Origin of the sequence: Streptomyces sp. NPDC001381 (genome assembly GCF_042895685.1) — a bacterium.
Classification (GTDB): Bacteria; Actinomycetota; Actinomycetes; order Streptomycetales; family Streptomycetaceae; genus Streptomyces.
The window spans coordinates 822,117-1,159,986 of sequence record NZ_JBIAWO010000001.1 but is presented as its reverse complement, the minus strand read 5'-3'; the positions used below and the strand labels follow the sequence as shown (position 1 = coordinate 1,159,986).

The following is a 337,870-nucleotide window of genomic DNA, read 5'->3' as shown; positions in this document are numbered from 1 at the left end:
TTCCCCCCCCCGTTGTGTTTGGGGGGGCCCGCCGGGCCCCGCGGGGGGGGGGGGGGGGGCCCCCCCCCCCCCCGGGGGCCCCCCCGGGGGGGCCACGGGGGGTATTTGGCGCCCACGACCCAGGGCCCGTTGCGACTCTCCGGTTACCCCGTCGGATGAACACGGAGTGACCGGTTCCCGGCCGTGCGAGGAGCGGCCGAGGTCGGCCGGGGGTGCCCGTGATCCACGTACGGCGATCGGCGTTCCGCGTTGCCGAGGCGTTCACGCGCAGGCCATACCCGGTGTCGAGCATCCGGTACGAGCGGGACGTTCGCGGCTGCGGCCGGCCCGCGTCCACTGCCGACGCGTTCGCACTCGGGGAGATCGCGCCATGTCGCGCACACGCTCTGTCACGTCCTCCGTGCTGGGGGTCGACCGTCGTACCGTCCTCGCCGCCACCGCGGCCGTCTCCGCCTCCGCGGGCGTCGGTTACGCCCTGCGGCCCACCGACAGCCAGGCCGCGTCCGGCCGGCCCCCGGCCCCGGCCCGGGAGGCCGCGGTGGCCGGGCCCTCCGCCGCACCGCTCGCCCCCTACACCCGGGGCACCACCCTCGCCTCCGTCGCCGCCCCGCGCGCCGGCTCCGGCTACCGCCGTCTCGGCAGCGCCGCCGGCTGGCAGCGCGTCGTCCGCGGCGACCTCGCCGCCCCCAAGTCCGGGCGTGCGGGCCGCCGTACGACACTCGCCGCCTTCGTGCAGCTCACGGACCTGCATCTGATCGACAGTCAGCATCCGCTGCGCCTGGAGTACCTGCGGGCGGCGAGCGAGATCTCCTGGCGGCCGCACGAGGCGCTGACCGTGCAGGGCGCGGTCTCGCTGATCGAACGGGTCAACGCGCTGCGGGCCGCCCCCGTCACCGGCGCCCCGCTGGACTTCGTCGTCACCACCGGCGACAACACCGACAACAACGCCCACACCGAGCTGGACTGGTACCTGACGGTGATGAGTGGCGGCCGCGTCACCCCCAACTCCGGCGACCCGCGCCACTACGAGGGCGTCCAGAACAGCGGCATCCCCCTGTACTGGCAGCCCGACTCCGCCTCCCGCGACTCCTACAAGCAGCGCGGCTTCCCCCACCTGGACGGCTTCCTGGCCGCCGCGATCCGCGAGGTCAACAGCCCCGGCCTGACCCTCCCCTGGTACTCCACCGTCGGCAACCACGACGCGATGCCGCTCGGCTGCTACGCGCACGGCGACTCCTGGCTCGCCGAGTTCGCGGTGGGCGGCCGCAAGCTCATGGAACTGACCGCCGCCGAGGCCACGAGACTCCAGCGGAGCATCAGCCAGGACCGGGACCCCCGGGGCACGGTCGTCCGCGACCTGCTGAAGTCCAAGACCCGCGCCCTGCGCACGGTCACCCCGGACGAGCGCCGCGCCCCCTACACCCCCGCCGACCACCTCAGGGCCCACCTGGACCCGGCCCACCGGGGTGCGGGCCCGGTCGGCCACGGCTACACGGCCGCCAACCTGGCCGAGGGCACCCAGTACTACACCTTCCCGGTGGCCGAGAACGTCCTCGGCATCAGCCTCGACACCACCGACCCCGGCGGCCACTACAACGGCTCGATCGGCACCGCCCAGCTGGAGTGGCTGGACGCGACCCTGCGCGCCCACCGGGACGCGTACGCGATCGTCTTCAGCCACCACACCGGCGAGAGCATGTCCAACACCCGCCCCGACCCGGCCCGCCCCGGGGAGCGGCGGCACACCGGTGCCGAACTCACGGCCCTCCTCGGCCGCCACCGCAACGTCGTCGCCTGGGTGAACGGCCACATCCACCGCAACGACATCACCCCGCACCGGGGCTCGGCGGGCGGCGGCCCCTTCTGGGAGGTCTCCACGGCCTCCCACGTGGAGTTCCCGCAGCTGGCACGGGTGATCGAGCTGGTCGACAACAAGGACGGCACCCTCTCCCTGCACACCACCCTCGTCGAGTCGGCCGCCCCGCACCGCACCGACTTCACCGACCTCTCCCAGACCGGCCTGGCCGCCCTCTACCGGGAGCTGTCGGCGAACGCCCGCTCCGACGGCGCGCGGCTCGGCGGCGAGCCGGAGGACCGCAACACCGAGCTGGTGCTGCCGAAGCCCCGAAAGGGGCGGTGAACCGCACGTCCTCACCCCGGTCCGTGACTATCGGGGCAGGACCACGACATACGCGGCCGGGTCGCGGTCCCCCGAGGCCGTCAGGGCCGTGCGGACCACGGCCGCCTGCTGTTCCGCCGCGTCCCTCAGCTTCTTCGGTGTGATGTACACGACGGTGATGCCCAGCCGCTCCAGGTGCTCACGCTTGCGGGCGTACTCCGACCACGTCGCGTCGTCGTCCTGCCGGTGACCCCGGCGGGGTGCGCGGGTGTCCAGCTCGATCGCCACGGCCTGCTCCGGCCAGTAGGCGTCCAGGCCGCCGAGGTGCGGTCCGCCCGGCAGCCTGAGGTCCACGTTCCAGACCGGGTCGGGGAGGCCGTGCTCGCTCACCATGCGGTAGAGACGGGCCTCCGCGATCGAGCGGCCCTCGGCCAGCAGCGAGTCCACCGCGTCCACCACGTGCGGGCGGCTCAGCAGCTTCGCGTCGTTCAGCTCCCGCACCACGGCCGCCGGTTCGCAGTGCCCCGCGCGTACCGCCTCGGACAGCAGACGCCGTACCGCTCCCGCGTCCGTCATCCCCGCCACCGCGTCGGCCAGGGCGCGCGGGACGGGCGCCACCGGAACTCCGGTGGCCTGCACGGGGGCCGGCAGGCTCGCCGTGCGGATGACGTGGGCGCAGCCGGTCGAGCGCAGCCGGCGCAGCCGCGGGACCAGGACGTCGATCCGCTCCAGGGACGGGAGCGGGGGAGCGGCCGTGAACCCGTGCAGGGTGAGCGCGGCCAGACCGGTGATCATCGCCGCCTGGTACGCCGGTCCCTGCGGGCGGTCGCCGGCGGCGGGGTCCGGCTGGAGGGGCACCCCGGTCGGCGGCGGCACCTCGCGGGCCGCGTACAGCAGCACCGCGTGCAGCCGCTCCTCGCTGGTCGGCGGTCCCGGGTGGAGCAGGAACACGCCCGGCAGGATCTGCTGCCAGGGGCCGCCGGGGCGGCACTGCTCGGTGGTCTCGGCCGGGGAGACGCCGTGCGAGCGGAGCTGGGCCGCCGTCAGGACACGGTGCCCGCCGGTGCGGGAGAGGTGGCGCAGCGGGCGGGGGGAGGCCGGGGGGAGCGGCGCGTTGTGGTTCATGCAACGGGCATTCCGCGCTCGATCCTTCCCTTAACCGCTGTTACACGCCTGTCGACAAACCTGGACAAGATCGCCCTAAAGGACGGATGTTCGGATGCCGAGTAGGCATCGAAAACCCCTGGTCCCGACGGGCGGGGCCAGGGGTTACGGGGTCGATTGCCCGGATTCCGTAACGATCACCGTCGGCGGAATTCATGGCCAGAGCTAGTGGTGTTCTTCGGCCCTCGCGTCACACGCCTGTCCGCGCAGGCCCCGCGCCAGGTCGTCCCACGCCTCCAGGACCAGCCGGCGCAGCGCCGGCGGCGCCGAGTCGTGGGCGGCCAGCCAGACGTCCGTCTCCACCAGCGTCTGAGGGGAGTCCTGGAGGGAGGGGAACAGGCCCTTCACGATGGTCATCGCGATCTGGATGGACCGCTCGGACCACACGCGCCCGATCGAGGCGAAGTACTTCTGCGCGTACGGCGCCAGCAGCTCCCGCTGCGAGGGCTGGTTGAAGCCGGCGATGGTCGCCTCCACCAGGGCGTTGGAGAGGTCCTCGGACTCCACCAGCTGCGCCCACGCCTGCGCCTTGACCGCCGCCGAGGGGCGGGCGGCCAGACAGCGCACCTGATGACGCCTGCCGGAGGCGGTGTCGTCCCGGGCCAGCTCGGCCTCCAGCGCCTTCTCGTCGGCGTACCCGTGCGCGACCAGCGGCTCCAGGAACGTCCACCGCAGCTCCTGGTCCACCTCCAGCCCCTCGACGACCGACGTGCCGTCCAGCAGACCCTGCAGCAGTTCGAAGCCCGCCTGGTCCTCGGCCGTCTGCGCGAAGAACCGCGCCCACGCCAGCTGGTGCTCACTGCCCGGCTCGGCGGCGTACAGCTCGCGCTCGGCGCCCTCCGCCAGCAGCCGCGCGCCGGTCGCGCGCAGCGGCGGCGCCACGTAGTGCACCAGCGCCGACTCCGCCCACGCGTGCAGCATCTGCAGCACGCCGATGTCCGACTCCCGTCCCGCGAACCGCAGCACCAGGGCGATGAAGTCCCGCGCCGGCAGCATCGCGTCCCGGGTGAGGTTCCACAGCGCAGACCAGCACAGGGCGCGGGCCAGCGGGTCGGCGATGTCGCCCAGGTGCGAGCGCAGCGTGTCCAGCGAGGTCTCGTCGAAGCGGATCTTGCAGTACGTCAGGTCCTCGTCGTTGACCAGGACCAGCTCCGGTGCCTCCCGGCCCGCCAGGTCCGTCACGACCGTGCGCGGCCCGTCGACGTCCGCCTCGGTGCGCGCGTACCGCACCAGACGGCCCGCCTCGCGGCGGTACAGGCCGATCGCCACCCGGTGCGGCCGCAGCTCCGGGTGGGACTCCGGCGCCTCCTGGACCACCGCCAGCTCGGCGATCCGGCCCTGCGCGTCCAGCAGCACCTGCGGCGTCAGCGCGTTCACGCCCGCCGTCTGCAGCCAGGACCGCGCCCACGCCCCCATGTCCCGGCCGCTGGTCTCCGCGAGGACCGACAGCAGGTCACCGAGCCGGGTGTTGCCGTACGCGTGCCGCTTGAAGTAGCGGCGGGCGCCCTCCAGGAACGCGTCCCGGCCGACGTACGCCACCAGCTGCTTGAGCACGCTGGCGCCCTTGGCGTAGGTGATGCCGTCGAAGTTGAGCTTGGCGTCCTGCAGGTCGCGGATGTCGGCGGTGATCGGGTGGGTGGAGGGGAGCTGGTCGGCGCGGTACGCCCAGGCCTTGCGGCGGTTGGCGAAGGTGATCCAGCCCTCGGTGAAGCGGGTGGCGCCGACCAGGGAGAAGGACCCCATGAAGTCCGCGAAGGACTCCTTCAGCCACAGGTCGTCCCACCACTCCATGGTGACCAGGTCGCCGAACCACATGTGCGCCATCTCGTGCAGGATGACGTTCGCCCGGCTCTCGTACGACAGCCGCGTCACCTTCCCCCGGAAGATGTACTCCTCCCGGAAGGTCACCAGCCCCGGGTTCTCCATCGCCCCCAGGTTGTACTCGGGCACGAACGCCTGGTCGTACTTCCCGAAGGGGTACGGGTAGTCGAAGTGGTCGTGGAAGAAGTCCAGGCCCTGCTTGGTGATCAGGAAGACGTCCTCGGCGTCGAAGTGGGGCGCCAGACCCTTGCGGCACAGGGCGCCCAGGGGGATCTCCAGGGTCGTGCCGTCCCCGAGGTCACGGGTGTAGGAGTCCGTGACGTAGTGGTAGGGGCCGGCCACCACACAGGTGATGTACGTCGAGATCGGCTTCGTCTCCGCGAACCGCCAGACCCCGTCCGCGCGTTCGCCCTCGCCGTTGCTCCACACCGTCCACTCCTCGGGCGCCCGCACCTCGAAGCGGAACGGCGCCTTGAGGTCGGGCTGCTCGAAGTTCGCGAAGACCCGGCGCGAGTCGGCCGGCTCGTACTGGGTGTAGAGGTAGACCTCGCCGTCCTCCGGGTCGACGAACCGGTGCAGGCCCTCACCGGTGCGGGAGTAGGCGCACCGGGCGTCGACGACCAGCTCGTTCTCCGCGGCCAGGTCCTCCAGCAGGATCCGGGTGCCGTCGAAGACCTCCCCCGGGTCCAGGTCGCGGCCGTTGAGGGAGACGGAGGTCACGCTGGGCGCGACCAGGTCCGCGAAGCTCGACGCGCCCGGCTCGTTGCAGCGGAAGCGGATCGTGGTGACCGAGCGGAAGGTGCGCGGACCCGACCCGTCCTCGTCGTCCCGGTCGCCCACCGCCGACCGCACGTCGAGGGACACGTCGTACCCGTCGACGGACAGCAGGGCGGCCCGCTCCCGGGCCTCGTCGCGGGACAGGTTCTCACCGGGCACGGGCGGTACTCCCTCGTCAGTGGCCAGACGTTCTTGGACAGGAGCGATCCTGCCACGCGCCCCTGACCCCGGGCAGCAGGGAATGTGCCGCACGGACGACGGTGTTGACGGGGGAAAGGCCTTTTCTCTTGAAGATCTCCTGAGGAGACACATGTCCGAGAAGACCCCCGTCGACTTCTGGTTCGACCCGCTGTGCCCCTGGGCCTGGATGACCTCCCGGTGGGTCCTGGAAGTCGAGAAGGTCCGTGACATCGAGGTGCGCTGGCACGTCATGAGCCTCGCCGTCCTCAACGAGAACAAGCTGGACGAGCTGCCCGAGGAGTACCGCGAGATGCTCGCGGTGAAGGCCTGGCAGCCGGTGCGCGTGGTCACCGCCGCCTGGCAGCTGCACGGCGCCGACGTCCTCGGCCCGCTCTACACCGCCCTCGGCACCCGCTTCCACAACAAGGGCGAGGGCGCGACGGTCGAGGCCATCGCGGGCGCGCTCAAGGACGTCGGTCTGCCCGCCTCGCTGATCGAGTACGCCGAGCAGACGGACTTCGAGTTCGACGCCCAGCTGCGCGCCTCCCACAAGGAGGGCATCGAGAAGGTCGGCCAGGACGTCGGCACCCCCGTCATCGCCGTCCCCGGCCCCGACGGCGAGCAGATCGCCTTCTTCGGCCCGGTCGTCACCCCCGCTCCCCAGGGTGAGGAGGCCGCCCGGCTGTGGGACGGCACCCTCGCGGTCGCCTCGGTCCCCGGCTTCTACGAGATCAAGCGCACCCGCACCAAGGGCCCGGACTTCAGCAACCTGTGACGACTCCCGCGCAGGAACACCCCCGCGAGCCGCCCTCGCGGGGGCACCATTGCCTGCATGACGGAGATCGACACCTCGGTACCCCACTCGGCCCGCATCTGGAACTACTGGCTGGGCGGCAAGGACAACTACCCGGTGGACGAGGCGGCCGGCGACGCCTACACCGCCGTCTTCCCCGGCATCGTCACCATCGCCCGCAGCAGCCGCGCCTTCCTCGGCCGCAGCATCCGGTACCTGGTCCAGGAGGCGGGCGTCCGCCAGTTCCTCGACGTCGGCACCGGACTTCCCACGGTCGACAACACCCACGAGGTCGCCCAGCGTCTCGCCCCCGAGTCGAGGATCGTCTACGTCGACAACGACCCCCTGGTCCTCGCCCACGCCCGCGCCCTGCTCAGCTCCACCCCTGAGGGCGCGACCGCCTACGAGGACCTCAGCCTCTACGACCCGGAGCGCATCCTGGAGGCCGCGGCCAGGACCCTCGACCTCACCCGCCCCACCGCCCTGATCCTCAGCGGCATCCTCGGGCACGTCGACGGCTACGAGCGCGCCCGCGACCTCGTCCGCGCCCTCCTGGCCGGCCTCCCCTCCGGCAGCCACCTCTCCCTCAACGAGGGCTCCCGCGGCACCGACCCCGCCTACGAACACGCTCAGGACGCCTACAACGAGACCGGCGCGGTCCCGTACTTCCTGCGTCCTGTCGACGAGATCGAGGGCTATTTCGAGGGCCTGGAGCTGGTCGGGCCGGGCGTCGTCTCCGTCCCGCTGTGGCGACCGGAGCCGGGCACCCACCCGACGCCGGTCGGCCAGCACGGCGGCGTGGGCCGCAAGCCCTGAACAGGCGGGGAACGCGGCCGGCGGGCCCGCACCGAGACCCGTGGGGCCTCGTCAGCCCGCGGACCGCCGCCGCTGCCAGGCGTACCCGGCCGCGGCCAGGAACGCCGTCATGCCGCCCGACGAGTACAGCTGCACCCGGGTGCCCGGCTCCCGGGCCATCAGGACGAACACCGCCGCCATGCCCGCCAGCGCGCACCAGGTCAGCACGGGGAACGCCCACATCCGCACGGCGAGCCGCTGCGGCTCCTCCCGCTCCAGCCGGCGGCGCAGCCGCAGCTGGGAGACGGCCACGAAGATCCACACGACCAGGATCACCGCGCCGATCATGTTCAGCAGCCAGGGGAACACGTCGTCCGGCCGCCAGTGGCTCAGCACCACGCAGACCAGCCCGAAGACACTGGAGGCGAGGACCGCGGGGCGCGGGACACCGCCGGGCGCCCGGCCCAGCGCCTTCGGGCCGTGGCCGCGCTCCACCAGCGAGTGGGCGATGCGCGAGGCGCCGTAGATGTTGGCGTTCATCGCGCTCAGCAGCGCGGCCAGCACCACCACGTTCATCACCTGACCGGCGCCGGGGATGCCGAGATGGTCGAGGGCGGCGACGTACGGGCCCTTCTCGACGACCGCCTCGGAGTCCCAGGGAACGAGCGTGACGACGACCGCCATCGAGCCGACGTAGAACAGCGCGATCCGCCACATCGCCGTACGGACCGCGCCCGCCACGCCCCGGACCGGGTCCTGCGACTCGGCCGCGGCGATGGTCACCGTCTCCAGGCCGCCGTACGCGAAGACGGAGGCGAGCAGGCCGACCACCAGGCCCTCGCCACCGTTCGGGAGGAGGTCGCCGAGGTGCGACGTCCCCGGGGAGTCCGTCCCGGGCAGCAGCCCGGCGATCGCCAGCACGCCCAGGACCAGGAACAGGGTGATCGCGCCGACCTTCAGCGCCGCGAACCAGAACTCGAACTCGCCGAAGTTCTTCACGGCGGCCAGGTTCGTCCCGCAGAACACCAGCAGGAACAGCGCGACCCAGGCCCACTCGGGCGTGCCCGGCAGCCAGCCCGCGACGATCTTCGCGGCGCCGATGCCCTCCAGCCCGACGGCCGTGCACAGCAGCACCCAGAAGGCCCAGCCGACGGTGAAGCCCGCCCAGGGGCCGAACGCCCGCTCGGCGTGCGCCGAGAACGAGCCCGACGACGGATACGCGGCCGACATCTCGCCGAGCATCCGCATCACCAGCATCACGAGGAGACCGGAGAGGGCGTAGGCGAGGACGATCGACGGACCGGCCGCGGCGATCCCCGCACCCGAACCGACGAAGAGACCCGCGCCGATGACGCCGCCGAGGGCGATCATCGACAGATGGCGCTGCTGGAGACCGTGCGAGAGAGGGGCGTCCGACTCTTGTGGAGTGCTGACGGTGGTGCTGGGCATGGGCGTGGTGCGTCCAATGCGTGAGACGGGCAAAAACGCCCACAGTCTGGGCAGCCCCTCCGCTCCCACGGAGGGGCTGCCCACGATCCGGACGGACCCGGTACCGACCGTGCCTGCGCCGCTACGGAGGTGTAGTGCGCGGCGTCGCCCCCGATCGAGCAGCTCTCCTTGCCCTGGGCAGGCCGAGCGGCAGGGCCGCGAGGCCCTCGCCGAGGCCGGCCTGAAGGGCTGTGAACCGAACCCTCGACAGGCCCTGCACCTCGGCGAGTTCGACGAACCGGTGGTCGATGCCGGACAGCGCGGCGTGCGCGTTCAGGTAGATCGGGATCTAGACGACGATGGCGATGATCGCGATCTTGAAGGTCTCGCCGATGCCCAGCCACAGGATGAACAGCGGAATCAGACCGAGGACCGGGATCGCCCGGTTGAGCTGCACGGTTCCGTCGATCAGCGCCTCCCCGGCCCGGCTGAGCCCGGACGCGAGGGCGAGCAGCACGCCCGCGGTCAGACCGATCACGAAGCCGTACCCGGCGCGTTCGAGGGAGGTGAGGACGTCGGTGGGCAGGGTCCCGTCGGACCACAGGCGGACGCCGGTGTTCAGCACCGTCCACGGCGCCGGGACCGCGCCGGGGTCGAGCCGGCCGGCGGCGGAGGCCGCCGCCCACAGGGAGAACAGGACGAGGGGGCCGGCCAGACGGGCGGCGGGGAGGCGTTTGCCGGGCGCGAGGCTGCGACGGCGCCTGCGCGGCTGCTCGGCGGCCACCGCCACGGGGGCGGCCGTGACCGGCACGGTGGTGGTCATGACGGGATCAACTCCGGTACTCGGCGGGCACGGACCGCGCGGCGATGGCCTCGAAGCGGTGGTCGAAGAGGGAGGAGACGTCGAACTTCTTCACGAAGCCGCCCTCCGCGAGCAGGTCCGCGGTCTCCTGCTCCCAGGCGACGGCCTCGTCCCAGCTCGGCGGGTACAGCGGCTTGTTGGCGAGCTCGGAGACCGCCCGGGCCTGGGCGAGGGTCAGGTTCTGCGCCTTGACGTAGAACTCCTCGTTCCAGATGTCGGGGTTCTCGTACTGCCACACCTGGCCCCTGGCCCACTGCGGGACGTACGCGGCGACGGCGGCCGCCTTCGCCCCGTCGTTCAGCACGGTCGCCGGCGCCCACAGCAGGTTCAGCAGGTCGACGACGTCGGTGGTGATGGTGCGCGCGCCCTTGGACCCGTACTGCCGCAGATAGGCGGGCGCCTGGCTGTTGGCGAGCGGTGCGATGTCGACTTGGCCGGACTGCAGGGCGGTGAGGAACTGGTTGCTGGTCAGCGGGACGAGCTTCACGTCGTCGTAGCGTCCTCGGGAACGGGGCCGACACGTCTCGGAAGCCGAGGCGCGCCACAGCCGCGCCTCAGACCGGGCGGCGACAGGTGGCCGTGCCCTGGCGTCGCAGGTCGACATAGCGACGCGACGTGAAGTTCCGGGCTTGGGCAACCATGGCTGGAAGAGTAGGGCAGGGAAGGTGAATCCGACCAGAGCGCTAGGATTCCTTTGGCGAGAGTTCACAATCCGCCGAGACGGTGCCAGGTGAGTGAAACCTCTTCACCTCAGTGATCGTTGTCACGCCGCGGCCGGTGTAACCGACATCCTTTGTGTGGAGCCCACCAACCTTCCGTCACCCTCTTTGTCGATCGCTGACGGTGGGGGGCTCACCGGCGCTGGGATAGCGTCGCGGTGTCCCGAACCGCCCTTCTCACCGCGGAGTCCCCATGAGCACCGCCGCCGCCAGCGCCCGCCCCGGAGAGGTCCTCGCCGACCTCCTGCCCGCGTCCCGCGTCCGTGATGTCGCGCTGGTGCTCGGCGGCGCCGCGCTCACCGGTCTCGCCGCCCAGATCGCGGTGCCGGTTCCCGGCTCCCCGGTCCCGGTGACCGGCCAGACCTTCGCCGCGCTCCTGGTCGGCACCTCCCTCGGTGTCCGGCGCGGCGTGTCCGCGCTCGTCGTGTACGCCCTGGCCGGCCTCGCCGGTGTGCCGTGGTTCGCCGGCGGCTCCTCCGGCATCTCCGTCTCCTTCGGCTACATCCTCGGCATGATCCTCGCGTCCGCCGCCGTGGGCGCCCTCGCCCGCCGGGGCGCGGACCGCAGCGTGTGGCGCACCGCGGGCGCGATGCTCGTCGGCGAGGCGATCATCTACGCCGTCGGCGTCCCGTACCTGGCCTACGCGGCCGGCCTCCCCCTCTCCACCGCGATCGCGGTCGGTCTCACCCCCTTCCTGATCGGCGACGCGATCAAGGCGGCCCTGGCGATGGGCCTGCTGCCCACCGCCTGGAAGCTCGCCGACCGCTAGGGGGTGTTTCGAAAGTCCCGCACAGCACCCGCGGCGCCCGGCACGCACCCTCGCCGCACCGGCCAAAGGCCCAAGCAGCTCCGCTACGAGGGCCTTCGTCCGGCACGCCGAGGGCACGCACCGAACACCACGGGCACCGCACAGGACTTTCGAAACACCCCCTAGGCCCGCTCCTGGCCGTACCGGAGGAGGTTCGCCGGGTCGTACCGCGACCTGACCTCGGCGAGCCTCTTCCGCGTTTCCGGGCCGAAGAGCCCGTCGGCCCGGTCACCGGCCCGAAGGCGTTCGGCGCGGCCCTCCCCGGCGCCCCGCCCAGGTGATCGCCCCGCACGACACCCGGACGCGAAGGCGGTGGTTCCCGATCCCCGGGGGCCGCCGCCTTCGCCCTTTCTCCCTCTCGGCGTGGTCCACCTGCCCCGGCGTCCGGCCCGGTGAGCCCGAGCAGCCGGCCGCCCCGCTCGGCACGGCGGCCTCCCCGTAGCAGGCGTGGTCAGCTCTCCGGCCGCCGCCGGGCCCACCACAGCCCGGCCGTCCCCGCCACGAGCAGGGACACCCCGGTCGCGCCGAGCGGCAGCAGGTCCCGCCCGACGCCCGTCCGGGGCAGTTCGTCGCCGCTGGGCGCGGCGGGCGTGTTGTCGGTGCCCAGGAGCAGCGGGGTGGCCGGGGCGTTCGGCGACGGGTTCGCCGTACCGAACGGCACCGGGCCCTGCTGCCAGAACGTCTTCTTCCCGTCCCCGGTCTGGACGGGCAGACAGATCTTCCCGGTCCTGCTCAGATCGAATGTCGCGTCGACGGCGTAGGACTTCGACGCCCCCGCCGCGAGATTGCCGACGGGGCAGGAGAAACCGCTGTTCGAACCTTCCGGAAGGTCCTTCTCCGCGATGGCGGTGCACCCCTCGACGTTTTTCACCGTCAGGCCGTCGAATCCGACGACCAAGGTCCTGATCTTTCCGCTGTCCTTCGTCCCCTCGTTCTTCACCGTCGCGGTGATCGCCGTTTTCCGTGAGGCGTTGTCGACCGAGATCCGCTCCGGCAGCAGCGTGGTCAGCTTCACCCCGGCCGGCGCCTGGTCCACCGCCTTTCCCCCCTCGGCGCTCCCCGGCCCGGTGTCGTCCGCACCGGCCGGAAGGGAAAGGAGCAGCACCGCCGAGAAAGATGCCGCGACCAGTGATCCGGCGATGGCCGCCGCATGACGAGAACTCATGTTCACCCCCCTTGGCTGCGCCTGAATTCGCAGTACTTGAAGAGGTACCACAAGATTTCTCCGCACTATGCTGGTACGGCATGAATTGGTAGGGCCGGGAATTGGAGGGGGTGCAGTGAATTGCCGGGGAATTCAGTGAGCGGCGGTGTTCCGGGTCTGCTCGTGACGGGGCGCTACCGACTGGTCGAGAGTATCGGCCAGGGAGGAATGGGGCGGGTGTGGCGGGCCACCGACGACATACTCGACCGGCAGGTCGCGGTGAAGGAGATGCGCATCGACGGCCTCGACCCCGAGGACGGCCGCACCCGCCGTGAACGCACCCTGCGCGAGGCCAGGGCCACCGCCCGCATCGACCACCCCAACGTGGTGCGCGTCTACGACGTCGTCGACGAGGGCGAACGCCTGTGGATCGTCATGGAGCTGGTGCCCGGCCGCTCCCTGGAGCAGGTCATGGCCGAGGAGGGTCCGCTGGGGCCGGGCGAGACGGCCAGGGTCGGCCTCGCGCTGGTGGAGGCGCTGCGGCAGGTGCACGCGGGCGGCGTCCTGCACCGGGACATCAAGCCCGGGAACGTGCTGGTGGAGCGCGGCGGACGGGTCGTCCTCACGGACTTCGGGATCGCCGCGATCCAGGACGCCAAGGCGCTGACCATGGTCGGCATGCTGGTCGGTTCGCCCGACTACATGGCCCCCGAGCGCATCTCCGGCCGCCCGCAGGGGCCGCCCTCCGACGTCTGGTCCCTCGGCGCCACCCTCTGCGCGGCCCTCGCCGGCCACTCCCCGTTCTCCCGCGACACCACTCTGGCCACCCTGCACGCCGTCCTCTACGAGGAACCCCGACTCCCCGCCGGAGCGGGCCCGTTGACCGGGATCCTGCAGAGCCTCCTGGCGAAGGAACCTGCGGTCCGGGCCTCCCTGTCCGACCTGGAGTCCGCCCTCCACCCCGTGGCCTTCCCCCCGACCCGCCCCTTGCACACCCCCACCCACCCCGGCATCCCCCTCACCCGCCCGACCCCGCCACCCGGGCAACCGGACGTCTCCGCCGACGGGGCGGCCATCTCCTCCGGCGGGGCGGGAGCTTGTGACGGCGGCGGGTCGGGGGTCGCGGACGGCCGGCCGGATGCGTCGGGCGGCGGACTTGATGTCGCCGGCGGCGGGCGGGGGTTGGCTGCCGGGTCGGGTGTTTCGGGCGGTCGTCCGCCTGTTTCCGCCGATGGGCCGGGGGCCGCTGGCGGCTGGCCAGGTGCCTCTTCCGGTGGCCCGGACGCTTTCGGCGGCGGGACGGGTGTCGGCCCCGACGGGGCGGGTGCCTCGGGCGGCGAGGCTGGTGGCGCTGGAAGCGGGCCGGGGTTCGGCGCCGGGGCGGGTGTCTCCGGCGGTCGGCCGGGTGTCTCCGGGGCGGGTGCCTCGGGTGGCGGGGCGGGATCTTCCGGTGGTGGCTCCCGGGGCCGGGGCGGGGCCGGTTCCTTCGGGCCGGCGCAGGTGCCTACCGAGCGGGGGCCGGCTCCGGTTCCCCTCTTGCAGTCCCGTGCCGCGGCCGTCCCCCCGGGTGGTGAACTTCCCGGCCCCGCGGTCCCCGCCCGCCGCCGGTTGGGCCGGAGGGGCCGGATCGCGGCCGGTGTCGGTGCCGCCGCCGTCGGGATCGTCGTCACGGTCGTGCTGGCGGTGGCCCCCGGCTCGGGCGAGGACGGTGGCCGGGCGGCCGGCGGCTCCTCACCGACACCGACGCCGTCCCCGTCCCGGTCCCCGGTCCCCTCCGCCAGCGGCAGCCCCTCGCCCACCGTCGAGGGGACGTCCAGGCCGCCCAGCCTGCCGCCGGGCGCGCACCAGGAGGCCGGGGGGTTCGCCTGGGCGACGCCCACCGGCTGGCGCCGGGACGTGAAGACGGGCGCGGAGGTGCACTACACCGCCCCGGACGGCACCCAGGAACTCGTCGCCAAGTCCTCCCTGGCCCACGGCGACCTGATGGACACCTGGCGGACCTCCGAGCAGAACGCCCGCCAGGGCCGCGACTACCGCAAGATCCGCCTGGAGAGGACGACGTTCCGGGGCCGCCCGGCGGTCGTCTGGGAGTACGTCTTCAGCCTGCAGGGCACCCGCTGGCACGCCCGGCTGCTCGGCTTCGACCAAGCGGGGAAGTCGTACCAGATCAACACCTGGTACCGGCCGGAAGTGGAGGCGGATGCCCTGAGGACGTACGACGAGGTGAAGGAGAGCTTTACCGTGCTGTGAGCGCCTCGGACTCGTCCTCCGAGCCGTCCTGCGCGCCGTCCTGCGCGCCGTCCCTCGCCCTGTCCTTCGCCACCTTCTCCTTCACGAAGGCGATGGCGACGACCGCCGCGGCCACCAGCACCGACAGCAGCACGGTCGTACGACCGCTGCTCTCGCCCTCGGTGTCGGTCAGCATGTAGCCGAGCACGAACACGATCAGCGCGGCCGTCGCCCAGGTCAGGTACGGGTACAGCCACATCCGCACGACCAGCTTCTCCGGCGCCTCGCGCTGGATGATCCGGCGCATGCGCAGCTGCGAGAAGCAGATGACCAGCCACACGAACAGGGCCACCGCGCCGCTGGAGTTGACGAGGAAGAGGAAGATCGTGTCCGGGGACAGGTAGTTGAAGAAGACGGCGACGAAGCCGAACACCACCGAGGCGAGGATCGCCGTGCGCGGCACGCCCCGGCCGTTGACCCGCGCGAACGACTTCGGCGCGTCGCCCCGCTCACCGAGCGAGTACGCCATGCGGGAGGCCGTGTAGAGGCCGGAGTTGAGACAGGACAGCACCGAGGTCAGCACGATGAAGTTCATGATCTGACCGGCGTGCGCGATGCCGAGGGAGTCGAGGGCGGCGACGTAGGAGCCCTTGTCGGCGATGGCCTTGTCGTCCCAGGGCAGCAGCGTGACGACGACGAAGATCGAGCCGAGGTAGAAGACGCCGATCCGCCAGATGATGCTGTTGGTGGACTTGGTCACGGCCCGCTGCGGGTCCTCGGACTCACCGGCCGCGAGGGTCGCGATCTCGCTGCCCATGAAGGAGAACACGACGAGCAGCACGCCGGTGAGGATGGCGCCGGGGCCGTGGGGCAGGAAGCCGCCGTGCCCGGTGAGGTTGTCCAGTCCCGCCTTGTCGCTGTCGACGCCCGGCAGCACGCCGAACACGGCGAGACCGCCGACGACGATGAACGCGCCGATCGCCACGACCTTGATCCCGGCGAACCAGAACTCGAACTCGCCGTAGGAGCCGACGGAGACCAGGTTGGTGGCGGTCAGCACCACCATCACGATGAGCGCCCATCCCCACTGCGGTACGGCGGGGATCCACCCTTCGAGGATCTTGGCGCCGGCGGTGGCCTCCACGGCCAGCACCACGACCCAGAAGAACCAGTACAGCCAGCCGATGGAGAAGCCGGCCCAGCGGCCGAGCGCCCGGTCGGCGTGGGCCGAGAACGAGCCGGAGGTCGGATTGGCCGCGGACATCTCCCCGAGCATCCGCATCACCAGCACCACGAGCGTGCCGACGAGGGCGTACGAGAGGAGGATGCCGGGCCCGGCGGTGGCGATGCCGGAGCTGGATCCGACGAACAGTCCGGCACCGATGACGCCGCCGATGGCGATCATCGACAGATGACGGTTCTTGAGCCCTGCCTGAAGGCCGGAACCGGGATCTCCGGGGCCTCCGGGGCCGCGGTCGGCCTTCGGAAGGGTCGGCTGCGAAGTCATGGGGATGGATTTCCTTTGCGCCGCTGGGGTGCCATGTAACAGGCCGGACCAGTGAAACGGAGGCGAACGGATTCGTGAACCTCTGATTCCGGATCGTTACTTGAGGTTTCCCTGAGCTTCCATGGTGTCGCTGGGTGTTTCCGGCGCTCGCACCCGGCGCTGCCACCCCGCAACCCACATGTCACACTCATCCCATGCGCGTGTATCTCGGCTCGGACCATGCCGGCTTCGAACTCAAGAACCACCTCGTCGAATGGCTCAAGGCGGCGGGCCACGACCCGGTCGACTGCGGCCCCCACATCTACGACGCCCAGGACGACTACCCGCCCTTCTGCCTCCGCGCCGCCGAGCGGACGGCCGCCGACAAGGACGCCCTCGGCGTCGTCATCGGCGGCTCCGGCAACGGTGAGCAGATCGCCGCGAACAAGGTGAAGGGCGTCCGTGCCGCCCTGGCCTGGAGCGAGGAGACCGCCTCCCTCGGCCGCCAGCACAACGACGCCAACGTCGTCGCCGTCGGCGCCCGCATGCACTCCACGGACGAGGCGACGAAGTTCGTCGAGACCTTCCTGAACACCCCGTTCTCGGGTGACGAGCGCCACATCCGGCGGATCGACATGCTGGCCGACTACGAGACGACCGGCGACCTCCCCGCGATCCCGGCGCACCACCCGCAGCAGGACTGAGGCACTGTTCCCGCCGCGGCAGGGGGCCGACGGCGGGGGCTGGAAAGGAACAGGAGCCGTGCCAGAGGGGCACACGATCCACCGGCTGGCGCTGGACTACGCCGACCGCTTCGCCGGCACGGCGCCCCGTGTCACCAGCCCCCAGGGCAAGTTCTCCGACGCCGCCGCACTCCTGGACGGCGCCGGACTCACCCGCACCGAGGCCCACGGAAAGCACCTCTTCCTGGGCTTCCGCGACGGCGAGTGGGTCCACATCCACCTCGGCCTCTTCGGCAAGGTCGCCTTCGGAGACGCCCCCGCGCCCCCGCCCACGGACACCGTCCGCCTCCGCCTGGCCAACAGCACCGCCTACGTCGACCTGCGCGGACCGACGACCTGCGCCCTCGTCACGGACGGCGAGAAGCAGGCGATACACGCCCGGCTCGGCCCCGACCCCCTGCGCGCCGACGCCGACCCCCGGGCCGCCTACGCCCGCGTCTCCCGCAGCCGTACGACGATCGCCGCCCTCCTCATGGACCAGAAGGTCATCGCCGGCGTCGGCAACGTCTACCGCGCCGAGGTCCTCTTCCGGCACCACATCGACCCGTACCGCCCGGGCCGGGACATCACCCCCGCCGAGTGGGACGCGATCTGGGCCGACCTCGTCGCCCTCATGCGCGAGGGCGTCCGCAACAACCGCATCGACACCGTCCGCCCCGAACACACCCCCGAGGCGATGGGCCGCCCGCCGCGCGTCGACGACCACGGCGGCGAGGTGTACGTCTACCGCCGCACCCGGCAGCCCTGCCACCTGTGCGGCGGCGAGATCCGCACCGCCGACCTCGCCGCCCGCAACCTCTTCTGGTGCCCCACCTGCCAGAAGAACTGACCCTTGCCCACGATCTAGAAGCCGTGCGGCAGCCAGGGCGCCACCGGTGACCCGAAGCCCACGGCCGCCTCCGCCAGCGCACCCTGCCGCAGCTCGTCCACCCGGCCGGCCGCACCGAGCGCCGCCAGGCTCACCCCGCCCAGGTACGCTGCCCCCAACTCCCTCACCGACAGGGCCAGGTCGGCCGCGTCCGCCGTACGCTCGCACACCGCGCCCTTCGGACCGCCGGACAGCCGCCAACGCCCCGCGTTCCACGGGCAGAAGGCGTCCTCCACCTCCAGCACCACATCCACCGGCGCCTGGTACGTCCGCGCCTCCAGCGCCGCACCCACGTCCACCAGCCGCACGTACAGCGAGTCCCGCACCTTCAGCCCGCACCGCCGGATGTCGGACACCTGGTGCTGCCACGCCTCGTCCAGCGGCCGCCCCCGCACCTTCAGCGAGGTCGTCAGATCGATCCCGAACAGGAACCGCCACAGCGCGGCCTCCGACACCGGGTCGAGCCCCGCCAGGTCCTGCAGCAGCACCCGCCCGTTGTGCCCGGCGTCCGTGTACTCGGGCCGCACCCGGTAGCGGGCGTACCCGGTCACCTCCCCGTCCCGCTCGGCGAGCACGCACTGCACGGGCGACGCCCCGTCCTGCGCGGCCTCCGCCTCCAGCACCCCCAGCCGCTCCCAGCCCGGCCGCCGGGCCAGTGTCCCCGGCCGCCGGTCCACCGTCCGCGCGTACACCGCCTCGCACGCGTCCAGCCCGGCGCGCGGATCGACGTACCGCAGCCGTACGCCGTCCGTACCGGCCGGGACGGACAGCCGTACCCGGCTGGTGTCGATCTCGGCGTGCAGACCGAAGGCCGCCGCCGCGTAGCCGAACCGGCCGTAGATCACCGGCTCCGACGCGGTCAGGACGGCCAGCGGCTCGCCCCACGTCCGTACGTCGTCCAACTGCCGCCGCATCATGGACGTCAGCACCCCGCGCCGCCGGTGCGTGGCGCTCACCCCCACCATCGTCACGCCCGCCGCCGGCACCGAGGCCCCGCCCGGCACGGTCAGCCGGAAGTCGAACGCCCCCGCCGTCCCCACCAGCTCCGCCCCGTCCCACGCCCCCACCGAGCGCTCGTACGGAAGGAGCCGCGACCACATCCCCCGTTCCTCGGCCGACTCCGGGACCCCGCCGAAGGCGCGCAGCAGGCTGTCGTACCACGTGTCCCAGTCGTCCTGCCGCAGCACCCGCAGCTCGGCCGTGGTGGCCGCGGCCGCCACGGAAGAGGTCGCGTGGCCCGTCGGCCCGGTCGTCGTCGCCCCAGTCGTCATGGATGCATGCCTAGCAGGCCAATGCGGGACGAGCCAGGGAATTTCTCCCTCCGGGCCACGTGAGCGCTTTCCGTGAAGTTCACTGTGAAGTTGAACCTCGGACGGGGGACAAGTGGGACCTCCCGTGCCAAGCGGCGGGTTGGATGGATAGGGTCCCGAACTAATGGCAGAAGGACGACAGCGGCGCGCGGAAGCCGAGACGTTGACGGCCCGGTTGAAGCATCTCCTGCACCGGGTCCGCACCGGCCTGCGCCGAAGCGCCGTCGACTACTTCCGCGGCGACGGCTCCGACTGGATCGCGCTGGCCTTTCTGCTGCTCACCGTCCCGCTGATCGCCGCCACCACCCTCGCCAACTCGGTGTGGTGCTCCCCGGCCGCCCTGGTCCTGCCGATCGTCGCCGGCGGCCTGCTGCTGCGCCCGTCCAGCCTGCTGGGCCTGTACGCGGCGGCGGCCACCGCCCTGATCGTGGAGTCCGTCCAGCTCGGCCCCTACACACAGGGTCCCTCCCGGGTCACGCCGGGCGTGGTCCTGGTCGTCGCCGCATGCGGTTTCTTCGGACTGCTCATCGCCCAGTTCCGCAGCCGGGTCGGCGTGCCCTGGAGACGCGGCGGCACCATGCTGTTCGACCTGCGCGAGCGCATCCGCGTGCAGAGCAAGCTGCCGAAGCTGCCACCGGGCTGGCACCGCGAGATGGCCCTGCGCCCGGCGGGCGGCCAGTCCTTCTCCGGTGACTTCGTCGTCGCGGCCCGCACCAACGGCGGCCGCACCATGGAGGTCGTCCTCACGGACGTCTCCGGCAAGGGCATGGACGCGGGCTCGCGCGCGCTCCTGCTCTCCGGCGCCTTCGGCGGCCTCCTAGGGTCCCTGCCCCCGCACGCGTTCCTCCCGGCGGCGAACGGCTACCTCCTCCGCCAGGACTGGGACGAGGGGTTCGCGACCTCCATCCACCTCGTCCTCGACCTCGACTCCGGCGACTACGAGCTCTACTCCGCGGGCCATCCGCCGGGCCTCCAGCTCAGCGCGGGCAGCGGCCGCTGGGAGGAGAAGGCCGCCGAGGGCCCGCTGCTCGGTGTGTACGAGGGCGCCCAGTTCGACCCCGTGAAGGGGTCCCTGCGCCCCGGTGACGTCCTGATGCTGTTCACCGACGGCCTGGTGGAGACCTCCGACCGCGACATCGTCGAGGGCATCGACCGCCTCACCGGCGAGGCCGACCGCTATGTCGCCGGCGGCTTCCAGGGCGCCGCCTGGCACCTGATCGAGGCGGTGGCCAAGGACGTCAACGACGACCGGGCCCTCCTGCTGATCTGCCGCGAAGGCCCGACCGCGACCGCGGTGGCCCTCGCCCACTGAGCTTTCATCCCCAATATGCCGGTATGCACGGTGACTTGGCCGTCCGTTTGTGCCACCCCTGTAACTACAGCCGCTTCGCGATTGCATCGGCAATCGGAGACTTGCTACAGATGGAGATGCGTACAGTCGTGACACGCACAGACGCGACAGTACGGACGTGACCGTGCGGACATGACCGTGCGGACATGACAGACAGACCTCACCGGGGGAGGCGGGTTCGACATGAAGTTCGACATGGGTGCGCAGACGTTGTCGACGTTGCAGCGTGATTCGCGTGGGTCGAGTGATGATCTGGGTTCGTTGATCAAGCAGTTGGTGCAGGCGGCGACGCCGTTGGAGGGGAAGTTCAACGGTACGGGTCGGGCGATGTTCGATCAGTTCAAGGGGCGTGCGGATGAGATCGCGGCTGATCTGAACGCGTCGTTGTCGGCGATCCTGGGTGGTCAGTCGGGGATGGACTCGGCGTTCAGTTCGGGTGATCAGGAGCAGGGTGACAACGCGCGGCAGCAGATGTCGGCGGCGAACTTCGATGCGGCGCGGTTCGGTGCGCGCTGAGTCTGTGGTCCTGGGTCGGTTCGGTCAGGTTTCGTTTCTTTTCACGGGGAGTGTGTGATGGCGGGTGCGGGTTCGGATCGTCGGTCGTATGACACGGGTGCGTCGGCGGATGCGCAGGGGAACATCCAGGCGGTGGTGGCGCGGCTGGAGGAGGTGATCGGTCAGCGTGATCGTCAGGTGAAGGCGGCGATGGCTGATTTCACGGCGGATGGGGTGGCGGAGGAGTACCACGGTAAGGAGCAGCGGTGGAACCGTGCTTCGAACGAGGTGCGGAACATCATCGGGTTGTTGAAGTCGACGTTGGAGCAGAACGACGGTACGGCGCAGTCGACGATCCAGCGGGCGAAGGCCGCGGTGGACAACATCGGCTGAGGTCGGAGGACTTGGCGCGTGTTGCGAGGAACGGGGGTTGACGGGTGCCGGGCTGGGATCTGAAGCCGCAGGGTATTTCGGGTGTGCTGAAGACGACGGGGGAGACGGCGTCGGACTTGCAGAAGCATGCGACGGCGTTCGGTGAGCATCTGACGTCGGCTGCGTCGAGTGCGGGGACGATTTCCGCGGATGCTCCGGCGGCGGGTGGTGAGCAGGCGCAGGGTGGTCTGGTGGCGTTGGCGTTGTCGCAGTATGCGGAGCGGGCGTCGAAGGATCTGTCGTATGTCGCGGCGCGTGCCGGGAAGTCGTTGCAGGGTGTGGTGGACGCGACGACGGCGTATTTGAACGGTGACGAGCAGATGGCGATGGAGGCGCAGCGCAACACGCTGAAGGCGCCGAAGCTCGACATGCCGGGGACGGGTAAGGCGTGATCAAGCCGGAAGCGATTCCTCAGTTCACCGGCAATCTGTTCCAACTGGAGCTGGATCATGCCGCGTTGAAGAAGGACGCGGGCAATGTCCGGTCCACGGGCAGTGATGTGCACTCGCAGTTCCAGGGGCTGTCCGCCTTCTACCACGCGCCGGAGGCGGAGCAGCTCTTCGCGACGACGAAGCCGGTGAAGGACCGTGCGGACGATTTCGCGACGGATCTGGAGACGGTGTCGACGGCGTTGTCGTCGTATGCGACGGAGATCCGTCCGCTGGTGTCGAAGCTGCTGGAGCTGAAGACGAAGGCGTCGACGTTCGTGGCGTCGGTCAAGGACGACGACGAGTGGGAGTACGACGAGGACAAGGTCGACGAGCACAACCAGCTGCGGGACGACATCACCGCGACGGTGGCGGCGTTCTGGGCGGCGGAGCGGACCTGTCACAACAAGATCACCGCGATCTGGGGCGGGACCCAGATGGTCGCGGGCGACGGCTCGGAGCGTACGGACCAGTACGGGTTCAACGCCGAGGACATGAAGAACGCGAAGCTTCCCTGGGGCGACCCGGTGGAGGAGCGGCACCACTGGTACGAGGTCGGCCACTGGGTGAAGTCGTTCGTGTGGGACGGCCTGATCGTGGACGGGGTCTGGGGCACGATCAAGGGTCTGGGCACGCTGGTGGGCTTCGGCGGCTGGGACGCGATGGGCCAGGCGTGGAAGGGCCTGGCGCAGCTGGCGACGGGTCTGGTGATCACGTCGATGCCGGGTATCGGTACGGCGTTCTGGCTGCTGCCCGACGACAAGCTTCCCTCCTGGCTGCGTGATTCGCGCACGGCGATGAAGGAGACGGGCAAGGCGCTGGTGGCGTGGGACGAGTGGGGCAAGAACCCCGGCCGCGCGGCAGGAGCGGTCACCTTCAACGTCCTGACCACGGTCTTCACGGGCGGTGCGGGCGGTGCGGCGGCGGGTGCGGGCAAGGCGGGCGCGGTCGCCAAGGTCCTGTCGGTGGCGGGCAAGGCGGGCAAGGTCATCGACCCGATGACGTACATCGCCAAGGGTGCCGGCGCGGGCCTGTCGAAGATCGGTGACATCACGAAGGCGCTGAAGGGCGTGGGGAACATCGACATCCCCAAGCTCCCGGAGACGGTGATCGAACTCCCGGAGGGCTCGGTCAAGCTCCCCGACGGCACGGTGCACCTGCCGGAGGGTGCGGCGATCCCCGAGGGCGCGACGAAACTCCCCGACGGCAGCATCAAGCTGCCCGACAACACCCCGGCGATCCCGGAGGGCTCGGTCAAGCTGCCCACGGACGAGGGCGCACCGGCGCGTTACTACGACCCGCAGGGCAATCTCCTGGACGAGAACGGAACCGTCCTCAAGCAGGCCGAGGACGGCCCCGGCGACATCGTCGACCAGCCCGGCACCCGTCCCCCCGGCTCCGGCTCGGACGTCCCCCGGGTGGACTCCCCGGTGAGGGAGCCGGCGCTGGCCGGCGCGGGCGCCCACACCGCGGGCAACGCGGGACAGCACATCAACCTGGGCAACAGCCTCGACGACGGCCTCGGCGACGTCGGCCGCGCGGGCGACGACGCGACCACCACACCGGTCGTCCACGCGGGCGGCGACCTGCCCACGGTCCACGCCGGCGACCACCTGCCGGGCACCCACCTGGGCGACAACCTCCCCGGCGGCACCGCGGACCACCTCCCCGGCGGCCACGCCGGCGACAACCTGCCCGGTGGTTCGGCGCACGAGCACGGTCCCGGCCCTTCGGCGAGCCACGAGCCACCGAGCGGACACGGCGACGGCCCCGGAACCCACCACAACGACGGTCCAGGCTCTCACCAGACCGACGGCCCGGGATCCCACCACGACGGCCCGACGACCGGCACACATGACCAGCCCGGCACGGCGGGGCACGGCCATGAAGGCGGCACCACTCCAGGCGGCCACGAGGGCGGCACGGGCGGACAGGGAGACGGTCCCCGAGCGTCTGATCACGGCCACGAGCCGGAAAAGGTGGACTTCAGCGAGGGAGACGAGAGGGCTTTGCAGCCGACCGGCCGTATGCAGCCGGATCAGGAAGCGGCCGTCGCCGAACAACTCGCACGCTCAAAGATGGCACCTCATGACATCGAGAAGTCGCTCATCGGACTTCGAAAGAGTGAGTACGGCGCAGGAATCGCCAAGTACATCAGCGACGGAAATCTCGCCCATCTGCCCGGATACAACGAGTTGCTGTCCCAGTGCAAGCAGGTCAGCAAGGCTAGTGACATGTCACCCGCCGTATATATGGCGATGGAACACGCGACGGAACTACAGGCTCGTGGTGTCGAGGGTCTGGCCCTGGAACTGAAGAAGCCCGATGTCGGACTGGACTTGGATGTGCTGGTCAAGTCCGGTGATCGAATCGAGTACGGAGTCCAACTCAAGGACGTCAAGCAGGCGTCAGGTCTCAAGAGTGCGACAAAGGGTATAATTGAGAAGCAGTTGAAGGGCGTTATCGATGGCCAGAAGGTGGCCATCCTGGATGTGCATGACACCAAGTTGGCGCTCACGGACAAACTCCTGGGGCTGGTCGCTTACCGTGCCAAGTTGGTGGACGCCACCTTCGTGCTGCGATTCAAGGATGGCTCGATCACCGTTCCGGCCAACGGTCCTACCTACCCTTAGGGAACAAGTAATGTCCATGCTCATGCGCGCTCCGCGTGAATGCGCGTCGTGGTTCTGGGATCTGGAGGACTATGCGCCCCCTGGGCTGCGTTCTGCACTGAACACCGCAGCCCAGATGGCCGCTGTTCTGCGCAAGCACGACCTCTTGGATCCCAGCAATCTGGAGTGGTCTTGGTTTGTCTCTGAGTTGGGCGGCGCGCCCGCGACGACGCGGTTGCAGATCATGAGGCCGCTCGATGACGAGCAGATGGTCGGTGATATCGAGAAGATGCGCCCCATCGGCTATCCGGAGGCTGTGGGAGGCGATCTCCTCGTTGCGGGGACCGGGGTGTGGCTCGATGGGAGCGGTGCCTCCCGTCGCGAGTACCGCCTCGTGGAGCTCACTGTCTCCCCGGAACCTTTCGGGCTGTCGGCCGAGGTTTCCGTATTCCATGACGTCTGGGGTCCGTTCGACTTTCGGGGTACACCGCATCCGGAAGTGCACCGGAACAACGCTCCGCGGCTCGCTGCCGCCTTGAAGGAACTGGAGGCCCTGTTGGGCGTCGCGGCTGAGCCCGGCGAAGCGACGTACTTCGGGACGGCGGAGGGTTACGGCGTCATGGAGCCGGACGTGGTGGACGGGCGGGGCCCGGATCTCACCGATCTGCTCTGACGTGATCTGCGTGCCGCGAAGAAGCCGGACTGGTCCCGGGCGCTGATCGGCTCCTCCCACGTCCGGGCGGCCCAACGCGGTGTTCGACCGCATCAGCGTGGACCTCGTGACCCGCGTTGACGCCTGGTTGCCGTACGACCTCAAGGGACGACTGCAGCCCGCCGTGTTCGCGGCCAGCGCCCTGCGGGACCCGTGCGGCTGGCCGATGAATCATGGTGGTCGAAGCGGGGCCTGTGATGAGTGAGGTGAACTGGATCAACATCGACAACTCCGACATCGATATGGATATGTGGCAGCGGTTGCTGTATCGCGGTGATTTTTACGCCCAGAAGACCGGGGCGGTATTCCAGATTCGATTCCGCGACAGCTCGGTCACGATTCCGAACGGCGGCCAGATCTATCCGTAAGGAATCCGCATGTCTACGTTGATGCGCGCACCTGCTGAGTGCGCCTCGTGGGAGTGGGAGCTGGACGGGTTCGCGCCGCCAGGTCTGAACTCGGCTTTGATGACCGTCGCGCGCATGTCCTCCCTTCTGCGTGACCACGGCCTCCTGGAGCCTGACGCGCTGAAGTGGCAATGGCTCGTCGCCGGGCGTGGCGGCGTCGGTGTCACCACCAGTCTCGCTCTGCGGGGGAAACTGGATGAAGCTGAACTCGCTCAGCGTATTGAGCAGTGTCGCCCTGTGGGGTTTCCGGATGCTGAAATCGGCGCGCTGACAGTCTCCGGGGTGGGAACCTGGATCGATGCGGGAGGTGTCCAGCACAGGGAGCCCGATCTGGTCGGACTTACCGTCTACGCCGATGAGCGCCATCTTGCGGCGGAAGTTGCGGTGTTTCATGACATCTGGGCCTACTGTGACTTCAGTGGAGTTCCTCACCCGGATGTGCAGAGGCGAAACGCTCCTCGTTTGGCGGCTGCTCTGCAGGAACTCGAATTGCTTCTCGGTGCGGCTGCTGAGCCCGGTGATCCGACGTATTTCGGGCACGCGGAAGGTTACGGGATGGAAATGCCCGACCTGATCGATGGTCTGGGCCCCGACCTCACCGACATGCTGTGAGCCGGTGACAACCTGCCCGGTGGTTCGGCGCACGAGCACGGCGCCGGTCCTTCGGCGAGCCACGAGCCGCCGAACGGCCACGGGGAGGGGCACGGATCCCACCAGGGCGGTCCATCGCCGGATAGCCATGCCGGCCACGGAAGGGACAGCACGGCAGAGGGGCCTGCACACAGCGGAGGCAGTGACGCTGCACACCACGGTGGTGAATCAGGCCACGAGGCAGGGGAGATCGCTGATCGAAGCGGCGTTCCTGGCATTCCGGGTGTCGACGGACTTCCACCGCACGAGATTCCGCACTTCCGCGACCAAGTTCCGGATTTCCTGGACGGGGTTCCGGACGACTATCATCCGACGGATGCCTTTGCGGGCGGGCACTCGATGCCTCAAGCCGGTCCGGGAGGCAAGTTCCTGGGCAAGCTGGATGAAACTCGCGTGCAGGTCGAGAACGGGTTGATCACCAGGGTCGACGGGCACTCGGTCGAGAGTTTCATGCAGGCTCTGTCTCAAGAGAGAACCCACGTCGACACCGAGGCAAAGAATAGTGGGGACTTCCCGAAGACGGAAACAGGTCAGGCCCTCGGCGGCGTGGTGCTGGACCGGCGCACAGGGCTCGTGTACGAAGGAATCAACGGTCGGCCGGGTACGGCTCTGATCTCCATGGAAGATCTCCATCCTACGTTTGCCGACCGATATCATCAGGTCTCAAACAACAAGCCGCATCCGGCTGAACTGCTTGAACATGCCGAGGTCAAGGCGGTGAATCAACTCCTCCATGACCGTGCCAAGCTGGGGTTGGCCGCAGATACGCGGGCCATGGCCGCAATGCACGCATCGGTCTACTTCCCCTTCATGAAGGAGCCCACATGCAGCGCATCGATCTCGATGATCCCGAAGTCGACCTTGACTACGCTCAGCGCCTCCTGTATTGCGGTGAGCTGTTCACGGGGAAAGTGGAAGAGTATCTCGCAGGTCATCGCGTGAGCCTTGTCACGTACAGGGAAGGGCTGCAGGACGGCCCCTTTCGTGAGTGGTACAAGAGCGGCGCCCTTCGAGCAGAGGGAACCATGAAGATGGGCTCTTTGGTGGGGGAGTACAAAAACTGGCACGAGAACGGCGTCCTCGCTGAAAAGAAAATCCACGGTACGGATGACGGATTTCCACTTTCCCACTATGAATGGGACGACGAGGGTCGGCCCACGCGGGCGTGGGGTCCATCATGTGGCTCTGCCGGATGAGTTCCTGGAGCGGATCAGTGGTCTTGGCTGCCCGTCTCCGTGCACGAGGCCGGAAGGAAGAAGAGCTGTCTCTTCCCTCGGCGACGCTCGCGTCAGCCTCGAGACCTACGTGGACGGCCGGCCGGACGGTCCCAGTCGGGAGTGGTGTCGGGACGACAGGGGGTGAGGACCGGCTGCCTACGGCAACGTGGCGTAAAGATGGCGGTGGTTGAGGGCCTGGGCCGTCGTGGGATCGGGTGGTTTGAGGTGAACGGCCCTGTGTGTCCCCAAGAGTTGGTCACGGGTTTGTGGTGCCCCTGTAAGGATGGCCACCCCCGATTGCATCGGCAACGGGTCAGTTGATAGGGATGAGTCTGCGTGTAGTGCGCATGATGTGAGCCAAGTGAGCTGAACGGGGGCCTTGATGAAGTTCGACATGGGTGCGCAGACGTTGTCGACGTTGCAGCGTGATTCGCGTGGGTCGAGTGATGATCTGGGTTCGTTGATCAAGCAGTTGGTGCAGGCGGCGACGCCGTTGGAGGGGAAGTTCAACGGTACGGGTCGGGCGATGTTCGATCAGTTCAAGGGGCGTGCGGATGAGATCGCGGCTGATCTGAACGCGTCGTTGTCGGCGATCCTGGGTGGTCAGTCGGGGATGGACTCGGCGTTCAGTTCGGGTGATCAGGAGCAGGGTGACAACGCGCGGCAGCAGATGTCGGCGGCGAACTTCGATGCGGCGCGGTTCGGTGCGCGCTGAGTTCGGGTTGTAGCTCGGTCGGTTCTTTCTTCTTTCTCACGGGGAGTGTGTGATGGCGGGTGCGGGTTCGGATCGTCGGTCGTATGACACGGGTGCGTCGGCGGATGCGCAGGGGAACATCCAGGCGGTGGTGGCGCGGCTGGAGGAGGTGATCGGTCAGCGTGATCGTCAGGTGAAGGCGGCGATGGCTGATTTCACGGCGGATGGGGTGGCGGAGGAGTACCACGGTAAGGAGCAGCGGTGGAACCGTGCTTCGAACGAGGTGCGGAACATCATCGGGTTGTTGAAGTCGACGTTGGAGCAGAACGACGGTACGGCGCAGTCGACGATCCAGCGGGCGAAGGCCGCGGTGGACAACATCGGCTGACGGAGGACTTGGCGCGTGTTGCGAGGAACGGGGGTTGACGGGTGCCGGGCTGGGATCTGAAGCCGCAGGGTATTTCGGGTGTGCTGAAGACGACGGGGGAGACGGCGTCGGACTTGCAGAAGCATGCGACGGCGTTCGGTGAGCATCTGACGTCGGCTGCGTCGAGTGCGGGGACGATTTCCGCGGATGCTCCGGCGGCGGGTGGTGAGCAGGCGCAGGGTGGTCTGGTGGCGTTGGCGTTGTCGCAGTATGCGGAGCGGGCGTCGAAGGATCTGTCGTATGTCGCCGCACGCGCTGGGAAGTCGTTGCAGGGTGTGGTGGACGCGACGACGGCGTATTTGAACGGTGACGAGCAGATGGCGATGGAGGCGCAGCGCAACACGCTGAAGGCGCCGAAGCTCGACATGCCGGGGACGGGCAAGGCGTGATCAAGCCGGAGGAAATACCCCAGTTCACCGGTGACTTGGCTCAGCTCGAGCTGGATCACGCGGCCCTGACGAAGGACGCCGGGCACGTCCGGGACACGGGCAAGGACGTCCATACCCAGTTCCAGGGGCTCTCGGCGTTCTACCAGGCGCCGGAGGCGGAGCAACTGTTCGGCACCACCAAGCCGGTGCAGGACCGGGCCGACGACTTCGCCACCGATCTCGAGACGGTCTCGTCCGCCCTCTCCTCGTACGCCACCGAGATCCGGCCCCTGGTCTCCAAGCTCAAGGAGCTCAAGACCAAGGCGCAGACCTTCGTCGACTCCGTCAAGGACGACGACGAGTGGGAGTACGACGGCGACAAGGTCGACGAGCACAACGAGATCCGGGACGACATCACCACCACCGTCGCCGCGTTCTGGGCGGCGGAGCGGACCTGCCACAACAAGATCACCGCGATCTGGGGCGGGACCCAGATGGTCGCGGGCGACGGGTCCGAGCGCAAGGACCAGTACGGCTTCAACGCCGAGGACCTCAAGAACGCGAAGCTTCCCTGGGGCGACCCGGTGGAGGAGAAGCACCACTGGTACGAGGTCGGCCACTGGGTGAAGTCCTTCGTGTGGGACGGCCTGATCGTCGACGGGATCTGGGGCACGATCAAGGGTCTCGGCACACTGGTCGGCTTCGGCGGCTGGGACGCGATGGGCCAGGCATGGAAGGGCCTCGCCCAGCTCGCCACCGGTCTCGCCCTCGCCTCCATCCCCGGCGTCGGCACGGCGTTCTGGCTGCTGCCCGACGACAAGCTTCCCTCCTGGCTGCGTGATTCGCGCACGGCGATGAAGGAGACGGGCAAGGCGCTGGTGGCGTGGGACGAGTGGGGCAAGAACCCCGGCCGCGCGGCAGGAGCGGTCACCTTCAACGTCCTGACGACCGTCTTCACGGGCGGCGCGGGTGGCGCGGCCGCCGGTGCGGGCAAGGCGGGCGCGGTCGCCAAGGTCCTGTCGGTGGCGGGCAAGGCGGGCAAGGTCATCGACCCGATGACGTACATCGCCAAGGGCGCCGGCGCGGGCCTGTCGAAGATCGGCGACATCGCCAAGGGCCTCAAGGGCCTCGGCAAGGTCGAGATGCCCACGCTCCCCGACGGTTCGGTCCACCTTCCCGACGGCCGCGTCCTGGAGCCGAACGGCAACCTGGTCTCGCCCGACGGCACGATCGACACCACGCCGGTTCCGCACGAGACCGCGCCGGCGTCGTACCAGACGTCCTCCGGGCTCCCGTCCCACTGGACGATCCAGGCGCCCGACGCGACACCGTCGTACGCGGGCGCGGCCCACACGGCCGACACCGGGGCGTACGCCGGGGCGCACGCGACGAGCGACGGGATCTACGGCGGGACGCCGCACTCCACGGGCACCGGCACGGGCGGCGGTACCTACACCGGCGGCGCGCACGCCACGTCGGACGGCATCTACGGCGGTGTCCCGCACAGCACCGGCGACGCGGTCTCCGCGGGCGCGCACTCCGGTACGACCCCGTCGGCCTGGTACCACGACACCCCGGCGACCGCTGCGACGCACGACGTCCCGGCCACGATCCCGCACGACGCACCGGCGGCCACCCCTCACACCGGCGGCCACGGCACCGACGTACCGCACGGCACGGGCCACGACACCCCGGCCGGGCACCCGCACGACGGCGCGCACGGCGGCTCGCACGGCGCGGGCCACGCCGACGACGCCTCGCACGGCGCCGGGCACACGGACGACGCGGCGCACACGGGGGACCACGCGGGCGCGTGGGACCACGTGGACGTCGGCGACGGTGCCCTGGACACCGGCGCCCACCACGGCACCGACGTCCCGGTCACCTCGGGCCACCCGGACGTGGACCTCCCGGGGCACCCCGGGGCCGGCGAGCCGTTCGAGTACAAGCCGCTCGTGTCCGGGGACGACTTCGACGGGCTGACGGATGCCGAGAAGCACGCCGTCGCCCAGGCCGAGCTGGCGCACGGCACGAACCCCACACCCAGCGTCAGCAACAAGGCGGGGTGGGACTACGGCAACGCCTACTGGAACGACTTCCTGGACGGCCTCTCCACCGAGTCGAGGGACTCGCTGGTCACCTACACCGGCCACGCCTACGACGACATCAACGGCCATCTGCGCTTCGGCAACGACGTGCCCGACTCGATCCTGCACACCATCGACGAGATGGACAAGGTCATGGGGACCCGTCCCGTGCCCGAGAACATCATGGTCGTCCGCGGCACGGGAATCGATCACCTCAACCTGGATTCGCCACTGGACATGGAAGGCCGGGTCTTCGACGACAAGGCGTACACGTCCACGGCCCTGGGCGAGGGGCCGCCGCCCCCCTTCGACCAGAAGCCCGTGTACATGCACCTGCGGGTGCCGGAGGGCACGCCCGCGCTCTGGCTGGACCATCTGTCCAAGTACCCCGGTGAACGGGAACTGCTCCTCGCCCGCGGCAGCAAGTACCGGGTGACGCGCGTCTTCCTGGACGAGGCGGACGGGAAGTGGCACGTCTACGGGGAGGTTCTGCCGAGGTCGTAGCCTCGTAGCGGAACAGGGAGAGTCAAAGGAATGTGGACGTCATGAGCAGTGAACGACCGATCAACCCGCGCTTCGCCGAGGACCTGCCGTTCACGGAGGTGGACGCCCCCCCGAGGTACAGCCGGCAGACCGGTGGTCCGGTCGCGCACCTGAGCGTCGCCGACGAGACGGGCACCGTGATCGGGTACGTCTGGGCCAACGACAGCGACGACGCGGCCGGATGGGTGGTGCCGCCGGGGCTTCCGGCGCGCGCGGTGAACGCCGGAGCGTCCTGGCTGCGGGCGCTGCGCGGCGGCAAGGCCCGGGGTCTCGCGCCCACGGCTCTGCTCGCCGAGCTGGCACAGGGCGCGAACGACAACAAGCTGAGCCACGCCGTGCCCGGCTCCCTCACCGAGGCCCCGTCCCTGGCTGCCCTCAAGGAGCGAGTCGCCGACGGCGACTAGACCGCAGCCCGCCCGCCCGGCACACCGTCGGCAACACGATCAACTACGGAGAACACCCACCCCATGACCACCCCGCCCCAGGGCAACCCCTACGCCGCCCCCGTCCCGCAGGCCGGCCCCAACCCCTACGCCCAGCAGGGTGGTTACCCGCAGACCGCGCCGGTGCCGCAGCAGGGGTACCCGCAGACGGCGCCCGTGCCGCCCCAGCAGGGGGCCCCGTACGGGTACCCGGCCCAACAGGGGCAGCCGGGGTACGGCGCCCACCCCGGTCACCCCCAACCGCCCGCCCCCGCGTGCATGTTCTGTGGAGGTTCTCCCGCCGTCCACGTCACCTTCCGGGCCCACCGGGGGATCCTGATCCTCATGACCTTCGGGAAGCAGAGCGGCATGATGTGCGCGACCTGCGGGCTCGGGGTGTACCGGGAGCTGACCACGCGGACGCTGTGGCAGGGCTGGTGGAGTCCGTTCTCGCTGTTCCTGTTCACGCCGTTCACGGTCATCCACAACCTGGTCGTCGCCCGCAAGGTGAAGAAGCTGCAGGCGCCGGCACCGGGGCAGCACGGGCAGCAGGTCGACCCCGGCGTGCCCGTGCACCGGCGCCCGCTCGCGTACATCGCGCTCGTTCCGGTGCTGTGGATCCTGTTCATGATCGTCACCGGGCTCACGCAGGGCTCGTGACGGAGGCGGCCCGGGGGAACGACCCGCACCCCGGGTGTACGCCCCCGCCTCCCGTGCCTTATGTTGCACGGGCAAAGTAAGGGGGAGTTTGCATGCCGCAGCACGGGCACCGGGGGAGGCGCGCGCCGTGAGGATGAGCCTCGCCGAGGTCGAGGCCGTCGCGTGCGCCGCGCACGCGGAGCAGACGGACAAGGCCGGACGGCCGTACACCGAGCATCTGCGGGCCGTCGCCGAGGGCGTGCGTGCCCGGGGCGGGGGCGAGGAACTCGTCGCCGCGGCCTGGCTGCACGACGCCGTGGAGGACGGGGTGCTGAGCGAGGAGTGGCTGGAGACGGCCGACCTCGACCAGCGGACCAAGGACGTCGTGCGCGCCGTGACCAAGCGGTCCGGTGAGTCGCCCGAGGCGTACGCGGGGAGGATCCTGGGGACGCCGGGCGCCCGGCTGGTCAAGGCGGCCGACCTCGCGCACAACGCCGACCCGGACCGGCTCGCCGTGCTCGACGAGGTCACCGCACGGCGACTCGAGCGGAAGTACAGCGCCATGAGGCAGTACCTCGGCCTCACCCCGCACGACTGACGGCCCATCAAAAGCTACGCACAGGACGACGACTAATGGCACGGGACTACGACAGCCAGCTGCTGGAGTCGGTGGCGGTGCGGCGGCGCCGGATGCGCGACGCGCTGCTGTTCGGCACCCAGCGCGGCCGGCGCACCCTGGACGAGCGGCTCGGCAAGGTGTTCGCGGGCATCGCGATCGCGGCCGTGCTCTGCGCCGGCTGCGTCGGCTGGTCCTTCCTGCAGGCCACGCTGGCGAAACAGAAGGCCGAGCAGGAGAAGCAGCGGCAGCAGCAGGAGCAGCTGTACGACCCCGCGAGCAGCAGCAGCCCGTCCACCGGCGCCAAGGGGGAGAAGCAGTGAAGAGGACGAGCAAGGGTGACGGGTGCATGGCATATCAGGCCTGTGGCCGAAATGACGCGATGATAGGTTCCGGTGAGTGGTGAGCACTGCAACGACGTCTCGGACCCAGCTCAGCCGTATCACCCTGATCGGTGAACGGCGACGCGCCGACCTCGTCCTGCCGTCGGACACGCCGATCGGTCAACTGCTCCCCGACATACTGCGGTTGCTCGACGACCGGGTCGCCACCCGGCCGACCACGCGGCAACTGGTCACCTCCGACGGCTCGGTGCTGCCGAACGACGCCACGCTGTCCTCGGCTGAGGTGGCCGACGGCGCCGTGCTGCAGCTGGTGCGGGCGCACGCCGCGCCCCCCGCGCCGGTGGTGCACGATGTGACCGACCAGGTCGCCGACGACCTCGACCTGCGCTCCTGGCGCTGGCGCCCGGCCGCGCGCCGGGTCAGCGCCGGGGTCGCCACCGTCGTCTTCGCCGTGGCCGCCGCCGTACTGGCCCGGCGCGAGTTCGCGCTGGAGTCCGTCACCACCGCGCTCGCGGTCGCCACCGTGGCGTTCCTGCTGGCCGGTGCGGTCGTCGCGAAGATCGGCGAGGGCAACCTCGGGCTCGCCACCGCGCTGCTGTTCGCCTCCGGCGGCCTCGGACTGCTCACCGCGTGGACCGCGGCGGACGCCTACGACTGGTCGGGCGAGGCAAGGCTGGCCGGTGTGGTCGCCGCGTCGGTGCTCACCCTGGTGCTGCTCGCCTACTTCTCGCCCCTCGGCCGGGGCGGACTCATCGGCGCCGGCGCGGCCGTCGCCATGGCCGCCGTCTGGGAGGCCGTCGCCGCCGTGCAGGACCGGCCGGACCGGCTCGGCGCCGTGATGACCGTGTTCTCCGTGGTGCTGCTCGGCCTGCTGCCGCGGCTCGCGCTGATGGCCTCCGGGCTCACCGGCCTGGACGACCGCCGGTCCTCGGGCGTGTCGGTGAGCCGTCACCAGGTCTCCAACGCGCTCGCCGCCACGCACCGCGGGCTCGCCCTGGCCACCGTGGTCACCGCCGCCTCGGCCGCCGCCGGCGGCTGGCTGCTGACCACCGCCGACACGCCGACCGCGTGGACGGTGACCCTGGCCTCGCTCACCGCCGTGGTGCTGCTGTCCCGGGCCCGGGCCTTCCCGCTGGTCGCGGAGGTCGTGGCGCTGTTCGCGGCGGCGGCCGTGCTCGTCGTACGCCTCGCGGTGCTGTGGCTGGACCACGCGGGGGGCGCCGGCGCGCTGGCCCTGCTGGGGGCCGCCGCGGTGCTGCCGCTGCTGGTCCTCGCGATCGAACCGCCCGAGCACGTGCGGATCCGGCTGCGCCGGCTGGCCGATCTCATCGAGTCCTTCGGCGTGATCGGGCTGTTCCCGCTGGCCGTCGGCGTGTTCGGCATCTACGGGCAACTGCTCGACAAGTTCTGAGGTCTGAGGGACTACGCGTCGGTACTCCGGGCGGGAGTCCGACGCAAGGGAGAAGGGCGACATGCCGAGCGGTGAGAACTGGCAGAACGACGTGCTGCGCGACCTGAGGGGCGGCGCGGCACCTCAGCGGCCCGCGCCCGCGACGGGACAGGGCGACGACCCCGCACCGGGGCAGGCACCGCAGCCGGGCGTACCCGCGCAGAACGCCCAGGCGGAGACGCCGGGATACGGCTACCCGCACCAGCAGCCGGCACCCGCGTACGGGTACCCCCAGCAGCAGCCCGCACAGACGGGAACACCGGGATACGGCTATCCCCAGCAGCCGTACGCCGACCCCGAGGCGCAGCAGGCCCGGCAGCCGTACGCCGACCCCTCGGCCCGGCAACCGCAGCAGCCGTACCAGGACCCCGCGGCCCAGCAGCCGTACCCCGCCCAGGCCGCCCCGTACGCGCAGCAGCCGTACGCCGAGCAGCACGCGCAGCCGTACGCCGAGCAGCACGCGCAGCCGTACGCCGAGCAGCACGCGCAGGCACCCGCGCAGCCGGCCCCCCAGGGCGCCGCGGCGCGGCGCGCCGCCCCCGACACCCGTCCCGTCCTGGACAAGCGGCTCGCCGCCGCCGGTCTCAAGCCCCGCCGCGGCGAACCGTTCGCCGCCCGTGCACTGCGCGCCGTACGCCGTACCGTCTCCTCCTCCGCCGCGCGCGAGGTCGCCGAGACCACCGCGACCGCCGAAATGCTCCAGCGGCCGGTGACCACCGGCCGGCAGATCGCCGTGACCTCCATCCGCGGCGGCTCCGGCAAGACCACGATCGCCGCCCTGCTCGGCGCCACCTACGCCCACTACCGCCAGGACCCGGTGCTGCTCGTCGAGGCCGACCCGGCGCTCGGCTCGCTGCCGCTCCGGCTCGGCGCGGAGAGCCTGCGCTGGACCACCGGCGACCTCGCCGCCCTCGTCGAACCGCAGATGTCACTGCTGGACATCACCGGATACCTGGTCCAGCTCCCGGAGAACGCCTGGCTGCTGCCCGGCAGTCAGGGACAGGTCGGCGCGATGCTCGACACCAAGGGCTACGAGCGGGTCATGGTCTCGCTGCGCCGCTACTTCGGGGTGACCGTCGTCGACTGCGAGACCCTGCCCGCCGAGGTGGCCCGCACCGCGCTGTCCGCCGCCCAGGCCCGCGTGCTCAGCGCGCCCGCGACCCTGGAGGGCATCGCCAGCACCCGCTCGGTCCTGGAGTGGATGCGCGGCCTGCCCCGGGACATCACCACCACGACCGTGGTCGTGCTCACCGAGACCGCCCCGCACTCCGGCCTCGACCTGGACAAGGCGGCCGAACAGCTGAAGTCGACCGGCGCGAGCGTCCGCGTCCTGCCGTACGACCGTCATCTCGCCGCGGGCGGCGCCATCCGCACCGATCTGCTCGCCCGCCCGACCCGGCTGGCCGCCACCCGGCTGGCCGCCGAGGTCTTCGAACTGTCCCAGAAGCGCCGTTGAACCACCTCGAAGGGACCCCACGAAGGACAGGACGATGAGTACCCGACTGATCCACCGCCCGGCGCGCACCACCCGTCCGCCGGCCGCCCCCGAGCCGCGCACCATAGAGGCCCCGCCCAACCTGCCCGAGGGCAAGGCGGGTTCCATCGCCACCTCGCTGCTGCCCGTGGCCGGCGTGATGTCCTCCGTCGTGATGATGACGGTCGTGCGCAACAGCCAGTTCGCCGGGCTCGGCGCGATCATCCTCGTCGTCACCCTCGTCGGCTCCCTCGCCCTGGTCTTCTCCCAGCGCGGCAAGGCCCAGCGCACCCGCCGCACCCAGCGCGAGGCCTACCTGGCCTACCTGGAGGACCTGCGCGAGGAACTGTCCAAGGAGGAGCGCGAGCGCGCGGAGACCGCCCAGGTGCTCAACCCGGCGCCGGACGCGCTGTACGACATCGTCCGCGACCCGGCCCGGCTGTGGGAGCGCAGGCGCCTCGACGGCGACTTCCTGCGGGTCCGCGTCGGCACCGGCGAGATGCCCGTGCGGGACCTGAAGGTCGGTCAGCAGGGCTCGTCCGTGCTCACCCCGCCGGACCAGTTCATGCTGAACGAGGCGTCCGCGCTGATGGTCCGCTTCCGCACCGGCACCGACCTCCCGCTCACCGTGCCGCTGGACCGCGTCGGCAACATCAGCGTCATCGGTGACCGCGAGGACACCCTCCGGGTCGCCCGCGCGCTGCTCGTCCAGGCCGCCGCGACGCACGCCCCGGACGACGTGGCGTTCGCGCTCGCCGCGCCCGGCGACCGGATCGCCGACTGGGAGTGGGCCAAGTGGCTGCCCCACCTGCTCGACCCCGAGCAGTTCGACGGCCCCGTGGCCGCCCGCCGCATCGCGCCCTCCGTGCCCCAGCTGGCCCGGCAGATCGGCCCCGAGCTGCGCCGCCGCGCCTCCTACGCGGCCGAGGTGCGCCGCGGCCTGTCCGGCAAGGACGCCCTCGCCATGACCTCCCGGCTGCTGGTCGTCGCCGACGCGCACGGCGACGACGCCGTCGACCTGCCCCGCCCCGACGACGCCGTGGGACTGCGGGAGATGGGCGTCACCATCCTGCACCTGCTCGACGAACGGGTGCAGGAGCCCGGCAGCGTGGGGGTGCGCATCACCGTCGACGGCGAGCGGATCGCCATCGAGGACCTGCGCGAGGCCGAGCCCATCGGCGCGCACGGAACCGTCGACGAGATCGGCGTCCCCTTCGCCGAGGGCTTCGCCAGGATGCTGGCGCCGCTCAGGCTGTCCGCCGACTCGATGGCCGCCGACGCCCCGCTCAGCGGCCCCGTCGACTTCGCCGAACTGCTCGGCATCGACGACGTCGCCGACCTCGACCTGTCCCGGCTGTGGGCGCCGCGCGGCGAGCGGGCGTTCCTGCGCGTGCCCATCGGCGTCAGCGACTCCCACGACCCCGTGCTCCTCGACCTCAAGGAGTCCTCCGAACTGGGCATGGGCCCGCACGGCCTGTGCGTCGGCGCCACCGGTTCCGGCAAGTCCGAACTGCTGCGCACCCTGGTCCTCGCCCTGGTCGCCACCCATCCGCCGGAGGACCTCGCCATGGTCCTCGTCGACTACAAGGGCGGCGCCACCTTCGCCCCCTTCGCGGACCTCCCGCACGTGGCCGGCGTGATCACCAACCTGGAGAACCAGGCCGGGCTCGTCGAGCGCGTGCACGCCTCGCTGGCCGGCGAGGTCAAGCGCCGCCAGCAGGTCCTCAAGGACGCCGGGAACGTCGCCGACATCGGCCACTACGCCGCCCTGCGCGCCGAGAAGCGCCCCGACCTCGATCCCCTCCCGCACCTCTTCGTGGTGATCGACGAGTTCGGTGAACTCCTCACCGCCAAGCCGGACTTCATCGACCTGTTCCTGTCCATCGGCCGGATCGGCCGCTCCATCGGCGTGCACCTGCTGCTGTCCAGCCAGCGCATCGAGGGCGGCAAGCTGAAGGGCCTGGACACCTATCTGTCGTACCGGCTCGGCCTGCGCACCTTCTCCCCCGACGAGTCCCGCACGGTCCTCGACACCACCGACGCCTTCCACCTGCCGCCGCTGCCCGGCTTCGGCTACCTCAAGGTCGACACCAGCCACTACGAGCGGTTCAAGGCCGGCTACGTCTCCGGCGCCTACAGCGGCCCGGTGCGCCGCGAGGAGGAGGACACCGGACCGCTCGCCCTGGAGTACGACGCCTACAACACCCTCGGCCAGGAGGAGAGCGCCGCGCCGCAGGAGCCGCAGATGCGGCGCCGGGAGACCGGGCCCACCGAGATGGGCGTCATGGTCGAACAGATCGAGAACGCCGGCGCCCGCCCCGTACGCCAGATCTGGCTGCCCCCGCTGCCCGAGGCAGTCTCCCTCGACAAGGTGGCCGGCCCCCTGGAGGTCGGCGCCCGCGGCACCCAGCTCGCCAAGCGGCGCGGGCCGCTCCAGGTGCCGCTGGGCATCCTCGACGACCCCACCAAGCAGTGGCAGGGCCAGTGGTACCTGGACCTGACGATGGCGGGCGGCCACGCGGCGGTCATCGGCGGACCGCAGTCCGGCAAGACCACGCTGCTGCGCACCCTCGCCCTGTCCCTGGCGCTGACGCACACCCCGCAGGAGGTCGGCGTCTACGGCCTCGACCTGGTCGGCGGCGGCCTCCAGGCACTGTCCGGCCTGCCCCACGTCGGCGGGGTCGCCGGCCGGGCCGACCGCGAGCGCGCCGCCCGCACCATCGACTCCGTGCGCGTCATGCTCGACCAGCGCGAGGAACTCTTCCGCGTCCACAACATCGACTCGCTGGAGCAGCTGCGCACGCTGCGCGCCGCGGGCCGGCTGCCCGAGCTGGCCTCCACCGAGATCGTGCTGCTCATCGACGGCTTCGGCGCCCTGCGCGACGACTTCGAGGAACTGGACGACGCGGTCGTCGACATCCTCAAGCGCGGCGGCGGCTACGGCATCCACGTCGTCGCGGGCATGCTGCGCTGGAACGACGTGCGCATCGCCACCCAGTCCCAGTTCGGCACCCGGGTCGAGCTGCGGCTGAACGACCCGAGCGAGTCCAGCATCGAGCGCAAGCTCGCCCAGACCCTCGCGCCCGAGGAGAAGGGCCGCGTCCTCACCGACGGCAAGCTCTTCGCCCAGGTCGCCCTGCCCCGCACGGACGGCCTGGCCGACACCGCCGACCTCGGCGCGGTCCTGGAGCGCACCGCCAGGACCGTGCGCGCCACCTGGACCGGCGAGGTCGCCCAGCCCGTCCGGGTGCTCCCGCACGTCCTGGAACCGCACATGCTGCCCGGCCCGGCCGCCGAGCCGCGCCGCGTCGCGATCGCCCTGGACCAGACGCGGCTGGCGCCGGTCATGCTCGACCTGTTCCACCACGACCAGCACCTGCTGATCATGGGCGACAGCGAGTGCGGCAAGACCAACCTGCTGAAGGTGATCGCCCAGGGCCTCATGGAGCGCTACGGCGACGACGAGCTGGTGTTCGGCGTCATGGACCCCCGGCGCGGTCTGCGCGGCGCCATCCCGGAGGAGTACCGGGGCGGTTACGCCTACAACGCCAAGCTGGCCGGCGGCCTCGCGGCGGGCATCGCCACGGAGCTGGACAAGCGGCTGCCCGACGAGAGCACGGACGGCTCCGACCTGGAGCCGGGCAGCTTCTCCGGCCCGCGGATCGTGATCCTGGTCGACGACTACGACGTCCTCACCACGGCCGGCCAGCAGCCGCTCGCGCCCTTCGTGCCGTACATCCCCTCGGCCCAGGACATCGGCCTGCACTTCGTCCTCACCCGGCGCGTCGCGGGCGCCTCCCGCGGTCTGTACGAGCCGCTGATGATGGGCCTGCGCGAGTCGGGCGCCGCGGCGCTGGTGATGTCCGGCGACCGCAGCGAGGGCCAGCTCTTCACCGGGGTGTACGCCTCCCAGCAGCCGCCCGGCCGCGGTGTGCTGGTCCGCAGGGGCGAGCCGAACCGACTGATCCAGACCGTCTACGCGGGGACGAGGTAGAGGGACCATGACGAAGGACGTCGTCGCGCTCACGAAGAAGATGCCCGACCCGCTGAGCGTGATCGCGGGCCTGCTCTCCGGCGGCCCGGACAAACTGGTCGGCGCGGAGGCGGACGGCGCGCTGGTCCGGCTGCACGACGAGCAGGGCCGCCCCCTGCTCTCCGTCGAGGCCCCCCTGCTGGTGCAGGTACGGGGAGAGGCGCAGCGGCTGCTCGGCGCCGACGAGCCGGAGGTCCCGTACTGGTGGACCGAGGCCCGCGCCACCACCGGGGTGAAGGAGGCCGAGGCGCTCGCGGGGACCTTCGCGGCCCGGATCGCCACGCTGGTCGGCGGCACGGCCTGGCCGCGCGCGGCCGCCGGCTCGCTCGCCGTGGTCGACACCGAGGGGATGACCGCCGTACCGGTGCCGGCCGCCGCGCAGCCCGCCGTCGACGTGCTCACCGACAAGGTCGCCGTGGTGATCCAGGACCGTCCGGTGGTCGCGATGACCGCCTGGCTCGCGGACACCTTCCGGGCGGCCGCGAACGCGCAGCTCGGTTTGCAGATCGTGACCCCGGCCGGCACCCGGCTCTCGCCCGCGGTCCGCGGCGCGCTGCCGGGCTGGCCCTCGCGCTGGGTGGTGCAGGACGAGAAGTGCGGGTACTACGACGGTCTGTCCGGTGCCGTCCTGCACTGGGCGAACGGGCTGTTCGTGACGGTCGAGTCACCGGAGGCGACGCCCGAGGACCCGCGCACTCCCGTCGCCGAGACCTTCACCCGGCAGATCGCCGACTCCGGCGAGCGCCAGCTGGCCATCTCCTTCCGCTGCGTCCACCCGGCCGACGAGCGGCTGGTCCTCGGCGGCGCCCTGGAAACGGTCTGGCGGGAGATCACCGGTGAGCCGCCGGCCGGCTGGGGCACCGAGGAACCCGCCAACCTGCCCTGGTCGCTGCGGCAGGTCACGGACGTGGCGTACGAGCGGTCCCCGGAGCCGACGTGGCTGGTCGTCGTCGGCGCACCGGAGCGGCCGGGCCTGGCGACGGTGCGGATCTCCCGGACGAAGGGGGGCGTGGAGGAGGACGTCACGCTGGCCTTCGGCTACGGGCCGGGGGAGGAGGTCCCCTCGGACGCGACCGTCATGGCGGCGGCGGAGGCCCTGGCCACCCGCCACGACCTGCAGTCGATGCTCATCCAGGTCCGCAGGGCCCGCCGCGACCTCTCGGTCCCGCCGCGCTTCGAGGGCCCGGGGGTGCCGTACGCCTTCGTCCTGGGCGCCGAGGAGGTCCGCACCATGCCGGGCGACCGGGCGAGGCGGACCCCCCTCCGCGAGAAGCCCCGCGAACTGGGCCCGAAGACCCGCCCGGCCCTCTACTACCCGCTCCCGGGCAACCCGTCCGACCTGTCGGCCTGGAAGGACTTCGAGGAACTGATGACCCACCTGAAGGGCGACTGATCCGAGGCCCGGCCGGCCACGGCCGGCACCACGGGGGCGCGGCGGGCCACGGACAACCCGCACCCGCCGACGCGCAGCCCCCCCACCGGCGGCCCCGACCGGCGGCCCCCACCGCTTGTCCAGGCGGGCCGGCTCGTGCCCGGCTAGGCGGAGACCCGCTCGCGCGCCTGCGCCACCCGCACGGGGTCCTTCCGGAACGCCCACTCCATCCTCGGCTCCATCACACCCCGGAACACCCGCCGCACCGGCGAGGTGCACAGCAGCGTGACCGCCACGGCGACCGCGACACTCACGGCGATCTCCCCGGCCGGGCCGTGCAGCGGAGCGTGGTCGAACAGACCACGATAGTCCGCGCCCTTGATGAGGAAGCCGTGCAGCAGATAGCCGTACAGGGTGCCCGCGCCGAGCGCGGTGAACCACATCGTGCGGCCCGGCACCCAGGAGAAGAAGCAGGCGGTCAGCAGCAGCGAGCAGCTGAACAGGGCGAGCTGCATGACGGGTCCCACCCACCAGGGTGAGACCAGCTCCTGCGCGGAGTCACGGTGGTAGAACCACGCGCCGTTCATCCGGGGCACCGCCCACCAGGCGAAGGCCAGGGCGAAGGCGAACACCGGCACCGCCGCGATCCGCACCGAGCGGCGGCGCACCAGCCGGAAGTGCTCCGGCTTCAGGCTCAGGCCGAGGACGAAGAACGGCAGGAACTGCAGGACGCGCTGGAGGTCCAGGTCGTCACCGATCTCGGGGCTGACGGAGGCCAGCATGGCGATGCCGAGCGCGACGGGCAGCGGATGCCGCAGGGACGTCCAGAGCGGGGTGGTGAGCCGCCAGACGCACAGCGCGATCAGGAACCACGTCAGGTAGTAGGGGTCGAGGAGGCTGATCTCCTGGTCGGGGCTGTGGTCGGCGTAGCGCTTGAAGAGCGAGTAGGCGGTCTCGAAGACGACGTACGGTACGACGACCCCGGTGACCAGCCTCTTCATCCGGGCGGGGCTGCCGTCGAAACTGCGGGAGAAGAACCCGGAGATGATGATGAACGCCGGCATGTGGAACGCGTACACGATCATGTACGCCGCCTGCAGCACCCGGCTGTCACCCTTGAGCGGCTCCCAGGAATGGGCCACCGCCACCAGCACGATCGCCAGGTATTTGGCGTTGTCGAAGAACGCGTCACGCCGTGCGGCCGGCCGTGCGGACGGCTGGTCGGCGGATCTGTCCCGGGACTGGTCGTGCGGATCGTTCTGGTTCTGGGGTGAGCGGGGGCTCGGAACGAGAGACGAGGCGGCGTGGAACATTTGAGGCACCTTAGCGTCGCGTGTGCGCATGCGTAAAACAGGCGAGGTCATTCCTGCTTTATTGCTCGCGGCTACCCCGAGATTCGGCGAACTTGACGTCGTCGGCGGTGTCTTGTGTCTCACAGGTGCCCCGGATGTCACGATTCATCCCGACTAAAAGGTACATACCGCCGGTTGTGGGTGTCTCGTTGCCCGGCTGTGTCCGCAATTCGAATTACCTGCGCAGGCGTTGTGTGGAGAGGGAAACGAACCTCCTCAATTCCCGGTGCGCGTAGGGCCTCGAATTGTTGTGCGGCGCGCCCCTCCCCGGTCGTGGGCCGCGATGATGCGTCACCGGTCGCATGACGAGGGCTTGTTGGTGGCACGATGGTCTCGGGAGAGCGGACCTAACCGAGGGTGTGTGATCAGTCGTGGCGATTTCACTGTCAGTGGTGCTGCTGTTGGCGATCATCCTGGTGGTGCTCATCCGGGGAGGGAGCATCAAGGCGGGTCCCGCCATAGTCGCCATCCTCTTCGGCTTCTTCCTCGCCTCCACCGGTATGGCGCCGTCGATCAATCGTTTCCTCAACTCCCTTGCGGACACGATCAATTCGATCAGTTTCTGAGGTGACTTCCCGTGCGCGCGGGCACGGCGGGCCGACGGGGCGGGAGCGTCCGGAGGCCGGCCGGGGACCGGCGCGGCGGCGACGGGTGCGCCGGGCGCCGTACGACCGGGACGGCCATCCGACCAGAACAAATGTGCGACCGGCGGAGCGGGGCGCGCTCGACGGCGTCCGGGAACGCGGAAGGCCCGGGGAGGGGATCTCGCCTCTCACCCGGGCCTTCGCCGTACAGAGCGGGCGACGGGAATCGAACCCGCGTAGCCAGTTTGGAAGACTGGGGCTCTACCATTGAGCTACGCCCGCACAGGACGCGCCGCAGGTCAGCCGACCGCGGCACTGCACGCATCGTAGCGGGTCGGCACCCCCGCCCGCACACCCCTTCCCGGCGCGCGCCCCCCGTCCACTCCTCCGGCTCCACAAAAGCGGCGGTCAGGCGGCCTGCGGGCATGTACCCTACGTGTCGCACCAGACGGGGTGTGGCGCAGCTTGGTAGCGCGTCCGCTTTGGGAGCGGAAGGCCGTGGGTTCAAATCCCGCCACCCCGACCACCTGCGCGATCTTGCCGGGCACCTGGCCGGTGATCGTCTTTTGGGCGGCTCAGCTGCTGCGGTTACTATGCAAGCTGCGCGCCCGTGTGTCCCGGCCCACTCGGCCTCGAACTCTCCCGGGCGGCGAATCGCCGGACCTGTCAGGTTCCGGCGAACCCCAAGAAGTCAGCCACAAGGAGACCGAACCGTGAAGAGCGCCGTGGAGACCCTGAACCCGACTCGGGTTCGGCTCACTGTCGAGGTGCCCTTCGAGGAGCTCAAGGACAGCCTCGACGCGGCGTACAAGAAGATCAACCAGCAGGTCACGGTGAAGGGCTTCCGCAAGGGCAAGATCCCCGCCCGGGTCATCGACCAGCGGTTCGGCCGCGGTGCGGTCCTGGAGGAGGCGGTCAACGACGCGCTTCCGAAGTTCTACACCGAGGCGGTCAACGAGGCCGAGATCGACGTCCTCGGCCAGCCCGAGGTCGACATCACGGAGCTGAAGGACGGCGAGACGCTGAACTTCACCGCCGAGGTCGACGTGCGCCCCGCCCTGGAGCTCCCGGAGGACTTCTCCTCCATCGAGGTCGAGGTCGACGCCGTCGAGGTCACCGACGAGGACGTCGAGAAGTCGGTCGAGCAGCTCCGTGAGCGCTTCGCCTCCACCTCCCCGGTGGAGCGCGCCGCCGAGGACGGCGACGTCGTGACCGTGGACCTCGAGGCCAAGGTCGACGGCGAGGTCCTGGAGGACGGCGTCGCGAGCGGCGTCTCCTACACGATCGGCTCGGGCGAGCTGCTCGACGGCATCGACGACGCCGTGAAGGGCCTGGAGGCCGGTGGCGAGGCCACCTTCACCTCCGAGCTCAAGGGCGGCTCCGCGGCCGGCAAGGAGGCCGAGGTCACCGTCAAGGTCACCCAGGTCGCCGCCCGTGAACTGCCCGAGCTGGACGACGAGTTCGCGCAGCTCGCCTCGGAGTTCGACACCCTGGAGGAGCTGAAGGCGGACAGCCGCAAGCGCCTCGAGAACATGAAGCAGTACGACCAGGCCACGCAGGCCCAGGAGCGCGTCCTGGAGAAGCTGCTCGAGCTGGTCGAGGTGCCCGTCCCCGAGAAGCTGCTCGAGGACGAGATCAACACCCGCAAGCACAACCTCGAGCACCACCAGCTCGGCCAGATGGGCCTGACCCTCGACAAGTACCTGGAGATCCAGGGCAAGACCGCCGAGGAGTTCGAGACCGAGACCCGTGAGGCCGCGGTCAAGGGCATCAAGACCCAGTTCGTCCTGGACGAGCTCGTCAAGCGCGAGAAGCTGAACGTGAACCAGGAGGAGCTCACCGAGCACCTCATGCGCCGCGCCGCCTCCTCCGGCATGTCCCCCGACCAGTTCGCCCAGGCCGTCGTCGAGGGCGGCCAGGTTCCGCTGCTCGTCGGCGAGGTCGCCCGCGGCAAGGCCCTGGCCACGGTCGTCGAGTCCGCCACGGTCAAGGACACCAACGGCGAGGTCATCGACCTGGACGACGAGGACGAGGAGTCCGCGGAGGGCGCCGAGGCCGCCGCCGAGGGTGCCGAGTCCGAGGGCGAGGGCGACGAGAAGGCCGACGCCTGATCCTCGTACCGCTCGCACGGAGCGTTCGACGGGCCCCGGAACCCTGTGTTCCGGGGCCCGTCCCGTTGTCCGCGCGACTACGCGCCGCTACGCCCCCGGCGAACACTCACCTCTCCGGGATTCCCCGGCGGGACCCGCGCGTTAGGGTCCATGAATACGAGGGCAGGGGAGTCCCCGTTGCCCCCGGCAGTACACGTGAGACGGCCCGGACGCCGTCGTAAGACGAGCAGGTGGATACGTGACGAATCTGATGCCCTCCGCCGCCGGCGAGCCTTCCATCGGTGGTGGCCTCGGCGACCAGGTCTACAACCGGCTGCTCAACGAGCGGATCATCTTCCTCGGCCAGCCGGTCGACGACGACATCGCGAACAAGATCACCGCACAGCTGCTGCTCCTTGCCGCCGACCCGGACAAGGACATCTACCTGTACATCAACAGCCCCGGCGGTTCGATCACGGCCGGCATGGCGATCTACGACACCATGCAGTTCATCAAGAACGACGTGGTGACCATCGCCATGGGCCTCGCGGCCTCGATGGGCCAGTTCCTGCTCAGCGCGGGCACCCCCGGCAAGCGCTTCGCGCTGCCGAACGCCGAGATCCTGATCCACCAGCCCTCCGCCGGCCTCGCCGGCTCGGCCTCGGACATCAAGATCCACGCCGAGCGGCTGCTGCACACCAAGAAGCGCATGGCCGAGCTGACCTCGCAGCACACCGGCCAGTCGGTCGAGCAGATCACCCGCGACTCGGACCGCGACCGCTGGTTCGACGCCTTCGAGGCCAAGGAGTACGGCCTCATCGACGACGTCATCCCCACGGCTGCGGGCATGCCGGGCGGCGGCGGGACCGGGGCGGCGTAGGACCACGACCGACGGCACCGGTCCCACCCGGGTCCACGGCCGGCCGGGGTCCCGGCGGCCACCCGGTCGCCCGGCCCGCCGGCCTCCGCGGGACCCGTCGCAGGGTCCTCCGGCCGCCGGGGCTCGCGTGATCCCACCGGGATCTCGGAGACTTGAGACAGCCCCCGCCGCGCGGTCCCGCCGACGGGTGGCGGCCCCGGCAGGGGCCCCGCGAAGGCCGTCACGGGCCCCGCAGGGGCCTCACGGGCCCCGTGGGGTCCAGGTGGTCGCCACAGAGCCCCGAGGCCCTGTGGAGCCCCCCAGGCCCCCACGGAGCGCCCGAGGCTCTCGCGGAGCCCCAGGCCTTCGAGTCCCTCGTGGAGCCCGCAGCCCCGCCGGAACCGGTGGTGAGGTCCCGCCGGGACCCCGCCGCAGGGACCGAGAGGACGCCACCGTCGAAGACCCGCAGGGACCCTGCCGTCAGAGTCCCGCCCGCCCCTCCCAGCCCACCGCCCCACCCTCTTTCCAGGAGACACCGTGAACGACTTCCCCGGCAGCGGCCTCTACGCCCGCACGGAGGCCGAGTACACCGGCCCCCGCGCCGAGTCCCGCTACGTCATCCCCCGCTTCGTCGAGCGCACCTCCCAGGGCATCCGCGAGTACGACCCGTACGCGAAGCTCTTCGAGGAGCGTGTGATCTTCCTCGGCGTGCAGATCGACGACGCCTCCGCCAACGACGTCATGGCGCAGCTGCTGTGCCTGGAGTCGATGGACCCCGACCGGGACATCTCGGTCTACATCAACAGCCCCGGCGGCTCCTTCACCGCGCTGACGGCGATCTACGACACGATGCAGTTCGTCAAGCCCGACATCCAGACGGTCTGCATGGGCCAGGCGGCCTCCGCCGCCGCGATCCTGCTGGCGGCCGGCACGCCGGGCAAGCGCATGGCGCTGCCGAACGCGCGCGTGCTGATCCACCAGCCGTACAGTGAGACCGGCCGCGGTCAGGTCTCCGACCTGGAGATCGCCGCCAACGAGATCCTCCGGATGCGTGCGCAGCTGGAGGAGATGCTGGCCAAGCACTCGACCACGCCGATCGAGAAGATCCGCGAGGACATCGAGCGCGACAAGATCCTCACGGCCGAGGACGCGCTGGAGTACGGCCTGATCGACCAGATCATCTCCACCCGGAAGATGAACAACAGCTCTCTGCGTTGACGCACCGGGCCCTCTCGTCCGTACCCCTTGGCACGGTGTGACACGGTCCACGCGGAAGTGAACCGTGCCAAGGGGGGCCCGAACGGGGGTCCCGGCAAGGTACCGTCGGAATAAGGCAGCACCAGGAGCCGCTGGATTCGAAAGTGTCCAGGCGTCTCCCAGGCGAAGGGGAAGCACACCGTGGCACGCATCGGTGACGGCGGCGATCTGCTCAAGTGCTCGTTCTGCGGCAAGAGCCAGAAGCAGGTCAAGAAGCTCATCGCAGGGCCCGGTGTGTACATCTGCGACGAGTGCATCGATCTCTGCAACGAGATCATCGAGGAAGAGCTCGCCGAGACGAGCGAGGTCCGCTGGGAGGAACTCCCGAAGCCGCGCGAGATCTACGAGTTCCTCGAGGGCTACGTGGTCGGCCAGGAGGCCGCCAAGAAGGCACTGTCCGTCGCGGTGTACAACCACTACAAGCGGGTCCAGGCCGGCGAGAACGGCGGCGCGCAGGGCCGCGACGACGCCATCGAGTTGGCGAAGTCCAACATCCTGCTGCTCGGTCCCACGGGCTCGGGCAAGACCCTCCTCGCACAGACCCTCGCGCGCATGCTGAACGTCCCGTTCGCCATCGCCGACGCCACGGCCCTCACCGAGGCGGGGTACGTGGGCGAGGACGTCGAGAACATCCTGCTCAAGCTGATCCAGGCCGCCGACTACGACGTCAAGAAGGCCGAGACCGGGATCATCTACATCGACGAGATCGACAAGGTCGCCCGCAAGAGCGAGAACCCCTCCATCACGCGTGACGTGAGCGGTGAGGGTGTCCAGCAGGCGCTGCTGAAGATCCTCGAGGGCACCACGGCCTCCGTCCCGCCGCAGGGCGGCCGCAAGCACCCGCACCAGGAGTTCATCCAGATCGACACGACGAACGTCCTGTTCATCGTGGGCGGTGCCTTCGCGGGTCTGGAGAAGATCATCGAGTCCCGGGCGGGAGCCAAGGGCATCGGCTTCGGTGCGACGATCCGCTCCAAGCGGGAGCTGGAGGCCAAGGACCAGTTCGAGGACGTCATGCCCGAGGACCTGGTCAAGTTCGGCATGATCCCCGAGTTCATCGGCCGGCTGCCCGTCATCACCTCGGTCCACAACCTGGACCGCGAGGCCCTGCTCCAGATCCTCGTCGAGCCGCGCAACGCCCTGGTGAAGCAGTACCAGCGCCTGTTCGAACTCGACGGCGTCGAGCTGGACTTCGAGCGCGAGGCCCTGGAGGCCATCGCCGACCAGGCCATCCTCCGCCAGACCGGCGCCCGCGGCCTGCGCGCCATCATGGAGGAGGTCCTGATGTCGGTGATGTACGAGGTCCCGTCCCGCAAGGACGTGGCCCGCGTCGTCATCACGGCGGACGTCGTCCACTCCAACGTCAACCCGACCCTGATCCCCCGCGAGGCCCGCGGCGGCCGCGGGCCGGGCGAGCAGAAGACGGCGTAGCCACCCACGAGACGCGGAAGGGGCCCCGGTCGACCGGGGCCCCTTCGCCGTTGCCGCCGGGCCCTACGCCTTGACGCGCGCTTCCTTGCGCACGTCGGCGGCGATCTGCGCCGACTCGTCCAGCGTGTAGGTCTTGGCGCCCGCGGTGGGCTCGACCACGCCCATGGTGCTGTAGTCCGCCCAGATGCACAGGTAGGTCTTCCGCGGCTTCTGGGTGACCGCGTCCTCGGTCTCCGCCTGCTGGCACTTCATCACCGCGCCGTCGAGGCCGTCGGGCTCGACGCTCTCCGCGTCGCCGATCAGCTTGACGTCGTCGTCGGACTCCGACTTCATCTGGGCGAAGGTGGTGTCGAGCGCCTTCTGCGGGTCCGCCACCTTGCCGTAGATGCCGAAGAACGTGACGTTCTCGGCGGTCTGCGTCTTCTCCAGCGCGTCCGGGTCGCTCGTGTCCAGGGACGTCAGATCCATCGTCGAGTAGAGGGCACCGACCGAGGTGGCGTCGGTGACGCCGGCCTTCGCCAGGTCCTTCTCGTCGCTGGAGCTCGCCTTCTCCTCCGCCGAGTCGCCCATGCGCTTGTACTTGGCGGACAGCAGGGAGGCCGGCGTGGTCAGCTTGTGCGGCCCGTCGTCCTCGAGGCCCCCCGCGCCCCCGCTGCCGCCGATGGCGAAGAACGCGCCCACGCCGATCGCCGCGACGAGCGCGACCGCGCCGATGACGAGGCCGGTCTTCTTCTTGCCGCCGCCCGGGGCCGGCGGCTGCGGGACGCCGTAGGGGGGCTGGCCGTAGGGGGGTTGCTGGCCGTAGGGCATGGTCGGCGGCTGCTGGCCGTACGGTCCGGCCTGCGGGGGGACACCCTGGGGGGCCTGCCCCGGGTAGCCGTAGCCGGGCTGCGGGGCCGGGGGCTGCTGGGGGTAGCCGTAGCCGGGCTGGGGTGCCTGCGGCGGCTGGCCGTACGGGCCGGGCTGGCCGCCGTACGGTCCGGGCTGCTGGGGCTGCCCGCCGTACGGGCCCGGCTGCTGGTGACTCATTCTGGGTTCCCCTCCAGATGCTTATGTGATTTTCACATCCTGGCTCAAACCCAGTACCTGCTGGACGGCGGGGCCCCGACCGTTACACAGCAAACACGTTTCGGGACGGTGCCGTGACACCCCTAAACTGGGCCCGTGACCGAGAACGCTCAGCAGCAGCCACCAGCGCCCCACACCGAACTGCCGACCCAGTACGCGCCGGCCGACGTAGAGGGGCCGCTGTACGAGCGCTGGGTAGAGCGGGGTTACTTCGAGGCCGACGCCAAGAGCGACAAGCCCCCGTACACCATCGTCATCCCGCCGCCGAACGTCACGGGCAGCCTGCACCTCGGGCACGCCTTCGAGCACACGCTCATCGACGCCCTCACCCGCCGCAAGCGCATGCAGGGCTACGAGACGCTGTGGCAGCCCGGCATGGACCACGCCGGCATCGCCACGCAGAACGTCGTCGAGCGCGAACTGGGCAAGGAGGGCAAGTCCCGTCACGACCTCGGCCGTGAGGCGTTCGTCGAGCGCGTCTGGCAGTGGAAGGGCGAGTCCGGCGGGCAGATCAGCGGGCAGATGCGCCGGCTGGGCGACGGCGTCGCGTGGTCGCGTGAGCGCTTCACCATGGACGAGGGCCTGTCCCAGGCCGTCCAGACCATCTTCAAGCGGCTCTACGACGACGAGCTGATCTACCGCGCCGAGCGCATCATCAACTGGTGCCCGCGCTGTCTGACCGCCATCTCGGACATCGAGGTGGAGTACCAGGACGACGACGGCGAGCTCGTCTCCATGAAGTACGGCGAGGGGGACGACACCATCGTCGTCGCCACGACCCGCGCCGAGACGATGCTCGGTGACACCGCCGTCGCCGTCCACCCCGACGACGAGCGCTACCAGCACCTGGTCGGCAAGGAGATCCGCCTGCCGCTGACCGACCGCTCCATCCCGGTCGTCGCCGACACCCACGTCGACCCGGAGTTCGGCACCGGCGCCGTCAAGGTGACCCCGGCGCACGACCCGAACGACTTCGAGATCGGCCAGCGCCACAACCTGCCGTCGCTCACCGTCATGGACGAGCACGCGGTCATCACCGCCCACGGCCCCTTCCAGGGTCTGGACCGCCTGGAGGCCCGCTCCGCCATCGTCGCCGCCCTGCGCGCCGAGGGCCGGATCGTCGCCGAGAAGCGGCCCTACGTCCACTCCGTCGGCCACTGCTCGCGCTGCAAGACCACCATCGAGCCGCGCCTGTCCATGCAGTGGTGGGTCAAGGTCGGCCCGCTGGCGAAGGCCGCCGGTGACGCCGTCCGCGACGGCCGCGTCAAGATCCACCCGCAGGAGATGGAGAAGCGGTACTTCGACTGGGTCGACAACCTCCACGACTGGTGCATCTCGCGGCAGTTGTGGTGGGGCCACCGCATCCCGGTCTGGTACGGCCCGAACGGCGAGGTCGTCTGCGTCGGACCCGACGACGAGGCACCGGCCGGCGAGGGCTGGCACCAGGACACCGACGTCCTCGACACCTGGTTCTCCTCCGGCCTGTGGCCGTTCTCCACGCTCGGCTGGCCCGAACGGACCGAGTCGCTCGCGAAGTTCTACCCGAACTCCGTCCTGGTCACCGGCTACGACATCCTCTTCTTCTGGGTCGCCCGGATGATGATGTTCGGCCTGTACGCGATGGACGGCACCCCGCCGTTCCACACCATCGCCCTGCACGGCATGGTCCGCGACCAGTTCGGCAAGAAGATGTCGAAGTCCTTCGGCAACGCGGTCAACCCGCTGGACTGGATGGACAAGTACGGCAGCGACGCCCTGCGCTTCACCCTCGCCCGGGGCGCCAACCCCGGCGTCGACGTCCCGATCGGCGAGGACTGGGTCCAGGGCTCCCGCAACTTCGCCAACAAGATCTGGAACGCGACCCGCTTCGCGCTGATGAACGGCGCGACGGTCGAGGGCCCGCTGCCGGACCCGTCGGCGATGTCGGCGACCGACCGCTGGATCCTCTCCCGCCTGAACTCCGTCGTCGCCGAAGTCGACGCGTTCTACGAGGACTTCCAGTTCGCGAAGCTCTCCGACGCGCTGTTCCACTTCGCCTGGGACGAGGTCTTCGACTGGTACGTCGAGCTGTCCAAGACGACGTTCCAGGCCGGCGGCGAGGCGGCCGAGGTCAGCAAGCGGGTCCTCGGCGAGGTCCTCGACGTCACCCTCAGGCTGCTGCACCCGGTGGTCCCGTTCGTCACCGAGACCCTGTGGACCACGCTGACCGGCGGCGAGTCGGTCGTCGTCGCCGAGTGGCCGGTCGACTCGGGCTTCCGGGACGCGGCCGCCGAGCGGGAGATCGAGAACCTCCAGTCGGTCGTCACCGAGGTCCGCCGCTTCCGCGCCGACCAGGGTCTGCAGCCCGGCCAGCGCGTCCCGGCCCGGCTGGAGCTGGACGGCACTCCGTTCGCGGCGCACGAGGCGGCCATCCGCCAGCTGCTGCGCCTGCAGCCGGAGGGCGAGGCCTTCTCGGCGACGGCCACCCTGCCGGTCGCCGGTGCCACGGTCGCGCTGGACCTGTCCGGCACGATCGACGTGGCGGCGGAGCGCAAGCGCCTCGCCAAGGACCTCGCGGCGGCCGAGAAGGAGAAGGCCCAGGCGAGCGCCAAGCTCGGCAACGAGGCCTTCCTCGCCAAGGCCCCGGACAACGTCGTGGACAAGATCCGCACCCGTCTCGCCAAGGCGGACGAGGACATCGCCCGCATCCAGTCCCAGCTGGAGCGCCTGCCCCAGGCGTGAGGGTTCGTACGCGAGAGTGAAGGCCCCCGGGACCGCGAGCACGGTCACGGGGGCCTTCGCCCACGTCTGTCGGTGCGCCTCCGTAGACTGGCCCCGTGACCGAGCTCCCCCCCAACGGCGACCACGACCCCTTCGACGAGATCATCGAGGCCGAGACCGACCGCGACCCCGATCTCGCGGTGATCGAGGCCGGCAGCCGCACCCTGCGCACCCAGGGCGGCCCGCCGAGCTCCGACGTACCGACGCGCCCCGAGGACCCCGAGGTCGACAAGGCCCTGCGCGAGGTCGAGGCGGAGCTGGCCACCCGCTGGGGCGAGACCAAGCTGGAGCCGTCCGTCGGCCGGATCGCCGCCCTGATGGACGTCCTGGGCGAGCCGCAGCGCTCGTACCCCTCGATCCACATCACGGGGACGAACGGCAAGACCTCCACCGCCCGCATGATCGAGTCCCTGCTCGGCGCCTTCGAACTGCGCACCGGCCGCTACACCTCCCCCCACGTGCAGTCCGTCACCGAGCGGATCAGCCTCGACGGGGCGCCGGTCTCGGCCGAGCGGTTCATCGAGACGTACCAGGACATCAAGCCGTACATCGAGATGGTCGACGCGCAGCAGGAGTTCCGGCTGTCCTTCTTCGAGGTGCTGACCGGCATGGCGTACGCCGCCTTCGCGGACGCCCCGGTGGACGTCGCCGTCGTCGAGGTCGGCATGGGCGGCTCCTGGGACGCCACCAACGTCATCGACGGCGACGTCGCCGTGGTCACGCCCATCGACCTCGACCACACCGACCGGCTGGGCGAGACGCCGGCCGAGATCGCGGGGGAGAAGGGCGGGATCATCAAGCCGGACGCGACGGTCATCCTGGCCCAGCAGCCGGTCGACGCGGCCCAGGTGCTGCTGAAGAAGGCCGTCGAGGTCGACGCGACGGTGGCCCGGGAGGGCCTGGAGTTCGGCGTCGTCTCGCGGCAGGTCGCCGTCGGCGGGCAGCTGGTCACCCTGCGCGGGCTGGGCGGCGAGTACCCCGAGGTGTACCTTCCGCTGCACGGCGCGCACCAGGCGCACAACGCGGCCGTCGCGCTCGCCGCCGTCGAGGCGTTCTTCGGCGTCGGCTCCCAGCGTCCCGAGCCGCTCGACCTCGACACGGTCCGCAAGGCGTTCGCGGCCGTGTCCTCTCCCGGCCGCCTCGAAGTCGTGCGGCGCTCACCGACCGTCGTGCTGGACGCCGCCCACAACCCGGCCGGCGCGCGGGTGACCGCCGAGGCGATCGGGGAGGCCTTCGACTTCAGCCGGCTGATCGGCGTGGTCGGGGCCAGCGGCGACAAGAACGTGCGGGGTGTCCTGGAGGCCTTCGAACCGATCTTCGCGGAGATCGTCGTCACCCAGAACTCCAGCCACCGCGCCATGGACGCCGACGAACTGGCCGCGATCGCCGTCGAGGTGTTCGGCGACGAGCGCGTCCAGGTCGAGCCGCGGCTGCCCGACGCCCTGGAGGCGGCGATCACCCTCGCCGAGGAGGAGGGCGAGTTCGCCGGCGGCGGCGTGCTGGTCACCGGATCCGTCATCACGGTCGGCGAGGCCCGACTGCTCCTGGGGAAGGGCTGAGAACCAAGCCATGCGTACGCTCTGTTCCTCGACCCTGATCGGCGAGTTCTTCATCATCGGCTTCGCCGGTCTGGTCGCCATGAAGGACCCCGATCTGACCACCTCCACGGTGTGGACGGTCTGCGGGATCGCGATGTTCCTCAGCGTCCTGCTGTGCGGCGCGGTCACCCGGCCCGCGGGCGTCGCCCTCGGCTGGGCGCTCCAGATCGCGCTGGTCGCGTCCGGGTTCTTCGTCCCGATGATGTTCATCATCGGGGTGCTCTTCGCGGGCCTGTGGTGGGCGTCGGTGCACTACGGACGCAAGGTCGACGAGGCGAAGGCCCGCTTCGCCGCGCAGGCCGGCGCCTCCTGAGCGGATCGGGAGCGGATCCTGCTGACGCTGTGTGACAGGTTCACGGACACGCCCTGTAATCTCGTCCCACCGCACCCCGGCAGTAGTGCACACCAGCAGTCGTAAGGAGCCCCCGTGAGCCAGCGCACCCTCGTCCTCCTCAAGCCCGACGCCGTCCGTCGTGGCCTGACCGGCGAGATCATCAGCCGTATCGAGCGCAAGGCCGGCTGGCAGATCACCGCGCTGGAGCTGCGCACGCTGGACCAGGACACGCTGGAGCAGCACTACGGGGAGCACAAGGGCAAGCCGTTCTACGAGCCGCTGGTGGAGTTCATGGCGTCCGGCCCGGTCGTCGCGCTGATCGTCGAGGGCGAGCGGGTCATCGAGGGCCTGCGCGCGCTGGCCGGACCCACCGACCCGATCGCCGCCGCGCCCGGCTCCATCCGCGGCGACTACGGTGTGATCGTCCGCGAGAACCTGATCCACGCGTCCGACTCCGAGGAGTCCGCGGAGCGCGAGGTCAAGATCTTCTTCCCGGGCCGCGCATAACGCCCACGGACGACTGAGACGGGCGATCGAGGGAACGAGACTCCCCGAACGCCCGTCTCCGGAAGCGAACCCACACAGCATCTGCTGACAATGGCCAGGACCCTTCCGCAGTGTCCGTGAAGGCGCGTCTACGATGGAAGCCTTCACGTCACAGCACCCACTTCGCCGACCTGAAAAGCCCTCAAAAGCTCATGGGAAGGCCAGTCGAATCCTGATGGGGAACTCAATGTCGTTCATCGGCCGTGACATGGCTGTCGACCTCGGGACCGCCAACACGCTGGTGTACGTCAGGGGTCGCGGGATCGTACTCAACGAGCCGTCCGTCGTCGCGATCAACACCAACACCGGTGGCATCCTCGCGGTCGGCGCCGAAGCGAAGAAGATGATCGGGCGCACGCCCGGCAACATCGTTGCCGTGCGGCCGCTGAAGGACGGTGTGATCGCCGACTTCGAGATCACCGAGCGGATGCTCCGCTACTTCATCCTGAAGATCCACAAGCGGCGGTATCTGGCTCGTCCGCGGGTCGTCGTCTGTGTGCCGTCGGGCATCACGGGCGTCGAGCGCCGTGCCGTCATCGAGGCGTCGACCCAGGCCGGCGCCCGGCAGGTGCACATCATCGAGGAGCCCATGGCCGCGGCCATCGGCTCCGGCCTGCCGGTCCACGAGGCCACGGGCAACATGGTGGTGGACATCGGCGGCGGCACCACGGAGGTCGCGGTCATCTCGCTCGGCGGCATCGTCACCGCCCAGTCCATCCGCGTCGCGGGCGACGAGCTGGACAACGCGATCATCCAGCACATCAAGAAGGAGTACAGCCTCCTTCTGGGTGAGCGGACGGCCGAGCAGATCAAGATCACCATCGGCTCGGCGTACGACCTCGACTCCGACGAGCACACCGAAATCCGTGGCCGGGACCTCGTCTCCGGTCTGCCCAAGACCGTCGTCGTCTCGGCCGCCGAGGTGCGCAAGGCGATCGAGGAGCCGGTCAACGCGATCGTCGACGCCGTGAAGACCACCCTCGACAAATGTCCGCCCGAGCTGTCCGGCGACATCATGGACCGCGGCATCGTTCTGACCGGCGGCGGCGCGCTGCTGCGCGGTCTGGACGAGCGGCTGCGGCGGGAGACCGGCATGCCGATCCACATCGCCGAGGACCCGCTGGACAGCGTCGCGCTCGGTTCCGGCAAGTGCGTCGAGGAGTTCGAGGCGCTCCAGCAGGTCCTGGACGCCGCGCCCCGCAGATGACGTAACGCTTCGGTTCCGCCGTACGAGACGATCTCCTCTCGTGCGGCGGATCGTTGATATTGAGGCATAAGCTCCCACAAAGCGCCCTTGGTCATCCTGGCCCGGGGCTACCCGAATTCCTGAGTAGTGATTTCTCTATCGAGGAAGGGCACGGCCGCCGCACGTGAGGGACACACGAGAGAGCCGGCTGCTCCTGGTGCTGCTGATCGCCGTCGCGTTCGCGCTGATCACGGTGGACATCCGTGGCGGCGAGGACTCCCCGGTCGACGGTGCCCGGCAGGCCGCGGCCGCGGTCTTCGGCCCGATCGAGGACGGAGTGTCGTCGGCGGTGAACCCCGTCGGCAACGCCGTCTCGGCGGTACGCGACTCCGGTGAGCGCCACGACCGGCTCGCGGAGCTGGAGAAGGAGAACGCGGCCCTCAAGGCGAAGCTGGGCAGCGACGACCGCAACCGCAGCCGGCTCGACCAGCTCGACAAGATGCTGAAGGTCGCGGGCGAGGGCCAGTACGGCATCAAGGGCGCGGAGGTCATCGCGATCGGAGCGGCCCAGGGCTTCTCCTGGACCATCACCATCGACGTGGGCGCGAGCGACGGCATCAAGCGCGACATGACCGTCCTGAACGGCGACGGGCTCGTCGGGCGCGTCACCACCGTCGGCCCGAACACCGCGACCGTGCTGCTCGCCAACGACCCCGACTTCACCGTCGGCACCCGGATGGAGGGCAACGACGAGCTGGGCTTCGCCTCCGGGCAGGGCGACAGCCCGCTGCGCGTCGAACTCCTCAACGGCAAGGCGGACGTGAAGAAGGGCGACCGGCTCGTCACCTTCGGCTCACAGGCCGACAAGCCCTTCGTGCCCGGCGTCCCGGTCGGTGTGGTCTCCCGCGTCGACCCCTCCGGCGGCGACCTCACCCGCACCCTCTACGTCACCCCGTACGTCGGCTTCACCAAGCTCGACATCGTCGGAGTGGTCGTCGAGGCCCCGAAGAAGGACCCCCGCGACACCGTGCTCCCGGCCAAGCCCAAGCCGGTGCCCACCCCCACGGTCACCGTCACGGTGACCCCGAACGCCGACGGCCAGCAAGAGCAGCAGTAGGAGCTGACACCCCCATGCGCGTCAACCGGATCCTGCTCTCCGTCCCGCTGGTCGTCGTCGCCCTGGTGATCCAGGTGAGCGTCCTCGCCCGCCTCCATCTCCCGGGCGCCGTCCCCGACCTCCTGCTCCTCACCGTCCTCGGCCTCGCCCTGGTCTACGGCCATGTCGGCGGCGCCCTCATCGGCTTCGGCGCCGGACTCCTCGCCGACCTCGCGCCGCCCGCCGACCACGCCGCCGGGCGCTACGCCCTCGTGCTGTGTGTGATCGGCTACCTCGCCGGGCTCGTCAAGCCCGAGAACGGCCAGGTCAAGTCGGCCACCGGCCCGATGGTCGTGGTGGTCGCCGCGGCCGTCGGCTCCACCCTGCTGTACGCGGGTGTGGGCGCCCTCGTCGGCGACACCGCCGCCCGACACGTCGGCCTCACCGGACTGCTCTTCTCCGCCGCCCTGTACGACCTGCTGCTCGCCCCGTTCGTCGTCCCCGGGATCATGTTCCTGGCCCGGCGCGCCGAGAACGACCCGCTCGCCGAGACCGGTTCCGCGTCCACGACGCCGGACCTGTCCTCCGGCTGGCTGTCCTCCGGGACGGGCCTGCGGATCGGCGGCCAGCGCGGCGGCCTGAAGCTGCGGGCGGCCAGGTCACGGGCGACCCGGGCGGGCCGCATCAAGGGGGTCAAGCGGCTGTGAGGGCAGCGCCGTCGGGCCTCACAGGTCCTTCGTATATGACTCGTGCACAGATCCGAGAGGGGGAGGCAGCACAGTGACCAACATTCCCGAGACCGGCCGGACGCCACGGGTCCAGATCCGGCTCGTCGTGATCCAGATCCTGGTGCTCTCCCTCCTCGGCACCCTCGGCGGGCGCCTGTGGTACCTCCAGATCCGCGAGGGCGCGGAGTACGCCAAGGAGGCCTCCGGCAACCACGTCCAGCAGGTCGTCGAGCCCGCCGTGCGCGGCTCCATCCTGGACGCGCGCGGAGTGCCCCTCGCCGACAACGAGACACGGCTGGTGGTCTCCGCCTCCCGTACCGACCTGCTGAAGCAGGCGGACGACGGCAAGGCCGTCCTGACCAAGCTCGCCGGCGTCCTCGGCATGGACCCCACGGAGGTCCAGCAGAAGGTCCGCCTGTGCGACGCCAAGACGCCCCAGCCCTGCTGGAACGGCTCGCCGTACCAGCCGATCCCCATCACCGACGAGGCCACCGCCAAGCAGGCCCTGCAGATCCGTGAGCGCGCCGAGGACTTCCCCGGCATCACCGCGGAACCGGAGGCCGTGCGCCGCTACCCGAGCCCCGGCAAGGCCAACACCGCCCAGGTCCTCGGCTACCTCTCCCCGGTCACCGACGAGGAGATCACCCAGGCCCAGGACACCGACTCGCCCTATCTGCGCTCCGACATGGTCGGCCGCTCCGGCCTGGAGCGGCAGTACGACAAGGTGCTGCGCGGCAAGGCCGGCGTCACCCGCTACGAGGTCGACAACCTCGGCCGGGTCATCGGCCAGGCCGAGGCGGACGCGGCCGAGCCCGGCTCCAACCTCGTCACCAGCATCGACTCCCGCGTCCAGCGCGTCGCCGAGTACGAGCTGAACAACGCGATGAAGGTCGCCCGCCAGCAGTTCGACAAGATCACCGGCACCAACTACAAGGCCGACTCCGGCGCCGTCGTCGTGATGGAGGCCAAGACCGGCCGGATCGTCGCCATGGCCTCCGCCCCGACCTACGACCCGAACGTCTGGGTGGGCGGCATCTCCGCCAAGGACTACAAGAAGCTCACCGGGAAGAACTCCGACTACCCGCTGCTGAACAGGGCCATACAGGGTCAGGCCGCGCCCGGCTCGACGTTCAAGGTGGTCTCCACGGCCGCCGCGGTCGAGGCCGGCTACGACTTCGACGGCCGCTACCCGTGCACGAGTTCGTACTCGGTCGGCGGTCAGGTCTTCAACAACTTCGAGGGGGAGAGCTTCGGCCCCATCCCGCTCGGCCGCGCCCTCGAGGTCTCCTGCGACACCGTCTTCTACAGCCTCGCGCACAGCGAGTGGAAGAAGGACGGCGGCATCAACCCGAAGAAGGGCCAGCCCAAGGACTACTTCTTCAAGGCGGCCCACCAGTTCGGCCTCGGCAAGGAGACCGGCGTCGACCTGCCCAACGAGGTCACCGGCCGCGTCCCGGACCGCCAGTGGAAGGAGTCCTACTGGAAGGCCAACAAGGACGCCTGGTGCAAGTCCGGCAAGAAGAACGGCAGTTACGTCGAGAAGATCGCGTACGAGAACTGCCTCGAGGGCAACAAGATGCGCGCCGGTGACGAGATCAACTACTCCATCGGCCAGGGCGACACCCTCGTCACGCCGATCCAGGAGGCCGTGATCTACGGCGCCCTCGCCAACGGCGGCACCATGTACCAGCCGACCATCGGCAAGGCGATCGTCAGCGCCGACGGCAAGAGCGTCGAGGAGATCAAGCCCACCAAGGTCGGCAAGCTGCCGATCGGCAAGGCGACCCTGGCGGGCATGGACGACGCCCTCGCGGGCGTGGTCACCCGGGGTACGGCCGCGTGGAAGTTCGGCGGCTGGCCGCAGGACCAGATCGAGCTGCACGCCAAGACCGGTACCGCCGAGGTCTACGGCAAGCAGACCACCTCCTGGCTGGCCACCTACAGCAAGGACTACACGGTCATCATGACGATCGCTCAGGCCGGTACCGGTTCGGGCGCCTCCGGTGAGGCCGTGCGCCACATCTACAACGCGCTGTACGGCGTCGCCGCGGACGGCTCGATCGACAAGAAGAACGCGCTGCTGCCCACCCCGCAGAAGGGCCTGCCGACGATCCGGACGGACGGCACGATCAAGTCCCCGAAGGTCGCCAAGGACCCGGCCGACGACCAGCGCGTGAGCCAGCAGGGCACGCCGGAGCCGGACGCGTCGCAGCCGGCCGGGACCACGCAGCAGAACACCACCAACCAGAACACCCGCAGACGACGACGGCGGACGGGCTGCGCAGGGACCGGCAGCCGCAGGCCCGGCGGCCGCAGGGCGAGCAGCCGGAGGTCGCTCACATGACCGGCGCCAACAGCTTCTCCGTCTCCGGATACGGGCCCCGGCGGGCCGGCTGGACGCGGGTCTTCGCCCGTGACTCGCTGGCCCGGCGGCTGGACTGGCCGATACTGCTGGCGGCCGTCGCCCTCTCGCTGATCGGCTCGGTGCTGGTCTTCTCCGCGACCCGCAACCGCACCGAGATCAACCAGGGCGACCCGTACTACTTCCTGATCCGGCATCTGATGAACACCGGCATCGGACTCGCCCTGATGATCGGCACCGTCTGGCTCGGCCACCGCACCCTGCGCAACGCGGTGCCGGTCCTCTACGGCCTCTCGCTCCTCGGCATCCTGCTGGTGCTGACGCCACTGGGCTCCACGGTCAACGGCGCCCACTCCTGGATCGTGCTCGGCGGCGGCTTCTCGCTCCAGCCCTCCGAGTTCGTGAAGATCACGATCATCCTGGGCATGGCCATGCTGCTCGCGGCACGGGTCGACGCGGGCGACAAGCCGTACCCGGACCACCGCACGGTCGTGCAGGCCCTCGGCCTCGCCGCCGTCCCGATGCTGATCGTGATGCTCATGCCCGACCTCGGGTCGGTCATGGTGATGGTGATGATCGTGCTGGGCGTGCTGCTGGCCTCCGGCGCCTCCAACCGCTGGGTCTTCGGACTGCTCGGCGCGGGCGCGGCGGGCGCGCTCGCCGTCTGGCAGCTGCACATCCTGGACGACTACCAGATCGCCCGCTTCGCCGCCTTCGCCAACCCCAGCCTCGACCCGGCCGGCGTCGGCTACAACACCAACCAGGCCCGCATCGCGATCGGTTCGGGCGGCCTGACGGGCGCGGGCCTGTTCCAGGGCTCGCAGACCACCGGCCAGTTCGTCCCCGAGCAGCAGACGGACTTCGTCTTCACGGTCGCCGGCGAGGAGCTGGGCTTCGTCGGCGCGGGCCTGATCATCGTGCTGCTGGGCGTGGTCCTGTGGCGCGCCTGCCGCATCGCCCGCGAGACGACCGAGCTGTACGGCACGATCGTCGCCGCCGGGATCGTGGCGTGGTTCGCGTTCCAGTCGTTCGAGAACATCGGGATGACCCTCGGCATCATGCCGGTGACCGGTCTGCCGCTGCCGTTCGTGTCGTACGGCGGCACGTCGATGTTCGCGGTGTGGGTGGCGGTGGGGCTGCTGCAGTCCATTCGGGTGCAGCGGCCGATGTCCGCGTAGACGCGCGCGCCTCCTCCGGTTTCCGCACTTTCGGTCCCTTCTCGGGCCCGGTGGGCACTGCCCTCCGGGCCCGAGTGCGACTAGATTCATTTCATGGCGGAGACGAAACGCGAGATCGAGCGCAAGTACGAATCCGACGACAGCGGGCTGCCCGACCTCACCGGCGTCGCCGGGGTCGCGACCGTCCTCGACAAGGGCACAGCCGAACTGGACGCGGTCTACTGGGACACGTCCGACCTGCGCCTGGCCTCGGCCTCCATCACCCTGCGCCGCCGCACGGGCGGCTCCGACGCCGGATGGCACCTGAAACTCCCCGTCGGCCCGGGCGTCCGCGACGAGATCCGGGCCCCGCTCTCCGACACCGTCCCCGACGAACTCGCCGGGCTCGTCCGCTCCCGAGTGCGTGAAGGGCAGCTGGTGCCCGTGGTCCGGCTGCGTTCCGCCCGGGACGTCCGGGACCTGGTGGACGCCGGAGGCCGGCTGCTCGCCGAGGCGAGCGTCGACACCGTACGCGCGGAGCGGCTGTTCGGCGGGGAAGGGAGCGCGCAGTGGAGCGAGATCGAGGTGGAGCTGGCCGACGGCGGTGACCCGGCCCTCCTCGACAAGGTGGAGAAACGGCTGCGCAAGGCGGGCGTACGACCGTCGAGGTCCGCGTCGAAGCTGGCGCGCGCACTCGCGGAGACGAAGGGCGGGCAGCCGCGGCCCGGCGACGGGGGACCCGCCGAGCCGGTCACCGCCGGGGACCACATCCAGGCGTATCTGCGCGCCCAGCGGGACGCGATCGTCGAACAGGACCCGGCGGTGCGCCAGGACGCCGAGGAGTCGGTGCACGACATGCGGGTCGCCACCCGCCGGCTGCGCAGCACGCTCCGCTCCTTCCGCACGGTCCTCGACCGGGAGGCCACCGACCCGATCGGCGTCGAGCTGAAGTGGCTGGCCGGGGAACTGGGCGTGGGCCGCGACCACGAGGTGCTGGCCGAGCGGCTCGGCGCGGCCCTCGACGACCTGCCCGCCCCACTGGTCTCCGGCCCGGTCCACGAGCGGCTGCGGACCTGGGCGAAGGCCGGCGAGCGCGGCTCCCGGCGCCGGCTGCTCGGCGTCCTGGACTCCCCGCGCTATCTGGCGCTCCTCGACACCCTGGACGCGCTGGTCGCCGACCCGCCGCTGCGGAAGGCCGCCGCGGGGAAACCGCGGAAGGTGCTCGCCAAGGCCGTACGCAAGGACTTCGGGAAGGTGGCCGCGCTCGTCGAGGAGGCCATGGCGCAGCCGCCCGGCACCGACCGCGATCTCGCGCTGCACGAGGCCCGCAAGAAGGCCAAGCGGACACGGTACGCGGCGGAGGCGGCCGGGCCCGCCCTCGGCAGCCCGGCGAAGGACCTGGTCAAGTCCATGAAGTCGCTCCAGAGCCTGCTCGGCGACCACCAGGACAGCGTCATGGCCCGTACGACCCTGCGCGAGCTGTCCGCCGTGGCGCACGCGGCGGGGGAGAGCGCCTTCACGTACGGGGTGCTGTACGGCCGCGAGGAGCGGCGCGCCGAACGGGTCGAGGAGGCGGTGCCGGCCGAGTGGAAGAAGACGTACGGGTCGATGAACGTCTAGGCCGGGGTCCGTGAAGGTCCGGGCCGGGTTCGGCCGGGCCGGGTTCGGGCGGGGCGGGTTCGGGCGGGGCGGGGGAGCCGTCGGGGCGCGTTAGGCTTGATGGTCACCCCTGTCCTGTCAGCTCAGCTCACGAAGGTAACCCCGCGATGTCTGTCGAGTCGGTCTTCCCACAGCTCGAAGCCTTGCTCCCGCACGTGCAGAAGCCGATCCAGTACGTCGGAGGCGAGCTCAACTCCACGGTCAAGCCCTGGGAGTCCTGCGACGTCCGCTGGGCGCTCATGTACCCGGACGCGTACGAGGTCGGCCTGCCCAACCAGGGCGTCATGATCCTGTACGAGGTGCTGAACGAGCAGGAGGGCGTCCTCGCCGAGCGCACGTACAGCGTGTGGCCCGACCTGGAGGCGCTGATGCGGGAGCACGCCGTCCCGCAGTTCACGGTCGACAGCCACCGCCCGGTGAAGGCCTTCGACGTGTTCGGCCTGTCCTTCTCCACGGAGCTCGGGTACACCAACATGCTCGCGGCGCTGGACCTGGCCGGCATCCCGCTGGAGTCCAAGGACCGCACGCTCGACGACCCGATCGTCCTCGCGGGCGGCCACGCGGCCTTCAACCCCGAGCCGATCGCCGACTTCGTCGACGCGGCGATCATCGGTGACGGCGAGCAGGCCGTGCTCGACATGACGAAGATCATCCGTGAGTGGAAGGCGGAGGGCCGGCCCGGCGGCCGCGAGGAGGTCCTCCTCCGTCTCGCGAAGACCGGCGGGGTGTACATCCCGGCGTTCTACGACGTGGAGTACCTGCCGGACGGCCGTATCTCCCGCGTGGTCCCGAACCGCTCGGGCGTCCCGTGGCGCGTGTCCAAGCACACGGTCATGGACCTCGACGAGTGGCCCTACCCCAAGCAGCCCCTCGTCCCGCTGGCCGAGACGGTCCACGAGCGCATGTCGGTGGAGATCTTCCGCGGCTGCACCCGCGGCTGCCGCTTCTGCCAGGCCGGCATGATCACCCGCCCGGTGCGCGAGCGCTCCATCACGGGCATCGGCGACATGGTCGAGAAGGGCCTGAAGGCGACGGGCTTCGAGGAGGTGGGCCTGCTCTCGCTGTCGAGCGCCGACCACAGCGAGATCGGCGACATCGCCAAGGGACTCGCGGACCGCTACGAGGAGGACAAGATCGGCCTGTCCCTCCCCTCCACCCGCGTGGACGCGTTCAACGTCGACCTGGCGAACGAGCTGACCAGGAACGGCCGTCGCTCCGGCCTCACCTTCGCCCCCGAGGGCGGCTCCGAGCGCATGCGCAAGGTCATCAACAAGATGGTCTCGGAAGAGGACCTGATCCGCACCGTCGCGACGGCCTACGGCAACGGCTGGCGCCAGGTGAAGCTGTACTTCATGTGCGGCCTGCCGACCGAGACCGACGAGGACGTCCTGCAGATCGCCGACATGGCGATGAACGTCATCCAGAAGGGCCGCGAGGTCTCCCGCTCCAACGACATCCGCTGCACGGTGTCGATCGGCGGCTTCGTGCCCAAGCCGCACACCCCCTTCCAGTGGGCGCCGCAGCTCTCCGCCGAGGAGACGGACGCCCGCCTGGAGAAGCTCCGCGACAAGATCCGCGGCGACAAGAAGTACGGCCGCTCGATCGGCTTCCGCTACCACGACGGCAAGCCCGGCATCGTCGAGGGCCTGCTCTCCCGCGGCGACCGCCGCATCGGCGCCGTGATCCGCGCGGTCTACGAGGACGGCGGCCGCTTCGACGGCTGGCGCGAGCACTTCTCGTACGACCGCTGGATGCAGTCCGCCGACAAGGCCCTCGCCCCCTTCGGCGTCGACGTCGACTGGTACACGACCCGTGAGCGCACCTACGAGGAGGTCCTGCCCTGGGACCACCTGGACTCCGGTCTCGACAAGGACTGGCTCTGGGAGGACTGGCAGGACGCCCTCGACGAGACGGAGGTCGAGGACTGCCGCTGGACCCCGTGCTTCGACTGCGGCGTGTGCCCCGCGATGGACACGACCATCCAGATCGGCCCGACGGGCAAGAAGCTGCTCCCCCTGACGGTGAAGAACCCGGCCCCGACCGGCTGAGCCCGGGGCGTGACGCGGTGAGCGGCCACTCAGGCACCTGTCGCCTGAGTGGCCGCACCCGGTTCGCGAGGCCTCTCCCGGCTTCCTAGCGTGGTGATACGCGCCAAGGAGGAGGTGGGCACGCCCATGAGCGAACCGGCCGCAGGTGGTCCTCGGTGGGGAAACCCGGGCAGCGGCCCTCCTCCTGGCCCGCCGGGCAGGAAGCGGCGGGGCCGCGGCTGTCTCTGGGGCTGCGCCGGCGCCCTGGCCGCGGTGCTGGTCATCGTCGTGGCCGTGCTGGTGATCGCCGGGGAAGACGGCGACGAGGCCACCACCCCGGCACCCAGCGGGACCACCTCCCCGCGGACGCCGCAGGCAAAGACCCAGGAACCCCGGAGCGAGCGAGCGGACCTGATCAGCTTCCAGCTGGACGACCGTTCAGCGGCCGGTCTCACCAACATCTGGGTCGTTTGGACGATCAGGAACAGCAGCAGCGAGAAGTCCGACTACGCATGGGACTGGGAGGCGGTCGATGCCAGTGGCACCCGACTGACGAACGGATCCCAGCTGGAGACCGACGTACAACCCGGCCAGACGGCTCGGGGAGAGTACCCCACGACGCTTAAGAGCGTGAAGGGCGTCAAACTCAACATCACCGGCTTCAACCGCACGGTCAGCTACTGAGCTTGTCACCACGGCATCCCTCAGCAGCCGGGGTGTCCGACCCTCCCCCCGGCTGCGCGTCTCCGAAGGCCCCCTGTGATCGAAGCGTCCGTCTCCGCCGTGCCCGGCCTGATCGTCTCCTTCTTGGTCCTCGCTGTCTCGGTCGCGGTCCCCACGGCCTTTGTGGCCAGGGCCAGGAACAAACCGTGGCCCTTGCGGACGGCTCTCGCCGCCTACGTGGCCGGGATCGGTGCCGTGACTCTGCTGCCGGGCAGCGCCGGATTGGAGCCCTCGCAGTGCGACACCGGGATGCCCGCTCATGTGTTCACGTCGGCGGGTTCGCTGCTGAACATCGCACTCTTCGCACCTGGTGCGTTTCTGGCCGTTCTCCTCTTCAGGAGACCGGTGACGGTCGCGGCCGCGTTCGGAGCCCTCAGCGGGGCGGTGGAACTCGCCCAGTCGGTGGGGCATCTGGGCCGTTCGTGCAGCGTGACGGACCTCGCGGCGAACACGGCGGGGTCGGTGCTGGGCTCGCTGGTGGGGGCGCTGTGGCTGTACCGGCGGCGGCAATCGCCGGGTAGGCCCGTGCGGGACCTCGCATGGGGGTTGTCGCTCGCCGTGGTCGCCGTGTCGGTCGTCGGAGGCGTCTTCCAGTACCGGATCGACGCGGTCGACGTCGTCGCGATGGACGACCGGAGGCGAGGTCTCGCCGACTCCGCCGTCCAAGCCGACGAGTGGATCGCGGGCGTGGCCCGGGGCGTCTTCGGGCGGGACACCCAGGTGCGCGAGACGGCGACCAGGAAGGACGGCGATCGCCTGACGATCACCGCTCGGACGAACCGCGGCAGTATCTCGGGCACATGGCCGCAGAAGACCCTGGAGAGCGCCAGGTCCTCGGACGCCCGCGGAGACGAGGGCGGCCTCAGCGAGGAACAAGTCACCGCGGCCGCCGAACAGTTCGCTCGCAGGTGGTTCCCGAAGAACGTCGTCGGCAGCGAACGGCGGATCCGTTCCATCGGTGAGGGTCCGACGAAGACCTACGTGGTGGTGTACCGGCGCTACACGGACGAGGTCATGATGCCCATGCGTCTGGACCTCACCATGGCCGCCACGGGACGAGTCGTCGGGTTTTCGGCGAGAACCGTCGACGATCCGGCACTCGCACCCGCCACCCTCGATGAGGCCGAGGCCAGGACCCTGGCGGAGAAGGTGACAGGCCTGCCGGCCGAGTCCGCCTCGCTCCTCGCCCAGAAGGTCGGGGGCGAGTGGCGGCCGGTCTGGCTCGTCGGCAGTGGTACGCGTGACATCGCGATCGATGCCGCCACCGGCGAACGCGTCGCCGGCGACGGGTGATCACCGCTGCCCGGATGGTGCCGGCGGGTGGTCGGTTCCGTGCATCCAGGGGACCCGGTTCGGCGTCTGTAGGTGTATGGACCTGCAGAAATCGGCCGCCGGAACTGCGCAGCCGGAAGGGTGTCTCGTCGTCGCGATCCGGTTGCCCGTGCGGATCGTGGTGCTGGTGGTCGTCGTGCCCGTGCGGATGGTCTGGGACGTGCTGGTCGTCGCCGGGCGGTTCCTGACGGACACGTTGCTGCGGCCGGTCGGGCGGGCGGTGCTGTGGCTGGGGCGGGTCGTGTTGGTCCTGCCGCTGGTGGGGCTGTGGCGGTACGTCCTCGTGCCGGCCGGCGGGGCGCTGGTCCGGCTCGGGCGGGTGCTGCTGGTGGTCCCCGTCGTCTCCCTCCACCGGTACGTCCTCACTCCGGTGGGGCACGCCGTCCTGTGGCTGGCGCGGGGGGCGGGCGCCGGGCTCGCCCGGCTGTACGCGCGCGTGCTGACGCCCGCCGGGCACGCGGTCCTGTGGCTGGTGCGGTATCTGGCCGTCGTGCCCGCCCTCTGGGTGTACGAGTGGATCCTCGCGCCCGTCGGACGGGCGTTCGCCTGGGGTGGGCGAGGGGTGCTGCGGCTGCTCGGGCTCCTGGCCACGGGGCTCGGGGTGGCCGTGTACTGGACCGTCCGCGTGCTGCTGGTGCTGCCCGCGCTGGCGCTCTGGCGCTGGGTGCTCGCCCCTGTCGGCCGGTTCCTCGGTGTCGTCGCGCGGGAGGTCGGGGACGCGCTCGGGCACGCCTGGCGGATCGCCGGGCACCTCTCGCTCGCCGTCGGCCGCTTCCTCGCCGCGCTCTTCCGGTGGGTCTTCGTGGAGCCGGCGCGCTGGGTGTACCGGACCGTCCTCACACCGGTCGGGCACGTCGTGCGCGAGGTCGTCCTGCGGCCCGCCGCCGAGGCCGCGCGCGCCGTGGGCCGGGCGACCCGGCAGGCCCTCGCCTCCGCGCGCGAGACGGTCCGGCAGACGCGCGCCGACGTGCGGCGGATGCTGTTCGGAGAGCCCCGGGACCCGGCACGGGTTCCGCCCCGGGAGAGGGAAGCGGTGCTCCGGGGGGAACCGGTACCGCTCGGCACACGTACTCTTGATAGCAGTACGACCCCTGTCACAAGACTCACGAAGGACTGAACGACACTGGGCAAGCGACAGCCCGAAGGCCCGCCGCCCGCACCCGCGGTGCAGCGCATCCGACTGCGCTACACCAAGCGCGGCCGCCTCCGGTTCACCAGCCACCGTGACTTCCAGCGCGCCTTCGAGCGTGCGTTGCGCCGTGCCGAGGTGCCGATGGCGTACTCGGCCGGGTTCACGCCGCACCCGAAGGTGTCGTACGCCAATGCCGCACCCACCGGCACGGGTAGTGAGGCGGAGTACCTGGAGATCGCGCTCACCGCGGCGCGGGAACCGGAGACGCTGCGAGTCCTGCTCGACGAGTCGCTGCCCACCGGGCTCGACATCGTCGACGCGGTGGAGGCCCGCACCTCGGGCCTCGCCGACCGGCTCACGGCCTCCGTGTGGGAACTGCGGCTCGACGGAGTCGACCCGGCCGACGCCGAACGCGCCGTCCGGGCCTTCGACGCCGCCGAGTCCGTCGAGGTCCAGCGCATGACCAAGAACGGCGTGCGCACCTTCGACGCCCGCCCGGCGGTCGTACACCTCGAAACACTGAGTGAAACGGCTGATAGGCCGACCGACCAGCCCTGTGCGATACTGCGGCTGGTTGTTCGGCACGTGACGCCTGCCGTACGACCCGACGACGTCCTGTCCGGTCTCCGCGCCGTGGCCGACCTGGCGCCGCCGGTCCCCGCAGCGGTGACCAGGCTGGCGCAGGGGCTGCTCGATGAAGAGACCGGCGCGGTGACCGACCCGCTCGCGCCCGACCGCGAGGCAGCCGAGGCCTTCACAACGGCCGATGCGACTGCCGCCGCGAAGGCGCCGGCGTAAGGAAGGTTCCGCACAGGGACGGACGTCGTAGCGCCGCCCTCGTACTCGGGAGCCACCTGGGTCGGGCAGCGCACCGACACAGAAGACTTTCGCCAGGCCGTCGCAACAGGGCTACGGAACCGGCGAGACAGGACACAGAGAGCTCCCGTGCGGCGGCCGCGCCCCGGACGGCGGCACCGCGCAACGCGCGAGCCGCGGACGTCAGCGGTGACCGATCCCTTGTGATCGGCGCCGGACCAGCGCGGCGCCCGGGAGCCTGACGGGAGACCCACCCGCATGCTCGAGCCGACCGAACCCACCCAGGGTTCCGAAGAACAGAACAACACCCCCAGCGACACCCTGCCGCCGCGACGCCGGCGCCGTGCCGCTTCCCGCCCGGCCGGTCCGCCGTCCGGCGCCGCCGAGGCCCCGGCCGAGATCACCGCGCCGGCCATACCGGCCGTGGAGACCGCCGAACAGCTGGCGGAGGAGACCGTCGAGGGCGTCCGGACCGACGAGGACGTGAAGGCCGACGAGGCCGCCGCGGCGGCCCTGGCCGAGGCCGAGGAGGCCCGGGTGACCGAGGAGACCGCGCAGGAGGGTGAGGAGACGGAGAAGGCCGAGGAGGCCGCCGTCGCCGAGGCCCCCGCCCCGCGTACGCGCCGCCGTGCGACCCGCCGGGCGTCCGCGCCCGCCGGGGCTCCGGCACCGGCCGAGGCCGCCGAGACCGTCGTCCCCGCGACCGCCCCCGCCGAGACCGCGGAGGCCGTGGTGGCCGTGGCCGCCGAGGAGGCGGCCGTCGAGGAGAGCGCGCCCGCCGAGGACGCCGCGCCGCGCCGTACCCGCCGCCGTGCCACCCGCCGGGTGTCCGCGCCCGCCGGGGCTCCGGCGCCGGCCGAGGCCGCCGAGACCGTCGTTGCCGAGACCCCCGCCGCCGAGGCCGCCGCCCAGGCGCCCGCCGCGGAGTCCGGCACGCAGCCGGCCGAGGAGGCCGCCGTCACCGAAGCCGCTCCCGCGCCGCGCACGCGTCGCCGTGCCACCCGCCGGGTGTCCGCGCCCGCCGGTGAGCCGGCCGCGCAGACCGAGACCGCGGTGAACACCGAGGCCGCGGTGAGCGCGGAGGCCCCGACGGCCGACGAGGCCGAGCCGCCCGCCGCTGCCGCCGAGTCCGCCGAGGCGCCCGCCGAGGCCGCCCCCGCGTCGCGTACGCGACGCCGTGCCACCCGCCGGGTGTCCGCGCCCGTCGAGGCCGGTGCCGAGAGCGAGCCGCAGGTTCCCGCCGAGCCCGCCGGCGAGGCGAAGGCCCCCGAGGCCCCCGAGGCCGCCGAGACCGCCGCTCAGGCCCCCGCTGCCCAGCCCGCCGTCGCCCAGGCCCCCTCGGACGAGGAGACCGGTTCCCGGCGGGCCCGCCGCCGTGTCGTCCGGCGTGCCGCCGTCGGTTTCTCCGAGCCCGAGCCCGTGAAGAACGGCGAGGAGGAGGCGCCGCGCAGGCCCGCGCGTCCCGCGGTCGCCGTGTTCCAGGCGCCGGTCTTCACCGAGCCGCAGTTCCAGACGCCGCAGCGCGCCGCCGCCGAGGCTGCCGCCGCCGTGGCCGAGGAGCCCGCCGAGCCGGTCGAGGCCGACGAGACCGAGGAGCTCGCGGTGGAGGAGCCGGCCGGTCCGCGCCGTCGCCGTCGCCGCCGGGGCGCCGCCTTCGCCGAGGAGACCGAGGCCGCCGAACGGCCCGAGCGGCCGAGCGCCGCGCCCGTCGCCGAGGACGAGACCGAGCCGGAGGAGGCCGACGAGGCCGCCGAGGACGCCGTCGACGGCGACGAGGAGAGCGAGGACACCGGGTCGCGCCGCCGCCGTCGCCGTGGCGGGCGCCGTCGCCGCCGTGGCGACTCCGCCGACGGCGAGGCCGAGGGCGGGGACTCCGACTCCGACGACCTCGCCGCCGAGCAGGCCGAACAGGCCGCGCAGGACGCCGAGGACACCGCCGAGCAGGAGGAAGAGGACGCCGAGGAGGAGGCCGGGGGTTCCACCGCCGGCAGCCGTCGCCGCCGTCGCCGTCGCCGTCGCGCCGGGGACACCTCCACCGAGGCCGAGCCGGGCGAGGGTGACCCGGAGCGCACGGTCGTCAAGGTCCGCGAGCCCCGCAAGCCCGCCGAGCCGTCCGACGAGGTGCAGTCCATCAAGGGCTCCACGCGTCTGGAGGCCAAGAAGCAGCGCCGCCGCGAAGGCCGTGAGCAGGGCCGCCGGCGCGTCCCGATCATCACCGAGGCCGAGTTCCTGGCCCGCCGCGAGGCCGTCGAGCGGGTGATGGTCGTCCGCCAGAGCGGCGAGCGCACGCAGATCGGCGTCCTGGAGGACGGCGTGCTCGTCGAGCACTACGTCAACAAGGAGCAGTCGACCTCGTACGTCGGCAACGTGTACCTGGGCAAGGTGCAGAACGTGCTGCCCTCGATGGAGGCCGCCTTCATCGACATCGGCAAGGGGCGCAACGCCGTCCTGTACGCCGGTGAGGTCAACTTCGAGGCGCTCGGCATGGCCAACGGGCCGCGTCGCATCGAGTCCGCCCTGAAGTCCGGCCAGTCGGTCCTCGTCCAGGTGACCAAGGACCCGATCGGTCACAAGGGCGCCCGTCTGACCAGTCAGGTCTCCCTCCCGGGCCGCTACCTCGTGTACGTGCCCGAGGGCTCGATGACCGGCATCAGCCGCAAGCTGCCCGACACCGAGCGGGCGCGGCTGAAGACGATCCTCAAGAAGATCGTCCCCGAGGACGCGGGCGTCATCGTGCGCACCGCGGCCGAGGGCGCGAGCGAGGACGAGCTGCGCCGTGACGTCGAGCGGCTGCAGGCGCAGTGGGAGGACATCCAGAAGAAGGCCAAGAACGGCAACGCGCCGACGCTGCTGTACGGCGAGCCGGACATGACCGTCCGGGTCGTGCGCGACATCTTCAACGAGGACTTCTCCAAGGTCGTCGTCAGCGGCGACGAGGCCTGGTCGACCATCCACGGGTACGTCTCGCACGTCGCGCCCGACCTGGCCGAGCGGCTGTCGAAGTGGACCTCCGAGGTCGACGTGTTCGCCACGTACCGGATCGACGAGCAGCTCGCCAAGGCGCTGGACCGCAAGGTCTGGCTGCCCAGCGGCGGTTCGCTGGTGATCGACCGGACCGAGGCGATGGTCGTCGTCGACGTCAACACCGGCAAGTTCACCGGTCAGGGCGGCAACCTCGAGGAGACGGTCACCAGGAACAACCTGGAGGCGGCCGAGGAGATCGTGCGTCAGCTGCGGCTGCGCGACCTCGGCGGCATCATCGTGATCGACTTCATCGACATGGTGCTGGAGTCCAACCGGGACCTGGTGCTGCGCCGCCTGCTGGAGTGCCTGGGCCGCGACCGTACGAAGCACCAGGTGGCGGAGGTGACCTCGCTGGGCCTGGTGCAGATGACCCGCAAGCGGGTCGGGCAGGGCCTGCTGGAGTCGTTCTCCGAGACCTGCGTGCACTGCAACGGGCGCGGTGTCATCGTCCACATGGAGCAGCCGACGTCCGTCGGAGGCGGCGGCAAGCGCAAGAAGCGCGGCCGTGGCGGCGACGCCCACGAGCACGAGGCCGTGGCCGTCGAGGCCGCCGAGCCGCTGGTGGGCATCGAGGAGGAGGCCGAGAGCGAGGCCGAGATCGCCGCCGAGGCGGCCGAGCCGGTCGCGCTCACGGCGCCCGACTTCGCGCCGGACGAGGAGCTGTACAGCAGCATCGCCGAGGCGGAGGCCGCGGCCGGCCGTGGGCGCGGCCGTCGCCGGGCGAGCCGCCGGGCGTCCGCTCCGGCCGGTGCGCCGAGGGGTGCCGCGCGCAGGGCGGGCGGTTCCGAGGCGCTCGTCACGGCGGAGCCCGCCGGGGCGTCCGTGGAGGCGCTCGCCGAGGTGCCCACCGCGCAGGAGGTGACCGCCGAGACGGAGGCCGGGCGTCCGGTGCAGCCGGCCGAGGCCGTCACCGCGCACACCGAGCCGGTCGCGGTGGAGGACCCGGTCGTCGAGGCCCCGGCCCCCGCCGAGGACGAGGCCGCGCCCAAGGGCCGTACCCGTCGTCGCGCCACCCGCAAGGTGTCCGCGCCGGCCGGTTCGCCCGCCGGTGCGGAGGCCGCCGCGGTGACGGTCGTCGAGCCGCCCGCCGCCGAGGCGCCGGTCGCTCCGGTGGAGCCGGCCGAGTCCGCTGTCGAGCCGGTCGTCGAGCCCGCCGCCGAGAGCGCGGCCCCGGCCCGCCCGCGGCGCCGTGCCGTGCGCAAGGCCACCGCGCCGACCGCGCCCGAGGAGACGGCCGTCGTGGTCGTCCCGTCGGCACCGGCGGAGGGCACGGAGGCGGAGGCCGCCGAGGCCGCCACCACGGAGGCGGCTGCCGCCGAGGTGTCCGCCGAGGAGCCGGAGGCCGCTCCGGCCAAGAAGACGGCCGCCCGCAAGACGGCCAAGAAGGCCACGGCGAAGAAGGCCGCCACCAAGAAGACGGCGGCGGCCAAGAAGACGGCCGCGAAGAAGACCGCCGCCAAGAAGACGACGGCCAAGAAGGCCGCCGCGAAGTCGACCGCGGCGAAGAAGACGGCGGCCGCGCAGCAGAGCGCGCCGGCCGTCTCGGCCTCCGCGGAGGACTGATCCCCGCTTCGGCGGAGAGCGAGGCGCGGGCGTCCGGAGTGATCCGGGCGCCCGCGCCTTCGGCACTGTCCCGCGTGGCGTCCTTCACCTCGCGTCGCACTGTGATTACCGGAGAGTTACGCTGTGTCTTGCTTGTGATGGAGGGCACCCAGGGCGGTGGTTTCTCTGTGGTAACGCTGAAGAAAATTGCCGTCCGCGTACTGGTAACGTGCAGTCTGGTCCCGGTGGCCAAAGACATGCACACCGTGACCACAGCCGATGAGCACATCCGGTCCCATACCGGGTACGGCTGACTTCCCGCAAGGATCCCTCAGGGGGCGGGCTCCTGTGTACAAGCCGTCCACTCGCCTACAGGCGCCGGTGGACAACCAGGGATGCGGCCGTGCTGGGCATCGACACGGCCCCTTCCCGACCTTGCATGACGTGGTGCGCCTTCGAGGTCGCCGTAGAGGAGGGGATGTCGATGACCGACGCCCATGAGTTCATACCGGCCGCCAGACCCGTGATCGACGAGGAGGAGATCGAGGCCGCGGTACGCGTGCTGCGCAGTGGCCGGGTCGTCCAGGGCCCCGAGGTGGCCGCCTTCGAGGAGGAGTTCTCGGAGCTGGTCGACGGGCGCCACTGTGTCGCGGTCAACTCCGGCACCTCCGCGCTCCACCTGTCGCTGATGGCCCTCGGCCTCGGCCCGGGTGACGAGGTCATCGTGCCCTCGTTCTCCTTCGCCGCCTCCGCCAACGCGGTGCGGCTGGTCGGCGCCGACGTGGTCTTCGCGGACATCGACCCCGACACCTTCTGTCTGGACCCCGCCGCGGTCGAGGCGGCCCTCACGCCGCGCACCGCGGCGATCATGCCGGTCCACCTCTACGGCCACCCCGCCGCGATGGACAGGATCATGGCGATCGCGGAGCAGCACGGGCTCGCCGTCGTCGAGGACGCCTGCCAGGCGCACGCGGCCGCCCTGAACGGCACCCCGGTCGGCGCCTTCGGTGCCGCGGGCACGTTCAGCTTCTACCCGACGAAGAACATGCACAGCCTCGAGGGCGGCATGATCTCCACCGGTGACGCCGAGGTCGCCCGCACCCTGCGCCTGCTGCGCAACCAGGGCATGGAGCAGCGCTACGCCAACGAGATCGTCGGCGCCAACGTGCGCATGACGGACGTCTCCGCCGCGATCGGCCGCGTGCAGCGCGGCAAGCTCGCCGGCTGGACCGAGCGGCGCATCGCCAACGCCGCGTACCTCACCGAGCACATCACCGCGCCGAACGTGGTCACGCCGAAGGTCGCCGAGGGCGCCCGGCACATCTACCACCAGTACACCGTGCGCATCCTGGGCGACCGCGACGCCGCCATGGCGAAGCTCACCGAGGCCGGTGTCGGCAACGCCGTGTACTACCCGACCCCCATCCACCGGCTGAAGCCGTACTGGGAGCCGGACCAGAAGGCGGGCCGCACCTGGGACCTGCCCGAGACGGAGCGCGCCGCCGCCGAGGTCGTGTCGCTGCCGGTCCACCCGGCGCTGTCCGCCCAGGATCTGGAGCGCATCGCCGCCGCCGTCAACGCGCTGGGGGAGCAGCTGTGAGCACCGGGAAGCCGCTGCGGGCGGGACTCGTCGGTCTCGGTTCCATGGGGCGTCACCACGCCCGGGTCCTGTCCGGTCTGGAGGGCGTCGACCTCGTCGGCGTCGTCGACCCGATGGGCGACAAGTTCGGCGCGGCCCAGGGCGCGCCGATCCTGAACACCGTCGAGGAGCTCATCGCCCTCGGCGTCGACTACGCGGTCGTGGCCTGCCCCACCCACCTCCACGAGGAGGTCGGCCTGGCGCTCGCCGGGGCCGGGGTGTGCGCGCTCATCGAGAAGCCGGTCGCGGAGTCCGTGGACGGCGCCCGCCGGCTCGTCGAGGCGTTCGAGTCGCGCGGCCTGGTGGCCGGTGTCGGTCACATCGAGCGGTGCAACCCGGCGCTGCGCTCGCTGCGGGCCCGGCTGGAGGCCGGCGAGCTCGGTGACGTCTACCAGGTCGTCACCCGCCGCCAGGGTCCCTTCCCGCACCGCATAGCGGACGTCGGCGTGGTCAAGGACCTCGCCACCCACGACATCGACCTCACCGGCTGGGTGACCGGGCGTGAGTACGTGTCCATCGCCGCGCACACCGTCTCCAAGAGCGGCCGGGTGCACGAGGACATGGTCTCCGCGGTGGGCCGCCTGGACGACGGCACCATGGTCAACCACCTGGTGAACTGGCTGAGCCCGCTCAAGGAGCGCTTCACCTCGGTCACCGGCGAGCGCGGCTGCTTCATCGCCGACACGCTCACCGCCGACCTGACGTTCCACTCCAACGCCGCCGTGACCACCGAGTGGGAGGCGCTGCAGGCGTTCCGCGGGGTGTCCGAGGGCGACATGATCCGGTACGCCATCCCCAAGCGTGAGCCGCTGCTGGTCGAGCACGAGCTCTTCCGGGACGCCGTGCTCGGCAAGGACGCCGACATCTGCACCCTGCGCCAGGGAATGCGCACTGTTCAGGTGGCGGCCGCGGTGCTGCAATCGGCGACGGAGAACCGTAGCGTTTCCCTTCAGGCGGAGGACCTGGCAACTCATGGCAGCTGAGAACACGTCGGCGCAGAAGTCGGTGCGTGGCCGCATCGTCATGCTCGTCGACAACGGGGTGAACGGCGACTCGCGCGTGCAGAAGGAAGCACGCTCGGCCGCCGAGGCCGGGTGGGACGTGATCCTGCTCGGCAAGGGCAAGGGGAAGCAGGAGACGACCTGGGAGATCGGCAAGGCGCAGGTGCGTCTGCTGCCGGTGCCCGGGCCGATGCACCGCCGCCGTCACGAGTACCGCCGGGCCGTGCTGCGCTCGCCGCTGGCCTACAAGCCCGGGCCGCTGGCCGCGTACCGCCGGCAGAAGATCAAGGCCTGGCGCGCCGACCTCAACATCCGGCTGATCCTCGCCCAGCAGGAGGGCTCGTTCCTCACCAAGCTGCGCCTGGTACTGCCCCGGCTGGCGTCCCGGTTCGTGCAGAACTGGGTGAACCTGCGGGCGCGCAAGACCGCCAAGCTGGAGAAGCGCCGCAAGGAGATGGAAGGCCCGCTGGACCGGTTCACCACCGCGTTCTGGCACCGGACGATGGGCACCCGCAGCTGGCGCAGGCTCGACCCGCACCTGTGGGACCTGGAGCTGGCGTACGGCAAGGTCATCGACGAGCTCGACCCGGACCTGATCCACGCCAACGACTTCCGCATGCTGGGCGTCGGCGCCCGCGCCGTCCTGCGCGCCCGGGCCCGCGGCCGCGACGTCAAGCTGGTGTGGGACGCGCACGAGTTCCTGCCCGGCATCAAGCCGTGGAACTCCCACCCGCGCTGGCACAAGGCGCAGTGCGCGCACGAGCTGGAGTACTCGCGGTTCGCCGACGCCGTCACCACGGTGTCGGACACGCTCGCCGGGATGCTCCAGGAGCGGCACTCGCTCAAGGAGCGTCCGTCCGTCGTGCTCAACGCGCCCGACGCGGAGATCTCGCCGGAGCAGGCCGCCGAGCCGGTCCCGGACCTGCGGGAGCTGTGCGGCATCGGCCACGACGTGCCGCTGACCGTGTACAGCGGTGCCGCCGCCCCGCAGCGCGGCCTCGACATCATGGTCGAGTCGCTGCCGCAGCTGTCGGAGGTGCACACCGCCTTCGTGGTGCTCAACACCGAGTCCGAGTACATGCGCGGCCTGCGTGAGCGCGCCGAGGAACTGGGCGTCTCCGACCGGCTGCACATCCTGCCGTACGTGCCGCACTACCAGGTGGTGCGCTTCCTCGCGGCGGCGGACCTCGGGGTCATCCCGATCCACCACTGGCCGAACCACGAGATCGCCCTCATCACCAAGTTCTTCGAGTACTCGCACGCCCGGCTGCCGCTGGTCGTCAGCGATGTGAAGACGATGGGCGAGATGGTCCAGCGCACCGGCCAGGGCGAGGTCTTCAAGGCCGAGGACGTCGAGGACTACGTGCGCGCCGTCAAGTCGGTGCTCGGCGACGCGGCCCGCTACCGGGGCGTGTACGACACCTCGGGCCTGCTCGAGGAGTGGACCTGGGAGGCCCAGGCCGAACTGCTCGACAAGGTCTACACCCGGCTGGTTCCCGGCGGCGCGGTCCGCCCGGCGGCCGAGCGCAGACCGGTGGAGGCGGGAGCATGAGCGGCACACCGGACGTCAGCGTCGTCGTCGCGGTGTACAACACGATGCCCTACCTGACGGAGTGTCTGAACTCCCTGATCGGGCAGAGCATCGGCCGAGAGCGCCTGGAGATCGTCGCCGTCGACGACGGCTCCACCGACGACAGCGGCCGCGAACTGGACCGGTTCGCGGCGCTGTACCCGGACACCGTCAAGGTGATCCACCAGCCGAACTCCGGCGGCCCGGCCGCGCCCAGCAACCGTGCGCTGGACGTGGCCACCGGCCGTTTCGTCTACTTCATCGGCTCCGACGACCACCTCGGCGAGGAGGCGCTGGAGCGCATGGTGAAGTGCGCCGACGAGAACGACGCGGACGTCGTCGTCGGCAAGATGGTCGGCACCAACGGCCGCTACGTGCACCAGGCGCTGTACAAGGAGAACGTCGCGGACGTCAGCCTGTACGACTCGGCGCTGCCGTTCACCCTCGCCAACACCAAGCTGTTCCGGCGGGACATGGTGGAGAAGTACCACCTGCGCTTCCCCGAGCACCTGCCCGTGGGCAGCGACCAGCCGTTCACCATCGAGGCGTGCGTGCGCGCCCGGAAGATCTCGGTGGTGGCCGACTACACCTGCTACTACGCGGTCAAGCGCGGCGACGCCAGCAACATCACCTACCGCGCCGACCATCTGGCGCGGCTGCGGGCGGCGGCCGAGATCATGGACTTCACCGCCGGTCTGGTCGAGGAGGGCCCGAAGCGCGACGCCGTGCTGCGCCGGCACTTCACCTGGGAGCTGGCCAAGCTGGTCCAGGACGACTTCCCTTCGCTGGACCGGGAGTTGCAGCGGCAGCTGTGCTCGGGCATCGGCCGGCTCGCCGACGCCTACTTCACCGACGGCATCCGGGACGCCATGGACGTCAAGCGCCGGGTGCGGATCGCGCTGGCGCACGCCGGGGCGGTCGACGAGCTGGCCGAGGCGATCTCCTCGGAGCAGGAGCACGGCGCGCCCCCGTTCGTCGTCGAGGGCGAACGCGCCTACGCCCGCTACCCCGGTTTCCGCGACCACCGTATCGGTGTCCCGGACCGGGTCTACGAGCTGGTCGGGGAGGCCGTCCCGGGCCGCCTCGCCAAGGGCACCGAGCTGCTGGCCTCCGGCTGGGAGCAGCAGGGCGAGGCGCTCGCCTACACGGCGTCCGTACGGGTGCCGGTCCTCGGTGACGTCCAGGGCGCCGGCGCGGCCCTGCGGCTGGTCAAGGGCGCGATGCCCAAGTCGGCGGACAAGCCGGGCGCGCGCCGGCTGCAGCCCGGGCACGAACTCGCCCCCGTGGTGGGGGAGATGCGGGTGGAGCCGGCCGCGGACGGCGCCGCCAGCGTGCTGCACGCCCGGGTTCCGCTGGAGCTCGTCACCGGTAAGCGGGGCGTGCGCGTGTACCTGGACGTGGCCGGTTCGACGTACGAGATCCCCGTGCGCGGCAAGGGGCTGCCCATGCCGCTGGCCCGCAGGTGGGGCCGGGACGACGACCCGTACCGGGCGTCGGCCCTGGTCAACCCCAAGGGACGCGTGGTGGTCGACACGGCCCAGATGTACCCCCCGAAGAGGACTGTCGTCCGGCGGGCGCTGGGGGGCCTTGTCCGGAAACTGAAGTCCCGTTCCAAAAGGAAGAAGTAGCGACCCTCCATGAACATCTGTGTAGTAGCGCTCGGCAAGATCGGGCTCCCGCTGGCGGTGCAGTTCGCCTCCAAGGGCCACCGGGTCATCGGCGCGGACGTCAACGAGAAGGTCGTCGAGCTGGTCAACGCCGGTGTCGAGCCGTTCCCCGGTGAGCACGACCTGGACGTCAAGCTGAAGCAGGCCGTCGACGCCGGTCTGCTGAGCGCGACCACGGACACCGCGTCCGCGGTCGCCGAGTCCGAGGCCGTCGTCGTGGTCGTCCCGCTGTTCGTGGACGCCGAGGGCGTCCCGGACTTCGGCTGGATGGACGCGGCGACCAGGGCGATCGCGCAGGGCCTCAAGCCCGGCACGCTGGTCTCGTACGAGACGACCCTCCCGGTCGGCACCACCCGCACCCGCTGGGCGCCGATGCTCGCCGAGGGCTCGGGCCTGACCGCGGGCGAGGACTTCCACCTCGTGTTCTCCCCGGAGCGCGTCCTCACCGGCCGGGTCTTCGCCGACCTGCGCCGCTACCCCAAGCTGGTCGGCGGCATCGACGAGGCGTCGACGGCCCGCGGCGTGGAGTTCTACGAGCAGGTCCTCGACTTCGACGAGCGCGCCGACCTGCCGCAGCCGAACGGCGTCTGGGACCTGGGCACCGCCGAGGCCTCCGAGCTCGCCAAGCTGGCCGAGACGACCTACCGGGACGTCAACATCGGTCTGGCGAACCAGTTCGCGCGGTTCGCCGACAGCAACGGCATCGACGTCAAGAAGGTCATCGAGGCCTGCAACTCGCAGCCGTACAGCCACATCCACCAGCCGGGCATCGCCGTCGGCGGCCACTGCATCCCGATCTACCCGCGGATGTACCTGTGGAACGACCCGGCCGCGACCGTGGTGCGCTCCGCCCGTGAGGCGAACGCCGCGATGCCCGAGTACGCGGTGGACCTGCTGGCGGCCGCCTACGGCGACCTGACCGGCGTCCACGTCCTCGTGCTGGGCGCCGCCTACCGCGGCGGCGTGAAGGAGACGGCGTTCTCCGGCGTCTTCCCGACCGTCGAGGCCCTCAAGGCGCGCGGCGCGGTGCCGTTCGTCTCGGACCCGATGTACACGGCCGAGGAACTGTCCGCGCACGGCCTCACCCCGCACCAGGGCGAGAAGGTCACCGCGGCGATCCTCCAGGCCGACCACGCCGAGTACCGCACCCTGACCCCGGCCGACCTGCCGGACGTCACGGTCCTCGTCGACGGCCGTCGTACGACGGACCCGCAGGCGTGGAAGGGCGTGCGGCGGGTGGTCATCGGCGGCTGACACAGCCGACCGTCGTAGGATGCGGCTCTGGCCAGTCGGCCGGGGCCGTTTTCCTATGCCCGGGGGACCCGTTCGTGTCGGACGTCCACACCGCGCCGACCACTGCGCGCACCGCCGGCCGCCCACGCCGTCTGCGGGCCGCCCTTCCCCTGCTGGTCTGTGTCGTGTACGCCGTCCTGCAGCTCGCCGCGGGCCCCCAGTGGACGCTGTTCCCCGACTCCTACCGGTACGCCCGCGCGGCCGAGCAGTACCTGGGCGCCTCCCGGGAAGAGGCGCACCGCACGGCGCTGGCGGCGTACTGCACCAGCCGGGCCCGCCGTGAGGCGCACGTGGCGCGGCTGGCGCCGACGAACCGCACGAGCGCGCACGCCCTGGAGAGCGCCGCCGAGCGCACGTGCTGGGAGCACTGGGCCGACGCGCGGGACATCACCACGGCGGACCCGCGCTACCAGGCCATCTTCGCGAATCGCCCCGGATACCCGCTGCTCGCCGCGCCCTTCGTGGGTGCCTTCGGCGTGCTCGACGGCATGCGGCTGCTCGGCCTGCTCACGGCCGTGGGCGGCTCCCTGCTGGTCTTCGGGCTGCTGCGGCGGGGGGCGGGGCTGAGCCGGACGGCGGCGCTCACCGGGCAGGTGGTCTTCCTCGTCTGCCCGCTCGGCTGGTGGAGCGACCAGGCCCTGAGCGAGGGGCTGTTCACGGTGTGCACGCTCGGCGCGCTGTGGGGCGGTCTGGTGCTGCTGCGCCGCCGCTCCCTGCCGACGGCCGCGGCCGTCACGGCGCTGGCGTACGGGGCGGGCGCGGTCACCCGCTACTCGTCGGTCCTGGTCCTGGCGGCGTTCGTGGCGGCGGCCGCGACGGGCGCCCTGTGCCTCTCGCCCCGGCTGCGGCACCGGGGCACGGCCGTCCTGGCGGGAGTGTCGGCGGCGGCCGCGGCTTCGGTGGCCGTGGCGATGAAGGCGCTGGCACTGCCGTCCTCGCAGGTGACCCTCCAGGACACCTTCACCCACCACTTCCGGCTGCCCGAGGTCTCCGACCCCTGGGGCGATCTGCTCGGCCTCGCCGGCCGGTTCTGGCGGGACTGGGCGGCCCAGCAGGCCGGGCTGCCGTACTTCCTGGCCCTCACGGCTCTCGCCGTCTGGGCGCTGTCCCGCTACGGCGGGGGACTGGGCTGGCTGGCCGGGGCGGCCGCGCTCAGCGGGGCGTTCGTGGTCACCGACCACCCCCTCGTCCAGGAGGCGGACCGCCTCGGCGTCCTGATGTGGACACCGGTCATCCTGGGCCTGCCCCTGGCCGTGGACCGCCACTGGGCATGGCACCCGGCCCGGAAGCCGGAGCCACGCCCAGCCGGGTGAGGACCGCCGGGGGCAGTGGCGGCGCGCTCGTCGGGCGGGTGCCGCCGGGCACGGGGAGCGCTGCGGCAGCCAGGCCATGCCCGGTGGGGTGAAGGCCGACGGGTGCGGTGGCCGGAGGGCGCGGTGGCGCGCTCGGCGGCACGGGTACCGCCGGGCACGGCCGTCGGCACACCGGCCGACGGCACACCCGGTGGGCCGAGGACCGCCCGGGCAGGGGTGTCCGCTGCCCGGGCCTGCGTCCGCTCGTCAAGGCAGGCGCCGCCGGGCGTGGCGGCCGGTGCGCCGACGGCGCCGCGCCCGGTGAGGTGAGGGTGGGGCGGCGTGTTGCCGGATCTGCGCCCGGCGGCGGGAGGCGTGCCGCTTCTCAGGCGGTGCGCTCGGTGAGGGCGCCGTCCTTCTCGTCGTACAGCTCGCCGGTCTTCGGGCACTCCCAGACGCCGCTCTCGCCCTCGCGCTCGGTCAGCCGGACGCCGGCGCGGCCGACCCAGCCGATCCGCCGGGCCGGGACGCCCACCACGAGGGCGAAGTCGGGGACGTCCTTGGTGACGACGGCGCCCGCGGCGACCATCGCCCAGCGGCCGATGGTGATCGGCGCCACGCAGACCGAGCGGGCGCCGATCGAGGCGCCGTCGAGGATCTTCACGCCGACGGCCTCCCAGTCGCCGCCGCGCTTCTGCTTGCCGTCGGGGTCCACGGACCGCGGGTTGTGGTCGTTGGTGAGGACCACGGCCGGGCCGATGAAGACGCCGTTGCCGAGCTCGGCGGGCTCGTAGACGAGCGCGTAGTTCTGCAGCTTGCAGTTGTCGCCCATGTGCACGCCCGAGCCGACGTACGCGCCCCGGCCGATCACACAGCCCTCGCCGAGGCGGGCGCCCTCACGGATCTGCGCGAGGTCCCAGACACTGCTGCCGGCGCCGATCTCGGCACTCTCGTCGACCTGCGCGCTGGGCTGGACCCTGTAGTTCACTTGTTCGCCTTCCGGTCTCTGCGTTCGCGCTGTGAGCATACGGGCGACGGGGCTCGGTTTGACCCTCGCTGGGGTGCCCCGTAACCTTGAGCGTCGGTGTGTCCCCTAGGCGCGCCACATCCCCGTAAACCTCTTCCTCCCGGATACCGGTACCTCGGTGGCCGGGAGAGGCTGTCCGTGACTGTTCCCGGGCGGCTGGACTGCGGGGGTGCCGTTCCCGAGCGAGAGAGTGAGATCCGCGTGTACGCCATCGTGCGCAGCGGTGGTCGCCAGCACAAGGTTGCTGTCGGCGACATCGTTGAGGTTGACAAGATTTCCACCGCCAAGGTTGGCGACACGGTCGAGCTCTCGACCCTGCTCGTTGTCGACGGCGACGCTGTGACCAGCGACCCGTGGGTGCTGGCCGGCATCAAGGTCCAGGCCGAGGTCGTGGACCACCACAAGGGCCAGAAGATCGACATTCTGCGCTACAAGAACAAGACCGGCTACCGCCGTCGTCAGGGCCACCGCCAGCAGTACACGGCGATCAAGGTCACTGAGATCCCCGCGGCTGCGAAGTAAGGGACTGAGGAGACATGGCACACAAGAAGGGCGCATCGTCCACCCGGAACGGTCGCGACTCGAATGCCCAGCGGCTCGGCGTGAAGCGCTTCGGCGGTCAGGTCGTCAACGCGGGTGAGATCCTGGTCCGCCAGCGTGGCACCCACTTCCACCCGGGCGCCGGTGTCGGCCGCGGCGGCGACGACACGCTGTTCGCCCTGCAGGCCGGTTCGGTGCAGTTCGGCACCCACCGTGGCCGCAAGGTCGTGAACATCGTTCCGGTCGCCTGAGTCAGTTCCTGATTCACGGCTGAGCCCGAACGCTTCGCGAGGCGGACCTCACTTCCCTCACGGGAAGGCGGGTCCGCCTTTCGCGTGTTACGCAAGAAACAGATCCGTACGTCTCTGGAGGCACTGAACCATGACCACCTTCGTGGACCGCGTCGAACTGCATGTCGCCGCGGGTAACGGAGGCCACGGCTGTGCCTCCGTCCACCGTGAGAAGTTCAAGCCGCTCGGCGGGCCCGACGGCGGCAACGGCGGGCGCGGCGGCGACGTCATCCTCACCGTCGACCAGTCGGTCACCACGCTCCTCGAGTACCACCACTCCCCGCACCGCAAGGCCACCAACGGCAAGCCGGGCGAGGGCGGCAACCGCTCCGGCAAGGACGGCCAGGACCTCGTCCTGCCCGTGCCGGACGGCACCGTCGTGCTCGACAAGGCGGGCAACGTGCTCGCCGACCTCGTCGGACACGGCACCTCCTTCGTCGCCGCCCAGGGCGGCCGCGGCGGCCTCGGCAACGCGGCCCTGGCCTCCGCCCGCCGCAAGGCGCCCGGGTTCGCGCTGCTCGGCGAGCCGGGCGACCTGCGGGACGTCGTGCTGGAGCTGAAGACGGTCGCGGACGTCGCCCTGGTGGGCTACCCCAGCGCCGGCAAGTCCTCGCTCATCTCGGTGCTCTCCGCCGCCAAGCCGAAGATCGCCGACTACCCGTTCACCACCCTGGTGCCGAACCTGGGCGTCGTGACCGCAGGGTCGACCGTCTACACCATCGCCGACGTCCCGGGCCTGATCCCCGGTGCCAGCCAGGGCAAGGGCCTCGGGCTCGAGTTCCTGCGGCACGTCGAGCGGTGCAGTGTGCTGGTGCACGTCCTGGACACGGCGACCCTGGAGTCCGACCGCGACCCGGTCTCCGACCTCGACATCATCGAGGAGGAGCTGCGGCAGTACGGCGGGCTCGGCGACCGCCCCCGCATCGTCGTCCTGAACAAGATCGACGTCCCGGACGGCAAGGACCTGGCGGAGATGGTGCGGCCGGACCTGGAGGCGCGCGGGTACCGCGTCTTCGAGGTGTCCGCCGTCGCGCACATGGGGCTCAAGGAGCTGTCCTTCGCGCTGGCCGACCTGGTCGGGAAGGCGCGGGCCGCCCGGCCCAAGGAGGAGGCCACGCGGATCGTCATCCGGCCCAAGGCCGTGGACGACGCCGGCTTCACCGTCACGCTGGAGGAGGACGGTCTCTACCGCGTCCGGGGCGAGAAGCCCGAACGCTGGGTGCGGCAGACCGACTTCAACAACGACGAGGCCGTGGGCTACCTCGCCGACCGCCTCAACCGCCTCGGTGTGGAAGAGGAGTTGATGAAGGCGGGCGCCCGGTCCGGCGACGGCGTCGCGATCGGCCCCGAGGACAACGCGGTCGTCTTCGACTGGGAGCCGTCCGTCATGGCCGGCGCGGAGATGCTGGGCCGGCGCGGTGAGGACCACCGCTTCGACGCCCCGCGCCCGGCCAGCCAGCGCCGCAGGGACCGGCAGGCCGAACGCGACGAGGCGGCCCAGGAGTTCGAGGGCTTCGAGCCCTTCTGAGCCACGCCCGAGGACCCGTCGCGGAGCGCTCCCGCGACGGGTCCTTCGTTGTCCGCGCGCTCGTCATGTATGTGCGGTCCTCCGTTCAGCCTGCCGACCGGCCGGCCGTGCCACCTTCTTTGCGTCAAGACGCCAGTGACGCAAGGGAGTTCCCCCCATGGCCGCCGGAACCGACCGAGTCGCGTCCCCCGACCGCCGCCGTCTTCTCACCGCCGGCGCCGCCGTCCTCGGCGCCGCCGCCTCCGCCCAGCTGTGGGTGCCCGCCATCGCGCACGCCGCCGCGAGCACCCTGCCGGAGAACGTGTTCAGCCTCGGCGTGGCCTCCGGCGACCCTCCCCCACTGCCTTAAGGGCGTGGGGGGACCCCCACCCGACGGGATCGTCCTGTGGACGCGCCTCGCCCCCGACCCGCTGAACGGCGGCGGGATGCCGCAACAGAACGTGGCCGTGCAGTGGGAGATCTCGCCCGACCCGCGGTTCGCCTCCTCCGTGCGCCGGGGCACCGCCACCGCCCGGCCCGAGTACGGGCACAGCGTTCATGTGGACGTACGAGGACTGAAGCCGGGCCGCGACTACTGGTACCGCTTCCGCGCCGGCGGCCGGATCTCCCCGGCCGGCCGCACCCGTACCGCGCCCCAGCCCCTCGCCTCGGGCGGCTCGCTGCGCCTCGCGCTCGCCTCCTGCCAGAACTGGCAGCACGGCTACTTCACGCCGTACGCCGACATGCTGGCGCAGGACCCGGACGTCGTCCTCTTCGTCGGCGACTACATCTACGAGTCGGGGCCCTCCGCGACGGGCGTACGGCGCCACGAGGGGAGCGGTGAGCCGTACACGCTCACGCAGTACCGCAACCGGTACGCCCAGTACCGCGGCGACCCCGATCTGCAGCGGATGCACGCCCGGGCGCCCTGGGTGGTCACCTTCGACGACCACGAGGTGGACAACGACTTCGCCGGGGAGGTCCCGCAGGACCCCGACAAGCAGACGCACGACGCGTTCACGGCCCGGCTGACCGCGGCCTACCGGGCGTACTACGAACACATGCCGGTCCGTGCCACGGCGATCCCCGACGGCCCGCACATCCGGATGTACCGCGCCCTGCGGTTCGGCCGCCTCGCCCGGCTCAACGTGCTGGACACCCGCCAGTACCGCAGCGACCAGGCCGTCAGCCAGGAGGGCGCCCAGGATCCGGCGCTCACCATGCTGGGGGCCGCGCAGAAGCGGTGGCTGACCGACGGGCTGAGGAACTCGGGCACCCGCTGGAACCTCGTCGCCTCGCAGATCATGATGGCGGAGACCGACCTGCTGGCCGGGCCGGGCAAGCTCTGGTACTACGACGCGTGGGACGGCTACCAGGCCGAACGCAACGCGCTGCTCGGGGAGCTGGCGTCGGTGCGCAACCCGGTGGTGCTCAGCGGCGACCGGCACCTCACCATGATCAGCGACCTGAGACGGGACTTCGCCGACCCGTCCTCGGCGGTCGTCGGCGCCGAGTTCGTCGGTACGTCGATCTCCAGCAACGGCGACCAGGACCAGGCCGCCTTCCACGCCCAGTGGGACCCGCTGAAGGCCGGGAACCCGCACTGGAAGCCGATCGACGCCCATCGCGGCTACCACCTCTTCGACATCCGCGAGGACGCCGTCGACGCGCAGGTCCGGGTCGTCAGCACCGTCCTGAAGACGAAGACGAAGGCGACGGCCCGCACCCTGGCGAGATTCAGGGTCACGGACGGCAGGCCGGGCGTCCACCAGGTGTGAATTCGGTGTGACCGGAGCCTGGGACTCATCTGTGCCCCAGGCTCCTCTCAGCGAACCCCAAGGAACGTCTCTTACCGTCCCTTGACCATGGAGACGGACTGTACGAGAGACGACGCCCCGGTGAACGCGCCCGCGGAGCGGACTCCGCCGTGCGCGGAGCCGGCCCCGCTGCCCGCCGGCACCCGGCTGCTGCACATCGGCCCGCACAAGACCGGGACCACCTCGATCCAGGGCGCCCTCTTCGGCGCCAAGGACAGGATGCCGGCCTACGGCGTCGAGTTCCCGGCCACGAGCAGGCACCCCATGCAGGCCGTGCTCGCGGCCTGCTCCCGGGGCGGGATGATCGGTGACACCACGCCCACCGAACGGCACTGGGAGCAGCTGCTGGAGCAGGTGCGCGCCACCGGCGCGAGGACCTCCGTGATCAGCAGCGAGTTCTTCGCGGACGCGCCGGACGACGCCACCGTCGAGCGGGTCGTGGGGCAGCTCGGCGGCGACCGCGTGCACGTCCTGGTCACGCTGCGGCCGCTGGCGAGAATCATGCCCTCGCAGTGGCAGCAGTACGTGCAGAACGGGCTGCGCATGGGCTACGAGGACTGGCTGGAGCACATGCTCCGCAAGGCCCCCTACGAGAAGCCCAATCCGAGTTTCTGGCGGCGCCACCGGCACGACCGGCTGATCGAGCGCTGGGTGCGGGTGGTCGGCGCCGACCGGGTCACCGTCGTCGTGGTCGACGACCGGGACCGCGAGGGGCTGATGCGCACCTTCGAGACCCTGCTCGGTCTCCCGGCCCATCTCCTGCGGCCGGTTCCGGACACCGCGAATCGTTCGCTCACCCTCGCCGAGACCGAAATGCTGCGGAATCTTAATAAGGAATTCCGGGGCAATGGCCTGCCGGACGAGCTTTATTCGAAACTTATTCGCAACGGCGCGGTCATGCATATGAAGAACGCGTGCAGCCCCGCGTCGCACGACGTGAAGATCTCCACCCCCGCCTGGGCGGTGGCGGCGGCCGCGGAGATCGGCGCCGAGATGGCCGGTCGCATCACCGCGATGGGCGTACGCGTCATAGGCGATCCGGAGCTGCTGTCCGCCGCGCCGGAACCGGCCGCCCGCGCCACGGCGGCGGAGGTCCGGATCGCACCCGAGGTGGCCGCTCAGGCCCTGTACGGGGCGCTCGCGGCGGTGGCCGCGGCTCCTCCGGCCCGGGCCGGAGCGCGCGGGGTGCACCAGACTTCGTCCAAGGAACTCGTGAAAGTCCTCGGCCGTCGCTGCCTCGAGAGGCTGCGCCGCCACTGAACGCACCTCGTCGTTACTCTCAGGTATCACTTACTCCCTGTGGAGTTACTCACAGGATTTCCGGGGGGCATCCTCACGGGTCCCCCAGGCGTCTTACCAATCACCAGCGGTTCAAGGTGAATGGCGGGTGGCGCGCACATATGCAGCGAAGGGCGCTCACCTTGCATCGCGGTAACCGCAAGTGGGACCATTTCCCCGTTCCCTGTCGCCCCAAGGTAGGTCTTCTGGTGTCCCAGCACATAGCCAAGCCCCGTACGACCGCAGTGATCCTGGCCGGCGGTACCGGTCAGCGCGTGGGTCTGTCGATCCCCAAGCAGCTGCTGAAGATCGCAGGCAAGGCCGTCATAGAGCACACCCTGACCACCTTCGAGAAGGCGGACTCCGTCGACGACGTCATCGTGCTGATGGCGCCGGGCTATGTGCCCGACATCGAGAAGATCGTCGCCAAGGCCGGGTTCAAGAAGGTCTCCCGGATCATCGAGGGCGGCTCCACCCGGAACGAGACCACCGAGCGCGCCATCGCCGCCCTGGGTGAGGGCCTGGCCGAGGGCGAGGACGTCAACGTCCTCTTCCACGACGCCGTGCGCCCGCTGCTCTCGCAGCGCGTCATCGACGACTGCGTGGCGGCGCTGGAGCGTTACCAGGCCGTCGACGTCGCCATCCCGTCCGCCGACACCATCATCGTCACCCGGACGCACGGCGAGGACGGCGAGTTCATCACCGAGATCCCGGACCGCTCCCGGCTGCGCCGCGGCCAGACCCCGCAGGCCTTCAAGCTGTCCACGATCCGCCGCGCGTACGAGGTGGCGGCCGGCGACCCCAACTTCCAGGCCACGGACGACTGCACCGTCGTGCTCAAGTACCTGCCGGACGTGCCGATCCACGTCGTCGCCGGCGACGAGTACAACATGAAGGTCACTCAGCCGGTCGACGTCTTCATCGCCGACAAGCTCTTCCAGCTGGCCTCCACCGCCGCGCCCGAGCAGAACGGCGAGGAGGTCTACCGCGAGCTGCTGACCGGCAAGACCGTCGTCGTCTTCGGCGGCTCCTACGGCATCGGCAAGGACATCGCCGAGCTCGCCGAGTCCTACGGCGCCAAGGTCTACGCCCTGGGCCGCTCCACCACCGGCACGCACGTGGAGAACCCGGAGGAGGTCGACGACGCGCTGTCGAAGGCCTACAGCGAGTCCGGGCGCATCGACTACGTCGTCAACACCGCGGGCGTCCTGCGCATCGGCAAGCTGGCCGAGACCGACAACGCGACCATCGAGGAAGCGCTGAAGGTGAACTACCTCGCGCCCGTGCAGATCGCCCGTTCGGCCTACAAGTACCTCGCGGAGACGAAGGGGCAGTTGCTGCTGTACACCTCCAGCAGCTACACCCGTGGCCGCGCCGAGTACAGCCTCTACTCCTCGACCAAGGCCGCCATGGTGAACCTCACCCAGGCCCTGTCCGACGAATGGGCCGGCGACGGCATCCGGGTGAACTGCGTGAACCCGGAGCGCACGGCCACCCCCATGCGTACCAAGGCCTTCGGCCAGGAGCCCGCGGGCACCCTGCTCTCCTCCGAGGCCGTCGCCCGCACCTCGCTGGACGTGCTGCTCTCCGAGCTGACCGGGCACGTCATCGACGTCCGCCAGCAGGACCCCACGGCGGCGGCCGGCAAGGCCACCGGGTTCGAGCAGGCCCTGGCCTCGGTGCTCGACCGGCAGGACGGCGTGGCATAATCTCCCGCAAATAGCCATTGAATTTCAGGCCTCTGTGGCTCCCTGTTTACGGAGAATTCACAGAGGCCTGAATCCGTAAAACTCCCGAAACCTTCACAAAGGATTTTCCGGACTTTTAGGCTTCTATGACCGGCACCCCTCCCAGAGCAGGTTTCTCCGTGATATCCACTGCCATTCGCGTGGCCCGAGTGGGCAGCGCGGCCGAACTGGCCGCGGCGGTCCTCATGATGCTGGGCTACCCCTGCCTCATGCTGGCCGCGCTCGTCCCGAGCACCCCCGCCTTCGCCGCCGCGGCCGCCGTGACGTACCTGGCGGACCTCTATCTCCATCGCAAGGGCACCTACCTCATCAACCTGCTGAACAAGGTGAGGGCCGGCCTGTCCACGCGGTTCCTGGTCCGCGAGCTGCTGCTCATCCTGCTGCTGGCCCGGCTCGGCCTCTCGGAGGAGCCGGTCTTCTACGCGGCGATCGCCTGCTTCACGATCTTCTTCGGCCTCCAGGCCCCGCACGGCGCCCTGGTCACCCTGATCGGCAAGCGCCGCCAGATGCCGGTCGTGACCCGCAACGTCGACCTGGCCTCCCGGCTGACCATCCCGGACGCCCCGCCGCGCCGCCTGCTCACCAGGGCCGGGCAGAAGATGCTCCACCTGGACCTCGCGGCCACCGTCGGCCTGCTCGTCTGCGCGCTCACCGGCACCGACCTCGCCGGTTACGTGGGCGTCGGCGTCACCCTGGTCCTCGGCGCGCTGTACGTGGCCCTGCTGGTGCCGCACCTGCGCGCCCGCCGGCTGCCGCCGAAGCCCGACAAGGTCCTGGCCACGGTCAGCGCCTGGCTGCGCGAGTACCGCCCGGAGACGGTCCTGTACTTCTCCGGCTCCAAGGACTCCGCCTACCAGGTCAACATGTGGCTGGAGACCATGGAGCAGCTGGACTCCCGGCCCCTGATCATCCTGCGTGAGCGTGCCGTCCTGGAGCGGATGGCGCCCACCACGGTCCCCGTCATCTGCGTGCCCGGGGGGGTGCACCTGATGAACATGGACCTCTCCATGGTGCGGGTCACGCTGTACGCCGCGAACGTCGGCAAGAACATCCACATGCTGCGCGTGCCCACCATGAAGCACGTCTTCATCGGTCACGGCGACAGCGACAAGCTCGCCAGCGTCAACCCGTTCAGCAAGGTGTACGACGAGGTGTGGACCGCCGGCCGGGCCGGCCGCGACCGCTACGCCATCGCCGACGTCGGCATCCGCGACGAGGACATCGTGGAGGTCGGCCGCCCGCAGCTCGCGCCGATCGAGACGTGGAAGGGCGCTCCGCAGGACCGCATCCCGACGATCCTGTACGCCCCCACCTGGGAGGGCTGGGACGACAACCCGGGCAACACCTCGATCCTGCTGGCCGGCGAGAACATCGTGAAGAAGCTGGTCGCCGCCGAGCCCCCGGTCCGCGTCCTGTACAAGCCGCACCCGTTCACCGGCACCCGCAGCGCCCAGGCCGGGGCCGCGCACCGCCGGATCACGGCCCTGATCAAGAAGGCCGCGGAGCAGCGCGCCGCCGACTCCCGCTTCACGGCCGACGCGGCCGCGCAGACCAGGGCCAAGGCCGACCTGACCCGCCTCAAGGCCCGTCTGGACGACCTCTCGCTCTCCTTCGACGAGAAGGCCGACGAAGCGGTGACCAGCCGCGACGGCATCGTCGACATGCGCAAGCACGAGGAGGCCGCCCGGCTGCGCGCCGAGTGGAACGCCGCCTACTGGCGGACCTTCCCCGACTTCGAGCACCGGGTGATCACCGGCGCCGAACCGCGCCTGTACGACTGCTTCAACGCCTCCGAGGCGATGGTCTCCGACATCTCCAGCGTGGTCTCCGACTTCATCGCGAGCGGCAAGCCGTACGCGGTCACGGACTCCGCCGAGCTGGGGGCGGAGGAGTTCAGGCGGCAGAACACGGCGGTGCGCGCGGCCGTCATCCTCAGCAACAGCGCCGCCGAGCTGGACCAGCTGCTCGACGCGGTGCGCGACCCGGCAGCCGACGCGCTGGCCGAGGACCGCAAGGAGCTCAAGGAGTACCTGCTCGGCCCCGACGAGCCGACCTCCCTCGACCAGTTCAACACCGCGATCGCCAACCTGGCCCTCAAGGCCGAGGCGCGCAACGTCGGCCAGGAGTCCCGGGCCGCCGCGGCGGAGGGCGCGACCGACGGCGGGACCGGCGGGGGCGCGGAACTGACCCATGGTGTTACGGCCGGCTGACGCCCGTATGTCGAAAGGCCCGGCCCCCGGAGACGCTCTCCGGGGACCGGGCCTTTCGGGCATTCTGTGAGCTGGAACACGTGTCCGGGAGGGAGCAACCTGTTCAACGGGTCAACCGTCTACCGAGTATCTGAAGAGTTGACTAGGGGGAACCGTTGCGTGATGAGAGGGAAAAGTGACGCTTGCGCAGCCTGACGTCACGGTGGTCATCGGGGCGTACGAAGCGATGCCGTACCTGATCGAGTGCCTGGCATCGGTCGAGGCACAGACGCTGGACCCGGCGCGGATCGAGGTCGTCGCCGTCGACGACGGCTCCCAGGACGGCACGGGGGACTACCTGGAGGAGTTCGCCGCCCGGGCCCCCATGGCGGTGACCGTGATCCGCCAGGAGAACTCGGGCGGCCCCAGCGGCCCGCGCAACGTGGGCCTGACCAAGGCCACCGGCCGGTACGTGTTCTTCCTCGACGCCGACGACCGGCTCGGCGCCGAGGCGCTGGAGCGGATGGTCGCGATGGCCGACCGCAACGGCACGGACGTCGTGCTCGGCAAGGTCGAGGGCGTCAACCGCAACGCGCCCAAGTCGATGTGGGGGAAGAACCGCGACCGTACGGACGTGTTCTCCTCCAACATCAAGTTCACGCTGAGCGCGCAGAAGCTGTTCCGCCGGGCCTTCCTGGAGCGCCACGGCATGCGTTTCGACGAGTCCCTGTGGACCGGCGAGGACGCGCTGTTCACCATGGAGGCCTATCTGCGGGCCGACGGCGTCTCCATAGTCGCCGACTACACCTGCTATTACCTGGTGGGCCGCGACGACGGCAAGCACGTGACCAAGAGCGGCAGTTACAAGCTGCGCTTCGACTCCGCGCGCGCCCTGATGGGCCTGCTGGAGCGGATGCTCCCGCCCGGTCCCAAGCGGGACGTGCTCATGGTCCGCCCCTTCCTCGTCACGCTGCTCCCGCAGTTCGGACCGGTCTTCCTCCGGCAGGACGAGGAGATCAGGCGCACCAAGTTCGAGCTGGCCAAGCCGCTGATGGACGCGTACTGGAACGAGGGCGTCGCGCAGCGCCTCAAGGTCCACGAGCGGGTACGGCTGCACCTGGTGGCCATGGAGCGTCCGGACCTTCTGGTGGAGGTCCTGGAGTTCATGAAGGCCAAGAGCGAGCCCAGACCCGTCCTGAAGAAGGGCGGCACCCAGCTCTACCTCGCCTACCCGGGCTACCGTTCACGCAAGGCCCGCGTGCCCGACCGCGTCTACCTCGCCGAACCGCGTGAGGCCAAGGCCTACCCGGGCTGGCGCCAGACCCCGGCCGAGACCTTCCTGCGCGGTGCCACCCGCAAGGTGCGGCGCAAGCTGCGGGGGCTGAAGAAGCGCGTGACCCGACCGCGCGGCAGGACGGACTGAGCGGACGCGTGCGACCCGGCGGGTGTGAGACCCCGGGTGTCCGCACGGGTCCGTAAGAGCCGGAAGGCCCGGCCCCGGAGAGGGGACCGGGCCGTTCGTATACGCGCCGGTGTTACTTCGACGGCTTCAGCGCCCGGCGCAGCGGGGCGCCCACCACGCGTCGCGCACGGCGGTAGATCGAGGGCGCCGGCACGGCCGCGACGGCCTTGGCGGCCGCCTTCGCCCCCGCCACCCGGGACTTCGCCAGCTCCCGCTTCAACTGCGCGTTGGTGGTGTCCAGTTCGGTGATGCGCTGCTGCAGCCAGCCGAACCGGCTCGTCAGCGAGGCGAGGTCCGCGTCGTTCCAGGGGCGCACGCCCGCCGGGAAGTCGAGCTTTCGCAGCTTCTCCTCGAAGGCCGCGCCGCCGTCGCCGTGGGTGAAGGTGTTCTCCAGCCCGTTCTTGTCCAGGAACGAGGTGAACCGGTCGAACCGCTCGCGGTGGTTGCCGGTCAGGGCGCCGAAGTCGGCCTCCTCGTACAGCTCGGCCGGGTCGAGGTCGTCGGGCACCTCGCTGAGCAGGCGGTGCGGGATCTCGAAGTACCGGCACAGCTCCAGTGTGCGCGAGTCGAAGGCCAGCACGGTGGCCGGCGTGCCCGCCAGCAGCGCCGCGATGTTGCCGTGGATGCGCGAGCCGAACGAGTAGTCGTACTCCTTGAGGTCCTCGATCCAGGTGACCGGGTCGATGTACACCCGGACCTTGTCCTCCCGGTACATCGGGTGGTCGGGGTGGGTCGGCATCTCCCGGATCCGGCCCGCCGGGGAGTCGACGTCGCGCCAGTACAGCTGGCGGGCGTCGGTGAGGTTCTGTCCTATGTACCGCAGGTTCGGGTAGTGCTGGTGGGCACGAGCGATGATCTTGTTCAGGCCTCCGCGCACCGCGGTGTGCGAGCCGTTGGTCGAGATCTTCGAATCGCGGGTGAGCGACGCCGCCCGCTTCTCCACCGTGAGCGTGTCGCCGTGCATGAACAGCGACGGGCAGCCGATGATCTCGACGTCCGAGAAGCCCATGTCGGTGAGGTACTTCGCGGTGAACTCGCCGCGGACGCCGATGGAGGCGCTGCGGTCCAGGACCGCGGAGACGAACGCCCGCACGGTGGGCTCCATGGCCTTCAGCCGCGCCGGGTCGTTGTCCAGGCCTGCCTGCGCGCCGACGCCGAGCACCACCACGGGGATCTTCAGCTTCGAGATGAGCTGCGTCAGCCGCTTGAGCGGGCCCTCGAACGTCGGCCGGAAGGCGTTGGCCAGCGGCACGACGAACGCGTCGTACTCCTCGTTGATCCGGGCGGCGGCGTTGGTCTGCGTCGCGATGCCGTTGGACACGACCTCCGTGCTGCCGGGCACGGTGAGGATCTTGTGGGCCGCGTCGCTGAAGATCAGATTGCCGGCGTTGGTGGCGAAAACATCGCGGTGGAGGGCTTCCTCGACGGGGACCACGTCGAAGGGGCTCTTCCCCGACCTGAGGAGTATGCGCTTCACAGGGCGAACTGTAGGTGACACAAACTTCAAAATAAATTTGTAATCCCTTCAGATTCCATATGGAACCGGCGCAACCTTTTTGCCGTACGCAAAGCGTGAGCAAACGGTTACGGGAGGTGCCCGTCCGGGGAGTGGAACTCGCGCGCGGTCCGAGGGGCGTTCGCGTAGATTGCCAGAGGAGTCGGCTAGCTGCGCGAGGGGACGAAGAACAAGGTGGCAGGGGCAAGGCAGGCGGTGGGCGAGGCCCGCCGGATCGTCGTCAAGGTGGGCTCCTCGTCGCTGACCACCGCCTCCGGCGGCCTGGACGCCGACCGCGTCGACGCGCTCGTCGACGTCCTCGCCAAGAGCCGCAGCGGCGGAGAACGTGAGATTGTTCTCGTCTCCTCCGGCGCCATCGCCGCCGGTCTCGCACCGCTGGGTCTGCGCCGCCGCCCCAAGGACCTGGCCCGTCAGCAGGCCGCCGCCAGCGTCGGCCAGGGCCTGCTCGTCGCCCGCTACACCGCCTCCTTCGCCCGCTACGGCGTCCGCGTCGGCCAGGTGCTGCTCACCAGTGACGACATGAGCCGCCGGGCCCACCACCGCAACGCCTCGCGCACCCTCGACAAGCTGCTCGCCATGGGCGCCTTCCCCGTCGTCAACGAGAACGACACCGTCGCCACCGACGAGATCCGCTTCGGCGACAACGACCGGCTCGCCGCCCTCGTCGCCCACCTCGTCCACGCCGACCTGCTCGTCCTGCTCTCCGACGTGGACGGCGTCTACGACGGCGACCCCGGCAAGCCGGGCACCTCACGGATCGCGCAGGTGCGCGGCCCCGGGGACCTCGCGCACGTCGAGATCGGCAGCGCCGGCAAGGCCGGCGTGGGCACCGGCGGCATGGTCACCAAGGTCGAGGCCGCCCGGATCGCGGCCGCGGCCGGCATCCCGGTGGTGCTCACCAGCGCCGTCCACGCCGCCGACGCGCTCGCCGGCGGCGACACGGGCACCTACTTCCACCCCACCGGCAAGCGCTCCGCCGACCGGCTGCTGTGGTTGCAGCACGCCTCGACCCCGCAGGGCTCGCTGACCCTGGACGACGGCGCGGTGCGCGCGGTCGTCGAGCGGCGCACCTCGCTGCTGCCGGCCGGGATCGCCGGCGTCGAGGGAGACTTCAGCGCGGGCGACCCCGTCGAGCTGCGCGACACCTCCGGGCACGCGGTGGCCCGCGGCCTCGTCAACTTCGACGCCAAGGAGATCCCCCGGCTGATCGGGCGGTCCACCCGCGAACTGGCGCGCGAACTGGGCGCGGAGTACGAGCGGGAGGTCGTCCACCGCGACGACCTGGTGATCCTGCACCCCTGAGGCCGTCGAACGGCTGTCTCCCGAGGGTCTCGAACGGTCCGTACCGGTGGGGGACGTTCCGTGAAACCGCCCCAAGGAGCCGTGCGGCCTGCTCAACTTTGTCTCAGTGACACGAACCCGCGGGACACGTTCCGCACGAGCGCTGCGTAAAGGAGGCCGTCGTGAGACGAGTGCGCCCTGGGGTGGCGGCGGCCCGTGGGAGTACGAGCGCCGGCCTGGACGGCGGGGCCGGCGCGGCGCCCTCGAGGGCGCCCGGTGAGGAGCGGGCCCTGACGAGCGTGGCGGCGGGGGAGCGGTACCGCGCCGAGGAGCGCGAAGGGGGGAGCGTACGCCCCGCGGACGCGCCCCGGCTGTGGCACGTCACCCTGAGCGTCTCCGGCGAGGAGGCTCCGCTCAAGGAGGTCCGGCGCGCCCTGGAACAGCTCGCCCACGACCACCCCTTCCTCCTGACCAGCAGATACGCCCCCGACCACGCGGAGATCCGGTACTGGGAGGAGGCCCGCGACCTGCATGACGCGGCCGCCGTCGCCCTGCGGCTGTGGGGCGAGCACCGCCAGACGGCCGGGCTGCCGCCCTGGGAGATCGTCGGCCTCGAGGTCATCGACCGCCAGACCTACCACCAGCGCATCGCCGAGGGGTACGGCCCGGCGCCGGCGACACCGGTGGGCGTGCATCCTTTTTGACCCGTTGAGCGCGTCTCGCCGGGTGTCTCGGGGTGTGGGATGAAGCGTGGACGGCCCCGCCCGGCGCACTACCCTTCCCGTATGACCACGCTCTCGCCGTACGACTCCATGTCCCCGGTCACCCAGGCCGCCTACCGCGCCAAGGCGGCCGCCGCCGACCTCGCGCCGCTGCCCCGGGCCGCCAAGGACGACGCGCTCCTCGCCATCGCGGACGCGCTGGAGGTCCGCACGAGCGAGATCGTCGAGGCCAACGCCCGGGACATCGCCAAGGCCCGGGAGGCCGGCACCAGCGAGGCGATCGTCGACCGGCTCACCCTCACCCCGGAGCGGGTGCGCGCCATCGCCTCCGACGTGCGGGACGTCGTCGCGCTCCCCGACCCGGTCGGCGAGGTCGTCCGCGGGTCCACCCTGCCCAACGGCATCGACCTGCGCCAGGTCCGCGTCCCGCTCGGCGTCGTCGGCATCATCTACGAGGCCCGCCCGAACGTGACGGTGGACGCCGCGGCCCTGTGCCTGAAGTCCGGCAACGCGGTCCTGCTGCGTGGCTCCGGCTCCGCCTACGAGTCGAACAGCGCCCTGGTCCGGGTGATCCGGGACGCGGTCGGCGGCGCCGGGCTGCCCGCCGACGCCGTGCAGCTGGTGCCGGGCGAGAGCCGGGAGAGCGTGCGCGAGCTGATGCGCGCCCGCGGCCTGGTCGACGTGCTGATCCCGCGCGGCGGCGCCTCGCTGATCCAGACGGTCGTCTCCGAGTCCACCGTTCCGGTGATCGAGACCGGCACCGGCAACTGCCATGTCTACGTCGACGCCCACGCCGACCTCGACATGGCGATCGACATCCTGATCAACTCCAAGGCCCAGCGGGTCAGCGTCTGCAACGCCGCCGAGACCCTCCTGGTCCACCAGGACATCGCCCCCGAGTTCCTGCCCCGGGCCCTGGACGCCCTCGCCGAGGCCGGCGTCACCGTCCACGCCGACGAGCGGGTCATGGCGTACGCCAAGGACTCCAAGGCGACCGTCGTGGAGGCCACGGCCGAGGACTGGGAGACCGAGTACCTCTCCTACGACATCGCGGCGGCGGTCGTCGACTCGCTCGACAAGGCCGTGGAGCACATCCGGCTGTGGACCTCCGGCCACACCGAGGCGATCGTCACCACCTCCCAGCAGGCCGCCCGCCGCTTCACCCAGCTGGTGGACTCCACCACGGTCGCCGTGAACGCCTCCACCCGCTTCACCGACGGCGGCCAGTTCGGCTTCGGCGCGGAGATCGGCATCTCCACCCAGAAGCTGCACGCCCGCGGCCCCATGGGCCTGCCGGAGCTGACCAGCACCAAGTACATCGTCACCGGTGACGGGCACGTACGGCGCTGATCGACCCCTTCACGGAGGGCGCGCATATGCGCCTGGCAAGCGCGTCCGGTCTGGGCGCGCGCCACGTGAGGGGCGTCTCATCTGGTGGATGAATTTCCGTACCGTCTGCCCAAATTGACCCCCCAGGTCTACTCTGGATCCGTGCCGGAGGACGTGGGGGGCACGCCGTTCCCTGACGGCTGGGAGCCCGACGACGACCACGACCGCGGGGTGTCGGACGAAGAGTTCGCCTCCGTGGTCTTCGACGAGGCCTTCGTACGGGCGGCCGTGGTGCACGAGCCGACCGCCGTCGAACGCCTCCTGGCCGCCGCCGAGGCGAGAGCCGAGGCCGAGGCCCGCCGGTCCCGCGCCCGCGGCGACCGCTACGACGACGTGTTCGGCCCCGGAGATTTCGGCCACGATCCCGAGGCCGACGAGCTGGACGACTCCGACGACCCGGACGGGCGCTACGCCACCGGGCCCTACGGCAGACAGGTCCGCTGGCACCGCCCCGTCGCCTGGATGCTCGCCGTCGTCATGGGCGTCGGCATGGTCGCGCTGGCCTTCGCCGCGGTCTACCGGGGCGCCTCCTCGAGCAGCCGGGACCAGGTGCCGCCGCCCGCCACCAGCGGACTGGAGCAGGGGAGCGCCGCACCGCCCTCCGCGACCGCCGAGCACTCCCCGTCACCCGTCCCGGCGGTTCCCCGCACCCCCTGAGGACAGGGGCCGGGCAGGGGCCGCACGGGGTCCGCACGGGGTCCGCACGGGGTCCGTCCGGTGCGTCGAACCTGGTGAGAACCTGTCAGAAGTTGTCGCGCAGCGGGGCGTTTACCCGGGCTCCGCGCGACCTACTCTGAAAGTATGGCCGGGCCTGGAGACCCACCGGAGGGGACACCCGAGGGCGCTTCCGGAGGTGGAGAGGACGAGTACCGATCCGTCGTCTTCGACGAATCGTTCGTCCGTGCTGCCCGCCTTCAGGAGTACTCGGCCCAGGAGCGCATGGCCGACCATGCGCCCGCCGTGCGCCGCCGTCCGCCCCTGCGCCGGGGCCTGTCCCGGCAGGCGCTGATCCTGGTCCTGCTGATCGCCCTGGCCTTCGGCACCGCCATCTTCATGGGCGTCCGCAACCCCTACCAGAACTCCGTGACGCGCCGGCCCGTCGAGCCCCTGCGGATGACCGTCATCCCGCTCGCCCCCCAGGGCGCCGTGCCCGGTACCGCCGACGTCGAGGCGCTGTTCGAGCACAGCCCCGCCGCGCAGTTCCGCATCGGCGCCGAGGGGATCCCGCTGCCGGCCTCCCGGAGCACCGCGCACTTCTCCGACAGCCAGGTCGTCACCGCCCTGACCACCGCCAAGGAGTACCTCGTGCGCTCCTCCCTCTACCCGGAGGTGCTCACCGGGCAGAAGGTGCAGCCGGTGCGCGGGCTGATCGACGCCGCGCAGCTCGACCAGTTCGACGAGAGCTTCAGCCACCCGGCCGCCGACGGCCGGCACGCGCCCACCGGCTGGCTGGTGCGCTTCGACCCCTCCCAGGCCGAGCTGGCCGACCGCAGCGTCCGGGTCCAGGGCACCCTGACGGCCGCCGAGACCGACTCCTCCACCCTGGAGGTCACCGCGGACCACACCTTCGTGTACGCCCTGCGGCCGGCCGGCGCCGAGGCGAAGTCGCCGGCCTCCCTGTTCACCGTCCGCCGCGAACTGCACTTCCGCTTCGACCGCGCCGACCTGCGCACCCACCAGACGCAGCTGATCGTGGCCTACGTCCAGGCGGGCCCGCTCTCCTGCGCCGAGGACTCCACCAACCATCTGCGGCCGCTCCTGGCCGGCCAGACCGCCAAGGCGGGCGCCCCGGCCGGCACCGACCCCTACGCCACGGGGAGCGCGACGGCCCTGTGCGGCTCACTGGCGACCAGCGCCCAGCCGAAGGTGTGAGGCGGGCGAGGGACGCGCGCGGGAGCCGCCAGGTGCCGGACCGCGGGGGAGGCCGCCAGGTGCCGGACCGCGGGGGAGGCCGTCAGGTCTCGGGCCGCGGGGGCCGTCAGTCCTCGGACCGCGGCGGGGTCTCGTCCGAGCCGTTCCCCGGGGAGCCGTCCGTGGGCGTGTCCGAGGAAGGCGAGCTGGTGAAGCCGTCGAAGCCGCGCCGGACCCGGCCGCCCAGGCCGCCGGCCCCGCCGGCTATGTCGGTGACCAGCTTCATCAGCGGGTCCTTGGAGCTCTTGACGCTCGTCGCGTAGTGGGCGGCGGACTCGCGGAAGGAGTCCGAGACCGAGGTGTCCTTGTCCTCGTCGCGCCGCGGGTAGTGACCGTCCATGATCCGCTGGTAGTCGCGGGACTCGGCCCACTTCTTCAGCTCCGCCGCCCGGACCGTGGCGAAGGGGTGGGTGCGGGGCAGGACGTTCAGGATCTTCAGCACGGAGTCGCGCAGGTCGCCCCCCGCCTCGTACTCGTCCGCCTGCTGGAGGAACGCGTCCACGTTCATCTCGTGCAGGTGGTTGCCGCCCGCGAGCTTCATCAGACCGCGCATCGAGGCCCGCAGGTCCTGCCCGGCGAGCAGGCCGGCGCGGTCGGCGGACAGCTCCGACTTGCGGAACCACTCGCGCAGCGCCGTCACGATCGCCATGATCGCGATGCTGCCCAGCGGGATCCAGGCGACCCGGACGGCGAGGTTGGTCAGGAACAGCAGGATCGTGCGGTACAGGGCGTGCCCGGACAGGGCGTGGCCCACCTCGTGGCCGATGACGGCCCGCATCTCCTCCTCGTCGAGCAGCTCGACGAGCCCGGTGGTGACCACGATGATCGGCTCGTCCAGGCCGATGCACATCGCGTTCGGCTGCGGGTCCTGGTTGACGTACATCGGCGGGACCTTCTCCAGGTCCAGGATGTAGCAGGCGTCCCGCAACATGTCGTTGAGGTGCGTGAACTGCTGGTCGGAGACCCGCACCGAGTCGGACAGGAACAGCAGCCTGAGGCTCCGCTCGGGCAGCAGCCCGCTGAGCGCCTTGAACACCGTGTCGAAACCGCTCAGCTTGCGCAGCGCCACCAGGGCGGAGCGGTCGGCGGGGTGCTCGTACGCACGCGAGGAGATCCCGGGGAACCGCCTGCGCTGCCTGCTCGGCACGTTCTCGGAGCCGTTGTTCTGGCGGCCGTCGTCGGACATGTACTCCCCCATGTGCGTCTGTGTGGCTCTCGGTGGTGCGGCCCGCCCTTTGCGGACCCTTGTGCGGCCCTTTGCGCCCCCGAAGCAGAGCCCAGCCTAGGCGGAGTTACCGTGGACGGGCACCACACCGAAGGAGTCCCGCGCCATGGAGCACCACCCCGCAGCCGCCGCCTGGCTGACCGAGGCCGCCCGACAGCAGGGGGCGGGGAATCTGCTCCGTGTCGTACTGATCGTGATGGTCCTGGGCTGTGTGCTCACCGCGTGGTTCCTGCTGCGGGGCTACAAGCGGAAGGACGACTGAGCCGGCGGGAAGGTTCCCGATGGCGGAGTCGGCGTGATCGCCGCCGAGCCGCCCGCTTACCATGGGCCGACATCTTTATCCCGCCCTCCCCCACTCTCGACTCCGCTCGAGCGGGGGGACCTCCATCGGATAGGTCCTGCCGAAGATGAGCCTTCACAGCGCCGCTGCCCAGCTGGTCACCCTCGCCGCCGAGGGCGAGGAGCACGGTGGCAACCACGAGAGCCTGAACCCGCTGATCACCGGCGGCAGCGCGTTCCTCATCCTGCTGCTCCTGCTGTGGGTCACCACCCGCTTCAACCGCGACCGCTGAGGCACTCCGTGTTCATACCGGGGCGCTTCGGGCATCGGCCGGACGGGTTCCTCAGGACGGGCCGGTAGGGTCTGCACGCATGGGAGAGCAGGACATGCCTACCGGCCGGTCGAACCCGGGCAAGCGCCGCCTGGGTGTCATGGGCGGGACGTTCGATCCGATCCACCACGGACACCTCGTGGCGGCCAGCGAGGTCGCCGCGCAGTTCCGCCTGGACGAGGTCGTTTTCGTCCCGACCGGTGAGCCCTGGCAGAAGAGCCACCGAAGGGTCTCCCCGGCCGAGGACCGCTACCTGATGACGGTCATCGCGACCGCCGAGAACCCCCAGTTCTCGGTCAGCCGCATCGACATCGACCGCGGCGGGCCCACCTACACCGTGGACACCCTGCGGGACCTGCGGGCCCTCAACCCGGACACCGACCTGTTCTTCATCACCGGTGCCGACGCCCTCGGCCAGATCCTGACCTGGCGGGACAGCGAGGAGTTGTTCTCCCTGGCGCACTTCATCGGGGTCACCCGGCCAGGCCACCACCTCACGGACCCCGGTCTCCCGGAGGGCGGCGTCTCCCTGGTGGAGGTTCCCGCGCTCGCCATCTCCTCGACGGACTGCCGCGCGAGAGTCGCCAAGGGCGACCCCATCTGGTACATGGTGCCGGACGGAGTCGTGCGTTACATCGACAAGCGCGAGCTGTACCGCGGCGAGTGAGCCGAGAGGGGTACCGGTGAACGACCGATACGACGCGGGGTACGGGGCCGACCAGTACGGGGCCGACCAGTACGAGCTCGTCGGCTACGACGAGTACGGGCAGCCCATCTACCGGCAGGTCCAGTCCCCCCAGCTGCCCCAGCAGCAGGCCTACGACCCGTACGGGCAGCAGGAACAGCACGGCGGGCAGGGCTACGGCTACGACCCGTACGCCACCGGCGGGCAGCAGACGCCCGCCTACGACCCGTACGACACCGGGCGGCAGCAGGCCACCCCCGGGTACGACACCGGCCACCAGGCGCACACCGGCTACGACCCGTACGCCGGCGGCACCCATGCGGCCCAGGGCGGCCCCGCGGCCGCCGCCCCCTACGACCCCTACGGGCAGACCGCCACCAGCGGGCAGCAGCCCCGCGTCGAACAGCCCCGCACCGCCGAGCAGACCGCCTACATCCCGCAGCAGGCCGGCCCCGGCGAGGACGAGACCGGCGGCCGGGGCGGTCCCGAGGCCCCCGAGCGGACCCAACGGGATTACCACACCGAGCAGTTCGCGTTCGTGGAGGAGCCCGACGGCGACTCCGAGGACGTCATCGACTGGCTGAACTTCACCGAGAACCGCACCGAGCGCCGCGAGGAGGCCAAGCGCCGCGCCCGCAGCCGGCTCGTCGCGCTCGTCGTGGTCCTCGCCCTGGTCGCGGTCGGCGGCGTCGGCTACCTCTGGTACGCCGGGAAGCTGCCCGGCCTGTCGTCGTCCTCCTCCGGCTCCAGGACGGGCGCCACCACGGCGAGCGCCGCCCAGAAGCGCGACGTGGTCGTCGTCCACCTCCACAACACCTCCGGCGGCGGCACCGCCACGGCCTTGCTCGTCGACAACACCACCACCGAGCAGGGCACCACCGTCCTGCTGCCCAACTCCCTCGTCCTCACCGACGAGGACGGCACCACGACGACCCTCGCCAAGTCCGTCGACGACGACGGTTCCGCCGGCACCCGGGACGCCCTGGACACCGTCCTCGGCACCGACATCGAGGGCACCTGGCGCCTGGACACCCCGTATCTGCAGAACCTCGTCGACCTCGTCGGCAACATCGAGATCGACACCGACGCCGACGTCCCCGACCCGTCCGCCAAGAAGAAGGGCGAGGCCCCCCTCGTCCACAAGGGCGAGGGCCAGACCCTGAGCGGCAAGATGGCCGTCGCCTACGCCACCTACCGCGCCTCCGGCGAGGCCCAGAACGCCCAGCTGGAGCGGTTCGGCCAGGTCATGCAGGGCGTGCTGCGCAAGATCTCCTCCGACCCGACGGCGGCGACGACCACCGTGCAGACGCTGGCGCAGATCCTGGACCCCTCCCTCACCGACAAGGACCTCGGCACCTTCCTCGCCAAGCTCTCCGACCTCGCCAAGGGCGGCGACTACAAGACCGCCCTGCTGCCGGTCCAGGCCGACGGCACGCTCAGCGCCGAGGACAGCGCCAGTGTCGTCAAGGACGTCCTCGGCGGCACCGCCAAGAGCCCCGACAAGGACGCGGCCGTCAGCGTCTCCGTCCGCAACGCAGGCGGCACCAAGTCGGACACCGAGGACGCGCGCGTGGTCCTCCTCAACGGCGGTTTCACCTTCCTCGACGGCGGCACGGCCACGGCCACGCAGGCCACCTCGCAGGTGCTGTACGCGGACGCCGCCGACAAGGAGAACGCCACCGAGGTCGCCAAGACGCTGGGCCTGCCCACCAGCACCGTGAAGAAGGGCAAGGTCTCCGCGAGCGCGGACGTGGCGGTGGTGCTGGGCCAGGACTACGCGCCCTCGTCGTCGTAGCCGGAGCACGCTCCGGCCCGGCGATCGCTTTATCACGTGGGGTGCTGTCGGCGGTCCGTGAGACCCTTGAGGGCAAACGACCGCCGACGGAAAGCCACGCAGTGACCGCCACCGACCGCTCCATCGAGCTCATCAACACCGCCGCCCAGGCGGCCGCCGACAAGCTCGCGCACGACATCATCGCCTACGACGTCAGCGACGTGCTGTCGATCACGGACGCCTTCCTGCTGGCCTCCGCTCCCAACGACCGCCAGGTCAAGTCGATCGTCGACGAGATCGAGGAGCGGCTCCTCAAGGAGCTCGGCGCCAAGCCGGTCCGCCGCGAGGGCGACCGCGAGGCCCGCTGGGTCCTGCTCGACTACGTCGACATCGTCGTCCACGTCCAGCACAGCGAGGAGCGTGTCTTCTACGCCCTGGAGCGGCTGTGGAAGGACTGCCCCGAGCTGGAGCTGCCCGAGGACGCCAGGGCCACCCGGGGCAAGGCCGCCGAGTACGCCAAGCTGCGGGCCGAGGAGGACGACACCGCCGGGTTCGGGGAGCTGCGTTGAGTGCCCCCGCGCAGCCCGCGGAGCGCCGGCCGGGCCGGGGCCGCCGGGTCATCCTGTGGCGGCACGGCCAGACCGCGTGGAACGTGGAGCGCCGCTTCCAGGGCACCACGGACGTCGAGCTGACCGAGACCGGTGTGGCCCAGGCCCGCCGGGCCGCCCGGCTGCTCGCCTCCCTCCGGCCCGACGCGATCGTCGCCTCCGACCTCTCCCGCGCCGCGAACACGGCCGCCGAGCTGGCCGCGCTCACCGGCCTGGAGATCACCCACGACGAGGCGCTGCGCGAGACCTACGCGGGCGTGTGGCAGGGGCTGACCCACGAGGAGATCCTCGCCCGGTACGGCGCGGAGTACACGGCGTGGAAGCGCGGCGAGCCGGTCCGCCGCGGTGGCGGCGAACTGGAGACCGAGGTCGCCGACCGTGCCGCGCCCGTCGTGCTGCGGCACGCCGAGAAGCTCCCGGAGGACGGCACGCTCGTCGTCGTCAGTCACGGCGGCACGATCCGCACCACGATCGGCCGTCTCCTCGGCCTGGAGGCGCACAACTGGGAGAGCCTCGGCGGGCTCTCCAACTGCTGCTGGTCCGTCCTGGGCGAGGGCGCCCGCGGCTGGCGGCTGCTCGAGCACAACGCCGGCACCCTGCCGGAGCCGGTGCTCGGCGACGACGACTGAGCGGTCCGCGGCGGGCCGGGGACCCGGATTTCACTTTCTGGCAGGTCGCAGGCTAAAGTTCTTCTTGTTCGCCCCGCCGAGCGGGACGGAACACCACACGGCTCCGGCCGCGTGGAGCCAGGGGCTATAGCTCAGTTGGTAGAGCGCCTGCATGGCATGCAGGAGGTCAGGAGTTCAATTCTCCTTAGCTCCACAGTGACGGGATCCCGTCCGATCGGTTCGATCGGGCGGGATCCTTCTCGTTCAGCGGGCCATCTCCTCGTGGTACACGCTGCGCAGCCGGCTGCGGGCCCGGGTGAAGGCGCTCTCCGCCGACTTGTACGTGATCTGCAGGGCGTTCGCCGTCTCGGCGGTGCTCAGACCGCGCGCCCGGGCGAGCAGCACATCGCGCTCCCGGCGGCCCAGGGCGGGCAGCTGGGTCAGCAGCCAGGCGCCCGCGGCCCGTTCGCAGGTGCGGTACTCCACCTCCGAACCGGTGTCCGGATCGGTGCGGTGCAGCAGGTGGGCCCGGCCGGCCAGCCGGCGGTCCCGCTGGGTGCCGCGCTGGTGGTCCACGCACAGACGCAGCGTGATGGTGGTGAGGAGGGCGGCGACCCGGGACTCGTCCAGCGCCTCGAAGGTGGCCGCGCGGATCATGGCCTCCTGGACGCAGTCCTCGGCATCCGCCGTACGGCCCAGCCGGCCGGTGGCCAGGCGCAGCAGACGCTCGCGCTCGGCGAGCACCAGGGCCCAGCGGTGGTGGTGCCCGTACTTCTCCGTGCAAGTGTCGGACGACGTGCGCGTCACAGCAGCTCCCGCAGGCGAGGTCGTGGTGGTGGCAACAGCCTCGACGGGCCCTGTGACGAAAACCTTGATGCCTTCATGGGCGCGTTTGACGGGCACTGTGGACGGCGTTCAGTGAAAATCAAGAAATGCCCCATACTGACGATGTTCGTTCGTCAGTACGAAGTCGACCGCTTCGGGGCGCAACGATCAGAGACAGCGCACACCCGGGGGAGTGGCAGCGTGGTTCTTGTTCAGTTGTTGGGACCTGTGGAGTACCGGGCCAAGGGGGAAAGCCCGGTGGAACTCGGGCAGGCAAGACAGCGTTGCATCTTTGCGATGCTCGCGGTAAGTGCAAATGAAGTCGTCATGCCCGACGAACTCATCGACTGGGCGTGGGGCGCGGACCCGCCCCAGTCGGCGCGGAACATGATTCATTCCTACATATCCCGGCTGCGCGGCGCGCTGGACAACAGCGCGGGCGCACCGGGGGCGACACTGCGCCGCCGCAACGGCGGTTACACCCTGGAGGTGGAGCCCGACTGCGTCGACCTGCGCCGATTCCGCCGGATGGTGGCGGACGCCCGGGGCACGGCGGACACCCGCACGGCCGTGCGGCTGTTCCGGGAGGCGCTCGGCGCCTGGCAGGGCAGGGCGCTCGGCGGGCTCAGGGGCGAGTGGGCCGAGCGGACCCGGCGGCTGCTCGAACGGGAGCGGGTTTCGGCCCTCGTGGAGTGCCATGAGGCCGAACTGCGCCTGGGCGACCATCTCGGGCTGCTCGACGAGCTGCACTCGCTCGCCGACCAGCACGCGGACAACGAGCTGGTCATCCGCAACCTGATGACGGCGCTCCACCGCTCGGGACGCCGCGCCGAGGCCGTCGAGGCCTACGACGCCCTGCGCCGCCGGCTCGCCGACCGGCTGGGTGTGGACCCGGCTCCCCAGACACGGGAGCTGCACGCCCGCATCCTGCGCGGCGACCCGGAGGTCGCTCCCGCGAAGCCGGCCGCCGACGCGGCACCGACCGTGCCGCGCCAGCTGCCGCGGGGCATCCGCTGCGTGGGCCGGGAGCAGGAGCTGGCGGTGCTGGACGGGTTCGTCACGGCGGACGACGGCCGGCCGCTCACCCGTGTGATCGAGGGGCCGCCCGGTATCGGCAAGACGGCTCTCGCGGTCCAGTGGGCCCACCGGGTGGCCCACCGCTTCCCGGACGGCCAGATCTTCGTGGCCCTGCACGGCAGCACCGCCGACGGCGGACCGGGCGGCGGGTACGCCCCGGGCCGGCCCGGGGCCGGCCGGGACCAGGCCGAACGGCTCCTGGGCGGCCGGGCGTCGCGCCGGGATCCGGCTCCGTCCGCGGACGACGTGCTGCGGTTCGTGCTGCGCAGCCTCGGGGTGACCGTGCCGCGCGGGGAGAGCGACCTGGCGGGGTTCGGGCGGAACGTCCTGAAGGAGCTGAGGGTGCTCGTGGTGCTCGACGACCTCGCCACGGCCGGTCAGCTGGCGGCGCTGCTGCCGGGCCCGTCGGCCGGGGCGCTGCTGGTCACCACGCGCGACGCCGGCCGCCTCCACGGACTCGGCGCGTTGCGCGCCGTACGGCTGCGGGAGCTGAGCGCCCAGCAGGCCCAGCGCATGCTGGCCGGGATCCTCGGCGAGCGGCGGGTGGCTGCCGAGCCGGCGGCCGTGTCCCGGATCATCGAGCTGTGCCGTCGCACTCCGCGGGCGCTGAGCCAGGCGGCGGAACAGGCGCTGGTCCGGCCCTGTCTGCCGCTGGCCGACCTGGCGGAGGCGATGGCGGCCGGGCCCTGTGACGGACAGGCCCTAGCGGGGTGACACCGCCAGGGCGTCGAAGAGGAGGCGCAGCTCGGTGAGGCTCGCGTCGAGGGCCTTCTGCTGGTCCTCGGCGCGGGCCACCGCCATGGCCGTCTCGCACAGGGCGCCGTAGAGCAGATGGGTCAGGGAGGTGACGGAGTGCGGCGCGATGTCGCCGGTCTCCGCGGCCCGCCGGACGCCTTCCTCCATCATCTTCAGGCAGCCCGTGTTGATCTCCCGCATCTCCTCCGTGCCGAGCGCGCCCGGCGCGTCGAGCAGGTTGATGCGCTGGACGTCGGCGGCGAGAACCTCCACCAGGAAGGCCCTCGCCCCCACGTACACCGCCTCCCAGGAGTCCGGCTCGGCGTCGAGGTAGGCGCGGGCGACGATGTGCGCCAGCCGGGTCTGCTCGCGCTCGTACACGGCCCGGAAGAGATGCTGTTTGCCGGAGAAGTGGTGGTAGAGGGCGCCCTTGGTGAGATGGGCGGCCTCCACGACGGCATCCAGCGACGTCGCGTTGTAACCCCGCTCGGCGAACAGCGTGCGAGCGGCGCGCAGCAGCTCCTCGATGGTGCCGTCGGACCGCTCACGCTGCGTCAGACGTGTTCTCGTACGAGTCGTGGGCATGTTCACACTTCCCGGGTCGGACCGCCTTGAGCTGGCCTTCTAGGTTACACGCACTTTCATTCCATCCATACGTATGTGTTCCGGTCGGTCCCGTCCCGGCAGGTCGGGCGGGTCGGGCGGGTCAGGCGGCGCCGACCCGGGCCGTGAAGCGCAGCACCCGGTTCCAGGCGTCCGCGGAGGCGTCGGCGTACGCGTCGCGCTGGGCGTCGAAGAAGCTGTGCGGGGTGCCCGGGTAGGTGACGACCTCGTGGTCGACGCCGGCCGCGGCCAGGGCCTCCTCGAACGCCGTCACATGGGCGGCCGGGATGCCCGGGTCGTCCCCGGCCATCAGGGCCAGCACCGGGGCGGCCAGGTCCGAGGCCCGGCTGGTCGGTCCGGGGGAGCCGTCCGGACCGTCCGCGGGCCAGCAGTAGAAACCGATCACGCCGGCCAGGTCGAGGCCCCCGGCCGCCGCCATCACCGCGAGCCGTCCGCCGATGCAGAAGCCGGCGGTGAGGACGGCGCGCGCGGCGCCGCCCTCGTCCGAGCGCAGATGGGCGACGCCCGCGGCCAGGTCGGCGTAGAGCTCGCGGGGGCTCAATTTGGCCATGTGCTGGGCGTAGGGGAAGTCCTTCTCCCGCTTTCCGACGCCTGCCGTCCGTCCGTAGTAGTCGATGACGAGCGCCCCTACGCCGTTCTCCGCGAAGCGTTTGGCCAGCTCCGTGTAGAACCCGTAAAGGCCCCGGACGTCGGGAAGGATCACGACGGCCGTTCCGGAGCCGCCGGCGGGGGCCGCGGAGAAAGCGGCGAAAACGTTGCCGTCCTTCGCGGTCAATTCCAGATAACCGCTCTCGATCGCGGCATCCGGAATCTGCGGTACCGGTGGAACGGCGTCTTCGTCGAAGCACATGGGCCGGGGGCCTCCATCGCTTTTGTTTCTTTGCGTCGTGTCTGGGTGTTCGGTTTTACGGTGAGCGTGTTTTCTACGGTTCGACTTCGTCGATGCTGAACGGAACCCGGAACGGGGGCACGCTCGTCCCCTCGATCCGGTACCGGTTCCACAGGTCGGGCTCGGTGATCCGGCCCGCCGCGTGGCCCTCGGCCGTGCGCAGCTCCACGCCGGCGCTGCGGTCGCCCACCAGCCGGGTCAGCTCCTCGTGCGCCTCCAAGCGTCCGTACCAGCGGTACCGGCCGTCGAGCGGCTGGAAGCCGCCGGTCAGCGTGGCCCGGAGGGTGAACTCCGCCCGGCCCTCCACGACCAGTACGGCCGGTCCCTCGTAACCGTCATCCTCCACAATCAACTCCCTTGTATCTAGGCGTCCTTGAGCCAACCGGCCTCACGCCACACCTTCTCCGAGCGACCGCCGATCAGACCGAGCGACTGGTAGTAGGGGGCGATCCGCTCGGCCCCGTAGCCGCCGTTGGCCTTGCTGATCGGGTTGTTGCGGCCCGCCTCCACGGCCGCCTTCGGGTCCAGGCCGGCCCGCTCGTACATCAGCGGGTTGTAGCGGTCCCGGCGGATGGACTTGACCACCGCGGCGAGGAAGTTGCGCAGCAGCTCCAGGCGCCGCGGGGACAGCGTCGGAACGAACCGCTCCAGCTCGGTGCGGGCGAAGCTGATGTGCCGGGCCTCCTCCACGACGTGGATCCGGGCCACCGTGCGCACCAGCGGCTGCACCGTCTCGTCGGCGGCCTGTTCGCGCTGGAAGCGGTCGAAGAACTCCTCGGTCAGCAGCAGCATCGCCCACAGCGCGGGCACCGGCGCGAACGTCTTCAGCAGCAGCCCGCTGCGCTGGGTCTTGGGGTTCAGCGGGTAGAACTCCGTGCCGGTCTTCTCCACCAGCCGGGCGAACATGATCATGTGGCGCACCTCGTCCGCCACCTCGGTCAGCGCGAACTGCACCTGCGGGCTGGTGATGTCCCGCTTGTAGGCGTAGCGCGACACCAGGTGCAGCAGGATGTGCTCGGTCCACACGCCCGCGGCCAGCGACGAGGCCAGCTCCTCACGGCTGAGCAGCAGCTTCTGCTCCAGGCTCAGCGAGTCGTACAGCTCCGTCCCGTACAGCGAGATCCGCTTCTCCGGGAGGAACCACTTGCCCTCCTCCAGCGGCTCGTCCCAGTTGACGTCCACGCGCGGGTCGTAGGAGTGCCGGGCCGACGCGATGAGCAGTTGCGCGGCCTTCTTGGTCTGGCGGGCGAGCGGGTCCTCCGAGCGGCGGCCCGGACGGTCGGTTGCGGTGGTCATCGAGGCTCCTTAGTCCTGTGTTCGCTGGGTGCTGTGCGACGGGGCGTCCGCCGGACCGGCGTCCGCCGAGACGAGCCGGTGCACATCCACCGTGATCTCCTCCCGGACCGGACGGCCGGCCAGGATCTCCACCACGTAGCGGGCCGCGAGCACACCGAACTGGTGCGACGCGTAGACGAGCTGGGGGACGCTGTAGTCCGGTTCCGACCGGTGCGCGGTGACGTCGGCGATCAGGTCGGCCGGGACGATCTCGCGCGGGATCACCCGCAGCAGCAGCGTCCACAGGGCGCCCTCGGTGATGTCCTGCTCGGCGATCGCCCCCGCGAGCGGGTCGGGGTCGGCGCGGTAGTCGTAGTAGCGGACGTGCTGGGTGCCCGACAGGTCGTAGCCGGAGACCACCGGCAGCCGGCGGCGCGCCGCCGCGACGTGCAGGGCGTACTTGGCCCGCCAGCCGCCCAGCGTGGTGACGTCCACCCCGTCGACGACCACGTCCACGCCGTCCAGGAGCAGCTCCGGGTGGTCCGGGCGGATGCCCGCGGTGTCGACCCGGATCCGGGCGAACGGGTTGACCGACCGGATGCGCTCGGCCGCCACCTCCGCCTTGTTGCGGCCGATGTCGGCGTACGTGGCGCTCTGCCGGTTGAGGTTGTTCAGCTCGTACTCCCCGGGCTCGGCGAGCACGAAGTGGCCCGTGCCCAGGCGGGCCAGCGGTTCGACGACCGCGCCGCCCGTCGAGCCGCACCCGGCCACCAGGACCGTGGCGGTGCGCAGCCGCTCCTGCACGGCGTCCGGGATCAGGCCCCGGTTGCGCTCGGTGAGGGCCCGGTAGTACGTCTCCGGATCCTCCGGGACGCCTGCCGGGACCGTCTCTTCCGCGGGTGCCGCGGCGGTGGTGCTCATATCCTCACCCTCCGGATCTCTCCTCCGACCCGGCCGACCAGCTGCTGGAAGCCGGCCAGCGGGTTCGTCGCGTCCAGCGCCCGGCCCAGCCAGCGCACGAGCTCGGCCAGCTCCTCGCCCCGCGGGACGCGGGCCACGAACGGCTTCACGACCGCGCGCTCCACGTAGGCGGGGAAGAGCAGGTCGTCCTCCGGCAGACAGGGCCGGGTGCCCTCGATGACGGTGACGTCCTTCAGACTGCGCGTCAGACGCCGTACCGCCAGGCCCTCCTCGCCGTCGCCGACCAGGAGCTTGGGCTGCGGCGACAGTCCGGCGAGGACCGTGTAGAAGCCGAGCATCAGCTCCAGGGACAGCCGCAGCCGCCGGGCGGGGGAGGTGTCGCGCTCCGAGGGGCGCTGCATCAGGCGTTTGATCTCCCACACCTCGGTCCCCGTGACCGGCTCGTCCAGGGGCACGTGGTCGAAGAGGTTGATGCCGTGGGCGACCTCGCACGGGAAGAGGGCGCGGTCCGGGTGGGTCACGGGCAGCGGAGCGGTGTCCGTGGTGCCGATGACCGACACGTAGCGCAGGATCGCGCCGGTCTCCTCCTCCATGCCGATGACATGGATCTCCTCGCCGTGTCCCACCCCGAGCGGCTCCGCGAACAGGCCGCGCGCGAAGGCGACGCGGTCACTGGCGAAACGGGACCTCAGGTACTGGGCGAGCCGGAACCCGTAGATCGCCAGCCGGTAGCGCTCGGGCAGCCGGGACTGCGGCACCGCGACCACGGTGAGACCGTCGGGCCGGCGGGCGAGATACAGCGGTTCGGTCTCCTCGGGCAGGCCCGCGAGGCTCATCCGGTCGTGCAGCGCCAGCACATGGGCCACGTACCGTGCCCGGCGGGCGTCCTCGCCGCTCCCCGCGGCCTCGGCCGTCCGCTCCCCGGACCCCGGCCTCCCGCCGGTGACGGTCCGCGCGGTCATGCCGGCCTCCGACGCCCGGCGGCGCGCGAGGACGCCTCCGGCTCCGACGCGGGAGCCGGGCCGGACGGGCGGTCGGATCCGGCCGGACGGGCGGAACCCAAGGGGAGAGCGGCACCGGAAGGACGGGGGGAGCCGGCCGGGGCGGCCGGACCGGCCGCGTCCGGCAGGTCCAGCGCCAGGCCGGTGAACCGGGCCGTCGAGGCCAGGGTGGCCTCGATGTACCGCGTGGCCGAGAGCGTGGCCGCGGCCCGCGCCCCAGGGGCGGACAGCGCCGCGGCGGGCCGCGCCCGCCGACCCGGTGCACGGGCCGGGGACGCCGCCGCGGCGCGGGCCGGGGACGTGGCCGTCTCCGTCGTCGCGGGGAGCGGGGTCACAGCCGCCGCCCGTACAGCGCGCCCGTGATGGCCAGGGCCAGGACCTCCGGGGTGCCCTCGTAGATGCGGGCGCCGAAGGACTCCCGGACCAGCTTCTCCACCGCGTGGTCACGGCAGTAGCCGCGGGCCCCGACGATGGACATGGCCTCCTCGGCCACCTCGATCGCCGCGCGGTCGGCGAACAGCTTGGCGACGGCGGGCCCGTAGACGGGAGCGGGGAGCATGTTGTCCGCCTGGTAGGCGGCCTGGAGGTACAGCAGCCGCGAGGCCTCGATCTTCGCGGACATCTCGGCCAGCTTGCGCGCCGTGAACTGGTGCTCGTACAGCGGCTTGCCGGCCTGGACCCGCTCGCCCGCCCACTCCTTGGCGATCTCGAAGGCGCCCCGGGCGACCCCGGTCGAGATCGCGGCGACGATCGAACGGGCCTGGTTGGACTGGAGGGTGAGGTAGTTCCAGGCGCCGCCCTCCCCGAAGGCGATGTTCTCCTCCGGCACCCGGACGTCGTCGAAGTGCAGCGTGGTGCCCAGGCAGGCCCGGTACCCCATCTTGTCGGCGACCGCGCCCCGGGTGACGCCCTCGCTGTCCAGCGGCACGATGAACACGGTCAGCCCGGTGGCGCCGGGGTGGCCCTCGATGTTGGCGAACACGGCCGCCCACTCGCCGACCTTGCCGTTGGTGATGAAGCGCTTGACGCCGTTCAGGACGAAGTGGTCCCCGTCCCGGCGGGCCGTCATCACGTCCTCGGCGAGCTCGGCGTTCTCCGGTATCAGCAGGTCGCAGCCGGCGGTCTCCTCGGTGATGGCGTTGCAGGCCAGCACCGGCTTGTCACCGAGGAACGGCGGCAGGAACCGGGCCTGGAGCTGCTGGTCGCCGGAGAACAGCACGGAGGTCTGGCCGAGCAGCGAGGCGCCGAAGATGAGCGCCGTGCTGGCGCAGACCGACGCGAGCTCCTCCATGGCGACGGCCACGCCCAGCACGCCCATGCCGCGGCCGCCGAGCTCCTTGGGAATGGTCAGCCGCAGCAGCCCCAGCCGGTGGCCGGCCTCGACCATCTCCCAGTCGAAGTCGTCGGCCGGCGCGAGGTCGTTCTCCAGGACCCGTGGCTTCACCACGGTCTGCGCGAACTCGCGCACCTCGTCGCGGAGTTCCTCGACCTCGGGCGGGAGCCGGAACATCGACGGCATGGCCGCCGCGTCGAGGGCGCGCAGGTCGGACAGGGTCGGGGCGTTCGGAACGGCGGTCGTGGTGGTGGCGATCACAGTGGTCCGCTTTCTGTGGTGGCGGGCGATGTGGTGGCGGGCGCCGGGGCGAGGGCGCGGCGGGGCGGGGGAGCGGCGGGACACGCGCGCGGGTCGGGCCCGCGGGGGCCGCGGCCCCCTCCTCAGGAGGCGGCGGGCGCCAGGGCGAGCCGGGCGTACTCGCGCCCGAGCACCGGCAGGTAGTCCGCCAGCGCGCGCACCCGGGCCACCGGGCCCTTCACGGCGAGGCGGCGGCCGACGATGGCGTGGGTCACGCCGAGCTGCCCGAGAAGGACGAGGTGCAGGGCCTCAGGCTGCACCTCCAGGCGCAGGCTCGCGGGGCGGGGCGCGCCCTCGTGCACGCCGTCGGAGTCCAGCAGGAAGGCCGTGCCGGCGTCCCCCGTCAGAACGAACTGGAGGGAGAAGTCACGCTCCTTGAGCAGCGCGGCGAACTCGGCGTCGGTGAGGGCCGCGCGGAAGGCGTCGATGAACAGCTGCGGGTCCTTGAGGGTCACAGTCGTGCTGCCTTTCGTGTGGTGGGGCTCGTCTGGAACTCGTCGATGGGTGTGCCCGCGCCGGAGCCGGCCAGGATCAGCTCGGCCGCGCGTTCCGCGAGCATCACGGTGGGTGCGTGGGTGTGGCCGCGGGGCAGGGACGGCAGTGCGGAGGCGTCGACGACCCGCAGCCCGGCCACGCCCCGCACCCGCAGCGCCGGGTCGAGCACGGCCTCGGGGTCCGCCCCCATGCCGCAGGTGCCGGCCGGGTGGTAGAGGGTCTCCGCGTGCGCCCGGGTCACCGCGTGCACGGTCTCCGGGTCGGGGTCCAGCGCGCCCGGCGTCAGCGGCTTCCCGAGCCGTCCCGCCAGCGCGGGCCGGGTCAGGACGTGCTGGGCCCGGCGCACCCCCTCGGCGAGCACGCGCAGGTCGTCGCCGTCCGGGTCGGACAGATAGCGGGGGTCGATCACCGGGTGCGCCGCCGGGTCGGCCGAGGCGAGCCGGACGCTGCCGTGGCTGCGCGGCCGCAGCAGCACCACGCCCAGGGTGACGCCATGGGTGCGCGGTGCCTTCCCCTGGTCGAGGAACGGCACCAGCATCCACACGAACTCCAGGTCGGGCGCCGCCAGCCCGGGGTCGCTGCGCAGGAACGCCACGGCCTCCGCGAGGTTGGACGTCAGCCGCCCGCGCCGGCCGCGCAGGAACTCGTTGATCTCGCCCTGCTGATCGGTGACGCCGGGGGTGACGCGTCCGCTCGCCTCGAACGCCAGGGGTACGTACAGATGGTCGGCGAGACGCCGGCCCACCCGTGGCGAGTGGGCGTGCACCGCGATGCCGTGCCGGCGCAGCTCGTCCGCGTCGCCCACCCCGGACAGCATGAGCAGCTGGGGGGAGCCGATCGCGCCGGCCGCGAGCACGACCTCGCCCTCGGCGCGGACGACGGCCGGGCCGTCCGGTGTCGTGACGGCGACGCCGACCGCGCGGCCGTTCTCGATCAGGATCCGCTCGACACGGGCGTCCGTGACGACGGTCAGGTTCTCCCGGCGCAGCGCCGGCCGCAGGTATCCGTCGGCCGCGCTCCACCGCCGTCCGCCGCGCTGGGTGGCCCGTACCGGCCCGGCGCCCTCCGGCTCCAGCGGCCGGCCGTCGTCCAGGGCGGGGAGCCCCGCCTCGGCGCAGGCGGCCAGGAACTCGGTGGTGGCCGGGCTGGGATCGCGCAGGTCCTCGATGCGGATCGGCCCGCCCGCGCCGTAGCCGCCGGCGCCGGAGCGGTCCTCGGCGCGGGTGAAGTACGGCGCCACCTCGGCGGCGGACCAGCCCGCGCACCCGTCGTCCGCGGCCCAGCCGTCGAAGTCCGCCCGGTGTCCGCGGGTCCAGATCTGGGCGTTGAGCGAGGACGAGCCGCCCAGCGTGCGGCCGCGCGGCCAGTTCAGCGCGCGCCCGCCGAGGCCCGGCTGGGCGACCGTACGGTAGCCCCAGTCCGCGGAGGTGCCGAACAACGCGGGAAACGCGGCCGGGATGCTGATCTCGGCGCGCCGGTCGGGGCCGCCCGCCTCGATCAGCAGCACTTCCCCGTCGTCGCCGGCGCTGAGCCGGTCGGCCAGCACACAGCCGGCCGAGCCCGCGCCCACGACGATGTGGCGTACCGTGCGGTCGCCGTCCATCAGCTCTCCGTCCGGTCCGTGATCCGGGTGCCGAGGGCCTTCACGATCTCCGCGGTGAGGGCGGCGTGCCCCTCCATCGCGAAGTGGATGCCGTCGGCGCTCATCAGGTTGGGGCGCAGCCGCACGGGGTGGTGCCACATCTCGATCAGGACGGCGTCATGACGCCGTGCCACCGCCCGGATGCGGTCGTTCAGGGCCGCCGTACGGTCGCTGAAGACCGCCAGCTCCGGTACCGACTCGAAGACGTTGGTCACCGTGAACGTGAAGATGTCCGCGCCCTGGGCGCGCACGGCCGTGTACATGGCGTCCAGGTCGGCCTCGACACCGTCGAGGTCCGGCTCGGCGTCGAACAGGTCGTTGCCGCCCGCCGCCACGTTCACGAGGTCCGGTTCGAAGGCCAGGACCTGCTCCAGCTGTTCGGCTCGCACCGCGCCGGTCCGCTTGCCCTTGACTCCGGTGTTCAGATAGGCGAAGTCGGGCTTGCCGGCGCCGAGCGCGGCCGAGATCCGCTCCGGCCACGGCACCGTGGCGTAGCCGGGGCTGGGATCGCCGAGGCCGGCGGCGAAACTGTCGCCCATCACGGCCAGCCGCTTCCAGGGCGCCCCGCGCAGCAGCTGGACGGACTCGTCGTGGGAGATCGTCAGCGGGTCGTCCGCTTCACTGCGCAGATCGTGGGTCGTCATCTTCTCGTGGCACCTCTCTGGGCGGGTGGGTGGAATCAGGCGGCGTCGCTCGGCACCGCCTGCTGCTGGTCGACGAAGTCCTCGATGTCCTTGACCGTCGTGATGTCGGGCGTGGCGCCCGTACCGAGGTCGACCAGGGCGAACTCCTGCTCTATGCGGAGCGAGAGCTCGATGACGGCGAGCGAGTCGTAGCCGAGCTCCTCGACCAGACGGTCCTCGGAACGTGCCTCCCGGGCGCCGAGCGGGCTCATCTCCCCGACGATCTGCCGGACCTGCGCGCGCAGCGTGCTGCTGTCCATGTCCTCTTCGTCCCCTTCTGCTGGTGCTGTCGTGGCTCTGTTTGTCCGGTGGGCCGTCAGGCCGCCGCGGCGCGGATCGGGTGCGGTGCGTTCCAGCGCTCCGCGTACGCGTCGAGCGCCGTGTCGATCGCGAGGTCCCAGGCGGCGCCGGCCTTCTCCACCAGGTGCGGCAGGCCCACCAGCCGCAGCTGCTTGACCAGGCGCTCCCGGGCGATGTCGACACTGCCGCGCAACTGGGCGGCGCGGCTGAGCAGGGCGGCGCGGATCGCCGGGGACGGGTTGTGCCGGGAGGGGCCGATGAGCACCCAGGCGGCCGCGCCCAGCGACTCGAAGTGGGCGTCCTCCACCACCTGGGCGAAGCCGCCGGCGACCCCGTCCTGCGCGGCGCGCAGACCGAAGGAGACGTGCCGCGACTCGTCCCGCGTCACGTTGGTCAGCCCCTCCTCCAGCGCCTGGAGCTTCAGCCGCTTGGCGAGGAAACGGGTGGTGCGCAGCGCCGTCGCCGCCAGGACGCCCTCGGTGATCAGGTGGTAGTAGATGAGCGCCCGGTACCAGGACTCGCGGTCCTCGTGGTCGGCGCGCACCGCGTCGGTCGCCCGGGTGAGCACCGGCGCGAACACCTCCGCGTAGTCGGCGCCCTCCTCGGCGTCGTCGAGGGAGGCGCCGCAGGCGTCCTCCAGGTACGTCTGGAAGAACCGCACGTGCCGGGCCTCGTCGGCGAGCTGCGTGCACAGGAAGATCCGGTCGTCCTCGGTGGGCGGCGCGTCGATCAGGGCGCCCAGGGTGTGGGTCACCGTGACCTCGCCGACCTCCAGTTCGGCCAGCGAGCCGAGCATCTGGGCGCGCGAGAAGGGGCTGAGCGCCTGCCAGGTCTGCGCGTCCCCCGCGGGCGCGACCTGGGCGACGGCCCACTGCTGGCGTTCCCAACGGCGGTACAGGTCGGCGGAGTTCGCGAGCCGGCCGCGCTGCTCTGCGGTGGTTTCGGGGGCCGTCTCGGTGACGTCGAGTACGAGCCCGGCGGTCGTGACGCTCATGTTGCTGCCCCATCCAGTTGCGGTGCGGTCGGTTGCGGTGCGGTCGGTGGTGCCGGGCGGTGCGGGCGGGTGGTGTGCAGGACGTCGCCGGCGAGGGTGTCCTCGGCGGCCTGACGCCACAGCAGCCGGCGGCGCGGTTTGCCGCTGGAGGTGCGCGGGATGGTGCCGCGCCGGGCCCGTACGACGGTGACGTCGACCGTGGTGTCCAGGGCGGAGCGCAGCACGCCGGTCACGGCGTCCAGCCAGCCGTCGCCGGGCGCCTCCACGACGACCACGGCGCCGGAGCGGGCGTCGAGGGTGCCGAGCGCCACCGCGCAGCGGCCGGGCGGTACCCCGGGCACGGAGACGAGGGCCGCCTCCAGGTCCTCGGCGTGCACCTTGCGGCCGCGGACCTTGAGGCTGTCGCCGATCCGCCCGACCACGTACAGCTCGCCGTCGTACAGGAAGCCGGCGTCGCCGGTGCGCAGTCCGTCGTCGCCGAAGGGCTCGTTCGCCGCCGGGTCGGCCGACTGGTAGCCGCCGGCCACGGACGTCCCGCGGACCCGGATCTCGCCGAACGTGCCGTCGGGCAGCGGCGCGCCGTCCTCGTCGACGACGTCCACGGCCGTCTCGGGCACCGGGGTGCCGCAGGAGGCGATCCAGCGTGCGGGGTCCTCCGGGCGGTCGGTGCCGAGGACGCCCGAGTCGACGATCGTCACCGGTGCCCCGGTGGCGAGCGGACCCGCCGGCCGGACGATGCGCGCGCCCGTTCCGGGGCGGACCCCGGTGACGGCGAGCGTCGTCTCCGCCATGCCGTAGCACGGCGCGAGGGCGCGGGAGTCGAAGCCGTACGGGGCGAGCTTGTTGACGAAGTCGGCGACCACCCGTGCGTCGACGCGTTCGGCGCCGCTCATGGCGACCCGCCACGACGAGAAGTCCGTGCCCGCCAGCTCCTCCTCGCGTACCCGTGAAGTGGCGTACCCGTAGCCGAAGTTGGGGGCGGTGGTGATGGTCACCCCGTGCCGGCCGTGGCAGTCGAGCCAGCGGGCCGGGGAGCGGATGAAGTCGACCGGGCTCATCAGCCACAGGTCGATCTGGGCCACGACGGAACCCAGGAACGTCCCGATGAGCCCCATGTCGTGGTACAGCGGCAGCCAGGACGAGCACGAGTCCTCGCCGGTGACGCCGAGCCAGCCGTGGATGGCACGGACGTTGGCGGTGAGGTTCTCGCCGGTGACCCGGACCCCCTTGGGGGTACCGCTGGAGCCGGACGTGAACTGCAGGAGCGCGAGCTCCGCGGTGCGGCGTGCCAGGCCGTCGGCCGCGGGCAGCGTGGCCGGGTCCGGAAGGACGAGGGGTGTGCCCACGCCGGCCTTCGCGCACGCCGTGGCGGCGAGCGGGGCGAGGGCCTCGTCGGTGAGGACGGCGGCCGGTTCGGCGGCGCCGAGGACGGCGGCCGCGTGCTCGGTGAAGGCCTCGTGGCCGCCGAAGGTGACGGGCGAGGCGATCGGTGACGGGGTGGCCCCCGCGTACATGATGCCGAGGAACGCCGGGACGAAGGTCTCGGGCTCCTCGATCAGCAGTGACACGACGCCCTTCGTGACGCCGTTCGCGTGCAGGTGGGCGGCCGTGCTGCGGGCGGCCGCGGCGATGCCGGCGTAGTCGCGCAGGTGCCAGTCGCCGTTTCGGTAGTAGTGGATTCCACGCTCGGGTGCGGGGGAGTCCAGCCAGTCGAGGACTGTGTTCATCAATTCCCCTCATGAACCGATGGGCTCTCGTCCTGTGTTACGGGCCGGCGGGACTCCCCCCCTCGTGGCAATCCCGGATTTCTGCGGGCGGCCGCGCGGGGATGTGCTGTGCGGGGTGTGGCGTGCGGGGATGGGCTGTGCGGGGATGTGCGGGGTGTGGCGTGCGGGATGTGCTGTGCGGCGTGTGGTGTGCCGGGACGCGCCGTGCGGAGGACGCGCTGTGCGGGGACGCGCCGAGCGGGGCCGCGGGTCCGAGAACCGCGGCCCCGCCGGGGGCCGGCCGCGGCCGCGGGGGGTTTGAGCCGCGGCCGGCGTCGGGGGGTGAGCCGGAGTCAGGCCCGGTCCACCGCAGGCGCGTTGTCGGCGCTCTGGGCCGCGGCGGCCTTGGCCGCGGCCTCCGCCTGGGCCTTCATGTAGGCCTGGATCTGCCGCTGGGTCTCGGCGATCTGGGCCATCGACTTCTTGGTGAACAGCCAGAACGCCGGCACCGCGGAGGCGGCGATGAAGATGCCGGCCAGCAGGAACGCGTTCAGGTATGGCTGCGGCGTGCTCAGGTCACCGGCCGCGAACACCGCCGCCATCGAGGCGACGCCGACCGATCCGCCGAACTGGCGCGCGGTGGTGTTCATGCCGGTGCCGGTGGCGAACTTCAGCGGGTGCACGGAGATGGAGGCGGCGGTCGTCACGCTGGTGAGCGCGGCGCCGATCACCGCTCCGCCGAGGGCGCCGTACGGCAGCCACAGGGCCATGAACTTCTCCTCGCTGCCCAGGCCGTAGTACGCCCAGAAGCTCAGCCCGAGGAAGATCAGGCCGGAGACGATGACCACCGGCCGCTGCTTCTCCGGCGGCACCCGGCGGCCCACCGCGATGGCGGCGACCGCGGAGAGCACCGCACCCGGGGTGACGGCGAGACCGGCCTTGAGCACGGAGTAGTGCCAGATCGTGGTGAGGTACAGCGGCCCGGACAGGAACCAGACGAACAGCCCGGCGCCCAGCAGGAACGACGTCAGGTTGGCCGCCGCGAACATCGGGGTGCGCCACAGCTCGGTCTCCACGGCCGGGGCCTGGTGCGAGCGGGAGCGCAGGAGCGAGAAGGCCACGAAGGCGATGCCCGCGCCGATCCACACCCAGGTCTTCACCGCGTCCCAGCCCCAGTCGCCGCCCTTGGTGAGGCCGATGACGATGCCGGCGATGCCGAGCGTGACGGTGGCGGTGCCGAAGAGGTCGGGCAGCTTGGAGTTCTCCGCGGCCCGCTTGGGCAGCTTCAGCCCGCCGGCGATCACGGCGAGGCCGATCGGGATGTTCAGGATGAACACCGCGCGCCAGTCGATCTCGCTGACCAGGAGCCCGCCCAGCGAGGGACCGGCGGCCGCGGCCATGGAGCCGGCCGCTCCCCAGATGCCGATGGCCTCGGCCCGTTTCTCCGCGGGGGTCTCGGACAGGACCAGGCCGAGTGCGGCGGGGATCATTCCGGCGGCGCCGATGCCCTGGACGGCGCGGGCCGCGACGAGCATCTCGACGTTCGGCGCGATGGCGCACGCCAGCGACGCTGCGCTGAAGACACCGACCGACCAGAGGAACAGATTGCGTCGGCCGAGGACGTCGGCGAAACGGCCGGCCGGCGTCAGCAGAGCCGCGAAGAGGATGCCGTAACTGGTCACCACCCAGGTCAGGTCGGTCACGGACTCCTTCGGGAAGTCCTCGTGCAGGGCCGGGAAGGCCACATTGACGATCGTCGTGTCGAGGAAGGCCATGAACGTCGCTGCCGATGTCAGCAGCAGTGTCTTCCCCGCGCTCGACGGCTCGGCGCGAGACGCAAGCGTGCCTGAGGTCACTGTCGATCCCTCCAACTAACATTCCTTGGGTATGTGAGTACATACCGTAGGTATGTGATTGTCAAGCGGAATCCGTGCGCATTGTCGTCGCTGTGTCACAGGGGGTCGCGGGGCTCGCGTGCGTAATGCCTACGAAGGGAGCACGCAGGAGCAGAACCAGCAGCCGTGAGCGACGACAGGAGTCCCGTGTGAACACCACGCACGCCGTACCCGCCCCCGGGCCGGCCCGCCACCCCGCGGCCCTGCTCGGCATCGGTGCCTACCGGCCCCGACGGATCGTCACCAACGAGGAGATCTGCCGCACCCTGGACTCGTCACCCGAATGGATCCTGCGCCGCAGCGGCATCGGCACCCGCTGCTTCGCCGGGCCCGACGAGACCCTGGCCGAGATGGGTGCGACGGCCGCGGGCAAGGCGCTCGCCGACGCCGGCGTCGCCCCCGACGAGGTCGACCAGATCCTGGTCGCCACCATGTCGGACACCGGTACGGCGGGCTCCGGCGCCCCACCCGGTGAGCTGGCCGCGGAGATCGGCCGCCAGCTGGGGGTGCCGGCCGCCGCCTGGCAGGTCGGCGCCGCCTGCGCCGGCTTCACCGTGGGACTCGCCCTGGCCGCCGCGTCCGTCGCCACGGGACAGGCGCGCACCTGCCTGGTCGTCGGCGTCGAACGCATGTCGGACATCCTCGACCCACGGGACCGCTCGACCGCGTTCCTCTTCTCCGACGGGGCGGGCGCGGCCCTGGTCGGGCGGGCCACGGACCCCGGCATCGGCACCGTGGTGTGGGGAACGGACCCCGGGATGCGGGACGCGATCACCGTACGGGAGGAGCCGGAACACGGCGGGCCGGTCATCCGTATGCAGGGTTCCTCGGTCTTCCGCTGGGCGGTGACCAACCTGCCGGACGTCGTCCGGGACGTGCTGGCCCGCTCCGGTGTCGGCCCGGGGGAGGTCCAGGCGTTCGTCCCGCACCAGGCGAACCTGCGCATCATCGAGGCGGTAGCGCAGAGCGTGGGGTTCCCCGCCGAGGTCGCCGTGGCCCGCGACATCGTCGACCAGGGCAACACCTCGGCGGCCTCGATCCCGCTGGCCCTCGACCGCATGCGGACCTCGGGAGTCCTCGCCGAGGGAGACCTCGCGGTCCTGATCGGCTTCGGCGCGGGCCTGACCTACGCGGGCATGGTGGTCCGCATGCCCTGAGCCCCTCACCCCTCGGCCCGCCGCGGACCGGGGCCCGGAGAACGCCGGCGGACGGCGGACGGCCCGCCTGCCGACGGCGACGGCCCGCCTGCTGACGGCGACGGCCGGCCTGCCGACGGCGGACGGCCCGCCTGCTGACGGCGACGGCCCGCCTGCTGACGGCGACGGCCGGCCATCCGTCGGCCGACAGTTGTGGGTCGTCGGTCGGCGGTCCGGGGCGTGGGTCGGCGGCCCGGGGCGTGGGTCGGCAGCCCCGGGCCTGGGCCGGCAGCCGTCAGCTGTCAGTCGGCGGGAGTGGACCGTCGGTTTCCGGCCGGCCTGGTGGGCCGGGGGCCGACGGCTGTGGGCAGGCAGCCGTCGGCCGGCGACGGTGGGTCCGTCAGGCGTCCGCCGTCGGCCCTGCGCCGTGCGCCGACGGCGTGGGGCGGGCGCACGGCCGCCAGCCGTGCGGCGGCGGCCGTGCGCGGTGCGCGGGCAGCCGTGGGCCCTCAGCGTCGGCCGGCGGCCGTGGGCCCCGGTTGTGGGCCGGCGGAGGCGGGACCGGAGTCGTGGGTCCTGTCGTCGGCTGTGAGCTGTGGCCCCCGGCCGTGGGCCCCGGTTGTGGGCCGGCGGAAGCGGGACCGGAGTCGTGGGTCCTGTCGTCGGCTGTGAGCCGTGGCCCCCAGTCGAGGGTCGGGAGCCCGCGGACCCTAGCCGAAGAGCGGGCCCGGGTGGGGGTGGCCTTGGTCGGGGTGGCCGCTCAGCAGGGTGCGCAGGGTGTCCGCCTCCGGCAGGCCCAGGGGGTCGGCGAGGCGGAGGGCGCGCCTCCAGAGGTGGTCCGGACGGCCGTGCCGCGGGGCCGTGCCGGCGGCGCGGCCCCAGGAGAGGAGGGCCCGTGTCTCTCCCAGCCGGTGGCCCGCCGCCCGGTACAGCGCGGCGGCCCGCCGGTAGTCCGCGATCGCGGCCGCGCACCGGCCGGACGCCAGGGCGCAGTCCGCCTCCGAGACGAGCGTCCGCGCCCTGGCGAGCCGCATGTCACAGCCCTGCAGGACGCGCCGGGTGCGCCGGCAGGCCGCCAGCGCCTCCTCGTAGAGGCCCAGGCGCACGTACGCCGCCGCGCTCTCCGCCTGGGCGCGCGCCGCCGCCTGCGGGTAGGTGATCTGCTCCGCCAGCAGCAGCGCCTTGCCGAAGCTGCGCATGGCCAGATCGGTGTGGTCGGCCGCGGCCTCCACACTGCCCAGCCGGATCAGGCAGTCCGCCTCGATGCGCGGGTCGGACAGGTGCGGGATCGCCACATGCGCCTCGCGCGCGGAGGTCACCGCCTCGGCATGCGCGCCCAGGTCGCTGAAGAGCGCCGCCCGGCAGGTCAGCGCGATGGCCACGCCCTCGTGGAAGTCCATCTCACGGCTGGTCAGGATCGCCAGCTCGCACCACTGCTGCGCCTCCGCGTGCTCCCCGAGCAGCCGCAGCGACAGCGCGATGTAGGCGGGCAGCCGGATCAGCCCGAACCGGGACCCCGACTGCTCCGCGAGCCTCAGCGCCTCGCGGAAGCCGCTCAGCGCGGCGACCGCGTCCCCGGCGTCGTAGGCGTTGCGGGCCAGCCGGGCGACCGCGTTGGCCTGCCCCGCGAGGTCACCGAGTTCCTCGTGGATGCGCAGCGCCGCGCGCATGTACCGGTCCGCCAGCCCCAGCACACCCACCGACCAGTACGACCTGCCGATCACGGCCAGCGAGAGTGCCTCGCCGGCCCGCCACGACGCACCCCGGCTCACCGCGAGCGCCTCCCGGGCCCGCTGCCGCTCGGAGGGAGGGCGGCCCTCCCGGTAGCGCGAGTCGGCGACGTTGAGCAGCATCGCCGTGTTCGCCCGCTCGTGGCCCGACCGGGCGGCCGCCCGCTGGGCCGCCTCCACCGCCGCGGACCAGTCGTCGCCGCCCGGATGCAGCCGGATGTAGCCCAGCATCGCGTCGGCCAGCCGCCAGCTCGCCGGACCCAGCCCCAGGTCCGAGGCGAGCTTGATGGCCGCGCAGAGGTTGGTCTTCTCCCGGTCGAGCCAGGCGACATCGATGTCAGGCCCTCGCTGCCCCGCCGCGCCCGCGGTGTCCCCGGCACCCGTGCCGGCCGGATCGCCGCCGTCCGCGGGGTCCTCGCCCGGTCCGGGAACCGCCTGCGGCCGGCCGCCCCAGGGCCTGAGCACCGCCACGGCCGCCCCCCGGTGCACCCCCGACATCTGGATGCCGTCGGCGAGGCTCGCCCGCTCCACCGCCTGCCGGTACCACTCCAGCAGCCGCAGCAGGACGTCCCGGCGCACCTCCCAGGGGTCCTCCGTGGTGGCCCGCCCCACCGCGTACTCCTTCACCATGTCGTGCATCCGGTAGCGGCGCGGCGCGTACTCGGCCAGCAGGTTGGCGCGTACGAGGGCCCCGAGCCGTTGTTCGAGCCGGGCGAACGAGCAGTCCGCGAGCGCCCCCACCGTCTCGCGGCCGAACTCGGTGCCGGGTATCACGCCCAGCTGTCGGAACAGCTGCCGCTGGGCCGTCGTCAGCTTGCCGTACGACAGGTCCAGCGCCCGGCTCATCGCCCCGCGCGCGTCCGCCCCGTCCGTCATCGGGACCTGCGCGAGGACCTGGCCCAGCGGTTCCTCCGGGTGGCTCGCCGCGTAGGCCCCGCTGAGCCGCACGGTCAGCGGCAGCCGCCCGGAGGCCTGGACGATCCCGGTCGCGGCCTCCGGTTCCCTCGCCACACGCGCGCTGCCGACCAGCGAGGCCAGCAGCAGGAGCGCCGACGCGTCGTCCAGGGCGTCCAGCAGCACCTCGCCGGCGAAGTAGGTCGCGGTCAGCCCCGGCAGCCGGTCCCGGCTGGTCACCAGGACCGCGCTGCCGTCGACGCTCGGCGGCAGCAGGTGGCGCACCTGTTCGGAGCTCGCCGCGTCGTCCAGGACGAGCAGGACCCGCCTGCCGACGAGCAGCGTCCGGTACAGCGCGGCACGCTCGTCGAGCCCGAAGGGGATGTCGGCGGCCGGCAGCCCCAGCGCGAGCAGCACCGAGGCGAGCGTCTCGGCGGGTTCGAGCGGTGGCAGGTGCCGCTCGTGCCCCCGCAGCGACACGAACAGCTGCCCGTCGGGGAACGCCGTGCCGGCCCGCTCCGCCCACCGCAGCGCCAGCGTCGTCTTGCCCGCCCCCGCCATGCCGCTGATCACGGCCAGATTGGTCCCCTGCGGCCCGGCCGCCCGCCCCGGCCCGCGCGGGGGCGTCAGCAGCTCGTCCAGTTGGTCCAGTTCACGCTCCCGGCCGGCGAAGTACCCGGTGCTGACGGGCATCCGCAGCCGCTCGCGCGCCCGGCCGGCGGCGGGGACCGTCGTGCTCGTCACCGACGGACGCGCCGGACGGAGCAGTTGTTCCCCGGCCCGGCGCAGTGCCTCGCCGGGCCGCGTCGACAGGTCGCGGGCGAGCCGTACCCGGACGGCCTCGTAGGTGCGCAGGGCCGCCGCGGGGTTCCCGCTGTCGCGGTGGGCCCGGATCAGCCGGAGCGCCAACTCCTCGTCGTACGGCCTCTTCTCGGCCATCTGCTGGAGCAGCGGGAGTATCTCCTGAGGCCGGCCCTGCCGTAATCGGGTGTCGTAGAAGCCCAGCAGGGCGGCCTGGCGTTCGCCTTCCAGCGTCGTGCGCAGCGAGTCGACGTGGGTGCCCCCCAGGTCGCCGAGCGCGGACCCCGACCACTGCGCGAGCGCGGCCTCCAGCAGCCCGGAGCGCTTCTCGTCGTCCTTGGCCTCGGCGGCCCGGGCCGCCAGGTCCCGGAAGCGGTACAGGTCCACGGCCGCGGGATGGACCCGCAGCACGTACCCGTTGCCCTGGGACGCCAGGACCGGCTGCCCCGGTGCCCCGGCCATGACCTTGCGCAGCCGGGCGGCGTACCCCGCGAGCGCGTTGCGGGCGTGCCGCGGCGGGTGGTCGTCCCACATGAGTTCGGTGAGCCGCTCGGTGGGCACCACGTTGTTCACGTCCACCAGGAGCATCGCCAGCAGGCTGCGCTGCCGTGCGTGCCCGATGTCCAGGTCGTGCCGGCCGACCAGGGCTCGTACTGGTCCCAGCACCCGCAAGTCGATCACTGTTGACTCCGCTCGAGAGTGGATCGGCCGCGGGGCCGGCTGGTGCTCCTCCGCGGTGGCGCACTCAAGGTTTCCCGAGTGAGCCCGTGGTGGCAAAGCCCTCCGGGATATTCCCGGAGGCCGTGTCGGGGCTCCGCCCGGTCGGGAGCCCGCTTGAGTCGGATCGGCCCCGCCAGGCGTATACCTCTGCGGAGGCGCCTGCCGTGTCCGGACTGGTACTGAGGCGTCGCTGACCGTATTGGCCCGGCCGTGGCAGAATCAAACGGCCGGAAGGGGGCGCGGCCCGACGGGAGGGAGTAGTGATGCCTGCGAGCATCCTCGGAGAGGTCGGCCACCTCTCCGAAGCGGCGTTGACACGGGACAAGGCCACCCGGCTCAGCTGCCCCTCCTGCGGTTCCGCGTTCGTGGCGCAAGTCCTCGGGGACAACGGCGGAATCTCCTACGTGTGCACGGCCTGCGGCCACAGCTGGAGCTGATCGATGGGTGCACACAGGCGGAAGTGCGACTGGTGCGGCAGCGGCACCCCGATCGTCCGCGACATGGAGCCGGTGAACCCCGACTATCAGTACTGGTGCGAGGAATGTGCCCGGGCGCTGATCATAAAAGGCGACCCGATCGAGACGTACCGCGAGCTGGAGGGCGAGCCGATCTACGGCCGGCTCCTCGAGGAGCACTGCACGCTCAAGCGGTTCTATTCGTTCGTCACCGCTTGAAATTTCGGGCAAAGCGGACAGAACGGAAACGATTTGGTTCTCTCGCGGGAGGACCGGTAATGTTGGCGTCGCCGCCGGGGAAACCCGGAAGGAGCACCGCAAGGGGCTATAGCTCAGTTGGTAGAGCGCCTGCATGGCATGCAGGAGGTCAGGAGTTCAATTCTCCTTAGCTCCACAAGCAAGGTCCCGCCGGATCGGATTCGATCCGGCGGGACCTTTTTTTGCCGCCTTGCCGCCTTGCCGCCTTGCCGCCTTGCCGCCTCGCCGTTTTGCCGCGAGCGCGCCGGAATGCCGAAGGGGCCGCCTGGAGAAAACAGGCGGCCCCTTCCGGATGCGGGGCTGGTCAGCGGCCGAGGGCGCGGCGGCCGCGGCCCTGGGAGAGGACCGGCAGGTTGCGGGAGGGCGCCTGCGCGCGCGTGTCCTCCTCCAGGCGCAGGGCGAGCGCCGGGCAGCGACGCACCGCGCGTAGAGCCTTGGCCTCGGCGTAGCGCGGCACCTTCGCCTGGGCCACGGTGGGGAATCCGTCGGCCCCCAGCTGGAACACCTCCGGCAGGATGTCCGCGCACAGACCGTGACCGCGGCACAGGGTCCAGTCGACGAAGATCTTCTGGCGGCTGTCGCCGGTCTCCTGGGGCTCTGCGCCGCCGGGGATGCCGGTGGGGAGCTTGCCGTCCTCGAAGAGCGGGAGAACGCCCTCCACGGGTCTTCCGCAGCCGTTCCCGAGGACGTGCGCCGCGAGGTCGTCGGTGAACGCCTTGATGGTCGACTCCAGGAACATCGCGGAGCCGTCGGGGTGCGAGCACGCCCCGCGCCGCTTGACGTTCTTGGCGACCTGCTTGAGCGCCTCCAGGGCGGCCGGGCCGCCGCCGTTGATGATGTCCTCCATGCCGCGCGCCGCGGCCGGCAGGCCGAGGTAGCAGGGACCGCACTGTCCCGCGCTCTCCTCCGCCAGCCACTGCGCCACCCGCAGCGACTCGCCCAGCGGGCAGGTCTCCTGACTGATCGGCAGGATCGCGCCGGCGCCCAGGGCCCCGCCCACCGCGTCCAGGGAGTTGCGGGAGACGATGGCCTCGTTGACCGTCGCCGCGTCGATCCACTTGCCGTGGTAGCCGCCGGTCAGCACGCCCTGGGGGACCGGCGGGGCGCCCGCCAGCTGCAGGACGTAGCGCAGCGGGACGCCGGTGGGCACCTCGATCACCATGGGGCGGGCGACCGCGCCGGAGACGGTCAGCATGACGGTGCCCGGCTCGTCGTAGAGGCCGGTGTTGCCGTAGCGTTCCGGCCCGATGCGGGCGGCGATGGCCAGCTGGGCGAAGGTCTCGGCGTTGGACAGCAGGGTGGGCGCGCCGCCGACGCCGCTCTGGGAGGCGCTGGTCTTGCGGCCGGGCGGGATCGCCGGGCCGCCGTCGATGGAGCGGATCAGCGACGCGGCCGCGCCGGTGACCATGCGGATCGGGTTGCGCTGGACGAACGCCTTCAGCGCCGAGCGGCGGCCGTTGCTCAGGCCGCGCTCGGCCAGCGCGGCCTCCATGGAACGCTCCGTCGACTCCCGGGTGACCCCCACCACGAGCGTGCGGGCACCCAGCGCCTCGGCGACCAGCAGCGCGCCGTCCAGGATGAGGTGCGGGGCACGGTTGATGAGCACCGTGTCCTTGCGGCAGGCCGGCTCGTCCTCGCTGCCGTTGACGACCACGACCGGCCGAACGCCCCGCTTGATCGCGGCGTCGGCGACCGAGCGGAGCTTCTTGTGGAACGGGAAGCCCGCGCCGCCGCGGCCCTTGAGGTTGATGCGCTCGGAGAGCTGCGCCAGCTTCTCTCCGCCCATGGGTTCAAGCGGCCCATGCACCTTCAGGTGCATGGGCAGATCGAGTCTCTCGACAAGGTCGAAGCCCGACGTGAGCTGCGGAAGCCCGACCACGCGGACTTCTGGGACGTCGGGCAGGGCCTCGTTCACCTATAGCCTCCGGAAGGCGTGTTCCAAGGTTCGCCCGAACCCGGATTGTCGAAGGACGCTCCGGGCGATGGTGCGTTGGCGGGACCGCTGTTGTACGTGTCATTCGAGTTGTACGTGCCGAACTGGGTGTTCGTCTCACCCGTGTCGTACACATCACGTCCGCCGGGACCGCCGGTGCCCGGATTGCCATAGACCGGGATGTTGAATCCCGTGTCCTGCAGCGGGTCGTAGGCCGACGGGGGCGCCTCGCCGACGGGCGGCGGGGACGGGATCGGCCAGCTGCCCGAGGTGCTGCCGCCGCTGTCCATGCGCGGCATGGCCTCCGTGGCCTGCATGTCGAACGGCATGTTCATCCGCGCGGTCTGGTCGGCCGCGGCGTACTGCTGCTGCGGCCCCGGGGTGTTGACGGCGCGGTAGGCGGCCGCGAAGCCGGCCCCGGACTCCGCCGCGGGCGTGTCGTACAGCGGCGAGGCGGACTGCGGGGCCCTCCGGGAGCCCAGGGTGTCGGCCGCGGACTGGCGGGGCGGACGGCTCTCGTAGCCGGGCAGCGACGAGGCCTCCGCCATACGCGCGCGTGACGCCTCCAGGCCGTCCATGGCGGACCGCTCGCCCGCGCCCAGGATGCCGGTGATCTGGTCGGCGATCTTGCGCTTGAAGGAACGCGGGGCGGCGCGCAGCACGAGGGCGGCCATGACGCCGACCAGGCACAGCTCGTACGCGTAGAAGAAGAACGGCTTGGCCAGTCGTCCCGCGTAGAGGCCGTGGATCAGGGCGAAGCACAGCGCCGGGTAGGCGAGCATGTGCATGGCGCGCCAGCGCGCGGCGACCTCGGCCGGGGCGGCGAACTGGTTGCGCAGGGCGCCGGTGATGCCCACGAAGATCATGAGCAGCCCCGCCGCGGAGCCGAGGCCGATCAGACCGCCGATGCCGGTGACGCCGAGGGAGAACGGGATGAGCGCGCCGATCAGGACGGTGTGCTGCAGCGCGATCTTGACGGTGATGTGGACCAGCAGGAAGGCGATCGAGCCGACGGCGGTCACCCGGTGGACGCCCTGCGCGATGATCCGCTGGCGTGTGTTGAGGAGCAGCCGGTCCTGGGCGACCAGGCCCCAGATGACCGAGCAGGTGAGGCACACCAGGGACAGAACGCCCGCACCGAAGTTGAGGAAGGCCTGTACCTGGTCGCCGCCGGCCAGCACGACCACGGGTATGAGGACCAGGACGACAGCCGACGCCACCCCGTAGGCCGACCGGCCGGGCTTGGGGATCGAGCTGTTACTGAGAAGAGTGTTCATGGGGGCAACTCCGAGCAGTTTCGGGAAAGCGGTCCCGCTGCCGAACTCTAAGTGGCTCCATACCGATGGGTACGAGGTTTGAGTTATTGCGTTGTTATCAAGTGATCATCTGGGCGGGACGATGTCCCTTTAGTTACTGTTACGCGAAGTAATCCTTGACCTTTGTTCAACTTCGGCCGGGTGTGCCCGGTGTCCGTAGGTCATACGTAAGTCCGTCGCAGCTTGCTCAAGGCCTGCGGTACCCTAGCGCCATGCGTGCCGTACGCCTTCTGCTTAGCGAGCCGCGCTGATCAGTCCCGAACGCCGGTGGACCGGACGGTTCGGAATCGGCGCGGCGTCCCCTCCTGTGCGAGGGGATTTTTCGTTTCCAGGGAAGTCACAGCCGCTGGCAGAGACGATCGATGGAGCTTTGAGGATCATGAGCGAGACGAACCCCGCTGCCGCCGAGGTGGCCGCGCCGCACCGCTACACGGCGGCCATGGCCGCCGAGATCGAGGCACGCTGGCAGGACTTCTGGGACGCCGAGGGCACCTACGCCGCTCCCAACCCCGAGGGCGACCTGGCGGGTGATCCGGCCGTCGTCGCCCGTCCCAAGAAGTTCATCATGGACATGTTCCCGTACCCCTCCGGTGCGGGCCTGCACGTCGGCCACCCCCTGGGCTACATCGCGACCGACGTCTTCGCGCGCTTCCAGCGCATGACCGGCCACAACGTCCTGCACACCCTGGGCTTCGACGCCTTCGGCCTGCCCGCCGAGCAGTACGCCGTGCAGACCGGCACGCACCCGCGTGTCTCCACCGAGGCCAACATCGAGAACATGAAGGCCCAGCTGCGCCGGCTGGGCCTGGGCCACGACAAGCGCCGGTCCTTCGCCACGATCGACCCGGACTACTACAAGTGGACCCAGTGGATCTTCCTGCAGATCTTCGACTCCTGGTACGACGACGAGGCGAAGAAGGCCCGCCCGATCTCCGAGCTGATCGCACAGTTCGCGTCCGGTGAGCGTGCCGTACCCGGCCACACGCGCGCGTGGAGCGAACTGACCGCCGGCGAGCGCGCCGACGTCCTGGGCGAGTTCCGGCTGGCCTACGCCTCCGACGCGCCGGTCAACTGGTGCCCGGGCCTGGGCACCGTGCTGGCCAACGAGGAGGTCACCGCCGACGGCCGCTCCGAGCGCGGCAACTACCCGGTCTTCAAGGCCAAGCTGCGCCAGTGGAACATGCGCATCACGGCCTACGCCGACCGTCTGCTGGACGACCTGGAGGCGCTGGACTGGCCCGAGGCCATCAAGCTGCAGCAGCGCAACTGGATCGGCCGCTCCGAGGGCGCCCGCGTCGACTTCCCCGTCGACGGCGAGCACATCACGGTCTTCACCACCCGTCCGGACACCCTGTTCGGCGCGACCTACATGGTCCTGGCCCCCGAGCACCCGCTGGTCGACACGTTCGTCCCGGCGGCCTGGCCCGAGGGCACCCACAAGGTGTGGACCGGCGGGCACGCGAGCCCGGCCGAGGCCGTCGCCGCCTACCGCGCGCAGGCCGCCTCCAAGTCCGACGTCGAGCGGCAGGCCGAGGCCAAGGACAAGACCGGTGTCTTCACCGGCGTGTACGCCACCAACCCGGTCAACGGCGAGCGGATCCCGGTCTTCATCGCCGACTACGTCCTGATGGGCTACGGCACCGGCGCGATCATGGCCGTCCCGGCCGGCGACCAGCGCGACTTCGAGTTCGCTCGCGCCTTCGAGCTGCCGATCCACTGCGTCGTGGAGCCGACCGACGGCCGCGGCACCGACACCGCCACGTGGGAGAACGCCTTCGGGTCCTACGACGCGAAGATCATCAACTCCGCCAACGACGAGATCTCCCTGGACGGCCTGGGCGTCGCCGAAGCCAAGGCGCGCATCACCGAATGGCTGGAGAGCAGGGGCATCGGCGAGGGCACCGTCAACTTCCGGCTGCGCGACTGGCTGTTCAGCCGCCAGCGCTACTGGGGCGAGCCCTTCCCGATCGTCTACGACGAGGACGGCATCGCCCACCCGCTGCCCGAGTCGATGCTGCCGCTGGAGCTGCCCGAGGTCGAGGACTACTCGCCGCGCACCTTCGACCCGGACGACGCGAACACGTCCCCGGAGACGCCGCTGTCCCGCAACGAGGACTGGGTCGACGTCACCCTGGACCTGGGCGACGGCCCCAAGCGCTACCGCCGCGAGACCAACACCATGCCCAACTGGGCCGGTTCCTGCTGGTACGAACTGCGCTACCTGGACCCGCACAACAGCGAGCAGCTGGTCGACCCCGAGATCGAGCAGTACTGGATGGGCCCGCGCGAGGGCCGGCCGCACGGCGGCGTCGACCTGTACGTCGGCGGCGCCGAGCACGCCGTGCTGCACCTGCTGTACGCGCGCTTCTGGTCCAAGGTCCTGTACGACCTGGGCCACGTCTCCTCGGCGGAGCCGTTCCACAAGCTGTTCAACCAGGGCATGATCCAGGCCTACGTCTACCGCGACAGCCGTGGCATCGCGGTGCCGGCCGCCGAGGTGGAGGAGCGCGACGGCGCCTACTACTACCAGGGCGAGAAGGTCAGCCGCCTGCTGGGCAAGATGGGCAAGTCCCTGAAGAACGCGGTGACTCCGGACGAGATCTGCGCCGAGTACGGCGCCGACACCCTGCGCCTGTACGAGATGGCGATGGGCCCGCTGGACGTCTCCCGCCCCTGGGACACCCGGGCCGTGGTGGGCCAGTACCGTCTGCTGCAGCGGCTGTGGCGCAACATCGTCGACGAGACCACCGGTGAGGTGACCGTCGTCGATGCCGAGCCCGACGAGGACACCCTGCGGGCGCTGCACAAGGCGATCGACGGTGTGCGCCAGGACCTGGAGGGCCTGCGCTTCAACACCGCCATCGCCAAGATCACCGAGCTGAACAACCACCTGACCAAGGCGGGCGGGGCGCTGCCGCGCACGGTCGCCGAGGACCTGGTGCTGCTGGTCGCCCCGCTGGCCCCGCACATCGCCGAGGAGCTGTGGCACCGGCTGGGCCACACCGACTCGGTCGTCCACCAGGACCTGCCGGTCGCCGACCCGGCGTACGTCGTGGACGAGAGCGTGACCTGCGTCGTACAGATCAAGGGCAAGGTCAGGGCCCGCCTGGAGGTGTCCCCGGCCATCTCCGACGAGGAGCTGGAGAAGGTGGCCCTGGCCGACGAGAACGTCGTCAAGGCGCTGGACGGCGCGGGCATCCGCAAGGTGATCGTGCGGGCGCCGAAGCTGGTGAACATCGTTCCTGCGTGAGGTCGGGCAGGGCGTGAGACGGGTCGAGGCCGTCCCCTAGGGGGCGGGTGCGGGCAGGTTCGGGGTTCTTCTGGAACTCCGGACCTGCCCGTGTCGTTTACGGTTTGTAGAGGAACGCGGACCGTAGGAGGAGCTCGTGGAAGCAGTGATCGCAGTCGTTGCCCTGCTGTTCGTGCTCCTCGTCGCGCTGGGCGCCTTCGCGACGGTGAAGGCCGTCGGCGCCGCCAAGCGCGGCGTGGACCGCACCATCGGCCAGGCCCGGCGCACGGTCGAGGACCACACCCTGCGGGCCAAGTCCTTCGCCCAGCCCGGACCGGCCGGCGAGATCGCCCAGCTGCGGCTCAGGCTGCGCACCACGATGCGGGCCACCCAGGACGCCCTGCAGGCGGGCGTGGCGGAGGACGAGTCCCTCAGAGAGTCCCTCGGCCTCTTCCAGCGGCTCAGCGCGCACGGCCATGAACTGGACGGCGAGCTCAAGCGCCTGGAGTCCGAGCCCGACCGGGCGAAACTCGCCGAGCGGCTGCCGTCGCTGCGCGAGCGCACCGAGCGCGTCACGGACTCGGCCGACTCGCTGCGCTGGGCGGCCCGGGACCGCGCCCGCCGCTTCGCCGAGGACGACCTGGACACCCTCAGCGCCCAGATCGACCTCGAGGCCGGCGCCCTGCGGCACTGGACCACCCCGGACTCGGAGCCGACGGCGCAGCCGCCCGGTCCGAGCGCCGCGCAGGAGCCGGCCCGGCCCGCCATCACCCCGCCCGGTCCGCGCCCCACCTACTCCTGGCAGAAGAAGCCCCGCCCCGAAACGACCGGCACGTGACCGCCGCGTGCTGCGCCCCCTGATTCGGTCATGGGCCGCCCAGGCGAGAGGGCCCGGGCTGCCGTCCACGCGCTACGCCAGGTAACCTCCAGCTCATGTCCCGCCATGTCGCGATCGTCACGGATTCAACGGCCTACCTGCCGCAGCGGACGATGGAGCGCCACGGCATCACCGCGGTGCCTCTGACCGTCGTCCTCGGCGGCGAGGCCCTGGAAGAGGGCACCGAGATCTCGACCCGCTCCCTCGCCCAGGCACTGCAGAAGCGACGCCCCGTCACCACCTCGCGCCCCAGCCCGCGACTCTTCGCCGAGACCTACCGCAAGATCGCCGAGTCCGGCGCCACCGAGATCGTCTCGCTGCACCTGTCCGCCGAGTTGTCCGGCACCTATGACGCGGCGGTCCTCGCGGCGCGGGAGGCGCCGGTGCCGGTGCGGGTGGTGGACACCGGCATGATCGCCATGGCGCTCGGCTTCTGCGCGCTCTCCGCCGCCGAGGCCGCGGAGACGGGCGGCACGGTGGACGACGCGGTCTCGGCCGCGGAGAAACGCGCCGACGCCACCTCCGCCTTCTTCTACGTCGACACCCTCGAGTATCTGCGCCGCGGGGGCCGGATCGGCGCCGCCCAGGCCCTGTTGGGCTCCGCGCTGGCGGTGAAGCCGCTGCTCCAGCTGGACGGAGGCCGCATCGACCTCCTGGAGAAGGTACGGACGGCGTCCAGGGCCATCGCCCGGCTGGAGGAGCTGGTGGCCGACCGTGCGGGCAGCGCGCCGGTCGACATCGCCGTCCACCATCTCGCCGCTCACGAGCGGGCGTCCGCGCTGGCGGACCGGCTGCGGGCGCGGGTGCCCGGGATGGCGGATCTGCATGTGAGCGAGGTCGGCGCGGTGATCGGGGCACATACGGGGCCCGGGCTGCTGGGAGTTGTGGTCTCACCGAGGTGAGGACCGCTGCCTTCACTCGTGCGGGTGGCGGAGTTGTCCACAACTGGGGCGTGATCCACGGAAATTGAGCAAGATCATCGCGCTGCCGTGACCTGTCCCATCCTCGGGGCATGGCACTTCGATCACGCTCACGCACCACGAACGCGACCAGCGGCCCCGGGCGGGCCCCCGGTTCCGACGACCGCGTCCGCCACCGCCGCCCACCCGGCCGCGACCGCGCCGGCCACCAGCACGCCTCGGCGGAGCAGCTGCGCCGGCGCGCGGAGACGCTGTTCGCCGCGCGTGGCGGGGACCGGGGCGGAGAGGGCGCCCAGGACGCGGACACGGTCCGTGCCGATGCGCGGGAGGCGCCGGTGGCGCTGAGCCCGCCGGATGCCGCGCACGCCCGTCGAGTGACGAGTTTCTTCGACGCGCTCGATGCGGTCGACGCGCTCGATGCGGTCGACGCGGTCGACGCGGCCGACCCAGGCGATGCGGAGGCGGGTTCGGTCGCCTCCGGCGGGAGCCCCGCGGGCGGCGGCCGGGGCGCGGGTGGCCGGCGGTGGGAGCGGGTCGGACCGGCTCTGTGGGAGCGGATGCCGGTGTGGGTGCAGACCCGCTGCGGAATGGAACGCAGGAGCGTGCTCGCGCTGACGGTGGTGCTGGTCGTCGCCGCGGGCCTGGCCGTACAGCACTTCTGGACCGGCCGGACCCAGCCCGTGCGGGCACCGGAGGTGGTGCGGGCGGCGGCTCCCTTCGCGGCGGGAGCCGAGAAGGGGACGGCGGAGCCCGCCGGGCCGACCGGTGCGCCGGGAGCCGTGGGCAGGGCCGGGGCAGAGATCGTGGTGGACGTCAGCGGCAAGGTCCGCAAGCCGGGCATCCATCGTCTTCCGGCCGGTTCCCGGGTCGTCGACGCCCTGAGCGCGGCCGGCGGGGTCCGGCCGGGGACGAACACGGACGGTCTCAACCGCGCGCGGTTCCTCGTGGACGGCGAACAGGTCGTCGTCGGCGGACCGGCGCCACCGCCGGCCGCGGGAGCGGCGGGGCCTGCGGGGGCCGGGCCCTCGGCTCCCGTCTCCCTCAACACGGCCACTGTGGACCAGCTCGACACCCTGCCGGGCGTCGGGCCCGTGCTGGCGCAGCACATCGTCGACTACCGCACACGGCACGGCGGTTTCCGCTCGGTGGACGAACTGCGCAACGTCAACGGCATCGGCGAGCGACGCTACGCCGACCTGCGGAATCTCGTACGGCCATGAGGGCCGACGGCAACACGCCGACCACTCGGCCCGGGGGGCCGCCCGCTCCGTCCGGGGACCTGACCACGCCGCCCGGGGACGCGACCACGCCGCCTGGGGACCCGACGACGCCGCCCGGGGATCTGACCACTCCGCCCAGGACCCCGCGACCCGGCCCCGGCTCCGGCCCGCGTCCCGGCTCTGCCATGCGTCCCCGCACGGGCCCTGCCTCTGGCCCCGGTTCCGGGCCCGGGCCTGCCGCCCGTACCGGTCCTGCCACGCGTCCCGTCCCTGCCGCTGACCCTGGCCCCGCTCCCGACCCTGAGGGTCCCGCCCTTGCCGCATGTTCTGCCCCTGCCGCACGTCCCGGTCCTGCCACGCGTCCCGTCCCTGCCGCCGGCCCGGGTTCCGGGCCCGGGCCCGGAACCGGCTCAAGGCACCGGTCTGCGGTGCATGTCGCTTCCGGGAAGCGGCTGGGTGATGCGCACCCGCGGCAGGAAGGGCCGGTGGACCTGCGGCTGGTTCCGCCCGCGCTCGGGGCGTGGGGTGCGGCCGCGCTGGCGCTGGATGCGGCGCCGGGGCCGGTGGTGGTGCTCGTGCTGCTCTGTCTGGTCGCGGCGGTCGTTCTGCCGGCCGTGTGGCGCGGGCGGCCGGCGCGGGGCCCGGGCAGCCGGCCGCCGGTCACCGTGGCCGCCTCGCTGCTCTGTGTCGCCGCGGCCGCGGCGTCGGCCGGGCTGCACGGGGCCGATCTGCGGCGCGGGCCGGTACCGGTGCTGGCGCGGCAGTACGCGACCGTGACCGCGGAGGTCGAGCTCACCTCCGATCCACGGCTCACCCGGCCCCGGGTCAGAGGGGACCATGTGACGCCGGACGCCGTGCTGATCGACGCGGAGGTGCACAGGGTCGAGGGGCCGGGAGGACGGGCGGTCGCGACGCGGACGCCGGTGCTGATGCTCGTGGACGTCCGTAGGGGTGCCGCCGTGCGGCGGGCGGCCGGACGGGAGGCGGCCGAGCCGTCGCCCTGGCTGGGGCTGCTGCCGTCCACCCGGGTGCGGGTGACCGGGCGGCTGGCTCCGGCGCTGACGGGCGGGGACCGGATCGCGGCGGTGCTGCGGGTGCGGGGCGGTGGGCACGCGGTGCCGGCCGTCGTAAAGGAGCCGTCGGCGGCCCAGCGGCAGGCCGGCCGGCTCCGGGCGGGCCTGCGGGAGGCCACCGACGGCCTTCCGGCGGACGCCCGGGCGCTGCTGCCGGGGCTGGTCGTCGGGGACACCGCGCGGATCACCCCCGAACTGGACGAGGCCTTCAAGGAGACGGACCTCGCCCATACGCTCGCCGTCTCCGGCAGCAACCTCACGATCGTCCTCGCCCTGCTCCTCGGACCGCCCGGGCTGGCCCAGCGGGCCGAGCGCCGTGGCCTGGCGCCCCGCCTGGGCATCCCCCTGCGGGCGACCGCCCTGCTCGGCGGCGCGCTCACGCTCGCCTTCGTCGTGGTGTGCCGGCCCGACCCGAGCGTGCTGCGGGCCGCGGCCTGCGGAGCGGTGGTGCTGCTCGCCCTCGCGACCGGCCGCCGCAGATCGCTCGTCCCCGCGCTGGCGGCGGCGGTGCTGCTGCTGGTGCTGTACGACCCGTGGCTGTCCCGGAGTTACGGATTTCTGCTGTCGGTGCTGGCCACCGGCGCCCTGCTGACGCTGGCGCCGCGCTGGAGCGCCGCGTTGCGCGGCCGCCGGGTGCCGCCTCGGCTGGCGGAGGCGCTGGCGGCGGCGGGAGCGGCGCAGGCCGTGTGCGCGCCGGTCGTGGCGGTGCTGTCGTCGCGGGTGAGTCTGGTGGCCGTGCCGTGCAACCTCCTGGTGGAGTTCGCGGTGGCACCCGCGACCGTCCTGGGCTTCGCGGCACTGGCGACCGCGCCCCTGGCGATGCCGGTGGCCAAGGCGCTGGCCTGGTGCGCGGGTTGGCCGGCCGGATGGATCGCGCAGGTCGCGCGGGCCGGGGCGGCGCTGCCCGGCGGGGGAGTGGACTGGCCGGGCAGCTGGGCCGGGGCGCTGCTGCTCGCCCTGGTGACGGCGGCGGTGCTGCTGCTCGGACGAGGACTGCCGGGGCGGCCGTGGCTGTGCGCGCTCTGCGGGGTGCTGTTCCTGCTCGCCGTGGTGCAGCCCCGCCCGCTCACCCGGGTGCTCACGGGCTGGCCGCCACCGGGCTGGCGGCTGGCGATGTGTGACGTCGGGCAGGGCGACGCGACGGTTCTCGCGGCGGGCGAGGGCACCGGCGTGGTGGTGGACGCGGGACCGGACCCGGAACCGGTCGACCGGTGTCTGCGCACGCTCGGCATCACCAGGGTGCCGCTCGTGGTGCTCACCCACTTCCACGCCGATCATGTCGCCGGACTGCCGGGCGTGCTGCGGGGGCGGGAGGTGGGCGCGATCGAGACGACGGGGTTCGAGGAGCCCCTGGACCAGGTGGAGTTCGTACGCGGGCAGGCGCGGGCGCACCGTGTTCCGGTGCTGCGGGCCGCGGCGGGGGAGCGGCGGCGGGTCGGGACGCTCGACTGGGAGGTGCTGTGGCCGCCCCCGGGCCCGGCGCCGGAGCCGGACGGCCCGAACGACGCGAGCGTGACGCTGCTCGTGCGGTCGGCCGGGCTGCGGATGCTGCTGCTCGGGGACCTCGAACCCCCGGCCCAGCAGGCGCTGCTGCGCTCACCGGCGGCCGCGTCGGTGAGCCGGGTGGACGTCCTCAAGGTGGCCCATCACGGCTCGGCCTACCAGGATCCGGACCTCCTGCGCGTGGTGGCGCCCCGGCTGGCGTTGATCTCCTGCGGGGCGGACAACCCGTACGGACATCCCGCCCCCGGCACGGTCGCGGCGCTCCGGGCGGGCGGCGCGGTGGTCCTGCGAACCGACCGTGACGGGGCACTCGCGGTCACCGGTACGGGCGGGGCCCTGCGGGTGACGCGAGACTGAGGGCATGAATGCCACACGGAATGCTGACTCCCGGTCCGTCGTCCGTCCGTTCGGTGGGGGCGGGATCGACGGCAGGCGGCTCGCCGCCTATCTCGGTCACCTCGGGATCGAGCCCGCGGACCGGCCCACCGCCGCCACGGCGGGCGTCCTGCGCGAGCTGCACCTGAGACATCTGCGGACCGTGCCCTTCGAGAACCTCTCGGTCCATCTCGGCGAGGAGATCGTGCTGGAGGAGGAGCGGCTGGTCGACAAGCTGGTCGAGGGACGGCGGGGAGGGTTCTGTTACGAACTGAACGGCGCGTTCGGGGCGCTGCTCGCCGCCCTCGGGTTCGAGGTGACGCTGCTGGCGGCGCGGGTGTTCGGAGAGGAGGGGCGGCTCGGGATCCCGTACGACCACATGGCGTTGCGGGTGGGCACGGTGGACGACGGGGTGTGGCTGGCCGATGTGGGGTTCGGGGCGCACAGCCACTGGCCGCTCCGGTGGGAGGACCGGGGCGAGCAGCGGGATCCGGGCGGCGTCTTCCGGATCGTCGACGCCGGTACGGACACGGGCGACCTGGACGTCGTGCGCGACGGCGTGCCGGAGTACCGGCTGGAGGCGCGGCCGAGGGAGTTGAGGGACTTCGTGGCCGGCGCCTGGTGGCACAGCACCTCGCCGACGTCGCACTTCACACGGTCGCTGGTCTGCTCGCGGGTGACGGAGGACGGCGGGAGGATCACGCTCAGCGGGCGCCGGCTGAAGGTGACGGCGTCTGAAGGGGGCAGCGAGGAGAGGGAGTTGGCGACGGACGAGGAGGTGCTGGAGGTGTACCGGGAGCGGTTCGGGATCGAGGTGGCGCGGGTGCCGGAGGTGAGAGCGGGGGACGCCGGGCGGAGGGAGTGATCCCGGTCGGCGGTCGGTGAGGTGCGGGTGGTCGACGCCGCCTCCGCCGGTGTCGGTCTCCGAGGGGGTGATCCGGGGGCCGCCGGGGTGCCGGAAAATGGTCCCGTGAGTGATGTGAGACATGTGCTGGTGCTGCCCGACCGTGATGCCGCGGAGGAGGTGGCGCAGGCGCTCGCGGAGCGGTTCGGGGTCGCCGAGGAGCCGCGGATCGTCCGGGACGCGCTGGCCGGGGAGGACGACGCGGAGGACGCCCAGTGGCTGGTGGTGCTGCGGGACGAGGAGGCGCGGCTCGACGCGGGGGCGCTGGACGAGTTCGTGGCGGCGTGGGAGGGCTGGCGTGAGGAACCGTAGACCGTAGCCGAGCCGGTACGGGGTCCCGGCGGAGCGGGGCAGCCCTCCGCCGACCCACGCCCCACGCCGGCCACACCCTCCGGGCCGGCCACACCCTCCGGGCCCGGCCACGCGCCCACGCTGGCCACGCGCGCTTCGGGGGGCCACCCCGCCCGGCCCGATCACGCGCCCCCGGGCCGGCCATGTCCCGGGCCCACCACGCCCGCCGGGGCCGACCACGCGCGCCCCATGCCGGCCACGAAGGCCTGGGGCGGCCACGCGACCCGGGCCGGCCACGCGCGCCTCGGGAGGCCACGCCTGCCCGGGCCGATCACGCGCCCCCGGGCCGACCACGCCCCCAAGGGCCCCCACGCCCCCGGGGGCCGATCACACGTGGCCCATGCCGGCCACGCACGCCTGCGGTGGCCACGCCCGCCCGGGCCGATCACGCGCCCCCGGGCCGATCAAGTCCGCCCAGGCCGCTCCCCGCGCCCCCAGGCCGCCCCCGTACCCCGGCCCGGGCATGGTTGTCGGTGGGGCGTGCCATGCTTGGCGCGATGGCCAGGAAGACTGCGAATGACGACCCTCTCGCCCCGGTGACCCTTGCCGTGGGCCAGGAGGACCTCCTGCTCGACCGTGCCGTGCAGGAGGTGGTGGCCGCCGCCCGGGCCGCCGACGCCGACACGGACGTACGTGACCTGACTCCGGACCAGTTGCAGCCCGGCACGCTCGCCGAGCTGACCAGCCCGTCGCTCTTCGCGGAGCGCAAGGTCGTGGTCGTACGCAACGCGCAGGACCTGTCGGCCGACACCGTGAAGGACGTGAAGGCCTACCTCACGGCGCCCGCCGAGGAGATCACCCTCGTGCTGCTGCACGCGGGGCAGGCCAAGGGCAAGGGGCTGCTGGACGCCGCGCGCAAGGCGGGGGCGCGCGAGGTGGCCTGTCCGAAGATGACCAAGCCGGCGGACCGGCTGGCCTTCGTGCGGCAGGAGTTCCGGGCCACCGGGCGCTCCGCGACGCCCGAGGCGTGCCAGGCGCTCGTCGACTCCATCGGCAGCGATCTGCGGGAGCTGGCGTCCGCCGTGAGCCAGTTGGTCGCGGACGTCGAGGGCACCATCGACGAGGCCGTCGTGGGGCGGTACTACACCGGGCGGGCCGAGGCCTCGAGCTTCACCGTCGCCGACCGGGCCGTGGAGGGGCGGGCCGCCGAGGCCCTGGAGGCGCTGCGGTGGTCGCTGGCCACCGGCGTCGCGCCCGTGATGATCACCAGTGCGCTCGCGCAGGGCGTCCGGGCGATCGGCAAGCTGTCCTCCGCGCGCGGCGGCCGCCCCGCCGATCTCGCGCGGGAGCTGGGCATGCCCCCGTGGAAGATCGACCGGGTGCGGCAGCAGATGCGGGGATGGACCCCGGACGGGGTGGCCGTGGCGCTGCGGGCCGTGGCCGAGGCGGACGCCGGTGTGAAGGGCGGCGGGGACGATCCCGAGTACGCCCTGGAGAAGGCCGTGGTCGCCATCGCGCGGGCCGCCCGCTCCAGAGGACGGTAGGCACTCCCCGGAGGACAATCGTGCGTATCAGCCGTCCATCGCCGGACCAGGACCGGACCAGGAAGGTGGCGATCGCCGTGGCTGAACACCCGCACGCCAGCATCGTCCGCGAGGGCTACGAGGCCTTCCAGCGCGGAGACATGGACACCCTGCGCGGCATGATGACCGGTGACTGCACGCACCACGTACCCGGCTCCCACCCGCTCGCGGGGGACTACAAGGGGATCGACAACATCATCGACGGGTACTACAGCCGGCTCTACTCCGAGACGGGCGGTTCGTTCCGCGTCGAGCTGCGCAACATCTTCGTCGATGGCCGTGGACACGCCATGACCGTGCACCACGTCACCGCCGACCGGGGCAGCAAGCACATCGACGAGATGGGAGGCATCGTCTTCCGGATCGTCGGGGACAAGATCACCGACCTTGACGAGTGCGTCGCGGACCTCGACACCGCCGCCGACTTCTGGACGTGAGCCCCCGCGGCCCCACCGGCGTGCCGGGCACGGCACGGCCCCGGCACGGCCCCGGCACGCCGAAGGCCCCGGCTCCCGCCCTGGGGAAGGGCGAGGTGCCGGGGCCTTCGACTCACGCTGCTGGAGCCGCGCCCGCGTGGCGAACGCAGGCCGCGCGCGGCTCCGGGGTGCCGGCCGGGAGCGGATGAGAGAGGGCCCGCTCTGGGTCCTGCCGGCGATCAGACCAGAAGGGTTCAGCCCTTGAGGGACGCGACCTTGGAAGCAAGCGCCGACTTCTTGTTGGCGGCCTGGTTCTTGTGGATGACGCCCTTCGAGACGGCCTTGTCGAGCTGACGCGCGGCAGCGCGCTGGAGCTCGGTGGCCTTCTCGACGTCACCCGCGGCAGCGGCCTCACGGGCCTTGCGGATCGCGGTCTTCAGGGAGGACTTGACGGCCTTGTTGCGCAGCCGGGCCTTCTCGTTGGTCTTGATCCGCTTGATCTGGGACTTGATGTTCGCCACGAATGAGCCTTTTCAGGTTCAGGCACGGGGCCGCACGGGACCCGCACCAGGTGATTTTCTGAGGTGCGCCTCGCGCTGAGAGGGCATGAGGCACAGCCACCCAGGTTACCAGCGGGCCGGAGAATGGCCCAAACCGGTCCCCGGTCCCCGCGCGTGGGACCATGGAGCCTACGTATCGATCCGACCCGAGGCATAAGGCGCCTCAAGAGACAGGACCCTGCGTGCCCGCGACCCCTAACCATGTGCCCGAGCCGAGCCGTACCGACCCGGCTCTGATCCGCAATTTCTGCATCATCGCGCACATCGACCACGGCAAGTCCACACTCGCCGACCGGATGCTCCAGCTGACCGGTGTGGTCGAGCAGCGGCAGATGCGTGCTCAGTACCTCGACCGGATGGACATCGAGCGCGAGCGCGGCATCACGATCAAGTCCCAGGCGGTGCGTCTGCCGTGGGCTCCCACTCAGGACCCCGGCAACACGCACATCCTCAACATGATCGACACCCCGGGGCACGTCGACTTCACCTACGAGGTCTCGCGGTCGCTCGCGGCCTGTGAGGGGACCATCCTCCTCGTCGACGCCGCCCAGGGCATCGAGGCCCAGACCCTCGCCAACCTCTACCTGGCGATGGAGAACGACCTCACGATCATCCCCGTACTGAACAAGATCGACCTGCCGGCCGCGCAGCCCGAGAAGTTCGCGGAGGAGCTCGCCAACCTCGTCGGCTGCGACCCCGACGACGTGCTGCGGGTGTCCGCGAAGACCGGTGTCGGCGTCGACGCGCTGCTCGACAAGGTCGTGCGGGAGATCCCGGCGCCGGTCGGCGTCAAGGACGCGCCCGCCCGCGCGATGATCTTCGACTCGGTGTACGACTCCTACCGGGGCGTGGTCACCTACGTCCGGGTCATCGACGGTCAGCTCAACAAGCGTGAGCGGATCAGGATGATGTCCACCGGCGCCACCCACGAGCTGCTGGAGATCGGCACCAACTCGCCCGAGATGCTGTCCGCCGACGGCCTCGGCGTCGGCGAGGTGGGCTATCTGATCACCGGTGTGAAGGACGTCCGCCAGTCCAAGGTCGGTGACACCGTCACCAGCCAGGCGAAGGGCGCCACGGAGGCCCTCGGCGGCTACAAGGACCCGAAGCCGATGGTCTTCTCCGGTCTGTATCCGCTGGACGGCTCCGACTACCCCGAGCTGCGTGAGGCCCTGGACAAGCTCCAGCTCAACGACGCCGCGCTGGTCTACGAGCCGGAGACCTCCGCCGCCCTCGGCTTCGGCTTCCGCGTCGGCTTCCTCGGCCTGCTGCACCTGGACGTGATCCGCGAGCGGCTGGAGCGCGAGTTCGGGCTCGACCTGATCGCCACCGCGCCGAACGTGGTCTACCGCGTGGTCATGGAGGACCGGACCGAGCACGTCGTCACCAACCCGAGCGAGTTCCCCGAGGGGAAGATCAGCGAGGTGTACGAGCCGGTCGTGCGGGCCACGATCCTGGCGCCGACCGAGTTCATCGGCTCGATCATGGAGCTGTGCCAGACCCGGCGCGGCACCCTGCTCGGCATGGACTACCTCTCCGAGGACCGGGTGGAGATCCGCTACACCCTGCCGCTCGCGGAGATCGTCTTCGACTTCTTCGACCAGCTGAAGTCGAAGACGCGCGGTTACGCGTCGCTGGACTACGAGCCCACCGGCGAGCAGACCTCCAGCCTGGTCAAGGTCGACATCCTGCTGCACGGCGACAAGGTGGACGCCTTCTCGGCGATCACCCACAAGGACGCCGCCTATGCGTATGGTGTGCGGCTCGTCGCCAAGCTGCGCGAGCTGATCCCGCGGCAGGCCTTCGAGGTGCCGATCCAGGCCGCCATCGGCTCCCGGGTCATCGCCCGCGAGACCATCCGCGCCATCCGCAAGGACGTCCTCGCCAAGTGCTACGGCGGTGACATCTCCCGTAAGCGGAAGCTGCTGGAGAAGCAGAAGGAAGGCAAGAAGAGGATGAAGATGGTGGGTTCCGTGGAGGTTCCGCAGGAGGCCTTCATCGCCGTCCTCAGCAGCGACGAAGGCGGAGGCTCCGCCAAGGGCAAGAAGTAGCCACGGTGGAGGCCGGTTTCCGGGGCCCGTCACGCGACCGCGTGGCGGGCCCCGTGCCGCTTCTCGGGTGAATCTGGCCTCTCCTCTGCGGAAATCCACGGTCCGGAGCCCCTTACGCACCGACCGGTCGCCCTTTACTCTGTCCCTGCCCGATAGTTACTCGCGAGTTAAACAAGAGTCGCGTTCACCCAACAGCTGCGTCAGACAACAGCCGCATTTGAGCCAGCCGCGCCGTCGCGGGCCCCGGAGGATGTCGTGAGCGACACACAGACCCTGATCGAGAACCGTCCGCCGTCCGTCGCGGGCCTCTTCCTGGAGCGCGTGGCGGCCACGCCCGACGCCGAGGCGTACCGCTACCCGGTGCCTGCCGCGTCCGGCGAGGGCCCCGACGACTGGAAGTCACTGAGCTGGGCCCAGGCCGCCGAGCGGGTGTACACGATCGCGGCCGGCCTCATCGAGCTGGGTGTGCAGCCGGAGCAGCGCGTGGCGCTCGCCTCCTCCACCCGGATCGAGTGGATCCTCGCCGACCTGGCCATCATGTGCGCCGGCGCCGCGACGACCACCATCTACCCGCAGACCAACGCGGAGGAGTCGGCGTTCATCCTCTCCGACTCCGACAGCCGGGTGCTGATCGCCGAGAACGCGGCCCAGCTCGCCAAGGCGGTCGAGAAGCGGGCCGAGCTGCCCGACCTCACCCATGTGGTCGTGATCGACCCGGCCGGCGTGGAGAGCGGCGAGGACTGGATCCTCACCCTCGACGAGCTGGAGAAGCGCGGCGCGGCCCGGCTGGAGAAGGAACCCCAGCTGATCAAGGAGCGGGTCGGCGCGATCACCAAGGAGCAGCTCGCCACCCTCATCTACACCTCCGGCACCACCGGCCGCCCCAAGGGTGTGCGCCTCCCGCACGACAACTGGTCGTACATGGCGAAGGCGATCGCCGCGACCGGCCTGATCAGCGGCGAGGACGTGCAGTACCTCTGGCTGCCCCTCGCGCACGTCTTCGGCAAGGTGCTCACCTCCGGCCAGATCGAGGTCGGACACGTCACCGCCGTCGACGGCCGCGTGGACAAGATCATCGAGAACCTGCCGGTCGTCCGGCCGACGTACATGGCGGCCGTGCCGCGCATCTTCGAGAAGGTCTACAACGGCATCGCCAACAAGGCCCGGGCGGGCGGCCCGGCCAAGTACAAGATCTTCCGGTGGGCCGCCGAGGTCGCCCGCGAGTACGCCAAGGTCAGCCAGGACAACTTCCGCCGCACCGGCACGCCATCCGTCCCCTTCGGCCTCGGCGCCAAGCACAAGGCCGCCGACGCGCTCGTCTACGCCAAGATCCGTGAGGCGTTCGGCGGGCGGCTGCGCGCCTGTATCTCCGGCTCCGTCGCCCTCGCCCCGGAGATCGGCTTCTTCTTCTCCGGCGCCGGCATCCACATCCTGGAGGGCTACGGCCTCACGGAGTCCTCCGCGGCCTCCTTCGTGAACCCCGGCGAGGCCTACCGCACCGGCACGGTCGGCAAGCCGCTGCCCGGCACCGAGGTGCGCATCGCCGAGGACGGCGAGATCCTGCTGCGCGGCCCCGGCATCATGGAGGGCTACCACGGGCTGCCGGACAAGACCGCCGAGGTCCTCGAGGCCGACGGCTGGTTCCACACCGGCGACATCGGCGAGCTCTCGCCCGACGGCTATCTGCGCATCACCGACCGCAAGAAGGACCTCTTCAAGACCTCCGGCGGCAAGTACATCGCGCCCACCGAGGTCGAGGGACAGTTCAAGTCCGTGTGCCCGTACGTCTCCAACATCCTCGTGCACGGCGCCGACCGGAACTTCTGCACCGCGCTGATCGCGCTGGACGAGGTGTCCATCCTGGACTGGGCCAAGGAGAACGGCCTGGAGGGCAAGTCGTACGCCGAGGTCGTCGCCGCGCCCGCGACGGTCGCCCTCGTCGAGGAGTACGTCCAGCAGGTCAACCAGGGGCTGCAGAAGTGGCAGACCATCAAGAAGTTCCGGCTGCTGCCCCGTGACCTCGACGTCGAGCACGGCGAGATCACGCCGAGCCTGAAGCTCAAGCGGCCGGTGGTGGAGCGGGAGTACAAGCACCTCATCGAGGAGATGTACGCCGGCACCCGCGAGGCGTGACCCAACACGAAGGCCCCGGAAGGCAGTCGGACCTTCCGGGGCCGCCGTATGTCCGCATCTCCCCGGTGAAATGGGCCTATGGGCCGCGATGTCAGACGTGCCGCATAGGATGCGCACACCGTCTGCACATTTCCTTCTCCACTGGTTCAGCGAGGTGCTCGTGCCCCTGTCCGCCGCGACGCCCGACGAAGTCGTCCGCCATGTCTTCCGCTACCTGGCGGAGGTCGGCGAGAGCCGCACCAGGCCGGTACGGACGCACGACGACGCCAGGCATCAGGTGTGGTTCGCCGACCTCCCCGAGCAGTTCGCGTCCTTCCTCACCGAAGTCGTGCCCGCGGACGCCCCGCTGTGGCTGCGGGCGCCCCGCCCCCTCCGGCAGGACCCGCCCGCCCCGCCCCTGCCCCTGGCCCACTGGCTCGACGGCCGGGAGGTCCACGACTCCGACCGGGACACCGCCCCCGCACCGCGGACGCACGCGGAGATCCCCGCCGACGAGGTCTCGGCGGGCGGCACCCTGAGCAGCGGTCGGACGACCGTCGCCCTCGAGGACTTCCCCCAGCGGGACGTGGTGCGCGACCAGCACCGCGCCTGGGCGCCCGCCTGGGAGGGCTGGGCCCGGCGCGACCGCGCCGCCAAGCCGGTCGTGCGCGCCTACGACCGCCTCTACCGGCTCTGCGTGGACGCCTCCGAACTGGGCGAGAGCTTCGAACTGGTCGTGGGCTTCGGCTACCTGACCTGGTCGGCACAGGGCGAGCCGATCCGCCGCCATCTCGTCACCTGCCGGGCCGTCATCTCGATCGATCCGGACACGGGCGCCATCACCGTGGGCCCCGACCCGGAACAGGGCAGCCCGGTCCTCGAGGAGTCCATGCTCGACGCCGGGCAGAAGGCCCGCGCCGACATCCGTGCCCTCGTACGCCAGGAACTGGACGCCGCCGGCGACACCACGGACCCGATGCTCTTCGACCAGCTCCACCGTGCGCTGACCACCTGGACCATCGCGGCCCACGAGGCCGGGCGCTACGACCCCTCGCCCGCCCGGCACCGCGCGTCCGGCGACCCCGCCGTCCCGCTCGTCGGCTTCGCACCGGTGCTGCTCCTGCGGGAGCGCACCCGGCGCAGCATGCTGGAGGCGCTGCGCGGCGTCGCCGTCAGCATCGAACAGGGCGCCGAGCCCACCGCCCTGCTGCGGGCCATCGCCGGAGCCGGCGGCGACCGCCCCCTGGGCGAGCCCGCCACCGCCGGGGGCCGCGGGGAGCCGCCGGAGCTGTACTTCGCGCTGCCCTCCAACGACGAGCAGCGCACCATCGCCGAGCGGCTGCGCGACCGGGACCTCGTCGTGGTCCAGGGACCCCCGGGCACCGGCAAGACCCACACCATCGCCAACCTGGTCACCGACCTGCTGGCGCACGGCAACCGGGTGCTGATCACCAGTCACACGGCCCGCGCCCTGAAAGTGCTCAGGGACAAACTCCCCGCCAGTGTGCGGGAGCTGTGCGTCAGCCGCACCGACGACGGGGCCGGCCAGCAGGAGCTGGAGCAGTCGGTCAAGGCGCTCCTCGACCGGCAGGGGGACTTCGACCCGCGCGTCTACCGTCGCCGTATCGAGGAGCACGAGGAGCGGCTGCGCTCCGCCCGGTCCGCGCAGGCCCGCGCGCTCAAGACCCTGCGCGCCCTGCGGGAGCAGGAGACCTTCCGCCACCCCGTCGAGATCGGGGACTACGAGGGGACCCTGGCCCGTATCGCCGAGCGCCTGGCGGAGGAACGCCCGCGGTTCGCCTGGATCGGGCCGGTGCCCGGCGCCGCGCCCACCCTCGACGCGGCAGCCCTGACCGGCCTGCGGCGCGCCGCCCTCGCCTTCACCGACCGGCACCGCGCTCTCGCGGCCGCCGTCACCGCCGCGCTCCCCGAGCCGGGGCAGCTGCCCTCGGGCCCCGACTTCGCCGACGCGGTCCGCACCATCCGGGCCGCCGAGGCCGACCTCGCGGCGCTCAGGCAGGACGGCTCCGTCTCCCGCCTCGACGACGCGGTGTCCGCGCTCACCGCCGCCGGGCAGGAGCGGCTGGCCGCCGTACTCGACCGCTTCACGGCCGGCGACGCGGCCGCCGCCGCGCTCCCCGCCGACTGGGCCGCCGAGCTGCGCCGGGACGTCCTCGCCGGACAGGACGTGGGCGCACGCAGCCGGCACGAGCGCACCACGGCCGCCCTGACCGCCATCGACGAGGCGGCCCGCGCCCTGGGCTCCACGCTGGTCAGCGGCCTGGAGGCGTACGACGTACCGACCGCGCTCGGGCTCGCCACCACCCTGCGCGACGGCCTCGCGGCCGGCGAGAAGCTGCGCGGCACCTTCGGGATGAAGACCAGGCTGCGCAAGGCGGTCGGCGAGTTCCCGGAGACGGTACGGGTCGACGGCCGCGCCGTGGAGACCGAGGCCGCCGCTGCCGTCGTCCTGCACCGGATCACCCTGGAGCGGCACCTCCAGGACATCGAGCGGGAGTGGGGCGACGGCGCCGACGCCTGGCAGCCCGGCACCCGCCGTGTCGCCCGGCTCCACCAGGACGCCGCCTCCCTGGCCACGCTGACGGCCCTCGCGGGGCTGCGCGCGGAGGTGGTGCGGGCGGCGGCCGACGCGCCCGGCCTCGCCGGCGTCGACTGGGGCGACACCACGGCCGTCGGCACGCTCCGCAGTGTGCTGCGGGCCAGGGCGGCGCGCCGGGCCGCCGATCCCGCCCGGGCCCTGATCGACGCGGCGCTGGTCGTGCTGCGGGCCGCGGCGCACCGGCGGGGTGCGCCGGCCGCCGTCGACCGGGCCCGAGCCGCGGCCGAGACCCACGACCCGGCCGCGTACTCCGCCGCCGTGGGCGACCTCGACGACCTGCGGGAGGCGCTCGCCCGCAAGGCGGAGTGCGACGACGCCTACCGCCGGGTGGCGGCCGAACTCCCCGAGGTCGCCGACACACTGGAGTCGGCCCCGGAGGACCCCGCGTGGGACACCCGCCTGGCGGACTTCGAGGCCGCGTGGGCCTGGTCGGCATGGCACGCGCGGATGACGGAACTGACGGACCCGGAGGCCGAGAACCGGCAGCTGCGTCTGCTCACCGAGGCCGATGCCGAGATCCGCATCAGCCTGGAACGGCTGGCGGCCGACCGGGCCTGGTACAACTGCCTGTCCCGCCTCACCGACGACCAGGCCGTCGCCCTCACCTCCTACCAGCAGAACGTCCGCAGGCTCGGCAAGGGCACCGGAAAGTACGCGGCCACCTACCGCCGGCAGGCCCGTGAGAGCCTGCAGGCCAGCCAGGAGGCGGTGCCGGCCTGGATCATGCCCTTGCACCAGGTCACCGAGACCGTGCCGATGGACCGGGCCGGACGCTTCGACGTCGTGATCATCGACGAGGCGAGCCAGTCCGGCCCCGAGGCGCTGCTGCTCGCCTGGCTCGGCGCGAAGGTGATCGTCGTCGGCGACGACCAGCAGGTCAGCCCCGCCCAGGTGGGCGTCGACCACGACGAGCAGTTCGCCCTGCAGCGGCGGCTCCTCGGCGAACTGCCCGCCGCCCGGCGCAACCTCTTCACGCCGACCGCGAGCCTCTTCGACATCGCGTCCGGTCTCGCCGGCGGCCGCGGCAGGCTGATGCTCCAGGAGCACTTCCGCTGCATGCCGGAGATCATCGGCTTCTCCAACGAACTCTGCTACGGCGGCCGGCTCCAGCCCCTGCGGCAGTACGGCGCCGACCGGCTGCCCCCGCTGCGGTCGGTGCACGTGGCCGACGGCCATGTCGAGGGCAGCGGCCAGAAGCAGATCAACCGGCCCGAGGCGGAGCGGCTGGTGGAGCAGGTCGCCCGGTGCATCGCGGACCCCGCCTACGCGGGGCGCACCATGGGCGTGATCACCCTGCTCGGTGCCGGACAGAAGTTCCTCATCGAGGACCTGCTGGCCGACCGCGTCCCGCTCGACGAGCGGCAGCGGCGGCGGCTGCGGGTGGGGAACGCTGAGGAGTTCCAGGGCGACGAGCGGGACATCGTGTTCATCGGCCTCGTCACCTCCCTCACCGGGCCGGACGGGCCGCGCCGCATCGGCTCCTACAACAGCGCGCTGTACCGCCAGCACATCAACGTGGCCGCGTCCCGGGCCCGTGACCAGGTGTGGCTGTTCCACAGCGTGGCGCTGACGGAGCTCGGCGAGACCGATCTGCGGCGCGCCTACCTGGACTGGTTCTCGCGTCCCGCCGAGGAGCAGGACGGCATCGGGCTGGGCGACGTCCGGCCGGACGTTCCGCACGAGGCCTTCGACAGCCTCTTCGAACAGCGGGTCTATCTGGCGCTGCGGGCCCGCGGCTACCGGGTGCGGCCGCAGTACCGGGCGGGCCGCTACCGCATCGACCTCGTCGTCGAGGGCGGGACGCGGCGCCTGGCCGTCGAGTGCGACGGCGACGCGTTCCACACCGAGGAGAACGCGGACGCGGACGCCGCCCGCCAGCGCGAGCTGGAGCGGGTGGGCTGGACGTTCGTCCGGATCCGGGGCAGCCGGTTCTTCCTCGACCCCGAGCGGGCGCTGGAGCCCCTGTGGGCGCAGCTGGAGCGGCTCGGCATCGAAACGGCGGCCCAGCTGTCACGGGACCGCGCCGCGAGCGAGACCGAAGCCCCCGGCGACCGGCCCCGCCCCGCCCTCCCGACGGCCCCGGACCCCGCTCCGTACGACGGCCCCCACGGCCCCGTGGACCCATGGCGGGGCGCCGCCGCGGATCCCGCTCCGTACGACGGCCACCGCGCCCACGCGGGCGGGCGTCACGAGGCTGCTCCGGAGCCCGCCGGCCCGTCCACCGACCCGCGCAGGCCTGCGAGTCGGCCGGGCGCGGCGGCTGCGGAGGCGGGTCGGTACGGGGGCTCGCGTGGTGCTGTGGACGCGCGGCGTGGGGTGGTGCCCGGGGCTGCTTCGTCTGCCGACCCGCGCGGCTCTGCGGGTGGGCCGGGCGGGGCCGCTGCGGAGGCGGGTCGGTACGGGGGCTCGCGTGGTGCTGTGGATGCGCGGCGTGGGGTGGTGTCGGGGGCTGGTTCGTCTGCCGACCCGCGCGGCTCTGCGGGTGGGCCGGGCGCGGCGGCTGCGGAGGCGGGTCGGTACGGGGGCTCGCGTGGTGCTGTGGATCCGCGGCGTGGGGTGGTGTCCGGGGCTGCTTCGTCTGCCGACCCGCGCGGCTCTGCGGGTGGGCCGGGCGGGGCTGCCGCCGAGGCCGGTTCGTACGACGGTCCGGACCGGCCGCGCGGGGCGGAGGCTGCTCCGGGCGACGGCGTCCGCGCTCGTGCGGGGCAGCCGCCGGCGGGCGGGACCGACGTCCGTCCCGGCGCTCGCCGCGCGGGGAGTCCGGCGGGGCACCCCACGGGGTCCGGCAGGGCCCGTGGATCCGGCGCTGAGGGCGCCGTCGGCACTACCGGCGCCGGCACCACCGGCGTCCCCGCCGGCCCCGGCCCGGTTTCCTCCGGGGGCCAGGGCACGCCTGCTGCGGCGGCGGCCGGTGACGGGAAGCCGGAGCTGGAGTCCGTGGCGCGGCTGCACCGTGACGAGGTCAATGCGGCGCAGCACGCGTTCAGCATGGGCCGGAGCGTGAAGAGCACCGCGCGGTTCCTCGCCGGAGTGGGGGTGCCCGGCTTCCCGGGCGCCGACGCCGTGGAGGTGCTGCGCGCCGGACGGGCGGTCGTACGGGTCGCCCACGCCGAGATACAGGCCCTGATCCGGGCCGTGATCGCCCATGCCGACGTGCCCGTGCTGGGCCCCGCCGGACAGACGGGTCTGGCCCGCTACCACGCGCCCGGTTCCGCGGGCGGGACCGACGGGCGTACGACCGAGCTGCTGCGGGTCCGCCCGGCGGCACCCCGTCCGGCGGCCGGGACCCTGCCCGCCGTACCGCGGCAGCCGGCGCGTGCCGCCGAGCCGGCTCCCGTGCCACCTCCTCGGGCGGCCGCCGAGCCCGTTCCCGTGCCACCGCCCCGGGCGGCCGCCGGGCCCTCCGGCCCGGACCGGGTGGACCGGCTCAGCCCCGCCGCGCACCGCCGGGTGCACCGGGAACTGCAGCGCGTCCAGGACGCCCTGGACCAGCCCGCGCCCGAGATCGTGGCCGTCGACTCGTCCTCGCGGCAGGCACAGCTGGCGGACCACGACCGGCGGCGGGCGGCCCTGCGCCAGCGGCGGAGTTTCCTGCGGGACCTGCTGGACCGGGTCACGCCCGACTCCGCGTTCGCGGGCGGCTCGACGGTCGTGCCCGGCTGCCTGGTCGGCGTGGAGTACCCGGACGAGCCCGGCGTCACCACGTACGAGATCGCGATGCTCGCGGGCGACGAGGCGGAACGGCTGAGCCCGGACTCCGCGCTGGGCCGGGCGCTGATGGGGCGGGAGGTCGGCGACGAGGTGAGCTGGCTGACCGAGCGCGGTGCCGTCATGCGGGTCGTCGTGCGGTACGTGGAGGACTGAGCGGCGGGGCCGGGGCCCTGCGGGTGTTCCGTGCGTCCGGCATAGTCCGGACGCTCGGAATCCGTTCCCAAACCGCACCGCTTCGAGCGCGGGCGTAGCAGGGTTCTCACTCATCCGGCTCCACTTCGGTAACTCCTTGCTTATGACCGGGTCCGTCCTGTCACCCTGAGGGCATCCGACCGTCCCGGGAGCTGCGCATGGGGGCCATTCCGACCCAGCGGGAGACCTTCTCCCTCGCCACCGACGCGCTCCCGTACGCGCCCGTCGGCGCGCTCCCGCACCTGCGGACCACCCTGGACGCCGGATCCCTCGCGCCCGGCGCCGCCCGCGACCTGGTGCGCGCCGCGCTCACCGAGTGGGGCGGTGTCGCCGAGCACCTCGTCGGCGACGCGATACTCGTCGTCAGCGAGCTCGTCACCAACGCCGTGGTCCACGCCGGCACCGACGTGGAGCTGCTGTGCCGGCTGGAGGAGCATCCGGAGTGCGGCCGCGCGGTCGTCGTCGAGGTCTCCGACCACCATCCCTCCCGCGCCCCGCGCGACGCCCCGCCCGAACCGCCGTACGAGACCCCGGAGTACGGCCGGGGCCTGCGCCTGGTCGCCACGCTCGCGGACGCCTGGGGAGTGACGTACCGCAGGGGCGCCAAGACGGTCTGGGCGCGGCTGCTGCCGACGCCGTCCGGGCAGCCGTACGACACCGAGGAGGCGGCCGCCCCCGCACCGGGCGCCGCCGTCGGCCTGCTCGAAGCCCTCGCCCCCGAACCGCAGGCCGCGGACCGGGGCCCGGACTGGCTGAACCGGGGCGCCCTGTCCTTCCTGGCCGAGGCCTCCGACCTGCTCGCCGGTCAGCTCGACGAGGACCTGGTCGCCGCGCTCACCAGCCAGCTGCTGGTGCCGCGGCTCGCCGACTGGTGCGCGGTGTGGCTGGAGGACGAGGTCAGCGGACGCGGCGGCTGGGGCGAGTGGGCCGGGGGGCCCGGACCACGGCTGGCCCGGGTGTGGCACGGCAACGAGGGACACATCGAGGAGCTGCGCCGGGCCCTGGAGAAGGACCCGCCGCGGCCGTCCGGTCCGCCGCTCTCGGGCCCCGAGCCCTACCCCTGGCCCGGCACGGCCCTCGGCCCGTGCGGCACGGCCCTCGCCTACCGGCTGATCGCCGGCGGCCGCCCGCTGGGCACCCTGGCGATCGGACAGGCCGGACCCCGGGCCTTCCCCGACGAGGTGACGGGGCTCGTCGAGGACCTCGGCCGCCGGGTCGCGCTGGCGATCGGCGCGGCCCGCCAGTACGCCCGCCAGGTCACCATCAGCGCCGTCCTGCAGCGCGGTCTGCTGCCCGGCGCGATGGCCGAGATCCCCGGGGTGCGCAGCGCCCTGGTCTACGAGCCGCGCGAGCAGGGCGGCCCGAGCGGCGACTTCTACGACCTGTTCCCGGCGGGCGACGGCCGCTGGTGCTTCGCCATCGGCGACGTCCAGGGCAAGGGCCCGGAGGCGGCCGTGGTCATCGGTCTGGCGCGCCCCTGGCTGCGGCTGCTGGCCCGCGAGGGCTACGGCGTCCCCGATGTCCTGGACCGCCTCAACCAGCTCCTCCTCGACGACGCGACCGAGGCCGCCGACGCCGCCGCCCGCGCCTTCGTCGGCCCCGCCGGACCCGCCGAAGGCCCCCAGACCCGCTTCCTGTCCCTCCTCTACGGCGAGCTCGCCCCCTTCGAGGGAGGCGTCCGCTGCACCCTCGCCTCCGCCGGTCACCCGCTGCCGCTGCTGCTGGGCCCGGACGGCTCCGTCGCCACGGCCGCGCGCCCGCAGACCCTGCTCGGGGTGATCGAGGACGCCACGTACACCAGTGACGTGCTGGAACTGCGGCACGGCGACAGCCTGCTGTGCGTCACCGACGGGGTGACGGAGCGGCGCTCGGGTTCCCGCCAGTTCGACGACGGCGACGGCCTGGCCGCCGCGCTCGCCGGATGCGTCGGCCTGGACGCGGAGCTGATCGCGGGGCGCATCCGCCGGCTGGTGCACGAGTTCGGCGAGCGGCCGCCCGAGGACGACCTGGCGCTGCTGGTGCTGCAGGCGGAGTAGGTGTGCGCCGGGGTGCTGGACAATGGAGGGCATGCCTTCCGCACTCCCCGACGGCGAGCCGGTCCCCGACGACGGCGCGCTCCCGGCGCACGCGCTCAACGGCGCCGCCGACCGCCCCCTCGGGTTCTACCTGCACGTCCCCTACTGCGCGACCCGCTGCGGGTACTGCGACTTCAACACCTACACCGCGACCGAGCTGCGCGGCACCGGCGGTGTCCTCGCCTCCCGCGACAACTACGCCGACACCCTGATCGACGAGATCCGGCTGGCCCGCAAGGTGCTCGGCGACGACCCGCGCGAGGTCCGCACGGTCTTCGTCGGCGGCGGCACACCGACCCTGCTGGCCGCGTCCGACCTGGTCCGGATGCTGGGCGCGATCCGCGACGAGTTCGGTCTCGCGGCGGACGCGGAGGTCACCACGGAGGCGAACCCCGAGTCGGTGGACCCGGCGTATCTGGCGACCCTGCGCGCGGGCGGCTTCAACCGTGTCTCCTTCGGCATGCAGAGCGCGCGGCAGCACGTCCTGAAGGTCCTCGACCGCACGCACACCCCGGGACGGCCGCAGGCGTGTGTGGCGGAGGCCCGGGCGGCGGGCTTCGAGCACGTCAACCTGGACCTGATCTACGGCACCCCGGGCGAGTCGGACGACGACTGGCGGGCGTCCCTGGACGCGGCGCTGGGCGCCGGCCCGGACCACGTCAGCGCGTACGCGCTGATCGTCGAGGAGGGCACCCAGCTCGCCCGCCGCATCCGCCGCGGCGAGGTCCCGATGACCGACGACGACGTCCACGCCGACCGCTATCTGATCGCGGACGAGGTGATGTCGGCCGCGGGCTACGACTGGTACGAGGTGTCGAACTGGGCCACCTCAGCGGCGGCCCGGTGCCTGCACAACGAGCTGTACTGGCGGGGCGCCGACTGGTGGGGCGCGGGGCCGGGCGCCCACTCGCACGTCGGCGGGGTGCGGTGGTGGAACGTGAAGCATCCGGGGGCGTACGCGGCGGCCCTGGCGGCGGGGCGCTCGCCGGGGGCGGGACGCGAACTCCTCTCGGACGAGGACCGGCGGGTGGAGCGGATCCTGCTGGAGCTGCGGCTGCGGGAGGGCGTGCCGCTGTCGCTGCTGCGGCGGGACGGGCTCGCGGCGGCCCGCCGGGCGCTGTCGGAGGGGCTGCTGGACAGCGGGCCCTACGGCGAGGGGCGCGCCGTGCTGACGCTGCGCGGGCGGCTGCTGGCGGACGCGGTGGTGCGGGACCTGGTGGACTGATCACTCCGGCGAGCGACCCGGTCGCCTCAGGCCGCACCGCTGTCCGTGACGAAGTCGATCAGTTCCTCCACCCGTCCCAGCAGCTCCGGCTCCAGGTCCTTGTAGGAGCCGACCTTCGCCAGGATCGCCTGCCACACCGCGCCGGTGTTGTCCGACGGCCAGCCCAGGGCCCGGCACACCCCCGTCTTCCAGTCCTGGCCGTGCGGGACCCGCGGCCAGGCCGCGATCCCCAGGGACGACGGCTTCACCGCCTCCCAGATGTCGATGTACGGGTGGCCTACCACCAGCGCGTGCGCGCTGGTCACCGACTGCGCGATGCGCCACTCCTTCGTCCCCGGCACCAGGTGGTCCACCAGGACGCCCAGGCGCGCGTCCGGGCCCGGGGCGAAGTCCGCGACGATCGACGGCAGGTCGTCGACGCCCTCCAGGTACTCCACCACCACGCCCTCGATGCGCAGGTCGTCGCCCCACACCTTCTCGACCAGCTCGGCGTCGTGCCGGCCCTCGACGTAGATGCGGCCGGCGCGGGCCACCCGTGCGCGGGCGCCGGGGACGGCGACCGAACCGGAGGCGGTACGGGCCGGGCGCACCGGACCACCCGACGACGGCCGTACGAGGGTCACCACGCGGCCCTCCAGCAGGAAGCCGCGCGGCTCCAGCGGGAACACCCGGTGCTTGCCGAAGCGGTCCTCCAGGGTCACCGTGCCCGCCTCGCAGCGGATCACCGCGCCACAGAAGCCGGTGCCGGGCTCCTCCACCACCAGGCCGGGCTCCGCCGGGACCTCGGGGACGGGCGTCGGCTTCTTCCAGGGAGGAGTCAGGTCGGCGGAGTACTGGCGCATTCGGATGACGATAGGAGAAGCCCCGGCCCCGGGGGGTGAAGGCTCAGCGCGACACGCCGAAGCGCTCCGCCAGCGCGTCCCGCTGCGCCCGCACGTACGCCGCGTCCACCACGGCCCCGTGACCGGGCACGTACAGCGCGTCCTCGCCGCCGAGGTCGAGGAGGCGGTCCAGGGCGGCGGGCCAGTGGGAGGGCACGGCGTCGGGGCCGGCCTGCGGCTCGCCGGACTCCTCGACCAGGTCGCCGCAGAACACGACCTCCGGGGAGCCGGGGCCGCCGGGGACGAGGACCACCAGGTCGTGGGCGGTGTGGGCGGGGCCGACGTTCGCCAGCAGGACCTGCCGGCCGCCGCCGAGGCCGAGGGTCCACTCGCCGGAGACGAGGTGGCGGGGGCGGACCAGGGTGTCCGCGGCCTCCGTCGCGGTCGTCTCGTCGAGACCGTTGCGCACCGCGTCCGCCCGCAGCTCCTCCGCCCGTACCGTGTCGACGCCCACCGCCCCGAAGACCTCCGCGCCCGCGAACGCCGCGGCACCGAACACATGGTCGAAGTGCGGATGGGTGAGCGCGAGATGGGTCACACGCGCGCCGGTCAGCTCCTCGGCCTGCGCCCGCAGCCGCGCGCCCTCCGCGAGGCTCGACCCCGCGTCCACCACCAGCACCGCGCCCGCCCCGACGACCAGCCCGGCCGTGCAGTCCCAGCCCGGCAGCCGCACCCGCCCGACCCCGGCCGCGACCTGCTCCCACCCCAGCTCTTCCCAAGTCACCGTCATACCGGGACGCTAACGGTAGGACGCCCTGCCACCGGCCGACCTTGCCCGGGGTGTACCCCACAGCCGTACACTGGGCCGGGGAACGCTGGCACTCGGAAGTGAAGAGTGCCAGGGCAGGCGGCCCAGGGGACTGGGGACTACTTCTGGAGGTGTGCGCGGATGCTGAGTGAACGCAGGCTGCAAGTACTGCGCGCCATCGTCCAGGACTATGTCGGCACCGAGGAGCCCGTGGGCTCGAAGGCGCTCACCGAGCGGCACAACCTCGGCGTGTCCCCGGCGACGGTCCGCAACGACATGGCCGCCCTGGAGGACGAGGGGTACATCGCCCAGCCGCACACCAGCGCCGGGCGCATCCCCACCGACAAGGGCTACCGGCTGTTCGTCGACAAGCTGGCCGGCGTCAAGCCGATGACCGCGCCCGAGCGGCGCGCCATCCAGAACTTCCTCGACGGCGCCGTCGACCTCGACGACGTGGTCGCGCGGACGGTGCGGCTGCTGGCCCAGCTCACCCGGCAGGTCGCCGTCGTGCAGTACCCGTCGCTGACCCGGTCCACCGTGCGGCACGTGGAACTGCTGTCGCTCGCCCCGGCCCGGCTGATGCTCGTGCTGATCACGGACACCGGCCGCGTCGAGCAGCGGATGGTGGACTGCCCGGCGCCCTTCGGGGAGACCTCGCTGGCGGATCTACGCGCGCGGCTCAACAGCCGGGTCGCGGGCCGCCGGTTCACGGACGTGCCGCGTCTGGTCGAGGACCTGCCCGACGCCTTCGAGGCCGAGGACCGCGGCACGGTCTCGACGGTGCTCTCCACGCTGCTGGAGACGCTCGTCGAGGAGAACGAGGAGCGGCTGATGATCGGCGGCACCGCCAATCTCACCCGCTTCGGACATGACTTTCCCCTCACCATCCGGCCCGTCCTGGAGGCCCTGGAGGAGCACGTGGTGCTCCTCAAGCTCCTGGGCGAGGCGGGGGATTCGGGCATGACCGTACGCATCGGTCACGAGAACGCCTACGAGGGACTCAACTCCACTTCCGTGGTGTCGGTCGGCTACGGTTCGGGCGGCGAGGCAGTCGCCAAGCTCGGCGTGGTCGGACCGACCCGCATGGATTACCCGGGAACGATGGGAGCGGTACGCGCAGTGGCACGGTACGTCGGACAGATCCTGGCGGAGTCGTAAGTGGCCACGGACTACTACGCCGTTCTCGGCGTGCGCCGCGACGCGTCGCAGGAAGAGATCAAGAAGGCCTTCCGCCGGCTCGCCCGCGAGCTGCACCCGGACGTCAACCCGGATCCGAAGACCCAGGAGCGGTTCAAGGAGATCAACGCCGCCTACGAGGTGCTGTCGGACCCGCAGAAGAAGCAGGTCTACGACCTCGGCGGCGACCCCCTCTCGCAGGCGGGCGGCGGCGCGGGCGGCTTCGGGGCGGGTGGCTTCGGCAACTTCTCCGACATCATGGACGCGTTCTTCGGCACGGCGTCCCAGCGCGGCCCGCGCTCGCGCACCCGGCGCGGCCAGGACGCGATGATCCGGCTGGAGGTGGACCTCGAGGAGGCCGCCTTCGGCACGACCAAGGACATCCAGGTCGACACGGCGGTCGTCTGCGGCACCTGCAGCGGTGAGGGCGCCGCCCCCGGCACCACGGCCCAGACCTGTGACATGTGCCGCGGCCGCGGCGAGGTCTCCCAGGTGACCCGGTCCTTCCTCGGCCAGGTCATGACCTCGCGGCCCTGCCCGCAGTGCCAGGGCTTCGGCACCGTCGTCCCCACCCCGTGCCCGGAGTGCGCGGGCGACGGCCGCATCCGCTCCCGGCGGACGCTCACGGTCAAGATCCCGGCCGGTGTCGACAACGGCACCCGCATCCAGCTCGCGGGCGAGGGCGAGGTAGGCCCCGGCGGCGGCCCCGCCGGTGACCTGTACGTCGAGATCCACGAGCTGCCGCACGCGATGTTCCAGCGGCGCGGCGACGACCTGCACTGCACGGTGACGCTCCCGATGACCGCGGCGGCCCTCGGCACCAAGGTGCCGCTGGAGACGCTGGACGGCCTGGAGGAGGTCGACATCCGGCCCGGCACCCAGTCCGGCCAGTCGATCCCGCTGCACGGCCGGGGCGTGACCCATCTGCGGGGCGGCGGCCGCGGCGACCTCATCGTCCATGTCGAGGTCCAGACGCCGACCAAGCTCGACCCCGAGCAGGAACGGCTGCTGCGCGAGCTGGCCAAGCTCCGCGGCGAGGAGCGGCCGCAGGGCCAGTTCCAGCCGGGCCAGCAGGGTCTGTTCTCGCGGCTGAAGGACGCGTTCAACGGCCGCTGACGGGCAGCCGGGGGCTGCCGGCGCCGCCGCCCCCGGACCCCCGCCGCGGCCCTGCACGGGCCTCGGCCCCGACTGCCACACCGGCTGGTCCCGTCACACCCTCGCCGGAGGGACGGCCGGATTCGGACTTGTTCGGAGGACGTGACAACATGCCGTCATGTCCTCCGCGCTGACCGATCTCTTCCCCCATCCGATCGTGCAGGCCCCCATGGCGGGCGGCGTCTCCGTGCCCCAGCTCGCCGCCGCCGTGTCCGAGGCCGGCGGGCTCGGGTTCCTCGCCGCCGGGTACAAGACGGCCGACGGCATGTACCAGGAGATCAAGCAGCTCCGGGGGCTCACCGGCCGCCCCTTCGGCGTGAACCTCTTCATGCCGCAGCCCGAACAGCCCGGCGCCGGCGACGGGTCCACCGCGACGGCCGGCGCCGCGCCCCTCGACGCCGGCGCGGTGCAGGTCTACGCCGAGCAGCTCGCCGGCGAGTCCAGCTGGTACGACACCGAGCTGGGCGACCCGGACAGCGGCCGCGACGACGGCTACGACGCCAAGATCGCCGTGCTGCTGGACAACCCGGTGCCGGTGGCGTCCTTCCACTTCGGCGTCCCCGGCGCCGACACGCTGGAGTCGCTGCGCCGCGCGGGCACGTTCACCCTGGTCACCGTGACCTCCGTCGAGGAGGCCGGGGCCGTCGAGCAGGCCGGGGCGGACGCCGTGATCGTGCAGGGCATGGAGGCGGGCGGCCACCAGGGCACCCACAAGGACGTCCCCGAGAACGACGGCTCCGGCATCGGGCTGCTCTCCCTGATCGCCCAGGTCCGCGAGGCCGTGAGCCTGCCGATCGTCGCCGCCGGCGGCATCATGCGCGGCAGCCAGATCGCCGCCGTCCTCGCGGCCGGCGCGAGCGCGGCCCAGCTGGGCACCGCGTTCCTCGCCACACCCGAGTCGGGCGCGCACGCCGTGCACAAGGAGGCGCTGACCAACCCCCTCTTCGTGCGCACCGAACTGACCCGCGCCTTCTCCGGCCGCCCCGCCCGCGGCCTGGTCAACCGCTTCCTGCGCGAGCACGGCCCCTACGCCCCCGCCGCCTACCCCGAGGTCCACCACCTCACCTCGCCGCTGCGCAAGGCCGCCGCCAAGGCGGGCGACGCGCAGGGCATGGCGCTGTGGGCGGGCCAGGGACACCGGATGGCCCGGGAGCTTCCCGCCGGGCGGCTGGTGGAGGTCCTGGTGTCCGAACTCGAGGCGGCACGGGCGGCGTTGGCCCGGCGTCCGGCCGGTGAGCAGGGCGTCTCGTGACCGCGCCGGTGTTCGTCGTCGACGAGCTGACCCGCGGCGGCGCGTTCGTGCTGGAGGGGCCCGAGGGACGGCACGCCGTCTCGGTGAAGCGGCTGCGGGCCGGTGAGGCGGTCGTCCTCACCGACGGGGCAGGGCACTGGGCGGAGGGCGAGGTGCTCGCCGCCGAGGGCCGGGACCGGCTGGTCGTGAGCCTGAAGGACGTCGTCGAGGAGCCCGTCGAGTCGCCCCGCGTCACCGTCGTCCAGGCGCTGCCGAAGGGGGACCGGGGCGAGCTGGCCGTCGAGACGATGACCGAGACCGGTGTCGACGCGATCGTCCCGTGGGCCGCCTCCCGCTGCATCACGCAGTGGAAGGGCGAGCGGGGGCTGAAGGCGCTCGCGAAGTGGCGGGCCACCGCCCGTGAGGCCGGCAAGCAGTCCCGCCGGGTCCGCTTCCCCCTGGTCGCCGACGCGGCGACCACCAAGCAGGTGGCGGACATCCTGGCGCGGGCCGACTTCGCCGCCGTGCTGCACGAGGACCGCGACTACGGCAGCGAGCCGCTGGCCACCGCCCAACTCCCCGCCGAGGGCGAGATCGTGCTCGTCGTCGGACCCGAAGGGGGCGTCTCCCCGGACGAGTTGGCGCTCTTCGAACAGGCGGGTGCCAGGGCGTACCGGCTGGGCCGCAGCGTGCTCCGCACCTCGACCGCCGGAACGGCCGCCACGGCCCTGATCCTCGGCCGGACGGGCCGCTGGTCCTGATCCCGGCCGGACGGGCCGTCGGTCCTCGTCGGTGTCGGGGTGTTCAGTCGGGGGTCACCGCGGGGAACAGTTCCCAGCCGTCCAAGTCCTCCGTCGAGGGCAGCAGTCCGCGTCGGACCGCCTCGTCGACCAGGGCGCGTACGACGCCCGGGCGGTGGAGGTTGAGGTGGTGGTGGCGGTCGCCCACACCGCCGGTGTGGGTGTACGCGCCGTCGCCGGCGTAGTGGCCGTCCCCGGTCCGGAAGACGATCCGGGTGCGGACCCCGTCCCGCAACAGGGTGAGGATCTCCCGGCAGGGCTCGTGCCGGTGACGGACCCTCCACAGATAAGTGGTGGTGTCGTCCACGACGAGACTTCTCAGGCGGCGTCGGTCGCGCATGAGTTCAGCGTAGAGCGTGGCCGCATACGGGCTGTCGCGCCGTCTCCGTGAGTGGCAGGCTGCCCTCCATGGGAGCCTTGAGGCGGATGCGCCTTCTCCTGGTCGTGCCGGTGGCCGTGGGCGGCGCCGTGGCCTGCGAGCCGGGCGGCGGGGTGGGCAGCGCCTCCGTGGCGTACACGACCGACCAGGCCGCCACGGCGGAGATCGAGCGGCGGGACGTCGACGTGCGCTGGCTGACCTGCACCGGCGGCACCGAGGACCGTCTCGTCTCCGTCGAGTGCCAGGGGGAGACCGGCGACGGACGGGACGTCAGCGTGGACGGCAAGGTCGTGCGCGCGGTCGACGGCAAGTGTGTGCGGGGTGACCTGCGGGCGGTCGTCGGCAAGAAGGAGGTGTTCCGGGTCAGCGGGCTCGGGGACTGCGGATCCGCGACGCCCTCGCCGGTCGGGCCGTCCGGCTCGGCGCGGCCCGGCGGGCAGCCGACCGTCACGGTCACCGTGACCGTCACCCGGACCGTGCAGGGCAGTGGCGGACAGAAGTGATCGAAACCCCTGACCTGCGGTGCCGTCCTTGCATAGAGTGACCTGGTGACACAGTCCGCGACGCCTGCCGCATACTTCCGACACCCGCACCTGCACGGCGAGTTGGTGGCCTTCGCCGCCGAGGACGACGTGTGGCTCGCGCCCCTCGACGGAGGGCGCGCCTGGCGGGTCAGCGCCGACAACGTACCGGTCTCCTCACCCCGTATCTCGCCCGACGGCACCACCGTCGCCTGGGCCTCCACCCGCGACGGCGCCCCCGAGGTGCACATCGCCCCGGTCGACGGCGGACCGGCCACCCGCCTGACGTACTGGGGGAGTTGGCAGACCCGGGTGCGCGGCTGGACCCCGCAGGGCCAGGTCCTCGCCGTCAGCACCCACGACCAGGCCACCCTGCGCCGCAGCTGGGCGCGGGCCGTCCCGGTCGACGGCGGACCGGCCACCACACTGCCGTACGGCCCGGTCGGCGCCGTGGCCCACGGCCCGCACACCGTGCTGCTGTCCGCGCCGATGGGCCGCGAGGCCGCCTACTGGAAGCGCTACCGGGGCGGCACGGCGGGCAAGCTGTGGATCGACCGGGACGGCACCGGCGACTTCGTCCGGCTGCACACCGAGCTCGACGGGAACATCGAGTACCCGGTGTGGGCCGGGGACAGGATCGCGTTCCTCTCCGACCACGAGGGCACCGGCGCGCTGTACTCGTCCCTCGCCGACGGGTCCGACCTGCGGCGCCACACCCTGCTGGACGGTTTCTACGCCCGGCACGCCACCGGCGACGGCACCCGGATCGTGTACATGTCGGCGGGGGAGCTGTGGCTGCTCGACGACCTCGACGGTGCCGAACCGCGCCGTCTCGACGTCCGCCTCGGCGGGCAGCGCACCGACCGCCGCCCGTACCCGGTGACCCCCTCGCGGTGGCTGGGCGGGGCCGCGCCGGACCACACCGCGCGCGGCAGCGCCGTCGAGGTGCGCGGGGCCGTGCACTGGGTGACCCACCGCTCCGGGCCCGCGCGGGCGCTCGCCGCCGAGCCGGGGGTGCGGGCCCGGCTGCCGCGCACCTTCCGCACGGAGGGCGAGGAGTGGGTGGTGTGGGTGACGGACGCCGAGGGCGAGGACGCCCTGGAGTTCGCCCCGGCCACCGGGCCCGTCGCGGGCGCCGCCCCGCGCCGGCTCGCGGCCGGACGGCTCGGCCGGGTCCTGGAACTCGCCATGGCGCCCGACGGCAGCCGGGCCGCCGTCGCCTCGCACGACGGGCGGCTGCTGCTCGTCGAACGGGAGAGCGGCGAGGTCCGCGAGGTCGACCGCAGCGCCGACGGCGACGTCGGCGACCTGGTCTTCTCGCCCGACTCGGCGTGGCTCGCCTGGTCGCACCCCGGCCCGCGCCCGCTCGCCCAGCTCAAGCTCGCCAACGTCACCGACCTGTCGGTCACCGAGGCGACCCCGCTGCGCTTCCGCGACTACGCGCCCGCCTTCACCCTCGACGGCAAGCACCTCGCGTTCCTGTCCACGCGCGCCTTCGACCCGGTCTACGACGAGCACGTCTTCGACCTCTCCTTCCCGGCCGGCGCCCGCCCGCACCTGATCACCCTGGCCGCGACGACGCCGTCGCCGTTCGGCCCGCAGCGGCACGGCCGCCCCTTCGACGCGCCCGACAAGGACGAGACGCCCGACAGCGAGGGCACCCCGGCCACCCGGATCGACCTCGAGGGCCTCGCCGACCGGATAGTGCCCTTCCCGGTCGAGGCCGGCCGCTACTCCGGCCTCGCGGCGGCCAAGGACGGCGTGCTGTGGCTGCGGCACCCCGTGCGCGGCGTCCTCGGCGCCTCCCGCGCCACCCCCGACGACCCCGATCCGAACACCGAGCTGGAGCGCTACGACCTCGTCCAGCAGCGCATCGAGCACCTCGCCGCCGACGCCGACGGCTACGAGGTCAGCGGCGACGGCAAGCGGCTGCTGCTGTGGACCGACGGCAAGCTCAAGGTCGTACCCAGCGACCGGCGCGCCTCCGGCGACGAGGACAGCGACAGCAACATCACCGTCGACCTCGGCCGGATCCGGCAGCTGGTCGACCCGGCCGCCGAGTGGCGGCAGATGTACGACGAGACCGGCCGCATCATGCGGGACAACTTCTGGCGGGCGGACCTGGGAGGGGTGGACTGGGACGGCGTCCTGGACCGCTACCGGCCGCTGCTGGAGAAGGTCGCCACCCACGACGACCTGGTCGACGTGCTCTGGGAGGTGCACGGCGAGCTGGGCACCTCGCACGCCTACGTCTCGCCCCGCGGCGGCTTCGGCCGGGGCGCCCGCCAGGGGCTGCTCGGCGCCGACATCTCCCGGCACGAGGACGGCAGCTGGCGCATCGACCGGGTGCTGCCCTCGGAGACCTCCGACCCCGACGCCCGCTCGCCGCTCGCCGCGCCCGGCGTCGCGGTGCGGGCCGGGGACGCGATCGTCGCCGTGTCGGGGCATCCGGTGGACCCGGTGACGGGCCCCGGCCCGCTGCTCGTCGGCACGGCGGGCAAGGTGGTGGAACTGACCGTCTCGCCCTCCGGCGGGGGCGAGCCGCGGCACGCGGTCGTGGTCCCCGTCGCCGACGAGGAGGCGCTGCGCTACCACGCGTGGGTCGCGGACCGGCGGGCGTATGTGCACGAGATCTCGGGAGGCCGGCTCGGCTATCTCCACGTGCCGGACATGCAGGCGCCCGGCTGGGCCCAGATCCACCGCGACCTGCGGGTGGAGGTGGCCCGTGAGGGGCTGGTCGTGGACGTCCGGGAGAACCGGGGCGGACACACCTCGCAGCTGGTCGTGGAGAAGCTGGCGCGGCGGATCGTCGGCTGGGACGTGCCGCGCGGCATGCGGCCGTTCAGCTATCCGGAGGACGCGCCCCGGGGGCCCGTGGTCGCCGTCGCCAACGAGTTCTCCGGGTCCGACGGGGACATCGTCAACGCGGCGATCAAGGCGCTCGGGATCGGACCGGTGGTCGGCACCCGCACCTGGGGCGGCACGATCGGTATCGACAGCCGCTACCACCTGGTCGACGGCACCCTCGTCACCCAGCCCAAGTACGCGATCTGGCTGGAGGGTTACGGGTGGGGCGTGGAGAACCACGGCGTCGACCCGGACGTCGAGGTGGTCTGTGCTCCGCAGGACCACGCGGCGGGGAGGGACGTCCAGCTGGACGAGGCGGTACGGCTGGCGTTGGCCGCGCTGGAGTCGACGCCGGCCAGGACGCCCCCCGCGCTGCCGTGACCGTCCAGGGGGCTCCGCCCCCTGGTACCCCCGGCCTGTGCCCGCCGACCACCCGACTCGGTGGGCGAAGAGGTGGCCGTCGTCCAGCCACCGCTCGCTACGATGCCCCGTAAGAGATCACCCGCCGCAAAGGAGACCCCATGGCCGGGGAACCGCAGGACGACTGCCTGTTCTGCAAGATCGTCGAAGGGCACATCCCGGCGACGATCGTCCGGGAGACGGAGACGACCGTGGCGTTCCGGGACATCAACCCGCAGGCCCCGACGCACGTCCTGGTGATCCCGAAGGCGCACTACAAGGACGCCGCCGTACTGGCCGCCGAGGCGCCGCAGCTCGCCGCCGACGTACTGCGCGAGACGCAGGCCGTAGCCGACGAGGACAAGCTGGAGAGCTACCGCATCGTCTTCAACACCGGCACCGGCGCCGGCCAGACCGTCTGGCACGCCCACGCGCACGTCATCGGCGGCCGCGGCCTGCAGTGGCCCCCCGGGTGACCTGCCATGTCCGTACGTGAACTGGTCGTCCTCGGCACCGCGAGCCAGGTCCCGACCCGGCACCGCAACCACAACGGCTACCTGCTCCGCTGGGACGGCGAGGGCATCCTCTTCGACCCCGGCGAGGGCACCCAGCGCCAGATGCTGCGGGCCGGTGTCGCGGCCCACGACATCGACCGGATCTGCGTCACGCACTTCCACGGCGACCACTCGCTCGGTCTCGCCGGGGTCGTGCAGCGCATCAATCTCGACCAGGTCCCGCACGAGGTCACCGTCCACTACCCGGAGTCGGGGCAGCGCTTCTTCGACCGCCTGCGCTACGCGACGGCCTACCGGGAGACGGTCGAGCTGACCGAGGCACCGGTGAGCGCCGACGGGGCCGTCGGCAGCCTGGGCTCCTGCACGCTGGAGGCCCGCAGACTCTCCCACCCCGTCGAGTCCTACGGCTACCGGCTGATCGAACCCGACGGCCGCCGCATGCTCCCCGAACGCCTCGCCGCGCACGGCATCAAGGGTCCGGACGTGGGCCTTCTCCAGCGCGAGGGTTCCGTGCGCGGTGTCTCGCTCGACGACGTGAGCGAGATCCGGCGCGGCCAGCGGTTCGCGTTCGTCATGGACACCCGGATGTGCGAGGGCGTGCACGCGCTCGCGGAGGGCGCCGACATGCTCGTCATCGAGTCGACCTTCCTCGACGAGGACGAGCGACTCGCCGTCGAGCACGGTCATCTGACCGCCGGTCAGGCCGCCCGCGCCGCCCGGGACGCCGGCGTACGGCATCTCGTGCTCACCCACTTCAGCCAGCGCTACTCGGAGCCGGACGACTTCGAGCGGCAGGCGAGGGCGGCGGGCTTCGACGGCGAGCTGACCGTGGCTCACGACCTGCTGCGGGTGCCGCTGCCGAAACGGCGGTAAAGCGGACGTACGATGCTTTGATGTCCCTCCCGAAAGCCGAACTGCACCTGCACATCGAAGGCACCCTGGAGCCGGAGCTGGCCTTCGAGCTGGCCGCCCGCAACGGGGTCGCGCTGCCGTACGCCGACACCGACGAACTCCGCGAGGCGTACCAGTTCGAGGATCTGCAGTCCTTCCTGAACCTGTACTACGAACTCATGGCCGTCCTGCGCACCGAGCGGGACTTCGAGGATCTGGCGCGCGCCTACCTCGCCCGCGCCGCCGCACAGGGCGTGCGGCACGCGGAGATCTTCTTCGACCCGCAGGCCCATCTGGCCCGCGGCGTCGGCATGGGCACGGTCGTGGAGGGGCTGTGGCGGGCGCTGGGGACCAGTGAGGCCGACCACGGGATCTCGACCCGGCTGATCCTCTGCTTCCTGCGCGACGAATCCGCCGAGTCGGCCCTCGAGACGCTGGAGGCGGCCAAGCCCCACCTCGACCGGATCATCGGCATCGGGCTGGACTCCGCCGAGGTGGGGCACCCGCCGGTGAAGTTCCGCGAGGTGTACGAGGCCGCCGCCGCGCTGGGGCTGCGCCGCGTGGCGCACGCGGGGGAGGAGGGGCCGCCGGAGTACATCACCGAGGCCCTCGACGTCCTCGGCGTCGAGCGCGTCGACCACGGGCTGCGCTGCATGGAGGACCCGGCGCTCGTCGAGCGGCTGGTGCGGGAGCGGATCCCGCTCACCCTGTGCCCGCTGTCCAACGTGCGGCTGCGCACGGTCGACACCCTCGCCGACCACCCGCTGCCCGCGATGCTCGACGCCGGGCTCCTCTGCACGGTCAACTCCGACGACCCGGCCTACTTCGGCGGCTACGCGGGCGACAACTTCGACGCCGTACGGCAGACCCTGGGCCTGAGCGAGGAACGGCTGCGCGAACTGGCCCGCAACTCCTTCACCGCCTCCTTCCTGGAGGACGACGAGGAGCGGCGGGCGCGGTGTCTCGCCGAGGTGGACGCCTACACGTTTCCCTCGTAGGGCCCGGTCCTCGCCCAGCGCCTGGTCTTCACCGTGGCGGTGTAGCCGCAGCAGGTGAACTTGCGGATCCGGGGTCCCGAGGTCTTGGTGATCTTCACGTGGTTCAGCCGGGCGGTGGTGTCGACGGACGACGCGATGACCGCGACACCGCCGACCCCGCCCCGGACGACGTCCTTGGCCGCGGTGAACGACCCGTCCTGGAGGGCCATCCCGAAGTACGCGTTGCCGGTCATGCGGTTGCGGCTGATCCTCGCGGTGTCCACCGCGTAGATGCCCAGCTGGTTGCCGGTGAGGCGGTTGCCGGTGATGACCGTCCCGGGGGCGCCCGCCAGGATGCCGGCGTGCTGGACGTCCTCGAAGAAGTCGGTGCCGCATCCCGGGTCCGGTTCGCGGCAGGCGTTGTCACGGACGACGTTGTGTTCGATCCGGCCGGTCGCCTCGATGAACTCGATCCCGTCCGTCGAGAGCTTCTTCTGTCCGACGACGACGTTGCGGACCAGGGTGGCGCGGGAGCGCGCGTTGAGGACGACGATGCCGGCGCCCTGGTAGTCCGTGATGCGGGAGTCGGTGATGGTCGCCGATCCGGTGCCCTCGGGAAGGCCGCCGACGAGGACCGCGGTGGCGCTGCGGAAGCACGGTGCGAGGGGGGTGTCCTTGATGTGGGTCACCTTCGCCCGGCCGAGGTCGAGGTGGGCCCCGCCCATGACCCGGATGCCCGCTCCCAGCGCGCCCTTGTCGCAGGTGCCGGAACCCGGCCCGCTCACCGTGAGACGGGAGATCCGCACCGATGCCGCGTCGTCGAGGGTGACGATGGCGGTGCGGCCGTCGGGTCCCTTCACCAGCTTCCTCGGGGCGCGGATCGTGGTCTTCCCGGCTCCCGCCCCGGTGAGGGTGAGCTTCTTGCCGATCGTCACCTGCTCCCGGTAGACGCCGGGGCGGACGGTGACGCGGTCTCCCGGTCGCGCGGCGTCGACCGCGGACTGGATGGTCGGGAAGGCCCGGGTGGGGACGACCAGGGCGCGCGGTTTCGGCTTCGGCGTGGCGGACGCCGGTGCCAGGGCGCCGATCGCCACCAGGGGCACGGCCCCCAGCAGCAGGCCCACGATGCGTGCAGACCGCATGTTGCTCCTTCGGGCAGCCGGATCCGGGGTGGTGGGATCCGGACGGTCGGATTCGACCGACATCATCGGCAGCGCGCCGAGGGCACGGACCCCGGAAAACCCGGCGGGGGCACTCATTGCAGTAGCGGACTCACCTCAACGGCCCACCGGCGCGGGGCGTGCGGCGGGGCCGGGACACCGCTCGGCCGGGTCGGTCAGGTCCCGGAGCCCGGGGAGGCGCCCGCCTGCCGGGGGCCGGCCGTGTCGTAGGCGTCCGGTGCGGGTCTGGCCGGGGTGTCCAGCTCGATGAGCTCGACGACCGGCTGCTCCGAAGCGCCGCCCCGGCGCCGCACGGCGCCCGCGGACAGCGGCCGTCCGCCCGTGTGCAGGGCCACGGCGGTCATCGGTACGGCGACGACGAGCAGCCCCGCCCCGAGCACCAGCCCCATCACGGGGAACCCGGCCTGTGCCGACAGCACGCTCCCGGTCAGCGGCCCGGCGGCGGTGCCCAGTGAGCCCGCGGAGCCGACGAGCACCGCCCAGCGGCCGCGCGGGTCGAGCGAGGCGGCCAGCCCGATGAGGTACGACAGGACGACGGGGTAGAGCACGTTCCAGGCGATCTCACCGGTCGCGAAGCTCACCGGACCGGTCGCGGAGGCGCTCACGACGACGCAGCCCGCGATGAGGACGGTCCCGCCGCCGATGGGCACCGCCCGTCCGAGGCGCGGTCCCAGCAGTCCCGCGCCGAGCACACCCATGAGCCCGGCGCCCAGCGCCACCGCGAAGACGGCGCCGACCGCCGCCTCGCCGAGGTGGGCCTGTGTCAGCCCGATCCGGCCGCTGACTCCCCACAGGGAGTTCTGCACCAGCGACCAGCAGGGCATGGCGGCGGCCAGGACGAGACCGGAGCGCAGATGGGGCAGACGGGCGCGTTCCGCGCGGCGGGCCGTCGGCGCGGGGGCCGTGCGTCCGGGCAGCCGGCCGGTCAGCGGCCACACGGCGGCCGCGGTGAGCGCGATGGCGGCGAGCGGCTGGCCGTGCCCGGCCCCGAGCCGCGGCACCGTCAGATAGACGGCGGCGGCCAGCCCGGAGACCGCGAGCAGGCCCAGCGTGGAGGCGCGGTGCGGATCGGGCTGGGCGGCGATCCGGGTGGCGGCGACCGTCGTGGCCGTACCGGAGCCGAAGCCGCCGAGGACGGCGCCCGCGACCACGGCCGGGACGTCACCGGCGAGGGCGGCCCCGCCGTAGCCGAGCACGGCCAGCGCGAGTCCGGCGCGGGCCAGGGTCCGGGCGCCGATCCGTTCCACCCGCGAGGCCAGCAGGAATCCCGCCGACGCCGAACTCAGCAGCAGCGCGCTGCCGACGGCACCCGCCTCGGTGGCGGTCAGGGGAAGTCCCGAGTCCAGCCGGCCGACGACGGTCGGCAGCAGGTAGGGGGCGAGGTATCCGGCCGTGAAAAGGGCGAGCAGGGGCCAGGGCGTGGGGGTGCGGCGGGCGAACACGGGCGTTCCAGGGCATGCGAAAAGAAGCGGCTCGAAAGGGGGTGGGGCGCAGGCCGTCGACGGACGGGAACGCGCGGGCAATTTGTATCAAGCGCGGGGAGGGAGAAGAAGCGCGGGGTGGGTGATGTGGATCACTTTGGGTTTGGGATGGGAGTGGGCGGGTAAAAGGGCGCGTTTCAGCGCCAGTTCACGGTTCCCGTCGAGCCGTTCCCCGTCCCCGGCGCGGTCGCCGCCGCCTCGATCTTCGCCCGGATCTCCCGCATCACCGCGACGATCCGCTCCTCGTGCTCCGCCGTCAGCCGGGCCACCGGCACCGAGCAGCTGATCGCGTCCTGCGCGGGACGGTCGTAGCGCAGGGCGAAGCCGAAACCGACGATGCCGGTGACGCCCTCCTCCCGGTCCACCGAGTAGTCGCGCGCCCGGACCCCGGCCAGGTCGGCGAGCAGCGACTCCCGGCTCGTGTGCGACCTCGGCGTCAGTGCCTCGTACGGCCCCTCGGGCAGCTCGGCGTCCGGGCGTTCGGCCAGCAGGGCCTTGCCGAGCGCGCCCACGTGCGCGGGCAGCCGGCGGCCGACCCGGCTGATCGTGCGCAGGTACGCGTGCGACTCCCGCGTCGCCAGATAGGCCACGTCCCGCCCGTCCAGCCGCCCCAGGTGGATGGTCTCGCCCAGCGCCTCCGACGCCTCGTCGAGATACGGGCGGACCAGGCGGACGCGCGGGTCGGAGTCCAGGTAGCCGGTTCCGGTCAGCAGGGCGTGGATGCCGATGCCGTAGAGGGAGCCGGTGACGTCCGTGCGCACCCAGCCCCGGCCGATCAGGGTCTGCAGCAGCGCGTACATCGAGCTGCGCGGCACGCCCAGCGCGTCCGCCAGCTCCTGCAGCCGCGCCGGACGGTCCCCGCGGGCGGCGAGGAGTTCCAGCAGCTCGACCGTGCGGGCGGCCGACTTCACCTCGCGGACGCCGCCTGTCTCCTCTGGCATGGCCCGATCGTAAGGCGCGGGCGGCGCCGGGCCCCATTGACGGGGGGCGTTCGCATATCTAACCTCCATCTTCATACATGGATGACGTCTACATGGGGAGATGGCGAGGGTGAGCCTCGAAACGGACACGGCGCGTCGCCTGCGCGACGGCATGGCGCGGGGCGTGCTGTCGTTCCCGCTGACGAGCTTCCGCGCGGACGGCTCGCTCGACCCCGACGGCTTCCGCGCCCACGTCGCCGCCCAGCTCGCCACCGCGCCCGGCGCCGTCTTCCCCGCGTGCGGCACCGGCGAGTTCTTCTCCCTGGACGAGGACGAGTACCGGCAGGTCGTCACCCTCGCCGTCGAGGAGGCGGCCGGCCGGGTCCCCGTCGTCGCCGGCACCGGCTACGGCTGGGCGCAGGCCGTGCGCTTCGCCCGGATCGCCGAGGAGGCGGGCGCCGACGCCCTCCTCGTCCTGCCGCACTACCTCGTCGCCGCCCCGCAGGACGGCCTCGTCGCCCAGCTGGAGCAGATCGCCGCCCGCACCCGGCTCCCGCTCATCGCCTACCAGCGCGGCCAGGTCGCCTTCAGCGCGGCCTCGTTGAAGCGCATCGCCGCCATCCCGACCGTCATCGGCCTCAAGGACGGCCACAGCGACCTCGACCGCCTCCAGCGCCTCACCCTCGCCGCCCCCGAGGGCTTCCTCTTCTTCAACGGCGCCGCCACCGCCGAGATCCAGGCCCGCGCCTACGCCACCGTCGGCGTGCCCGCCTACTCCTCCGCCGTCCACGCCTTCGCCCCCGAGATCGCGAACGCCTTCTTCGCGGCGCTGCGGGACGGCGACGGAGGCACGGCCGACGAACTGCTGCGCGCGTTCTACGTCCCGCTCGTAGAACTGCGGGACCGGGTGCCGGGGTACGCCGTGTCCCTGGTGAAGGCGGCGGCCCGGCTGCGCGGCCGGCCGGTCGGCCCCGTGCGCGCCCCGCTCACCGACCCCTCGGCCGCCGACCTCGCCGCCCTCAGGACCCTGCTGACCACCGGACTCGACCTCGTAGGAGCCGCGCTGTGAACCTCACCATCACCGACGTACGGCTGACGCCGATCCTGGTCGCCGACCCGCCGCTGCTCAACACCCAGGGCGTGCACCAGCCGTACACCCCCCGGCTGATCGTGGAGGTCGAGACCGCGGACGGGGTCACCGGCGTCGGTGAGACGTACGGCGACACCAAGTACCTGGAACTGGCCCGCCCGTTCGCCGAGAAGCTGCCCGGCCGTCAGGTCGCCGGTCTGAACGGGCTGTCCGCCGTCGCCGACGAGGTGGCCGTCGACGGCTCCCGGATCTCCGGCCAGGTCGACGTGGGCGGGCTGCGCGGGGTCCAGACCGCCGACAAACTGCGGCTGTCCGTCGTCTCCGCCTTCGAGGTCGCCTGCCTCGACGCCCTCGGCAAGGCGCTCGGCCTGCCCGTGCACGCGCTGCTCGGCGGCAAGGTGCGGGACACGGTCGAGTACAGCGCCTACCTCTTCTACAAGTGGGCCGACCACCCCGAGGGCATGGCCTGCGAGAAGGACGACTGGGGCGCCGCCCTCGACCCCGCCGGGATCGTCGAGCAGGCCCGCCGGTTCAAGGAGCGGTACGGCTTCACCTCCTTCAAGCTCAAGGGCGGCGTCTTCCCGCCCGACGAGGAGATCGCCGCCGTACGGGCGCTGGCGGAGGCCTTCCCCGGACACCCGCTGCGGCTGGACCCCAACGGGGCCTGGAGCGTGGAGACCTCGCTGCGGGTGGCGCGGGAGCTCGGGGACGTCCTCGAGTACCTGGAGGACCCGGTGCTCGGCACCCCGGCCATGGCCGAGGTCGCGGCGGGGACCGACGTGCCGCTCGCCACCAACATGTGCGTCACGACGTTCGCCGAGATCAAGGAGGCGTTCACCCGGAACGCCGTACAGGTCGTCCTCTCCGACCACCACTACTGGGGCGGGCTGCGCAACACCCAGCAGCTCGCCGCCATCTGCCGGACGTTCGGCGTCGGGGTGTCCATGCACTCCAACACCCATCTCGGCATCTCGCTGGCCGCCATGACCCAGGTCGCGTCGACCGTCCCCGGCCTCCACCACGCCTGCGACTCCCACTACCCCTGGCAGTCGGAGGACGTCCTCACCGAGCGCCCGGCCTTCCACGACGGCAGGGTCACCGTCTCCGACGCGCCGGGCCTCGGCGTCGCACTCGACCGCGAGAAGCTGCGGCTCCTGCACCGGCGGTGGCTCGACGACGACGGTGCGCTGCGCGAGCGGGACGACGCGGCGGCGATGCGCGTCGCCGACCCCGCCTGGGTCACCCCGGCCGTCCCCCGCTGGTAGCGCTCCCGCCGCGGCGTCCTCCGGGGGCCCGTACCGGTGCCGGCCGGCGCGGGCCCGCGGCGCGTGCCTCCGTTTCCGGCGTGACGGGCGGCACGGGGTCGGCCGCGTGGTGCAGACTGGCCAGATCCGCACCACGTCAGGGAGCGCACCGTGACCGCGTCCGCCGCGTCCACCGGAGAGGGACACCACCGTCAGAACGGCCAGGCCGCCCTGGTCGACCCCTTGGCCGCCCGGCGGACCCCCGGCGATCCGCCCTGGGACGTCTACCTCACCGGCACCGTCTTCCTGGACATCATCTTCACCGGGCTCGACTCCGCCCCGGTGCGCGGGACCGAGTCCTGGGCGCGCGGGATGGGATCGAGCCCCGGCGGCGTCGCCAACATGGCCACCGCCCTCGCCCGCCTGGGCCTGCGGACCTCCCTCGCCGCCGCCTTCGGCGACGACCACTACGGCGAGTACTGCTGGGACGCCCTCGCCCAGGGCGAGGGCATCGACCTCGGCCCCTCGCGGACCGTCCCCGGCTGGCACTCGCCGGTCACCGTCTCCATGGCCTACGAGGGCGAACGGACCATGGTGTCCCACGGCCACGAACCGCCCCCGGGGGAGCCCGCCCCCGAGTGCCCGCCGCGCGCCCGCGCCGCCGTCGCCTCCCTCACCCCCGGCAAGCGCGCCCCCTGGATCGCCCAGGCCGCGAGCCGCGGCACCCGCGTCTTCGGCGACGTCGGCTGGGACGACACCGGCGCCTGGGACCTGGCCGGCCTCGCCGACCTGGAGCACTGCGAGGCGTTCCTGCCGAACGCCGAGGAGGCCATGCGCTACACCGGCGCCGACTGCCCCCGCGCCGCCGCCCACGCCCTCACCGCGCACGTGCCGCTCGCCGTCGTGACCCTCGGAGCGGAGGGCGCGTACGCGGTGGACCGGGAGACCGGCGAGACGGCGGAGGTCCCCGCGATCGCGGTCGAGGCCCTCGATCCGACCGGCGCGGGAGACGTCTTCGTGGCCGGCTTCGTCACCGGCACCCTCGCCGGCTGGCCGCTCGCCGACCGGCTCGCCTTCGCCGGCCTCACCGCGGCGCTGTCGGTCCAGGAGTTCGGCGGCTCCCTCTCCGCCCCCGGCTGGTCCGAGATCGCGGCCTGGTGGCGCCGGGTGCAGTCGGTCGAGGGCCAGGACCGGGAGGCACTGAGCCGGTACGCGTTCCTGGAGGACCTGCTCCCGAGGGAGGAGCCCACCCCGCCCTGGCCGCTGCGCCGCGCGGTCCCGACGATCGGTTTCCGCCGCTCGGCGTGACCCCCGCCGGTATGAGGAAAAGCCCTACGGAGTTGTCAGTGCCCTGGCGTACCCTGGAAAACGCCAGGCCGCCCTTGTGGCAGGCGAGACGCATCCGGGAGGACGTAGAGGCCCTCGTGGCCGGCCTATGACTGAGACACCCACAGCTCAGAGCCCCGCGCAGGGGAAGGCGAGAGCACAGTTCACTGTCCCCGCCCAGCACCCCATGGTGACCGTCCTGGGATCCGGCGACTCCCTCCTGCGCGTGATCGAGACGGCCTTCCCGGCGGCCGACATCCACGTCCGGGGCAACGAGATCAGCGCGGTCGGCGACGCCCGGGAAGTCGCTCTCATCCAGCGCCTGTTCGACGAGATGATGCTGGTGCTCCGCACCGGGCAGCCGATGACGGAGGACGCAGTGGAACGCTCGATCGCCATGCTGCGGGCGAGTGAGAACGGGACGAGTGACGGCCAGGAGACCCCGGCCGAGGTTCTGACGCAGAACATCCTGTCCTCGCGCGGCCGCACCATCAGACCGAAGACCCTCAACCAGAAGCGGTACGTCGACGCGATCGACAAGCACACGATCGTCTTCGGCATCGGCCCCGCCGGTACCGGCAAGACGTACCTGGCCATGGCGAAGGCGGTCCAGGCCCTGCAGTCCAAGCAGGTCAACCGGATCATCCTGACCCGCCCCGCGGTCGAGGCCGGCGAGCGTCTCGGATTCCTCCCGGGCACCCTGTACGAGAAGATCGACCCGTACCTGCGCCCGCTGTACGATGCGCTGCACGACATGCTCGACCCCGACTCCATCCCGAGGCTCATGGCCGCGGGCACGATCGAGGTCGCGCCGCTGGCGTACATGCGCGGCCGGGCCCAGCCCGTCTTCACCAACGTGCTCACGCCGGACGGTTGGCGTCCCATCGGTGATCTCCAGGTCGGCGACCTGGTCATCGGCTCCAACGGCGAGCCGACTCCGGTCCTCGGCGTCTACCCCCAGGGCGAGAAGGACATCTATCGCGTCACCGCCCAGGACGGCTCCTGGACCCTGTGCTGCGGCGAGCACCTGTGGACGGTGCGAACGCGCGACGACAAGCGCCGTGACAAGCCGTGGCGCGTCCTGGAGACCCAGGAGATGATCGGCAACCTGCGGGCGGCCCACGCCCGGCGGTACGAACTTCCGATGCTGACCGCACCGGTGTGCCACCCGGAGCGAGAGGTCCCCATGGACCCGTACGCCCTGGGTCTTCTCCTGGGGGACGGGTGCCTCACCGGCTCCACCACACCGTCCTTCGCGACGGAGGACCCGGAGCTGGCCGAGGCGCTCGCGAGCGCGCTTCCCGGCGTCGCAGTGCGGCACAGGGAGGGACCCGACTACACCCTCAACCGGATCAAGTCGCCGGGTGACGTGGTCACTCTGGAGAACCCTGTCACGCGTGTTCTGCGCGAGCTGGACCTGCTGCGCACACGTTCACACACCAAGTTCGTCCCGCACGACTACCTGCAGAACTCGGCCGACGTACGCCTCGCCGTCCTTCAGGGCCTGCTCGACTCCGACGGCGGTCCCGTCATACAGAAGGACCGCACCTGCCGGATCCACTACACGACGACGTCGATCCTGCTCCGTGACGACGTGATCTCGCTGGTGCAGTCGCTCGGCGGTGTCGCGTACACCCGTCGCAGGGCTGCCGAGGGCCGCAAGCCGGGTCTTGCGAACGGGCGGGAGGTGGGACACCGCCACGATGCCCACATCGTCGACATCCGACTCCCCGAAGGCATCGAACCCTTCCGCCTGGCCCGCAAGCGGGACACGTACCTCGCGGCCGGAGGCGGCGGACGCCCCATGCGCTTCATCGACAGTATCGAGCCGGCGGGCCGGGAGGAGGCCGTCTGTATCCAGGTGGCCGCCGAGGACTCCCTCTACGTCACCCAGGACTACCTGCTGACGCACAACACGCTCAACGACGCCTTCATCATCCTGGACGAGGCCCAGAACACGAGCCCCGAGCAGATGAAGATGTTCCTCACCCGTCTCGGCTTCGACTCGAAGATCGTGATCACGGGTGACGTGACGCAGGTCGACCTGCCGAACGGCACCAAGTCCGGTCTGCGTCAGGTCCAGGACATCCTGGAGGGCCTCGACGACGTCCACTTCTCCCGTCTGTCGTCCCAGGACGTCGTACGGCACAAGCTGGTCGGCCGTATCGTCGACGCGTACGAGCAGTACGACAGCAAGCACGGCACCGAGAACGGCACCCACAAGGGCGGCCGGGCCCGGCAGTCTGGGCACAAGGGGAAGTAGACACAGCAGCACCATGTCGATCGACGTCAACAACGAGTCCGGAACCGAGGTCGACGAGCAGGCGATCCTCGACATCGCCCGCTACGCGCTCGCACGGATGCGCATCCACCCGCTCTCCGAGCTGTCGGTGATCGTCGTGGACGCCGACGCCATGGAGCAGCTGCACATCCAGTGGATGGACCTGCCGGGGCCGACGGACGTCATGTCCTTCCCGATGGACGAGCTGCGTCCGCCGTCGAAGGACGACGACGAGCCCCCGCAGGGCCTCCTCGGCGACATCGTGCTGTGCCCCGAGGTCGCCGCCAAGCAGGGCGCCGACGCGCCCACGCAGCACTCCATGGACGAGGAGCTCCAGCTCCTCACCGTCCACGGCGTGCTGCACCTGCTGGGCTACGACCACGAGGAGCCCGACGAGAAGGCCGAGATGTTCGGCCTCCAGGCGGCCATCGTGGACGGCTGGCGTGCGGAGAGGGGCCTGACCGGCCCGTCCCCGGCCCCGACCGTCTCATGAGCCCCACCCTCGTCTCCGGCGCGATCGCCCTGGTCGTCGTCGCGTGGCTCGCCGCCTGCGCGGAGGCGGGCCTCGCGCGCGTCTCCAGCTTCCGCGCCGAGGAAGCCGTACGGTCCGGACGACGCGGCAGCGCCAAGCTCGCCCAGATCGCCGCCGACCCCACCCGCTATCTGAACGTGGCGCTGCTGGTCCGCGTCGCCTGCGAGATGGCGGCCGCGGCGCTGGTGACCTACGCCTGCCTTCAGGAGATCGACGGCACCGCCACCGCCCTGCTCGCCGCGATCGGTGTGATGGTCCTCGTGTCGTACGTCGCCGTCGGGGTCTCCCCGCGCACCATCGGCCGCCAGCACCCGCTGAACACGGCGACGGCCGCGGCGTACGTCCTGCTCCCGCTGGCCCGGATCATGGGCCCGGTCCCGTCCCTGCTCATCCTCATCGGCAACGCGCTCACCCCCGGCAAGGGCTTCCGCCGCGGCCCCTTCGCCTCCGAGGCGGAGCTGCGCGCGCTGGTCGACCTCGCCGAGAAGGAGTCGCTGATCGAGGACGAGGAGCGGCGCATGGTGCACTCCGTCTTCGAGCTCGGCGACACCCTCGTCCGGGAGGTCATGGTCCCCAGGACCGACCTGGTCGTCATCGAGCGCTACAAGACGATCCGCCAGGCCCTGACCCTCGCCCTGCGCTCGGGCTTCTCGCGCATCCCCGTGACCGGGGAGAGCGAGGACGACATCGTCGGGATCGTGTACCTGAAGGACCTGGTGCGCAAGACGCACATCAGCCGCGACGCCGAGTCCGACCTGGTGTCCACGGCCATGCGGCCCGCCGCCTTCGTCCCCGACACCAAGAACGCCGGCGACCTGCTGCGCGAGATGCAGCAGGAGCGCAACCACGTGGCCGTCGTCATCGACGAGTACGGCGGCACGGCCGGGATCGTCACCATCGAGGACATCCTGGAGGAGATCGTCGGCGAGATCACCGACGAGTACGACCGTGAACTCCCGCCGGTGGAGGAGCTGGGCGACGACCGGTACCGGGTCACCGCCCGCCTCGACATCACCGACCTCGGCGAGCTGTACGGCCTGGAGGAGTACGACGACGAGGACGTGGAGACCGTCGGCGGCCTGCTCGCGAAGGCCCTGGGCCGGGTCCCCATCGCCGGGGCGTCCGGCGTGGTCGACCTCCCGGACGGCCGCGCCCTGCGCCTGACCGCCGAGGCGGCCGCCGGCCGCCGGAACAAGATCGTGACGGTGCTGGTGGAGCCGGTGGATCCGGCCGGTCCACCGCGGGAGGAGACGAAACCGGAGTGACCCCGCAGGAGCTGCGCGCCTTCTGTCTGTCCTTCAACGCGGTGGTGGAGGACTTCCCGTTCCGCCCGGAGATCTCGGTCTTCAAGGTCGGCGGCAAGATGTTCGCACTGAGCTGGACGGACGAGCGGCCCCTGAAGGTCAACCTCAAGTGCGACCCGGAGGACGCGGTCCGGCTGCGCACCGAGCACCCCGGTCTGATCGCCCCCGGCTACCACATGAACAAGCGCCACTGGAACACGGTGACCGCCGACGGCGGCCTCCCGGACCGCCTGGTCCGGGAGCTGATCGAGGACTCCTACGACCTGGTGGTGGCCGGACTGCCGCGCGCGGAGCGGCTGCGGCTGGACCGCCCCTGAGGCGCGGGCGGCCGTCACCGCCCGGTCGGCGGGACCGGCGGGGCGCGACGTACCCCCGTGGCGGGGTGCGGGGCCGGGTACTTCGTATGCTCGGGGCATGACCGAGAGCAGCGCGCTTGACCCCGAGGACCGCAAGATCGTCACCCTGGCCCGTTCCGCGCGGGCCCGCAACGGCGTGCCGGAGGGGGCCGCCGTCCGGGACGAGACGGGACGTACGTATGTCGCCGGGACGGTCGACCTGCCGTCGCTGAAGCTGAGCGCGCTGCGGACGGCGGTGGCGATGGCGGTGGCGTCGGGAGCGGCGTCCCTGGAGGCGGCGGCCGTGGTGACCGACGCGGAAGGTGCCGCCGAGGACGATCTCGACGCCGTGCGTGATCTCGGCGGGCCGGGGACCCCGGTGCTGGTGGCCTCGCCGGACGGGACGGTCCGGCTGACCGTTTCCGCGGGCTGAGGTGCCGGGGCTCGGTCCCCGGGACCCCGGTTCCAGTTCGGCCGGAATTCAACCTTGCCCTTCCCGCACCCCTCCCGCGTCAATGGGACCCGTAACTTCCGACGGACCGTCAGATACACCCCCCACCGGGCCCGGTGACCGCACCCACCGTCCCGTTCCGGCCGTCCGTCTCCCCACATCCGGGAAGGAGCCGGAATCCCATGAGCAAGCGAATCGGATCAGGTGCGGCACTGCTGGCCGGGGCCCTCGCGGTCACCGGGCTGGTGTTCGCGCCCTCGGCCGCCGCGGTGACCCCGACGACCGCCACCATCACCGCGAGCTGCGGCATCTTCGGCGGTGGTGCGGCCACGCTCACCGCCACCCAGTCCGGTACCTCGGCCACCATCACCCTCACCTCCTCCGCGATCACCACCCCCATCGCGCTCGGCGCCAACAGCATCAGTTCGACGCTCACGATGGCGAACTCGACGGGTTCCGCACGCGTCTTCAGCGGTTCCGTCAACCCGGCCATGGCGGCCGGCGCCTCGATCACGGTCGGCCCGCTGCCCGGCACCGTGGCCTCGGGTGACAAGCTCGACTTCAACGGCGGATCGCTGAAGATGGTGGTCCTCGGCATCACCCTCACCTGTACGACCAGCACGGCGCAGGCACCGGGTCCGTTCGTGTTCGACTGATAGCGGCCGGAAACTGAATTGACGGACCGTCAGTTTCCGAGCAGCATCAGGAAGCTGACGGTTCATCAGTTTCTCTCGCCGAGTCCATTGACTTCTCTCGCGATCCGCCCGTCAATGCCCCCTGTCGGCGCAGAAGAGCCGCTGCGCCCGCACCCCGGAGGAGGGGGCAAACATGGGTTCACCCCGCAATGGCCGCAGTTCCCGAAGACGGCGCTGGGCGTCGCTGCTCGGGGCGACCGCGCTCGCGGTGACCGCGGGCGGGGCGCTGGCGTGCCCGGCCGGCGCCGCGACCGACGTGGACTTCGCGACGCACTGCATCCCGCCCGCGATCGCGGGCCTCCCGCCGATCGACGGCACCACCACCGCGAAGATCACGGTGGACGACACCAGCCCCGAGGTCGGGGACACCGTCACCGTGACGTACACGGTGGTCACGGCCGCCGCGGCCAACCCCACCGCGATCGACCTGCCGGCCGACATCATGACGCCGACGGGCAAGGTCACCCTGGGCGGCGCCCAGACCGGGGACGTCACCGTCGCGGGCCCGAGGAAGAACGACCCGGTGCCGGGCAAGGCCGCCTTCCCGTCGTTCTCGATGACCGGCACGTTCACGGTCACCTCGCCCGACGCGATCACCCTCGCACCCGGCGACTACAACATCCACACCAGCTACATCCTGGAGCTGGACACCGTCTGCACGGTGACCAACCCGCCCGCCCCGGTGTCGGAGACAATCACCGCGGCCGACAACCCCCCGGCCAACACCCGCAACCTCGGCCTCGGTTCGGCCTCCGGTGCCCCGGGTGACCCCGTCACCTTCACCGGCGGCGGCTTCACCCCGGGCGCGACGGTCACCGTCGCCGGGCGGTCGGGATCCGGCCCGACCGCGGACCGGACCACCGTCACCGCGGGCTCCTCGGGCGGCATCTCCGGATCGCTCGTCGTCAACGACCTCACCACGACCGGTGTGGTGGCGTACGAGGGCAGCGCCTGGACCGCCGAGCTGGGGACCCCGCCCGCCGCGTACGTCGTCATCGACGACACGCCCGTACCCGAGGGCAGTCAGCGGCTGACGGCGACCGTGAAGGCGGGCGACCTGTCGATGGCGCAGACCGGGGACAGCGTCACGATGTCCACGGTCGACTTCGGCTCCGGCGACCGCTCGACCGGCGACCTCAACACGGTGACGGTCAAGGACTACCGCGGCGGGCCCGCCGGCTGGTCCCTGACCGGCAAGGTCACCGACTTCAGCGGACCCGGCGCCAAGATCGACGCCGGCAAGCTGAGCTGGACGCCCGCGTGCACCACCAAGGCGGGCAGCCCGAGCACCTGTCAGGCCGGGTCGCCCGGCGTCGTGGGAGGCGCGGGGGCGACCCTGGCGTCCACGCCGGACGGCACGCTCACCGGCGGTGAGTTCACCGCGAGTGCCGGACTCTCCCTCGACGTACCGGCGTTCACACCCCCGGGCGCGTACGCCGGCGTCCTGACGCTCACGCTCACCTGACCCACCCGTCCCCGCGGTGGCCGGGCGGCCGCCCCACAGGCCCGCACCCGCCCGTCCACCGAGCCCGTTCCATCACCCGTGGTACGTCTGTGGGGGTCCGCACCCATGCTGCTGCGCAAGCCGTACGTCCTCCTCCTGCCGCTCCTCCTGGGCCTGCTGTCCGCCGCGCCCGCCCGGGCCGCCGACAACGGGAGCTGGTCCGTCCATCCCCTCTCCTCGGCCGTCGCCGCACGGCCGTACTTCTACGTCTCCGCCGACCCCGGCCAGACGGTCGAGGACAAGGTCGTCGTCGCCAACAAGACCGGCAAGCCCCTCACCTTCCGGCTGTACGCCGCCGACGCCTACAACACCGCGCGCGACGGCGGCTTCGCCGTGAAGTCACCGGGAGAGCGCATGCGGGGGGTGGGCGCGTGGGCCGAGCTGCCGAAGGAACGGGTCACCGTGCCCGGCCACAGGACGGTCACCGTGCCGTTCACCATCAAGGTGCCCCGGGGCGCCGAGCCCGGCGACCACCCCGGCGCGATCGTCGCCCTCGACGAGCGGATCGACCGGGGCGACGGCTCGGTCGCCCTCGGCGTACAGCGGGCCGTCGGCGCCCGCGTCTACCTCACGGTCGGCGGCCCCACGCTCCCCGCGCTCGCCGTCGAGAACGTCCACGTCAGCCACCACCAGCCCCTCGTCCCCGGCCTCGGCGCCAGCACGGCGACGATCTCCTACACCCTGCACAACACCGGGAACGTCACCCTGGAACCGAAGGTGGAGCTGAGGGCGAGCGGCCTCTTCGGCCGCACACTCCTGACCCGCGACCTGAAGAAGATCCCCTCCCAGCTCCTCCCGGGCCAGCGCGTCCACCTGACGGAACGCTGGAAGGGAGCCCCGCAGCTCGACTGGACGGACGTCGAACTCACGGCGACCGCCAGGAACACGAAGGAGTCAGCGACGGCGTCCTTCGTGGCGGTGCCGTGGCTGGTGGCGGGGGTGTTGGCGTCGGGGATCGCCATCGCCGGGTGGCTCTTGATCAGACGGCGGCGAAGGCGCCCCAAAGGGGCGCGGGGAACCGCGCGACCAGCCCCCACGCACCCGCACCCGAAAGTCGGCCGGCCCGCCGGAGGCTAAAGCGCGTCGGGTCCCCGCTCACCGGTCCGCACCCGCACCACCGTCTCCACCGGCAGCGCCCACACCTTCCCGTCCCCGATCTTCCCGGTCTGCGCGGCGCGCACGATCGCGTCGATCACGGCCTCCGACTCCGCGTCCCGCACGACGACCTCGATACGGACCTTCGGCACGAGGTCGACCTGGTACTCGGCCCCCCGGTAGACCTCGGTGTGGCCGCGCTGGCGGCCGTACCCGCTGGCCTCGGTCACGGTCATACCGTGGACGCCGAGCTCCTGCAGGGCCGTCTTGACCTCGTCGAGGCGGTAGGGCTTGACGATCGCGGTGATGAGCTTCATGCCTGCGGCTTGACCTTCTGGGCGGAGGGGAGGACGGAGTGGGCGACCGGGGCACCGTGGCCCAGGACGCCGTGATCGTATGCGGTCTCGGCGTGGACCGTAAGGTCCAGGCCGGTGTGCTCCTGGTCCTCGTCCGCCCGGAAGCCGATCGTGCGGTCGAGCAGCGTGCCGATGCCGTAGGTGACGCCGAAGGCGTAGGCCGCCACGACGGCCACGGCCACCAGCTGCTTCCCGAGCTGGGTGAGGCCGCCGCCGTAGAGAAGGCCCTCCGTGCCGCCGGTCATGGTGTCGACCGCGAAGACGCCGATGAGGAGGGTGCCGATGACGCCGCCGACCAGGTGGACGCCGACGACGTCGAGCGAGTCGTCGTAGTTCAGCTTGAACTTCCAGCTCACGGCGTAGGAGCAGACGACACCGGCGGCCAGGCCGACCACCAGGGCGCCGAGCAGCGAGACCGAGCCGCAGGAGGGCGTGATCGCGACCAGACCCGCCACGGCACCGGAGGCGGCGCCCAGCGTCGTCGGGTGGCCGTCGCGCTTCTGCTCGACGAAGAGCCAGCCCAGCAGGCCGGTGCAGCCGGCGGCGAGGGTGTTGAGGAAGGCCGCGGCGGCGAGGCCGTTGGCGCCGAGGGCCGAGCCCGCGTTGAAGCCGAACCAGCCGAACCAGAGCAGGCCCGCGCCCAGCACCACCATGGGCAGGTTGTGCGGACGCATCGCGTCCTTCTTGAAGCCGAGGCGGGGACCGAGGACCAGGCAGAGCGCCAGCCCCGAGGCACCGGAGGTGATCTCGACCGGCAGACCGCCGGCGAAGTCCAGGGCGCCGAGCCGGTCCAGGATCCAGCCGCCGGGCCCCCAGACCCAGTGGGTGACGGGAACGTATACGAGCAGCGCCCAGACGGGCACGAACACCAGCCAGGCGGCGAACTTCGCGCGGTCCGCGATCGCGCCGCTGATGAGCGCGGCCGTGATGATCGCGAAGGTGAGCTGGAAGGTGGCGAAGAGAACGGTGGGGACGGTGCCCTGCACGCTGTCCGGGCCGAGGCCGGACATGCCGGCGTGTTCGAGCCCGCCGATGAGGCCGCCCCCGGCGTCCTCCCCGAAGGCGAGGGAGTAGCCGGCCGCCAGCCACACCACCGTGACCAGCGCGATCGACACGAAGCTCATCATGAGCATGTTGAGCACGCTCTTCGTGCGGACCATGCCGCCGTAGAAGAGGGCCAGGCCCGGGGTCATCAGCAGGACGAGCGCGGTGGCGGCGAGCAGCCAGGCGGTGTCGCCGGTGTCGACGTGTGCGGCGGCGGAAGTCGTCACGGGGTCTCCATCGGTGCGGGGGCTCGTCAGAGGTTCACCGGTCCTGGTTTCCGCTCGCGTACGGGTGTGTTTCCGTGACGTTTCGTTGCGCACAGGTTTCCGGGAGCTCACCGGGAGGGGCGCTGCCGCTCGTATGTGCGGCGGGGCTTGATGGATCAGGGAGAATGGGCGGCATGAGCGTTCGTAACCAGTCATCCGAGCAGCCGGCCGGGACCCTTCACCGCGCCGGCTTCGCCTGCTTCGTGGGCCGCCCCAACGCGGGCAAGTCCACCCTCACGAACGCTCTGGTCGGGCAGAAGGTGGCGATCACCTCCAACCGCCCCCAGACCACCCGGCACACGGTGCGGGGCATCGTGCACCGTCCGGACGCCCAGCTGATCCTGGTCGACACCCCGGGCCTGCACAAGCCGCGCACCCTGCTCGGCGAGCGCCTCAACGACGTGGTCCGCACCACCTGGGCGGAGGTCGACGTGATCGGCTTCTGCCTGCCCGCCGACCAGAAGCTCGGCCCCGGCGACCGCTTCATCGCCAAGGAGCTGGCCGGGATCAAGAAGACCCCGAAGGTCGCCGTCGTCACGAAGACCGACCTCGTGGACTCCAAGGCGCTCGCCGAGCAGCTCATCGCCATCGACCAGCTGGGCAAGGAGCTGGGCATCGAGTGGGCGGAGATCATCCCGGTCTCGGCGGTCGGCGACCGGCAGGTGGACCTGCTGGCCGACCTCCTGGTCCCGATGCTCCCGGAGGGCCCCGCCCTCTACCCCGAGGGCGACCTGACCGACGAGCCCGAGCAGGTGATGGTGGCCGAGCTGATCCGTGAGGCGGCCCTGGAGGGCGTGCGCGACGAGCTGCCGCACTCCATCGCGGTCGTCGTCGAGGAGATGCTCCCCCGCGAGGACCGCCCCGCCGACAAGCCGCTCCTCGACATCCACGCGAACCTCTACATCGAGCGGCCGAGCCAGAAGGGCATCATCATCGGCCCCAAGGGCCGCCGGCTGAAGGACGTCGGCATCAAGTCCCGCAAGCAGATCGAGGCGCTGCTCGGCACCCCGGTGTTCCTGGACCTCCACGTCAAGGTGGCCAAGGACTGGCAGCGCGACCCGAAGCAGCTGCGCAAGCTGGGGTTCTAGCCCATCCGGCCGGGAGCCGCCTCCCGGGGGGACATGTCCTGCAGCCCCACCACCCTCAGCAGCCGCAGCCGCTCATGGGCCTGCGTGCCCGGGCGGGCCGTGTGGATGACCAGGTACTGGTGGCGGTCGTGGCTGAGCATGACCTCGCAGTCCAGGTCGAGAAGGCCGACCAGCGGGTGCCGGAAGCGTTTGGTCGCGCGGTGCCGCAGGGACACCTCGTGCTCGCCCCACAGGCGGGCGAACTCCTCGCTGCCCGCGAGCAGTTCGGCGACCAGCGCGGCCGGTTCCGGGTCGTCGGGGCGGGCCGCGGTCACCGCGCGCAGATTGGCCACGTGGGCGCGGGCGTGCTCGGCGCGGTCCTCCTCCGGGAACAGGGTGCGCGCGTCCGGGTCCAGGAAGTAGAGGCGGGCCAGGTTGCGCTCGCGAGGGGGCCGGGACATCACGTCGAGGGTCAGGGCCCGGGCCATCGCGTTCTGGGCCAGGACCTCCCCGCAGTCGGTCACCACCTGCGCCGGGGTGTCGTGCAGCCGGTCCAGGATCAGCAGCAGCCCCGGAGGGACGTGAGCCGACGCCGTCTCACGGCGCGGCGGTTCCTCGCCGGCCAGGTGGAAGAGGTGGTCGCGTTCGTCGTCGGTGAGGCGCAGGGCGCGGGCCAGCGCCGCCAGCATCTGGCGGGACGGACGCGGGCCCCGGCGCTGTTCCAGGCGCGTGTAGTAGTCCACCGACATGCCCGCCAGCTGGGCCACCTCCTCGCGGCGCAGACCGGGCGTACGGCGCCGTGCACCCGGCGCCAGGCCCACCTCCGAGGGGGCCAGGCGGGCGCGCCCGCGGCGCAGGAAGTCGGCGAGTTCGGTCCGGTTCACCTCTTCAGGCTGCGGCATCCCGCCCGGCTTATCCAGGGACTGCCGGTCCCCTGATCGACGGGTCTCTCCCGCCCGCGGCGGCTCCCTCCAAGAGTGGTGGCATCACACCGAGAGGAGCGGATGACGATGCTGACACTGGTGACGGGGACGACGGGACAGGTGGGCCGGCGGTTCGTGCCGAGGCTGCTGGCGCAGGCCGGGCCGGGGGAGCAGGTGCGGGTGCTGGTGCGCGACGCGGCCCGCGGGGAGCGGTTCGCGGAGCTGGGCGCCGAGGTGGTGCTCGGGGACCTGCGGGACGCCGAGGCACTCGGCAAGGCGGTGGCCGGGGCGGACGCGGTGGTGAACGTCGCCGCGTCCTTCCGCGGGGTGCCGGACGAGGAGGCGTGGGCCGTCAATCGGGACGCGGCGGTGGAACTCGGGCGGGCCGCGCTCGCCTCGGGCGTCCGGCGCTTCGTCCAGGTCAGCACGGGGCTGGTGTACGGGCTCGGGCGGGGCCGCCCGCTGGTCGAGGAGGACGAGATCCGTCCCGGCGGCGAGATGTGGGGGGCGTACACCGAGTCGAAGGCGGCGGCCGAGCGGGAACTGCTCGCGCTGGACGGCATGGAGGTGCGCGTCGGCCGGCTGCCCTTCGTCTACGGCGAGGGCGATCCGCACCTCGCCCAGTCCCTGAGGTGGGCCGCGACCTGGGCGGCGGCCCAGCGGCTGCAGATGGCCCACCACGCGGACGTCGCCCAGGGGCTGCTGCGTCTCCTGCACGCGCCGGGGGTGACCCGCCCGGTCTACAACATCGCCGACGACGCTCCCGTGACGGCGGTCGAGCTGTACCAGCTCAACGGCGTGGAGGTCCCCGCCGAGCTCCGGACCCGGACGGACCCCGACCCCTGGTTCGGGGTCATGTCCACCCGGCGGATCCGCCGGGACCTCGGCTTCCGCCCGATCCACCCGACCGTCTGGTCCGCCCGGGACGCCGGAGCCCTGTGACACCGGAGCCCCGGGACGGCGACCGCTCCCAGGGGGTGTTTCGAAAGTCCCGCACAGCACCCGCGCAGGACTTTCGAAACACCCCCTAGTCGACGCCCCTGATCCTCCCCACCAGCACCGCCCCCGCCAGTCCGACCAGCGCAGCCACCAGGTACAGCACCCGGTAGCCGCCCAGGTACGTGACGATCGGCGCGGCGAGGACCGGGGCCGCGACCTGGGGCAGGGCGTTGGCGACGTTGATGACGCCGAGGTCCTTGCCCCGGTCCAGGGCCTTCGGCAGCACGTCCGTCATCAGCGCGAAGTCCACGGAGGTGAACACGCCGAAGCCGATCCCGAGGACCGCCGCGGCCACGACGGCACCCGGCCAGGTCTGCCAGGCCGCCAGCCCCGCCGTCGCCACCGCCATCAGCACGCCGGACCAGATCACGAACGGCTTGCGCCGGCCCACCCGGTCCGACCAGACGCCTCCCACGACGACGGTGGCGAGCAGCGTCACCCCGTTCACGGCCGTCAGGATCAGCACGCCGTGCTCGGGGTCGGCGTGGTGGAGGCGGTCCCGCAGGTAGTAGAGCAGGTACAGCAGCACCAGCGCGTTGCTCAGGTTCATCAGGAACCGGGTCAGCCAGGCCCAGCCCAGGTCGGGATGGCGGCGCGGGCTGAGCCAGAAGCCCGCCAGGAAGCCGCGCCAGGACCAGGGCGGCCGGTCCTCCGCCGCCAGCGGCAGGTCCTCGAACCGCAGGACGTAGGGCAGCACGCCCACCGCCGTGAACACCGCGCACGCGGCGTACCCGGCGCCCACACCCCCGGCGGCCGTGGCGAGCGCCGTCCCGCCGACCACGCCGAGCACCTGCGCGACACCGAGCCAGCCGCCCACGGAACCTCGTTGGAGCCGGGGGACACGGTCCGGGACGGCGGCGGTCACCGCCGCGAAGGCCGCGTTCAGGGTGAGCTGCACCAGGCACCAGCCCAGCGCCGTCGTCCACACCCCGTCCGCCGCCGCGAGCAGCAGCAGGGAGAGGGCGCCGCCCGCCGCGCCCGCCACGATCCACGGTGTACGGCGGCCGTACCGGGAGGTCGTGCGGTCCGACAGGGCGCCGAAGAGCGGGTTCGCCACCAGCGACACGAGGGCACCCACGCCGGTCACCCAGGCCAGCATGGTCTCCTTCGACATGCCGGAGCCGGGCGCGAAGTCCTCGGCCTGGGAGGCGAGCAGGATCTGCAGCGGGCCGTACCAGCCCACCCAGATCGCCCCGTTGGCGAGGGAGAGGGCGGAGGACCAGCCCCGGCCCACCCGCTCGACGGGCTCGGCCAGCGCGGCGGCCGGGGCCCGGCCGGCGGTCGTCATCTCTGCGCCCGCAGCACGTCCCGCAGCCAGCGGTACGACGCCTTCGGGGTCCGGGTCTGGGTGGCGTAGTCGACGTGGACGAGGCCGAAGCGGCGCGCGTAGCCCTCCGCCCACTCGAAGTTGTCCAGGAGGGACCACACGAAGTAGCCGCGTACGTCCACCCCCGCCTCCAGCGCCCGGTGCAGGGCCCGGATGTGGCCGTCGAGGTACGCGATGCGGGCCTGGTCGTCGACGCCCTCGTAGGAGCACCCGTTCTCCGTGATGACCACGGGCGGCAGGCGGTCGCCGTAGCGTTCCTTGAAGGTGGTCAGCAGCTCGGTCAGGCCCTCGGGGACGACCGGCCAGCCGAAGTCCGTCACCGGGACGCCCTCGATGTCCTGGACGGAGAAGGGCAGGTCGGCCGGCATGCGGATCCCGCCGAACTCGATCTCCGTGCCCTGCGGGGCGCCCACCCGGGTCGGGGCGTAGTAGTTGACGCCGTACCAGTCGAGAGGCTCGCCGATGACCTTGAGGTCGGCCGCCACGTCCCCGGGCATCAGCTCGCCGAGCCCCTCGGGGTACTCGCCCAGCAGCAGCGGTTCGGCGAACAGGCGGTTCAGCAGGACGTCGTAGAAGGCCGCCGCCTCCACGTCGGCCGGTTCCCGGGAGGCGGGCCAGGTGGGGCCGTGGGAGTTGGCGACGCCGATGTCCGTGGCACCGGCCGCGCGCAGGGCCCGTACGGCGAGACCGTGGGCCAGCAACTGGTGGTGGGCCACCGGGAGCGCGTCGAAGAGGAGCTGCCGGCCCGGGGCGTGGGTGCCGAGGGCGTGGCCCAGCAGGGTGTGTTCGGCGGGCTCGTTGAGGGTGATCCACTTCTGCACCCGGTCGCCCAGCCGGTCCACGACCACCGACACGTACTCCGCGAACCGGGACGCCGTGTCCCGTTCCAGCCAGTCCAGGTCCGCCGGCAGGTCCCAGTGGAACAGGGTCGGGACGGGACGGACGCCCGCCGTCAGCAGCTCGTCGACGAGACGGTCGTAGAAGTCCAGGCCGCCGGGGGAGTTCACCCGGGGCCAGGAGACCGAGAAGCGGTACGCGTCCACGCCGAGCCCCGACAGCAGGGCCACGTCCTCGCGGTAGCGGTGGTAGTGGTCGCAGGCCACCGCCGCCGTCGAGCCGTCCTTCACCCGCCCCGGCTCGGCCGTGAAGGTGTCCCACACGGACGGCTCGCGCCGGTCCACCGCGCCCTCGATCTGATGGGCGGAGGTGGACACACCCCACAGGAAGCCGGCCGGGAACTGGGGTATCGGGTGCGCCGCGTCGCGCGGATCGTTCGCCATGGGCGGGATCATCCTTACCGCCGGGTAAGGAAGTCAACGTCCAGGCGTGAACTACCAGTTGCGCCCCTGTCCCGGCCCAGCCCTCACGCCCCTTCCCGCAGCACGCGGGAGATGAGCGTCCGCTGCTCGGGGGTGAGTGCGGGATCGGCCGCGTACACCGTCTTCCCGTCCACCGTGATCTCGTAGCTGAATCCGTCGGGCACGCCCAGGGGCGGCACGCCCTGCCCGGCGGCGACCGCCTGCTCGGCCAGGGTGTGCCACTCCTGGGCATCGGGCCGCCCCGAGGTGTCCACCTCGGCCTGCCGCCCGATGCCCGCGAAACCGCCCGTGCGCCTCACCTGAATACGCATGGGTCCCTGTCTATCGCCCGGTCAGAGAATCCGCACCCCCACCTGCTCCCACGCCTTCCGTACGGCCTGCAGCTCGTCGCTGCCGTCGCCGAAGCGCTCGCGCGCGGCCTTGGCGGTGAGTCCAGCGAAGTCGGTGAAGAACGCCCCCGACGTCAGCTCGCCACCGGTCAGCACGTCGTACCAGAGCTGGCCCGCCTTCTCCCAGGCGTGGCCGCCGAGGGCGGTGGCGACCAGGTAGAACGCGTGGTTGGGGATGCCGGAGTTGATGTGCACGCCGCCGTTGTCGCGGCCGGTGCGCACGTAGTCGTCCATGGTCGCGGGCTGCGGGTCCTTGCCGAGCACGTCGTCGTCGTACGCCGTGCCCGGGGCCTTCATCGAGCGCAGGGCCGAGCCGGTGACGCCCGGGGCGAGGATGTCCGCGCCGATCAGCCAGTCGGCCTCGGCGGCGGTCTGGCCGAGCGAGTACTGCTTGATGAGCGAGCCGAACACGTCGGACACCGACTCGTTGAGGGCGCCGGGCTGGCCGTAGTAGGTCAGGTTCGCCGTGTACTGCGTGACGCCGTGGGTGAGTTCGTGGCCGATGACGTCGATGGAGTTGGTGAAGTCGGTGAAGATCTCGCCGTCACCGTCGCCGAACACCATCTGCTCGCCGTTCCAGAAGGCGTTGTTGTAGCCCTCGTCGTAGTGGACGGTGGCGTCCAGGGGCAGACCGTCGTCGTCGATCGAGTGACGCCGGTAGGCCTTGAGATACAGGTCGAAGGTGGCGCCGAGCCCGGAGTAGGCGCGGTTGACGGTGGCGTCCCGGCCGGGGTCCTGGCCCTCGGAGCGGACCTTGGTGCCGGGCAGGTCGGTGCCGTGCCCGGCGTCGTAGATGGTGCGCAGCGGCTGCTCCGCCGGCGCCTTGGCCGTCGGGCCCGCCCACAGGCGGAACTCGCTGGTCACCCGGCGCCTGGCGCGCAGCTCGCTGTCGCGCACCAGGGTGCGCTGGGCGGGACCGGAGAGTGCGGGGTCGTCGTGCCGGGCCAGCTTGTCGAGGACATGCGGCGGTACGACGGTGCAGAAGACGGGCTCGAAGCCCCCGTTCGTCATCATGAGCGGCACCCTTGCACTGTGTTATGCCGCTGTCACCATGTGCAACCATGATCGGTGAAAAACGGTGACAAACGCGGCCGATCCGCAGCGGGAAGTGGTATAGCGCACGTTTCGCCCGATTGGTCCCCGTGGTCCCGCATACTGATACGGACCCCACGCGACGGAAGCGGCTCGGCTAGGCTGCGGAGCACTATGCGTTTCGGGCTGCTTCTCCTTAGCTGCCGCGGCGAGGGCCTGTAGTCGAGGCCGACCCCCTCCCCGCGGAGCTCGGTGTTGCGTCGTCGGCCGTCCATCCGGACATCCTGAGGAGCCACCGCACCATGGCGAACCGCCAGCAGCCCAGCCAGATGCCGATCCACAAGTACGGACAGTACGAGCAGGTCGACATCCCCGACCGCACCTGGCCGAACAACCGGATCACCGTAGCCCCCCGCTGGCTCTCCACCGACCTGCGCGACGGCAACCAGGCCCTGATCGACCCGATGTCGCCCGAGCGCAAGCGCCGGATGTTCGACCAGCTGGTCAAGATGGGCTACAAGGAGATCGAGGTCGGCTTCCCCGCCTCCGGCCAGACCGACTTCGACTTCGTGCGCTCGATCATCGAGGAAGAGGGCGCGATCCCGGACGACGTCACGATCTCCGTGCTGACCCAGGCCCGCGAGGACCTGATCGAGCGGACCGTGGAGTCCCTGAAGGGCGCCAGGCGCGCCACCGTCCATCTGTACAACGCCACCGCGCCGGTCTTCCGCCGGGTGGTCTTCCGCGGCTCCAAGGACGACATCAAGCAGATCGCCGTCGACGGCACCCGCCTGGTCATGGAGTACGCGGAGAAGCTGCTGGGCCCGGAGACCGAGTTCGGCTACCAGTACAGCCCCGAGATCTTCACCGACACCGAGCTGGACTTCGCGCTGGAGGTCTGCGAGGCGGTGATGGACGTCTACCAGCCCGGCCCGGGCCGCGAGATCATCCTGAACCTGCCGGCCACCGTCGAGCGCTCCACCCCGTCCACCCACGCGGACCGCTTCGAGTGGATGAGCCGGAACATCTCCCGCCGTGAGCACGTCTGCATCTCCGTCCACCCGCACAACGACCGCGGGACCGCCGTCGCCGCCGCCGAACTGGCGCTGATGGCCGGCGCCGACCGTGTCGAGGGCTGTCTGTTCGGGCAGGGCGAGCGCACCGGCAACGTCGACCTGGTCACCCTGGGCATGAACCTGTTCTCCCAGGGCGTCGACCCCCAGATCGACTTCTCCGACATCGACGAGATCCGTCGTACGTGGGAGTACTGCAACCAGATGGAGGTCCACCCGCGCCACCCGTACGTGGGCGACCTGGTCTACACGTCCTTCTCCGGCTCCCACCAGGACGCCATCAAGAAGGGCTTCGACGCCATGGAGGCCGACGCGGCCGCCAAGGGCGTCACGGTGGACGACATCGAGTGGGCGGTCCCGTACCTGCCGATCGACCCGAAGGACGTCGGCCGCTCCTACGAGGCCGTCATCCGCGTCAACTCGCAGTCCGGCAAGGGCGGTATCGCGTACGTCCTGAAGAACGACCACAAGCTGGACCTGCCCCGCCGGATGCAGATCGAGTTCTCGAAGATCATCCAGGCGAAGACGGACGCCGAGGGCGGCGAGGTCACCGGCTCCGACATCTGGTCGGTCTTCCAGGACGAGTACCTGCCGAACCCGGACAACCCGTGGGGCCGCATCCAGGTCCGCACCGGCCAGTCCACGACCGACACCGACGGCGTGGACACCCTCACGGTCGAGGCGACGGTCGACGGCGAGGACACCGTCCTGACCGGCTCCGGCAACGGTCCGATCTCGGCCTTCTTCGACGCCCTGCAGTCCATCGGCATCGACGTACGCCTGCTCGACTACCAGGAGCACACGATGAGCGAGGGCGCCTCCGCGCAGGCCGCCTCCTACATCGAATGCGCGATCGACGACAAGGTCCTGTGGGGCATCGGCATCGACGCGAACACGACGCGTGCGTCGCTGAAGGCGGTCGTCTCCGCCGTCAACCGCGCCGCGCGCTGACCATCCTGACCGGTGGTTCCGGGGCCTTGATCGTCGTATACGGCGGTCGAGGCCCCGTCGGTTATCGGCCACCGCCACGTGGAGGTCACGGAAAGGTCTCGTCCTGGGTGCTGACTACTCCTCCCCGATGTGGCTAACATCACGCAGACGTGGCGATGTTGCCGCGGGGTTACGGAGGTGCGACGTGCTGCCAGGACGGGGACGAGACGGCCAGGTCACCAGGCTTGCCCGCATCCTGGGCACCCGTACCGCGTGGACCCCCGTGGGGGACGGCGAGTTCTTCTGCCCCGGCTGCGGCGGCGACCGCAACTACCAGCGGCTGACCGGGCACCGCAGGTTCACCCTGCTGGGCCTGCCGGTCCTCTCGCGCGGGCGGACCGGCCCGGTCGTCGAGTGCGCGGCCTGCCGGTGCCAGTACGGCACCGACGTCCTCGACCACCCCACCACCACCCGCTTCTCCGCGATGCTCCGCGACGCCGTCCACACCGTCGCGCTCGCGGTCCTGTCCGCAGGCAGCCCCTGCTCGCCCACGTCCCTGGAGACGGCGGCGGGCGCGGTGCGCGCGGCCGGCTTCGCCGACTGCACCCGGGAACAGCTGGCCGCCCTCGTCGACGCCCTCGCCGCCGACACCGGCCGCACCTACGGCGAACCCTGCGGCGCCGGCCTCGCCATAGAGCTCCACGAGGCCCTGGACCCCCTGGCGCCCCATCTCGCCCCGGCCGGCCGCGAATCGATCCTCCTCCAGGGCGCCCGCATCGCCCTCGCGGACGGGCCGTACACGCCGGCCGAGCGGGAGGTGCTGGCGACGGTGGGCGCGGCGCTGACGATCTGCGCGGACGACGTGACGCGCTTGCTGGCGGCGGCCGGCACCCCCTCCTGACCCGCCCCCGCCCGCCCCGGTCGGACGGGGCCTGAGCGACACCGGGAGCCGCGCGCGACTCGTCGTCGTGGCGTACGAGCCGGGGGTGGTGACGCCGGGGACGATGTGGGCAGTCCGCACATGGAGCTGGGATGACCTTCCTGAGCCGTACCCTCCTCGCCACCGCCGTGTTCCTCACTCCCCTCACCGCCGCCCCGGCCGCCGCGGCCCCCGGTCGCTGCACCTCCTCGGTGCCGTACGTCTCCGGGCAGGGCGGCTACGCCTCCTACCGCATCCCGGCCGCCGTCACCACGCTCCGGGGCACCGTGCTGGCCTTCGCCGAGGGGCGCCGGGACGGGCCCGGGGACAGCGGGGACATCGACATCGTGCTGCGCCGTTCCACCGACGGCGGCTGCACCTGGGGCCCGCTGACGGTGGTGGCCGCCGGGAACGGGGACACCCGGGGCAACCCGGCGCCGGTGGTCGATCCGCGCACGGGTGCCGTCGTGCTGGTGAGCTGCGCGAACGAGGGAACGGCGACCGAGGCCGGGATCATGCGGGGCGAGGCGCCCGGCCGCCGGGTGTTCGTCCAGCACAGCCGGGACGACGGGCTCCGCTTCACCCGGCCCCGGGACATCACCGCGGCGGCCGCGCGGCCGGCCTGGCGCTGGTACGCCACCGGCCCCGGTCACGCCCTCGCCCTCACCCGGGGCCCGTACGCGGGCCGCCTCGTCGTCCCCGCCGACCACTCCGCCGCCCCGCCTCCCGGTTCCCCCGACACGGGCCGGGAGTCCCGCCACTACGGCGGCCACGCCCTGCTCAGCGACGACGGCGGCCGCACCTGGCGGCTCGGGTTCGTCGACGCCGCACACGACGGCACGGTGAACGCCAACGAGAGCTCGGCCGCCCAGCTCCCCGACGGACGCGTGTACTTCAGCGCCCGAGACCAGGGCGGCACGGCCCCCGGCAACCGGGTGGACGCCGTCTCGGAGGACGGCGGTGAGACCCTGGCCCGGCCCTACGCCCCGCAGCCCACTCTCGCGGTCCCCGTCGTCCAGGGCAGCACCCTCCAGCTCCCCGGGCCGGGAGCCCCGTTGCTGTTCTCCGCCCCGTCCGGCCCGACCGCCCGCCGGGCCCTCACGGTCTGGCGTGCCACGGATCCGGCCGGGGGTTTCACCCCGGCGGTGACGCTGTCGCCGGACCCCGCCGCCTACTCCGACCTCGTCCGGGTGGACGCGCAGACGACCGGGGTGCTGTACGAGACGGGTACGGCAGGACCGTACGAGAGGATCGGGTTCCGCCGTCTGAAGGGTCTCTAGTACAGCTCGCGCGAGTACCCCTTGTCGGTGTCGGAGTCGTAGACCAGCTTGCCGTCGCTGTCGTAGCCCATGATGTGCGGGGCGAGATCGACCTGCTGGTGGACGACTCCGGCCGCGACGAACCAGCCGTGGTCGAGGACGGCCGGGTCGGTGGTGCTGTCGCCGTAGGTGACGGTGACCTTGGCGACCGACTCGTCGACGTAGCCGATGGCCGCCCAGCGGTACGGCAGTTTCCACTGGCCCCGGTCGATGACCGACTGGCGGTAGAGGTCGCCGGCGTTGGGGTCGGGCACGACCGGACCCGCGTCCGCCGCCGCGGCGTCGCGCGCGCTGACGTTGATGCCGGAGGCCTCGCCGTCCTTGATGTCGCAGATCACCCGGAAGCCGGCCGGCCCGTCCTTCACGCCGACGACGTGGAAGCCGTCACCGGGGTCGTTGGAGTCGCCCGTGCTCTTGGCCGCGAGGAGGATCCGGTAGTCCTCGGCCCTGCCCAGCTCGACGCCGAGCGAGGACGAGGGGCGCTCGGCGGCCAGGCACCTGCGCAGCCCGTCGGAGGCCTGGGCGAAGGTGATGCCGTCGAGCAGCTGCCCGTCGCCCGCGGGCCGCGCGGGCCCGCTCTCCTCCGGCGAGGCGCCCGTGCTCCGCGGGGCACTGGCCGATGTCATCGGCGTCGCCGTGTCCACCACCCGCTCCCCGTTCCCGCCGGCCCAGGCGTACGCGCCCACCGGCACCGCGGTCAGCGCCACCAGCGCCGCTCCCACCGCCGCCGCCCGCCGCCGCCGCTCCGCCATGCCACGCCTCCTGATCGCCGGATACGGGGCCGGTGCGGGACGGACGATGTCGGCGTCCCGCACCAGCAGCTCCCGCAGCCGCTGCTCGAAATCGGTGTCGAAGTGCTGTTCGCCGCTCACCTGCCGCCTCCCTGGGCCTGCCCGGAGACCGTGCGGCTGGGGGCCAGTCCCGGATACGTACGCAACTTCGCCAGCCCCTTGGACGCCTGGCTCTTGACCGTGCCGGGCGAGCAGCCGAGCACCTGGGCCACCTCCGCCTCCGACAGGTCCTCCCAGTACCGGAGCACCACCACCGCCCGCTGTTTCGCGGGCAGTTGGGCCAGCCCGGCCATCAGCGAGCCCCGCTCCTCCACCCGCCCCGTGGCCTCGTCGCGCCCGGCCCGCTCCGGCGGCGCCGCGGTCAGCGCCTCGGAGACCCGCCGCTTGCGGAACCGGTCGCTGTTGCAGCTGACCAGCATCCGCCGGACGTACGCCTCCGGGTTGTCGCTGCGGGAGATCCGCCGCCACGACCGGTACGCCTTCGCCAGCGCGGTCTGCGTCAGATCCTCGGCGTGGTGGACGTCGCCCGTGAGCAGATAGGCGGTCCGCACCAGCCGGGACCACCGCGCTCTGACGAACTCCTGGAACCGATCCTCTAGTTCGGCCTGCATCAAGCACCCTCCTCGCCCTCCAGACCACCGGTCGGGGGGAATCGGTTGCCCCGGCCCGCCGGCCGCGTTCGAATGAGGGTGTGGAGAACACGACGGGGACGGAGCGCGGTGGCGGGGCGTGGCGGGCGGGGGAGCCCGGAGTGCTGGTGCTGCCCTCGGGACGGTCGGTGCGGGGGCGCGGGCTGCGGCGGCCGCTCGACGCGGCGGCGCCCGCGCCGTCGTACGGCCTCTATCTGCTCGGCAAGCCGCCCCCCGAGGTGCCCTGGGAGGCGCGCTGGCTGCGCTGGCCCGACTTCCGGCTCCCGGCGGACCGCGCCGACGCCCGTACGGCCCTCGTCGAGGCGTGGCGCAGGGCGGCGGGCGAGCGGGTGGAGGTGGCCTGCGGCGGCGGGCGGGGACGTACCGGGACCGCGCTGGCGTGCCTGGCGGTACTGGACGGCGTACCGGCCGGGGAGGCGGTGGAGTTCGTGCGCCGGAACTACGACCGGCACGCCGTGGAGACGCCGTGGCAGCGGCGCTACGTCCGGAGCTTCACAGGGCCAGGGTCATGAGGAGGCGGTCTTCGCCGGGACCGAAGTAGTCCAGGCAGGGGCCGTCGGGATCGGGTACGAAGCCCAGGTCCTCGTAGAGCGTGATGGCCGGGGTGTTGCGGGGCTCGACGGAGAGCCGGACGGTGCGCGCGCCCTCGGCCCGCAGCTTCATCAGCGTCTCGACCATCAGCTTCCGGCCCAGCCCGTGTCCGCGCAGGTCGGGGACGATCCCGAGGCTGAGGACCCAGCTCTCCGCGGCGCGCGGCGGGGTCGAGAACACATAGCCGCGCAGGTCCTCGTCGTCCTCCACGAGGAGCAGGAAGTCCGGGAACGCCGTGAGAAGTTGGCGCACCACGAAGAACGGGTAGGGGTCGGTCGGGAAGGCCTGCTCGTCGAGGCGGACGATATGGGGCAGATCCGCATCGGTGGCCGTTCTGATCCGTAAGTTCCTTTCCCCGGGTCCCTGGTCCCCGGGTCCCTGGCTCACTGTCGAACCGGCGGTCGACCGGAAATGATCTCCGGGAAGTGGAGTCATGCCGTCCCCTTGTGAATGTCGATAAATCGAATGGGGGCCTTGTGTGATTTCCGTACCTGATCTCCATCATTGCCAGGTCCATCCACAGCTTCAAGACCCCCGCGCACTGGTAGACTTACGGTAAGGTGAACCATGACTTCTGGAACCACCGCCGCCCGAAAACTGAATGCCGACGTACGCTGGGACGACTTCGACCCGGAGGCGTACATCAGGCGTAACTACATCCGGATGCAGGCGGTGGACAAGGAGATCATTTCCCGGGTCCGGGACCACTTCAGTGATCATTTCCGGGGTCATGACCGCGTCCCTTCCGGTATTGACGTCGGCGCCGGTCCCAACCTCTATCCCGCCCTCACCATGCTTCCCTGGTGCGACCGGATCACGCTCCTCGAGTGGTCCGCCCGCAATCTGGAGTACCTTCGCGGCCAGTGCGCCGACTACGCCAAGAACTGGGACCAGTTCTGGGAGGTCCTGTGCGAGGACAAGGCATATGCCGAGCTGGACGTCACGCCCAGGGTCCGCTTCAAGGAGGCCGTGCAGCAGCCCGAGCGGGGCAGTCTCTTCGACCTCTGCGCGGACAGCCGCCGCTGGGATCTCGGCACGATGTTCTTCGTGGCCGAATCCATCACGACGTCACTCGACGAGTTCCGGCGCGGGGTCGGCTGTTTCATGAGCGTCCTGAATCAGGGCGCGCCCTTCGCCGCCGCCTTCATGAAGCATTCCAGGGGATACCGGGTCGGCGATGTGGATTTCCCCGCCACCCGTGAGATCGACGAGGTGAAGGTCGAGGCGGCCCTCGGTGATTTCGCCGAGGACATGAAGATGTACCGGATGGAAGACCCGGACCATTATGTGCGCGACGGATACGACGGAATGATCCTGGTCTGCGGCCGACGGAAAAGAATGACTCCGTGAATCGTCTTCCGTAGGGACCGGCCTGTGCGAGGGGAATGGGCATGCAGATCAAGCCGAGACAGAATCTGCTCGAAGTGTGGCAGGCCGTCGCCCGCCATTCCTGGGGCGACGGGGAATGGGACTGGGGTGAATGGGGCGGCCGCAGCAGCGTCGCCGACGCCGAGCGGCTGCTCTGCCTTCTCTACCCCGCCACCGAGATCGAGCCGTTCCGGCTGGACGACCCCGACACCACTCAGCTCGACGTGGAAAGGGCCCTGCGGAACGCGGGTGACTCCAGCGAGATTCCCGCGAACCTCGTGGAGATCCTCGGCGACTTCATGGACAAGCACCGCGGCGAGGAGGGCCCCACCTTCGCGGGCGGCTACTACTTCGCGGCGGAGGACCCCGAGCAGGAGCTCTCCAAGGAACAGCGCGAGGTCGGCGTCGTCGACTCGTACTCCATGTCGATCACCCTGTGCCTGGCCACCCTCGGCTTCCTCAAGGTGTACCGGGGCAAGACCCGCCGGGCGTCCACCCTCGCCCGGATCGACCAGCTCAGGGACGAGACCAGCGCCCGGCTGACCGCCGCCATGGTCAGCCTGCTGCGCTCCTTCACCGTCAACGTCGTCGACATCTCCTCCGAACAGGGACAGGCGCTCTCCCGGCTCCTCGGCCGCGGCCGGCTCTCCGACCGGCAGGTCCTGGCCCGCTTCCAGGAGCGCTTCAAGTCGCTGCGCGCCCTCATCACCGAGAGCGTCACCCTCGGCCTCGACACCGACGTCACCGACGAACTGCGCAACGAGAACCGCCTCTTCGAGTGCGGCTGGGCCTGGAGCCTGGTGAAGGGCGCACCCGAGATCGAGGTGGAGCCGAAGACCGCCCAGGACATCGGCAAACAGCCCGAGGGCGTCGCCCGCGCCGTGCCCTACCTGTACTTCACCGTCGTCGCCCTCGACGGCATCCCCGACCTGTCCTCCGAGCGCACCCTCGTCCTCGGCCTGCTCACCGCCGAACAGCAGAAGCTGGCCGACGCGCTGCGGCTGCGCTGGGAGATCACCCAGCAGTACTGGTCCGCCATCGCCCGCTTCGACGACGCCACCTGGCCGCTGGAGGAGATCCCCTGGCGCACCACGCTCCAGCAGCTGGAGTCGGAGTACTTCTCCCTCTCCGTCGCCTCCATCCTCGTCCACGACCTGGTCCGCCGGCGCGCCACCGACGACGACCTCACCCGCACCGTCGCGGTGATGGAACGTCTCGCCGACCGCGGCCGCATCACCAGCCGCCCCACCCGTCAGGACCCGGCGGTCGGCCTGCACAACCCCGGCGTCAGCCTGCCCCTGCTGGGCAGCGAAAAGCTGGGCCCGGCCATGAAGTGGACGATGGGCGACTTCGCCGCGCAGTTGCTCAAACGGACCGTCCAACTGTGCGCGCTGTCGAGGAACATCGCCTCGCAGGACCGGCTGCTGCGGCTCGCCGAGGACATCCTCGACCACCTCTGGTCCCGCCGCATCACCGAGGGCGAGGGCGTCGGCCTGTGGGACAACGTGCACGCCGTCTACCCGGAGTTCCCGGTCCGCGAAGGCCCGTTGTCCTGGAGCATCACCGAGCGCGTCACCGAGTGCATGGTCGCCGCGCACGGCCTCTACTCGCAGAACCCGATCCGCAGCCCCGAGATGTCCACGCTGGCCCAGGCGGCGCTCAGCGAGGCCGCCCACCTCTTCGGCAAGGAGCAGATGAACCAGCCCGCGCCCGCCCCGAGGAGCCCCCAGGGCGAACAGGTCAGGGCCATCGAGGCCGACCTGCGCCGCGCCCGCCAGCTGCTCGACCGGCAGCCGGGCACCGCCCACTCGCTGGCCCTCGGCGTCCTCGCCCGGCTCTACGAACTCGACCGCGCCCGGGGCGACTCCGGCTCCCAGGGGGTATGAGCCGTGCTCGTCTTCGCCGCCTCCGACAAGGGAGGCACCGGCCGCTCCGTGACCAGTGCCAACCTCGCCTACCAGCGCGCCCTCGAGGGGGACGACGTCTGCTACCTGGACTTCGACTTCGGATCCCCCACCGCGGCCGCCGTGTTCGACCTGCCCGACGTGCTGACCGAGGCCGAGGGGCGGGGCCTGCACTCGTATCTGCAGGGCAAGACCGGCAAGCCGCTCCGGGTCGACGTCTGGGCCCGCACCGAACACCCCGACCTGAGCAACCGGCCCGGCGGCTCCGGCCGGCTGGTCCTGCTGCCCGGCGACCGCACCGGCGGGGAATTCGTCACCGACGACGAGAACCTGCACCGCTGCGTCGATCTCGTCCTGAGCCTGAAACGCGAATTCGACGTCATCATCGTCGACCTGAGCGCCGGACGCAGTTATGCGATGGATCTCGCCCTCGTCGCCACCTCACCCCGCGGCGGGCTCGGACGGCTCAAAACGCGGTGGCTCGTCTATCACCGCTGGACCCGCCAGCACGTGATGGCCGCCGCCGAACTCGTGTACGGGAAACAGGGAATTGTGCAGGCCGGTACCGCCATGGGGCACCGGCCCGAAGCGCTGGGCGGCTCGATCCGTTTCGTCCGGGCCGCCGTACCGGATCTGGAGTCGCCCCTGTGGTCGCAGGTGTCGCCCGCGCAGTACGCGTGGATGCGCAAGTGCGACAAGCAACTCGAGGAACTCGCCGCCGGCCGTGGCATCGGCAAGACCCGGGTGCTGACCTCCATTCCGCTGGAACCCGTCCTGCAATGGCAGGAACGCCTCATCACCGACGAGGACGTGCACGACCGGCGGATCGCCAACAACGCGACCTGGCAGGCCATGGGAGACCTCGCCCAGCGGGTCGCCGACGACAAGTTCTGGGGGGAGTTGTGAACCGGCCCGCGGCCGTCTTCCGGGAAACCAGCGCCGAGCCGCGCACGGAATCCGTTCCGTTCTCCCATCTCTCCCTGGAATTAGGCCACTTGTACATGGAGGACTTCGTCGAGGGGCCCTCCCGGCTGCGCCGGCACTTCGCCGCCGTACGCCCCTGGGTGGACGCCGCACGGACCGGTTTCGGCCCGCTGCCCGCCGGCCGGCGCCCCCGGATCAGCACCTGCTTCCTCATCGACGACTACTTCTCCCGGCTCTCCACCCCCGCCGAGCTGATACCGCCGCTCCTGGAGGCGGCCGCCGAGGCCGGACTCACCATCGACTACCTGGCCCGCGAGTCGGGATGCGCCGCGGCCGACCCCGCGCACCGGGACCGCGCCGAACTCGCCGAGTCCGTCCTGCACCGGCTGGTGGAGTCACCGCCGCCCGGCAGCAACGGCTTCCGCCCGCCCGTCAGCCGCACCGGCTGGCTCACCAACGGCCGGCGCGCCCCCGGCGTGCGGACCTCGGCCGCGCTGGACGCCACCGGCAGCGTCTGGCAGCCGCCCAGCGAGACCGGCGCCCGCGGCCACTCCGTGTTCATGGACGTCGAACTGTGGAACGGCCCCGAGGAGGACCGCACCTGGTCCTGCGCCTTCCTCGCCTCCGTCTGGCAGCTGGTCCGCCTCGGGCTGCTGCGCGACAACGGCCGCGCCGTGCTCACCCCCACCCCCTGGGACGACAAGGAGTTCCCGGCCGAGTGGGACGCCCTGCCCCCCGTACTGCGCCTCAACCCGCAGGCCGCGCCCTTCACCGCGTACGTCACCTGCAGCGTGCTCCCCGCCCGCTTCCTGCCCGTCGAGCACGCCGTACGCGTCATCCTCGACCAGGTCCAGGTCGAGGCGGAGGCGCTGGGCCAGGTCGCCGAGCGGTCGGCGGCGGAGGGCTTCGACGTGCCCACGGCGGTGGTGGACCGCACCTCCTACGTGTTCCCGCCGGGGCTGTGACATGAGCGGTCTGGGCACCACCTCGGGTCCCGTCCTCGTCTGCGGCGAGGTGCGCACCTGCCTGCTGCCCACCCGGGACGCGGTGGACGAGCGCACCGCCGTACGACTGCTGCGGCTGCGCGCCGACGAACGCGTACGGGTCTCCCGCCACCCCAACCGGCACGCCGTCTCCCCGGACGTCCTCACCGGCGTCGACTGCCGGCTGCCCACCGCCACGGGCGCCCGCAGCCGCGCGGTGGGCACCGTGACGGCCCGGGCGGCCCTCACCGAGGGACGGGTCCTCCAGTCCACGGCGTACTTCTGCGCCCCCGCATCGGGCCCCGACCGGCGGCAGCCCTGGGGCTACTACCTGGTCCGGCCCGGCTGCCTGGTCCCGCTCGGCCGGCTGCCCGGCAAGTCCGTCACCGAAGGGTTCCTGACCGGCCACCAGCCGGGCGAACTGGACGTCGGATCCATCGCCGAGAGCCTGCTGGCGAAGATCTCCCAGCACCGGATCCTCGACTACGACACCCCGCTCAACACCGCCGACACCAGCCTGCGCTGGACGGCGGCCGCGGCCGGCGACGGCGAGCAGCCGTCCCTGCAGTTCACCAAGGCCGAGGACGGACTGCGGATCGTCGAACTGCGGGTGCCGCGCGGCACCGCGCCCGCCGCCGCGGCCGGGCTGTGCGAGGACCTCGCCCTGCACGACTGGCTGCTGACGACCGTCGCGGACAAGCTCGACGGACTGCGGGTCGGCTCCGAGGACGGCCGGGCCGCGCTGAAGGTGCTGCGCCCGCTCGTCGACCACCTGCTGCACCTGTGGATGCCGCGGGCCCGCGTCGACGGCGCCCTGCACACCGCCTGGGAGGAACTGGAGAGGAGCCCGGGCTACAGCAGACAGTGGAACGCGCTGGCGCAGCGCATCCGCGACCAGCTCGTCCTGTACCACCTCGGCGTCCGGACGGTTCCGCTGCCGGCGCCCTGACGCTCCGGGCCCGCGACGGCTCACCGTTCTGACTGCTCACGATCCCAACGGGGGGAGAAAGAGAGATGAATGCACGGCATGTGACCCTGAAGCTCCTGGTCACCGTAGTGGTGGGTGGCGTCGTCTACCTGCTGACCAATGTCATCGGACCGTCCGAGGAGGACGGCCCCTGGCAGCTCGTCCTGTCCGTCCTGTGCGGCGGCGTGGTGCTGCTCGCGCAGTTCATGGTGTCCTTCGTGAACCAGATGCACGCCATGAACGACTCCGTGGACAAGCGGTTCGCGGACATCGGCCGGGCGACCAAGCTCTTCAACGAGGTGGAGAAGCTGCGCGACGACGGGGTGCCCCGGCTCGCCGAGAACGCCACCAAGGTGGTCTCCACCGGGCCCAGGATCCTGCACGACTTCGCGAACGAGGAGATCAACCGGCTCGCCGGGGTGATGGAGGACCTGACCAGCTTCAGCGCCGAGACGCCCGGCGAGAACCACGACTGGCTCATGACGCTGACCAAGTGCGCCCGCACCAGCATCGACGCCATCAGCACCAGCGTCGTCGACGACGGCTTCTGGTCCACCGAGCCCGCGAACCGCTATCTGACCGCCCAGCACGAGGCGATCGTCGAGCGGGGCGTCACGGTCCGGCGCCTGTTCATCGTCAAGGAACGCGGTGAGCGCGCCGCGCTGGCCCCGATCTGCGAGGAGCAGCGGGACCTGCGCATCCAGGTGCGCGTGGTGGCCCTGGACCAGCTCCCCGCCCACCACCGCCGCGGGAACATGATCGACTTCATCGTCTTCGACGAGGCGCTGTCGTACGAGATCCACCCCGACCAGCTGGGGCTGAACTCGCGCACCGCCGTGAACGCCCGCCGTGAACTGGTCCAGCCCCTGCTGCGCCGGTTCAACCTGCTGTGGGAGGCGGCCGACCCGGACAACCTCCTGAACGGAGTGCCCGGCAGCGTGCGGGTACGGACCCCGGGACCCGACCCGGAGGGCGTCTGACCGCCGGGCCGCGGCCGGCGGGACCGCGGTCCCGCCGGCTCCGGCCCGGGGATCTCGCGGGAGGGCGGGACACGGCCCCCGCCCCGTAGGCGAGAATGGGCCCATGAGCCTGTTCCGCGACGACGGCATCGTGCTGCGCACCCAGAAGCTGGGTGAGGCGGACCGCATCATCACGCTGCTGACCCGCGGGCACGGGCGGGTGCGGGCGGTCGCCCGGGGGGTCCGGCGCACCAAGTCGAAGTTCGGGGCGCGGCTCGAACCCTTCTCCCATGTCGACGTGCAGTTCTTCGCGCGGGGCAGCGAGCTGGTCGGGCGCGGGCTGCCGCTGTGCACGCAGAGCGAGACCATCGCGCCGTACGGCGGCGGGATCGTGACCGACTACGCGCGCTACACCGCCGGGACGGCCATGCTGGAGACCGCCGAGCGGTTCACCGACCACGAGGGCGAACCGGCCGTCCAGCAGTACCTGCTGCTGGTGGGGGCCCTGCGGACGCTGGCCCGGGGCGAACACGCGCCGCACCTCGTCCTCGACGCGTTCCTGCTGCGCTCCCTCGCCGTCAACGGCTACGCGCCCAGCTTCGACGCCTGCGCGAAGTGCGGAATGCCCGGTCCGAACAGGTTCTTCTCGGTCGCGTCCGGCGGCAGCGTCTGCGCCGACTGCCGGGTGCCCGGCAGCGTCGTACCCTCGCCGCAGACCCTGGTCCTGCTGGGCGCGCTGCTCACGGGAGACTGGGAGACCGCGGACGCGTGCGAGCCGCGGCACGTCCGGGAGGGGAGCGGACTGGTCTCCGCCTACCTGCACTGGCACCTGGAGCGCGGCCTGCGCTCCCTGCGGTACGTAGAGAAATAAGCGGCAAGAGGAGAGAAGAGACACATGGTCGTACGCGGGTTCCTGGGGCGGCAGCGTCGGGAGTACAGGGCACCGGAGCCGCACCCGTCCGGCGCCCGCGCGCCGAAGCTCCCCGGTGAGCTGGTCCCCGAGCACGTGGCGATCGTCATGGACGGCAACGGCCGCTGGGCCAAGGAGCGCGGACTGCCCCGCACCGAGGGCCACAAGGTCGGCGCCGAGCGTGTCCTCGACGTCCTCCAGGGCGGGGTCGAGATCGGCGTGCGGAACATCTCGCTGTACGCCTTCTCCACCGAGAACTGGAAGCGCTCGCCCGACGAGGTCCGCTTCCTGATGAACTTCAACCGCGACTTCATCCGCAAGACCCGTGACCAGCTCGACGAGCTCGGCATCCGGGTGCGCTGGGTGGGCCGCATGCCCAAGCTGTGGAAGTCGGTCGCCAAGGAGCTCCAGATCGCCCAGGAGCAGACCAAGGACAACGACCGTCTCACCCTGTACTTCTGCATGAACTACGGCGGCCGCGCCGAGATCGCCGACGCCGCGCAGGCCCTGGCGGAGGACGTGAAGGCGGGTCGCCTCGACCCCTCCAAGGTCACCGAGAAGACCCTGCAGAAGTACATGTACTACCCGGACATGCCGGATGTCGACCTGTTCCTGCGGCCGAGCGGCGAGCAGCGCACGTCCAACTACCTGATCTGGCAGAGCGCGTACGCCGAGATGGTCTTCCAGGACGTCCTGTGGCCGGACTTCGACCGCCGCGACCTGTGGCGCGCCTGCGTCGAGTTCGCCTCCCGCGACCGCCGCTTCGGCGGCGCGATCCCGAACGAGGAACTGCTGGCCATGGAGGGCCGGCCCGCGGACGAGCAGACCGCTCCGTAGGCCGCCGGGCCTCGCCGCGTGACGCCGCGCCGGTCCGCATCCCGCGGGCCGTCCGGCGGGCGAGGGCGGGGCCCGTTCAGGGCCGGCGGCCGGCGGTTCAGCCCGCGGCGCAGTCCGCGCAGGTGCCGAAGATCTCCACCGTGTGGGCCACGTTGACGTAGCCGTGTTCCGCGGCGATCGCCTCCGCCCACTTCTCCACCGCGGGGCCCTCCACCTCGACCGCCTTGCCGCAGGCGCGGCAGACGAGGTGGTGATGGTGGTCGCCGGAGGAGCAGCGGCGGTAGACGGACTCGCCGTCGGAGGTGCGCAGGACGTCGACCTCGCCGGCGTCGGCGAGGGACTGGAGGGTGCGGTAGACGGTGGTCAGGCCGACCGAGTCGCCCTTGTGCTTGAGCATGTCGTGCAGTTCCTGCGCGCTGCGGAACTCGTCGACCTCGTCCAGCGCCGCCGCCACGGCGGCGCGCTGCCGGGTGGCGCGGCCCTTCACGGGCGGTCCAGCGGTCGTCACCGTTGCCTCCTCACGTCTGCGGCTTGCCGGGCCATTGTGCCAGCCCGGCCTGTGGCCGGTCAGACGCCGGCTTCCCGGTCGGCCCCCCGCGTGGCCGGAATCGCGCACTCCGCCGGGTCCGCGGCCGGTTGGGCTGCTGCTGCCGCGCGGGCGCGGCGCCGGGCCAGCGGGGCGGCCAGCACGCTCAGCGCGACGAACGCGGCGATGGTCAGCAGGACGATCGTCGCGCCGGGCGGGACGTCCTGGTAGTACGAGGTGACCGTGCCGCTGATGGTCACCGTCACACCGATCGCCACCGCGATCGCGAAGGTCGCGGCGAAGCTGCGGCTGAGCTGCTGCGCCGCCGCCACGGGGACGACCATCAGCGCGCTCACCAGCAGCAGGCCGACCACCCGCATCGCGACCGTCACCGTCACCGCCGCCGTGACCGCCGTGAGCAGGTTGAGCACGCGGACCGGCAGGCCCGTCACCCTCGCGAACTCCTCGTCCTGGCTGACCGCGAAGAGCTGGCGGCGCAGCCCCAGGGTGACCAGCACCACGAAGGCCGCGAGCAGGCAGATCGCCGTGACGTCCGAATCCGACACCGTCGACAGGGAGCCGAAGAGGTACGAGGTGAGGTTGGCGTTCGAGCCGCCCGGCGCGAGGTTGATGAACATCACGCCGCCGGCCATACCGCCGTAGAAGAGCATCGCGAGGGCGATGTCGCCGCGGGTCCTGCCGTACCAGCGGATCAGTTCCATCAGCACCGCGCCGACGACCGAGACCGCCGTCGCCATCCAGACCGGGGAGGTGGAGAGCAGGAAGCCGAGGCCGACGCCGGTCATCGCGACGTGGCCGATGCCGTCGCCCATGAGGGCCTGGCGGCGCTGGACGAGGTAGATGCCGACGGCGGGGGCGGTGATGCCCACCAGGACGGCGGCGAGCAGCGCCCGCTGCATGAAGGCGTAGTCGAGGAAGTCCATCACAGGTCCATCAGCTCAGCAGGCCGGTACGGATCGGTTCGGCGCCCGCCGAGGCGTGCGGGTGCACATGGTCATGGCCGGGAAGGGCGTGCTGGCCGACGGCCCGCGGGGGCGGTCCGTCGTGCAGGACGCAGCCGTCGCGCAGGACGACCGCCCGGTCGATCAGGGGCTCCAGGGGGCCCAGTTCGTGCAGCACGAGGAGGACCGTCGTACCGGCCGCGACCTGGTCCTTCAGGGTGCGGGCCAGGACCTCCTGGCTGGCCAGGTCGACGCCCGCCATCGGCTCGTCCATGATCAGCAGCTCGGGTTCGGCGGCGAGGGCGCGGGCGATCAGGACGCGCTGGTGCTGGCCGCCGGAGAGGGCGTCGACGTTGTCCTTCGCCCGGTCCGCCATGCCGACCAGCTCCAGGGCGTGCCGTACGGCCTCCCGGTCGGCCTTGCGCAGGACGCCGAAGCGGGCGCGGGAGAGGCGGCCGGAGGTGACGACCTCCGTGACGGTGGCGGGGACGCCGCCGGCGGCCGTCGTGCGCTGGGGGACGTAGCCGATCCGCGCCCAGTCCCGGAACCGCTTCCTCGGGGTGCCGAACAGCTCGATCTCGCCGGCGGCGGTCGCCACCTGGCCGATGACGCTGCGCACGGCGGTGGACTTGCCGGAGCCGTTGGCACCGAGCAGCGCGACGACCTCACCGCGGTGCACGGTGAGGTCGATGCCCCGCAGGACGGGGCGCGAGCCCAGGTCGGCGCGGACCTGGCGCAGGGAAATGACGGGCTCGGTCATGCCGCTCTCCGATCGGCTGGTCACTTGGCTCCCAGGGCCGTCTGCAACGCCTTGAGATTCGCCCTCTGGACCGAGAAGTAGTTGTTGCCCCGGGACTTGTCCGTGATGCCCTCGATCGGGTCGAGCACGTCCGTCTTCAGGCCGGCGTCGGCGGCGATGGTCTTCGCGGTCTTGTCGCTGACGAGCGTCTCGTAGAACACGGTGGTGACGCCGTCCGCCTTCGCCATCTTCTCAAGCTCCTTCACGCGCGCGGCGCTGGGCTCCGACTCGGGGTCGAGGCCGTTGATGGCCTCCTCGGTCAGGCCGTAGCGCTCGGCGACGTAGCCGAAGGCGGCGTGGGTGGTGAGGAACACCTTGGACTTCGTGTGCGCGAGCCCGTCCTCGAACTCGGTGTCGAGCGCGTCGAGCTTCTTCACCAGGGCGGCGGTGTTGGTCCTGTAGTCGGCCGCGTGGTCCGGGTCGGCCTTCTCGAAGGCCTTGCCGACCCCCTCGGCGACCTGGGCGTAGCGCACCGGGTCGAGCCAGATGTGGGGGTCCAGGCCGGACGACTCCTCGTCCTCGTGGTCGTCGTGCTCGGCCGCGTGGCCGCCGACCTCGTTGCCGTGCTTCTCCAGCGTGGTGAGGGAGGCGGCGTCGATCTTCGTCTTCACCTCGGACTGGGCCACCGCGTCGTCGACGGAGGGCTGGAGGTCCTTGAGGTAGAGCACCGCGTCGGACTCCTGGAGCTGCGCGGTCTGCTTCGCGCTGATCTCCAGGTCGTGCGGCTCCTGGCCGGGTTCGGTCAGGCTGGTGACGTTCACGTGGTCCCCGCCTATCTGCAGGGCGAGGAAGGCCATCGGGTAGAACGACGCGACGACGTCGAACTTCTCCGTGTTGCCCGCCGCGCTCGCGCCCGAGCAGGCGGAGAGGGTTCCGAGGCCGAGAGCGGTGACGGCCGCCACGGCTATCCCGGATATGCGCTGTCGTCGTACGTTCATGACAGTCATTTTCAACAAATATGGAAACCGTTGTCAACAAGCTGCGGAAGGGGATCCGATTTGGTCGAGGGGGAGCCCCCGCCGGTACCCTGAATCATTCGCTGGAAGCATCTCGCTTCGTCGCCCGTCGTCGTTATGAAGAGAGCACCGTGGCCGCCGACAAGATCGACACCATCGTCAGCCTGAGCAAGCGCCGTGGCTTTGTATTCCCCTGCAGTGAGATCTACGGCGGTCAGCGTGCCGCCTGGGACTACGGACCGCTGGGTGTCGAGCTCAAGGAGAACCTGAAGCGCCAGTGGTGGCGCTACATGGTGACGTCGCGCGAGGACGTGGTCGGTATCGACTCGTCCGTCATCCTGGCCCCCGAGGTCTGGGTCGCCTCCGGTCACGTCGCCACCTTCACGGACCCGCTGACCGAGTGCACCTCCTGCCACAAGCGGTTCCGCGCGGACCACCTGGAGGAGGCCTACGAGGCCAAGCACAAGCGCCTCCCGGAGAACGGCCTGGCGGACGTGAACTGCCCCAACTGCGGCAACAAGGGCCAGTTCACCGAGCCCAAGCAGTTCTCGGGCCTGCTCTCCACCCACCTCGGCCCGACCCAGGACTCCGGCTCCATCGCCTACCTGCGTCCCGAGACCGCCCAGGGCATCTTCACCAACTTCGCCCAGGTGCAGACCACTTCGCGCCGCAAGCCGCCGTTCGGCATCGCCCAGATGGGCAAGTCCTTCCGCAACGAGATCACGCCCGGCAACTTCATCTTCCGCACCCGCGAGTTCGAGCAGATGGAGATGGAGTTCTTCGTCAAGCCGGGCGAGGACGAGCAGTGGCAGGAGTACTGGATGGAGCAGCGCTGGAACTGGTACACCGGTCTCGGCCTGCGCGAGGAGAACATGCGGTGGTACGAGCACCCGAAGGAGAAGCTCTCCCACTACTCCAAGCGCACCGCTGACATCGAGTACCGCTTCCAGTTCGGCGGCAACGAGTGGGGCGAGCTGGAGGGTGTCGCCAACCGCACCGACTACGACCTCTCGGCCCACGGCAAGGCCTCCGGCCAGGACCTCTCCTACTACGACCAGGAGGCCCAGGAGCGCTGGACGCCGTACGTCATCGAGCCGGCGGCCGGTGTCGGCCGCGCGATGCTGGCGTTCCTGCTCGACGCCTACGTCGAGGACGAGGCCCCCAACGCCAAGGGCAAGCTGGAGAAGCGCACGGTCCTGCGCCTCGACCACCGTCTGGCCCCGGTGAAGGTCGCGGTCCTGCCGCTGTCCCGCAACCCCGAGCTGTCCCCGAAGGCCAAGGGCCTCGCCGCCGCCCTGCGCCAGCACTGGAACATCGAGTTCGACGACGCCGGCGCCATCGGCCGCCGCTACCGCCGCCAGGACGAGATCGGCACGCCGTACTGCGTGACGGTCGACTTCGACACCCTGGACGACAACGCGGTGACCGTGCGTGAGCGCGACTCGATGAAGCAGGAGCGGGTCTCCCTCGACCAGATCGAGGGCTACCTGGCGGGCCGCCTGATCGGCTGCTAGCCACGGCTCACGGTCCACGCACGAGGCCGGCCCCGACGGGACTCCCGTCGGGGCCGGCCTCGTGTCATGCGGTGGGGTGCTGCTGCCGCTGATGGCTGCGCAGCAGGACGTCGGCGTCGGTCTCCGCGCTGCGGTCGTGCGCGGCGCGGGCCCTGTCCCGCGCCGCCGCCAACTCGCCGCACTCGGCGCAGTCCGGCGCCGGCTCGGGCGGACGGCGCAGACCGGTCATGAAGGGCCCGTCGGTCCGGGGACGCGCGTTCACCGCGCGGACGCTCGCGTGCAGCCGCTCCCGCTCCGTGGCCGGCCGCAGCGCGGCGGGGTCGGCCTGCCATTCCCGGCCGCCGCCGAGGGGGCGGAGCATCGCGTAGGGGCCGGAGCGGTCCTGGTACTCGCCGACCTTGTCCGTGGCGGGGTCGTAGAGGAGGGCGCCGGGTTCGTGCTGCATGGGGTCACTCCTTTTACCCAACTTTCCTACCAAATGTGAGGGTTGGGCTACTCTGGGTGGTGGGGGCTGTCGACAGGATGGCCTCGCGGCGGGGATCGGCACGCCGTTGACGAGGGGTTGTTCGTCGCCGGGCGGCGTAGATTCCACAAATTCCACGGAGGGACGCGATGCGATGCCGCCGAGGCGAGTGATCACGGGGCGGAGCCAGGAGCCGAGGCAGCGGTTCGCGGAGGAGTTGCGCTTGCTGCGGGCAGCGAAGGGCGACAGCCTGCGTGAGCTGGGGGAGAAAGTCGGCTGGGACTGGTCATTGTTCGGGAAGTTGGAGACGGGACACACCCTCGGCAGTCCCGAGGTGGTCCAGGCTCTCGACCAGTACTACGGGACGCCGGGACTGCTGCTGGCGCTGTGGGAACTGGCGATGGCGGATCCGACGCAGTTCAAGGAGCGGTACCGGAGGTACATGGTGCTGGAAGCAGAGGCTGTGAGTGTGTGGCAGTACTCGCCGAGCATCCTGCCGGGGCTACTGCAGACCCCCGAGTACGCACGCGAGTTGCTCAGGAAGGGCGGGCTCAAGGGGGACGAGCTGGAAGCGCAGGTCGAGGCTCGGATCGGGCGGCGTGACGTGCTGCTGAGGGAGGATCCGCTTCAGTTCCGCGTGATTCTCTCGGAGGCGGTGCTGCGTACTCCACTGGAGGAGCCTGATGAATGGCGTGCACAGTTGGAGCACCTGGGCATGATGGGCCACCGCCTCAACGTCACCCTCCAGGTGTTGCCGTGGCCCGCCGGACTTCACGGGCTCGCGAACACTGACACCATCTTTCTGCGAGGTCTGGACGGCCAGACCGTGGCCTGGGTGGAGACCGGCTACTCGGGCGAACTCGTCCAGGAATCGGCCTCGGTTGAGCGCCTGCAGCTCCGATACGATCGAGTACGCGACTTGGCTCTGTCCCCGGGCGAATCGCGGCAGTTCATCGAACGGATGCTGGAGGAAGCGCCATGCGAGCCATTGACCTGAGCGACGTGACGTGGCGCAAGAGCAGCTACAGCAACCAGGACGGCGGCGCCTGCCTCGAAGTCGCCGACGACATCCCCGCCCTCGTCCCCGTCCGGGACAGCAAGGCCCCCGCCCGCGGTGTGCTCGTCATCGAGGCGGCTGCCTGGGGGCATTTCGTGGGTGCCGTGAAGCACGCACGCTTCTCCGTCTGACCTGACGCCCTCCTCGGCAGCGCGTCTGCGCTGTTCACCGGTTCGGCGCACATGCGGATGCTGACCGCCGGCGTCCGTGTGAGCCTGAAGTCCGGCAGCTCGACGGGCCTGATCTCCATGGCCATGAACGTGACGGGTCGGAGCCCGGCACGCAGAGCTGAAGAGAGCCGCAGGCAGCAGGCCGCGGCGGTGCCTCCGGATCCGGACGGCACGAAGACCTCAAGGACACCCTTCGCGTACGTCGCCGGGGTGTGCCTGCCGAGGAGGAGGAACAGCAGCGATGGCAACAGCGAAGACCACGCGCTCCGACCAGGATGTCGCCCCGCTCCACGGGTGGGTGACCCAGCCGCCGTCCCGGGCGGCCCTTCTGTTCAACGACGGTTATCCGTCCAACGCGCTGGAGGCGGGCAAGTTCTTCCCTGCGACGCAGGCGGGCCTGACGGATCCCCTGCAGCCCTCTGACGTCGTCAGTGCCACGCCGCCGCCGGACGGGAAGATCGCCAGTGCGGGTTACACCGACGGTGGTGCCCCTCGGCTTGACGAGGTGCGGGACTGGCGGAAGGTCGATCTCGCGTCGGGTGCGCAGCAGAAGGTCGTCTGGAACTTCTCGATGCGGCACAAGACGCGTCGCTACAACTACTTCGTCACGAAGAGCGGCTGGGATCCGTCGCAGCCGCTGTCGCGGGCGCAGTTCGAGGCCGAGCCGTTCGCGCGGCTGGAGCCGAACGGGGACACGCCGTACTGGGAGCTGCCGGATCCCCCGCAGGCTCCGGTGGAGCACACGATCACGCTGCCGCAGCGTGAGGGCTATCACGTCGTTCTCGGCGTATGGGAGGTGGCGGACACCGGCAACGCCTTCTACCAGGTGATCGACGTGAACTTCACGTAGTGCACCAAGAGCGGTGAAGGGTGAGGACTGACGACTGACAGATATTGAAATCTGTCAGTCGTCATGTCAGGGTGGGGGCATGAGCCTTCCCACGCGTACTCTCGGCAGCACCGGCCCCCAGGTCTCCGCCCTCGGCCTGGGCTGCATGGGCATGTCCTCCGCCGTGTACGGCGACGCCGACCGCACCGAGGCGATCGCCACCGTCCACGCCGCCCTGGAAGCGGGTGTGACCCTGCTCGACACCGGCGACTTCTACGCCATGGGGCACAACGAGATGCTGGTCGGCGAAGCCCTGCGCACGGCCCCCGCGGCCCGCCGCGAACAGGCCCTGGTCAGTGTGAAGTTCGGTGCCCTGCGGGACCCCGACGGCGGCTGGGGCGGCCAGGACGGCCGGCCCGCCGCCGTGCGGAACTTCGCCGCGTACTCGCTCCAGCGCCTCGGCCTCGACCACATCGACGTCTACCGCATCGCCCGCGTCGACCCGGACGTTCCGATCGAGGAGACGGTCGGCGCGATCGCCGAACTCGTCGAGAAGGGGTACGTCCGCCACATCGGCCTCAGCGAGGCCAGCGCGGAGAACATCCGGCGGGCCGCCGCCACCGCGCCCATCTCCGACGTCCAGCTGGAATACGCGATCATCACCCGGGACATCGAGCGGAAGATCCTGCCGACCATGCGCGAGCTGGGCATCGGCGTCACCGCGTACGGAGTCCTCTCGCGGGGCCTGATCTCCGGCCATGTGACCCGTGACCAGCGGTTCGGGCCGGACGACTTCCGCGGCGTCTCGCCCCGCTTCCAGGGGGACAACCTCCAGCGCAACCTCGACCTCGTCGAGGCCCTGCGCAAGATCGCCGACGGCAAGGGCGTCACCGTCGCGCAGATCGCGACCGCCTGGGTCCTCTCCCGGGGCGAGGACATCGTGCCGCTGGTCGGGGCCCGCACCCGGGAGCGGCTCACCGAGTCGCTGGGCGCCCTGGACGTCGTACTCGACGAGACGGATCTGGCGGCGATCGAGGAGGCCGTACCGGCCGGCGCGGCGGCCGGCACCCGCTACCCGGCCCCGCAGATGGCACATCTCGGCACGGAGCAGTGATCGTGGTGCCGGGTACCGTCTAGGGCATGGCACCGACCACCGAGACCCTGACCGCCGAGCGCATCCTCGAAGCGACCGAGGAGGTGCTGCGCCGCCACGGCCCGGCCAAGGCCACCGTGGTGGACGTGGCCCGGGCGCTCGGCGTCAGCCATGGCAGCGTCTACCGGCACTTCCGTACGAAGGCGGCGCTGCGCGAGGCGGTCACGAAGCGGTGGCTCGACCGTACGTCGGACGCTCTGGCGGGCATCGCCGCCGACGAGACCCGCGACCCGGGGACCCGGCTGCGCGACTGGCTCGCCGCCCTCTTCGAGGCCAAGCGGCGCAAGGCGGGCGGCGACCCGGAGCTGTTCGCCACGTACATGGTGCTGTCCAGGGAGAGCGGCGCGGTGGTCGGCGAGCACATCGCCGACCTGACCGGCCAGCTCACGCGGATCATCGCGGCCGGGGCCGAGGCCGGCGACTTCACCGTCGCCGACCCGGCGACCGAGGCGCGAGCCGTCTTCCAGGCCACCGGCCGCTTCCACGACCCCGGATACCTCGGGGAGTGGGAGCGGCCGGAGGCCGAGGCCGACTTCGCGGCGGTGGTGGAGCTGCTGCTGAGGGGGCTGAGGGCCTAGAGTCGTGCCCACCGGCCGGAGAGGAACCGGAGCGAACCGGGGAGCGAGGACGAGGACGAGGGGTGCCTGATGCCGCCGACGATCCGCAGGGCCGTGATCCCCGCCGCCGGACTCGGCTCCCGTCTGCTGCCGCTCACCAAGGCCACCCCGAAGGAGATGCTGCCGGTCGGCGACAAGCCGGTCATCGAGCACACCGTGCGGGAACTGGTGGACTCCGGCATCACGGACATCACCATCGTCGTCTCCGGCGGCAAGTCCCTCATCCAGGACCACTTCCGCCCCAACCCGGCCCTCGTCGACCAGCTGCGCGCCGACGGCAAGACCGCCTACGCGGACGCGGTCGAGGAGGTCGCCGAGCTGGCCCGCCGGGGCCACATCACCTACCTCGACCAGCGCGGCCCCTACGGCAACGGCACCCCCGTCCTCAACGCCGCCCGCTCCTTCGGCGACGAGCCCGTCCTGGTCCTGTGGCCCGACGACGTGTTCGTGGCCGAGGTGCCCCGGGCCCAGCAGCTGATCCGCGCCCACGAGCAGACCGGCTGCCCCGTTCTCGCCCTCATGCCGATGGACCCCGCCGACTCCCAGCGCTACGGCGTCCCCCTCGTCAAGGAGGACCTCGGCGGCGGCACCCTCCGCATCACGGGCCTGGTCGAGAAGCCGGCCCCCGCCGACGCGCCGTCCTCCTACGCGGCCATCGGCGGCTATGTCATCACCCCCGGCATCGTCGACGAACTGCGCGAGCAGACCCGCCGCTGGTACGAGCACCGCACCGGCGAGATCTACCTGACCGACGCGATCAACGCCTACGCGTCCACCAGGGCGGTCTACGGCCAGGTCATCCAGGGCCGCTGGTACGACACCGGCAACCCCGCCGACTACCTGGTCGCCCAGATGGCCCACGCCCTGGCCCACCCCGAGTACGGGCCGGTCCTGCGCACCCTGGTCAGCGACCTCGACGCCGGATCCGCAGGGCGCCCAGCAGCTGAGTGAGCACCCGCAGCGCCGCCTCCCGACGGGCGGGCTCCCGCCGCTTCAGGCGCCCGCGGTACCCCCCCGCGTCCCCGGAACTCATCGCCGCTGCGCCCCCGCCGCCGGATCCACCGTCGCCTGATGGGCATCGGCCAGGTGCTCCGTCGCCTTGAGCCACGGCAGGAACTGGGCGCCCTTGCGCCAGCCGCAGGTGTCACATCTGATGGTGCGCTGCACTCCCGTCCGCTGCACCCGCACGACGTGCTCGCGCCCGTGCTGGTCCCAGCGGCTCACCTTGCTCGAGTCGATCGACGGCACGACGCCTCCTGTCACCCGTTAGTCCCTTCCTGCTCCGGCAGGCATGGAGTGTGCCGCAAGAACAACATCAACGGGGGGTTCGGCCGGAGGAGTTGGCCAAGCCGTAGTGCGGGCCGCCGTCGGACTCACCGCACCCCGCGCGGCAGCCGCAGGCTGAGCAGCCCCGTCAGGACCACCCCGCCCACCTGCACGGCCAGCGTCGTCGTCAGCGCGTCGCGCATGCCCATCCCCGGGACCAGGGAGAGGAAGAGGGTGCCGAGGGTGGCCACGCCCAGTGCCAGCGACGCCTGCTGGGTCGTCACCATCATCCCGCTGCCGACGCCCGCCCGGGCCGGCGGCACCTCGGACATCACGATCCGCATGACGACGGGCAGTTGGAGCGCCTGGCCGGCGCCCGCGACCGCCGTGCCCGGCAGCAGGCTCACGAAGCCCACGTCGGGCCAGTCGGCGCGGACCGCGAGCACGATCAGCACGATGCCCACGCCCTGCAGCACCGCCCCCGCCGTCACCACCCGCGACCCGAACCGGGCCACCAGCCGGGGACCGGCCAGCGAGGCGGCGAAGAACGCCAGCGCCATGGGGGCGAGCGCCAGTCCGGCCCGGACCGGCCCCAGGCCCGCCCCGCCCTGCAGCGCCACCGCCACCACGAACATGAACCCGCTGAAGCCCACGGCCAGCGGTGCCATGATCGTCAGCCCGCGCCGCAGCGTCGTCAGCGCGAGCAGGCTCGGCGGTACGAGCGGCGTACGGCCGCGCCGGTCGGCCCTGCGCTCCACCGCGTAGAACGCCGCCGCCACCAGCGGGAACGCGGCCAGGGACAGCCACGTCCACAGCGGCCAGCCCGCCGCCCGGCCCTCGGTGAGCGGCGCGAGAAGGGCCAGCAGGGCCGCGGCGAGCAGGACCGTGCCGGGACCGTCCACCGGCTCCGGACGCGGGGAGCGCGTCCCGGGGACCGTACGGACGGCGAGGACCAGGCCCACGACCACCACGGGGACGTTCACCAGGAACACGGAACGCCACCCCGAGCCGGCGATGTCCGCCGCGACCAGGACGCCTCCCAGGATCTGGCCCGCCACCATGGACAGGCCGGCCGTCGCGCCGTAGAGACTCATCGCCCTGGCGCGCCGCGTCCCCTCGGTGGCGGACTGGATGGTGGCGAGCACCTGCGGGACCATGACGGCCGCCGAGGCGCCCTGCGCGACCCGCGCCGCGACCAGCGACCAGGCCTCGGGCGCGAGTCCGCAGGCCAGCGACGTCAGACCGAAGGCGGCCATGCCGCCGAGGAAGAGCCGGCGCCGGCCGAAGAGGTCACCGAGCCGGCCGCCGAGGACGAGGAGCACGGCGTACGCGACCCCGTACCCGGCGACGACGAGTTCCAGGACGGACTCGCTCGCGGCGAGGTCCCGGCCGATGGTGGGCAGGGCGACGTTGACGATGAAGAAGTCGATGAGGGGCAGGGCCGCGCCGAGCAGCACGGTGAAGAGCCCGAGGGAGCCGAGGGCGGGGGCGGCCGACGAGCCGCGGGCGCCCGGCGGGGCGGCGGTGGTGGTGGTCCGGGTTGTCTCAGTCACGCCCCCGAGCCTGCGCCGCGCCCCAGACGGGTACCAGAGTGTTCTTATCCTGGTAGAAGGAGTACCTGGCAACAGGGTCCGGACGGCGGCACGCTGGAGGCATGACGACGATGGCCCAGGAGTCGCTCCGGCAGACGGCGGCCGCCCCGCGGAACAGCAGCTCGGAGATACGGCGCCACGAACTCGCCGCCTTCCTGCGCAGCCGCCGCGAGCGGATCACCCCGGAACAGGTCGGCCTCCCGCGCGGCGCCCGCCGCCGCACGCCCGGGCTGCGCCGTGAGGAGGTCGCCCATCTCTCGGCGGTCGGCGTCACCTGGTACACCTGGCTCGAACAGGCCCGGGACATCCATGTCTCCGTCCAGGTCCTGGACGCCCTCGCCCGCACCCTGATGCTCGACAGGACCGAACGCGTCCACCTCTTCCAGCTGGCCGGCGCCACCGATCCGACGCCCGCCGCGCACTGCGAGGGCGTCACTGACTCCGTGCGCACGACGCTGGACCAGCTCGACCCGCTGCCCGCCTGCGTCCAGAACAGCCGCTACGACATCCTGGCCTACAACCGCACCTACGCCCGCCTGTTCAGCGACCTCGACGCCATCCCGCCCGAGGACCGCAACTGCATGCTCCTGGTGCACACGAACCCCGACTGGCGGGCCGCCATCGTCCACCTCGACGAGACGATGCGCCTGATGGCGGCCAAGCTGCGCGCCTCCATGGCCGGTCATCTCTCCGAGCCCGCCTGGAAGATGCTGGTCAAGCGGCTCCAGACGGAGTCCCCGGAGTTCCGCGAGAACTGGGAGCGCTACGAGGTCGTGGTCAACCGGACCAAGACCAAGGAGTTCCGCAACCCCTACGTCGGCCTCCTCACCGTGTGCCACACGGACCTGTGGCTCGGCCCGGAGCACGGGCCCCGGATGGTGACGTACACGCCGGTGGACGAGGTGACCCGCGAGCGGCTGGAGAAGCTGCACCTGATGTTCGGCGGACCCGGTCCGCAGTGACCCCGCCGTGGCCGGGAGCGCGGCGCGAGGTCAGGCGCTGACGCCCGCCGCCTCCCGGACGTCCCTGGCCTCCAGGCGTTCCGCCGTGCGCTCGGCCGTCCGCCTGGCCCACGGTCCGGTCGTCAGGGCACCGAGGACGAGCACCGACAGCCCGCAGACGGTGAGGATCCACCAGCCGGGGACCGCGGCCGCGACGAACGTCTCGCGGTACGACGTCGTGCTCACGCCCGCCGCCAGCACCGCGCCGACCACCGCGACGCCCAGGGTCTGGCCCAGCTGACGGCTGGTGGACGCGACCGCGGCCGCCACCCCCGCCTGGCTGCGGGGCATCCCGGACACCGCCGTGTTCGTGATCGGCGCGTTCACGAAGCCGAAGCCCACCCCGAACAGCGCGTACCCGAGGAACAGCGTCACGTTCGACGTCTCCGCGTCGAACGCGGCGAACAGCAGCGCGCTCGTCGTCAGCGCGCTCCCCGCGACGACCAGTGGCAGCCGGGGGCCGCGGGTGCCCACGAGACGGCCGGACAGGGGCGCGCACAGGAACGTCGGGACGGCCATCGGCAGCATCCACAGGCCCGCGTGCAGCGCGTCCAGGCCCCGGACGTTCTGCAGATACAGAGTCGACAGGAACAGGAACCCCCCCAGCGCGGCGAACGCGCTGATCGCCACCACCGTCGCCCCGCTGAACGGCGCCGAGCGGAAGAACCGCAGGTCGATGAGGGGTTCGGCGCGGCGGGGCTCGTAGATCAGCAGGCCGGTCAGCGCGGCCAGGGCCACCGCCGCGAAGGGGCCGCTGACCGCGAGGCCCGCCTCGGGCGCCTCGATGATCGCGTACGTCAGGGAGCCGAAGAGCGCGATGACCAGCAGCTGGCCGACCGGGTCGGGGCGGCGGGCCTTCGGGGCGCGGGACTCGGGGACGTAGCGGAGGGTGAGGAGGAGCGCCGCCAGGCCCACCGGCAGGTTGAGCCAGAAGATCGAGCGCCAGCCGACCGACTCCACCAGCAGACCGCCCAGCAGCGGGCCGGCCGCCATGGAAATGCCCACGACCGCTCCCCACACGCCGATCGCGCGGGCGCGCTCACGCGGGTCGGTGAAGGTGTTGGTGATGATCGACATGGCGACCGGGTTCAGCATCGAGCCGCCGACCGCCTGCACCATCCGGGCCGCGATCAGCAGCTCCAGACCGGGCGCGAGGGAGCAGAGCAGCGAGCCCAGCGAGAACACCACCAGGCCCGCCATGAACACCTTCTTGCGGCCGATGCGGTCGGCCGTGGAGCCCGCGAGCATCAGCAGGGTGGCCAGGACGAGCGTGTAGGCGTCGATCGTCCACTGCAGGCCGGCGGTGGAGGCGTGCAGGTCGCGCTCCATCGAGGGCAGCGCGACATTGAGGACGGTGTTGTCGAGGCTCACGATCAGCAGGCTCATACAGCAGATCGCGAGGACCAGCAGACGTCGGCGAGGGCTGAGCTCGGGCATGCGCCCCATCGTACGCGCGTGTCGATAGTGCGTCTAACTAATGGTTGTTACATGATCACGCCGGGTGGTGCCCCGGCGGCGGCCGGGCACCCCGGCCGATGCGTGACAATGGGGGAATGCCCACGACCGCGCCCACGAAGAACACGACCCTGCGGATCGGCCCGCACGCCGTCCTGCCGCCCGTCGTCCTGGCCCCCATGGCCGGCATCACAAACGCGCCCTTCCGCACCCTGTGCAGGGAGTTCAGCGGTGGCAAGGGCCTCTTCGTGAGCGAGATGATCACCACCCGGGCGCTGGTCGAGCGCAACGAGAAGACCATGCAGCTGATCCACTTCGACGCGACCGAGAAGCCGCGCTCGATCCAGCTGTACGGCGTCGACCCCGCGACCGTCGGCAAGGCCGTCCGCATGATCGCGGAGGAGGACCTCGCCGACCACATCGACCTGAACTTCGGCTGCCCGGTCCCGAAGGTCACCAGGAAGGGCGGCGGTTCCGCCCTCCCCTACAAGCGCAACCTGCTCCGCGCCATCCTGCGCGAGGCGGTGGCCGGCGCCGGCGACCTCCCGGTGACGATGAAGATGCGCAAGGGCATCGACGACGACCACATCACCTACCTCGACGCCGGCCGGATCGCCGTCGAGGAGGGCGTCACCGCCATCGCGCTGCACGGCCGCACCGCCGCCCAGCACTACGGCGGCACCGCCGACTGGGACGCCATCGCCCGCCTCAAGGAGCACGTCCCGGAGATCCCCGTGCTCGGCAACGGCGACATCTGGTCGGCCGAGGACGCGCTGCGGATGGTGCGCGAGACCGGCTGCGACGGCGTGGTGGTCGGGCGGGGGTGCCTGGGCCGCCCGTGGCTGTTCGCGGACCTGGTCGCCGCCTTCGAGGGGCGTACGCAGGACATCGCGCGTCCCTCACTGCGCGAGGTCGCCGAGGTGATGGTCCGGCACGCCACGCTGCTCGGGGAGTGGATCGGCGACGAAACCAAGGGAGTCGTCGACTTCCGCAAGCATGTCGCCTGGTATCTCAAGGGGTTCGCGGTCGGCTCGGAGATGCGCAAGCGGCTCGCCGTCACCTCCTCGCTGGAGGAACTCCGCTCCGGGCTCGACGAGCTGGACCTCGGCCAGGCCTGGCCCGCCGGTGCCGACGGGCCCCGCGGCCGTACGTCCGGCAACAACCGGGTGGTGCTGCCGGACGGCTGGCTGAAGGACCCGTACGACTGCGCGGGCGTGAGCGAGGACGCGGAGCTGGACACCTCCGGCGGCTGAACCGCCTTACGGCGATCAGCCGTTGCGGGGGTGCGGGGTCGAGCCGTACGCCGTCAGGAAGCGGTCGCGGAACGAACTCATCTTCCACACCGGGGCGTCGTGGGCCGGCTTGAGACCGTCGGTCCAGTTCCAGGCGGCGATCCTGTCGAGGACCTTCGGGTCCTTGGCGACGATCGAGACCGGCACGTCCCGGCTGGCGTTCTGGCCGCTGACCCGGGAGATGGGCTGGTGGTCGCCGAGGAAGACCAGGACGGTGTCGTCGGTGCCGTAGCGCTCCAGCCACTCGGTCAGCGCGGTCACCGAGTACTGGACCGACTTGCCGTACTCCTCCTTGGACTTGGTGGAGTCGGCGATGATGTCGGACGCCTTCTTGCCGGCCGCCTCGATGTCCTCGAAGACCGAGCCGTCGCCCAGCTCGTCCCAGCCGACCATCGTCGGGATCGGCGCCCAGGGCTGGTGGCTGGAGGTCAGGATGATCTCCGACATCAGCGGCTTGTCGCGCTTCTTGCCGTGCTCCAGCTTCTGGAACGCCTCCAGCGCGTACTGGTCGGGCATGGTCGACCAGCTGAACTTCGGCCCCTGGTAGCCCATCTGGAAGGCGTTGTAGACCTTGTCCAGACCGTAGAACTCCGCCTCCGGCCAGCCCTTCTGCACCCCCGGCATGACACCGACCGTGTCCCAGGCGCCCGTCTTCTGGAACGCCTTGGTGAGGGACAGATGGTCGCTGGCCATCACCGTCCGGTAGCGCTGCTGGTTGTCGACCCACAGGCCGGACAGCGTGGTGGAGTGGCCGAGCCAGCTGCTCCCGCCGTACGTCGCCGAGGTCAGCCAGCCGCTCTTGGCGTGGAAGCCGGCCTTCGCCAGGGCCTCGGTACGGGCTTCCAGGGTCGCGTCGACGCCGGGCGCGATGACCGGGTCCTCGATGGCGCTGCGGCCGTAGCTCTCGATGAACGTGAAGATCATGTCCTTGCCGCGCAGATCGGGCACGAGCTGGTCGGCCGGCGTGTTGCCGAAGGTGTCGCTGCGGGCCTCCTTGCCGAAGGCCGCCTCGTCCCGGATCGTCGCCCGCACCTGCCTGGCCTCCGACTCCAGCCGGTTCGCGACCCGCTCGGAGGCGACCGGGATCCCGGCGTACTGCAGACCCAGCACCGAGCAGGTGATCCAGGCGGTGCCCGCGATCAGCGTGACCCGGGTGGCCCGCCGGGTGTCGCGCACCAGGAGATCGCTCACCCGGACCGTCGCCAACGCCATCAGCGCCAGCACGAGGACGACGAGCAGGACGACGCCGATCGCGGCGGCGCCGGCGGCGGTCTTCCCCATGGTGTCGGCCAGATACGACTGGGCGTCGTCCAGCAGGCCCCAGTCCAGGACCAGGTTGAAGTCCCGGCCCAGATACTCCAGGAAGCCCATGTCGAGCAGGTTCAGCACGGTCAGCGCGCCGAGGACCGCGCCGCCGAGCGCCGCCAGCGCCACTCTCGGCCTGCGCGGCAGCGCCAGCAGCACCGCCGCCCCGATGATCGCCTCACCCGGCAGCCGGACGAACCGGTTCACCTGGAGTGCGGCCAGCCGGTTCGGCAGCAGCAGTGCGCCGAGCACGAGCACGAGGGAGAGGACGGTCACCGTCCACCACACCACCCGGGCGGCCCGGGGATGCCGCTCCCGCCAGCCCCACGCGCGGGCGAAACGAGCCTTGAGAGAGCCACCCCCGGCGCCTGCCGGCTGTTCCGCCCCGGTCTGCTGTGCCGCCGCGGCCGGTTCTGGCGCCCCGTCGGGTTCTGGCGCCCCGACCGGTTCTGCCGCCCCCGCGGGCTCTTCCGCCCCCGCCGATTCCCCGGCGCCCGCCGCTTCTTGGACAGCGGCGGGTTCCGCGGGTGTGGCGGGTTCTACGGGTGTGGCGGGTTCCGCGGGTGTGGTGGGTTCCGCGGACGCGGCGGGTTCGTCGGGGGCCGCCGATTCTCCGGAGCCCTCGGCTTCTCCGGAGGGGGCCGGGTGCTCGGCGGCTGCCGCTGTTTCTCCGGACGCGGCTGGATGCTCGGCGGGTGCCGGTCCTTCGGTGGTGGCAGGTGCTGTGGACGGGGCCGGGACATCGGCGGCCGCCGGTTCCTCGGTGGCGGCCTGCTCCTCGGACGCGAGCGGGTTCTCGGTGGGCGCCGTCGTCGCCGGTGCTTCGGTGGTGGCCGGGTCCCCGGTGGCTGTCGGCGCAGCCGGGCCCGGCGGTTCCTCGGCCGTCGCCGGTGCTTCGGAGGCGGCCGAGGAACCGGTGGCCGCCGGTTCCCGAGGTGCCGTCGGTTGCTCAGCGGCCGTGGAATTCTCGGCGCCCGCGGACATCACGGCGTCGTCCTCGGGTTCTCTCGAAACCGGCGGCTGGGATGAGCGAGTGGAGACAGGCACCCGAGGGTCCTTCCGTACGAAGCCCGGTGGTTCGGCGGATCCCACGCGGGAAGTCGGATCCGCCTCAGTTTCGTACGGCCTGCCCTCGGCCCGCGTTCAGCCCCCTCGGCCAGTCCTCGGCAAACACCGTGCAAACGTCACGCCAAGCACCCGCCCGCGGTGGGCGCTACGCCCCTCCGACCGCTGTGAGCAGCGCCAACGGCGCCGCCGCCGAACGGGATTCCCGTACGCACGCGTGCGGGTACGGAACCGGTTCCGCGTGGGTGTCGCGGCCGTAGCCGGCGAGCACCTCCGGGAGCCGGTGACCTGTCGCCGTCGCCGCGTCGACCAGGGCGTGGGCGACCGCGCGGGCCTCGTCGTGCAGGCCGTAGCGGGCGAGCCCCAGCGTGATCAGCGCGTTGTCGTGCGGCCAGACCGAGCCGCGGTGGTACGACAGCGGGTGGTACGCCGGCTGCCCGGCCGCCAGCGTGCGCACGCCCCACCCGGAGAAGAAGTCCGGCTCCAGGAGGCGCCGGCCGACGACCTCGCCGTACTCCTTGTCCAGCAGGCCGGACCACAGCAGATGCCCGGCGTCCGACGCCAGCGCGTCGACCTGGCGGCCCTCCCCGTCCAGCGCGAGCGCCGGGAAGGACCGCTCCGGCATCCAGAAGTCCCGCTGGAAGCGGTCGCGGAGGTCGGCGGCCGCCTGTTCGAGGAGGGCCGCGTAGGTCGGGTCCTCCCAGACCGTGCGCGCGAGCCACGCCGTGCGGCGCAGCGCGTCGTACGCGTATCCCTGGGCCCCCGCCGCCATGACCGCTCCGGTGGCGCGGGTGCCGTCCGCGGAGCAGATGGCGCCGGGGGAGTCCTTCCAGTTCTGGTTGGCGAGGCCGCCCTGGTCGGCGCGGTAGACCAGATAGCCCCGGGAGGTCAGCCCGCCGTGGTCCAGCATCCAGCCGATCGCGGCGCGCGCGTGCTGCTCCAGGCGGCGGGCCGTCGCGGTGTCGCCGGTCTGCTCGACGTACGCGCCGAGGACGACCAGGAAGAGCGGCGTCGCGTCGACCGAGCCGTAGTAGCGGCCGAACGGGACCTGCCCGAAGTGGGCCAGCTCGCCGTGCCGCACCTCGTGGACGATCTTGCCGGGCTGGGACACCGACTGCGCGCCGGTCTCGGTGGCCTGGGTGGCGGCGAGGGCCGGGAGCGTGGCGGCGGCGAGCTGCGGGCGGTACGGGAGGGCGAAGAGGGAGGTGAGCAGGGCGTCACGGCCGAGCAGGGTGAGGAACCAGGGGGCTCCGGCGGCCGGGACGCGCAGCTCCTCGCCGTCCGGACCGGTCGCGTGGACCTGGAGCACGGCCAGATCCGCGAGCCCTCGAACACAGGCGGTCGCCAGTTCGGGCCATTCCGTAGGAAAAGCGACACCTTCCATGAAGTCGCCCTCCTGCGCAAGTAGCTTTTCGGCCATCGCGGAAGGGGAGCGGGGCACCCGCAGCGCTCGCTTCTCGCCGTGCGGCCGGGCCATCACCCGCAGGACCAGCTCGGCGGAGCCGTGCGCCTCCAGTTCGAGACTCCACACCAGGCGGCGGGCCCCGGTGCCGGTCTCCTCGACGCCGTCCGGCGCGGGCTCGGCGGTCACCGTCGTACAGGACTTCCACTCGCCGCGCTGGTAGGTGAACTCCACGCCGTCGTCGAGGACCTGGCGGCGGCGGACGGCTCCCGTCTTCGCGTACGTACGGTGGTCGGAGCGCAGCTCGAACTGGTCGGTGAAGTCCGCGTCGACGGTCAGGGCCAGCCGGACCGTCGTCGCCACCGGCCGGTTGCTGACGACCCTGACCGACTCCACGAACGCCCCGTCCCCGACGGCCTGTTCACGGAAGAGCGTGCAGGACGGCGGCTCGTTGCGCCCGCCGCGCGGGACGAGCACACAGCGCACGGTGTCCCCGCCCGCGACCGGCGCGAGCGCCTCCGGGACCGCGCCGTCGATCGTCAGCTGCCACCGGCTGAGGTGCCGGGCGTCCCTGACGAACACCCCCTCCGGAGAGGAGCCGGCGCCCCGTACGCCGCTGATGTCCCCGCGGTCGCCCACGGCGGCGAACGTCCCGCCGTACACGAGCAGATGATGCCGGTCCGTCATCCCTGGTCCCCTCCCTTGATGGCCGTGGTGTGCTGGTGGAGCAGGTCGAGCGTGAGCGCGGCGGTCCAGCTGAAGCCGGTCGCGCCGCAGGCCTCGCCGGTGTACGGGTCGACGTACTCGGCGAAGTCCGTGGTGAGGGCGGTGTCCAGGGCGGCCCGGCGCAGCGCGTCCGCGTCGGTGGTGCGCCCGTGCAGCCGCAGGCCCCGTTCCAGGAGCCAGCCGGTGTTGAACCAGGCCGGGCCGCGCCAGTAGCGGTGCGGGTCGAAGGCCTCGCCCAGCAGGTCGTAGCTGGGGACGAGACGGGTGGTCGTACCGACACCGAAGTGCGGACCCCGCAGGGTGCCCACGACGGCCGTGACCACGTCGCGCGGCAGTCCGGGCAGGAGCAGCGGGACGAGTCCGGAGACGCCCCGCTCGCGCACGAGCACCCCGCCGCGCAGGTCACGGCAGAAGAACATGCCCTCCGCCGGGTCCCACAGCCGCTCGACGAGCGCCGCCGTCAGCCGCTCCGCGCGCGCGTGGCGGGCGGTGGCCGTCGCCCCCAGTTCCCGCGCGATCCGTGCGAGGGCGTGCTCGGAGGCGATGAGCAGCGCGTTGAAGGAGGGGTCCTCGACGGCGAAGTCGCCGTCCCCGTCGGCGTACCGCCCGTCCCGGTAGTCCGCCGCCAGCCGTACGTACCGCCCGTAGTCGAGATCCGTCGGCCGGTCCTCGGCGGCCCCGTGGTCGAGGTCGGCGCGGCGGAAGGAGCGGGCCGGCGCCGGGGTGATCCGGGCGAGCGGGGCGTCCCACGAGGGCGCGTTGTCCATCCCCTGCTCCCACGGGTGGACGACGGACACGAGCCCGCCCCCGCCGAGGTCGCGCCGGTGCAGCAGATAGCGGTGCCAGGCGGCCAGCCGCGGGTAGACCCGGGCGAGGAAGCCCCGTGCCCGGGAGAGCCCCGGGTCGGCGCGGTGCACCAGCCAGGCGGCGAGCGCGTGCACCGGTGGCTGCACGATGCCCGAGGTCTGTACGGTGCGCGGGGCGCCCGCAGCGCGCCCCGCGGTCGAGGAGCGCCAGAAGTCGGGGCTCGGGAAGTACGCGTCGAGCGGCACGGAGGGGTTGAAGACGATGTGCGGGATCCGCCCGTCACCCCACTGGGCGTCCAGCAGCGTCTCCAGCTCGGTCTGCGCCCGGCGCGCCGAGACGTGCCGCAGCCCGATCGCGATGAAGGCCGAGTCCCAGGACCACTGGTGCGGGTACAGCCGGCGCGAGGGCACCGTCGACGTGCCCGTCCAGTTGCCTTCCAGCACCTCCACCGCCCCGCGGCGCAGTGCCCCGAGGTGCGGCGAACCCGGCGGAGCCGCCGGATCGTATGCAACGGCGTACTCCGCCGGAGGGGCGATGAGCTGGGCGGTGCGATCCACTCGGGGCTCCCCGAAGACGACGAGGCCACCTGGTTCGGCAGGGGCTACCGTAGGGTTACGTCTATTTAACACGCAAAACTCAATATGTAATGCAAGCTTGAGAAACACAAGGGGGTGTGCATGACTGGGCGTCCGGGACGGACCGGCAGGGCCGGTGGTCAGGCCAGCGCCGGGGATCTGCTGGAACTGGTGCGCAGCGGGCGGGCGACCACACGCGGCGCCCTCCAGCAGGCGACGGGCCTCTCCCGCGCGACCGTCGGCCAGCGCCTGGACCGCCTGTTCCGCGCGGGCTGGCTGCGCGAGGGCGCCGGCGGCCCGGTCGACTCGCCGCTGGGCGGCCGCCCCTCGATCACCCTGGAGTTCGACGACGCGCACGCGGTGGTGCTCGCCGCCGACCTGGACACCCGGCACGCGCGCGCGGCCGTGCTGTCCCTGACCGGCGAGATGCTCGCGGAGCACTCCGGGACGCTGGCCGTCGAGGACGGCCCGGACGTCGTGCTCGGCGAGCTGGGCGGCTGGTTCGCCGAGCTGCTGGAGAAGGCGGGCCACCGGGCGGAGGAGGTCTGCGGCATAGGACTGGCCGTGCCCGGTCCGGTGGACAGCGAGACGGGCCGGGTGGTGCAGCCGCCGATGATGCCCGGCTGGGACGGCTACGACATACGAGGCCGCCTGGCGAGAGCGTTCGCGGAGCGGACGGGCGGCGCGGCGGGGCACGCCGTGCCGGGACGGCCGGGGTCCGGGGCGGCGGCTCCGGGGCACCCGGCGTCACGGCTCACCGCCGCACGGCTCGCGGCCCCGGGGCTCCCCCCGGCGGTCCCGGTGCTGGTGGACAACGACGCCAACCTCATGGCCTACGGCGAACAGCGCACCGGCCACCCCGAGTGCTCGGCGTTCGTCCTGGTCAAGGTGTCGACCGGCATCGGCGCGGGGGTCGTGGTCGACGGCTCGATCTTCCGGGGGATCGACGGCGGCGCCGGGGACATCGGGCACATCCGGGTCCCCGGGGGCGCGGAGGCGCTGTGCCGCTGCGGGTCGTACGGCTGTCTCGCGGCCCTCGCGAGCGGCGGCGCGGTCGCCCGGCGGCTGGCCGAGAAGGGGGTGCGGGCGGAGTCCGGGTCGGACGTGCGGGACCTGCTGGCCGCCGGGCACCCGGAGGCGGCGGCGCTGGCCCGGGAGGCCGGGCGCCGGGTCGGGGAGGTGCTGGCGACGGTCGTCACCCTGCTGAACCCCGGCGTCCTGATGATCGCCGGGGACCTGGCGGGCACCCCCTTCCTGACCGGGGTGCGCGAGCTGCTCTACCAGCGGGCGCTGCCGCGCTCCACCGCCCGTCTGGACGTCGTGACCTCGCGGCTCGGGGAGCGGGCGGGGCTGGTGGGGGCGGGTGCGCTGGTCGTGGAGCACCTGTACGCGCCGGAGCGGGCGGAGGAGCGGTTGCTGGCGCTGGGGGTGTGAGGGACGCTCAGGGGGACGGGGGCCGTGTGACAGGGGTGTTTCCGCTTCTGTCTCCGTCCCGAGGCGCGTCCGGATGGTGAAATCCGATGGCTCCAGGAAGCGTGATTCTCGCCACCCTTGATAGGGGTGGCGCTCAGATGAGCGGATCTTGCCCGACTGTACTTCTCCAAGGGGTGGCACTCCGTGCCACCCCTTGATCGTTCATCGATCGAAATCAGGCGTGCTGTACGGCGCTCATGTGAGCGGCGAATGGGGCGCTTGGGATAGGTCGCGTTCAAGAAGTGAAAACATCGGCGGCCCTGCGCTTGCCAAGCCTTGACTTTCGATCCCGTGGCGGACGACTGGTTACAGGCGCATGACGCGCAAGTGCACGTACCCAGGCGCCTTTGATCTGGGTATGTTCCTGGCCGTCAGGGCAGCCACCGCGTCCTCGAGGAGTCGAGACCCGTGTCGGAAAACAAAGATCTCCCGGTAGCCGATCAGGCCGCGAGCGTTGAGGGCGTGAAGTTCGTCTACGACTTCACCGAGGGCAACAAGGACCTCAAGGACCTCCTCGGTGGCAAGGGCGCCAACCTCGCCGAGATGACCAACCTGGGCCTTCCCGTCCCGCCCGGCTTCACCATCACGACCGAGGCCTGCAAGGTCTACCTCGACAGCGGCGAGGAGCCGGCGGCACTGCGTGACGAGGTGAGTGCGCACCTCGACGCCCTCGAAGAGCGGATGGGCAAGAAGCTCGGCCAGGCCGACAACCCGCTCCTGGTCTCCGTCCGCTCCGGCGCCAAGTTCTCCATGCCCGGCATGATGGACACGGTCCTCAACATCGGCCTCTCCGACAAGTCGGTCCAGGGCCTCGCGGCCCAGGCCGGCGACGACCGCTTCGCCTGGGACTCCTACCGCCGTCTCATCCAGATGTTCGGCAAGACGGTCCTCGGCGTCGACGGCGAGCTCTTCGAGGACGCGCTGGAGGCGGCGAAGGCGGCGAAGAAGGTCACCGTCGACACCGAGCTGGAGGCGGCGGACCTCAAGAAGCTGGTCACCCGCTTCAAGAAGATCGTCAAGACCGAGGCCGGCCGCGACTTCCCGCAGGACCCGCGCGAGCAGATGGACCTCGCCATCAAGGCCGTCTTCGACTCCTGGAACGGCGACCGCGCCAAGCTCTACCGCCGCCAGGAGCGCATCCCGCACGACCTCGGCACCGCGGTCAACGTCTGTTCGATGGTCTTCGGCAACCTGGGCCCGGACTCCGGCACCGGTGTGGCCTTCACCCGTGACCCCGCCTCCGGCCACCAGGGCGTCTACGGCGACTACCTCCAGAACGCCCAGGGCGAGGACGTGGTCGCGGGCATCCGCAACACCGTCCCCCTGGCCGAGCTGGAGCAGATCGACAAGAAGTCGTACGACCAGCTGCTCGGCATCATGGAGACGCTGGAGAACCACTACAAGGACCTCTGCGACATCGAGTTCACGATCGAGCGCGGTCAGCTGTGGATGCTCCAGACGCGCGTCGGCAAGCGCACCGCCGGTGCCGCCTTCCGCATCGCCACCCAGCTCGTCGACCAGGGCCTGATCGACGAGACGGAGGCGCTGCAGCGCGTCACCGGCGCCCAGCTCGCCCAGCTGATGTTCCCCCGCTTCGACGAGCAGGCGAAGACGCAGCAGGTGGGACGCGGCATCGCGGCGTCGCCGGGTGCGGCGGTCGGCAAGGCGGTCTTCGACTCGTACACCGCGGTGAAGTGGTCCCGCTCGGGCGAGAAGGTGATCCTGGTCCGCCGTGAGACGAACCCGGACGACCTCGACGGCATGATCGCGGCCGAGGGCATCCTCACCTCCCGGGGCGGCAAGACCTCCCACGCGGCGGTCGTCGCGCGCGGCATGGGCAAGACCTGTGTCTGCGGCGCCGAGGAGCTCGAGGTCGACACCAAGCGCCGCCGGATGACCGTGCCGGGCGGCCACGTGGTCGAGGAGGGCGACGTCATCTCGATCGACGGCTCCTCCGGCAAGGTCTACCTGGGCGAGGTCCCGGTGGTCCCCTCCCCGGTGGTGGAGTACTTCGAGGGCCGGATGCACGCCGGCGCCGACGACGCGGACGAGCTGGTCGAGGCGGTCCACCGCATCATGGCCTTCGCGGACCGCAAGCGCCGCCTGCGCGTCCGCGCGAACGCCGACAACGCCGAGGACGCCCTGCGGGCGCGCCGCTTCGGCGCCCAGGGCATCGGCCTGTGCCGCACCGAGCACATGTTCCTCGGTGACCGGCGTGAGCTGGTCGAACGCCTCATCCTCGCCGACACGGAGGCCGAGCGCGAGGAGTCCCTCAAGCAGCTCCTCCCGCTCCAGAAGAAGGACTTCGTGGAGCTGTTCGAGGCGATGGACGGCCTGCCCGTCACCATCCGGCTGCTCGACCCGCCGCTGCACGAGTTCCTGCCCGACATCACCGAGCTGTCGGTGCGCGTGGCGCTGGCGGAGTCCCGCCAGGAGCCGCACGAGAACGAGCTGCGCCTGCTCCAGGCGGTGCACCGGCTGCACGAGCAGAACCCGATGCTGGGCCTGCGCGGCGTACGCCTCGGCCTGGTCATCCCCGGCCTGTTCACCATGCAGGTCCGCGCCATCGCCGAGGCCGCCGCCGAGCGCAAGAACGCCAAGGGCGACCCGCGCGCCGAGATCATGATCCCGCTCGTCGGCACCGTCCAGGAGCTGGAGATCGTCCGCGACGAGGCCGACCAGGTCGTCGCCGAGGTCGAGGCCGCGACGGGCGTGTCGCTGAAGCTGTCGATCGGCACGATGATCGAGCTGCCGCGCGCCGCGCTCACGGCGGGCCAGATCGCGGAGGCGGCGGAGTTCTTCAGCTTCGGCACCAACGACCTCACCCAGACGGTGTGGGGCTTCAGCCGGGACGACGTGGAGGCCTCCTTCTTCACGGCCTACCTGGAGAAGGGCATCTTCGGGGTCTCCCCGTTCGAGACGATCGACAAGGACGGCGTCGGCTCCCTGGTGAAGGCGGCGGCGAAGGCGGGCCGCGAGACCCGCCCCGACCTCAAGCTCGGCGTCTGCGGCGAGCACGGCGGCGACCCGGAGTCGGTGCACTTCTTCCACGAGGTCGGCCTCGACTACGTCTCCTGCTCCCCGTTCCGGATCCCGGTGGCCCGGCTGGAGGCCGGCCGGGCGGCCACACAGTCGGCGGGCAGCGACCACCGCTGATCCCCCGATAGACCCCGGAGCCGTCGTCGGTCCCCGACCCTCAGTACCGATCGGCGGCGGCTCCGGCACGCAAGAGGAGGGCGGCACCCTGTGCGGGGGTGCCGCCCTCTTGTGCGTCATCGACCGCCGGGTCCGGGGAAGGCCGTTACGCAGAGCCGGGGGACCGTTCCCGGCTACACGCCCCCGGACTGTTGAGGCGGGATACCCGCGCGGCGCAGCGCATCAGCGGCAATCGACGGTCGGGAGTCCGCCGCCGGTGGAGGTGCCAGGCTGATGCCGGCATCCGTCAGGATGGACAGGTCCAGCTCGTAGCTGCGCTCGGACCGGGCCCTCCAGACCGTGAAGGCCTCGGCGATGTGCGCGCGGGCCTGCTCCTCCGTCATGCCGGTGACGTTCATCAGATGAAGCAGTGCCTCTGGAGCCTGCCCACGAATCTGCGCCAGCCCGAAGTGGGTGACCGTGTGGCAGTCCGTACACAGGCAGATCAGGCGGCCCAGCCTCTGTACGAGCCGGTCCTCGTCGTACACCCACCGCTCGTGCGCTTCCAGCCAGCGTTTCACGTCACGGTCCTGTGTGGCGCCGCACACCTCGCAGCGCCGGCCCGCCCTGCCAGTGATCATCCGGCGGAGACGTTCCCAGTCCCTCGGGGAGACGCAGGAGCGGACGTTGGTGAACCAGCAGGAAGCCGGCACCAGGTCGACGAACAGGCCCTGCCCCAGCGTCCGGTCCTCACCTGGGAGCAGTTCCGGTACGGCGGGCCCGGCGAGCCAGCGCTCCAGTGAGGCTTCCCGACCAGGCGGGGCGTACCAGCGCCGGGCGGTGGCGTCCCATCGCGCACCGGCCGCCTTGGCCTCGTCCTTCTCCTGGTAACTCACGTCCAGCCACGTACGCGAGACCGCCATGTCCCCTCCCAGTGACGCAAGTTGCTGATTCCGGGATCTTATGGGGCGTCAGATCCCTTGAGTGGGGCTATCGGGAATCGCGGAGACCGGGGCGCGAGGCGGTGGTGGTCTGAGGCTTGGTGGTGTCCTGGGCTGGGCGGGCGAAGGCGCGTCGGAGGGGCAGGACGGGCCACCCGTGAGGCGGGTTTGGGACGGGATGGCTGGAAGTCGATCACCTGTTGTGATGGCAGCCGGGCGGCGGAAGGATTCAGCTCGTGATCATTCCGCTACTTTCTGTCACTCCTGGGGTCGGTGGGACCTCGGGGGCTCGACAGAAGAGGTGAAGGATGAAGAGGGCATGGACGGCCGCGCTCGCTGCGGGACTGTTCTTCGTGGGTGTGGGCACTGCGGCAGCGGACGCGTGGAAGAAGCTTCCTGAGATGCACCCGGCCGGCGTGGTGTTCCGGGACGGAACGTACCGGTTCAATCCTGCTGAGCGGAACCACGGTGCCTTCGAGTGGGCAGGCTACCTCGAGGACGGAGCGCCGGACGACGGGCACAACGTCTACGTGCAAGCCCGGGTCGAGAGTCACGGCTGGTCGCGGTACGACGGCAAGCAGCGCCGCACGGTGTATATGCGCCACTCCAATTGGGATGGCGCCCAGCGCTATACGCAGCGCGCAGAAATCAGGGCATGCCGCGACCGTGGCAGTCTCCGGCCGGACAACTGTTCCCCCACGGTTCGCCGTAACAACCCGGCACACTGACACCGATTCGGACTTCGAGGCCCGGACGCCCGGGCCTCCGCTCGGCATAGGGGAAGAAGATCAACACGTCAGAAGTCCTGTCGGCCAAAGACCTTGAGCTCTACTACGGTGAAACCCGAGCAGTCATGAACGCGGGGTTGACGGTGCATCGTGGTGAGGTCGTGGCGATCACAGGTCAGAGTGGCTCGGGGAAATCCTCACTGTTGTACTGCCTGGCGGGGGTACTGCCCGTGGCCCGTGGCGAAGTGCGCTTTGAAGGGCGCCCTCTGGCGGGGCTGGGTGATGAAGAGCTCAGTGCGTTGCGCCGAGAACGGTTCGGGTTTGTATTCCAGTACGGGGAGCTCCTGCCGGAGCTGACCGTGGAGGAAAACACGGCTTTGCCCTTGCGCCTGGCAGGGCAGCGCAAAGCCGATGCACTCATTGCCGCCGGTGAGGTGCTGGGAAGGCTGGGGCTCGAGGACCTCCGGCAACGCAGGCCCTCTCAGGTCTCTGGCGGGCAGAGCCAACGTATCGCTGTCGCACGCGCGTTGGTTCATCAGCCTGCCGTGGTTTTCGCGGATGAGCCCACGGGGTCTCTCGACAGCGCCAACGCCACAGCTGTGCTGGAGGAGTTTCTGGCGCTGGCCCGGTCCCGGGGAACGGCTGTGGTCCTGGTGACCCATGATGCCGACGTGGCAGCTCGCGCGGATACCCAGTTCACCATGCACGACGGTGTACTGGTCAGCCGGGCGAGGGAGGCGTCGTGAGAGAACTGCAATTGGGTCTGCGTCTGCTGCTGGGCGGTGGCCGAGGCAACCGCGTTCGATTCCTTCTCATGACGCTCGGTGCCGCGATCGGGGTGTGCTGCCTGGCCATGGTCCTTGCCATCCCCGGAATTCTTGCTGCTCAGGACGCGCGTAAAGCTGCCCGCGAGCCGGATTGCATCACCGAAAGGCCAGGAACTTGCGGGTCCGGCAGTCGATCTGCTCTCGAACTGACACGAACGGATCCCTTTGGTGCGCGTCCCATGACACGCATCTTTCTCGCGGCCGGAACAACTCCAGTGGATCCTCCACCAGGTTTGAGTGAGTTTCCCTCGGCTGGTGAGGTCTTCGTGTCTCCCAGGCTGCATGAGGAATTGCAGGAGACGCCGGGACTTTCGCAGCTCTTTCCAGGCAAGGAAGTGGGGCGCATCGCGCCCGAAGGGCTGGCTCATCCTGATGAGCTGTACGCCTACATCGGTGTGGGCAGGGCCGAACTCGCGGAGCATCAGAGAATCACGCACTTCGGTATGTCCTACACTTCGAGCCCCACCGTGGAGGGCTCGGCGCTCGACATCGTGCGCTTTACTCTGGCCGGAGTGGTCCTTCTCCCCCTTGCGGTCTTCCTGACGGTGTGTGCCCAGCTTTCCGCTGCCTCACGAAACCGCCGGCTCGCGGCGCTGCGGCTTCTGGGCATGAGTCAGAAGGGCGTGCAACGAGTCAACGCCGCCGAAACCGTGGCCGCCGCCTTGCTCGGCGCGGTTATGGGGCTTGCCGGCTACTGGCTTGTGAATCAGGTCGTGGCGCGGATCGGTCTGCCAGGCTTCAGTTGGTATCCGTCCGATGGATCTCTTTCCCTCTCCACGGTTGCCGTCTGCGTCGTCGGATGTCCGTTGCTGGCATGGTTCGCGGGGCGTGTGGGTGGTCGGCGGGCAGCCGCAAAGCCGTTGGAAGTCCGGCGGAGCGCAGTGACGAAAGCGCCGGCGAAGTGGGGGATGCTCCCGCTGGTTCCTGGTCTGGGCGTGGTGACGGGGTACTGCGTGGCTGGGGCGACGGGTCATGCGCCTCGAGACACGGAGCTCTCCTCGATTCTCATGCCGATCGCCGTCGTACTGGTCGGCGCCGGGCTGGTCCTGACTCTGCCGCTGCTCTCCGGAGCGCTCGCTCGACGTGTGGCCGAGTCGGCCCGTTCGCTGTCTCTCGGGCTTGCCATGCGACGCCACGAGGTCGAACCCAGTGGTGCGTTCCGCGTCGCAACCGGACTGGTTCTTCTGGTATTCGGCGCCTCGCTGGTGCAGGGGGTTCTCATCGAATTGGACCAAGTCACGCGGAATACCTCATCGACTCAAATGTATGAACTCGACCTTGATGCGATGGCGTATGAGCAGGAGCGGGCTTTTGAGAAGGTGCCCGGCGTTCAAGGGCATGCGGTTGAGGCGGCCTCGTGGGCCGATCCCGACGTCTGGCCTTCTCCGAGGCTTCACGTTGTGGTGGCCACGTGCGATGGGGTCCGTGCCATGGTGCCTGACGTCGGCCCTTGCGTGGAAGGACAGTCGGCGGTCCTCGTGAATTCTGCCAATGCCAACCTGGACGAAGAGGTTCAGCCCGGAGCTGCGTTCTCATTCCACCTTCAGAACGAGAAGGGGGAGCGCCGGGATTTTACCTTGAAGGTGCCGCGCGAAACTGTTCGATTCAGGGACAACTCGGGCCTGTCGGCCTTCGATAGTGGCCAGGTTCTCGTGCCTCCGTCCGCTTTGCCCGAGGGTTTTCGGCTGGAGGAGGCCACTCTCACGCTTTCTAGTCACTCAGTCCCTGATGTCGTCCGGAATGTTCTCGACGGTATCGGAGGGGTTGACCCCACCATCGAAGTGAGAACACCCGGCATCAATGTCAGTGCTCTCGAGCAGGTGGCCATCGTCAGAACCCTGCTTGCAGTAGGCATGGTCCTCGGCATGATCATCGGTGTCGCCGCCTACCTGGTGGCCGCAACCGATCGCGCCGTCGAGCGTCGCCCACAGGTGACAGCCCTCGCTCTGCTCGGCGCGCGCCCTCGTACGCTCCGCACGGTCCAGGCCGTCCAAGTCGTTGTGCCACTTGCCATCGGGCTCGCCTTGGCCGTTGTCCTGGGGAAGATGGCGGAGTCGAGCTATCTCGTCACGGGTGGTGGTGACATCTTCTGGGATGGCGACGGTGTGCCGTTGTTGTTGGCTTGCGCCCTCGGCGCGGTAGTCGTTGCGACCCTGGGATCGTTGCCGTTGATCGGACGCCGGATCGACCCCGAGTTGATCCGGCGGGACTGACGGCCGGAAGGTGCGGGTGGTTCAGGGGCGGCATCCGTCAGGGGTGTCGCCCCTTTGCGGGGGCGGTGTCGGCCGGGTGGGGGAGTGGTCGAAGCGGTATGTCACTTGAGGCGCGTTCCACTCGACGAAGGTGTCCGCCGGCGTCGCTCCGAGGCGTTCAAGGAGCCGTCGCGAACTCTCGTTGGCCGCCTGGGTCACGGCGACGACGCCCGGTACCCGGGCCGGGACCTCGGCGGCGGCCCAGCGGACCGCCGCGGCAACGGCCTCTTGGGCGTAGCCGGACCCCCAGTACTCCGGTACGAGTTGGTAGGAAACCTCTGTCCGGCCGTCGCGGGCTTCGGGGGCCACGAACACCGAGCCGAGGGCCGTGTCGTCGAGCTGCCGCACCACGGTGAAGAGTCCCGTCACGCCGACGCACCGACGCGCGCGGGTCCTGGCCGCTTCCTCGGCAAGGGGCCCACCCAGGTACCGGCGCACCTCCACGTCGGTCCACAGACGGGTCAGCACCGGGGTGTCCGCTTCCACGACGGGGCGCAGGAGCAGCCGTTCCGTGGTCAGTGAGGCCGGCCAGTAGGGCACGACCTGCGCAGTAGGCATGACGTCGATCCATCCAACGGGTGGGGCCCGTCCCCAGGGTGGCCACAGCGTATGCGGTCAGGCGGACGGTGTCGGGGAATGCCCGGTGGTCGGCGATCTTGCGGATTAGGGTGGCGGGCAGGAGTGGGGCCGGCGTGAGGAGGGGGATGCCGCGGTGTATGCGTCCGAGGGGGTCTGGCGGGATGTCGACGCGTACTTCGTGGCGACGCTCGTCGCTGAGGACGAGGCGCTGGTCGAGGCGCGTGAGTCCGGGCGGCTGAGCACGATGCCGCAGGCGGAAGTCGCGCCCAACCAGGGGAAGTTGCTGGCTCTGCTGTGCGGGACGGCCGGGGCGCGGCGGGTGCTGGAGTTCGGGACGCTGGTGGGGTACAGCACGGTGTGGCTGGCGCGGGCCGTGGGGGAGGGCGGGCGGGTCACCTCGTTGGAGTTGGAGGAGCGGAACGCGGACATCGCCCGGCGGAACCTGGAGCGGGCCGGTGTCGCCGGGCGGGTCGACGTCGTCGTGGGGCCCGCGGCGGAGTCGGCGTGGCGGATGGTCGAGGACGGCGTGGAACCGTACGACTTCGTGTTCATCGATGCCGACAAGCCGAGCAACCCCGAGTACCTGAAGGCCTCCCTCGCGCTGACCCGGCCCGGGAGCGTGATCGTCGTCGACAACGTCGTGCGCGACGGTGCCGTCGTCGACGCCGGCAGCTCCGACGAGCGCGTTCAGGGCGTGCGGGCCGTGCTCGCGGACATCGCGGGGGATGCCCGGCTGGAGGCGACCGCGTTGCAGACGGTGGGTTCCAAGGGGTGGGACGGGTTCACCGTCGTCCGAAGGATCCGCTGACGCCCCTGGGCCCGTCCGCCCGGTCCGGGCGTGCTACGCGCGGAACGGGCCCTTCACCTCGTACGTGATTCCGCCCGACGAACTGCCGCTCGTACCCCGCTGGCTGGAGAAGTACAGACGGGTGCCGTCCGGGGAGAAGGCCGGGCCCGTGATCTCCGAGGAGGACTGGCCGTCGACGCGGAGGAAGGGGGCGACGACGTCGTCCGGGGTGATCAGGCAGATGTCCATGGTGCCGCCGTCCTCCGCGACGAACAGGTCGCCGGACGCCGAGCCCGTGATGTTGTCGACGCCCGTCAGAGGGGCTGTCCCGCTCGTCACCAGTGAGTCGTCGTAGGCCAGTTCGATCGTCTGGGCCGCCGCGTCGTACTGCCAGACGCGGTTGTCGCCCTTGGTCGTGAACCAGCAGGTGCCGTCCGCGTAGTGGCAGCCCTCGCCGCCGTTGAAGTGCTTGGCCCCGGAGACCTGGGTCCGGGTGGCGGTGGCGCCGGTCGGGTCGGGGACGGGGGACCAGGACACCGGGCCGGAGGTGCCGGTGCCCGCCACCATGACCTCCAGGGTGCCCGAGGACAGGTCGCCCCAACTCGTCGGCCGGAAGCGGTAGAAGCAGCCGTTCGTCTCGTCCTCCGTCAGGTAGATCACCTTGCGGACCGGGTCGGCGGCCGCCGCCTCGTGCTTGAAACGGCCCATCGCGTCCCGGCGGATCGCGGACTGGACTCCCCAGGGATCCGTCTCGTAGACGTAGCCGCGGTCCACCTCCTCGCAGGACAGCCAGGTGTTCCACGGGGTCCTGCCGCCCGCGCAGTTCTGGCGGGTGGAGGACAGGATGCGGTAGGCGCCGGTGATCGCGCCCGTCGAGGAGAACTTCACCGCGCTCGCGCCGCCCGACGGGTTGATCTCCGAGTTGGAGACGTAGATCCAGCCCGTGCCGTCCGCGTAACAGGCGCCGCCGTCGGGGGCGTTGTGCCAGGTGTACGACGTTCCGGAGACCGTCCGGCCGGAGCGGGCGATCACCCGGCTGGTGAAGCCGGCGGGGAGGCGGATGCCGTTGGCGTCGGGGGAGCCGAGCGCTCCGTAGGGGCCCGAGCCGGGCTGGGCGGGGGCGGCGTGGGCGGCGCCGCGCCAGAGGGTTCCGCCGAGTACGGCGGAGGAGCCGCCGACCGCGGCCGCGCGCAGGAAGGTACGACGTTCCACGCTCACTCCCAGGGGTGTCGTGAACCGGGCCCGGTACCGGACGGCGCCGGGGTCGTGCGAGGAGGACGCTAAGCGCGCAGGGTAGCTGTGTCGTGGACACGTCGTAACGGGAAGATGCGGGGTGCGTGACCGGGAGCACCGTAGGCTTTCCGAAGGCAGAGCAGCGGAGGAGGTCGGTCATGGCCGGCTGGAGCGTGCGCGACATTCCCGATCAGGGTGGTCGGTCCGCCGTCGTCACCGGCGCCAACAGCGGGCTCGGGTACGTCGTCGCCAGAGAGCTCGCCCGGAAGGGGGCACGCGTGGTGCTCGCCTGCCGGAGCGAGGCGCGGGGTGCCGCCGCCGTCGAGCGGCTCGCAAGTGAAGTGCCGCGTGCCGACGTGGACTTGGCGCGGCTCGACCTCGGGGACCTCTCCTCCGTACGGGAGTTCGCGACGTCGTACGACGGTCCCCTCGACCTTCTCGTCAACAACGCGGGCGTGATGGCGTTGCCGTACGGCACCACCGCCGACGGCTTCGAGACGCAGTTCGGGGTGAACCACCTCGGGCACTTCGCGCTCACCGGGCTGCTGCTGCCCGCGCTGCTCGCCGCGCCGTCCGGAGCCCGGGTCGTCACCGTCTCCAGCATGATGCACCTGGTCGGCAACATCGACGCCCGCGATCTCAACTCAGAACGCCGGTACCGCCGTTGGCTCGCGTACGGCCGGTCCAAGACCGCCAACCTGCTGTTCACGCACGAACTCGCGCGACGGCTGGAAGCCGCCGGAACCGACGTCGTGGCGGCGGCCGCCCACCCGGGGTACGCGGCAACCAACCTCCAGACCGCCGGACCGCGTGCGGAGGGGCGGCGGGCCGCCGAGCGGCTGATGGAACTCGGCAACCGCGTGGTCGCCCAGCCCGCCGAGGCCGGCGCGCTGCCCGTGCTGTACGCGGCGACTGCGCCCGGAGTCCGGCCGGACTCGTTCACCGGGCCGTCGCTCGCGATGTGGCGCGGGGCGCCCGCACCGTCGTGGCGGGCGCCCTGGACCACCCACGACGCGGTGGCGCGCCGGCTCTGGGAGGCCTCGGAGGAGCTGACGGGCGTGTCCTACGACGCCCTCAAGGCCGTATGACCGCCCCGCGCACCGGTTCGTCCGGCGGCGCGGACCGGGCATGATCCGCGCCGTACGTGGCACCCGTGATGAGCATGAGCACCACGCACGTGCGGCGGGGCGATCCCATCACCACGGTCCTCACCTGGGAGGTCCGCCCCGGCCGTGAGCAGGATTTCGAGGACTGGACGCGTGGGATCACCCGCTGTGCCAGACGGTTCCCGGGCAACGAGGGAGTCTCGTGGCTGCGCCCCGAGCAGGGCCACCGCTTCCACGCGGTGCTGCGCTGGTCCGATCCCCAGCGGCTCGCCGCCTGGCTGGAGTCGGACGAGCGGGCGGCATGGCACGAGCGGATCGCGGACGTCGCCACGGAGATCGGCAGCGAGCGGCAGTCGACGTCCGGGATGGAGACCTGGTTCAGTCTGCCCGGCACCACCGTGCAGCCGCCGACCCGCTGGAAGATGGTGCTCACCACGTTCCTCGGCGCGTATCCGTTCACGCTGCTGATCCAGTGGCTGGTGGCGCCGGCCACGGGTGCCTGGCCCCTGCCCCTGCGGGCCGCCGTGTTCCCGGTGATGCTGCTGCCGACGCTGACGTACCTGGTGATGCCGCAGCTGAGCCACCTGCTGCGGCGGTGGCTGTACCCGCCGCCGGACCGCTGACGAACCCGGCGGACCCGCCACGGGTCGACCGTCGGACGGGTCCGCCGTCGGAGGGGTCCACCGTCCCGGGGCGGCGGCTACCGCTGGGCGCGACCCGGCGCGTATTCCTCCGCGTACCGCTCGGCGAAGTCCTCCGGCATGGGAGTGGTGTCCAGGTAGAACCACTCCGCGGTGGGGCCGGGCGCGACGGGGGAGGGGGCGGGGGCGGCGGGGGCGGCGGCCGTCCCCCGGCGGGGCAGGGGAGCGGGCCGCGCGTGCCGGCCGGCGCCGCGCCGCGCGGCCCCTTCGTCTCCGGGGCGCGGGGTCCCTTCCCCTCCGGGCCGCGAGAACCACTCGGCACCGGTCCCCGACGGCCATTCGGCATCGCTCCCCGAGGGCCACTCGGCACCGGTCCCCGACGGCCAGGCGCCGGCGGTCCCCGGAGGCCGTTCGGAACCGGGCCGCGCAGACCGGTCGGCCACCGACTGCGGGGAGCCGTGCTCGTCGGAGGCGTGCGGCTTCGCCGGACCCGGCATCAGCAGTTCGACCCGGAGACCCTTGCCGCGCTGCTGGGCCGTGAACTCCTCCACCTGGCTGCGGCAGGCGTGGTCGAGGTGCGTCACGCCGGTGAGGTCCAGCCGGATCCGGGGCCGGCCGGCCCCGGCTGCGGCCTCCAGCGCCTCGATGACCTGCGGCAGCCGCAGGAAGGTCGCGTTCCCCGCCATGACCACCTTCGCGGTGTCGTCCTCGATGTGCTGCCTGATCACCGTCTGCGACATGCGCACCGCCGCCAGCACGATGCCCGCCGCGAGGCCGAACAGGACGCCCTCCAGGAGCGCGGTCGCCACGATGACCAGCGTGGTGAGCGTCATGACCGCGAACTCGCCGCGGTCCTGCCGCCACATCTTCGGGAACTCCTCGGGCGCGAACAGCTTCCACCCGCTGTGGATCAGCACGCCGGCCAGGACCGAGATCGGGATCAGGGCCAGCACCTGGGGGAGGAGGAGCGCGAAGGCGAGCAGCCAGAGGCCGTGCAGGGTGCGGGAGAGCCGGGTCTTCGCGCCCGCCTGCACGTTCGCCGAGCTGCGGGCCACCACCGCCGTGATGGGCAGCGCGCCCAGCAGGCCCGCGACCGTGTTGCCGGCGCCCTGGGCGATCAGCTCGGGGTTGTAGCGGGTGCGCGGACCGTCGTGCATACGGTCCACCGCGGCCGCCGTGAACAGGGACTCGGCGGAGGCGATCACCGTGAAGGTCAGGACGGCCGTGATGATCCCCGCGTCGGCCAGGCCCGCGAACTGTTCCGGGCCCGGCACGTCGACCGAGGCCAGCAGGTTGCCCACTTGCAGCGTCTTGATCTCGACGCCCGGGATCGCGGCGACCGCGATGCCGATGCCGACCGCGACCAGGGCCGCCGGGACCTTCCTGACCGGTCCGGGCGCCTTCTTCCACAGGAAGCTCAGCACGACCGTGACGGCACCGAGGGCGGCCGCGATCAGGGCCTGCGGGTCGGTGAGCGTGCCGGCGAGCAGGCCGGGGACGCCGGCCATGTTCTCGAGCGGGGTGCCGGGGGCCTTCGCGTCCATCGCCGGGTACGCCTGGCTGAACATCAGCGGCAGACCGATGCCGGCGAGCATGCCCTGGACGACGGCCAGCGAGATCGCCTGGAAGAACCGGCCCAGCTTGACCAGGCCGAGGACGATCTGGAGCAGGCCCGAGAAGAGCACGATCACCCCGAGCATGGCCACGCCGTGCTCCAGTACGGTCTCCGCGACCAGCGCGGCGAGACCGGCGGCCGGGCCGCTCACCTGGAGCGTGCTGCCGCGCGCCGCGCCGACCACGAGACCGCCGATGACACCCGAGATGATGCCCAGCTCGGCGGGGACACCGGAGGCCACGGCCACGCCGATGCAGAGGGGGAGCGCGACCAGGAAGACGACGAGGGACGCGGTGATCTCGGTGGCCAGGTCGGCCTTCGGGCCCTTCCGGGTCGTCACGGAGTCCTTGCCCGCCCCCACGTCCCCGCCCGCCCCCACGTCCCCGCCCGCCCCCACGTCCCCGCCCGCCCCCACGTCCCCGCCCGGGCCGGCGTCCGTGCCCAGGCCCAGGCCCAGGCCCCAGCGTGAGCCGGCGCCCCTGCCCGCGTCCCCGCCCGTGCCCCGGGCCGGGTCCCGCGCCCCGTCCCGGGCCGGGCGGGCCTTCGGGTCGCGGGCCCTCGCGCCGCGGGTCCGGGTGGCGTGTGCGCCGCTCATGCGGCGTGCACCCGGAACAGACCGTCCTCGTCCAGCTCGTGCACCCGGCCGGTGTCCACCTCGTAGTACCAGCCGTGCAGCCGCAGGCTCCCCGAGTCCAGACGCCGCCGCGCGGAGGGGTAACTCCGCAGCAGGGTGAGCTGGTTGACGACGTTCAGCTGGGCGACCTCCCGCAGCCGCGGATCCTCCGCCGGTCCGTCCAGGGCGGATGCCAGCCTCGGGCGGGCCAGTTGCAGCCAGGCGTCCACACCGGGCAGGGCGGACAGGTCGTCGCCGGACTTGAGCGCGCCCATCGCCCCGCAGTGGGAGTGGCCGCACACCACGATGTCCTGAACGCCGAGCACCTCCAGCGCGTACTCGATGGTGGCGGCCTCGCCCGAGGCCCCCTGTCCGCCATGCGGCGGAACAATGTTCCCGGCGTTTCGCAGCTCGAACATCTCACCGGGCCGCGCGCCGGTTATCAGGGCTGGAATCACCCGTGAGTCGGAACAGGTGATGAACAATGCCTCGGGGTATTGCCCCTCGGCCAGCCGCCGGTATTCGCCGCTTTCGAAGTCGACCCGCCGTTGGAACGAGCGGGCGCGGTCCAGCAGTGCTTTCACGTTTCCTCCCGGTGCTTTCATCCCAGGTCAGAGCTGGTCGTCATGGGGGTACGACCAGTTCCTCATCACCGTAGAGGAGCCTTTGCCAGGCGAAGGTTAGAGGAACACTAAACCGCCGACAAGAATGGGACAGTTTTTGTCGGGTGCCGTCTCGGACTGAGCTGCTGCTCACATTCTCCGGATCGATACGATGTTTTATCGGTCGCTCTTGTAGCGTGGCGTGTCCACGGAACACGCGAATTCGGTTCACGGGAGAGACGGGAACGCATGGGCGTACGAGTCCTGCTCATCGAGGACGACCAGACGATCGCCGAACCGCTCGTCGAGGGTCTCGGGCACTTCGGACTGACGGTGCATCACGTCAGCACGGGGAACGAGGGGTTGAGAGGCCCGTACGGCGATGTCGTGCTGCTCGACCTGGGGTTGCCCGACGTGGACGGCATCGACGTATGCCGCGGCATCCGGCAGACCTCCGACGTCCCCATCATCATCCTCAGCGCGCGGGGCGAGGAGGCCGACCGGGTGCTGGGCCTGGAACTGGGGGCCGACGACTACCTGGCCAAACCGTTCAGCATGCGGGAGCTGGTCGCGCGGGTGCGGGCGGTGACCCGGCGGACCCACCGTGGGCTGGGAGAGCGGGAGTTCACGGGCGCGGCGGCGGAACCGTTCGGCGGAGAGCCTTTCGCGGCCCCCTACGGCGCCACCGCCCCCCACGCCGCCACCGCCCCCTCCGCCGCCTTCGAGTCCGCACCCCCGCCTCCGCCCCCGGCCTCCCCTCCGTCTGCGGTCCCGCCCCCGCCCCAGGTCTCGCCGCCGCCCCCGAGCCCGCTGGCTTCCCCGCCCTTCGAAGCCGTCGAGGGTGCCGTCGGCCCGCTGGTCGTCGACCGGCGGACCCGGCAGGTGTGGGTGGGGGAGGAGGCGGTGACGCTGACACCCAAGGAGTTCGGGCTGCTCGCGCTGCTCACCGAGGACCCGGGTGCCGTGTACTCACGGCAGCAGATCCTCGACCGGGTCTGGGATCCGCACTACGAGGGTCCGACCAAGACGCTGGACGTGCATGTCGCCACGCTGCGGCGGAAGTTGGGCAACCCGGCGTGGATCCAGACGCTGCGCGGCGTCGGCTTCCGGCTGGCGGTCCACACCCGGCCTCCGACCGCCCCCCAGCCCGACCGGCCCTCCTACGGCCGGCCCACCCGCGACCACACGTACGACCAGGCCCCGTACGACCAGCCCACCCATGACCAGCCCAGGAACGACCAGCCCAGGGACGACAGCCCCAGCCACGACCGCCCCACCTACAGTCAGCCCCCCTACGACCCACCCTCCTACAGCCCGCCCACGTACGACGCGCCCACGTACAGCCCGCCCACGTACGACCGACCCCCCTACGACACCCCGTTCACCCGCCCCCTCCCCACCCCCCATCCCTCGGCGGCCTGCTGATGACCCGTCGGCTGCTGCTCAGCTACCTCACGCTCGCCGCCCTGCTCCTGCTCTGCCTGGAGATCCCGCTCGGCTTCGTCTACTCGCGGGCCGAGCGGGAGCGGGTGATCAACGCGGCGAAGGACGAGGCGGAGTCGGTGTCGGCGTTCGCCTCGCTGTCCGTCTCGGCGGGCCGGGCCGCCCAGGACCTGCCCGAGCGCGCCGCGCACTGCGCCGAGCGCATCGGCGGCAAGGTGCTGATCGTCGACCGGAGCGGCGCCCTGCTGGCCACCTCGCATCCGCTCGGCGCGGCCGAGGAGTCCCGCCTGGCCTCCTGGCCGGGGATCGCCGCCGCACTGCGCGGCACCGCCACGGCGGACGTGCGCACCTCCACCATCGGCGGGGTGGAGTACCTCGCGGTGGCCACCCCGGTGCGGCACGGCGCCGAGGAGCAGGGGGCCGTACGGATCACCGTGCCGACCAGGATGGTGGCCGACCGGGTCCGTCACGTCTGGCTGCTGCTGGGCCTCGGCGGGCTGGCCGCGCTGACCGCGGTGGCCGTCATCGGGTTCGGCATCGCGCGCTGGACCGGCCGCCCCATCCGCGAACTGGAGCACGCCACCAACGAGTTGGCGGTCGGCGGCACCGCCGTGCCGGTGACGATCACCAAGGGGCCGCCGGAGGTGCGCAGTCTGGCCGCCACCTTCAACCGCACCGCCGCCCGCCTGGAACACCTGCTGGCCTCCCAGCGGGCGTTCGCCGGCGAGGCCTCGCACCAGCTCAAGACCCCGCTCGCGGCGCTGCGGCTGCGGCTGGAGAACCTGGAGAACGACATCGCCCTGAACGCGCGCGGCTCGCTCACCGCGGCGCTGACCGAGACCGACCGGCTGGCCCGGATGGTCGAGGGGCTGCTGGCGATGGCCCGGCTCGACGAGAGCGCCGCCGAGCGGGAGCCGGTCGATCTGGCGCAGGTGTGCGCGGAACGCCACAGCGCCTGGAGCGCGCTGTACGAGCAGCACGGCGTCTGGCTGGCGCTGGCCGGCGACTGCACGGGGGAGGTGCTGGCCCTGCCCGGGGCGGTCGAGCAGATCCTCGACAACCTGCTCTCCAACGCCCTGCGGGTGTCGCCGCCGGGCTCCACGGTCTCGATCGACCCGCGCCGTCACGCGCCCCACGAACGGCGCTTCCCGCACCGCCAGGCGCACCGTGCGGCGGGCCCGGCCTGGGTCGAGCTGCACGTCATGGACGAGGGCCCCGGCATGACCGAGGAACAGCGCCGGCGCGCCTTCGACCGTTTCTGGCGCGCCCCGGGCGCCCCCAAGGGCGGCACGGGTCTCGGCCTGGCCCTGGTGCAGCGCCTCGCCCACGCGAGCGGCGGCGAGGCGGTTCTGCGGCCGGCGCCGCTCGGCGGTCTCGACGCCGTGATCCGGCTCGCGGCGGTGCCGGGCCGGGCCGGCACCGCGGCACCCTCCCAGCGGCCGGCGCGACCGCTGCAGACGGCGGCACCGGGCCGACGGTGACGAGTGCCGACGCTGACCCGGGCCGACGGTGACGAGTGCCGACGGTGACCCGGGTCGGCGCTGACCCGGGTCACCGTGGGTTCTCAGGCCGCCGCCCGTACCTCGTACGTCGCGATGCGCACCGTCTCGTCGTCCAGGCACTGCCCGCTCGCCAGGTCGAAGCGCTGCTTGAGCAGGGGCGAGGCGACGAACGGGCGGCCCTGGTGGGTGCCGGTCAGGCCGCGGGAGAGGACCGCCGCCCCGCCGAACGGGTCACGGTTGTCGACGGCGTACAGCTCGCCGGCGCGGTCACGGAACAGGGCGACCTGGCGGCCGTCGGGCAGCAGCGCCGCCACACCGCGGCCGGGCAGCAGCTGGTTCAGGTCGCAGACCGTGAACCAGCCCTCCTCCAGCTGGAGTTGGATCTTCAGGTCGGTGGTCTCGGGTGCCAGTGTCATCGCTGGGCGCTCCCTTCCAGGGGACGGTGGCCGATGGTCAGCAGCGGCAGGTCGGGCTTGATCTGGTCGCGCTCGGGGACGAAGCCGACGACCGGGTCGGGGGTGTCCGGCGCGTTGATGAAGGACACGAACCGGGCGAGCTTCTCGGGGTCGTTGATGGTGGTGGCCCACTCGTCGGCGTAGTGCGCCACGTGGTCCGCCATCAGGGACTCCAGCTCCTCGCAGATGCCGAGGGAGTCCTCCACGACCACGTCTCGCACGTGGTCCAGGCCGCCGGGGATCCGCTCCAGCCAGGTGGAGGTGCGCTCCAGGCGCTCGGCGGTGCGGATGTAGAACATCAGGAAGCGGTCGATCAGACGGACCAGTTCGGCGTCCGACAGGTCCTGGGCGAGCAGGTCCGCGTGGCGCGGGGTGGCGCCGCCGTTGCCGCCGACGTACAGGTTCCAGCCGTTGGAGGTGGCGATCACGCCGAAGTCCTTCGACTGGGCCTCCGCGCACTCACGGGCGCAGCCCGACACCGCCGACTTCAGCTTGTGCGGCGAGCGCAGACCCCGGTAGCGCAGCTCCAGGTCGATCGCCATCCGGACGGAGTCCTGGACGCCGTAGCGGCACCAGGTCTGGCCCACGCAGGACTTCACCGTGCGCAGCGCCTTGCCGTACGCGTGGCCCGACTCGAAGCCGGCGTCCACCAACCGGGCCCAGATCAGCGGGAGCTGCTCGACGCGCGCGCCGAACATGTCGATCCGCTGACCACCGGTGATCTTCGTGTAGAGGCCGAAGTCACGGGCGATCTCGCCGATCACGATCAGGCCCTCGGGGGTGATCTCACCGCCGGGGATGCGCGGGACGACCGAGTAGGAGCCGTTCTTCTGGAGGTTGGCGAGGAAGTGGTCGTTGCTGTCCTGCAGGGCCGCCTGCTCGCCGTCCAGGACGTAGCCGCTCGCACCGATCGTCGGGGCGAGGGACGCGATGATCGAGCCGATCGCCGGCTTGCAGATCTCGCAGCCGTCGCCGCCCCGGGCGTCCTCGCGGCCGTAACGGTCGAGGAGGTCCTGGTAGGTGTTGATGCGCAGGGCGAGGACGATCTCGTACAGCTCCTCGCGGGTCTGCGCGAAGCAGCCGCACAGGCCCTTGTCGACCTCGACGCCGCTCGCCTCCAGCTCGGCGGTGACCAGCTGGCCGAGGACCTTCACGCAGGAACCGCAGCCCGTGCCGGCCTTGGTGCACTTCTTCACCTCGGGCACGGTGGTGCACTGGTGCTCGGTGACCGCGCCGCGGATCGTGCCCTTGCTGACGTTGTGGCAGGAGCAGATGATCGCCTCGTCCGGCAGCGCGGACGGGCCGAGCTGGGCGCCGCCCCCGGAACCGGCGGGCAGGACCAGCGACTCGGGCGAGACCGGCGGGACCGAACCGGTCAGGGCGCGCAGCGTGCCGTACGCCTCCGCGTCGCCGACCAGGATGCCGCCGAGCAGCGTGCCGTCACGGCCGATGACCAGCTTCTTGTACAGGCCCGCGCGGGAGTCGGAGTAGACGACGTCGAGGCAGTCCTCGGTCGCGCCGTGCGCGTCGCCGAAGGACGCCACGTCCACGCCGAGCAGCTTCAGCTTGGTGGACAGGTCGGCGCCGGTGAAGGACGCCTCGTCGGCGGCGATGGTCGCGGCGGCCGTCTCCGCCTGCTCGTACCCCGGGGCCACCAGGCCGTAGACCCGGCCGTCCGCCGCCAGCGCGCACTCGCCGATCGCGAAGACGTGCGGGTCGGAGACGGTGCGGCACTGCTCGTCGACCGAGATGCCGCCGCGCTCGCCGACCTTCAGACCGCAGTCGCGGGCGAGCTGGTCGCGGGGACGGACGCCGGCGCTGAACACCACCATGTCGGTGGCGAGTTCGGAGCCGTCGGACAGCTTCATACCGGTGACCGCGCCGTCCTCGCCGACGACGATCTCCTGGGTGCCCACACCGGTGTGCACGCTCAGGCCCATGTCCTCGATGGTGCGCAGCAGCGCGGCGCCGCCGCCCTCGTCGACCTGGACGGGCATCAGCCGGGGCGCGAACTCCACGATGTGGGAGGTGAGTCCGAGGCCCTTCAGGGCGCCGGCCGCCTCCAGGCCGAGCAGACCGCCGCCGACCACCGCACCGGTCGTCGCCTTCGTCTTCGCGTACTCCTCGATCGCGAGGAGGTCCTCGATCGTGCGGTAGACGAAGCAGCCCTCGGCGTCCTTGTGGGGGACCGGCGGCACGAAGGGGTACGAGCCGGTGGCGAGGACGAGGGTGTCGTACTCGAAGACCTGGCCGGAGCGGGCCGTGACCTTCTTCGCCTCGCGGTCGATCGACTCCGCCGGGTCGCCGACGTACAGCTCGATGCCGTGGGTGGCGATGAACTCCATGTCGGTCATGGAGAGGTCCTCGGGGGTCTTGCCCGAGAAGTACGAGGTGAGCGCGACGCGGTCGTACGCGGGACGCGGCTCCTCGCACAGCACGACCACGCGGTGCGTGGCGGTCAGGCCGCGCTCGCCGAGCGCTTCGAGGAAGCGCTGGCCGACCATGCCGTGGCCGACGAGCACGATCGTGGGGGTGGCCCCCAGGGTGGCGGTCATGAGGAGCCTCCATCGTTGGTGAGCAGGTGGAGCAGGGGGCCGCCGTCGGACGGGAGCGGCTCTGCTCCCTCCCAGGCGCGGGCGAGCGCGCCGACGGTGCCGAGTTCGCCGACGAGGACCCCGCCGACCAGGCGGTCGTCGCGGACGACGACCTTGCGGTAGGTCCCGCGGGTGGCGTCGGCGAGCTGCACGACGTCGTCGCCGGGGCGCGGCTCGGTCTCGCCGAACGCGGCGAGGTCGAAGACGCTGTTCCCGGAGAGAGTGAGACGGGTGAGGACGCGGGTGCCGCCGTAGCGGGAGTCCGGGTCGCCGGCGAGCGACTCGGCGAGCACGTCGGCCTGTTCGAGCGCCGGTGCGGCCAGTCCGTACACGTTCCCGTCGTGCTGGGCGCAGTCGCCGATGGCGCGGATGTGCGGGTCGGACGTACGGAGTTGGTCGTCGACCAGGATGCCCTTGTGCACGGCGAGGCCCGCCTCCTTGGCGAGACCGGCGCGCGGGGAGACCCCGCAGGCCAGCACCACCAGGTCGGCGTCGAGGGCGTAGCCGTCGGACATCTCTACGGAGCGGACGGCCCCGCCGACGCAGCGCACGTCGCGGACGCGGCACTCGGTGTGGACCTCGACGCCCAGGTCCTTCAGGTGCCGCAGCACCAGCTTGGAGGCGCTCGGGTCGAGCTGGCGCTCCATGAGCCGCTCGGACTGCTGGGCGAGGACCACCTGCGCGCCGCGCATGGCGAGGGCGCGCGCCGCGGAGACCCCGAGGAGCCCGCCGCCGATGACGACGGCCCGCACACCCGGCCGGACGGCCTTCGACAGGCCCAGGCAGTCGTCCATGGTGCGGAACGCGTGGACGCCCTCGGGCAGCACGTGGTCGGGGGTGAACAGCCCGCGCAGGGGCGGCAGCACCGGGTTGGAGCCGGTCGCCAGGACCAGCGTGTCGTATGCGATCTCCGAGCCGTCCGCGCACGCCACGGTCCGCCGGTCGCGGTCGATGCCGGTGACGCGGGCCCGGACCAGCCCGGCGGGCGAGGGCAGCGCGATCACCTCGGGGGCGTACCGGCCGGCCAGCACCTCGGCGAGCAGGACCCGGTTGTACGGGCGGTGCTCCTCCTCGCCGACGAGCAGCGCGGGCATGCCCAGCTCACCGAGCCGGCGGGCGAGACGTACGCCCGCGAGGCCGGCGCCGATCACCACCACACGCGAATTCGAGGTCATGTCATCGAGCGTGCGGTGCGGAGGTTACCCGGCCGCATCACGGTTGTTTCCCGCGAGGAACGCTGCCCTCAGCGGGGGCCGGACGGGGGTGTGAGGGTTCCCGGGGCCGGTGGGAGGGGGTGTGTGAGGCGCCCTGGGGCGGCCGGCCCGGGGGTGTGCGAGGCGGTCCCGGGGCGGATGGCCGGGCTGTCCGAGGTGATTCCCGGGCGGGCGGCTCGGGGGTGTGCGAGGCCGTCGCGGGTCGGGATCGTGCGGGCGGTGCTGCTGACGGTGGTGTTCGCCCTGGTGGGCAACCTGGCCTGGGAGCAGTGGGCGGCCTGGGCGGTCCGGCGGCCTGCGCCTCACCGGCTCCCCGTCAGATGCGCGAACACGACCACGTTCCCCTGGTAGCCGGTCGCCTCGGAGTAGGTGCCGCCGCAGGTGATGACCCGTAGCTCGGGGCGGGAGGCGGCGCCGTAGACCTTGTCGTCGGGGAAGCGGCGGGCGTCGTAGACCTCGACCGCGTCGACGGTGAAGACGGCGACGGTGCCGTCCCGGCGGTCCACCTCGACGGTGCCGTGCTTGCGCAGCGCGCCGAGGCCGTAGAAGACGGCGGGGCCCTCGGCGTTGTCGACGTGACCGGCGACGATCGCGGTGCCCCGCTCGCCCGGGGTGGTGCCGGCCTCGTACCAGCCGGCGAGGTTCTTCCGGTCGGCGGGCGGCACGGTGAGGCCGCCCGCGGGGGTCAGGGAGAGGCCGGTCAGCGGGGCGTCGACGCGGAGGGAGGGGATGCGGATCCGGACGGGCGGGGAGGGGGGCATGGCCGGGGCGGACCGTATGGCCGTACCGCCGTCCGTGCCGCTGTCCCGGCCCCCGGAGTGCGCCTGGGCGGCGGACGGCTGCGGCGGGGGGTGCGTCTCGGCGCCGCTGTGCAGCAGCCACGCGCCCGCGCACAGGGCGGTCGCGGTGACGGCCGCTATGACGGTGTTGCCGACCCTGCGCATCTCAACCCCTCTCCCTCACGGCGCCCCGTACCCCCCTCCGGGCCGCGAGGGGCGTCGGACCCGGAGGGGGAGGGGACATGCGGTACCGGCGGACGGACAGCGGAGGGTGTCCGTCAGATCCCGTCGCCTCTCGCCCGGCGATGCAGGAGCCAGGTACCGCCCGCGGCGGCGACGGCGAGAGCCGCCACACCGCCCGCGGTCTGCACGGGGTCGGGGCCGAGTGCGCCGCCGACCCCCGTCTTCACGCTTCCCCGCGGAGCCACCGGCTGCCGCGCCGGGGCCAGCGACACCACCAGGTCCCCGGTGATCCGCCGGCCGCCCCGCGCGCAACTCGCGACGATCTCGTACGTCCCCGGCTGCGCGCTCGGCGGCACCCGGAACTCCCCGACCGCCTCGTCCCGGTGGGCGCCGGGCGCCAGCGTGAAGCGCCCGGCGCCCACCGCGCCCGCGTCGCCCGTCGCCGTACCGCCCTTGCCGCACGCCGTGGTGTCGACCGTGACCGGGCTGCCCGGCACGACGGCGGTGGGGTGGATCCGCAGGTGCCCGCCCGCGCCGCCCGCGCCGTCCGCGCCGTGCGCCGCGCCGGCGGGAACGGCGATCCCGGCGGCGGCGACGGCGAGCGCGGTGCCGGTGAGCAGACGGGTCGTACGTCGCATCTGTGCTCCTTCGAGCTCCTCGGGGCGCGTCCCTGTCCTTCCGAGGTAAGTCGCAGCGCGCCGGGCGCGCTTCCTGAGGGGGCGTCAGGACTGGGATGAATGGGTGTCAGGGGGCGCGGCGGCGGAGCCTGGAGGGTGGCCGTTTCGGCAGGTCACCCGGGCTGTGGGGGGCGTGGGGTGGAAAACCGGCCGGAGGGGGTGTGAACGGGTGACCGGTCAGCGGCGGGCGAGCCAGTCGCCGCCCTCGACGAGTTTCCCCCGGCCGCGCAGCCGGGCCGCCACCGCCGGCGCCGCCACGTAGACCCAGGCGGGCGCCGTGCCGTCGCCGACCGTCACCCGGCGCGCCACCCGTTCGTACAGGTTGCGCGGATCGCCCGGCGTGTACTCCTCCAGCCGGTCCAGCTCGGCCAGCAGGCGGGGGTACGCCTCGGGGAGGGCGGTGACGAGCTCCCCGGTGACGGTTCCGCCGGGTTCCTCCACCGCGTACGGATAGCCGGGCCCGTCGTACAGCACGGCGCCCGTCAGCAGGGCAGGTTCCTCGCGGAGGGTACGGCCGCGCAGGAACCGGCGGTGGTTGGCCTCGCCGGCGCGGAGGGTGCCGTAGACGAAGAAGGGGAGGCCGGGGCGGGGCGGGCGGGTCGGGCTGGTCACGGAGACGATTCTCTCCCTTTCACCGCCCTCTCACCGGTCCGGCACGAAGACGCTATGGACATGACATGTCATGCCCACTTAAATCGCAGGGCGGTATCAGGCACGACCTCAGCGCCACCCCCACACGCGCCCCCACGGCGCCTTCCCGAGGAGACCGAGCAGACTGATGAGTCGGATACGGCAGCACGTCCGAGGTTCCCGTCTCGCCACCGCCGGCATCGCCGTCACCACGGCCACCCTGCTGGCCGCCGTACTCTCACCGGCCGCCGACGCGGCCGGCAGACCCACCCGCGCCACCGCGCTCGACCACGCGGCCGCCGCCCTCGCCGGCCACGCGGCGAGCCTGGGGCTGACCGCCACCCAGGACACGACCGTCCGTGACGTCGTCATCGACAAGGACGGCACCCAGCACGTCCGCTACGACCGCACGTACCGCGAACTCCCGGTGCTGGGCGGCGACTTCGTGGTCCACCTGGCCCCTGACGGCACCTACCGCAGCGCGAACCGGGCGACGCGGAGCGTGATCTCCCTCGCGACCATCACCCCGAAGGTGTCCGCCCCGAAGGCCGCCGACATCGCCGTGAACGCCCTGCGCGCGGCCCACCTCGGCGAGACCCTCAAGCAGGCCAAGGCCAAGCCCGAGCTGGTCGTCGACGCCCTGCACGGCACCCCCAGACTGGCCTGGCGGACCAACGCCGTCGCCCTGGACTCCCTCGGCAACCCGGTCGCCCGCACGGTGCTGACCGACGCGCGCACCGGCGCCCGGATCGACGCCTGGGACGCCATCGAGACGGCCACGGGCGACGGCAAGTCCCTGTACGGCGGCACGGTCCCCCTGGAGACCACGCTCTCGGGATCCACGTACCAGCTCAAGGACCCGAACCGCGGCAACACCTACACGGGTGACGCGGCGAACAAGACCGACCTGTGCATCTTCGGCATCTGCATCAGCCGCGCCCCGTCGACGGTCTTCACCGACGCCGACAACCACTGGGGGACGGGGGCGACCTCGGACCGTGCCACGGCCGCGGTCGACGCGCAGTACGGCACCAACGTGACCTGGGACTACTACAAGAACGTCCACGGCCGCAACGGCATCGGCAACGACGGCAAGGGCTCCTACAACCGCGTCCACTACGGCAACAGCTACAACAACGCCTTCTGGGACGACAGCTGCTTCTGCATGACGTACGGCGACGGCGACGGCACCCAGCTCGGCCCGCTGGTGGGGCTCGACGTGGCAGGCCACGAGATGTCCCACGGCGTGACCTCCAAGACCGCCAGACTGACCTACTCCGGCGAGTCGGGCGGCCTGAACGAGGCCACGTCCGACATCTTCGGCTCGCTCGTGGAGTTCTACGCGGGGAACACCTCCGACACCGGTGACTACCTCATCGGCGAGGAGATCGTCCGCTCCGGCTTCGGCCGGGACGCCCTGCGCTACATGGACAAGCCGAGCAAGGACGGCAGTTCGGCCGACTACTGGAGCAGCTCGGTCGGCAACCTCGACGTCCACTACTCGTCGGGCGTCGCCAACCACTTCGCCTACCTGCTGGCGGAGGGCAGCGGCTCCAAGACCATCAACGGCGTCACCTACAACTCCCCGACGTACAACGGCTCCACCGTCACCGGGATCGGCCGGGACAAGCTGGGCGCCATCTGGTACCGGGCGCTGACGGTCTACATGACGTCGTCCACCAACTACGCGGGGGCGAGGACGGCGACCCTGAACGCCGCCCGCGACCTCTACGGCTCGGGCAGCACCGAGTACAACGCGGTGGCGGCGGCCTGGAGCGCGGTCAACGTGAACTGACCCTCGGGAAAGCCGCTTTCCCGTGACCCGATCACCCGTTATGCTCCCCCGGCGCACGCGGACCAGCGTGCGCCGGGACACGGGTGAGCAGGGGGTACCGGGGGTAATGGGGGCGGCTGTGGGGGAAACGACCGAGGAAGCAGGACCGGTTGGGAGAGCCGACGCGGCCGAGGAGGCCGCCCCGGCCGGACGAAGGGAACCGAACGCCTTCGTCCAGACCGTCGCCGCGTTCGCCGTGGTGGGGGCGCTGGCGGGGTTCCTGTGGGTGCAGCAGAAGAACAACGCCGTGGAGGAGAAGGCCGCCGGACCCGCCGGCCCGATCTCCTGCTCGACGTCGACGCCCACGGGGGTGCCGAAGATGGTGCGGGCGGGCGTGGAGTACGTCTCCGCGAACCAGCTCTGCCAGGTGCTGAACCGTCCGGACCTCGCCGCGTTGCTCGGCACGCCGGGGGAGCGGGCGACGTCGTACGGGGGCGGCGACAACACGGTCACGCTGGGCGGCGCCGACGTCCCCGCACCGGAGATGAAGGTCACGCTGACCACGTACTCCGTTCAACTCTCCGCGTCCTACGACCACTTCGCGGTCAAGGGGATGGCCGGCCTGCTGGGCGGCGACGCGCGGGAACGGACGTTCCTCGGGCGCCCCGCGGTGCTCTACTCGGACCGTACCTTCGGCTTCGCCCTCGGCACCGGCGGTGGCGACGCCGCCCGTGCCACCGGACGCCCCACCCGCACCCTGGTGGTGGCCCGGGACCCGGAGGACGGCGGCGGTTCCTACGAGATGGCCCTCTGGCGCCAGGACTCCGCACCCCCCGACGACGCCACGCTGCTGCGCGTCGCGGCGGAACTCCTGCCCACCCTTCCGGGCTGGACCTCCGCGACCTGACCCCGTGTCCGGACGCGGGCCGAGTGCGGCGGGGGCTCAGCGCCAGTCGTCGATCACGTAGGCGTCGGGGTGGCTGTAGCCGGGTTCGTTGGGCCTGTGCATGGTCACGCCCTGCAACCAGGTGCGGAAACCGCGGTCGACCATTCGACGGTAGGCGTCCGGGCGGCCCAGGTTCGTCCCGGCGTCCAGTTGACCCAGTCCGCGTTCGGCGGCCAGCTGCTCGCACGCGCCAAGCAGCCGTTCGAACCGGTTGGCGGCCTCGGGGCCGGGCCGTACGGCTCCGAACTTGACGAGGCACACGTCCTCGCCGGCCTCCGACCCGGCTCCGCAGTGGCAGACGGCCAGGCCGTCGAGCTCGGAGCCGGCGCCCTGGAGCAGGATGGTGTCACCGAGCCCCTGCGCGTGCGTGGCCACGATCTCGCGTTCCAGGCTCAGGCCCTCGTACACGGCCCCGGTCAGTGCGTCGCAGAGGCTCAGGGCCTCGGGCTGCTCGGCGGCGGGCAGCCGGCCGTACAGCACTCGGCCGGGGACTGCGGCACTGCCTGCCACCTGCTTCTTCATGATGGCTGTGAGGAACCGGGGCCAGAAACCGTACCGGCGGTAGAGCTCGAGGTGCTTGGGACTGTGCGAGAAGGTGAACAGGCCCAGGTGGCGGTTCTCCCAGGTGTCGAAGCAGTCCATGACCGGCTCCATGAGGCGCCTGCCGACGCCCTGGTCCCACAGGTCCGGACGCACGGTCAGCGGGCCGAAGTACCCGACGCTGCCCCAGTTGGCGGCGAAGTTCGATCCGGCGACTTCGCCCTCGACCGTCGCTGCGAAGGCCGCCTGGGGATCGGCCGCCCAGCGGGTGCGGACGTAGTCGGCGGTCCCGAAGAACGTCTTCGGCTCGGGAACCCCGAGGAACGTCCCGAAGGCGACCCTGAAGATCTCGTCGGCCCGGTCCAGGTCCGCCTCACCCAGCGGGCGGACCGACAACGGGCCCGTGCCACTCTTGCGCTCGCCTGCCGGTGGGGTCATCGTTCTCTCCTTCCCGACCCCCCTGTTTCATCGCACCACGGGCGTGCGCGGCAGGCGAGGCGAAAGGTCCGGAGGATCGTCCAGCCCTTCGTGCGGGCGAAAGACGACCCGGTGGTCGGTGGAGTACCGGCAGTTCTCCGACGGCTCGGCGAAGCCTCAGGCCTCCGCGATCTCCACCCGCACCGCGCACACCTTGAACTCGGGCATCCGTGAGGTCGGGTCCAGGGCCGGGTTGGTCAGGGTGTTGGCGCGGCCCTCGCCCGGCCAGTGGAACGGCATGAAGACCGTGTCCGGACGGATCCCGGTGGTGATGCGGGCCGGGGCGACGGCCCGTCCGCGGCGGGACACCACGGCCACCGGGTCGCCCTCGGCCGCCCCGAGCCGCGCCGCGAGGCGGGGGTGCAGCTCCACGAACGGGCCCGGCGCGGCGGCGTTCAGCTCGTCCACGCGGCGGGTCTGGGCGCCGGACTGGTACTGCGCCACCACACGGCCGGTGGTGAGGAGCACCGGGTACTCGTCGTCCGGTTCCTCGGCGGCCGGGCGGTGCGAGACCGGGGCGAAGCGGGCCCGGCCGTCCGGGGTCGCGAACCGGTCGAGGAAGAGCCGGGGCGTCCCCGGGTGCGCCGCCCGCGCGGGCTCGGTGTCCTGGGCCGGGTCGTCGGGGAGCGCGTCCAGGGCGGCGTCCTCGCAGTCCTCCTCCTGCGCCGGCGCCGGGCACGGCCAGAACACCCCGTTCTCCTCCGCCAGCCGCCGGTAGGTGATCCCGGAGTAGTCCGCGACCCCGCCCGCGCTGGCCCGCCGCAGCTCCTCGAAGACCTCCTCGGGGTCGGTCGGGAAACCCTTCTCCACGCCCAGCCGGGCGGCCAGCCCGTGCAGGACCTCCAGGTCGCTGCGGACACCGTCCGGCGGGGTGAGCGCCTGGCGGCGCAGCAGCACCCGGCCTTCGAGGCTGGTCGTCGTGCCCGTCTCCTCGGCCCACTGCGTCACCGGCAGGACGACGTCGGCGAGGGCCGCCGTCTCCGACAGCACGACGTCGCACACGGCGAGGAAGTCCAGGGACTTCAGGCGCTCCTCGACATGGGCGGCACGCGGCGCCGACACCACCGGGTTCGACCCCATCAGCAGCAGCGACCTGACGTCCGTCCCCAGCGCGTCCAGCAGCTCGTACGCGCTGCGTCCCGGCCCGGGCAGCGAGTCGGGGTCCACGCCCCACACCTCGGCCACGTGCCGGCGCGCCGCCGGGTCGTCCAGCTTGCGGTAGCCGGGCAGCTGGTCGGCCTTCTGGCCGTGCTCGCGCCCGCCCTGCCCGTTGCCCTGCCCGGTCAGACAGCCGTAGCCGGACAGCGGCCGTCCCGCCCGGCCCGTCGCCAGGCAGAGGTTGATCCACGCGCCGACCGTGTCGGTCCCCTTGGACTGCTGCTCGGGACCGCGCGCGGTGAGCACCATCGCGGCCTCCGGCTCGCAGAACAGCCGCACGGCCTCCCGGAGCTGCGGAACGGACACCCCCGTGATCCGTTCCACGTACTCCGGCCAGTGGGCCATGGCGGCGGCCCGGGCGTCCTCCCAGCCGACGGTCCGCTCCGCCACGTACTCCTCGTCGACCCGCCCCTCGGCGACGACCAGGTGCAGCAGTCCGAGCGCCAGCGCGAGGTCCGTGCCGGGCCTCGGCGCCAGATGCAGGTCGGCCTGCTCGGCGGTCCTGGTGCGGCGCGGGTCGACGACGATCAGCGTGCCGCCGTTCTCCCGCAGTTCGTGGAAGAAGCGCAGGGAGGGCGGCATGGTCTCGGCGAGGTTGGAGCCCACGAGGATCACACAGCCCGTCTTCGGGATGTCCTCCATCGGGAAGGGCAGCCCCCGGTCCAGGCCGAACGCCTTGATCCCGCCCGCCGCCGCCGACGACATGCAGAAACGGCCGTTGTAGTCGATCTGCGAGGTGCCCAGCACGACCCGCGCGAACTTGCCGAGCGTGTACGCCTTCTCGTTCGTCAGCCCGCCCCCGCCGAACACGCCGAGCGCGTCGGCGCCGTGCTCCGTACGCACCCGCCGCAGCTCCCCGGCGATCCGGTCCAGCGCCTCGTCCCAGGTGGCCGGCACGAGCGAGTCGCCGGAACGCACCAACGGGGAGGTCAGGCGCACGCGGGACGAGAGCACCGCCGGCGCCGTACGGCCCTTGCCGCACAGCGCGCCCCGGTTCACCGGGAAGTCCGGGCGCTCGACCACCTCGACGCCCCCCGTGGGCAGGGGCGACAGGGCCATCCCGCACTGCAGGGCGCAGTACGGGCAGTGGGTGGGCGTCGAGGTGGTCCGCATGCTCCTCAGCGTGCTTCGGCCGTGTTACACGCCGTGCGGTCTCCTGTTACGACGGTGTGGTGGTGCCCTCCCCTTCGGCCCCCGGCCGCCGTGAGGCGCACGGCGCTCCTCCTTCGAGTCGCCGCCGGCCCGCACGCGAGTTGCCGCTGCGACGAAAGGCGCCGCACGTGACTCATTCCGCAACAGTAGTTGGCCGATCACGTACGGTTGAGAGTTGAAGCGTCGGCAGTACAGTCGACGCTCACCACTCGCACGGCATCGCACGACCCCGCACGGCGTTCGAAATCCCGGGCATGCCGCCGCCCCCGGACATGTCACCGACCCTCGAAGCAGCCTGGAGGTCCCCCCGACATGCCTCTGCGCCACCTCACCCCCCACGACCGGCGTCTGTTCCGGCTGTACGGCCGAGGCCCGGGCGTCCCCGTCCCCGATCCCCTCGTCCACCACGCCGTCGAACGGCACGCCGCGGCCACCCCGCACGCCGTCGCCGCCGAACACCAGGGCGCGACCCTCACCTACGGCGAGCTGAACCGGTACGCCGACTCCCTCGCCGCCCGCCTGGTCCGCGAGGGCGTACGGCCGGGCGACCACGTCGGCCTCTTCGTCCGCCGCTCGATCCCGATGCTCGTCGGCCTGCTCGGCGTCCTGAAAGCGGGCGCGGCCTACGTGCCCCAGGACATCGGCCTCGCCCCCCGGGCCCAGCTCGACCACGTCGTGCGCACCGCCGCCACCGCCGTCGTCCTCACCCGGCGCGAGTACGCGTCCCGGGTGCCGGCCGGCCCCCGGGTGATCGCCCTCGACGAACCGCTCGCGCCCGCCGCGGCCCCCCGTCCCCGGACCGTCCCCGACGACGGCTGCTACGTCCTGTTCACCTCCGGCACCACCGGCCGCCCCAACGGCGTGAAGGTCACCCACCGCAACGTCGCCAACATCCTCCTCACCCAGCCCGGCGCCCTCGGCATCCGTCCCGGCGACCGCGTGGCCCAACTCCTCAACATCGCCTTCGACATGGCCGCCTGGGAGATCCTCGGCTGCCTCGCGCACGGCGCCACCCTGGTCCTCCGGGGCAAGGACATCGCCGCGGCCGCCCGCACGGCCACCGTGCTGATCGCCACCCCGACCGTCCTGTCCGGCATCGACCCCGCGGCCTGCCCCCGGGTGCGCGCGGTGGCCGTGGCCGGGGAGCCCTGCCCGCGCCCACTGGCCGACCGCTGGGCCCGCCGGGCGGCCTTCTTCAACGGCTGCGGCCCCACCGAGACGACCATCGTCAACACGATGAGCCGCCACGACCCGGCCGACCCGCTCCTCACCATCGGCCGCCCCACCCCCAACAACACCGTCTACGTCCTGGACGCCGACCGCCGCCCGCTGCCCATAGGCGAGGCCGGCGAGATGTGGGCGGGCGGCGCGGGCGTCTCGGCGGGCTACCTCGCCAACGAGCCGCTGAACGCCGAGCGGTACGCCCCCGACCCCTTCCTCGGCGGCGGCCACCGGATGTTCCGCACCCGTGACCTGGGCCGCTGGACCCCCGACGGCCGGCTCGAACACCTCGGCCGCACCGACGACCAGGTCAAGGTGCGCGGCTTCCGGGTGGAGCTGGACTCCGTCTCCTCGGTGCTGGAGCGGCTCCCCGGCTGCGCCCGGGCGGTGACCCTCCAGCGCGACGCCCGCAGCCTGGTCTCCTTCGTCTGCCCGGCGGACGTGGACCCGGACGCGGCCCGCCGCGCGGTCGCCGAGGCGCTGCCGTACTACTGCGTGCCCGAGAATGTCATGCCCCTGACATCCCTGCCGGAGACCGACCGCGGCAAGATCGACAAACAGGCGCTGCTGAGGCTGGCCCACGAGCGGTCGGCGGTGGCCCGATGACCACCTCGCCGGCCAGGCCCGCGACCGAGCTGCCCCCGCTCACCTCCGCGCCCCGCCGCCTGCTCAAACACCCCCGCCTGATGCACTACAACCGCCTGGCGGCCCTGGTGGTCCTCGGCAACCTGGTCTACGCGTGCACGAACCGGCCGCTGTCCGACCGCTCCCTCGGTCACGCGGCCCTCGCCAACCTCGCCCTGGCCGTGCTCGTCCGCCAGCAGTACGTCATCAACCTCTTCTTCCGGCTGGCGACCTCGGCCCCGACGCACTGGCCGCTGCGGCTGCGCTGGACGCTCGGCAAGGTGTACCACTTCGGCGGACTGCACGTCGGCGGGGCGCTGGCGGGCGCGGTCTGGTTCCTGGCGCTGACGCTGCGGACGACGAACGGTCCGCTCCTGGCGGTCGGCTGGACACTGGTGGCCCTTCTCGCGGTGATCGTGGGGACCGCCCTTCCCCCCTTCCGCTCCCGCCACCACGACCAGTTCGAGAGGATCCACCGCTTCGGCGGCTGGAGCGCCCTCGCGCTCTTCTGGACGCACACCCTGATGTCCGCCCCCGGGCCCGTACCGCTGTCGGTGCTCGCCCTCGTCACCTTCAGCGTCGCCCTGCCCTGGCTGAGGCTGCGCAAGGTCGACGTCCGCACCGAACGCCCCTCCCCGCACGTGGCGCTGGCCCGCTTCGACCACGGCGAGACCCCGTTCGCCGGCTCCTCGACCGCGATCAGCCGCAGCCCGCTCAAGGAGTGGCACTCCTTCGCCAACGTCCCCGCCCCCGGCGAGTCCGGCTTCCGGCTCACCATCTCCCGGGCCGGCGACTGGACCGGCTCCTTCATCGACGACCTGCCCGCGCGGGTCTGGACGAAGGGCATCACCACGGCCGGCGTCGCCAACATCGAGGTCCTCTTCACCAAGGTGGTGTACGTGGCGACCGGCAGCGGCATCGGCCCCTGCCTGCCCCATCTGCTCGCCGCCGAAGTCCCCTCCCGTCTGGTCTGGGCGACCCGCGACCCCCGGGCCACCTACGGCGACGCCCTCGTCGACGAGATCCTCGCGGTCCAGCCGCACGCCGTCATCCGGGACACCTCCCGCGACGGCAAGCCCGACATGGTGGCGCTCGCGTACGCCGCGTACCGGGACTTCGGGGCGGAGGCGGTGATCTGCATCTCCAACAAGAAGCTGACCTGGCAGGTGGTGCACGGGCTGGAACGGCGTGGGATTCCGGCATTCGGCGCGATCTGGGACTCGTGAGAGGAGTGGCGGGGATGACCAACCTGAGAATCGAACGCACGGGCGCGGTCGTGACCGTACGGCTGCACCGGCCGAGGGTGCTGAACGCGCTGAACTCCGAGCTGCTGGCCGAACTCCTGGACGTGCTGCGCCCGTTGGACGCGGATCCGAGGGCCGGCTGTGTGGTCCTCACCGGCTCCGGGCGGGCCTTCGCCGCAGGCGCCGACATCAGGGAGATGGCGGGGAAGTCGGCCGTGGAGATGGCTGCGGAGGACTACTTCTCCGGCTGGGAGGAGTTCGCCGACCTGCGCACCCCGAAGATCGCCGCCGTCAACGGCGTCGCCCTGGGCGGCGGTTGCGAACTGGCGATGATGTGCGACCTGGTGATCGCGGGGGAGTCGGCGGTGTTCGGGCAGCCCGAGATCAGACTGGGCGTGATCCCCGGTATCGGCGGCACCCAGCGGCTGACCCGCCTGGTCGGCCGGGCGAAGGCGATGGACCTGGTCCTCACCGGCCGTGCCATGGACGCCACCGAGGCCGAACGCGCGGGCCTGGTCTCCCGGGTCGTCCCGGACGACCGGGTCCTGCCCGAGGCGCTGGAGGCGGCGGCGACCATCGCCTCGTACGGCCGCGGCGCCGTACGCGCGGCCCGTGAGTGCGTGGACCGCGCCCTGGAGACGGGCCTCAGGGACGGCGTCCGGTACGAACGCCGGGTGTTCCACTCGCTGTTCGCGACGGAGGACCAGAAGGAGGGCATGAGTGCCTTCCTGGAGAAGCGCGCCCCGGGCTTCCGGGGGCGCTGAGAGTCGTACGACGGCCGGGGCCCGGACCGGCCGCCGCCGCTCCCGGCCCCGCCTGTTCCGCACACGTACGCGCGGTACGGCACGCCACCCGGCTCCAGCCCGACGGCCGCGGTCGGGCAGGGGCCGCTCGGGACGCACGACGGGCCGAACCAGTGCACCGCGACGCCGCGGCCGTGGCCGTCCGCGCCTCCTCGTGCGCCCAGCGCCCCGCGACCGCCCCGGCCGGCGGCACGGCCACCAGCAGCACGGCGACGACCGGCGCCGTCCACGCCTCCACCCCGTCCGACCGGCGCCGCAGCGGGTTCTTCCGCCGGCGCCAGCCACGCACCCGGGTCGCATGCCGGACCTCCTCGCGTGCCCGGCGAAGACCGTGCGGCCGCGGGAGCCGCGGATGCCGGCCCGTCCCTCGCCGCAGGAGGAGGGCCGGCGCCGCCCGGCTCCCTCGCCTGGACGGCTTCAGCCGCCGCCGCGGTCGTCAGGGCGGCCGGAGCGGACCAGGCGGATCAGGCGGATCAGGCGGACCAGGCGGACCAGGCGGACGACGGCGGAGAGCGTCCGATCCGTTCTTCGCACCGCCGGGTGTAGTGGGCGCGTCACACCTTGCGGGCGACAGCGGCGGCGTCGCACGGAGTCACCCCGGCCGCCGCCGGACGCACTCCGCCCAGGTCATCCGGCCTCGGCCAGCGCCCGTGCCACGCCCGGCTCCTTCGGCCCCAGGAAGCGTGGATCCGGCTCGAAGACCGCGTCCAGGGCCGCCTTGCCCGCCGCGAGGATCTCCCGGGTGCCCCCGTAGTACCAGGTCACGTCATGTTTGGCGGCGACGCCGACGCCGTAGGAGTCGACGCCCGCCGCCTCGCACAGGGCGACCGCCCGCCGGATGTGGAAGTCCTGGCTGATCAGCACGGCCCGGTCGACACCGAAGATCTTCTTGGCGCGCACACAGGAGTCCCAGGTGTCGAAGCCGGCGTAGTCGCTGACGATCCGCGTGTCCGGCACGCCGTGCTTCTTCAGATAGGCGCGCATGGCGTCCGGCTCGTCGTAGTCCTCGCGGCTGTTGTCGCCGGTGACCAGGACGACCGCGATCCGGCCCTCCCGGTACAGCTTCGCCGCCGCGTCCAGCCGGTGCGCCAGATACGGCGACGGCTCCCCGTCCCACAGCCCCGCGCCGAAGACCACGGCGACCTCCCGGCGCGGCGCGCCGGCCGCCGTACCGATCCGGTCGGCCGTGGACACGTACAGCCAGGTGGCCGGCAGCAGCCCGAGCACACACCCGGCCATCACGGCCTGCACCAGCCGGCGCCGCCCGGCACGGGTGCGCGGCAGCCGCGGTCGACGGACGTTCATGAGGTGCCCCCTGGGTCGATCTGGGTCGAGATCCCGTTCGGCCTGGGAAGACGCAACCCGCGGTGATCCGGTTCGTTCCCCCGGCGGGCGCGCACCTCACACCGCCCCGGGGCGCGCGGTGAACGCCCGGAAAATACTCGTGACGGTCAGGCAACGGGGGTGCAACCTCGCGGCGCGAGGATGGATGCATGAGCCAGCCAAGCCTCGTCCAGCTCGACGGCCGCCGCCGCCCGGCCCCGCCCGCGCTGGTGGTCGTCGCCCACGGCAGCCGGGACCCGCGTGCCCTGAGCACCGTACGCACCCTCCTCGACCGCGTCCGCGACCGGCGGCCCGGCCTGCCGGTGCACCTCGGGCACATCGAGCTGAACGAGCCCCTGCTCACGGACACGCTGGCCGGCCTGGACGCCCGGGGCACCGCGGACGCCGTCCTGGTCCCCCTCCTGCTCGCCCGCGGCTACCACGTCAAGCGCGACATCCCCGAGATGGCGGCGCGGGCCCGGGTACGCACGCGCGTGGCGGCACCGCTCGGCCCGCATCCGCTGCTCGTGGACACCCTGCACACCCGCCTGGTGGAGGCGGGCTGGCGCACGGACATGACGGAGGAGGAGCGCCGCACCAGCGCCGTGGTCCTCGCGGCGGCGGGCTCCCGCGACCCCGACTCGGCGATCGACACCCGCCGCACGGCCGACCTGCTGGCGGCACGCCTCGGAGTCCCGGTGGTCCCGGCGTACGCCTCCACGGCGGCCCCGGCCGTCCCCAAGGCGATCCGCGCCCTGGCGGCCAGGGGCCGCGAGAGGGTGGCGGTGGCCTCGTACTTCACGGCCCCGGGCCGCTTCGCGACGGAGTGCGCGCAGGCCGCCCCGTGGATCGCGTCGGCCCCCCTGGGCACCCACCCGGCGATGGCGAGCCTGCTGCTGCACCGCTACGACCGCGCACTGGCGGCGGACGGCACCAGCAACGCCGCCTGAGAACGCGGCGGACCGCCCTCACGCGCTGCCCGGCCGCGGGGACGTGAACGCCCACGATCACGTCCCGCACCCGTGGACCCGCGTGGACACCCGTGGGCGCGATCGGCCCCGGCGTGTCCCGCACGCGTGCGTGTGGCCGCCCGTGACGTGTCCTGGCATCCGTGGGTGCGATCGGCCCTGGCGTGTCCCGCACGCGTGCGTGTGGCCGCCCGTGACGTGTCCTGGCATCCGTGGGTGCGATCGGCCCTGGCGTGTCCCGCACGCGTGCGTGTGGCCGCCCGTGACGTGTCCTGGCATCCGTGGGTGCGATCGGCCCCGGCGTGTCCCGCACGCGTGCGTGTGGCCGCCCGTGACGTGTCCTGGCATCCGTGGGTGCGATCGGCCCTGGCGCGTCCCGCACGCGTGCGTGTGGCCGCCCGTGACGTGTCCAGCACCCGTGGGCGCGATCGGCCCCGGCGCGTCCCGCACCCGTGGGCGCGCAGAACCCGGTGGACGAGCGGGCACCCGATTGTCACTACCGCCGCTTACTGTCGAGACATGCCCTATGACCTGCCGTCGACCGAACGCTGGGCCCCCGAACCGGACAAGCGCCCCGGCCGCACCGCCTTCCAGCGCGACCGCGCGAGAATCCTGCACTCCTCCGCGCTGCGGAGACTGGCCGGAAAGACCCAGGTCGTCACGCCGGGTGAACACAGCCAGGAATGGGACGCGACGCCCCGCACCCGCCTCACCCACTCCCTGGAGTGCGCCCAGGTGGGCCGCGAGCTGGGCGCGGCCCTGGGCTGCGACCCCGACCTGGTCGAAGCGGCCTGCCTGGCGCACGACCTGGGCCACCCCCCGTTCGGCCACAACGGCGAACAGGCCCTCAACGACTTCGCCCACGACTGCGGCGGCTTCGAGGGCAACGCCCAGTCCCTGCGCCTGCTCACCCGCATCGAGCCCAAGCGCTTCACCGCCGAGGGCTCCGTCGGCCTCAACCTCACCCGCGCCACCCTGGACGCCGCCACCAAGTACCCCTGGCCGAGGGGCGCCCATCCGACGGACCCCGCGTCCCCCAAGTTCGGCGTCTACGAGGACGACCGGCCGGTCTTCGACTGGGTCCGCAAGGAGGCCCCCGGCACGCGCACGTGCTTCGAGGCACAGGTCATGGACTGGTCCGACGACGTGGCCTACTCGGTGCACGACGTGGAGGACGGCCTGCACGCCGGCCACATCGACCCCCGCAGCCTGCGCGCGGAGCCGGAGCGCGCGGAGGTCTACCGGGTGGCCGTCGGCCGCTACGTCCCGGCGGACACCGACCCGGCCGAACTCGCCGCCGCCCTCGACCGCCTCCAGGACCAGGAGTGGTGGCCGCACCGCTACGACGGCACGGCGGCCGCCCAGGCCCGCCTCAAGGACGCCACCAGCCAGCTCATCGGCCGCTTCTGCCTCGCCGCCGAGGGCGCCACGCGCGCGCGATGGGGGCACCCCCCGGGCCGTTCAGACACCGGGGGAGGCTCCGGGCAGCTCACGCGCTACGGCGCCGAACTGGTCGTGCCCCACGAGACCCGCCTGGAGTGCGCGGTCCTCAAGGCCGTCGCCGACCGGTACGTCATGCAGCGCGCCGAGCAGACACGGCTCCGCGCCGACCAGCGCATCGTGATCACCGAGCTGGCGCAGGCCCTCACCGCCCGCGCGCCCGAGGGCCTCGACCCCCAGTTCCGGACCCTGTTCGAGCAGGCCCCCGACGACCGTGCCCGCAAGCGCGTGATCGTCGACCAGATCGCCTCCCTCACCGACGCCTCGGCCCGCTCGCTTCACTCGCGTCTGACGGGGCAGCCGTGACGGAGGAGGCGACACGGGTGGGCCAAAGGGGTGTGAAAGCGTCAAAGGAACCCGAACGGGACACTCGGTGGCCTGATCGGGCCACTCCCCCTTCCCCCATCACGCTCCGTGCGGGACGCTCGCAGATGGCGGTTCGCACAGTGTTGTCTGGGGTCATCCCCAGACCCCCGTTAGGAGGCATCACGTGGTCGACGCGGATCAGACGTTCGTCATCGTCGGAGGAGGCCTGGCCGGCGCGAAAGCGGCCGAGACGCTGCGGGCCGAGGGCTTCACCGGCCGGGTGATACTGATCTGCGACGAACGCGACCACCCCTACGAGCGCCCGCCGCTGTCCAAGGGCTTCCTGCTCGGCAAGGAGAGCCGGGAGAGCGTCTTCGTGCACGAGCCCGCCTGGTACGCGCAGAACGACATCGAGCTGCACCTGGGCCAGACCGTCGACGCGATCGACCGTACGGCCAAGACCGTCCACTTCGGAGACGACGGCACCTTCGTCCACTACGACAAGCTGCTCCTGGCCACCGGCGCCGAGCCGCGCCGCCTGGACATCCCCGGCACCGACCTCGCGGGCGTCCACCATCTGCGCCGGCTCGCGCACGCCGAGCGCCTCAAGGGCGTCCTGGCCGCCCTCGGCCGCGACAACGGCCACATCGTGATCGCCGGCGCCGGCTGGATCGGCCTGGAGGTCGCGGCGGCGGCCCGCGAGTACGGCGCGGAGGTCACCGTCGTCGACCCCTCGCCGACCCCGCTGCACGGCGTCCTCGGCCCCGAGCTGGGCAACGTCTTCGCCGAGCTGCACCGCGACCACGGCGTCCGCTTCCGCTTCGGCGTCCGGCTCACGGAGATCGTCGGGCAGGACGGCATGGTCCTCGCCGCCCGCACCGACGACGGCGAGGAGCACCCGGCGCACGACGTCCTCGCGGCGATCGGCGCGGCCCCCCGCACCGGCCTCGCGGAGGCGGCCGGCCTCACCCTCGCCGACCGCGCCCACGGCGGCGGGGTCGCGGTCGACACCCGCCTGCGCACCTCCGACCCCGACATCTACGCCGCCGGAGACGTCGCCTCCTTCCCGCACGGCCTCTTCGACACCAGACTGCGCGTCGAGCACTGGGCCAACGCCCTGAACGGCGGGCCGGCGGCCGCCCGCGCCATGCTCGGCAAGGACGTCACCTACGACCGCGTGCCCTACTTCTTCACCGACCAGTACGACCTCGGCATGGAGTACAGCGGCTGGGCGCCGCCGGGGTCGTACGACGAGGTGGTGATCCGGGGGGACGCGGGCAAGAGGGAGTTCATCGCGTTCTGGGTGAAGGAGAGCCGCGTGCTGGCCGGGATGAACGTGAACGTGTGGGACGTCACCGAGCAGATCCAGCGGCTGATCACCTCCGGAAGCCCGGTGAACACGGAGGCGCTGGCGGACCCGCACGTTCCGCTCGAAAGCCTCGCAGCCTGACTGTCACCGCACCCCCGTAGAATCACCTCGTGGCAGGACGGATCAACGACGAGGACGTGAAGGCGGTACGGGACGCGGTCCCGATCGACGCCGTGGTGTCCGAGTACCTCCAGCTGCGCAACGCGGGCGGCGGCAACCTCAAGGGGCTGTGCCCGTTCCACGACGAGAAGTCGCCGTCCTTCCAGGTCAGCCCGAGCAAGGGACTCTTCCACTGCTTCGGCTGCCAGGAGGGCGGAGACACCATCACGTTCGTGATGAAGGTCGACCACCTCACCTTCTCCGAGGCGGTCGAGCGTCTCGCCGCCCAGGCCGGCATCACCCTGCGCTACGAGGAGGGCGGCTACAACCCCGCCCACCAGCGCGGCGAACGCATCCGCCTGGTGGAGGCCCACAAGATCGCCGCCGACTGGTACGCCGAACAGCTCGCCGTCAGCCCCGAGGCCGACACCGGCCGGATCTTCCTCGCCGAGCGCGGTTTCGACCAGGCCGCCGCCGTCCACTTCGGCGTCGGCTACAGCCCCCAGGGCTGGGACCACCTCACCCGCTTCCTGCGCGGCAAGGGTTTCACCGACAAGGAACTGCTCCTCTCCGGCCTCGCGCAGGAGGGCCGCCGCGGCCCCATCGACCGGTTCCGGGGCCGGCTGATGTGGCCCATCCGCGACATCGGCGGCGAGGTGGTCGGCTTCGGCGCGCGCAAGCTCTACGAGGCGGACAACGGCCCCAAGTACCTCAACACACCCGACACGGCGATCTACAAGAAGTCCCAGGTGCTGTACGGCATCGACCTCGCCAAGAAGGACATCGCCAAGTCCAGCCGCGCCGTCGTCGTCGAGGGCTACACGGACGTCATGGCCTGCCACCTCGCCGGCGTCACCACCGCCATCGCCACCTGCGGCACCGCCTTCGGCGGCGAGCACATCAAGATCCTCCGCCGGCTCCTCATGGACAACGGCAGCGCCCGCGTGATCTTCACCTTCGACGGCGACGCGGCCGGCCAGAAGGCGGCCCTGCGTGCCTTCGAGGACGACCAGAAGTTCGCCGCCGAGACCTACATCGCGATCGCGCCCGACGGCATGGACCCCTGCGACCTGCGCCTGGCCAAGGGCGACGAGGCGGTGGCCGACCTGGTCGAACCCCGCACCCCCCTCTTCGAGTTCGCCCTCCGGCAGATCGTCGTCCGGTACGACCTGGACACCCCGGCCGGCCGCGCCGCCGCCCTCGACGAGGCCGCGCCCATCGTCGCCCGCATCAAGAACAGCGGCGCCCAGCACGAGGTCGCCGTCCAGCTCGCCGGCATGCTCGGCATCCTGGACACCCAGTTCGTCGTCAAACGCGTCGCCCAGCTGGCCCGTTGGGCCCGCGACCGGGGCGGCAAGGGACCGGCACCGGCCGGCCGCGGCGGCCCCCAGCAGTACGACGCCGCCCCCCGCCCGGCCGCCGCCGGCCCCGCCCTGACCCTGCGCAACCCCGTCTACGCCACCGAGCGCGAGCTGCTCAAACTCGCCCTGCAACGCCCCGAGCTGGTCTCCCCGGCCTTCGACGCGTACGGCGTCGACGAGTTCACCGCCGCCCCCTACGCCGCCGTACGCCAGGCCGTCCTGGACGCGGGCGGCGCCGAATGGGGCGTCCAGGACGCCCAGGAGTACCTGGTCCGCGTCCGTGAGGCCGCCCCCGACGACACGGTCCGCGCGATGGTCACCGAACTCGCCGTCGAGCCGATCATGCGCCGCACGGTCGACGAGGTGTACGCCGGCACGGTCCTGGTCCAGGTCCGCCGCCGCGCCGTCGAGCGCCGCGTCCGGGACGTGCAGTCCCAGCTGGCCCGCCTCGGCGCGGGCGGTGACCAGGCCCAACTCGCCGCCGTGCAGAACGAGCTGTGGATCCTTCAGCAGTACGACCAGGCGCTGCGCGAGCACGGAGCCGCGGCTCTCTGAACAGCCGGTTACGGGACGGACTCAAAAAGTCACCGCACGCCCCTCGTGGCGGGGATGTGTCGTACTCCACACTGGGTCCGGTGCCTGAGTCCCCGGAGCGGCCCCCGGAGCACCGCTGCCGCTCACCTCAGCAGCGATCATCCTGGAGGTCGCCCCCGTGCAGACCCAGACCCAGACCCTGACGCAGAACGCCGGCACTGCCGACGACACGGAACCGGACGCCGAGCCCGACGTCCTGGCCGCGGTCCCGCCGCAGAACCGTGCCGCGCACCACCCCGAGACGGAGCCGGACCCGCCCCCCGGGGCCCTCGAAGAGGCCCCGGACGACCCTCCCGAGCCCGTCGAGGCGCCGCGCGTCCGGGCCACCGACAGCGGCAGCCCCTCCTCCGATCTGTTCCGCCAGTACCTGCGGGAGATCGGCCGCATCCCGCTGCTCACCGCCGCCGAGGAGGTCGAACTCGCCCGCCGGGTCGAGGCGGGCCTGTTCGCCGAGGAGAAGCTGGGCAGCACGCCCGACCTGGACAGTGAACTCGCCGTCGACCTGGACCGGTTGGTCGTCATGGGCCGCATGGCCAAGCGCCGGCTCATCGAGGCGAACCTGCGGCTCGTCGTCTCCGTCGCCAAGCGGTACGTCGGCCGCGGCCTGACCATGCTGGACCTCGTCCAGGAGGGCAACCTGGGGCTGATCCGGGCCGTCGAGAAGTTCGACTACGCCCGCGGCTACAAGTTCTCGACGTACGCCACCTGGTGGATCCGGCAGGCCATGTCCCGGGCCCTCGCCGACCAGGCCCGCACCATCCGCGTTCCGGTCCATGTCGTCGAGCTGATCAACCGGGTGGTGCGCGTGCAGCGCCGGATGCTCCAGGAACGCGGCTACGAACCAACCCCCGACGAGGTCGCCGGCCAGCTGGACCTGCCCCCGGAAAGGGTCGGCGAGGTGCTGCGCCTGGCCCAGGAACCGGTCTCCCTGCACGCGCCGGTGGGCGAGGAGGACGATGTGGCCCTCGGCGACCTCATCGAGGACGGCGACGCGACGAGCCCCGTGGAGTCGGCGGCCTTCCTGCTGCTGCGCGAGCACCTGGAAGCGGTCCTCTCCACCCTCGGCGAACGCGAGCGGAAGGTCGTCCAGCTCCGGTACGGCCTGGCCGACGGCCGCCCGCGCACGCTGGAGGAGATCGGCCGCATCTTCGGCGTGACCCGCGAACGGATACGCCAGATCGAGTCCAAGACCCTCAACAAACTCCGCGACCACGCCTTCGCGGACCAACTGAGGGGCTACCTGGACTAGGGGACAGCCCCCTCTCCACCGTAGCCGCGGGCAGTCGTGCCGCTGGGGCGACGGGGGTCCCCCCGCTCGAGCGAAGCCGAGGGCGGGGGAGGGTGGGCGCAGCGGCACCCCGCTGACGCGGGCGAGTGCACCCACCCGTCCCCGGCCCCGGCCCCCGCGCCGGGCGCGGGCTCAGTCCACCTCGGCCACCGCCTGCGCGAACTGCGCCGTGTACAGCCGCGCGTACGCCCCGCCCGCCTCCAGCAGCTCCGCGTGCGCGCCCTGCTCGACGATCGAGCCGTTCTCCATCACGAGGATGGTGTCCGCGTCCCGGATCGTCGACAGCCGGTGAGCGATGACGAACGACGTACGCCCGTGCGCCAGCTTCGCCATCGCCTTCTGGATCAGCACCTCGGTCCGGGTGTCCACGGAACTCGTCGCCTCGTCGAGCACCAGGATCACCGGATCGGACAGGAACGCCCGCGCGATGGTGATCAGCTGCTTCTCACCGGCACTGACCCCGCTGCCCTCGTCGTCGATCACGGTGTCGTAGCCGTCGGGCAGCGTGCGGATGAACCGGTCCGCGTGGGCCGCCCGCGCCGCCTCCTCGATCTCGCCCCGGGTGACCTCCCGGGACGTCCCGTACGCGATGTTCTCCGCGATCGTGCCGCCGAACAGCCAGGTGTCCTGCAGCACCATGCCGATCCCGGAGCGCAGCTCGTCCCGGGACATGCGCGCGATGTCCACGCCGTCGAGGGTGATACGTCCGCCGGACACGTCGTAGAAGCGCATGAGGAGGTTGACCAGCGTCGTCTTGCCGGCGCCCGTCGGACCGACGATCGCGACCGTGTGCCCCGGTTCCACCGTCAGCGACAGGTCCTCGATCAGCGGCTTCTCGGGGTCGTAGCGGAACGACACATGCTCCAGCGCGACCCGCCCGCGCAGTTCCTCGGGCCTGGCGCCCGCCGCCGGATCCGCCTCCTGCTCCTCCGCGTCCAGGAGTTCGAAGATCCGCTCCGCCGAGGCGACACCCGACTGCACCAGGTTCGCCATCGACGCGACCTGCGTCAGCGGCATCGAGAACTGGCGGGAGTACTGGATGAAGGCCTGCACGTCACCGATGGAGAGAGCACCCGACGCCACCCGCAGACCGCCGACCACCGCCACCAGCACGTAGTTGATGTTCGACACGAAGAACATCAGCGGCTGCATGATCCCGCTGTTGAACTGCGCCCTGAACCCGGCCTCGTACAGCGCCTCGTTCTGCTCGGCGAACTGCCGGGCCGACTCCTCCTGGCGGCCGAACACCTTCACCAGCGTGTGACCGGAGTACATCTCCTCGATGTGGGCGTTCAGCTTGCCGGTGGAGCGCCACTGCTGCACGAAGTGCGGCTGCGACCGCTTGCCGACCTTCGCCGCGACGACCGCCGACAGCGGCACCGTCACGAGCGCGACCAGGGCGAGCAGCCAGGACACCCAGAACATCATCGCCAGGACGCCGATGATGGTCAGCAGCGAGTTGATGAGCTGCCCCATCGACTGCTGCAGCGTCTGCCCGATGTTGTCGATGTCGTTCGTCGCCCGGGAGAGGACCTCGCCGCGCTGGCGCTTGTCGAAGTACGACAGCGGCAGCCGGGACAGCTTCGTCTGCACGTCCTCGCGCATCCGGAACATCGTGCGGTTGACCGACCGGTTGACCAGGCGCGTCGCCCCCGCCATCAGCAGACCGGCGACGAGGAACACCCCGACCGCGAACAGCAGGACCTCGCCGACCTGGTCGAAGTCGATGCCCTTGCCGGGGGTGAAGTCGGTGCTCTTGAGCATGTCGGCGACACTGCCGTCGCCGCGCTCGCGCATCGAGTCGAGCACCTGCTCCTTGCTCGCCCCCTCCGGCATCTGCCGTCCGACGATGCCCGCGAAGACCAGGTCGGTGGCCTTGCCGAGGATCTTCGGACCGACCACGTTGAGGCCGACGCTCATCACCACGCAGACCAGCATCAGCGAGAGGGTGAGCCGCTCCGGCCTGAACTGGGCGAGCAGCCGCCTGCCGGATCCCTTGAAGTCCAGTGAGCGGCTGTCGGGACCGGTGCCCCCCATCATGCGTCCCATGCCGGCCATCAGGCAGCCTCCGCTTCCGTCAGCTGGGAGAGCACGATCTCCCGGTAGGTCTCGTTGCCGGCCATCAGCTCGCGGTGGGTGCCCGTGCCGACGACCCGGCCCTCGTCGAGCACGATGATCCGGTCGGCGTCCCGGATGGTCGCCACCCGCTGGGCGACGATCACGACGGTCGCCTCGGCGGTCTCCCGCCCGAGCGCCGCGCGCAGAGCCGCGTCGGTGGCGTAGTCGAGGGCGGAGAAGGAGTCGTCGAAGAGGTAGATCTCCGGCCGCTGCACGAGCGTGCGGGCGATGGCGAGCCGCTGGCGCTGACCGCCGGAGACGTTCGTCCCGCCCTGGGCGATGGGGGAGTCGAGGCCGTTCTCCAGCTTGCTGACGAAGTCCTTGGCCTGCGCCACCTCCAGCGCCTGCCACAGCTCCTCGTCGGTGGCGTCCGGGTTGCCGTAGCGCAGGTTGGTCGCGACCGTCCCCGCGAACAGGTACGGCTTCTGCGGCACGAGCCCGACGGTCCTGGCGAGGAGCGCGGGATCCACGTCGGCCACCGGCACCCCGTCGACCAGCACCTCCCCGTCGGTCGCGTCGAACAGCCGGGGGACCAGCCCGAGCAGGGTGGACTTGCCGCTGCCGGTCGAGCCGATGACGGCGGTCACCTCACCGGGCCGCGCCACCAGGTCGATGCCCTTGAGGACGGGTTCCTCGGCACCCGGGTAGCGGAAACCGGCGCCCCGGATCTCCAGATGTCCGTGCCGCCGCAGCTCGGTGACGGGCGCCACCGGCGGAACCACGGACGACGAGGTGCCCAGCACCTCCTGGATGCGCTCGGCGCACACCTCCGCGCGCGGCACCTGCATGAACATGAAGGTGGCCATCATCACGGCCATGACGATCTGCATGAGGTAGGCGAGGAACGCGGTCAGATCACCGATCTGCATGCCGCCGCTGTCGATCCGGTGGGCGCCGAACCAGACCACCGCGATCGAGGACAGGTTCACCGTGGTCATGACCATCGGGAACATCAGCGCCAGCATGTTGCCGGTCTTCAGCGAGATGTCCGTGAGGTCGGTGTTGGCCTTCCGGAACCGCTGCTGCTCGTACTCGTCGCGGACGAAGGCGCGGATCACCCGGTTGCCGGTGATCTGCTCGCGCAGCACCCGGTTCACGGTGTCCAGACGCACCTGCATCGACCGGAACAGCGGCCGCAGCCGCCGTACGATCAGCGTCACGCAGATGCCCAGCACCGGCACGACGGCCACCAGCACCCCGGACAGCGGAACGTCCAGGCCGAGCGCCATGACGATGCCGCCCACACACATGATCGGCGCCGACGCCATCAGCGTGAACGCCATCAGGGTCAGCATCTGGATCTGCTGGACGTCGTTGGTGGTCCGGGTGATCAGTGAGGGCGCGCCGAACTGGCCGACCTCGCGCGCGGAGAAGGACTGCACCCGGTCGAAGACGGCCGACCGCACGTCCCGGCCCAGCGCGGAGGCGGTCCGGGCGCCGTAGTACACGGCACCGATGTTGCACACGACCTGCAGCAGCGAGACGCCGATCATCACGCCGCCGAAGGACAGGATGTAACCGGTGTCCCCCTCGACGACACCGTTGTCGATGATGTGCGCGTTCAGCGTGGGCAGGTAGAGGGTGGCGCAGGTCTGCAGGAACTGCAGCAGCACCAGCAGGGCGATGGGTTTTCGGTAGGGGCTGAGGTGGGCCCTCAGAAGTCGTATGAGCACGCTGCGTCTCTCGGAGTGGGCGGTCGGGGCACTGGTTGCCCCTGGCCCCTATCGTCGTTCACTCCACCCGCGTTACCTCAACCCATTAAGCCGACAGCGGTGTGTGCGCGGGCCCGCCCTACACCCGGAACGCCCCCGGATGCGTCTGCTCGCGTACCGACACGTACTGCTGGCGCACCGCCTGTCCCACGGCCAGGTCCTCGCCCGGCTCCAGGACCTGGGCCGCCGCCCCCTGCCAGGCGGGCGGGGTGCGGGGGTCGAGCGTGCCGTTCTTCACGCCGAGTGCCCAGGCGGCCTGCCGGGCCGCCCCGATCGCCGCGTAGTCCGCGGGCTGCGGTACGACGACCTGCGCGCCGAAGAGGGAGGGCGCCGCCGCCTGCACGGCCGGCAGCTCGGCCGCGGCCCCCAGCAGGAAGATCCGCCGTACCTCCACGCCCCGCCCCCGCAGCACGTCGAGTGCGTCGCCGAGCCCGCACAGCATGCCCTCGAAGGCGGCCCGCGCCAGATGCTCGGCCTTCATGGACTCGCGCCGCAGCCCCGCCAGCGTCCCGGCGGTGTGCGGCAGGTTCGGCGTCCGCTCGCCCTCCAGATAGGGCAGCATCACCAGACCGTGCGAGCCGGGCGTCGACTTCATCGCCAGGTCGGACAGGCTCTCCAGGTCGGGCAGCCCGAGCAGCTCGGCGGTGCCGCGCAGGGTCCGTACGGCGTTCAGGGTGGTGACGACCGGCAGGTGCATGCCCGTCGCGTCCGCGAGGGAGGTGATCATCCCGCTCTGGTCGACGAGGGCCTCGGGGTGGACGGCCATCACGGACCCGGAGGCGCCGAGCGAGACGACCGCGTCGCCCATCCCGAGCCCGAGGCCCAGCGCCGCCGCCATGGTCTCGCCGGTCCCGGCCGAGATCAGCAGCCCCTCCGGGGTCGTACCGGCCGCGTCGGACGGCCCGATCACCTCGGGCAGCATGGCCTGGTGACCGAGCGCCAGCTCGACCAGGTCGGACCGGTACCCCCCGGTGGCGGCGGACCAGTACCCCGTCCCGGACGCCCCGCCCCGGTCCGTGGTTCTGCGCACAGGCCGCCCGAGCAGCTGCCACACCAGCCAGTCATGGGCCTGCATCAGCACCGCCGTGCGCAGCGCGGCCTCGGGTTCGGCCTTCGCCAGCCAGCGCAGCTTGGTCACCGGCTGCGCGGCCTGCGGTACGCATCCCACCGCCTGCGCCCAGGCCTCGCGCCCGCCGAGCGCGTCGATCAGATCGGCCGCCGCGACCTGGGCGCGCTTGTCCCCGCCGACCATCGCCGGACGCACGGTGTTGCCCTGGGCGTCCAGCGGCACCAGGGCGTTCTGCTGCGAGGACACCCCGATGGCCTGCACGCCTTCGAGCAGCCCGCCGCCGGCCGCCTCCCCGAGGGAGAGCAGCCAGGCCTGCGGATCGACGTCGCTGGGCCGGCCGCCGCTGTCCGGGCCCTCCACCGGATGCGGCGCATACCCCTGCCTGAGCACGGCTCCGGTGTCCCCGTCGCAGACGACGATACGAGTGAAATCGGGCGAACTGTCCAGCCCGGCGACTATCCCCATACGTAAAATTCTGCCGCACGCGCCGCCGGGGTCGAGCCGTCGGGCGCCGCGGGGGTGCGCAGGCGGCCGGACGGCTCGATCGTCGTGGCTGGTCGCGCCCGCGTGGCGGGGCCGCAGATTCGATTGCGGCACCGCCCCCGAAGCCGGCGGCGGTGCTCCGCCTCTCCTGGTGCCGCGGTCGCCGGGCCTACGTGTTGCTCGTGCCCCAGTCGTCCTCGCCGCCGTTGTGGGCGCTGCGCTCCCGGAGGGAGCGCACCCGTCCGGCCACCGACTCGGGCATCCGGTCGCCGACCTTGGCGCTCACCACGTGGTACGCCCGGCCCGCGTACTGGCGGCCCTGCTGGGCGGCCGTCTCCGCGGTGTTGCGTACGGCAGGGTTCTGCGCGACCTGGCGCGCGGACTTCTTCAGCTGTTCGTAACGCTCGCGCCCGGCGCGCGTGCCGAACACGTACCCGACGGCGAGCCCGACGACGAACGTCAGCTTGTAGCGCATGGCGGCCACCCTCTCCCTTGCGTAGGTCCCTGGCACGGCGCGGGCGCCGGGGGGAACCGATTGGCGGAGCACCCCCCTGCTTGCGCTAATGTATGTGTCGCAGCGAGCGCCCGCCCCCTGGCGAATACCCAGGTAGGTACGTTCGATGCAACGAGGCATTCCTCCGTAGCTCAATTGGCAGAGCAGCCGGCTGTTAACCGGCAGGTTACTGGTTCGAGTCCAGTCGGGGGAGCTCGGTCCTCCGTAGCTCAATTGGCAGAGCAGCCGGCTGTTAACCGGCAGGTTACTGGTTCGAGTCCAGTCGGGGGAGCATCGTGAACGAGGACCCTACGGGGTCCTTTTTCATGTCGGTGTCACGCCGACGGGGACCGCGCAGGCCGCAGCGAGGTCTCCCTGGTCATGCAAGGTCGACCAGCCGAAGCGTGAGATCGTATGAGCGGCTATGCTGCGGCAGACGGCGCGCACACGTGTACGCGACACGCCGCTATGGGGCGGTAGCTCAGCCGGTTAGAGCAGCGGACTCATAATCCGTCGGCCGTGGGTTCGAGTCCCACCCGCCCCACCTGTGCAGGCTTTTGACCTGCGGAAACGTTCCTCGTGAGCTGTTGGAGCGCCAACTCCGCCTCAGCGGAAAAAATCCGCTGCGCGCGTCGTTGGAACCGCGCGCACGTCGCGCCGCTCGGAAGGTTCCAATCCCATGTGACGCGCGGCGGAGTGGGCGGTCAAGAGCTCTCGCTGCTGCCGTATGCGCACATCCCGAAGCGGAACCGTCCGACGGTCCTCGCCGCCCTCGACTCCCGCACCATCGACCGGCTCGCCGAGCGGATCGCCCGCGGGTGGACGGCGTACGGCTTCGAGCCCGAACTGCACGGAGGGGAGCCGAGTTCTCCGATCCGCACCGCCCTGGAGCTGAGATCGCCCTCACCCTGTGCTACCCGATCCCGTCCTGCGAAGACGGTTCATGGTCGGCACCAGGGAGCCGTGCCGGGCGTGCGTCGAGCAGCTTGCGCAGCGCAAGGCCGACCAGCTAGCCGGAAGATCCCCGTGCAAGGCCGCAGGCCGCCACCGCGCGGGCCGAGTACGTCGAGTGCGGGCGCCCCTGCGTCCAGGCCGACGCCGTGTGCGAGCCGCGCCCCGAGAAGGCCGAGGCTGAACCGGGCGCCCGGGGAACTCCGGCTGGCCACCTCCCGCGCGGCGATCCGGCACACGGGTCCCGGTACGGGCCGTGAGGCGGACCGGCGACTGCGGTGCGAGGCGGAGGTGGCCACGGCCGGGCTGAAGCCCCCGTCGCCCTCGGTCGTGGACCCTCGGCGGGGCTTCTTCCGGTCAGCCCTGCAGCTGCTCGGTCAGACCCAGCTGGCTCATGATGGCGCCGGTGTCCAGATAGGCGCGGCCTTCCTTGATCTTGTTGTCCTTGACCTCGTAGATGTCGCACGCGTGCACCGTGACGTGACGCCCCGTGGCGGGCACGGTGCCCGCGTGCAGGACCAGGTCACCGGTCTGGGTCCCGTTGCCCGTGTACTCGACGACCACCGTGTCCCCCTGCGAGGTGAGGTGGTCGAGGGTGAACTTGCCGTCGGGCATCGCGTCGGACATCGCATCGGACATGGCTCTCGCGAGCTGGGTGAAGCCCTCCGGACCCTGCAGCGTCCTTCCGCTGCCCTCCTCGACGAGGGTGCAGTCCGGAGCGACGGACCCGGCGATGGAGTCGTAATCCCGCTCGTTCCATGCCCGGAAGAGATCGCGGACGAAAGTTTCGTTGTCAGTCATGGGAACCTCCACTCGGGAACATCCCCTTCTTTGCATGCTGGCCCGCCGCGTCCGACCATGCATCCCCTGCGGGACGGCTGGCTGTGCTGTCAGGGGACGTTGCGGACGGTGACAGGGCTCACGGCTGAATGATCTTGAAATGGGTGAGGGCCTTCTGGCTCGGTGCGGATTGCGACATCCACGCGTACGCAGGCCGCTGTTGCCGGGGGTGTCAGCTCACGATGAAGGCGAGCAGGTCCTTGTTTGAACTCCGTCTCGAAGTCCCCGACCAGACCGTGCGGGGCATCGGCGTAGACCTTGAGAGTGCCGTTGGACAGGAGCTTGATCGACTCGTGGTCGGCGGCCACGACGGGGACGATCTGGTCGTCGTGTCCATGTGCCATGAGCACCGGGATGCCGATCGTCAGATCCTCGGCGAAGTCCGTCCAGAGGCGAAGGCCTCGACGCAGTCCGGGGCTCCCGTGGTAGAACTGCGACCTGTCGGCGGCGACGCCGGCACGGATCGCGTCGAAGGCCTCGATGGGCAGGCCCTTGGGGTTGGCCTCGGTCTTGAGTATCAGCGGTGGGAGCACCTGGTGGTCCGTCCGCGGTCGGATCGCCGTGAGCCACATGGCACTTGATGCGGGCGCAGCGCCCGCCGCAGACGGGTCCCACGTGGACGTGCGTGCCGCCGAGCAGAAGCGGACCGCGCACCGAGGCTCGGCTCGCTCCCACGTGCCCCGCTGGGCCTGACGGCCTGATGCCTGGTGAACCGGGCGGCTCCTACGGTGCGGTCCGGGTCCGGCGGGGCATGAGCAGGTACGCCGCCACAGCCAGGGCGAGCGGCAGGAGGCTCACGACCAGCATGGTGAGCCGCAGGCCGTTGGTGAAGTCCAGCCCGAGGTCCAGTCCGGACTGCCGGAGCAGGTTCGGGTCGTATCCGGCGGTGCCCGGACTTTGCGCCATCGCGCTTCGCGTCGCGTCCACGGCTTGATCGGCCTCGGACACCGACATACCGCGCGCGTCGGCGTCGTTGAGCCACTGCCGCTGGAAGAAGAGGTTGAGAAGCAGGAGGTAGACGGCGGGGCCGAGCGCGTAGCCGGTCATCCCGAACGCCGGCTGGACGGCGGCCACGGCGCCGGACTTTCCGGGCGGGGCGTGCGAGAGGATGGTCTCGGCCACCGCGGAGGAGGTCACCAGCGAGCCGAGATTGGTGAGCCAGGTGGCCAGTACGACGATCCACAGCGCCATCGTGGGCGTAGCGGTGGCCGCCATCAGCAGCCCGCCCGCGACCATCACCAGCAGTCCGGTGATGAGGACCGGCCGGGGGGTGTACTTCCCGATCAGGCGCCCGGCGAGGATGACGGCGACTGCGATCGCCAGTGTGCCGGGCAGGAACAGCAGGCCGATCGTGCGCGGGGGCAGCGCGAGGATCACACTGCCGAACTGCCCGAGGGCGAAACTGAACCCCGCGACGAGGAAGTTGAGCGTCAGGCTGGCCAGCGCGGCCACGACGAACGGGCCGCTGCGGAACAGCGACAGGTCCAGGACCGGTTCCGGTGTCCGGCGTTCACGGAGCACGAAGAGCACGCCGGCGACCGCGCTGATCACCAGCGGCAGCCAGGCCTGGAGCTGGGAGATCCCGTTCTCCGCCTCGGCGACGCCGTGGACGAGGGTCAGCAGGGCGACGCCGACCAGGCTGACGCCGACGACGTCGACTCCGCGGCGCTTCAGGACGGGGGGCTCGGCGACATAACGGGCCGTCAGCCCGAGCGCGATCAGCGACAGCAGGGGGGCGAGCAGGAACAGCCACCGCCAGCCGACGGCCTCCACCACCCAGCCCCCGATCGCGGGAGTCACCCCGCACAGCACCATGTCGATGGCCATGAAGATGCCGATGGCCGCCGGCCGTCTCTCCGGCGGCACCGACACTTTGAGCAGGGCCATCGACACGCCCAGGATCGCGGCCAGCGCCAGGCCGTCGAGAAGGCGCGTCACCAGCAGGAACGTGTAGCCGGGGGAGATCGCGGAGAGCAGGTTGACGACGATGTCACCGACCAGCCCCAGCATCAGCAGCCGCTTGAGCCCGAAGGTGTCCCCGAGACTGCCCACGGCGAGCACGGCGGCGGCCACGACCAGCGTCGCCGCGCCTCCCAGGAACCCGACGACGTCGGGCGGCACGTGGAGCGCCCGGCTGACGTGCGGCATGTTCAGGCTGAGGACCAGCGGGTCGATGGCCGTGATCGTGAAAGCGAGGGCGAGCCCCGAGATGATCGGGAGGATCGCGACAATGGATCGCGGCTCCGCAGTCGACACAGCAGCACCTCCCGTACGTCGGTCGGCGCCGACCGCTCGCCGATCGACCGTAACCGGGCCACCGCTTCCAGCCCGTCCTCCCCGGGCCGACGCACGCGGCTCGACACCTGGTCGGACCAGGGGTCAGTCGTACGTCACCAGGAGCGCCGGCCCGCTTCGGCGGAGTCGAGGGTGTACTGGGCCATGCGCGACCGGACGGCCAGGGTGCTGACCGCCACCGCCACTCCCGCCCGACGCGACGCATGAGCGGCGGCGACCTGACCCTGGGCGCGGTGGCGGCGCACCTGGAGGAGCGGGAGAGTGAGATCGCGGCGCAGGCCGAAGCGAACCGGGGACGCATCGTGGAACTGACGGCGCAGCTCGAGGAGTTCGACCAGGGGGCCGAGGAAGCCCGGATCACCCGTGAGACCCTGCTCGCGCTGCCCGGTCCGCCGACGCCGACGCCGACTGCGTCGGTCCCCCACACGTGCTCAGTGATCGCCCCGCCCAAAGCCGCCCCAGGACTTGTCAGCGTGCGGCCTCGCCCGTCAGCGCGATGGTGCGCCGCCGGACCGCCGCGAGGACGGCATCTGGATCATCAGGCATGCCCATAGCGCCACTGAAATCCCGTGGCTGATCGTGACCGGAGTCCTCCCGACCGCACGCCAGACCTCGCACTCCCTGCGCGCGTCCCGGACCCGGTAGCGCAGTCCGCGAGGCTCATCGCCAGCGAACTGACCGGCGACATGCGGCACAGCAGGAGTCGTCAGTCACTCCGGTTAGAGATGGAGCCGGCGCAGCGCCTTGAGGAGAGTGTTCATGGTCGCGCGAGCGGCAGCACGGCGGTAGGCGTGGCGCGACCAGATCGTCGGCAGCACCACCCCCACGAAAATCATGACCATGCCGAAAAGGACGAGCAGGCCGACGGGGCCGAGGGTGTCGAGGAGGTCGTGCAGCGTCATCGTGTGCTCCGTTCGTTGGCCGGTGACAGGAGCACCTTCTGACGCCTGGGCGAGGGCTTGGCGAAAGCCGGGTCGAATCGGGATACCGGCCTCGTCGCCGCAGACCGCGGCCTAGGCTGGGCCCCAGAACGCGGGGCGTCCCGGGACGTTCCGGGACGCTGGGGGGAGAGGCGTTGCAGCGGGGAGACAAGGCACGGGAGCAGTTCGCCGCCTGGCTCAGGGAGGTGCACGGGGCGGCGGGCAAGCCCAGTGCAGCGAAGCTGGCGCGGACGATCTCCCGGCACGCGGCGGCTGGCCGCCCTGGCCCCAGCAAGTCGACTGTCGATCGGCTCCTGCGGGGTGAGTTCGTCAGGCCCCCGGACTTGGACACCGTGATGGCGGTCCTCGACGCGTGCGTGCGTTGCGCCACGGCCTCCGATCCGGTCAGCCGCTCCCTGGTGGAGCCGGAGCTGTGGGGGAACCGGCACCGGCAGCTCGTCATGTTCCTCGAAGCGGCCAGCGATGACGGCCGAGACGACGGTCCGGGCGGCCTCGCCGAGGACGAGCGGAACGCCGCCGACCGGGCGCGGAGGCAGGCTGGGGACCTCCTCGACCAGCCGTGGCGCGGCCCCGCCCTCGAACACGCAGGTCGGAACACGCCCGCCCTTTCACTGCTCGCCAAGTTCGAGATAGTGCCGTATCTGTTTCCCGCGGTCACTGCCGAGTTCGCCGCCTGGTGTGACGGCCCTGAGCCCTTGGCCGTTCGCTATGTCGAGGCACCGGGCGGCGCGGGCAAGACCCGCTACGCCATCACTGTGTGCGAGGCTCAGGCCGAGATGGGCTGGGCGGCCGGGTTCGTAGACATGAAGGACCGGCGGGTCGACAGCGCACGAGGTGACCGGCTTCTTGTGGTGGACGACTTCGGAGGAACACAGCCCGAGGTGCTGGCACGCCGACTGCACGACATGACGTGCTCGCCGTCGGAGCGGGTGCGGCTGCTCCTGCTCGCCCGTCCCGGCCAATACCCCGAGAAGGCGCTGCGGGACCTGCGTGAGTGCTTCGGCGAACGAGCCAGCGACGACGTGTGGAACGCCCTGGAGCAGGCGCAGACGATCGCCCTCCCGGAACTGACCGATGCGCACCGTCGGCAACTGTTCGCCGACGGAGTGGCCGCGTTCAGCCGCGGGCAACGGCCCGACCCGACCGTGACGGAAGCCGCCGACCTGGGCTCACTAGCCGAGGACCCGGGCGCCCTGCCATTGGACGTGCTGTGCGCGGCGGTGGACGCGGTCTGGACCGGGCCGGACCGACGACACGGCACCGGAGGCCCGCTTGATCGGATGCTCAACCACGAGATCGAGGTGTGGGGCAGCGGCGCGAATGGAGCCCTGGGCGCACACATCCGGTTGCTTCGCCGGTGTGTGGCCATGGTGACGCTCACCGCAGGGGCAGGCAATGAAGACGAGGCCGAGGCGATACTCGCCCGGTTTCCCGTTCTTGCCGGCGATGCCATCCTGCGCGATCAGGTGGACCAGTGGCTGCGCGGCCGGTACTGGCGTCAAGGGTCCACCGGCGACAGCGTGTACACCCCGCTGCGCCCCGACCCTGTCGGCGAACAACTGATCCTGCGAGTCTGCCGCGACGAGGAACCGAAACTGCTGGGCATGGTGCTGGACCTGCCCTCCGACGACCAGGTCACGCGGGCCCTCGGGCTCCTTACGCGGCTGGCGACCGACCAGGTCGTCGCCAAGACGGTGACTAACGCCCTTACCCAGGACGATGCCGGCCGGTACCTCGCGCTGCTCAAACGTGGCGAACAGCAACTGGAAGACATTCTGGCGAGGCGGGACCGGGGACAGCCCTTCGACGGCGTCACCCTCCTCGACGAACTGCGCCGCGTCGGGGACTTCCTGCTCGCCGAGCGGGACGACCTGCGCGAGGCACGGAACCGTCTCGCCCGGCAGCTCGCCCGCTTCCGGATCCGCAAGATCGATGCCGAACTGAACTTCGGCACCGTCTATCTCTACTACGACGACTTGACCCCGGCGATCCGTCGCATTCAGGCCCTGCGCCGCGCTCTGGACCACGGCGACACGTTCGCCGACCTGTCGTCGCTTCAATACGTCCGCGAGCTCCTCGACAGGCTTGACAGCGATCTCTGCCGTCACCGCGAGTGCTTTCCCGAGCGCCCGGCGGGGGGATTCTTCCGCGCACTGACCAAACCGAGGGGCCCGGACCACCCTCATGACAAGATCTACTTCCGCTACCAGGTGAAGCAGTTGCGAAGGGCACTCGACCAGCTGTTCCGCACGGAACCCGCGACACCGGGCGAGCGCCCGGCCGTGGTCGCACGCGAGTCGGCGCCGTCGCCGGCAGCGGTGCGGATGGCGACAGCGGTAACCCGGCTGCTTCTCGCCGAGTTCCGGCCACGCCTGCTGCAGATGCAGCACGCCAAGCTCCATGACTTGGTGGATACGGGATTCCCCGTCCATGCCCAGCTGTACTACGTGGCCCGCTGGTTGATCCGGGCCCTTCCCGGGCAACTGGTCTGGCGGCTGTCTCCGCAACCACTCGACGACCGAGCACTCGCTGACCTGATGGGTCTGAACCGCGATGTCGTCGCGAAGTACCGCGGAGTACACCCGAGATCCGCACCGTCGGAAACGCAGCCCTGCCCGTCCTGCACAAGATGATGACAGGGTCTCCGCTGGACCTGACGACCTGGGGGAGCAATTGTCAATTCCTGTAGATCACCGCGGGGAGCCTCAAGTGGCCCGCAGTCATTGATCGAGGACTGCAAAGCTTCGTTGGTGAGGGCGCGGGACAACGCAATGCGGTGGAGGAGGGCGGGGTGCAGTGGTTGGCGGACACCCAGTCCCGATCGGCGTCGGTGATCTCGTCGTCGACCCGGACGAAGGGGCGTCCCGGCCCGCCACAGCCCCATGGCTCCGTCGCCGACGACGAGTTCGGGACCGCGCATGCCGCGCCGACTGCAGTCCCGCAGGAGGTCGGCCCAGGACTCGGTCGACTCGCGCAGGCCCCCGGCGAGCGCGATCAACTCCTTACTACCGTCGGTGCGCACGCCCATGAGGACCAGGACGCAGCAGCGGGCCTGGCCGAGGCGGACCTTGGGGTGGACGCCGTCGGCCCACATACACGTAGTCGGATCCTGGCTCGGAACGAGCAGGACCGCCCGCCCGGCCACCTGCGCCTTTGCCGGAACGACAGACTCGACGTCGGCTTGGACCTGCTCGGCCAAGCGGTTCAACACCCGCTCCACGATCGCCAGTTCGTCCCGCTCGACCTGGACTTCCCGAAGCTGGTTGGTCAACTGCTCGGCGAGAGCGTCCAGCTCGCTCCGGCGAGTGGTGATCCACTGCCGCTCCTGCATCCCGTAGTCCCCGCGGTCTCGTAGCGTGCCGACCCGCTGACGGATCGTAGGCGGGGTCGGTCGCGGGCGCAGCCAAACCCTGCATCCCGCCGGAACCGGAACTGCCCGATGATCTACACCGTGGTCATCGGCCACCGACCAGCCCGAGCATCGAGAACCCCGCGCACACCAGGCCCGTGACCTGAAACTTCACGATGCACACTGCTCACTGGAAACGGCCCATCCGTGGGGCAGTGCACGCGCATGGGATGAGGGGCCGCTCGTCGGTGGGGCGTCGCCGTGACACCGTCACCAGGCGAGTGGTCGACGAGCGGCTTGGTCCCCGTCCGTGCGAGCGGGCGGGTTCTACTGTCTGAGGTCGATCGTGCGGACCGGCTGCCCTGTTGTACGGGCGATGGTTTCGAAGTCGCGGTCGTAGTGGAGGAGGGTGAGTCCCGCTTCTTCTGCGGCTGCGGCCACCAGGAGGTCGACGGGGCCTGCGCTGCGGTGCTCGCCCTTGGCGGTCAGTTGCTCCTGGACGGTGCGGGAGCGGCGGTAGACGCCGTCCGGCATGGGGTGCCAGATGTAGTGGGCGTCGAGTGCCGCCTTCAAGCGGGCGCGGTCTGTGGTCGAACGAGCCGAGTAGAGGACTTCCAGTTCGGTGAGGTCGCAGATCGCGACGAGGCCGGCGCCGATCCTGTCGTCCCATTCGGCCGTGTTCTGGCGGAGCAGGACGCGGGCGAGGGCGGAGGTGTCGATGAGGTAGTCGGCGACGGTCACTCGTCCGCTCCGGTGGCGCGGTCGTCGGTTGCCGAGCCCGTGCTCATGGAGCGGTACGCGCGCTTGTCCAACAGCAGATTCATGTCGAGAGCGCCGTCGGCCGCCAGTTCACGGGCTTCTTCGAGTGCGCGCAGACGCCGGTAGCGGGCCGTGACTTCCCGCAGGGCGGTGTTGATGGTGTCGCGCTTGGTGGTGGTGCCGAGTTCTCTGGCTGCTTCTTCCAGCGCCTCGTCGTCGAGATCGATGACCGTGCGACTCATGGTGCCCTCCTCCGCCGGGGTGTATCAATTGGAGTGTATCAATATACAAGATCTTTTGTATATTGCTGCTGTCGTGGATGTGTTGGGGGAGGAAGTGTGAGGCGACACCTTGTGCTGCGCCTTCTTGGGCTGCCCGTATTCGCCCGGGGAACGTAGGAGTTCATGCTGTCGGGGCTGGTATGGCCGCCGGCTTCGGCGTGTCCCTCCCGGCCGTCGGCTCGCTCACCACGGCCTTCGCCGTCGGCGTGATCGTCGGCGCACCGCTGGTCGCGATGCTGAGCCTGCGATGGCCGCGCCGCCGAGCCCTGCTCACCTTCCTCATCACCTTCCCCCTGGCCCACGTCGTGGGAGCCCTCACCCACAGCTTCGAGGTCCTCTTCGTCACGCGGGTGATCGCCGCACTGACCAACGCGGGCTTCCTCGCCGTCGGCCTCGCGACCGCAGCGAGCATGGCCGGACCCCAGGCCAAGGGCCGGGCGACCTCGGCGCTCCTGAGCGGAGTCACCCTCGCCGACACCGCGGGTGTCCCCCTCGGCGCCGTACTGAGCGAAGTCTGGGGCTGGCGCTCGGCCTTCTGGGGCGTCGCGATCGTCTCCACCTCTGCGGTCTTCGCGGTGCTGTGGTCCGTACCGGCGACGCCCGTCGACCCCGCGGTTCCCAGCGTCCGCCACGAGCTGCGGGCGTTCCGCACGCCCCGGGTGATCACGACGCTCGTGCTCGGGGCTGGTCAATAGAGCGAGGTTCTGCTCCTTCACGTACCACACGCCCGTCATCACCAACGTGACGGATCTGAGCTCCGGGTGGGTGCCCGCCACGCTGGCGCTGTTCGGTATCGGGTCCTTCGTCGAGGTCAACGTGGGCGGCCGGCTCGCGGACAGCCGTCCCGGCCAGGTGCTGGCGGCCGGTGGTGCGGCGCTGCTGGCGGGCTGGCTGCTCTTCGCCCTCACGGCCGCGATCCCGGTCGTGGCGCTGGTCCTCGCCTTCGTCCAGGGGGCGCTCTCGTTCGGCGTGGGCTCCACGCTGATCGCGCAAGTCCTCTGTACCGCCTCGGACGCCCCCACGCCGGCCGGCGGCTTCGCCACCGCCGCGCTGAACGTCGGCGCTGGTGCCGGACCCGCCCTCTGTGACCTCGCCTTGGGCGACGACCTCGGCTACCGCTCGCCGTAGGGCCTCGCGGACCACTTCCCGGGCGGCTGTGTCTGGAAGGCGAATCCGCTGCGTGCGAGCTTCGAGGCGCACTTCCGAGCTGGGGGGTGATCGTCTCGGCGCGCAGCCGCTTGTCCACCCGGGACGCGTTCGGGACGGAGGTTGGACACAAGGATCGGAAAGGACTGACAAGGAGCGAGAAGGACTGAGGCGCCGAACCTTCCCTGACCTGGGAAAACGGTCAAGATGAGCGTTGATCGGCAAGGGTCGCCAAGATCCTCGAAGGACTCATAATCCGTCGGCCGTGGGTTCGAGTCCCACCCGCCCCACCATGCAGGCTCCTGGGCTGCGGAAACGTCTCAGCGGGCGTGCGGATCCAGGGCTTTGGGCCAACGGATTGCATCCGCTGCTCGTGAGTTCCAGGGCGTTGTGATCGGCGTTGGTTGGAGCCGCTCTGACCTGCATGGACGTATCAGCCTAGTGTCGGCGCAAGCGGCCGCAGGTGGACGCTGCGAGCGGGTGGACGCCGAAGTTGGGACGCTGATGGGACGCAGGTCAGCGGAAGTGGCTGCCTGGGGACCTGCGCCTACGCTGCTCTGGCCCGACCGCGAACTGCTGCCCAGGAACATCGAAGGCGCCCGCGCCAAGCTGAAACGCTCCGTCAAGCTCGGCACCCTCACCGAGATCGACACCGGCAGCTTCGCCAGGAAAGCAGTAACCGACCAAGGCCCGCGACCAGCCTGGGAAGGATCACGCCCCGCCGACGTCCGGCCCGCGACTGTTGGCACCTCCCCGCCGGCTCAGCGGGAATCTGTCTCCAGCGCCGGGCGGGCGAGGACGCGGTTCAGCCAGGCCAGCAGGTCGCTGACGATCTCCTGTTTGTTGGTCTCGTGGAACAGCTCGTGGCGGGCTTCGGAATAACGGAGATAGGTCACGTCGATGAGGCCGGCCTCGCCGTAGCGTTCGACAAGCAGGTTGCTGCGTGAGAGATCGGCGTTCAGCGGGTCGTGATCCCCGACCAGGACGCAGATGGGCAGATCCGCCGGGATGCCCTTGGGCTGGGCAAGTGACGCCGAGGCGATCGTGATGTCAGCCATGCCCTGGGCGTCGAGGCTGAAGCCGCACATGGGGTCGGCGAGGTAGGCGTCGACGGCCGGTTCGTCCCGGCTGAGCCAGTCGAACGGCGTGCGGCTGGGCTGGAACGCGTCGTTGAGCGCGAGCAACGGGTCTCCTCCCTCCGCGGCCTCCTGCGCCTGTGCCGCGAGCATGACGTCGACCGCAGTAGTACCGGCGAGGGCGAGTGCGTCGATCAGGTGGGCGTGGTCCAGGACGTACTGCTGCGAGGCGAAGGAACCGAGGCTGTGTCCGAGCAGCACCAGGGGCAGGCCGGGGTGCTGCTCGCGGATGGTCTCTGACAGGGTGACCATGTCACTGACGAGTCGGTTCCAGCCGTCGTCCCCGAGATGACCGGGCTCGGCGTGCCTGCTCAGCCCGTGTCCGCGGTGATCGTTGGCATAAACTGCGTAGCCCTCAGCGGTCAGTGCTTCCGCGAGTGCGGCATAACGGCCGGCGTGCTCTCCCATGCCGTGGGCGATCTGGACGACGGCTCGCGGGGGCGTCTCCGGCTTCCATTCGTGCACGTGGATCTGGACGCCGTCTTCGCTTTCGAACGTGAACATCGGGTTCCTTGTCTTGGGTACGCGGGCAGCCCTGAGCGTCCGGCCGAGTTGTACGGGCCGAGTTGTACGGGGTGGGCCGGCCCGAGCGGTTCAGGCTCACGGCGGTTGTGGTGTACGAAGGTTGCGGCCGCCCGGCCGGGTCAGACGTGCTGCTCGCCGAGGTAGCCGGCGATGATCAGGGACTGGTCGGCCCGGAGTTCCTGGGCCGTGGCGTGCGCGGTGATCTCGCCGTGGGAGAGGACGTAGCCGCGGTCGGCTATGTCGAGGGCGAGGCCGACGTGCTGTTCGACGAGCAGCACCCCGCAGCCGGTGTCGTCGGCATAGCGCCTGACGATGGGCAGCAACTCCTCGACGATGATGGGTGCCAGACCGAGGCTGAGCTCGTCGAGCAGGAGCAGCTTGGGGCCGCGGGCCAGGGCCCGTCCCATGGCGAGCATCTGCTGCTCGCCGCCGGAGAGCAGTCCTGCCTTGCGGTCCTGGAGGCGGGACAGGGCGGGGAAGTAACGCGTGGCGGCCGCCTGGTCGAGGCGCTCGCCCCGGTGACCGAGGCGCAGGTGTTCCGCCACCGTGAGGCCGGAGAAGATGCCTCGTCCTTCCGGAACGTGGGCGATGCCGAGGCGGGCGCGGGTCGCTGCCGGGATCCTGCCGAGGTCCGTTCCGTTGAAGGTGATGGTGCCGGCAAGGGGGCGCAGCAGCGCGGAGACGGCCTTGAGCGTGGTGGTCTTCCCCGCTCCGTTGGCCCCGAGGAGGGCGACGACCTCTCCCGCGCCCACCTCGAGGTCGATCCCGCGGATGACAGCGGCTCCGTCGTATCCGGCGGTGAGTCCGGCCACCTTCAGGACGGGGGTGCTCATGGTGTCTCCGGTGTGCTGGTGAGGGCCTTGGCGGAGCCGGCGGTCGAAGTGCCGGACGCGGTGGCAGGCTGGACGGCGGATGCCCCGAGGTAGGCGGTCACGACGGCGGGGTCGGTGCGGACCTGTGCGGGCGTCCCGGAGGCGATCACCTTGCCGAACTCCAGGACGACGACGTGGTCGCAGATGCCCATCACGAGGCTCATGTCGTGGTCGATGAGGAGCAGCGCGGTGCCGGCCTCGGCGACCGCGCGCAGTCTGCGTCCGAGTTCGGCGCTCTCCGTCGTGTCCAGGCCGGCCGCGGGTTCGTCGAGACAGATGATGCGGGGGCGGGCTGCCAAGGCCCGTGCCACGCCGACGAGTTTGCGTCTGCCCTGGGACAGTTCGTGTGCCGAGGCGTCGGCCAGGTCCTCGAGTCCCAGGGCCGCAAGGGCCTCAGGGACAGCGGGGTTCGAGGCCGGGCGGCGGCCGAAGGTCTCGCCGAGCGCGGTCCACCACGTCGAAGGGTCCGCCGTGACCTGGAGGTTCTCCGCGACCGTGAGGTCTTCGAAGAGTTCGCTGCTTTGGAAGGTGCGGGCGAGTCCTCGGCGGGCCCGTACATGGGGCGGCCGTCCGGTCAGGTCCTTGCCATCCAGTTCCACCCTTCCTCGGGCGGCGACGAGGCCGGTGACCGCGTCCACGAAGGTGGTCTTGCCGGCCCCGTTGGGGCCGATGAGCCCCACGAGTTGGCCCTCGCCGACCTCCAGGGAGACATCGCTGAGCGCGTGGACGCCGCCGTAGCTGACGCCCAACTGCTGGACAGAGAGCACGTTCACGGTGCGACCTCCTTGGCGTCGGCAGTGGTACGGCCGAGGTGGATCTGTGGGGAGCCGACGGCGGATGCGTTGTCGGCCGGTGGTCCGGTCGTGGCCGCCGCGCGTCTCGCCCTCTTCGCCGTCCTCCGGCGGTGGGCGGCGCCCGCGATGCCGTCGGGGTTGGCGATCAGCGTCACGATCAGGGAGACGCCGCCGAAGAGCAGGGCCCAAGTCCCCTTGATCCCGAACCACTTGTCCAGCGCGTGGGGCAGCAGCGCCTCGGTGGACATCAGCCCCGCGATCACGGCTCCGGACACCATGGTGATGCCGCCGATGTAGGCGAAACCGATCAGGCCGAGGGCGGCCAGCGCGGTGAACCGGGCGGCGCTGACCGAGCCGAAGTTGTAGCCGTAGAGGGTGCCGGCGGCGCTGGCGATGAAGGAACTGATCGCGAACGCGGCGATCTTCACGGCGCGCACGTCGACACCGGCTGCCGCGGCGGCGCGCTCGTTGGAGCGGACGGCGAGCATCCGCCGGCCGAGTCCGGTGCGCCTGAGATGGGCGACGTACAACCCGAGGGCGACGGTGACGGCCAGGACGAGGAAGCCGAACATAGGGCTGGGTTCGTTGCCGTCCAGGCCGCGGAAGTCCGCTTTCGGGCCGAGGTCGATCCCGAACAGGCGCGGCGGGGGTACGGACACTCCGGCCGTGCCGCCGAACGAGGTGTTGTTGAACAGTGCCTGTTCCATGGTCAGGGCAGCGGCCAGGGTGACGACGGCCAGGCTCACGCCCCGCACCCGCAGGGCGGAGACGCCCGCGGCCACTCCGAGCAGTGTGGCCAGCACCATCGAGCCGAGGGCGGAGAACGGGAACGGGATCCCCCACCGGACCGAGAGGTGGGAGAGGATGAAGCCCGCGGTTCCGGAGAGCGCGAGCTGCATCACGGAGATCTGTCCGACGTAGCCGGTGATGACGACGTAGGACAGGACGATGACCATGCCGATCAACGAGTTCGTGAGTGCCTGGCGGAAGTCGAACGGGAGCACTATCAGCGCGGCGGCGGCGACCGCGGTGGCCATCAGGGCGGGACGTAGCAGCCGCTCGGGCAGGGGTACCGCGGGCAGCCGCTGTTCGACGAGTTCACCGCGGCGCGGCAGACCGGCACCGCGCACATACAGGGCGACGACCATCAGGGCGAAGACGAGGAGCTGCTGGAGGCCGGGCATGGCGTTGCCGTCGTCGGTCGGGAACCAGCTCTGCGTGGACAGGTAGTACACGATCGACTGGAGCACTCCGATGAGGATGCCCGCGGTGCAGGCGATCCACAGCGAGGTGAACCCGGCGAAGAGGGCGGCGGCCAGGGCCGGGACCACCTGCAGGGGGAGCGTCATGGAGTCGACCTGGACGATGGGCGCGGCCAGGACACCGAGGAGCCCGGCGACCAGGGCGGCCAGGAGTGTGTTGGCCATCGAGACGCTGTTGGGTGACAGGCCTGCCAGAAGAGCGGCCTGTTCGTTCTCCGAGGCCGCGCGGGTGGCCAGGCCGAAGCGGCTCCACCGGTACAGGGCCCCGAGGACAAGGGCGATCACGACGACCAGTCCGGCCAGGACGAAGCGGTCGGAGGGTGTGGTGATGCCCAGCATGGTGACGGTGCCGGTCGGAAGGATGCTCGGTGCCTGCTGCGGCTGCACCCCGAAGACCAGGAGCACGGTGGCCTGCAGGGTGAGCAGGATGCCGAGGGAGGCCGCGAGTTTGGCCAGGGGGGAGACAGCTCGCAGCGGCTTGAAGACCGCCACCTCCGTGAGCACTCCGACGGCGAGTGCGACCGCGAGGGCCCCGGCGAGAGCGGGCCCGACGGGCAGCGTGAACCCGAAGAAACCGGTGGTCAGGGCCCAGAAGGCATAGGCCGAGGCCATGGCGACCGCGCCGGTGGACAGGTTGATGATGCCCGAGCCCCGGTAGGTGACCACCACGCCGAGCGCGATGCCGGCGATCAGTGCCCCCTGGCCGAGGCCGAGGACGGCGAAGAGCAGGATCTGTTCCAATTCATGACTCCTGTCATGAGTCCGCAAGTCCGCGAGTCCGCGCTGCTGAGGCTGCGTCCCGCGAGGGCCGCAACCTCAGCGGCGGTGGGGCGGGCGGGGCTCACTGGGGCGGGCGGATCCAGTCGGTCAGGGGCTTGAACCGGCCCTTGCCTTCGTACTGGTAGAACCTCGCCTGGTCGTTGCAGACGGCGGGGGCGTCCGGGTACTTGCCGCACTTGACCTCGGCGGCGCCCATGATGACCGGCCCGGGGAACTTCTTGAGCTGCTCGGTCACCGACGCGGGGGTGATCTTGTCCGGGCCGATGGCGTTGAGCACCTTCGCGTAGGTCAGGATCGTGCTCCAGCCCAGCGGCGCGAAGACCTTGGACTGGTCGTCCTTGCCCAGCCCCGCCTGCGCCGAGGCCTTCAGGAACGCCTTGGAGTCGGCGGCCGAGGAGTCCATCGGCAGCGTCTGGGCGACGCCGTACGTCCAGGTGGGCAGATCCCCTCCGAGCCCCTGGGCGACATCGGGGGACATGCACAGCGGTGTGGAGACCACCGGCTTGGTGACATTGAGCTGCTTCAGTGCCTTGGCGATTCCGACGCATCCGCCACCGATGGAGAGGGGGACCACGACATCCGCGGTGTTCGCCCCGGCCGCGGTGACCGGGCCGATCAGATCGGTCGACTGGGCGTCGAATCCGACGGACTTCACCTTCAGACCGGCGGCTTCCAGGCCTTTCACCGCTGCCCCGGAGGCGATCTTGTCGCCGGGCGTGCTCGTGTGGATCACCGCCGCGGTCTTCGCCTTCAGCACGTCGCGGGCGTACGTGCCCCAGGTGCCGAAGATGTGCGGCAGGTCGCCGAACGTGCTGAAGGTGTTCTTCGCGGTGGGCATGGTCGGGCCCGTCGCCACTCCGACCAGCACGGGCTTCTTGCCCGCGATCACGGAGTTGAAGGAGGCGTCACCGAGGTAGAGATTGCCGACGCCGATGGCGGAGACCTCCTTGTCGCCCAGCAGTTGCTGGCCGCACTTCTGTCCCTCCTCCTCGGCGGACACCACCGTGCAGACGTTCAGCTTCAGCGGGTGCCCGCCGATGCCGCCCAGCCTGTCGTTGACGTACTTCACCGCGGCACGGGCACCGAAGGTGGCTTCGGGGTTGCCGCCGGGGCCGCCTTCGACGTTCACCCAGCCCAGGGTGACCGGGTCGAGGCCGGCGTCGGCCTTGCCCGCCTTTCCGCCGACGTAGCCGAGGTAGTCGGTCACGACGTCACTCGCCGAGCGGGAGTCCGAAGTCGCGGAGGAGCCGCCTCCGGAGGCGCCGGCCGACGAGGGTGCGTTGGTGCCCGATCCGCTGCATGCGGCGACGCCCAGCAGGGGCGCCATGGCGGCGGAGACGAGGCCGAGTCTGAGGGGGCGTGAGATGGCGGGCATGCGGGATCCTCCAGGATCGGAAAACGGCAGGGCGGTGCCCGGCACGGCATGCGGGGAGAGCGCGGAAGGCAGAGGAGGGGCAGGAGTGCGCACCGGGGTGACCGGTGCCCCGGTCCAGCCCGAGGAACTTCGAAAGACCAGGTGATCGGCGCTTTCGAGTTTCGTAACTTTCTTACGGATCGGGAATCTAGGTGTACGCTGGCGCCCTGTCAACGTCCCGGTTCACACCGAATTAACGATCATGCAATGGGAGGGAAGGACATGGCGGAGCACGCCCTGAGGCGCAGGCTCCCTCGGCGCTCACCCGAAGAGACCCGGGCCCTCATGCTGGAAGCGGCAACCCAGCTCGTCTGTGCCGGCACCTCCGACACGAGCGAGGCTGCCGTCTCCGCAGCCCTTGCTCATATCCGCGTCAAGCGGGTCACCGAGGAAGCCACCCGCATCATGCGGGAGAGACTGGGCGACGACACCGCACCAGCGATCACGACCGGATCCATCTACCAGATCTGGCCCGCCCAGGCCGACTTCCAGGCAGATCTCCTCTTCCACCTCACCAGCCGACAGGCCGAACTGGTCCCGGGGCTGCCGGAGAGCATCCGCCGTTTCAAGGAGGCGGTCGACACCGGCAAGACCTGGCAGGAGGCTCTCAACGACGTCCTGACGGACAACCACGAGAACCACCGAGTGGACCCGATCTACCGCGTGCTGCTCGGCTTCTACGCCAGCGCCGCCAACCCACGCGTCCGCGACGCCCTGGGGCACTACGGCGAGTCGTTCACCGAGGTCGCCTGCGAGGCGTACCAGGCGCTGCTGGACGCCTACGGGCTGCGTATGCGCGCGCCCTACAAGATCGAACACCTCGCCACCACCATCGCCGCCCTGCTCGACGGCTTCCACATGCGCTGGATCGCCGGACATCCCAACCTGGAGGACCCGGAAGGACGGGACCGCTGGTCCCTCGCCACCCGGGCCGCGGTGATGGTGTTCGACCAGTTCACCGAACCGGCGTAGGTGGGTGCGCACGTCCATGCGTCGATGAGCGCGGAGCGTCTGCGCAATGGATCGCCAGACTGCTGCGGACGGGTTCGAAACCCGCCTTCGAGCTGGCGTAATCGCCCGACAGCCCGGTGTCCCTGGCTGTCACGGACGGGGTCGGGACGCAGTTGGGACGCAAGGATGGGAACAGACCGACAAGGACGGGAGGGGCGTAGACACGACCCGCCCGGTCTGGCCGGCGAAAACGTCGTGAATGGGCACTGATCGTCAAAGGCCGCCAAGATCCTCAAAGGACTCATGATCCGTCGGCCGTGGGTTCGAGTCCCACCCGCCCCACCATGCAGGCTCCTGGGCTGCGGAAACGTCTCATCAGAGCGGTGGATTCAGGAACTGGCGCAAGGGGCGGTATCCGCTGCTGGTGAGTTCATCTCCGTGGCCGTCTCCCGGCCGGTCGACGCGATCCGGCCTACACCGCCGTGGCGGCGCTCTCGACCTCAGGTGCGGCTGCGCTGCCCAGCAGGCGTAGAGCCGCCTCAGAGGGGGAGCCCGGTTCCGCCGTGTAGGCGATCAGGCGCTGGCCGGCCGAGCCGGGGATGACGAGGTTCTCGAAGCTCAGCTCCATCGGGCCGACCGACGGGTGACGCAGCCGCTTCACCCCCGAGGTGCAGGTGCGCACCGGATGGCGGGCCCAGCGGGAGGCGAACTCGTCGCACTGAACGGCGAGTTGGCCGACCAGCTCGGTCAGCCGGCGGTCGTCGGGGTGCCGGCCGGCGATCAGCCGCAGCGAGGCGACCGCGAGCTGCGCCTCGTCGTGCCAGTCGGTGTACAGCGCGCGGTAGCGCTCGTCCAGGAACAGCATCCGCGTCACATTGGGCCGGGTGCCCGGCGTCCCGGGGCTGTCCGCGGGCAGATGCGCGGCGAGCAGTGCGTGCCCCAGCCGGTTCCAGGCCAGTACGTCGTTGCGGCGGTCCAGGACCAGTGCCGGCACCTCGGACATGGCCGCCAGCAGCTGCCGTGCCGAGGGACTGGCCTGCTCGGCGCGGGGTGTGGCGGGACGGGCGGCGGTGGCGGTGGGGCGGGCCAGGTCCTTCAGATGCGCGGTCTCGTCGTCGGTCAGCCGCAGGGTGCGCGCGATCGCGTCCAGCACGGAGTCCGAGGCGCTGAGGGCGCGGCCCTGTTCGAGACGGGTGTAGTGGGTGATGCTGACCCCGGCGAGCGTGGCCAGTTCCTCCCGGCGCAGTCCGCTGACCCGGCGGCGGGTCGGATGCGGGGTGATGCCGACGTCCTCCGGGCGCAGTGCGGCACGGCGGGACTTGAGGAAGTCGCCCAGTTCGGACGGAGCGTCCATCGATGCCTCCCGTTCGCTCCTCTCCAGGATGCCCGCCCATCGCGCCGGTCGTGAGCCGTAAGGGTGGTCATGTGATGACCACCCTTGCGCCGGCTGTGCGAGACGGGGTGCTGGCTGGGGTCCCGGGCCGAGACGAGTCTCCTTCCCGGCGGTGCGCACGACAGACGCACCCGAGAAGCGCGAACGAAAGGTACTCGACGTCATGTCCGTCACGGATTCGGACACGGCCGGTACGGCCGTAGGAACGGCCCCGGCCGTCCTCACTCCGCGCCTGCGGCTGGTGCTGGTGCTGCTGCTCGCGGCCCAGTTCATGCTGGCCGTGGACTTCTCCATCCTGAACGTGGCGCTGCCGGTGATCGGCGAGGGCCTGGGCTTCTCGCTGGCGCATCTGCAGTGGATCGGCACCGCGTTCGCCCTGTGCGCGGCGGGCTTCACCCTGCTGTTCGGCCGGGTCGCGGACCTCTTCGGCCGCCGCCGGCTCTTCCTCGGCGGACTGGTGGTGCTGGGCGCGGCCTCCCTCGTGGGTGGTCTCGCACAGAACCCGGAGGTGCTGATCACGGCCCGTGTCCTCCAGGGCCTCGCGACCGCCGCGGTGACCCCGGCCGGCCTCTCGCTCATGACGACCTCGTTCCCGGAGGGCCCACTGCGGGAGAAGGCCCTCGGCCTCAACGGGGCATTGATGTCCGCCGGGTTCACCACCGGCGCGATCCTCGGCGGCCTGCTGACCGACCTGCTCTCCTGGCGCTGGGCGTTCTTCATCAACGTGCCCGTCGCCCTAGCCGTCCTGATCGTCGCCCCGACGGTCATCGAGGAGTCCCGGCCCGACGAGCGCCCGAAGCTGGACGTGCCCGGTGCCATCAGCGTCACCCTCGGTCTGCTGGCCATCGTCTTCGGCCTCACCCAGGCCGGTGAGCACGGCTGGGGCTCCGCGAACGCCCTGCTGTCGCCGGCGGCGGGTGTGCTGCTGCTGATCGTGTTCTGGGCCGTCGAGCGCAAGGTGAGCGCCCCGCTGGTCCCGCTCGGCGTGCTCGGCAAGCGTTCGGTGGCCTGGGGCAACGTAGCCGGTCTGATCGCCTTCCTCACCGAGACCTCCCTGGTCTTCCTGCTGACCCTCTACCTCCAGGAAGTGCTCGGCTTCTCCCCGCTGGCCGCCGGTCTGTCCTTCGGCGTGCTGGGCATCGGAACGGTCGTCGGCGGCTCGGTCGCCCCGAAGGTCATCGGGAAGACCGGCACCAAGCAGACGCTGATCACCGGCGGCATCCTGCAGACCGTGTTCACGGCCGCCCTGCTCGGCCTCGGCGCCACTCACTCCTCCCTGTGGCTGCTGCTGGTCGCCACCTTCGTCGGCGGTGTCGGCAACATGCTCGTCATCGTCGGGTTCATGGTCACCGCCACCTCCGGCCTCGCGGACCACGAACAGGGCCTGGCCACCGGGCTCGCGACCATGACCCAGCAGATCGGCATCACCATGGGCACGCCGGTCATGAGCGCCGTCGCCACCGCCGCGATGACCGGCACCGGAGCCTCGGCCGTCCTCGGCGGACTGAAGGCGGCCATCGCGGTCAACGCCGCGCTCGTCCTCCTCGGCGCCCTCACCAGCGCCGTGTTCCTGCGCGGTGCGCGGTCGAGTGCGCGCTGACTCATGACGGTACGAACCCCGTGCCGGCCTGACCGCTCCGGACGAGGACAGGTCCGTACCGCCGGCCGGCCGGCGGTCCGCTGAGGTGCAGTGGCAGTGGCGGCAGGGCGGGCTCGACGCGGGGACCCATCCCCTACCTGTGCGGATCCACCGGCCCGGACGCGGTCGTACGGCTGGCTGGTCCGGGCGCACGGCGGCAGTCGGCAGGCCGGGACGGTCGAGCCCGCCCAGCCGGCGGACGTGCTGACCACGCTCTCCCGGGCCGGGGAACAGGTGGACGGCGAGCCGCTGGCGGTCGGGGGAGACAGCGCGGGTGGCACCGTCGCCGCCTGCGCGGCCCTCGCCCGGCGTGACCGCGACCAGCCGCTCACCGCCCAGGTGCCGGCCTGCCCGCCGCTGGCCCGGCGCCGGGCCAAGGCGGTGTCACCGGCTTCCTGTTGGAGCTGGCGCAGGGCCGCTCCTCCGCGCTGTTCGCCGGCCTTGGTGCGTTCGACCGGCCCGACGCCCTGCGCGTGAGCCCGCACGGCTGACGGCACCACGGATCGCCGTCGGCCTGCGTCGCGTGGCGGAGGTGGCCACAGCGGACTCAAGCCCCCGCGGCCCCCGGCCGTGGCCCGTCGTCGGGGCTTCTTGCGGTCAGCCCCGCAGCTGCTCGGTCAGACCCAGCTGGCTCATGATGGCGCCGGTGTCCAGATAGGCGCGCCCCGCCTTGATCTTGTCGTCCTCGACCTCGTAGATGTCGCACGCGTGCACCGTGACGTGACGCCCCGTGGCGGGCACGGTGCCCGCGTGCAGGACCAGGTCACCGGTCTGGGTCCCGCTGCCCGTGTACTCGACGACCACCGTGTCCCCCTGCGAGGTGAGGTGGTCGAGGGTGAACCTGCCGTCGGGCATCGCGTCGAACATGGCCTTCGCCAGCTGGGTGAAACCTTCCGGACCCTGCAGCGTCCTTCCGCTGCCCTCCTCGACGAGGGTGCAGTCCGGAGCGACGGACCCGGCGATGGATTCGTAGTCCCGGTCGTTCCACGCCCGGAAGAGATCGCGGACGAACGTTTCATTGTCAGTCATGGGAACCTCCGCTCGGGAACATCCCTTCCTTTCCATGCTGACCCGCCGCGTCCGACGGTGCATCCGCTGGTAGGGGGCGGCGAAATGAATCACGCTGACTGATCTTCAGGGGAGGACACCCGCAGGAGTGTGCACGCCGTGGCGCAGGCGGGCCGCATCCCGGCTGGGGGGTGCGCCGAACCGCCGGCGGCGGTACTCGCGGCTGAACTGTGACGGGTTGTCATAGCCGACGCGGTGGCCGACCCCGGTGACGCCGCCCGGGTGGGTGGCGAGCAGCAGCCGGGCCTCCTGGAGCCGGATCTGCTCCTGGAACTGAAGGGGGCTCATCGCGGTCACCGCCTGGAAGGTGCGGCGGAGGGCGGAGACGCTCATGCCGGACATGCGGGCCACGTACTCGACCCGGAAGGGCTGGGGCGTAGTGCTCGCGGATCCAGCGCACGGCGCGGGAGATGTGGCTGAGGCCGCTGTCGGCTCAAGGGCCCGTACTTCCTCACGCAGAGGCTGCTGCCGCTGATGGCGCACCGCGGGGCCATCGTCAACACCGGCAGCAACTCGGCGTACGCGTCGATGAAGGGCGGCCTGGACGTGCTGACCCGGTACACGGCCAAGGAATTCAGCACGCGGGGCATCCGCGTCGACGCCGTCTCGCCGGGACCGACCCGCACCCGGATCGCCGACGACGCCTTCACCCGGTTCCCCGAGGTCGTCCCGGTTCTCGCCGCGAGGACCGCACTCGGCCGGGTCGGCGAGCCCGACGGCATCGGCGCGGTGATCGCCACACCGGTCTCCGACGAAAGCCGCTGGGTCACCGCGCAGAACATCGAGGTGTCGGGTGGCTGCAACCTCTAGCCACGACCGCGCCGCCGTCCCCTTCGCCGCCGGACCGGAGCGTGGCCGTCAGCCGGGTGCCGGATGGACGAGACGGCCGTGGAAGATGAGTGAGGCGGCCTGTTTCAGGCGGCGGACGCGGATGCTGACCTCGTAGGCGTCGATGCCGTCGACGGCGGCGACGCGGGTGGTCAGATAGCGGTAGAAGTCCTCGGCATCGCGGCAGATGACGGTGGCCATCAGGTTGTGCCGTCCGCTGACGGCGCCGGCGAAGGCGACCTCGGCGTGCCGGGCGAGTTCCTCGCCGGCCTGTTCGAGGCGGGCGGGGGCGACGCGCAGCCAGAGGGTGGCGTTGAGGGCGTGGCCGAGGCGTTCGGGCAGCAGATCGACGTCGTAGACGAGCGTGCCCGAGGTCTCCAGCGCCTCCAGTCGGCGGGCGACGCGCGCGTGGGACCAGCCGGTGAGCCCGGCGAGGCGGGTGTGGGTGGTACGGCCGTCCTCGGCGAGGGCGGCCAGCAGCGGGGCGTCCTCGTCCGTGGGGGTCCGGAGGGGGCCGGCGGGAGCGGGGGGCCCGTCGCCGGTGAGCTGCCGTACCTGGTCGGGGGTGAGGCCGGCGCCGTAGCCCGTCCATTCGCTGGTCCCGGTCTCGCCGAAGGTGTGCAGGACCAGGTCGATGCCGACGTCGAGGACGGAGGCCGAGCGGGGCAGCTGGCGCAGCAGGACGTCGTCGCGGTCGGCCGCCACGGGGGAGCGGATCATGCAGATGATCTCCGAGCCGCCGGAGGCGAGGCCGGCGTAGGCGATGTCCGGACGCTTGGCCAGGGAGTCCGCCAGCGGCCCGACCCGGTCGGGGCGGGAACGGATGCGGGCCACCCACTGGGCCTGCCCGTGCACCGCCGGATCGACGAGACCGACCACCCGCATCACCCCGCTGCGGCGCAGCGCGTGGTAACGCCGGGCGGCCGTCTGCTCCGAGACGCCGGTCACCTCGCCGATGCGGCGGAACGGGGCACGGGGCGCGCATTGCAGTGCGTGGAGGATTTTCCTGTCCACAGCGTCGATCATGGGGGGAGTCTGCCACGTGCTCCCCTTCGCGTAGAGGTTTTTGTTCACTTCACGCTGCTGGGTTCATGGCCGGAGACGTCGAGGCGGATGCTGGGCACGTCCTGAAGAAAGGACGTGACTCCCATGAGCACGTGGCTGCCACCGACAGCGGCCTGCATCGGCACGTTCGTCGTGCTGATGCACCTCACCACGGCGGGTGCGGTCCCGGCCCACCGGGCGGCGCTCCCGCACACCGGGCTCTCCCGCACCCATCGGGTGGCCGGTGTGGTGCCACCGGTCCCCGCCGCGTTGCTCCGTGCGGTCTGCGGGCCGGCCGCCCGGCGGGGCGTCGCTGCCGCTCCCTGACCCGCCCGTCGCTGCCGCTCCCTGACCGGCCCGGAGCGTCTTCCTCGCATCCCCCCCCCGCGGGCGCTCCGGGCCCCGGGCCCCACTGCGCGGACGAGTCGGCCCGCACCACCGCTCACGAGCCGAGACCACCATCCCCAGAGAGGCATCCGCCCCCGTGGACTTCACCGTCGACGCCTTCCGCTCGACACCCCCGTTCGACATCCTCGCCAAGCTCTTCGGACAGCCGGAGCACACCGACTGGCTCGACGAGAGCATGTCCTGGAAGCGGACCTGTTACATCGGTGACTGGTCGTTCCTGCCGCAGACCCGCTTCCGCGGACCCGGCGTGCCCGAGCTGTTCTCGTCGATCTCGGTGAACTCCTTCCGGACCTTCCCGGTGGGCGCCTCCAAGCACGTCGTGCAGACCGACGCGCACGGCCATGTCATCAGCGAGGGCATCCTGACCCGGCTGGACGAGGAGGACCACGTGTTCCACGGGCCGGGCGGCGACTATGCCCGTTACCACCTGGAGCAGGGCGGCTTCGAGGCCACCGCCGAGGACGAGGACTGGTTCGTGTACCAGGTCTCCGGCCCGGCGTCGATCCCGCTGCTGCTGGAACTGACCGGCGACGAACGGCTGCTGGACACCCCGTACATGCATGCGGTGCCCGTCATCCTCGCGGGGCACCGCATCTGGGCCCTGCGCCAGGGCATGGCCGGCGAGGTCGGCTTCGAGCTGCAGGGACCGCGCGAGATCGGCAGCACCGTGTACGACGCCGTCGTCCAGGCCGGACAGAAGTACGGCATCCGCCGCCTGGGCAACCGGGCCGCGCCCCTGAACCATCTCGAGAACGCCGTCCCCACCCGGAACCTGGACTATCTGCCCGCCCTGTACGAGCCCGAGCAGGCCGGCTTCCTCGCCCACCTGCTCAGCTCACCGTGGCACATCCCGCGCGCCTACCTCGCCGGCAGCTTCCAGGGCGAGTCGCTGCGCGACTACTACCGCGACCCGGTGGAGCTCGGCTGGACCCGGCAGATCAGCTTCGACCACCCCTTCCCCGGGGACACGGCGCTGCGCGAGAAACTGGCCCGGCCCGCCCGGGTCCTGCGCACCCTGGTCTGGAACAGCGAGGACGTGCTCGACGTGCACCGCTCGCTCTACGGCGACGGCCCGCACCACACGTTCATGGACATGCCCCGCGACCTGCGCGGCCACCTGTGGGTGGACCGGGTCGAGCGTGACGGCGTCGTCGTCGGCGCGGCCACCCAGCGCGGCTACAGCCGTCACTTCCGTCAGATGCTGTCCCTGTCCGTGCTGAACACGGCCGACGCCGGGATCGGCGCACCGGTCGAGGTCGTCTGGGGCAACCCGGGCGACCCGGTCAAGCGGATCCGGGCCACCGTCGCGCGGGCCCCGTACAAGCCGGTGCGCTCCCGTGTCGACCTGCGCCTCCATCTGGCCGCCTACCGGGCCGAGTCCGGACCGGTCGCGTAAGCCGCGGAGAACCCCACCCACCGATGTCTGCGGGACGCCACCGGCACCATCCCGCAGGTCAGGGCTGCCCGCCCCGGCTCCATCCCGCAGGTCAGGGCCGCCCGCCCCCCCCAGCACGGCAGCCCCCGTGCGCCAACCCCCTGCCCCAACCGACCGACCGCGGCACCACCACGCCGCACGGGAGAAAGCGGAGAATGTCCGTGAACGCCACCACAACGGCGATCAGACCGACCGACCGGCGGGCGGCCACCGTCGTCATGGCCTGCCTCGGCGTGTTCGTCGCCTACCTGCCGATCACCACGGTCGCGGTCAGCCTGCCCGCCATCCAGCGGGCACTGAACACCTCGACCGCCCAACTGTCCTGGGTGCAGGACGCGTTCGTCCTGCCCATGGCGGCCTTCATCCTCACCGCCGGAGTCTTCGGCGACGTGCACGGCCGTAAGAAGGTCTTCCTGTCAGGACTGCTCTTCTGCGCGGCGGGCGCGGCCGTCGCCCTGTGCGCGCACGACATCCGGACGCTGTGGGCCGGGCAGGCCCTCGCCGGTCTCGGCTCGGCCGCGCTCCTGCCCACCACCCTGGCGCTGATCAGCCACGCGGTGCCCGACCACCGTGAGCGCGGCAAGTTCATCGGCCTGTGGGCCATGGCCCTGCTCGCGGCCCTGGCCGTCGGCCCGGTCGTCGCCGGCGTCGTCCTCGACCACTTCGCCTGGCGCTGGATCTACCTGCTGTCCGTCCCGCTCCCGCTGGTCGCCGCGGCCGTCGCCGCCCCCCTGCTGACCGACTCGCGTGCCCAGCACGGGCGCAAGCTCGACTGGCCCGGCCAGATCACCGCGGCCGTGGGCATCACGGCGCTCGTCTACGGCGTGATCGAGGGCGGCGCCGACTCCTTCACCGCTCCCGAGGTGGTCGCCGCCCTCGCGCTGGGCGTCGTCGCGCTGGGCGCCTTCGTGCTGGTGGAGCGGCGCAGCGCGAGCCCCATGCTGGACCTGGCGGTGTTCCGCAGCGCGGCCTTCACCGCCACCGCCCTGATCGCCCTGATCACCTTCCTCGGACTGATCGGCTTCTTCTTCGTCCTCAGCCTGTACTTCGGCATGGTCCAGCAGCTCGGCACCCTGGAAGCCGGCGGACGGCTGCTGCTGGTGCCCGTCGCCGCGATCGTGGCCGGAGCCCCGGCCGGACGACTGATGCATCGCGTCCCGGCCCGCTGGATGATCACCGCCGGTCTGCTCCTGATCGCCGGGCCGCTGCTGGCCATGACGAACCTCGACGCCGACACCTCCTACGGCTCGATCGCCTGGCGGCTGATCGTGCTGGGCGTGGGCCTCGGACTCGTCACCACGCCGATGACGGCCACGGCCGTCGCCGCCGTGCCGCACCACCTGGCGGGCATGGCCTCGGCCGCCAACAACACCTTCCGCCAGGTCGGCGGCGCGCTCGGCCCGGCCGTCCTCGGCGCCCTGCTGTCCACCCGAGCCGTGCACGCCCTGCCCGGTCACCTCGCCGACGCCGGTGTGACCGGCGCCCAGGCCCACACCATCGTGTCCACCGCCGAGGAGGGCGGCCTGGGCGCGGTCGCCGGGATGAACCTCGGCTCCACAGCGGGTCAGGTCTACGGCGCCCTGGGCGAGTCCCTCCTCGACGGCATGCGCCTGTGCCTCGTGGTGGCCGCCACGTCGGCGGTGCTCGCCGCGGCGTGCGCCGTCGTCCTGCTGCGCCCTTCGAAGCAGCAGGTCGCAGAGGGCGCGCCGAAGGGCGGGAGCGCGCCACGGCACGGTCGCCCGGACACCGCCGAGAACGCTCAGGCCGACCCGGCCCAGCCCCTGGGACACCAGCGCGCCTGACCGGTCGAGGAGGGGGAGGGGCATCGTCCACGCCGGGCAGGTACCGGGCCGCGGACGATGCCCCTCCCCGGCCGGGGTTCACCGCGAGGACGGGGCGCGGGGGGGGCGATCAGCTCCCCGACGCCCGCCTGTCACTCTGTGTTACTCTGCTACTTTTGCGTGCTCGTGACCCTCAGGCCCTCCGTAGCAGCTGTTCGGTTCCCCTTGTCGGATGCTCCTTCCCACCGGGCCTTCTTCGGTACGTTCCCCCTGCGGAAGGCTCCTCATGACTCACCCCGACCGCCCCGGCACCTCCACCGGCGGTCCCGCCCCGTCCGTGGCCACTGCCCCCGCGGTGCCTCGGGTCGCTTCCTTCGCCGGTCTGGGCCTGGCGGCCGAGGTGCTGCGCACGCTTGACGAACTCGGTGTGCGCGAGCCCTTTCCGATCCAGGCGGCCACGCTGCCGGAGGCCCTCGCGGGACGCGACATCCTGGGGCGCGGGCGCACCGGATCGGGCAAGACGCTCGCCTTCGGCCTGCCGCTGCTCACCCGGACCGCCGGGCGGCGCGCGGAACCGAAGCAGCCCCTCGCCCTGGTCCTGGTGCCCACCCGGGAGCTGGCCCAACAGGTCACCGAGGCGCTCGCGCCGTACGCCGACGCCCTCCGGCTGCGGATGGCCACGGTCGTCGGCGGCATGTCGGTCGGCCGGCAGGCCGCCGCGCTGCGTGACGGGGCCGAGGTCGTCGTGGCCACGCCCGGCCGGCTGCACGACCTCGTCGAGCGCAGGGCCTGCCGCCTGGGGCGGGTGCGGATCACCGTCCTCGACGAGGCCGACCAGATGTGCGACATGGGCTTCCTGCCGCAAGTCACCGAGGCGCTCGACCAGGTGCACCCCGAGGGCCAGCGGATGCTGTTCTCGGCCACTCTGGACCGTGACGTCGACCTGCTGGTCGACCGCTACCTCCACGCCCCCGTCGTCCACTCGGTGGACCCCTCGGCGGGCGCGGTCACCACGATGGACCATCAGCTGCTGGTCGTCCACGGCCCCGACCGGTACGCCGTGACCACGGAGATCGCCGCCCGCGACGGCCGCGTCCTGCTGTTCCTGGACACCAAGCACGGAGTCGACCAGCTCACCCGGCATCTGAGGGCCAGCGGAGTGCGCGCCGCGGCCCTGCACAGCGGCAAGTCCCAGCCGCAGCGCACCCGGACCCTCGCGCAGTTCAGGGACGGCCAGGTCACCGTCCTGGTGGCGACCAATGTCGCGGCCCGTGGCCTGCATGTCGACGACCTCGATCTCGTGGTCAACGTCGACCCGCCCACCGACCCCAAGGACTATGTGCACCGCGCCGGCCGCACCGCCCGGGCCGGTGAGTCCGGCAGCGTCGTCACGTTGGTGCCGTCGGGCCGGCGCCGCGAGATGAGCCTGCTGCTGGCCGAGGCCGGCATCGAGCCGACCATCACCAAGGTGCGCTCGGGCGAGGCGGAGCTGAGCCGGATCACCGGGGCGAAGGCCCCCTCCGGCATCCCGCTCGACGGCGGGCCCGCCGCACCCCGGCCCAAGAACACCAACGCTCCGTTCCGCGGCCTGGGCACGAGCAAGGACACCTCCCGCGGCGCCGGCGGCTCACGCAGGGCCGCCGAGGCCCGCAAGCTCGCGGAGGCCCGCCGGGCGGCCCTGGTGCGTCGCGGCGGCTGACAGCCGCCGCGCGGGGACACCCGCCGGCGCCGGAGCCATGGTGACGCCGGTGCCCGGCACCGTGCTCGGCATGACAAGCTGTGCTTCCCACTGCCCGAACCCAGGAGATCACCATGACCGCAGAGTCTGCGTCCACAGAAGGTTCGGAGCCGGCTGACCCCGGGACGTCCGCTCTCGTGCCCGACGGCGACGGCCACTACGACCTGAAACGCAAGTTCCGGGAGGCCCTGGCGCGCAAGCGCGGTGCGCAGGCGGACGCCGCTGACACCGCCGCGAACGTCGACGGGTCGAAGGTCCGTGGAGCGCACGGCCCGGCCGCGAGCCAGCGGTCGTTCCGGCGCAAGAGCGGCGGCTGAACCCGCGGCCTGAGCGCGGGCGAGAAGTAGTGTGTCGGCCGCCTCGGCGAGGCGGACACCGCGGACCGGGCGGCCGACACGTCTCACCGGACCTCCCGCGGCGGACGTCGCAGCCGCCCCGCCCGGACCTCGGCCGACCGTCGAAGCCGTGCCGGCCGGGCAGCGCTCGACGCGGCTGCCCTGTCACGCCAGACGCGCGCCGCGCAGGAGCAGGAGGGCGACATCGGAGGCGGCCAGGCCCAGGCAGCACAGGAAAGGGGTCCGGCTCCGCCCGCCCGGCCACAGGGCGACGGCGAGGGAGAGTGCGCAGGCCGCCGCGAGCCCCGCGCGTGCGGGGATGCCGACCGGTCCCGCCGGGCCCAGGACCAGCACGGCCGAGCCTGCGGCCAGCGCCCCCGCCGCCAGGGTCCGTGCGCCGCGGTGGCCACCGCGCTGGGGCAGACCGCGGATGTCCGCCGCGAGGTCGTCGTCGATGTCCGGCAGGACGTTCGCGGCGTGGGCGCCCACCCCCAGCAGCGCGGCGCCGGCCGACGCCCACCAGTGCGGCCACGGGCTGCCCGGCAGGGAAAGGGTGACGAACGCGGGCAGCAGCCCGAAGGCGACCGCGTACGGCAGCCACGACCAGGGTGTGCGCTTGAGGCCGAGGTTGTAGCCCCAGGCCGCGGCCACGCCGACCAGATGCGCGCCTCCCGCCTGCCACCCGTTCGCGAGGGAGAGCGGCACACAGGCCGCGAGGGAGCAGCCGGCCGCGATCGCCACCGCCCGCGCGGACGCCGCCCCGGTCGCCAGGGGCTTGTCGTGGCGCGTGGCGGCCACGTCGCGGTCCGCGTCGATCACGTCGTTGCTCCAGCCCACCGACAGCTGCCCGGCCAGCACCGCCGCCGCGATCAGCACCGTACCGGCGCCGCCCCGCCCGGATGCCGCGGCGAGCGCGGTGACCACCGCGGTCACGGCCGCCGAGGGCGCGGGGTGAGCGGCCAGCAGCAGGCCGACGGCGCGCCCGGGCCCGCGGCGAGGGCCCGCGGTGGCCGGGGTGGACGAGGTTCCGACGCTGTGCACGCCGTCGAATGGTAGGCGTGGTCGCCCCGCTCCCTCGGCTGCCACACACGCGAAATGCCCATGAAGTGCGCCTTGTGAGGATTCGTCACGCTCGTCTCTATTCTTGCCGAATGACGCGTATCGCCGCTGTCCATGGAGTGCTGCCCTCCCACCGCTACCACCAGCACGAGATCACCGACGCGCTCGCGGCGATGTGCTTCCGCGGAGTCGGTGCCGCGCACAAGGACCGCGGCGTGCTCGACCGACTGCACGCCACATCCGGTGTCCGCACCCGTCACCTCGCCCTGCCCCTGGAGCGGTACGCCCTGCTGCGCGGCTTCGGACAGGCCAACGATCTGTTCATCGAGGAGGGCCTGCGGCTCGGCGAGGAGGCGCTGCGAGCCGCCCTGGACCGGGCCGGGCTCGTCCCGGACGAGGTGGACCTCGTCTTCACCACCTCGGTCACCGGTATCGCGGCCCCGTCACTGGAGGCCCGGCTGGTCGGGCGGCTCGGGCTGCGGCCGGACGTCAAGCGCGTACCGGTCTTCGGCCTGGGCTGTGCCGCCGGTGCCGCCGGGCTGGCCAGGATCCACGACTACTTGCGGGGCCATCCGGAGCAGGTCGCGGTGCTGCTCTCGGTCGAGCTGTGCTCCCTCACCCTGCGGCGGGAGGACACCTCCGTGCCGAGCATGGTGGCCGGGGCGCTCTTCGGGGACGGCGCCGCCGCGCTGGTCGCCGTCGGCCGCGACCATCCCCGCCGCCAGGAGTACGCCGGACCCCGGGTCGTGGCCACCCGCGGCCGCCTGTACCCGGGCACCGAGGACGCCCTGGGCTGGGACATCGGCGACAGCGGCTTCACCATCGTGCTCGGCGCCGAACTGCCGGAACTGGTCCGGCTCCACCTGGGCGAGGAGGTGCGCTCCTTCCTGGCCGCACACGACCTCAAGCCGGACGACATCACCGGCTGGGTCTGTCACCCCGGCGGCCCCAAGGTGCTGGAGGCGCTCCAGGAGACGCTCGGCCTCGGGCCCGACGCGCTGGAGCTGACCTGGCGCTCGCTCGCCGGCGTCGGCAACCTCTCCTCCGCCTCCGTACTGCACATCCTGCGCGACACCCTGGCCCTGCGCCCGCCCCCGGCCGGGACCCCCGGCCTGCTGCTGGCGCTCGGGCCGGGCTTCAGTTCCGAACTCGTGCTCCTGCGCTGGTAGGTGACGGATGACCGGCTACACCGTGCTGATCCTGCTGGTGGCCGCCGAGCGGGTCGCCGAACTCGTCGTCGCGCGCCGCAACGCCTCCTGGAGCCGCGCGCACGGCGGCGTGGTGTACGGGGACGGCCACTACCCGGTGATGGTCGCCCTGCACACCGGACTGCTGGCCGGCTGCCTCGCCGAGACCCAGCTCGCCGCGCGGCCCTTCCAGCCGCTGCTCGGCTGGCCGATGCTGGCCCTCACCCTCGGGGCGCAGGCGCTGCGCTGGTGGTGCATCAGCACCCTCGGACCTCGCTGGAACACCCGCGTCATCGTCGTGCCCGGCCTGCCGCTGGTGAGCGCCGGCCCCTACCGGCTGCTGCGCCACCCCAACTACCTCGCCGTGGTCGTGGAGGGACTCGCCCTGCCGCTGGTCCACGGAGCATGGCTGACCGCGACCGCGTTCACCCTGCTCAACCTGCCCCTCCTGGCCGTCCGGCTCCGCTGCGAGAACGCGGCCCTGGCCCGGTCCGCCCCGTCTCCGGCCGCCGCGACCCCGCCATGCTCGACCTGCTGATCGTCGGCGGCGGGCCGGCCGGACTCGCCACGGCGATCCACGCCGCCCGCGCCGGACTCGAGGTGGCCGTGGCCGAACCCCGGCCGACGCCGGTGGACAAGGCCTGCGGCGAAGGGCTGATGCCGGGCGCGGTGCGGGCCCTCGCCGCACTGGGCGTCGCCCCGCCCGGCCACCCTCTGCGCGGCATCCGCTACCTCGCCGCCGAGGGCGACGGCCGGCACGCCGAGGCCGGCTTCCGCCACGGAGGCGGCCTGGGCGTGCGGCGTACGGACCTGCACGCGGCTCTCGCCCGGCGGGCGGCGGAGCTGGGCGTCCCGGTGCTCCCGGTCAAGGTCGACGCGGCGACGGTCCGCCAGGACGCCGGCAGCGTCACCGCAGCGGGGCTGACGGCCCGGTACCTCGCTGCCGCCGACGGCCTGCATTCGCCCGTCCGCCGACACCTCGGCCTGGACCTGCCCGATCCGCGCCCGCCCCGCTACGGGCTGCGCAGACACTTCACCGTCGCGCCCTGGACCGACCACGTCGAGGTCCACTGGTCCGCGCGAGCCGAGGCCTACGTCACGCCGCTGGGGCCCGAGTTGCTGGGCGTGGCCATCCTGACCGGCGAGCGGGCACCGTTCGACGCGCAGCTCGCCGGCTTTCCGTCGCTGGCCGCCCGCCTGTCCCCGCACGCCTCCTCGGCCGTCCGGGGTGCGGGGCCGCTGCGGCAACGGGTCCGCGGCCGGGTGGCCGGCAGGGTCCTGCTGGTGGGCGACGCCGCCGGATACGTCGACGCGCTCACCGGCGAAGGCATCTCCCTCGCCCTGGCCGGTGCCGCCCAGCTCGTCCGCTGCGTCCGAGGCGGCCGGCCCCTGGACTACGAACACGCCTGGCGCCGGGCCTCACGCCGCCACCGTCTGCTCACCCACACCTTGGTACGCCTCCGCGTCCACCCCCGACTCGCCGGCCTGATCGTCCCCACCGCGGTACGCCTCCCCTCCCTTTTCACCGGGCTGGTCAACGGCCTGGCGTGAAGCGCGCCCGCCCCGAGCGGCGTGACGCGCCACCCGTTCCGGCGAAAGGGAGGCGAGGGCCCACGGGAGTCCGGGCCGCGACGGCGCCGACCGGCAACTCCCTGGGCTTCGGCTGCGGCTGAAGGCCATGACGACCAACACGGGACACCGAATCCGAACCCGGCAGCACCGCCACCGCCGGCCGTGGCCGGCCCGGGGGAGGCCGGCCGTCCTCGCCCTCGCGGCGGGGATCACCGCCGGCGCGACGCTCGGCGGCACGGGCACCGCGTCGGCCGCGGCCACGATCACCGTCGCGGCGGACGGCTCGGGCGCCCACACCACCGTGCAGGCGGCCGTGAACGCCGTACCGTCCGGCACCTGCGCGCCCTCATCCCGTGCCCGCTCCGGACGCCGCGCGCCGCTCTTCGCGCTCGGGACATGTCGCTGCCGGGGCCTCGGCCGGTCCGGGGCGTGCCGGGCGGCGGGCGGCCAGGCTCCAGGCGGTGGCGGCGAGCGCGGTCACGGTGAGGGCGGCCAGCAGCGGGGTGGTGTGGGATCCCGCGCCGTCGGCCGCCCGGGCGACGGGGTTGGGCAGGCCGAGACGGTCGGCCAGCCAGCCGAGGGCCGCCGTGCCGGTGAGCAGGGCGCCGGCCAGCCGTAGCGCGGGCTGGACGCGCAGGCGCGCGAGGACCAGCAGGGAGGGCAGGGCGAGACAGACCAGCAGGAGCTGGACCAGTTCGATGCCGAGGTTGAAGCCGAGGAGGCTGGTCACGAGCTGCCCGGTGGACAGGTGCATCTCGGCGAGGACGAAGGAGAACGCCATGCCGTGGCCGAGCCCGAAGACCCCGGCGACGAGCGCTTCCTTGCCCGGGAAGAGGGGGCGGACGGCGTGGACCGCGCCGACGAGGATGCTGGCGGCGATGAACGCCTCGACCGGCCGGCCGGGGATGTCCAGGCGGCCGAGCGCGGTGGCGGCCAGCGCGACGGAGTGTCCGGCGGTGAAGGCGAGCGTGGTGCGGCCGATCCGGCCGAGCGCGGACCGGACGCCGACCAGGCCGTCCCAGCGCCGTCCGCCGGCCGCGAGCGGCGCGGGCAGGAGCAGGATCAGCAGGAACAGCAGGTGGTCGGTGCCGGTGAGGATGTGGTCGCCGCCCAGTCCCACCATGGCGAGGAATCCGCGCCAGGCGCTGCCTTCGTCGAGGTCGACCTTCAGTGCCGGGACGGTCATGGTGCGGGTGTCGGTCCGGATGGTGCCGACCTGGGTGGCGCCCTCGCCGTCGACCTGCCCGGCGGCCCAGTCCTGACGTACGGTCACCAGAGCGGTGTGCGTGACGACCTGGTGGACGATGACGTCGTAGTCGAAGGTGAAGTGGCGTACGTCCGCGCCGGCCGGCGGGGTGAGCACGACCTCGGCGACCAGCTCCCGGTAGGGGCCGGTGGAGGTCTGCTCGGTGCTGCCGAGACTCAGGCCGCCGGTGCTGACGTCCCAGGCCCTGCCGCGGGTGGTGGCCGGGCGGATGTGCCGGTCGAGATAGGTCCGGATGGCCTTGGCCTTACCGGAGAGCGTGGCTCGGGTGGTGTCGCCCAGGTCGATCCCGCTGGCCCGGGAGAAGTCGTCGGCCGGCAGTTCCAGACGGGCACGCACCGAGGCCTGGTGCACGTCGAGCTCCACCACCGAGTGCGGCATCGGATGCGCGGCGGCCGGCGACGCCCCGGTGAGGAGCGCCGCCGGTACCGCGATCGCGATCCCGGCCACCAGACGCAGTGCTGTGGTCAGCCAGTTTCGCGGTCGGGTCATGAGAAGGAGAACTCGCTGCCGTAGTCGCGGGTGTGGTCCCGGTACACGGTGTGGTAGTGGACCTTGTCCTGGTAGACGAAGCCGTTCTGGCAGACGAACTCGATCCACACGCCGGGGCCGTCGATGCGGACGTAGTCGCCCTGGGTGTCCAGACCCGTGCCGCCGGAGTAGGCGATGTAGGTCTGGTCGAGCTCACGCGTGTACGTCTTCATGAGCTGCTTGGCGGTGGCGTCGTCCACGCCGGCGATCCACGGGTGGATCGCCGCCAGGACCAGCTTCTTCTGCTTGGGCGACAGCGAGGCGGCCTTGATGCCCTGCTTGGTCTCCGGGAACTGGCCGTCCTCGCCCGGGCCGAGCAGCACGTCGCTGAACGACTCGGACAGCTTGGCCGCGGCCAGCTGCTCCGTGCTCAGGCTGCCGGTCAGCTCCAGCAGGCCGTCGCGGAACGTCCCCAGCGGCTCGTACGTGGTGCCGTCGTCCGCGGTCCAGCTGGTGGGCTCGACACCGGTGAAGAACGGGCTGGCGCCGGACACCTTGCCGTCCTTGTAGGTGATGTTCACCGCGAGGTGGTGGCCGCCGAAGTGCAGCTGCCAGGTGCCGTCCGCCGACGGGGTGCCCAGGAACGCCAGGAAGTAGATGTCACTTCCGTACCCGCCGGCGCCGGCGCCGCCGCCGGGGTCGCCGGACGGCGGGGTGCCCGTCGGGGCGTCGGTGGCCGTGGCGCTCGGGTCCGCCGAGGCGGAGGGGTCGCTCGACGTGCTGCCCGACGGCGCGGAGGGACCGGAGCCGGAGCTCTCCGCCGAGGCCAGCTGGTCGTCGGCCAGGAGGGTCTGCAGGACGTGTTCGTAGCCGGTGTCCTGGCCGGTCCCCAGGGCCGCCTTCAGCACGTTCTTCAAGGCGGCCAGCTGCTCGTCGCTCAGCGAGCCGGTCTGGATGCCGGGCCGGCAGGACGAGCCGCACGGCAGGTTCGACCACGCGGTCGCGTTCGCCTGGGAGAAGTCCAGGACCGTCTCCGCCTGCTGGTCGGAGTCCAGCGTGTTCAGGAACGCGTTCGCGGCGCTGACCACGGCCGCGACGCCGGTGGCCTTCTTGTCGACCGGATAGTGGACGCCGGCCTTCTTCGCGTCGCCCGTGGTCGTCGCCGCGTTGGCCGCCACGAAACCGCCGCCGACGAGGACCACACCGGCGGCCACGCCGGCGATACCCCGCCAGGTCCGTCGGCTACGCGCCCGACTTGTTCTCTCTCTGCTCACGAACAACTCCCTGAAGACAAGAGTGGGTACGGTGCGCCGACTTGGCGGGCGGCACCGTCGAGGACACGCGCGTGATGGACGAAAGGACTATCAGCAAAATTGTTGACAGCTCAATGCGCGCGTCCCGGGACGCGTCCCATTTGGATGGCGGAGGCCGCATATCGATGAGAAGTACTTGGCTCGTTGACAGGTTGCTCTCATCGCGACTTCAGCCGCCGGGACGGACTCGCGTCACGTCCGGCGGTGACGTCGTGTCGACTGAAGACCCGCCCGGACACCCCATGGGAAGAAGGGTGTCCGGGCGGTGCATCGCCGCTCCGGGTGCCATCGCGCGCCCCGCCCGGTCCTCAGGGTCGTCCTCAGGGTCGTCCTCAGGGGCGGGTGACCGGGCGTGGTCCTGCGGCGCTCACGCCGACACCGTGATCGTGGAGCTCCCGCTGCTCTGGTAACCCTCGGTCGCGAGGATCATGTAGTACTTGAAGCTGCCGAGGGGCATCCCCGCGCGGGCCCAGGCGTCGAAGTGGTTGCCGGTGGTGATGGTGCCGCCCGTCCGCCTCGACTGCCGCACGCTCCAGTACTGGTTGAAGGTCTTGGTGCCTTCGACGGACGGCGCGTTGTACCGCGTCGTCTGATAGATGTCGTACGTGCCGCCGTCGCTGGTGACGGTGCCCTTGTACGTGCCCGTCGGCCGGTAGCTGCCCCAGTTGTCGACGACGTAGTACTCGACGAGCGGGTTGGACGTCCAGCCGTAGAGGGCCAGGTAGGCGTTGCCGGAGGGGCTGAAGCTGCCCGAATACCTCACGGTCCTGCGTGAGCCGTTGCTCCACCCCTTGCCGGCGACGAAGTTCCCGGTGTTCCTCCAGCTCGTGCCGTAGGTGCCGCCGGAGTCCAGGGTCATGGAGACCGTGCCCTGCGCGTCGGTCCAGAACGAGTAGTAGAAGCCGTTGTTGGTGCCGGTCTGGTTCGTGGTGATGACGGTGGCCGCGCGGGCGGTGCCGGGCAGGACCAGCGCCGACGCGGCGCCCAGCAGCATGGCGCAGGCGGTCCTGCGGGTCGTCGGGTGTGCGGGTACGACGTTCATGCGAGGGTTCCTCCTCCTCTTGGTGAGGCCGGGAATGTGGTCGCAGTGTTGACCTGCCCTCGTCAAGCGTCAATAGTTTCGACGTCCGTTACGAAATGTTTCGACGGTGGTGGGCGCGTGAAGCATGGGTTTTGGCCATCCTTGGTCACGGTGACGGTGGTGATCACGGTCCCGAGGTGAGGATGCCTCAGGTTCCCGCTTCGAATGTTTCGGAGGATTTCCGGTGGAGCTCAGTCCGTGCCCGGGGTGCGGCGCAGTTCGGAAGGGGCGCCGGCCGACTGGGCGCCCTCCTCCCCGAGCCGGATGGTGTCGTCGTCGGTCAGCTGAACCACGTACACATGCCCCTTCTCGCACGTCAGCGAGGAGTTCGAGCGATCGGTCGGGTGGCTGGTCACCGCTTCGAACGTGGCCGTGGAGCCCCGCACCCCCCGCAGTTCGAGGGCTTCCGTGCAGCCCACCTCGCGTCGGGTGCCGACCTCGGAGACCCTGCTGACCTGCTTGCCGGCGATGTCCCCCTTGGCGGCGGTGTGCAGGGTCAGAGTGACCACGAACGAGTCGGTGCGGGGCTGGAGCTGCCCGTCGGCGCCCGGGTTGCCGGGGCCCTCGCCGGTCCAGACGCCCTCCCATCTCCGGGACAGCGCGGCGGTGGTGGTGGAGGCCGTCGGGCCGCTGGTCGGGTCCGCCCCGGTTTCCTTCTCCCCGCCGTCGTCGCCGAACGGGTTCAGGAGCAGTACGGCGGTGGTGGCGGCGACGGCACCGGCCGTCACCGCGGCGACGGTCCAGGCGGTCCGCCGACGCCGGTGAGCGGCGGCGGGCGGTGGGGCGGCTACGGCGCCCGGATGCACCGGATGCACCGGATGCACCGGATGCACCGGATGCACCGGATGTGCGGGATGGGCCGGATGCGCGGGATGGGCGGCTACGGTGCCGGGATGCGTCGGCGGGGTCGCCGCCGCCCCGGCAGGCATCGGCGGGGTCGCCGCCGCGCCCGGACGGGTCGGCGGAGTCAGCGGCGGGGGCGGGGGCGGGACCGCGGCGGGGGCCGCCGCGCAGAGGGCCGAGACCTCCGCCGCGCGGCGGGCGAGGTCGTCCTGGAGCCCGGGCGGCAGGGCGTGCTCCCAGCCGCCGGACTCCCGCTCCCGGGGCAGGAGCCCGGTCAGTTCGCCGCTGTCCGGCCGGTGTTCGGGCCGCTTGGCCAGGCAGCGGCGGAGCACCGGCACCAGTTCACCCGGCACGCCGTCGAGGCGGGGGTCGTCGTGGACGACCCGGTACAGCAGTGAGGCCGCCGAGACGTCCTCGCCCGGATGCTGGAACGGGCTGTCGCCGGTCGCGGCGTACACCAGGACCGCGGCGAGCGAGAAGACGTCTCCCGCCTCCGTCACCACGCCTCCGGACACCTGCTCCGGGGCGAGGTAGCCGGGGGAGCCGATGACGCCGCCGGTGCGGGTGTGCCGGGAGTCGTCGGCGGCACGGGCGATGCCGAAGTCGATGAGCATCGGGCGCTCGCGGGCCAGCAGGATGTTGGACGGCTTGACGTCCCGGTGCGTGAGACCGCACGCGTGCACCGCGCCCAGGGCGGCGGCGAGTTCGGCGGCCAGGGCGCGCAGGGCGGCCGGCGGGAGCGGGCCGTGGGCCATGACCCACTCGGCGAGCGAGGGGGCGGCGACGTACTCGGTCGCCAGCCACTGCGGCCGGTGGCCGGGCCGGCTGAAGTCCACGACGGACACGGTCCAGGGCGAGCGGACGCGGTCGCTGCTGCGTATCTCGCGGGCGAAGCGCGGCTCGAAGTCCGGCGCCGCGGCCAGATCCGGGCGGACCGTCTTCAGCGCCAGCGGACGGCCCGCCGGGGTGCGCGACAGGTACACCTGGCCCATGCCGCCCGCGCCGAGCCGCGCCAGCAGCGGGTAGCCGCCGACGGTGTCCGGATCCGTGGCCTCCAATGGCTGCATGTACGTTCCCCCTTGTCCCTCACCCCGTGTCCGCTCCCTCGCGGCACGGCGCCGCCGTGCGGGCGAGTGCGGGCGCGCAGAAGGATACGGCGGCGGGCGGGGCGGCCGCGGAGGGAGGGCCCGCCTCGACGCCGTCGCGGCTCAGCTCGACGGCAGGCTTCCGACCGTCAGGTCGAGCCGGCGGCCGAACTCATGTCACCGGCGGCGCCGTCGGCACCGCGCTCGCCGCACCCGCGCGCGGAGCCCTCGGCCGGCGCGGCGCATCGGCCACCGGCCCCGGGTTTGCGGTGATCTCCCCCGAGCAGGCTCTGGGGGCGTCTTTCAGCCGCCCGTTCCCGTACCCGGACCCAGCTCGCCGACCCTCGCCAGCCGCTCAAGGAGGAATCCGTGGCCGTCGTGCCCACGACCGAGATCGACATGTTCGCGACCTCGGACCAGCGCACCCGCTACGCGCAGTACCGGCACCTGCGGGAGCTGGGGGCCGTCGTCCGGCTGCGCGAGCCGGACGTGTACGCGATCACGCGCTACGACGAGGTGAGAGCCGTGCTGGCCGACCACGGCACCTTCCTCTCCGGCGAGGGCGTGGGATTCAACGCCGATGTCAACCAGATGATGCGGGGCGTCACCCTCGTCAGCGACCCGCCGGAACACGACGTGCTGCGCTCCGTCGTCGGGGCCGGACTGCGGCCCGGCTCCCTGCGCGGTCGCAGTGAGGAGATCGCCGGGAAGGCGCGCGACCTCGTCGCCGACGTCGTCGAGCGCGGCGGGATCGACGGTGTCACCGAACTGGCCCAGGTCATACCGATGCTGGTCATCCCCGACTTCCTCGGACTGCCCGACCGCAATCGTGAGCACCTCTACGCGTGGGGGCAGGTGGGCAACGACCTCCTGGGCCCGGTCACCGAACGCACCCCGCACAACATGGAGATGACGCGGCGCCTGTTCGAGTTCGCCCACGAGCTCGCCGCGAACAGGGAACTCGCGCCCGGAAGCCCCGGCGCCGCCATGCTGGAGGCCGCCGACCAGGGGGTCGTCCCCAAGGAGAAGTGCCCGCTCCTCCTCGTCGACTTCATCGGCCCGTCGCTGGAGACGACGGCCGCGGCGATCGGCCATCTCCTCGTCGTCTTCGCCGAGCGCCCTGACCAGTGGGCGGCACTGCGCGCCGAGCCCGGCCTCGTGGCCTCGGCGATCAACGAGCTGCTCAGATTCGAGAGTCCGGTGCGCGGGCTCACCCGCGTCGCGGCGCGCGACACGGAGCTCGGCGGGGTGACGATCCCGCGGGGCGCCCGGGTGTGGGCCCTCTTCGCCTCCGCGAACCGTGACGAGCGGAAGTGGGAGCGCCCGGACGAGTTCGACTTCCGCCGCAATCCCCGCGACCACCTCGCGTTCGGACACGGCGCGCACGGATGCGTCGGCCACGGCGTGGCCCGCCTCGAGTTGCACGCCCTGTTCCACGCGCTGCTCGAGTCCGTCGAGCGCGTGGAGTTCACCGGTGATCCGGTGATCGCGGAGAACACGATCCTGAACACGTACGCCGAGGTACCCGTCCGGCTGGTCGCGAGAAGGAGGGGCTGACGCGAGCAGGACGGCCGCACGCGACGGGCTGCGGTCCGGCCCGACGGGCTGCGGACCGACACGAGGGGTACGGCGCGGCGTGAGGGGTCCGGCGCGGCGTGAGGGGTCCGGTCCGCCGTGAGGGCTGCGGTTCGGTGTGAGCGGCTGCCGGTGTCGGGCGGCCGGCGACCGGCGGCCGGCCGCCGCTGCCGAGGCCGCGTCGGCGGTCAGCCGTCGGTGAGAGGGCAACCGGGACCGGCTCTCGTGGGTCTAGCCCAGGTGACACCTCATCAGGCTCCGCCGTGAGGAGACGGCGGGCCCAGCGATCCCTGAGGGGGATTCCATGCGCACCCGCCCCGCCCTCGCCGTCCTGTCCCTTGCCACCGCCCTGTCCGCCGCGCTGGTCCCGGCGTCCGCCCGCGCGGCGGACCGAGCCGCGTCCGACACGACGTTCTCGAACGTGGTGGTCAACGGCGGCAAGGACATCGTGCTCGGCCTGACCACCCGCACGACCGTCACCCTCACCTGGACGGCGACGGACCCGGACGGCGTCCTCGCGTCCTGGGCCTATCTGTGGCACGGCCCCAACACCGACGACGCCGACGGCATCCTGCCGGCCTACCCGCCGGCGGGCACCTGCACCGTGTCGCCCACCGACCGCACCACCTCCACCTGCAAGGTGAGCTTCGGGGTGGACGCCGCGCGGGACTTCGACCACAACGGCCTCGCCGGGACCTGGAAGGTGCTCGCCGGCGCGCAGGACGCCGGCGACGACTGGACCGAGATCGACGTCGCCGGGACGGCGCGGTTCAAGCGGTACGCCAAGGTGACGGTGAACGCCTCGCCCGAGCCGGTGAAGAAGGGCAGGACCATCTTGGTCACCGGCAGGCTGACCCGCGCCGACTGGGAGAGCGGCACCTACACCGGCTACCGGGACCGGCCGGTCCTGCTGCAGTTCCGCAAGAAGGGGAGCTCCGCCTACACGACCCTGAAGACCGTCACCAGCGGCAGCGGCGGCACGCTCAGGACCACCACGAAGGCCGCTGCCGACGGCTACTTCCGTTTCGTCTTCACCGGCACCGCCACCACCGGCCCGGCCACGGCGGCGGGCGACTTCGTCGACGTCAGGTGAGGGTGCGGGGCGGCGCCGCGCACGGGCGGCGGTGCGTCGCGGCGCCGGGTTCACGCGCGGGCGCCGCCCGAGCTCTCCCGGATGATCAGCTCGGTGCCGGTGAAGGTCGCGGCGGCGGGCCGGTGGTCGCGCTCCAACCGGCCGCGCAGGAGCTCGAAGGCGTCGCGGCCCAGTCCCTGGAAGTCCATGCGGACGGTGGTGAGGGAGGGGGTGAGGTACCCGGCGTGCGGTGCGTCGTCGAAGCCGATGACACCGACGTCCTCCGGCACCGGCCGCCCGGCGTCGCGCAGGGCGCGCAGCACGCCCAGGGCCAGGTCGTCGTTGCCGCACAGGACCGCCGTGACGTCCGGGTCACCGGCGAGCCGTCGGCCCTCGTCGTAACCGGCCCGCGCGTCCCAGCCCCCGCCGCCGAGGGGCTCGGGCGGGGTGACGCCGGCCGCCTCCAGGGCCGCCCGCCAGCCCTGGGCGCGCGGGCCTTCCGCGTCCCCGGTGCCCTCTGACGTGGGGATGGCGACGTAGTGCACGGTCCGGTGCCCGAGCCGCAGCAGGTACGCGGTGGCGGCACGGGCCGCCTCGCGGTCGTCGGCCCACACGGCCGGACGGGGAGGAGTCCGGCCGTGGGGCGGCGCTTCGACGACCGCGGCGCACGGCACGTCCGCCGGGACCCGGCCCAGTGCGGTGGCGCCGAGCCGGTCGAAGCCGATGACCATCAGCCCGCCCCCCTCGGCCGCGGCCGCGGAGATCGTGCGGTCCAGGTCGTCCTCGGGCGTCAGCACCTTCACGCCGAGCGAGTAGCCCGCGGCGCGGGCCGCTTCCTCCAGGCCCTGAAGGGTGGCGGCATAGCCGTGGAGGGTCGTGTTCGACGTCAGGACGGTGACCGACCGGGTCACGCCGCTGGCCAGGGCGAACGCGGTGGGGTTGCGCCGGAAGCCGAGCGTCTGGATGGCCGCCTCGACCCGCCTGCGCGTCTCCTCGCGGACGTTCGGGGAGTCGTTGATGACCCGTGAGACGGTCTGGTACGAGACGCCCGCGGCCCGGGCGACGTCCCGGATGCCGGCCGCCTTCCGGGGCTCCCGTCCGGGGCCGGAGCGGCTGTCGGGGCTTGTGTGACCGGTCACATCCATGCCAGGATTGTCAGCGGTGACACCGTCGCCCGTCAAGGGAAGGACCGCACCCGCGGGAGGGGAACCGCGTTGACCACCGCTGTCGAAGCAGCCGAGCGGTCCCTTCTCTGGTCCCACGACGTCCTCGGACTGGCCGCCGTGGCGGACTCCGCGGGGGCGGTCCGGCTGGGGGCGGCGGGCCAGGACTGGAACACCCTGCTCCCCCTCGTCGAGGTCACCGTGACCGGCCACGGCCGCACCTGGTCGGGCGAACGCTTCATCGACACCGCCGTCGGCGGCCGCCTGGCCCACCGGAGCCACGAGACGGTCCGGGACGGGGACGGGCAGCGCACGACGTTCCGGCTGGCGGACCCGGTGACCGGGCTCGGCGCCGTCATCACCCTGCGGACCCGCCCCGGTGCCGGCTTCCTCCGCTCGCAGGTGCGCCTGGTCAACGAAGGCGGCGCGCCGCTCCGGCTGGAGAGCGTGTCGAGCCTGGCCCTCGGCGGCATCGGGGACGCCGTGGGCGCGCTCGACGGCCTGACCCTCCACTGGGCGGACAACGACTGGCTCGCCGAGTGCCGTTGGCGGCACTCGCCCTTCCGCGACCACATCGTCTCCCTGAACCGGCCGGCCCACGGCCACGAAGGACGCGGCTGCTTCGAGCGGTACTCGCAGGGCAGTTGGTCCACGGGCCGGCACCTGCCGATGGCCGGGCTCACCGACCGGGCGGGCCGCGCCTGGCTCTGGCAGATCGAGTCCAGCGCGGGCTGGCGCTACGAGACCGGCGAACGGGAAGGCGCCGCCTACGTCGCGCTGTTCGGACCCGACGACGCCCACCACCAGTGGCACCGGACCCTGGCACCGGGCGAGGAGTTCACCACCGTCCCCGCCGTCCTCGTCGCGGCCCGGGCCGGTGGCCTCGACGCCGCGTTCGGCGAACTCACCGCCTACCGCCGCCGGATACGCCGCGTCCACCCGGACCACACGGCACTCCCGGTGATCTACAACGACTACATGAACACCCTGATGGGTGACCCCACCACCGACAAGCTCCTGCCGCTCGTCGAAGCGGCGGGCGCCGCGGGCGCCGAGGTCTTCGTCGTGGACGCGGGCTGGTACGACGACGACGGCCAGGGCTGGTGGGACGCCGTCGGCGCCTGGGACGCCTCGGGCCGCCGCTTCCCCGGCGGCATCCAGCGGGTGCTCGACGCCATCAGGTCGCACGGGATGACCCCCGGACTCTGGCTGGAACCCGAAGTGGTCGGCGTGCGCAGCCCGCTGGCCCGCACCCTGCCTCCCGAGGCGTTCTTCCGGCGGGGCGGAGTCCGGGTCAGCGAGCACGGCCGGCACCACCTGGACCTGCGCCACCCCGCCGCCCGCGCCCACCTCGACCGGGTCGTCGACCGGCTCGTGGACGACTGGGGGGTGGGCTATCTGAAGCTCGACTACAACGTCAACATCGGTCCCGGCACCGAGAACGGCGCCGAGAGCGCGGGCGCCGGACTGCTCGGGCACCACCGCGCGCACCTCGACTGGCTGGGCTCCCTCCTCGACCGGCACCCCGGCCTCGTCCTGGAGAACTGCGCGTCGGGCGGGCTGCGCATGGACTACGCCCAGCTCGCGGTCGTCCAGCTGCAGTCCACCAGCGACCAGCAGGACCCCCTGCGCTGTCCGCCCATCGCGGCCGCGTCCGCCACCGCGGCGACCCCCGAGCAGGCCGCCGTGTGGGCCTGCCCCCAGCCGGACTTCGGCCCCGACGAGATCGCCTTCGCGCTCACCGGCGCGCTGACGGCCCGTGTCCAGCTGTCCGGGTTCCTCGACCGCATGAGCCCGGAGCAGTTCGACCTCGTCCGCTCGGCCGTCTCTGTCCACAAGGCCCTTCGCGCGGAGATCCCCCGCAGCCTTCCCTTCTGGCCGCTCGGGCTTCCCGCGTGGGAGGACACCTGGATCGCCTCCGGCCTGCGCGGCCGGGCCGCCACCTGGCTCGCCCTGTGGCGCAGGGCGCCGGCCGCCGACGCGGGAGCGGGAGCCGCGCGCCCACGCGAGCGCTACGGAGCCGACGACGGCACCCGCGCCGTCCCGCTCTCCCATCTGCGCGGCGTCCCCCTCCGCCCCACGGTGCTCCATCCCGCCGCCTCCGACGCCACCCTCGCCTGGGACGCCGCCGCGGGACGGCTCACCGTCACCCTCCCCCGCCCCGGCACCGCCGTACTCCTCCACCTCGCCGCCGAGCCACCGGCCGGGGGCGACGAGAGGTGACCGGGCAGGACCGCCGCGGCGGCCCTTCGGCCCGCCCGTCACGGCGTGCGCGTACCGGGTGCACCGTGCGCGCCGGGAGCAGGGGTGGGATCGTCGTCCGGTGGGGGTTGCGGCGGGTGCCGCAGGGGCGTTCCCTGGAAGTAACCAATGGTGAAGCCAGAGCGCCTGGGACTACGCAGCGGACCGAGGGGCCCGGTCGCGGTGTGTGTTCTCCCGGCAAGGGCCTCGGTCAGGCAGGCCGTCGTGGTCACCCGGCGTTCGACGCGGAGGTGATCCAGGTGAAAGCCGTTGTCTACGAGAAGCCCTTCAGCGTCACCGTCAGGGACGTCGACGATCCGCAGATCCAGCACCCGAACGACGTGCTGGTACGCGTCACGTCGACCGCCATCTGCGGTTCCGACCTGCACATGTACGAGGGCCGCACGGCGGCCGAGTCCGGCATCGTGTTCGGGCACGAGAACATGGGCATCGTCGAGGAGACCGGCGCGGGCGTGACCTCCTTGTCCAAGGGCGACCGGGTCGTCATGCCCTTCAACGTCGCCTGCGGATTCTGCAAGAACTGCCTGGCCGGGAAGACCGGCTTCTGTCTCACGGTCAACCCGGGCTTCGCCGGCGGCGCCTACGGTTATGTCGCCATGGGGCCGTACAAGGGCGGACAGGCGGAACTGCTGCGCGTGCCCTTCGCCGATTTCAACTGCCTGAAGCTGCCGCAGGGTGAGGAGTTCGAGACCGACTTCGTGCTGCTCGCCGACATCTTCCCCACCGGCTATCACGGGTGCGAGCTCGCCCAGGTGTCCCCCGGCGAGAGCGTGGCCGTCTTCGGCGCCGGTCCGGTCGGGCTGATGGCCGCGTACTCCGCGCTGCTGCGCGGTGCGTCGAAGGTGTTCTCCGTCGACCGGGTGCCCGAGCGGCTCGCCAAGGCCGAGGAGATCGGAGCCGTTCCGATCGACTTCACCAAGGGCGACCCGGCCGCGCAGATCAAGGAGCACACCGGGGGCGAGGGCACCGACAAGGGTGTCGACGCCGTCGGCTACCAGGCCCAGGCGCACGACGCCAGCCACGAGGAACCGGCCGTCGTCCTCAACACGCTCGTCGAGACGGTGCGGCCGACGGGCATGCTGGGCATACCGGGCCTGTACGTGCCCTCCGACCCGGGCGGACCCGACGAGAACGCCAAGCACGGCCAACTCCTGGTCTCCATCGGCAGGATGTTCGAGAAGGGCCAGCGGATGGGCACCGGGCAGTGCAACGTCAAGCAGTACAACCGTCAGCTGCGTGACCTGATCATCGCGCGGCGCGCCAAGCCCAGCTTCGTGGTCTCCCACGAACTGCCGCTGGAGGAGGCGCCGAGCGCGTACGAGAAGTTCGACCAGCGCATCGAGGGTTACACCAAGGTCGTCCTGCATCCCGGTCACGCCCTCGCGGCGTAGCGGCCGGACAGGACAGGACAGGACAGGGCACCGAACGGTCCCCGCGCGGCGGCCGGTCGGCCGGCCGGGCCGTCCCCGGCAGCCGGCCGGCCCCGCGCGGGCCGGCACGGGGCGAGGAGGCGGTCATGGCCGGGAAGCCCGTCGACCGGACGACGCCGGGTCCCAGGAAGTCCAGCGTCGGCGTGCACGCCATCGCCGAGTCCACGCGGTACTCCCTGGCCGAGATGGGGCCGAAGCGGAGTCTGCAGACACTCCTGAAGGTGAACCACGTCGACGGCTTCGACTGCCCGAGCTGCGCCTGGGGCGACCCCGACCCCGAGCACCGCAGGACCGCGGAGTTCTGCGAGAACGGCGCGAAGGCCGTCGCCTGGGAGGCCACGCGCAAACGCGTCGACACGGCGTTCTTCGCCGAGCACTCCCTGGCCGACCTGCGGCAGCGCGACGGCCACTGGCTGGAGGCGCAGGGCCGGCTCGCCCGGCCGATGCACCTGGCCCCCGGCGCGACCCACTACGCGCCCATCTCCTGGCAGGACGCGATCGCGCTCACCGCCGACCGCCTGCGCGCCCTCGACGACCCGGACCGTGCCGTCTTCTACACCAGCGGCCGGACCAGCAACGAGGCCGCCTTCCTCTACCAGTTGCTGGCGCGCAGATTCGGCACCAACAACCTGCCGGACTGCTCGAACATGTGCCACGAGTCGAGCGGCGACGCCCTGAGCGCGACCATCGGCGTCGGCAAGGGCCTCATCACCTACGCCGACATCACCGATCACGCGGACCTGATCATGATCGTGGGCCAGAACCCCGGCACCTGCCACCCCCGGATGCTCACCGCGCTGGAGGACGCCAAGCGCCGCGGCGCCCGGATCATCGCCGTCAATCCGCTCCCCGAGGCCGGCTTCGGGCGCTATCACAACCCGCAGACCGCGCGCGGTCTGGCCGGCCCCGGGACGAAGATCGCCGACCGCTGGCTGCCGGTGCGGGTCAACGGCGATCTGGCCCTGTTCGCCGGTCTGAACCGGGCCCTGATCGACCGGGAGGACGCCGAGCCGGGCTCCGCCCTCGACCACGAGTTCATCGACCGGCACTGCGAGGGCTTCGAGGCGGCGGCGGCGGCCTGGCGCGCCCTGGACTGGTCACACCTCGAGGCGATGGCCGGCCTCTCCCGCCGCCTGATCGAGGACTGCGCCGCCGATGTGCTCGCCGCGGACAGCGTCGTCGTCTGCTGGGCGATGGGACTCACCCAGCACCGCAACGCCGTGGCCACCATCCGCGAGATCGTCGACTTCCTGCTGCTGCGCGGCAACGTGGGCCGCCCCGGCGCCGGACCCGCCCCGATCCGCGGGCACAGCAACGTCCAGGGCGACCGCACCGTGGGCATCTGGGAGAAGATGCCGGACACGTTCCTGGACGAACTCCGTGACGAGTTCGGATTCGACCCGCCCCGGGTCCCCGGCCTGGACACCGTCGACTCGATCAGGGCCATGCGCGACGGCCGGGTCGACGTGTTCATCGGCCTCGGCGGCAACTTCGCCGCCGCCACGCCCGACACGGAGGTCACCGAGGCCGCACTGGCCAACTGCGGCCTCACCGTCCACATCGCGACCAAACTGAACCGGTCGCATCTGTGCCACGGCACCGAGGCGCTCCTCCTGCCCTGCCTCGGCCGCACCGAGCGCGACCGGCAGGCCACGGGCGAGCAGTTCGTCACGGTCGAGGACACGATGGCGATGGTGCACGCGTCGCGCGGGCGGCTCCTCCCCGGGTCACCGCACCTGCGCAGCGAGGTGGCGATCGTCGCCGACCTCGGACACGCGCTCTTCGGGGAAGACCTCGGCTGGCGCGGCATGCGCGACGACTACGCCGTGATCCGCCGCCACATCGAGCACGTCATCCCCGGATTCCACGCCTACGAGCAGCGAGTCCGGCAGCCCGGCGGCTTCATGCTGCCCCGGGCGCCGCGCGACTCCCGCACCTTCCCCACACCGACCGGCAGGGCGATCTTCACCGTCAACCCGCCGACCGCGTGCGAGGTACCGCCCGGCCACCTGCTGCTGACGACGGTACGGTCGCACGACCAGTTCAACACCACCGTCTACGGGCTCGACGACCGCTACCGCGGCATCGAGGGCGGACGCCGGGTCGTCCTCCTCAACGGGGACGACCTGCGCGACCTCCGCCTCCACGACGGCGACCTGGTCGACCTGGTCAGCGTCAACCCCGACGGCGAACGCCGCGCCCCCGGCTTCCGCGCCGTCCGCTACCCGGCCCCGCGCGGCTGCGCCGCCGCCTACTACCCGGAGACGAACGTGCTGGTCGCCCTGGACGCCACGGCCGAGATCAGCAACACCCCCACGACCAAGTCCGTCGTGATCCGGGTCGAGCCCTCGGCCGGGGCCGGTGCCGCGACAGCCCCCTGACGACGGGGTGGGGCACGACTCCTGCCCCGGCCGCCTCAGCCGGGGTCGCGGCCGCCGGGCAGTGACTGCTCGAACCACACGACCTTGCCCGTGCTCACCCTGGTCACCCCCCAGCGCCGGGACAGGTGGTCGACCAGGAACAGTCCCCGGCCGCCCTCGTCGCTCAGCCGGGCGTGCCGCATCCTCGGCACCACCGGCGAGTCGTCGCCCACCTCGCAGCGCAGCACGTCCGTGCGCAGCAGCCGCAGGGTGACTGGCCGGGAGGCGAACCGCACGGCGTTCGCCACCACCTCCCCGACCAGGAGCTCGGTGGACTCCACCAGGGAGTCGAGGTCCCACAGGTGCAGCGTCCTGCGGGTCAGCCGGCGGGCCTGTCCCGCGGTCTGCGGACGAGGAGCCATGTACCAGTAGGCGACGGTCTCCGGGAGGAGGCCCTCGAAGCGGGCGGCGAGCAGCGCGACGTCGTCGTCCCGGTCTCCCGGGCCGAGGGCGCCGAGCGCCTCGTCGCACAGCTCTTCCAGCGCCGGGGGAGCGGACCGCGAGGCGGCCGTGTGCAGCCGGGCGCGGAGCCGTTCCACACCGGTCATGACGTCCGAGTCGCGGGACTCGACCAGGCCGTCGGTGTAGAGCAGCAGGGTCGCTCCGGCCGGCGCGTGCATCTCGACGGACTCGAATCCGCCGCCGCCGACGCCGATCGGCGCTCCGGGCGGGACCCGCAGGACCTCGCCGGTGCCGTCGGGGTGCAGGATCACCGGCGGCGGATGGCCGGCGTTGGACAGCAGCAGCCGGTGCAGAACGGGGTCGTACAGGGCGTAGAGACAGGTCGCCGTGTGCTCGCTGCCCAGGCGCTCCGCCTGTTCGTCGAGGTGGTGCAGCACCTCCTCCGGGGGCAGGTCGAGCCCGGCCAGGGTCTGCACGATGGTGCGCAGCTGGCCCATGATCGCGGCCGAGGTCATGGAGTGGCCCATCACGTCGCCGATGACCAGGGCGACGCGGTTGCCGGGCAGCGGGATCGCGTCGTACCAGTCGCCGCCGACCTGCGCGGTGCGCGAGGAGGGCAGATAGCGGCTGGCCAGCCGGACCCCCGGCGGCCCGGGCAGCGACGGCGGGAGCATGGTGCGCTGCAGCGCGTCCGCGAAGGACGCCTCGCGCGCGTACAGCACCGCCTTGTCGATCCCGAGCGCGGTGTGGGTGGCGAGCTGGGAGGCGACGAGCAGGTCGTCCCCGGTGAACGCGGGCCGGCCGGGGCGGCGGACGAGGACGACACTGCCCATGACATGGGTGCGCCCGTGCAGCGGGGCGATGATCAGCCGTCGTCCCGGCGGGACCGCCCGGGGAACGGCGGCGGTCCCCAGCAGCTCGGCCACGGCGGAGGCGAGGCCGGGGGTGTTCCCGAACGCGGGCAGCCCGTCCCGCAGCAGCCTGGCGAGCGGGCCGGCGGCCGAGGGGCGGACGACCGACGCCGGCTCGACGGTGTCACCGGCCGGCGGGGCCGGCCCGGACCGGGGCGGGGCCGCGCCGTGCGGGGGTGTGCGGTCCGTGGCGTGCAGCCGCAGCACGCCGGGGGCCGCGCCGCGTTCGTCGCCGACCGGCAGCGGTGTGTACAGATGGACGAACGCCAGGTCGGCGAAGGCAGGGACGGCCGCGCGGCACAGTCCGCGCACCGTCTCGTCGAGGTTCATGCCGCCGGCGATCCGCCGGGTCGCCGCGTCGAGGTAGCGGAGCCTGTCGGTCTGCGGCTCGGCGGCGTCCGGGCGCGGCCGCGCGTGCGCCGCCCCGGCGCGTCCGCCGGCATGCGGTGGCGTGCCCTGGCCGGTGCGGAGGTGCTTCGTCACGCGGGTCCTTCCGGCCGCCCGGCCCGCGCGGGGGCGGGCCGGGCGGGAGTCGTCAGGTGCGCCGTCTGCAGCGCAGGAAGATCTGCACCTCGGGCTGGACGTCCGCGCTCGCCGGGGCGTACGTGTACGAGGACTCGTCGACGATCTCGAAGTCCGCCGCCTCCACGACCTCGCGCAGTTCGTCCCGCAGATAGCCGGAGACGCGGATGGTGCTGCCGATGAACGGGATCGCGAAGTCGTCCACGTCGGCCTCGACCATCGACAGGACGAACAGTCCCTCCGGGACCAGCAGGTGGTGCACGGTCCGCAGGGCGAGGGGGATCTCGGCGCGCGGCAGCATGAGCAGGGAGAAGAAGGCCGCGACCGCGTCGAACCGGCCGAGGTCCCGGGGACCTCCGGGCCGCAGGTCCGCGATGTCCGCCTGGTGGAACACCCCGGTGGGCACATGCTCGCGGGCGAGCGCGACCATCCCCGCCGACAGGTCGACCCCGACGACCTCGCAGCCCGCCTCCGCCAGCCGCCGCGCGGTCGGGATTCCGGTGCCGCACCCCAGGTCCAGCACCCGGGCCCGGGGCGGCAGGGACGCGACGAGCCACTCGGCGGACGCGATCTGGCCCTCCTTGTGCGGGAAGGCCTCGTCGTAGCGGTTTCCGATGACGTCGAAGGCCTCGGCCTGGCCGGTGCGGTCGGGCCGGATGTCCTCGTAGCCGAGCTTGCCGGCAGGGCTGTTCACGAGATTTCTCCTTTGATGTCCGCTCTGTAATATTTTCACAGTTCCACGGTCTTGGGTGTGGCCCGGCGCCCGGCACCGCCCGCCGGGTGAGAAGGCGCCGGGGAGCGGGTCGCGTACGGCGCCCGCGGACCGGAAGCGCTTCGGAAGCGGCTGGTGGCTGTCGGGGGAAGCGGGGGTGGATCTTAGCTGGGGGAATGAGCAGGTCAGGTCAGGTGCGTCGGCGGGGTCGCCGGCCGGTCGTCCACCTCCCGCAGGAACGTCTCCACCGCCGACAGGTCGGTGCGCTCCAGTTCGTCCGCGCGGATGACGACGCGCAGCTCGGGGGAGACGGCGGGGTCGGCGCGCAGGCTCTCCGTGAAGGTCTCGACGATCAGCAGCAGCAGCTGGGTGCGGTCGAGTTCGACGATCCGGGCCAGGCCCGCGCCGATCAGCGGGATCGCCACCGGTTTGAACAGACCGTGGCGGGCGACCGACGGCCACAGCCGCTCCAGGCCCAGACGCAGCTCGGCCGGTGCGGAGCGGGCGCGCAGGTCGTTGCCCAGCCGGGAGTAGGCGAGGGCGAAGACGCGCCGTTTGCCGACGGGGACCGCCACCGTCGTACCGATCGGATAGCGGGTCCGCCGCCCGCGCCGCTTCGCCCGGACGCTCTCCGTGGTCAGCGGGGTGAACTCCCTGAGCCCGCGGCGCACCCTGTCGTCCAGCAGCCGGTGCCGGCCCTCGAAGAGACGGTCGACCAGCTGGCCCTGCACGCTCTCCCGGCTGATCACCACGTCCTGGTCGGTGGAGGTGTCGAAGGTGTCGGAGAACCCCACGACCAGGTTGGCGTCCTCCTGGTCGAACAGGTCGCCGCGCACGACGACGACGTCCACCCGCAGCCCGCGCAGGGTGTGACGCAGCAGTTCGTCGCCGTGCCGTTCCCGCAGCCGGGTGTGCAGCCGGGCGAGGACGGCGGCGGCCTCGGGATCGTCCGGCCGCTCCCGTGCCGTCCGCTCGGCGACCGGCAGTGCGAGGTCGTGACGCCCCAACGCGCTGTACCCGGTGATGAGTTCACGCTGTGCGGTCTCCCGGAGCTGGGTGAGCCGGCGGGCCGGTCCGGCGGCGAACTCCTCGTCGTGCGCGTCGGCCAGCGCGCGGCCCCGCCACAGGCTCAGCGCGTCCGCCAGCAGCCGGACGGCCGAGGCGGGTGCCGCGCGCAGCGCCTCGCCCACCAGGCGGGTGAACTCCGCACTGTCCAACTCCTCGACGGAAAGCACGAGTCGGTAGCTGGTCTCCACCCCGCGCGCGGTCGGCAGCTGCGCGGTGCGGATGATCCGGGCGCCGAGTCCGGGTCCGGCGAGGTCGAAGGCGCGGCGCAGCTCCAGGATCCGCTTCTGCACCTCGTTGCGGCCCCGCAGGTCCTGGC

General features: G+C 71.8%; 272 protein-coding genes, 7 tRNA genes and 6 pseudogenes (1 of these 285 running past the window's edge). 181 read left to right on the top strand and 104 right to left on the bottom strand.

Annotated features, from left to right (window positions below; all coding sequences use genetic code 11):
* The first annotated feature begins 370 nt into the window (after positions 1-370).
* Complete coding sequence (locus ACFY2L_RS05115) at positions 371-2,140, top strand: TIGR03767 family metallophosphoesterase (RefSeq protein WP_390821503.1); 1,770 nt, start codon at positions 371-373, stop codon at positions 2,138-2,140.
* Positions 2,141-2,167: 27 nt separating this feature from the next.
* On the opposite strand, the gene ACFY2L_RS05110 is transcribed toward ACFY2L_RS05115, so the two are convergent.
* A complete protein-coding gene (locus tag ACFY2L_RS05110) occupies positions 2,168-3,244 on the bottom strand; it encodes a hypothetical protein (protein ID WP_390821502.1) in 1,077 nt (358 codons plus the stop codon).
* A 204-nt stretch (positions 3,245-3,448) separates the two neighbouring features.
* Positions 3,449-6,040 carry an aminopeptidase N gene (gene pepN / locus ACFY2L_RS05105; protein ID WP_390821501.1) on the bottom strand — a complete coding sequence of 864 codons (2,592 nt, stop codon included), beginning with the start codon at positions 6,038-6,040 and terminating at the stop codon, positions 3,449-3,451.
* A 151-nt stretch (positions 6,041-6,191) separates the two neighbouring features.
* On the opposite strand from pepN, the gene ACFY2L_RS05100 reads away from it, so the two are divergent.
* A complete protein-coding gene (locus tag ACFY2L_RS05100) occupies positions 6,192-6,836 on the top strand; it encodes a DsbA family protein (RefSeq protein ID WP_390659931.1) in 645 nt (214 codons plus the stop codon).
* 57 nt (positions 6,837-6,893) lie between these two features.
* A complete protein-coding gene (locus ACFY2L_RS05095) occupies positions 6,894-7,670 on the top strand; it encodes an SAM-dependent methyltransferase (protein WP_390659930.1) in 777 nt (258 codons plus the stop codon).
* Between the two features lie 51 nt (positions 7,671-7,721).
* Here the strand turns inward: ACFY2L_RS05095 and ACFY2L_RS05090 are convergent, their stop codons facing one another.
* From ACFY2L_RS05090 to ACFY2L_RS05080, 3 genes and pseudogenes are all read right to left on the bottom strand, one after another.
* Positions 7,722-9,098 (bottom strand): amino acid permease, encoded by a 1,377-nt coding sequence (locus tag ACFY2L_RS05090; protein ID WP_390821500.1) that lies wholly within the window; start codon positions 9,096-9,098, stop codon positions 7,722-7,724.
* A gap of 232 nt (positions 9,099-9,330) precedes the next feature.
* Positions 9,331-9,900 (bottom strand): annotated as a pseudogene (locus tag ACFY2L_RS05085) (ABC transporter permease); the annotation flags it as partial.
* A 7-nt stretch (positions 9,901-9,907) separates the two neighbouring features.
* Positions 9,908-10,435, bottom strand: a pseudogene (locus ACFY2L_RS05080) (ABC transporter substrate-binding protein); the annotation flags it as partial.
* A gap of 416 nt (positions 10,436-10,851) precedes the next feature.
* Here ACFY2L_RS05080 and ACFY2L_RS05075 point away from each other — a divergent pair.
* Positions 10,852-11,427, top strand: coding sequence for a biotin transporter BioY (locus ACFY2L_RS05075; RefSeq protein WP_390659928.1), 576 nt, complete (start codon positions 10,852-10,854; stop codon positions 11,425-11,427).
* Positions 11,428-11,917: 490 nt separating this feature from the next.
* Here ACFY2L_RS05075 and ACFY2L_RS05070 read toward each other — a convergent pair whose 3' ends face one another.
* Positions 11,918-12,631, bottom strand: a complete 714-nt coding sequence (locus ACFY2L_RS05070) for a hypothetical protein (protein WP_390659927.1) — start codon at positions 12,629-12,631, stop codon at positions 11,918-11,920.
* Positions 12,632-12,766: 135 nt separating this feature from the next.
* Here ACFY2L_RS05070 and ACFY2L_RS05065 point away from each other — a divergent pair, with 135 nt between their 5' ends.
* Positions 12,767-14,860 carry a serine/threonine-protein kinase gene (locus ACFY2L_RS05065; protein WP_390821499.1) on the top strand — a complete coding sequence of 698 codons (2,094 nt, stop codon included), beginning with the start codon at positions 12,767-12,769 and terminating at the stop codon, positions 14,858-14,860.
* Here the strand turns inward: ACFY2L_RS05065 and ACFY2L_RS05060 are convergent.
* The gene (locus ACFY2L_RS05060; protein WP_390821498.1) at positions 14,847-16,346 is read right to left on the bottom strand and encodes an amino acid permease; all 1,500 of its coding nucleotides are present in this window, start codon (positions 16,344-16,346) and stop codon (positions 14,847-14,849) included. The genes ACFY2L_RS05065 and ACFY2L_RS05060 overlap by 14 nt on opposite strands.
* A gap of 194 nt (positions 16,347-16,540) precedes the next feature.
* Here ACFY2L_RS05060 and ACFY2L_RS05055 point away from each other — a divergent pair, with 194 nt between their 5' ends.
* Together ACFY2L_RS05055 and ACFY2L_RS05050 are read left to right on the top strand one after the other, a co-directional pair.
* Entirely contained in the window at positions 16,541-17,029 is a 489-nt protein-coding gene (locus ACFY2L_RS05055; RefSeq protein ID WP_390659924.1) for a ribose-5-phosphate isomerase, read from the top strand.
* Between the two features lie 58 nt (positions 17,030-17,087).
* Positions 17,088-17,897, top strand: a complete 810-nt coding sequence (locus ACFY2L_RS05050; protein ID WP_390821497.1) for an Fpg/Nei family DNA glycosylase — start codon at positions 17,088-17,090, stop codon at positions 17,895-17,897.
* A 14-nt stretch (positions 17,898-17,911) separates the two neighbouring features.
* Here ACFY2L_RS05050 and ACFY2L_RS05045 read toward each other — a convergent pair whose 3' ends face one another.
* Complete coding sequence (locus ACFY2L_RS05045; protein WP_390821496.1) at positions 17,912-19,207, bottom strand: GNAT family N-acetyltransferase; 1,296 nt, start codon at positions 19,205-19,207, stop codon at positions 17,912-17,914.
* Positions 19,208-19,370: 163 nt separating this feature from the next.
* Between ACFY2L_RS05045 and ACFY2L_RS05040 the strand changes: the two genes are divergently transcribed.
* From ACFY2L_RS05040 to ACFY2L_RS04940, 21 genes are all read left to right on the top strand, one after another.
* Positions 19,371-20,558, top strand: coding sequence for a PP2C family protein-serine/threonine phosphatase (locus ACFY2L_RS05040; protein ID WP_390659921.1), 1,188 nt, complete (start codon positions 19,371-19,373; stop codon positions 20,556-20,558).
* A gap of 222 nt (positions 20,559-20,780) precedes the next feature.
* Complete coding sequence (locus ACFY2L_RS05035; protein WP_390659920.1) at positions 20,781-21,113, top strand: hypothetical protein; 333 nt, start codon at positions 20,781-20,783, stop codon at positions 21,111-21,113.
* A 57-nt stretch (positions 21,114-21,170) separates the two neighbouring features.
* Positions 21,171-21,485 carry a pore-forming ESAT-6 family protein gene (locus tag ACFY2L_RS05030; protein WP_390659919.1) on the top strand — a complete coding sequence of 105 codons (315 nt, stop codon included), beginning with the start codon at positions 21,171-21,173 and terminating at the stop codon, positions 21,483-21,485.
* 44 nt (positions 21,486-21,529) lie between these two features.
* Positions 21,530-21,916, top strand: coding sequence for a DUF6507 family protein (locus tag ACFY2L_RS05025; RefSeq protein ID WP_390821495.1), 387 nt, complete (start codon positions 21,530-21,532; stop codon positions 21,914-21,916).
* Positions 21,913-24,585 (top strand): hypothetical protein, encoded by a 2,673-nt coding sequence (locus tag ACFY2L_RS05020; protein ID WP_390821494.1) that lies wholly within the window; start codon positions 21,913-21,915, stop codon positions 24,583-24,585. Before ACFY2L_RS05025 ends, ACFY2L_RS05020 begins: the two co-directional genes overlap by 4 nt.
* A 10-nt stretch (positions 24,586-24,595) precedes the next feature.
* Entirely contained in the window at positions 24,596-25,237 is a 642-nt protein-coding gene (locus ACFY2L_RS05015; protein WP_390662665.1) for a hypothetical protein, read from the top strand.
* A 212-nt stretch (positions 25,238-25,449) separates the two neighbouring features.
* On the top strand, positions 25,450-25,644 hold the full coding sequence (locus tag ACFY2L_RS05010; RefSeq protein ID WP_390821493.1) for a hypothetical protein: 195 nt from the start codon (positions 25,450-25,452) through the stop codon (positions 25,642-25,644).
* A 9-nt stretch (positions 25,645-25,653) separates the two neighbouring features.
* Positions 25,654-26,295 (top strand): hypothetical protein, encoded by a 642-nt coding sequence (locus tag ACFY2L_RS05005; protein ID WP_390821492.1) that lies wholly within the window; start codon positions 25,654-25,656, stop codon positions 26,293-26,295.
* Positions 26,296-26,727: 432 nt separating this feature from the next.
* The gene (locus ACFY2L_RS05000; protein WP_390662668.1) at positions 26,728-27,276 is read left to right on the top strand and encodes a hypothetical protein; all 549 of its coding nucleotides are present in this window, start codon (positions 26,728-26,730) and stop codon (positions 27,274-27,276) included.
* Between the two features lie 657 nt (positions 27,277-27,933).
* Positions 27,934-28,266: a hypothetical protein gene (locus ACFY2L_RS04995; protein WP_390659920.1), complete on the top strand. Its 333-nt coding sequence runs from the start codon at positions 27,934-27,936 to the stop codon at positions 28,264-28,266.
* A 52-nt stretch (positions 28,267-28,318) separates the two neighbouring features.
* A complete protein-coding gene (locus ACFY2L_RS04990) occupies positions 28,319-28,633 on the top strand; it encodes a pore-forming ESAT-6 family protein (protein ID WP_390659919.1) in 315 nt (104 codons plus the stop codon).
* A gap of 80 nt (positions 28,634-28,713) precedes the next feature.
* Entirely contained in the window at positions 28,714-29,061 is a 348-nt protein-coding gene (locus ACFY2L_RS04985; RefSeq protein WP_390655267.1) for a DUF6507 family protein, read from the top strand.
* A complete protein-coding gene (locus ACFY2L_RS04980) occupies positions 29,058-31,631 on the top strand; it encodes an ADP-ribosyltransferase (RefSeq protein ID WP_390821491.1) in 2,574 nt (857 codons plus the stop codon). The genes ACFY2L_RS04985 and ACFY2L_RS04980 overlap by 4 nt, the downstream gene beginning before the upstream one ends.
* A 41-nt stretch (positions 31,632-31,672) precedes the next feature.
* Positions 31,673-32,074 carry a hypothetical protein gene (locus tag ACFY2L_RS04975; protein WP_390655269.1) on the top strand — a complete coding sequence of 134 codons (402 nt, stop codon included), beginning with the start codon at positions 31,673-31,675 and terminating at the stop codon, positions 32,072-32,074.
* A 63-nt stretch (positions 32,075-32,137) separates the two neighbouring features.
* A complete protein-coding gene (locus ACFY2L_RS04970) occupies positions 32,138-32,752 on the top strand; it encodes a hypothetical protein (protein ID WP_390821490.1) in 615 nt (204 codons plus the stop codon).
* A 133-nt stretch (positions 32,753-32,885) separates the two neighbouring features.
* Positions 32,886-33,329 (top strand): HD domain-containing protein, encoded by a 444-nt coding sequence (locus tag ACFY2L_RS04965; RefSeq protein WP_390656168.1) that lies wholly within the window; start codon positions 32,886-32,888, stop codon positions 33,327-33,329.
* 35 nt (positions 33,330-33,364) lie between these two features.
* The gene (locus tag ACFY2L_RS04960) at positions 33,365-33,670 is read left to right on the top strand and encodes a hypothetical protein (RefSeq protein WP_390655271.1); all 306 of its coding nucleotides are present in this window, start codon (positions 33,365-33,367) and stop codon (positions 33,668-33,670) included.
* A gap of 76 nt (positions 33,671-33,746) precedes the next feature.
* Positions 33,747-35,102 (top strand): type VII secretion integral membrane protein EccD, encoded by a 1,356-nt coding sequence (eccD, locus tag ACFY2L_RS04955; RefSeq protein ID WP_390655272.1) that lies wholly within the window; start codon positions 33,747-33,749, stop codon positions 35,100-35,102.
* A gap of 61 nt (positions 35,103-35,163) precedes the next feature.
* Positions 35,164-36,597 (top strand): hypothetical protein, encoded by a 1,434-nt coding sequence (locus tag ACFY2L_RS04950; RefSeq protein WP_390821489.1) that lies wholly within the window; start codon positions 35,164-35,166, stop codon positions 36,595-36,597.
* Between the two features lie 34 nt (positions 36,598-36,631).
* The gene (eccCa, locus tag ACFY2L_RS04945; RefSeq protein ID WP_390821488.1) at positions 36,632-40,609 is read left to right on the top strand and encodes a type VII secretion protein EccCa; all 3,978 of its coding nucleotides are present in this window, start codon (positions 36,632-36,634) and stop codon (positions 40,607-40,609) included.
* 7 nt (positions 40,610-40,616) lie between these two features.
* Complete coding sequence (locus ACFY2L_RS04940) at positions 40,617-42,041, top strand: DUF6177 family protein (RefSeq protein WP_390655275.1); 1,425 nt, start codon at positions 40,617-40,619, stop codon at positions 42,039-42,041.
* 143 nt (positions 42,042-42,184) lie between these two features.
* Here ACFY2L_RS04940 and ACFY2L_RS04935 read toward each other — a convergent pair whose 3' ends face one another.
* Complete coding sequence (locus tag ACFY2L_RS04935; protein WP_390821487.1) at positions 42,185-43,333, bottom strand: acyltransferase family protein; 1,149 nt, start codon at positions 43,331-43,333, stop codon at positions 42,185-42,187.
* Between the two features lie 410 nt (positions 43,334-43,743).
* Between ACFY2L_RS04935 and ACFY2L_RS04930 the strand changes: the two genes are divergently transcribed.
* Entirely contained in the window at positions 43,744-43,938 is a 195-nt protein-coding gene (locus ACFY2L_RS04930; protein WP_108999428.1) for a hypothetical protein, read from the top strand.
* Positions 43,939-44,167: 229 nt separating this feature from the next.
* On the opposite strand, the gene ACFY2L_RS04925 is transcribed toward ACFY2L_RS04930, so the two are convergent.
* Positions 44,168-44,238 (bottom strand) — tRNA-Gly (locus ACFY2L_RS04925).
* Between the two features lie 167 nt (positions 44,239-44,405).
* On the opposite strand from ACFY2L_RS04925, the gene ACFY2L_RS04920 reads away from it, so the two are divergent.
* The 5 genes from ACFY2L_RS04920 to clpX all read left to right on the top strand — a co-directional run bounded on the left by ACFY2L_RS04920 (position 44,406) and on the right by clpX (position 49,593).
* Positions 44,406-44,482, top strand: a tRNA-Pro gene (locus tag ACFY2L_RS04920).
* A gap of 187 nt (positions 44,483-44,669) precedes the next feature.
* The gene (gene tig, locus ACFY2L_RS04915) at positions 44,670-46,067 is read left to right on the top strand and encodes a trigger factor (protein ID WP_390655277.1); all 1,398 of its coding nucleotides are present in this window, start codon (positions 44,670-44,672) and stop codon (positions 46,065-46,067) included.
* Positions 46,068-46,317: 250 nt separating this feature from the next.
* The gene (locus ACFY2L_RS04910) at positions 46,318-46,926 is read left to right on the top strand and encodes an ATP-dependent Clp protease proteolytic subunit (protein ID WP_055570713.1); all 609 of its coding nucleotides are present in this window, start codon (positions 46,318-46,320) and stop codon (positions 46,924-46,926) included.
* 516 nt (positions 46,927-47,442) lie between these two features.
* On the top strand, positions 47,443-48,123 hold the full coding sequence (locus ACFY2L_RS04905; RefSeq protein ID WP_390655278.1) for an ATP-dependent Clp protease proteolytic subunit: 681 nt from the start codon (positions 47,443-47,445) through the stop codon (positions 48,121-48,123).
* Between the two features lie 180 nt (positions 48,124-48,303).
* Entirely contained in the window at positions 48,304-49,593 is a 1,290-nt protein-coding gene (gene clpX, locus ACFY2L_RS04900) for an ATP-dependent Clp protease ATP-binding subunit ClpX (protein ID WP_390655279.1), read from the top strand.
* A gap of 63 nt (positions 49,594-49,656) precedes the next feature.
* Here the strand turns inward: clpX and ACFY2L_RS04895 are convergent, their stop codons facing one another.
* Positions 49,657-50,622 carry a hypothetical protein gene (locus ACFY2L_RS04895; RefSeq protein ID WP_390655280.1) on the bottom strand — a complete coding sequence of 322 codons (966 nt, stop codon included), beginning with the start codon at positions 50,620-50,622 and terminating at the stop codon, positions 49,657-49,659.
* Between the two features lie 135 nt (positions 50,623-50,757).
* Here ACFY2L_RS04895 and ACFY2L_RS04890 point away from each other — a divergent pair, with 135 nt between their 5' ends.
* The 22 genes from ACFY2L_RS04890 to ACFY2L_RS04785 all read left to right on the top strand — a co-directional run bounded on the left by ACFY2L_RS04890 (position 50,758) and on the right by ACFY2L_RS04785 (position 83,166).
* Positions 50,758-53,382, top strand: a complete 2,625-nt coding sequence (locus tag ACFY2L_RS04890) for a valine--tRNA ligase (RefSeq protein WP_390655281.1) — start codon at positions 50,758-50,760, stop codon at positions 53,380-53,382.
* Positions 53,383-53,477: 95 nt separating this feature from the next.
* Complete coding sequence (locus tag ACFY2L_RS04885; protein WP_390655282.1) at positions 53,478-54,980, top strand: bifunctional folylpolyglutamate synthase/dihydrofolate synthase; 1,503 nt, start codon at positions 53,478-53,480, stop codon at positions 54,978-54,980.
* A 10-nt stretch (positions 54,981-54,990) separates the two neighbouring features.
* Complete coding sequence (locus ACFY2L_RS04880; protein ID WP_390655283.1) at positions 54,991-55,332, top strand: DUF4233 domain-containing protein; 342 nt, start codon at positions 54,991-54,993, stop codon at positions 55,330-55,332.
* A gap of 114 nt (positions 55,333-55,446) precedes the next feature.
* A complete protein-coding gene (gene ndk / locus ACFY2L_RS04875) occupies positions 55,447-55,860 on the top strand; it encodes a nucleoside-diphosphate kinase (RefSeq protein WP_104780585.1) in 414 nt (137 codons plus the stop codon).
* Positions 55,861-56,086: 226 nt separating this feature from the next.
* Positions 56,087-57,106, top strand: coding sequence for a rod shape-determining protein (locus tag ACFY2L_RS04870; protein WP_390655284.1), 1,020 nt, complete (start codon positions 56,087-56,089; stop codon positions 57,104-57,106).
* A gap of 163 nt (positions 57,107-57,269) precedes the next feature.
* On the top strand, positions 57,270-58,202 hold the full coding sequence (mreC, locus tag ACFY2L_RS04865) for a rod shape-determining protein MreC (RefSeq protein ID WP_390655285.1): 933 nt from the start codon (positions 57,270-57,272) through the stop codon (positions 58,200-58,202).
* Between the two features lie 14 nt (positions 58,203-58,216).
* On the top strand, positions 58,217-58,888 hold the full coding sequence (gene mreD, locus ACFY2L_RS04860) for a rod shape-determining protein MreD (protein WP_390655286.1): 672 nt from the start codon (positions 58,217-58,219) through the stop codon (positions 58,886-58,888).
* A gap of 73 nt (positions 58,889-58,961) precedes the next feature.
* Entirely contained in the window at positions 58,962-61,253 is a 2,292-nt protein-coding gene (gene mrdA, locus ACFY2L_RS04855; RefSeq protein WP_390821486.1) for a penicillin-binding protein 2, read from the top strand.
* Positions 61,250-62,449, top strand: a complete 1,200-nt coding sequence (gene rodA / locus ACFY2L_RS04850; protein WP_390655288.1) for a rod shape-determining protein RodA — start codon at positions 61,250-61,252, stop codon at positions 62,447-62,449. Before mrdA ends, rodA begins: the two co-directional genes overlap by 4 nt.
* A 93-nt stretch (positions 62,450-62,542) precedes the next feature.
* Positions 62,543-64,048, top strand: a complete 1,506-nt coding sequence (locus ACFY2L_RS04845) for a CHAD domain-containing protein (protein WP_390821485.1) — start codon at positions 62,543-62,545, stop codon at positions 64,046-64,048.
* Between the two features lie 146 nt (positions 64,049-64,194).
* Positions 64,195-66,135 (top strand): TIGR03960 family B12-binding radical SAM protein, encoded by a 1,941-nt coding sequence (locus ACFY2L_RS04840; protein WP_390655290.1) that lies wholly within the window; start codon positions 64,195-64,197, stop codon positions 66,133-66,135.
* 252 nt (positions 66,136-66,387) lie between these two features.
* Positions 66,388-66,798 carry a hypothetical protein gene (locus ACFY2L_RS04835; RefSeq protein WP_390821484.1) on the top strand — a complete coding sequence of 137 codons (411 nt, stop codon included), beginning with the start codon at positions 66,388-66,390 and terminating at the stop codon, positions 66,796-66,798.
* A gap of 75 nt (positions 66,799-66,873) precedes the next feature.
* Positions 66,874-68,130 carry a VanZ family protein gene (locus ACFY2L_RS04830; RefSeq protein WP_390821483.1) on the top strand — a complete coding sequence of 419 codons (1,257 nt, stop codon included), beginning with the start codon at positions 66,874-66,876 and terminating at the stop codon, positions 68,128-68,130.
* Positions 68,131-68,206: 76 nt separating this feature from the next.
* Entirely contained in the window at positions 68,207-69,286 is a 1,080-nt protein-coding gene (locus tag ACFY2L_RS04825) for a hypothetical protein (protein ID WP_390821482.1), read from the top strand.
* Between the two features lie 48 nt (positions 69,287-69,334).
* A complete protein-coding gene (locus tag ACFY2L_RS04820) occupies positions 69,335-70,099 on the top strand; it encodes a TIGR03936 family radical SAM-associated protein (protein ID WP_390821481.1) in 765 nt (254 codons plus the stop codon).
* A 276-nt stretch (positions 70,100-70,375) separates the two neighbouring features.
* Entirely contained in the window at positions 70,376-74,704 is a 4,329-nt protein-coding gene (locus ACFY2L_RS04815) for a ribonuclease E/G (protein ID WP_390821480.1), read from the top strand.
* Positions 74,705-75,167: 463 nt separating this feature from the next.
* On the top strand, positions 75,168-76,283 hold the full coding sequence (locus ACFY2L_RS04810) for a DegT/DnrJ/EryC1/StrS family aminotransferase (RefSeq protein ID WP_390655295.1): 1,116 nt from the start codon (positions 75,168-75,170) through the stop codon (positions 76,281-76,283).
* Positions 76,280-77,305: a Gfo/Idh/MocA family protein gene (locus tag ACFY2L_RS04805; RefSeq protein ID WP_390655296.1), complete on the top strand. Its 1,026-nt coding sequence runs from the start codon at positions 76,280-76,282 to the stop codon at positions 77,303-77,305. Before ACFY2L_RS04810 ends, ACFY2L_RS04805 begins: the two co-directional genes overlap by 4 nt.
* The gene (locus ACFY2L_RS04800) at positions 77,295-78,875 is read left to right on the top strand and encodes a glycosyltransferase family 4 protein (RefSeq protein WP_390655297.1); all 1,581 of its coding nucleotides are present in this window, start codon (positions 77,295-77,297) and stop codon (positions 78,873-78,875) included. The genes ACFY2L_RS04805 and ACFY2L_RS04800 overlap by 11 nt, the downstream gene beginning before the upstream one ends.
* Positions 78,872-80,521, top strand: coding sequence for a glycosyltransferase family 2 protein (locus ACFY2L_RS04795; RefSeq protein WP_390821479.1), 1,650 nt, complete (start codon positions 78,872-78,874; stop codon positions 80,519-80,521). The genes ACFY2L_RS04800 and ACFY2L_RS04795 overlap by 4 nt, the downstream gene beginning before the upstream one ends.
* A 9-nt stretch (positions 80,522-80,530) precedes the next feature.
* A complete protein-coding gene (locus tag ACFY2L_RS04790) occupies positions 80,531-81,814 on the top strand; it encodes a nucleotide sugar dehydrogenase (RefSeq protein WP_390655299.1) in 1,284 nt (427 codons plus the stop codon).
* Positions 81,815-81,888: 74 nt separating this feature from the next.
* Positions 81,889-83,166: a hypothetical protein gene (locus ACFY2L_RS04785; protein ID WP_390821478.1), complete on the top strand. Its 1,278-nt coding sequence runs from the start codon at positions 81,889-81,891 to the stop codon at positions 83,164-83,166.
* A 364-nt stretch (positions 83,167-83,530) separates the two neighbouring features.
* On the opposite strand, the gene ACFY2L_RS04780 is transcribed toward ACFY2L_RS04785, so the two are convergent.
* Complete coding sequence (locus tag ACFY2L_RS04780; protein WP_390655301.1) at positions 83,531-84,133, bottom strand: acyltransferase; 603 nt, start codon at positions 84,131-84,133, stop codon at positions 83,531-83,533.
* A gap of 240 nt (positions 84,134-84,373) precedes the next feature.
* On the opposite strand from ACFY2L_RS04780, the gene rplU reads away from it, so the two are divergent.
* The 8 genes and pseudogenes from rplU (at position 84,374) to ACFY2L_RS04740 (ending at position 94,964) form a co-directional block, all read left to right on the top strand.
* Positions 84,374-84,694 carry a 50S ribosomal protein L21 gene (gene rplU, locus ACFY2L_RS04775; RefSeq protein ID WP_004931419.1) on the top strand — a complete coding sequence of 107 codons (321 nt, stop codon included), beginning with the start codon at positions 84,374-84,376 and terminating at the stop codon, positions 84,692-84,694.
* 14 nt (positions 84,695-84,708) lie between these two features.
* Positions 84,709-84,963, top strand: a complete 255-nt coding sequence (gene rpmA, locus ACFY2L_RS04770) for a 50S ribosomal protein L27 (protein WP_010041940.1) — start codon at positions 84,709-84,711, stop codon at positions 84,961-84,963.
* 130 nt (positions 84,964-85,093) lie between these two features.
* Entirely contained in the window at positions 85,094-86,530 is a 1,437-nt protein-coding gene (gene obgE / locus ACFY2L_RS04765) for a GTPase ObgE (RefSeq protein ID WP_390655302.1), read from the top strand.
* A 157-nt stretch (positions 86,531-86,687) separates the two neighbouring features.
* A pseudogene (locus ACFY2L_RS04760) lies at positions 86,688-88,287 on the top strand (alkaline phosphatase D family protein).
* 87 nt (positions 88,288-88,374) lie between these two features.
* Entirely contained in the window at positions 88,375-89,586 is a 1,212-nt protein-coding gene (locus ACFY2L_RS04755) for a hypothetical protein (protein ID WP_390821477.1), read from the top strand.
* Positions 89,587-89,813: 227 nt separating this feature from the next.
* Positions 89,814-91,313 (top strand): SDR family NAD(P)-dependent oxidoreductase, encoded by a 1,500-nt coding sequence (locus ACFY2L_RS04750; protein ID WP_390655305.1) that lies wholly within the window; start codon positions 89,814-89,816, stop codon positions 91,311-91,313.
* 188 nt (positions 91,314-91,501) lie between these two features.
* The gene (locus ACFY2L_RS04745; RefSeq protein WP_390821701.1) at positions 91,502-93,562 is read left to right on the top strand and encodes a hypothetical protein; all 2,061 of its coding nucleotides are present in this window, start codon (positions 91,502-91,504) and stop codon (positions 93,560-93,562) included.
* 175 nt (positions 93,563-93,737) lie between these two features.
* A complete protein-coding gene (locus tag ACFY2L_RS04740; RefSeq protein ID WP_390655307.1) occupies positions 93,738-94,964 on the top strand; it encodes a glycosyltransferase family 2 protein in 1,227 nt (408 codons plus the stop codon).
* Between the two features lie 112 nt (positions 94,965-95,076).
* Here the strand turns inward: ACFY2L_RS04740 and ACFY2L_RS04735 are convergent, their stop codons facing one another.
* Positions 95,077-96,480: a polysaccharide pyruvyl transferase family protein gene (locus tag ACFY2L_RS04735; protein ID WP_390655309.1), complete on the bottom strand. Its 1,404-nt coding sequence runs from the start codon at positions 96,478-96,480 to the stop codon at positions 95,077-95,079.
* 234 nt (positions 96,481-96,714) lie between these two features.
* Here ACFY2L_RS04735 and proB point away from each other — a divergent pair, with 234 nt between their 5' ends.
* From proB to ACFY2L_RS04710, 5 genes are all read left to right on the top strand, one after another.
* Positions 96,715-97,821 carry a glutamate 5-kinase gene (gene proB / locus ACFY2L_RS04730; RefSeq protein ID WP_390656169.1) on the top strand — a complete coding sequence of 369 codons (1,107 nt, stop codon included), beginning with the start codon at positions 96,715-96,717 and terminating at the stop codon, positions 97,819-97,821.
* A gap of 161 nt (positions 97,822-97,982) precedes the next feature.
* Positions 97,983-98,504 carry a hypothetical protein gene (locus ACFY2L_RS04725; RefSeq protein WP_390655310.1) on the top strand — a complete coding sequence of 174 codons (522 nt, stop codon included), beginning with the start codon at positions 97,983-97,985 and terminating at the stop codon, positions 98,502-98,504.
* Between the two features lie 81 nt (positions 98,505-98,585).
* Positions 98,586-99,872 (top strand): glutamate-5-semialdehyde dehydrogenase, encoded by a 1,287-nt coding sequence (locus ACFY2L_RS04720; protein ID WP_390655312.1) that lies wholly within the window; start codon positions 98,586-98,588, stop codon positions 99,870-99,872.
* Positions 99,873-99,986: 114 nt separating this feature from the next.
* A complete protein-coding gene (locus ACFY2L_RS04715; protein ID WP_390655313.1) occupies positions 99,987-100,568 on the top strand; it encodes a hypothetical protein in 582 nt (193 codons plus the stop codon).
* A 144-nt stretch (positions 100,569-100,712) separates the two neighbouring features.
* Positions 100,713-101,783 carry a hypothetical protein gene (locus ACFY2L_RS04710; RefSeq protein ID WP_390655314.1) on the top strand — a complete coding sequence of 357 codons (1,071 nt, stop codon included), beginning with the start codon at positions 100,713-100,715 and terminating at the stop codon, positions 101,781-101,783.
* A 106-nt stretch (positions 101,784-101,889) separates the two neighbouring features.
* Here ACFY2L_RS04710 and ACFY2L_RS04705 read toward each other — a convergent pair whose 3' ends face one another.
* Positions 101,890-103,008: a M48 family metallopeptidase gene (locus ACFY2L_RS04705; protein ID WP_390821700.1), complete on the bottom strand. Its 1,119-nt coding sequence runs from the start codon at positions 103,006-103,008 to the stop codon at positions 101,890-101,892.
* Between the two features lie 145 nt (positions 103,009-103,153).
* On the opposite strand from ACFY2L_RS04705, the gene ACFY2L_RS04700 reads away from it, so the two are divergent.
* The 7 genes from ACFY2L_RS04700 (at position 103,154) to ACFY2L_RS04670 (ending at position 107,547) form a co-directional block, all read left to right on the top strand.
* Positions 103,154-103,309, top strand: coding sequence for a hypothetical protein (locus ACFY2L_RS04700; RefSeq protein ID WP_390655315.1), 156 nt, complete (start codon positions 103,154-103,156; stop codon positions 103,307-103,309).
* 145 nt (positions 103,310-103,454) lie between these two features.
* A complete protein-coding gene (locus ACFY2L_RS04695; protein WP_390655316.1) occupies positions 103,455-103,619 on the top strand; it encodes a hypothetical protein in 165 nt (54 codons plus the stop codon).
* Positions 103,620-103,698: 79 nt separating this feature from the next.
* Positions 103,699-104,325, top strand: a complete 627-nt coding sequence (nadD, locus tag ACFY2L_RS04690) for a nicotinate-nucleotide adenylyltransferase (RefSeq protein WP_390655317.1) — start codon at positions 103,699-103,701, stop codon at positions 104,323-104,325.
* 16 nt (positions 104,326-104,341) lie between these two features.
* On the top strand, positions 104,342-106,138 hold the full coding sequence (locus ACFY2L_RS04685) for an LCP family protein (protein WP_390821476.1): 1,797 nt from the start codon (positions 104,342-104,344) through the stop codon (positions 106,136-106,138).
* 101 nt (positions 106,139-106,239) lie between these two features.
* The gene (gene rsfS / locus ACFY2L_RS04680) at positions 106,240-106,686 is read left to right on the top strand and encodes a ribosome silencing factor (protein WP_390655319.1); all 447 of its coding nucleotides are present in this window, start codon (positions 106,240-106,242) and stop codon (positions 106,684-106,686) included.
* Positions 106,683-107,354: a histidine phosphatase family protein gene (locus ACFY2L_RS04675; RefSeq protein ID WP_390821475.1), complete on the top strand. Its 672-nt coding sequence runs from the start codon at positions 106,683-106,685 to the stop codon at positions 107,352-107,354. The genes rsfS and ACFY2L_RS04675 overlap by 4 nt, the downstream gene beginning before the upstream one ends.
* Before the next feature lie 120 nt (positions 107,355-107,474).
* A tRNA-Ala gene (locus ACFY2L_RS04670) sits at positions 107,475-107,547 on the top strand.
* 50 nt (positions 107,548-107,597) lie between these two features.
* Here the strand turns inward: ACFY2L_RS04670 and ACFY2L_RS04665 are convergent.
* A complete protein-coding gene (locus tag ACFY2L_RS04665) occupies positions 107,598-108,140 on the bottom strand; it encodes an RNA polymerase sigma factor (protein WP_390655321.1) in 543 nt (180 codons plus the stop codon).
* A gap of 75 nt (positions 108,141-108,215) precedes the next feature.
* On the opposite strand from ACFY2L_RS04665, the gene ACFY2L_RS04660 reads away from it, so the two are divergent.
* Positions 108,216-109,949 (top strand): BTAD domain-containing putative transcriptional regulator, encoded by a 1,734-nt coding sequence (locus ACFY2L_RS04660; RefSeq protein WP_390821474.1) that lies wholly within the window; start codon positions 108,216-108,218, stop codon positions 109,947-109,949.
* Here the strand turns inward: ACFY2L_RS04660 and ACFY2L_RS04655 are convergent.
* From ACFY2L_RS04655 to ACFY2L_RS04590, 14 genes are all read right to left on the bottom strand, one after another.
* Positions 109,938-110,555, bottom strand: coding sequence for a TetR family transcriptional regulator (locus ACFY2L_RS04655; RefSeq protein ID WP_390655322.1), 618 nt, complete (start codon positions 110,553-110,555; stop codon positions 109,938-109,940). The genes ACFY2L_RS04660 and ACFY2L_RS04655 overlap by 12 nt on opposite strands.
* A 121-nt stretch (positions 110,556-110,676) precedes the next feature.
* Entirely contained in the window at positions 110,677-111,444 is a 768-nt protein-coding gene (locus tag ACFY2L_RS04650) for a dienelactone hydrolase family protein (protein ID WP_390655323.1), read from the bottom strand.
* 73 nt (positions 111,445-111,517) lie between these two features.
* Positions 111,518-111,829 carry a DUF4873 domain-containing protein gene (locus ACFY2L_RS04645; RefSeq protein WP_390655324.1) on the bottom strand — a complete coding sequence of 104 codons (312 nt, stop codon included), beginning with the start codon at positions 111,827-111,829 and terminating at the stop codon, positions 111,518-111,520.
* 17 nt (positions 111,830-111,846) lie between these two features.
* On the bottom strand, positions 111,847-112,779 hold the full coding sequence (locus tag ACFY2L_RS04640; RefSeq protein WP_390821473.1) for a diiron oxygenase: 933 nt from the start codon (positions 112,777-112,779) through the stop codon (positions 111,847-111,849).
* A 9-nt stretch (positions 112,780-112,788) separates the two neighbouring features.
* On the bottom strand, positions 112,789-113,679 hold the full coding sequence (locus tag ACFY2L_RS04635) for a ThiF family adenylyltransferase (RefSeq protein WP_390655326.1): 891 nt from the start codon (positions 113,677-113,679) through the stop codon (positions 112,789-112,791).
* Positions 113,676-114,641, bottom strand: a complete 966-nt coding sequence (locus ACFY2L_RS04630) for a hypothetical protein (protein ID WP_390821472.1) — start codon at positions 114,639-114,641, stop codon at positions 113,676-113,678. Before ACFY2L_RS04630 ends, ACFY2L_RS04635 begins: the two co-directional genes overlap by 4 nt.
* Positions 114,642-115,011: 370 nt before the next feature.
* Positions 115,012-116,274 (bottom strand): acyl-CoA dehydrogenase family protein, encoded by a 1,263-nt coding sequence (locus ACFY2L_RS04625; RefSeq protein WP_390655328.1) that lies wholly within the window; start codon positions 116,272-116,274, stop codon positions 115,012-115,014.
* Positions 116,275-116,396: 122 nt separating this feature from the next.
* Positions 116,397-116,768: an SCP2 sterol-binding domain-containing protein gene (locus ACFY2L_RS04620; RefSeq protein WP_390655329.1), complete on the bottom strand. Its 372-nt coding sequence runs from the start codon at positions 116,766-116,768 to the stop codon at positions 116,397-116,399.
* The gene (locus ACFY2L_RS04615) at positions 116,765-118,411 is read right to left on the bottom strand and encodes a GMC family oxidoreductase (protein ID WP_390821471.1); all 1,647 of its coding nucleotides are present in this window, start codon (positions 118,409-118,411) and stop codon (positions 116,765-116,767) included. The genes ACFY2L_RS04620 and ACFY2L_RS04615 overlap by 4 nt, the downstream gene beginning before the upstream one ends.
* Positions 118,411-119,094, bottom strand: a complete 684-nt coding sequence (locus ACFY2L_RS04610) for an SGNH/GDSL hydrolase family protein (protein ID WP_390655331.1) — start codon at positions 119,092-119,094, stop codon at positions 118,411-118,413. Before ACFY2L_RS04610 ends, ACFY2L_RS04615 begins: the two co-directional genes overlap by 1 nt.
* 35 nt (positions 119,095-119,129) lie before the next feature.
* On the bottom strand, positions 119,130-119,393 hold the full coding sequence (locus ACFY2L_RS04605; protein WP_390655332.1) for an acyl carrier protein: 264 nt from the start codon (positions 119,391-119,393) through the stop codon (positions 119,130-119,132).
* 56 nt (positions 119,394-119,449) lie between these two features.
* Positions 119,450-120,427 carry a ribonucleotide-diphosphate reductase subunit beta gene (locus tag ACFY2L_RS04600; RefSeq protein ID WP_390655333.1) on the bottom strand — a complete coding sequence of 326 codons (978 nt, stop codon included), beginning with the start codon at positions 120,425-120,427 and terminating at the stop codon, positions 119,450-119,452.
* Positions 120,424-122,154 (bottom strand): AMP-binding protein, encoded by a 1,731-nt coding sequence (locus ACFY2L_RS04595; RefSeq protein ID WP_390655334.1) that lies wholly within the window; start codon positions 122,152-122,154, stop codon positions 120,424-120,426. Before ACFY2L_RS04595 ends, ACFY2L_RS04600 begins: the two co-directional genes overlap by 4 nt.
* Positions 122,155-122,486: 332 nt before the next feature.
* Positions 122,487-123,989, bottom strand: coding sequence for a DHA2 family efflux MFS transporter permease subunit (locus ACFY2L_RS04590; protein WP_390655335.1), 1,503 nt, complete (start codon positions 123,987-123,989; stop codon positions 122,487-122,489).
* Between the two features lie 188 nt (positions 123,990-124,177).
* On the opposite strand from ACFY2L_RS04590, the gene ACFY2L_RS04585 reads away from it, so the two are divergent.
* The gene (locus ACFY2L_RS04585) at positions 124,178-125,185 is read left to right on the top strand and encodes a beta-ketoacyl-ACP synthase 3 (protein WP_390655336.1); all 1,008 of its coding nucleotides are present in this window, start codon (positions 124,178-124,180) and stop codon (positions 125,183-125,185) included.
* A 689-nt stretch (positions 125,186-125,874) separates the two neighbouring features.
* Here the strand turns inward: ACFY2L_RS04585 and ACFY2L_RS04580 are convergent.
* Positions 125,875-129,270: a BTAD domain-containing putative transcriptional regulator gene (locus ACFY2L_RS04580; RefSeq protein WP_390821470.1), complete on the bottom strand. Its 3,396-nt coding sequence runs from the start codon at positions 129,268-129,270 to the stop codon at positions 125,875-125,877.
* Positions 129,271-129,572: 302 nt separating this feature from the next.
* Here ACFY2L_RS04580 and ACFY2L_RS04575 point away from each other — a divergent pair, with 302 nt between their 5' ends.
* The 3 genes from ACFY2L_RS04575 to ACFY2L_RS04565 all read left to right on the top strand — a co-directional run bounded on the left by ACFY2L_RS04575 (position 129,573) and on the right by ACFY2L_RS04565 (position 130,158).
* Positions 129,573-129,746 carry a hypothetical protein gene (locus ACFY2L_RS04575; protein WP_390655338.1) on the top strand — a complete coding sequence of 58 codons (174 nt, stop codon included), beginning with the start codon at positions 129,573-129,575 and terminating at the stop codon, positions 129,744-129,746.
* A 3-nt stretch (positions 129,747-129,749) separates the two neighbouring features.
* A complete protein-coding gene (locus ACFY2L_RS04570; protein WP_003976229.1) occupies positions 129,750-129,983 on the top strand; it encodes a hypothetical protein in 234 nt (77 codons plus the stop codon).
* Positions 129,984-130,085: 102 nt separating this feature from the next.
* Positions 130,086-130,158, top strand: a tRNA-Ala gene (locus tag ACFY2L_RS04565).
* 168 nt (positions 130,159-130,326) lie between these two features.
* Here ACFY2L_RS04565 and ACFY2L_RS04560 read toward each other — a convergent pair.
* A complete protein-coding gene (locus tag ACFY2L_RS04560; RefSeq protein ID WP_390655339.1) occupies positions 130,327-131,937 on the bottom strand; it encodes an NADH-ubiquinone oxidoreductase-F iron-sulfur binding region domain-containing protein in 1,611 nt (536 codons plus the stop codon).
* A complete protein-coding gene (locus tag ACFY2L_RS04555) occupies positions 131,934-133,232 on the bottom strand; it encodes a cytochrome b/b6 domain-containing protein (protein ID WP_390655340.1) in 1,299 nt (432 codons plus the stop codon). Before ACFY2L_RS04555 ends, ACFY2L_RS04560 begins: the two co-directional genes overlap by 4 nt.
* Before the next feature lie 418 nt (positions 133,233-133,650).
* Between ACFY2L_RS04555 and leuS the strand changes: the two genes are divergently transcribed.
* From leuS to ACFY2L_RS04510, 9 genes are all read left to right on the top strand, one after another.
* Entirely contained in the window at positions 133,651-136,521 is a 2,871-nt protein-coding gene (gene leuS, locus ACFY2L_RS04550) for a leucine--tRNA ligase (protein ID WP_390821469.1), read from the top strand.
* A gap of 136 nt (positions 136,522-136,657) precedes the next feature.
* Positions 136,658-137,338, top strand: coding sequence for a hypothetical protein (locus tag ACFY2L_RS04545; protein WP_390655342.1), 681 nt, complete (start codon positions 136,658-136,660; stop codon positions 137,336-137,338).
* A 95-nt stretch (positions 137,339-137,433) separates the two neighbouring features.
* Complete coding sequence (locus ACFY2L_RS04540) at positions 137,434-138,279, top strand: DegV family protein (RefSeq protein WP_390821468.1); 846 nt, start codon at positions 137,434-137,436, stop codon at positions 138,277-138,279.
* A 110-nt stretch (positions 138,280-138,389) separates the two neighbouring features.
* The gene (locus ACFY2L_RS04535) at positions 138,390-139,517 is read left to right on the top strand and encodes a helix-hairpin-helix domain-containing protein (RefSeq protein WP_390821467.1); all 1,128 of its coding nucleotides are present in this window, start codon (positions 138,390-138,392) and stop codon (positions 139,515-139,517) included.
* Between the two features lie 428 nt (positions 139,518-139,945).
* The gene (locus ACFY2L_RS04530) at positions 139,946-142,450 is read left to right on the top strand and encodes a ComEC/Rec2 family competence protein (RefSeq protein WP_390821466.1); all 2,505 of its coding nucleotides are present in this window, start codon (positions 139,946-139,948) and stop codon (positions 142,448-142,450) included.
* Positions 142,451-142,454: 4 nt separating this feature from the next.
* Entirely contained in the window at positions 142,455-143,333 is an 879-nt protein-coding gene (locus ACFY2L_RS04525; protein ID WP_390821465.1) for an arylamine N-acetyltransferase, read from the top strand.
* A 105-nt stretch (positions 143,334-143,438) separates the two neighbouring features.
* A complete protein-coding gene (locus tag ACFY2L_RS04520) occupies positions 143,439-143,684 on the top strand; it encodes a hypothetical protein (RefSeq protein WP_390655347.1) in 246 nt (81 codons plus the stop codon).
* A 536-nt stretch (positions 143,685-144,220) separates the two neighbouring features.
* Positions 144,221-145,207 (top strand): DNA polymerase III subunit delta, encoded by a 987-nt coding sequence (gene holA, locus ACFY2L_RS04515; protein WP_390821464.1) that lies wholly within the window; start codon positions 144,221-144,223, stop codon positions 145,205-145,207.
* 77 nt (positions 145,208-145,284) lie between these two features.
* Positions 145,285-145,683, top strand: coding sequence for a nuclear transport factor 2 family protein (locus ACFY2L_RS04510; protein ID WP_390655349.1), 399 nt, complete (start codon positions 145,285-145,287; stop codon positions 145,681-145,683).
* 233 nt (positions 145,684-145,916) lie between these two features.
* On the opposite strand, the gene rpsT is transcribed toward ACFY2L_RS04510, so the two are convergent.
* Positions 145,917-146,183 (bottom strand): 30S ribosomal protein S20, encoded by a 267-nt coding sequence (gene rpsT, locus ACFY2L_RS04505; RefSeq protein WP_360340939.1) that lies wholly within the window; start codon positions 146,181-146,183, stop codon positions 145,917-145,919.
* Between the two features lie 221 nt (positions 146,184-146,404).
* Here rpsT and lepA point away from each other — a divergent pair, with 221 nt between their 5' ends.
* From lepA to hemW, 5 genes are all read left to right on the top strand, one after another.
* A complete protein-coding gene (lepA, locus tag ACFY2L_RS04500) occupies positions 146,405-148,273 on the top strand; it encodes a translation elongation factor 4 (protein WP_390655350.1) in 1,869 nt (622 codons plus the stop codon).
* Positions 148,274-148,528: 255 nt separating this feature from the next.
* Positions 148,529-150,406: an AMP-dependent synthetase/ligase gene (locus tag ACFY2L_RS04495; RefSeq protein WP_390821463.1), complete on the top strand. Its 1,878-nt coding sequence runs from the start codon at positions 148,529-148,531 to the stop codon at positions 150,404-150,406.
* A 109-nt stretch (positions 150,407-150,515) separates the two neighbouring features.
* On the top strand, positions 150,516-156,869 hold the full coding sequence (locus tag ACFY2L_RS04490) for an AAA domain-containing protein (protein WP_390821462.1): 6,354 nt from the start codon (positions 150,516-150,518) through the stop codon (positions 156,867-156,869).
* 197 nt (positions 156,870-157,066) lie between these two features.
* A complete protein-coding gene (locus ACFY2L_RS04485; protein WP_390821461.1) occupies positions 157,067-158,944 on the top strand; it encodes a SpoIIE family protein phosphatase in 1,878 nt (625 codons plus the stop codon).
* Between the two features lie 31 nt (positions 158,945-158,975).
* Positions 158,976-160,208 carry a radical SAM family heme chaperone HemW gene (gene hemW / locus ACFY2L_RS04480; protein WP_390655354.1) on the top strand — a complete coding sequence of 411 codons (1,233 nt, stop codon included), beginning with the start codon at positions 158,976-158,978 and terminating at the stop codon, positions 160,206-160,208.
* A 26-nt stretch (positions 160,209-160,234) separates the two neighbouring features.
* Here the strand turns inward: hemW and ACFY2L_RS04475 are convergent, their stop codons facing one another.
* Together ACFY2L_RS04475 and ACFY2L_RS04470 are read right to left on the bottom strand one after the other, a co-directional pair.
* Positions 160,235-161,050, bottom strand: a complete 816-nt coding sequence (locus ACFY2L_RS04475) for a DUF3097 domain-containing protein (RefSeq protein WP_390821460.1) — start codon at positions 161,048-161,050, stop codon at positions 160,235-160,237.
* Positions 161,051-161,093: 43 nt separating this feature from the next.
* On the bottom strand, positions 161,094-161,819 hold the full coding sequence (locus ACFY2L_RS04470; RefSeq protein WP_390655357.1) for an MBL fold metallo-hydrolase: 726 nt from the start codon (positions 161,817-161,819) through the stop codon (positions 161,094-161,096).
* A 159-nt stretch (positions 161,820-161,978) separates the two neighbouring features.
* Between ACFY2L_RS04470 and hrcA the strand changes: the two genes are divergently transcribed.
* The 4 genes from hrcA to ACFY2L_RS04450 all read left to right on the top strand — a co-directional run bounded on the left by hrcA (position 161,979) and on the right by ACFY2L_RS04450 (position 166,160).
* Entirely contained in the window at positions 161,979-162,995 is a 1,017-nt protein-coding gene (gene hrcA / locus ACFY2L_RS04465; protein ID WP_390655358.1) for a heat-inducible transcriptional repressor HrcA, read from the top strand.
* A complete protein-coding gene (gene dnaJ / locus ACFY2L_RS04460; RefSeq protein WP_390655359.1) occupies positions 162,996-164,129 on the top strand; it encodes a molecular chaperone DnaJ in 1,134 nt (377 codons plus the stop codon).
* 157 nt (positions 164,130-164,286) lie between these two features.
* Positions 164,287-165,420, top strand: coding sequence for a nitronate monooxygenase (locus ACFY2L_RS04455; RefSeq protein WP_390821459.1), 1,134 nt, complete (start codon positions 164,287-164,289; stop codon positions 165,418-165,420).
* Entirely contained in the window at positions 165,417-166,160 is a 744-nt protein-coding gene (locus ACFY2L_RS04450) for a 16S rRNA (uracil(1498)-N(3))-methyltransferase (RefSeq protein ID WP_390655361.1), read from the top strand. Before ACFY2L_RS04455 ends, ACFY2L_RS04450 begins: the two co-directional genes overlap by 4 nt.
* A 43-nt stretch (positions 166,161-166,203) precedes the next feature.
* Here ACFY2L_RS04450 and ACFY2L_RS04445 read toward each other — a convergent pair whose 3' ends face one another.
* Positions 166,204-166,539, bottom strand: a complete 336-nt coding sequence (locus ACFY2L_RS04445; RefSeq protein WP_390655362.1) for a hypothetical protein — start codon at positions 166,537-166,539, stop codon at positions 166,204-166,206.
* Between the two features lie 68 nt (positions 166,540-166,607).
* Between ACFY2L_RS04445 and ACFY2L_RS04440 the strand changes: the two genes are divergently transcribed.
* The 5 genes from ACFY2L_RS04440 to ACFY2L_RS04420 all read left to right on the top strand — a co-directional run bounded on the left by ACFY2L_RS04440 (position 166,608) and on the right by ACFY2L_RS04420 (position 172,749).
* The gene (locus tag ACFY2L_RS04440) at positions 166,608-167,081 is read left to right on the top strand and encodes a hypothetical protein (RefSeq protein ID WP_390821458.1); all 474 of its coding nucleotides are present in this window, start codon (positions 166,608-166,610) and stop codon (positions 167,079-167,081) included.
* Positions 167,082-167,126: 45 nt separating this feature from the next.
* Entirely contained in the window at positions 167,127-170,327 is a 3,201-nt protein-coding gene (locus ACFY2L_RS04435) for a S41 family peptidase (protein WP_390821457.1), read from the top strand.
* A 140-nt stretch (positions 170,328-170,467) separates the two neighbouring features.
* Complete coding sequence (locus tag ACFY2L_RS04430) at positions 170,468-170,821, top strand: histidine triad nucleotide-binding protein (RefSeq protein ID WP_390655365.1); 354 nt, start codon at positions 170,468-170,470, stop codon at positions 170,819-170,821.
* A gap of 6 nt (positions 170,822-170,827) precedes the next feature.
* A complete protein-coding gene (locus ACFY2L_RS04425) occupies positions 170,828-171,733 on the top strand; it encodes a ribonuclease Z (protein WP_390655366.1) in 906 nt (301 codons plus the stop codon).
* Positions 171,734-171,753: 20 nt separating this feature from the next.
* Entirely contained in the window at positions 171,754-172,749 is a 996-nt protein-coding gene (locus tag ACFY2L_RS04420) for an adenosine deaminase (protein WP_390655367.1), read from the top strand.
* Here the strand turns inward: ACFY2L_RS04420 and ACFY2L_RS04415 are convergent.
* The 3 genes from ACFY2L_RS04415 to ACFY2L_RS04405 form a co-directional block, all read right to left on the bottom strand.
* A complete protein-coding gene (locus ACFY2L_RS04415; RefSeq protein WP_390821456.1) occupies positions 172,731-173,870 on the bottom strand; it encodes a nitrous oxide reductase family maturation protein NosD in 1,140 nt (379 codons plus the stop codon). The two genes, ACFY2L_RS04420 and ACFY2L_RS04415, sit on opposite strands and share 19 nt — an antisense overlap.
* 194 nt (positions 173,871-174,064) lie before the next feature.
* Positions 174,065-175,351 carry an MFS transporter gene (locus ACFY2L_RS04410; RefSeq protein WP_390821455.1) on the bottom strand — a complete coding sequence of 429 codons (1,287 nt, stop codon included), beginning with the start codon at positions 175,349-175,351 and terminating at the stop codon, positions 174,065-174,067.
* 176 nt (positions 175,352-175,527) lie between these two features.
* Entirely contained in the window at positions 175,528-176,331 is an 804-nt protein-coding gene (locus tag ACFY2L_RS04405) for an IclR family transcriptional regulator (protein ID WP_390655370.1), read from the bottom strand.
* Between the two features lie 100 nt (positions 176,332-176,431).
* Here ACFY2L_RS04405 and ACFY2L_RS04400 point away from each other — a divergent pair, with 100 nt between their 5' ends.
* The 11 genes from ACFY2L_RS04400 to ACFY2L_RS04350 all read left to right on the top strand — a co-directional run bounded on the left by ACFY2L_RS04400 (position 176,432) and on the right by ACFY2L_RS04350 (position 188,149).
* On the top strand, positions 176,432-177,379 hold the full coding sequence (locus ACFY2L_RS04400; RefSeq protein WP_390821454.1) for a 5-dehydro-4-deoxyglucarate dehydratase: 948 nt from the start codon (positions 176,432-176,434) through the stop codon (positions 177,377-177,379).
* A complete protein-coding gene (locus ACFY2L_RS04395; protein ID WP_390655372.1) occupies positions 177,376-178,665 on the top strand; it encodes a glucarate dehydratase family protein in 1,290 nt (429 codons plus the stop codon). Before ACFY2L_RS04400 ends, ACFY2L_RS04395 begins: the two co-directional genes overlap by 4 nt.
* A gap of 150 nt (positions 178,666-178,815) precedes the next feature.
* On the top strand, positions 178,816-179,952 hold the full coding sequence (locus ACFY2L_RS04390) for a carbohydrate kinase family protein (protein WP_390821453.1): 1,137 nt from the start codon (positions 178,816-178,818) through the stop codon (positions 179,950-179,952).
* A gap of 127 nt (positions 179,953-180,079) precedes the next feature.
* Complete coding sequence (locus tag ACFY2L_RS04385; protein ID WP_390821452.1) at positions 180,080-182,233, top strand: PhoH family protein; 2,154 nt, start codon at positions 180,080-180,082, stop codon at positions 182,231-182,233.
* Positions 182,234-182,246: 13 nt separating this feature from the next.
* Positions 182,247-182,744 (top strand): rRNA maturation RNase YbeY, encoded by a 498-nt coding sequence (gene ybeY / locus ACFY2L_RS04380; RefSeq protein ID WP_390655375.1) that lies wholly within the window; start codon positions 182,247-182,249, stop codon positions 182,742-182,744.
* Complete coding sequence (locus ACFY2L_RS04375; RefSeq protein ID WP_390821451.1) at positions 182,741-184,048, top strand: hemolysin family protein; 1,308 nt, start codon at positions 182,741-182,743, stop codon at positions 184,046-184,048. Before ybeY ends, ACFY2L_RS04375 begins: the two co-directional genes overlap by 4 nt.
* On the top strand, positions 184,045-184,404 hold the full coding sequence (locus ACFY2L_RS04370; protein ID WP_390655377.1) for an MmcQ/YjbR family DNA-binding protein: 360 nt from the start codon (positions 184,045-184,047) through the stop codon (positions 184,402-184,404). The genes ACFY2L_RS04375 and ACFY2L_RS04370 overlap by 4 nt, the downstream gene beginning before the upstream one ends.
* A gap of 97 nt (positions 184,405-184,501) precedes the next feature.
* Complete coding sequence (locus ACFY2L_RS04365; RefSeq protein WP_390655378.1) at positions 184,502-184,855, top strand: cytidine deaminase; 354 nt, start codon at positions 184,502-184,504, stop codon at positions 184,853-184,855.
* Positions 184,856-185,055: 200 nt separating this feature from the next.
* Positions 185,056-185,529: a hypothetical protein gene (locus ACFY2L_RS04360; RefSeq protein ID WP_390821450.1), complete on the top strand. Its 474-nt coding sequence runs from the start codon at positions 185,056-185,058 to the stop codon at positions 185,527-185,529.
* A 172-nt stretch (positions 185,530-185,701) separates the two neighbouring features.
* Positions 185,702-187,033: a beta-xylosidase gene (locus ACFY2L_RS04355; RefSeq protein ID WP_390821449.1), complete on the top strand. Its 1,332-nt coding sequence runs from the start codon at positions 185,702-185,704 to the stop codon at positions 187,031-187,033.
* Between the two features lie 111 nt (positions 187,034-187,144).
* The gene (locus tag ACFY2L_RS04350; RefSeq protein ID WP_390821699.1) at positions 187,145-188,149 is read left to right on the top strand and encodes a WxL protein peptidoglycan domain-containing protein; all 1,005 of its coding nucleotides are present in this window, start codon (positions 187,145-187,147) and stop codon (positions 188,147-188,149) included.
* Here the strand turns inward: ACFY2L_RS04350 and ACFY2L_RS04345 are convergent.
* Positions 188,146-188,484, bottom strand: coding sequence for a P-II family nitrogen regulator (locus ACFY2L_RS04345; protein WP_390655381.1), 339 nt, complete (start codon positions 188,482-188,484; stop codon positions 188,146-188,148). The genes ACFY2L_RS04350 and ACFY2L_RS04345 overlap by 4 nt on opposite strands.
* The gene (locus ACFY2L_RS04340) at positions 188,481-189,794 is read right to left on the bottom strand and encodes an ammonium transporter (protein ID WP_390655382.1); all 1,314 of its coding nucleotides are present in this window, start codon (positions 189,792-189,794) and stop codon (positions 188,481-188,483) included. Before ACFY2L_RS04340 ends, ACFY2L_RS04345 begins: the two co-directional genes overlap by 4 nt.
* 173 nt (positions 189,795-189,967) lie before the next feature.
* Between ACFY2L_RS04340 and era the strand changes: the two genes are divergently transcribed.
* Positions 189,968-190,921: a GTPase Era gene (era, locus tag ACFY2L_RS04335; RefSeq protein WP_390655383.1), complete on the top strand. Its 954-nt coding sequence runs from the start codon at positions 189,968-189,970 to the stop codon at positions 190,919-190,921.
* On the opposite strand, the gene ACFY2L_RS04330 is transcribed toward era, so the two are convergent.
* Complete coding sequence (locus ACFY2L_RS04330; RefSeq protein WP_390655384.1) at positions 190,918-191,784, bottom strand: helix-turn-helix transcriptional regulator; 867 nt, start codon at positions 191,782-191,784, stop codon at positions 190,918-190,920. The genes era and ACFY2L_RS04330 overlap by 4 nt on opposite strands.
* A gap of 126 nt (positions 191,785-191,910) precedes the next feature.
* Between ACFY2L_RS04330 and ACFY2L_RS04325 the strand changes: the two genes are divergently transcribed.
* Complete coding sequence (locus ACFY2L_RS04325; RefSeq protein WP_390656173.1) at positions 191,911-192,765, top strand: NAD-dependent epimerase/dehydratase family protein; 855 nt, start codon at positions 191,911-191,913, stop codon at positions 192,763-192,765.
* Between the two features lie 85 nt (positions 192,766-192,850).
* On the opposite strand, the gene ACFY2L_RS04320 is transcribed toward ACFY2L_RS04325, so the two are convergent.
* From ACFY2L_RS04320 to ACFY2L_RS04305, 4 genes are all read right to left on the bottom strand, one after another.
* Complete coding sequence (locus ACFY2L_RS04320) at positions 192,851-194,110, bottom strand: MFS transporter (protein WP_390821448.1); 1,260 nt, start codon at positions 194,108-194,110, stop codon at positions 192,851-192,853.
* Entirely contained in the window at positions 194,107-195,429 is a 1,323-nt protein-coding gene (locus tag ACFY2L_RS04315; RefSeq protein WP_390821447.1) for a GH1 family beta-glucosidase, read from the bottom strand. The genes ACFY2L_RS04320 and ACFY2L_RS04315 overlap by 4 nt, the downstream gene beginning before the upstream one ends.
* Positions 195,430-195,512: 83 nt before the next feature.
* Positions 195,513-195,779 carry a protealysin inhibitor emfourin gene (locus tag ACFY2L_RS04310; protein ID WP_390655387.1) on the bottom strand — a complete coding sequence of 89 codons (267 nt, stop codon included), beginning with the start codon at positions 195,777-195,779 and terminating at the stop codon, positions 195,513-195,515.
* 21 nt (positions 195,780-195,800) lie between these two features.
* Positions 195,801-196,871 carry a M4 family metallopeptidase gene (locus ACFY2L_RS04305; RefSeq protein WP_390821446.1) on the bottom strand — a complete coding sequence of 357 codons (1,071 nt, stop codon included), beginning with the start codon at positions 196,869-196,871 and terminating at the stop codon, positions 195,801-195,803.
* 320 nt (positions 196,872-197,191) lie between these two features.
* Here ACFY2L_RS04305 and leuA point away from each other — a divergent pair, with 320 nt between their 5' ends.
* From leuA to ACFY2L_RS04290, 3 genes are all read left to right on the top strand, one after another.
* Positions 197,192-198,913: a 2-isopropylmalate synthase gene (gene leuA / locus ACFY2L_RS04300; RefSeq protein WP_390655389.1), complete on the top strand. Its 1,722-nt coding sequence runs from the start codon at positions 197,192-197,194 to the stop codon at positions 198,911-198,913.
* A gap of 184 nt (positions 198,914-199,097) precedes the next feature.
* Positions 199,098-199,793, top strand: coding sequence for a TerB family tellurite resistance protein (locus ACFY2L_RS04295; RefSeq protein ID WP_390655390.1), 696 nt, complete (start codon positions 199,098-199,100; stop codon positions 199,791-199,793).
* A gap of 131 nt (positions 199,794-199,924) precedes the next feature.
* Positions 199,925-201,091 (top strand): exo-alpha-sialidase, encoded by a 1,167-nt coding sequence (locus tag ACFY2L_RS04290; protein WP_390821445.1) that lies wholly within the window; start codon positions 199,925-199,927, stop codon positions 201,089-201,091.
* On the opposite strand, the gene ACFY2L_RS04285 is transcribed toward ACFY2L_RS04290, so the two are convergent.
* Together ACFY2L_RS04285 and ACFY2L_RS04280 are read right to left on the bottom strand one after the other, a co-directional pair.
* The gene (locus tag ACFY2L_RS04285) at positions 201,088-202,002 is read right to left on the bottom strand and encodes a hypothetical protein (protein WP_390655392.1); all 915 of its coding nucleotides are present in this window, start codon (positions 202,000-202,002) and stop codon (positions 201,088-201,090) included. The genes ACFY2L_RS04290 and ACFY2L_RS04285 overlap by 4 nt on opposite strands.
* Positions 201,999-202,532, bottom strand: coding sequence for a SigE family RNA polymerase sigma factor (locus tag ACFY2L_RS04280; RefSeq protein ID WP_390655393.1), 534 nt, complete (start codon positions 202,530-202,532; stop codon positions 201,999-202,001). Before ACFY2L_RS04280 ends, ACFY2L_RS04285 begins: the two co-directional genes overlap by 4 nt.
* Before the next feature lie 80 nt (positions 202,533-202,612).
* Here ACFY2L_RS04280 and ACFY2L_RS04275 point away from each other — a divergent pair, with 80 nt between their 5' ends.
* On the top strand, positions 202,613-203,083 hold the full coding sequence (locus ACFY2L_RS04275) for a protein phosphatase (RefSeq protein ID WP_390655394.1): 471 nt from the start codon (positions 202,613-202,615) through the stop codon (positions 203,081-203,083).
* Here the strand turns inward: ACFY2L_RS04275 and ACFY2L_RS04270 are convergent.
* Positions 203,064-203,549, bottom strand: coding sequence for a GNAT family N-acetyltransferase (locus ACFY2L_RS04270; RefSeq protein ID WP_390655395.1), 486 nt, complete (start codon positions 203,547-203,549; stop codon positions 203,064-203,066). The two genes, ACFY2L_RS04275 and ACFY2L_RS04270, sit on opposite strands and share 20 nt — an antisense overlap.
* A 180-nt stretch (positions 203,550-203,729) precedes the next feature.
* On the opposite strand from ACFY2L_RS04270, the gene ACFY2L_RS04265 reads away from it, so the two are divergent.
* The 8 genes from ACFY2L_RS04265 to ACFY2L_RS04230 all read left to right on the top strand — a co-directional run bounded on the left by ACFY2L_RS04265 (position 203,730) and on the right by ACFY2L_RS04230 (position 212,014).
* Positions 203,730-204,512: an SCO2525 family SAM-dependent methyltransferase gene (locus ACFY2L_RS04265; protein ID WP_390655396.1), complete on the top strand. Its 783-nt coding sequence runs from the start codon at positions 203,730-203,732 to the stop codon at positions 204,510-204,512.
* 41 nt (positions 204,513-204,553) lie between these two features.
* On the top strand, positions 204,554-206,416 hold the full coding sequence (locus ACFY2L_RS04260; RefSeq protein ID WP_390821444.1) for an SCO2524 family protein: 1,863 nt from the start codon (positions 204,554-204,556) through the stop codon (positions 206,414-206,416).
* A 3-nt stretch (positions 206,417-206,419) separates the two neighbouring features.
* Positions 206,420-207,340, top strand: a complete 921-nt coding sequence (locus tag ACFY2L_RS04255; RefSeq protein ID WP_390821442.1) for an SCO2523 family variant P-loop protein — start codon at positions 206,420-206,422, stop codon at positions 207,338-207,340.
* Complete coding sequence (locus ACFY2L_RS04250; protein WP_390821441.1) at positions 207,337-208,323, top strand: SCO2522 family protein; 987 nt, start codon at positions 207,337-207,339, stop codon at positions 208,321-208,323. Before ACFY2L_RS04255 ends, ACFY2L_RS04250 begins: the two co-directional genes overlap by 4 nt.
* A gap of 1 nt (position 208,324) precedes the next feature.
* Positions 208,325-209,290 carry an SCO2521 family protein gene (locus ACFY2L_RS04245; RefSeq protein WP_390821440.1) on the top strand — a complete coding sequence of 322 codons (966 nt, stop codon included), beginning with the start codon at positions 208,325-208,327 and terminating at the stop codon, positions 209,288-209,290.
* A 65-nt stretch (positions 209,291-209,355) separates the two neighbouring features.
* On the top strand, positions 209,356-210,288 hold the full coding sequence (locus ACFY2L_RS04240; protein WP_390655401.1) for a hypothetical protein: 933 nt from the start codon (positions 209,356-209,358) through the stop codon (positions 210,286-210,288).
* A 103-nt stretch (positions 210,289-210,391) separates the two neighbouring features.
* A complete protein-coding gene (recO, locus tag ACFY2L_RS04235) occupies positions 210,392-211,138 on the top strand; it encodes a DNA repair protein RecO (protein WP_390655402.1) in 747 nt (248 codons plus the stop codon).
* A 24-nt stretch (positions 211,139-211,162) separates the two neighbouring features.
* The gene (locus ACFY2L_RS04230; protein WP_390655403.1) at positions 211,163-212,014 is read left to right on the top strand and encodes an isoprenyl transferase; all 852 of its coding nucleotides are present in this window, start codon (positions 211,163-211,165) and stop codon (positions 212,012-212,014) included.
* 97 nt (positions 212,015-212,111) lie between these two features.
* Here the strand turns inward: ACFY2L_RS04230 and ACFY2L_RS04225 are convergent, their stop codons facing one another.
* The 4 genes from ACFY2L_RS04225 to ACFY2L_RS04210 are packed head-to-tail and all read right to left on the bottom strand — an operon-like array spanning position 212,112 to position 215,239.
* Entirely contained in the window at positions 212,112-212,522 is a 411-nt protein-coding gene (locus ACFY2L_RS04225; protein WP_390655404.1) for a Fur family transcriptional regulator, read from the bottom strand.
* Positions 212,523-212,581: 59 nt separating this feature from the next.
* Positions 212,582-213,484, bottom strand: a complete 903-nt coding sequence (locus ACFY2L_RS04220; RefSeq protein ID WP_390655405.1) for a metal ABC transporter permease — start codon at positions 213,482-213,484, stop codon at positions 212,582-212,584.
* Between the two features lie 10 nt (positions 213,485-213,494).
* Positions 213,495-214,262, bottom strand: coding sequence for a metal ABC transporter ATP-binding protein (locus ACFY2L_RS04215; protein WP_390821439.1), 768 nt, complete (start codon positions 214,260-214,262; stop codon positions 213,495-213,497).
* A 20-nt stretch (positions 214,263-214,282) separates the two neighbouring features.
* The gene (locus tag ACFY2L_RS04210; RefSeq protein WP_390821438.1) at positions 214,283-215,239 is read right to left on the bottom strand and encodes a metal ABC transporter substrate-binding protein; all 957 of its coding nucleotides are present in this window, start codon (positions 215,237-215,239) and stop codon (positions 214,283-214,285) included.
* Positions 215,240-215,388: 149 nt separating this feature from the next.
* On the opposite strand from ACFY2L_RS04210, the gene ACFY2L_RS04205 reads away from it, so the two are divergent.
* The gene (locus ACFY2L_RS04205; RefSeq protein ID WP_390655408.1) at positions 215,389-216,771 is read left to right on the top strand and encodes a glycine--tRNA ligase; all 1,383 of its coding nucleotides are present in this window, start codon (positions 215,389-215,391) and stop codon (positions 216,769-216,771) included.
* Between the two features lie 64 nt (positions 216,772-216,835).
* On the opposite strand, the gene ACFY2L_RS04200 is transcribed toward ACFY2L_RS04205, so the two are convergent.
* Entirely contained in the window at positions 216,836-217,216 is a 381-nt protein-coding gene (locus ACFY2L_RS04200; protein WP_390655409.1) for a hypothetical protein, read from the bottom strand.
* 172 nt (positions 217,217-217,388) lie between these two features.
* Here ACFY2L_RS04200 and ACFY2L_RS04195 point away from each other — a divergent pair, with 172 nt between their 5' ends.
* The 6 genes from ACFY2L_RS04195 (at position 217,389) to ACFY2L_RS04170 (ending at position 222,011) form a co-directional block, all read left to right on the top strand.
* Complete coding sequence (locus tag ACFY2L_RS04195; RefSeq protein WP_390655410.1) at positions 217,389-218,231, top strand: helix-turn-helix domain-containing protein; 843 nt, start codon at positions 217,389-217,391, stop codon at positions 218,229-218,231.
* A complete protein-coding gene (locus ACFY2L_RS04190; protein WP_390655411.1) occupies positions 218,213-218,422 on the top strand; it encodes a DUF397 domain-containing protein in 210 nt (69 codons plus the stop codon). The genes ACFY2L_RS04195 and ACFY2L_RS04190 overlap by 19 nt, the downstream gene beginning before the upstream one ends.
* Before the next feature lie 280 nt (positions 218,423-218,702).
* Entirely contained in the window at positions 218,703-219,311 is a 609-nt protein-coding gene (locus tag ACFY2L_RS04185; protein WP_390655412.1) for a lytic polysaccharide monooxygenase auxiliary activity family 9 protein, read from the top strand.
* Between the two features lie 79 nt (positions 219,312-219,390).
* On the top strand, positions 219,391-220,404 hold the full coding sequence (locus ACFY2L_RS04180; RefSeq protein ID WP_390821436.1) for an aldo/keto reductase: 1,014 nt from the start codon (positions 219,391-219,393) through the stop codon (positions 220,402-220,404).
* A 26-nt stretch (positions 220,405-220,430) separates the two neighbouring features.
* Positions 220,431-221,021, top strand: coding sequence for a TetR family transcriptional regulator (locus ACFY2L_RS04175; protein WP_390655414.1), 591 nt, complete (start codon positions 220,431-220,433; stop codon positions 221,019-221,021).
* Between the two features lie 69 nt (positions 221,022-221,090).
* Positions 221,091-222,011 carry a UTP--glucose-1-phosphate uridylyltransferase gene (locus ACFY2L_RS04170; RefSeq protein ID WP_390821435.1) on the top strand — a complete coding sequence of 307 codons (921 nt, stop codon included), beginning with the start codon at positions 221,091-221,093 and terminating at the stop codon, positions 222,009-222,011.
* Between the two features lie 78 nt (positions 222,012-222,089).
* Here ACFY2L_RS04170 and ACFY2L_RS04165 read toward each other — a convergent pair whose 3' ends face one another.
* Both ACFY2L_RS04165 and ACFY2L_RS04160 read right to left on the bottom strand, forming a co-directional pair.
* Positions 222,090-222,308 (bottom strand): hypothetical protein, encoded by a 219-nt coding sequence (locus tag ACFY2L_RS04165; protein WP_390655416.1) that lies wholly within the window; start codon positions 222,306-222,308, stop codon positions 222,090-222,092.
* A gap of 125 nt (positions 222,309-222,433) precedes the next feature.
* Positions 222,434-223,879 (bottom strand): MFS transporter, encoded by a 1,446-nt coding sequence (locus ACFY2L_RS04160; protein WP_390821434.1) that lies wholly within the window; start codon positions 223,877-223,879, stop codon positions 222,434-222,436.
* A gap of 101 nt (positions 223,880-223,980) precedes the next feature.
* Here ACFY2L_RS04160 and ACFY2L_RS04155 point away from each other — a divergent pair, with 101 nt between their 5' ends.
* Complete coding sequence (locus ACFY2L_RS04155; protein WP_390821433.1) at positions 223,981-224,880, top strand: helix-turn-helix transcriptional regulator; 900 nt, start codon at positions 223,981-223,983, stop codon at positions 224,878-224,880.
* Between the two features lie 30 nt (positions 224,881-224,910).
* Here the strand turns inward: ACFY2L_RS04155 and ACFY2L_RS04150 are convergent, their stop codons facing one another.
* Positions 224,911-226,356 carry an MFS transporter gene (locus ACFY2L_RS04150; RefSeq protein WP_390655419.1) on the bottom strand — a complete coding sequence of 482 codons (1,446 nt, stop codon included), beginning with the start codon at positions 226,354-226,356 and terminating at the stop codon, positions 224,911-224,913.
* A 116-nt stretch (positions 226,357-226,472) separates the two neighbouring features.
* Between ACFY2L_RS04150 and dusB the strand changes: the two genes are divergently transcribed.
* On the top strand, positions 226,473-227,627 hold the full coding sequence (gene dusB / locus ACFY2L_RS04145; protein ID WP_390655420.1) for a tRNA dihydrouridine synthase DusB: 1,155 nt from the start codon (positions 226,473-226,475) through the stop codon (positions 227,625-227,627).
* Positions 227,628-227,642: 15 nt separating this feature from the next.
* Here the strand turns inward: dusB and ACFY2L_RS04140 are convergent, their stop codons facing one another.
* From ACFY2L_RS04140 to ACFY2L_RS04130, 3 genes are all read right to left on the bottom strand, one after another.
* Positions 227,643-229,247, bottom strand: a complete 1,605-nt coding sequence (locus tag ACFY2L_RS04140) for a CDP-alcohol phosphatidyltransferase (RefSeq protein ID WP_390821432.1) — start codon at positions 229,245-229,247, stop codon at positions 227,643-227,645.
* A 937-nt stretch (positions 229,248-230,184) separates the two neighbouring features.
* Positions 230,185-232,125, bottom strand: coding sequence for a glycogen debranching N-terminal domain-containing protein (locus ACFY2L_RS04135; protein ID WP_390655421.1), 1,941 nt, complete (start codon positions 232,123-232,125; stop codon positions 230,185-230,187).
* On the bottom strand, positions 232,122-233,528 hold the full coding sequence (locus tag ACFY2L_RS04130) for a hypothetical protein (RefSeq protein WP_390655422.1): 1,407 nt from the start codon (positions 233,526-233,528) through the stop codon (positions 232,122-232,124). Before ACFY2L_RS04130 ends, ACFY2L_RS04135 begins: the two co-directional genes overlap by 4 nt.
* 120 nt (positions 233,529-233,648) lie before the next feature.
* Between ACFY2L_RS04130 and ACFY2L_RS04125 the strand changes: the two genes are divergently transcribed.
* Positions 233,649-234,980, top strand: a complete 1,332-nt coding sequence (locus tag ACFY2L_RS04125) for an ROK family protein (RefSeq protein WP_390655423.1) — start codon at positions 233,649-233,651, stop codon at positions 234,978-234,980.
* A 447-nt stretch (positions 234,981-235,427) separates the two neighbouring features.
* Complete coding sequence (gene ppdK / locus ACFY2L_RS04120; protein ID WP_390655424.1) at positions 235,428-238,175, top strand: pyruvate, phosphate dikinase; 2,748 nt, start codon at positions 235,428-235,430, stop codon at positions 238,173-238,175.
* A 173-nt stretch (positions 238,176-238,348) separates the two neighbouring features.
* Here ppdK and ACFY2L_RS04115 read toward each other — a convergent pair whose 3' ends face one another.
* Entirely contained in the window at positions 238,349-239,077 is a 729-nt protein-coding gene (locus ACFY2L_RS04115; protein WP_390655425.1) for a DUF5710 domain-containing protein, read from the bottom strand.
* Between the two features lie 326 nt (positions 239,078-239,403).
* Between ACFY2L_RS04115 and ACFY2L_RS04110 the strand changes: the two genes are divergently transcribed.
* The 3 genes from ACFY2L_RS04110 to ACFY2L_RS04100 all read left to right on the top strand — a co-directional run bounded on the left by ACFY2L_RS04110 (position 239,404) and on the right by ACFY2L_RS04100 (position 242,863).
* Positions 239,404-239,823 (top strand): hypothetical protein, encoded by a 420-nt coding sequence (locus ACFY2L_RS04110; protein ID WP_390821431.1) that lies wholly within the window; start codon positions 239,404-239,406, stop codon positions 239,821-239,823.
* A 125-nt stretch (positions 239,824-239,948) separates the two neighbouring features.
* Positions 239,949-240,569, top strand: a complete 621-nt coding sequence (locus ACFY2L_RS04105) for an ABC transporter ATP-binding protein (protein ID WP_390821430.1) — start codon at positions 239,949-239,951, stop codon at positions 240,567-240,569.
* A complete protein-coding gene (locus ACFY2L_RS04100) occupies positions 240,566-242,863 on the top strand; it encodes an FtsX-like permease family protein (RefSeq protein WP_390821429.1) in 2,298 nt (765 codons plus the stop codon). The genes ACFY2L_RS04105 and ACFY2L_RS04100 overlap by 4 nt, the downstream gene beginning before the upstream one ends.
* A gap of 21 nt (positions 242,864-242,884) precedes the next feature.
* Here ACFY2L_RS04100 and ACFY2L_RS04095 read toward each other — a convergent pair whose 3' ends face one another.
* Positions 242,885-243,460, bottom strand: coding sequence for a GNAT family N-acetyltransferase (locus ACFY2L_RS04095; protein ID WP_390821428.1), 576 nt, complete (start codon positions 243,458-243,460; stop codon positions 242,885-242,887).
* 154 nt (positions 243,461-243,614) lie between these two features.
* On the opposite strand from ACFY2L_RS04095, the gene ACFY2L_RS04090 reads away from it, so the two are divergent.
* Positions 243,615-244,289: an O-methyltransferase gene (locus tag ACFY2L_RS04090; protein WP_390821427.1), complete on the top strand. Its 675-nt coding sequence runs from the start codon at positions 243,615-243,617 to the stop codon at positions 244,287-244,289.
* A gap of 33 nt (positions 244,290-244,322) precedes the next feature.
* Here ACFY2L_RS04090 and ACFY2L_RS04085 read toward each other — a convergent pair whose 3' ends face one another.
* Positions 244,323-245,480 carry an alkaline phosphatase PhoX gene (locus ACFY2L_RS04085; protein WP_390821426.1) on the bottom strand — a complete coding sequence of 386 codons (1,158 nt, stop codon included), beginning with the start codon at positions 245,478-245,480 and terminating at the stop codon, positions 244,323-244,325.
* A 179-nt stretch (positions 245,481-245,659) separates the two neighbouring features.
* On the opposite strand from ACFY2L_RS04085, the gene ACFY2L_RS04080 reads away from it, so the two are divergent.
* Entirely contained in the window at positions 245,660-246,589 is a 930-nt protein-coding gene (locus ACFY2L_RS04080; RefSeq protein WP_390655432.1) for an oxidoreductase, read from the top strand.
* A gap of 74 nt (positions 246,590-246,663) precedes the next feature.
* Positions 246,664-247,230: an antibiotic biosynthesis monooxygenase gene (locus ACFY2L_RS04075; protein ID WP_390821425.1), complete on the top strand. Its 567-nt coding sequence runs from the start codon at positions 246,664-246,666 to the stop codon at positions 247,228-247,230.
* 77 nt (positions 247,231-247,307) lie between these two features.
* Here the strand turns inward: ACFY2L_RS04075 and ACFY2L_RS04070 are convergent, their stop codons facing one another.
* Both ACFY2L_RS04070 and ACFY2L_RS04065 read right to left on the bottom strand, forming a co-directional pair.
* Complete coding sequence (locus tag ACFY2L_RS04070) at positions 247,308-249,458, bottom strand: SulP family inorganic anion transporter (RefSeq protein ID WP_390821424.1); 2,151 nt, start codon at positions 249,456-249,458, stop codon at positions 247,308-247,310.
* Positions 249,455-250,060, bottom strand: coding sequence for a carbonic anhydrase (locus tag ACFY2L_RS04065; RefSeq protein WP_390655435.1), 606 nt, complete (start codon positions 250,058-250,060; stop codon positions 249,455-249,457). Before ACFY2L_RS04065 ends, ACFY2L_RS04070 begins: the two co-directional genes overlap by 4 nt.
* Positions 250,061-250,327: 267 nt before the next feature.
* On the opposite strand from ACFY2L_RS04065, the pseudogene ACFY2L_RS04060 reads away from it, so the two are divergent.
* Together ACFY2L_RS04060 and ACFY2L_RS04055 are read left to right on the top strand one after the other, a co-directional pair.
* Positions 250,328-251,236 (top strand): annotated as a pseudogene (locus ACFY2L_RS04060) (response regulator transcription factor); the annotation flags it as partial.
* Between the two features lie 266 nt (positions 251,237-251,502).
* On the top strand, positions 251,503-253,002 hold the full coding sequence (locus ACFY2L_RS04055; RefSeq protein ID WP_390655436.1) for an ATP-binding protein: 1,500 nt from the start codon (positions 251,503-251,505) through the stop codon (positions 253,000-253,002).
* Between the two features lie 83 nt (positions 253,003-253,085).
* On the opposite strand, the gene nirD is transcribed toward ACFY2L_RS04055, so the two are convergent.
* From nirD to ACFY2L_RS04025, 6 genes are all read right to left on the bottom strand, one after another.
* The gene (gene nirD, locus ACFY2L_RS04050; protein ID WP_390821423.1) at positions 253,086-253,439 is read right to left on the bottom strand and encodes a nitrite reductase small subunit NirD; all 354 of its coding nucleotides are present in this window, start codon (positions 253,437-253,439) and stop codon (positions 253,086-253,088) included.
* Positions 253,436-256,033: a nitrite reductase large subunit NirB gene (gene nirB / locus ACFY2L_RS04045; protein ID WP_390821422.1), complete on the bottom strand. Its 2,598-nt coding sequence runs from the start codon at positions 256,031-256,033 to the stop codon at positions 253,436-253,438. Before nirB ends, nirD begins: the two co-directional genes overlap by 4 nt.
* Positions 256,030-257,247 carry an NAD(P)/FAD-dependent oxidoreductase gene (locus ACFY2L_RS04040; RefSeq protein ID WP_390655439.1) on the bottom strand — a complete coding sequence of 406 codons (1,218 nt, stop codon included), beginning with the start codon at positions 257,245-257,247 and terminating at the stop codon, positions 256,030-256,032. The genes nirB and ACFY2L_RS04040 overlap by 4 nt, the downstream gene beginning before the upstream one ends.
* 341 nt (positions 257,248-257,588) lie before the next feature.
* Complete coding sequence (locus ACFY2L_RS04035) at positions 257,589-258,230, bottom strand: class F sortase (protein WP_390821421.1); 642 nt, start codon at positions 258,228-258,230, stop codon at positions 257,589-257,591.
* 113 nt (positions 258,231-258,343) lie between these two features.
* Positions 258,344-258,886, bottom strand: coding sequence for a hypothetical protein (locus tag ACFY2L_RS04030; protein ID WP_390655441.1), 543 nt, complete (start codon positions 258,884-258,886; stop codon positions 258,344-258,346).
* A 216-nt stretch (positions 258,887-259,102) separates the two neighbouring features.
* Positions 259,103-259,537, bottom strand: coding sequence for a gamma-glutamylcyclotransferase family protein (locus ACFY2L_RS04025; RefSeq protein ID WP_390821420.1), 435 nt, complete (start codon positions 259,535-259,537; stop codon positions 259,103-259,105).
* 166 nt (positions 259,538-259,703) lie between these two features.
* Here ACFY2L_RS04025 and ACFY2L_RS04020 point away from each other — a divergent pair, with 166 nt between their 5' ends.
* Together ACFY2L_RS04020 and ACFY2L_RS04015 are read left to right on the top strand one after the other, a co-directional pair.
* Positions 259,704-261,350 carry a M4 family metallopeptidase gene (locus ACFY2L_RS04020; protein WP_390821419.1) on the top strand — a complete coding sequence of 549 codons (1,647 nt, stop codon included), beginning with the start codon at positions 259,704-259,706 and terminating at the stop codon, positions 261,348-261,350.
* A 118-nt stretch (positions 261,351-261,468) separates the two neighbouring features.
* Positions 261,469-262,236 carry a DUF6215 domain-containing protein gene (locus tag ACFY2L_RS04015; RefSeq protein ID WP_390821418.1) on the top strand — a complete coding sequence of 256 codons (768 nt, stop codon included), beginning with the start codon at positions 261,469-261,471 and terminating at the stop codon, positions 262,234-262,236.
* Positions 262,237-262,272: 36 nt separating this feature from the next.
* Here ACFY2L_RS04015 and ACFY2L_RS04010 read toward each other — a convergent pair whose 3' ends face one another.
* Both ACFY2L_RS04010 and ACFY2L_RS04005 read right to left on the bottom strand, forming a co-directional pair.
* Positions 262,273-263,253 (bottom strand): GNAT family N-acetyltransferase, encoded by a 981-nt coding sequence (locus ACFY2L_RS04010; protein WP_390821417.1) that lies wholly within the window; start codon positions 263,251-263,253, stop codon positions 262,273-262,275.
* A 156-nt stretch (positions 263,254-263,409) separates the two neighbouring features.
* The gene (locus ACFY2L_RS04005) at positions 263,410-265,563 is read right to left on the bottom strand and encodes a molybdopterin oxidoreductase family protein (protein WP_390655446.1); all 2,154 of its coding nucleotides are present in this window, start codon (positions 265,561-265,563) and stop codon (positions 263,410-263,412) included.
* 351 nt (positions 265,564-265,914) lie between these two features.
* Here ACFY2L_RS04005 and ACFY2L_RS04000 point away from each other — a divergent pair, with 351 nt between their 5' ends.
* Genes ACFY2L_RS04000 through ACFY2L_RS03990 form a run of 3 tightly spaced genes read left to right on the top strand, consistent with a single transcriptional unit; the run spans position 265,915 to position 269,455 of the window.
* Positions 265,915-267,429, top strand: coding sequence for an amino acid adenylation domain-containing protein (locus tag ACFY2L_RS04000; RefSeq protein WP_390821416.1), 1,515 nt, complete (start codon positions 265,915-265,917; stop codon positions 267,427-267,429).
* Positions 267,426-268,673 (top strand): hypothetical protein, encoded by a 1,248-nt coding sequence (locus tag ACFY2L_RS03995; protein WP_390821415.1) that lies wholly within the window; start codon positions 267,426-267,428, stop codon positions 268,671-268,673. Before ACFY2L_RS04000 ends, ACFY2L_RS03995 begins: the two co-directional genes overlap by 4 nt.
* 14 nt (positions 268,674-268,687) lie before the next feature.
* Positions 268,688-269,455, top strand: a complete 768-nt coding sequence (locus ACFY2L_RS03990) for an enoyl-CoA hydratase-related protein (RefSeq protein WP_390655449.1) — start codon at positions 268,688-268,690, stop codon at positions 269,453-269,455.
* Between the two features lie 666 nt (positions 269,456-270,121).
* On the opposite strand, the gene ACFY2L_RS03985 is transcribed toward ACFY2L_RS03990, so the two are convergent.
* A complete protein-coding gene (locus ACFY2L_RS03985) occupies positions 270,122-270,799 on the bottom strand; it encodes a vancomycin high temperature exclusion protein (RefSeq protein ID WP_390821414.1) in 678 nt (225 codons plus the stop codon).
* 188 nt (positions 270,800-270,987) lie between these two features.
* Here ACFY2L_RS03985 and ACFY2L_RS03980 point away from each other — a divergent pair, with 188 nt between their 5' ends.
* From ACFY2L_RS03980 to ACFY2L_RS03960, 5 genes are all read left to right on the top strand, one after another.
* The gene (locus ACFY2L_RS03980) at positions 270,988-271,767 is read left to right on the top strand and encodes a sirohydrochlorin chelatase (protein WP_390821413.1); all 780 of its coding nucleotides are present in this window, start codon (positions 270,988-270,990) and stop codon (positions 271,765-271,767) included.
* 537 nt (positions 271,768-272,304) lie between these two features.
* Positions 272,305-273,591 (top strand): deoxyguanosinetriphosphate triphosphohydrolase, encoded by a 1,287-nt coding sequence (locus ACFY2L_RS03975; RefSeq protein WP_390655452.1) that lies wholly within the window; start codon positions 272,305-272,307, stop codon positions 273,589-273,591.
* Between the two features lie 184 nt (positions 273,592-273,775).
* Positions 273,776-275,041 (top strand): NAD(P)/FAD-dependent oxidoreductase, encoded by a 1,266-nt coding sequence (locus ACFY2L_RS03970; RefSeq protein WP_390655453.1) that lies wholly within the window; start codon positions 273,776-273,778, stop codon positions 275,039-275,041.
* Between the two features lie 29 nt (positions 275,042-275,070).
* A complete protein-coding gene (gene dnaG, locus ACFY2L_RS03965) occupies positions 275,071-276,975 on the top strand; it encodes a DNA primase (RefSeq protein ID WP_390821412.1) in 1,905 nt (634 codons plus the stop codon).
* Positions 276,976-277,090: 115 nt separating this feature from the next.
* The gene (locus tag ACFY2L_RS03960) at positions 277,091-278,263 is read left to right on the top strand and encodes an RNA polymerase sigma factor (protein ID WP_390656175.1); all 1,173 of its coding nucleotides are present in this window, start codon (positions 277,091-277,093) and stop codon (positions 278,261-278,263) included.
* 171 nt (positions 278,264-278,434) lie between these two features.
* On the opposite strand, the gene ACFY2L_RS03955 is transcribed toward ACFY2L_RS03960, so the two are convergent.
* The 4 genes from ACFY2L_RS03955 to ACFY2L_RS03940 form a co-directional block, all read right to left on the bottom strand.
* A complete protein-coding gene (locus tag ACFY2L_RS03955; RefSeq protein WP_390655455.1) occupies positions 278,435-280,360 on the bottom strand; it encodes an ABC transporter ATP-binding protein in 1,926 nt (641 codons plus the stop codon).
* Positions 280,360-282,093, bottom strand: a complete 1,734-nt coding sequence (locus ACFY2L_RS03950; protein WP_390655456.1) for an ABC transporter ATP-binding protein — start codon at positions 282,091-282,093, stop codon at positions 280,360-280,362. Before ACFY2L_RS03950 ends, ACFY2L_RS03955 begins: the two co-directional genes overlap by 1 nt.
* Before the next feature lie 118 nt (positions 282,094-282,211).
* Positions 282,212-283,666: an FGGY family carbohydrate kinase gene (locus ACFY2L_RS03945; protein ID WP_390655457.1), complete on the bottom strand. Its 1,455-nt coding sequence runs from the start codon at positions 283,664-283,666 to the stop codon at positions 282,212-282,214.
* A gap of 187 nt (positions 283,667-283,853) precedes the next feature.
* Complete coding sequence (locus tag ACFY2L_RS03940; protein WP_390655458.1) at positions 283,854-284,159, bottom strand: YtxH domain-containing protein; 306 nt, start codon at positions 284,157-284,159, stop codon at positions 283,854-283,856.
* Positions 284,160-284,318: 159 nt separating this feature from the next.
* Between ACFY2L_RS03940 and ACFY2L_RS03935 the strand changes: the two genes are divergently transcribed.
* The 3 genes from ACFY2L_RS03935 (at position 284,319) to ACFY2L_RS03925 (ending at position 284,721) form a co-directional block, all read left to right on the top strand.
* Positions 284,319-284,391, top strand: a tRNA-Asn gene (locus tag ACFY2L_RS03935).
* Positions 284,392-284,396: 5 nt separating this feature from the next.
* A tRNA-Asn gene (locus ACFY2L_RS03930) sits at positions 284,397-284,469 on the top strand.
* 178 nt (positions 284,470-284,647) lie between these two features.
* A tRNA-Ile gene (locus ACFY2L_RS03925) sits at positions 284,648-284,721 on the top strand.
* Positions 284,722-285,485: 764 nt separating this feature from the next.
* On the opposite strand, the gene ACFY2L_RS03920 is transcribed toward ACFY2L_RS03925, so the two are convergent.
* The 5 genes from ACFY2L_RS03920 to ACFY2L_RS03900 form a co-directional block, all read right to left on the bottom strand.
* Entirely contained in the window at positions 285,486-285,929 is a 444-nt protein-coding gene (locus tag ACFY2L_RS03920; protein WP_390821411.1) for an ester cyclase, read from the bottom strand.
* 89 nt (positions 285,930-286,018) lie between these two features.
* A complete protein-coding gene (locus ACFY2L_RS03915; protein ID WP_390821410.1) occupies positions 286,019-286,501 on the bottom strand; it encodes a hypothetical protein in 483 nt (160 codons plus the stop codon).
* Between the two features lie 190 nt (positions 286,502-286,691).
* On the bottom strand, positions 286,692-288,224 hold the full coding sequence (locus ACFY2L_RS03910) for an MFS transporter (protein WP_390821409.1): 1,533 nt from the start codon (positions 288,222-288,224) through the stop codon (positions 286,692-286,694).
* A 134-nt stretch (positions 288,225-288,358) separates the two neighbouring features.
* Positions 288,359-288,688, bottom strand: coding sequence for a hypothetical protein (locus ACFY2L_RS03905; RefSeq protein WP_390821408.1), 330 nt, complete (start codon positions 288,686-288,688; stop codon positions 288,359-288,361).
* Positions 288,689-288,982: 294 nt separating this feature from the next.
* Positions 288,983-289,165, bottom strand: a complete 183-nt coding sequence (locus ACFY2L_RS03900) for a hypothetical protein (protein WP_390821407.1) — start codon at positions 289,163-289,165, stop codon at positions 288,983-288,985.
* A 362-nt stretch (positions 289,166-289,527) separates the two neighbouring features.
* Here ACFY2L_RS03900 and ACFY2L_RS03895 point away from each other — a divergent pair, with 362 nt between their 5' ends.
* Entirely contained in the window at positions 289,528-291,837 is a 2,310-nt protein-coding gene (locus tag ACFY2L_RS03895) for a hypothetical protein (protein ID WP_390821406.1), read from the top strand.
* Between the two features lie 232 nt (positions 291,838-292,069).
* Here the strand turns inward: ACFY2L_RS03895 and ACFY2L_RS03890 are convergent.
* From ACFY2L_RS03890 to ACFY2L_RS03880, 3 genes and pseudogenes are all read right to left on the bottom strand, one after another.
* A pseudogene (locus tag ACFY2L_RS03890) lies at positions 292,070-292,326 on the bottom strand (transposase); the annotation flags it as partial.
* A 554-nt stretch (positions 292,327-292,880) separates the two neighbouring features.
* Complete coding sequence (locus tag ACFY2L_RS03885) at positions 292,881-293,294, bottom strand: PIN domain nuclease (RefSeq protein ID WP_390821405.1); 414 nt, start codon at positions 293,292-293,294, stop codon at positions 292,881-292,883.
* The gene (locus tag ACFY2L_RS03880) at positions 293,291-293,554 is read right to left on the bottom strand and encodes a type II toxin-antitoxin system VapB family antitoxin (protein ID WP_390821404.1); all 264 of its coding nucleotides are present in this window, start codon (positions 293,552-293,554) and stop codon (positions 293,291-293,293) included. The genes ACFY2L_RS03885 and ACFY2L_RS03880 overlap by 4 nt, the downstream gene beginning before the upstream one ends.
* 179 nt (positions 293,555-293,733) lie before the next feature.
* On the opposite strand from ACFY2L_RS03880, the gene ACFY2L_RS03875 reads away from it, so the two are divergent.
* Positions 293,734-294,288, top strand: coding sequence for an MFS transporter (locus ACFY2L_RS03875; RefSeq protein ID WP_390821403.1), 555 nt, complete (start codon positions 293,734-293,736; stop codon positions 294,286-294,288).
* A 46-nt stretch (positions 294,289-294,334) separates the two neighbouring features.
* Positions 294,335-294,721 (top strand): hypothetical protein, encoded by a 387-nt coding sequence (locus ACFY2L_RS03870; RefSeq protein WP_390821402.1) that lies wholly within the window; start codon positions 294,335-294,337, stop codon positions 294,719-294,721.
* Positions 294,722-295,500: 779 nt separating this feature from the next.
* Here ACFY2L_RS03870 and ACFY2L_RS03865 read toward each other — a convergent pair.
* The 5 genes from ACFY2L_RS03865 to ACFY2L_RS03845 all read right to left on the bottom strand — a co-directional run bounded on the left by ACFY2L_RS03865 (position 295,501) and on the right by ACFY2L_RS03845 (position 301,483).
* Complete coding sequence (locus ACFY2L_RS03865; RefSeq protein WP_390821401.1) at positions 295,501-296,379, bottom strand: alpha/beta fold hydrolase; 879 nt, start codon at positions 296,377-296,379, stop codon at positions 295,501-295,503.
* Positions 296,380-296,519: 140 nt separating this feature from the next.
* The gene (locus ACFY2L_RS03860; protein WP_390821400.1) at positions 296,520-297,233 is read right to left on the bottom strand and encodes an ABC transporter ATP-binding protein; all 714 of its coding nucleotides are present in this window, start codon (positions 297,231-297,233) and stop codon (positions 296,520-296,522) included.
* Positions 297,230-298,045 carry an ABC transporter ATP-binding protein gene (locus ACFY2L_RS03855; protein ID WP_351572140.1) on the bottom strand — a complete coding sequence of 272 codons (816 nt, stop codon included), beginning with the start codon at positions 298,043-298,045 and terminating at the stop codon, positions 297,230-297,232. The genes ACFY2L_RS03860 and ACFY2L_RS03855 overlap by 4 nt, the downstream gene beginning before the upstream one ends.
* The gene (locus ACFY2L_RS03850; protein ID WP_390821399.1) at positions 298,042-300,069 is read right to left on the bottom strand and encodes a branched-chain amino acid ABC transporter permease; all 2,028 of its coding nucleotides are present in this window, start codon (positions 300,067-300,069) and stop codon (positions 298,042-298,044) included. The genes ACFY2L_RS03855 and ACFY2L_RS03850 overlap by 4 nt, the downstream gene beginning before the upstream one ends.
* A 100-nt stretch (positions 300,070-300,169) precedes the next feature.
* Positions 300,170-301,483 (bottom strand): ABC transporter substrate-binding protein, encoded by a 1,314-nt coding sequence (locus ACFY2L_RS03845; protein WP_390821398.1) that lies wholly within the window; start codon positions 301,481-301,483, stop codon positions 300,170-300,172.
* A 324-nt stretch (positions 301,484-301,807) separates the two neighbouring features.
* Between ACFY2L_RS03845 and ACFY2L_RS03840 the strand changes: the two genes are divergently transcribed.
* A complete protein-coding gene (locus ACFY2L_RS03840; RefSeq protein WP_388822302.1) occupies positions 301,808-302,494 on the top strand; it encodes a hypothetical protein in 687 nt (228 codons plus the stop codon).
* Positions 302,495-302,945: 451 nt separating this feature from the next.
* Here the strand turns inward: ACFY2L_RS03840 and ACFY2L_RS03835 are convergent, their stop codons facing one another.
* Positions 302,946-303,827 carry a helix-turn-helix transcriptional regulator gene (locus ACFY2L_RS03835; protein WP_390821397.1) on the bottom strand — a complete coding sequence of 294 codons (882 nt, stop codon included), beginning with the start codon at positions 303,825-303,827 and terminating at the stop codon, positions 302,946-302,948.
* A gap of 202 nt (positions 303,828-304,029) precedes the next feature.
* Between ACFY2L_RS03835 and ACFY2L_RS03830 the strand changes: the two genes are divergently transcribed.
* Together ACFY2L_RS03830 and ACFY2L_RS03825 are read left to right on the top strand one after the other, a co-directional pair.
* The gene (locus ACFY2L_RS03830; RefSeq protein ID WP_390655460.1) at positions 304,030-305,466 is read left to right on the top strand and encodes an MFS transporter; all 1,437 of its coding nucleotides are present in this window, start codon (positions 304,030-304,032) and stop codon (positions 305,464-305,466) included.
* Between the two features lie 240 nt (positions 305,467-305,706).
* Positions 305,707-305,982, top strand: a complete 276-nt coding sequence (locus ACFY2L_RS03825) for an alpha/beta hydrolase fold domain-containing protein (protein ID WP_390821396.1) — start codon at positions 305,707-305,709, stop codon at positions 305,980-305,982.
* Between the two features lie 120 nt (positions 305,983-306,102).
* Here ACFY2L_RS03825 and ACFY2L_RS03820 read toward each other — a convergent pair whose 3' ends face one another.
* Both ACFY2L_RS03820 and ACFY2L_RS03815 read right to left on the bottom strand, forming a co-directional pair.
* Positions 306,103-306,534 (bottom strand): ester cyclase, encoded by a 432-nt coding sequence (locus ACFY2L_RS03820; protein WP_390655461.1) that lies wholly within the window; start codon positions 306,532-306,534, stop codon positions 306,103-306,105.
* A 105-nt stretch (positions 306,535-306,639) separates the two neighbouring features.
* Positions 306,640-307,006, bottom strand: a pseudogene (locus ACFY2L_RS03815) (helix-turn-helix domain-containing protein); the annotation flags it as partial.
* A 41-nt stretch (positions 307,007-307,047) separates the two neighbouring features.
* Between ACFY2L_RS03815 and ACFY2L_RS03810 the strand changes: the two are divergent.
* A complete protein-coding gene (locus ACFY2L_RS03810; protein ID WP_390821395.1) occupies positions 307,048-307,383 on the top strand; it encodes an SDR family oxidoreductase in 336 nt (111 codons plus the stop codon).
* Positions 307,384-307,431: 48 nt separating this feature from the next.
* Here the strand turns inward: ACFY2L_RS03810 and ACFY2L_RS03805 are convergent, their stop codons facing one another.
* The gene (locus ACFY2L_RS03805) at positions 307,432-308,427 is read right to left on the bottom strand and encodes an Lrp/AsnC family transcriptional regulator (protein WP_390655463.1); all 996 of its coding nucleotides are present in this window, start codon (positions 308,425-308,427) and stop codon (positions 307,432-307,434) included.
* Positions 308,428-308,550: 123 nt separating this feature from the next.
* Between ACFY2L_RS03805 and ACFY2L_RS03800 the strand changes: the two genes are divergently transcribed.
* The 5 genes from ACFY2L_RS03800 (at position 308,551) to ACFY2L_RS03780 (ending at position 314,124) form a co-directional block, all read left to right on the top strand.
* Positions 308,551-308,772 (top strand): hypothetical protein, encoded by a 222-nt coding sequence (locus ACFY2L_RS03800; protein WP_390655464.1) that lies wholly within the window; start codon positions 308,551-308,553, stop codon positions 308,770-308,772.
* Between the two features lie 157 nt (positions 308,773-308,929).
* Positions 308,930-310,249 carry a hypothetical protein gene (locus ACFY2L_RS03795; protein ID WP_390821394.1) on the top strand — a complete coding sequence of 440 codons (1,320 nt, stop codon included), beginning with the start codon at positions 308,930-308,932 and terminating at the stop codon, positions 310,247-310,249.
* Positions 310,250-310,449: 200 nt separating this feature from the next.
* Entirely contained in the window at positions 310,450-312,090 is a 1,641-nt protein-coding gene (locus tag ACFY2L_RS03790; protein ID WP_390821393.1) for an MFS transporter, read from the top strand.
* 265 nt (positions 312,091-312,355) lie between these two features.
* A complete protein-coding gene (locus ACFY2L_RS03785) occupies positions 312,356-313,768 on the top strand; it encodes a DEAD/DEAH box helicase (RefSeq protein ID WP_390821392.1) in 1,413 nt (470 codons plus the stop codon).
* A gap of 113 nt (positions 313,769-313,881) precedes the next feature.
* On the top strand, positions 313,882-314,124 hold the full coding sequence (locus ACFY2L_RS03780; protein WP_390821391.1) for a DUF5302 domain-containing protein: 243 nt from the start codon (positions 313,882-313,884) through the stop codon (positions 314,122-314,124).
* Between the two features lie 183 nt (positions 314,125-314,307).
* Here ACFY2L_RS03780 and ACFY2L_RS03775 read toward each other — a convergent pair whose 3' ends face one another.
* The gene (locus tag ACFY2L_RS03775) at positions 314,308-315,183 is read right to left on the bottom strand and encodes a UbiA family prenyltransferase (RefSeq protein ID WP_390655469.1); all 876 of its coding nucleotides are present in this window, start codon (positions 315,181-315,183) and stop codon (positions 314,308-314,310) included.
* 110 nt (positions 315,184-315,293) lie between these two features.
* Between ACFY2L_RS03775 and ACFY2L_RS03770 the strand changes: the two genes are divergently transcribed.
* Genes ACFY2L_RS03770 through ACFY2L_RS03760 form a run of 3 tightly spaced genes read left to right on the top strand, consistent with a single transcriptional unit; the run spans position 315,294 to position 317,939 of the window.
* Entirely contained in the window at positions 315,294-316,370 is a 1,077-nt protein-coding gene (locus ACFY2L_RS03770) for a type III polyketide synthase (RefSeq protein WP_390821390.1), read from the top strand.
* Positions 316,371-316,377: 7 nt separating this feature from the next.
* Entirely contained in the window at positions 316,378-316,926 is a 549-nt protein-coding gene (locus tag ACFY2L_RS03765; RefSeq protein WP_390821389.1) for an isoprenylcysteine carboxyl methyltransferase family protein, read from the top strand.
* A complete protein-coding gene (locus ACFY2L_RS03760; RefSeq protein ID WP_390655472.1) occupies positions 316,911-317,939 on the top strand; it encodes an NAD(P)/FAD-dependent oxidoreductase in 1,029 nt (342 codons plus the stop codon). Before ACFY2L_RS03765 ends, ACFY2L_RS03760 begins: the two co-directional genes overlap by 16 nt.
* A gap of 367 nt (positions 317,940-318,306) precedes the next feature.
* Here the strand turns inward: ACFY2L_RS03760 and ACFY2L_RS03755 are convergent, their stop codons facing one another.
* The 4 genes from ACFY2L_RS03755 to ACFY2L_RS03740 form a co-directional block, all read right to left on the bottom strand.
* Positions 318,307-319,716 (bottom strand): HupE/UreJ family protein, encoded by a 1,410-nt coding sequence (locus ACFY2L_RS03755; RefSeq protein WP_390655473.1) that lies wholly within the window; start codon positions 319,714-319,716, stop codon positions 318,307-318,309.
* Positions 319,713-320,909: a DUF3500 domain-containing protein gene (locus tag ACFY2L_RS03750; protein ID WP_390655474.1), complete on the bottom strand. Its 1,197-nt coding sequence runs from the start codon at positions 320,907-320,909 to the stop codon at positions 319,713-319,715. Before ACFY2L_RS03750 ends, ACFY2L_RS03755 begins: the two co-directional genes overlap by 4 nt.
* Positions 320,910-321,375: 466 nt before the next feature.
* On the bottom strand, positions 321,376-322,050 hold the full coding sequence (locus ACFY2L_RS03745) for a glycoside hydrolase family 11 protein (protein ID WP_390655475.1): 675 nt from the start codon (positions 322,048-322,050) through the stop codon (positions 321,376-321,378).
* Positions 322,051-322,280: 230 nt separating this feature from the next.
* Entirely contained in the window at positions 322,281-323,999 is a 1,719-nt protein-coding gene (locus ACFY2L_RS03740; RefSeq protein WP_390821388.1) for a serine/threonine-protein kinase, read from the bottom strand.
* A 387-nt stretch (positions 324,000-324,386) separates the two neighbouring features.
* On the opposite strand from ACFY2L_RS03740, the gene ACFY2L_RS03735 reads away from it, so the two are divergent.
* The gene (locus ACFY2L_RS03735; protein ID WP_390821387.1) at positions 324,387-325,574 is read left to right on the top strand and encodes a cytochrome P450; all 1,188 of its coding nucleotides are present in this window, start codon (positions 324,387-324,389) and stop codon (positions 325,572-325,574) included.
* 322 nt (positions 325,575-325,896) lie between these two features.
* Positions 325,897-326,685, top strand: coding sequence for a hypothetical protein (locus ACFY2L_RS03730; RefSeq protein ID WP_390821386.1), 789 nt, complete (start codon positions 325,897-325,899; stop codon positions 326,683-326,685).
* 50 nt (positions 326,686-326,735) lie between these two features.
* Here ACFY2L_RS03730 and ACFY2L_RS03725 read toward each other — a convergent pair whose 3' ends face one another.
* Positions 326,736-327,809 (bottom strand): LacI family DNA-binding transcriptional regulator, encoded by a 1,074-nt coding sequence (locus ACFY2L_RS03725; RefSeq protein ID WP_390821385.1) that lies wholly within the window; start codon positions 327,807-327,809, stop codon positions 326,736-326,738.
* Between the two features lie 69 nt (positions 327,810-327,878).
* Here ACFY2L_RS03725 and ACFY2L_RS03720 point away from each other — a divergent pair, with 69 nt between their 5' ends.
* From ACFY2L_RS03720 to ACFY2L_RS03710, 3 genes are all read left to right on the top strand, one after another.
* Positions 327,879-330,050 carry an alpha-galactosidase gene (locus tag ACFY2L_RS03720; RefSeq protein WP_390821384.1) on the top strand — a complete coding sequence of 724 codons (2,172 nt, stop codon included), beginning with the start codon at positions 327,879-327,881 and terminating at the stop codon, positions 330,048-330,050.
* A 278-nt stretch (positions 330,051-330,328) separates the two neighbouring features.
* Positions 330,329-331,480 (top strand): glutathione-independent formaldehyde dehydrogenase, encoded by a 1,152-nt coding sequence (locus ACFY2L_RS03715; RefSeq protein ID WP_390655481.1) that lies wholly within the window; start codon positions 330,329-330,331, stop codon positions 331,478-331,480.
* 125 nt (positions 331,481-331,605) lie between these two features.
* A complete protein-coding gene (locus ACFY2L_RS03710) occupies positions 331,606-333,900 on the top strand; it encodes an FdhF/YdeP family oxidoreductase (protein WP_390821383.1) in 2,295 nt (764 codons plus the stop codon).
* Positions 333,901-333,935: 35 nt separating this feature from the next.
* On the opposite strand, the gene ACFY2L_RS03705 is transcribed toward ACFY2L_RS03710, so the two are convergent.
* From ACFY2L_RS03705 to ACFY2L_RS03695, 3 genes are all read right to left on the bottom strand, one after another.
* Positions 333,936-335,735 (bottom strand): SpoIIE family protein phosphatase, encoded by a 1,800-nt coding sequence (locus tag ACFY2L_RS03705; protein ID WP_390821382.1) that lies wholly within the window; start codon positions 335,733-335,735, stop codon positions 333,936-333,938.
* Positions 335,736-335,787: 52 nt separating this feature from the next.
* The gene (locus ACFY2L_RS03700) at positions 335,788-336,468 is read right to left on the bottom strand and encodes a class I SAM-dependent DNA methyltransferase (RefSeq protein WP_390655484.1); all 681 of its coding nucleotides are present in this window, start codon (positions 336,466-336,468) and stop codon (positions 335,788-335,790) included.
* Between the two features lie 203 nt (positions 336,469-336,671).
* Positions 336,672-337,870 carry the 3' portion of a macro domain-containing protein gene (locus ACFY2L_RS03695; protein ID WP_390821381.1) on the bottom strand. It continues 163 nt past the right edge of the window, so the window shows 1,199 of its 1,362 coding nt (coding positions 164-1,362); its start codon lies off the right edge, out of view — the gene reads right to left on this strand; it ends in the stop codon at positions 336,672-336,674.

What these genes read in the sequence shown, in the direction of transcription:
- ACFY2L_RS04475 (WP_390821460.1), bottom strand. Translation starts at nt 161,050, where the DNA reads ATGCGCCAGTACTCCGCCGACCTGACTCCTCCCTGGAAGAAGCCGACG.
- ACFY2L_RS04840 (WP_390655290.1), top strand. Translation starts at nt 64,195, where the DNA reads ATGTCTGTCGAGTCGGTCTTCCCACAGCTCGAAGCCTTGCTCCCGCAC.
- ACFY2L_RS03830 (WP_390655460.1), top strand. Translation starts at nt 304,030, where the DNA reads ATGTCCGTCACGGATTCGGACACGGCCGGTACGGCCGTAGGAACGGCC.
- ACFY2L_RS04195 (WP_390655410.1), top strand. Translation starts at nt 217,389, where the DNA reads ATGCCGCCGAGGCGAGTGATCACGGGGCGGAGCCAGGAGCCGAGGCAG.
- ACFY2L_RS05035 (WP_390659920.1), top strand. Translation starts at nt 20,781, where the DNA reads ATGAAGTTCGACATGGGTGCGCAGACGTTGTCGACGTTGCAGCGTGAT.
- ACFY2L_RS04755 (WP_390821477.1), top strand. Translation starts at nt 88,375, where the DNA reads ATGGAGACGGACTGTACGAGAGACGACGCCCCGGTGAACGCGCCCGCG.
- ACFY2L_RS04170 (WP_390821435.1), top strand. Translation starts at nt 221,091, where the DNA reads ATGCCGCCGACGATCCGCAGGGCCGTGATCCCCGCCGCCGGACTCGGC.
- ACFY2L_RS03940 (WP_390655458.1), bottom strand. Translation starts at nt 284,159, where the DNA reads ATGCGCTACAAGCTGACGTTCGTCGTCGGGCTCGCCGTCGGGTACGTG.
- ACFY2L_RS04650 (WP_390655323.1), bottom strand. Translation starts at nt 111,444, where the DNA reads ATGTGCTTCGACGAAGACGCCGTTCCACCGGTACCGCAGATTCCGGAT.
- ACFY2L_RS04595 (WP_390655334.1), bottom strand. Translation starts at nt 122,154, where the DNA reads ATGAACACAGTCCTCGACTGGCTGGACTCCCCCGCACCCGAGCGTGGA.
- ACFY2L_RS03810 (WP_390821395.1), top strand. Translation starts at nt 307,048, where the DNA reads ATGGCGCACCGCGGGGCCATCGTCAACACCGGCAGCAACTCGGCGTAC.
- ACFY2L_RS04175 (WP_390655414.1), top strand. Translation starts at nt 220,431, where the DNA reads ATGGCACCGACCACCGAGACCCTGACCGCCGAGCGCATCCTCGAAGCG.
- ACFY2L_RS05005 (WP_390821492.1), top strand. Translation starts at nt 25,654, where the DNA reads ATGTCTACGTTGATGCGCGCACCTGCTGAGTGCGCCTCGTGGGAGTGG.
- ACFY2L_RS04720 (WP_390655312.1), top strand. Translation starts at nt 98,586, where the DNA reads ATGACCACGCTCTCGCCGTACGACTCCATGTCCCCGGTCACCCAGGCC.
- ACFY2L_RS03875 (WP_390821403.1), top strand. Translation starts at nt 293,734, where the DNA reads ATGGCCGCCGGCTTCGGCGTGTCCCTCCCGGCCGTCGGCTCGCTCACC.
- ACFY2L_RS03835 (WP_390821397.1), bottom strand. Translation starts at nt 303,827, where the DNA reads ATGGACGCTCCGTCCGAACTGGGCGACTTCCTCAAGTCCCGCCGTGCC.
- ACFY2L_RS04965 (WP_390656168.1), top strand. Translation starts at nt 32,886, where the DNA reads ATGAGCCTCGCCGAGGTCGAGGCCGTCGCGTGCGCCGCGCACGCGGAG.
- ACFY2L_RS04405 (WP_390655370.1), bottom strand. Translation starts at nt 176,331, where the DNA reads ATGCCAGAGGAGACAGGCGGCGTCCGCGAGGTGAAGTCGGCCGCCCGC.
- ACFY2L_RS04600 (WP_390655333.1), bottom strand. Translation starts at nt 120,427, where the DNA reads ATGAGCGTCACGACCGCCGGGCTCGTACTCGACGTCACCGAGACGGCC.
- ACFY2L_RS05060 (WP_390821498.1), bottom strand. Translation starts at nt 16,346, where the DNA reads ATGACTTCGCAGCCGACCCTTCCGAAGGCCGACCGCGGCCCCGGAGGC.
- ACFY2L_RS04795 (WP_390821479.1), top strand. Translation starts at nt 78,872, where the DNA reads ATGAGCGGCACACCGGACGTCAGCGTCGTCGTCGCGGTGTACAACACG.
- ACFY2L_RS04345 (WP_390655381.1), bottom strand. Translation starts at nt 188,484, where the DNA reads ATGAAGCTCATCACCGCGATCGTCAAGCCCTACCGCCTCGACGAGGTC.
- ACFY2L_RS04185 (WP_390655412.1), top strand. Translation starts at nt 218,703, where the DNA reads ATGGCAACAGCGAAGACCACGCGCTCCGACCAGGATGTCGCCCCGCTC.
- ACFY2L_RS04950 (WP_390821489.1), top strand. Translation starts at nt 35,164, where the DNA reads ATGCCGAGCGGTGAGAACTGGCAGAACGACGTGCTGCGCGACCTGAGG.
- ACFY2L_RS03765 (WP_390821389.1), top strand. Translation starts at nt 316,378, where the DNA reads ATGACCGGCTACACCGTGCTGATCCTGCTGGTGGCCGCCGAGCGGGTC.
- ACFY2L_RS04790 (WP_390655299.1), top strand. Translation starts at nt 80,531, where the DNA reads ATGAACATCTGTGTAGTAGCGCTCGGCAAGATCGGGCTCCCGCTGGCG.
- ACFY2L_RS04210 (WP_390821438.1), bottom strand. Translation starts at nt 215,239, where the DNA reads ATGAACGTACGACGACAGCGCATATCCGGGATAGCCGTGGCGGCCGTC.
- ACFY2L_RS04935 (WP_390821487.1), bottom strand. Translation starts at nt 43,333, where the DNA reads ATGTTCCACGCCGCCTCGTCTCTCGTTCCGAGCCCCCGCTCACCCCAG.
- ACFY2L_RS04365 (WP_390655378.1), top strand. Translation starts at nt 184,502, where the DNA reads ATGACCGAGAGCAGCGCGCTTGACCCCGAGGACCGCAAGATCGTCACC.
- ACFY2L_RS03840 (WP_388822302.1), top strand. Translation starts at nt 301,808, where the DNA reads ATGCTGGAAGCGGCAACCCAGCTCGTCTGTGCCGGCACCTCCGACACG.
- ACFY2L_RS04000 (WP_390821416.1), top strand. Translation starts at nt 265,915, where the DNA reads ATGCCTCTGCGCCACCTCACCCCCCACGACCGGCGTCTGTTCCGGCTG.
- ACFY2L_RS04070 (WP_390821424.1), bottom strand. Translation starts at nt 249,458, where the DNA reads ATGAGCGGCGCACACGCCACCCGGACCCGCGGCGCGAGGGCCCGCGAC.
- ACFY2L_RS04630 (WP_390821472.1), bottom strand. Translation starts at nt 114,641, where the DNA reads ATGACCGCGCGGACCGTCACCGGCGGGAGGCCGGGGTCCGGGGAGCGG.
- nirB (WP_390821422.1), bottom strand. Translation starts at nt 256,033, where the DNA reads ATGACCGCCACCCTGGGGGCCACCCCCACGATCGTGCTCGTCGGCCAC.
- ACFY2L_RS04695 (WP_390655316.1), top strand. Translation starts at nt 103,455, where the DNA reads ATGAGCCTTCACAGCGCCGCTGCCCAGCTGGTCACCCTCGCCGCCGAG.
- ACFY2L_RS03725 (WP_390821385.1), bottom strand. Translation starts at nt 327,809, where the DNA reads ATGGATGTGACCGGTCACACAAGCCCCGACAGCCGCTCCGGCCCCGGA.
- ACFY2L_RS03805 (WP_390655463.1), bottom strand. Translation starts at nt 308,427, where the DNA reads ATGATCGACGCTGTGGACAGGAAAATCCTCCACGCACTGCAATGCGCG.
- ACFY2L_RS04040 (WP_390655439.1), bottom strand. Translation starts at nt 257,247, where the DNA reads ATGACCTCGAATTCGCGTGTGGTGGTGATCGGCGCCGGCCTCGCGGGC.
- ACFY2L_RS04975 (WP_390655269.1), top strand. Translation starts at nt 31,673, where the DNA reads ATGAGCAGTGAACGACCGATCAACCCGCGCTTCGCCGAGGACCTGCCG.
- ACFY2L_RS05110 (WP_390821502.1), bottom strand. Translation starts at nt 3,244, where the DNA reads ATGAACCACAACGCGCCGCTCCCCCCGGCCTCCCCCCGCCCGCTGCGC.
- ACFY2L_RS04810 (WP_390655295.1), top strand. Translation starts at nt 75,168, where the DNA reads ATGACCGACGCCCATGAGTTCATACCGGCCGCCAGACCCGTGATCGAC.
- ACFY2L_RS04075 (WP_390821425.1), top strand. Translation starts at nt 246,664, where the DNA reads ATGAGCACCACGCACGTGCGGCGGGGCGATCCCATCACCACGGTCCTC.
- ACFY2L_RS03860 (WP_390821400.1), bottom strand. Translation starts at nt 297,233, where the DNA reads ATGAGCACCCCCGTCCTGAAGGTGGCCGGACTCACCGCCGGATACGAC.
- ACFY2L_RS05045 (WP_390821496.1), bottom strand. Translation starts at nt 19,207, where the DNA reads ATGACGACTGGGGCGACGACGACCGGGCCGACGGGCCACGCGACCTCT.
- ACFY2L_RS04010 (WP_390821417.1), bottom strand. Translation starts at nt 263,253, where the DNA reads ATGACCCCACCGGCAGGCGAGCGCAAGAGTGGCACGGGCCCGTTGTCG.
- ACFY2L_RS04280 (WP_390655393.1), bottom strand. Translation starts at nt 202,532, where the DNA reads ATGCAGGCCGAACTAGAGGATCGGTTCCAGGAGTTCGTCAGAGCGCGG.
- ACFY2L_RS03880 (WP_390821404.1), bottom strand. Translation starts at nt 293,554, where the DNA reads ATGAGTCGCACGGTCATCGATCTCGACGACGAGGCGCTGGAAGAAGCA.
- ACFY2L_RS04425 (WP_390655366.1), top strand. Translation starts at nt 170,828, where the DNA reads ATGTCCGTACGTGAACTGGTCGTCCTCGGCACCGCGAGCCAGGTCCCG.
- ACFY2L_RS04610 (WP_390655331.1), bottom strand. Translation starts at nt 119,094, where the DNA reads ATGACGACCCACGATCTGCGCAGTGAAGCGGACGACCCGCTGACGATC.
- ACFY2L_RS04880 (WP_390655283.1), top strand. Translation starts at nt 54,991, where the DNA reads ATGCGTACGCTCTGTTCCTCGACCCTGATCGGCGAGTTCTTCATCATC.
- ACFY2L_RS04220 (WP_390655405.1), bottom strand. Translation starts at nt 213,484, where the DNA reads ATGGACTTCCTCGACTACGCCTTCATGCAGCGGGCGCTGCTCGCCGCC.
- ACFY2L_RS03785 (WP_390821392.1), top strand. Translation starts at nt 312,356, where the DNA reads ATGACTCACCCCGACCGCCCCGGCACCTCCACCGGCGGTCCCGCCCCG.
- ACFY2L_RS03985 (WP_390821414.1), bottom strand. Translation starts at nt 270,799, where the DNA reads ATGAACGTCCGTCGACCGCGGCTGCCGCGCACCCGTGCCGGGCGGCGC.
- ACFY2L_RS04455 (WP_390821459.1), top strand. Translation starts at nt 164,287, where the DNA reads ATGTCCTCCGCGCTGACCGATCTCTTCCCCCATCCGATCGTGCAGGCC.
- ACFY2L_RS04800 (WP_390655297.1), top strand. Translation starts at nt 77,295, where the DNA reads ATGGCAGCTGAGAACACGTCGGCGCAGAAGTCGGTGCGTGGCCGCATC.
- ACFY2L_RS03975 (WP_390655452.1), top strand. Translation starts at nt 272,305, where the DNA reads ATGCCCTATGACCTGCCGTCGACCGAACGCTGGGCCCCCGAACCGGAC.
- ACFY2L_RS03745 (WP_390655475.1), bottom strand. Translation starts at nt 322,050, where the DNA reads ATGAACGTCGTACCCGCACACCCGACGACCCGCAGGACCGCCTGCGCC.
- ACFY2L_RS04200 (WP_390655409.1), bottom strand. Translation starts at nt 217,216, where the DNA reads ATGCAGCACGAACCCGGCGCCCTCCTCTACGACCCCGCCACGGACAAG.
- ACFY2L_RS04995 (WP_390659920.1), top strand. Translation starts at nt 27,934, where the DNA reads ATGAAGTTCGACATGGGTGCGCAGACGTTGTCGACGTTGCAGCGTGAT.
- ACFY2L_RS04155 (WP_390821433.1), top strand. Translation starts at nt 223,981, where the DNA reads ATGACGACGATGGCCCAGGAGTCGCTCCGGCAGACGGCGGCCGCCCCG.
- ACFY2L_RS04240 (WP_390655401.1), top strand. Translation starts at nt 209,356, where the DNA reads ATGAATGCACGGCATGTGACCCTGAAGCTCCTGGTCACCGTAGTGGTG.
- ACFY2L_RS04575 (WP_390655338.1), top strand. Translation starts at nt 129,573, where the DNA reads ATGCCTGCGAGCATCCTCGGAGAGGTCGGCCACCTCTCCGAAGCGGCG.
- ACFY2L_RS04655 (WP_390655322.1), bottom strand. Translation starts at nt 110,555, where the DNA reads ATGCCCACGACTCGTACGAGAACACGTCTGACGCAGCGTGAGCGGTCC.
- nadD (WP_390655317.1), top strand. Translation starts at nt 103,699, where the DNA reads ATGGGAGAGCAGGACATGCCTACCGGCCGGTCGAACCCGGGCAAGCGC.
- ACFY2L_RS03780 (WP_390821391.1), top strand. Translation starts at nt 313,882, where the DNA reads ATGACCGCAGAGTCTGCGTCCACAGAAGGTTCGGAGCCGGCTGACCCC.
- ACFY2L_RS04570 (WP_003976229.1), top strand. Translation starts at nt 129,750, where the DNA reads ATGGGTGCACACAGGCGGAAGTGCGACTGGTGCGGCAGCGGCACCCCG.
- ACFY2L_RS03900 (WP_390821407.1), bottom strand. Translation starts at nt 289,165, where the DNA reads ATGACGCTGCACGACCTCCTCGACACCCTCGGCCCCGTCGGCCTGCTC.
- ACFY2L_RS03845 (WP_390821398.1), bottom strand. Translation starts at nt 301,483, where the DNA reads ATGCCCGCCATCTCACGCCCCCTCAGACTCGGCCTCGTCTCCGCCGCC.
- ACFY2L_RS04105 (WP_390821430.1), top strand. Translation starts at nt 239,949, where the DNA reads ATGAACGCGGGGTTGACGGTGCATCGTGGTGAGGTCGTGGCGATCACA.
- ACFY2L_RS04400 (WP_390821454.1), top strand. Translation starts at nt 176,432, where the DNA reads ATGGCGAGGGTGAGCCTCGAAACGGACACGGCGCGTCGCCTGCGCGAC.
- ACFY2L_RS04305 (WP_390821446.1), bottom strand. Translation starts at nt 196,871, where the DNA reads ATGATGACGAACGGGGGCTTCGAGCCCGTCTTCTGCACCGTCGTACCG.
- ACFY2L_RS04320 (WP_390821448.1), bottom strand. Translation starts at nt 194,110, where the DNA reads ATGACGACCGCCGGCCGGGCCCCGGCCGCCGCGCTGGCCGAGCCCGTC.
- ACFY2L_RS04180 (WP_390821436.1), top strand. Translation starts at nt 219,391, where the DNA reads ATGAGCCTTCCCACGCGTACTCTCGGCAGCACCGGCCCCCAGGTCTCC.
- ACFY2L_RS05015 (WP_390662665.1), top strand. Translation starts at nt 24,596, where the DNA reads ATGTCCATGCTCATGCGCGCTCCGCGTGAATGCGCGTCGTGGTTCTGG.
- ACFY2L_RS04700 (WP_390655315.1), top strand. Translation starts at nt 103,154, where the DNA reads ATGGAGCACCACCCCGCAGCCGCCGCCTGGCTGACCGAGGCCGCCCGA.
- ACFY2L_RS03755 (WP_390655473.1), bottom strand. Translation starts at nt 319,716, where the DNA reads ATGACCCGACCGCGAAACTGGCTGACCACAGCACTGCGTCTGGTGGCC.
- eccCa (WP_390821488.1), top strand. Translation starts at nt 36,632, where the DNA reads ATGAGTACCCGACTGATCCACCGCCCGGCGCGCACCACCCGTCCGCCG.
- ACFY2L_RS04190 (WP_390655411.1), top strand. Translation starts at nt 218,213, where the DNA reads ATGCGAGCCATTGACCTGAGCGACGTGACGTGGCGCAAGAGCAGCTAC.
- ACFY2L_RS04940 (WP_390655275.1), top strand. Translation starts at nt 40,617, where the DNA reads ATGACGAAGGACGTCGTCGCGCTCACGAAGAAGATGCCCGACCCGCTG.
- ACFY2L_RS04535 (WP_390821467.1), top strand. Translation starts at nt 138,390, where the DNA reads ATGGCACTTCGATCACGCTCACGCACCACGAACGCGACCAGCGGCCCC.
- ACFY2L_RS04815 (WP_390821480.1), top strand. Translation starts at nt 70,376, where the DNA reads ATGCTCGAGCCGACCGAACCCACCCAGGGTTCCGAAGAACAGAACAAC.
- rodA (WP_390655288.1), top strand. Translation starts at nt 61,250, where the DNA reads ATGACCGGCGCCAACAGCTTCTCCGTCTCCGGATACGGGCCCCGGCGG.
- ACFY2L_RS04895 (WP_390655280.1), bottom strand. Translation starts at nt 50,622, where the DNA reads ATGAGTCACCAGCAGCCGGGCCCGTACGGCGGGCAGCCCCAGCAGCCC.
- ACFY2L_RS04265 (WP_390655396.1), top strand. Translation starts at nt 203,730, where the DNA reads ATGACTTCTGGAACCACCGCCGCCCGAAAACTGAATGCCGACGTACGC.
- ACFY2L_RS04290 (WP_390821445.1), top strand. Translation starts at nt 199,925, where the DNA reads ATGACCTTCCTGAGCCGTACCCTCCTCGCCACCGCCGTGTTCCTCACT.
- leuS (WP_390821469.1), top strand. Translation starts at nt 133,651, where the DNA reads ATGAGCGAGACGAACCCCGCTGCCGCCGAGGTGGCCGCGCCGCACCGC.
- ACFY2L_RS04990 (WP_390659919.1), top strand. Translation starts at nt 28,319, where the DNA reads ATGGCGGGTGCGGGTTCGGATCGTCGGTCGTATGACACGGGTGCGTCG.
- ACFY2L_RS04310 (WP_390655387.1), bottom strand. Translation starts at nt 195,779, where the DNA reads ATGCGTATTCAGGTGAGGCGCACGGGCGGTTTCGCGGGCATCGGGCGG.
- ACFY2L_RS03995 (WP_390821415.1), top strand. Translation starts at nt 267,426, where the DNA reads ATGACCACCTCGCCGGCCAGGCCCGCGACCGAGCTGCCCCCGCTCACC.
- ACFY2L_RS04150 (WP_390655419.1), bottom strand. Translation starts at nt 226,356, where the DNA reads ATGCCCGAGCTCAGCCCTCGCCGACGTCTGCTGGTCCTCGCGATCTGC.
- ACFY2L_RS04970 (WP_390821490.1), top strand. Translation starts at nt 32,138, where the DNA reads ATGACCACCCCGCCCCAGGGCAACCCCTACGCCGCCCCCGTCCCGCAG.
- nirD (WP_390821423.1), bottom strand. Translation starts at nt 253,439, where the DNA reads ATGACACTGGCACCCGAGACCACCGACCTGAAGATCCAACTCCAGCTG.
- ACFY2L_RS05030 (WP_390659919.1), top strand. Translation starts at nt 21,171, where the DNA reads ATGGCGGGTGCGGGTTCGGATCGTCGGTCGTATGACACGGGTGCGTCG.
- ACFY2L_RS05055 (WP_390659924.1), top strand. Translation starts at nt 16,541, where the DNA reads ATGCGCGTGTATCTCGGCTCGGACCATGCCGGCTTCGAACTCAAGAAC.
- ACFY2L_RS04415 (WP_390821456.1), bottom strand. Translation starts at nt 173,870, where the DNA reads ATGCGGTCTGCACGCATCGTGGGCCTGCTGCTGGGGGCCGTGCCCCTG.
- ACFY2L_RS04870 (WP_390655284.1), top strand. Translation starts at nt 56,087, where the DNA reads ATGTCGTTCATCGGCCGTGACATGGCTGTCGACCTCGGGACCGCCAAC.
- rpmA (WP_010041940.1), top strand. Translation starts at nt 84,709, where the DNA reads ATGGCACACAAGAAGGGCGCATCGTCCACCCGGAACGGTCGCGACTCG.
- ACFY2L_RS04055 (WP_390655436.1), top strand. Translation starts at nt 251,503, where the DNA reads ATGACCCGTCGGCTGCTGCTCAGCTACCTCACGCTCGCCGCCCTGCTC.
- mreD (WP_390655286.1), top strand. Translation starts at nt 58,217, where the DNA reads ATGCGCGTCAACCGGATCCTGCTCTCCGTCCCGCTGGTCGTCGTCGCC.
- ACFY2L_RS04325 (WP_390656173.1), top strand. Translation starts at nt 191,911, where the DNA reads ATGCTGACACTGGTGACGGGGACGACGGGACAGGTGGGCCGGCGGTTC.
- ACFY2L_RS03955 (WP_390655455.1), bottom strand. Translation starts at nt 280,360, where the DNA reads ATGGCCGGCATGGGACGCATGATGGGGGGCACCGGTCCCGACAGCCGC.
- ACFY2L_RS04540 (WP_390821468.1), top strand. Translation starts at nt 137,434, where the DNA reads ATGTCCCGCCATGTCGCGATCGTCACGGATTCAACGGCCTACCTGCCG.
- ACFY2L_RS05090 (WP_390821500.1), bottom strand. Translation starts at nt 9,098, where the DNA reads ATGCCCAGCACCACCGTCAGCACTCCACAAGAGTCGGACGCCCCTCTC.
- ACFY2L_RS04555 (WP_390655340.1), bottom strand. Translation starts at nt 133,232, where the DNA reads ATGAACACTCTTCTCAGTAACAGCTCGATCCCCAAGCCCGGCCGGTCG.
- holA (WP_390821464.1), top strand. Translation starts at nt 144,221, where the DNA reads ATGGCCAGGAAGACTGCGAATGACGACCCTCTCGCCCCGGTGACCCTT.
- ACFY2L_RS05075 (WP_390659928.1), top strand. Translation starts at nt 10,852, where the DNA reads ATGAGCACCGCCGCCGCCAGCGCCCGCCCCGGAGAGGTCCTCGCCGAC.
- ACFY2L_RS04375 (WP_390821451.1), top strand. Translation starts at nt 182,741, where the DNA reads ATGAGCCCCACCCTCGTCTCCGGCGCGATCGCCCTGGTCGTCGTCGCG.
- ACFY2L_RS04485 (WP_390821461.1), top strand. Translation starts at nt 157,067, where the DNA reads ATGGGGGCCATTCCGACCCAGCGGGAGACCTTCTCCCTCGCCACCGAC.
- ACFY2L_RS04640 (WP_390821473.1), bottom strand. Translation starts at nt 112,779, where the DNA reads ATGACCACCGCAACCGACCGTCCGGGCCGCCGCTCGGAGGACCCGCTC.
- ACFY2L_RS03800 (WP_390655464.1), top strand. Translation starts at nt 308,551, where the DNA reads ATGAGCACGTGGCTGCCACCGACAGCGGCCTGCATCGGCACGTTCGTC.
- obgE (WP_390655302.1), top strand. Translation starts at nt 85,094, where the DNA reads ATGACCACCTTCGTGGACCGCGTCGAACTGCATGTCGCCGCGGGTAAC.
- ACFY2L_RS03945 (WP_390655457.1), bottom strand. Translation starts at nt 283,666, where the DNA reads ATGGGGATAGTCGCCGGGCTGGACAGTTCGCCCGATTTCACTCGTATC.
- ACFY2L_RS04035 (WP_390821421.1), bottom strand. Translation starts at nt 258,230, where the DNA reads ATGCGCAGGGTCGGCAACACCGTCATAGCGGCCGTCACCGCGACCGCC.
- ACFY2L_RS04445 (WP_390655362.1), bottom strand. Translation starts at nt 166,539, where the DNA reads ATGCGCGACCGACGCCGCCTGAGAAGTCTCGTCGTGGACGACACCACC.
- leuA (WP_390655389.1), top strand. Translation starts at nt 197,192, where the DNA reads ATGGCGAACCGCCAGCAGCCCAGCCAGATGCCGATCCACAAGTACGGA.
- ACFY2L_RS05100 (WP_390659931.1), top strand. Translation starts at nt 6,192, where the DNA reads ATGTCCGAGAAGACCCCCGTCGACTTCTGGTTCGACCCGCTGTGCCCC.
- hemW (WP_390655354.1), top strand. Translation starts at nt 158,976, where the DNA reads ATGCCTTCCGCACTCCCCGACGGCGAGCCGGTCCCCGACGACGGCGCG.
- ACFY2L_RS04420 (WP_390655367.1), top strand. Translation starts at nt 171,754, where the DNA reads ATGTCCCTCCCGAAAGCCGAACTGCACCTGCACATCGAAGGCACCCTG.
- ACFY2L_RS04705 (WP_390821700.1), bottom strand. Translation starts at nt 103,008, where the DNA reads ATGTCCGACGACGGCCGCCAGAACAACGGCTCCGAGAACGTGCCGAGC.
- ACFY2L_RS04910 (WP_055570713.1), top strand. Translation starts at nt 46,318, where the DNA reads ATGCCCTCCGCCGCCGGCGAGCCTTCCATCGGTGGTGGCCTCGGCGAC.
- ACFY2L_RS04430 (WP_390655365.1), top strand. Translation starts at nt 170,468, where the DNA reads ATGGCCGGGGAACCGCAGGACGACTGCCTGTTCTGCAAGATCGTCGAA.
- ACFY2L_RS04660 (WP_390821474.1), top strand. Translation starts at nt 108,216, where the DNA reads ATGGGCGCGTTTGACGGGCACTGTGGACGGCGTTCAGTGAAAATCAAG.
- ACFY2L_RS03730 (WP_390821386.1), top strand. Translation starts at nt 325,897, where the DNA reads ATGCGCACCCGCCCCGCCCTCGCCGTCCTGTCCCTTGCCACCGCCCTG.
- ACFY2L_RS04385 (WP_390821452.1), top strand. Translation starts at nt 180,080, where the DNA reads ATGACTGAGACACCCACAGCTCAGAGCCCCGCGCAGGGGAAGGCGAGA.
- ACFY2L_RS04260 (WP_390821444.1), top strand. Translation starts at nt 204,554, where the DNA reads ATGCAGATCAAGCCGAGACAGAATCTGCTCGAAGTGTGGCAGGCCGTC.
- ACFY2L_RS04605 (WP_390655332.1), bottom strand. Translation starts at nt 119,393, where the DNA reads ATGGACAGCAGCACGCTGCGCGCGCAGGTCCGGCAGATCGTCGGGGAG.
- ACFY2L_RS03710 (WP_390821383.1), top strand. Translation starts at nt 331,606, where the DNA reads ATGGCCGGGAAGCCCGTCGACCGGACGACGCCGGGTCCCAGGAAGTCC.
- ACFY2L_RS04360 (WP_390821450.1), top strand. Translation starts at nt 185,056, where the DNA reads ATGAGCAAGCGAATCGGATCAGGTGCGGCACTGCTGGCCGGGGCCCTC.
- ACFY2L_RS03920 (WP_390821411.1), bottom strand. Translation starts at nt 285,929, where the DNA reads ATGACTGACAACGAAACTTTCGTCCGCGATCTCTTCCGGGCATGGAAC.
- ACFY2L_RS04215 (WP_390821439.1), bottom strand. Translation starts at nt 214,262, where the DNA reads ATGACCGAGCCCGTCATTTCCCTGCGCCAGGTCCGCGCCGACCTGGGC.
- hrcA (WP_390655358.1), top strand. Translation starts at nt 161,979, where the DNA reads ATGCTGAGTGAACGCAGGCTGCAAGTACTGCGCGCCATCGTCCAGGAC.
- ACFY2L_RS04030 (WP_390655441.1), bottom strand. Translation starts at nt 258,886, where the DNA reads ATGCGACGTACGACCCGTCTGCTCACCGGCACCGCGCTCGCCGTCGCC.
- dusB (WP_390655420.1), top strand. Translation starts at nt 226,473, where the DNA reads ATGCCCACGACCGCGCCCACGAAGAACACGACCCTGCGGATCGGCCCG.
- ACFY2L_RS04135 (WP_390655421.1), bottom strand. Translation starts at nt 232,125, where the DNA reads ATGACGGACCGGCATCATCTGCTCGTGTACGGCGGGACGTTCGCCGCC.
- ACFY2L_RS05040 (WP_390659921.1), top strand. Translation starts at nt 19,371, where the DNA reads ATGGCAGAAGGACGACAGCGGCGCGCGGAAGCCGAGACGTTGACGGCC.
- ACFY2L_RS03760 (WP_390655472.1), top strand. Translation starts at nt 316,911, where the DNA reads ATGCTCGACCTGCTGATCGTCGGCGGCGGGCCGGCCGGACTCGCCACG.
- ACFY2L_RS04020 (WP_390821419.1), top strand. Translation starts at nt 259,704, where the DNA reads ATGAGTCGGATACGGCAGCACGTCCGAGGTTCCCGTCTCGCCACCGCC.
- ACFY2L_RS04005 (WP_390655446.1), bottom strand. Translation starts at nt 265,563, where the DNA reads ATGCGGACCACCTCGACGCCCACCCACTGCCCGTACTGCGCCCTGCAG.
- ACFY2L_RS04615 (WP_390821471.1), bottom strand. Translation starts at nt 118,411, where the DNA reads ATGGACGGCGACCGCACGGTACGCCACATCGTCGTGGGCGCGGGCTCG.
- era (WP_390655383.1), top strand. Translation starts at nt 189,968, where the DNA reads ATGAGCGTTCGTAACCAGTCATCCGAGCAGCCGGCCGGGACCCTTCAC.
- ACFY2L_RS04245 (WP_390821440.1), top strand. Translation starts at nt 208,325, where the DNA reads ATGAGCGGTCTGGGCACCACCTCGGGTCCCGTCCTCGTCTGCGGCGAG.
- ACFY2L_RS04845 (WP_390821485.1), top strand. Translation starts at nt 62,543, where the DNA reads ATGGCGGAGACGAAACGCGAGATCGAGCGCAAGTACGAATCCGACGAC.
- ACFY2L_RS03990 (WP_390655449.1), top strand. Translation starts at nt 268,688, where the DNA reads ATGACCAACCTGAGAATCGAACGCACGGGCGCGGTCGTGACCGTACGG.
- ACFY2L_RS04355 (WP_390821449.1), top strand. Translation starts at nt 185,702, where the DNA reads ATGGGTTCACCCCGCAATGGCCGCAGTTCCCGAAGACGGCGCTGGGCG.
- ACFY2L_RS04440 (WP_390821458.1), top strand. Translation starts at nt 166,608, where the DNA reads ATGGGAGCCTTGAGGCGGATGCGCCTTCTCCTGGTCGTGCCGGTGGCC.
- ACFY2L_RS04710 (WP_390655314.1), top strand. Translation starts at nt 100,713, where the DNA reads ATGGCCGGGCCTGGAGACCCACCGGAGGGGACACCCGAGGGCGCTTCC.
- ACFY2L_RS04825 (WP_390821482.1), top strand. Translation starts at nt 68,207, where the DNA reads ATGGACCTGCAGAAATCGGCCGCCGGAACTGCGCAGCCGGAAGGGTGT.
- ACFY2L_RS04470 (WP_390655357.1), bottom strand. Translation starts at nt 161,819, where the DNA reads ATGACGGTGACTTGGGAAGAGCTGGGGTGGGAGCAGGTCGCGGCCGGG.
- ACFY2L_RS03770 (WP_390821390.1), top strand. Translation starts at nt 315,294, where the DNA reads ATGACGCGTATCGCCGCTGTCCATGGAGTGCTGCCCTCCCACCGCTAC.
- ACFY2L_RS03980 (WP_390821413.1), top strand. Translation starts at nt 270,988, where the DNA reads ATGAGCCAGCCAAGCCTCGTCCAGCTCGACGGCCGCCGCCGCCCGGCC.
- ACFY2L_RS04490 (WP_390821462.1), top strand. Translation starts at nt 150,516, where the DNA reads ATGCGCACACCGTCTGCACATTTCCTTCTCCACTGGTTCAGCGAGGTG.
- recO (WP_390655402.1), top strand. Translation starts at nt 210,392, where the DNA reads ATGAGCCTGTTCCGCGACGACGGCATCGTGCTGCGCACCCAGAAGCTG.
- ybeY (WP_390655375.1), top strand. Translation starts at nt 182,247, where the DNA reads ATGTCGATCGACGTCAACAACGAGTCCGGAACCGAGGTCGACGAGCAG.
- ACFY2L_RS04230 (WP_390655403.1), top strand. Translation starts at nt 211,163, where the DNA reads ATGGTCGTACGCGGGTTCCTGGGGCGGCAGCGTCGGGAGTACAGGGCA.
- ACFY2L_RS04125 (WP_390655423.1), top strand. Translation starts at nt 233,649, where the DNA reads ATGACTGGGCGTCCGGGACGGACCGGCAGGGCCGGTGGTCAGGCCAGC.
- ACFY2L_RS03740 (WP_390821388.1), bottom strand. Translation starts at nt 323,999, where the DNA reads ATGCAGCCATTGGAGGCCACGGATCCGGACACCGTCGGCGGCTACCCG.
- ACFY2L_RS04115 (WP_390655425.1), bottom strand. Translation starts at nt 239,077, where the DNA reads ATGGCGGTCTCGCGTACGTGGCTGGACGTGAGTTACCAGGAGAAGGAC.
- ACFY2L_RS04635 (WP_390655326.1), bottom strand. Translation starts at nt 113,679, where the DNA reads ATGAGCACCACCGCCGCGGCACCCGCGGAAGAGACGGTCCCGGCAGGC.
- ACFY2L_RS05070 (WP_390659927.1), bottom strand. Translation starts at nt 12,631, where the DNA reads ATGAGTTCTCGTCATGCGGCGGCCATCGCCGGATCACTGGTCGCGGCA.
- ACFY2L_RS04080 (WP_390655432.1), top strand. Translation starts at nt 245,660, where the DNA reads ATGGCCGGCTGGAGCGTGCGCGACATTCCCGATCAGGGTGGTCGGTCC.
- ACFY2L_RS04110 (WP_390821431.1), top strand. Translation starts at nt 239,404, where the DNA reads ATGAAGAGGGCATGGACGGCCGCGCTCGCTGCGGGACTGTTCTTCGTG.
- ACFY2L_RS04095 (WP_390821428.1), bottom strand. Translation starts at nt 243,460, where the DNA reads ATGCCTACTGCGCAGGTCGTGCCCTACTGGCCGGCCTCACTGACCACG.
- ACFY2L_RS03865 (WP_390821401.1), bottom strand. Translation starts at nt 296,379, where the DNA reads ATGTTCACGTTCGAAAGCGAAGACGGCGTCCAGATCCACGTGCACGAA.
- ACFY2L_RS05115 (WP_390821503.1), top strand. Translation starts at nt 371, where the DNA reads ATGTCGCGCACACGCTCTGTCACGTCCTCCGTGCTGGGGGTCGACCGT.
- ACFY2L_RS04315 (WP_390821447.1), bottom strand. Translation starts at nt 195,429, where the DNA reads ATGGCGAACGATCCGCGCGACGCGGCGCACCCGATACCCCAGTTCCCG.
- ACFY2L_RS04960 (WP_390655271.1), top strand. Translation starts at nt 33,365, where the DNA reads ATGGCACGGGACTACGACAGCCAGCTGCTGGAGTCGGTGGCGGTGCGG.
- ACFY2L_RS03820 (WP_390655461.1), bottom strand. Translation starts at nt 306,534, where the DNA reads ATGACTGACAATGAAACGTTCGTCCGCGATCTCTTCCGGGCGTGGAAC.
- ACFY2L_RS05095 (WP_390659930.1), top strand. Translation starts at nt 6,894, where the DNA reads ATGACGGAGATCGACACCTCGGTACCCCACTCGGCCCGCATCTGGAAC.
- ACFY2L_RS05010 (WP_390821493.1), top strand. Translation starts at nt 25,450, where the DNA reads ATGGTGGTCGAAGCGGGGCCTGTGATGAGTGAGGTGAACTGGATCAAC.
- ACFY2L_RS04525 (WP_390821465.1), top strand. Translation starts at nt 142,455, where the DNA reads ATGAATGCCACACGGAATGCTGACTCCCGGTCCGTCGTCCGTCCGTTC.